This window comes from Wolbachia endosymbiont of Encarsia formosa (assembly GCF_039540065.1).
Taxonomy (GTDB): Bacteria; Pseudomonadota; Alphaproteobacteria; order Rickettsiales; family Anaplasmataceae; genus Wolbachia.
In genome coordinates, this window is record NZ_CP154278.1 from 1 (window position 1) to 461,373 (window position 461,373).

At 33.9% G+C, this 461,373-nt stretch carries 446 protein-coding genes, 15 tRNA genes, 1 other RNA gene and 26 pseudogenes; 211 read left to right on the top strand and 277 right to left on the bottom strand.

The genetic code is table 11. The features are described from left to right. From dnaA to AAE962_RS00015, 3 genes are all read left to right on the top strand, one after another. Window positions 1-1,383, top strand: a complete 1,383-nt coding sequence (gene dnaA, locus AAE962_RS00005; protein WP_343289054.1) for a chromosomal replication initiator protein DnaA — start codon at window positions 1-3, stop codon at window positions 1,381-1,383. 174 nt (window positions 1,384-1,557) lie between these two features. Further along, on the top strand, window positions 1,558-2,430 hold the full coding sequence (gene secF, locus AAE962_RS00010) for a protein translocase subunit SecF (protein WP_343289055.1): 873 nt from the start codon (window positions 1,558-1,560) through the stop codon (window positions 2,428-2,430). A gap of 73 nt (window positions 2,431-2,503) precedes the next feature. Further along, complete coding sequence (locus tag AAE962_RS00015) at window positions 2,504-3,142, top strand: hypothetical protein (RefSeq protein ID WP_343289056.1); 639 nt, start codon at window positions 2,504-2,506, stop codon at window positions 3,140-3,142. Between the two features lie 78 nt (window positions 3,143-3,220). On the opposite strand, the gene AAE962_RS00020 is transcribed toward AAE962_RS00015, so the two are convergent. Beyond that, window positions 3,221-3,745, bottom strand: a complete 525-nt coding sequence (locus tag AAE962_RS00020) for a TIGR02281 family clan AA aspartic protease (protein ID WP_343289057.1) — start codon at window positions 3,743-3,745, stop codon at window positions 3,221-3,223. A gap of 113 nt (window positions 3,746-3,858) precedes the next feature. On the opposite strand from AAE962_RS00020, the gene yidC reads away from it, so the two are divergent. The 3 genes from yidC to nusB are packed head-to-tail and all read left to right on the top strand — an operon-like array spanning window position 3,859 to window position 6,447. After that, entirely contained in the window at window positions 3,859-5,559 is a 1,701-nt protein-coding gene (yidC, locus tag AAE962_RS00025) for a membrane protein insertase YidC (protein WP_343289058.1), read from the top strand. Beyond that, entirely contained in the window at window positions 5,537-5,965 is a 429-nt protein-coding gene (locus AAE962_RS00030) for a 6,7-dimethyl-8-ribityllumazine synthase (protein WP_343289059.1), read from the top strand. The genes yidC and AAE962_RS00030 overlap by 23 nt, the downstream gene beginning before the upstream one ends. Further along, window positions 5,965-6,447, top strand: a complete 483-nt coding sequence (gene nusB, locus AAE962_RS00035) for a transcription antitermination factor NusB (protein WP_343289060.1) — start codon at window positions 5,965-5,967, stop codon at window positions 6,445-6,447. Before AAE962_RS00030 ends, nusB begins: the two co-directional genes overlap by 1 nt. 100 nt (window positions 6,448-6,547) lie before the next feature. Here the strand turns inward: nusB and AAE962_RS00040 are convergent, their stop codons facing one another. Both AAE962_RS00040 and dut read right to left on the bottom strand, forming a co-directional pair. Further along, a complete protein-coding gene (locus AAE962_RS00040) occupies window positions 6,548-7,225 on the bottom strand; it encodes a hypothetical protein (RefSeq protein WP_343289061.1) in 678 nt (225 codons plus the stop codon). 68 nt (window positions 7,226-7,293) lie between these two features. Continuing rightward, window positions 7,294-7,755, bottom strand: a complete 462-nt coding sequence (dut, locus tag AAE962_RS00045; RefSeq protein ID WP_343289062.1) for a dUTP diphosphatase — start codon at window positions 7,753-7,755, stop codon at window positions 7,294-7,296. A 306-nt stretch (window positions 7,756-8,061) separates the two neighbouring features. Here dut and AAE962_RS00050 point away from each other — a divergent pair, with 306 nt between their 5' ends. From AAE962_RS00050 to AAE962_RS00075, 6 genes are all read left to right on the top strand, one after another. Next, the gene (locus AAE962_RS00050) at window positions 8,062-8,229 is read left to right on the top strand and encodes a hypothetical protein (protein ID WP_343289063.1); all 168 of its coding nucleotides are present in this window, start codon (window positions 8,062-8,064) and stop codon (window positions 8,227-8,229) included. Between the two features lie 156 nt (window positions 8,230-8,385). Further along, complete coding sequence (locus AAE962_RS00055; protein WP_017532302.1) at window positions 8,386-8,664, top strand: hypothetical protein; 279 nt, start codon at window positions 8,386-8,388, stop codon at window positions 8,662-8,664. Between the two features lie 102 nt (window positions 8,665-8,766). Next, the gene (locus tag AAE962_RS00060; RefSeq protein ID WP_343289064.1) at window positions 8,767-9,297 is read left to right on the top strand and encodes a head-tail connector protein; all 531 of its coding nucleotides are present in this window, start codon (window positions 8,767-8,769) and stop codon (window positions 9,295-9,297) included. Window positions 9,298-9,410: 113 nt separating this feature from the next. Next, window positions 9,411-9,812, top strand: a complete 402-nt coding sequence (locus tag AAE962_RS00065; RefSeq protein ID WP_343289065.1) for a DUF3168 domain-containing protein — start codon at window positions 9,411-9,413, stop codon at window positions 9,810-9,812. Further along, the gene (locus AAE962_RS00070) at window positions 9,787-10,176 is read left to right on the top strand and encodes a phage tail tube protein (protein ID WP_343289066.1); all 390 of its coding nucleotides are present in this window, start codon (window positions 9,787-9,789) and stop codon (window positions 10,174-10,176) included. The genes AAE962_RS00065 and AAE962_RS00070 overlap by 26 nt, the downstream gene beginning before the upstream one ends. 67 nt (window positions 10,177-10,243) lie before the next feature. Next, window positions 10,244-10,978 (top strand): hypothetical protein, encoded by a 735-nt coding sequence (locus AAE962_RS00075; RefSeq protein WP_343289067.1) that lies wholly within the window; start codon window positions 10,244-10,246, stop codon window positions 10,976-10,978. Between the two features lie 53 nt (window positions 10,979-11,031). Here AAE962_RS00075 and AAE962_RS00080 read toward each other — a convergent pair whose 3' ends face one another. The 7 genes and pseudogenes from AAE962_RS00080 to argS all read right to left on the bottom strand — a co-directional run bounded on the left by AAE962_RS00080 (window position 11,032) and on the right by argS (window position 17,165). Then, complete coding sequence (locus AAE962_RS00080) at window positions 11,032-11,406, bottom strand: holo-[acyl-carrier-protein] synthase (protein ID WP_343289068.1); 375 nt, start codon at window positions 11,404-11,406, stop codon at window positions 11,032-11,034. Beyond that, window positions 11,403-12,662: a proline--tRNA ligase gene (proS, locus tag AAE962_RS00085; protein ID WP_343289069.1), complete on the bottom strand. Its 1,260-nt coding sequence runs from the start codon at window positions 12,660-12,662 to the stop codon at window positions 11,403-11,405. The genes AAE962_RS00080 and proS overlap by 4 nt, the downstream gene beginning before the upstream one ends. Before the next feature lie 170 nt (window positions 12,663-12,832). Then, window positions 12,833-14,050, bottom strand: coding sequence for a hypothetical protein (locus tag AAE962_RS00090; RefSeq protein WP_343289070.1), 1,218 nt, complete (start codon window positions 14,048-14,050; stop codon window positions 12,833-12,835). 126 nt (window positions 14,051-14,176) lie between these two features. Next, window positions 14,177-14,350 (bottom strand): annotated as a pseudogene (locus AAE962_RS00095) (transposase); the annotation flags it as partial. Between the two features lie 112 nt (window positions 14,351-14,462). After that, a complete protein-coding gene (locus tag AAE962_RS00100) occupies window positions 14,463-14,774 on the bottom strand; it encodes an integrase core domain-containing protein (protein ID WP_343288788.1) in 312 nt (103 codons plus the stop codon). A gap of 320 nt (window positions 14,775-15,094) precedes the next feature. Next, window positions 15,095-15,337, bottom strand: a complete 243-nt coding sequence (locus AAE962_RS00105; protein WP_343288789.1) for a helix-turn-helix domain-containing protein — start codon at window positions 15,335-15,337, stop codon at window positions 15,095-15,097. 133 nt (window positions 15,338-15,470) lie between these two features. After that, complete coding sequence (gene argS / locus AAE962_RS00110) at window positions 15,471-17,165, bottom strand: arginine--tRNA ligase (RefSeq protein ID WP_343289071.1); 1,695 nt, start codon at window positions 17,163-17,165, stop codon at window positions 15,471-15,473. A gap of 145 nt (window positions 17,166-17,310) precedes the next feature. Between argS and AAE962_RS00115 the strand changes: the two genes are divergently transcribed. After that, window positions 17,311-17,868 (top strand): hypothetical protein, encoded by a 558-nt coding sequence (locus tag AAE962_RS00115; RefSeq protein WP_343289072.1) that lies wholly within the window; start codon window positions 17,311-17,313, stop codon window positions 17,866-17,868. Between the two features lie 173 nt (window positions 17,869-18,041). On the opposite strand, the gene AAE962_RS00120 is transcribed toward AAE962_RS00115, so the two are convergent. From AAE962_RS00120 to AAE962_RS00130, 3 genes are all read right to left on the bottom strand, one after another. Then, complete coding sequence (locus AAE962_RS00120; RefSeq protein WP_343289073.1) at window positions 18,042-18,263, bottom strand: hypothetical protein; 222 nt, start codon at window positions 18,261-18,263, stop codon at window positions 18,042-18,044. A 3-nt stretch (window positions 18,264-18,266) separates the two neighbouring features. Next, on the bottom strand, window positions 18,267-19,817 hold the full coding sequence (locus AAE962_RS00125; RefSeq protein WP_343289074.1) for a hypothetical protein: 1,551 nt from the start codon (window positions 19,815-19,817) through the stop codon (window positions 18,267-18,269). Window positions 19,818-19,896: 79 nt separating this feature from the next. Continuing rightward, window positions 19,897-20,535, bottom strand: coding sequence for a hypothetical protein (locus AAE962_RS00130; RefSeq protein ID WP_343289075.1), 639 nt, complete (start codon window positions 20,533-20,535; stop codon window positions 19,897-19,899). Between the two features lie 67 nt (window positions 20,536-20,602). Between AAE962_RS00130 and AAE962_RS00135 the strand changes: the two genes are divergently transcribed. Beyond that, window positions 20,603-20,851, top strand: coding sequence for a hypothetical protein (locus AAE962_RS00135; protein ID WP_343289076.1), 249 nt, complete (start codon window positions 20,603-20,605; stop codon window positions 20,849-20,851). A gap of 318 nt (window positions 20,852-21,169) precedes the next feature. Here AAE962_RS00135 and AAE962_RS00140 read toward each other — a convergent pair whose 3' ends face one another. Both AAE962_RS00140 and ubiE read right to left on the bottom strand, forming a co-directional pair. Further along, window positions 21,170-22,876, bottom strand: a complete 1,707-nt coding sequence (locus AAE962_RS00140; protein WP_343289077.1) for an ABC transporter ATP-binding protein — start codon at window positions 22,874-22,876, stop codon at window positions 21,170-21,172. A gap of 167 nt (window positions 22,877-23,043) precedes the next feature. Further along, entirely contained in the window at window positions 23,044-23,742 is a 699-nt protein-coding gene (gene ubiE, locus AAE962_RS00145) for a bifunctional demethylmenaquinone methyltransferase/2-methoxy-6-polyprenyl-1,4-benzoquinol methylase UbiE (protein ID WP_343289078.1), read from the bottom strand. A 149-nt stretch (window positions 23,743-23,891) separates the two neighbouring features. Here ubiE and AAE962_RS00150 point away from each other — a divergent pair, with 149 nt between their 5' ends. From AAE962_RS00150 to AAE962_RS00165, 4 genes and pseudogenes are all read left to right on the top strand, one after another. Beyond that, a complete protein-coding gene (locus AAE962_RS00150; RefSeq protein ID WP_343289598.1) occupies window positions 23,892-25,043 on the top strand; it encodes a Bcr/CflA family efflux MFS transporter in 1,152 nt (383 codons plus the stop codon). 138 nt (window positions 25,044-25,181) lie between these two features. After that, window positions 25,182-25,424: a hypothetical protein gene (locus AAE962_RS00155; RefSeq protein WP_343289079.1), complete on the top strand. Its 243-nt coding sequence runs from the start codon at window positions 25,182-25,184 to the stop codon at window positions 25,422-25,424. Between the two features lie 470 nt (window positions 25,425-25,894). Continuing rightward, window positions 25,895-26,086: pseudogene (locus AAE962_RS00160) on the top strand (ankyrin repeat domain-containing protein); the annotation flags it as partial. Window positions 26,087-26,257: 171 nt separating this feature from the next. Beyond that, complete coding sequence (locus AAE962_RS00165) at window positions 26,258-26,617, top strand: hypothetical protein (RefSeq protein WP_343289080.1); 360 nt, start codon at window positions 26,258-26,260, stop codon at window positions 26,615-26,617. 330 nt (window positions 26,618-26,947) lie between these two features. Here the strand turns inward: AAE962_RS00165 and AAE962_RS00170 are convergent, their stop codons facing one another. The 9 genes from AAE962_RS00170 to AAE962_RS00210 form a co-directional block, all read right to left on the bottom strand. Next, window positions 26,948-27,259, bottom strand: a complete 312-nt coding sequence (locus AAE962_RS00170; RefSeq protein WP_343288788.1) for an integrase core domain-containing protein — start codon at window positions 27,257-27,259, stop codon at window positions 26,948-26,950. Between the two features lie 320 nt (window positions 27,260-27,579). After that, entirely contained in the window at window positions 27,580-27,822 is a 243-nt protein-coding gene (locus AAE962_RS00175; RefSeq protein ID WP_343288912.1) for a helix-turn-helix domain-containing protein, read from the bottom strand. Between the two features lie 123 nt (window positions 27,823-27,945). Further along, entirely contained in the window at window positions 27,946-28,386 is a 441-nt protein-coding gene (locus tag AAE962_RS00180; protein ID WP_343289081.1) for a hypothetical protein, read from the bottom strand. Window positions 28,387-28,519: 133 nt separating this feature from the next. Beyond that, the gene (locus AAE962_RS00185; protein WP_343289082.1) at window positions 28,520-29,155 is read right to left on the bottom strand and encodes a hypothetical protein; all 636 of its coding nucleotides are present in this window, start codon (window positions 29,153-29,155) and stop codon (window positions 28,520-28,522) included. After that, a complete protein-coding gene (locus tag AAE962_RS00190) occupies window positions 29,125-29,451 on the bottom strand; it encodes a hypothetical protein (protein ID WP_343289083.1) in 327 nt (108 codons plus the stop codon). Before AAE962_RS00190 ends, AAE962_RS00185 begins: the two co-directional genes overlap by 31 nt. A gap of 481 nt (window positions 29,452-29,932) precedes the next feature. Then, window positions 29,933-31,642, bottom strand: a complete 1,710-nt coding sequence (locus tag AAE962_RS00195) for an ankyrin repeat domain-containing protein (RefSeq protein WP_343289084.1) — start codon at window positions 31,640-31,642, stop codon at window positions 29,933-29,935. Between the two features lie 2 nt (window positions 31,643-31,644). Next, window positions 31,645-31,953, bottom strand: a complete 309-nt coding sequence (locus tag AAE962_RS00200) for a hypothetical protein (protein ID WP_343289085.1) — start codon at window positions 31,951-31,953, stop codon at window positions 31,645-31,647. Between the two features lie 12 nt (window positions 31,954-31,965). After that, a complete protein-coding gene (locus tag AAE962_RS00205; RefSeq protein ID WP_343289086.1) occupies window positions 31,966-32,508 on the bottom strand; it encodes a hypothetical protein in 543 nt (180 codons plus the stop codon). Next, complete coding sequence (locus AAE962_RS00210) at window positions 32,489-32,734, bottom strand: hypothetical protein (protein ID WP_343289087.1); 246 nt, start codon at window positions 32,732-32,734, stop codon at window positions 32,489-32,491. Before AAE962_RS00210 ends, AAE962_RS00205 begins: the two co-directional genes overlap by 20 nt. Before the next feature lie 828 nt (window positions 32,735-33,562). Between AAE962_RS00210 and AAE962_RS00215 the strand changes: the two genes are divergently transcribed. Continuing rightward, entirely contained in the window at window positions 33,563-35,518 is a 1,956-nt protein-coding gene (locus tag AAE962_RS00215; RefSeq protein ID WP_343289088.1) for an ankyrin repeat domain-containing protein, read from the top strand. Between the two features lie 495 nt (window positions 35,519-36,013). On the opposite strand, the pseudogene AAE962_RS00220 reads toward AAE962_RS00215, so the two are convergent. The 19 genes and pseudogenes from AAE962_RS00220 to AAE962_RS00310 all read right to left on the bottom strand — a co-directional run bounded on the left by AAE962_RS00220 (window position 36,014) and on the right by AAE962_RS00310 (window position 49,857). Next, a pseudogene (locus tag AAE962_RS00220) lies at window positions 36,014-37,480 on the bottom strand (recombinase family protein). After that, window positions 37,473-37,913 (bottom strand): annotated as a pseudogene (locus AAE962_RS00225) (DUF2924 domain-containing protein). Before AAE962_RS00225 ends, AAE962_RS00220 begins: the two co-directional pseudogenes overlap by 8 nt. A 4-nt stretch (window positions 37,914-37,917) precedes the next feature. Beyond that, window positions 37,918-38,391, bottom strand: a complete 474-nt coding sequence (locus AAE962_RS00230) for an ankyrin repeat domain-containing protein (protein WP_343289089.1) — start codon at window positions 38,389-38,391, stop codon at window positions 37,918-37,920. A 25-nt stretch (window positions 38,392-38,416) separates the two neighbouring features. Beyond that, complete coding sequence (locus AAE962_RS00235; protein ID WP_343289090.1) at window positions 38,417-39,127, bottom strand: ankyrin repeat domain-containing protein; 711 nt, start codon at window positions 39,125-39,127, stop codon at window positions 38,417-38,419. A 167-nt stretch (window positions 39,128-39,294) separates the two neighbouring features. Then, window positions 39,295-40,443 carry a phage tail protein gene (locus tag AAE962_RS00240; RefSeq protein WP_343289091.1) on the bottom strand — a complete coding sequence of 383 codons (1,149 nt, stop codon included), beginning with the start codon at window positions 40,441-40,443 and terminating at the stop codon, window positions 39,295-39,297. Beyond that, window positions 40,443-41,225 carry a baseplate J/gp47 family protein gene (locus AAE962_RS00245; protein ID WP_343289092.1) on the bottom strand — a complete coding sequence of 261 codons (783 nt, stop codon included), beginning with the start codon at window positions 41,223-41,225 and terminating at the stop codon, window positions 40,443-40,445. Before AAE962_RS00245 ends, AAE962_RS00240 begins: the two co-directional genes overlap by 1 nt. A gap of 2 nt (window positions 41,226-41,227) precedes the next feature. Continuing rightward, the gene (locus tag AAE962_RS00250) at window positions 41,228-41,563 is read right to left on the bottom strand and encodes a GPW/gp25 family protein (protein WP_343289093.1); all 336 of its coding nucleotides are present in this window, start codon (window positions 41,561-41,563) and stop codon (window positions 41,228-41,230) included. Window positions 41,564-41,565: 2 nt separating this feature from the next. After that, window positions 41,566-41,823: a PAAR domain-containing protein gene (locus tag AAE962_RS00255; protein ID WP_343289094.1), complete on the bottom strand. Its 258-nt coding sequence runs from the start codon at window positions 41,821-41,823 to the stop codon at window positions 41,566-41,568. Next, window positions 41,820-42,283, bottom strand: a pseudogene (locus tag AAE962_RS00260) (phage baseplate assembly protein V). The gene AAE962_RS00255 and the pseudogene AAE962_RS00260 overlap by 4 nt, the downstream one beginning before the upstream one ends. After that, the gene (locus AAE962_RS00265; RefSeq protein WP_343289095.1) at window positions 42,270-42,743 is read right to left on the bottom strand and encodes a hypothetical protein; all 474 of its coding nucleotides are present in this window, start codon (window positions 42,741-42,743) and stop codon (window positions 42,270-42,272) included. The pseudogene AAE962_RS00260 and the gene AAE962_RS00265 overlap by 14 nt, the downstream one beginning before the upstream one ends. After that, window positions 42,740-43,252: a phage tail protein gene (locus tag AAE962_RS00270; protein ID WP_343289096.1), complete on the bottom strand. Its 513-nt coding sequence runs from the start codon at window positions 43,250-43,252 to the stop codon at window positions 42,740-42,742. Before AAE962_RS00270 ends, AAE962_RS00265 begins: the two co-directional genes overlap by 4 nt. Next, on the bottom strand, window positions 43,245-43,562 hold the full coding sequence (locus AAE962_RS00275; RefSeq protein ID WP_343289097.1) for a hypothetical protein: 318 nt from the start codon (window positions 43,560-43,562) through the stop codon (window positions 43,245-43,247). Before AAE962_RS00275 ends, AAE962_RS00270 begins: the two co-directional genes overlap by 8 nt. Window positions 43,563-43,658: 96 nt before the next feature. Beyond that, window positions 43,659-44,663 carry a major capsid protein gene (locus AAE962_RS00280; protein WP_343289098.1) on the bottom strand — a complete coding sequence of 335 codons (1,005 nt, stop codon included), beginning with the start codon at window positions 44,661-44,663 and terminating at the stop codon, window positions 43,659-43,661. A 24-nt stretch (window positions 44,664-44,687) separates the two neighbouring features. Further along, the gene (locus AAE962_RS00285; RefSeq protein WP_343289099.1) at window positions 44,688-45,059 is read right to left on the bottom strand and encodes a head decoration protein; all 372 of its coding nucleotides are present in this window, start codon (window positions 45,057-45,059) and stop codon (window positions 44,688-44,690) included. A 77-nt stretch (window positions 45,060-45,136) separates the two neighbouring features. After that, a complete protein-coding gene (locus AAE962_RS00290; protein WP_343289599.1) occupies window positions 45,137-46,180 on the bottom strand; it encodes a S49 family peptidase in 1,044 nt (347 codons plus the stop codon). Then, a pseudogene (locus tag AAE962_RS00295) lies at window positions 46,180-47,577 on the bottom strand (phage portal protein). The gene AAE962_RS00290 and the pseudogene AAE962_RS00295 overlap by 1 nt, the downstream one beginning before the upstream one ends. Further along, on the bottom strand, window positions 47,577-48,608 hold the full coding sequence (locus AAE962_RS00300; protein ID WP_343289100.1) for a YhcG family protein: 1,032 nt from the start codon (window positions 48,606-48,608) through the stop codon (window positions 47,577-47,579). Before AAE962_RS00300 ends, AAE962_RS00295 begins: the two are co-directional and overlap by 1 nt. A 26-nt stretch (window positions 48,609-48,634) precedes the next feature. Continuing rightward, window positions 48,635-48,859 carry a gpW family head-tail joining protein gene (locus tag AAE962_RS00305; protein WP_343289101.1) on the bottom strand — a complete coding sequence of 75 codons (225 nt, stop codon included), beginning with the start codon at window positions 48,857-48,859 and terminating at the stop codon, window positions 48,635-48,637. Window positions 48,860-48,957: 98 nt separating this feature from the next. Further along, window positions 48,958-49,857 carry a helix-turn-helix transcriptional regulator gene (locus AAE962_RS00310; protein WP_343289102.1) on the bottom strand — a complete coding sequence of 300 codons (900 nt, stop codon included), beginning with the start codon at window positions 49,855-49,857 and terminating at the stop codon, window positions 48,958-48,960. Window positions 49,858-49,970: 113 nt separating this feature from the next. Between AAE962_RS00310 and AAE962_RS00315 the strand changes: the two genes are divergently transcribed. Beyond that, window positions 49,971-50,882, top strand: coding sequence for an Rpn family recombination-promoting nuclease/putative transposase (locus AAE962_RS00315; protein WP_343289103.1), 912 nt, complete (start codon window positions 49,971-49,973; stop codon window positions 50,880-50,882). Between the two features lie 25 nt (window positions 50,883-50,907). Here AAE962_RS00315 and AAE962_RS00320 read toward each other — a convergent pair whose 3' ends face one another. From AAE962_RS00320 to AAE962_RS00345, 7 genes and pseudogenes are all read right to left on the bottom strand, one after another. After that, entirely contained in the window at window positions 50,908-51,516 is a 609-nt protein-coding gene (locus tag AAE962_RS00320; protein WP_343289600.1) for an ankyrin repeat domain-containing protein, read from the bottom strand. 15 nt (window positions 51,517-51,531) lie between these two features. Beyond that, window positions 51,532-51,904, bottom strand: a pseudogene (locus AAE962_RS06680) (transposase); the annotation flags it as partial. Window positions 51,905-52,017: 113 nt separating this feature from the next. Then, window positions 52,018-52,381 (bottom strand): annotated as a pseudogene (locus AAE962_RS06685) (transposase); the annotation flags it as partial. 77 nt (window positions 52,382-52,458) lie between these two features. Beyond that, window positions 52,459-53,789 (bottom strand): annotated as a pseudogene (locus AAE962_RS00330) (IS4 family transposase). Between the two features lie 109 nt (window positions 53,790-53,898). Next, window positions 53,899-54,409 (bottom strand): annotated as a pseudogene (locus AAE962_RS00335) (PD-(D/E)XK nuclease family protein); the annotation flags it as partial. A gap of 499 nt (window positions 54,410-54,908) precedes the next feature. Beyond that, window positions 54,909-55,139 (bottom strand): zinc ribbon domain-containing protein, encoded by a 231-nt coding sequence (locus AAE962_RS00340; RefSeq protein WP_343289104.1) that lies wholly within the window; start codon window positions 55,137-55,139, stop codon window positions 54,909-54,911. A gap of 99 nt (window positions 55,140-55,238) precedes the next feature. Further along, window positions 55,239-55,403: a recombinase family protein gene (locus AAE962_RS00345; RefSeq protein WP_158619483.1), complete on the bottom strand. Its 165-nt coding sequence runs from the start codon at window positions 55,401-55,403 to the stop codon at window positions 55,239-55,241. Window positions 55,404-55,764: 361 nt separating this feature from the next. Between AAE962_RS00345 and AAE962_RS00350 the strand changes: the two genes are divergently transcribed. From AAE962_RS00350 to AAE962_RS06695, 4 genes and pseudogenes are all read left to right on the top strand, one after another. After that, window positions 55,765-56,007 (top strand): helix-turn-helix domain-containing protein, encoded by a 243-nt coding sequence (locus AAE962_RS00350; protein ID WP_343288912.1) that lies wholly within the window; start codon window positions 55,765-55,767, stop codon window positions 56,005-56,007. A gap of 260 nt (window positions 56,008-56,267) precedes the next feature. Further along, window positions 56,268-56,582: pseudogene (locus tag AAE962_RS00355) on the top strand (integrase core domain-containing protein); the annotation flags it as partial. 222 nt (window positions 56,583-56,804) lie between these two features. Further along, window positions 56,805-56,900: a hypothetical protein gene (locus AAE962_RS06690; RefSeq protein WP_410543833.1), complete on the top strand. Its 96-nt coding sequence runs from the start codon at window positions 56,805-56,807 to the stop codon at window positions 56,898-56,900. Between the two features lie 217 nt (window positions 56,901-57,117). Continuing rightward, window positions 57,118-57,405, top strand: coding sequence for a transposase (locus AAE962_RS06695; RefSeq protein ID WP_410543834.1), 288 nt, complete (start codon window positions 57,118-57,120; stop codon window positions 57,403-57,405). A gap of 41 nt (window positions 57,406-57,446) precedes the next feature. Here AAE962_RS06695 and AAE962_RS00365 read toward each other — a convergent pair. The 8 genes and pseudogenes from AAE962_RS00365 to AAE962_RS00400 all read right to left on the bottom strand — a co-directional run bounded on the left by AAE962_RS00365 (window position 57,447) and on the right by AAE962_RS00400 (window position 62,924). Further along, window positions 57,447-58,772 (bottom strand): annotated as a pseudogene (locus tag AAE962_RS00365) (IS4 family transposase). A gap of 116 nt (window positions 58,773-58,888) precedes the next feature. Beyond that, window positions 58,889-59,309 (bottom strand): annotated as a pseudogene (locus tag AAE962_RS00370) (replicative DNA helicase). A gap of 177 nt (window positions 59,310-59,486) precedes the next feature. Next, complete coding sequence (locus AAE962_RS00375) at window positions 59,487-59,690, bottom strand: DnaB-like helicase C-terminal domain-containing protein (RefSeq protein WP_343289105.1); 204 nt, start codon at window positions 59,688-59,690, stop codon at window positions 59,487-59,489. A gap of 234 nt (window positions 59,691-59,924) precedes the next feature. Then, the gene (locus tag AAE962_RS00380; protein WP_343289106.1) at window positions 59,925-60,200 is read right to left on the bottom strand and encodes a type II toxin-antitoxin system RelE/ParE family toxin; all 276 of its coding nucleotides are present in this window, start codon (window positions 60,198-60,200) and stop codon (window positions 59,925-59,927) included. Next, window positions 60,191-60,406: a hypothetical protein gene (locus tag AAE962_RS00385; protein WP_343289107.1), complete on the bottom strand. Its 216-nt coding sequence runs from the start codon at window positions 60,404-60,406 to the stop codon at window positions 60,191-60,193. The genes AAE962_RS00380 and AAE962_RS00385 overlap by 10 nt, the downstream gene beginning before the upstream one ends. A gap of 670 nt (window positions 60,407-61,076) precedes the next feature. Further along, window positions 61,077-61,451, bottom strand: a complete 375-nt coding sequence (locus AAE962_RS00390) for a hypothetical protein (RefSeq protein WP_343289108.1) — start codon at window positions 61,449-61,451, stop codon at window positions 61,077-61,079. 67 nt (window positions 61,452-61,518) lie between these two features. Continuing rightward, a complete protein-coding gene (locus AAE962_RS00395; RefSeq protein WP_343289109.1) occupies window positions 61,519-61,734 on the bottom strand; it encodes a hypothetical protein in 216 nt (71 codons plus the stop codon). Window positions 61,735-61,934: 200 nt separating this feature from the next. After that, window positions 61,935-62,924 carry a ribonucleotide-diphosphate reductase subunit beta gene (locus AAE962_RS00400; RefSeq protein ID WP_343289110.1) on the bottom strand — a complete coding sequence of 330 codons (990 nt, stop codon included), beginning with the start codon at window positions 62,922-62,924 and terminating at the stop codon, window positions 61,935-61,937. Between the two features lie 129 nt (window positions 62,925-63,053). Here AAE962_RS00400 and AAE962_RS00405 point away from each other — a divergent pair, with 129 nt between their 5' ends. After that, entirely contained in the window at window positions 63,054-63,392 is a 339-nt protein-coding gene (locus AAE962_RS00405) for an outer membrane protein assembly factor BamE (protein ID WP_343289111.1), read from the top strand. Window positions 63,393-63,444: 52 nt separating this feature from the next. On the opposite strand, the gene AAE962_RS00410 is transcribed toward AAE962_RS00405, so the two are convergent. Next, entirely contained in the window at window positions 63,445-63,972 is a 528-nt protein-coding gene (locus tag AAE962_RS00410; protein ID WP_343289112.1) for a hypothetical protein, read from the bottom strand. Between the two features lie 196 nt (window positions 63,973-64,168). On the opposite strand from AAE962_RS00410, the gene recO reads away from it, so the two are divergent. Continuing rightward, on the top strand, window positions 64,169-64,897 hold the full coding sequence (recO, locus tag AAE962_RS00415) for a DNA repair protein RecO (RefSeq protein WP_343289113.1): 729 nt from the start codon (window positions 64,169-64,171) through the stop codon (window positions 64,895-64,897). A gap of 22 nt (window positions 64,898-64,919) precedes the next feature. Here recO and AAE962_RS00420 read toward each other — a convergent pair whose 3' ends face one another. From AAE962_RS00420 to clpB, 4 genes are read right to left on the bottom strand one after another with little or no spacing between them, the layout of a single operon-like run. Continuing rightward, complete coding sequence (locus AAE962_RS00420) at window positions 64,920-66,293, bottom strand: PleD family two-component system response regulator (RefSeq protein ID WP_343289114.1); 1,374 nt, start codon at window positions 66,291-66,293, stop codon at window positions 64,920-64,922. Continuing rightward, window positions 66,265-66,555 (bottom strand): hypothetical protein, encoded by a 291-nt coding sequence (locus tag AAE962_RS00425; protein ID WP_343289115.1) that lies wholly within the window; start codon window positions 66,553-66,555, stop codon window positions 66,265-66,267. The genes AAE962_RS00420 and AAE962_RS00425 overlap by 29 nt, the downstream gene beginning before the upstream one ends. 6 nt (window positions 66,556-66,561) lie before the next feature. After that, window positions 66,562-71,205 carry an NAD-glutamate dehydrogenase gene (locus tag AAE962_RS00430; RefSeq protein ID WP_343289116.1) on the bottom strand — a complete coding sequence of 1,548 codons (4,644 nt, stop codon included), beginning with the start codon at window positions 71,203-71,205 and terminating at the stop codon, window positions 66,562-66,564. Window positions 71,206-71,232: 27 nt separating this feature from the next. Beyond that, on the bottom strand, window positions 71,233-73,785 hold the full coding sequence (gene clpB / locus AAE962_RS00435; RefSeq protein WP_343289117.1) for an ATP-dependent chaperone ClpB: 2,553 nt from the start codon (window positions 73,783-73,785) through the stop codon (window positions 71,233-71,235). Window positions 73,786-74,001: 216 nt separating this feature from the next. Here clpB and AAE962_RS00440 point away from each other — a divergent pair, with 216 nt between their 5' ends. The 3 genes from AAE962_RS00440 (at window position 74,002) to AAE962_RS00450 (ending at window position 75,328) form a co-directional block, all read left to right on the top strand. Continuing rightward, window positions 74,002-74,409: a hypothetical protein gene (locus AAE962_RS00440; RefSeq protein ID WP_343289118.1), complete on the top strand. Its 408-nt coding sequence runs from the start codon at window positions 74,002-74,004 to the stop codon at window positions 74,407-74,409. A 207-nt stretch (window positions 74,410-74,616) separates the two neighbouring features. After that, the gene (locus AAE962_RS00445) at window positions 74,617-74,793 is read left to right on the top strand and encodes a hypothetical protein (protein ID WP_343289119.1); all 177 of its coding nucleotides are present in this window, start codon (window positions 74,617-74,619) and stop codon (window positions 74,791-74,793) included. Between the two features lie 178 nt (window positions 74,794-74,971). Further along, window positions 74,972-75,328: a hypothetical protein gene (locus AAE962_RS00450; RefSeq protein ID WP_343289120.1), complete on the top strand. Its 357-nt coding sequence runs from the start codon at window positions 74,972-74,974 to the stop codon at window positions 75,326-75,328. 117 nt (window positions 75,329-75,445) lie between these two features. Here AAE962_RS00450 and metG read toward each other — a convergent pair whose 3' ends face one another. From metG to AAE962_RS00470, 4 genes are all read right to left on the bottom strand, one after another. Next, window positions 75,446-76,975, bottom strand: coding sequence for a methionine--tRNA ligase (metG, locus tag AAE962_RS00455; RefSeq protein ID WP_343289121.1), 1,530 nt, complete (start codon window positions 76,973-76,975; stop codon window positions 75,446-75,448). 132 nt (window positions 76,976-77,107) lie between these two features. Next, complete coding sequence (locus AAE962_RS00460) at window positions 77,108-77,500, bottom strand: hypothetical protein (protein ID WP_343289122.1); 393 nt, start codon at window positions 77,498-77,500, stop codon at window positions 77,108-77,110. 209 nt (window positions 77,501-77,709) lie between these two features. Then, on the bottom strand, window positions 77,710-78,036 hold the full coding sequence (locus AAE962_RS00465; RefSeq protein ID WP_343289123.1) for a hypothetical protein: 327 nt from the start codon (window positions 78,034-78,036) through the stop codon (window positions 77,710-77,712). A gap of 82 nt (window positions 78,037-78,118) precedes the next feature. After that, on the bottom strand, window positions 78,119-79,522 hold the full coding sequence (locus AAE962_RS00470) for an NAD(P)H-dependent flavin oxidoreductase (RefSeq protein ID WP_343289124.1): 1,404 nt from the start codon (window positions 79,520-79,522) through the stop codon (window positions 78,119-78,121). Window positions 79,523-79,650: 128 nt separating this feature from the next. On the opposite strand from AAE962_RS00470, the gene coaE reads away from it, so the two are divergent. Then, window positions 79,651-80,229: a dephospho-CoA kinase gene (gene coaE, locus AAE962_RS00475; protein ID WP_343289125.1), complete on the top strand. Its 579-nt coding sequence runs from the start codon at window positions 79,651-79,653 to the stop codon at window positions 80,227-80,229. Here the strand turns inward: coaE and AAE962_RS00480 are convergent. The 5 genes from AAE962_RS00480 to AAE962_RS00500 all read right to left on the bottom strand — a co-directional run bounded on the left by AAE962_RS00480 (window position 80,219) and on the right by AAE962_RS00500 (window position 86,222). Continuing rightward, complete coding sequence (locus AAE962_RS00480) at window positions 80,219-81,403, bottom strand: ribonuclease D (RefSeq protein WP_343289126.1); 1,185 nt, start codon at window positions 81,401-81,403, stop codon at window positions 80,219-80,221. The genes coaE and AAE962_RS00480 overlap by 11 nt on opposite strands. An 84-nt stretch (window positions 81,404-81,487) precedes the next feature. Continuing rightward, window positions 81,488-82,807 carry a dihydroorotase gene (locus tag AAE962_RS00485; protein ID WP_343289127.1) on the bottom strand — a complete coding sequence of 440 codons (1,320 nt, stop codon included), beginning with the start codon at window positions 82,805-82,807 and terminating at the stop codon, window positions 81,488-81,490. A 114-nt stretch (window positions 82,808-82,921) separates the two neighbouring features. Further along, on the bottom strand, window positions 82,922-85,423 hold the full coding sequence (locus AAE962_RS00490; RefSeq protein ID WP_343289128.1) for a lipase family protein: 2,502 nt from the start codon (window positions 85,421-85,423) through the stop codon (window positions 82,922-82,924). Between the two features lie 91 nt (window positions 85,424-85,514). Next, window positions 85,515-86,117, bottom strand: a complete 603-nt coding sequence (locus AAE962_RS00495; RefSeq protein WP_343289129.1) for an RDD family protein — start codon at window positions 86,115-86,117, stop codon at window positions 85,515-85,517. Between the two features lie 22 nt (window positions 86,118-86,139). Then, window positions 86,140-86,222 (bottom strand) — tRNA-Leu (locus tag AAE962_RS00500). Between the two features lie 102 nt (window positions 86,223-86,324). Between AAE962_RS00500 and AAE962_RS00505 the strand changes: the two genes are divergently transcribed. Both AAE962_RS00505 and AAE962_RS00510 read left to right on the top strand, forming a co-directional pair. After that, a complete protein-coding gene (locus AAE962_RS00505) occupies window positions 86,325-87,767 on the top strand; it encodes a replicative DNA helicase (RefSeq protein WP_343289130.1) in 1,443 nt (480 codons plus the stop codon). Window positions 87,768-87,976: 209 nt separating this feature from the next. Further along, window positions 87,977-88,935 (top strand): annotated as a pseudogene (locus tag AAE962_RS00510) (transposase). A 198-nt stretch (window positions 88,936-89,133) separates the two neighbouring features. Here the strand turns inward: AAE962_RS00510 and AAE962_RS00515 are convergent. Together AAE962_RS00515 and AAE962_RS00520 are read right to left on the bottom strand one after the other, a co-directional pair. After that, window positions 89,134-90,006 (bottom strand): hypothetical protein, encoded by an 873-nt coding sequence (locus AAE962_RS00515; RefSeq protein WP_343289131.1) that lies wholly within the window; start codon window positions 90,004-90,006, stop codon window positions 89,134-89,136. A 95-nt stretch (window positions 90,007-90,101) separates the two neighbouring features. After that, window positions 90,102-90,473 carry a glutaredoxin gene (locus AAE962_RS00520; RefSeq protein WP_006015443.1) on the bottom strand — a complete coding sequence of 124 codons (372 nt, stop codon included), beginning with the start codon at window positions 90,471-90,473 and terminating at the stop codon, window positions 90,102-90,104. Window positions 90,474-90,541: 68 nt separating this feature from the next. Between AAE962_RS00520 and ribF the strand changes: the two genes are divergently transcribed. The 6 genes from ribF to AAE962_RS00550 all read left to right on the top strand — a co-directional run bounded on the left by ribF (window position 90,542) and on the right by AAE962_RS00550 (window position 95,503). After that, window positions 90,542-91,474: a riboflavin biosynthesis protein RibF gene (ribF, locus tag AAE962_RS00525; RefSeq protein WP_343289132.1), complete on the top strand. Its 933-nt coding sequence runs from the start codon at window positions 90,542-90,544 to the stop codon at window positions 91,472-91,474. Beyond that, window positions 91,471-91,947 (top strand): signal peptidase II, encoded by a 477-nt coding sequence (lspA, locus tag AAE962_RS00530; RefSeq protein ID WP_343289133.1) that lies wholly within the window; start codon window positions 91,471-91,473, stop codon window positions 91,945-91,947. Before ribF ends, lspA begins: the two co-directional genes overlap by 4 nt. Window positions 91,948-91,951: 4 nt before the next feature. Next, on the top strand, window positions 91,952-93,283 hold the full coding sequence (locus AAE962_RS00535; RefSeq protein ID WP_343289601.1) for a pitrilysin family protein: 1,332 nt from the start codon (window positions 91,952-91,954) through the stop codon (window positions 93,281-93,283). Beyond that, window positions 93,270-94,580, top strand: coding sequence for a pitrilysin family protein (locus AAE962_RS00540; RefSeq protein ID WP_343289602.1), 1,311 nt, complete (start codon window positions 93,270-93,272; stop codon window positions 94,578-94,580). The genes AAE962_RS00535 and AAE962_RS00540 overlap by 14 nt, the downstream gene beginning before the upstream one ends. Before the next feature lie 76 nt (window positions 94,581-94,656). Next, window positions 94,657-94,881: a hypothetical protein gene (locus tag AAE962_RS00545; RefSeq protein ID WP_343289134.1), complete on the top strand. Its 225-nt coding sequence runs from the start codon at window positions 94,657-94,659 to the stop codon at window positions 94,879-94,881. Then, entirely contained in the window at window positions 94,865-95,503 is a 639-nt protein-coding gene (locus tag AAE962_RS00550; protein WP_343289135.1) for a hypothetical protein, read from the top strand. The genes AAE962_RS00545 and AAE962_RS00550 overlap by 17 nt, the downstream gene beginning before the upstream one ends. Window positions 95,504-95,510: 7 nt before the next feature. On the opposite strand, the gene purN is transcribed toward AAE962_RS00550, so the two are convergent. After that, window positions 95,511-96,077 (bottom strand): phosphoribosylglycinamide formyltransferase, encoded by a 567-nt coding sequence (gene purN, locus AAE962_RS00555; protein WP_343289136.1) that lies wholly within the window; start codon window positions 96,075-96,077, stop codon window positions 95,511-95,513. 264 nt (window positions 96,078-96,341) lie between these two features. On the opposite strand from purN, the gene AAE962_RS00560 reads away from it, so the two are divergent. After that, window positions 96,342-96,758, top strand: coding sequence for a hypothetical protein (locus AAE962_RS00560; protein WP_343289137.1), 417 nt, complete (start codon window positions 96,342-96,344; stop codon window positions 96,756-96,758). Here AAE962_RS00560 and AAE962_RS00565 read toward each other — a convergent pair. Continuing rightward, window positions 96,751-97,272 carry a Na+/H+ antiporter subunit E gene (locus AAE962_RS00565; RefSeq protein WP_343289138.1) on the bottom strand — a complete coding sequence of 174 codons (522 nt, stop codon included), beginning with the start codon at window positions 97,270-97,272 and terminating at the stop codon, window positions 96,751-96,753. The two genes, AAE962_RS00560 and AAE962_RS00565, sit on opposite strands and share 8 nt — an antisense overlap. Before the next feature lie 103 nt (window positions 97,273-97,375). On the opposite strand from AAE962_RS00565, the gene AAE962_RS00570 reads away from it, so the two are divergent. The 3 genes from AAE962_RS00570 (at window position 97,376) to lgt (ending at window position 99,620) form a co-directional block, all read left to right on the top strand. After that, window positions 97,376-98,284, top strand: a complete 909-nt coding sequence (locus AAE962_RS00570) for an ankyrin repeat domain-containing protein (RefSeq protein WP_343289139.1) — start codon at window positions 97,376-97,378, stop codon at window positions 98,282-98,284. 88 nt (window positions 98,285-98,372) lie between these two features. Then, complete coding sequence (gene smpB, locus AAE962_RS00575) at window positions 98,373-98,822, top strand: SsrA-binding protein SmpB (RefSeq protein WP_343289140.1); 450 nt, start codon at window positions 98,373-98,375, stop codon at window positions 98,820-98,822. Between the two features lie 6 nt (window positions 98,823-98,828). Next, a complete protein-coding gene (gene lgt / locus AAE962_RS00580; protein ID WP_343289141.1) occupies window positions 98,829-99,620 on the top strand; it encodes a prolipoprotein diacylglyceryl transferase in 792 nt (263 codons plus the stop codon). 214 nt (window positions 99,621-99,834) lie between these two features. Here lgt and AAE962_RS00585 read toward each other — a convergent pair whose 3' ends face one another. The 5 genes from AAE962_RS00585 to AAE962_RS00605 all read right to left on the bottom strand — a co-directional run bounded on the left by AAE962_RS00585 (window position 99,835) and on the right by AAE962_RS00605 (window position 104,448). Further along, window positions 99,835-100,377, bottom strand: coding sequence for a hypothetical protein (locus tag AAE962_RS00585; protein ID WP_343289142.1), 543 nt, complete (start codon window positions 100,375-100,377; stop codon window positions 99,835-99,837). Window positions 100,378-100,461: 84 nt separating this feature from the next. Then, window positions 100,462-100,989, bottom strand: coding sequence for a phospholipase D family protein (locus AAE962_RS00590; RefSeq protein ID WP_343289143.1), 528 nt, complete (start codon window positions 100,987-100,989; stop codon window positions 100,462-100,464). A gap of 40 nt (window positions 100,990-101,029) precedes the next feature. Next, window positions 101,030-102,517, bottom strand: a complete 1,488-nt coding sequence (locus AAE962_RS00595) for a UbiD family decarboxylase (protein ID WP_343289144.1) — start codon at window positions 102,515-102,517, stop codon at window positions 101,030-101,032. A gap of 47 nt (window positions 102,518-102,564) precedes the next feature. After that, window positions 102,565-103,533 (bottom strand): hypothetical protein, encoded by a 969-nt coding sequence (locus AAE962_RS00600; RefSeq protein ID WP_343289145.1) that lies wholly within the window; start codon window positions 103,531-103,533, stop codon window positions 102,565-102,567. 21 nt (window positions 103,534-103,554) lie between these two features. Beyond that, a complete protein-coding gene (locus AAE962_RS00605; RefSeq protein WP_343289146.1) occupies window positions 103,555-104,448 on the bottom strand; it encodes a DUF3857 domain-containing protein in 894 nt (297 codons plus the stop codon). Between the two features lie 339 nt (window positions 104,449-104,787). Here AAE962_RS00605 and AAE962_RS00610 point away from each other — a divergent pair, with 339 nt between their 5' ends. The 3 genes from AAE962_RS00610 (at window position 104,788) to AAE962_RS00620 (ending at window position 107,897) form a co-directional block, all read left to right on the top strand. After that, window positions 104,788-105,528: a DsbA family protein gene (locus AAE962_RS00610; RefSeq protein ID WP_343289147.1), complete on the top strand. Its 741-nt coding sequence runs from the start codon at window positions 104,788-104,790 to the stop codon at window positions 105,526-105,528. Between the two features lie 195 nt (window positions 105,529-105,723). Then, complete coding sequence (locus tag AAE962_RS00615; RefSeq protein WP_343289148.1) at window positions 105,724-107,250, top strand: hypothetical protein; 1,527 nt, start codon at window positions 105,724-105,726, stop codon at window positions 107,248-107,250. 53 nt (window positions 107,251-107,303) lie between these two features. Further along, on the top strand, window positions 107,304-107,897 hold the full coding sequence (locus AAE962_RS00620) for a TIGR02217 family protein (RefSeq protein ID WP_343289149.1): 594 nt from the start codon (window positions 107,304-107,306) through the stop codon (window positions 107,895-107,897). A gap of 74 nt (window positions 107,898-107,971) precedes the next feature. Here AAE962_RS00620 and AAE962_RS00625 read toward each other — a convergent pair whose 3' ends face one another. The 8 genes from AAE962_RS00625 to AAE962_RS00660 form a co-directional block, all read right to left on the bottom strand. Further along, window positions 107,972-108,301, bottom strand: a complete 330-nt coding sequence (locus tag AAE962_RS00625; protein WP_343289150.1) for a hypothetical protein — start codon at window positions 108,299-108,301, stop codon at window positions 107,972-107,974. 59 nt (window positions 108,302-108,360) lie between these two features. Next, the gene (locus AAE962_RS00630) at window positions 108,361-108,735 is read right to left on the bottom strand and encodes a hypothetical protein (RefSeq protein WP_343289151.1); all 375 of its coding nucleotides are present in this window, start codon (window positions 108,733-108,735) and stop codon (window positions 108,361-108,363) included. 193 nt (window positions 108,736-108,928) lie between these two features. Then, complete coding sequence (locus AAE962_RS00635) at window positions 108,929-111,607, bottom strand: 2-oxoglutarate dehydrogenase E1 component (protein WP_343289152.1); 2,679 nt, start codon at window positions 111,605-111,607, stop codon at window positions 108,929-108,931. 280 nt (window positions 111,608-111,887) lie between these two features. Next, window positions 111,888-113,228: an ankyrin repeat domain-containing protein gene (locus AAE962_RS00640; RefSeq protein ID WP_343289153.1), complete on the bottom strand. Its 1,341-nt coding sequence runs from the start codon at window positions 113,226-113,228 to the stop codon at window positions 111,888-111,890. Window positions 113,229-113,550: 322 nt separating this feature from the next. Then, window positions 113,551-113,802 carry an IS4 family transposase gene (locus AAE962_RS00645; protein WP_343288679.1) on the bottom strand — a complete coding sequence of 84 codons (252 nt, stop codon included), beginning with the start codon at window positions 113,800-113,802 and terminating at the stop codon, window positions 113,551-113,553. A gap of 105 nt (window positions 113,803-113,907) precedes the next feature. Beyond that, complete coding sequence (locus tag AAE962_RS00650; protein WP_343288678.1) at window positions 113,908-114,171, bottom strand: hypothetical protein; 264 nt, start codon at window positions 114,169-114,171, stop codon at window positions 113,908-113,910. Between the two features lie 54 nt (window positions 114,172-114,225). Continuing rightward, on the bottom strand, window positions 114,226-114,579 hold the full coding sequence (locus AAE962_RS00655; RefSeq protein ID WP_343288677.1) for a hypothetical protein: 354 nt from the start codon (window positions 114,577-114,579) through the stop codon (window positions 114,226-114,228). After that, window positions 114,533-115,009, bottom strand: a complete 477-nt coding sequence (locus AAE962_RS00660; RefSeq protein WP_343288676.1) for a transposase DNA-binding-containing protein — start codon at window positions 115,007-115,009, stop codon at window positions 114,533-114,535. The genes AAE962_RS00655 and AAE962_RS00660 overlap by 47 nt, the downstream gene beginning before the upstream one ends. 363 nt (window positions 115,010-115,372) lie before the next feature. Between AAE962_RS00660 and AAE962_RS00665 the strand changes: the two genes are divergently transcribed. Continuing rightward, the gene (locus AAE962_RS00665; RefSeq protein WP_264336876.1) at window positions 115,373-115,528 is read left to right on the top strand and encodes a hypothetical protein; all 156 of its coding nucleotides are present in this window, start codon (window positions 115,373-115,375) and stop codon (window positions 115,526-115,528) included. Between the two features lie 512 nt (window positions 115,529-116,040). Here AAE962_RS00665 and AAE962_RS00670 read toward each other — a convergent pair. From AAE962_RS00670 to AAE962_RS00685, 4 genes are read right to left on the bottom strand one after another with little or no spacing between them, the layout of a single operon-like run. After that, window positions 116,041-116,517, bottom strand: coding sequence for a hypothetical protein (locus tag AAE962_RS00670; RefSeq protein WP_343289154.1), 477 nt, complete (start codon window positions 116,515-116,517; stop codon window positions 116,041-116,043). Between the two features lie 26 nt (window positions 116,518-116,543). After that, window positions 116,544-117,254 (bottom strand): AAA family ATPase, encoded by a 711-nt coding sequence (locus AAE962_RS00675; protein ID WP_343289155.1) that lies wholly within the window; start codon window positions 117,252-117,254, stop codon window positions 116,544-116,546. Window positions 117,255-117,293: 39 nt separating this feature from the next. After that, complete coding sequence (locus AAE962_RS00680) at window positions 117,294-117,704, bottom strand: hypothetical protein (protein WP_343289156.1); 411 nt, start codon at window positions 117,702-117,704, stop codon at window positions 117,294-117,296. A 47-nt stretch (window positions 117,705-117,751) separates the two neighbouring features. Continuing rightward, complete coding sequence (locus AAE962_RS00685) at window positions 117,752-118,030, bottom strand: hypothetical protein (RefSeq protein WP_343289157.1); 279 nt, start codon at window positions 118,028-118,030, stop codon at window positions 117,752-117,754. Window positions 118,031-119,173: 1,143 nt separating this feature from the next. Here AAE962_RS00685 and AAE962_RS00690 point away from each other — a divergent pair. The 5 genes and pseudogenes from AAE962_RS00690 (at window position 119,174) to AAE962_RS00710 (ending at window position 123,854) form a co-directional block, all read left to right on the top strand. Next, the gene (locus AAE962_RS00690; protein WP_343289158.1) at window positions 119,174-120,592 is read left to right on the top strand and encodes an AAA family ATPase; all 1,419 of its coding nucleotides are present in this window, start codon (window positions 119,174-119,176) and stop codon (window positions 120,590-120,592) included. 445 nt (window positions 120,593-121,037) lie between these two features. Then, window positions 121,038-121,582: pseudogene (locus tag AAE962_RS00700) on the top strand (ParB N-terminal domain-containing protein); the annotation flags it as partial. A 137-nt stretch (window positions 121,583-121,719) separates the two neighbouring features. Beyond that, entirely contained in the window at window positions 121,720-121,866 is a 147-nt protein-coding gene (locus tag AAE962_RS06700; protein ID WP_410543847.1) for a hypothetical protein, read from the top strand. Window positions 121,867-121,967: 101 nt separating this feature from the next. Further along, window positions 121,968-123,622 (top strand): annotated as a pseudogene (locus AAE962_RS00705) (phage terminase large subunit family protein); the annotation flags it as partial. A gap of 7 nt (window positions 123,623-123,629) precedes the next feature. Next, entirely contained in the window at window positions 123,630-123,854 is a 225-nt protein-coding gene (locus AAE962_RS00710) for a gpW family head-tail joining protein (RefSeq protein ID WP_343289159.1), read from the top strand. A 131-nt stretch (window positions 123,855-123,985) separates the two neighbouring features. Here the strand turns inward: AAE962_RS00710 and AAE962_RS00715 are convergent. Further along, window positions 123,986-124,120: pseudogene (locus tag AAE962_RS00715) on the bottom strand (PDDEXK nuclease domain-containing protein); the annotation flags it as partial. A 102-nt stretch (window positions 124,121-124,222) separates the two neighbouring features. Between AAE962_RS00715 and AAE962_RS00720 the strand changes: the two are divergent. Continuing rightward, window positions 124,223-124,405 (top strand): annotated as a pseudogene (locus AAE962_RS00720) (IS4 family transposase); the annotation flags it as partial. Between the two features lie 140 nt (window positions 124,406-124,545). Here AAE962_RS00720 and purH read toward each other — a convergent pair. From purH to AAE962_RS00765, 9 genes are all read right to left on the bottom strand, one after another. Continuing rightward, a complete protein-coding gene (gene purH / locus AAE962_RS00725) occupies window positions 124,546-126,066 on the bottom strand; it encodes a bifunctional phosphoribosylaminoimidazolecarboxamide formyltransferase/IMP cyclohydrolase (RefSeq protein ID WP_343289160.1) in 1,521 nt (506 codons plus the stop codon). 80 nt (window positions 126,067-126,146) lie between these two features. Next, on the bottom strand, window positions 126,147-127,046 hold the full coding sequence (gene fmt / locus AAE962_RS00730; protein WP_343289161.1) for a methionyl-tRNA formyltransferase: 900 nt from the start codon (window positions 127,044-127,046) through the stop codon (window positions 126,147-126,149). Window positions 127,047-127,058: 12 nt separating this feature from the next. Further along, window positions 127,059-127,424, bottom strand: coding sequence for a 50S ribosomal protein L20 (gene rplT / locus AAE962_RS00735; protein WP_064125369.1), 366 nt, complete (start codon window positions 127,422-127,424; stop codon window positions 127,059-127,061). 20 nt (window positions 127,425-127,444) lie between these two features. Beyond that, window positions 127,445-127,651 (bottom strand): 50S ribosomal protein L35, encoded by a 207-nt coding sequence (rpmI, locus tag AAE962_RS00740; RefSeq protein ID WP_343289162.1) that lies wholly within the window; start codon window positions 127,649-127,651, stop codon window positions 127,445-127,447. Window positions 127,652-127,749: 98 nt separating this feature from the next. Next, window positions 127,750-128,193 (bottom strand): PAS domain-containing protein, encoded by a 444-nt coding sequence (locus AAE962_RS00745; protein ID WP_343289163.1) that lies wholly within the window; start codon window positions 128,191-128,193, stop codon window positions 127,750-127,752. Between the two features lie 211 nt (window positions 128,194-128,404). Then, window positions 128,405-128,659, bottom strand: a complete 255-nt coding sequence (locus AAE962_RS00750; protein ID WP_343289164.1) for a hypothetical protein — start codon at window positions 128,657-128,659, stop codon at window positions 128,405-128,407. 36 nt (window positions 128,660-128,695) lie between these two features. Then, window positions 128,696-128,935, bottom strand: a complete 240-nt coding sequence (locus AAE962_RS00755) for a hypothetical protein (protein ID WP_343289165.1) — start codon at window positions 128,933-128,935, stop codon at window positions 128,696-128,698. Next, on the bottom strand, window positions 128,932-129,165 hold the full coding sequence (locus AAE962_RS00760; RefSeq protein WP_246038769.1) for a hypothetical protein: 234 nt from the start codon (window positions 129,163-129,165) through the stop codon (window positions 128,932-128,934). Before AAE962_RS00760 ends, AAE962_RS00755 begins: the two co-directional genes overlap by 4 nt. 289 nt (window positions 129,166-129,454) lie before the next feature. Further along, window positions 129,455-130,411, bottom strand: coding sequence for a hypothetical protein (locus AAE962_RS00765; protein WP_343289166.1), 957 nt, complete (start codon window positions 130,409-130,411; stop codon window positions 129,455-129,457). Between the two features lie 218 nt (window positions 130,412-130,629). Here AAE962_RS00765 and alaS point away from each other — a divergent pair, with 218 nt between their 5' ends. Both alaS and AAE962_RS00775 read left to right on the top strand, forming a co-directional pair. Further along, a complete protein-coding gene (gene alaS, locus AAE962_RS00770) occupies window positions 130,630-133,269 on the top strand; it encodes an alanine--tRNA ligase (RefSeq protein WP_343289167.1) in 2,640 nt (879 codons plus the stop codon). 211 nt (window positions 133,270-133,480) lie between these two features. After that, window positions 133,481-133,552: transfer RNA gene (locus tag AAE962_RS00775), tRNA-Asn, on the top strand. Between the two features lie 86 nt (window positions 133,553-133,638). On the opposite strand, the gene AAE962_RS00780 is transcribed toward AAE962_RS00775, so the two are convergent. Then, on the bottom strand, window positions 133,639-134,373 hold the full coding sequence (locus AAE962_RS00780) for a hypothetical protein (protein ID WP_343289168.1): 735 nt from the start codon (window positions 134,371-134,373) through the stop codon (window positions 133,639-133,641). Window positions 134,374-134,560: 187 nt separating this feature from the next. Here AAE962_RS00780 and gpmI point away from each other — a divergent pair, with 187 nt between their 5' ends. Next, window positions 134,561-136,057 carry a 2,3-bisphosphoglycerate-independent phosphoglycerate mutase gene (gpmI, locus tag AAE962_RS00785; RefSeq protein WP_343289169.1) on the top strand — a complete coding sequence of 499 codons (1,497 nt, stop codon included), beginning with the start codon at window positions 134,561-134,563 and terminating at the stop codon, window positions 136,055-136,057. 14 nt (window positions 136,058-136,071) lie between these two features. Here gpmI and AAE962_RS00790 read toward each other — a convergent pair whose 3' ends face one another. Continuing rightward, a complete protein-coding gene (locus AAE962_RS00790) occupies window positions 136,072-136,866 on the bottom strand; it encodes a hypothetical protein (RefSeq protein WP_343289170.1) in 795 nt (264 codons plus the stop codon). A 13-nt stretch (window positions 136,867-136,879) separates the two neighbouring features. Continuing rightward, window positions 136,880-137,848: an ACP S-malonyltransferase gene (fabD, locus tag AAE962_RS00795; protein WP_343289171.1), complete on the bottom strand. Its 969-nt coding sequence runs from the start codon at window positions 137,846-137,848 to the stop codon at window positions 136,880-136,882. Between the two features lie 125 nt (window positions 137,849-137,973). Here fabD and rpmE point away from each other — a divergent pair, with 125 nt between their 5' ends. The 9 genes from rpmE (at window position 137,974) to AAE962_RS00840 (ending at window position 148,784) form a co-directional block, all read left to right on the top strand. Further along, the gene (gene rpmE / locus AAE962_RS00800) at window positions 137,974-138,186 is read left to right on the top strand and encodes a 50S ribosomal protein L31 (protein ID WP_006013575.1); all 213 of its coding nucleotides are present in this window, start codon (window positions 137,974-137,976) and stop codon (window positions 138,184-138,186) included. Window positions 138,187-138,207: 21 nt separating this feature from the next. After that, window positions 138,208-138,993, top strand: a complete 786-nt coding sequence (locus AAE962_RS00805) for an NAD kinase (RefSeq protein ID WP_343289172.1) — start codon at window positions 138,208-138,210, stop codon at window positions 138,991-138,993. An 83-nt stretch (window positions 138,994-139,076) separates the two neighbouring features. Then, the gene (locus tag AAE962_RS00810; protein ID WP_343289173.1) at window positions 139,077-140,342 is read left to right on the top strand and encodes a hypothetical protein; all 1,266 of its coding nucleotides are present in this window, start codon (window positions 139,077-139,079) and stop codon (window positions 140,340-140,342) included. 123 nt (window positions 140,343-140,465) lie between these two features. Then, window positions 140,466-141,482 carry an extracellular solute-binding protein gene (locus AAE962_RS00815; RefSeq protein WP_343289174.1) on the top strand — a complete coding sequence of 339 codons (1,017 nt, stop codon included), beginning with the start codon at window positions 140,466-140,468 and terminating at the stop codon, window positions 141,480-141,482. Between the two features lie 80 nt (window positions 141,483-141,562). After that, window positions 141,563-142,447 carry an aspartate carbamoyltransferase catalytic subunit gene (locus AAE962_RS00820; protein ID WP_343289175.1) on the top strand — a complete coding sequence of 295 codons (885 nt, stop codon included), beginning with the start codon at window positions 141,563-141,565 and terminating at the stop codon, window positions 142,445-142,447. A gap of 685 nt (window positions 142,448-143,132) precedes the next feature. Further along, window positions 143,133-144,065 carry an ankyrin repeat domain-containing protein gene (locus AAE962_RS00825; RefSeq protein ID WP_343289176.1) on the top strand — a complete coding sequence of 311 codons (933 nt, stop codon included), beginning with the start codon at window positions 143,133-143,135 and terminating at the stop codon, window positions 144,063-144,065. Continuing rightward, window positions 144,049-145,815, top strand: a complete 1,767-nt coding sequence (locus AAE962_RS00830; RefSeq protein ID WP_343289177.1) for a pentapeptide repeat-containing protein — start codon at window positions 144,049-144,051, stop codon at window positions 145,813-145,815. Before AAE962_RS00825 ends, AAE962_RS00830 begins: the two co-directional genes overlap by 17 nt. A 34-nt stretch (window positions 145,816-145,849) precedes the next feature. After that, window positions 145,850-146,458 (top strand): guanylate kinase, encoded by a 609-nt coding sequence (gmk, locus tag AAE962_RS00835; RefSeq protein ID WP_343289178.1) that lies wholly within the window; start codon window positions 145,850-145,852, stop codon window positions 146,456-146,458. A 250-nt stretch (window positions 146,459-146,708) separates the two neighbouring features. Next, a complete protein-coding gene (locus tag AAE962_RS00840; protein WP_343289179.1) occupies window positions 146,709-148,784 on the top strand; it encodes an ankyrin repeat domain-containing protein in 2,076 nt (691 codons plus the stop codon). On the opposite strand, the gene sdhA is transcribed toward AAE962_RS00840, so the two are convergent. Then, the gene (gene sdhA / locus AAE962_RS00845) at window positions 148,756-150,555 is read right to left on the bottom strand and encodes a succinate dehydrogenase flavoprotein subunit (RefSeq protein WP_343289180.1); all 1,800 of its coding nucleotides are present in this window, start codon (window positions 150,553-150,555) and stop codon (window positions 148,756-148,758) included. The two genes, AAE962_RS00840 and sdhA, sit on opposite strands and share 29 nt — an antisense overlap. A gap of 208 nt (window positions 150,556-150,763) precedes the next feature. Next, entirely contained in the window at window positions 150,764-151,165 is a 402-nt protein-coding gene (locus tag AAE962_RS00850; RefSeq protein ID WP_343289181.1) for a zinc-ribbon domain-containing protein, read from the bottom strand. A gap of 38 nt (window positions 151,166-151,203) precedes the next feature. Between AAE962_RS00850 and dapD the strand changes: the two genes are divergently transcribed. After that, window positions 151,204-152,046, top strand: a complete 843-nt coding sequence (gene dapD / locus AAE962_RS00855) for a 2,3,4,5-tetrahydropyridine-2,6-dicarboxylate N-succinyltransferase (RefSeq protein WP_343289182.1) — start codon at window positions 151,204-151,206, stop codon at window positions 152,044-152,046. Here the strand turns inward: dapD and AAE962_RS00860 are convergent, their stop codons facing one another. Both AAE962_RS00860 and AAE962_RS00865 read right to left on the bottom strand, forming a co-directional pair. Continuing rightward, window positions 152,047-152,328 (bottom strand): DUF2610 domain-containing protein, encoded by a 282-nt coding sequence (locus tag AAE962_RS00860; protein WP_343289183.1) that lies wholly within the window; start codon window positions 152,326-152,328, stop codon window positions 152,047-152,049. Further along, on the bottom strand, window positions 152,329-152,700 hold the full coding sequence (locus AAE962_RS00865; protein ID WP_343289184.1) for a hypothetical protein: 372 nt from the start codon (window positions 152,698-152,700) through the stop codon (window positions 152,329-152,331). A 95-nt stretch (window positions 152,701-152,795) separates the two neighbouring features. On the opposite strand from AAE962_RS00865, the gene AAE962_RS00870 reads away from it, so the two are divergent. Then, entirely contained in the window at window positions 152,796-153,809 is a 1,014-nt protein-coding gene (locus tag AAE962_RS00870) for a class I SAM-dependent methyltransferase (protein ID WP_343289185.1), read from the top strand. A gap of 183 nt (window positions 153,810-153,992) precedes the next feature. Here AAE962_RS00870 and AAE962_RS00875 read toward each other — a convergent pair whose 3' ends face one another. Further along, the gene (locus AAE962_RS00875; protein WP_343289186.1) at window positions 153,993-154,535 is read right to left on the bottom strand and encodes a hypothetical protein; all 543 of its coding nucleotides are present in this window, start codon (window positions 154,533-154,535) and stop codon (window positions 153,993-153,995) included. A 136-nt stretch (window positions 154,536-154,671) separates the two neighbouring features. On the opposite strand from AAE962_RS00875, the gene AAE962_RS00880 reads away from it, so the two are divergent. Together AAE962_RS00880 and AAE962_RS00885 are read left to right on the top strand one after the other, a co-directional pair. Next, a complete protein-coding gene (locus tag AAE962_RS00880; protein ID WP_343289187.1) occupies window positions 154,672-155,280 on the top strand; it encodes a superoxide dismutase in 609 nt (202 codons plus the stop codon). Between the two features lies 1 nt (window position 155,281). Beyond that, a complete protein-coding gene (locus AAE962_RS00885; RefSeq protein WP_343289188.1) occupies window positions 155,282-156,556 on the top strand; it encodes a pitrilysin family protein in 1,275 nt (424 codons plus the stop codon). Here AAE962_RS00885 and AAE962_RS00890 read toward each other — a convergent pair. From AAE962_RS00890 to AAE962_RS00925, 8 genes are all read right to left on the bottom strand, one after another. Then, window positions 156,553-156,870 carry a hypothetical protein gene (locus tag AAE962_RS00890; protein WP_343289189.1) on the bottom strand — a complete coding sequence of 106 codons (318 nt, stop codon included), beginning with the start codon at window positions 156,868-156,870 and terminating at the stop codon, window positions 156,553-156,555. The two genes, AAE962_RS00885 and AAE962_RS00890, sit on opposite strands and share 4 nt — an antisense overlap. A 103-nt stretch (window positions 156,871-156,973) precedes the next feature. Continuing rightward, complete coding sequence (tgt, locus tag AAE962_RS00895) at window positions 156,974-158,185, bottom strand: tRNA guanosine(34) transglycosylase Tgt (protein ID WP_343289190.1); 1,212 nt, start codon at window positions 158,183-158,185, stop codon at window positions 156,974-156,976. Next, window positions 158,186-158,686 carry an NADH-quinone oxidoreductase subunit NuoE gene (gene nuoE / locus AAE962_RS00900; protein WP_343289191.1) on the bottom strand — a complete coding sequence of 167 codons (501 nt, stop codon included), beginning with the start codon at window positions 158,684-158,686 and terminating at the stop codon, window positions 158,186-158,188. 105 nt (window positions 158,687-158,791) lie between these two features. Continuing rightward, window positions 158,792-159,094, bottom strand: a complete 303-nt coding sequence (locus AAE962_RS00905; protein ID WP_343289192.1) for a hypothetical protein — start codon at window positions 159,092-159,094, stop codon at window positions 158,792-158,794. A gap of 183 nt (window positions 159,095-159,277) precedes the next feature. Beyond that, window positions 159,278-159,451, bottom strand: a complete 174-nt coding sequence (locus tag AAE962_RS00910) for a hypothetical protein (protein ID WP_343289193.1) — start codon at window positions 159,449-159,451, stop codon at window positions 159,278-159,280. 171 nt (window positions 159,452-159,622) lie between these two features. After that, window positions 159,623-160,318, bottom strand: a complete 696-nt coding sequence (locus AAE962_RS00915) for an ankyrin repeat domain-containing protein (RefSeq protein ID WP_343289194.1) — start codon at window positions 160,316-160,318, stop codon at window positions 159,623-159,625. Next, a complete protein-coding gene (locus tag AAE962_RS00920) occupies window positions 160,272-160,616 on the bottom strand; it encodes an ankyrin repeat domain-containing protein (RefSeq protein ID WP_343289195.1) in 345 nt (114 codons plus the stop codon). Before AAE962_RS00920 ends, AAE962_RS00915 begins: the two co-directional genes overlap by 47 nt. Before the next feature lie 24 nt (window positions 160,617-160,640). Next, window positions 160,641-160,859 carry a hypothetical protein gene (locus tag AAE962_RS00925; protein WP_343289196.1) on the bottom strand — a complete coding sequence of 73 codons (219 nt, stop codon included), beginning with the start codon at window positions 160,857-160,859 and terminating at the stop codon, window positions 160,641-160,643. Window positions 160,860-161,444: 585 nt separating this feature from the next. Between AAE962_RS00925 and AAE962_RS06705 the strand changes: the two are divergent. Continuing rightward, a pseudogene (locus AAE962_RS06705) lies at window positions 161,445-163,673 on the top strand (hypothetical protein). Window positions 163,674-163,830: 157 nt separating this feature from the next. After that, an RNA gene (rnpB, locus tag AAE962_RS00945) (RNase P RNA component class A) lies at window positions 163,831-164,179 on the top strand. On the opposite strand, the gene AAE962_RS06710 is transcribed toward rnpB, so the two are convergent. Together AAE962_RS06710 and AAE962_RS00955 are read right to left on the bottom strand one after the other, a co-directional pair. Beyond that, window positions 164,168-164,308, bottom strand: coding sequence for a hypothetical protein (locus AAE962_RS06710; protein WP_410543835.1), 141 nt, complete (start codon window positions 164,306-164,308; stop codon window positions 164,168-164,170). The genes rnpB and AAE962_RS06710 overlap by 12 nt on opposite strands. A gap of 208 nt (window positions 164,309-164,516) precedes the next feature. Next, window positions 164,517-165,287, bottom strand: coding sequence for a response regulator transcription factor (locus tag AAE962_RS00955; RefSeq protein WP_343289200.1), 771 nt, complete (start codon window positions 165,285-165,287; stop codon window positions 164,517-164,519). Window positions 165,288-165,609: 322 nt separating this feature from the next. Between AAE962_RS00955 and AAE962_RS00960 the strand changes: the two genes are divergently transcribed. Genes AAE962_RS00960 through AAE962_RS00975 form a run of 4 tightly spaced genes read left to right on the top strand, consistent with a single transcriptional unit; the run spans window position 165,610 to window position 169,042 of the window. After that, complete coding sequence (locus tag AAE962_RS00960; protein ID WP_343289201.1) at window positions 165,610-166,587, top strand: NAD(P)H-dependent glycerol-3-phosphate dehydrogenase; 978 nt, start codon at window positions 165,610-165,612, stop codon at window positions 166,585-166,587. Window positions 166,588-166,606: 19 nt separating this feature from the next. Further along, window positions 166,607-167,089, top strand: coding sequence for a phosphatidylglycerophosphatase A (locus tag AAE962_RS00965; protein ID WP_343289202.1), 483 nt, complete (start codon window positions 166,607-166,609; stop codon window positions 167,087-167,089). Beyond that, window positions 167,079-167,870: a GNAT family N-acetyltransferase gene (locus AAE962_RS00970; protein WP_343289203.1), complete on the top strand. Its 792-nt coding sequence runs from the start codon at window positions 167,079-167,081 to the stop codon at window positions 167,868-167,870. Before AAE962_RS00965 ends, AAE962_RS00970 begins: the two co-directional genes overlap by 11 nt. Before the next feature lie 35 nt (window positions 167,871-167,905). After that, a complete protein-coding gene (locus AAE962_RS00975; RefSeq protein WP_343289204.1) occupies window positions 167,906-169,042 on the top strand; it encodes a hypothetical protein in 1,137 nt (378 codons plus the stop codon). Between the two features lie 3 nt (window positions 169,043-169,045). Here the strand turns inward: AAE962_RS00975 and AAE962_RS00980 are convergent, their stop codons facing one another. From AAE962_RS00980 to AAE962_RS01005, 6 genes and pseudogenes are all read right to left on the bottom strand, one after another. Next, the gene (locus AAE962_RS00980; protein WP_343289205.1) at window positions 169,046-169,834 is read right to left on the bottom strand and encodes a succinate dehydrogenase iron-sulfur subunit; all 789 of its coding nucleotides are present in this window, start codon (window positions 169,832-169,834) and stop codon (window positions 169,046-169,048) included. Window positions 169,835-169,888: 54 nt separating this feature from the next. Continuing rightward, window positions 169,889-170,347, bottom strand: a complete 459-nt coding sequence (gene ybeY, locus AAE962_RS00985) for an rRNA maturation RNase YbeY (RefSeq protein WP_343289206.1) — start codon at window positions 170,345-170,347, stop codon at window positions 169,889-169,891. After that, window positions 170,341-170,739 (bottom strand): EVE domain-containing protein, encoded by a 399-nt coding sequence (locus tag AAE962_RS00990; RefSeq protein WP_343289207.1) that lies wholly within the window; start codon window positions 170,737-170,739, stop codon window positions 170,341-170,343. Before AAE962_RS00990 ends, ybeY begins: the two co-directional genes overlap by 7 nt. Beyond that, the gene (gene ftsZ, locus AAE962_RS00995) at window positions 170,739-171,923 is read right to left on the bottom strand and encodes a cell division protein FtsZ (protein ID WP_343289208.1); all 1,185 of its coding nucleotides are present in this window, start codon (window positions 171,921-171,923) and stop codon (window positions 170,739-170,741) included. The genes AAE962_RS00990 and ftsZ overlap by 1 nt, the downstream gene beginning before the upstream one ends. Window positions 171,924-172,153: 230 nt before the next feature. Next, window positions 172,154-172,639, bottom strand: a complete 486-nt coding sequence (locus tag AAE962_RS01000) for a hypothetical protein (protein ID WP_343289209.1) — start codon at window positions 172,637-172,639, stop codon at window positions 172,154-172,156. 98 nt (window positions 172,640-172,737) lie between these two features. After that, window positions 172,738-174,218, bottom strand: a pseudogene (locus AAE962_RS01005) (YifB family Mg chelatase-like AAA ATPase). Between the two features lie 120 nt (window positions 174,219-174,338). Here AAE962_RS01005 and AAE962_RS01010 point away from each other — a divergent pair. Beyond that, window positions 174,339-175,175, top strand: a complete 837-nt coding sequence (locus AAE962_RS01010) for a polysaccharide deacetylase family protein (protein WP_343289210.1) — start codon at window positions 174,339-174,341, stop codon at window positions 175,173-175,175. Beyond that, the gene (locus tag AAE962_RS01015; RefSeq protein WP_343289211.1) at window positions 175,130-176,686 is read left to right on the top strand and encodes a penicillin-binding transpeptidase domain-containing protein; all 1,557 of its coding nucleotides are present in this window, start codon (window positions 175,130-175,132) and stop codon (window positions 176,684-176,686) included. The genes AAE962_RS01010 and AAE962_RS01015 overlap by 46 nt, the downstream gene beginning before the upstream one ends. 99 nt (window positions 176,687-176,785) lie before the next feature. Here AAE962_RS01015 and lon read toward each other — a convergent pair whose 3' ends face one another. The 5 genes from lon to AAE962_RS01040 all read right to left on the bottom strand — a co-directional run bounded on the left by lon (window position 176,786) and on the right by AAE962_RS01040 (window position 182,753). Beyond that, window positions 176,786-179,242 carry an endopeptidase La gene (gene lon / locus AAE962_RS01020; RefSeq protein ID WP_343289212.1) on the bottom strand — a complete coding sequence of 819 codons (2,457 nt, stop codon included), beginning with the start codon at window positions 179,240-179,242 and terminating at the stop codon, window positions 176,786-176,788. A 15-nt stretch (window positions 179,243-179,257) separates the two neighbouring features. Beyond that, the gene (clpX, locus tag AAE962_RS01025) at window positions 179,258-180,535 is read right to left on the bottom strand and encodes an ATP-dependent Clp protease ATP-binding subunit ClpX (RefSeq protein WP_343289213.1); all 1,278 of its coding nucleotides are present in this window, start codon (window positions 180,533-180,535) and stop codon (window positions 179,258-179,260) included. Next, on the bottom strand, window positions 180,535-181,161 hold the full coding sequence (gene clpP / locus AAE962_RS01030; protein WP_108784694.1) for an ATP-dependent Clp endopeptidase proteolytic subunit ClpP: 627 nt from the start codon (window positions 181,159-181,161) through the stop codon (window positions 180,535-180,537). Before clpP ends, clpX begins: the two co-directional genes overlap by 1 nt. Before the next feature lie 11 nt (window positions 181,162-181,172). Beyond that, window positions 181,173-182,516: a trigger factor gene (gene tig, locus AAE962_RS01035; protein ID WP_343289214.1), complete on the bottom strand. Its 1,344-nt coding sequence runs from the start codon at window positions 182,514-182,516 to the stop codon at window positions 181,173-181,175. Window positions 182,517-182,671: 155 nt separating this feature from the next. Beyond that, window positions 182,672-182,753, bottom strand: a tRNA-Leu gene (locus tag AAE962_RS01040). A 256-nt stretch (window positions 182,754-183,009) separates the two neighbouring features. On the opposite strand from AAE962_RS01040, the gene AAE962_RS01045 reads away from it, so the two are divergent. After that, window positions 183,010-183,609, top strand: a complete 600-nt coding sequence (locus AAE962_RS01045) for a BON domain-containing protein (RefSeq protein WP_343289215.1) — start codon at window positions 183,010-183,012, stop codon at window positions 183,607-183,609. Between the two features lie 166 nt (window positions 183,610-183,775). On the opposite strand, the gene AAE962_RS01050 is transcribed toward AAE962_RS01045, so the two are convergent. Together AAE962_RS01050 and prmC are read right to left on the bottom strand one after the other, a co-directional pair. Then, window positions 183,776-183,982, bottom strand: coding sequence for a transposase (locus AAE962_RS01050; RefSeq protein WP_343289216.1), 207 nt, complete (start codon window positions 183,980-183,982; stop codon window positions 183,776-183,778). A 339-nt stretch (window positions 183,983-184,321) separates the two neighbouring features. Further along, window positions 184,322-185,173 carry a peptide chain release factor N(5)-glutamine methyltransferase gene (prmC, locus tag AAE962_RS01055; RefSeq protein WP_019236648.1) on the bottom strand — a complete coding sequence of 284 codons (852 nt, stop codon included), beginning with the start codon at window positions 185,171-185,173 and terminating at the stop codon, window positions 184,322-184,324. Between the two features lie 434 nt (window positions 185,174-185,607). Here prmC and rpsL point away from each other — a divergent pair, with 434 nt between their 5' ends. From rpsL to AAE962_RS01115, 12 genes are all read left to right on the top strand, one after another. After that, on the top strand, window positions 185,608-185,982 hold the full coding sequence (rpsL, locus tag AAE962_RS01060) for a 30S ribosomal protein S12 (RefSeq protein WP_343289217.1): 375 nt from the start codon (window positions 185,608-185,610) through the stop codon (window positions 185,980-185,982). Window positions 185,983-185,987: 5 nt separating this feature from the next. Beyond that, window positions 185,988-186,464 (top strand): 30S ribosomal protein S7, encoded by a 477-nt coding sequence (rpsG, locus tag AAE962_RS01065; protein WP_264336204.1) that lies wholly within the window; start codon window positions 185,988-185,990, stop codon window positions 186,462-186,464. Window positions 186,465-186,485: 21 nt separating this feature from the next. Beyond that, window positions 186,486-188,561 (top strand): elongation factor G, encoded by a 2,076-nt coding sequence (gene fusA / locus AAE962_RS01070; protein ID WP_343289218.1) that lies wholly within the window; start codon window positions 186,486-186,488, stop codon window positions 188,559-188,561. A gap of 12 nt (window positions 188,562-188,573) precedes the next feature. Then, the gene (gene tuf / locus AAE962_RS01075; RefSeq protein ID WP_264336932.1) at window positions 188,574-189,746 is read left to right on the top strand and encodes an elongation factor Tu; all 1,173 of its coding nucleotides are present in this window, start codon (window positions 188,574-188,576) and stop codon (window positions 189,744-189,746) included. A gap of 11 nt (window positions 189,747-189,757) precedes the next feature. After that, window positions 189,758-189,830, top strand: a tRNA-Trp gene (locus tag AAE962_RS01080). A 19-nt stretch (window positions 189,831-189,849) separates the two neighbouring features. Next, window positions 189,850-190,050 carry a preprotein translocase subunit SecE gene (secE, locus tag AAE962_RS01085; protein ID WP_241653945.1) on the top strand — a complete coding sequence of 67 codons (201 nt, stop codon included), beginning with the start codon at window positions 189,850-189,852 and terminating at the stop codon, window positions 190,048-190,050. Then, a complete protein-coding gene (nusG, locus tag AAE962_RS01090) occupies window positions 190,040-190,876 on the top strand; it encodes a transcription termination/antitermination protein NusG (protein ID WP_143689748.1) in 837 nt (278 codons plus the stop codon). The genes secE and nusG overlap by 11 nt, the downstream gene beginning before the upstream one ends. A 2-nt stretch (window positions 190,877-190,878) precedes the next feature. Beyond that, window positions 190,879-191,319 carry a 50S ribosomal protein L11 gene (locus AAE962_RS01095; RefSeq protein WP_343289219.1) on the top strand — a complete coding sequence of 147 codons (441 nt, stop codon included), beginning with the start codon at window positions 190,879-190,881 and terminating at the stop codon, window positions 191,317-191,319. Between the two features lie 4 nt (window positions 191,320-191,323). Continuing rightward, on the top strand, window positions 191,324-191,977 hold the full coding sequence (gene rplA, locus AAE962_RS01100; RefSeq protein ID WP_343289220.1) for a 50S ribosomal protein L1: 654 nt from the start codon (window positions 191,324-191,326) through the stop codon (window positions 191,975-191,977). A 12-nt stretch (window positions 191,978-191,989) separates the two neighbouring features. After that, window positions 191,990-192,508, top strand: coding sequence for a 50S ribosomal protein L10 (gene rplJ / locus AAE962_RS01105; RefSeq protein ID WP_006014692.1), 519 nt, complete (start codon window positions 191,990-191,992; stop codon window positions 192,506-192,508). 26 nt (window positions 192,509-192,534) lie between these two features. Further along, a complete protein-coding gene (gene rplL / locus AAE962_RS01110; protein ID WP_343289221.1) occupies window positions 192,535-192,936 on the top strand; it encodes a 50S ribosomal protein L7/L12 in 402 nt (133 codons plus the stop codon). Window positions 192,937-192,994: 58 nt separating this feature from the next. Next, a complete protein-coding gene (locus AAE962_RS01115; RefSeq protein ID WP_343289222.1) occupies window positions 192,995-201,514 on the top strand; it encodes a DNA-directed RNA polymerase subunit beta/beta' in 8,520 nt (2,839 codons plus the stop codon). 34 nt (window positions 201,515-201,548) lie between these two features. Here the strand turns inward: AAE962_RS01115 and dusB are convergent, their stop codons facing one another. Together dusB and AAE962_RS01125 are read right to left on the bottom strand one after the other, a co-directional pair. After that, a complete protein-coding gene (gene dusB, locus AAE962_RS01120) occupies window positions 201,549-202,499 on the bottom strand; it encodes a tRNA dihydrouridine synthase DusB (RefSeq protein ID WP_343289223.1) in 951 nt (316 codons plus the stop codon). 7 nt (window positions 202,500-202,506) lie between these two features. Further along, window positions 202,507-204,015 carry a hypothetical protein gene (locus AAE962_RS01125; protein WP_343289224.1) on the bottom strand — a complete coding sequence of 503 codons (1,509 nt, stop codon included), beginning with the start codon at window positions 204,013-204,015 and terminating at the stop codon, window positions 202,507-202,509. Between the two features lie 136 nt (window positions 204,016-204,151). Here AAE962_RS01125 and serS point away from each other — a divergent pair, with 136 nt between their 5' ends. Both serS and purD read left to right on the top strand, forming a co-directional pair. Then, window positions 204,152-205,432, top strand: coding sequence for a serine--tRNA ligase (gene serS, locus AAE962_RS01130; RefSeq protein WP_264336778.1), 1,281 nt, complete (start codon window positions 204,152-204,154; stop codon window positions 205,430-205,432). Window positions 205,433-205,465: 33 nt separating this feature from the next. After that, complete coding sequence (gene purD / locus AAE962_RS01135; protein ID WP_343289225.1) at window positions 205,466-206,737, top strand: phosphoribosylamine--glycine ligase; 1,272 nt, start codon at window positions 205,466-205,468, stop codon at window positions 206,735-206,737. Window positions 206,738-206,795: 58 nt separating this feature from the next. On the opposite strand, the gene AAE962_RS01140 is transcribed toward purD, so the two are convergent. Beyond that, window positions 206,796-207,245, bottom strand: coding sequence for an RDD family protein (locus AAE962_RS01140; RefSeq protein ID WP_343289226.1), 450 nt, complete (start codon window positions 207,243-207,245; stop codon window positions 206,796-206,798). Between the two features lie 49 nt (window positions 207,246-207,294). Next, a complete protein-coding gene (locus AAE962_RS01145) occupies window positions 207,295-207,786 on the bottom strand; it encodes an RDD family protein (RefSeq protein ID WP_343289227.1) in 492 nt (163 codons plus the stop codon). 137 nt (window positions 207,787-207,923) lie between these two features. On the opposite strand from AAE962_RS01145, the gene icd reads away from it, so the two are divergent. From icd to AAE962_RS01185, 8 genes are all read left to right on the top strand, one after another. Next, the gene (gene icd / locus AAE962_RS01150; protein ID WP_343289228.1) at window positions 207,924-209,342 is read left to right on the top strand and encodes an isocitrate dehydrogenase; all 1,419 of its coding nucleotides are present in this window, start codon (window positions 207,924-207,926) and stop codon (window positions 209,340-209,342) included. A gap of 82 nt (window positions 209,343-209,424) precedes the next feature. Then, window positions 209,425-209,838: a hypothetical protein gene (locus AAE962_RS01155; protein ID WP_343289229.1), complete on the top strand. Its 414-nt coding sequence runs from the start codon at window positions 209,425-209,427 to the stop codon at window positions 209,836-209,838. A 262-nt stretch (window positions 209,839-210,100) separates the two neighbouring features. After that, on the top strand, window positions 210,101-210,601 hold the full coding sequence (locus AAE962_RS01160; RefSeq protein ID WP_343289230.1) for a hypothetical protein: 501 nt from the start codon (window positions 210,101-210,103) through the stop codon (window positions 210,599-210,601). A gap of 21 nt (window positions 210,602-210,622) precedes the next feature. Further along, entirely contained in the window at window positions 210,623-211,261 is a 639-nt protein-coding gene (gene nth / locus AAE962_RS01165; RefSeq protein WP_343289231.1) for an endonuclease III, read from the top strand. Between the two features lie 708 nt (window positions 211,262-211,969). After that, window positions 211,970-213,502 carry a UDP-N-acetylmuramoyl-L-alanine--D-glutamate ligase gene (gene murD, locus AAE962_RS01170; RefSeq protein ID WP_343289232.1) on the top strand — a complete coding sequence of 511 codons (1,533 nt, stop codon included), beginning with the start codon at window positions 211,970-211,972 and terminating at the stop codon, window positions 213,500-213,502. 18 nt (window positions 213,503-213,520) lie between these two features. Then, window positions 213,521-214,162 carry a COQ9 family protein gene (locus AAE962_RS01175; RefSeq protein WP_343289233.1) on the top strand — a complete coding sequence of 214 codons (642 nt, stop codon included), beginning with the start codon at window positions 213,521-213,523 and terminating at the stop codon, window positions 214,160-214,162. Window positions 214,163-214,182: 20 nt separating this feature from the next. Further along, window positions 214,183-214,947, top strand: coding sequence for a hypothetical protein (locus tag AAE962_RS01180; RefSeq protein ID WP_343289234.1), 765 nt, complete (start codon window positions 214,183-214,185; stop codon window positions 214,945-214,947). Window positions 214,948-215,073: 126 nt separating this feature from the next. Further along, the gene (locus AAE962_RS01185; RefSeq protein WP_343289235.1) at window positions 215,074-215,517 is read left to right on the top strand and encodes a hypothetical protein; all 444 of its coding nucleotides are present in this window, start codon (window positions 215,074-215,076) and stop codon (window positions 215,515-215,517) included. Here the strand turns inward: AAE962_RS01185 and rsmD are convergent. The 8 genes from rsmD to AAE962_RS01225 form a co-directional block, all read right to left on the bottom strand. Beyond that, window positions 215,514-216,062, bottom strand: coding sequence for a 16S rRNA (guanine(966)-N(2))-methyltransferase RsmD (gene rsmD / locus AAE962_RS01190; protein WP_343289236.1), 549 nt, complete (start codon window positions 216,060-216,062; stop codon window positions 215,514-215,516). The genes AAE962_RS01185 and rsmD overlap by 4 nt on opposite strands. A 104-nt stretch (window positions 216,063-216,166) precedes the next feature. After that, a complete protein-coding gene (locus tag AAE962_RS01195; protein WP_343289237.1) occupies window positions 216,167-216,796 on the bottom strand; it encodes a hypothetical protein in 630 nt (209 codons plus the stop codon). 129 nt (window positions 216,797-216,925) lie between these two features. Next, the gene (locus tag AAE962_RS01200) at window positions 216,926-220,084 is read right to left on the bottom strand and encodes a type IV secretion system protein (RefSeq protein WP_410543836.1); all 3,159 of its coding nucleotides are present in this window, start codon (window positions 220,082-220,084) and stop codon (window positions 216,926-216,928) included. Window positions 220,085-220,165: 81 nt separating this feature from the next. After that, the gene (locus AAE962_RS01205) at window positions 220,166-223,171 is read right to left on the bottom strand and encodes a type IV secretion system protein (protein ID WP_343289238.1); all 3,006 of its coding nucleotides are present in this window, start codon (window positions 223,169-223,171) and stop codon (window positions 220,166-220,168) included. Beyond that, complete coding sequence (locus AAE962_RS01210) at window positions 223,168-225,540, bottom strand: type IV secretion system protein (RefSeq protein ID WP_343289239.1); 2,373 nt, start codon at window positions 225,538-225,540, stop codon at window positions 223,168-223,170. Before AAE962_RS01210 ends, AAE962_RS01205 begins: the two co-directional genes overlap by 4 nt. Before the next feature lie 17 nt (window positions 225,541-225,557). Beyond that, window positions 225,558-228,128, bottom strand: a complete 2,571-nt coding sequence (locus AAE962_RS01215) for a type IV secretion system protein (protein WP_343289240.1) — start codon at window positions 228,126-228,128, stop codon at window positions 225,558-225,560. After that, window positions 228,121-230,526, bottom strand: a complete 2,406-nt coding sequence (locus tag AAE962_RS01220; protein ID WP_343289241.1) for a VirB4 family type IV secretion/conjugal transfer ATPase — start codon at window positions 230,524-230,526, stop codon at window positions 228,121-228,123. The genes AAE962_RS01215 and AAE962_RS01220 overlap by 8 nt, the downstream gene beginning before the upstream one ends. 9 nt (window positions 230,527-230,535) lie before the next feature. Further along, the gene (locus tag AAE962_RS01225) at window positions 230,536-230,832 is read right to left on the bottom strand and encodes a type IV secretion system protein VirB3 (protein ID WP_108784517.1); all 297 of its coding nucleotides are present in this window, start codon (window positions 230,830-230,832) and stop codon (window positions 230,536-230,538) included. Between the two features lie 65 nt (window positions 230,833-230,897). On the opposite strand from AAE962_RS01225, the gene AAE962_RS01230 reads away from it, so the two are divergent. Continuing rightward, window positions 230,898-232,475, top strand: a complete 1,578-nt coding sequence (locus AAE962_RS01230; protein WP_343289242.1) for a lysine--tRNA ligase — start codon at window positions 230,898-230,900, stop codon at window positions 232,473-232,475. Window positions 232,476-233,142: 667 nt separating this feature from the next. Here AAE962_RS01230 and AAE962_RS01235 read toward each other — a convergent pair. The 5 genes from AAE962_RS01235 to AAE962_RS01255 all read right to left on the bottom strand — a co-directional run bounded on the left by AAE962_RS01235 (window position 233,143) and on the right by AAE962_RS01255 (window position 236,419). After that, window positions 233,143-233,535: a hypothetical protein gene (locus AAE962_RS01235; protein ID WP_343289243.1), complete on the bottom strand. Its 393-nt coding sequence runs from the start codon at window positions 233,533-233,535 to the stop codon at window positions 233,143-233,145. 31 nt (window positions 233,536-233,566) lie between these two features. Then, window positions 233,567-233,803, bottom strand: a complete 237-nt coding sequence (locus AAE962_RS01240) for a hypothetical protein (protein WP_343289244.1) — start codon at window positions 233,801-233,803, stop codon at window positions 233,567-233,569. A 170-nt stretch (window positions 233,804-233,973) separates the two neighbouring features. Then, window positions 233,974-234,552: an RlmE family RNA methyltransferase gene (locus AAE962_RS01245; protein WP_064085440.1), complete on the bottom strand. Its 579-nt coding sequence runs from the start codon at window positions 234,550-234,552 to the stop codon at window positions 233,974-233,976. Window positions 234,553-234,627: 75 nt separating this feature from the next. Further along, window positions 234,628-235,173, bottom strand: coding sequence for a DUF2497 domain-containing protein (locus tag AAE962_RS01250; protein WP_343289245.1), 546 nt, complete (start codon window positions 235,171-235,173; stop codon window positions 234,628-234,630). A gap of 10 nt (window positions 235,174-235,183) precedes the next feature. After that, window positions 235,184-236,419, bottom strand: a complete 1,236-nt coding sequence (locus AAE962_RS01255) for a TolC family protein (protein WP_343289246.1) — start codon at window positions 236,417-236,419, stop codon at window positions 235,184-235,186. Between the two features lie 119 nt (window positions 236,420-236,538). On the opposite strand from AAE962_RS01255, the gene rplM reads away from it, so the two are divergent. From rplM to AAE962_RS01270, 3 genes are all read left to right on the top strand, one after another. Next, entirely contained in the window at window positions 236,539-236,997 is a 459-nt protein-coding gene (rplM, locus tag AAE962_RS01260) for a 50S ribosomal protein L13 (protein ID WP_343289247.1), read from the top strand. A gap of 47 nt (window positions 236,998-237,044) precedes the next feature. After that, window positions 237,045-237,446, top strand: a complete 402-nt coding sequence (gene rpsI / locus AAE962_RS01265; RefSeq protein ID WP_410543838.1) for a 30S ribosomal protein S9 — start codon at window positions 237,045-237,047, stop codon at window positions 237,444-237,446. Between the two features lie 145 nt (window positions 237,447-237,591). Further along, window positions 237,592-237,903: an HU family DNA-binding protein gene (locus AAE962_RS01270; protein WP_343289249.1), complete on the top strand. Its 312-nt coding sequence runs from the start codon at window positions 237,592-237,594 to the stop codon at window positions 237,901-237,903. On the opposite strand, the gene AAE962_RS01275 is transcribed toward AAE962_RS01270, so the two are convergent. After that, window positions 237,896-238,603, bottom strand: a complete 708-nt coding sequence (locus AAE962_RS01275) for a pyridoxine 5'-phosphate synthase (protein WP_343289250.1) — start codon at window positions 238,601-238,603, stop codon at window positions 237,896-237,898. The two genes, AAE962_RS01270 and AAE962_RS01275, sit on opposite strands and share 8 nt — an antisense overlap. A 416-nt stretch (window positions 238,604-239,019) precedes the next feature. After that, a complete protein-coding gene (gltX, locus tag AAE962_RS01280) occupies window positions 239,020-240,549 on the bottom strand; it encodes a glutamate--tRNA ligase (protein WP_343289251.1) in 1,530 nt (509 codons plus the stop codon). 155 nt (window positions 240,550-240,704) lie between these two features. On the opposite strand from gltX, the gene AAE962_RS01285 reads away from it, so the two are divergent. Further along, complete coding sequence (locus AAE962_RS01285) at window positions 240,705-241,130, top strand: hypothetical protein (RefSeq protein WP_343289252.1); 426 nt, start codon at window positions 240,705-240,707, stop codon at window positions 241,128-241,130. Window positions 241,131-241,429: 299 nt separating this feature from the next. Next, the gene (locus AAE962_RS01290) at window positions 241,430-243,409 is read left to right on the top strand and encodes a biotin carboxylase N-terminal domain-containing protein (protein ID WP_343289253.1); all 1,980 of its coding nucleotides are present in this window, start codon (window positions 241,430-241,432) and stop codon (window positions 243,407-243,409) included. Here AAE962_RS01290 and AAE962_RS01295 read toward each other — a convergent pair. The 6 genes from AAE962_RS01295 to AAE962_RS01320 are packed head-to-tail and all read right to left on the bottom strand — an operon-like array spanning window position 243,392 to window position 247,943. Continuing rightward, entirely contained in the window at window positions 243,392-244,387 is a 996-nt protein-coding gene (locus tag AAE962_RS01295; protein WP_343289254.1) for a COX15/CtaA family protein, read from the bottom strand. The genes AAE962_RS01290 and AAE962_RS01295 overlap by 18 nt on opposite strands. Continuing rightward, window positions 244,369-245,958: a glycosyltransferase family 2 protein gene (locus AAE962_RS01300; RefSeq protein ID WP_343289255.1), complete on the bottom strand. Its 1,590-nt coding sequence runs from the start codon at window positions 245,956-245,958 to the stop codon at window positions 244,369-244,371. Before AAE962_RS01300 ends, AAE962_RS01295 begins: the two co-directional genes overlap by 19 nt. A gap of 5 nt (window positions 245,959-245,963) precedes the next feature. Next, window positions 245,964-246,440 carry a hypothetical protein gene (locus tag AAE962_RS01305; RefSeq protein ID WP_343289256.1) on the bottom strand — a complete coding sequence of 159 codons (477 nt, stop codon included), beginning with the start codon at window positions 246,438-246,440 and terminating at the stop codon, window positions 245,964-245,966. Between the two features lie 7 nt (window positions 246,441-246,447). Continuing rightward, on the bottom strand, window positions 246,448-246,927 hold the full coding sequence (locus tag AAE962_RS01310; RefSeq protein WP_343289257.1) for a hypothetical protein: 480 nt from the start codon (window positions 246,925-246,927) through the stop codon (window positions 246,448-246,450). Between the two features lie 3 nt (window positions 246,928-246,930). Beyond that, window positions 246,931-247,158, bottom strand: coding sequence for a F0F1 ATP synthase subunit C (locus AAE962_RS01315; RefSeq protein ID WP_006014985.1), 228 nt, complete (start codon window positions 247,156-247,158; stop codon window positions 246,931-246,933). A gap of 59 nt (window positions 247,159-247,217) precedes the next feature. Next, window positions 247,218-247,943, bottom strand: coding sequence for a F0F1 ATP synthase subunit A (locus tag AAE962_RS01320; protein ID WP_343289258.1), 726 nt, complete (start codon window positions 247,941-247,943; stop codon window positions 247,218-247,220). 216 nt (window positions 247,944-248,159) lie between these two features. Here AAE962_RS01320 and AAE962_RS01325 point away from each other — a divergent pair, with 216 nt between their 5' ends. Together AAE962_RS01325 and pheT are read left to right on the top strand one after the other, a co-directional pair. Further along, window positions 248,160-248,429 carry a hypothetical protein gene (locus AAE962_RS01325; RefSeq protein WP_343289259.1) on the top strand — a complete coding sequence of 90 codons (270 nt, stop codon included), beginning with the start codon at window positions 248,160-248,162 and terminating at the stop codon, window positions 248,427-248,429. 110 nt (window positions 248,430-248,539) lie between these two features. Beyond that, the gene (gene pheT, locus AAE962_RS01330) at window positions 248,540-250,879 is read left to right on the top strand and encodes a phenylalanine--tRNA ligase subunit beta (RefSeq protein ID WP_343289260.1); all 2,340 of its coding nucleotides are present in this window, start codon (window positions 248,540-248,542) and stop codon (window positions 250,877-250,879) included. Here pheT and AAE962_RS01335 read toward each other — a convergent pair. From AAE962_RS01335 to miaB, 3 genes are all read right to left on the bottom strand, one after another. Beyond that, the gene (locus tag AAE962_RS01335) at window positions 250,876-253,857 is read right to left on the bottom strand and encodes a hypothetical protein (RefSeq protein WP_343289261.1); all 2,982 of its coding nucleotides are present in this window, start codon (window positions 253,855-253,857) and stop codon (window positions 250,876-250,878) included. The genes pheT and AAE962_RS01335 overlap by 4 nt on opposite strands. 44 nt (window positions 253,858-253,901) lie before the next feature. Next, window positions 253,902-257,147, bottom strand: coding sequence for an isoleucine--tRNA ligase (ileS, locus tag AAE962_RS01340; protein WP_343289262.1), 3,246 nt, complete (start codon window positions 257,145-257,147; stop codon window positions 253,902-253,904). Window positions 257,148-257,567: 420 nt separating this feature from the next. Next, the gene (miaB, locus tag AAE962_RS01345; protein WP_343289263.1) at window positions 257,568-258,890 is read right to left on the bottom strand and encodes a tRNA (N6-isopentenyl adenosine(37)-C2)-methylthiotransferase MiaB; all 1,323 of its coding nucleotides are present in this window, start codon (window positions 258,888-258,890) and stop codon (window positions 257,568-257,570) included. Window positions 258,891-259,555: 665 nt separating this feature from the next. Between miaB and recJ the strand changes: the two genes are divergently transcribed. Beyond that, window positions 259,556-261,295, top strand: coding sequence for a single-stranded-DNA-specific exonuclease RecJ (gene recJ, locus AAE962_RS01350; protein WP_343289264.1), 1,740 nt, complete (start codon window positions 259,556-259,558; stop codon window positions 261,293-261,295). Window positions 261,296-261,552: 257 nt separating this feature from the next. Here the strand turns inward: recJ and AAE962_RS01355 are convergent, their stop codons facing one another. Both AAE962_RS01355 and AAE962_RS01360 read right to left on the bottom strand, forming a co-directional pair. Beyond that, window positions 261,553-262,596, bottom strand: coding sequence for a hypothetical protein (locus tag AAE962_RS01355; RefSeq protein WP_343289265.1), 1,044 nt, complete (start codon window positions 262,594-262,596; stop codon window positions 261,553-261,555). Window positions 262,597-262,665: 69 nt separating this feature from the next. Continuing rightward, window positions 262,666-263,838 carry an NADH-quinone oxidoreductase subunit D gene (locus tag AAE962_RS01360; RefSeq protein WP_343289266.1) on the bottom strand — a complete coding sequence of 391 codons (1,173 nt, stop codon included), beginning with the start codon at window positions 263,836-263,838 and terminating at the stop codon, window positions 262,666-262,668. Window positions 263,839-264,089: 251 nt separating this feature from the next. On the opposite strand from AAE962_RS01360, the gene AAE962_RS01365 reads away from it, so the two are divergent. The 9 genes from AAE962_RS01365 to AAE962_RS01405 all read left to right on the top strand — a co-directional run bounded on the left by AAE962_RS01365 (window position 264,090) and on the right by AAE962_RS01405 (window position 272,842). Continuing rightward, entirely contained in the window at window positions 264,090-264,611 is a 522-nt protein-coding gene (locus AAE962_RS01365; RefSeq protein WP_343289267.1) for a cytochrome b, read from the top strand. A 5-nt stretch (window positions 264,612-264,616) separates the two neighbouring features. After that, window positions 264,617-265,612 (top strand): nitronate monooxygenase, encoded by a 996-nt coding sequence (locus AAE962_RS01370; RefSeq protein WP_343289268.1) that lies wholly within the window; start codon window positions 264,617-264,619, stop codon window positions 265,610-265,612. A 132-nt stretch (window positions 265,613-265,744) separates the two neighbouring features. After that, complete coding sequence (locus tag AAE962_RS01375; RefSeq protein ID WP_343289269.1) at window positions 265,745-265,963, top strand: hypothetical protein; 219 nt, start codon at window positions 265,745-265,747, stop codon at window positions 265,961-265,963. 27 nt (window positions 265,964-265,990) lie between these two features. Next, window positions 265,991-266,140 (top strand): hypothetical protein, encoded by a 150-nt coding sequence (locus AAE962_RS01380; protein ID WP_343289270.1) that lies wholly within the window; start codon window positions 265,991-265,993, stop codon window positions 266,138-266,140. Window positions 266,141-266,290: 150 nt separating this feature from the next. Further along, entirely contained in the window at window positions 266,291-266,857 is a 567-nt protein-coding gene (locus tag AAE962_RS01385) for a hypothetical protein (protein ID WP_343289271.1), read from the top strand. A 21-nt stretch (window positions 266,858-266,878) separates the two neighbouring features. Next, entirely contained in the window at window positions 266,879-267,163 is a 285-nt protein-coding gene (locus tag AAE962_RS01390) for a hypothetical protein (protein WP_343289272.1), read from the top strand. A gap of 104 nt (window positions 267,164-267,267) precedes the next feature. Beyond that, window positions 267,268-267,633: a hypothetical protein gene (locus tag AAE962_RS01395; RefSeq protein ID WP_226079535.1), complete on the top strand. Its 366-nt coding sequence runs from the start codon at window positions 267,268-267,270 to the stop codon at window positions 267,631-267,633. A gap of 51 nt (window positions 267,634-267,684) precedes the next feature. Beyond that, window positions 267,685-270,039, top strand: a complete 2,355-nt coding sequence (locus AAE962_RS01400) for a type VI secretion protein (protein ID WP_343289273.1) — start codon at window positions 267,685-267,687, stop codon at window positions 270,037-270,039. Next, window positions 270,020-272,842, top strand: a complete 2,823-nt coding sequence (locus tag AAE962_RS01405) for a hypothetical protein (RefSeq protein WP_343289274.1) — start codon at window positions 270,020-270,022, stop codon at window positions 272,840-272,842. The genes AAE962_RS01400 and AAE962_RS01405 overlap by 20 nt, the downstream gene beginning before the upstream one ends. Before the next feature lie 293 nt (window positions 272,843-273,135). Here the strand turns inward: AAE962_RS01405 and AAE962_RS01410 are convergent, their stop codons facing one another. The 8 genes from AAE962_RS01410 to AAE962_RS01445 all read right to left on the bottom strand — a co-directional run bounded on the left by AAE962_RS01410 (window position 273,136) and on the right by AAE962_RS01445 (window position 281,330). Beyond that, window positions 273,136-274,137, bottom strand: coding sequence for an ankyrin repeat domain-containing protein (locus AAE962_RS01410; protein WP_343289275.1), 1,002 nt, complete (start codon window positions 274,135-274,137; stop codon window positions 273,136-273,138). A 90-nt stretch (window positions 274,138-274,227) separates the two neighbouring features. Next, complete coding sequence (locus AAE962_RS01415) at window positions 274,228-275,007, bottom strand: SDR family oxidoreductase (protein WP_343289276.1); 780 nt, start codon at window positions 275,005-275,007, stop codon at window positions 274,228-274,230. A 5-nt stretch (window positions 275,008-275,012) separates the two neighbouring features. After that, window positions 275,013-275,657: an alpha/beta hydrolase gene (locus AAE962_RS01420; RefSeq protein WP_343289564.1), complete on the bottom strand. Its 645-nt coding sequence runs from the start codon at window positions 275,655-275,657 to the stop codon at window positions 275,013-275,015. Between the two features lie 480 nt (window positions 275,658-276,137). Continuing rightward, window positions 276,138-276,503: a hypothetical protein gene (locus AAE962_RS01425; protein WP_343289277.1), complete on the bottom strand. Its 366-nt coding sequence runs from the start codon at window positions 276,501-276,503 to the stop codon at window positions 276,138-276,140. A 94-nt stretch (window positions 276,504-276,597) separates the two neighbouring features. Further along, the gene (locus tag AAE962_RS01430; protein WP_343289278.1) at window positions 276,598-278,385 is read right to left on the bottom strand and encodes an aminopeptidase P family protein; all 1,788 of its coding nucleotides are present in this window, start codon (window positions 278,383-278,385) and stop codon (window positions 276,598-276,600) included. Window position 278,386: 1 nt separating this feature from the next. Continuing rightward, window positions 278,387-280,435: a tRNA uridine-5-carboxymethylaminomethyl(34) synthesis enzyme MnmG gene (gene mnmG, locus AAE962_RS01435; RefSeq protein ID WP_343289279.1), complete on the bottom strand. Its 2,049-nt coding sequence runs from the start codon at window positions 280,433-280,435 to the stop codon at window positions 278,387-278,389. A gap of 89 nt (window positions 280,436-280,524) precedes the next feature. After that, complete coding sequence (locus tag AAE962_RS01440) at window positions 280,525-280,962, bottom strand: hypothetical protein (protein WP_343289280.1); 438 nt, start codon at window positions 280,960-280,962, stop codon at window positions 280,525-280,527. Window positions 280,963-281,254: 292 nt separating this feature from the next. Beyond that, window positions 281,255-281,330: transfer RNA gene (locus tag AAE962_RS01445), tRNA-His, on the bottom strand. 144 nt (window positions 281,331-281,474) lie between these two features. On the opposite strand from AAE962_RS01445, the gene murJ reads away from it, so the two are divergent. From murJ to AAE962_RS01460, 3 genes are all read left to right on the top strand, one after another. Then, complete coding sequence (murJ, locus tag AAE962_RS01450) at window positions 281,475-282,971, top strand: murein biosynthesis integral membrane protein MurJ (RefSeq protein WP_343289281.1); 1,497 nt, start codon at window positions 281,475-281,477, stop codon at window positions 282,969-282,971. A 163-nt stretch (window positions 282,972-283,134) separates the two neighbouring features. After that, on the top strand, window positions 283,135-283,350 hold the full coding sequence (locus AAE962_RS01455) for a hypothetical protein (protein ID WP_343289282.1): 216 nt from the start codon (window positions 283,135-283,137) through the stop codon (window positions 283,348-283,350). Continuing rightward, window positions 283,347-285,827, top strand: coding sequence for an AsmA-like C-terminal region-containing protein (locus AAE962_RS01460; RefSeq protein ID WP_343289283.1), 2,481 nt, complete (start codon window positions 283,347-283,349; stop codon window positions 285,825-285,827). The genes AAE962_RS01455 and AAE962_RS01460 overlap by 4 nt, the downstream gene beginning before the upstream one ends. Window positions 285,828-285,896: 69 nt before the next feature. Here AAE962_RS01460 and AAE962_RS01465 read toward each other — a convergent pair whose 3' ends face one another. The 5 genes from AAE962_RS01465 to AAE962_RS01485 all read right to left on the bottom strand — a co-directional run bounded on the left by AAE962_RS01465 (window position 285,897) and on the right by AAE962_RS01485 (window position 289,308). Continuing rightward, complete coding sequence (locus AAE962_RS01465) at window positions 285,897-286,346, bottom strand: ankyrin repeat domain-containing protein (protein ID WP_343289284.1); 450 nt, start codon at window positions 286,344-286,346, stop codon at window positions 285,897-285,899. 53 nt (window positions 286,347-286,399) lie between these two features. Further along, window positions 286,400-287,575: a phage portal protein gene (locus AAE962_RS01470; protein ID WP_343289285.1), complete on the bottom strand. Its 1,176-nt coding sequence runs from the start codon at window positions 287,573-287,575 to the stop codon at window positions 286,400-286,402. A 150-nt stretch (window positions 287,576-287,725) separates the two neighbouring features. Further along, the gene (locus AAE962_RS01475) at window positions 287,726-288,646 is read right to left on the bottom strand and encodes a hypothetical protein (RefSeq protein ID WP_343289286.1); all 921 of its coding nucleotides are present in this window, start codon (window positions 288,644-288,646) and stop codon (window positions 287,726-287,728) included. Window positions 288,647-288,657: 11 nt separating this feature from the next. Next, on the bottom strand, window positions 288,658-288,807 hold the full coding sequence (locus tag AAE962_RS01480) for a hypothetical protein (protein WP_343289287.1): 150 nt from the start codon (window positions 288,805-288,807) through the stop codon (window positions 288,658-288,660). A gap of 54 nt (window positions 288,808-288,861) precedes the next feature. Further along, window positions 288,862-289,308, bottom strand: a complete 447-nt coding sequence (locus tag AAE962_RS01485; protein ID WP_343289288.1) for a hypothetical protein — start codon at window positions 289,306-289,308, stop codon at window positions 288,862-288,864. Between the two features lie 236 nt (window positions 289,309-289,544). On the opposite strand from AAE962_RS01485, the gene lipB reads away from it, so the two are divergent. Both lipB and AAE962_RS01495 read left to right on the top strand, forming a co-directional pair. Next, window positions 289,545-290,162, top strand: coding sequence for a lipoyl(octanoyl) transferase LipB (lipB, locus tag AAE962_RS01490; RefSeq protein ID WP_343289289.1), 618 nt, complete (start codon window positions 289,545-289,547; stop codon window positions 290,160-290,162). Continuing rightward, window positions 290,162-291,130, top strand: coding sequence for an LD-carboxypeptidase (locus tag AAE962_RS01495; protein WP_343289290.1), 969 nt, complete (start codon window positions 290,162-290,164; stop codon window positions 291,128-291,130). Before lipB ends, AAE962_RS01495 begins: the two co-directional genes overlap by 1 nt. On the opposite strand, the gene AAE962_RS01500 is transcribed toward AAE962_RS01495, so the two are convergent. Beyond that, window positions 291,102-291,278 carry a hypothetical protein gene (locus AAE962_RS01500; RefSeq protein WP_343289291.1) on the bottom strand — a complete coding sequence of 59 codons (177 nt, stop codon included), beginning with the start codon at window positions 291,276-291,278 and terminating at the stop codon, window positions 291,102-291,104. The two genes, AAE962_RS01495 and AAE962_RS01500, sit on opposite strands and share 29 nt — an antisense overlap. A 537-nt stretch (window positions 291,279-291,815) precedes the next feature. Between AAE962_RS01500 and dnaE the strand changes: the two genes are divergently transcribed. The 6 genes from dnaE to AAE962_RS01530 all read left to right on the top strand — a co-directional run bounded on the left by dnaE (window position 291,816) and on the right by AAE962_RS01530 (window position 298,249). Continuing rightward, window positions 291,816-295,145: a DNA polymerase III subunit alpha gene (gene dnaE, locus AAE962_RS01505; protein ID WP_343289565.1), complete on the top strand. Its 3,330-nt coding sequence runs from the start codon at window positions 291,816-291,818 to the stop codon at window positions 295,143-295,145. A 48-nt stretch (window positions 295,146-295,193) separates the two neighbouring features. Then, window positions 295,194-295,967 carry a 30S ribosomal protein S6 gene (rpsF, locus tag AAE962_RS01510; RefSeq protein ID WP_343289566.1) on the top strand — a complete coding sequence of 258 codons (774 nt, stop codon included), beginning with the start codon at window positions 295,194-295,196 and terminating at the stop codon, window positions 295,965-295,967. Beyond that, window positions 295,967-296,245 carry a 30S ribosomal protein S18 gene (rpsR, locus tag AAE962_RS01515; protein WP_063630712.1) on the top strand — a complete coding sequence of 93 codons (279 nt, stop codon included), beginning with the start codon at window positions 295,967-295,969 and terminating at the stop codon, window positions 296,243-296,245. The genes rpsF and rpsR overlap by 1 nt, the downstream gene beginning before the upstream one ends. 3 nt (window positions 296,246-296,248) lie before the next feature. Continuing rightward, window positions 296,249-296,773 carry a 50S ribosomal protein L9 gene (gene rplI / locus AAE962_RS01520; protein ID WP_343289292.1) on the top strand — a complete coding sequence of 175 codons (525 nt, stop codon included), beginning with the start codon at window positions 296,249-296,251 and terminating at the stop codon, window positions 296,771-296,773. Window positions 296,774-296,885: 112 nt separating this feature from the next. After that, complete coding sequence (purB, locus tag AAE962_RS01525) at window positions 296,886-298,178, top strand: adenylosuccinate lyase (protein WP_343289293.1); 1,293 nt, start codon at window positions 296,886-296,888, stop codon at window positions 298,176-298,178. Next, window positions 298,178-298,249, top strand: a tRNA-Met gene (locus AAE962_RS01530). Before purB ends, AAE962_RS01530 begins: the two co-directional genes overlap by 1 nt. A 555-nt stretch (window positions 298,250-298,804) precedes the next feature. Here AAE962_RS01530 and AAE962_RS01535 read toward each other — a convergent pair. After that, window positions 298,805-300,070, bottom strand: coding sequence for an iron-containing alcohol dehydrogenase (locus tag AAE962_RS01535; protein ID WP_343289294.1), 1,266 nt, complete (start codon window positions 300,068-300,070; stop codon window positions 298,805-298,807). Window positions 300,071-300,112: 42 nt separating this feature from the next. Between AAE962_RS01535 and dapE the strand changes: the two genes are divergently transcribed. Together dapE and AAE962_RS01545 are read left to right on the top strand one after the other, a co-directional pair. Continuing rightward, window positions 300,113-301,309: a succinyl-diaminopimelate desuccinylase gene (gene dapE, locus AAE962_RS01540; protein ID WP_343289295.1), complete on the top strand. Its 1,197-nt coding sequence runs from the start codon at window positions 300,113-300,115 to the stop codon at window positions 301,307-301,309. 509 nt (window positions 301,310-301,818) lie between these two features. Next, the gene (locus AAE962_RS01545) at window positions 301,819-302,097 is read left to right on the top strand and encodes a hypothetical protein (RefSeq protein WP_343289296.1); all 279 of its coding nucleotides are present in this window, start codon (window positions 301,819-301,821) and stop codon (window positions 302,095-302,097) included. A 7-nt stretch (window positions 302,098-302,104) separates the two neighbouring features. Here the strand turns inward: AAE962_RS01545 and AAE962_RS01550 are convergent, their stop codons facing one another. From AAE962_RS01550 to cutA, 3 genes are all read right to left on the bottom strand, one after another. Then, window positions 302,105-302,533 (bottom strand): hypothetical protein, encoded by a 429-nt coding sequence (locus tag AAE962_RS01550; RefSeq protein ID WP_343289297.1) that lies wholly within the window; start codon window positions 302,531-302,533, stop codon window positions 302,105-302,107. A gap of 138 nt (window positions 302,534-302,671) precedes the next feature. Further along, window positions 302,672-302,743 (bottom strand) — tRNA-Gln (locus tag AAE962_RS01555). After that, complete coding sequence (gene cutA, locus AAE962_RS01560; RefSeq protein WP_343289298.1) at window positions 302,734-303,069, bottom strand: divalent-cation tolerance protein CutA; 336 nt, start codon at window positions 303,067-303,069, stop codon at window positions 302,734-302,736. Before cutA ends, AAE962_RS01555 begins: the two co-directional genes overlap by 10 nt. 414 nt (window positions 303,070-303,483) lie before the next feature. Between cutA and AAE962_RS01565 the strand changes: the two genes are divergently transcribed. After that, window positions 303,484-304,269, top strand: coding sequence for an ankyrin repeat domain-containing protein (locus AAE962_RS01565; RefSeq protein WP_343289299.1), 786 nt, complete (start codon window positions 303,484-303,486; stop codon window positions 304,267-304,269). 178 nt (window positions 304,270-304,447) lie between these two features. On the opposite strand, the gene AAE962_RS01570 is transcribed toward AAE962_RS01565, so the two are convergent. The 5 genes from AAE962_RS01570 to AAE962_RS01590 form a co-directional block, all read right to left on the bottom strand. Further along, the gene (locus AAE962_RS01570; protein WP_343289300.1) at window positions 304,448-305,590 is read right to left on the bottom strand and encodes an ankyrin repeat domain-containing protein; all 1,143 of its coding nucleotides are present in this window, start codon (window positions 305,588-305,590) and stop codon (window positions 304,448-304,450) included. Between the two features lie 333 nt (window positions 305,591-305,923). Then, window positions 305,924-306,403 (bottom strand): dihydrofolate reductase, encoded by a 480-nt coding sequence (locus AAE962_RS01575; RefSeq protein WP_052264777.1) that lies wholly within the window; start codon window positions 306,401-306,403, stop codon window positions 305,924-305,926. Continuing rightward, entirely contained in the window at window positions 306,400-307,653 is a 1,254-nt protein-coding gene (gene folP / locus AAE962_RS01580; protein ID WP_343289301.1) for a dihydropteroate synthase, read from the bottom strand. The genes AAE962_RS01575 and folP overlap by 4 nt, the downstream gene beginning before the upstream one ends. Next, on the bottom strand, window positions 307,650-308,036 hold the full coding sequence (locus AAE962_RS01585) for a dihydroneopterin aldolase (protein WP_343289302.1): 387 nt from the start codon (window positions 308,034-308,036) through the stop codon (window positions 307,650-307,652). The genes folP and AAE962_RS01585 overlap by 4 nt, the downstream gene beginning before the upstream one ends. A gap of 22 nt (window positions 308,037-308,058) precedes the next feature. Then, entirely contained in the window at window positions 308,059-308,718 is a 660-nt protein-coding gene (locus AAE962_RS01590) for a CADD family putative folate metabolism protein (RefSeq protein ID WP_343289303.1), read from the bottom strand. A gap of 180 nt (window positions 308,719-308,898) precedes the next feature. Here AAE962_RS01590 and AAE962_RS01595 point away from each other — a divergent pair, with 180 nt between their 5' ends. Together AAE962_RS01595 and AAE962_RS01600 are read left to right on the top strand one after the other, a co-directional pair. Beyond that, window positions 308,899-309,618: a hypothetical protein gene (locus AAE962_RS01595; RefSeq protein WP_343289304.1), complete on the top strand. Its 720-nt coding sequence runs from the start codon at window positions 308,899-308,901 to the stop codon at window positions 309,616-309,618. A 28-nt stretch (window positions 309,619-309,646) separates the two neighbouring features. Next, complete coding sequence (locus AAE962_RS01600) at window positions 309,647-310,021, top strand: hypothetical protein (protein WP_343289305.1); 375 nt, start codon at window positions 309,647-309,649, stop codon at window positions 310,019-310,021. Between the two features lie 971 nt (window positions 310,022-310,992). On the opposite strand, the gene AAE962_RS01605 is transcribed toward AAE962_RS01600, so the two are convergent. The 3 genes from AAE962_RS01605 to AAE962_RS01615 all read right to left on the bottom strand — a co-directional run bounded on the left by AAE962_RS01605 (window position 310,993) and on the right by AAE962_RS01615 (window position 312,138). Beyond that, window positions 310,993-311,069 (bottom strand) — tRNA-Ile (locus AAE962_RS01605). Between the two features lie 39 nt (window positions 311,070-311,108). Continuing rightward, entirely contained in the window at window positions 311,109-311,435 is a 327-nt protein-coding gene (trxA, locus tag AAE962_RS01610; protein WP_343289306.1) for a thioredoxin, read from the bottom strand. 67 nt (window positions 311,436-311,502) lie between these two features. Further along, window positions 311,503-312,138, bottom strand: coding sequence for a ribonuclease H-like domain-containing protein (locus AAE962_RS01615; RefSeq protein ID WP_343289307.1), 636 nt, complete (start codon window positions 312,136-312,138; stop codon window positions 311,503-311,505). 159 nt (window positions 312,139-312,297) lie between these two features. Between AAE962_RS01615 and AAE962_RS01620 the strand changes: the two genes are divergently transcribed. The 4 genes from AAE962_RS01620 to AAE962_RS01635 all read left to right on the top strand — a co-directional run bounded on the left by AAE962_RS01620 (window position 312,298) and on the right by AAE962_RS01635 (window position 314,666). Next, window positions 312,298-312,370 (top strand) — tRNA-Gly (locus AAE962_RS01620). Between the two features lie 100 nt (window positions 312,371-312,470). Continuing rightward, window positions 312,471-312,929, top strand: a complete 459-nt coding sequence (locus AAE962_RS01625) for a hypothetical protein (protein WP_343289308.1) — start codon at window positions 312,471-312,473, stop codon at window positions 312,927-312,929. A 41-nt stretch (window positions 312,930-312,970) separates the two neighbouring features. Then, the gene (era, locus tag AAE962_RS01630; protein ID WP_343289309.1) at window positions 312,971-313,855 is read left to right on the top strand and encodes a GTPase Era; all 885 of its coding nucleotides are present in this window, start codon (window positions 312,971-312,973) and stop codon (window positions 313,853-313,855) included. Then, window positions 313,848-314,666 (top strand): 3'-5' exonuclease, encoded by an 819-nt coding sequence (locus AAE962_RS01635; RefSeq protein WP_343289310.1) that lies wholly within the window; start codon window positions 313,848-313,850, stop codon window positions 314,664-314,666. The genes era and AAE962_RS01635 overlap by 8 nt, the downstream gene beginning before the upstream one ends. A 157-nt stretch (window positions 314,667-314,823) precedes the next feature. Here AAE962_RS01635 and AAE962_RS01640 read toward each other — a convergent pair whose 3' ends face one another. Next, entirely contained in the window at window positions 314,824-315,909 is a 1,086-nt protein-coding gene (locus tag AAE962_RS01640) for a lipase family protein (RefSeq protein ID WP_343289311.1), read from the bottom strand. A 442-nt stretch (window positions 315,910-316,351) separates the two neighbouring features. Between AAE962_RS01640 and AAE962_RS01645 the strand changes: the two genes are divergently transcribed. The 5 genes from AAE962_RS01645 to AAE962_RS01665 all read left to right on the top strand — a co-directional run bounded on the left by AAE962_RS01645 (window position 316,352) and on the right by AAE962_RS01665 (window position 319,954). Then, the gene (locus AAE962_RS01645) at window positions 316,352-318,391 is read left to right on the top strand and encodes a porin (protein ID WP_343289312.1); all 2,040 of its coding nucleotides are present in this window, start codon (window positions 316,352-316,354) and stop codon (window positions 318,389-318,391) included. A gap of 119 nt (window positions 318,392-318,510) precedes the next feature. Beyond that, entirely contained in the window at window positions 318,511-318,735 is a 225-nt protein-coding gene (locus tag AAE962_RS01650) for a TA system antitoxin ParD family protein (protein WP_343289313.1), read from the top strand. Window positions 318,736-318,878: 143 nt separating this feature from the next. Continuing rightward, the gene (locus AAE962_RS01655; protein WP_264706807.1) at window positions 318,879-319,010 is read left to right on the top strand and encodes a type II toxin-antitoxin system RelE/ParE family toxin; all 132 of its coding nucleotides are present in this window, start codon (window positions 318,879-318,881) and stop codon (window positions 319,008-319,010) included. A 37-nt stretch (window positions 319,011-319,047) separates the two neighbouring features. Next, window positions 319,048-319,836, top strand: a complete 789-nt coding sequence (locus tag AAE962_RS01660) for a DUF2163 domain-containing protein (RefSeq protein ID WP_343289314.1) — start codon at window positions 319,048-319,050, stop codon at window positions 319,834-319,836. Between the two features lie 31 nt (window positions 319,837-319,867). Then, window positions 319,868-319,954: transfer RNA gene (locus AAE962_RS01665), tRNA-Ser, on the top strand. 333 nt (window positions 319,955-320,287) lie between these two features. Here AAE962_RS01665 and AAE962_RS01670 read toward each other — a convergent pair. Next, window positions 320,288-320,572 carry a hypothetical protein gene (locus tag AAE962_RS01670; protein ID WP_143689831.1) on the bottom strand — a complete coding sequence of 95 codons (285 nt, stop codon included), beginning with the start codon at window positions 320,570-320,572 and terminating at the stop codon, window positions 320,288-320,290. Window positions 320,573-320,726: 154 nt separating this feature from the next. Next, the gene (locus tag AAE962_RS01675) at window positions 320,727-320,909 is read right to left on the bottom strand and encodes a hypothetical protein (protein ID WP_264336274.1); all 183 of its coding nucleotides are present in this window, start codon (window positions 320,907-320,909) and stop codon (window positions 320,727-320,729) included. Window positions 320,910-321,062: 153 nt separating this feature from the next. On the opposite strand from AAE962_RS01675, the gene AAE962_RS06715 reads away from it, so the two are divergent. The 7 genes from AAE962_RS06715 (at window position 321,063) to AAE962_RS01700 (ending at window position 323,208) form a co-directional block, all read left to right on the top strand. Further along, a complete protein-coding gene (locus AAE962_RS06715; RefSeq protein ID WP_143689951.1) occupies window positions 321,063-321,308 on the top strand; it encodes an IS630 transposase-related protein in 246 nt (81 codons plus the stop codon). A gap of 68 nt (window positions 321,309-321,376) precedes the next feature. Beyond that, the gene (locus AAE962_RS01680) at window positions 321,377-321,592 is read left to right on the top strand and encodes a hypothetical protein (RefSeq protein ID WP_343289030.1); all 216 of its coding nucleotides are present in this window, start codon (window positions 321,377-321,379) and stop codon (window positions 321,590-321,592) included. Continuing rightward, on the top strand, window positions 321,585-321,716 hold the full coding sequence (locus AAE962_RS06720) for a transposase (protein ID WP_410543832.1): 132 nt from the start codon (window positions 321,585-321,587) through the stop codon (window positions 321,714-321,716). The genes AAE962_RS01680 and AAE962_RS06720 overlap by 8 nt, the downstream gene beginning before the upstream one ends. A gap of 33 nt (window positions 321,717-321,749) precedes the next feature. After that, window positions 321,750-322,226, top strand: a complete 477-nt coding sequence (locus AAE962_RS01685) for a transposase DNA-binding-containing protein (RefSeq protein ID WP_343288676.1) — start codon at window positions 321,750-321,752, stop codon at window positions 322,224-322,226. Then, the gene (locus AAE962_RS01690) at window positions 322,180-322,533 is read left to right on the top strand and encodes a hypothetical protein (protein ID WP_343288677.1); all 354 of its coding nucleotides are present in this window, start codon (window positions 322,180-322,182) and stop codon (window positions 322,531-322,533) included. The genes AAE962_RS01685 and AAE962_RS01690 overlap by 47 nt, the downstream gene beginning before the upstream one ends. 54 nt (window positions 322,534-322,587) lie before the next feature. Beyond that, window positions 322,588-322,851: a hypothetical protein gene (locus tag AAE962_RS01695; RefSeq protein ID WP_343288678.1), complete on the top strand. Its 264-nt coding sequence runs from the start codon at window positions 322,588-322,590 to the stop codon at window positions 322,849-322,851. 105 nt (window positions 322,852-322,956) lie between these two features. After that, window positions 322,957-323,208, top strand: coding sequence for an IS4 family transposase (locus AAE962_RS01700; protein WP_343288679.1), 252 nt, complete (start codon window positions 322,957-322,959; stop codon window positions 323,206-323,208). A gap of 57 nt (window positions 323,209-323,265) precedes the next feature. On the opposite strand, the gene AAE962_RS01705 is transcribed toward AAE962_RS01700, so the two are convergent. Beyond that, a complete protein-coding gene (locus AAE962_RS01705) occupies window positions 323,266-324,642 on the bottom strand; it encodes a DEAD/DEAH box helicase (protein WP_343289315.1) in 1,377 nt (458 codons plus the stop codon). 97 nt (window positions 324,643-324,739) lie between these two features. Between AAE962_RS01705 and rimM the strand changes: the two genes are divergently transcribed. From rimM to AAE962_RS01720, 3 genes are all read left to right on the top strand, one after another. Next, window positions 324,740-325,237 carry a ribosome maturation factor RimM gene (gene rimM, locus AAE962_RS01710; RefSeq protein WP_343289316.1) on the top strand — a complete coding sequence of 166 codons (498 nt, stop codon included), beginning with the start codon at window positions 324,740-324,742 and terminating at the stop codon, window positions 325,235-325,237. A 62-nt stretch (window positions 325,238-325,299) separates the two neighbouring features. After that, window positions 325,300-325,866 carry an elongation factor P gene (gene efp, locus AAE962_RS01715; RefSeq protein WP_343289317.1) on the top strand — a complete coding sequence of 189 codons (567 nt, stop codon included), beginning with the start codon at window positions 325,300-325,302 and terminating at the stop codon, window positions 325,864-325,866. Then, window positions 325,867-326,559 (top strand): inositol monophosphatase family protein, encoded by a 693-nt coding sequence (locus AAE962_RS01720; protein WP_226079969.1) that lies wholly within the window; start codon window positions 325,867-325,869, stop codon window positions 326,557-326,559. Between the two features lie 280 nt (window positions 326,560-326,839). Here AAE962_RS01720 and hemA read toward each other — a convergent pair whose 3' ends face one another. From hemA to priA, 10 genes are all read right to left on the bottom strand, one after another. After that, a complete protein-coding gene (gene hemA / locus AAE962_RS01725; protein WP_343289318.1) occupies window positions 326,840-328,036 on the bottom strand; it encodes a 5-aminolevulinate synthase in 1,197 nt (398 codons plus the stop codon). A 71-nt stretch (window positions 328,037-328,107) separates the two neighbouring features. After that, on the bottom strand, window positions 328,108-332,406 hold the full coding sequence (locus tag AAE962_RS01730; protein ID WP_343289319.1) for a hypothetical protein: 4,299 nt from the start codon (window positions 332,404-332,406) through the stop codon (window positions 328,108-328,110). Between the two features lie 38 nt (window positions 332,407-332,444). Then, complete coding sequence (htpG, locus tag AAE962_RS01735) at window positions 332,445-334,349, bottom strand: molecular chaperone HtpG (RefSeq protein ID WP_343289320.1); 1,905 nt, start codon at window positions 334,347-334,349, stop codon at window positions 332,445-332,447. A 150-nt stretch (window positions 334,350-334,499) separates the two neighbouring features. Next, entirely contained in the window at window positions 334,500-335,708 is a 1,209-nt protein-coding gene (locus AAE962_RS01740) for a P-loop NTPase fold protein (protein ID WP_343289321.1), read from the bottom strand. A 14-nt stretch (window positions 335,709-335,722) separates the two neighbouring features. Further along, on the bottom strand, window positions 335,723-336,316 hold the full coding sequence (gene recR / locus AAE962_RS01745; protein WP_343289322.1) for a recombination mediator RecR: 594 nt from the start codon (window positions 336,314-336,316) through the stop codon (window positions 335,723-335,725). A gap of 134 nt (window positions 336,317-336,450) precedes the next feature. Then, window positions 336,451-337,281: an ankyrin repeat domain-containing protein gene (locus AAE962_RS01750; protein ID WP_343289324.1), complete on the bottom strand. Its 831-nt coding sequence runs from the start codon at window positions 337,279-337,281 to the stop codon at window positions 336,451-336,453. A 16-nt stretch (window positions 337,282-337,297) separates the two neighbouring features. Further along, a complete protein-coding gene (locus AAE962_RS01755) occupies window positions 337,298-337,531 on the bottom strand; it encodes a hypothetical protein (RefSeq protein WP_343289325.1) in 234 nt (77 codons plus the stop codon). After that, complete coding sequence (locus AAE962_RS01760) at window positions 337,522-337,848, bottom strand: hypothetical protein (protein WP_343289326.1); 327 nt, start codon at window positions 337,846-337,848, stop codon at window positions 337,522-337,524. Before AAE962_RS01760 ends, AAE962_RS01755 begins: the two co-directional genes overlap by 10 nt. Window positions 337,849-338,296: 448 nt before the next feature. Next, on the bottom strand, window positions 338,297-339,127 hold the full coding sequence (locus tag AAE962_RS01765) for an ankyrin repeat domain-containing protein (protein ID WP_343289327.1): 831 nt from the start codon (window positions 339,125-339,127) through the stop codon (window positions 338,297-338,299). Between the two features lie 123 nt (window positions 339,128-339,250). Next, complete coding sequence (priA, locus tag AAE962_RS01770; RefSeq protein ID WP_343289328.1) at window positions 339,251-341,215, bottom strand: primosomal protein N'; 1,965 nt, start codon at window positions 341,213-341,215, stop codon at window positions 339,251-339,253. A gap of 98 nt (window positions 341,216-341,313) precedes the next feature. On the opposite strand from priA, the gene AAE962_RS01775 reads away from it, so the two are divergent. The 3 genes from AAE962_RS01775 (at window position 341,314) to AAE962_RS01785 (ending at window position 345,753) form a co-directional block, all read left to right on the top strand. Beyond that, window positions 341,314-342,006: a hypothetical protein gene (locus tag AAE962_RS01775; RefSeq protein WP_343289329.1), complete on the top strand. Its 693-nt coding sequence runs from the start codon at window positions 341,314-341,316 to the stop codon at window positions 342,004-342,006. A gap of 285 nt (window positions 342,007-342,291) precedes the next feature. After that, window positions 342,292-342,546, top strand: coding sequence for a hypothetical protein (locus AAE962_RS01780; protein WP_343289330.1), 255 nt, complete (start codon window positions 342,292-342,294; stop codon window positions 342,544-342,546). A 171-nt stretch (window positions 342,547-342,717) separates the two neighbouring features. Further along, on the top strand, window positions 342,718-345,753 hold the full coding sequence (locus AAE962_RS01785; RefSeq protein WP_343289331.1) for an ankyrin repeat domain-containing protein: 3,036 nt from the start codon (window positions 342,718-342,720) through the stop codon (window positions 345,751-345,753). Between the two features lie 238 nt (window positions 345,754-345,991). Here the strand turns inward: AAE962_RS01785 and thyX are convergent, their stop codons facing one another. From thyX to acpP, 4 genes are all read right to left on the bottom strand, one after another. Beyond that, entirely contained in the window at window positions 345,992-346,834 is an 843-nt protein-coding gene (gene thyX, locus AAE962_RS01790) for an FAD-dependent thymidylate synthase (RefSeq protein ID WP_343289332.1), read from the bottom strand. Window positions 346,835-346,843: 9 nt separating this feature from the next. After that, window positions 346,844-348,121 (bottom strand): UDP-N-acetylglucosamine 1-carboxyvinyltransferase, encoded by a 1,278-nt coding sequence (murA, locus tag AAE962_RS01795; protein WP_343289333.1) that lies wholly within the window; start codon window positions 348,119-348,121, stop codon window positions 346,844-346,846. Between the two features lie 156 nt (window positions 348,122-348,277). Next, entirely contained in the window at window positions 348,278-349,540 is a 1,263-nt protein-coding gene (gene fabF / locus AAE962_RS01800; protein WP_343289334.1) for a beta-ketoacyl-ACP synthase II, read from the bottom strand. 6 nt (window positions 349,541-349,546) lie between these two features. Next, window positions 349,547-349,807: an acyl carrier protein gene (gene acpP, locus AAE962_RS01805; RefSeq protein WP_343289335.1), complete on the bottom strand. Its 261-nt coding sequence runs from the start codon at window positions 349,805-349,807 to the stop codon at window positions 349,547-349,549. 127 nt (window positions 349,808-349,934) lie between these two features. On the opposite strand from acpP, the gene AAE962_RS01810 reads away from it, so the two are divergent. After that, window positions 349,935-350,735, top strand: coding sequence for a polyprenyl synthetase family protein (locus AAE962_RS01810; protein ID WP_343289336.1), 801 nt, complete (start codon window positions 349,935-349,937; stop codon window positions 350,733-350,735). Next, on the top strand, window positions 350,728-351,609 hold the full coding sequence (locus AAE962_RS01815; RefSeq protein WP_007302172.1) for an FKBP-type peptidyl-prolyl cis-trans isomerase: 882 nt from the start codon (window positions 350,728-350,730) through the stop codon (window positions 351,607-351,609). The genes AAE962_RS01810 and AAE962_RS01815 overlap by 8 nt, the downstream gene beginning before the upstream one ends. A gap of 70 nt (window positions 351,610-351,679) precedes the next feature. Here the strand turns inward: AAE962_RS01815 and hslU are convergent, their stop codons facing one another. Both hslU and hslV read right to left on the bottom strand, forming a co-directional pair. Further along, window positions 351,680-353,131: an ATP-dependent protease ATPase subunit HslU gene (gene hslU, locus AAE962_RS01820; protein WP_343289337.1), complete on the bottom strand. Its 1,452-nt coding sequence runs from the start codon at window positions 353,129-353,131 to the stop codon at window positions 351,680-351,682. A 1-nt stretch (window position 353,132) separates the two neighbouring features. Continuing rightward, on the bottom strand, window positions 353,133-353,687 hold the full coding sequence (gene hslV, locus AAE962_RS01825; protein WP_343289338.1) for an ATP-dependent protease subunit HslV: 555 nt from the start codon (window positions 353,685-353,687) through the stop codon (window positions 353,133-353,135). Window positions 353,688-353,769: 82 nt separating this feature from the next. On the opposite strand from hslV, the gene gshA reads away from it, so the two are divergent. Further along, a complete protein-coding gene (gshA, locus tag AAE962_RS01830; RefSeq protein ID WP_343289339.1) occupies window positions 353,770-354,924 on the top strand; it encodes a glutamate--cysteine ligase in 1,155 nt (384 codons plus the stop codon). Here gshA and AAE962_RS01835 read toward each other — a convergent pair. Genes AAE962_RS01835 through AAE962_RS01845 form a run of 3 tightly spaced genes read right to left on the bottom strand, consistent with a single transcriptional unit; the run spans window position 354,921 to window position 357,501 of the window. Then, window positions 354,921-355,718, bottom strand: coding sequence for a hypothetical protein (locus AAE962_RS01835; protein ID WP_343289340.1), 798 nt, complete (start codon window positions 355,716-355,718; stop codon window positions 354,921-354,923). The genes gshA and AAE962_RS01835 overlap by 4 nt on opposite strands. A gap of 53 nt (window positions 355,719-355,771) precedes the next feature. Continuing rightward, window positions 355,772-356,725 carry a ferrochelatase gene (hemH, locus tag AAE962_RS01840; RefSeq protein ID WP_343289341.1) on the bottom strand — a complete coding sequence of 318 codons (954 nt, stop codon included), beginning with the start codon at window positions 356,723-356,725 and terminating at the stop codon, window positions 355,772-355,774. Beyond that, window positions 356,722-357,501: a hypothetical protein gene (locus tag AAE962_RS01845; protein WP_343289342.1), complete on the bottom strand. Its 780-nt coding sequence runs from the start codon at window positions 357,499-357,501 to the stop codon at window positions 356,722-356,724. The genes hemH and AAE962_RS01845 overlap by 4 nt, the downstream gene beginning before the upstream one ends. 106 nt (window positions 357,502-357,607) lie before the next feature. Here AAE962_RS01845 and ndk point away from each other — a divergent pair, with 106 nt between their 5' ends. The 6 genes from ndk to folD all read left to right on the top strand — a co-directional run bounded on the left by ndk (window position 357,608) and on the right by folD (window position 362,379). After that, window positions 357,608-358,027, top strand: a complete 420-nt coding sequence (gene ndk / locus AAE962_RS01850; protein ID WP_343289343.1) for a nucleoside-diphosphate kinase — start codon at window positions 357,608-357,610, stop codon at window positions 358,025-358,027. A gap of 121 nt (window positions 358,028-358,148) precedes the next feature. Next, window positions 358,149-359,327, top strand: a complete 1,179-nt coding sequence (locus tag AAE962_RS01855; RefSeq protein WP_343289344.1) for an aspartate aminotransferase family protein — start codon at window positions 358,149-358,151, stop codon at window positions 359,325-359,327. Window positions 359,328-359,395: 68 nt separating this feature from the next. After that, window positions 359,396-360,673 carry an HlyC/CorC family transporter gene (locus AAE962_RS01860; RefSeq protein ID WP_343289345.1) on the top strand — a complete coding sequence of 426 codons (1,278 nt, stop codon included), beginning with the start codon at window positions 359,396-359,398 and terminating at the stop codon, window positions 360,671-360,673. Window positions 360,674-360,682: 9 nt separating this feature from the next. Further along, complete coding sequence (locus tag AAE962_RS01865) at window positions 360,683-360,940, top strand: DUF2312 domain-containing protein (protein WP_006014634.1); 258 nt, start codon at window positions 360,683-360,685, stop codon at window positions 360,938-360,940. Continuing rightward, the gene (locus AAE962_RS01870; RefSeq protein ID WP_343289346.1) at window positions 360,933-361,508 is read left to right on the top strand and encodes a UbiX family flavin prenyltransferase; all 576 of its coding nucleotides are present in this window, start codon (window positions 360,933-360,935) and stop codon (window positions 361,506-361,508) included. The genes AAE962_RS01865 and AAE962_RS01870 overlap by 8 nt, the downstream gene beginning before the upstream one ends. Next, window positions 361,492-362,379 carry a bifunctional methylenetetrahydrofolate dehydrogenase/methenyltetrahydrofolate cyclohydrolase FolD gene (folD, locus tag AAE962_RS01875; protein WP_343289347.1) on the top strand — a complete coding sequence of 296 codons (888 nt, stop codon included), beginning with the start codon at window positions 361,492-361,494 and terminating at the stop codon, window positions 362,377-362,379. The genes AAE962_RS01870 and folD overlap by 17 nt, the downstream gene beginning before the upstream one ends. 99 nt (window positions 362,380-362,478) lie before the next feature. Here the strand turns inward: folD and AAE962_RS01880 are convergent, their stop codons facing one another. The 14 genes and pseudogenes from AAE962_RS01880 to AAE962_RS01950 form a co-directional block, all read right to left on the bottom strand. Continuing rightward, window positions 362,479-363,132, bottom strand: coding sequence for a cell envelope biogenesis protein OmpA (locus AAE962_RS01880; protein WP_343289348.1), 654 nt, complete (start codon window positions 363,130-363,132; stop codon window positions 362,479-362,481). Between the two features lie 110 nt (window positions 363,133-363,242). Continuing rightward, window positions 363,243-363,800 (bottom strand): annotated as a pseudogene (locus AAE962_RS01885) (hypothetical protein). 120 nt (window positions 363,801-363,920) lie between these two features. Further along, on the bottom strand, window positions 363,921-366,389 hold the full coding sequence (gene leuS, locus AAE962_RS01890; RefSeq protein WP_343289349.1) for a leucine--tRNA ligase: 2,469 nt from the start codon (window positions 366,387-366,389) through the stop codon (window positions 363,921-363,923). 4 nt (window positions 366,390-366,393) lie between these two features. Further along, on the bottom strand, window positions 366,394-366,984 hold the full coding sequence (locus AAE962_RS01895) for a M23 family metallopeptidase (RefSeq protein WP_343289350.1): 591 nt from the start codon (window positions 366,982-366,984) through the stop codon (window positions 366,394-366,396). A 52-nt stretch (window positions 366,985-367,036) separates the two neighbouring features. Continuing rightward, the gene (locus AAE962_RS01900) at window positions 367,037-367,363 is read right to left on the bottom strand and encodes a MerR family transcriptional regulator (protein WP_343289351.1); all 327 of its coding nucleotides are present in this window, start codon (window positions 367,361-367,363) and stop codon (window positions 367,037-367,039) included. Next, window positions 367,360-367,659, bottom strand: coding sequence for an integration host factor subunit alpha (locus AAE962_RS01905; RefSeq protein ID WP_063630779.1), 300 nt, complete (start codon window positions 367,657-367,659; stop codon window positions 367,360-367,362). The genes AAE962_RS01900 and AAE962_RS01905 overlap by 4 nt, the downstream gene beginning before the upstream one ends. A 38-nt stretch (window positions 367,660-367,697) precedes the next feature. Continuing rightward, complete coding sequence (locus AAE962_RS01910; protein WP_343289352.1) at window positions 367,698-368,894, bottom strand: MFS transporter; 1,197 nt, start codon at window positions 368,892-368,894, stop codon at window positions 367,698-367,700. Window positions 368,895-369,999: 1,105 nt separating this feature from the next. Next, window positions 370,000-371,934 carry an excinuclease ABC subunit UvrB gene (gene uvrB / locus AAE962_RS01915; RefSeq protein WP_343289353.1) on the bottom strand — a complete coding sequence of 645 codons (1,935 nt, stop codon included), beginning with the start codon at window positions 371,932-371,934 and terminating at the stop codon, window positions 370,000-370,002. Between the two features lie 86 nt (window positions 371,935-372,020). Continuing rightward, window positions 372,021-372,782 (bottom strand): cytochrome c1, encoded by a 762-nt coding sequence (locus tag AAE962_RS01920; protein WP_343289354.1) that lies wholly within the window; start codon window positions 372,780-372,782, stop codon window positions 372,021-372,023. Next, window positions 372,782-374,008 carry a cytochrome b/b6 gene (locus AAE962_RS01925; RefSeq protein ID WP_343289355.1) on the bottom strand — a complete coding sequence of 409 codons (1,227 nt, stop codon included), beginning with the start codon at window positions 374,006-374,008 and terminating at the stop codon, window positions 372,782-372,784. Before AAE962_RS01925 ends, AAE962_RS01920 begins: the two co-directional genes overlap by 1 nt. 130 nt (window positions 374,009-374,138) lie before the next feature. Continuing rightward, window positions 374,139-375,131, bottom strand: a complete 993-nt coding sequence (locus AAE962_RS01930; protein WP_343289356.1) for an ankyrin repeat domain-containing protein — start codon at window positions 375,129-375,131, stop codon at window positions 374,139-374,141. After that, window positions 375,119-375,304, bottom strand: a complete 186-nt coding sequence (locus AAE962_RS01935; RefSeq protein ID WP_343289357.1) for a hypothetical protein — start codon at window positions 375,302-375,304, stop codon at window positions 375,119-375,121. The genes AAE962_RS01930 and AAE962_RS01935 overlap by 13 nt, the downstream gene beginning before the upstream one ends. A 247-nt stretch (window positions 375,305-375,551) precedes the next feature. Next, a pseudogene (locus tag AAE962_RS01940) lies at window positions 375,552-376,711 on the bottom strand (ankyrin repeat domain-containing protein). Window positions 376,712-376,803: 92 nt separating this feature from the next. Beyond that, window positions 376,804-377,043 carry a J domain-containing protein gene (locus tag AAE962_RS01950; RefSeq protein WP_343289360.1) on the bottom strand — a complete coding sequence of 80 codons (240 nt, stop codon included), beginning with the start codon at window positions 377,041-377,043 and terminating at the stop codon, window positions 376,804-376,806. Between the two features lie 169 nt (window positions 377,044-377,212). Between AAE962_RS01950 and AAE962_RS01955 the strand changes: the two genes are divergently transcribed. Together AAE962_RS01955 and hisS are read left to right on the top strand one after the other, a co-directional pair. After that, window positions 377,213-377,785, top strand: a complete 573-nt coding sequence (locus AAE962_RS01955; RefSeq protein WP_343289567.1) for a NifU family protein — start codon at window positions 377,213-377,215, stop codon at window positions 377,783-377,785. Further along, complete coding sequence (hisS, locus tag AAE962_RS01960) at window positions 377,782-379,005, top strand: histidine--tRNA ligase (protein WP_343289361.1); 1,224 nt, start codon at window positions 377,782-377,784, stop codon at window positions 379,003-379,005. Before AAE962_RS01955 ends, hisS begins: the two co-directional genes overlap by 4 nt. Here the strand turns inward: hisS and surE are convergent. Then, window positions 379,002-379,772, bottom strand: coding sequence for a 5'/3'-nucleotidase SurE (gene surE / locus AAE962_RS01965; RefSeq protein WP_343289362.1), 771 nt, complete (start codon window positions 379,770-379,772; stop codon window positions 379,002-379,004). The genes hisS and surE overlap by 4 nt on opposite strands. 201 nt (window positions 379,773-379,973) lie before the next feature. Next, window positions 379,974-381,413, bottom strand: coding sequence for a hypothetical protein (locus AAE962_RS01970; RefSeq protein WP_343289363.1), 1,440 nt, complete (start codon window positions 381,411-381,413; stop codon window positions 379,974-379,976). A gap of 132 nt (window positions 381,414-381,545) precedes the next feature. Between AAE962_RS01970 and AAE962_RS01975 the strand changes: the two genes are divergently transcribed. Then, a complete protein-coding gene (locus AAE962_RS01975) occupies window positions 381,546-382,820 on the top strand; it encodes an APC family permease (protein ID WP_343289364.1) in 1,275 nt (424 codons plus the stop codon). Window positions 382,821-382,890: 70 nt separating this feature from the next. Next, window positions 382,891-384,177, top strand: a complete 1,287-nt coding sequence (locus AAE962_RS01980; RefSeq protein WP_343289365.1) for an APC family permease — start codon at window positions 382,891-382,893, stop codon at window positions 384,175-384,177. Between the two features lie 28 nt (window positions 384,178-384,205). Here AAE962_RS01980 and AAE962_RS01985 read toward each other — a convergent pair whose 3' ends face one another. Beyond that, window positions 384,206-384,631 carry a hypothetical protein gene (locus tag AAE962_RS01985; protein WP_343289366.1) on the bottom strand — a complete coding sequence of 142 codons (426 nt, stop codon included), beginning with the start codon at window positions 384,629-384,631 and terminating at the stop codon, window positions 384,206-384,208. A 138-nt stretch (window positions 384,632-384,769) separates the two neighbouring features. Between AAE962_RS01985 and AAE962_RS01990 the strand changes: the two genes are divergently transcribed. After that, window positions 384,770-385,816, top strand: a complete 1,047-nt coding sequence (locus AAE962_RS01990; RefSeq protein ID WP_343289367.1) for an aspartate-semialdehyde dehydrogenase — start codon at window positions 384,770-384,772, stop codon at window positions 385,814-385,816. Here the strand turns inward: AAE962_RS01990 and AAE962_RS01995 are convergent. Continuing rightward, window positions 385,794-386,870: a 5-(carboxyamino)imidazole ribonucleotide synthase gene (locus AAE962_RS01995; protein WP_343289368.1), complete on the bottom strand. Its 1,077-nt coding sequence runs from the start codon at window positions 386,868-386,870 to the stop codon at window positions 385,794-385,796. The two genes, AAE962_RS01990 and AAE962_RS01995, sit on opposite strands and share 23 nt — an antisense overlap. Before the next feature lie 106 nt (window positions 386,871-386,976). On the opposite strand from AAE962_RS01995, the gene apaG reads away from it, so the two are divergent. After that, on the top strand, window positions 386,977-387,381 hold the full coding sequence (apaG, locus tag AAE962_RS02000) for a Co2+/Mg2+ efflux protein ApaG (RefSeq protein WP_343289568.1): 405 nt from the start codon (window positions 386,977-386,979) through the stop codon (window positions 387,379-387,381). 202 nt (window positions 387,382-387,583) lie between these two features. Here apaG and AAE962_RS02005 read toward each other — a convergent pair whose 3' ends face one another. Further along, the gene (locus AAE962_RS02005) at window positions 387,584-389,182 is read right to left on the bottom strand and encodes an iron ABC transporter permease (protein WP_343289369.1); all 1,599 of its coding nucleotides are present in this window, start codon (window positions 389,180-389,182) and stop codon (window positions 387,584-387,586) included. A gap of 130 nt (window positions 389,183-389,312) precedes the next feature. Between AAE962_RS02005 and AAE962_RS02010 the strand changes: the two genes are divergently transcribed. Then, window positions 389,313-390,158, top strand: coding sequence for a rhodanese-related sulfurtransferase (locus AAE962_RS02010; protein ID WP_343289370.1), 846 nt, complete (start codon window positions 389,313-389,315; stop codon window positions 390,156-390,158). Here AAE962_RS02010 and AAE962_RS02015 read toward each other — a convergent pair. The 13 genes and pseudogenes from AAE962_RS02015 to AAE962_RS02075 all read right to left on the bottom strand — a co-directional run bounded on the left by AAE962_RS02015 (window position 390,155) and on the right by AAE962_RS02075 (window position 400,506). Then, window positions 390,155-390,568, bottom strand: a complete 414-nt coding sequence (locus AAE962_RS02015; RefSeq protein WP_343289371.1) for a hypothetical protein — start codon at window positions 390,566-390,568, stop codon at window positions 390,155-390,157. The two genes, AAE962_RS02010 and AAE962_RS02015, sit on opposite strands and share 4 nt — an antisense overlap. Window positions 390,569-390,683: 115 nt before the next feature. Beyond that, a pseudogene (locus AAE962_RS02020) lies at window positions 390,684-391,431 on the bottom strand (IS5 family transposase). A 100-nt stretch (window positions 391,432-391,531) separates the two neighbouring features. Then, window positions 391,532-391,852, bottom strand: a pseudogene (locus tag AAE962_RS02025) (IS4 family transposase); the annotation flags it as partial. 116 nt (window positions 391,853-391,968) lie between these two features. Then, window positions 391,969-392,496 carry a 5-formyltetrahydrofolate cyclo-ligase gene (locus AAE962_RS02030; RefSeq protein ID WP_343289372.1) on the bottom strand — a complete coding sequence of 176 codons (528 nt, stop codon included), beginning with the start codon at window positions 392,494-392,496 and terminating at the stop codon, window positions 391,969-391,971. After that, on the bottom strand, window positions 392,480-393,109 hold the full coding sequence (locus AAE962_RS02035) for an oxidoreductase (RefSeq protein ID WP_343289373.1): 630 nt from the start codon (window positions 393,107-393,109) through the stop codon (window positions 392,480-392,482). The genes AAE962_RS02030 and AAE962_RS02035 overlap by 17 nt, the downstream gene beginning before the upstream one ends. A gap of 33 nt (window positions 393,110-393,142) precedes the next feature. Further along, the gene (locus tag AAE962_RS02040) at window positions 393,143-394,270 is read right to left on the bottom strand and encodes a SurA N-terminal domain-containing protein (protein WP_343289374.1); all 1,128 of its coding nucleotides are present in this window, start codon (window positions 394,268-394,270) and stop codon (window positions 393,143-393,145) included. 118 nt (window positions 394,271-394,388) lie between these two features. Continuing rightward, window positions 394,389-394,479 (bottom strand) — tRNA-Ser (locus AAE962_RS02045). Between the two features lie 273 nt (window positions 394,480-394,752). After that, the gene (gene ppa, locus AAE962_RS02050; RefSeq protein WP_343289375.1) at window positions 394,753-395,259 is read right to left on the bottom strand and encodes an inorganic diphosphatase; all 507 of its coding nucleotides are present in this window, start codon (window positions 395,257-395,259) and stop codon (window positions 394,753-394,755) included. A gap of 59 nt (window positions 395,260-395,318) precedes the next feature. Continuing rightward, window positions 395,319-395,573, bottom strand: a complete 255-nt coding sequence (locus AAE962_RS02055) for a hypothetical protein (protein ID WP_343289376.1) — start codon at window positions 395,571-395,573, stop codon at window positions 395,319-395,321. Between the two features lie 244 nt (window positions 395,574-395,817). Beyond that, window positions 395,818-396,507, bottom strand: a complete 690-nt coding sequence (locus AAE962_RS02060) for a hypothetical protein (RefSeq protein ID WP_343289377.1) — start codon at window positions 396,505-396,507, stop codon at window positions 395,818-395,820. 167 nt (window positions 396,508-396,674) lie between these two features. Continuing rightward, window positions 396,675-397,787, bottom strand: coding sequence for a tRNA 2-thiouridine(34) synthase MnmA (gene mnmA, locus AAE962_RS02065; RefSeq protein WP_343289378.1), 1,113 nt, complete (start codon window positions 397,785-397,787; stop codon window positions 396,675-396,677). A gap of 212 nt (window positions 397,788-397,999) precedes the next feature. Next, window positions 398,000-399,067, bottom strand: coding sequence for a rod shape-determining protein (locus AAE962_RS02070; RefSeq protein ID WP_343289379.1), 1,068 nt, complete (start codon window positions 399,065-399,067; stop codon window positions 398,000-398,002). 20 nt (window positions 399,068-399,087) lie between these two features. After that, complete coding sequence (locus tag AAE962_RS02075; protein ID WP_343289380.1) at window positions 399,088-400,506, bottom strand: carboxypeptidase; 1,419 nt, start codon at window positions 400,504-400,506, stop codon at window positions 399,088-399,090. A gap of 271 nt (window positions 400,507-400,777) precedes the next feature. Here AAE962_RS02075 and AAE962_RS02080 point away from each other — a divergent pair, with 271 nt between their 5' ends. The 5 genes and pseudogenes from AAE962_RS02080 to AAE962_RS06725 all read left to right on the top strand — a co-directional run bounded on the left by AAE962_RS02080 (window position 400,778) and on the right by AAE962_RS06725 (window position 406,749). Next, window positions 400,778-401,257, top strand: a complete 480-nt coding sequence (locus tag AAE962_RS02080) for an OmpA family protein (protein WP_343289381.1) — start codon at window positions 400,778-400,780, stop codon at window positions 401,255-401,257. A 150-nt stretch (window positions 401,258-401,407) separates the two neighbouring features. Further along, a complete protein-coding gene (gene tilS, locus AAE962_RS02085; RefSeq protein WP_343289569.1) occupies window positions 401,408-402,703 on the top strand; it encodes a tRNA lysidine(34) synthetase TilS in 1,296 nt (431 codons plus the stop codon). A 12-nt stretch (window positions 402,704-402,715) separates the two neighbouring features. Further along, on the top strand, window positions 402,716-404,545 hold the full coding sequence (ftsH, locus tag AAE962_RS02090) for an ATP-dependent zinc metalloprotease FtsH (protein ID WP_343289382.1): 1,830 nt from the start codon (window positions 402,716-402,718) through the stop codon (window positions 404,543-404,545). Between the two features lie 666 nt (window positions 404,546-405,211). Then, window positions 405,212-405,985 (top strand): annotated as a pseudogene (locus AAE962_RS02095) (transposase family protein). 530 nt (window positions 405,986-406,515) lie between these two features. Then, window positions 406,516-406,749 carry a transposase gene (locus tag AAE962_RS06725; RefSeq protein ID WP_410543837.1) on the top strand — a complete coding sequence of 78 codons (234 nt, stop codon included), beginning with the start codon at window positions 406,516-406,518 and terminating at the stop codon, window positions 406,747-406,749. Here the strand turns inward: AAE962_RS06725 and AAE962_RS02100 are convergent. From AAE962_RS02100 to AAE962_RS02155, 12 genes are all read right to left on the bottom strand, one after another. Next, complete coding sequence (locus AAE962_RS02100) at window positions 406,734-406,985, bottom strand: IS4 family transposase (protein ID WP_343288679.1); 252 nt, start codon at window positions 406,983-406,985, stop codon at window positions 406,734-406,736. The two genes, AAE962_RS06725 and AAE962_RS02100, sit on opposite strands and share 16 nt — an antisense overlap. A 105-nt stretch (window positions 406,986-407,090) precedes the next feature. Continuing rightward, a complete protein-coding gene (locus AAE962_RS02105) occupies window positions 407,091-407,354 on the bottom strand; it encodes a hypothetical protein (RefSeq protein WP_343288678.1) in 264 nt (87 codons plus the stop codon). A gap of 54 nt (window positions 407,355-407,408) precedes the next feature. Next, entirely contained in the window at window positions 407,409-407,762 is a 354-nt protein-coding gene (locus tag AAE962_RS02110) for a hypothetical protein (protein ID WP_343288677.1), read from the bottom strand. Continuing rightward, the gene (locus AAE962_RS02115) at window positions 407,716-408,192 is read right to left on the bottom strand and encodes a transposase DNA-binding-containing protein (RefSeq protein ID WP_343288676.1); all 477 of its coding nucleotides are present in this window, start codon (window positions 408,190-408,192) and stop codon (window positions 407,716-407,718) included. The genes AAE962_RS02110 and AAE962_RS02115 overlap by 47 nt, the downstream gene beginning before the upstream one ends. Window positions 408,193-408,385: 193 nt before the next feature. Further along, window positions 408,386-408,517, bottom strand: coding sequence for a hypothetical protein (locus tag AAE962_RS02120; RefSeq protein WP_343289383.1), 132 nt, complete (start codon window positions 408,515-408,517; stop codon window positions 408,386-408,388). Between the two features lie 63 nt (window positions 408,518-408,580). Beyond that, window positions 408,581-409,822 (bottom strand): citrate synthase, encoded by a 1,242-nt coding sequence (locus AAE962_RS02125; protein WP_343289384.1) that lies wholly within the window; start codon window positions 409,820-409,822, stop codon window positions 408,581-408,583. Between the two features lie 80 nt (window positions 409,823-409,902). After that, window positions 409,903-410,172, bottom strand: coding sequence for a 30S ribosomal protein S20 (gene rpsT / locus AAE962_RS02130; RefSeq protein WP_108784107.1), 270 nt, complete (start codon window positions 410,170-410,172; stop codon window positions 409,903-409,905). Between the two features lie 43 nt (window positions 410,173-410,215). Then, complete coding sequence (locus tag AAE962_RS02135; RefSeq protein WP_343289570.1) at window positions 410,216-410,941, bottom strand: lysophospholipid acyltransferase family protein; 726 nt, start codon at window positions 410,939-410,941, stop codon at window positions 410,216-410,218. 56 nt (window positions 410,942-410,997) lie between these two features. Continuing rightward, a complete protein-coding gene (locus tag AAE962_RS02140; RefSeq protein WP_343289385.1) occupies window positions 410,998-411,984 on the bottom strand; it encodes a tyrosine-type recombinase/integrase in 987 nt (328 codons plus the stop codon). A 370-nt stretch (window positions 411,985-412,354) separates the two neighbouring features. After that, the gene (locus tag AAE962_RS02145; RefSeq protein WP_264336404.1) at window positions 412,355-412,990 is read right to left on the bottom strand and encodes a DnaA ATPase domain-containing protein; all 636 of its coding nucleotides are present in this window, start codon (window positions 412,988-412,990) and stop codon (window positions 412,355-412,357) included. Window positions 412,991-413,095: 105 nt separating this feature from the next. Then, complete coding sequence (locus tag AAE962_RS02150) at window positions 413,096-414,169, bottom strand: AI-2E family transporter (protein WP_343289386.1); 1,074 nt, start codon at window positions 414,167-414,169, stop codon at window positions 413,096-413,098. 49 nt (window positions 414,170-414,218) lie between these two features. Beyond that, on the bottom strand, window positions 414,219-415,109 hold the full coding sequence (locus AAE962_RS02155; RefSeq protein ID WP_343289387.1) for an alpha/beta hydrolase: 891 nt from the start codon (window positions 415,107-415,109) through the stop codon (window positions 414,219-414,221). Window positions 415,110-415,210: 101 nt separating this feature from the next. On the opposite strand from AAE962_RS02155, the gene ispD reads away from it, so the two are divergent. Beyond that, window positions 415,211-416,416: a 2-C-methyl-D-erythritol 4-phosphate cytidylyltransferase gene (gene ispD, locus AAE962_RS02160; RefSeq protein WP_343289388.1), complete on the top strand. Its 1,206-nt coding sequence runs from the start codon at window positions 415,211-415,213 to the stop codon at window positions 416,414-416,416. Window positions 416,417-416,500: 84 nt separating this feature from the next. On the opposite strand, the gene AAE962_RS02165 is transcribed toward ispD, so the two are convergent. The 3 genes from AAE962_RS02165 to AAE962_RS02175 form a co-directional block, all read right to left on the bottom strand. After that, a complete protein-coding gene (locus AAE962_RS02165; protein WP_143689364.1) occupies window positions 416,501-417,367 on the bottom strand; it encodes a ParB/RepB/Spo0J family partition protein in 867 nt (288 codons plus the stop codon). Further along, entirely contained in the window at window positions 417,364-418,206 is an 843-nt protein-coding gene (locus AAE962_RS02170; protein ID WP_343289389.1) for a ParA family protein, read from the bottom strand. The genes AAE962_RS02165 and AAE962_RS02170 overlap by 4 nt, the downstream gene beginning before the upstream one ends. A gap of 86 nt (window positions 418,207-418,292) precedes the next feature. Beyond that, on the bottom strand, window positions 418,293-420,773 hold the full coding sequence (locus tag AAE962_RS02175) for a response regulator (protein ID WP_343289390.1): 2,481 nt from the start codon (window positions 420,771-420,773) through the stop codon (window positions 418,293-418,295). Between the two features lie 158 nt (window positions 420,774-420,931). On the opposite strand from AAE962_RS02175, the gene hemF reads away from it, so the two are divergent. From hemF to sucD, 9 genes are all read left to right on the top strand, one after another. Beyond that, the gene (gene hemF, locus AAE962_RS02180; RefSeq protein ID WP_343289391.1) at window positions 420,932-421,756 is read left to right on the top strand and encodes an oxygen-dependent coproporphyrinogen oxidase; all 825 of its coding nucleotides are present in this window, start codon (window positions 420,932-420,934) and stop codon (window positions 421,754-421,756) included. Window positions 421,757-421,838: 82 nt separating this feature from the next. Beyond that, a complete protein-coding gene (locus AAE962_RS02185) occupies window positions 421,839-422,582 on the top strand; it encodes a hypothetical protein (RefSeq protein ID WP_343289392.1) in 744 nt (247 codons plus the stop codon). A 122-nt stretch (window positions 422,583-422,704) separates the two neighbouring features. Then, on the top strand, window positions 422,705-422,875 hold the full coding sequence (locus AAE962_RS02190; protein ID WP_343289393.1) for a hypothetical protein: 171 nt from the start codon (window positions 422,705-422,707) through the stop codon (window positions 422,873-422,875). A 169-nt stretch (window positions 422,876-423,044) separates the two neighbouring features. Then, a tRNA-Glu gene (locus AAE962_RS02195) sits at window positions 423,045-423,116 on the top strand. Between the two features lie 32 nt (window positions 423,117-423,148). Then, window positions 423,149-423,844 (top strand): 16S rRNA (uracil(1498)-N(3))-methyltransferase, encoded by a 696-nt coding sequence (locus tag AAE962_RS02200; protein ID WP_343289394.1) that lies wholly within the window; start codon window positions 423,149-423,151, stop codon window positions 423,842-423,844. A gap of 122 nt (window positions 423,845-423,966) precedes the next feature. Then, window positions 423,967-424,040: transfer RNA gene (locus AAE962_RS02205), tRNA-Pro, on the top strand. 198 nt (window positions 424,041-424,238) lie between these two features. Continuing rightward, window positions 424,239-424,439, top strand: coding sequence for a 30S ribosomal protein S21 (rpsU, locus tag AAE962_RS02210; RefSeq protein ID WP_015588134.1), 201 nt, complete (start codon window positions 424,239-424,241; stop codon window positions 424,437-424,439). 30 nt (window positions 424,440-424,469) lie between these two features. Next, on the top strand, window positions 424,470-425,630 hold the full coding sequence (gene sucC, locus AAE962_RS02215; protein ID WP_264336413.1) for an ADP-forming succinate--CoA ligase subunit beta: 1,161 nt from the start codon (window positions 424,470-424,472) through the stop codon (window positions 425,628-425,630). Window positions 425,631-425,633: 3 nt separating this feature from the next. Continuing rightward, window positions 425,634-426,518 (top strand): succinate--CoA ligase subunit alpha, encoded by an 885-nt coding sequence (sucD, locus tag AAE962_RS02220; RefSeq protein ID WP_343289395.1) that lies wholly within the window; start codon window positions 425,634-425,636, stop codon window positions 426,516-426,518. A gap of 1 nt (window position 426,519) precedes the next feature. Here the strand turns inward: sucD and dapF are convergent, their stop codons facing one another. Then, window positions 426,520-427,314: a diaminopimelate epimerase gene (gene dapF, locus AAE962_RS02225; protein WP_343289396.1), complete on the bottom strand. Its 795-nt coding sequence runs from the start codon at window positions 427,312-427,314 to the stop codon at window positions 426,520-426,522. Between the two features lie 72 nt (window positions 427,315-427,386). Here dapF and AAE962_RS02230 point away from each other — a divergent pair, with 72 nt between their 5' ends. Beyond that, the gene (locus AAE962_RS02230; protein ID WP_343289397.1) at window positions 427,387-428,532 is read left to right on the top strand and encodes a glycoside hydrolase family 5 protein; all 1,146 of its coding nucleotides are present in this window, start codon (window positions 427,387-427,389) and stop codon (window positions 428,530-428,532) included. Here the strand turns inward: AAE962_RS02230 and AAE962_RS02235 are convergent. Further along, window positions 428,508-429,080, bottom strand: a complete 573-nt coding sequence (locus AAE962_RS02235; protein WP_343289398.1) for a nitroreductase family protein — start codon at window positions 429,078-429,080, stop codon at window positions 428,508-428,510. The genes AAE962_RS02230 and AAE962_RS02235 overlap by 25 nt on opposite strands. A 96-nt stretch (window positions 429,081-429,176) precedes the next feature. Between AAE962_RS02235 and AAE962_RS02240 the strand changes: the two genes are divergently transcribed. The 7 genes and pseudogenes from AAE962_RS02240 to AAE962_RS02270 all read left to right on the top strand — a co-directional run. Further along, the gene (locus AAE962_RS02240; protein ID WP_343289399.1) at window positions 429,177-429,704 is read left to right on the top strand and encodes a biotin transporter BioY; all 528 of its coding nucleotides are present in this window, start codon (window positions 429,177-429,179) and stop codon (window positions 429,702-429,704) included. After that, window positions 429,701-430,099 carry a DUF1284 domain-containing protein gene (locus AAE962_RS02245; RefSeq protein ID WP_343289400.1) on the top strand — a complete coding sequence of 133 codons (399 nt, stop codon included), beginning with the start codon at window positions 429,701-429,703 and terminating at the stop codon, window positions 430,097-430,099. The genes AAE962_RS02240 and AAE962_RS02245 overlap by 4 nt, the downstream gene beginning before the upstream one ends. Before the next feature lie 68 nt (window positions 430,100-430,167). Next, window positions 430,168-431,034, top strand: coding sequence for a tetratricopeptide repeat protein (locus AAE962_RS02250; protein ID WP_343289401.1), 867 nt, complete (start codon window positions 430,168-430,170; stop codon window positions 431,032-431,034). Window positions 431,035-431,098: 64 nt separating this feature from the next. Beyond that, window positions 431,099-431,171: transfer RNA gene (locus AAE962_RS02255), tRNA-Val, on the top strand. Window positions 431,172-431,214: 43 nt separating this feature from the next. Continuing rightward, on the top strand, window positions 431,215-433,917 hold the full coding sequence (gene gyrA, locus AAE962_RS02260) for a DNA gyrase subunit A (RefSeq protein ID WP_343289402.1): 2,703 nt from the start codon (window positions 431,215-431,217) through the stop codon (window positions 433,915-433,917). Between the two features lie 94 nt (window positions 433,918-434,011). Beyond that, window positions 434,012-434,611: a ubiquinol-cytochrome c reductase iron-sulfur subunit gene (petA, locus tag AAE962_RS02265; RefSeq protein ID WP_343289403.1), complete on the top strand. Its 600-nt coding sequence runs from the start codon at window positions 434,012-434,014 to the stop codon at window positions 434,609-434,611. A 360-nt stretch (window positions 434,612-434,971) separates the two neighbouring features. Further along, window positions 434,972-435,456, top strand: a pseudogene (locus tag AAE962_RS02270) (transposase); the annotation flags it as partial. Between the two features lie 81 nt (window positions 435,457-435,537). On the opposite strand, the gene AAE962_RS02275 reads toward AAE962_RS02270, so the two are convergent. Next, window positions 435,538-436,509, bottom strand: a complete 972-nt coding sequence (locus AAE962_RS02275) for a glycine zipper family protein (protein ID WP_343289404.1) — start codon at window positions 436,507-436,509, stop codon at window positions 435,538-435,540. Window positions 436,510-436,644: 135 nt separating this feature from the next. On the opposite strand from AAE962_RS02275, the gene elbB reads away from it, so the two are divergent. From elbB to dapA, 9 genes are all read left to right on the top strand, one after another. Beyond that, complete coding sequence (gene elbB, locus AAE962_RS02280) at window positions 436,645-437,343, top strand: isoprenoid biosynthesis glyoxalase ElbB (protein ID WP_343289405.1); 699 nt, start codon at window positions 436,645-436,647, stop codon at window positions 437,341-437,343. A gap of 136 nt (window positions 437,344-437,479) precedes the next feature. Then, a complete protein-coding gene (locus tag AAE962_RS02285) occupies window positions 437,480-437,788 on the top strand; it encodes a hypothetical protein (protein ID WP_343289406.1) in 309 nt (102 codons plus the stop codon). Between the two features lie 58 nt (window positions 437,789-437,846). Continuing rightward, entirely contained in the window at window positions 437,847-438,773 is a 927-nt protein-coding gene (gene ispH / locus AAE962_RS02290) for a 4-hydroxy-3-methylbut-2-enyl diphosphate reductase (protein ID WP_343289407.1), read from the top strand. Between the two features lie 249 nt (window positions 438,774-439,022). Then, window positions 439,023-440,483 (top strand): hypothetical protein, encoded by a 1,461-nt coding sequence (locus tag AAE962_RS02295; protein WP_343289408.1) that lies wholly within the window; start codon window positions 439,023-439,025, stop codon window positions 440,481-440,483. 4 nt (window positions 440,484-440,487) lie between these two features. Further along, window positions 440,488-441,096 carry a hypothetical protein gene (locus tag AAE962_RS02300; RefSeq protein ID WP_343289409.1) on the top strand — a complete coding sequence of 203 codons (609 nt, stop codon included), beginning with the start codon at window positions 440,488-440,490 and terminating at the stop codon, window positions 441,094-441,096. After that, a complete protein-coding gene (locus AAE962_RS02305; protein ID WP_343289410.1) occupies window positions 441,093-441,881 on the top strand; it encodes a hypothetical protein in 789 nt (262 codons plus the stop codon). Before AAE962_RS02300 ends, AAE962_RS02305 begins: the two co-directional genes overlap by 4 nt. 12 nt (window positions 441,882-441,893) lie before the next feature. Further along, window positions 441,894-441,967 (top strand) — tRNA-Arg (locus AAE962_RS02310). Window positions 441,968-442,035: 68 nt separating this feature from the next. Then, the gene (gene ssb / locus AAE962_RS02315) at window positions 442,036-442,518 is read left to right on the top strand and encodes a single-stranded DNA-binding protein (protein ID WP_015588054.1); all 483 of its coding nucleotides are present in this window, start codon (window positions 442,036-442,038) and stop codon (window positions 442,516-442,518) included. 9 nt (window positions 442,519-442,527) lie between these two features. Then, a complete protein-coding gene (gene dapA, locus AAE962_RS02320; RefSeq protein ID WP_343289411.1) occupies window positions 442,528-443,415 on the top strand; it encodes a 4-hydroxy-tetrahydrodipicolinate synthase in 888 nt (295 codons plus the stop codon). 79 nt (window positions 443,416-443,494) lie between these two features. On the opposite strand, the gene AAE962_RS02325 is transcribed toward dapA, so the two are convergent. The 3 genes from AAE962_RS02325 to AAE962_RS02335 all read right to left on the bottom strand — a co-directional run bounded on the left by AAE962_RS02325 (window position 443,495) and on the right by AAE962_RS02335 (window position 445,706). Beyond that, complete coding sequence (locus AAE962_RS02325; protein ID WP_343289412.1) at window positions 443,495-443,680, bottom strand: hypothetical protein; 186 nt, start codon at window positions 443,678-443,680, stop codon at window positions 443,495-443,497. Window positions 443,681-443,736: 56 nt separating this feature from the next. After that, window positions 443,737-444,129: a hypothetical protein gene (locus tag AAE962_RS02330; RefSeq protein ID WP_343289413.1), complete on the bottom strand. Its 393-nt coding sequence runs from the start codon at window positions 444,127-444,129 to the stop codon at window positions 443,737-443,739. Between the two features lie 599 nt (window positions 444,130-444,728). Continuing rightward, window positions 444,729-445,706 (bottom strand): quinone oxidoreductase, encoded by a 978-nt coding sequence (locus AAE962_RS02335; protein ID WP_343289414.1) that lies wholly within the window; start codon window positions 445,704-445,706, stop codon window positions 444,729-444,731. A gap of 238 nt (window positions 445,707-445,944) precedes the next feature. Here AAE962_RS02335 and AAE962_RS02340 point away from each other — a divergent pair, with 238 nt between their 5' ends. Beyond that, entirely contained in the window at window positions 445,945-446,388 is a 444-nt protein-coding gene (locus AAE962_RS02340; protein ID WP_343289415.1) for an ankyrin repeat domain-containing protein, read from the top strand. Beyond that, on the top strand, window positions 446,373-446,525 hold the full coding sequence (locus AAE962_RS02345; RefSeq protein WP_343289416.1) for a hypothetical protein: 153 nt from the start codon (window positions 446,373-446,375) through the stop codon (window positions 446,523-446,525). The genes AAE962_RS02340 and AAE962_RS02345 overlap by 16 nt, the downstream gene beginning before the upstream one ends. 45 nt (window positions 446,526-446,570) lie before the next feature. Here AAE962_RS02345 and AAE962_RS02350 read toward each other — a convergent pair whose 3' ends face one another. The 3 genes from AAE962_RS02350 to AAE962_RS02360 form a co-directional block, all read right to left on the bottom strand. Then, on the bottom strand, window positions 446,571-447,107 hold the full coding sequence (locus AAE962_RS02350; protein ID WP_343289417.1) for a cytochrome c oxidase assembly protein: 537 nt from the start codon (window positions 447,105-447,107) through the stop codon (window positions 446,571-446,573). Further along, complete coding sequence (locus AAE962_RS02355) at window positions 447,108-447,821, bottom strand: Bax inhibitor-1/YccA family protein (protein WP_343289418.1); 714 nt, start codon at window positions 447,819-447,821, stop codon at window positions 447,108-447,110. Between the two features lie 200 nt (window positions 447,822-448,021). Then, a complete protein-coding gene (locus tag AAE962_RS02360) occupies window positions 448,022-449,209 on the bottom strand; it encodes a cysteine desulfurase family protein (RefSeq protein WP_343289419.1) in 1,188 nt (395 codons plus the stop codon). A 134-nt stretch (window positions 449,210-449,343) separates the two neighbouring features. On the opposite strand from AAE962_RS02360, the gene AAE962_RS02365 reads away from it, so the two are divergent. Further along, complete coding sequence (locus AAE962_RS02365) at window positions 449,344-450,042, top strand: alpha/beta hydrolase (protein ID WP_343289420.1); 699 nt, start codon at window positions 449,344-449,346, stop codon at window positions 450,040-450,042. A 246-nt stretch (window positions 450,043-450,288) separates the two neighbouring features. Here AAE962_RS02365 and AAE962_RS02370 read toward each other — a convergent pair whose 3' ends face one another. After that, the gene (locus tag AAE962_RS02370; protein WP_343289421.1) at window positions 450,289-450,963 is read right to left on the bottom strand and encodes an ABC transporter ATP-binding protein; all 675 of its coding nucleotides are present in this window, start codon (window positions 450,961-450,963) and stop codon (window positions 450,289-450,291) included. A 26-nt stretch (window positions 450,964-450,989) separates the two neighbouring features. Continuing rightward, window positions 450,990-451,412 carry an iron-sulfur cluster assembly accessory protein gene (locus AAE962_RS02375; RefSeq protein WP_343289422.1) on the bottom strand — a complete coding sequence of 141 codons (423 nt, stop codon included), beginning with the start codon at window positions 451,410-451,412 and terminating at the stop codon, window positions 450,990-450,992. 47 nt (window positions 451,413-451,459) lie between these two features. Here AAE962_RS02375 and AAE962_RS02380 point away from each other — a divergent pair, with 47 nt between their 5' ends. After that, window positions 451,460-452,641 (top strand): deoxyguanosinetriphosphate triphosphohydrolase, encoded by a 1,182-nt coding sequence (locus AAE962_RS02380; RefSeq protein WP_343289423.1) that lies wholly within the window; start codon window positions 451,460-451,462, stop codon window positions 452,639-452,641. Further along, a complete protein-coding gene (gene ribD, locus AAE962_RS02385; protein ID WP_343289424.1) occupies window positions 452,641-453,846 on the top strand; it encodes a bifunctional diaminohydroxyphosphoribosylaminopyrimidine deaminase/5-amino-6-(5-phosphoribosylamino)uracil reductase RibD in 1,206 nt (401 codons plus the stop codon). The genes AAE962_RS02380 and ribD overlap by 1 nt, the downstream gene beginning before the upstream one ends. 52 nt (window positions 453,847-453,898) lie before the next feature. On the opposite strand, the gene AAE962_RS02390 is transcribed toward ribD, so the two are convergent. Together AAE962_RS02390 and AAE962_RS02395 are read right to left on the bottom strand one after the other, a co-directional pair. After that, a complete protein-coding gene (locus AAE962_RS02390) occupies window positions 453,899-454,033 on the bottom strand; it encodes a hypothetical protein (protein WP_343289425.1) in 135 nt (44 codons plus the stop codon). Between the two features lie 105 nt (window positions 454,034-454,138). Further along, the gene (locus AAE962_RS02395) at window positions 454,139-454,420 is read right to left on the bottom strand and encodes a hypothetical protein (protein WP_343289426.1); all 282 of its coding nucleotides are present in this window, start codon (window positions 454,418-454,420) and stop codon (window positions 454,139-454,141) included. Between the two features lie 134 nt (window positions 454,421-454,554). Here AAE962_RS02395 and truB point away from each other — a divergent pair, with 134 nt between their 5' ends. The 3 genes from truB to pnp are packed head-to-tail and all read left to right on the top strand — an operon-like array spanning window position 454,555 to window position 458,205. Beyond that, entirely contained in the window at window positions 454,555-455,634 is a 1,080-nt protein-coding gene (gene truB / locus AAE962_RS02400) for a tRNA pseudouridine(55) synthase TruB (protein ID WP_343289427.1), read from the top strand. Window positions 455,635-455,641: 7 nt separating this feature from the next. Then, window positions 455,642-455,914 carry a 30S ribosomal protein S15 gene (gene rpsO / locus AAE962_RS02405; protein ID WP_343289428.1) on the top strand — a complete coding sequence of 91 codons (273 nt, stop codon included), beginning with the start codon at window positions 455,642-455,644 and terminating at the stop codon, window positions 455,912-455,914. A gap of 14 nt (window positions 455,915-455,928) precedes the next feature. After that, the gene (gene pnp / locus AAE962_RS02410; RefSeq protein WP_343289429.1) at window positions 455,929-458,205 is read left to right on the top strand and encodes a polyribonucleotide nucleotidyltransferase; all 2,277 of its coding nucleotides are present in this window, start codon (window positions 455,929-455,931) and stop codon (window positions 458,203-458,205) included. Between the two features lie 100 nt (window positions 458,206-458,305). Here the strand turns inward: pnp and rpe are convergent, their stop codons facing one another. The 4 genes from rpe to AAE962_RS02430 all read right to left on the bottom strand — a co-directional run bounded on the left by rpe (window position 458,306) and on the right by AAE962_RS02430 (window position 461,247). Further along, window positions 458,306-458,986 carry a ribulose-phosphate 3-epimerase gene (gene rpe, locus AAE962_RS02415; RefSeq protein ID WP_343289430.1) on the bottom strand — a complete coding sequence of 227 codons (681 nt, stop codon included), beginning with the start codon at window positions 458,984-458,986 and terminating at the stop codon, window positions 458,306-458,308. Window positions 458,987-459,148: 162 nt separating this feature from the next. Further along, window positions 459,149-459,736 (bottom strand): hypothetical protein, encoded by a 588-nt coding sequence (locus tag AAE962_RS02420; protein ID WP_343289431.1) that lies wholly within the window; start codon window positions 459,734-459,736, stop codon window positions 459,149-459,151. Window positions 459,737-459,781: 45 nt separating this feature from the next. Further along, window positions 459,782-460,615 carry an N-acetylmuramoyl-L-alanine amidase gene (locus tag AAE962_RS02425; protein ID WP_343289432.1) on the bottom strand — a complete coding sequence of 278 codons (834 nt, stop codon included), beginning with the start codon at window positions 460,613-460,615 and terminating at the stop codon, window positions 459,782-459,784. Window positions 460,616-460,827: 212 nt separating this feature from the next. Continuing rightward, window positions 460,828-461,247: an EndoU domain-containing protein gene (locus tag AAE962_RS02430; RefSeq protein WP_343289433.1), complete on the bottom strand. Its 420-nt coding sequence runs from the start codon at window positions 461,245-461,247 to the stop codon at window positions 460,828-460,830. Between the last annotated feature and the right edge of the window lie 126 nt (window positions 461,248-461,373).

Sequence of the window (461,373 nt, forward strand, 5' to 3'; positions counted from 1 at the left end):
ATGAACTTAACTAACCCTAATGTTTCTACTATGTTTTTTGATCAGATTATTACAGTAAAGGACCACAATTTTACTTGGGAAAAAATCCAAAATTATCTCCATAATCTTTATGGAGAGGCAACATATAACAGCTGGTTGAGTTCACTAAGATTTATCAGCAACAGAAATGGAGAAGTTTTGTTGTCTGTACCAACAAGATTTATAAAGGAGTGGATTACAGTTCACTACATGGAAAAAATATTGTCATTATGGCAAAGGGAAGATCAAAGTGTATGTTCTATTGATATTCAATTAATTGAAGAAAGAAATTCAAATTCTAATACGATACTAAAAAATAGAGAGGAAAATAATCATAATCTTGGTTCACCACTGGATCCCAGATTCAGTTTTAATAATTTTGTGGTAGGAAAGTCAAATGAATTAGCATTTACAGCGGCAAAGCGTGTAGCGGAATCTATAGATCCAATATCAGGCAGCAATCCTTTATTTCTATATGGTGGAGTGGGACTTGGTAAAACACATTTAATGCATGCTATAGCTTGGGATATAGTTAATTCTCTATCAGCAAAGAGAAAAGTAGTATATTTATCGGCAGAGAAATTCATGTATCAATATATTACAGCGCTGCGAAGTAAAGATATTATGTTATTTAAAGAACAATTTAGATCAGTAGATGTATTGATGGTAGATGATGTACAATTTATCAGTGGTAAAGATAGTACACAAGAAGAATTTTTTCACACTTTCAATGCATTGATAGATCAAAATAAACAATTGGTTATATCAGCTGATAGATCTCCTAGTGATCTTGATGGAGTAGAGGAGAGAATAAAATCACGACTTGGTTGGGGATTAGTTGCAGATATCAATAAAACAACTTTTGAATTAAGACTTGGTATATTGCAGGCCAAAGTGGAGCGAATGAATATTTATATTCCAAAAGATGTCCTAGAATTTTTAGCAAGGAATATAAAATCCAATATAAGAGAACTAGAAGGAGCATTAAATAAGGTTGCTCATACTTCGTTAATTGGAAGAAGTATGACAGTAGAATCAGCTAGCGAGACCCTAATAGATCTTCTTAGATCGAATCATAGGTCAATCACAATAGAAGAGATACAAAAGAAAGTAGCTGAATTTTTTAACATAAAGGTTGCAGATATGCAATCTAATAGAAGGCTCCGTAGTCTTGCAAGACCAAGACAAATAGCTATGTATTTTGCTAAGAAGTTTACACAAAAGAGCCTGCCAGATATTGGAAGAAACTTTGGTGGCAGAGATCATGCGACTGTTATACATGCAGTCAAACAAGTAGAAAATTTTATAAGAACTGACTCAAAATTTGCTGATGAAATCAATCTATTAAAAAAGATATTTAAGTAGTATTTTATTAATGATAACCAGGCTATTTTAATTTCTTTGATCAAATATCCTTTTCTTTCTATTTCATTAGATTAGGTGAGCCAGGTGTCAGTATTAGTAATGGTTAAAAAAACTAGAGAAAATAGCTAGTCTATTGCTTAAAAAGTATATAAAATCAAAATTTAAGTAGGAAATATGGCAGTTAGACTTATTCCGGACAATATTGATATCAAATTTAGTAAATATGGAAAAATGACAGCATTTATTAGTATTATTCTCGTCGTTTTTTCGGTGCTTACTGTTGTACTACATGGAGTGAATTTAGGAATAGACTTCACAGGTGGAGTTTTAATAGAGATAAAATCCTCAAGTGAGGATAATTCTATTCTTAATATATTAAAAGAGAATGGATTTACGATACAGAGTTCAAAAGCTGGTGATAACTTAGTTGTGCGGTTTAAAGATGAGGGAGATGAAGATAAAATTAAAAAGGTCAAAAGTATACTGGAAGAAAAATTCGGTAATGCAATAATTTACCGCAAAATAGACTATGTTGGTCCACAAATAGGTTCAACACAGATATTTGAAGGGATATCAGCCATGTTAATTGCAATTATTGGAATATTTTTTTACGTTTGGCTTAGGTTTAATTGGCAATGTGGAATTGGTGGAATAACGGCACTGGTTCATGATGTAATTTTAACTCTTGGCTTTATCAGCTTAACGAGTATTGAGTTTAATATTTCATCAGTTGCAGCTCTACTTACCGTGATTGGCTATTCAATCAATAATTCAGTGGTTATATACGATCGGATTCGAGAGTATCAAAAAAATAGAAAAGATGTAGAAATGGATGAAATAGTTGATTCCAGCATTAATTTGACCCTATTTCGCACTATGTTAACTTCAGGTACTACTCTTCTTGCCGCTCTTCCTTTAGTGCTGATTTGTACAGGTATGGTCAGAGACTTCAGCTTAGTTATTTCTTTTGGCATTGCAGTTGGCACTTGCTCTGCAATATTTATTTCTGCTCCTATATTGACCTGCAGAGCTTTAATAAGCAGATGAAGTACAAATGTTAATATATTTATAATAAAATTGGTATATAGCTTTCATTATTCATATTATAAAGGAGTTTTTTATGGTAGATACTCTGAAATTGCAATTGAAAGATATTGACGATTTCAATTCATCAGGAGATAGTTTCGATGTTAAATTAAAGAATGGTGCAGAGTGCAATTTTGATGGAAATGATTTAAAGTGTAGGTATAACGCCAAAAGCCATAATCCGTTTAGCCAGCCTGTTCATAATCCAGATACAGATTACAGATTTACAGAACAGATAAAAATAGGGAATATTCAGTTTGATTCTAGCAAAAGTACAATTGATAATGAAATTAATAAGTTATTTAGTTTTAAAGTTAATGATGATACGGAAGGAAATTATGTCGCAGAGTATCCGGTATACTCAGATTTGGATATGGAAAGAAATATAAATATTGCCAGCAAAGATGGAGAATCTATTGTAAATATAAAAGGGTTTTCTGGGTATAATGAAAAAATTGGTAATGTTTATTTTACCGATATTTATAAAGGGGGAACACAGGCGTTAGTAAAATTCGAAGAAGACTCTTTTAAGGTTGAGAACAAAGGATTAGGTAATTTAGGCAGCAGGCTTGAGATCGAGAGTATAGATCAAACTTCAAGAGGAATTGATTTAGAAAGCAAAAGTGGAACGCTTGAATATAATGGTACTTACCAGATAAGGTACTACACGTAGCCATATGGTGATCACAATTTAGAGATTAATGTATTTTAAAGATCAATACCAGAATGCTGCTTATATAAGCAGCATTTTCTAGTCACGATATAATATCAACTTATTGTCTCTAATAGTGAAATGAAAATACCTCAAAAAACTCATGCCAAGTAATGAATGGGACATAGAATGAGTATTAACACTAGCGTGCACATCATTAATTAAAAAATTTCCTATTTTAACTTGAGATATTTGAACCAATCCAGCTTTTATTTGACCTTTTGCAGTTTCATATATTTTAAAGTCTTGAATGTTTTGTAAGTTAATACTAGCATGTAACGCATCTTTTTGTGATAAAACAATATCAGTTGCTCCGGTATCAAGCAAAAACGTTATATTGCGATCATTGACTTGAGCCTGAATATAAAAGTGTCCATCGTATGATTTTGTAAATTCGATACTTCCGCCATTTTGAACCCTCCCTTTGTACGGTAGAAAAGTGCTCAGAAACCTATTGCTTAGTTTATCCCCTTGTGAATCAATAAACATTGCTGTAATGACTATTATCAGTAACCAAATAACTAGATTTTTTGCTGCATTCATGTTATTAAAATTTGAAGCCATAAGAGTAAATTTTTAAGATTAGCGTTAAAAGCTATTATTAAAAATGAGTAAATTTTATTGTTTTAGTACAATATTTAACATATCCTTTAAGGAGGTATGTTCGATTTAATTTCATGTCAGAAGCAAAAAATTTAATTTTAGCAACAATTCTTTCTATATTGATTATAGTATTGTGGCATATTATTTATGATAATTTTCTTAACACGAGCCAAGGCCAACCATCGGTTGAAAATATTGAACATATCGAATCTTTTAACGACCTTGCTCCTATAATACACCAAAATCGTTCTGAATTTATTAATTCTACTCGAGAACAGAGAGTTAATTTAACCAATAACATGCTTGAAGGATCAATTTATCTGAAAGGTGCAAGATTTGATGACTTAATTTTAACCAATTACCACTTAGAACCGAGTTCTTCTTCTCCACAAGTGGTGTTACTTTCACCTGCAGAATCAAAAGATGTATATTTCGCAGAATTTGGGTGGCTCGATCCGAATGAAAAGATTAAAGTTCCAGATTCTAAAACAGTCTGGCAAGCAGATAAACTCAATCAAAAAGAGGTCAATTTATTTTGGGATAATGAAAATGGCATTTTATTTAGAATGAAAATTAGCCTTGACGATAACTACATGTTTAAAGTTGAGCAAATTATTGAAAACAATACAAAAGATAATGTAGTTTTGGTTCCTTATGGTAGAATCAACCGTAAACGTGACAATATCAACGAATCTTATTGGATATCCCATGAAGGAGTACTGGGTGCATTTGATAATAAAATAGAGGAGTGGACATATAAGGATATTTCCAAAAAACATTTAATAAAAGCAAGCACGAGTGAAAAAAATTGGTTTGGTTTTGCTGATAAATACTGGCTTACAGCCATCATACCTGAGAAATCTGATAAAATAAATGTAAGCATTAAACACACGAACGTTAATAATACTGATAAATTCCAAGTAGATTTTGTCAAACCTTACAAGAGCATACTTCCTGGCGCAAGTGTTTCTAATGTGAATTATTTTTTTGCTGGAGCAAAAAAGTTGAATTTACTGGATTCTTATAAGGATACTCTCAATATACCTTTGTTTGATAAAGCTGTAGATTTTGGTGTTCTTTATTTTATAACCAAGCCGGTGTTTTTACTGCTTGAATATTTTAACTTCGTTTTAAAAAATTTTGCCTTAGCAATATTATTTCTGACTTTAGTAATCAAACTTTTGATGCTTCCCTTATCTAATAGATCATATATTTCGATGTTCAAGGTAAAAAACCTGCAGCCTGAATTAACTCGTATAAAAGAGTTGTATAAAAATGACAGCTTAAAGCAGCACAAAGAGACAATTGCGTTGTTCAAGAGACACAATGTAAACCCAATGTCGAGCATTTTTCCCATGATAATACAAATACCGGTATTTTTTGCTCTATATAAAGTATTATTTGTTACTATAGAGATGAGGCATGCTCCTTTTTTTTTATGGATTAAGGATCTTTCAGCTCCTGACCCAACGAATATCTTTACGTTATTTGGGTTGTTTAATTATAACTTTCCTATTTCTATAGGCATTTTGCCTATAGTTTTTGGTATTACTATGATAATCCAGCAGAAGCTAAGTGAACCCAGCAAAGATGATATTCAAGTAAATGTTATGAAGTTTTTACCTTACATTTCTGTCTTTATCTTTTCTTCTTTTCCTGCAGGTCTCGTAATATATTGGATATTTAGTAATATTATAACTTTAATTCAGCAATCATTAATAAAGTTATTTTTAACAAGAAAAGGAGGGATAAATGTCGAAAATACTAATAATTAATTCAATTTACTATACTGAAGTAGCAAACCTTTTGCTTGAAGGTGCAACCGATAAATTAAAAGGCAGCAGCGCAAGTTACGATGTAATTGAGGTTCCCGGTGCATTTGAGATACCAGCTACAATTCTCTTTGCAGTAAAAAGCAATAATGCTAATTATGACGGTTATTTAGCTCTTGGGTGCGTGATTCGAGGTGAAACCGATCACTATCAATATATTTGTAAAGGAGTAATCGAAGGCTTAAATGAAGTTATTATGCATTATGCAATACCTCTTGGTATGGGCGTAATTACCGCTGACAGCAAAGATAAAGCACTAATTAGAGCTGACAAAAGTAAAAAGAACGTTGGTGGCCATGCAGCCTCAACTGTTTTGCATATGATAGATCTACACAATAAATTAAAATAATGGAAGAAAAACCAGTAGATAAAAAGTGGCGCATCAAAAGAAGCACGGCAAGATTTCTTGCTGTACAAATTGCTTATTCAAATATTTTCGTAGGTTACAACAAAAGCACTTTTAAACTGGAAAATTGTGAGCTTAAGGACTACATAAATAAGTTGAGAGATATATTTGAATGTGAAGAATTTGACCATCAGTTCTTAGAAAACTTGTTATATAAGGTTATAAAGAGCAGTGAAGAATATGATAAAATAATAGAGTCTTATTTACACCCAAGTTGGTCCCTCCCACGGTTGAATCTTATAAGCTTATCTATCTTGCGCGTTGCAATATGTGAGTTGATTAATTGCGATACACCAGTTCCAGTTGTTATCAATGAGTATACTAACATTGCATCTGATTTACTTGATAAACCAAGCGAAATTGGTTTTATTAATGGGTTATTGGATAAGGCAAAAGATGCAGTTAAATTAAATAAAAATCCTTAGCAAATTTCTTACAAATATGTGAATATCTATTTTTTGAGACAGTTTCTACAATAAGTTTAAGTCATTAACAGTAAAAAAATGAAGGGAAGACTTATTCCTTTTATACTTGGCTGATTAATAATCTTTCTGACTTTTCGTGTTCAACTTTTGGTGAATTAATAATTGAGCTTGGCACAAATTTGATGGTTACTTCTTTAGCATCATTTTCCTCAACTCCTAAACCTAACGTTTCTAACTCCTGTACGCAATTTATCTCTTCAAATATACCATCACTATTCTTCTTGTATAGCTGATATAGATAAAGGAGTTTAGTGTTGCCAAGCAAGATTGGATCAGGATTACCAATATATCTGATATGACCATAACTCTCAGCTTTGAATACTTCGCCTTTTGAGTTAGTAAAATCTATAGTATATTCACCATTTTCGTTCTTATAGTTCTTTTCAATAAATTCAAGATCTTTATTTGTTACCTGCAACATCAGGTATCTTTGAAAGCTACTAGCAACAATTCTCGGAGCTTTAAGTTCAGATATTTCGTTATTTTTCATGAAGGAATATATTGCTAAACTAATCAGTGCAACAGTAACAAATGCTAAAACACTCGTTCCAAGTGGTGTAGCTGCAAAAGCTGCAAGTGGAGCAAGTATATAAGTTGAAGACATCAAATATGGTGATGAAAGTGCTACTGCTGCGCCTATAACATACAGAGAAGTAAGTACTAAAAGTGCAGTATTTGTTTTGTGGAGCTGGCCACGGTGGTTTTTAAAAATTAACATAATTGCCTCATTTAAATTAATTAAAGTTGTATGTAAAGAATTATTATTGTCAACTTATAAACAATAAATTATCTACCACTTGAGCCAAAGCCTCCTTCATTGCGAGCAGTTTCTTTTGCATAGAATTCTTCTATGTTGTTCCAAATTATCTCAGGTACAGGAGTGATAAGAATTTGTGCAATTCTATCTCCTCTTTTTATCTCATATGACTGATTACTTAGATTAATTAGGCAAATTTTAACTTCACCTCGATAATCGGAGTCTATAGTGCCCGGAGAATTTAAGACAGTGATTCCATGTTTTGCAGCAAGCCCAGAACGTGGGCGAACTTGTCCTTCAAAACCGTTTGGTATTGCAATCACAATGCCAGTTGGAATAAGTAACCTTTCAAGTGGATTTAAAATAATAGAGTCGTCCAAAGCAGCATAAAGATCCATGCCAGCACTCTGCATAGTTGCATAACAGGGAAGAGGCAAGCTTTTGCCATGTGATAACTTTTTTATTTCTACTTTAATTTTATCTCTTTGCATTTTTATTCACCAGTTATGAAAATTTGATTGTAGCATGTAAATTATGCCTGTAAAAGATAAGAAAACTACTTGACAAATCTTTCAGCTTCCTTACTATAAAATTCAAAGTGTTTTATTACCTTCAATCTGTTCAGATTAAACGACAAAAATATTATACAGTTGGCGTCTTATAAATCTTTCCGCTATGTGCACTTTATGTCTTCACAATAATTTCTACCTAATATAAGCTGAAGCGGGCTTATAAAATGTTTAAATAGTATAGAACGCCAATTTTTAGGATGAGAGAGTAACAACTAGCTAACGCTTTTGCCTTTTTTTATTATTAAATTTCTTAACGTTTATATAGAGGGTGTCATTCCAGCACTTGATGCTGGAATCCAGCCTTTCTGCAATCTCATCGAAAACGTTGTACCACCTTTCTATGCTAGTTTGCTTGTGAGAAACTTAGATCCCAGTGTCTGGGCACTTGGATGATAAAAAAGGGCTACTTGAATGACATACTTGAATTTACGCTATAAAGTGAACCGGTTTGGTGTGCTTCTGTTGTTTGCAGTATTGTAGTGCTAATTTTTTACTTCGGTAGTCTTTTTATTGTCATTATAATTACAAGAATAGTTGAGGCCAATTAATATGAAAACTTTTGCAAAAAATTTTAAAGGTAAGGAAAGAAAGCTAGAAGAGTTCAATGAAGAAATAGAAGACATAGCAGCTGCGGCTCAAGATAAGTTTGCGCATGAACTTGAAAACATCGCATATGAAAGTGTGCAGAAATTTCGCAGTCTACTTGCTAAAGAGCTAAACTTCACTTTCAATAACATTCATTCTCAGAATGTCAATCTACTAAAGTCCGGCCTAAAAAAAGGAGAAACAGCGTTAATACGTTCTCTTCTCAATATACTTGTACGATAGAGTTGCTGCTGCAATTTAATATTAAGTGATAACTAAAATAAGTAAGATTTTTTATAGATAAGTCTTACTTATTTTAGCTATATATAGAAAAGGAGGGTTGTTATGTCAACGAGACTAAAGTATCCAATCATAAATATACAACGTAAGTCTAAGCCTAAATCTTTTCCAGTAACTTTAGGAGAGGTTAAATCTTTTTTACGAATTGAAAATGATCAAGATGATAAGTTGATTTCAAGTTTTATTTTTATGGCAACTGATTATGCTCAGTGGCATATGGAAAAGTCTCTAGTAAAGCAAACGTGGCAAGTTTCATATGAAGGTTATATACCTCGTAGAATCTATTTAAGCTATGGTCCTGTGAATAAAATAATATTGGCTACTGATAAGAATAGAAAACTTAGTTATTATTTTAGTGATATAGTAAGCTATATTGAATTTTTCAATTATTTGAACATAATAAGGGCTGATGTTGTATACGAAGCTGGCTATGACAGCGTTCCTGAGCAAATAAAGCTAGGTATTATGCAGCATGTTTCTGCTATCTATAAAAATCGTGAATCAGAAGTAAGTAGCCATTTATCTGAGCTAAAGAAGGTGTATTCTCCATTTCGCGAACCAAAAGTTGTTTTGTAGTTCCTGTTTGTCATTCGATAGCAGATACAACAGATGGTGTTCGTACAGTAAGCACTAGGATGATACCATCTGTTGTACCTGCAAATTGCAATCTTCGTAACCGTATCTGTGAGATGGAAAAAATTCAAATTATAAATGAGTTGTATAATAGTATTTATGCAGCATTAAAAGCACACTCTGATTTAAACAAATATGTTACTAACATCTATGATTACCTGCCTAAGCAGGTTACTATTCCTTATCTGAGATTGCGCATAGTAAATTATGTTAACCTGCATATGCTATCTAATTTTGCTACAAAAGTAAGATTTTTATGCGACATATATACTTATCATATAAGCAGTATGCTTGCTGCTATAAAGCATGTTAGCTTGGTGGTAAAGAGCATTAGTAGTGAGACCATTTTGGAAAGTAGTTGTGCTATGAATCAGCATGATGAAGTTTTACATTCAACAATTAATTTTGATATTTTAATACAAGGAGGTAGCGGTGAGCAAATTACAGCTGAAAATTAAAGGTCATGACAATAATTTCGTCGTACTGAATAATATACGAAACTTAAGGTTTACTTTGCGTAATAACAAAGAAGAGATGAAAGATATTTCCTCTTTTGGCTGGAGAAAAGTGCTTGATTGTGCTGGAAGTAGACAGATTACAATAAAAATTAATGGCATTTTAAATTCAGTATTGGCTGATGAATTATTGCGTAATTCTGCAATGTTAAACTCTAATAATGATTATGAGATTAGCTTTAATGCTACGGAGAAGATGAAGCTCAGGTGTTTGGTTGAATTGTATGAGAGATATTACGATCCTGCCACTTTTGACAGCTTCACTGTAGTTTTAGCAAGTGCTGAAGTTGTGAACACTTTTCATTAGTGTTAATTTAATTTTTTCATATACTATAATAATAGGTGGGGGTTTTAACAAAATTAAAAAAAAATTTATGAACGATGAAGATCTTTTCGAAGAAGGCGATGATAATGTTGAAGAGAATAGCGATGACAGAAGAGAAAGGAATTTGAAGAATGAAAATCAGCTGGAAGAGCAGTGCAAAGAGTATTTAAAACCTTTTGAGGATATTTTAAGTCAAATTGATGAAGGAGTTGATAATTTAGATAGTTACGAAAGGACTATGCAAGTAAAGCGAAGTATAGATAGGCTCATAGAAACCTTATATAGCCAAGCAGCATCTGAGGATATTGATGTAGAACTTGAAACCACAAAGCACACTCGCGATAAATTAGAATCCAAGAAAAGAGTTCTGGAAAAGAGAAAAAAACAATTGATAGAGGAGGTTTTAAGTGCTCAACAACAAAAGGAGCTAATGAATAATAGGCAAAAACATGAAGCAGCAAGTGATGGAGATGTTCAGAAGGCAAAAGCACGAATGAAGTCTTCAATTAGGGGAGTGTTGTTTTCAGTTATTGCTCATAGAATGGATCCAAGAAGGAGGTCAGGGGAGACTGCTGATGATAACGAAAAGCAAGCTCGTATATACGGCAGGGAAGCGATTGGTGGGGCTCTAGGTGCACTTCTGAAAGCATTTTTAACTGCAGTTACTGCCGTTGTACGCGAAATTGCTAAACCACTTCAACATATGAATACACAAGAAACGTCTTTTGCAAAACAAGTTGAAGAAAGCAGAAACCAGGATTCACAGAAAGGTCGATCTGTGTAGGTCAAAGTATAATTTCAAAAAAAAATTTTGAAATCATATGTACTAAACAATATCTACTCAACGCAAATTACAACAAACGCAGTAGCATAATCTTGATCATCACTTAGAGAAATGTGAATCTTATAGTCTTTTGAGATAAAATCCTTTCTGACAGCAAGACATGGCTTTCCTTTCACATCACTGTATATTTCTATATCTTTCATTATAATTCCCTGGCTAAATCCAGTGCCTAATGCTTTAACAAAAGCTTCCTTTGCAGCAAAGCGTTTAGCAAAATATTTTGCCCTTACTTCTTGGCTATTATATTTTTTGCTTATCTCTATCTCCTTCTTAGTATAGACTTTATTGAGAAATTTCCCCCCGTATTTTTGTAATATTCTCAATATCCTTGGTATATATACTATATCAGTGCCAATACCGTATATCATTTTGCGCTAAAACGATTTATTGCTTCTTCAATTTGCATTTCCTCTACCTCTCCAGTTGCTCTATTTTTTACTTCAACTATATTTTCACTTACTGCTTTCTTTCCAATAATTATTTGCCATGGCAAGCCTATCATATCCATTCTGGCAAATTTCACTCCTACACTTTCGTCCGTATCATCATAAAGCACTTCATCGCTTTTCAAAGCTTTGTATATTTTATCTGCAGCCTCCGTTACTTTTGTTTGTAAATTGATCAAACCAACTTTAAAAGGAGCTACTGCCTCTGGCCAGATAATTCCTTTATCATCATGGAAAGCTTCTATTATTGCGCCAACAAGCCTTGAAACTCCAATACCGTACGAACCCATATGTATGTTGACATTTTTTCCACCTTGCACAGTAACTTTTGCATTCATTGGTTTTGAGTACTTATCACCAAAATAAAAAATGTGCCCTATTTCAATACCTTTACTAACATTTAACTGTTCTTGCGGTATAGGACAACTTTTAGGGTCATGCATATCGTCTGCAACTGCATATATGCTCTTCAGGCTTTCAATATCTTCACTCTCTAGCAGTTCAGAGAATTTATTGTCATAATATAAAGTGCTCTCACCGGTGCTTGCCAATATATGAAACTCGTGGCTTAAATCTCCTCCAATTGGTCCTGTATCCGCTCTCACTCCAATTGGAGTAAGTCCTATGCGTTTGAAGATTTTTATGTAAGTTTTGTACATTGAATTATATGAATTTAGTGCACTTTCGTAATCTAAATCAAAACTATACGCATCCTTCATCAGAAATTCCCTGCCTCTCATAACACCATAACGTGGCCTTACTTCGTCACGAAACTTCCACTGAATTTGATATAAACAAAGTGGCAAATCTTTGTAACTTTTTACCGTATTTCTAATCAAATCAGTTACCACCTCCTCATGTGTTGGACCAAAAAGCATATCGCTTTCATGCCTATCTTTAATACGTAGCATTTCTTTGCCGTAATCATCGTAACGTCCTGACTCTCGCCAAAGACTTGCTGGCTGCACACAAGGCATCAACACTTCAATCGCACCAATTTCATCTCTGATAATATTTTCAATATTTTTAAGCACTAAAAGACCAAGCGGCAGCCAAGAATAAATTCCAGAAGCTGTCTGCTTGATTAAGCCCGCACGTAACAAATATTGATGAGAAATAATTTCAGCACCAGTAGGGGCTTCTTTTAAAGTTGGCAGATAATATTGAGATAAACGCATTTATAAATCTGATTGTACTAAGCAATCTTAGTACAATCAGGCCTTTAGGTAAACTTATTTTAAGTGAGGAAATTTGTTCCTATTTGGGATTTCTATATACAACTTTGAAATTGTCCTTCAGTAGATGAATCTTGCACCTCAATACTCACTTGTTCGATAGGAAGAGCTTATTATAAATTAACACGCAAATTTGGTGGTTTAGGTGGTATCGGTGGCTTCTCCGCCTTTAGTGTAGAACGTGGTGGAGTTGTGAGTTCGGGTTTTATATTATCATGACCACTATCAGGACTCTCTTTTCTGTCTAATTCGGAAGCTGGAGATGATAGATACTCATCATCGCTGTTCCAACTTTCATCACTATTATTGCTTGATAAACTACTACTTCGGCTCCGTGGTGATGGAATCATACTTGATATTTTATCATATACTTCGTTTAACGGTTGTACTATGTTCTCTTCCTCTCTAGCAATTCCTGTCCTTCTTCTAGTAAGTTTTTTTGCAAGAGTATGTTGCATATCTTCTGCTGTTTCTTCTCCAGCGTTTTCTCTTTCTTTTTTTCTTTTTTTTTCTTGCTCTTTTAGTTTTTTCTGACTTTGCTCTATCTTTTCATCACGCTTTCTTTTTTGCTCTTCATTCATAGTTGTCTTAAATGTAACCTTTTTTATATCATTAAATAGAGCAGCACGACCATTATCATTCTTAAGTTTATCTTCAACCTTCTTCAGTGTTTTGTTCTTAGTCTCTTCCAATATATTAGTATCCTTATGTTGCTCCATATGCTTGGAAGCTGTAGGAGGAGGTGGTGATGGCGGTACAATTGGTGTTACAGACATTACTGGAAGTGATGATGTAGGAGTATTGCTATGTTCAAGTCCTTTTGCTTTCTGTAAACCACTATCTTGTGATTGTTTTCTACCAGGATCAACTCCTTTCTCGCTGTTTATTGCAGAAACAAATGAATTAATAAGATATACAGCTAAGTTCAACACAACCAATGAAGAAACAGAAGCAATGACTATGAAAAGTACTGGAGCACTTAGTGTTGCTGAAATCGCAAGATAAGTATATATCCCAGCTGTAACACTAGATATACATAGCAATAAAGTAGCAATTGAATATTTTAAGGCAGCTGCATTACTTATGCCAACTGAAGTATTAACCAAAATGGGAGCATCGATTTTTTGTTCTGTTGTAAGTTGAGAAGGATCCTCAGATAGAACTGTTGTTGGTTGAGTGCTACTGCTATTTTCTGATTCAATACTACCAGAAGTTTTTTCATTTTTATCGTTACTTTCCGCTTGCCCACAATTTTTTACCCAATCTGCAGGTGATAGAGGCAGGGGAGCTGATAACAAACCGCTACTATTAGATGAAATTTCACCAGTCATTTTTCTTCTTTATTATTAATATAACACCAATAATACCTAAATTATTAGTACTTGTCAAGAATTTATGAATAAGTTAATAATAAGATGAAAAAGAAAAGAGAGAGGAGCAGCCTTCTAAGAACCTGTTTAAAATCTTTTGAGAAGTAGAGAAGTGAAAGCAAGAACGACCATCTGTAGGCTAGTGTTAAGTTTACGCTCGCAATTTTTCCACAATCGTCTACATTTTTATAACCAAGCGAAAGAACGCTCGACAACCCATCTCTTTGGCAGTACAGCAAAAGAATGTAACTCAGTGCGCTTTAATGTGTGTGATTCATAGAGGTTATTACAATTGACTTGTCAGATTGAGTCTGAACTAGTTGGCTTGTTAAGAGATTTGCATTTTTGAAGTGATTGTAGTTTCTGATTGTGTTTACAATTTTGCATGACAAACGACTCTTTTGATAAGATATAGTTTTTCACTTAAGCAAGGAATCGTATTTTCCAGTTCCTTATATTTTTCCCAAGGAGTTTTTCCTTGAAGAGCGCTATGAGGGCGGTGTTTATTATAATACTCTTCCCAATCCCTAAGTTTAATTTGCAATTCAGAGCTCTTGATGGTAACGATACTGTAAAACTCATCTAAGTCTGTACGCTGTGCTCTTTCCACTTTACCATTTAAGTGTGGAGAAAACGGCTTAATAGGACGAAATTTAATTTTCCATTCCTTCAAACATTCTTGCACCTCATAAGCAAAAAATTCTTGCCCTCTATCAGTTTGAATCCTTTGGCAATGGAAAGGTATTCTTTCTCTTAGTTGTTTTAGGAAATCTAAAGTGTTTTTTGAAGTACTTCTTGAATATAATGCAACAATTTTATAACGTATCTATAGCAGTATATTGATAAAGCCCTGACGATATTTTGCACACATCCATCTGCACACGCTCTCCAGGTACTTTACAGTTATAACGCTTGACATGTTTGCGATAATGACGTTTAACATGCAGAAGACTTACACTATGTTTTTTGAAAATTTTGTGTATAGTAGCCAATGACAAGGATAAATCATATAGACGTCTTAACTCGGTTTCTTGCCCCTAGCTTTCTAGTTTGTCTTAGATGAAGAATAAGCTGCTCATCTGATTCATTGATCTTTTGCAAAGGTGAAGTTTTAGGCTTACTACTGAGATCTACTAATCCTTTTTCACCTAACTCTTCATAACGTTTGTACCATTTACGTAAGGTAAAACGTGAAATACCATAATGCTCTTTCCTGCATGACCCAACTTTTTGTATAGTTTTATCCAACTCAGACGTAGTTTAACCCTAGATTAACTAATTTATCCTTTGCAATTGTAATAAGGTCTATAAACTACTGCAAATCCAAATTTCTATTTGACCTTATATTCTTATTGTAATAACATCTATGAATCACACAAAATTAACACATCTCTTCCAAGGGCTCTATATTGAAAATAGAAAGTCCAGAAGCAATGACGTATGCTAAGGCTTGGACAAGAAATATTCTTGCAGCGGTGAGGTTTAAGTTATTCTCCAGTATAAACCGCATATTTAAATCACTCTTGCCATATCCCCATAAAACGTGAAATGCTTCTGCAACTTCAAGTAAGTAGAAAGTAATTCTGTGTGGCTCATAAAGCCTTGCCGCTGTTTCTACCACATCTGGCCACTTTGCTAAGGTTTTTATGAGGAATAGCTCTCCATCTTTCTTTAAAAGTGAAGGGTCTGCTGCTGGGAGCTCTCTTGGAGCATTACGCATTAACGAATGAGCACGAGCGTTCGCATATTGCACATAAAAAATAGGATTATCTTTTGACTGTTCCTTAACTTTAGCAAAATCAAAGTCCAAGACCATATCATTCTTGCGTGTTAACATTATAAAACGAGTGATATCCCTACCAACCTCTTCCACTACATCCCTGGCTGTAAGAAAGTTTCCTGATCTTTTGGACATCTTAACAGGTTTGCCATTCTCAAAAAAATTCACAATATTATGCAGTTTTACCTCTATCTTTTCTTCTAGCGCAGAGACAACTGCTTTGAGTCTTTTGACATAACCGCCGTGGTCACTGCCAAGCTCCACGATCATGTTGTTAAAGCCACGTGATATCTTATCAAAATGATAAGCGATATCTGAGGCAAAATAAGTCCAACTGCCATCCTCTTTTTTTAGTGCACGATCAACATCATCACCAAATTTTGTGGAGCAAAACAACATTTCTTTTCTAGAAGTCCAATTTTCACTTTCTTTACCTTTTGGTTTTTCTAGGTACCCTTCATATACTAGACCCTTGTCAGACAATATCTTTATACTCTCTTCAATTTTGCCACGTAGCTCATACTCTGAAGTAAAGACATCATGATTTACTCCGAGCAAGCTCATGTCTTCCTTTATGATTTCCAAGATAGAACTTAAAGTATATTCTCTAATTACTCGATTATCTTCCTCTTCTCTAAGCTCCTTGCCATATTTTTTAGCTAGCCCCTCCCCTATTGGTTTTAAATATTCACCTGGGTATAAACCTTTTTCGATGCTGCTGATTTTTTCTCCCAGAGCTTCCTTATACCGCAAATATACTGACCGAATTAGCGTATCTATCTGCACTCCAGCATCATTGATATAGTACTCCTTAGTAACATTATAGCCAACTTTCTTTAGTAAATTTGCTAAAACATCACCAAACACTGCCCCTCTTGCATGACCAATATGCAGAGGACCTGTTGGATTTGCAGATACAAATTCAACATTGACAGCTTGGTTATTTCCAATATTTAGAGTGCCAAACTCTGTTTTTAGCTCATTTATTTGTTTTAAAATTCCATGCCACACTTCTATTTTTAAGTGCATGTTGATGAAACCAGGGCCTGCTATTTCCACTTTTTCAACTTCATCAAAAAGTTCAAACTCTTTAGCTAAAACCTCTGCGATTTCAATGGGATTCTTCTTTTCATGTTTTGCAAGCACCATAGCAACATTTGTATAGATATCACCATGTGCTCTATTGCTTGGAGGTTCTACAATAAAATTTTCTGCACTTGTATTTATGATACCCCTTCGCTTCAATTCATTTAATTTGCTGGAAATGAGAGAGGAAATCTGCTTGAAAATATTCATTAACTAAAAAGCCATAAAACCTTTAGCAGTATAGCGAATAAGTGGGGAAAGTTGAAGGGTTATCTTGTGTCAGCTTGTTAATACACTTGACAATGACTGAAGTCTATGCTATAATAAGAATTATATTAACAGAGGAGTTATAAACATGATGAAAGTAGAACTTAATAAATATGTTAATGGTAATACCTTAGACTTAAATAGTCTACATATACACATGGAGAACTTAATAAAATTCTTGCAAAAGAATCCAAATATTACAATCCTCATCTTACACGACTGTTATATTGATGCTGAAGGTGCAGAAGTTTTAGATGAGACATTAAAGAATGTTACCGCTCCGAATCTTACTGAGTGTAAAGTAACTTCTAGTATTATGGGTGATCAAGTTTCAATAGCAATCACTAAATTATTAGAGAATGGTAACTTTCCAAATCTTGTTAAGCTTGATTTAATTTCTAATAATATAAGCCCTGATGGTGGAGTGGAATTTATAAATGCGCTAAAGAATGGTAGTTTTTCAAATATTACTGAGTTTAATTTACTTTCTGACAGTGTCTGCGATAAAGGTATAGTAGCATTACATGAATCATTGAACAACAATAAGCTTCCAAATCTTGTTCAGTTTAATTTCCCCTTTAATCCTACTAATGATGAAAGCATAGAAACGCCAAGCGAACATCTATTCGCTGACAGCATTATATAAAGGTTTTATTTGTTGCTATTATTCAAATTTACCTATGTTGAACTACACAAAAGTGCCACAAAATTCATATACGTAATTTGATTAGAATTTTACCGTCATGCTGAGTAAGGTCACTCATTCTATTTTTCTACAAAAGTGTTTTCTTAGCTGAAAAGCCCAGAAAACATTCAGCCTTATATAAAATTAGTATCAACGGAAACAGAATTATCCTCATTGTCATAATAGTTAAGGTTTGCTTCTTGCGTACTATGAGAAAAAGCACTTTTTAATAGTACTTCCTTATCACTTCTATGATAGCCTTTTTCATTAAAGCCATCCTTGTTAAATCCATCTTCATCATAGCCATCCTTTTGGACCTGTATTTTTAACTTCTCATCTTCTGCTTTTGCTTGCATAACCTACTCTTCATATTTTCCTTCGTTATCAAAGTACAAGAAAGTCTCATCTTCATCATAATTGGCACCAGGAGAATAAGATGGCATATCAGGTATCTTCAGCTTTACTTCCTTATCAGAAGTCCACAGACCCATCTCTATAGACTCTTTAACTTCTTCTAATTTCTCTAGAGATTTACCGGCTGAATCTTTTATCTCACCTTTATAATTTAGCTTATCCTTTAGCATAAGATACTTGGTGTCATGAATTTTGTGGTTATTTTTATCTACTACAGAATTGTCCTGAGCAACGATAACCATTGGCGCCTCTAGTTTTGCAACTATAATTTTACCTGCACACTCCTTTAATTTTGCTGCCGGAAGATCTAAAATCAAATTAGGACACTTGTCATTTAGAAAAAAGTTTTCACTATTCACAGGACTAAAGTAAGGCACAGCAGTTGGACAACAAGAGCTTTTGTTGATGCTTCGAATCTCTTCTCGACATTGTAAACCAGCAGTTCCTTTTGCACCTGCTTTATTACACCACATGTTACTAGGTTCAGCAAGCGTAAAGTTTATATTTTTTCCACATTCTTCATCCTCTTCACACTTAAAAGTTATACCAAAATTTTCTGCATGATATTGATCAGAATATGTGCTCTTAAAACGTTCCATGATCTTCTCGTTTTCCATTAAATCAGGCAAAAATTGTTTCAAAAGATCTCTTGTAAACCAAGCAGGCTTACCTACGTACTTTTCTTCGGAATATTTTCCAGAATTTACCCCGCATGTGTCTTGCTCAGTATGACCAGGATTGACAAGAATACCTTCTATGAATGTGTCATTTTCATCTCCATCATCTTCATCTTTTTTTGTCTTTTCATCTTTTGTATTGCGACCTTCATCATCGCCTTTTTTCCTACCATCCCTATCAAAGCCTTTTTTATTGAAGCCATCTTTATCAAAGCCTGTTCTATCGTAGCCATCTTTATCAAAGCCTGTTCTATCGTAGCCATCCTCATCAAAGCCTTTTTTATTATAGCCTTCCTTATTGAAGCCATCTTTATCAAAGCCTTCCTTATTGAAGCCATCCTTATCAAAGCCGTCTTTATCTTTATCGCCTTTATCGTGGTTATTTTTATCACGCTTATAATCTATCTCATCCTCTATTTCTTTTTTTATTTTATCCTTTATCTCATTTTTAATCTTTTCTTTCAGTTCATTCTTAGTCTTATCACTAATCTCAAACTTAAGATCTTTCTCTAGCTCAGTTTTAATCTTTTCTTTCAGTTCATTCTCAGTCTTATCACTAATCTCAAACTTAAGATCTTTCTCTAGCTCAGTTTTAATCTTTTCTTTCAGTTCATTCTTAGTCTTATCACTAATCTCAAACTTAAGATCTTTCTCTAGCTCAGTTTTAATCTTTTCTTTCAGTTCATTCTTAGTCTTATCATCAATCCTAGAATTAGGGTCTTTACCACCACCTAGCTTTGTATGTAAATGAACTTTCAACATATGTGGTAGTTGATCTGCATGCTTGCAGTTTGAGTAAGGAAAAACTCTCTTGAACATAAAATAACTCCATGAATATTACTAATAAATTAATATAAAATGCAAGTGTATAGTAACAATATACACACCTTTATTACTTCTATAAAAAATAGACAATGTGTTCTGGTTCTGATATCTCTTCAGGAGAAAATGCTGATTCTTTGCGCGCAATTACTATAGCACCATTTATCGAATCTAAACAAAGTTTGCATTCAGGATTACTATCACATTCTCCTATGAGATAACCGTCTGAACCAATTTTAATACTGTTGTCACCTCTATCAATAACTTCTCTACATTTTTGAAATATTAAGCCAGTAGTTTCATTAGTCTTGGCATCTTTAAGCTCTCCAGAAACTGCATCAACTGCTACTGTAAGTTTTGAATAGTCAATTGGTTTTTTAGGTTCTGGACAAGCAGGACACTCAGGTACTATTACATCAGGACAAGGAGGTATATCAGGACATTTTACATCAGGACAAGGAGGTACGTCAGGACATTTTACATCAGGACAAGCAGGACACTCAAGTACTGTTACATCAGGACATTTTACATCAGGAAGATGTATATTTAATTCGACTTCATCATAATACGGATAAAAGTGGTCATGGCAATGTGGGTTAAAGTGGTTATGACAATGTAGATCAAAATTATTATGGTACCGTGGGTCAGTTGTGTAAGCTGTACGCGTAGGAATACATGAACCAACACGTGGAGATGAGGAAAAATTATAATTCATAAGAATCCTTTAAAAAATAACTATTAGATTATTATAGGATAAAAAAGTTAATGATTTAATAATTTTAATGCTGAGATTAGCATATACAAACTTACAGTACATTTCAAAATACGACTTTAATATAGAAGATATTCGCATTGAAAAGCTTTGCCACAGCAAAATGCTGCTAAGATTTCAAGAAAAAGCTGTCAGTAGTCAAATTTATTGTATTTTAAAGCAAAATGTGAAGCACATGGTTTCCCATGTGCTATTGGAAGTACGTATAGCAAGAGTGAAAGAACGTACGTTTGTTAGTGATTTAAATCTAACCTCTTAGCAGAAAAAATCAAACGTATCACAAGGATTATAACATGTTTCATAATAGTTATGATATGAGTTAAAATGATTGTGGCACGAATTAGTAGCACAAGGTGCGTATGCAGGTGCACAAGCTTGTGCACAGTTCGATACTGGTGCTGGTAAAGCTGGCAAATTATAACCCGTAAATGGTAGTTTTGGTAAATTACTGTAATTATAAACCATAATAATCCTTAAAAAAATACTATAAGATGATTATAAATCAAAATGATTAAAAATTTAATAACTTTAATTATAAATCTAGCATATCAACTAACGATATGATGTAAATTTTCTTTCAATTCCACTGTATCTTCGCCAGTTTTGCATACAACCCGTCTTTACTTATTAGGGAGTCATGAGTTCCTACTTCTTCTACTTTCCCGCAATTAATCACTATAATCTTGTCAGTTTTGAGTGCGGTTGACAGTCTGTGTGTGATTATGATTGTTGTTCTGTTTTGCATTAATTTGCTCAGTGCTTTTTGCACGAGGTTCTCACTTTTATAATCAAGGGCAGAGGTTGCTTCATCCAGTATTAAAACCTGAGGATTTTTGAGTATGGCCCTTGCTATTATAATACGTTGTTTTTGTCCTTCAGAAAGTTTCAGTCCTCTTTTTCCTACAAATGTATCAAATTTATCCGGTAGCTTATCAATAAATTCCATCGCATAAGCGCTGATAGCTGCTTGCTTCACCTCTTCATATTCAGCATCTGGTTTACCATATAGTATATTTTCCATTATTGAACAAGAGAATATCATATGGTCTTGTGGCACTAAGCCAAACAACGATCTGAGGTCATTTAGCGCAATTGATTTAATGTTGTGCCCATCAATAGTAATGCTACCTTTATTTGGATCATGAAAACGGAGCAGAAGTTTTAAAATGGTGCTTTTACCACTTCCAGATGGTCCAACAATTGATACTGCTTGACCTGCCTCTATAGAAAATGATACGTTATTTAATGCTGGCTTATCAGCATAAAAAAATGTTACATCGTTAAACGCAATTTCTTTTTGAATACTATTAATTCTTATAGGATTTTCGCCATTTACTATAGAGCTTTTCATGTTCGTAAACTCAAACAAACGCTCTACTATTCCAAGACCTCGTTGCAAATCACTGATATTATCGCTCAAATTATTTATAGCTCCTGCCGCAAGCGCTGAATAAAACACAAATGAAGATAGTTCTCCTATGGTCATATTATTACTTAAGACTTCTTTTATTCCAAAAAAAAGCAAAATAACTAGTGAACCTATCACACACGTGATAACTAGAGTTACTAAAATAGCGCGCAAGAATACTAGTTTTACATACGATTTTGATACTAAGTTTAAATGTTCCTGAAAACGAATTTTTTCATTTTCTTCTAGTACAAATGATTTAATGGTTACTATAGATCTAAAATTTTCCTCACTAAATGATGCAAGCTCACTTGATTTATCATGAGCAAAGCGTGCATAATTGCGAACTTTTTTTCCAAGTGAAGTCATGATAATGAGCAGTATGGGTATTATTGCAGCTGCATATGCGGTTAAATGTAGATTTGTGTATAACAGCATTGCAACACTACCAGTTAGTACCACTGCATTCCTCAATATTGTCAATAAGCTGCTGTTTATTATCGATTGCAATGCAGAGGTATCAGTAATGAGTGCTGAGATAACATCTTGCACACCTGTATTCTCAAAGAAACTTGGTTGTAAATCAGTAATACTGCTATATAAGTCATATCTGATTCTTGCGACAACTTTTTCGCTGCCAATGCCAATGAAATATAACCGAATAAATGAAGTGAAAGAAATGCCTAAAACTATCAGTATTGCAACTACAAGCTTGGTAGTAAAGTTATGCTCTGCGCCAGAATCAATTATGTTGCTTAAGCCACTACCAAAAAGAAGAATCGTTAAAGCTGAAAATATAACTGCAATAAAAGCTATGCTAAAATAATGTAGACTAGGTTTTATATAGTAAAATAGCTGCTTAATGTTAGATCGCATTTTATTTTAAAGTTAAGTATTTAGCTTCAGGAAAAAGTTACAATATTAGTCTACAGTGTACTTCGTTAGAACAATACGTTCAAGAAACTTTAGCTTGATTTCTACTCAAAGAAAAACGCTGCGAAATTACAGAAAGTTAGCAAAAAAACTACTGAATATACCAGAGTTTATTTTGTTCCAATGTGTAACGCCACTATTCCATAGCTCATATTGTGAAACTCAACATTCTTAAAGCCTACCTCTTCAATTTCCATTTTAAAATTAGTTTGAGTTGGAAATTCTCTTATGCTCCTTACTAGGTATTCATAAGAACCCTTATCTTTAGCAACTATGCTACCAATTTTAGGAATTACTTTAAATGAGTATAAGTCATAAAATTTGGTGAATATCTCATTTTGATAATACATAGGGGCAAACTCCAAGCAAATAAATTTCCCATCTGGCTTCAATACCCTATATGCTTCACTTAAAGCCTTCTTGCGGTCAGAAAAGTTTCGAATACCAAAAGCTACTGTATAATAATCAAATTCGGAATCTTCAAATGGTAAACTCTCTGCATTTGCACATACCCAATTGAAATTGAGCTGATTTGAATTTATAGCCTTATCACGCCCTTTGTCCAGCATGTTTTGATTTATATCACATACTGTAATTTTAGCACTTGGTTCCCCTTTTGCTATTCTTATAGCTATATCTCCGGTTCCTCCAGCAATATCCAAAATCTTGGAATTCTTTTTAAAATGCACACTACTTACCATCTTCTCTTTCCATAGCCTGTGCACTCCAAGACTCATTATATCATTCATGATGTCGTAGCGATTTGCTACAGAATCGAAAACCTCTTTAACTAATAGTGATTTATCCATATTTTATACAGAGATTGCTTACATAATTATTTTAAACTTTAGCAGTTAAATTAATATACTAATGAGAAAAATATACTACAATTAAACGTATTTAATCCAGTAAATCATTAGTGTCGACAGTTTTTTCACAAAATATCATCTCTCTTATTATGATATTATCTGTAGCAGTTGTTGACATGGCAACAGACTTATACTCAGTTGCATTGCCAAGTATTGCCAACTATTTTAAGGTGAAAGGTAATATAGCGCAGCTTACGATCAGTTTAAATTTAGTAGGAATTGCAATATCTGGATTAATTTATGGCCCATTGTCAGACTATTATGGCAGGCGCCTAATAATGCTGATTGGTATGACAATTTTTACTTTGGCAAGTATTGTATGTTGTATAGCTGATAATATTATACTTTTAATATTAATCCGGTTTATACAGGGAGCTGGAGCTGGTGTTGCAGGAGTTGTAGGATATGCAGCAATCAGGGATATGTACTCAGGTAGTGAATACTCAAGAGTAATCTCAAAGTTAAATATGATAGTAGCACTTTCACCTGGAATAGCTCCAGTGGTAGGCAGTTATATAATTTCACATGGTTATAGTTGGAAGTTTTTGTTTTTTATCATATCACTTGCCGCAATTATTATGCTCATTTTTATTTACTTGAAGCTACAAGAAACGCTGACCGTAAATAAAAGTAAAGCCAGTATTAATATCTTCAAGCAGTATATATTAATATTTAAGAATTATCGTTTCCTTGGGTTTTCAGCCATTCATGGATTAACTTTCATGTGGCTTTGGGCATACATTGCTAACTACCCATTCATATTTGAATCAATGGGCGTTGAAGTACAATGTTTTGGCTATCTCATATCAATCATAGTTATATTTTACATAATTGGGACTTTAATTAATAGAAGGTACGTACCAAAAATAGGAGTGAGCAAGATGTTAATAATAGGTTTGGTATTACCGATGATATCGGATGGTTTATTGGTATATTTTTATCTCACAAACAAGTTAAGTGTACTTATTCTTCAAGTTCTTTGGATTCCGAGCAATATCGGGCTTGCACTCGTAATCAGCAATAACGTAACTTCTGCTTTAGAAACAATCAAGGGTATAGGGCTTGGTAGTGCAGTCCTCTCATTCTGCAATATGATGTTTGGAGCTATTGGAATATATATAGTAGGAAAATTTTTTCACTATAGTATTTTACCAAATTTACTGTTAACAGTTGCATGTTCTATAATTGCAATTCTTATATATAGTTTACTTAAATATACTGAAAAACACAGAGAAGGCTGATTACAATAGATTTCTTATATAACCTTATGAAGGTGTAATTTCGGTATGTGGTGCTGGCATCCAGAGAACTTTATCTGCAGAGTTCATTGATTATTAGCAACTGTAACATGATAATACAATTTCTATAGAAAAGTGCAGATGAGTGGCAATTTTATTGATTACACACATTTTAACAGCTCCCTAAATCAGGGTGAGAAAGTTCGATTAGCTGAAAAGACTCACAAAGTTAGGGAAATCTTCTTAAAATATATCAGCAATGATGTTCATAATATGTCAGTTGAGGTTCTTAACACCTATGATTTGGAAAAGAATATAATGATATATTCAAACAACCAAACAGTATTCATGTACAATTTGGAGATGTTGGAAATAAAGTATTAATTTACTCATGGCCTCGTTACAACGAGTTTGATGAAAGTAAATGGAAAAATTTTTTATCACAACTAACAAAGGATCATAATCTAAAATTTATTGGAACTGGGCCACTTGAGTTTAAATATGAAGGTTTTAATTACAGTGTGTATCCTCCAGCTTTCAACTTTTCACAAAAAGAAATATCTTCAAGACAAATCAATAAAGTTTATACCCTTTTCAAAGCGACAATTTCTGATGATTATAAAGATTATGAACCTTTAGCTTTCAGCTTTTCACAAGAAGAAGTAAATAAAATTATATAAAATATTAAAAGATCTCATAAGTCAATAAAAAAGCAAGTCATTGACCATTACCAATCATCAGGAAAAGATTTTGTTAAAAATGATTTAGACTTCATAAAGATTGGTACCGATATAAATAATAAAACAAGATTTAGTTCTGTAATATATTTTAACAAACCCAATGGTGTTAATGAAATTAAACTAGAATTATATAAAGCGACTCCCTTACACTTATTTGCTAAGCTTGGGGACAGTTTTTCTCAGAAGCTAGAAGATGATCTAGATAAGGGGGCAGATGTTAATCCAATAGATGAAAGTGAAAAGACCCCTTTACATTATGCTGCTAAAAATGGTCATATAGAAATAGTAAAAATTCTATTAGCAGTAGACGTAATCGATATCAATGTAAAAGACAAGGATGAAAAAACTCCTTTTGATTTAGCTAAAACAGAAGAAATAAAAGCTCTATTATTACAAATCATAGAAAAAACTGATGACAGTTCAGCATCGACAGATAGTGAAGTAGATCAAGAGGAAGATACTGAGCAAGAAGGTAATGTGCAACCAGTGATACAAGTAGAGGAAAAATCACAGGAAATCATTGTAGAAGAAGTCAGTGATGTACAAATTGAAGATGCTGATAATGGACATTCTATTGACATAGCACTTACACAAAATGGTGTTAATCCACGAAGTGAATCATCAACAAATGAAGAACAGCCGAGCTCTTTTTTTGATAATTTGCTTAATATAATTATGAAGCCCTTTTCTTTAATTGCATCATTTTTTGGTGGTTTTTTTTCATGGTTGTTTGGATCTGATGAATCATCAACTGAATCTGATCAAATAATTGCACCGAGTAACTCAGAAGGAGAGGAGCTAAAAAACTATCAAGAGAGTGACAATAATATTATATAATAGATTTCTTGCATAACTGGAGTGCAAAGAAAAATCAGTTTCAAGTGAACCCCTTATTGTCATTCAAATAGCTGACACTGGAATGGCTTTATTGCATCACTCTTCGGATAATAGGTAACGTGGAATGAAGCTATCTCAAATTTAGCCATGCCTATATCAGTAATTTTGTTAAGCAAATAACACTTGAGCTCTCTCACGATTAACCTTAGATTTGTTTCTAAAATGTATGATTCATAGAGGTTATTACAATTGACTTGTCAGATTGAGTCTGAACTAGTTGGCTTGTTAAGAGATTTGCATTTTTGAAGTGATTGTAGTTTCTGATTGTGTTTACAATTTTGCATGACAAACGACTCTTTTGATAAGATATAGTTTTTCACTTAAGCAAGGAATCGTATTTTCCAGTTCCTTATATTTTTCCCAAGGAGTTTTTCCTTGAAGAGCGCTATGAGGGCGGTGTTTATTATAATACTCTTCCCAATCCCTAAGTTTAATTTGCAATTCAGAGCTCTTGATGGTAACGATACTGTAAAACTCATCTAAGTCTGTACGCTGTGCTCTTTCCACTTTACCATTTAAGTGTGGAGAAAACGGCTTAATAGGACGAAATTTAATTTTCCATTCCTTCAAACATTCTTGCACCTCATAAGCAAAAAATTCTTGCCCTCTATCAGTTTGAATCCTTTGGCAATGGAAAGGTATTCTTTCTCTTAGTTGTTTTAGGAAATCTAAAGTGTTTTTTGAAGTACTTCTTGAATATAATGCAACAATTTTATAACGTATCTATAGCAGTATATTGATAAAGCCCTGACGATATTTTGCACACATCCATCTGCACACGCTCTCCAGGTACTTTACAGTTATAACGCTTGACATGTTTGCGATAATGACGTTTAACATGCAGAAGACTTACACTATGTTTTTTGAAAATTTTGTGTATAGTAGCCAATGACAAGGATAAATCATATAGACGTCTTAACTCGGTTTCTTGCCCCTAGCTTTCTAGTTTGTCTTAGATGAAGAATAAGCTGCTCATCTGATTCATTGATCTTTTGCAAAGGTGAAGTTTTAGGCTTACTACTGAGATCTACTAATCCTTTTTCACCTAACTCTTCATAACGTTTGTACCATTTACGTAAGGTAAAACGTGAAATACCATAATGCTCTTTCCTGCATGACCAAACTTTTTGTATAGTTTTATCCAACTCAGACGTAGTTTAACCCTAGATTAACTAATTTATCCTTTGCAATTGTAATAAGGTCTATAAACTACTGCAAATCCAAATTTCTATTTGACCTTATATTCTTATTGTAATAACCTCTATGAATCACACACAAATTTTACCACTTTGTTTATCTTTCACTTTATATCCAGACTGAAATGCTTCTGACTCAAAAAGTTTCGCTGGTTTTTTTAAAACTTGCTTAGCAAATGTTCTCGCTTTTGATTCACCTAAAACAACACCTTTTGTTATAAGATAAACGGAAAGTTCTTCTTTATTAGCTGAAATATAATTTATTACTCTAGATACAGCATCTATTGCTAATTTCTCAATCCCTCTCTCCCAAGAAAGGCTACTAACATCCATAATCCCAGTAAACTGCCCCTCAAATTTTTGAAAAATTTCTAAACTAGCATCTACTAAAATCTCTCTTGTGCTACCTTCTAAAGGCATAACTGTTGAAGAAACACTTTTTACTCCTTTCTTATGCTCTTTTGCAGAAAGATAACCTATCATTTCAATTGCTTTATCAGGAATTACTCGCATACCTGGTGGAATAGCACTCTTTATAGTTGAATCAACCAGACCTAATATTTTACCTGTTTTTTTTATTTTTGAACCTGGTTTTACTTCTTCAGAGTATTGAAATAGTTTTTTTTCGAATTCTTTAACAAAAGTCTTAACAAAAAAAAGTTGCTCTTTTCACTATTTCATCATCTGTAAGACCTATATCCTCTACCGTTAACCTACAATCAATCAATGCACTATACAATGTACTACTGCTGCTTATAGATGAAGCTCTTGTTACTCTAGGACTATCTTGACTTTGTTCATGCTGAAGTTCTTCATCAGATAATCTGTCTTCATAATCAACTGTTGCTTCCATTATTGACTCATCAGGCAATACCTCTACAACAGGGCTAGATTCTTTATAATCTTCACAGTCCATTTGATTGTCTGTGACATCTTTCATTTCTGCTTCGAAATTTTGTCGAAAATAAACAGACTCACTGTCCAATTTTTTTTCACTAGCCATGGTTTTATAATAATAAAGTGACATTTGCTGTACTGTCCCTCTTAAGATTGGTTGAAAATGAAGACCTCCCTGATTTACTATATGTATAGTATCTTTTGTATAGTAAATTTTCTTACTAAGAATCTCGCTATTTAATATATCCTTTTGGTAACCTTCCTTATCAATAAGGTGATGCGTTATTACCTTTCTTCCATCGGAAGTAATGTGTTCTTCAATAAAATGCAATCTTACCTTATATACTATACAAATTATTCTTCCATCAATTTCTGTAGACCCCACATAGCCGTAGTTAATTTTAATTTATCTATTGCTTTAGATCCTTTCTTAATATCATCTGCGGTAAACCCAACTCGTGAAATATAATCAGAAATGCTTCTACCATCATTTTTTAACGCTTCTGTAAGCCATGACGAATCAAGACCAAGTTGTTTCTCTGCGAACAGCCTACAAATATTTCTTAAAGATTTTACAGTAAAGGTCCCTCCAGGCTTTAATTGATTAAGTCCTTGCGCAACTGAATCAAAGAAACAATCTACTTCACCAATTGCTTTCTTCGTTGTAAAACCTTCTGGCAAACCTAAATCAATCAGTACTTGTTGACTACTAGATGGTAGTATATCTTTTTTTTTGCTCTCTTATTAACTCAGATCGATTAACTGCTTGTTTAAAATAATTTACAGAATTCAATGTCTTTAACACAATACTCCCACATATTTATTACGTAAAATGTAACTTTATTGTGAATAATAAAGATCTAACAAGGCAAGAGTTTTTTGCATGTTTTAGCATTTTATTATAGTTTGTATTTTTAAAACTAAACCAATACAGCCATTTTCGGTAACTGAAACCAGCAAGCGTGAGAACTGTTCGTCTTGGGACGTGTTGGTCTAATAGATGTTCTACACAAACTTTTTTTCATATCAAACCATTACTTTATTTTTTGATTTTGAAACACTTTTTTTGAACTTTCCTGGGGAAAAACTCGTAGATCGAAAGATAAATCCTCCAGAAGTGATATGAATTTTGTGTTATTTCTCGTTAATTTGAATTTGTATCTCAAGTGCGTCTACCTATTACTACCTCGTTTACACTTTCAATATTTACCTCTCTCACCTTGTTACTAGGTTCTTCAATATTGGGAGCAGAAAAACACTCACTACTTTCCTTACCTCTATGCATGAAAAATGCTCTCCCTATCCACTTTTCAATACCATTGATCACTTCATTAAACCTTTTTATATCTATGTTGTCTAGAAGTTCAAAGATTTGTAGAGAAACTTCCGCTGGAATTACCCGTGGTAAATTACTAGAGACTTGTTCCAATAAATCCAGTATTTCTGTCACTGTTTTATGTTGACTGTCTATTAGGTAAGCAAGAATGGGAAATTCACTTTTAGCTTCTTCTAACTTGTTTTCCATATCTTTCTCTCTTAGAGAAGATGCTAATTTATTGACCTCCTCACTTGTCAGAATATTATAAAGAAAAGCTTTTGGTGGAAATACCTTGTGTAAATTACTTGAACCTTGTTCTAGTAAATCAAGTCTTTCTTTCCCTTTTTGATATTGACTTTCTATTCGTTCAGCAAAGATGGGAAACTCACTTTTAGCTTTTTCTAACTCTTCTCTCATATTTTTGTCCCGTACGTAAGATGCTAATTTATTAGCTTCATTACTTTTCAGAATATCATACAATGTACAACTTTTATTAATCTTTTTTTCTCTCATTCTTTCTAGTTCATCTAAACAACTACCACGATATTCTAACATTTGTTGCGCAAGATCGTGAGATAACCTACTTTGTATGAGACTATACAACTCTTCTCTGCTCTCAAAGTAATCTAATCTAGTTTCAAGTGCTATTAAGGTTTTTACCATTTCCACTCTTTCAGAAACACAATATTCTAAGAAAGTAACCTCAGAGTGGAAACTTACATCTGTATCAGCACCTTCTTCTATTAAAAGTTCTACTATTCCTACATGGCGACTTTGAGCAGCAAACGACAAAAGAGTAGTACTACAATAAGAACCAATTTGTAACCTTGAATTAATATCCGGTCTTGTCCACTCTAATAGACATGATAATATTCCTTTATAGCCCTTTAGAATAGAAAGTTGTAAAGGAGTATACCCTTTATCATTTCTTATATTTGTATCAGCACCTCTATTTAATAAAGCATCCACCATCACTATATTGTTCTTTGCAACAGCAATATGTAAAGGAGCATATCCATGACAATTTTTTACATTTACATCAGCACCTCTATTTAATAGAGCATCTACTATCTCTACATTGTTATTTTCAGCTGCAACATGTAGTGGGGTATTTCTAATTCCATCTCCTGCATTCACATAAGCATCATTTTCTATTAAAACTTCTACTATCCTAGTATTGCCACAAGCAGCTGCCGTATGCAGAGGAGTATTCGTGTTTTCATCTATTATGTTTGGAACAACAAAGTTTTTTATTATGTAAGACACTGCTACTATATTGCAAAGTTTAATAGCAATAAATAAAGAACTGCAGGCTAATTTCTTCAAGCCATGTGCCCTAGCTAATCCTAAAATAGTGGATATTTGGGACACATTGCCTCTTCGGATCGCCCAACTAATTGGTGTATGATGAAGTATTTTACCATTTTGAAGTTCTAGAGTATGGCTGGTAGAGTTGAGAACTTTTTCTAGTTCACCCTTATTTTTAGCTAATTTATGAATACAGCTAATGACTTCTTTAGCATCAAGCTCAAGAGCGATACCTAGTAATGTCATAGTTAATTTATTTGACCAATATAACTGATTTTTCCATGGTGAGTATTAAAATGTTTTATACCATTAATCTTAGCTGATTTTAAAACACTTAGAAGGAACTCCTTCCTATTATCAGGAATGTGATCTTGTAATAGTTTATTCGATTTGGTAGCACTTTGCTGCTTTTCCTCAATACTGGTAGTCGGTATATCATCTGCTTTACTTGGAGAGTATTCCTCTATCCCTTGATAATTCTTGATATCAAAACCTTTCTGTTCCCACTTTTGATATGTAGGTTTATTTTGTAATCTTGCCATTGCTTGTACGGACATATTACCTGCAACTTAGGTAATTTCAATTTCCTCATCATCTAGCACTTTTTTTGCCTGATCAAGGCCAACAATCTCTGCTGCTTGAGAAGAAGTTTTTAGCTTTTTAGAACTTGTATCTTCCATTCTATCTTCTTCAGAATCAGTTTTAGTTCTTTTTGGTTGAGTCGATGATTGTTCAACTGAAGCTTGTAAGTTTTTATGATTTATTATCGGATTAAAATGTGCACTACCTGCATTGATTATGTGTACGGTATTCTGCTCATTATAATTTATATTATCTATAGACTTAGAAGTTTCACTGCTTATTAACTGATCTAGCCATACTTCTCTTTCTTCAACAATATGTTTTTCAAGAATATGTAACTGTACACCATATACTTTACAAATTATTCTCCCTTCAATATCACCTCTACCCCATATTGGTGAAACCATACCCAAGGCATTTTGCTCAGGCTTTTGCTCAACATCACCTGCAGTAAATTCAATACGTGTAATATATTCATTAATGTGTTGATTTTCACCTTTTAAAGCCTCTTTAAGCCATGAGGTGATCATCTTCTAGTTGACTTTCTGCGAATTTCTTACAAATTTCTCTCAAAGATTTAACAGTAAAGACTATTTCAGGTTTCAATTGTCTTAGTCCTTGTGCAACTGAGTCGAAGAAACAATCTCCGCCATCCAATGCTTTTCCTACCTTAAAATTCTCTGGTAACTCTGGCTGCTTTAAATATTGTACCCCTTCTAATTTTTCCGAATTAGCTTTCTTTTTTGAATTTTCCATTCCAACCTCAATCCTATATTATAACAAACAGATTGATAATTATCAATAATTTTGATGCATATTATAGTATTTTACTTAGGCTATTTTGAGTGAATCATTATTAATTTAACGGTATATCTAATTAAGAAATAAAAAGTATAGTCACTTTCAGCAACCAAAACCAAGGACGGTGAGAAGTGTTTTTCTTGGAATCAATTGGTCTACCATGTGTACCATACGAACTTTTTTATATGGTAATTTCACTGTGCGCTAAAACCAGCTATATTGGCTTACTTTTGCTAAATTTATATACGAACTGTTTTGCCCAACTTTGTTGCAATAATTTAAATCTTCTATTTTTACAATCCTATTTTTACGCTGCTCGTTCTCAAAAATATACGATCTTTTTTGAAAGAGTAAATAATTGAATTCTTTATAACACTAACTAGCATGTACTTTTACTAAAGTATTCTTTGAAAAAGTTAGTTGACTTATAAATAAGTCTCTACTAATACTGGCATGTCTTTGTTTATTCTGCTGAAGTGGCTCCGCAGGTTACTGTATAAGCTTCAGCAGTTTTTGCACTCCTTTAAAGCATAATCCATCATGCTCTGATAATAGTGATATCAAATATAGGTCTTAACTATGTTAATCTATAGTAAAGTTAGCTCAAATTTGGAGTCATAAGCAACTTTTAACCTATCTGCATACTCCATTGTTACTCACCATAAAAACTTAACAAAAGCTTAATTATATGAGTAGTAAAAAGATTATGGTTATTGACTTAATGTTATATATCGCGTATAATGTACTATTTATATTATATTATATTATATTATAGGGGTAAGTATGGGTGAGTCTACTGGGATGATAAAATCTATCATCAATCAGCTAAAACCAAAATCCAAAACAGAACTATCTGATTTTGAATATGAATCCATTATAGAACATCTATCATCTAAAGAACATTTATTAAATGAGATGATGAATGATATGTGGTACTCAGGAGATTTACCATCAGTTAGAAACTATAATGAACCATTATCTTTGATAGATAGCAAACTTGGATTAAGTGAACAGGTTTGTGTTTGGTTTGCTCTAGATTATGACCTTACACCAAGTCAAAAAAATTTAAACAAAAAGTTACTTAGTGCTCTAAAATGTTTAGCTTCTAACTGTGGTTCATTTGATAATACTGAGCCCCTTGAAGAATTTTTACATGATAATAAAAACAATAAAGATTTAAAAGTAATTCTTAATCTCAGAAGAGGAGAATCTCAATCAACAGTATTGCATGCAATTGCAGGAGCAAATATTTCTGGATTTCGTCGTACAGGAAATCAGGCTATAGATTTACTTTTAGGTGCAGGTGCAGATCCTAATATACAAGATAACAAAGGAAAAACACCATTATACATTGCTGCTGCCATAGGTCATTACGATAATGCAAAATCTCTTCTCTTAAAACTGGCTAACCCTAATATAACAAGTAGAAAGGGCAAAACTCCACAACAAATAGCAACTAATAAACTCTTCTATAATATAGAAGAATTATTCTTAACTGATAAACAGAAAAAGATGAATAAGGAATTGTATGACTTACTTGTGTGTGATTCAGACTGCACTAAAAATTTAAAGGAGTTTTTAAGTAAGCATAAAAGAGACTCAGACCTAAAAGTGGTGCTAAATATTCGGCAAGGAATGGGTGAATCAAAAGTGTTTTCGTATGTTGATCGTTTTGCTTGGGATAATGAATATCTTGCTCAAGAGTTAAGAAAAATATTTCTAAAAGCAGGAGCATTAGATTATGATAAAAATATTATTTATCGTCAGCAAAAGAAAGGACAGGTCAGCAAATTACTCGTTAATTTAACCTCAAATCAAAAGGAAAAGTTAAATGAGTTTTATTATAAGGTGTTTCAGGCTCAAAACATGGCTGAACTTGAAGAGATTGTAAACGATGCTATAAAGTCTGGTGTACGATTAAACTATTCTCTTTCACAAGATTTCTTTTTAGGTAATGAGTACACTTTTACCGATTATGTGATGAAAAAAATCAGTGAGTTGGAAAAAAATCCTAAAGTTGCTAGTAATATAATATGTCAATTGGTATCAAAAGGGGCGGTGTTTGGTAATACAGTTGATGCTAACACACTGACATCAGAATTTAAAGAGCATAAAACTAACCTAAAAAAAGCTTATAGAGATTATATTAGCAATGCTCATAAGTTTATTGAAATCGCAAAAAGTGCAACCAATAGCGAGCTAAAAGATGCAAGAGTAGACAACTCCGTTTTTTACTTAGAATATTCTAAAGATAGTAAAATAGACATTATAAAGATAACAGATGGGGCAAGGGATTTAGGTCTAATAGATGGAGATGTAAAGTGTGGAAGAAATATAGTAAAGATCGGTAATAGTGAAGTAGAAGTTAAAACTGAAGATGGAATAAGGAATTACACAGATCTTACAGAAGGCAGCGATGTAATATTAACTTTCTATACTAGTTTGGGAAATGTAGACGTTAGGATGTATCCTGACATACAGAATAAAAGCAAAATTATAGTAGAAGTGAGTAATAGAGAGGAAATATTAGAAAAATTAAAAGGTCGCGAACAAGAGTTAGGCAATGATTGCGCGCTTGGCAACTACTGGGTCTACGATGCTATTGAACAGGGATATTTTGAAAGATCTGGTGGATTAATGCGTCCTGAAGTTATAAGTGAATCCAATAAGCAGAAGGATTCATGGGTAGAACGTATAGATAAGGATTCAAGAAGAGGTCCTGATTTTCGGGATAGGTAGATCATAAAAGTTAAAGATTATTATTTAAATACAAACTACTATAATTTATATATTAAGGAATTCGTACCAATGTCTATGATCTTTTAAGAATATTCTTTTATATTGTTTTTTAGCTAGCTACAAAATGAGGATATGGAACATAAAATTGGCTGAGCTGCCTTTTATAGCTCTTTACAGACCGTGATATGCTACTGTCCTGCTATAGCCATCAATACGTATCTTATCGAATTCGGATTATTATAAGAAAGGCTATACAGAATTTCTCTCCAGATCTACCATTAAAATATTCAGCTAAAATTGGATACATTTTCTATCACTGTTGTGTCCGATATGCTAAAATCTTCATCATTTATATTGATATTTTCGCATAATTGATTCTGTAACATTGACTTACTTTTCTATATCAATCTCAATATCTCTTGGCATTGCCCTTTGTAGCGGCTCCTTCTGGCACATACTCTTCTGTTACTTTTATAAATTAAAACCGTATAATTTTTACATCTGCTCACTCCACAGCATTGGTATTTCTCTTAAATCAACTAACTTCAAACCTCTTGGCTTCCTCCCATTTACTACATCTTCTTTAATCTTCGGAGCTAAATAATTCAACCTCAAAATCTGCTGTACTCTTCTCATACTTATCTTAATTTTAACGCTCATTTCCTTTACACTTGCATATTTTCCTTCCTCTAGCTGACGTTTCCAGGAATGGGCTCTTACCACTGCTTTCAGTAGCGCATTATTTGTCTTACCTTCTGGCTCTACTACTGTACATTTGTTTCCTTTCTTTTTTATTGGTATAAATTCTACCTTATCCTCTGAGCTCACCTCTATTCCGTCCTCTCTCACCATTACTCCCTTTATTAACTTTTTCACTACTTCTTTCTGTTTTCCAAAACTTAAATTTTCCCATTCTTCCGCTTTTTCTCCCCATTTTTCATATAGCTGTTCAGCTTTCTTCATCACTTCTTTTTCCACTTCTCCGGCTATTACATTTCGGCTTCCTGATTCACAACCCTTTCCCCTTAAATGGTTATTACATATATAATATCGGTACCTTTTATTCTCTTTTTTTGAGTATGTCAGAGTCATATTTACATTACAGATCTTGCACTTAATTATTCCCCTAAGTAGCGCTTCCTCATATTTTGCTTTTCTATATGGCTGATTCTTTATCAATTCCTGCGCTTTTTGCCATTTTTCTTCTTCTATTATTGCTTCATGTTTTCCTTCATACTCTTTCTCATAATGCTTGATTTTTCCCATATATATTGGATTTGTTATTATTCTTCTCACCGTTGCCTTTTTAAAGATATCAAACCTTGCTTTCGTCCGTTACCCTTGGCTGTTTAACTCCCTTGCCAACTCTGCCATTGACTTCAGCTCCAAATATCTTTCAAACACATGCTTTACCGTCTTTGCTTCTTTTTCATTTATTATTAATTCCTTATCTTTTACATCATACCCTAGCGGCAAAGTTCCTCCCATCCATAGTCCGTGCTCTTTTGATGTTGCTATTTTATTTTTTACTCTCTCTACTATCATCTCTCTTTCTAGTTGTGCTGCACCTGATAACACTGTTTGTACAAACTTTCCCATTGGCGTATTATTGTCAAATATTTGTGTTACTGCTACAAAATTTACTCGATGCCTTCTAAAAAATGATGTTACTTCAATGCTGTCTTTTGTTTCTCTTGAGAGCCTATCGAGCGTATATACCACTACACAGTCTATCTCTCCTCCTTTAACATCTTCAAATAATTCCTTTATCGCTGGTCTTTCTAAATTTTTTCCTGAATAGCCTCCATCATCGTACCTTTTTACCAATGCTACCCAGCCTTCTTTGCTCTTTATATATTTCTCACATGCTACTCTCTGCGCATCTAAACTGTTAAACTTTTGTTCTAGACCGTCTTCATTTGACTTTCTCGTATATATTCCACATCTTATCCCTTTACACATTTTCCCTTCCCTTTTGATCACGTAAACCGAATAGGAGCGGCCCATTGTAACTCATTCCCATTATTCTCCCGGCTACTGCTGATAATGACGTAAAAAACTCTTCTCGGTAGATTAAACCCTTATCTGTTACCATCACCGCATGAGTCTCTTCCCCTCTCTCTAGTATTAATTCTTTCCCTTCTACTGGTAATTTATCGCTACTTATTCTTTTTCCCTTCTCTAGCCGATCTGCTAAATAATCTAGTCTTTTGGCACCTTTTCTTGACATTTCTCCATACGCTTCCTCCTGTATTCTATATGCTAGCCTCGGTATCAGATATTTCTTTTAGTATCTAGGCGCTTCTTCTCCATACACCTTCTTCCATATTTTTCTCAGCTCACCCAAAGGTTTTCTCCCTAAATTCATTACTTTCTTTTCTATTTCTTCCTCCATGTTTTCAGCCTCTCATAAATAACTTTTCAATTCTGTCCATTTCTTTTTTCAATACTTCAGTTACTTCTTTACTATTTTTTGCATAATCTATTGCTGTCATCCCACATTCATCCTCTTGTTCTATTTCTGCTCCTGCTTCCACTAACTCTTTTACTACTTCCACTTTCTCCACCATACATGCAAGGTGCAATGGCGTACATTTATTGCCATACTCTTCAGCATTTGCATTTGCTCCTGACTTTATCAATTCTCTCACGGTTTCTAGATGTTTCTCCGTTACCGCTAGGTGCAGTGCTGTGTATCCTCCTACATCTGCTGCATTCACATTCACTCCTTTTTCGACTAATAACTTCACTGTTTTTGCTTCTACTGCATAATGCAGAGCTGTTCTTTCATTCTCGTCTCTTGCATAAATATTTTTATATGAGTTCTCTAATAATTCTTTTGCTGATTTATTAAATTTGCCAAGCTTTAACATAATCCACCTCACCTTTTCTTTAAATTTAAATCCCTCTTTTCGCTACCTCATCTATCATTTCGTTCACTTGGCTCATTATCTTGCTTGCTAAATTTTGACATTCTTTCTTTATTAGCGATTTGTCTCTCTTCCTTATTTCTCCTATCTCTATTATTTTTAGCTCCGGCATGTAGCTTCCATTCAACATGTCTGCTATTTCTCCCACTAGTCCCTCTATTCCATAACACGTCAGTTCTCTACTTTTTGTTATTCCACCTTTTTCTCTTAAAAATTTACTTGCCTTTTCACTCTCTTCTCTATCACACAGAGAATACTTTTCACTTTCCCAGATATAGTACATTGGTGTTGCACCATACTTATTCAGTTGATTAACTTCAGCTCCAGCCTTTACTAGCTCTTTTATTATTTCAACTCCTGCTCCTCCTATTTTGCACGCAGAGTGGAGTGGCGTACATCCAGTGACATATTGAGTGGCATTTACTTCTGCTCCTTCCCTTAGCAGCACTTTTACATTTTCTAAGCTTTTCGCAAATACTGCACAGTGTAGTGTTGTATAACCATTTTTATCTCTTGCATTTACCTCTGCCCCTTTTTTTATTAATAACTTCACTGTTTTGTAATTGGAGATTTCTACTGCTTGATGCAAGATCGTCTCTCCTTCTTCATTTATTTTATTAATGTTTTTACTTGATACTTCTTTAAAAAACTTACTAAAAGATTCTTTGCTAAACTTCATACTTACCTCACAAAATTAGCTTTTCTAGCGTTAGATAAATTTCTTATATTTACCTGCTGCTATTCAGGTCATGTGCTTTTTAGCATGAGAAAGCAAGTCATTTTCTTTTTATTTCATACACTTTAAACTATTATTAATATAATATATGAGGATCTAAATATAAGTACTTAACTTATTACACATATTGCTTGACTATTTTTCCAACTTCTGTGCAAATGTCGATGTTCGTGCCACTTTAGTACTCCCGGGTAAAATACTAAAATGTAATTTTCTAATTCGTGTATTGAGTCTTTTTGCTCTAAATCGTTTTCATACCTAATATTGTATTCTGCTATAACGTATCCTACTATTTTTTGGTCAATGAAGTTCTTTGTTTGATAAAAATGAGTAACGCCAAATCTTTCTAAAATTGGATTGTATTTTAAATTCCAATATTGCCCTGAAAGTTTATCGCTTCCCAATACAAATTTATTTCCTCTTTCCTCTAAACTACCAACTGGAAAACATGCGTTTATTTCTCCTAAATTCCAGCTATATGATAATACTATCTGCGCTTTAGCAAACTTAATCTCAGGTAATAAGCTCTGTAGTAAAGGGTATAGCGTTTTTAAATTATTCCACTGATTACTTCTTTTATAAATACCGTTATAATTCTTTGTGTGAGGCTCGGTTTCTCCAAGTACTGCTACATCTAATCGATATACATCATTACTAAATGCTTGCTCATAATGCTCCCTTAAATAGTTGTCTACAATCTCTACTAACAGACATCTAAAACTGAAAAAATTTATTCTTCCAAACGATAACACTGGCCCATTTTTTTCAACTTTTATACCAGAGTAGTCTGATAACAAACTTCCAAAAAAGCTTTCATCTAAAATAAACCTATCAACGTTGTAATAATCGTTAAAAATCCTCATTAGCCGCGATCTTGCTGGTAACGATAGTTTTGCAAGTTCTACTACTGCATCCACAAAAAAGTCATTTGGAACATCTTTTATTCCTATTTGCAACTCGAAAAAATGTTTACCAGGTGGCTCCTCAATAATTGTAATATCTTCTATATTTGCCCATTTGAGCGCTATTTTAAGTGATGCAGGTGTTCCTCTCAGTCTTTGAAATTTTACTCCTTCTACTACTGCTTTTCTTCTATCTTTTACCCAACGCAGTATTCCTTCTAAGCCATATTCTTCTATTATCCACGGCAATGTTTCTTCTTTAAGACTAAACTTATATCCTTTTTGGATATCAACCTTATAATCTGTTGCATCTACTAGCGCTTTTTCCTGTTTTGTTGCATTTGGTGGCAATAACATTAATTCAACTCAATCTCTAAGTTTCTTAAAGTAGCACACTCATTACCTAGCACCACAATATCCTCTTTTGGCTCTATTAATTCCACATTTTCTACAACATCTACAAATAGGTTTGCTATTATCCACGATCTTGTTACACTCCACCCTAATCTTTTTGCTAATTCAAACTTCTTAATAAACTGCTTCTTGATTTCCTCCTTCGATATTATAGGACTTATGCTCATTCTGCTGTGAATATCTATTTCCGTAATATTGCAACCAATTACTGTTACTGTATCTGTTAAAACTCTTATATCATCTCTAGTAACCTGCTTTTTTACAATTTCAAGTAACTCTTCTGACGCTGTGGATAACTCGGTGGATAAAATCGAAATCTCTACACTACCTGGCACTTTTGATTCAACCAGCGCATCCTTTACTCTTCTATCTGCTGACAGTGCATGATAACGATAATTTCCTCCTGTACTCCAGCCTTTTATTTTTGCTTTTACCCTCTTTCTAAATCTTTCATCCTCTTCTTCTTTTTCTCTCTCTACTCCATAAAATTCAGCTAAGTTATCAAGATCTTCTCCCGTTGCAAATTTAAGTAAATTACCATTTACAGCTTCGTTTATCCTTTGTCTGAGTAAAAGTTCTCGCCATGCTGATACCTCCAGAACTTTCATTGCTGGATCCGATTCTACTAATCCTGAAAAGGTTTTATCTCTACGGACTAACTCTTCTTTCATTCTCGAAAAGATTTCCTCATAGCTTAGCTTTTCAATAATATTAGATGTCTGCATTTTTAAACAACTACTCCATTAATATTTATGAACTTACCTTCTGAAAGATAGACACCTTCTAAATTCAATGTTACTCTCCCTTCTTTTACTCCTTCAATTTTTACTTTTTCTAACTTAAATCTCCTCTCAAATTTCCCCAGTGCTTCTGCTGTTGCTGCATATATCTCAAGTGTTAAATCTCTATTTATCGGTTTATCAACTAATTCAAATAGCCTTGAACCATAACTTCTCCTCATTATTCTACTGTTTACTGGAGTGGTTAATATATCAATAATTGATTGTTTAAGATGGTCTATTTCTTCTAACGCTTTTCCTGTTTTAGCATCCATACCCTTCATTTCTATTTTGCAAAAAAGACGCTTTCACTTCCTTTTACTACTTTAAACCCACATGAAACTATATCTCCTACTCTTCCTACACCATAACCATTTGCAAACACTGTTTTTGATCCTTGAATCATTACTTTTCCTTCACTAAAACTGTCTCCTTGTCTACATATTGACTTACCGTTTACAAAAACATTATTACTTCCGCTAATGCAGAAATGTGGTATAGCTTCTCCACAGTAGTCTCCTGACCTCACTATTCCTTTGTTCAATTTAAGTCGATCCTTTCTGCTTTCAGTTTTATTCCACTTTTTGTCATTTCTATACTCGATTCCCCAGCCTTCAGTGTTATTTTATCCACTACTTCAATCTCTAAATGATGTTTTTCCTTATCACATGTAAACTTCGTCCCATCTTGAAACTTTATACTATTTATTTCTTTTTTATTTTCTAGTGCAGGGTACTTTTCCTGATATATTCCTGGTAATACTACTCCTAATGATAGTTCACCAAGAGGAGAAAATACCACAACTTGTTCATCGATATCTGGCGGAGACCAATCTATATCTTTTCCTGCTTTGCTTGTTATCCATGGCAACCAATCTGTTAAAATTCGCCTATTTTAACTCTTACTTTTGCTTTTTCATAATCTACTTCTTTTACAAGCCCTATTCGTACAATGTTTGCTAACTTTCTTTGCAGCTCTGAAATAGCAAAATTACTCTCTAACATTTTCTCCTATTATAATCGTATGTGGCTTAATCTTATTTTCTGTCCATATCGATTTACCTAAATGAAGCTGATGACTCCACTCAACCAACCACACCAAATACGCATCTAATTCAGGTCTAAATCCGTCAATTTCCGCAGAGATAAATTCTCCTGGTGAAACATTTTTCACGTTCCAAGTATTTTTATTTACTACTTTCGCAATCTCAGCAGCTAATGTTCTGACAATAATAGGAGCATTTTCTATTGTGCTATCAATCACAATTCTTGCTTCAAATCTTGCTTTCAGCGCTAATTCCTCTGTTCCAGGATCTTTTCCAGATTCTAAACTCACAAGCTCTACAAATAACGCTGGCGCTAATAATTCTTTTCTTATTGATGGATAAATTTCGCACGTCTGTATTGCTGATATTTCTTCTTTTAACTTAGTGCAAATTGCTTGATGTAAATCTTTAAAATTCATACATTTTCTGTAATATCACGCTCAAAGAACTTTTCAAACACTTTCTCAACCTCATAATTAACAAGATCTCTTATTACTTTTGATGCTTCTGGTTCCAATGGCAATTTAACTTCCTTTATTGGCAATGCTGCTCTTCCTTCACGCTTAAAAATACCGCTATTTCCTTTTGGCATAACTGCTGCAAATCCTCCTATAAACTCATGCTTTCCTACTTTCGATCCTCTTCTTATTTTTTGTATTTTACCAATTGTCGATGCTCTAATGTCATAGAGATTTGCTCTAATTAACACTTCTAATCTGCTAGTTTTCGCCTTAAAAATTCTTAATCTCTTTCTTATCAAACTTAATTTTATTCTCTTTTCCTCACTGATTTCCTTAGCTGCTTGTGATTTTAGCCATATTGCTGTTTTGTTCAGCGCTTTTATAGATGCCAGTCTTATTTTCTGCTCTTTTCTTTCAATATTGGAGATTATTTCATTAATATTGTTATTAGTTTTTATATCAAACACTTTCTATTGCCTCAATTTTCCATATTTTACCTGAAGAATCTTTTAACGGTGGTTCAAAAATCTTGTAGAACCTTTTTTCAATCTTGATATAATCACCTATGCTAAAGGAATTAACGTCCTGATCACGTATTTCTATAGAAGCAATTTGCTGACTTAATGCTCCATCTGCACCTAGAGAGTACGTAGTCTCAGGACGTTTAATTAGCACTTTTATTCTACGAATACCCTCCTTATTTCGATTACAATATATGGCTTCCACTCCTAGATGCTTAAAACAATCCTCCAATAATCGCTTAACATTCTCTTGCATATTTCTTTTTGATATACTAACCTTTACATGCTAAGAAAGCGCATACCGGTAGAGTCGTTCTGTGCCTCACCACCTTGTAGTTACTCTACCAGTATGTTACGCTATAGCGACTTTTATTAATACGCCAGGTCTATGACACATTGGCAGAGGATTTAACTGCGTATGTAAATCAGTTCCTCTATCAAACCTCCTTGGTTCTTGTTTTGCATATAGTGGCTGTCCAAGAGTATTCACTGTTTCATTAAAATCTGCTGGTGCAAAATATGTTGTAAATGTGCTCGCTGTTCCTAGTGGAAAACAGTGACCTATATCTTTTTCTATAAATCTTCTCACGGTTCCTTCAGGATCTGTTGCTTGTCCTCTATATTCCTCAAATGTTATTCCACAGAACGTAAATCCTGATCTCATATCATTTCTTAGCGCTGCTCCTTCTTGCCATCTTTCATATGCTTCTTTCACTTTAGCATGAGAAGTGAGTGCATCAAAAAACTCAGGGCTTACCAAGGCATGTACTCCTGTCATATATTCACCACTTAGATTATCTTCTATATGCCGGAGTACTTCCAGACACTTACGCTTTACATCAGTTGTTGCTGTTCCAAGGGCAAAATTTACTACTTTTGGTGTTATTTCAAACTCGTTGTAAAGATTTAATAATTCTGACCCGTCAGCATCAAGAATAATTCCCTTCAGCGCTCCCACTCGCAAATGCTCCAACGTTATTGCATGTTTGTTTCTCATTAGCTGCAAATGATCAGTTATTACATCCTCCAGCGCTTTAAGTTCACTTTCTGATCCAAATGCTCTTATTCCTTGCACTTCTTCTGGTAACACTACATCATCATGTGGAATATGTGGAATCGTAAATGTTCTTACCTTTCTTTTTCCTCTTTTTCCTACTGTTGCTGGTGCTCCTGGAACTTGTGTTGGTAGTAGACTTAAAACTCCATTATGTTCTTCTATGGTGATATGTCTAAATCTTACTGACCTACTTGGAAACAAATTTAGATTTTCAACTCGTCCATAATTTATCGGCAATATATTCATCGCATTAGTTAGTGCCGTCATGCTAAATGCTGTATTTGTAAATGGATTTTGCATTCTTTTTCTCCTTATTAATTTTAGTTAAACTCCTTTGCGGATAATGATCCCTCGTCCTTCAAGTTGCTTTATTGCTGAAGTTTTCTGCTCTTCAGTGATATTTGCTGGCCAGACAACTGCATGATCAGCTAGCATTGCTATACGTGTAATGATTACTGCTTTGGTGTTTTCCGTTGCGTTTACATCGCTTGCTATTACACCTATCGCTGTTTGTGTGCCATCTGTTCCAGCAGGATTAAGTACTCTAATAAAACCATCTTCCGTCTTTTTGGCAACTACTCCACCAAGCTTAAGATTTTGACCTTTAGCTACTGTTATTTGGTCTCTTGAATATAGATTGGACACTTCATATTTCAGAAGATCTCCTAAATTATTTCCTTCAGTTATACTTATCATGTCTTTTTCTCTCCTTTTTTTCCTTTAGTTTTACCACCATATTTATGGTTGTTATACACGGCGGTTATACAAATACTTTAAATACCTGGTTGTGCGCGACTTTTTGCTACCTGCATCATCAACTCTTCTCCTGAATTCTGTGGTATTGCACTCAGTATCTCTGTCTTTTTCGTTCTCTCTGCAAGTAATTCCATTAAAACCTCCCTTGCTTGCTCAACACTTACGCTTTGCTCTATAAATTCTCCTATCTTTTCTGGCATTCGTGATAAGTTACATAAACGTATTAATTCAAGAACTTCAGTACGATACTTAGTTAAATTATCAGTTTCTAGGTCAGTTGTAGTTTGTTCATTCATAGTAATACTCCTGTTTTTATTAATAGATGAAAGAATTGTCATTCCGTCTGCAAGACCAATATCCACAGCGTTCTTGCCAAAATATAGCCCTTCCTCTGTTGATCGAATTTTTTCAATTGAAAGACCTCTGTTCCTTGCTATTAGCTGCACAAACATTTCATATAGTCGGTCTACTTCTTTTTGTAAGCTTTCCAGACTTTCAGACGTCACTGGCTCATGCGGATTTAAATCATTTTTTCTACTTCCTGCAAATACTGTGGTATATTTTATTCCACATTTTTCATCAAATCCACTTTGATCTATATGACTTGCTATTACTCCTATACTTCCTACTCCTGAAGTTCTACTCAAAAATACCTTTTCAGCGCTTGAAGCTATAGCATATGCAGCAGAGTATGCATCATCATTTGCTATCGCTATTATCCTCTTTTTTCCTCTTGCACTATAGATAAAATCAGCCAAGTCGAAAATACCGTTTACTTCTCCTCCTGGTCTATCTATTTCCAGTATAATTGTCTCTATACTACTATCTGCTAATCCTTGTGTAATTTGTTCTTCTATTTGCTCATATGATGTCATCCCGAGCATTTTATCAAACGCGCCTGGTTTTTTCGTCAAGATTCCATGAATTGGTATAATTGCAGTTCTTTCTACTTTACTTTTGATAGAGTGCTTGAGATTTTTGAAAATTGGCTGTTTTTCTTTGTATAGCGATAGCAGCTCAAAACTCCTTGGTTCAAGCATTAATGGTTTTCCTAAGAGCATCATAATCCTTTACAATCAGAGTCAAACATTAAGTTGAGACTATTTGCACGCTTTTGATCTTCGGCAATCTCTTGATCAATTTCTTCTACATCGTAACCCATTTCTGATACTACTTCTGCTCGACTCTTAAATCCATTCCTTACTGCCATCTGTTGTGCTTGCTGGTCTTTTAAAGGATCTACCCAATCAAATCCCTGTGGTATCCATTTTACATCTTTAAATATTTGATTATCTGTTGTAGAAAGCTCTCCAGATAAAGTGGCAAGTTCTAGCCATCTACTCCATACTGGCCTGCAAAACTGAAATACTATAATGTTGTGTTGCAGCATAGCGCATCGACGACGAAACTCTATTAATCCAGCTCTGATTGATGAGTAATTAACACCGGTTAAATCTCCTGTTAGTTGCTCATATGTTATCCCTGTGCCTATTGCTATTGCCCTCAGTTGCTGTCTCATAAACGCTTCATAACTTCCTCCAACATCTGATGGCTCTGAAAATTTTATGTCCTCTCCTGGGTCTAAAAGCTGCATTGTTCCAGGTTCTAGGCCAGATAGTGCTACTCCTTGCTCATTACTTTCACTTTCTCCCATGATATTTGCTTCTGGATCGAGTCTCGTAATAAATCCAGCAAACATTGCTGCTGTCTTTTTTCTTACTAATTCTGCATCATCGTATTGATCAAGCTCATAAAGTTTCAGAAGTATACTCGAAAGCCATGGTTCTCCTCTAATTTGCCCAGGTCTTAGTGGTCTATAAATATGTAAAACATCATTTGCTGGTACTCTAACTGATTCTCCAAACGAACCTTCACCTGGGTGATCCCTAAATAGGTAATAAGCTTCTCTTTGACCAAGTCGGTTAAATTCAATACCACTACGAATAATATTGCCGTTCGCAAGAGTCTGATTGCTTTTGTTATCTAAATGCTCTGATTCCAATACTTGAAGTTGCAATGGTACAGAAAATCTATCTTCCAGCTTTCTTGTTCGGAGTCGTACAAAACATTCTCCTCCCTCTATCATACTTCTACATACTAGAGCTTGTAATCCATAAAAATCACTTACTCCGCTGCTGTCTGCTTCATCTGTCCATTTTAGCCATAATTCTTGCACTTTCTTTCGAAATTCTCCATCTCTTGCTTTTGATTGTGGTTTTATTCCTGTTCCAATAGAGTTACTTACTATTGTGTCAATGATATTTGCTGCATACGGATTTTTTCTTACCATATCACGAGAGCGGCTACGTAAGTGCCCAAGGCTCTGAGAAAGTAAATTATTTATGCTTCCTGTTTCTCCTTGCCAATACATCACTCTCCTTCCCGAGCCTGCTGCATCCCATGCTTAGCTTTTTATCTTTGGTTTGTTAAATAGTTGTTTGAATGATTTTAATAGCATTACTTTTCCTTATCTGAAATTTTCAATAATTCATCCTCTAGCTCTTCTATTGTTGGTAGCGCTGTTTTTATCTCTTCTGGTAGGTTTTCAGTTATTCGATATTCAGAAAGGACTATCGGTTTCGTCATATCCTTTAGCTTGTATTTTGCTAGTACATCATTTTTAGATTTACATAAAATTAATCCTATAGATGGTTGATCTGTCTCATGCTTCAGTAAATCATCAACGGCTGAAAGATAAAAATTCATTTTTCCTGCATATTCAGGTTTAAATTTTTTATCTTTTAATTCAATCACCACAAAACAACGTAGCTTCAAGTGGTAAAACAATAAATCTATGTAGAAATCGTCATCGCCAACATCTAAATGAAATTGTCTACCAACAAACGCAAATCCTTCCCCTAGCTCAAGCAAAAACTTCTCTACATGGCCTACAAGTCCTTTTTCTACTTCTCTTTCGTGAGCATCGTCTCCTATACTCAAAAAATCAAAAATATATGGATCTTTTAATGTATAATGCGCTAAATCTGATTGAGGTGAAGGTAACTTCTCTTTAAAATTAGTGATAGCCTTTCCCTGACGTTTATGTAACCCAAGTTCAATCTGAATTACCATAATGTTTCTTGACCAGCCATGTTCTATAGCTTCTTTTATGTAGAATAGCCTCGCTTCTTTGTCTCGAACTAAGTCCATCAGAAATACATTATGTCCCCATGGCAATTGGGCAACAAGTTGTTGCACAAATTCAATATCTTGATATTCCCCTGCAAACTGCCTCATATATTTTAGATTTCTTGTGCTAAAACCTTTCATTTCTGGAAACTCAGCCTTTAAGTCTCTACTTAACTGCTCAATTACTTTGGATCCCCAACCTTGGCTCTTTTGTTTTTCTAGAATCTGTGTTCCAATATAATGATAAAGTAGTAGTAGCTCTTTATTTACTGTTCTTGCTGCTTTATAACGACTAATAGCAATCTGTTTTTTCAACTGCTCTAAAAATTCTGTATATTCTTTTGCTATAATTTTTGTCATACGGTTCCTTTCAACGATTTTTATCATTATATGATCCCCTTACTCGTTGAAAAAACAATTTTCCTCTTTGGCTTCACACCTGCAACTTTTAGCTCAGCTTTAATCCGTTGTCTGAGGCTGAGCAAATCATTTATCTGAACTTCAGCATATCTCACCACATGGTCACCATATGCAATTGATATTACTCTTTCTCCACTTTGTAACTTTTGTATTGCTTGCTCAACTTTTGCTAAATATTCTTGATCGTACATCTATTGCTCACCAATCCATCTGCTTTTGACTATTTTTTTTGATTTTTTACTTATTTTTTTTCATCAAAAAGTAAAGATATTAATATATGATGATTTTTTTATTGTTGAATTTCGTTTAAAGAGATGCCTAACGTTTGCAAAATAATGTTGATTGGAATTCTTCCTTTCACTAAATCCTTTGCAATTTTGATTCTTTCTGCTTCTCTAATTTTCTCCTCACAAATTCGTATCCTTTCAAATAGAGATTTCATTAGTGCATTACATAGTTCTTGGCTTTCAATTTTTTTGTATTCTTCAATTAAATCAGGTACCACTTTATCCTCTGTTAGTTCAAGTAGGTCCATGATATTAATCGATAACGCCTTCGCTATCTCATATAATCTTCCCAGTGGAACAGAAGTCCTTCCTTGTTCATAGTTGCTTATTTCATGACGGGTTGTATTCATTTTCTCTGCTAAATCCTTTTGAGTATACTCTTTCACTATCCTCCATTCCTTTATCCTTTTGCCTATTTGGTAGTAGATAGAACCAACCTTTTCTTCAACACATTCATCAGCAGAGAGGCCAATTGTTTTTGAAACAGTATCAACAGAAACTCCTGCTTTAACCAGACCATTTGCAATTTTTACTTTCTCTGTTTTTTTACTACTTTCTTCACCAGCCCGGGCAAATTTGGTTAATAAGCAAAATACCTTACGTAACTCCTGGTCATTAATCTTTTTATATTCTCTTATTAAATTTAGTATCTCTTCTTCTTTATTTTCAAGATAGATTTTCTCATTTGATACAGGAATGAGATCCGCAATACTTACTGACAATGCTTCCGCTATAGCGTACAATTTCTCAATCGAAATTTTTCGTGTTCCTTTTTCATATTGTAGTACTACTTGATACGTTACACCGATTTTCTTCGCTAAATCTTTTTGAGTATAACCTCGCTTTAATCTCCAGCTTTTTACATTTTGTGCTATTTTGTACCCTATTGAGATATTTGCCATAAATATTATACAGGTTAATACTATCAAATAAAGATATACAAAATGTTTGCATTTTAGTTGAATATTTCTTCAAAATTGTGTATAATTATTAATGCTTTTTAAGTGGATTTTCTATGGATCTTTCCAAGTTCCTCGATCCTAAGAATGACGTATCATTCAAGCGTATCTTTGGTACTGAAAAAAATAAAGATATCCTTATTCACTTTCTTAATGATATTCTTGGCTTCACTGGTAAAAGTGCAATAAAGGATATAGAGTTTTTAAGTACTATTCAAGATCCTGAGATTGCCTCTAAAAAACAAAGCATTGTCGATGTTCTTTGTAGAGATGAAAATGGGCTGCAAGTGATAGTCGAAATGCAGGTCGCTAAAACCAAAGGCTTTGAAAAACGTGCACAATACTATGCTGCTAAAGCCTATTCAGGACAGGCTGATAAAGGTGATCAATATCATGATCTTAAGGAAATTATCTTTATTGCTATAGCAGATTGTATTTTATTCCCTGATAAGTCTGAGTACAAATCAAAGCATACTATTCGCGATGAAGATAATAATGAACATGATCTAAAAGATTTTTACTTTATATTTATTGAGTTACCTAAATTTCCAAAAACCAAAGAAGATCAGCTTTCAAGTATAGTTGAAAAATGGGTCTACTTCTTTAGATATGCAGACGAAACTAGTGAAGAAGAGCTAGAGAGAATAATAGGAAGTGATCTAATAATTAAAAGAGCATATGAAGAACTAAATAGGTTCAACTGGTCAGAAAAAGAATTTATTGCCTATGAACAAGAGATAAAGCGTATTCGTGATGAACAGGCTGTCCTTGCTCAAAAACTCGATGATGCCACTCAAAAAGGTAGACAAGAAGGCATCCTCATCGGTCAAGAAAAAGGTGAAATGAAAACTAAAATAGCTGTGGCAAAAAACCTACTTAAAGCTGTTGTATCTGTTGACTTAATAGCTGAGTCTACTGGTCTTCCTCAAGCTGAAATCACTCAACTTAAGAAAGAGGAAACTTTTTGACTATTATAGCTTATCAAGATATTACCTAAAATTTTAAACTTTTAACTCGACTTTCTATATTAACATCTTGCAAATCTTGGTCTGGCTTTTTTAATGTTTCTAACAACTTACTCGCAATATTCCTATGTTTATTAACTATAGCAACTTGCAATAACGTATTTCCTTGATTATTACGAGCATTTGTTACAGCTACAAACTCATCGGGTTTTACTGCTTGCAACTTGCTAATGATTCCAACATTGCCGTTTTTTGCATCTTCAAACAGTTCTTCAACTAGCCCCAGCAAATTAGCAATATTCTTGTCTTTAGAAAGGTCAAGTGGTGTTTTACCCTGATTATTTTCAATGTTATAAATTATGCCATGTTTTAATAAAGATTTCACAATTTCTATGTTAGCAGCAACGTGCAGTGGTGTAATACCTTCTTGATTAGCAACATTAACATTTGCATTATTTTCCAGCAAAAAAATAACTATATTAGCATGCCCTTTCAGTGATGCATAAAATATAGGTGTTTCAAAATTAATACTTTTACTATTAATTAATACTCCCTTTTCAATGCAACTTTGAACTTCTGAATAATTGTTCTTTCTTATAGCATTGAATAGCTTATCAATCAGCTTTAGTGATTCCACAATTTCTGAATGACCTTTTTCTTCCAGCTCAAGCAAATAATTCTCAGCAATCTCTTTACTTGAAGCACGTTTTCAAATCATTTATGAAAACTTTTGCTAGATACATACTTCAGTGAATTCCTTATCTGATGCACTATGCATTTCTGCTTTAGCTATTTATAGCGGTAGGAAAGCTTTTTAATACAGGCAATTAGAATATCTTCTACTCCTCTTTCTTTGAGGTCATTTAGTACTCCCAACCAGAACTTCACTTTCAGCCAAATAAAAACCTAATACTTCTTTTCTGCCATTTTGATTTATTCCCAATATATTATACATACATTTACTTATGCAATGTCCGTCCTCCTTGACCTTAAAAAACCATAAATACTTTTGGATACACTGGTGAGCGGATGCGCCATTTTCTATGTTTACTCTGGTAGCCATTGTAATCGGTAATATCTAGAGTATCCTTGCTGCTGGTATTTTTGTCTAAATATTTCCTCAAACATTTGAACTCTTTATCCCATGCCACTGGCATATGTGCTTAAGACCTTTGCTTCAAGTTCTGTGTGTTTGTCTTTTTTTTGACTATTTGCGGTTCAAAACTTCCCTTCCTATCTCTTGGTGTTTAGCAGCTCAAATGAACCTGCACTTGTCCGCAAAGTCTTTCCATTCCTCCCATTTCTGCGATTATTTTCCTCGCTTTCAACAGACAACTATCTCACCTTCCAGACTTGCCTCCAACAGCTTTTTTATAAATGGTGTTAATGCTCCATCTCTTCCCGTTAGCGGTCTACCTTTTCTTATAGATGATAAAATATTTGTTTCTAATTCTTTATAGTCTACCCAATCCGGTAGTTCTGTTTGCTATTTTTTGACTCATGTCAAACCTCCATTTTTATATCAATTTATTACTTTTCTTTTCGGTTTGACACAGTTTATTTAACCATAAGCGTCAAGTTAAGAAGCAAGTGTTAGAAAGTTCAATGAGCTTAGTGTGGAGACTCTAATTTTTCTATACCTGTCTTTCACAGAAAATTGTGACCAGTTGTGGTAAGCTTTTTTTTAGGAAGATTCTCAAATTATTAATTCTACTGCTTAATGCTAAAAAATAACTCCCTAATTCTTCTTTTTAGTTCGATGAATGCCTTTGTTAGACTAAGTTCTGTGTCCTTTTTTATAGTTCTGTACAACCAACTATTCCATGAAATATAAGAACTGCACATAATTTAGCATATAATTCACATAATACCCTATATGGCTTTCCTTTCAGTTTATCAAGTCTTATATGGCTCTTATATAATTTGAATAATAGTTCAATTTGCCATCTTGCTCTGTAAAAATTGTTAATACCTGTTCAGCACTAATTTTATTCTCTGAAACATTAGTTATGAATATTGACCAATTCAATAACTTTTGGTTCCTTTAGAAGATGTATACCCATGTGATTTTGCTAATCTATTAGCCTTTCTTCTTCTGGCCATGGACTGTTCTTCAGTTAGCTTTTGACATATAATTCTTACTTTAACTTTTGTCTCTTTTCCTAACAGCACATCATTTTCTAGAAAATAATTTATCCTCTAAAACATTCTAATAACTCTATTTTTTGATTTGTTTCTATATCATATATATTGGTATCAACGACTTATAAAATAAGCTCCTGTTTCATTGAGTTTGCTTAAAAAACTTGGCACAAAATAACCCAGGTCAGATATTAGCAAATCGTTGTTTGATATACTGCTTAAATACCTTATATACCCATGGTCTGACCTTATTCCCTCTGTTATGTTAAGTTGGGTTAATGTTTGATTTAGGTAATCAAAAACTAGTTGTAATTTTATTACAGATTTAGTATTGCTTTCATAACCACTGTAGCTTGTGCCATATCCTTTATACATGTTTTCCATACTATTATGTAGGCTAATATAGCTACTGTCCAATAACTTAACACTTCTAAAGTGCTTCAAAATTCTACAATTAATTTGCAAAATACCTTTAAATAACATTAAAGATTCATTATACATCCTTTTCATAAATTCCACTGCTTCCTCGGTAAATCTAAAGTCTAAACCCTGTTTTGTCATCTCTATCGAGTCTTCATTTAATAATTGACACATTGTTTCTATGCTACAATTATCAACCCTATATTTCCCAAGACCATGGCTTTTATAAACGATGAACCTCTTAGCTTTCTCTTTCTTTTTATGAACCCTGTTCTAATTGAGATTTTATCTGCTTTTTCATTAAAAAATTCTTTGAGCTTTTTTTGATAAGCAAGTTATTTTATTCATTGGTTCTCTCACTAAAAGTATATCTGGGAGAACTTATACCTTATTATTCTATCTCTTTCATACCTTTATTTCCTTAACTTGACGCTTATGGTTTATTTAACACTCCCGTTTAGATCAAAGATTGTAAGGTTAAATCTTCCATCCAAATAACCACGCACTCTACTTGCTTATCTGGGTAGACTTCTTGCACTAAGGTTTTATAGATCAACATTTGCTTTTTTTATTTCATTTGATGAGGAAATAGAAACGTTATGGTGTGATTTATAGTCAATTATGATTGCTTTGTCTTCTGTTATGCACAGTCTGTCTAGCCGCACTAATACTGGTTTTCCGTCAATTGTTCCACTAAGTGGAATTTCTGATTTGCCCTCCAAGTCGAACAGGTAATCATATTTTTCATTAAAGGTTAATATTTTGCTGTAAATTTCATCCTTATCTTCAATAGTGTTTATGCTATCAAGATATTTCCTAACCCAATTTTTTCTCCTGTCTTTCTCTATTTTGGGCATATATTGCAATATACTGTGAATTATTAAGCCTCTTGCATAGCTGTCTGTTGTCCAAATGCTCCTTTTTGTCATTCTAGCACTCTCATCTGTCATTTCAGTACTTGACACTGGACTCCCGATACAATGTTGAACACTTTTTTTTTTTTGCCTTTCGAGAGCGAGTTCTTTCAGCCGAAACACTACATGCACGTTATCATCATCAACTTCAATGCGTTGAACTAATTTTCTTATTATATCAAGTTTAGTTTTCCCAATCCGCCTGATTAAGTTCCAACTCAACCTCAGAGGAAAAAACTTTCTACACTACTTGTGATAAAATCTAATTCCCTCTGTAGCCTCTTTTCATCGACCATTTCTTCCCTTTGATCTCTAATTCCTTTTAACTCCTTTGCCATGCTCTCAACTTCTAAGTCATATTTTTCCTTCGTTATATGACCTCTTGCATATACATAAGCTAATCTTTCTATACCTTGTTCTATTTTATTTGCACGCTTTTCAATTTCATCCTTTGCCTCTGTACTTTCATGTTTTCACGAGTCTGAGCTGATATTCCTTAGTCATTGCTTCTGGTTCTTTGAGTACCATCTTTACTTCTCCCATACTGCTTCTTCTAGTATATCAACTGTATTGATTTGCTGTTACACACTCTATTTCCACCAAAACGATTTCCAGGGCATCGATAGTAACTTCTTCCTCCTTTAACATTACTCATTCCATAATAAATGTATTTACAACACTGACACACAATTAGCCCTTGTAATAGGTACCTTCTCCCACTTCGTTGCATTCTTGCTCTTTTTCTATTTTCAGATAGTTGCTCTTGTACTATATCAAATTTCAACTATATTTGGTATTTCTATATGAATCCAATTCTTTTTCTCAGTTTGATAAATGGAATAACTTTTTTTCCTCACTTTCCATATTGCTCTCACTTCTTTTTTTATTGATTCGTTTTACCAAATGCTGCTTGTCCTTTGTATGCTGGATTCCTCAACATTCTACACACTGTACCTGAATGCCAATTTCTTCTGCCCTTTGGAGCAGTAATATGCCTTCTTGTAGTTTCTTTTAAGCTCTGACCTATCCACTCAAACAGTTTACGCACTACTTTTGCTTCCTCTTCTTCAACTTCAAACTTTGCTTCTTCTCTGACTACATGATTTATATAGCGGTATCCATAAGCCCATTACACTTATACACCCTTTCCTTGCTGCATGGAGTTTTTCCCCTTCGACTTCTTTCCATTATCTTTGCACATTCGTATTCTGAGATTAATCCTTGTACTCCTAGCAATAATTTTGACTCTGAATTATTTTCAGTATTATAATTTAGTTGTGTGATTCATCATAGATGTTATTACAATAAGAATATAAGGTCAAATAGAAATTTGGATTTGCAGTAGTTTATAGACCTTATTACAATTGCAAAGGATAAATTAGTTAATCTAGGGTTAAACTACGTCTGAGTTGGATAAAACTATACAAAAAGTTTGGTCATGCAGGAAAGAGCATTATGGTATTTCACGTTTTACCTTACGTAAATGGTACAAACGTTATGAAGAGTTAGGTGAAAAAGGATTAGTAGATCTCAGTAGTAAGCCTAAAACTTCACCTTTGCAAAAGATCAATGAATCAGATGAGCAGCTTATTCTTCATCTAAGACAAACTAGAAAGCTAGGGGCAAGAAACCGAGTTAAGACGTCTATATGATTTATCCTTGTCATTGGCTACTATACACAAAATTTTCAAAAAACATAGTGTAAGTCTTCTGCATGTTAAACGTCATTATCGCAAACATGTCAAGCGTTATAACTGTAAAGTACCTGGAGAGCGTGTGCAGATGGATGTGTGCAAAATATCGTCAGGGCTTTATCAATATACTGCTATAGATACGTTATAAAATTGTTGCATTATATTCAAGAAGTACTTCAAAAAACACTTTAGATTTCCTAAAACAACTAAGAGAAAGAATACCTTTCCATTGCCAAAGGATTCAAACTGATAGAGGGCAAGAATTTTTTGCTTATGAGGTGCAAGAATGTTTGAAGGAATGGAAAATTAAATTTCGTCCTATTAAGCCGTTTTCTCCACACTTAAATGGTAAAGTGGAAAGAGCACAGCGTACAGACTTAGATGAGTTTTACAGTATCGTTACCATCAAGAGCTCTGAATTGCAAATTAAACTTAGGGATTGGGAAGAGTATTATAATAAACACCGCCCTCATAGCGCTCTTCAAGGAAAAACTCCTTGGGAAAAATATAAGGAACTGGAAAATACGATTCCTTGCTTAAGTGAAAAACTATATCTTATCAAAAGAGTCGTTTGTCATGCAAAATTGTAAACACAATCAGAAACTACAATCACTTCAAAAATGCAAATCTCTTAACAAGCCAACTAGTTCAGACTCAATCTGACAAGTCAATTGTAATAACCTCTATGAATCACACAATTTATGGATGGCATGTTTTTTAAGGTCAAGGAGGACGGACATTGCATAAGTAAATGTATGTATAATATATTGGGAATAAATCAAAATGGCAGAAAAGAAGTATTAGGTTTTTATTTGGCTGAAAGTGAAGTTCTGGTTGGGAGTACTAAATGACCTCAAAGAAAGAGGAGTAGAAGATATTCTAATTGCCTGTATTAAAAAGCTTTCCTACCGCTATAAATAGCTAAAGCAGAAATGCATAGTGCATCAGATAAGGAATTCACTGAAGTATGTATCTAGCAAAAGTTTTCATAAATGATTTGAAAACGTGCTTCAAGTAAAGAGATTGCTGAGAATTATTTGCTTGAGCTAATGGAGTGAAAAATATCCCTTGGTTACAAAATCATGGCAAAACAATGGGAAAATTTGTCTGGTTATTTTAAGTATTCTGGACCAGTTAGGAAGCTCCACCAATCCAATTGAGGGATTGCATAGACAAATTAGGAAATTTACTAAAACTAAGGGCTCATTTACTAATACAAATGCCTTGTACAAACAGGTATATTGTGCTATAAAAAAGGTAGAGCAAAAGTGGACTACAGCTTTGCCTAATTGTGCATTAACTATGTCTCAGCTTGACATTTTCTTTCCCAACAGACTGAAAATTGAGTTGAACTAAAAATGCGGCTTGACACAGTTTATTTAACCATAAGCGTCAAGTTAAGAAGCAAGTGTTAGAAAGTTCAATGAGCTTAGTGTGGAGACTCTAATTTTTCTATACCTGTCTTTCACAGAAAATTGTGACCAGTCTGTGGTAAGCTTTTTTAGGAAGATTCTCAAATTATTAATTCTACTGCTTAATGCTAAAAATAACTCCCTAATTCTTCTTTTTAGTTCGATGAATGCCTTTGTTAGACTAAGTTCTGTGTCCTTTTTTAGTTCTGTACAACCAACTATTCCATGAAATATAAGAACTGCACATAATTTAGCATATAATTCACATAATACCCTATATGGCTTTCCTTTCAGTTTATCAAGTCTTATATGGCTCTTATATAATTTGAATAATAGTTCAATTTGCCATCTTGCTCTGTAAATTGTTAATACCTGTTCAGCACTAATTTTATTCTCTGAAACACATTAGTTATGAATATTGACCAATTCAATAACTTTTGGTTCCTTTTAGAAGATGTATACCCATGTGATTTTGCTAATCTATTAGCCTTTCTTCTTCTGGCCATGGACTGTTCTTCAGTTAGCTTTTGACATATAATTCTTACTTTAACTTTTGTCTCTTTTCCTAACAGCACATCATTTTCTAGAAATAATTTATCCTCTAAACATTCTAATAACTCTATTTTTTGATTTGTTTCTATATCATATATATTGGTATCAACGACTTATAAAATAAGCTCCTGTTTCATTGAGTTGCTTAAAAGAACTTGGCACAAAATAACCCAGGTCAGATATTAGCAAATCGTTGTTTGATATACTGCTTAAATACCTTATATACCCATGGTCTGACCTTATTCCCTCTGTTATGTTAAGTTGGGTTAATGTTTGATTTAGGTAATCAAAAACTAGTTGTAATTTTATTACAGATTTAGTATTGCTTTCATAACCACTGTAGCTTGTGCCATATCCTTTATACATGTTTTCCATACTATTATGTAGGCTAATATAGCTACTGTCCAATAACTTAACACTTCTAAAGTGCTTCAAAATTCTACAATTAATTTGCAAAATACCTTTAAATAACATTAAAGATTCATTATACATCCTTTTCATAAATTCCACTGCTTCCTCGGTAAATCTAAAGTCTAAACCCTGTTTTGTCATCTCTATCGAGTCTTCATTTAATAATTGACACATTGTTTCTATGCTACAATTATCAACCCCTATATTTCCCAAGACCATGGCTTTTATAAACGATGAACCTCTTAGCTTTCTCTTTCTTTTTATGAACCCTGTTCTAATTGAGATTTTATCTGCTTTTTCATTAAAAAATTCTTTGAGCTTTTTTGATAAGCAAGTTATTTTATTCATTGGTTCTCTCACTAAAAGTATATCTGGGAGAACTTATACCTTATTATTCTATCTCTTTCATACCTTTATTTCCTTAACTTGACGCTTATGGTTTATTTAACACTCCCTTAGACTTACTAAAACGTTAAACTACCAGTATTAACTTGATAAGGCACAGTAACTTTACCTGTTGAGCCACTTCTATTTTTTGCAACGTTTATCTCCAGTTCGTTATTAGAGCCTATTTTATAGTAGCTGTCTCTGTAGAGTAGTAAACACATCTTGTTCGATGCTCCCTGACTCTCTGAGGTCTGCTAATTGCGGTCTTTTGTTTTGTCTTTCTTCTACTCTGCGACTAATTTGTGATAGTGCTACAACAGGAACTTCAAAGTCTTTAGCGATGTTCTTTAACGTTCTGCTGATCTCTGTTACCTCAAGCGTTCTGTTCTCTGTTCTTCCTGATCCTCTAAGTAACTGCAAATAATCAATGTAGATGCATTTTATACTGTATTGCTTATCAATTGATGCGATCTTTTTTCTTAGAACATTTAAATCCATACTTCCTGACAAGAAGATTTAAGAAAGATAGCTCACTTAATCCTTGGTACAGAAGCTCCATGTTCTTATTTTTAATGATAGTGTTGACTGTCTCATTGACTTTGATGCTGATGATTCTATTGATGAGTTGATTGGCTGACATTTCAAGCGAGAAGAAGCAGACATACTCGTAGTCATTTAAGAGCTTTGCGGCCTCATGTATAATGCTATTGAGGTCTTACCAATTGAAGTGCGTGCTGCAAGCACAGAGAGCTCTCCTTCCTTGAAGCCACCTGTAAGCTCCTTTATTCCTGTGGTTATTCCTTCTATTTCGTCGGGGTTTGCTAGCCGTTTATCGATGTAGTCTCTGTATTCTTTGAGATAATCAAATATTGGCCTCATCGACCCTGAGTCCTCCTTCCTGATCCATTCCATACCTTAAACCGGAGGCTCCTCAAACTCAAGATCTTGTTTCGTCGCCTCTCCCAATGAGTTATATATATTATACATATAATATATATAACTTATAGTGGGGGGTAGCCAAAAAAATGAGTTATTTTTGAGCTGAGCAAAGCCACCTAAGGTATTGAATGGATCAGGAAGGAGGGTGTATAATAAGATATTTAATGTTGAGGTTTATTTTTTATAAGTATCACATCTATGTCCTATCTCTGTGATAGTTACTATTTGTTCTAATTGATTTACTCTGTAAATTATACGATATTCACCAACTCTTAGTCTTCTATGTCCTTTTAGGTTATGATGTAATGGTTCACCGAGGTTTATTGGGTCAACTGTAAGACGTTCTTTTATAGCCTTTTGGATTCTTAGCCTTATTGTTTTTTGAAGGTTTGGTAAATCTCTTTCAACAACACTTTTGAGAGACTTAACTTTATAATGCTCTAATCCCACTTAATATCTTCAAAATCGACTGTTTCTGCACCTTCAACATCACGCTCATCAGAAATTTTAGACGCTAAAAAATCCTCGATTTCAAGCTCGATGGCTTTTCTTAGTAGTTTTTCTGCTAATGCTTGAGCAGGTTGCTTAGTAAGTTCAGATAATTCAGCAAGATGCTGTAAAGTTTGTTTACTGAAAGCTAAATTAGCGTTTGCCATGAGTTTTACCAGATTCTACTACTGCACAATTATACAACATTTTCCTAAAATTTTCAATAAATAATTGTTAAGGTGGAGAGGAAGGAGGGCTGTATAATACCTCTTTTAACTTTCGTAAAAAATGTATTAAAAAATAGTTATACTGATACTAACATAATATTAATGCTAATATGTTAATATTATGTTAGTTTTTTAATTAAGGAGAATGTTATGTTAAATAATTCAGAATATACTGTATTAAGAACTTACGATCCAATTAATATTTGCCACAGAAATTGTGAAAGGAATTACTAGAAGTGGTATGAAGTAATCGATCTAGCTAGTTGTAAGGTAGCATGTAACAATAATAGGCCATACAAAGCCCCAGAGAAGTCAGATGATCAACCAATACAACATACAGTAACACGGGTACAGCGTCTAGAAGAAGACACTACTACACTCAGTGAAATACAGAGTGAATTAGAAAATATTGGAGATAGTTTCTATAGTCTTGCGGGTTCATTTTCTGTTCTGTAGCAGATACGGTGTGAGGTCTCTCGAAATTTTCAACAAAGAAATCTATTGACAGATTATGGTAGGCTTAGTATATATCAGTATTAGCTTTTGCTGAGGTTAGGGAGAAATGACACAGACTAAGTATAGTATTGCAAGACATTATTAGTAATAGGGATCAGCAGCTGGCTACTGGATGTATTTCTATGACAAGAAGAGTCCGACAACTCTTCGTAATGCCTATTACAAAAACCAAGATAGATTTCACCTCATCTTGATCATTAGAAGATAAAATCTTTCCATTTACAACTTCTTCAAGAAGACCCTGCTTTTGCGCTTCACTCAAAACTGCTTTAAATTTATCTACACCAACTACTTCGAAAGTGTTAAGCAGTATATAACCTTTATCATCAATTGTTGTAAGAACAGGCAGGAAATCATTTTCGCTAAATTTTGCAATAACAGTACTAATATCAACATCTTCGCTTACTGGATCTTTCAACTCATCATATAATCCTTTTTGTGTTTCATTTAACTCTTCATACTTTTGCATATCAAACTCTCCTATAAATAATATACTTTAATTACGATATATTTAAATAATAAAGTCAAGAACTTAACTAAAGATCACAAACACTCAAGCAAGAAAAAGGGGCTTTTGCTCGAGTATTTACAGCGCCCTTCTTTAAAACTGCATAATTATACATATCGTCAGGATAAGCTATTCCAAGACGATTTCTTTCAGGAAACCACATGATAAATTCACTGAGCACATCAGCTATATCACAGGTAAATTCAGTTTCAGTATGAATCTTTTCAAACTCATCAAATATCAAGTGTCGACACCAATTTTGATCATTCTCTCTTTAAATCTGTTGAAAAGGAGTTTGAACCGCCGCTGTAGCTCTTTCATATAATTAACTTAAACAGCAATCATATAAAGGCACAAATGAGCTCTAGGAAGCAAATAAAAGCGCGAGAGAAGTCAGTTGAGCGCAAGCTTCCGTTGAAACGATAAAAAAGGGTGAAGTTACTGCTATTCACTTTTTGTATCGTTTTTAGCAAAAGCTTCCTCCCAAGTGCCTTGAGTAGCTGCACGGCTATACTCTGTTACTCTATTTTCAAAGAAATTTGTATGTTCCACGCCATTTAGTATTTCATCAAGCCACGGAATAGGGTTATCTTTAACATTATATATAGATTTAATACCTAATTGCGTTAACCTTCTGTTTGCTATGTAACGTATATAATTGCGCACTTCCTCTGCAGATAGCCCTTCAACATCTCCTAAATCAAAAGCAAGACTTATAAATTCATCTTCAAGTTCAACAATAGTGCGACATGCAGAATATAATTCTTCTTTGAACTCGTCATTCCAAATTTCATTATTCTCTTTAATAAACGTATTGAACAAATTAATAATTGAATTGGTGTGCAAGGTTTCGTCACGTGCTGACCAAGCAATTATTTGCCCCATACCTTTCATTTTTCCAAACCGTTGAAAATTGAGCAAAATTGCAAATGATGCAAATAATTGCAATCCTTCAGTGAAGGCACCAAATACTGCTAAAGTTTTAGCAACATGTTTTTTATCGTGATTTTTACTTTCCTCAAATTCTAACATGTATTCATACTTCTTTCTCATAGCATCATATTTTAAGAATGCTTGATATTCACTTTCTGGCATGCCAATCGTATCTAGAAGGTATGAATAGGCTGCAATGTGTATAGTCTCCATATTGGAAAAGCTTGCAAGCATCATACATATTTCTGTTGGCTTAAATATATTTGAATAATGCCTCATATAGCAATTATTTACTTCAATATCTGCTTGAGTAAAAAACCTAAAAATCTGGGTCAATAAATTTTTCTCTACATTAGAAAGTTTAGTTTTCCAATCTTTCACATCATCAGCAAGCGGAACTTCTTCAGGTATCCAGTGTATCCTTTGTTGCTGCAACCATGCATCATATGCCCAAGGATAATTAAAAGGCTTGTATATTGGATCTGCTTCTAGCAATGACATAAGGTACCTAATTATTTTGAAGTAAATATTATATTAAATGATATTGAGAATCAGTCAATTTAACTTTTTTGAAATTTGACGACAGATAGTTTATCAGTGTATTATGATTTCAAATAAATAATTGACAAAATGCGAGTATTAATATTTTCTGTTTTACTGTTTTCAGTAGGCTGCATGCACACTATCTATAATCACGGAGTTCCTGGCATTAATGTTGAACTGTGGAGCAAAATAAAAGTAGGTGATGATAGAGAAAAAGTGGTTCATACTTTAGGATCGCCAACATTAGTATCAAAGTTCGACGAAAATGTTTGGTACTATGTCTCATATAAAATTAAACAAGCTAACTTCTTGGGAAAAAGGAAGTACAGTAGTAAGTCTCTGCAAATTTCGTTTAATCAGAATAACGAAGTTACAGATATAAGAGAAATCAACATTGCAGAAAGGTCTTTAGCTGTTGTTGATTGAAAATTTGCTGATCTATTTTTCATCACAAGTAACTAATTTAGGTAACGTAAATTCACCTATTTAGAATAAAATCTAACGTGACTTCGCGCCAAATGTGATGATGCTCAGCAGGTAAGCCAATTAACGCGCTACATTTATACACTGCACGCATTGCATTATCTGCTGCTGATCTAAAAATAGGATTATTTTGATAAGAACTACTATCTACTACGTTGGCTACAACGATCTCACCTTTACTGGATAATAACAAGTTAATTTTTATACTAAAATTTTCTTTATAAACTATGCCCTCAGGAATGCTCCAACACTCTGTCAGTTTATCCCTTATAGAATTAATAATTTCTGTTACAACTAACTCATCATCTTTGTTCTCAATGTTTTTCTTATCTCTTATTTCATTTTTCACCTCTTTGATGTCTTCTTTTAGCTTTCTTTCTACAACCTTTTTTCTTTTTGGAATTGGAATATCCTCATCAATTTCCTGCATTTCAATAATTTGCCTCGGTTGTACTACTTCAACTAATTCTTTTTTTCTTTGTGGTATAGGAATAACTGACGAATCATCCGGTTGGGCTTGCATTGAAAAAAGCAAAAAACAACATAGAGATAAAAGAAGAATATAATTAAAATAGAGAGGGCGCATATGTTGAGCAGCTTGTTTTACTGGTTTAAAGCTAATATTGCACATAAAGTCAATATATTTCAGTTGACTTAAACCCAAATTTGCTACACTAATTTTATTATCTCTATAATATCATACGGTTAATATACTCTAAATGAGATGGAAAGATGAAGGTGTTATTATAGCTGCTAAAAAATACGGTGATAAAAATTTAATTCTTTCTCTATTTACAAAAAATCATGGAAAGTGCAGAGGATTAACTAGTTTAACAAATAATAGTAATTATAAGTTTCAAATAAGCAATCTATTACATGCAGAATGGAGTGCTAAATTACCTGAAAATCTAGGTTTTTTAAAGTGCGAATTGATTGAATCTCCACTTCATCATTTCTTTCAAGATAGGTTAAAAAGCATTGCTATTGTTTCTTTCTCGTCTATATTAGAAAAAGTGCTTCCAGAAAGTGAATCCTGTACCAAGTTGTATGATAATTTTAGACACTTCATCGATGTAATAAAACACAATAGCCAATTTTGGCAAAGTTATTACCTTAACTTAGAGCTTCTGCTTCTTACGCAACTTGGATTTAAGTTAGACCTATCAAAATGTGCTGTAACAGGTGTGAAAGAAAATCTACAGTTTATTTCTCCAAAAACTGGTAGAGCAGTGTCAAAAAAAGTAGGTGACTGTTATGCAGATAAATTACTACCTTTTCCACAGATGTTGCATGATGTATACAATAACAACCTACAAAATAGCTACTCATATCAAGAATTCAGACTAGTGCTAAAAATTACAGGGTATTTTTTAAATAAATATCTATTTCTACAGTTAAATGCGAAATTTCCGGAGTTGAGAAATTTTATGCTATCATTTGAATCTTAGTTACTACCTATTTGAAGGAACTTCAACCAGTAATCACTCTATTTCTACCACTGTTTTTTGCTTTATATAAATATTTGTCAGCACGTACTATAAATTTTTTAACATCATCAAGGTCAGATCTTTGCATTGCTGAAACTCCAATGCTCACAGTTACATTATGGGTTGTATTTTTACCCACAAGTATAGGTTCTTTGGCAATAATTTTTCGTATTCTCTCTGCAATAGTATACGCATCTGATACACTGGTATCTGGCATTACAACAACAAATTCCTCACCACCAAACCTAGCCAGCAAATCTGTCACTCTGATATTTTCAGAAATTCTTTTCTGTATTTCCTTTAAAAATTCATCTCCAGCATTATGCCCAAAGTTATCATTCACCATCTTAAAATAATCTATATCAAGTATCATAAGGGATAAACTTCTATCTTTTTCCACAGAATCCTTAACAATATTTCTTAAGTGTGCATCAAAATATCTTCTATTATAACAGTTAGTTAATGGATCCTTTATAGACATCTCCACATTATTAAATAAATTCATTCTCAAGGCATCTTGATATCTTTTGCGTTTCACTTGCGAATTAACCCTAGCTATTAATTCACTCTTATCTAAAGGTACTGTTAAATAATCATTAGCACCTACATCAAGTGCCTTTACTAAATTGCTTTTATCATAATCTTCAGAAAGGATCAGAATTGGTGTATAACGTGTTTCTACTTTACTACGAAACTTAGAACACAAACGTAGGCCATCAGTTTTTGAAAATTGCATGTCAGAAATAATCAAGTCGTAATTATCCTTAATACCAACCTTCAATGCTTCTTTTGGATCGTGCAGTATTTTAATTGATCTGAAGCGTTGCTTTAGAACATTATTTATCTGCTCTGCTTGAAAAGTGTCCTCATCTACAACAAGTATGTTAGCATCAAAAATCTGATTAGAATAATCCATAATACTGCTTTCTGCTACCCCACCAATCTCAGCATTAGTTTCTCCTCTCAAGCACAACTCGTCTATTATCATCTTTAAGCGCACAAGAGACTTAATTCTTGCAGATAAAGCAGTTTCATCTATCGGCTTAGTTAGAAAGTCATCCGCACCAGCATTAATTCCTTGCACTCTATCATGAGTGTCATGCAGCGCAGTTACCATAATTATTGGAATATAAGTCGTTAAGGGATCATTCTTTAGCTGCTTACAAACCTCAAAACCACTCATTTTTGGCATCATGACATCAAGTAAGATAATATCTGGCTGCTGTTTCTTTACTAAATCTATCGCCTCCTCGCCATCATGAGCTACTATAACTGTATAGTACTCTGCTTTTAGCTGAGCTTCTAAAAGTTTAACATTAGAAGGTATATCATCTACTACTAGGATCTTTGCTGTCATCTTTTGTATTATCTACATTATAAGCAGGATAAAGCTTGCCATCTTTACCAACTATGTAATTGACTTTTTCAACGTCACACTCCTCATATAACTCTTCAATCCCGGCATCCTTCAACAAATTCCTAATTCTTGACTTCACAATCACAAAATACCTATACATATTTTTAATAAGATTAAAAAACACAGATACTTTACTCTTATCAAGAACAATTATACTTACTAAAGCTACAACTAAAATTTCTGAAAATCCTATATTAAACATTTTTTTCTACGAAGCAAGTACTTTTACTCTCTTGATTATGAGTGTTAATTTACTTAAATCAAGTTTAGAAGCAACCATCTCATTTAAAAAGCTATTGTAACGTTCTATATGATCCTTATCATTAAGAGCCCAAGTTTGTACATGATTATCAATAGCTTTTATAACTTTAACAGTCAGCTTATGATGATAATTGCTTAAATCATCTAATAAGTCATTGATTAAGCTGCGATCCCAATAAGAAGAATGTCTTTTCATCTTGATGGCAATTGTTCTAATAAGATCGAATCTTAACAGCGACTTTAACTCAAAGTATATTTTACCAGCTTCAAAAAGAGACAAATATGTCTGTTCAGCAACAGATATAACGTCCAGCGCATAAATAAGAATACGTAGATCAGCAACCTTTTTTGCTAAATCTTTATCTATGTTAAGCTCTATCAAAGAATTTAATCCATGGTTATAGATCTTTAATAGGCGCTTATCTAAAATGTCATGGCATAAGGTTTCAATTGCACCCCTAAATTTTGTAACATCATCTAGTTTTACTAGATTGAGGTCACCAAGATTTTTTACTAACCAAAACGATACTCTACCAATAAATTTTTGTACACTTCTTACTACTTGCAAGTACGAATCAACATCAATTTTTCCATCCAATTCATCAATTTCCTGCCATAGGCTATTTAAATTATATAGGTGATTAACAACGATATATATGTTAACTGCTTCGTGTACTTTAATTCCAGTACTTTCAACTAGATTATTAATAAATATACATCCCATTCTATTTACTACATCGTTTGCAATGCAAGTAGAGATAATTTCCCTGCAAAGTTGATGCTTTAGTATGGAATACTTAAACTCTGTTACCATCTTTTGTGGAAAATAATGTAGTAAGTAATCACGGCACAAGAAATCTTTTTCAGGCAGATCAGAGTGTATAATTTCATTTTTTATTGCTGTTCTTGCATAAGACATGAGAACAGAAAGCTGAGGAGAACTAAAACCTTCCGCGCCAGTTAATATCCTTGCTACTTCTTCTTCAGCTGGAAGGAATTCTACATCTCGATTTAACAAGCCAGATTTCTCTAAACTGACTAATAATTTATGGTGCTGCTCCAACCTTTCTTTAGCTTGCAAGCACTCAAGGAGCAATGCTTTTGTTTCAATCTTGTTATGATCTTCAAGTACCTTAGATGCAACTTCGTCTACCATGCTAGCCAGTATTTCATTCCTTTTCTCTAGGGAAATTCCACTTTCTTTCATAAATGCAATCTTAATGTTAACTTCAAGATCGGAGCATATTACTCCAGCTGAATTGTCAACAAAATCTGCATTGATGTACCCACCTATTTTAGCATATTCTACCCTCCCAAGCTGCGTGCAACCGAGATTACCGCCCTCTATAAACATAGAAGCTCTAATATCTTGACCATTTACTCTTAACTCATCGTTTGCTTTATCACCAACCATGCTATGACTTTCATTCTTTGCTTTAACAAATGTGCCAATTCCTCCATTCCATATGAAGTCCACTTTTGCTTTGAGCAGATATTGGATCAAGTAACTTGGAGATAACGTATCTTCTGTTATATCAAAGCACTTTTTCATTTCTCGAGAAATGTCTATTTGCTTGCTAATACGCTCAAATACCCCACCACCTCGAGAAATCAAATCTTTGCTGTAATCCATCCAAGTTGAAAACGGTAATTCAAAGAGGCGTTTACGCTCTGCGAAACTCTTTTCTGCATCAGGGTTTGGATCAATGAAAATATGCATATGGTTAAATGCGCCGATTAAATTTATATTTTTTGAAAGCAACATACCGTTTCCAAATAAGTCACCAGCCATATCTCCAATTCCGATAACAGTCACATCTTGATAAATCTCTTTATTCATTTTCCAAAAATGCCTTTGTGCAGCAATCCACGCACCTTTTGCTGTAATGCCCATCTTTTTATGGTCATACCCTGCTGATCCACCAGATGCAAATGCATCTCCGAGCCAAAAATTATATTCAGAGGCTATTTGATTAGCATAATCAGAAAAAGAAGCAGTACCTTTATCTGCTGCAACTACCAAATATGGATCATCTTCGTCATATCTAATGACATTCTTTGGTGGAATTATTTTACCATCAATCACATTATCAGTAATATCAAGCATTCCTCTGATAAAATTCCTATAACACTCAACACCTTTATCTCTTAAAATATTTTTATCTTTATAAACTTGCTTTATTACAAAACCACCCTTTGCACCAACAGGCACAATAACCGCATTTTTTGTCATCTGAGCTTTCATGAGTCCCAAAACTTCAGTGCGAAAATCTTCCGTCCTATCCGACCATCTTAAACCACCACGAGCTAATTTTCCTCCTCTTAGATGTATTCCCTCAAAAAGGTTCGAATAGACATATAATTCACGATACGGGCGAGGATCAGGTAACCCATTTATTTTACTTGAATCAAATTTTATAGATAAGTATGGCTTGTCACCTTGATAATAACTGGTCCTTAAAATTGCCATTATCAAGTTAAATATCGAACGTAAAACGTAATCATGTGAAACATTACTGATCTCTTTTAGTAGTTCTTCAATTTTTTCTCTAAAAATATCAGTAGTTTCCGCTCTATCAACATCTATACTTGGATTAAATCTTGAATGAAACAGCTGTATTAGATGTTTCATTATTTTTGGATACTCTGATACTACTTTTTGAATATATTCCTGATTATAGTTAAATAACGTCTGCTTTAGATAGGCACTTAGAGCTCTAATCAGAAGCACTTCTTTCCACTCCAGTCCAGCAATAATGACCAAACTATTAAAATAGTCATTTTTTATTTCCTTGCTAAACACTTTGACAAGCGTCATCTCAAACTGTTCTTTCAGAGTAATGTTATTTATTAATTCATCGACTCTTGATAACAAAAAATGGTGTATCCATATTCCGCCGTTGATTTCTATGTAATAACCATTATGAGATAGAATCTTCGCTCCAAAATTCTTAGTAATTTTCAATATCTTTGATAATTCAAGACCACCGCTATTTGGAGTGTAAACCTTCAATTGATAGTTGAGATTGTCACGAGTAAGTCTCAAATCAACCTCGCTAACTCCTTTCTTTCTCACTATCTCTAATTTTTTCATATCGTAATATGCATCGTGAGGTTCAAAACTCTCTTGATAGCTTATTGGAAATGCCTTGCAATAACGGATGAATATATCCTCAACAGTGCTAAAAGTATTATATAAATTGTCTATAAAACGATCTTCCCATTTTTCTGTAATGTTTCTTAATTTATTTTCTATAAGATCATCAAAAACGCTAGCATTTTTGGCCTTTAGTACTACATGTAATTTCATCAAATCATATTCATTTATAATATGATTGTTATAAATATCGGAACTTTCTGCATTCGTCTCATCCTTCAATATATCACGTATCTTAAACATTAGCCTAGCGCTAGCATAACGCATCGGTATCAGTACTATGCAACTAATAAAATCCCCTACCTTTCTCAAAAATAACTTGACTCTTGGTCTAATCGCAAGAGACATGATCGAGGTGCAAATTTCAAATAACTCGTCTTCATTTGATTGGAATAATTCGTCACAAGAAAATGCCTGTAAAATGGAAATTAAAGCTTTATTGTTATGGCCACCAGGAACAAATCCTGCCTTTTTTTCTATTGTTGTAACCTTATCCTTTATTACCGGAATAGTTCGAATATCTTGCACTTCTGCTACAGAAGTAAATAGCCCAAAAAAATGCTGTTCCCTTATTACATTACCCTGGTCATTAAATTCTTTCACTCCTATACAATTCATGTACGTACGACGATGAACTATTGATATTAGATCTGATCTTAATATATATAAAGAATCTAAATTTTCAGAAGAAATTGATGAATTTTGATACTCTTCACTTGCTCTCATTAACCCAAGGCTCTCTTTACCACTCAGAGCAAGCTTTCCTTCTTTATTAGCAATATATTCTTGATAACCTAGAAATACAAAATTGTTATTCTTTAACCAAGCTAGAAAATCTCTGCCTCCAGCATCCAATGCCGGATGCTCAAGAAGCTTCTTGAGCATCAATTGCCAGTCTTTTACAACGCAATTAACTGCCTTCAGTGTCTTTCGTAGAGATTCTTCTAATGTATCAACAAAACTGTCACTTATACCTTTAATAATTACATATATTACTGATTCTTTGACACCATTGTCCTCTTCTAAATGGCAAATCTCGTCAATCAGGCCATTCTTTCTTTTAATACTGATTATGCTATTGCTGTAGTAGCATATGGTTAAATCGTGTGACTTAATAGTATAAATAATAGAATCCACTAAAAAAGGCATGTCATTATTTGTGATTTTAATTGTAGTGAAATTGCCTTCTATTCCTGAAATATCATTTACATTACTTACTGCCAATTTACTTTCTTCTTTTTCTTTTTTAAGAATGAAGTTGTATGCATCTTCTGCAATGTATAAAAGAAACTTACCGTTGACTTTTAGATCGCTATTATAAACAAAATTATAAAAGTACTTTATAAACTCTTTAATTTTTTCTTTCTCTTTTTTATTCCCTTGATCAACTAGCTTAAATAAAGACTCAGCATTAACATTATGATTTATACACATTTTTCAAAACAAAAATATACAGCGAATTTAGATCTTTTTAACTAAGATTTCGTTACCAGAAGCATACACTATTAGCTCATCTCCTTCTACTATTTCCCCTGATAAAATCAGCTTAGCTAGATTGTTTTGAATGCATTCTTGTATTACCCTTTTCATAGGACGCGCTCCATATTCAGGGTCATAGCCAGTTTGTGCTATTAATTCTTTAGCTTCTTGCGATAAACTAACACTCAGTTTACGCTTAGCAAGCATCTTTTGTAAATAAGAAAATTGAACGTCTATAATTTTATAAATATCGTCCTTAGTTAAACTGTGGAATATAATAATTTCATCTAGTCTATTTAAAAATTCTGGACGAAACGCTAATTTAACTATTTTCATCACCTCATCTTTCACAGATTCAGAAGTTCCTCTGAGTATCATCTCAGCCCCAAGGTTAGAAGTTAAAATTAGTATGGTATTGCGAAAATCAATTAATTTGCCATGGCTATCGGTGAGTCTACCTTCATCCAAAATCTGCAGTAATATATTAAATATATCTGGATTTGCCTTTTCTATCTCATCAAACAAAATTACCTGATATGGTCTTCTCCTCACTGCCTCAGTTAATCTTCCACCTTGTTCATAGCCAACATACCCTGGAGGTGCACCAATCAGTTTTGAAACGGAGTGTTTTTCCATATACTCTGACATATCAAAACGTAGAAGTGCTGATTGATCATCAAATAAGAATTCAGCAAGGGCTTTTGCCAATTCTGTTTTTCCAACTCCGGTTGGACCCAAGAATAAAAATGAACCAAAAGGTCGATTAGTATCTTGCACTCCAGAACGGGAACGCCTTACTGCATTACTTATCGCTTCAATTGCATTCTTTTGCCCTATCACTCTTCTTCCTATTTCATTCTCCATGTTAAGGAGTTTTTCCTTTTCACTGTGCATCATATTATCAACAGGAATGCCTGTCCATTTCGAAACAATATTTGCAATATCATTTTCGGTAACTTCTTTCTTTAGGAAACTGTCAGTAACTTCCTCCTGACTTTTTAACTCATTTTCAAGTTGAGGAATCACACCATACATCAACTCCCCTGCCCTTCCTAAATTTCCATTGCGCTGAGCCAATTCTAGCTCTTTCCTCGCGTTATCCAATTTTTCAGCAGTTTCTTGTATTTTAGCTATTTTATTCTTCTCCATCTGCCATTTACTGTTTAAGTCAGCAAATTTACTGTTTAGACTCTCAATTTCCTCATTTATCTTTTTTAAACGTTGCCTAGAGTTTTCATCACTTTCTTTTTTCAAAGCCTCTGACTCAATTTTCAGCTGTATAATCTTTCTTTCAAGCTCATCAACAACCTCAGGCTTGCTGTCCATTTCAATTCTAACCCTACTTGCTGCTTCATCAATTAAATCGATCGCTTTATCAGGTAAAAATCTATCTGTTATATATCTATTAGAAAGCGTTGCAGCAGCGATTATTGCACTATCTGTAATCCTAATACCATGATGTACCTCATACCTTTCCTTCAAGCCCCTCAGTATTGAAATAGTATCAGTTTCAGTGGGTTGAGAAATAAACACAGGCTGGAAACGCCTCGCAAGCGCAGGGTCTTTCTCTATATGCTGACGATACTCATCTAAAGTTGTAGCTCCTATACACCGAATTTCTCCGCGTGCAAGAGCAGGTTTCAGTAGATTTGAAGCATCCATTTCACCACTTGTTGCCCCTGCTCCAACTAAAGTATGAAGCTCATCTATAAATAAGATAACTTTCCCCTCTGCTTTTGAAATATCATTGATCACTGCTTTTAGCCTTTCTTCAAATTCTCCTCTGAATTTTGTTCCAGCAATTAACGCACCAAGATCCAAAGCTAAAACTTTTGCATCACGCAAACCAAGTGGTACATCATTTGCAACAATTCTGTTTGCTAAACCTTCAACTATTGCAGTTTTTCCAACACCAGGTTCACCTATCAGCACGGGATTATTTTTTGTTCGCCTAAGCGATACCTGCATAGCTCTTCTGATTTCTTCATCACGACCAATTACAGGATCAAGCTTACCTTGCATCGCAAGCTCTGTAATATCTTTTGTATATTTCTTCGCCGCATTTAATTTTTCTTCACTATTTGGCGAATCTGCACTGCTACCTTTTCTCATTTCTGCAATAACTGAATTTAATTTTTGCGGTGTTACACCACCTTCTGCTAAAATTTTACCATCTTTTTGTGCAGCAAGGCCCTGCAGTAACCGCTCAACTGTAACAAATGTATCTTTATTCCTCCTCGCAATACCGATTGAATCCTCAAAAACTTTTGCTACCTCTCTTGAAAGCTGAAGGCCGCCACTTCCTGGCCCTTCAATCACTGGAAATTTTTTAATTGCACTATCAACAGCATTAGAAATATTCTGCACATTTCCACCACAGGCACCTATCAAGTCCTGAACTAAACTCGATTCATCTTCAAGCATTACTTTAAGTAAATGTTCAGGCATAAAAATCTTATGCCCGGCTCCCAATGCTTTCATTTGAGCATTCTGAATTAAGCTTTTTGCTTTTTCTGTAAATTTATTCAAGTACATAATATAAATTCAACTCATACTTGCTGATATATATAGCAACCACTTCCTCAATTTTAAACCTAAAGTCATTTATCAATAAAAATTTTCTAAGTTCATATAAAACAAGAAAAAGCAGATTCTCTACAAAAAATAAAATTTATATTAAAACATTAATTTACTTTAAAACTAAATTAATGTTAAGATATAAAGTATATAGCTTAATTTTTTTACAAAAAAATGAATATCAATGATTTTAACATAAAGAACTTAACAATAATTTCTATAGTACAAGAAATAAAGAATGGCGTCAGGCTTGTTCCAGACGTAATAAAACCTGGAATACAGGGTATATTTTACGCTGCAGGAGGAGCATTATTTACATACGCTTATGGTTTTTTTGCACAACAAAAAAGTTATGAAGATGGTTATATGGAGGGCTACAAAAAAGGCTACAGTGAAGGATTTAACCAAGGTTATAACAAAGACTTTAATCAAATTGCCTTAATTGCTGGAGCTGCTTGTGTTGGAGCTGCTATTGGAGATGCATCTATTATGTATTGTACTAAATGTAGACAACAAGATACTCATATTGCTAACGCTCAAATAAACCAGGTAATTTCTAATAACTTAGCTTTAGTTGAGTAAAACCAAGCTAAAAAGCAATCTCATAATCATTATGCTGAGAAAAAATTCAGTGTGTAACCAGAAAAAATAGAGATAATGTTTTCTGATATGTTGTAGTGGATTAGGTTTAGGTCCCAGTAGGAGCGAGTTTAAATACTACATAGATTTGTAGCTTTTTTTTTGCTACCTTTACTGTAAAAAAGGGGTAGTACTTTAGCTATACCAATTTTGTTAGCATCAGGAGTGTTTGCTGCAGCTCCTTATGTTAGTTTCTTAGCTCAAGTTGCAGCGTTAAGTGTTGGCCTTCCATTTATTATTAGTGGTGCTGTATTTTCTGCTCTAGTTTTTGCGCTTTCAGCTGCACTGCAAAGAGCTAACAATTACTTCTTCTTGTTTAGATGCTAAAAATGCCAAAGAAAAAGCTAAAATGCAAAAACAACTAGATAAAAAGGTATAATACATTATTAATTCTGATGAATATGCTAAGAAAATGCATCAAGAGCATAAAAAAAGAAATCAAGAAGAAGTTTTAGATTCTTAAGCTCTTAGCAATTTATTTAAAGAAGAAGGTAATCAACCAAAATTGCATGCAGTAGCAAAAGAAACAGGTGATCAACCGAAACTAAAAGATAGAACAACTCAGATTGTAAAATTTAGTAGTATTGCAACGTACGCATCAGTTATAGTAGCAGCTTTAGCATCAAAGTTGTTTCCAACTCCCGTATGTACTTTAGATCCTGCTTCTGGATTATCTGAGCAGCAGGCACATCTAGGCCAAGCAGATGGTAATTCTGCTGTAAATTTACCATCTGCTCACCATGTACCTACTACACAGACTATGTTGAAAAGTAAAGTTGATGAGTCTCACGAAATGTTAAATTCTTCTTTTAAGAGTGCTAAAAATAATTTCGGTGCATCTCAATCATTTCTTCCAAAGTAGATAACGGTATAGATACATCAAAACGCCAAGGCACTTTTTTTGACTCTGTTGAATTAAAAAGGCTAACTACAGAACGGCCAACTCAGTCTAGTATTGTAACGTCTTACTAAGGATTCTTTAAATATCGATCCTCAAAAAAATCGGCGTAGGTTTAGGCAGTGTAATGCCTAAGCTTACGCACGCATTGCACAGAGATTGTAAGTTGCGTTGTTCTTTTGGAATTTGCAATTGATCTAGCATCATTTCTGCTGATTTTGGAATAATTGGCTGCAATAAAATACCAATTATTCTGATGTATTCGAGTAGTTTGTAAATTACTAAATCCATGCGCTTTCTATCGGTTTTACTTAACGTCCAGGGTGCACTTTTATCTATGTAAGCATTGGCCTTGGAAGAGATATTGATAATCAGTAGTATAATCTGGTTAAATTCATACTTTGATAGATGATCCATCACTTGATCAATTATGGCTTTACAATTTGGTAAACTCTCATCATCTTTAAGCAAATTTCGATCAATTGTTGGTACGATTCCATCGCATTGCTTATGCAGAAATGAAATTGTTCTTTGCACTAAATTGCCTATATTGTTTGCCATCTCTGAGTTTATGCGGCTGATCATGTTTTTCTTACTGAAATTACCATCTTGACCAAAATTTGCTTCCCGAAGGAGAAAGTAGCGTAGTTGATCAACACCAAACTCTTCTTCCAGACCAATTGGATCTATAACATTACCAAGGGATTTGGATATTTTTTCTCCCTCGTTTAGCCACCAACCATGAACTGCTATTTGCTTTGGCAGTGGTAAATCTGCTGCAAGAAGAATAGCTGGCCAGTATACAGCGTGAAAACGCAATATGTCTTTACCGATCACATGAACGTTGAAGGAGTTTGTCCAAAACTTCTTATATTCCTCATCTTCTATATTAGGAAAGCCTATTGATGTGAGATAGTTAGTGAGCGCATCTATCCAAACATAAATTACGTGCTTGTCATTCCCTGGTACTTTTATTCCCCAATTAAAACTAGTACGAGAAATCGAAAGGTCAGTAAGTCCTGATTTTACAAACGATACCACCTCGTTTTTTCTGCTCTCAGGAAAGATGAAATTCGGCTGATTTTCGTATAACTCTAGTAATTTATTTTGCCAACTTGACAAACGAAAAAAGTAGCTCTCTTCTTTTATACACTGAACTTCAGCACCTGTTGGTGCTCTGCCATCTATCAACTCCGATTCTTGGTAAAACGCTTCGTCACGAACTGAATACCAACCTGAGTAAGAATCCAGATATATTTGCCCTCTCTCTTCAAGCCTATTCCATAGAGCTATAACTGCTTTTTCATGACGTTCTTCTGTGGTGCGAATAAAATCATCATAATCAAAGTTCATTAGCTCAGCCAATTTTCTGAACGTAACACTTATTTCATCTGTAAATTCTTTTGGCTCTATTCCCTTTGTTTTAGCTGCTTTTTCAATTTTTTGTCCATGTTCATCTGTACCAGTAGTAAATTTGACGTTCCCTCCAGATAGTTTCATAAATCTAGCTGCAACATCACAGATAAGGGAAGTATATGCGTGGCCGATATGTGGCTTGTCGTTTACATAATATATTGGCGTAGTGATGTAAAAGCTCTCAAATTGCTCCATCTTGTAGTGCTTAAAGCTTTATCGTATCTGCACTAGTAATAAAAATCAATACATATCCTACCAGACAAGCAATCTGAAAATCCATTATACCGCTGCGTGTTGCAGCGGTATTCTCGATTAGTAACTTATGCTTTAGCTATTAGCCTTAGCACAACCTCCAAACTGTTGTGTCAGATTAGGAGTAGAAAACAACCCACCAGGTCTGGTGTCATCATAAGAAGGAGCACTTGGAACAGTATTAGGATCTTGAGGAGAGTAAGGAGGAGGTGTTTCACGATGAGAAGAATCTCCAAAGCTATACCCAGGTTTTTGTTTATGATAATCATCTACCGCTTCTTCAGCCTTCTTAATATTTTCTGACTCTTTCTCATGCTTCATATGAAAAGCCACACCACCAGCAAGACACACAAGAGAATTAATGCCAAGGATGACTAAACCCCAAACTGGTAAGACTGGGTTAATAGCGCAACCTATCAAAGCTGCTAAAGAAATTGCACCAACTGCAAATTCTATATTTCTGAACATTTTAAGTTGACTATCTAGATAATCTATTTTTTCTGACTTTTTAGCTGTTTTTTCGCTTCTGTTGTATCAAATACACATTAAAGCATGGAAAGCAACACACGCAACTACAGCCACTATCCCTAAAGCTAATAATTTCCTGCTGTCTTCTGAGTCTTTTTTCTTATCTTCTCTACTTGGCTTGTTACTGCTACTGGAACCAAGGTTATTTATCACTGTAGTATGACCAGTATTACCACTAAACAGGCTACGAAGTAGCAAATAATCCCAAAATCTAAACCTCTATTATTGTGCACATGTATATGTGTAGTCTGAGGGCCTGTAGGTTGTTGCCTACTATCACGTCGATCACTTTCTATATTGTGTTCATTAGTTGGGTTATAGCGCCTAAATTCCTTATACGCATTTTCAAAATTTTTATCACTCCAGTTCTCAATATTTTGCATACCACGAGAACGTAAAAATTCTTGAACATTCTTGTCACTTCCATTTTCTTTTATATAGGCAAGTGCATACCTTTTTAAAACACTACTACACATAAAAATTCCCCCAGAATTAAGATTAAATTAATAAAGACTTATTATAACAGAGTAACTTTATTATTGTCAATTCAACCATACCCTAATACCCAGTTAATATCCTTCCCACAAGTTCTTTTACTGTCGGTACGTAGCCATTTTCATAAAATGGGTCTTGCTTAAATCTGTAAACATTGTGTCCAGAAAACATGAGTTCATTTTCAACATTGCCGTCATGTACAATGTTTTGCAGTGTCTTTTGTATACAGAAACTCCGTGGATCTGGCTTTCGCCCTGTTGAATGGTAACCATGATCTTTCCAATTGCTAAACAGACAATGGCTCAAACATCCCATGCAATTAATTTGATCTTGTCTTATCTCCGCAAATTTGCTTGGTGTCACAAAAATAACAGTTGTATCTGGAGTTTTCATTGCCTCTGTATAACCTTCCTGAGTCCACTTATCTGCCAGTTCTTTGTCTTGTGCAGTAAGGTAAATCTTTCTACCTCTGCTGCCCATTGCAAATTCATTGTTAAACTCTCCGCTTGCACTTTCCGAAAATTTTATTTGACGTGAATTCCTCTCCTGTAGCTCACGTATGAAGTTATTTCTTACTGCAGATGAGTAAAACCCTGTCGGACTAAATTTGTTTAAAAATACGTCACCTTCTTCTAAAGTAAGTAATTTCTTTTTCCACTCCGTAGAAATCGTACTTTCTTTTGTTAAAAGTGGACGAGTGCCAAACTGAAAAGCTATCGGTCCGATTTGCGAATTATCAAACCAATGTTCCCAATCCTTCAAATTCCACACTCCCCCCGCCATAACAATTGGCGTTTCAGAAAGACCGACCTCATTCATGAAAGATCTAAGCTCTGCAACTCTTTCAAATGGAGCCTGCGGTAATTCTGGGTCTTCACTATTACTGAGCCCATTGTGACCACCAGCAAGCCACGGATCCTCATATACTACTCCACCAAATAAAAAAGAAGATATTTTTTGGTAAGCACGTTTCCACAACGCTTTAAAAGCGCGCGCCGATGAGATAATAGGGTAGTAATAAACTTGATATTTAGCTGAAATTTCTCCAAGCCTGTAAGGCATACCAGCACCGCAAGTGATGCCATGAACTAAGCCTTTTGCTTTTTCTAATATGCCATGAAGGACTTGTTCTGCTGCTCCCATTTCCCAAAGCACATTCATATGTATTCTTCCACGGCCCTTTGATATTTCATTCGCTATTTTTGCTTGACTAACTCCAGCCTCAATACTATACTTAATTAATTCCTCATGCTTTTCATTTCTTGTTTTACCTCTATAAATCAGCGGCACCAACTCACCATTGTCATCAATAAGTTTAGCATTTGCACCAGAAAACGTACCAACAGCATCTGCTGCAGCAAATGCCCCACTTGATCTTCCATCACTGATTGCAATGCCTTTACCGCCCTCGACGATTGGCCAGACTTTTTTCCCTGAAATCACTATCTTTTTTATCTTATCTTTCAAAATTTCCTCTCAATCTTTCACTCTATTGTACTGAATTACTAAAAAAATAATAGCTTTTCTACCTATGCATTCAGTTTTAAATAGGCATAGGAGATGCTATAAATATAGTTTTATAAGAAATTTGCTATATGATCATAGGTTTAACAGGTGGGATTGCAGTTGGAAAGAGCTTTGTAGCCAATTGCTTTAAAGAATTTGGTGCCGCTTTGTTTGATGCCGACTCTGTCGTGCACCAGCTTTATAAAGTAAACAAAAACATAATAAGTTACGCAGAAGAAAAATTTCCTGGGGTGATAGTAAATGGTGAAATAGACAGAGCAGTATTGTCTAAATATTTTTTGGCCTACGATGAAAATTGGAAGCAATTTCAATCTTTAGTGCATTCTGCTGTGCATAGTGAATTAGCAATTTTTATTGCTCAGGAGAAAGAAACCGACAGAAAACTCCTAGTCCTAGACATTCCACTCCTACTGGAAACGAGATTCCGTTTATATTGCGATTTTATTGTTTTTATCCATGCAGATAGCACTGTACAAGCTCAAAGGCTTAGTGAGCGTAATATGGATAAAAAAAAGCTAGATCTAATGTCTAGTATTCAGCTACCTATTGAAGAAAAAAAGCAAATGAGCAACTTTATCATCGATACCAGTGCAAATGTTCTTTCTCAAGTGAAAGATATAATAAACTCGTTAGACCTTAACACGTGATACGGTTATTCTCCACAAGATTACTCCGAATCTTAGCTATACTATCAGCAGATTTTACCATTAAAATTTCAAACCTTGAGCCTACATTCAAAAACGATTCTACTGATCTGCCGAAAAAATCATATCTCCATCCCTTGAATAGTTTATCTATCTGCCCAGATATTGAGCCAGCTAACTCAGCTTTTGATGAAATTAACTTTCTTGATATGTTATTTTCCTTACATTTGCTCTCCAAAATAATCGAGAGTATATCAAATACAGATTTATCATAATTATCTGACAGAGTATAATTTTGCTGCACAAATTCCTTCTCATTCTCATTGAAAATATCTATAAATTCTAATAAATCTTCCTCTTTTATATTTTTTGTGTTTCTCTTAAGGTCATCTAAAATGTCATCAATATGTTCCACGTTTTTTTCAATTAAACCAGTTATTACGGCATTATTGACTACCTTATTACGATTTATATTGTAACGCTGTGCTAAGGTCTCTTGCCACTCACTAACTGCTTTAACAGTTAACATCAACCTTGGATTTGCTTCATAATTAAATTTAATCCTCTTCCATGCATCTTTTGGATTATGCAAATACTTATTAACATCAACTATTGATTCCATCTCTTCTTGAAACCAACTCATCCTATTACTTTCTTCAAGTTTATTGCACAATATTTGGTATAGATCATATAGATATAACACGTCGTTTGTTGCATAGTTTAGTTGATCCTCAGACAATGGACGCCTTAACCAGTCTGAATTTTTAGCTTTAATTTTATCCAGTGCTATTCCTTGATATTGCTCTACTACTTTTGAATAACCAATAAAGTCATGATAATAATGGCAAAACATAGCAGCAACTTGGGTATCAAAAATAGGAGTGGAAACACATTTAAACACAGTGAGTAAGGATTCTATATCCTGCCGGCAGCTATGAAACACTTTGATTATTCCCTGATTTAGCATCATTTTCTTAATGAATGATAAATCAATTTCTGGCACTAATGCATCTACAATAAAACTCTTCTCTCCGTAAGAAATTTGAATTAACGATAATTTTGGGTAGTAGGTTAAATTATTTCTAATGAACTCCGTGTCAATTGCTATAAATTTTGGATCTTTTTCCATCAATTCTTTACATGCATTTTCCAGTTCCGATGTCGTACTAATTAGCATATATTTTTTATTCAGTGGCTATATTTTACCACTTATATTAAATCTTTACAATTGATTGAAATTGAGAGCACAATTGTATAATAACTAACTCTTCTGTAAATATACAGTTTTGCCAGACACAACGGTACGTACTACGTGCCCTTTCACTTTGCGTCCACCGAAAGGCGAATTCTTTGATTTACTAGCAAAGTTGTCAACTTTAATTTCCCATTCATGATCCAAATCAACTAAAATTAAGTCCGCTACAAGGTTTTTCTGTATGCGGCCACGTGGCATATGTATGATATCTGCAGGCTTATATGTCAATTTTGCAAGCACATCAAGTAGACCCATTTGTCCACTGTGATATAGTTCAAGTGAAATGGGCAGCATTGTTTCAAGGCCAACAATACCAAATGCAGCATTTTCAAGTAGCAAATCTTTAGAACTAAGATCATGCGGAGCATGATCGGTTGCAATACAATCAATCACACCTGTCTTTAAACCTTCAATCATAGCTAAACGATCTTCCTCTGTACGAAGTGGCGGATTCATTTTTGCGATTGCTCCATGTTGCTTTACTATATCTTCAGTTAAAGTAAAGTGATGAGGAGTTACTTCGCATGTAACATTTAACCCTAAATCTTTTGCACGCTTAATAGCATCAAGTGAATCTTTTGAAGAAACATGTAAAATATGATAGTGTACATTTTCTATGTCCTTCATTAGCAGTATATCACGAGTTACCATAACCGACTCTGACGCACTCAAGATTCCCTTTATTCCCAATTCTTCAGAAATTTTACCTGCATTGATTGCGCCACCAGCAGATAGATTTAAATCCTCTGCGTGTTGAGCAATAGGAACACCAAGCATACTTGAATAAAGCAGTGCCTGTCTCATAATCATTGGATTCATAACTGGCATACCATCATCGGTGAAACCAACTGCACCTGCTTCCTTTAAGAGTGCCATTTCAGTTAATTTTTCTTCCGAAGTGGTGATTTTAGCGTAAAATTCCACATTCACATGCGAAGTTTCAAATGCTCTATATTTCAAATACTGAGCCAAGACAACACTATCAATCGCTGGAACAGTGTTTGGCTGACAAACTACAGTTGTAACGCCTCCTGCAGCTGCAGATTTACTACCCGTATGTATATTTTCTTTATGCTCTTGACCTGGTTCACGAAAATGCACGTGAATATCAATAAGGCCTGGCATTAGAACAAGCCCTTTACAGTCTATTGTTTCATCAACCCCACTTGTTGAAAATAACGATTCGCCAAAATCAACAATTTTATCCCCTTCAGTTAACAATGAACCTTTTATATCAAGTTTAGTTTCCGGGTCAATAATACGAGCATTGGTATACGCAATTTTATAGCCTTCCTTTTGGCCTGTCTGCAATAAACTCCAAATCATATTTTAGTATCAATTATAAAGTATAATCTAAAGTTTTTTTAGTAAAACACAAACAAATTAAAGCGATGGCATAATAACTAGCAATAAAGAGTATTTAAATTACTAACTTAATATCTAAGCAGCTATTCTATAACTACAATTTTCGATTTCTACATTGTTAAATGTGGTATTTGCCTTATAAGAACAGTAACACCCTACTGTAAGAAAAGCTAATGCAGCTACAGCAAGCGAAATACACATTCCTAAATGAAGAATTGTTAGACTTGTACCAACAGCAAGTGCTCCAGATAATACAAAAGAAACAGAAGCATAATTCCCTTGCCTTTTACTGTAAGTTCTTGCTTTCAAGAATTTTTCACTTAGCTCTTCATTCTTGCTTTCAAATTGCTTATGTATACTCTTCTCTAGTACTTCACTTTTGTTTTCAATTTCTTGCAGCTTTGTCTTTAAGTCGTTATTTTCATTTTCGCGTTGCATTATTTGATCAGCGAACGATTGTCTTGCATCATTCAGCTGCCCTTCCAACTGATCATTTTGTGTAGTCAATTGAGCTACCCGACCATTTAGCGTATCAGCAACCTGTGTTAATCGGGTTACTTCATTAGTTTTATCAATTAGACCTTGCTTTGCATCATCCAGCCGCCCTTCCAATTGATTGTTTTGTATAGTCATTTGATCTACTTGATCTTTTAGCCTTCCAATCTCTTTTTTCTTCTTTTCAAGCTGAGCTCTTGCTTCATTAGATTCTTTGCTAAGTTGCATGACTTTACTAGTTTCTTCAGCTAATTTTTGCTTTGATGCTACAAGTTGAACTTCTGTTTGCTCACATTTCCTTTCAAGCTCCCTTGCTTGACTAGACAAATTACTATTTTCCTGTTCAAGTTGAGCTTTTACTTCCCTTAGCCCTACCTCACTCTCTCTGAATTGAGCTCTAGCATCCTTTAGCTCTTTTTCTGCACATTCTACCTTTTCTTCTAGCTTAGTTTTTGCTTTCTCAAGCTTCTTCAGTTGATTAGTCAGATTACTATTCTTTCTTTCTAATCCAGTATTTGTTTCTTTAAATTTTTCTACAGTACCGTTAAGCCTAGTTACTTTGCTAATTTGCTCATCCAACTCTGCTTTGTTTTCTGCAAGCTGATCTTTTGTCCCTTTAAATTCTGCAGTAAGTTTATCTACTTGATCATTGAGTTGATTAGTCTTCTGTTGTTCTTGTGTTAATTTTCCTTTTTCATCATCTAACTCTTTAGTTTTTCCAACCAAACTTTGTTGTATACTATTTAACCTTCCCTCTAGTTGAATTTTTTCATTAGTAAGCTGAGCTACTTTTTGTTTTCCTTGTCTAAATTCCTCTTCTAAATTTGGAGCACGTTGAATTGGTATCTCAGAAAGCTTAATGCCTTCATTTTCTTCTCTGACTTCTTCAAAGAATTCCTTATCATCCACATCAACATATGACAAAACTGCATGGTAAAATAGGCCACAAATATAAGAAATATGACGATACTTAGATGCTTCGCTATCCGATTTAAATTTTTCCTGCTCTATTTTCTCAATAAGGTTATAATAGGTATCGATTTTATGATAGTGTAGTTCTAAATACTCCAGAGTTTTACCTGTTTCTAATTTTAATGGTTTACCTACATGTTTATAGTGCATACCAGCATTACCATGTGGCAAACATTGTACCGGATCTGATTGACAAGCTACTCTAATAGTATTATGTCCAAGACACTCATTGTAAACTTCAGCAGCACCATTGTAGAACACTCTTGGAGAGCCAAAAGTTGCAACATGAACATCTTCAGCACCTTCTGTTTTATTAAGAAATAAAGCAGTTATACTAGCAAGAGCACCTCCCATGCTATGGCCTGTAACATTGATTTTTAAATCTTTGATTGCTAATCCTTTATCATTAGCATGCCCTTGTAATATTTTATGTACGCTGGGCCAAGAACGTTTGAATAGAGAGTAAAAACCAGAGTGAACATAATTATCTCCAGACAAAAATGGCAACTTAGTTAAAGAAGCACGCAGATCTTCCTTCACATCATTTAAATCACGAGTGCCATGGTAAGCTATATCTACTTCGTTATCTTTAATAAAAATATAACCAGCATCTCGATTATATGAATTTTTACCAGTTAAAGCATGGCCAACATCGTGTTGCTCTAATTTATAATCAACATCTGAGCAATATTTATCTTCAATAAGTTCATTATCGTAAAATCTTATAATCTGATAACCTTCTTCTTCAAACTTCCTTTTAGTTTTGTATTTACCTTTCTCTAATTTTCTATCCACATCACCATAGGAAATTTTGCTAAAGGTACACATTTTCCATAATTTTTCTTCATCAAATTCTGCAATTTGCCCTTTTATCAGATCAGCAAGATCAGAAGCATCCTTTAACTCAGCACCTTTAAAATCTTCTATCTTCTTCCATGCTTTAACTAGGTCAGAAGTTCCTAGCCCATTAAGGTCAAAACTTTGAGCTTCTAATTCGTTCTTAAATGGTTCTAGTGCCTCAATTAAGCATTCTTTTATTTCATTATCATCAATATGTACAATACTATCGCTAATAGAATCCATACTTTGATCATGAGTAATACTTGGCATATTTTTTACCTACTATTTTAGTATATCATTAATTAAGCATTTGATCAAATTTATCAATAAAACTATTAAAATTTTCTTATTTTAAACGAATTTAGTTCATTTTATCACACTTAAGACTTTTGTTTGTGACAACTGCTGTATTTGCAATCTTATCGTGCCAAGTTTGGCAGCGTTTATCGAAACTTGCCCATATGAAACCCAAGAATAATGGTGCAGTTGACAATATGAAGGAAAAAAACCTCTTTGTTGCTTGTTTCAGAGTCAATTTTTCAAAAGTTTGTGCATTCACAACTCTAAGTCCAAGTAAGAATTTTCCAGGTGTAGCGCCAAATCTTATCCACATATATGCTACATAACTAAAAAGCATAATAAATTGAACTATCTGATTTAGAACTAGTAACTTTATTAGTTTACTCTGCATTGCTGTTTCCTCTGCATATAGTGGCACCTGCATTTGATATTTTGCAGCAATTTGGCCTAATATTTTACTGCTCTCCGAGCTCATAAAGAGTTGATTTAAGGCCTGACCGCAAAACTGTAAAAATAAAACGATGATGATTAAATCAAGCAGCACTGACAAATAGCGTCTAAGTCCCGTTACGTAACATATTCCATTTTCATCTTTCTTTATCCTCTGAATAGCATTTATAGAAGAAAGAATGGCAAATGAACGATTAAAAAACTTGTGTAACATAAAGCACTTTCCAATGTTTGAGTGCCCCTGGCCGGACTTGAACCAGCATGCTCTTGCAAGCAACAGATTTTGAGTCTGCCGTGTATACCATTCCACCACAGGGGCATATTTTAAGGCTATAAGCAACACAGGATTAGTCAAATTTTTTCTCTTTTAAGTCGAGATTGAATATTCTACAATAATCAATCATTACTCTAAAAACTTAAAATGAATGAATTAGTTAACCTTATTAATTCAAGAGAAGAAATATGTAAATTGCCACATAATTTAGAAGCAGAGCAAATGCTCATTGGTGCAATGATTCGTGATAATAGAATTTGTGATGCAGTTGAAGATATAATTGCAGCAGACAATTTCTACGATCCACTACATCAAAGCATTTTTACCCAGATATCTAAAACCAGAAAACACGGCATAGTTGCCAATGAACTAAGCCTTAAGATGTTTTTTGAAAATGATAAAGCATTTGCCGAATGTGGTGGAGTTGAGTACCTAGCAAAGCTTGCAGCGAAGGCAAGTATTGCTCTTGATATCTATAGCTTGACCAGAATAATCCGTGATACTTATTTAAGAAGATGCTTAATCAAGCTCGGACAAGAGACAATTGACGATAGTTATAACTATGACATCGAAAATCCTGCACAGGTACAAATTGAGCAAGCAATGACAAAATTGTTCAATTTAGCAGTAAAAAAGCAAGGTGAGAAAACATACATAAAGCTTGCAAGTTCAATTAAAGATGTGGTTGAGAAGATTAACAAGCTAAAAAATAATCCAGAGGCTCTAGGTATTACAACCGGACTTCAAGATCTAAACCAGCTTCTTGGTGGTTTGCAGAAATCTGATCTGTTAATTATAGCTGCAAGGCCCTCAATGGGGAAGACAGCATTGGCACTGAACATCGCACTTAATGCTTGTAAGATTTTGCAAAAAAGAACAGACAAACAACACTACGTAGCGTTTTTCTCACTTGAAATGTCAGCAGAGCAATTGACTGCAAGATTGATTACCATAGATTCAGGTATTGGTTATTATAAGGCAATGACTGGGAGAATTAGTGATTTTGAATTACATGAATTCATTAATGCTAGTACAGGACTATCTGAATTACCTTTCATTATAGATGACACTCCTGCTCTATCAATTAGTGCCCTTCGTACCAGAATACGACTGCTATATCAGCTATACAATGTAGAGGTGGTATTTATCGATTATCTGCAATTAATTCGAGGAACAACAAAAAGGAGTAGTGAAAATAGAGTGCAAGAAATTTCAGAAGTGACGCAGGGTTTGAAAGCAATTGCAAAGGAACTAAATATTCCCATTGTTGCACTATCGCAGCTCTCTCGTTCTGTTGAGCAGAGGGATGATAAAAAACCACAACTTTCTGATTTACGTGATTCAGGAAGCATAGAACAGGATGCGGATATAGTAATGTTCCTCTATAGAGAAGAATATTATGAATTAAGAAAGCAACCAAATGAAGGAAGTAATAAACATCGAGAGTGGCAAGAGAAAATGGAGAAAATTAGAAATATTGCAGAGCTGATCATTGCAAAACAAAGAAACGGGCCAATTGGCAGTGTGAAACTACATTTTGACTCCAATAGAGGTGCATTTAAAGACTATACAGAAAGATATAGTCTTTAGCGGTGAGTAATTCTGGAAGTGTTTAACAAACCATACGTGCCAAATTAATTAGCTATCGTAAAATATAGCAATATTTAAGATTGGCATTTTACTTGTTACATTTATTTTTTTAGAAAAATCTATAAATTACTAACTTAAAGGGAACGTTCAAAAAACTGCGTCAAAGCGAGAAGTAAAAATAAAATAGAAACAAAAAATGGAGATTTGACATGAGTCAAGTAAATGGAACTACTGGATTGGTAGACTATAAAGAATTAGAAACAAATATCCTATCATCGGTAGACCATTGATGGGGAGAGATGGTAACAAGGCTACTGGAAGAGAGTCTGGAAGGTACCATTTACCCACTGAAAGAGAAGAGAAGAAACGGAAAAAACTTTGAGGACAAATATTTGAACTTTTGACACCAAGAGATAGAGAGCGAACCACAGATAGTGAAAAAAAAGGTAAACAACTGAACTTGAGGCAAAAAATATCTGCAGCAGAGATATCTGGAATTACAGATAAATTACTACCTATAATCAATGAATGGTGTAGTCGTCCACTACAATCAATATATCCGATAGTATTCATGATTTTTTAAGGTGAAAGAAGACGGTTGTTGTGTAAGTAAGTGCATGTATAACATATTGGGTATAGATCAAGAAGGCAAAAAGGATGTATTGGGTTTTTATTTGGCTGAAAGAGAAGTTCTGGTTGGGGGTATTAAATGAGATAAAAGAAAGAGGAGTAGAGGATATTCTAATAGCTTGTATTAAAAAGTTTTCCTGCTGCTATAAATAGCTAAAGCAGAAATGTATAGTACATCAGATAAGAAATTTACTGAAGCAGCAAAAACTTTCATAAGTGATCTGAAGAAAGTATATCAGTATTCAAGCAGAGAAATTGCTGAAAATTATTTACTCGAGCTGATGGAGCGAAAAATATCCTTTGGTCATAAAATCGTGGCAAAACAATTGGGAAAATTTATTTTAAGTATTTCGGGACATTTAGGCGGATACACTAATCCTATCGATGAGACATTTACTAAAACCAAAGGTTCATTTACCAGCTTGTACAAGTTGGTATATTGTTCTATAAGGAAGGTGGAGGAAAAGTGCTGTACATATTAACTATATCTCAGCTCAACATTTTCTTTCTCCACAGATTGAAAATTGAGTTGAACTAAAAATTCGCTTTGACACACTTTTTTGAACATTACCTAGCTATTTGAATCTGTCTTAAATCAAAACACTATACAAGATACCATACAACGAAATCATCCCAGTGTTAAACGCTGGGATGACAGAGAGCAGCTCAATTGCTCGACTAAATCAGTAAAAATCAGATATATGTAGACATTGGCTAAAACCATTCCAACAACATTTTAGTGAAACTTAACAAGCTTATCTATAGTTTTAGTGATGATTCTTGGAGTATTTGGAGAGACTTCTGAGCCCAGTCTATTTAACCGCTCTATAGCAAACCCGCTGTTCTCATTTATTATGAAATCACATAAAATATTTTCTATATCTTTAATAACACTTTCATGCTTTCTCAGAGGATGGTTATTCGGATATCTATGAATGGTTTTGATGCTAGAATACTCAACGAAAGCTTGATCTTTAAAAGCAAGTTGTCTCAATTTCTCTTTGAATTTTTCTTCTTCATCTCTTGCTAAAAGGCAAGACTTTATCAGTGATTTTATAATCGAGTTTATAGCCTGATGTATTTCAGAATGCACTATAACTTTGATGATATTTTCTTCCACTATGCAATCATAAGTGCTTTTTTCGCTCTCTAATGACTCTATAAGCATTTTGCTATTTTGCGAATTCAATTCCAGATTCTCTTCACTTATAGGAGTCATTATAAAGGTATTCTTATTTACCCTGATGTAAAATTGTGGCAACCCTTTAGAACAGGCAAATTCTACATCCTTAGACTCAAGTGCGTGATTGTATGAAGAAGAAAGGGTGCTTGCTATAACGCTACTTGGTACTTTCATTCCATGATTACTTAGGTGATTTAACACATTCTCAACATCATGATATGTAAAACCTGTATCTTTTATCAATTCAACAACTTCTATGCAATTGTGTTGTTTATACTCTATTGTCACTTCTTCTGTAAAAAGAGTTTTAGCTGCTATATGCTTATCAAGCACTGTGAAAATCTTGATGAAACTCTCTAAATCTTGTTTGTTAATTAATTCAATACTAATTAAGTTTTTGCTAACAATTATAATATTTTTTATCATTTTTTCCCACTAAAAAAACTCACTAGATGAATTGTATTTTTAATTCATTAAAAATTGTTTAAAGTGGGTATGCCAGCAACAGTAAGACAAAAAAATCACATAAAATCTTCATTATGTATTATATTACATCCCTCGTGTTCATCACTGCCACTTGTGTAAGCTGTTGCATTAATGCTATCTTCATTGTTATTTAACATATTATCCAACTTTCCTTCTTTTTCAAGATCCATCAATTTGTCACATCCAGCAATATGATGTACATAATCACCATTTTCATCAGTAATAAAAATTTGTGGAACTGTCCTGACGTTATATTTTGATTTTATACCGTCAAACAAATCCGAGTTTCTAAGTACATCAATTTCTTCGTATTTCACACCTTTTTCATCCAATAACTCTTTTGCTTTCTTGCAGAATGGGCAGTACTTCTTCACATATATTACAACTTTTCCTTTAGTGTTTTTCACGATTTATCTCCATAGTTCATAAAATACAATTATTATATATAAAAAATATATATAAAATATCAAATTGTATGAAAATTATTTACAACTGTGAGAAAGGGATAAAAGATAATGTTGCACTAACTTTCGGAAATTTCGATGGCGTTCATTTAGGACATAAGTTTGCAATTTCCAATCTAAAGAAGGTAGCACAAGAAAGAGGATTACCCTCTGCAGTTTTAACTTTTGAGCCTCACCCATCAACTGTTTTATTTAGTAGGAACAATTTTAGGTTAATAGACCAAGAACAAAAAAAGGAACTAATCAGCAGCTATGGTATAGATTACTTGTATATTATTAATTTTAATAGAGGTTTTTCTGAGGTTAGCTGTGATGACTTTATTGGTAAGATTTTGGTAAAGAAGTATGGTGCTAAACATATAACTGTTGGAGAAAGCTGTACTTTTGGTCACAAACGATTGGGTAACATATTAACTCTAGAAAAATATTCTCAGATGTATGAATATTCTTTAACTAAATTAGAGCCATTGATAATCGATAGAAAAATTTGCTCTTCTTCCTCAATCAGAGAGTGTTTACAAAAAGGCGAAATAGAAATTGCTAATAAATTGCTTGGTAGGTCTTATCAAGTTTCTGGTATTGTAACAAAAGGTGCATGTAGAGGTAGAGAAATAGGGTTTCCAACCATAAACATTCCGATAGAAGATTACATGATAAAACCTAAGCTTGGTACATATTACGCCAAAGTTGCATTTTCTGAAAATAGTTCAAGTTGGCTATATGGAGTAGTCAACATTGGTATGAGACCTACATTTAAGGACTTAAAAAAACCTATAGTAGAAATGCATATATTTGACTTCAACGAAAATGTATATAATTTTAAGGTTGATATACAACTTTTAAAATTTATTAGGGCAGAAAAAAAATTCCATAGTATTAACGAGTTAACAAAACAGATAGAACGTGATATAATGAAGGCTTACCAGTTAAAGATAAACTTATGAAAAGGATATGTTTAGTTATTATATTGATTATAGTATCATTCGATCAAACAAGTAAATTGTATATAAACTCATTGATTGATGAGGGGGAGTCAATCGAGATTACTAGTTTTATGAAATTAGTTGAAGTTTGGAATTCAGGAATTAGCTTTGGAATGTGTAGTACTCTGCCGCATGGCAGCTTCTTTTTTTCGTCGTGTTCAATATTAATAATTGGTATACTTGCATACTTGATATATAAATCTAATGATAAGTCAATTTACCTTAGTTTTTCTCTGATGATTGGTGGAGCGATCGGAAATGTAATTGATAGAATCTATTGGGGCGCTGTATATGATTTCATATATTTTCATATCAATGATTGGTATTGGCCAGCCTTTAATTTAGCTGATCTATCTATAGTTTGTGGAATGTGTACATTGTTATATAAGTGGTATATATATGATAGGTCTATCTCTAAGCAAAATGAGAAATGAAATAATGCTTCGCAAATTCTTTAGTTTTTTTATACTATCTGTGTTTTTTTTCATTTGTCCGATTTCTTTGGAAGCTGAAATCATAAAACATGCTAAGCTCAGTAATGGATTGGATGTTTATGTAGTACCTAATCACCGAATTCCAGCTGTTTTTCATGCAATAATATATAAAGTTGGGGGAATGGATGACCCAATTGGCAAAGCAGGATTGGCTCACTACTTTGAACACTTAATGTTTGAAACTACAGGAAAATTTAAAGACATAGAATCCACTTTGGGCAGCATTGGGGCCCAATTTAATGCTTTTACCACTAAAGAATACACCTGCTACTACGAATTAGTTCTCAAAAAAGATTTACCACTAGCAATGGAAATTGAAGCAGATAGAATGGGCAATTTTGATGTTACTCAAGACAAAATAGATAGAGAAAAAAATATCGTATTAGAAGAAAGAAAGATGAGATTTGATAATAATCCTGAAGCTTTACTATGGGAAGAAATGAACAGTGCATTTTATCGTAATGGTTATGGTAGGTCTGTTATTGGTTGGGAGAGCGATATTAAAACTTACAATCAAGATGACATAACAAGGTTTCATGATAACTATTATCATCCAGGTAATGCTATACTGCTCGTTGTTGGTGATGTAGAGTTTGAAGAAGTAGCGGAATTAGCAAAGGAAAAATATGGTGCAATTAAAGCTGAGCCTGTAGTTAAGCATTACCCGAACCAAGATTCAATACATAATGCAGATATATCTGTAATTTTAGAAAGCACTGAAGTGAAAGAGCCAGTTTTATACTTTCGCTATATTGTTCCTTTATTTGAGCAAATAAGTGAAACTTTTCCTGTCAATTTGGCAGTTGATGTTTTGGGAAATGGCAAGTCTAGTAAGCTATATAAAGATTTAGTTCTAGATAAGAATGTAGCAGTAGAAGTGTTTGCTTATTATAATAGCTTAGCTTTTAGTAATGGTTACATTGAGATTCGGGTAACTCCAAAAAGCGGGGTAGATTTGGATGCTGTTGCAAGAGAGTTAGAAAATTCTATTAATCATTTTACCTCTGAAGAAATAACAAGTGAAGAGTTGCAAAGCACAAAGTCTAAATACAAAGCAGCACAGTTTGATAATCTATCTGATTTAACTAGTGTAGCAATATTTTATATACCACGTCTAGCACTAGGTATCCCACTTGATGAAATAGACATTTCATATAGCAAAATTAATGATGTCAATCTGAAAGATGTAAATCAAAAAATTCGTACTATTTTTTCTACTAATAAATTAGTCGGCTGTTTGCTACCAAAAGGAGGTAATAATGATGAGAGTAAGTAAACTTTTATTTCTACTTTTTTTCTGTCTGGGCTTTAATTTGCAGGCCAGCAGCCACCTAAATATAGAGGAGGTTACTACTAATAAAGGGCTTAAGTTTCTGTTTGTTGAAAACCGTGATTTACCAAAAGTTTCACTCAATATATCATTCAAAGATGCAGGTTGCGTGTATGAAAGTGCAGAAAAGCAGGGGCTTGCTTGGTTTACTTCTCTTGTAATTCAAGAAGGAGCAGGAAAAAATGATGCCAAAGCTTTTGTAAAAAAGCTTGAGGATAAAGGAATTAGTTTAAATTTTATTGCTGGTTTAGAAGCATTTAGGGTTTCATTAAATACTTTATCTGAGAATCTAGAGGATGCAATTTCACTACTGAGTGATTCTATAATGCGTCCTAAAGTTGATCCTGAAGGATTGAATAGAGTTTTTGAAAAAGCCAAAGTAAATTTTAATAATTTTGAAAAAGATCCTTATTTTATTGCTGCAAAAGAGTTGGATACGTTGTTGTTCAAAAAACATCCTTACTCAAGAGATCCATATGGAACTCTAGAAACTATAATGAGCATTACTAGAAATGATGTTTTAACATACATAAAGCGTAGTTTTACTAAGGATAATATCGTTATTAGTATTGTTGGTTGTGCAACAAAAGAAGAAGTTAGTACGCTGCTCGATAAATATTTATCTAAGTTACCATCAAAAAGATCGAAAGTTAGGAAGGTATCTGTAAAAAATGAATTTGGGCCTGCAGAAAGTAAGAGCGTTTTTATGGATATACCACAGAGTGTAATACTTTTTGCTCAAAAAGGCATAGCATATGAAGACCCTAATTACTATAATGCTAGTGTTTTGATTAATGCGCTTGGTGGTATGAGTCTAAACTCAATACTGATGAAAGAGTTGAGACAAAATCTAGGTATTACTTATGGTGTTAGTGCACGTAATCTTCCTAATAAGCATGGAAATATTATATCTGGATTTATGAGTACTGATAGTTCCACTGCTAGCAAAGCTATATCAGCAGTAAAAGATACATTTAGCAGAATAAAAGAGGAAGGAATTGACGAACAATTATTCAAGGATGCAAAAACCAGTTTAGTAAATAACCTTATCTTCTCTTTTCTATCCAATAATGCGAATACAGCAACGTTACTGGATAGTATGCAGATAGATGATCGTGATATTAACCATATAAATAATTATGCAAATATCATTAATGATGTTCAATTGGAGGAAGTAAATAAGCTGGCAAATTCTTTGCTTGATCCCGAAAATTTATTTTTTGTTAAGGTTGGAAGAAAGTAAATCATTACTACAGCATAGTTGAAATTTTAACCATTTTTCTTTATAATTTAGATATATGATTGACTTTTATGTTCAGGTGAAAAACGATACTGCAAGAGAAAGCAAAAAAACTCCAATTGCTTTGTTAAATCTTTTAATAACGATATTTTCTGTTATCAACACAGGTGTGTTGATAATCATCAAGTTGATAGATATTACAAGTCAACAGATAGGTATGGCGGGCATAATGCTTGGTAATATTGGCACAGGTGTTTTTTTTAGCTCAGTATCCCTAATTTTTAATCATGTACTCTTTTTTTGACTATTTTAGAGAAAAAAGCTTATATAAAAAATGTAATTACAAGAGAACATTAGAACAAAAAAGAAGAGATAAATATAGAATTCAAGGTATTTGTTGGGATATTCTGTGCGATATATTATTTTTAACAGGCGCTGCAGTTTCTATTTCTTTATTTAGTAGTCCTATAGTTCTTTTTGTTACTGCACCTCTTGTTACATTGGGCTGTATAGTAATGACTGGTAACATAACTAACTCTATTTATCATCAAGTTAAAAACTTTAAAATTCATCTTTCACAATTTTCAAAAGAGGAGCAGAAAGAGCTGTATATAGAGATGAAAAAAGAAATAAATTTATCACGCCTTCATATAATTATAGCAAAAGTACTACCTGATGTATTAGTATTAGCAAAATTGCACGCTAATCATGAGAATAAAGAAAGACGAAAAGAGGTTCAGCATTTAAAAGAAATGCTGAAAGAAGGCAATCGAAAACCAATCGACGATGATACATCTGATAAGGTTATTGAAATGAAAAAAGAAAAACATATCGAGCAAAAAAGCTCCAACCCTAAAGTTCCAACACACCTTTCTCTGGATCAAGATGTAACAAAAAGAAAAAGCAGTATCACACGATCTTTCTAATTTAATATCACTTAGCGTTACTTTCTGCTATTGATCTTACTGCTTTTACATAACACTTATGCTCTTCAGCTAGAATGCGCTCTGAGAGACTGTGAACATCATCATTTGGTAACACTGGAACAGTAGCTTGAGCGATTATGGCTCCAGCATCAATTTCATGAGTAACATAATGCACAGTACATCCTGTAATTTTTACACCCGCTTTCAGAGCTTGCTCCTGAGCATTTAGGCCCTTAAATGACGGAAGTAAAGAGGGATGAATATTTATAACTTTGTTATACCATTTATTCAGGAAATTGGCCTTTAGAATTCTCATAAACCCTGCAAGGCAAATTAAATCAACCTTATGTTGAACAAGTATTTCATGAATTTTATCAGTATTAAGTGGCTTATCTTCAACAACAAACGCTGAAACTACTGCTTGCTTTGCTATTTTAAGGCCTCCAGCTTCACTATTATTTGTGATAACACACACAGTTTTAGCAGGGAAATTCTGATCTTGACATGCTTCTATTAAAGCTTGCATGTTTGATCCTCTACCTGAAATTAGTATTCCGAGTTTTATCTTTTTCATTTTAGTACAGCTGTAAGAATGGACATTAATAAAATATCTCAAAAAGAAAGTTTATTTTAGAATAAATACTATTGTGCAGCAATATTTTACACTGCTGGATAACATGGAATTAAAGAAATCATTCAGTTTGAAGTAATTTTAACATTTAATTTTAGGAATATTATACAATTTATGGTAAATAAATGCATATTTTTATGGCTGCGTTATTATTTATTTAACAAAGTATTAGTATAATTTACTACTGAATTAAATGGAGAAAATTCAATGAATAAATTACCAAGCAATGCAAAAACAAGCAAGTCTCAGGTTACTCAGTGGGAGGTAATAAAAAATTGTGAATATTCTGATAATTGTTTATCAAAAGTAGTAACTTTATACGTTATTAAAATGGCGGAATTATCAGATATTTATACGAGTAATGAACCTGAAATTAACACTATACTTACAAGAATAAGCATAACAAGTGAAAATGCATTTTTAAATAAGGTTGTTGATATTGAAATTATGAAGGGCATTTTTCCGTACAAATTCAACAGCAAGAAGAAAAATAACATATCAAGGATAGAAGATTTGTACAATTATTTATGTTCTACTGTTATTGATAGCCTTCCAAAAGAAATGCTTGAAAGCCTAACAAGAGAATACAGAGATGCTGTTAACTTATTTAAAGCAATTACTTAACTAGGTGTAGCATTTTTAAGACTTTACCTTCTATTTCAGAAATGCCACTTTCAAGATCTTTATCTATCAAATATATGGTAGATAAATATGTTTTCTGCTTTTTTTCAACATTGATAGTTAAAGTTCCAGGGGTAATCGTAACCGAGTTAGCAAATAATGCAATGGTCTTATCATTATATCCTGTGCATTTTCTTACAATAAAAATTGGCTCAACTGTAGATTTGAATCGTAGTACCTTTTTTGTTACATAAATACTTGATAAAATAACTTGATACATTAGCCAAGGTATATAACTTATAAGCTGATAAAATGACAGCCTACCACTATCATTTAGAATTTGACTAAGGGCACTTTCAGCATTGATCAATCTTCTAAAGATAATGGATGTGAACACAGAAGAAAATACTCCACAGAGAATAAAAAAAGGCTCAAAATAACCAGACAATATAATCCATAGAGAAAACAAAATCACAAATGATAGAGAAAAAAACTTAATATTTTGTCTGACTTTCATGATTTGGAGTATAACTTAAATGATTTTTTAGGAAAATAAAAAGTTCTTGATTTTTGTGTCAAAGATCATAATAACCAGGTTATTTTAATAAATAGTAGAAATTATGACGCTTGATGACTTTATAAAAATTCTTGCAGAAGTCAATGATACTTCAGGTTTAAGCAAAAACAACATAATTGAAAGAATAAAAACAAAATTAGAAAGAATTGATTTACGGAGGTGGGAAGATAGTGGATTTAATATCAATCATATATTCACTACAGATAGTGCTGTAGAAACTACATTGCTGCATTTTGATGCTAAGAGTGGCTATGAGAACATAGTAAGAGTTCTAATTGCATGTGGAGCGGATGTTAACGTGCGGGACAATGATGGGTGTACTCCTTTACATTTTGCTGCTGAATGGAATCACAAAAGCATATTAGATATTTTTATTGAAAGTGGAGCAAATGTTAATCCGTGGGACAATGATAGATATACACCTTTACATCTTGCTGCTGAAGGTGGCAATGAAAGTGCAGTAGGAGCTCTAATTGCATCTGGAGAAAATGTTAATGCGCAGAATAATGATGGGCATACTCCTTTACATTTTGCTACTGAAAGCGGCAATGAAAGTACAGTAGGAGCTCTAATTGCATCTGAAGCAGATGTAAATGTGCAGAGCAATAATAGATATACTCCTTTACATTTTGCTGCTGAAGTTGGTAATGAAAATATAGTAAGGGCTCTAATTGCATCTGGAGCAGATGTTAACGCACAGAACAATGATGGACAAACTCCTTTGCATCTTGTTGCTGAATGGGGTTGTAAAGGTGTAGCAGAAATTTTAGTTGAAAATGGTGCGAATGTTTATGCGTGGGACGATAACGGACACATTCCTTTACACTCTGCTATTGAATGGTGCTGCAAAGATGTAATAAGCTTTTTGTCGAGTAATCCTAGTCCTAGTACTGAAATGGCAGTAGGGAGAGTGGAGCAAATTACACTTGCAGAAAGATTGAAGTTTTTTTAACCACACTTGTATTTACTTAGATAATTGTTTTGTTATGAATTAAACCAAAAGTTCTGTAATATATTGAAGCTTAAAGATATCTTTAGATATGGAAGTTATTGCAGAAAATAGAAAATCAAGGTTTGAATACTTTATCTTAGAAGAATTTGAAGCAGGTATGATTCTCTTAAGTAGCGAAGTGAAATCACTAAGGGAAAGAAAAGCAAACATTTCTGATGCTTACGTTACTGAAAAAAAAGGTGAAATATGGCTAAACAATATTCATATCGCAGAGTATAAAGCTGCAAACCAAAAGAATCACAAGCCAAAAAGAGAACGAAAATTGCTTTTGCATAAAAAAGAGATAAATAAGCTAATTGGTCAAATCAAAACCTCTGGAATAACTGTTGTGCCACTTTCTATCTATTTTAATGATAAAGGGTTGGCAAAAACTAAAATTGCCATTGTGAAAGGAAAAAAACTCTACGATAAGAGAGCAACCATAAAGCAGAGAGAGTGGGACCGTGAGAAAAGTAGATTGTCTAAGAATAATTTGTAGTAAAATATGTCTTTAAGTCCAGTTATTTTTAGCATAGGTCCTGTTTCTATATATTGGTATTCTTTAGCATATGTTTTTGGTATAGTTTTTGCATATTGGTATTTACATAAGCTAGACAATCAAAAAATATTTACTAAGAATTTTTACGATTCGCTATTAACAACTACTATTATAGGCGTTATTCTTGGAGGAAGGCTTGGCTACGTGTTGATATATGATCCAGTTTTTTATATAAGCAGCCCTATTGAGATATTAAAGACCTGGGAAGGAGGGATGTCATTTCATGGCGGCGCTATAGGAGTTTTGCTTGCAGTAATAATCTCCTGTAGAAGACATAACATTCCTATATTTTACACACTGGATCTAATTTCTTGTGGAGTTCCGATAGGTTTACTTCTAGGCCGCATAGGTAATTTTATAAATGGAGAGTTATTTGGCAGGGTTACAAATATGCCGTGGGGTATGATATTTCCAGAAAGTGGTGATAATTTGTTGCGCCACCCAAGTCAACTTTATGAAGCATTTTTAGAAGGAGCGCTACTTTTTGTAGTTGCAAATTCACTGTTTTTCTTGACTAGAGTGAAATTGTATTACGGTGCAACAACTGGTATTGCAGTTATGTGGTATGGAATAGCACGTTTTGTGGTTGAATTTTTCCGCGAGCCAGACTATCAAATTGGCTATTTATGGTTCAATTTAACTATGGGACAATTTCTTTCTATACCTATGATTTTGCTGGGAATGCTTATATATTTAGGTGCGTTGAACTTAAGATTTAATACGAAATCTGTTCAATAGAGAAAAGGTAAGTTTAATCGAAAAATATAGTGGAAGTTTATTTATTCCATACTATGTAGAATTATGTGAATTTTTTGTCTTGCAGAGAATAAATGTAAGACCAGCAAACCTTCGTTGTATAGCTATAAGAAAAACTTAGTAGCTACTGACCAAATTCATTACTAAGTAGATATTCATTTTCCACCAGAATATTCCTGATTGAGAAGATACTTTATTAAAACATATTTTTAAATTTTTGCCAAAACCCTGGTTGATTATCATTAACCTTTGTGAAGGCTATGTTTAAACTGTATCTCGGATCATTTGGCATATCATATCTAATATTCAGTATTGAAAATTTGTTTTTATTATGAACAGAAACATCGTCATATGATAACTTTGTCGTGTAGCACTTTATATGTTTTTGCTTATCATATACTATATCACCTGATTCCCCTTCTAGTTCTACAAATTTAGTTTTTTTCTGACATTCTTTTATTTTTATTAGATCCTCGTTTAGTGATATTGAAACCGGTAGTGTATTCCCAGCATACTCTTTAGCTAAAAGCTCACTTTGAGGATACATTTTTATTTCCCTTCCAAAATGTGAGTCTATAAAATTATTGCTCCAAAATTTGTCTCCAGAATGTACATATTCTTCAGTAGCATACGGTACACCACCATAATTGCATTGAACTTTGTAATCTCCAACACCATTATTTTGAAAAAAATCATGAATGGCAGCGTAACTATCAGCAGCATCATTTATGTAATCCATTACCTACCACTTAAAACCTTTTAATTTATTATATCACAAGAAATTAAATCTATCAATAAAAAGACTTTTTTTGATATCAAGTATCTAGGGAGAATATTGATAGGATTGTGACATTCGTATTTCCCAGTTCTTCACATACTGCTGGACTAATTCAGGATAATTTTCAATAATTAATAAATTTTCAGCGTTTCCCTTTTCATCTGTCTTACTGAGGTTAAACGATCCTGTGATGACTTTTTGATTATCAACAATTATTACCTTATTATGAGCAATTTTTGGCTTATTATCGATCCAAATCGGTATTCCATTTGAAAACAATTCTCTTATGACACTATATTTTGAATGGAGTTGTGATTTATCTAAGACGACTTTAACATCAACACCAAGCTCTTTGGCGTTAATCAAAGATTTTGCAACTGTTCCAAGAGTAAATGTATATTCTTGAACTAAGATAGATTCTTTATATTGGTCTATCTCGCTGATTATCGGTACAGCACAGTCTTCTTCAGGTGAGAAGCAAACTGTTGCTTTTGGGAAAGACGAGGATATAGGACCCGCATAGTAATACAGAGAAAAACATGCCGACAAAAATAAAAGATATAAAAGCCTCACAAAGCACACCTAAATACACGGCGGTAGTCTACATCATAGCTCAATCATCTGTCAACCCATATTCCTTCCACTTCTCTGTAACTTTCTTTATTATTTCCTCGCTCATTTCAATTTTTCTTCCCCATTCTCGTTTGGTTTCAGGTGGAAGTTTGTTTGTTGCATCAAACCCTATTTTACCTCCGAGACCACTTTCAGGGGAAGCAAAATCTAAATAATCAATTGGGGCATTCTCTATCGTAATTGTATCACGTACAGGGTCCATTCTTGTTGACATTGCCCACACCACTTCCTTCCAATCACGTATATTTATATCATCATCAACAACTATGATGAATTTGGTATATAAAAACTGTTTGAGAAAAGAGAGTATGCCCATAACAATTCTTTTTGCATGCCCTGGATAAGCCTTTTTTATCGATAATACCGCTATTCTATATGAACAACCTTCTGGGGGCAGATAAAAATCTACTATCTCCGGAAACTGATTGATGAGAATCGGCACAAAGATTTCGTTGAGTGCTTCACCAAGAATTGATGGTTCATCAGGTGGCTTGCCAGTGAAAGTGCTGAGATAAATAGGATCTTTGCGCATTGTAATTGCAGTGATGTTAAACTCAGGAAACTGTTCAACAGCATTATAGTAACCGGTATGGTCTCCATATGGCCCTTCATCTTGGTAATTATCCAAACTTACATATCCTTCCAAAACAATTTCTGCATGAGCTGGAACCTGAAGAGGAATAGTTTTACAATTTACAAGCTCAAGTGGTTTTTTTCTCAGCAGCCCGGCAAATTGGTATTCTGATAAAGTCTCCGGCACCGGAGTTACTGCAGCAATAATCGTTGCAGGATCGCTACCAATCACAGCAGCCGCAGGAAACTTCATATTTTGCCCCCTCTCCTTCCACCGTTTATGGTGACCTGCACCACCACGATGTGCAAGCCAGCGCATGAGAGTCGTTTTTTTATTCACAACCTGCATACGATATATTCCAAGATTAAAATTATCTTGCTTGTCTGCTGTTGGTCCTTTTGTGACCACAAGTGGCCAAGTGATAATCGGTGCAGGCTCGTTTGGCCAGCATGTCTGAATAGGTAGCAAACTAAGATCCACCTTATCCCCAGTTAGCACCACCTCTTGACATGGAGCTTTGCTTACAACTTTGCTCCGCATCGACAATACAACTTTTAGTAGAGGAAACATTTTCACAGCATCTTTGAAGGTTTTTGGTGGCTCAGGTGATCGCAAAAATGCTAGAAGTTTACCCAGATCCCTTAATTCATCAGAATTTATACCAAGTCCGAATGCAATTCTCTCAATAGTACCAAATAAATTCACTAAAACGGGAATTAAATTTTTGCCATTTTCTGTGACAACATTTTCAAAGATGATAGCTGGTCCCTTGTTTGACAAAACCCTACGATGAATTTCTGTCATTTCAAGAATAGTTGAAACTTCTTTTTTAATTCTAATTAGATCTTTTTTTTCTTCTAATGCTCTGATGAAGTCGCGTAAGTTATTGTACATATTTTAAAAATTTTAAGCCTTTTAAGAAGTGCTTTTCCCAGCACAACTCATTCACTTATTATTATAGAGGCTCTAGAAAAATTATTCTCCAATTCGCTTTTTAAGTTTTTATATTCAGCAGTCTTTAATTCTTCATTGGTAATAAAGCTTTTCTTTATGGTTATTAAATTGCTAAATTCGGTTCCATCATTTTTATATTTACAGAACCTATTTACATATAACCAAGGAGAATCTATTTCAAAATTCAAATTTTCACAGTTTTTAATTTTGATATCTTTTATTATCATATGGCTTTCCTTAGTTTTAGGAACACCAATAAAAAGGTCTGACACTTGGTCAGAAGCTGTATTGAAAACATCATTAAGGCAATTATCTCCTAAATTCAAAGCTGGCCCTAAATTTGTCTTAAAAATCTTATTTTTTTGCTGAAACTCATATTTGATTGTAAGATCCTCTACATTACGCAAGGTAAGGTCAGGCAATTCTAAGAACTTCTTTTCTTCTTCATCAAGATATACTCCACTAATCATACGAAAAACAGAATCTCTTAACTGCTCATCTGAATAATATAATCCAACACCTGTTAAGCCTAAGGCTGCTTCCCCTTGTACGGTAAGATGGCCATATTCATTTACAACGTTATCTTCTATAGTTAATTCACTATGGGATATCACTTTTGAATTTTCACCTTGTACAGCAGGAATCTTTATGTAATCTGCTTCCTCAGAATCGAGTACTAGAGCGTTCCTATCAGCAATGTCTGGGAAAATACCCTGTGCCATACTGACGGTATTAGTTGGATAAATCCAATATATTTTTCCATATCTATTTATTACTCTGAGCATCACATGATTAAAATTACCCATATTAGGTAATGCTTTAGGATTAGAAGTGCTAGTAGTTCCTCTCATAACTAAAATAGGTTGAACTTTATAACCAAGTTCTTGTAAAATAGCAGCCGTGCTAGCATAAAAGTCTTTGCAATCCCCAACTTGAGAATCAGCAATTTTCTCCAAATCTCTCGGAAAAAATTTTCCTTACACTGTACGCCAGTCTCCCATGTACTGAACTTTTTCATTCAATAAAGAAGTAACTGCATTAATTTTCTCCTCATCGGTACTCTCATTGTCAGCAAATTCTGCTATAGCTTCAAAAGTTGCAGGAAGCGGCTGATTGATAACGCTATGATATCCAGGAGCTAATTTTTTAGCTAAATCCTCCCATTCAGATAAGCTTGAAAGTGATACCCAAGTGTTGTGTTTTATGTTCAATATTCCATTATGTGGTTCATTTGTTGTGTTTTCATAAACTGCTTTCTTTAAAGCAATGCTTATAGAGTGTATATCATCATTTTTTTCCTCAGCGATTTCTAATACTTCTCTTGGATCATTAACTTTAATCTCCAGGGGTAATTCAGAATTGATTTTAGTATTTTCTGCTTGTAAATAATCCCCATGATAAGAAAAGCTCAAGCCATAAAAATTATCAACAGGAACCTTTTTGTTAACTTGTTTATACCTTAAATATACTTCTGTACCAATTTCTATTTTAGGAAACGATATAGTTACTTGCCTTAGCTGATCGAAGCCTTTACTAGGACTAGCTAGCGGTTTATCCTCTATCATGTCTTCAGTGAATATATATTCCTCTCCGTTATAAGCTGTTTTAGCTTCTAAAACAGTCAAATCTGCATTATCATCATTGTAGATTAAACTATACAGAGAAAATCTATCACGTCCAGACTCCTTGAGTATTTTTGCTTGAAGCTCTACTTCCGTTTCGTAGGTACCATCTATATTAACATTAATGTTAACATTAGAAAACTTAACCTCGACAGAAGCATCTTCGTACTTACTCCACCTTGCTTCAGATGTCGAAGCTACAAAAAATGCTAACATTGCTAAGTTAAAGACAGCTTTTAAAAACCTCATTTTTTACTTACATTTATTGAAAAATCATTCTATTATATCCGAACAACACTATCGGAAATGTAAGACTTAGTGTGTTCATATTACTTAGCGACGCGCTTACCGATATTATATGCAGCGATTACAAGATAATCAACTTTTTTGCTTACAATTTGCTAGAAATAGTGGTAAAGACTATCTAAATCTTTATAAATGCCTTACTCTGCAAAATTTTTCATCACCAAATCTTATGATGAACTTTACAAAAATATCTTAAATTTCATTTTATAAAGTTTGCATTTCTTGATAAAAATGTTTTAACATTAAGCATTTCTTTAATATTTGTATTCTTTAAGTAAGTATATGTCTAAGATACCATTTTTATTGATTTTTATACTTGCAGTAGCAAGTTTACCAGTAATAAACAATTGGCTTTCACACCGCAGTCAGAACTTAAATGATGATTATATAGGTGAGAGATTGGATAATTACATCAGTAAAAATTTTGATAGAGTTCTAAAAGCTCTCCAGGAAGAGTCAGCTAAAAATAGTTATGCTAATGCAACCAAAAATAAAATTTCTCAGCATAAAAATGAAATATTCGACTCTACTTATCCTTACTCAGGAAATGAAAATAGCAATATCATAGCTGTAGGTTTTTTTGACTATTCTTGTGGCTATTGCAAAGCTATAAAGAACGATGTAAAACAATTGATCAATGATGGCAAAGTTAAATACATCTTTAGAGATGCTCCAATACTTGGTAACAACTCTTTAAAAGCAGCAAAAGGTGCTTTAGCAACTTATTTTATCGATAAAGAAAAGTACTTAGATTTTCACTATGCTGCACTAGATCACAGAGGAGAATTTTCAGACAAAACTATATTAGGTATAGTGAAAAATATAGGGGTTAACGAGAACGATTTTAATAACTCTATGAAAAATAATGCAGACAAAATTGAGCAAATGATAAACAACAGCAAACTTTTAGTAAGGGATTTGGGAGTAGGCGGTACACCTTTTTTGATAATAGGAGATAGTCTTTTTGTAGGAAAAACTGATTTGAATATATTACGTAAAAAAGTGAATGAGTTAAAAGATTAATAAAATTCCTGCTTGACATCACAAGAAAGTTTAAGTATAATTAATTTAAGATATAGTAAGTAACAATATGTATAAGCTACATATTAGTTCAAGAAAAGTAGGTGTTTTTCCTTGCAATACAGCACGACCTTAAGTAATAAGCCTTCCTAGGCTGATTAATCTATTAAAATACAATTATTATTTTGGAGTTATAACATGAAAAATTTCAACAGAAAACCAATTGCTCTTTTTCGGCAAGTCGAAAAAAGCACAAAATTAAGTCAATTTTTATTTAAGAATCTAGACTCTTTTTATTCTCAAAGGCTAGAAAGACTAGTTTATAAATTTCGGGCACAAAAAACAAAAAGAAGTAGTTTATTGAATGAGCTAAAGAGAGCTTATCCTGAAAAGCTAAAAATAGGAGCTTCTATATCAGAAGGAGATTGCTTTTTTGACTACGTGGCTCAAGGATTGAATGAGATAAATATAAAACCTGGTCATCGTTTTACCGCAAAATCATTAAGAGAAGATTGTGAAAATTATGCTAGAGCAAATGCAAATTCAAATTCGTGGGTTTATAAAAAAATAACAGGAGATGCTGAAGAAGGAGGATATTTTGTAGGTGAAGGAAATTTGGATAGCAAAGTAATAGCGAAGGAAAGAAATAGCGAAGATGAAAAAGGCATATCTGCACAAACATACTGGTGTAAAGGTGAAGAAATAATAACCAAATATACAGAAGAGGAGTTTTTCATCTGGTTACTAGAGGAATATCGTGAAGATAGAGAAGGGAAGATTTTAGAGATTTTGAAAAGTAGGTATGGCACAGATGATGATTTGTTACTAGACGAATATGAAACAAGTAAAGATAAAGAAGAAGAAATAAGCGAAGATGGAAAAGAAAAAGGAGAAAAAGTTACTATTAAGCCAGATAATTCCAACTCTTTTTCTAAATATCTAAACAACATTAAAAATATGTCTACAGAAACTAATTCTCTAGCTATATGGGGTCGTCCAGAGATTGAAGGGAGAATGATATGTGAAAAGTACAAAGTGAAAATTGAAGTGATAGCACTAGAAGAAGAACCTATAGGTGGTAGATATATTACTACAGGTGAAGAAGGTGAAGGCGATAAGGTTGTTCGTATAGTGAATTACATGAGGCATTTTGTGCCACTTCTAAGTGAAATTTCTGAAGATATAACAGAAAGTCAACCAGTTTCTAATGAAGAAATCTTTGGTGAGGTGACAGAAGTTCCTGCTTCTGATCAATCAGAGCAAGAAGAACAATATAATATCAGAACTAGCAAATCAGCAATTGTGCAAGATCATGAAACACAAAAAGAGAGAATTAATACCAGCGCTAGTGAGCCAATTCATACAGATACAGTAATTACTATTTCTCATCAACAAGGGCAAGAAACACAACAAGAGGCAATAGAAAAGAAATTAATCAATAGTTGTTACAGAAGAGAAGCTATTTATAGCATAGCTGCTGTAATAACAGCTATAGCATTCACAGCATTTGCTACAGTTGCTATTTTTACCCAACCAATTCCTTCAGCATGTCTTGCTGGATTTGCTTTAGCCATTGCATGTGTTTGTGTATATCAGTTAACGCAGAGTCATCAAGACATTAACGAACTGAAAGGTAAGGTAGGAGAAAACAACACCTTTACTTTTTTAGAAGAAACGGGATTAAAAATTTATGGCCTGATTGATAAAGTAGCTTTAAAAGCTTAAGCTCTTTCTTACTTTATCTACACCAAATCAATTTGGTTTTCATAGGAGGAAATATGTCATTCACAGAAATTAGATTTCCAGAAAATATATCTTATGGTTCCACTGGAGGACCAGAATTTTCCACTGACATTGTAACAACTCATAATGGCTGTGAGCAGCGCAATATTAATTGGTCTCGTGCACGTGCCAGGTATAACGTAGCTTATGGAGTTAGGTCAAACGAGCAGATAACAGAACTCATAACATTTTTTCAGGCACGAAAAGGTAAAGCTATAGGGTTTCGCTTTAAGGATTGGTCAGACTTTACAGTTATCAATCAAGAAATTGGCATAGGAGACGATAAAAAAGCGACCTTTCAGCTGATAAAAACTTACATAAGTGGAAAAGACAAGCATACACGAACTATTAAAAAGCCAGTGCATGATACAATAAAAATTTACCTAAATGGTGAAGAGACAGAAAAATATTCACTAAATTATTCAACGGGAGAAATATCATTTATGAAACCACCAGCAAAAGGCACAATAATCACTGCAAGCTTCGAATTTGATGTACCAGTACGCTTTGATACAGATTACCTAAACGCTTCTATTGATAATTATGGTACCATCAGCTGGAACAATATTCCTTTGGTGGAAGTGAAATAAGTTAAACTAGGATGCCATAAAAATCAAGCGACACTGAGGCTCATATTTAAATGAGCCTCAGCATATTTTAAAGCCTATCGTCCATTACAATGTTCCACACTTGAAATTTGAGGAGATTCTAAAGTAGTACTTTCTTTTTCCTGTAAAATAAAAAGTTTTAACAACCCCTTGATAACTAATTTCCCAAACGTTATACCGTCTTTATCTAAGGTTCTATCTAGCATAAATTCTTTTTGCTGTAAGTAATTAACATAATTTCTATCTTCCTCATTCAGCCCTTGTATTTTGTTAATACAAGACAATACTAAATCCGAATTCTTCATTGCTAAAATTCCATTTACGAAAATATCTAATTTTGTTTTATCTTCAGCTAACCTATTTCTAATATCATCATTCTCAAACAAAATGTACTCTAGGTACAAAGCAGACTCAATAAGTATAAAGTCTTCTAAAGGTACTGATTCTAAACATTCGTCAATATAAGTAGTATTCCAAACTCAGTAATACATCCTTCTTTTCTCACAACACAGCAATCGGGAAGACCACGATACATTGATAGCAAAGAAAAAAGACGTATTATACTTGTACCTCTATCTTTCATTTCCTCGAGAAGCTTTCTATCATTTATTAATTTGTGCAAAATGTAATCCGTAGCAGCACCTGGTTTGCGAAAACGAAACATATTATTTTTTGAAAAAATAGCCTCAGCTAATTTTATAGACTTTTTATCCTCATCTATAAAAGCCTTTTTGTCTCTATTTAAGCGTATGATTTTAGCCTTGCTATCGCTGCGTAGTCTAGTTTGACCTATTAGCCTCTCAAATATTTCTGTCTTCATATATATCTCATATTAATTAATATTAATATGAGATATATTAACTACTTTGAGAAAATAAATAAAAATCTTAATAAATATTATACTTTTATAAAAAAATAAAAGTCTTTTTATATTCGTATGAGTATATAAAAGGTTTGATTGTTGTAAGTTATCTAAGTGCTAGAGTATAATTAATAAGTCTGCTTGAAGCCGCTCAGTGTTTGTACAGTTGTGCCTGCGCAACTTTCTTCAAAATTTCTGCTTGTTGCTGAGCATGGATATTATCATAACCACATGCAGGAGATGCAACAGCAGGTCTTGCAATGCACTTAGGTCTTTTTGCTTGAGCATTGAGGCCAGACAATACCTCTTCTATCAATGGGTTGACAAAGAACCATCCTCCCATATTTTTTGGTTCCTCTTGACACCATATAATTTCAGCGTTCTTATATTTTTCGAATTCATTGTTTAGTTTATCGTCCGGGAATGGATAAAATTGTTCTAAACGCACTACTGCTATATCGTTTATTTTTTGTGCTTCAAGCATTTCAATTATGTCGTAATAAACTTTACCACTACATATTACAACTTTACGTATTTTATCACTTGCAACTAAACCTGTTCTACACTCTGGAATTACCGTAAGAAATTTTCCTTCAAAGTCAGAAAGGTTAGAAACTGCGCTTTTATGACGCAATAGTGATTTAGGTGTAAACACCACTAAAGGCTTACGAAAATCTCGATTAATTTGTCGGCGTAAAGCATGAAAATAATTCGCAGGAGTAGAGCAATTAACCACCTGCATATTATCCTCTGCACAGAGCTGCAAAAACCTCTCTATACGAGCAGAACTATGCTCAGGCCCCTGCCCTTCATAACCATGAGGCAAAAGTAGAACTAGACCACTTGACCGCAACCACTTTGTTTCTGCAGATGAAATAAATTGGTCGATCATAATTTGCGCGCCATTTGCAAAATCACCGAACTGCCCTTCCCAGAGCACAAGTGAATAAGGAGAATCAAGGCTATATCCATATTCAAAACCCATCACAGCATACTCAGATAGTGCGCTATCTATAACTTCAAAGCGAGCTTGCTCTTTACTTATATTGTTCAGTGGAATAAACGTTTCTTCTGTTACTTGATCAACAAGTCTTGAATGACGGTGCGAGAAGGTGCCGCGACCAGAATCTTGTCCTGACAAGCGCACTCCTATTCCTTCTTTAAGCAATGACGCGAATGCAAGACTTTCAGCAGTTGCCCAGTCTATGTTGCTACCGGAATTTATACTGTCTATTCTGCCATCAAGTATTCTTCTGACTTTATTATTGAGATTAAAACTACTTGGAATATTGCTATTTATGTGTACACCTAATTTTTTTAGCTCATCTGGCGAGACACCAGAGTCCGTATAGTATTCATTCAAATCGTTCAACTTTGCTCTTCTCAATTTCGACCACACTCCATCAAACCAATCAGCTTTTTTTGGAGTGTAAGTCACTGACTCAGCAAGACTCTTATCCAACCTTACCCTAAATTCGCTGCGTAATTTACTTACTTCATCACTAATTAGGACTTTCTCTGCAGCCAGCTTCTCTTCGTAAATTGTTCCCGGAGTTTTATGCCTTGATATTTCTTTATACATAAGTGGCTGAGTAAAATTTGGTTCATCGCCTTCATTATGGCCATATTTGCGGTAGCATATTATGTCAATCACCACATCCTTTTTAAATTTCTGCACATACTCCATTGCCAAACTCGCGGCAAAACTCACGACTTCTGGATTATCTCCATTAACATGAAATATTGGAGCTTCTATTGATTTTGCTACATCAGTACAATAAAAAGAAGAGCGTGCACAACGAGGATTCGCAGTAAAACCAACTTGGTTATTGATGACAATATGCACGATACCACCAACTTTATAACCTTCAATGTTGCTCAAAGTCAGAGTTTCAGCAACCACTCCCTGCCCGATAAAAGCTGCATCACCATGAATTGATATTCCAAGCACAGATCTTGTATTTTGTTTTGCCCTTACTCTTCCAGCTAGAACAGGATTTACCGCCTCAAGGTGAGATGGGTTAGGACATAAACTTAAGTGTATTTTTTTACCACCAGCAAGTGCTCGATCAGAAGAGTAACCAAGGTGATATTTGACATCACCAGACACCTCAAGACCACTTGGATATGCAAGGTTGCCTTGAAATTCAGACAGCATTGCCGCATAATCTTTTCCCATCACTTTGGTTAGAACATTGAGCCGTCCTCGGTGGGCCATACCAAGAACTATTTCTTCAATACCAAAAGCTGCAGAATCACTAATAACTCTTTCAATTGCAACAATGGCTGACTCCCCACCTTCGATAGAAAAACGCTTATACCCAGGAAATTTCATATGGAGAAATTGCTCAAACATCTCAGATTCAATCAAGTGCCTTAGTATTTCTTTTTTATCCTGAGGGCTTAGCGTATAGACCTGATTTTCAATTTTCTCCTGCAGCCAAACTCTTTCCTCATAAGAGGAAATATGCATAAATTCAAAACCGATATTCTTGCAGTAAATATCTCTGTAGATTCTAGTGTCACTTGTAGGAGAAAGATTCAAGTATTTTTGATAATCTATTTCCTTATTTACATTCGGTGATAATGGATTTAAGTCTGCAAAAAAGTGACCATAAGATCTGAAAAAATTTGCTAAATCATCAGCATATACCTTAGCTTCATTCTGTGCTCTGCAGGGTTCTGCTTTATTAACTTCTAAATTGCTCGAAAAAATTCTGTACCAATCTTCTCCAATTGATTTATCGCCTTGCAAGTAACGGCTATAAATTTCTTCCACAAATTCGACATTATCGCCATAAAAACAGGAGTTATTTTTAAAACTGGACATAATCACTACAAAAGTATCAAATACTTATGAGTATAACTTAAGTTTTTTAAAAAAGAACTTTTTTGATCTTTGTAGATTAAGCTCATGCATTACCGCTTTCTCACAGATGTATGAACATTCATTTTTGAAGGTAAAATGCACAGCAAATGTTCAGTGCATTACGCCATTTATTTTTATGGTTTTGTCTATTTTATTTTGCCACTCTGCTAAACGGATATATTTAATTCCATTTTTATCGAGCAGATAATTGTCATATATTAGCTTAGTTCTCCTGTTGTACTTAAATATAAATCAGCATAGCCCTAATTTTTTTATATATTTTACTTCTTTCTCTATATTTAATAATAGGCTTGAAAATAAATAGTAAACCTATAATTGTTAAGCTTAGAGCTAGGATTGAAAGTACACAAAAGGCTTTGTGTTTACTATGTAGCTCTTTCAAGTAAAGCATCAAAAACCTACAAAATTTTTTGTAATTTTCTTCAATATTTTTTTTGCTATGAGCCTTGTCAATAAACATATCTATTGCGGTATAATCTTTACTACACTTAATTGCCCCTTTTTCTATTAATAGCTGAGCTATATCAAAATAATCCTTTTGAATAGTAAGATGCAGAGGTGTAAAACCTTGTTGATCACAAATATTCATATTGGCTTTTACTGCTAACAACATTCTTACAATTTCTACATGGCCTTTTTTAGCTGCAAGTAGCAGAGGAGTTCTGTTGCATCTAGTGACGGCATTAACGTTTACCTTAAGATCCAATAAGAACTTAACTGCTTTAGTATCACCATTATAGCTAGCTTTATGTAACCTGGTGTTACCGTTACAATCTTGGTCATCTACTTCTATTCCCTTTGAAACAAGAAATGTTACCATTTGCCTATTATTATGCTTAATAGCGCAATCCAGTGCATCAAAACCATGTTTATTTTTTGTGCAAATAAACTCTTTTAACTTAGCTTTTGCTTGCTTTACAATAAGCTTTACCAGTTGCATTTTGTTGTTATATGCTGCTAGAAAAAGCGTAGTATTATTTTCTGCATATTTTGCTTCTATGTTTGCACCTTTCTTTATCAGATATTCTATAATCTCTGCTCTACTTTCATAATGTGTAGTACATTGATAAATGGTCAAAAATAAAGGAGTACGAAAGTTGTTATCTTCACATTCAAGATTTGCTCCGCTATCAATTAAAATCTGGACGCTCTTTTTAGAACCGTATAATGAAGCTATGTGAAGAGGAGTATAGCCTTCCTCAGCATCTTTTTCATTAACTTTTGCGCCTTTTGTTATTAAAAAATCCATTAATTCTGTGTCATCTTGTAGTGTAGCAAGGTGAAGTGGAGTAAATCCATTTTTATCTCTAGAATTAATTGTCAGTTGATTAACAAGAAGTTTAGCAATTTTTTTGTGTCCATGCATAATAGCATAATGCAGTGGATTTCTATTTTCGTTGTCCACAACATTAAAGTCAGCTTCGTGCTCTAATAATGATTTTACTCCAACTAAATCGCCTTCTTTTGTAAACTTATGCAAGAGAGTGACTCCGCTTACATCTTTTGAGTTAATATCAAATCCACTTTCTACCAATTGATGTATGTCTTCCTCACACGCCATACCATTTTAATTAAACCCTTTTCGCATTAACAATACTCCCACTTAATTAAGTTTGAATGAATCTGTAAGAGATGTATCATAATTTATTTAAGTTACTAAATTCCGATATATTAAAGTCTACAATTTCGTTAATATATGGATTAAAGTGCCATTCCTTTCTTGTCATCCAAGTAGTTAACACTGTCTTAACTTACGATAGTGCCATCCCAGTGCTCCGACACTGGGATCCAGCCTTTCTTGTCAGCAAAAACTTAGAGTAACTTTTGTGCTCAAAAAAAACTCCTGGATTCCAGAATCATGCGTCAATGTTAAACACTCACTTTTACCCACAATTTTGAGAGGTCATGATGTGAAGCATAACTATGCTCTCCTTAAGATTTTCATAGCCCCGCCATAGAGTCATAGCCCCTGGTAAATTATCACTTTTTCTATTCATAAATCCACCTAATTTTCCTAACCAAATAATAGCTTGTTTTATTTTTGGAGGTTCTTCTGGCAATGTAGCTACTTTATGCTCACGTATGAAAAGGGCCTTCCACTCTTCATTGCTTAAAATTTTAGTACAGGTTTCCATGGGATTTGATAAAGCGACTTTTGTTAAATATAAAATTTTAAATGCAATAATGCTCTTTATAGCAATTAATTTCTGTAGCCTTTCCTTTCTAGTTAAACGAGAGCTTTATATTTTACATCCTGATTTTAAAACCCTGAAATACTCCTCAATTTTCCATCTTAGCTTATACCAATTTATCCTTTCTATAGCATCTAAAGTGCTATTAACTGGTACATTAGTCAGCAAAGTCCAATCAATAGCTTCCAATCCTTCAGGAGGATTTGTTTCTTTTGCACTTACCACATATACAGGGATTTTATCACTTATTTTATGCACTGTGTCTTTTGATCCATAAATTGAAGAAGATCTGATAGGTATATAGCCTTTCATATACTTAACTTCAATATTAGCTTTCCTTGATCTTTGGTTTCTATCTTTATTAACTTATAGAGAAATTTTCTTCTTTACTGGCAGTTGAGTGATGCGTGTTTGCAAATCTGTTTTTCCAATTTCAGTACAGATAAATCTTCTATTAGTTCGATTACGGATTACATAAAAACTACCTAATGTCTCAGTGATCCATAAAAATTTGAAGATATCTGCCTCTCTATCACCAAGGGTAACAAGTTGTACATTTGCAGGAAGGTTGTTTATGCTTTCTTTGAGAGCTGTTATCCACTTATAACTTTCTTTTTCTTCTATGGAGGTACGGTATTTCCTGTTTGCTTTTTCTTGTGCCTTTTCTTTTTCCCTAATAGAACGTGCCCAACATTGTTGAGAAGATAGACCTAAAGGCAATCCTTCCTTTGCTGACTATTAAGGCACTGTGCAACAGTAAACCCATTTTATTCTTCGTATAAGCTTTAGAAATACTACCTAGCCTCTTGGTTTTTATATGAGAGTCAAAATCCAAATAACTTGTATCTTGAACTGAAAAAACAAACTGATTTCCTTTCATTCTCTCCATAGTTTCTTTGTAATGGGAAGAATAAATTTCCTTATCCTTAAGCTTTTCATTGCTAAATAATCTGTATGCACCCTTAGCTTCTTTCCATCCACTACAGCTTTGATTAATTGATCCAGACGCCTTACCCTCTATACAATATCCTGTTTTAATAAGTCTCTTATTAAGTCTTGTATTTCCTAAATTAACGTGTTTTAACTCTCTTTCCAGCCATTTATCCCCTAAGCCATCAGTATATTGCACATTTGTACTTACTTCACTCATTTTAATCCCAAATTTATTTGGTATCCATTTTACTCACTTTTTTATTTGTGGGTAAAAGTGAGTGTTAAACAAAGTAGCATAGAATTCAAGAGGACAATTCCTAGAGAATTACTAGACCAAAAAAAAGGTAAGTCATGCTAATGTTATTTGAAAAGGACAAGCTAAATTTTTTTAATCTACAAAATGGAAAAATATAATTGATTAAAGATAACGATTGAAAGGTTGGAAAAATAAGTTAAAGAAAAGATTAATCGATATTATGCTGTATATAGTTGAATTCATAAGCAAGAATAGCCTTTTTACATTCTATAAAAGCAACGGGAAGTTGAAAAATCTGTTCCAGAAAATTAAAAGGTACCACTGTTGCAAAAGGAGCTGTTACAAAGGGCCATTCCAAAAAATGTTGAGATCGATGTAGAAGAGCAAATTAATATTGCAGAAATTGACACTCAACTATGTAAGTCTATCAATGAAAATAGCAAGAATCTTAGTATACTCAACCTATATGTGAAAAACTAGCAAAAAAAGCCCAAAATGCTTACAATGATTTCTTTTTAGCTGAAATAAAGCTATGTGATGCTTCAGAAGAAAAATTCATCTCACTCCAAAAATCATGAGATTTCAAGCATTCCCAACAAAAAATACAAAAGGAAGGTAAACGATGGCCCTCCCTCTGCTACTTATTGGCTAGCTATTTCTAAAAGAGGCTTATCATCTTAAGTGCTGAATATGTAGTACCACCAACAATAACTCCTGTTACTAATGCAGCTGCTATAGCTATGGCCAATATTGATCATTTAACACTGGCAATACCATATCTAATACCAACTGCTAATGCAGTTATAACACTACCAATTATTATTAATAGTTTTATTATGTATTTTTGAGAATGTTTGTCACTATTCTCTATTCTAGATATGCTATTTCAAGTATTTCTAGCCAACCATAAATTTTAGTTTTTTGCTCTTCATCCTGCTCTTGATTTTTTAATATTTCTAAGATCCCCTTAAGTCTTTTACAATCATGCTGGTCTACACCAGCAAAAACTTCTTTAATATCTTGTTATCTTCAGCTATATCTAAAATAGCTTTAATGCCTCTCTGATTATCAATAATTATAGAAAAGCCAAGCGGTGTTAGAGTGTGTTCTTTAACACCGTTGAATTTTAAATCTATATTTGCAGTAGTAAGAACTTCGAGACGATCACAAATAGAATGTGTACTGTCAAGACCTTCTTTATTTTTAAATGCCTGACAAAACTGATTAATTGTATAAGCATGACCCTTACGTCCTTCTGCACATATTAAGTCCAAGATGATTTCATATCTACGAGAACGTTCGGCATCTAGTTTTTCACCATAATCTTTATTCACTAGCCTATGTGACTCTGGATCAATCTCATACCAATGGTCATTAACTTTATCAACGCATTTTGGTGAAATGGAATGACCGTTACGTAATTCAAATATCAATTGACGATTGCTGTTTTTCTCATCAGGCCTAAACATGACCATTCCAGTAGTATAAAATCCCCTCAGACTACTTGCGCCACTAAAGCTTTGAAATGGATCTTATTCCAATAACTTCTTTGGCATTTTTTTGTATGATGCACTAAAATTACTCCAGCATCTGGATTGATTAGAGAACGCAGTTTTTCAACTCTCTCCTGGAGAAAGAAAATCATGGCATTATTATCATTTTCACTACCATGTTCATCAGCATCAAAAATGTTACGTAATGGATCAATGGTAATGACATCAACTGTACTTGGATCAAAGATCTTTTCTGCTTCAGTGACAATGTCTTTAATGCCGTCTTCATTTAAAAGCAGCCTTGTTTGTGGTGTAATAGCTAAATTACAGGAAATTAATTTACGAACCTCTGGATCAAGCTTAAGTTGTTTCATGCGCTCACACATGTAGAAATAACCAACCTCTGTTTGAAGATAAAGAATTCGTAAAGGCTTAGTAGGTGACATGCTAAGAAATGATTTTCCTGCAGCCATATATGTAAGCCATGAGATGAGAAAATCGCTTTTACCAACCTTCGGAGCTCCGCCAAATACTAAAAGACCACCTGGAGTTAAAACTCTTGGCTCAATAATATCACCTGGTCCAGAAGATTTTTCGTTTAAGTATTGATCTGCAAGAAAGAAGGTAACGTTTTTTCTACATGGTATGCGAATAGTTGTAGCTAAAAACTTTTCAACATCTATCTCTTCTTGAATACAATCAGCAGCATCCAAAGCTTTTGGTTTATCTTGAGGAATCTTAAGTGTGACAAGTTATGCAACACCAAGTTCTAAAAGTTTCTTTTCAGCGTTTTTGGCATATTTATTACCTACTTCATCATTATCTGGCCAAATGATAATATGTTTACCTTTTAGCAAAGTCCAATCTGTTTTCTCAATAGGTGAATTCCCCCCAAACATCTTCGTTGTTGCCGTTATGCCTTTATTTATTAAACTTTCAGCACATTTTTCACCTTCAACGAAAACAATTTCGTCAGATTTAATTATACCTGGAATATTATATAAAGGTCTTGGGTCCGGTGCAGTACTACTTGAGTTTTTTACATCAAAACAGCTATATCGTTTTTTTCCTGAAGTGCTATCATATCTATGAATTTTTGCTATTACTTGATTGTTTTCATCGTGGTAATCCCAATGTATTTCTGATTTATTTAAGTATTCCAATTGATTTGGTTGAAATGTTGAACGGCCAAGCCATTGTTCTATATCTTCTATAGTATCAAGAAACTTAATTTTGCCAGTAACATCCCGCCAGAGTCAAATATATCACCACCGTCGCTCGTGGCAAAATCAACCCATAATCCGGCTTTTTCTCCTCTTGCTTCTACTACCAAGCTTTTTCCCCTATCTCCCCTAATATTACCAACATAGAACTTACCGCCGTGGAAAGTACCATTTGGTAATAAGTAGGATAAAGATGATTCTATTCTTGAGAGTAGTTCTGCTTTTACTTCTGCTGCTCTTTCAAATAAAGCTTGCTTGTCATGCATATTGTTTTCTCCTGTTAAAATAAGCTATGTTTATTGACAAAATGTCTCTGATACATAGCTCATGATGATGTTCTTAAAGGCTGGTAATTTAAAATACAGTCATAAATGGGTAGAGAGATGTCTCGGTACCTTTTACTATAGTAATACCGGATTTCTCATAGGTTTTTCCGGAAGAGTAGGGAAATTTTTTTTCTAACAGCAAATATATGTTTATGAAAGTACATGTGTTCCCTTACTATATATTCACCAAAATTTTAAAAACTGTTCAGTATTTCTGAAAGAACTGTAGATAGGTTTTTTGTCCAACAAATTTATATACACGCAAATTCGTCCGAAATTTTAAGGAGTCAGGTTTGAGATTACGATGATTTTAGGCAGTTTAGATTATAAAATGAAATATCATTAAGCTGAGAATTAGTCTACTGTAGGGGAGTTTAACATAATTCAAGGTTACAAGTCAAGAAAACTACTATAATATCATAAAAGGCTGCTCCTTGGCTGATTTTGAGTGTTTCTTAGTTTAGAGAAAAAACCTATTATTATAAATAATAAAAATAAGGTATATGATAATACCCTATTTATATTTTATATTTCTCACTTCTATTTATTTTTTAATTTTGTGGATAGCTCTCTAAAAAAAGGAGGTGAAAATTGGAGATAGAAAACGTTAAATTCTTTTTAAAAAATTTTCTTTACAAGGCATGAAAACCGCGTTAAACTTACATGTAAGTTTCTTTTGTGATAATAAGATTACTTAAAATACCTTTTAGTTGAGTTTAGGGTTGTTTTATAAGCGATCTTTAATCAGGGGAGTAGTTTTTCTACTTAAAAATTGTGGCTAGCTTTAAAACATAGGTTTTAGCCTTTAGTCATTAAATTTCTATTCTGCTTATAATATAAATACCCTTTAAATTACAGTGTATTCCGTTCAAGATTTCAGCCAATTTATTGAGTATTCCGGAAAAAGAGGATATGATTTGTTTGTTCTTTAGGCATAGGTATCTAAAATTACAGAAATGAATCATTTTTTCTACATCTAAAGTTTATGTACCGCTTAAAATGGAGACAAAGATCTAAATTTATTTATTTACGTCTCCAATTTTATCGCGTATAATGGAGACAAAGATTTATATTTCGTATTTTATGTCTCCATTGTTTATTGGTAGAAAAACTGAGTTAAAGCAATTACTGGAGCTTACAGAAAAAAATACTACATCTTTTGTAGTAGTCAAAGGAAGGCGTCGCATAGGAAAAAGTCGTTTAATTCAAGAGTTTGGTAAGTATTTCGAGCAATATTATTCATTTATAGGTCTGCCACCAGAAAAGCATACTACAACATCCTATCAGCTTAATGAATTTTCTAGACAAGTTGCTAGACAATTTAATACATCTTTTGCTAGGTATGATGACTGGAGCGATTTACTATGGGCAGTTGGTGAACGTCTACTATCAGGAAAAACGTTATTGCTGTTTGATGAAATTTCTTGGATGGGCTCAAAAGATCCAACCTTTTTAGGCAAAATAAAAAATTTTTGGGATACGCAGCTAAAAAATAATAACAAGCTAATTTTCGTTGTTTGTGGATCAGCTTCATCCTGGATCGAGAAAAATATACTTAGCAGCACTGGTTTCGTAGGAAGAATATCGTTAACTTTAACACTCGTAGAATTATCGCTTTCTGATTGCAATCAATTTTGGCCAAAAAACATTTCAGCATATGAAAAGTTCAAGGTGCTTGCAGTAACTGGCGGAATTCCAAAGTATTTAGAAGAGGTAAATTTTAAGCATAGCGCTGAAGAAAATATTAAAAGGCTTTGTTTTACAAAAGGTGGGTTTTTAGTTGAAGAATTTAATCAAATATTCTCAGATTTATTCATGAGAAAAACGGCTTTTTATAAGCAAATAGTCAGAGCTCTTTCTACTGGAGCTAAAGAACAAGAAGAAATTTGTGCTACTTTAAATATCGTAAGACATGGACGCATTTCCGAGTATCTACATGAGCTTGAGCTTGCTGGTTTTATTGCAAAAGATCATACTTGGAGTATAAAAACTGGTACTGATTCACGACTCAGGAGATACAGACTTCAAGATAATTATTTAAGGTTTTATCTAAAATATATCGAAAAAGATCTAGGGAAAATTAGTCGTGACACCTATTCTATAGGGTTCTTACCAGAGTGGTATACAATTATTGGGCTTCAATTTGAAAATTTGGTGCTGAACAATAGAAAGAGCATACATAATATCTTAGGGATTGATGGAATAATAAGCGAGAATCCATTTTTTCAGAAGAGAACGCGTAATAATGCAGGTTGTCAAATTGATTATATGATTCAAACGAAGTTTAACACTCTCTACATTTGCGAAATCAAATTTTCAAAAAGTAAAATTGGTCATTCGATAATACAGGAGGTACAAAAGAAAATAGATACACTAAATCGTCCAAAAGGCTTTTCATGTCGTCCAGTCCTTATCCACGTCAATGATGTAAGTGATGATGTCATAGATAGTGGTTACTTTTCACATATAATTGATTTTGGAGAATTATTAAATTATAAGTAATGTTTCCTGCTCTATCTGACTCAAAAAAACAGTAGTTTCTACAGTTATTCTTAAGTTTATAGAGTTTGCTAACATTAGTATCTTTAAAACATTTTAGAGGGTTATTATAGCATTATCGGTGATCTAAATAATGGGCTGTTTTTATCAAAAGCTCATGTAATCTTTTCTAAACTTAAATAAACAGTTATTTCCAAAATGAAAACAACTCAAATAGTAAATTAGGGTAGGATTTTGAAGCTGTAAAGAAAAAAGGGGGTTCACCTCGAGACGACAACGAATCTGATGCTTTAGCTTTAATGTTCTATATTAGTAAAGATATTAATAGCTCATAGAAAGTGGGTCCTTTCGTCCATAATAGCGGATTTGGTGGTGCTGACCCCAGGCCTTCTTTAGCGTCAGACATATTTTAAATATTAACTTTTTAATTATTAAGAATTTAAATTATATGAATTTAGCAATCCACTATTATCCTACTCGAAATCTGGTCGAATATGAACGTAACCCACGTAAAAATGATGACGTAGTAAACAGAATGTGTGCTTCAATCAGGGAATTCGGCTTCGTATTCCAATAGTTGCAAAAAGCGATGGTACTGTGGTTGATGGCCATTTAAGACTTAAAGCAGCAAGAAAACTTGGTATGGAGAGTATTCCAGTTGTTTTAAGTGATAATTTAAATGAACCACAAACTAAAGCTTTTCGACTGCTTGCCAATCAATCAGCTAACTGGGCAAAGTGGGATGATGATCTTTTGAGAGTGGAAATTCAAGAATTAGAAGATTTGCAGTTTGACCTAAAAATGACAGAATTTGAATTGGAAAAGGTTCAAAACTTTCTTGATGATTTAGATAGAGAAGAAGAAGATTTTTCTGACTTGATTGATGATGAAAAAAGGGTAGAAATAACAAAACCAGGGGATTTATGGATTTTAGGTGATCATCGAATCTATTGTGGTGATAGCTCTGTAGTTGCACTCATAGCTGCAATAATAATGAGTAATTTAATTCAGAAGTATATAGAAGAAGCGCTTGAAAAGAAAATGTTTATTGAACTCGAAAGTGAGAAAACAAGTAGTCTTAATTTAAGTGATGTGGAAATATCATCTAATGATGGTGAAGAGCTAGCAATATGATATACGCCACATCTTTTTCTGAAGGTTTAAAACCAGACCCAGAGCTTAAAGTATCAGAGTGGGCAAATGAGTATCGAGTTCTAGCAGCAACTGCAGCATCAGAGCCAGGAAAATGGAGAACGGAAAGAACTCCTTATTTATAGTGTTTTCTAAAATAAGTGATAGTGTGCTAATATACAGATTTGCAGCTTTTAGCAATTAATCCCGTAATGGAAATTTATCATTTATTTTCGAAACTACTATAAAAGAAATCATGGATTCACTATCTCCATCTTCTCCAGAGGAGAAAATAGTATTCATGAAAGGAGCGCAGATTGGGGGAACAGAACCTGGTAATAACTGGATTGGCTATATCATCGATCAGACACCAGGTCCAATGCTAGTATTACAGCCAACAGTTGAAATGGGAAAACGTTGGTCAAAAGGAAGATTTGCGCCGTTAATAGAAAGTACACCATGTTTAAAAAGTAAAGTAAAAGACCCAAGATCAAGAGATTCAGGGAACACTGTACAAAGTAAGGAATTTCCAGGTGGAATAGTAGTAATAACTGGAGCAAATAGCAGTGTAGGCCTCCGATCTATGACAGTAAAATATCTCTTTCTTGATGAGATAGATGCGTATCCAGGAGATTCAGGAGGAGAAGGAGATCCAGTACTGCTTAGTATTGCTCGAACTAATACATTTGCACGGCGAAAGATTTTTTTAGTATCAATACCAACGATTCATGGAATAAGCAGAATTGAGAAAGAATTTGAAGCAACAGATAAGAGATATTTTTTTGTACCATGTCCGCATTGTAATTATTACCAAAATTTAAAATGGTCACAAGTAAAATGGAAAAATAACGACTCAAGAACAGCACATTATGTCTGCACTGAATGTAGCGGCAAAATAGAAAATCATCAAAAGACAGAGATGCTTGAACGTGGAGAATGGAGAGCTACAAATCCAATAAAAGGTGAGAAAAAAGGTTTCAAGTCTTTATAGCCCGGTTGGCTGGTATAGTTGGACTCAAGCAGTAGAAGATTTTCTCCATGCAAAAGAAAGTGAGCAATTACTGAAAGTTTGGATAAATACTACGCTTGGAGAAACTTGGGTAGACAAAGGAGAAGTACCAGACTGGAAGCAACTATTTAACAGAAGAGAATTTTTTCCCGTAGGCACAGTACCAAAAGGCGAAGTAGTTCTCACAGCAGGAGTAGATGTGCAAAAAGATCGTTTAGAAGTGGAAGTTGTAGCATGGGGAAAAATCCGTGAAAGTTGGTCAATAGACTACCGAGTATTTGAACGAGATACAGTAGGTGGAGAAGTATGGAAAAAGCTTTCGGAGCTTCTGAGTCATCATTTTATCGGTAAAAATGGGCTTGAATATATGATAAGCATGATGGCGGTTGATGCATGGTATGCAACGCAAGAAGTATACAATTGGGTAAGAGTTCATCAAGTCTGTGGAAGAGTAATGGCAGTGAAAGGTGTAAATAAAGCGCTAGTACCACTTAGCAGCCCAAGTAGAGTAAGTTGGTGGTCAAAAGCTAAAGAGAGGAATAAAGCTATGGCCAGTTGGAGTATCGATATTAAAGTCAGAGCTTTTTCAATTACTTAATATTTTAAAAGAAGAAGAAGGAAAAGCTCTACCTGGATATTGTCATTTTCCAGAGTATGCACCTGAATATTTTAAGCAGCTAACAGCAGAGCAATTAGTCAGCAAGGTAGTGAAAGGTTATACCAAACAAGAGTTGCAAAAGGTAAGAGAGAGAAATGAAGTACTAGATTGCCGAATTTACGCAAGAGCAGCATCAATAGCACTGGGAATAGACAGATGGCCAGAGAGTAAATGGAATAGTTTGAGTGGAAAAATGGAAAGTAAAAAGCCTAAAAGAGTAAGACAGAGTAAGTGATTGAAAAATGTATAACGAAGAGTATTTAGTTCAAATTGAAGAAGCGATAAAGAAACTGCAAAATGGAGAGAGAGTAGTATCAATTGCATATGGTGATCACGTTGTTCGGTACGGAGAAGTTCAGATAAAAGATCTACTAAACTTAAGGCAAAGAATTAAAGCAGAGTTAAAAGTTGCAGGCATGAAGCCGAAGAGAAAGATTGTTTTTTCAACGAGTAAGGGGATCATATAATATCGTTGAAAGGAACCGTATGACAAAAATTATAGCAAAAGAATATACAAAATTTTTAGAGCAGCTAAAAGAACAGATTGCTACTAGTCGTTATAAAGCAGCACTAGCAGTAAATAGTAAGCTTATTGTACCATCACTACAAAACAACGTAGCTTCAAGTGGTAAAACAATAAATCTATGTAGAAATCGTCATCGCCAACATCTAAATGAAATTGTCTACCAACAAACGCAAAGCCTTCTCCTAGCTCAAGTAAAAACTTCGGGAGTGTTAAATAAACCATACGCGTCAAGTTAAGGAAATAAAGGTATGAAAGAGATAGAATAATAAGGTATAAGTTCTCCCAGATATACTTTTAGTGAGAGAACCAATGAATAAAATAACTTGCTTATCAAAAAAGCTCAAAGAATTTTTTAATGAAAAAGCAGATAAAATCTCAATTAGAACAGGGTTCATAAAAAGAAAGAGAAAGCTAAAAGGTTCATCGTTTATAAAAGCCATGGTCTTGGGAAATATAGGGGTTGATAATTGTAGCATAGAAACAATGTGTCAATTTAGATTTAGAAAAATATTAGAGCATTAAACTGTATTAAACAAGATTCTGATAGTTAGTTTTGACTACGTCGATTCTTCTGTAAGATTAAGTCTTGTCTTTTACAACTGTGGGGGTATAATTTTGACAGGATACAAAGCTTAATGGAGAAAGTTACGAACATCAGTGAAAAACATGGCAATTTTATTCTCATTTGCAGCTGCTATCACGTCTTGATCTTTCAATGAGCCACCTGGCTGAATTATAGCTGTAATCCCATGTTTTGTGCTTTCTACTATGCTATCTGGGAATGGGAAAAATGCATCTGAAGCAAGCACCGCACCTTTGCACTCTTCACCTGCTTTTTTCACTGCAATGTTCACACTATCTATTCTGCTTGTTTGCCCTGCACCGATGCCAATAGCACAACCATCTTTTGCTATAACTATTGCGTTGGATTTCACATGTTTACATATTTTCCAGGCAAAAATAAGATCTTCCTTTTCTTTTTCTGTTGTAGTACATTCTGTTACTCGTCTCATTTCTTCTGCTTTTATTGTATGGTTATTATTTTCTTGCACCAAAAACCCACCAACAACATTTTTAATTTGGTATTTCACATTTTGTTGAAAAGATTTATGAATAATCGCTCTTAAATTTTTCTTTCTTTGTAAAATTTTTAGTGCCTCATTGTTTACTGATGGTGCTATCACTACTTCCAAAAATATCTCGTTTAATTTTTCTGCTAGCTTTAAATCTATCTCCCTATTTAAAGCGACTATTCCGCCGAAACTGCTTATTTCATCACACGATAGAGCCTTTTCATATGCCTCTAAAGCATTATCACCAATAGCAACGCCACATGGGTTATTGTGCTTTATTATCACTGCTGCAGGTTCTTCAAATTCAGAAATTATGTTAAGTGCAGATTCTATATCTACTATATTATTATAACTCAGCTCTTTTCCATGTATTTTTTCCAACGGATATTTGGTAAATTGATTGCTATAAAATGCAGCTTTTTGATGAGGGTTTTCACCATACCTGAGCTCTTGTGCTTTATGTCCATATAGTGCAAAAAACTCTGGTAACTCATTATTTTTACTCTTGGATAAAAACCAACTGTGAATGCTAGAATCATAGTGTGCAGTGAGAGCAAACGCTTTAGTTGCCAAATGTTTTCTATATTCCAATGTTGTTTCATTGTTATTTTTTATCATCTCAGCTTTTAGTGCTTCATAGTCTTGAGTGCTAGAAATGACTGAAGTAAAATGAAAATTTTTTGCTGCAGCTCTAATTAACGCCACTCCACCGATATCTATTTGTTCTATAATTTGCTCTTCATTTGAGCCGCTATTCATCGTCTCCCAAAATGGATATAGGTTAGTTATAAGCAGGTCTATTGGCTTAACACCTAGATTTTGCATTTCCGTTTTGTGCTTTTCTCTATTGCAAAGTATTCCTCCATGAATTTTAGGGTGTAAAGTTTTCACTCTACCACCTAGTATCTCTGGAAATTGTGTGTAATCTGAGACCTCTTGTGTTTTTATTCCGGCATCAGATAGTGCTTTATAAGTATTTCCCGTTGAGAGAATTTCTGTTTGTTGCTGCATTAAAAACGATGCAAGATAAGTTATATTCGTTTTATCATATACCGATATTAAAGCTCTTTTGATTTTCATTTTTGTACAGAAAGTTTTTTAAGATTATATCTAAGAAAAGGAAATTTAGCTATTACATTTCTACACTAATTTAAAGCAGTCTATTCTATAAATTTTTTTACCATGCTTGATTTTAAGCCACGAATAAAATCTTCAATACTGCAAGGATTTCTCCCTTCCATTTGTACAACTTTAGGAATTAAAATGCCACCTTTTAAACTCATGTGCATGTTATCATTAATGATCTTACCTTGTTCTGAAGCGAGAGCTTCAAAGTCAGCATCAAGTATCCTGATACGTTTATTCTCTATCTTGATGAACGCTTTTGGGTAAAACGCTTTAACCTTTCTATAAGCAACCTCACAAGCATCACTTGCATAAATTTTATAATCTTCCACTTTGTCAGCGTAACATGCATCATTATCGTTCTGTTTTAAGGGAACCTGTTTTTCAATTTCGTTTAGCACTTTCAGCAGTAAATCACTGCCTAGCTTAGATAATTTATCATGCAATGTCTTGTAATTATCGTTCTTTTCGATAAGAAATTTTTCCTGTTTTAAAATAGGGCCGGAATCTAATCCTTCATCCAATTGCATAATGCTAACCCCGGTTTCTTGATCTCCTGCTAAAATTGTGTGCTGTATCGGAGCTGCACCACGCCACCTTGGTAGTAATGAAGGGTGAATATTAATACAACCATATTTGGGAATATTAAAAATTTCTCTTGGAAGTATCAATCCATACGCAGCAACAACTGCAACGTCTGGTTTGAAATTTCTAAATTTTTCTTGCTCTGCCGAAGACTTTAGAGAGATAGGAGTACATACCTCTATGTTACTTTCTTCAGCGGTAACATGTACTGGAGATTTCGTTGGCTTCTGTCCACGCCCTGAAGGTTTTGGAGCCTTAGTGTATACTGCTACCACTCCGCTCTTTGATTTCAGTAACAAGCTCAGAGAATTAACAGCAAATCCTGGTGATCCCATGAAAATAATTCTCATGGTGTTTTTGCTTTAAGAATTCTCCGCTAGTTTACCACTTACAGCTTCTACTAATTTGGCAAAATCATCCTTATAATTAACGGCCATCTCAGCAAGAATTTTTCTATTTAAATCAATGCCGGCAAGTGTAAGACCATGCATAAACCTACCATAAGTAAGCCCATGCTCTCTTGCTGCTGCATTAATACGTATTATCCATAAGCTACGGAAATCACGTTTACGGGTTCTTCTGTCTCTGTAAGCATATTGCAGTGCTTTTTCAACTCTTTGTAATGCAATTCTATAACAGCTTTTTGCACGTCCTCTATAACCCTTTGCCAGTTTTAATATTTTTTTATGACGAGCGTGAGTAGTGACTCCACGTTTTACCCGAGCCATTTTATTTTACCTCCATTTTGTTAAATAACATAAGGCATATAAAGCTTAACTATACGCGAGTCAGATTTACCAAGAATCGTTGTACCGCGCTGATTACGAATATTAGATTTACTTCTCTTTACCATGCCATGCCTTTTGCCTGACTGAGTAGAAATGACTTTACCCTTAGCTGTAAGGTGAAAGCGCTTTTTAACAGAAGATTTGGTTTTTAATTTTATTCTCTTCATATTCCAAATAAATTTACAAACACTACTATTGAGTTCTTTAATAGTAATTAAGCATTAGTATAAATAATTTTATTAAAGAATCAAGTTAAAATTGTATATTAAAGGAGTTTAAAAGTAATTACGCCCAATATGTGTGTTATACCTTCTTTATTCCCAAGTGGCAACAATACTTGCCTCATTTTAACACTTTCACTTTCTTCCTCTTCATTGATTGGGCATTTACTCTCTATTACAGTATCAAGTTTATCAATGACTGCATCTATTTTATATAGTCGCAAAAATGGTGCATCAATTGCATGCTTATTATCAATGCGCGTCTTTTTCTCAAAACCATAGAATTCAACAGCCTTTTCTCCTGCATTTTCACAAATATAACCTTGATCCTTGACTTCAATGATAAAACAATGCTGCCATGACTCCATTATTTCTGCAGTGTCTATTTCGTGCCTTTCTGGCCAATCTCTGTCTGGTCCTTTTATTTCACTCCAATGTTGAGTAACTATATTCACTATTCTTCTTTCTTTGCGTGTATAATTTTCCATTCGAAATTCCACATATAAAACACAGATATGAGGTAAATTTATCGTGAATGTATTGATTTTTTCTTACTAAAGGATGTAGATTATTGAAAATTCTCATCCTGTTTACACAACAGGTAATGATAAATTAAGTATAATAATTAGAGCATAAAAATTATTAAATGAGGAAACTGTAAAAAAATAATAAAAAAATTCTATTTTTGCAATATTTTGGCTAACGAATAGAATTAGTTCCACTTTCTAAAGTTATTGCACTTAATAAATAACTAGATGGAGTTTCTTCCTTAGCACTACTATGGCTTTTATTTTTTATATTATAAAACCAACATTTAAATGGTACAGCTGCTGCGATAGCTGCTACCAAAGCTACTGTTACTGCTAACATACCTACTGTGAACACTATATTATTTTTCTCGTTTGAAGGTGTTTCCAATAATTTAAACTCTCTCAAGTTTGTATCATGAATCATAGGATTACCCAAAATATTCGTTGTATTTTGAACACTTTATATATTTCGCATTGTAATTCCATTGCTAGCGTTTGATTTTTTCATTTCTTCCATTACTTGTTTTAAGTTTGGTAGTTCTGCTGTTGTATTTTCAATATCACCAGCTTCCAGCTTTTGCAAGTTCTCATTACTCAAAAACTCTTTGAGATACTTTTCATAAAACTCTTTGGCATTATATCTTTTATAACTTCGTATTTTCCCACTCTTGAGATCAGAAACAATATCATCAATCATCATTTTGGATTTTCTGCATGCACTATTTCTCCTTCAGCAACAAGAATACGATAAGATGTATCGTCAAGCATACATACATACTTAAGTTTTAAATCACCTCCTCCCAATAGAAAATATATTGTTCTGTTTTGTTCTACATCTCGCAATTCTGATTCAATACTAATCCATCTATTCCTTTTTTCCTTATTGATTGATCTTTTTTTTCCTACAGTATTTTTAAATCTTCTTGACATATATAACCCCCAAGCTGACCAATATTTCCTTATGTATAAAAGATAAATTATTTAAGTCCACATCTTTTCACTAAGATTTTTATATTTTTATTATACTAAATAATACATATATTAATATCTGAATTTCTCATTGCAATTTATTATACCTTAGTAAAAACGATATAAAATTAGAGAAAGAGTTATAAAATTTTTTGTAAGACAGGAAAATTTCTTCTCCTTTGGTTCCAGAGCATATAAGTGCTGTAAGAGCTAAGTTGATGGCACTGTTGTGCCATCAAACTCTGGAATCTTACTCGACACTAATCTGAGAAGATAGATGTGCTACCGATGTAGCATTGCTGAGCAAATATTCTATTTCTGATGTAGATCCGGAATGCTCAAATTGAGCTTGTTCAGGAAGGTTTTTCATCGCTTTTTCAACATCGTAGCTACCTTCCCTATTTTTTCTATGCCATACAAAGTATCCTAATCCTGCAAAAGCTACTGCTAGCACTCCACCCAATATACCACCAGCAATCCCTGCTATTCCTATATACTGTCCTCCATTTATTTCGGGTAATTTAGGCCCTTCCACATCTGTGCTATTAAATATAGAATGATCTAACACTTCTTGTGAATTACTATCAAAACGGGAAACACTACTTATATCTTCAGGAGTAATTCCATAACTAGCATTTGATTCTTCTATTTCATTTATTACGTCATTAATCTCTTTAGTAGTTACTTTGCTTGATGCAAAATCGAATTCTTGTTTTGTTAAAGAAGCTGATTCGATAGTTACATCTTCCTGCATCTGATAATCAATTTCTTCAGTAGTAGATTCTCTCAATTGGCTATTTTCATCAGTTCTTTCTTTTAGCTTTTTTGAACTATCCTTACCCAATTCATCTACAAGGTTTTTTAGATATATTTTCTTAAATTCTCTATAATTATATTCTTTACCTTTTTCTATTTCTCCACTCTTAAGACCTAAAATAATTCCATCTATTGTCGATTCACGAATTGCTTGAGGAATGTCTATTGAATTTACTATTCCTGTAACCAAGCCTATCTCAGCTGCTCTAGAAGATATAGAGAGGTCTTTTACTGTTAAATTCTCTACTTTAATTAAAAATTCTACTCTTCTGTTTTGTTTTATACTTTCCAAGTCAGATACAATTCTAATTGTTGGACCATCCATCTCCTGCTTATTTGTTGTTTCCCTCTTTCGTATGCTATTCTTAGTGTTTTGGAATTTTTTTGGCATTTCACACTCCTTAAATTAATTAACAAAAATATTATTTGAATTAACAAATACTTCTCTATGTTAGTGGATAAAATATTTAAACCTATATCTTTTTATTAAAATTTTTATGTAAAAGTTACTTTTATTATACTAAGTAATATATATATTAATATTTAGATTGATAAATTGATTTTACTTCTGTTACAACTTATTATGCATAGGTAACTTCAGTAAAAACGATGAAGCTAAACGAAATTAGAGAAAGATTTATAAAATTTTTTATAAGTAATGGCCACGAACAGGTTTCTTCTTCTCCTTTGATTCCAGAACATGACCCAACACTCATGTTTACAAATGCTGGTATGGTGCAGTTTAAAAATATTTTTACTGGTGCTCAAAAAACTGAAATGAAACGTGCTGTCTCAAGTCAAAAGTGCCTAAGAGCAGGCGGTAAACACAACGATCTTGAAAATGTTGGCTATACAACTCGGCATCACACATTTTTTGAAATGCTCGGAAATTTTAGCTTTGGTGATTACTTTAAGGAAAATGCGATAGAATTTGCGTGGAAATTTATCACTAAGGAGTTATCTCTTGATAAAAACAGAATATCCATAACTGTCTACCATACTGATGATGAGGCGTACGAGATTTGGCGTAAGATAAGTGGCTTTTCAAGTGATAAAATCATAAGAATTGCAACGGATGATAACTTTTGGAGTATGGGAAGCACTGGTCCATGCGGTCCATGTTCTGAAATTTTTTATGACCATGGGAGTCCTAATTTACAAGACGACGATAGAATTGTTGAAATCTGGAATCTGGTATTCATGGAATTTAATAAAGATGAAGAAGGTAATTTACAAAAATTACAAAAAAAATGCATCGATACTGGAATGGGTCTTGAGAGAATAGCTACTGTCATGCAAAATGTCCATGATAACTATGATATTGATCTATTTTCTGCTCTGATCAATAAATCTCAAGAGTACTGTGGAAGAACGGAAAATAAAATAGCGCATAAGATCGTAGCAGATCATCTTCGCGCGGCTGCATTTCTCATTGCAGAAGGAGTGCTTCCTGGAAATGATGGCAGGAATTACGTATTACGCAGATTAATTAGGAGAGCAGCACGTTATATCCACCTACTTGGATATAATGATTCTTTATTGCATCTTGTTTTTCCTGCACTCATAGATGGCACAAATTTGGCTTATATGGGAGATGTTTATCCAGAGCTAATCAGAGCTAAAAGCTTAATAGAAAAGACGTTAAAATCAGAGGAAGAAAACTTTAAAGACACTTTAATGAAAGGCATTAATCTCTTGGACAAATTTACTGCAGATTTAAAATCAGGTGACACTCTATCTGGAGAATCAGCATTCAAACTATATGACACTTATGGATTTCCTTTGGATATCACACTTGATATTTTGAAAGAAAGGAAAATAAATTTTGACCAAAAAGGTTTTGATAATGCAATGAAAGAGCAAAAAGAAAGAGCACGTGCTAATTGGACTGGATCTGGTGAAAAGTCTGTTGAACAAGTATGGTTTAATTTAATCGATCAGTTTGGCAAAACGGAATTTGTTGGTTATGAACGTGATGAAGTAAAGGATGCAACAGTACTCGCAATAATTTCCTCTAAAAATGAATTAATTGATTCTGCAAAAGAAGGAGAAAAGATAACTATTATACTTGATAAAACACCTTTTTATGGAGAGTCAGGTGGACAAGTGGGAGATATTGGAAAGTTCCTTCTTGTCATCCCAGTACTTGATACTGGGATCCAGATTCCAGCGTCACGCGCTGGAATGATACCAGATTTAGGCGTAATCATAGTGGAAAATACCAACAAGATTAATGACCTATATTTACACAGATGTATAGTGGAGTCTGGTTCAGTTCGTAAAGGTGATACAGTTACAGCTAGTATTAACAAAAAAAGAAGACAAGACTTAAGCAGAAATCATTCAGCTACACATCTTCTACACTTTGCACTCAGAAAAATCTTAGGTGATCACGTTACTCAAAAAGGTTCTCTAGTCGCACCAAATAGACTAAGATTTGACTTTAGTCACAATAAGCCAGTCACTGAGGATCAGCTGTCTTCAGTAGAAGATATAGTAAACTCTCTAATCAGAGAAAACCTTTCTAGGTCTACAAAAGTTCAAGGTATGGATCAGGCAATAGACGAAGGAGCGATGGCCTTATTTGATGAAAAATATGGTGATAAGGTTAGGGTTATAAAAATTGGAGACTCAAAAGAATTATGTGGCGGTACACACGTGGAACGTACTGGAGAAATTGGTTTGTTTAAGATAGCATCAGAATGTTCCGTTGCATCTGGAGTAAGAAGGATCGAAGCTTTAACCGGTCAAGAAGCAATTAATTATGTACGCAATAACGAAATTAGCTTAAAAAAAGTTGCAGAATGCGTAAAAGCACCAGCAAATGAAATAATAAGTCGACTCAGTATTTTAAGCCAAGAGCGCAAAGAATTTGAAACCAAAATAAAAAATCTTTATAAAAAGATTATCAGTGTAGAAAATATAAAAAGTACTGAAATAAATGGAATAAATTTCGTAAGCCACACTTTTACTGACGTTCCAGGAAGTATCATAAGGGAATTTGCTCTACAGCAACAAAAACCGAAAACTGTAATAGCCTTCATGGTAACAGAAAAGGATAAAACAGTTTTGATTGTCAAAGTAAGTAAAGATTTAACTAATAAGATCAATGCAAAAGAGCTAGTATCTACTGTAACCAGAAGGGATTGCAGTGGAAATACCGAACTTGCCCAAACAGGCTGTGATAACAATAAAATAGATGATGCCATTACAGCAATCCATAGCAAAATAACAGCTTGCAAAAACTAATACACCCTACTACCTCGATATCTTTTAACCGTAAACGGAATCGTCAAGGTATTATGCAAATAGGGGTAGAGAAGACTTAACTGTCAAATGAGCATATCAGGTAATAAGAACTAGATTACAGCTCCATGCACTGGAATGATATCTAGGTCTAAAGTCTACATAAAAATCGTTTACAATCGGCGTTCAATGTGATAAGTTGAAAGCAGTTTATTCCTCGGTAGCTCAGTGGTAGAGCAGTTGGCTGTTAACCAATTGGTCGCTGGTTCGAATCCGGCCCGGGGAGCACTATTTTATACAATCTGTACATTTCACTTTTAGCCCAAAATTCACTACCTTTTTTTGTCTCTTAAACAGACAAAACGTGTGAAGTTATATAGGTTTAAAGCCTTTACTGTCAAAATGCAAAGATGTCTGCGCTTCACTTAGCTTGATATCTGGCTCCTCTCCTATTTTTCTTTTATTACATTTCCTTTTTAATTGAGGAAGGACATTTTCAGGCAACGTGCTATCAATACTGCAATAATTACAAATAAGTGAAGTAAGACGTATCAAATTTCCACTCGCCAAAGTCTGTGCACCTCTGTAATTAATGCTGTTATCATATACTTTAAGTGTAATAAGATTTGTAAGATTTCCACTCGCTAAAACTTCCGCACCTTTGTCACTGATTTCATTCCATCCTAAACTAAGCAAAGTAAGATTTGTAAGATTTCCACTCGCTAAAGCTTTTGCCCCCCTATCGCCAATTTTATTATCATATAATTTAAGCTCAGTAAGACTTGTAAGATTTCCACTGGCTAAAGCCTCTACACCTTCATCACCAATTTCGTTTTCTCCTAAATCAAGCGAAGTAAGATTTATAAGATTTCCGCTTGCTAAAATCTTCGCACCTTCTGTACCAATACAACAGCAACTTAGATCAAGTGAAGTAAGATATGAAAGCTTAGCTAATTCTTTTACAACTTCACAATCAATGCTTGAATATCGTAAAATAAGCTTTCTAATGTGTGTATTATTTTTTAAAAAATTTACGAACTTGTTTGTATTAACTATAGCGCCTGATGTTGCTAAAGTATTACCTTTTATATATTGGCTACAACTCACTTGACCTCACTATTAAAGCTATGCAAGTGTTTTAGTAAACACTTCAGCAATTGTCAATCACTTTAATAAAATATTTTATGAAAAATCTCATACCTCTAAGGAGCTTTTTATATCTCTTATTTTAACACAAAAGTTGTGAGAAGAGTTTGTTTTTGGTACCATTGGGGGTTTCGATGTTAACTTTTATATGAACTTTAAATCAGTCGTTTTATGTATACTAGATGGCTGGGGCAATGGAATAGAAAATAGTAAATACAACGCTATTAGCAATGCAAGTCCACCCTGTTGGCAATATATTAGCTCTAATTATCCAAAGCGCAGTTTATCTGCCTGCGGAACTGATGTTGGATTACCAGACGGCCAGATAGGCAATTCAGAAGTTGGACACATGAATATTGGCAGTGGTAGAGTGGTAATGCAAAGCCTGCAGCGCATTAATCGAGAAATTGAAACGATAGAAAATAATGTAAATCTGCAGAGCTTTATTAATGATCTAAAAAGCAAAAGCGGCATATGCCATATAATGGGACTGGTTTCAGATGGCGGTGTTCATTCGCATCAAAAGCATATTGGAGCTTTAGCAAATAAAATATCACAGCGCGGAATTAAAGTTGTGATACATGCATTTTTAGATGGCAGAGACACATTGCCAAATTCAGGGAAAAAATGCATTCAAGAATTTAAAGAGAGCATCAAAGATAATGACATAAGAATTGCCACTGTCTCTGGACGTTATTATGCCATGGACCGTGATAATAGGTGGGAAAGGACAATTGAAGCTTATGAGGCTATCGCATTTGCAAAAGCACCTCACCACGATGATGTAGTATCGCTGATTGATAAAAATTATCAAAATAATATAACCGATGAGTTTATTAGGCCTGCAGTAATAGGTGATTATCAAGGCATAAAATCAGAAGATGGATTGCTATTGTCTAACTTTCGTGCTGATCGAATGATACAATTGGCAAGTATTTTACTTGGTAAAGCAGGTTATACTGAAGTGGCAAAATTCTCTTCAATTTTGAGTATGATGCAATACAAAGCGGACTTAAAAATTCCCCATCTCTTTCCTCCTGAATCTTTTGATAATACTTTAGGGCAAGTAATAGCAGACAATAAATTACGACAACTGCGTATTGCAGAAACTGAGAAATATGCTCATGTGACTTTCTTTTTTAATTGCGGAAGAGAAGAACCTTTGCTCGGTGAAGAAAGAATACTAATTCCTTCACCAAAAGTTAAAACTTATGATCTACAACCTGAAATGTCAGCCTTCGAGCTCACAGAAGAACTTGTAAAAAAAATTCATTCTCAAGAATTTGCGCTGATAGTTGTAAACTACGCTAACCCTGATATGTTGGGACACACAGGTAATATAAAAGCAGCCGAGCAAGCTGTGCTCGCTGTAGATGATTGCCTTGCAAAAGTACTCAGCGTTGTCAAAGAAGTGGGTAATACTGCACTCATTGTTACAGCAGACCATGGTAATGTGGAATGTATGTTCGATGAAGAAAATAACACACCTCACACAGCGCACACTCTAAATAAAGCTCCATTTATTATATCTTGTGAAAATTTAAAACTGAGAGATGGAAAATTATCTGATATTGCACCTACTATTTTACAGCTACTTGGACTCAAAAAGCCAAATGAAATGACAGGTAGTTCATTAATTGTGTAGTGCGCTTTATATTACTATAAATCTATAAATAAGGGCTGATTTGCATTAGTAAATAAAACACTGTGCATAGCAGATAGCATATCTATTTGCTGCTCCAAATGGCCATGTTGTGCTTCTACATTAGAGTACCAAATATTATTTTCCCCTGCATATACAGACAAAGAGCCATCATCTTTAAATGTTTTATTATTTTGCAATACTATATTAAAAATTTCTTTCTGTTTTAAAGCATCAAACCAATCTTCAACAGTCGTATAGAAAAACTCACCCGTTCCACTTTCCGGACACACTTCTGGAGAAATCTTTAGTACATCATGAGAAAGAGGTGGAGAAAAATAACTTGCGAATGAATAACTAGGAGAATTGTGATTATTATGCAGAGCAATAACATGATCTTGACCAGGAAGCAAAAAGTCTAAAATTTTTTCTGCAAAGTTTCTAGTAATTCTCAAAGCATCTTCTGAAAAATTGCCAAACTCTCTTAAGCTAGCTTCTGCACCTACATCATCAAACATGCGATTGGGATCGAATTCATAACGCTCACCATTTAAGTAAAATTCTACATTGCGCGGAGTACCATCACCATGAGTAATGTACAGCATTCTTCCACCAAACTCCTCGATTATATTCTCACCAGATTCTTTTGAAGTTACTTCATTTTGATGCACATTGATAAAATTGATTCCACTTGTATCGCTACTTTTAATAAAAAGTTTAACTGTAGTATCACCTAGCGCCAGATCATATTCTTTAGTGTCGATGTTTGACATTCCGCTGCCATCAATAATCAAAGCAAAAAAATAGCCCAAATTTTACTTTATGTTAGTTATAAGCTTTTATTTTAAAATTTTTTTCTTTCAACATTAATGATTCATTAAAGAAGCCATCAATATCATCAATACTACCTATGCTTTTTGTATTGACAGATTGGTCAATTCTTTTAACTAAATTGGATAGAACTTTATTAGGCCCAATTTCAACGAATTTATTAGTGCCACGGCTTGTCATATGTAAAATCATTTCTCTCCACCTCACTCTGCTTACGACTTGCTTAGCGAGCAAAGCTCTTATGACCTCTGGATCACTTTCCTCTTTAGCTGTAACATTTGACACAAAAGGAATCGAAGGGCGAGTTATTTTAACGCTATCCAAAAATTCTAGAAGTTTTTCATCAGCGGGTTTCATAAAAGATGAGTGAAAAGGCCCACTAACTTGCAATTTAATTATTTTCTTTACACTTGAGTTTTTAAACAATTCAGGTAACATTTCAAGGGCTTCTGAAGTACCACTTACCACTACCTGCCCGCCACCATTATCGTTTGCAATTTCACAATCAATTTGAGCTGATTTTAATATATCTTCTACTTCGCTCATTTCCGCACCGAGTAGGGCAACCATTCCACCTTTGCATTTCAGTGAAGCTTCATGCATTGCTTCACCACGAACTTTTAGCAACTTGACTGCAGACTCAAGCGTCAATGCTCCTACAGCACATAGCGCTGTATACTCGCCAACTGAATGCCCACAAAAATACTGAACTCTGTAAAGATATTCACCAAATACGTGCTTCATAACACGTAGCGTTGCAATTGACACTGCCATTATAGCTGGCTGAGCGTTTTCCGTGATGGTTAATTTCTCAATAGGACCATTGAAAATCAAATGAGACAGCTTTCTACCTAATACGTCATCTACTTCATCAAATACTTGCCTTGCAACTGAAAATTCATCATATAAGTTCTTTCCCATTCCTATAAATTGAGAGCCCTGACCAGGAAAAGCAAAGATCATAATAAATTATTTATTTTTCATTAAGTATACTACTTTATTTATTTTTTGTCAATATTTCACAATAATGATTGACCAAATGAACCAGATTCACTAAAATCTTAGCTGGTAAGAAATTTGTAAGAACAATGGCAGAAATCGATTATCACAAAGTTACTATAGTTATGACAGATGGTCAAGAGTTTGAAACTTATTCCACTTATGGAAAGGAAGGTCAAAGAATAAAACTTGATAGAGATCCTCTTACTCATCCTGCATGGACTGGAAGCTTGACAAGCGGTTCAGGGGAGAAGGATAGTAAAATAGCTAAGTTTAATGATAAATATGGGAGTCTTTTTTAGTTTCTCCCCTCTTTATTTAACATGTATAAATATAAAAATGTAGGCTATATTGCTTCTTCGCTACCCAAGTCTCAGGAAGTATCTAAACTACTACAGAAACTCAATTTTATCAATATAGCAGAAGCAGGTAAGCATGAAGTTGATCTGCTGATAGTTGTTGGTGGTGATGGTTTTATGCTACGCACTCTGCACAACTACGTCATAGGAAATAAAGATATACATGTATATGGAATAAATACCGGTAATGTAGGGTTTTTAATGAATAAATGTTTTAAAGATCTAATTGATCATATAGAACATGCATCCCCTACTCAGCTAACTTTACTAAAAATGGAAGCCACAGACATAAGTGGCAAAAAACACCATTATATCGCAGTAAATGAAGTGTATGTCTTTAGAAATGCAAATCAAATAGTGGAGATGAATATTACCATTAATGATAAGCTAAAAGTAGAAAAATTCAGAGGAGATGGAATTATATTGTCTACCCCAACAGGTAGCACTGCATATAACTTCTCTGCCGGTGGGCCAATCTTACCACTTAATTCAAATTTACTTGCACTGACTTCCATTAATATCTACTACCCAAGGCGTTGGAATGGAGCGCTAATCTCAAATGATACAATAGTGAAAATTGATATCAATGATGTGAAAAATCGTCCAGCACTTGTAGTATCAGATTACAAGGAATTTCACGACATATCGCAGGTAAAAATACAGAAAGATCACGAAAATACAGTCACTCTACTTTTTGACAAAGATTGCCATTTGAATGAAAGGATCTTTGATCAGCAGTTCTTATACTAATATTTATTCTTAAATTAGTATTCACTATATCTTAATAAATATAGCGTAATTAAAAGAGCATTGTAATTAATTTTGGAGCCAATATGCATGGAGTAGCAAACGGAGAGAACGTCAGAATAACTGAAAAAGATGGAATAGAAAAAACAAGTCTACCAAAACCAGCACTCAGAAGCACAGTGCCAAAAACAAATGGTGAAAATGAAACTTTACAACATACAAGTTCGGCTAGCAAATCAAGTTCTTATGAAGAAAGGCAAGAAGAATCGAATGTGAACAGTTCAGAACCTCTTTATGCATCCATAGATAGAAGTAAAAAAACTTCGAAAAAGAGTTCAGATAGTGAAGTAGGTAATACAAACCTAAGCAGATCACCTTCTCAAGAAACAGTATATAGAGAACCTTGGGATAGTAAAATATTAGAAGATATAGAAAGATTAAAAGTAGAGGTACATCCAACTCCTCGACCATCATATGAAACAGATGGCTCTGAAAAATCTTTGCTTGGAGATAATAAAAAGACAAACAGATTTTTACAGAAAGTAAAGTATACGATGCAAAAGAAGAAAGTTACAATGCCTTTTGTAGGCCTTGTTACGGCGTGTTGTATTACAGCAATCGTTTTAGCTGTGAAGCAAAGAGAATTCATTGGATTCATCGGCAGCGTAAATCCTGTTACTATGTTCGGCGTGGTATTAGCGTCTTGTTTAGTCTTGGGAATTACGTGGGAACTTATGCAAGCAGTCCGTACTAAGGAGCACAAGATTACAAAAAGAGACACTCAAGAAGTTTTAGATGAAATATCAGGTACATTAAAGAAAGATGAGAAATGCATCAAATCTTTGGTATTAAAATATAGCAACGGTAATCGTGTTTACTTTACGTTTCACTCCCTTCCAGAAAAAGCAAAAAGTAATCCGAACATCTTAGAACTTACAAGCCAGCCAATCTATTACAAGAGTAAAGTAAATTCATTAATCAATGATAGAATATGGCTTCCTATCTTAGGAACAGTTCTCATGACTGGAAACATAACCTTCCCTTTAGCACTTTATTCAACAGGTGGTTTGAGCAATATAGTAAGTTCATACACAAATCCTACTATTTACTGGCCAATCGTTGCAATTTCAGGCACTCTACTCCTTTTCACTTTAGCTTGCACAATTCATCATTGGAGCAAAACTGATTTTAAAGATTATTTGTTATTACATAAACAAAATGCTAATAGTGAAAATCCTAATGAAACAGCTATTAAAACTGTAAAAAGCAGTCAAGAAAAGATTAGTTCAAAATTGTTACAAGTAGTTGCTGAACGATGTGGCCATCCAGATATTACTTATATTATTAATTAAATCTGGCTCGTACTTCTTTTTATCGCTATTCCAGTACTGTAACTGCAACGTTTTGAAGATTTACACTTGCTAAGACCTTGCTATTTTGATAGCTTGAGATGATGAAAAGGAAGGGGTTTGTTTATGAAAAAAGGTTTAATATTTATATCTTTAGTAGCGGCTGTATTGATAGTCGTTAATTTTTTATATAAAAATAGCGGAATTGATGATTCACAAGTAGTAAACGTTTATTCATCTCGTAAAGAAGAATTAGTACATAGTTTGTTTGATGATTTTACAAAAACTACTGGCATCAAGGTACGTTATATCATTGACGATTATTCCCAATTGCTTTCACGTATGGAAAATGGCGGTGAAGCTGATTTGTTTTTAACTGCAGATGCAGTGAATTTGATTTTAGCCAAAAAAAGAGGGCTCTTATCTCAAGTGGATTCAGAGACTCTAAAAAATGCCATACCTGCAAAATTTAGAGATAATGAAGATTATTGGTTTGGTCTCACAAAAAGAGCTAGAATATTGGTTTATAATAAAGAATCAGTAGATCCTAAGGAATTAAGTACCTATGAAGATTTAGCGGATGAAAAATGGAAAGGGAAAATATTAGTACGCTCTTCCACAAGTCCATATAACCGATCATTGATCGCTTTTATGATTGCAAAAAATGGTTTTGAAAAAACAAAAGAATGGGTTAGTGGAATTGTAAGCAACATGGCAAGAAAACCAAGCGGTGGTGACACAGATCAAATTTATGCTGTAGCCGCTGGTGAAGGCAATGTTGCAATAGTAAACAGCTACTACTTTGCAAGAATCCTTTCATCAGAAAATAAAAAGAATATCACAGAAAAGTTAGGAGCTTTTTTTCCTAATGATGGTGTAATGGTGAATATTAGTGGTGCAGCAGTAACAAAAAACGCAAAACACAGAGAAAATGCTATAGCTTTATTGGAGTTTTTTGTAAGCAGGCAGGCTCAAGAATTATATGCTAAAAAAAATCAAGAATATCCCATTGTTGAAGGTATCGAAACTTCTGATGTATTAAAATCTTGGGGGAATTATCCACAAAATGATCTACCTATAAGTGAGCTTGAAAAACACCTCTTTGAGGCTGTTATGATAGCAGATGAATGTAAGTGGAAATAAAATTTTATAGCTTCCTTCTACTTTACTTTACAGTTGTGTAATTGAAATTAAGAAAGTATAATAAGCTCAAAAAAGGATCTATGTACAAGAGAAGGAATTTATTAAATATCTCAGACCTTACAATCGGTGATGTAGAAAATATAACTAAATTAGCCAACCAATACCTTGAAGAAAAAGTTGAAAATAGTCATGTTCTGAAAAATAAAATAGTCATAAACTTATTCTTTGAAGATTCAACACGCACGCTCTCATCTTTTGAAATAGCAGCAAAAAGCCTTGGAGCAAATGTTATAACTTTACCAATAAAATCTTCTTCTATTAACAAAGGGGAAGATCTAAAAGATATGATAAAAACACTAAATGCAATGAATCCTGACTATATGATAATCAGGCATAAAAGTAGTGGTATTATTAATACATTGGCAAAGCATGTTAACTGCTCGTTAATCAACGCAGGCGATGGAAGCAGCGAACATCCAACTCAAGCTCTTGCAGATTATCTCGTAATTATCAGTCATAAAAAACAAATAAAAAACCTCAAAATTGTAATATGTGGAGATATTTTGCACAGTAGAGTTGCGAGATCAAATATAAGATTGCTAAAAATGTTTGGAGCAAAAATAAGCTTAGTTGCTCCACCAACCTTAATTTGTAAGCATTTTCCTGAAGTAGATTCACTGCATTATTCATTAACCGAAGGTATAAAGGATGCTGACGTCATTATGCTTTTAAGATTGCAGAAAGAGCGCATGAATAATAGCCCTTCAGAAAAAGAATATTTTCATTTGTATGGACTTGATGCACAAAAACTATCGCACGCAAAACCAGATGCAATTGTTATGCACCCAGGACCAATAAATAGAGGAATTGAGATTAGCAATGATATAGCAGATTGTGTTATTTTACAGCAAGTAAAGTTTGGATTAGCAACGCGTAAGGCAGTACTGCACTATTTAATTGTTTAACTTTAATTAATTTTAAGGAATTTTAGACATAATGATCCTCCTATAAAAAAGATTTAGAAAAATATAACACATATCATGACAGAAATTAAGTATGAACTGAAGTAGACCCTGCTATATTTTTTTATTGAGAGATTAATTGAAAAGTCTGCAGACTTGAACAAGGTGAATTTCGAGCTCTAAAATACCCTCATTGTTATTAATAATAATTAAATTACTAAATGTGTCAAGCAATTTTTCACTCTATACCATAATTATGAACATTTATTTGCAAAAAATACTATAAACATAAAATGATAGATGTCATAAAAGTATCCAGCACTGGCATCTAGTTAAATTTGCGAATATAAAAGTTATGCTAAAATATAACGTTTCTAATGATTATGGAAAATGGATCCCAGTATCAAGTACTGGGATGACAAGAGAAATGGAATAACATTATGAAGGTGTCATTCCAGCGCGTGACGCTGGAATCCAGAAAAAAAACAGTGTCAGCTATTCCAATGACAATTTAAGGTAAAACCTAAATAAATGGGAAAAACTTTGATATTCAGTCTTTGCAAAATTCTACTCGTATAGAAAAGGTAATACAAATGTTTTTTATAAATAAAACCTTAAGGCATTTTTTACTGTAGATTAATCATTTGATTATAGTATCATTCTAATTAATCCTATGCCTGTAATATTTATGAAGAATACTTTATATTTCATACTATTAGTTGCTATATTTTTATCATCTAACCTGTTTGCTATAGAGCAACCTGAAGAAAATAAAAATGAAAATAGCATAAATCAAGAAGACAAATCGAAGAGCAACACTGATGCTGAAAGCGCTGATAAAGAGAATGACTCACTTACAGGCAAGCTAGAAGAAAGCACAGACCAAAACTCAATAAATGTAGATAATAAAGAAGTACCTTCTATAAGCGAGCTAAAAGAAAGCACAACCCAAAATGAAGAAGTACCTTCAAATAATGAAATAAACCTACAATCTAAAGAGGAGACTAATATAAAAGATACTGAACTTTCAACAAGTCCTTTATTAGAGGAAAAGAAAGAAGAACAGCCTGACAAGATAAATAAAGAAGATGAAGAAAGCGAAAAATGGACAAAGCTGAACAAAGCAATAACAAAAAAATGGGACTATAAAAGCAAGTCAATATATAAACGACAATATGATAGCCTAAATGAGCACCTTCCTAAAACTATATTTACTGATGATTACAGTAAGCAATTTTTTTACTGCATCAAGAAGGGCAACTTAATTTGTCTAAGAGGAGTAATAAATAAGCTAGAAAAAATTGGATTAACAATTCAAGAAATACTAAGATTTAGAAATAAATTGGGTGATACTCCTCTAATTTATGCAGTGAAACAAGGTCAAATAGACACAGTTCGCTTTCTCTTATTACAAGGTGCTGATCCTAGAGTAGTTGATAATAATTTTAAGTCCCCTATTGAAATAGCAATCGAAAGGAATCAGATCAACATAATAAACGCAATTGCCGAAATGATGCCATACCTTTTAGAGGATAAAGAAATAAACAATCAAGAAAACTCAGAGATGTATAACTTTGCTATAAAAACAAAAGAAAACACGTGTGATGCAAAAAATAATTAGACTTTTGATATTAATTTTAGTTGTTCATTTATGCTATGGAGATGATGCAATCAATGATTTTTTAAGCGCTCTGCATGATGTAAAATACGTATCTTACAATACAAAAGATTTTGCTAAATTTTTAGTACAGTGTAATAAAGACAGCATACCACAAGATTTTAAGAAAGGTTTTGGTCCTAATTTAAATGGTGCTAATTTTAGTCAATTGTATTTAAATAAATCTATTTTTGAGGGAGTAAGTTTAATTGGTGCTGATTTTTCTAACACCGATTTATCAGATGTGTCTTTTATCGATGTTGATTTACGTGGTGCTAATTTTTCCAATGCTAATTTACATGGTGTTAAAATACAAGGCACAAATTTAAGTTTTTCAAAATTTGCTTCTACAAATCTAACAGATATCATATTTGATCAATCTAATATCAGTTATGCTGATTTTATCAATTCTAATCTCAACAAAGTAAGTATGCGTAATATAATTGGTTTGCATACCAAGTTTTTGAATGTAAAAATGAATTTCTCCGATCTATTAAACTCGAATGCTAGCTACATAAATTTTAGTGATAGTGAAATAAACGATACTGTTATGCAGAAGAATAATTTCGACAATGCAAGTTTCTTTGGAGTGGATGCACACAAGCTCAAGATACAATTTTCTTCACTAAAAAATGCTAACATATATGGCGCAGAAATAAAAAAATCAGATTTTACAGGTAGCAATCTTTCGAACGCCTATTTTAATGCTTCTATTATAGTTGATAGTAACTTTGAAAAAGCCAATTTAAGCAATTCACAAATTTCCTATGTGAAAGGGGATAATTCAAACTTCATTAAATCTATACTAAATGGTTCCAAGATAAAACATGCATATGTTTTCGAATCAGACCTTCAGGATGCTGATTTATCTAATATTGATTTTAGTTTTAGTGAATTGTATAAAGTTAACGCCTATGATGCTAACATTTGTCATGGAAAGTTTCATAATACTAAAGTTGTGAATTCTGACATGAATGGTTCGTTCTTTGACCATTCATTGTTTACCTCTGCAAAAATAGAAGATTCAGATCTTTCCACAACTTCAATGTATAAGACAAAAATTCAAGACTCTCAAATTTATAATAGTACTCTTTCCCACCATAGTATTGACTTCAGTGAGATAGAAAATTCAATATTCTTCAAATTATTAGCTGATAATTCGAGCTGGTCTAACTTAAAAGTCACTAATTCAAATTTTATTGAAAGTGATTTCAAATCCTCCGTGTTTTATGATAATACCTTTAGAAAGACTAGTTTTTTTCTTAGCAATTTGAGTGATTCGACAATAAGTGATATGTCTTTCCTCTCTTCAAGCATATATAAAAGTTCAATTGCTGATATTCATTTAACAGATTGCAAATTTGATAATTCAATTATGATTGACAATCAGGGACAGAGCAAAATTACAGGTCTAGAGAGTGCTATAACTTCAATTAAAGATCTGCAAGAGAAAATATCGCAGGGTGAAAAATTTGATGTAAATTATTCTTACTTTGAGTTTAAAGACATGAATTTAGAAAATGCTAATTTTTCTAATTCAATATTAAGCAGAGCAAAGTTTGTAAACGTTAATTTGAATAAGGCAAATCTTGAAAGAGCTGATTTACGTTATACTATTTTTGATAATTCCTCTCTTGTTGATGCCAATTTATCAAATTCTAATTTAGAAGGCTCTAGTCTTTTAAACTTTGACTCAAAAAATACAAAGTCTTAAAAAACTCTATAATGTACTTGTTAAATAAAGAAAAATGACCGTAAAAAATGAGGGCATACTACTGATTCTATCCTCTCCTTCTGGAGCTGGAAAAACTACTATATCAGAAAAATTACTTGAGCAATCAACTGATTTAGTTATGTCTGTTTCTATGACTACACGCAAACCTCGTCCCGGTGAAGTAAATGGAAAAGACTATTTTTTCGTTACTGAAGAAAAGTTTCATGAAATATGTAAGGCTGGTCAAATGCTTGAATATGCTAAAGTTTTTGAAAATTTTTACGGTATACCAAAAGATTTTATAGAACAAAACCTGAGCAGTGGCATAAGTGTTTTACTGAATATAGATTGGCAAGGAGCATTTCACTTATTTGAAATCTTAAGAGAAAAAGTTGTAAGTGTTTTTATACTACCTCCCTCAATGGAAGAGCTTAGACTGCGTCTACAAAGGCGTAATAGTGATGATGAAATTGAAATAGAGCGGAGATTAGCCGAAGCGCAAAAAGAGATAAGTAAAAGTAATAAATATGATTACGTCATAGTTAATGATGATCTTGATAAAAGCGTAGAAGAGATAAAATCAATACTAAGTAAAGGAATGCTTAAAAAATTAGAAGAAAAATCAAGTTTGAAAGATCTATAAAAATATTTGTTTATCTCTTTTAGCAGCATTCACGCTTCACAGTTTAGCCGCATTTATTATTTTTTAAGATAAAATAGTTAAAATAGTAGACAAGTGCTAAAGTGGGGATTTAATTATGACAACAGATTTTCTAATAGAAACTAGCTTTCCACCTATATTTCGATAACATCTAGCTCAATTTAAAAGTCCAATTCAATAGGCTGTTAGTTGAAGCGCTAACGCCAAATAGCTTTAATATTGAGGTTTTAATATGAGTATAGATCTAAGTGTATCAGTTACTAATGCAAACAAACTAGATAAATATATAAACAAAAATGAAAAACAAGATAAAAAAGACAAGCAATTGTATAATATTATAGAGAGAAAGGTAAAAAAAGAAAAACATAAGCATGAAAAACCAAGAAGTCGAGATGGAACACTCAAGGAATGTAAAAGGTTATTTAAGGAAGGCGCTAGTCCTGAAGTATTAACTAAATTAGAAGAATCGCTTAGAGAACAGGAAAAATATCACAGATATTATGTCCAATGTTTCCTTCCAGTGCTAGGTGAAGTAATAGAACGATCGAAAAGAATATCAAATGAAACAAAAAACCAAGTAATTTCTGAAGTCACTAAAAGTTGTTTTAGTAGGTACAGCAAACAAGACAGTGGCTACGGTAGCGATTTTGAAGATAAAATAAACGGAATATCAGATTCTGATAGCGATTTTGAAGATGGAATAAACGGAATATTGGATTCTGATAATGACGTTCAATTACTAAATGCAATCCAAAATGGAAACAACAGGAAATTTAGAAAATACCTAAAAGATTGCACAAATGTCAGTGGCATAACAGATGAAAAAGGAAATAATATTTTACACCTTATTGCATCGCTCAAAAAGAAACAAAAGCTTAAGTTTCTAGATACCTTGATAAAAATAGCTAACGAGAAAAATTTAGTACAACTTGTTGATAGTGAAAATCAAGAAGGAAAGACTCCTTTTCAGGTAGCACTAATTAACAAGATAATAAAAGGGAAACATGATTCTCACACAATCCAAGATAACGATAACACACTTAAGTTTCTTGCAAAATTGTTAAAGTATGTAGCCAGCTCTGACAATTTAAGATTATCTACAAAAGAATTACAATACTTAAAAGAAGAGCAAAAGACATACTATTGTGATTTCCTAGAAAAATTAGCAAAGTCAGTAAAGAAACCTGAGTTAAAATCAGAAATAAGAACAAAAATTAAAGAAATTATATCACATACCATAAATACTCCAGATAGTAATGATAATTATCAATTACATTTAGCAATTAAAAATAAAGATGAGAAATCCTTTAAGGAGTTATTGCAAAAAGGAGCAGATATTAGCCTGAAAGATACAGATGGTAATAATGCTTTACACCATATTGCCTTGCTGAGAGGGAAGCAAAAAGTTATATGCTTGAAATTAATATCAGCCTTAGTAAAAGAAAGAAAAATATCTGAAGATAAATTAGATGAAGCTATAAAAGCAACTAACAGGCAAGGCAATACACCTCTAGAATTAGCACTAAAGAAAAAAGCAGAAAAAAAAAGTATCGAATACCTATCGCAAGAAACAATTTTTGATTTAGCAACTAATTATGATAATACAACAAAGTTTTGTGCAGCATTATTACAAAACGTTGCTAACCCTGATTCTTTATGGTTAGAAGATCCAGAACTCCATACTAAAAAGTACTATTTAACTTTACGAGATCTAAAAGATTGTTCAAGCACTCCACAGAAAGCACAGGAGAAAGCTAAAGAACTAAAAGAGAAGCTTGAGGAAAAATACCACTGTAGAACTGCTTCGAAAAAATGTCAATCAGGCATTAAAAAGCTAGGTTCTGGTGTAAAAAAAGGAGCATATGCTGTATGGAAATGCATTGATCCGGGCAGGAGAGCTAGTGTATTGTTAGCAATCACAGTAGCAACTACTATTATTACAATGGTAACACTTTCTTGCTTCCAAGGACAAATTGCAATTGGAGCAGCGTTACCCATCATAGCTATAACAGGAGTGGTCTGTCTGATATTCACTTTGGGACTTAGCGAAATTAGGAAGTCTGTTAAGGAATTAACCAACGATAAGCAAAGCCGTAAAGATGATCACCTAGCTGCAAAACAACCTGAAAATATTACTGAACAACAAAATTTAGCTAACAACTCAGCAGAGCAAGAAGTACAAAGATCGTCAAATCAATCGGAGCATAAAGAAAGCCCAGCTACTCAAATGAGCTATGTATCAATACTACGTCAATTTATAAATAAACCAGATGGGTTAACTAATAAATTCTCTTTTCCGGGGCGATGAAATCAATCTCATCGCTCAGAGTTTTTTCAGCAACTTTTTTATAGTCAATTTCTACACTAACTTGGCTTTTCTCTTCTTTAAGCCATGCTATAGTATGCTTCATCCAGTTTTTATCATCACGTTCAGGGAAATCTTCACGAGCATGAGCACCCCTGCTTTCCTTGCGATTAGCTGCGCATTCCACGGTAATAACTGCTTGTGGAATCATATTGGCAAGCTCCAGCGCTTCAACCAAATCACTATTCCATATCATACTGCGATCTTCAACTGCAATGTTAGGCATCATTTTTGCTACTTCTTTCATAGCTTTTTTACCTTCCTCTAAAACTTCAGCAACACGGAATACCGATGCATATTTCTGCATAGTGTGCTGCATTTCACTTCGTATTTTTGCTACTTTGAACTCTCCAGAAGCAAATCTCATTTTATTAAATCTATCTACTATCAAGTCTGTGCAGTCTGAATGCAATTTTTTATGTGGTGTATCAGGTTTCAATTTTTCTTTTGCCCTAAGCGCGGCAGCTCTACCAAAAACCACAAGATCAAGAAGCGAGTTAGAGCCAAGTCGATTTGCACCATGTACAGAAACACATGCCGCTTCTCCTATTGCAAATAATCCTTCTACCACTTCTTCTTTACCTTTTTGCAACGTGATCACTTCCCCATGATAGTTGGTTGGAATACCTCCCATGTTATAGTGAACAGTTGGAATAACAGGTATCGGATCTTTAGTAACATCAACTCCTGCAAAGGTCTTTGCTGTTTCACTAATACCTGGCAATCTGAGCTTTATTACTTCCGGATCAAGATGAGATATATTCAAGTACATGTGATCTTTCTTTGGCCCAACTCCCCTTCCCTCTCTAATTTCAATTGTCATTGCTCGACTTACTACATCACGAGAAGCCAAATCTTTTGCCTTTGGCGCATAACGTTCCATAAACTTCTCACCCTGAGAATTAACGAGGTACCCACCTTCACCGCGGCATCCTTCCGTCATCAAGCACCCTGAGTCATATATTCCTGTTGGATGAAATTGCACAAATTCCATATCTTCAAGTGGCAACCCAGCTCTCACCACCATGCCATTACCATCACCTGTGCAGGTGTGTGCACTTGTTGCAGAAAAATAAACACGTCCATAACCACCTGTTGCTATTACCACAGAATGTGCACGAAATCTATGCAACGTACCATCACACAGCGACCAAGCTATCACCCCACAGCATGTCCCTTTGTCCATAATCAAATCGATTACAAAATATTCGACAAAAAATTCAGCGTTAAATTTAAGACATTGCTGATATAGAGTATGAAGAATTGCATGCCCAGTTTTATCTGCTGCTGCACAAGTACGCTGAGCCGATTTTCCTTTACCAAAGTGAGTTGTCATTCCACCAAAGGCACGCTGATATATTTTTCCATCTTCCGTACGAGAAAAGGGTACACCAAAATTTTCAAGTTCAATCACAGCTTTGGCAGCATTTTTACACATATACTCTATTGCATCTTGATCGCCAAGCCAGTCTGAACCTTTTATTGTATCATATGCATGCCAGCGCCAGTCATCTTCAGCAATATTACTCAAAGCTGCACTAATTCCTCCTTGCGCTGCAACTGTATGACTTCGTGTAGGGAAAATTTTAGAAATGCAGGCAACTGAAAAATTAGTTGCAGCCATTCCAAGTGTTGCTCTAAGCCCTGCTCCACCTGCACCTACTATCACCACATCATACTCATGCTCTATGATTTCATACTCTGACTTATCCATATCCACTTATTTTATCATCACAGGCTTATAATATCACAGAAGTAGGAAAAATCTATACAAGTTTTCTGGATGTAAGCTTCTGAAACAAACCTATAGTAAACGATGTAATAACAATCATAGGGCATCATGAAAGTAGCTGAAATTGGAATGACACTATCATAAAGGAGTAAGTGTAGTTACTTGCATAACATTGATGACTTATGCCTATTTAACTAGATCTAAAATTAGATAGAAAAAGGTAATCTTGATAAAACTCATTTATAACAAGTTCTCTCGCACTTGAATTTTCCGTTTGCACTTTTTTGTATCCTAATTTATGGCTTATTGAATCTTTATATGCACTAACTGCTTTATACATCTTACTTACCTCTCCTGGAAAGATACCACCAACAATTATAACGCACAATCCTGCAACTGTTGCAAAAGCTAGAGCTAGATTTTGCCTCCAGCTAGCTTTTTTTTCTTGAGGGTAAAGTTCATTTGATATTTCTTTTAGATATTCATGCCACATGTGATTGCAGTTTGTACATTTCACTTTTCTTCCAGACTCACCTATTTGCCCACGAGATACTAAGTAAGTTTTAGTACAATTATGACATTGTATTTTCATAGTGCTTACGTATAAAATAATATAAATTTGATATCAATATGTATATAATAAATGAAAAATTTGCAACTAAAAAATTACAAGATGAGATAGAAAATATTTGGAAAGATAAAGAAAAACTTAACGATTGTAATCTAAAAAAAGCAGCAAGATTAATAATCAAAGAGGTAATTGAGTTACTTGATAATGGTAAAATTAGAGTAGCAGAAAAGTCATCAAGTGGAGAGTGGATAGTACATAAATGGATCAAGCAGGCAATATTATTACATTTTCTCACTGCAGAAAGTAAAATAATAGACAACACCAATTGCTGGTTTGATAAAATCGGTAGCAAGTTTAGTGAATGGAATGAGGAGAAATTTTACCAGTCAAAAATTAGAGCAGTTCCTGGATGTTTTGTCCGCCAATCTGCTTACATAGGTAAAAATGTTATTTTAATGCCAAGCTTTATCAACGTTGGTGCATATATTGATTCTGGTACAATGATAGACACCTGGTCAACAGTTGGTAGCTGTGCACAAATAGGAAAAAACTGCCATATTTCTGGAGGGGTGGGAATAGGCGGAGTTCTTGAGCCTGTTCAAGCTTTTCCAGTTATTATAGAGGATAATTGCTTCATTGGAGCACGCAGTGAGGTAGCCGAAGGTGTTATAATAAAAGAAGGATCAGTCCTTGGTATGGGGGTGTTTATTGGAGGATCAACAAAAATCATTGATAGAGAAACAAGCAAGATATTTTATGGTGAGGTGCCACCTTACTCTGTAGTTGTGCCAGGATCTACTCCATCTAAAAATAATATCTCAACCTATTGTGCAGTTATAGTAAAAAAGGTGGATGAGAAGACGAGATCAAAAACCTCTATAAATGAAATATTGAGAATCTAACTACTTACCGTCACTTTTTTTATCATTGTTGCTAACTATAGTGATAGCATATGCACATAATTCTGAAAAAGAAATGCCATTTTCTTGAGATAACTTGTGTAATTTTTGCAGACTTTCTTTGACTTTGTTAGGTATATTTCCTCCACGCTCCTTTGCAAGCCAGGAATCTTGATGGTGAATTGGATGAGTATCACCCTTTGGATCTCCTATGTATATTGCAAAAGGCGAATTTTGTCCTTTAAAATCACACTGTACAGTAAATTTTTTTATGGATGCAGTCATTTAAAAACCTCTACTTTTCTTTTTAATCGATTTTATAGCAGGTGGAAGAGATGGTTTTTTGATCAAATCTTGCCTATTGAGCATACTTTCTTTGCCTTTTAAAGTTCGAAGAACATCGGCTCTGCTTAGCTGTGATTCTTTCGCCATCCTCATTCCATGCTTTACCATAATATTAGCATATGCTAGCACTTTTTTTACTAATTCTAGGTCACCATTTAACATTCGAACTAGCACTTGAAATATTTCTGCTAAAGTTAACCTGTCAGCACCTATAACCTTATTATCTACAAAATTTATAGCTTCTTCAAATTTATATTCAACACCATCATCTTGAGGTATAAGGGTAACATAATCTGTATCTTGACTATTCATAATTGAAGCACTATCGCCTTTAAACTTATATCATATATATAAATACTCCACTATTTTATAGTATGGCACGCTATAGTTAAACATTTATTAATAATATGCTTACTTATATACACGAATTAATTGATAAAAGCCAAGGATCAATATCCATCAGTAATTTTATGAATGCTGCTCTATATCATAAAGAGTACGGCTATTACATGAATAAATTACCACTTGGCAAAGATGGTGACTTCATTACTGCACCTGAAATTAGTCAGCTATTTGGTGAAACAATTGCAGTGTGGATAATGAATATATGGGAAAAATTAGGAAAGCCATCAAAATTTTCTCTAGTTGAACTTGGACCAGGTAAAGGAACACTCATTCATGATGTAATAAGAGTCACCAAAAAATATAGCTGTTTTTTTAGCTCAATGGACATTCATCTAGTTGAAATAAGCCCTATTTTACAGAAAATACAAAAGGAAAAATTAAAGGGATTAGATATTAATTGGCACACAGATGTCGACAACTTACCAAATCAGCCAACTATTTTTTTTGCAAATGAGTTATTTGACGCCCTTCCGATTGACCAGTTCGTTTATCTTGATGGACAGTGGTATGAAAACAGAGTGACAAAGCAGGATAATGGCAGTCTTTCGTTGTTACTTCAGTGCTCAGTGCCAATTACTGGAAAAGGAAAACTTTTCAATGGTGCAGTAGTGGAAGTATGCCTAGCCGGAACCGAAATATTAAATAAACTTGAGAATAAGATAGTCAATAACGGGGGAGCTGCCCTGATTATAGATTATGGTTATGTATATCCTTCATACAAGAGCACTTTACAATCAATAAGACAGCATAAGTATACTAATTTTCTTGAAAATGTCGGTAATAGTGACATCACTGCACTTGTGAACTTTCAAGCACTAAAAGATTCATTAAAACATGTAGACTGCGAGACTTTAACTCAAAGAGAATTTTTATATTTATTTGGTATAAAGGAAAGAGCACAAGCTTTAATGGAAAATGCAAGTAATGAACAGAAGAATAGGATCTTCAGTGAATTTTTAAGGTTAACTGAAAATATGGGTACTCTCTTTAAGGTAATGCTGATTCATCATTTGTAGTCTTGTATGGTTCTTATGTTAAACATATAAATACTAAAAAATTAAAGGTTTTTGATGACGAAAAGACCGGATGCCAGTGTCACGCACTGGCATGACATCCTCTTGCTTCTATAGGTGCCTTTATCTCGTATACTTTATTTTGCCACACAGATACAATGGTTTCACATGCACTTGGTAGGCTATCTATCTTGGAAAATAAGGATTACTAACACCTTCACTTTTTGCATCACTAAACTTACTTGCTACTTTATCAATAGTCCAAACTAGTGGTGTAATAACAAGTGCAGCAGCCCAGATAACAGCACTAACAGCATAATTCAAAACTGCATTAACAAATCCAGCTATCATGGCACTTTGGCTACTTGCTTTACGTGATAACATGCATGAATAATCTATTAACGATTTTGTGTTACGCTTAAGATCAAAACTATCTACTGCTTTCGCTAATCCTTTTGCTGGCCAATATGACAGATATGCCAATGCCAGATACAAAGATTGTAGGACTATATTAACTGGTATAAAAGCAATACCATGAACCATAGAATTACAACCACCTTCTGCTATATAAAGGCCAAGAGCTACATTTTTCACTGGCCCAATAACACTATTAATATAATGAACGGATTTATAGAAACTATTTTGTGGAACTTCGTTACCTCGGACGCTTTTGGTAGGAACTGTTCCATATCGAGAATACTCCTTAAAATTTTTATATAAACTTGACATATTACCCCTCTAAAAATAAAAACATAATTATCTTACTAATATCGCTTGTTTTAGAATAAATGCAATCACTACCTAACTAAATTATCTGTTGCGCAAAAGCACATATTACCATACCATAGAAAATAAAGAGGTCAGCATGAGTTTTACTTTACCTGAGTTGCCATATGATAAAGCAGCTTTAGAGCCTTATATATCTGTAAAGACATTAGATTTTCATTATGATAAGCACCATAAGGGATATTTAAATAAACTCAACGAACTGGTTGAAAACACAGATTATCAACATATGGAAAGTGAGGAATTAGTAACGAAAGTTCATGGAAATAATAATACAGTTCCTATTTTTAACAATGCAGCACAAGTTTGGAATCACACTTTTTATTGGAATTCAATGAAAAAGAATGGTGGTCGTAAGCCTCAAGATGATGGTTTTCTAGCAAAAAAAATTCAAGATGATATTGGTGGTTTTGACAAATTTTGTGAAGAATTTTCAAATTGTGGAGTAAGCCAATTTGGTAGTGGATGGGTGTGGTTAGTTCTTGAAAAAGGGAAACTCAAAATCACTAAAACTCCAAATGCGGATTTACCGCTAATTTATGATCAGGTACCACTGCTTACTATGGATGTATGGGAGCATGCATACTATTTAGATTGTCAAAATCGTAGAATTGACTATATAAAAGTTTTCCTTGATCATTTGATTAATTGGGACTTTGCAGAAGAAAATTTAAAAAAGAGTATATAAAATGAATGTACCACAGGTAACAAAATTAGATAATGGTCTGCGCATAATAACTGAGCGAGTGCATGACGTTGATTCCGTAGCTTTAAATATACGAGTTGGTGTTGGCAGTAGAGCTGAAAGCACAAGTCAAAATGGAATATCTCATTTCCTAGAGCACATGGCTTTCAAAGGAACGAAAACGAGAACTGCATTTGAAATTGCAAAAGCTTTTGATGATATAGGTGGAGCTTTCAATGCCTGCACCGGTAGGGAAAGCACCAGTTACTACGCAAAGGTTCTTAAAAAGGATATTAAAACTGGCATTGATATATTAATAGATATACTGATAAATTCTATATTTCCAGAAGATGAATTGGAACGTGAAAAAGGTGTTGTAATACAAGAGATTTTTCAAACCAATGATTCACCTAGTGATATCATTTTCGATAAATATTTTGAAGCAGCTTACAAAGATCAACCATTTGGTAGATCAATCTTGGGCACGCAAGATACTGTCAAATCTTTTACTCGAGCTAATCTAGATAACTACATAAATGAGCATTACTTTGCCGAGAACATTATATTTGCTGTTGCAGGAAATGTTGAACATGAGGAAGTTGTTCAATTAATCAAAGACTTTCTCTCAAAGATTCATTCAAAAGAGCTGAAAAAAAGCGAGAATGCAAGTTATACCGGTGGTGAGTATTTAGAACATCGTAGATTAGATCAAGTACATTTATTAATTGGTCTACCTAGTGTTTCTCGTGATGATAATAGATATCATACATTCAAAGTTCTTGATGCCATACTGGGAAGCGGAATGTCATCACGCCTATTCCAGGAAGTAAGAGAGAAGAAGGGGCTTGCTTACTCCATTTACTCATTCAACTCTAGCTATGCTGATACAGGAATGCTTTCGATTTTTGCTGGTACAGATAGTAGTAATCTAGATAAGCTTTTGAAAGCTATAACGACAGAGCTGAAAAAATTATCCACGGATGATCTAAAGGAAGAAGAAGTAAATAGAGTAAAAGAACGAGTAAAATCTCAAATTTTAATGTCACGTGAAAGTGTTAGCTCGCGTGCCGAAACGTTAGGACAATACTACGGCAACTATAATAAATACATCAGTAAAAACGAATTAATAGAAAAAATTAGTGCTGTTACTATTTACAATATAAAAAAAGCAGCAGAAGAATTGCTATCTCAGCATGAAAAAATTACTTTAGCTGCGATTGGAGAAATTAATTCACTGACAAGTTACGATAAAGTGGTTTCTATGCTTAGTGTACTTTAGTTATGTTGCTTATGCTCACTAAAAAGTTCAATGAATGGTTGCAAAATCCTTTCTATAAAAAGTTTGCTTTCTGCTTCATCGCGTATACCACTAATCATTTTATTGAAAGTTTTTTCGCTGTTTTGTAAAAATAAATAGCTTTCTACTGATTGCACAATAGACAAGGCAGTTAAAATTCCTCCTGTCACTAAACAAGAAGCTATAGCAGGTACAGTACCCACTGCAATTCCAATTGCGATCAATGATAAACCAGCTAAGAGTGTAAAGGCTGAAACGCAAAACGCTATTTGATGTTTTTCTTTATTTTTAACCATAAATGCCTAACAAAATTATATTTCTAGTATACCCGTATATATACGGTACTGTCAAGTTTTTAAAGAAGATTAAAAAATGCAACGCACATGTGCAAAATATGAACTAGGTATATAATTCACAATGCAGCGGTATTTCACTAATCCAATTATTTTTTTCCTGATCTAGCCTATCATTCAATATTGCTTGTCTTATTGATTCCATCAACTTATTCATGAAGAAAACGTTATGAATGGTAACGAGTGTGTAAGCCAGGAGCTCTTTAGCTTTCAGTAAATGGTGTATATAAGCTCTTGAATGCTTTATGCAGGTAAAACATAAGCAGTCACTTTCAATTGGGTTATTGTCCAGTTCGAATCGTTGATTTCGCAAATTAATATGCTCTTTGCACTTTGAAGAAATAGAATCTCTATTTTTTACTTTAACAAGCGCGCCACCATGTCTTGCGAGGCGAGTTGGATGCACGCAATCAAATGTGTCAACACCAAGCTCTACTGCACGAAAGATGTCCACAATTCCACCAATACCAAGCAAATGAGTAGGCCTCTCTTTTTTTAAACGTTCCATAGTAAAGGAAACTACGTCATACATCTGCTCTTTACTCTGACCAAGCGATCCACCTATTGCTTGACCAAAAAATGGCAAATTGTTGATAAAGTCACAACTTTCTCCACGTAAATATTGATACACTCCGCCTTGACTAATTCCATACAGCGCCTGTTTGCCATCATTATTTTTTTCAAACTCATTTAAAGAACGTTCAGCCCATCTATGGCTCATGAGCATTGATTTTCTTGTGTATTCTTTACTGACATGGAATGGAGTACATTCATCTAAAACTAGGATTAAATCTGCACCTAATTTTTGTTGAATTTGTATAGACTTTTCAGGAGTTAGACAATAAGTTTTACCATTTATGTAAGAACGAAAAATTGCCCCATCTTCATTAATTTTGATCAGAGTTTTTTGTTTCTGTCTTATTCCCTTTATTTCTTCTGAAACTGATCCGTGTCCTAAACTAAATATCTGATATCCACCAGAATCAGTTAGCATTGGTCCATTCCATCCCATCATCTTGTGCAAGCCACCAAGTTTTGCTACGGTATCTTCCCCTGGTTGGAGCATTAGATGATAGGTGTTAGAAAGTATTATCTGAGTACCGGCTTCTCTTATTCTTTCGATATCTGCAGCTTTAATGGCAGCTTTGGTTGCACAAAATATGAATGCCGGTGTTTCTATGTTTCCATTTGGAGTTTTAATTGTGCCAACTCTTGCAGAACCTGATTGCTTGGTTATCCTAAACGAGAACTTTTCCATCTATTTACTTGAAAGTTCTGCTATGATATTTTCCACTTTTTCAGGAGTGAGGTTTTCATAAAAATCGTTATTGATCTGCACCACAGGGGCATTAACGCATGCACCAAGACATTCGACTTCCTTTAAAGTAAATAGATTATCTTTAGTAGTTTCACCGATATTGATTCCTAGTTTCTTTTTAAAGGTATTTAAAACTTCTTCACTATTGCACAACCAGCAAGGAGTTGTTCTACAAATTTGTATGAGATATTTACCTACTGGTTTTAAATTATACATTGTGTAAAAATTTGCCACTTCATATACACGAATATGTGGAATATGAAGCATATCAGCAACATAATGCATAGCAGATTCAGAAACCCATCCGCATTGCTCTTGAACCAGATACAGTAAAGGCATAACAGCACTACCTTCTCTACCCCTAGGATACATCTCTATAGACTTTTTCGCTTTCCTCAGGTTATCTGTTGTAAAACTAAACTGCTCTTCTTTCTCTTTCATCTGTAAGGTTCTTATAAATCTCAACAGATTATATATGAAAGACTAATAATTACAATTAGACTTCTTGCATAATCTAAAACCTGCTGCGGACAAAGCTTTTATAGCTTAGGGTGATATGCATATCTCGTTATTTTTTCTACGTTGCAATTGATCTACATGAGAAACTTTTTCACCACTTTGTAATCTTTCTCCCTGGAAAATTCCTGTAGGTCTTTTAAAGTACCCACGTTTAATAGCATCGTACACTGAGTAACCACCAAGTAAGCAATTTACTCCTATTTTCTCCCCACAATCTTTTAATTTTTTCAACTTCTCTTGATCTCTTACTTCTACCTTTATCCAGTTTTTATTTTGCTTATCAGGATACAACCTAACGTCTAATTCTCCCTTAGTGGTAGGGAAAGTCAATAATATATCACTATCGTCTGCAAGATTGGTGTAATTCCTTATACCATCCTTTGTTATAATTGCTACCTCACTTTTACCAATCTTGATTATATCTCTTTCGTGGTCTATGTTTCCCTTAGCTTGTCTTAACTTACTAGCTTTTTCTGTGAGCTTTGCAACATTTATTATACTACATTCACAATATTATGAATACAAAGTGGTGTTATCCATTTTTGCATTTCTTACCACACCGTGAATAACTGCTACTTTGATCACTTCCATAAAATCTAGAGTGCTATATATATAATCGTAATAAGCTTCTATCATATTCTCTTTGTGCTCTTTAAATTCAGATTCTAGTGTATCAATTACTTTCATATTATCCTTATTATATAACACTGCCCCTATTGATACCAACTTGCATACTATCCTGCTTGCAACTTCAGGATTCTTTCCTAATTCAACAATTCTTTCTATAATACAATCTGTGAAGTTACGCTTCTTATCTTGAGAAAATCGTCTGTTAAACCTTCCTCCTGAGAGAATAGCTTAGTTTACAACTCCTTCCAGTTCATCCATATTTTGAGCTTTAGAAACTTTATCTAAAAATTCTTTTAGCTTTATCTGTCGATTCGGCGGTAAATTACTCCATAAATCCCTAGAATAATACTCCTTCTCATCATAACTTGACCATTGTAAATTGATTGCATCTGCTTTCAAAAGTAATCTTTTTACTTCAAATTTAAGTTGGTTTTTTACTCTTTCATCAGTACCTGAATGAGCAAAAGAATCAAGATTTTTATCATGTTGATGCACCTTCAACTCTCCTTCATTACTTCGAAGATTCAAAATCATTCTTAGATCTTGATCATTCCCAAAATCATCTAAGAATTCTTGTAGATCTTCAACAACTGAATCACCTTCTGAGTTATTTACTATATCCAACAACTTGCTTCTCAAGCCCCCCTGTCTCTTAGTTAAAACGTAACCTGAACCATCTTCGAACCAGTCTTTCGTTTCCGTTATAGAGCGTAACTTATCGTTCAACTTCTCTCGCTTATAAGTCACAAAGTACTTTTCAACATGTTCATGATGATTATCACGTGCAACTTGCAGAGGAGTTTTTCCTTGTTTATCACCTTGATCAGAAATAGCTCCTTTCTCTAAGAGTAAAACTACGCCTTCAGAACAACCAACACTAGCAACATGATGCAAAGGCGTTTTTTTTTTCATTATCTTCTGCATTAAGGTCAGCTCCCTTTTCTAAGAGAGCAGCTATACTATAAGGTCCAGTAGCATAGTGTAATGGTGTTCTTCCTTTATCATTCTTGATATTAGGGTCAGCTCCTGCTTCTAAAAGCAAACTTACGGCACAATCATATTGTTTTCTTGCCCAAGCCATACTTGAGATTATGTGCAATATCGTCAAACTAGATTCTCCCCTTTCACAATTAAGAACGGTTTTTAGATCTTGATTATCTTTATTATTTAATAAAAACTTTTGAAGTTGTCGGTAACTATCTCCTGCACTCAAAGATCTCATTGCACTAAAAATAGATAGCAATTCCTAACCTAACTCTTCTTGACTGTCTGTCAACTCAGTTGTAACAAGCCACGCACACATAAAATTATCAAACGAGCCCTTTGTAGCTTCAGCAATATCTACCAAATGGCGCCTATCAGGAAACATGAATAAACTTTTAATCAACTCATATTCGTAATCCTGTTGTAGCTCGTTTTCTATTCTACTTTCCTTATTATAATCTTGCCCAGTAACTTCTGGCATATTTACTTCTCACTTCATAAAACCGCATGTAGTATATATAACAAATAAAGCTAATACAAGCTAGCTTTCTACTACTTCTTGCATAGCTATATCACTAACACGTAGCGGAATTATAAACATTAAGAAATTAACCAAATAAAAAAAGGCAAAAAAACCCCGTATAACGAGTTTTGACCCTATAATAATGTAAATTGATAATGTGCTAACAAGCGCGATTTAGCTGAATGTAGAAAAAATAAAAAAGACATGCAGCCGCTATAATTTTATGTAATTTGCCAATAAATATTTGAGTTTTTTTCTGAATTTTGTTATTAAATCTGCAGAGATTAAAAACAAGCATAAATACTCTTACTCTCATGATAAGGAAGTTGGGACAATTTGTAAAGGAATTTCTGTTGTCAACAAGCTGCTAAATTTATTATATGGTTTCAAAGGAAATATACTTTTTATGAAAAGTTTGGGTTTATTAGCGTATTACCTCAAAGTGCTTAAAAAATTAATTTCTTAATTTTAGTTAAAATTTTCATTGACATTAACACGCGGAAACAATCATAATAGCATTTTATTAAGATTTTAAATACAATTATGTCTGTATTAAGTAGATTATTTGGAGTTAATACAACTATACTGAAAGTTAAAGAAGAGATAGGTTTTAATCCAAAAAACATAGGGTTGATTGAAGGAAATGGAGTTACTTATGGACTCAGCTATCAAGATAACGGTAATGGAAGCAGTAGAGTAAAGTTACTTATTAGCCCACTATATCAATCGAAAACATACGAGTGTGATACAGGTGTCAACGTAGCAAATGAATTTAAGGGCCAATTATCTCCTGCACTAATAGAAGACTCAGCTGAAGTAGACAAAGTTGGAGTTATCTTTCCTGAAGAAGAAACTAACGAAGAAGGAAAAAAATACATAAAAAGTTTAATGTTTAACACTTATAAAATTCAACATTCAACTAATGCACCCTCAGTTGAGCATTCAGGAAAAGTAAAATTACAAAAAAACATTAATAACCACAATGATGCAAATAAAGGCAATAGTTACTTTCAACCAAAAGCAGTAAAAGTTGGTAATGGTAATGTTGTTGTAATTGCTCATAACTTAAAGGATCAAGCTTTAGTTTCTTGGTATTTACAATCATACACGAATGAAAAATTTAACGTTTTGCGTGAAACAAACGGCATCATAGAAAGAAAATTATTCAAATTTGATAATCCAGGGCAATTAGTACTAGATGAAAATACGATGCTTTATGGACAGGTGAAAAAGATTACTAAAAATCAAGAAGTAAGAACAAATATTTTTAAGTTCGATATAGCCAAAGTGGTTGAGGATCTAAAAAGTGGAAAGAAAGATGAATGTTTGCTTAGTAAGAGATGTCAGATAGATAATAAAGCACTATCTCTTTCCAGAGAATATGAAATAAGCTTTTTACAGTATGTGAAACAAACTGAAGGCGATGATCAGGTTGCTTTTCTTGCAAAAAAACAATCTTCTAATACGCAAGAATTGCATTTAGTAAGCCTTGCTAAGAAAGGACCAAAATTAAATTTTACTGTTTGTGAATGTGAAGATCCTATAGAACAATTGTACGTTAAAGACAATGGCCAAGGAGGTTTTATCGTCACTGCGGTAATTGGAGAGAGTATTATAACTTTTAATAGAGAGAGCTCTGGAAAATCTTCTGAAGCAACGATAATACCGACAATCAGTATCAAAGCTCTCAGTGATTTTGTTAATATCATTAACGGCCAATTGATGCCTAGTATTATTTCCAGCAGTACTGTGGCTCCTATAACTGTTACAGAGACGGTTGTGACTTCTAAGAAAACGACGACTGCTGCAATTACTAGCACAACAGAAACCTACAGTGTAAAGACTACCAAATTAACAACATAAGCATCAACTATCATTATACCAACTTCCACAATGAGTAAACATTCAACAGAGTCAACAACTCAGGCAAGTACAGTAATAGTGGGGCCAACAACAGTAGTATCAACTACCACTGCACCTACTTCTACAACGAGTAGGCCTTCAACAGAGTCAACAATTCAAACAAGTACAGTAACAGTGGGGCCAACAACAGTAGCAAAAACAACTTCTACTTCACAAACGACCACGGTTGCTAAAACGTCAACTAGTGTGCCTTCGGAAACTGAGACAAACACTGTAAAATCTACAGCAGCGACTGTTGAGTCAACTTTTACAGCAAGCAGTACTACGATGAGTAAGCCTTTAACAGAATTAACAACTAAGATGAGTACGTCATCATAACCAACAACAGTAGCTGAAACTATTGCGACTTCATAAGCAACTATGATTACTACAATGCCAACTAATGCGCCAACAACAAACTCAGAGAAAACTATACAAACAGTGTCCACTATATCAAGTACTGGAACAAAGGTAACAATTCCTCTGTTCACTACAACTTTACTTCCTCAAACTACTCCTTCACCACAGCCCACTCAGCTTGCTATAGAGTCTAATAGGGCAGGAATGATAGGTGGGTCTTTGGTTGGAGCGATAATAAGTATTGCTGGAATTATAGGATTCATAGAATACAAATATGTTAAGGGTCGTAATGCTGCTCCTGTGTTAGAACTAACTAATTTCAATGATAGAAGGCGATCATCTTCAAGTGGCAATAGCGATGAGGAAATTTTTATCGCTAATAACAGAATGAGACATATATCTATGTGAACTATGGATCAATCTGAAACAGTGCTAAACAGTATATCGGTGGAGAGTAGTAGTCGGTCAAGAAGTAGCTCATCGTCTTCAAGAGGTGGACCAGGATCTTGACTGACTGAGCTAGAGTCTAAAAGTGAAAAAAGCTTATCTTGGGATAGCGATGATGTACCGGAATATCACCTTTAGCTATTTGTCTGAATGTTTTTAGTATGTAGACTGTTAGGAAATTTTCTTTTGCTTTTATGATTTTAATGTTAAAGTATAATTCCTAGGTGCAATAAGTAGCTGCTGTTGTGTGATAAACACAGCAGAGGAAAGTCCGAGCTCCAAGAAAAGGTAGTGACGGGTAACGCCCGCCGGAGGTAACTCCAGTTATAGGGCTACAGAAAATTACCGCCTAAATATTATTAGGCAAGGGTGAAAAGGTGTGGTAAGAGCACACCATAACAATGGCAACATTGGTAGTCAAGTAACCAACACTAGGAGCAAGATTAAATAGAAGTAGATTTTATGTTTTTCTCATATCTACTCGGGTAAATCGCACGAAGTAAATGGTAACATTTACTCCAGATAAATAGCTACATAAACAGAACTCGGCTTATATTTCACCTAGTCAACGCATGAATGTCAGCCATACTATGTAAATGTATCAAACATTTCACATACCCTGTACGCTCAATTTGACCACCTATATTCCTTTTACTTCTTGGCTTATCTCTTTTTGCATTTCCTTTTGAACTTAACAAAGCTTTTCCTTTAACTCATCACCCTCTATCTCTAAAACCTTATTTTCTTACCTATAACTTTTAGCTTAGCTTCCAACTTTTCTATTTTTTGCTGCAAGTCTTTGTAAAGTTCTAAAAGACTAACCATGTTACCTCACTTTTACGATTGGTTTTTATCTTATTTCATCTACCTATTTTGTTGCTTCAATGAATGGGTGAATAAAGCATTTCATGCACTGTCCTTCACTTGTTCTGCTTGATAGTCAATACTGCTTTCGCTTATATTAGCACTAGAGTATTCTTCATCGTCAACATACTCTTTTAGGACATATCCTCTACCCCAAACGGTTTCTATGTGGCTTATTCCATCATTTGCACTTTCAAGTTTTTTACGTAATTTACACATAAAAACATCAACTATTTTGTTGTCTGAAGGTTCGTCCAAGCCATTGTAAAGATGGTTTAAAAACATTTCTTTTGTCAACACTGCTCCTTTACGCAATGCCAGCAATTCTATCATGGAATACTCTTTGTTAGTAAGGTGAACTGTTTTGCCTTTTACCTCAACAATCCTGTGATCAAAATTGATATTTATATTACCAATCTTTATCACTGATTCGGGATGACCTTTAGTACGTCGGACTATGGCCTTAATTCGAGCTAATAATTCGCTCTTGTGAAATGGCTTGGTTAAGTAATCGTCGGCACCATACCCAAGTCCTTTAGCTTTATGGTTGGCAGCAGAGATACACGAAAGTATTAAAACAGGAACTTTGATTTTTGCACTTCTTAATCTTAACAGTATATCATATCCATCAATATCACCAGGAAGGTGTATATCTAGAATAACTAGATCGTAATAGTCTCCACCCGAGGAAACCATATTATTGTTATAATCTTGTGCAGAAGTAACAACGTCGCAAAAATGTCCATCAGAAGTTAAGGCATTAACTACGGTCTTTGCACTTACTTGATCATCTTCAATTAATAATATACGCATATTTTACACCCCATAAATAATTTATAATTTTAGTAATATATATAACCAAGGAAAGTAACAAATCAAATTTTTATTAATGAATAATAGAAATTACACTTATTAATTAATAGTTAATATGTCGTTCCAAAATTATACAAATAGATCTAAAATACAATAGATATACTATAATAATACTATTTTTAGTAAATATTGAATAGAAGCTATTTTATTAAAAGAATACTTAGGTTAATAGATATTTAAACTATTTTATACTTCTATGTTATATTTTTAATTTACTTATTCTACAGTTTTAAATTATAAGTAATACTTTCAGGAATATTTAGTGGTAATATCAGTTTTAGGTGCTGGCGCATGGGGTACAGCAATTGCGATTTCATTAAGTAGTAAGAAAAATGTAATTTTGTGGACTCGCAATAAGGCCATGTTTGAATCAATTAAAGAGAAAAGAGAAAGTGACAAGCTACCTGATTGTCCAATTTCTGATAATGTATCAGTAAAATTAGCTATTGAAGATGCAGTGAATGCTTCAGTAATAATTCTAGCTGTTCCCACTCAGTCTCTAAGGGAGATATGTCATCAATTGAATGATTGTAACCTAAAAAAAAATGTAGCAATAATTTTGGCTTGTAAGGGAATAGAAAAATCTACATTAAAATTACCTAGTGAAGTAGTCAATGAAGTTTTACCTAATAATCCTCTTGCTATTTTTTCTGGTCCTAGCTTTGCTATAGAAGTTGCAAGAAAATTACCATATTCGATGGTTCTTGCATGTCAAAATGAAGTATTAGGTTTAAAATTAGTATCAGAGCTACAGCAAGAAAATATTAAATTGTACCTTAGTAGCGATGTTATAGGAATACAGGTTTGTGCAGCGTTAAAGAATGTTTTTGCTATAGCATGTGGGGTTGTTCTAGGTAGGTTTGGGTTTAATGCTCATGCAGCATTAATTACGAAAAGTATGAGTGAAATTAAGGCTTTATACTCAGCAAAAGTTGGTGACGGCAATGTAGATATAAATACACTACTTGGACCAGCATGCTTAGGCGATTTGGTTGTGACATGCACATCATTAAATTCAAGAAATCTATCTTTTGGATCTAAAGTAGCTAATAGTAATGGTTCTAGTGCTCAGAAGATTTTATCAGAAGGTAAGTCGGTAATTGAAGGTTTTAACACTGCTAAGTCTGCATTTGATTTAGCAGAAAAGCTAAAGATAAAAATGCCCATATGTGAAGCGATCTATAGATTGCTATATGAAAATACTTCTATAGAAGATACTATTTCTGTTCTTGTAAATTAGTTTTATATTTCGGTATATTGTGAAATTTTTATATAAATTAATATCAACATGGTGGCTATCTGGCACGGTAAAACACATGCCAGGTACTATAGGCAGCTTGGCTGCTTACCCAATTGTTCCTATATTACTCAATGACAGAATTTTAGGTACAGCAATTATTTTTTTTTTATTCTTAGTTGGATTATGGTCTACAGGCAATTATATACAACATTACAAAGCTCCGCATGATCCAAAAGAGGTAGTAATTGATGAAGTAGTTGGTCAATTGCTGACAGTACTTCTAGTTTCAATATTATTAGAACAAGAAATGAATAGCTCTGTATTGTTGGTGTGCTTTTTCTCCTTTAGGTTTTTTGATATAATAAAAGTGTGGCCTATAAATTTGATTGATAAAAATACAAAAGGTCCTTTAGGTATTATGCTAGATGATGTTGTATCTGCAATTTTAGCCTTTGTTTTTATAGGAGCCTTTTATTGTTTATTGTTGGTTTATGCAGAATAAAAAAATTTGTTATTCAAGCTTAATTATTCAGAACCTAAAGGATTATATACTTTATGCAACGAATTTGTCCAAGTGGGAAATACATGACGAATTTGATAATGTTATATTTACAGTAAATGGTACCAGAGAATCGTTATTTAATTTTGTGTTTTGTGAAGATCAATGTACTGAGCTTTCCATATACAGAACTCTAAATTATCTCAAAGCACGAAATATAGAAGCAACATGGATAATAAGTCCACGTATAAAAATAGGGGGTATTTTAGAAAAATGCGAAATAAAACACGTTAGCACACCAAAAAAAGTTTTACTCAATATAAAAGATTATTTTTTGTCTGATGATGCTGTTCCAAATTTGAAGTTCAATGTTGTAAATAGTAGTGAGCTCTTAGAGCAATTAGATTTACACACTTCTAAAATTTTTTATCATAGAATTAGTATTGTTAGCACATTTTTTCGCCAATTATCGAATTATGATGATAAGAGCTCAAGGTTAAGATTTTTTCTTGTAATGCTAAATAACGAAATTGTTGGAACATGCGGTCTTTATATTCAAGACAGCATAGCTGGTTTTTATAGTGATGGAGTTTTACCAATTTACAGGGGTCGTGGAATAGGAACTCAAATGGTTCTAGAAAGAATAAAGATAGCTAGGCAATTTGAATGCAAATACATAGTAGCACATTGCATGAAACCTTCTGTAAACCTTTATAAAAGATTAGGCTTTAGGGTATTGGGCAATCTTCACTTATATACCTCTTCAGTACAATCTCTTTGCTAAGAGGTTATAAATTTTTATATTTGTTTTAGAATGCTATGTTTTTTTTGTATGAAATAGTTTTACTACTAATTCTAGTATTCTTCTTTTTCTCATATTCTAAATTAAAAATTAGTAATAAGATTAAGGACTTACAACATCAAAATGTTATCATAAATAATTTAATAGATACTGTGAATGATGGATTTTATATTTGGGACGCAAAAAAACGTATAGAAAAATTTTCTCCCAATTTACTAATTTTGCTTAATACTGTTTTTTATTCATTTAATGAGTTTGTAAATTTTTTTGAGCAATCAGAAAGCTTAATTAAAAGTTTTGCTGAGGCAAAGGAAATAAATAAATCTTTTACTCTAGATTTAAAGTCAAAAGACAGTGAGGTTTATTGCACATGTTATGGTAGAAGCATAATAGATTATTCTAATAACGTGATTGGTGTGTTGTTATGGATAAGGAATATCTCAGATTATAAGATAAAAGCTAACGAACTTGAGTTAGAAAATAGTAAGCTTATGCAAGAATTGGAGAACTATAAAAAAATTTTTGACTCTTTACCATTTCCAATACTGAAGCACAATAAGAATAAAAAAGTAAGGTTTTATAACTTATTTTATGATAAATATATAGGCAGCTCTAAAAAATTTACTGTTGCGAGTGGATCCTATAACGTAAAACCAGGAGAGTGTGTAATAACTTACAAGAACGAACCTAAGGTTTTTAATTTTGTTGAAGTTCCAATGCAAAATTCTAATAGCATAGTAATGTATGGAAAAGATATTAGTGATGAAAAAAAATTACATACTGAGCTAAGCAATTGTTTATCTGCACAAGAAAGTTTGCTTGAGAAGCTATCGATTGCTGTAGCGATATATAGTAAGGATCAAAAGCTAAAATTTTATAATAACGCTTTTATAAAAACTTTTCAGTTTGATCCAAAATTTTTGGAGTCTTATCCAACTTATCACGAGATTATGCTTCACCTATTTGAATCTAAAAAGCTTTTAGGAAAAAATGATTTTCAAACTATTAATAATCAAAGACATGAGTTGTTCAAAAGATTACTAGAATCATATGGTGAAACAATACATTTCATGAACGGAAGAATGTTTAGAGTATTAACAATACCCTATGCTTCAGAGGGTCTACTATTTTCTTACGAAGAGTGCCAGAAATAACACTCAAATTCCTCCTATCTCTACCATAAGCTGTTTTACTTTCGCTATCGCTTTTGCTGGGTTAAGACCTTTCGGGCAGGTTTTTGTACAATTCATTATTGTATGACAACGATACAGCTTAAATGGGTCGTTTAAAGAAGCAAGTCTTTCTTCTTTCTTATTATCACGACTGTCAGCAATCCATCTATAAGCTTGCAGTAATATCGCTGGCCCTAAAAATTTATCACCATTCCACCAATAGCTTGGGCAACCAGTCGAACAGCAAGCACATAGTATACAATCAGACAGACCATCCAATTTTTTTCTATCTTCAGGAGATTGAAAGTATTCTTTATTTTGTAAGGCAGATTTATCTGTTTGTAACCAAGGTTTAATCGATTTGTATTGCTCATAAAATTGGCTTAGATCTGGAACTAGATCCTTTACTATATACATATGAGGTAGTGGATATATTTTTACTTCACCTTTTATATCATGTATAGATTTAGTGCATGCGAGAGTGTTGGTACCATCAATATTCATTGCACAAGATCCGCATATTCCTTCTCTGCAAGAGCGTCTAAAAGTTAAGGTTGAATCTATTTCATCCTTTATTTTTATTAATGCATCAAGTACCATAGGGCCACAATTATCCATATCGATAAAAAATGTGTCTATTCTTGGATTTTTATCATCATCAGCAGACCAACGATAAATTTGAAATCTTCTAATATTTTTTGCTCCAGTAGGAGTAGGATAAACCTTGCCCTTTTTATTAACTTTAGAATTTTTTGGTAAAGAAAACTGAACCATATTGCTTACCTTTTACAGCTAAAACCCCTTTTTTGTAAATAACATATTTTGGTATTATCTACCATACTTTTCCTTTTCAAATTCAAGCAAAGCTAAAATCTTGCTCTCTAAACTTTTCATTATAATTTCTTCATCTTCTTTTTGATGATCATAGCCAAGTAAATGCAGCAATCCATGAACTAACATGTGTGCAGTGTGAGTGAGGATAGATATACAGTACTCATGAGACTCTCTTTCTATTGTATCTACTGCAATTGCTATGTCTCCTAGATCACATTCACTAGATAACTGTTCGCATGGAAATGATAGTACATTAGTTGGCTTATCTATTTCTCTAAACTTAAGATTAAGTTGATGTAGCAAGTTATCATCAGCGAGAGCTATTGATATATTTGGTTTATAATGATCTATTTTTAATTCTTTTAGAGAAGCATTAATAATATTTAATACAAAACTCTGTGGGTCCTTCGTAATACTATGCCACCTATTATCAAGAATATTTACTTCTAACATTCGCTCATCCTTATTATTTTATTCCACTCAGTCTCTAAAACCGGAGAAACTGATAAACGTGACTGTTTTAATATAACCATATTTTTCAAAAGTGGGTTTTGTTTTATACTGTTTAACGTCACCTGGTTACTTAAAGGTTTCAAAAGTTTTACATTCACTAATCCAAATTTGGAATTATAAACATGATAATACTCCTTTAATACTTCAACTATTCCAAGTATAACTTTCTCTTTACCTGTATGATAAAAAAATGCAAGATCGCCTAATTTCATAGCTCTCATGTAATTTTGAGCTTGATAATTGCGTACACCATTCCACTGCGTCACCTGCTCCTTTTCCATTTTTTGCCACGAGTATTCACTTGGTTCTGACTTGAGTAGCCAAAATTGCATTATTTTTTTCTTCTTAGATAAGCTGGTATATCATAAACATTGCTGCCCCACTTAACCCTTTCGTTTGTTTGCTCAGTTGAAGCATATTCTTTTGTTTCTGATATTGGAATTTGATTATAAGGCCATTTAAAATTTTTTTCCTCTGCTGGGATCTTGTTTTGATTAACAGATGAATTGTTGTTACAGCTATCAATGCCAGTTGCAAGAACAGAAACTCTAACTCTTCCCTCCATCGCCTGATCAAAAGTGGCACCAAATATTATATTTGCGTTTTCATCTACTTCTTCACGCACTCTATTGGCTGCAGAATCAACCTCAAATAGAGTCATATCTCCACCACCAGTAATATTAATTAATATTCCTTGTGCACCTTTCATTGATACATTATCAAGTAATGGATTAGATATCGCAGCCTCTGCAGCACTAATTGCCCTATCTTCTCCTTCTGCCTCTCCAGTACCAATCATTGCTTTACCCATCTCACTCATTACTGTTTCTATATCAGCAAAATCAAGGTTAATAAGCCCTGGCATAACCATCAGATCAGTTACTCCTCTTATGCCAATATGCAGAACATTATCGGCGAGTTGAAATGCGTCAGCAAATGTAGTTTTCTCATTAGCAATTCTAAATAAATTTTGATTGGGAATGACAATAAGTGTATCTACGTATTTTTGCAACTCTTCAAGTCCAAGTTCTGCAATGCGCATACGTCGCACACCTTCAAAACCGAACGGCTTAGTTACAACTCCAACAGTCAGTATCTTTTTTTCTTTTGCTCCTTTATCTTTAACTACCGCTCTTGCTTCTCTGGCTGCTTTTGCAATTACCGGTGCAGCACCTGTTCCAGTACCACCACCCATCCCTGCTGTGATAAAGAGCATATGGCTATCTTTTATATGCACCATAATTTCATCGATTGATTCTTCTGCTGCACCTTTGCCAACATCAGGCAAAGCACCGGCACCAAGGCCCTTAGTTAAGTTGATACCAAGTTGAATTTTTTTATCACATAATGACTTCTCTAACGCTTGGGCGTCGGTATTTGCTACAACAAAATTTACCCCTTGTAAATTGGATTGAATCATGTTGTTTACAGCATTTCCACCAGCACCACCCACCCCCACAACGGTAATCCTTGGGTGCAATATGGGTAATTCTGGTAAACTAAGGTCAATTGACATTTAAATTACTCAAATATTAGTGAATTCACTTGATAACAAGTTACTGCTTTTTTAACAATATGCAAACACTTTTCATTTTGACATATGCAAATAGTAAACAAGATTTACTTATTCTTAACATTATTAATCAGTAGGTATAATAATTGTAGGCTTTCAAACAGGAATACTTAGAATGCAAAAAAAAATTATGAAAAGGGATAGAAGCCTATCCCTTTTGTTGAAAACATAATTTATGCAGAGGGAGTTTTCACAGGATAAGATATTGATTTAATATTATCTATTTGAGTGTTTGGTTCTCCCTCTATGTGCACTGTTTCTTTTGTTTCCTCGATGACTTTACTAGAGGGTTTAACTTCCTCTGATTTACTACTGTTCATATATGCATACACAGGTGCAGTTATTAAAGCTGCTACTGCAGCAAGAACTACCAAACTAGCAATAAGTGGATGAGCAGCTTCAAATGCAGACATTGTAGCAATAGCAGGAGTCACAAGTTCTGCAGCCTTTGTTCCAACCGTACCGACGAAAGACGCATAAGCTGGGCTTAAGAAATAAGCAGCTGTAAGTGAAGTTACTAGTGCAATTGCTGCAAAAGTAGCAGCTGTTTTATACGGATTTTCTTTTACAAGATTCCAACCTTGCACAGAAACTTCTTTAGCTGCTGACCAAATTCCTTTGTTTGAATATTGCGTTTTTATTGCTTCAAATTTTCCCATAACTATACTCCAAAAATATTAAAATTTCATTAAGGGTAGTATATGGCAAAAAAAAGTTTCCTGTCAAGTAAATTAACTTATTTATACATTCTTATTCTTTAATTTAGTGCTTCTGCAATATGTGCTCTTTTTATTTCCTCACTTTTTGCAAGATCTGCAATGGTTCTTGCAACTCTTAATATGCGTATGTAGCCTCGATTGGAAATGTAATTTTCTTTCAGTACGTATTTTAGTAATTCTAATCCTTCCTCGTCTGGCTTAGTTAATGCTTCACCACTTACTTCTGCATTACAATAAATATTCAATTTACTATAACGCTCAGCTTGAATTTTCCTCGCTGCTATCACTCTTTTTCTAATATTTTCAGTGCTTTCTCCTTCTGAAGAAATTTCAGGAGAGAGTATACTAACGTTTGGCATTTCAATGCATATGTCTATTCTATCAAGCAAAGGTCCTGATATTTTATTTCTATAATCTGTGCCGCATTTGGAGCTTTGTTGCACGATCTACTTGCATCACCTAAGTAACCGCACCTGCAGGGATTCATTGCAGCTATAAGTTGAAAATTAGCTGGATAAGTAATGTGAGCATTTGCCCTTGCGATAGTGACTTTTCTATCTTCAAGTGGTTGGCGTAGAGAATCAAGCACAAGCCTTGGAAATTCAGGTAGCTCGTCAAGAAATAACACACCATTGTGAGCCATGGTAATTTCCCCAGGCTTTGCATTTTTTCCTCCTCCTATCATTGCTGGCATGGAACATGAGTGATGAGGTTCACGAAAGGGACGAGTTACTTTAAATGTTTCGTTACCGGCTTTTGTTATGCTAGAGATAATATTAACATCAATCATCTCCTGCTCAGTCAAATCAGGTAATAGCCCTATAAATCGCTTAGCAAGCATTGATTTTCCAGTACCAGGAGGTCCAACAAGAAGCATATTGTGTCCACCTGCTGCTGCAATTTCATCTGCTCTTTTTGCAACAACTTGGCCTTTGATATCTTTCATATCTGAAACTAACCTTTTCTCCTTGGGTACATCACTATAGTTAAAAACTATCGGCTCAATTAACTGTTCACCTTTAAAAGGTCTGACAATATCGGTTAACTTTTCTATTGCAAGAACCGAAATATTTTCTATCCACGCAGCTTCTATAACATTACCTCTTGGGCAGATTATGCCTTTACTTTCTCGTTTTGCATTTATTACTGTTGGAAGTACTCCTGAGATTGGAATAACTCTTCTATCTAGTCCTAGCTCACCCATTATTATATAAGATTGGACTTTTTCAACTGGTATCACATTCATCACAACAAGTAATCCAACAGCAATAGCTAAATCATAATGACTGCCTTCTTTAAGCAAATCCGCAGGGGAAAGATTCACTGTGATTCTTTTTGGAGGTAGCAGCAGATTGATTGAGTTTAACGCTGCTCTGATGCGCTCTTTGGACTCTGCAACAGTTTTATCCGGCAATCCAACAATATTAAAAGCTGGAATACCATTTGCCATGTGAATCTGTACATTAACATTTACTGTGCTGACTCCCTGAAGTGCAACGGTATTTATATTTGCAATCATAATATATTGTATAAAGTTATTAGTATAATATATTTATAAAGTAACGAAGTAAAAAGTAGCTGTTAAAAGTGGTTTAATTTAGCAAAAAAGCGTAGTATTCTATCACTTTGCTAATTTCTTATGTTTATAAGAATAATCGCTTTTCTTTTGCTATATTCAAGCGCAGTTTTCTGTAGTGATTGTAACTTTAACTTACCATATCGTGGGCTCAGTTGTGATTTGGATCTATCATATAGAAATTTAAGTAATATAAAGAAATTATTGAATAACAAAAATAAGTTCGTTGCACTTACGTTTGATGATGGACCGTCTTATAATAGAGCAGGAGATATTATTAATATTCTGGAGAGCAATAAAACAAAAGCGACATTTTTTGTGCTTGGTGAGCGTATAAATAAAAAAACATCTGAAATAGTAAACAAAATCCATAAAGCAGGTCATGAATTAGGTAATCATTCTTGGTCGCATAGGAAGTTGACATCACTTTCAAGTGAGGAGCAATTGCAAGAACTGGAAAAGACAAATGTGGCAATTAAAAATGCAACAGAACAGAATGTAAAATGGTTTCGTCCACCATATGGATGTCACAATGATAATTTGATCGAAAATACTAATCGATTAAATATGTGTTCCATACTATGGACAGTTGATTATCTGGACTGGCAAGGCGATAAATCAGATATTCTGGTTGAAAGAGTTTTAAGCAATGTACATAATGGAGCGATTATATTGTTCCATGATCACGATAACAAATCAAATACAGTTGAAGCTTTACCTCAGATTATTAAAATACTAAAAAAATGGGGTTATGAGCTTGTTACCTTAAGTGATTGGGAAAAGAGGATTTGTGATGTAGTGAAAGCTAGAAATATGCCAATAAAAGGAGAAAGAGTGCATTCTAAAGGAATTCTATGTGGACAAAAAACAAGGTCTTCAACCGTAGGTCATTCATATTAGGTGGTATTCAGCTTACTATTTCTGCTATCTTTAGTTATAGGTTGTACACTTTACAAGTACGAGATAGACAAAAATACGAAGTGCTATCTAATAATAATAGGACAAAAGTTGTTACTATTATGCCTAAACGAGGCAGGATTTTGGATAGGAATAGCGTTGAACTCGCAGTAAACAAAATTTCGTATATTGTTTTATTTGATGGGCAAAAAACCTTTACTAGGGAAGTTGATTTGCAGATGTTATCAGAAATTAAACCTGATGCAACAAAATCATCAGATACAAAAATAACTGCTCTTTATAAACGTTATTACCCGTTTGGTTCGATATGTTCTCATATAATCGGATATACAAAAAGACAGCAAGACATAAATGAAGCAGGGGTTAGTGGAATTGAATATACATATGATCATATATTAAAAGGTAAGACCGGAAAATCTGAGCAGGAAATAAATTCTAAGAAGCGTATCATGAGAGAGTTATCTAGCATACCGCAACAAGACGGACAAGATATACAGCTGACAATTAATATTGGTTTACAGAAGAAAATTGCAGAGATATTTAAAGACCACCAAGGTTCCACAGTGGTAATTGATGTAAATAACGGAGAAATTTTAGCATTATATAATTCACCTTCTTACGATAATAATCTTTTCACTAGCAGATTATCAAATGAAACTTGGAAAAATTTAAACAATCCTTCATTACCGCTTGTAAACCGTGCATTATCATATCAAATTCCACCTGGTTCAATATTTAAAATAATAGATGCGCTTGCAGGTTTAAAAGATGGAATAATAACACCAGAAGAAAAGTTCTCGTGTAGGGGCTATATGAAAATAGGTGAACGAAAATTTCGTTGCCTAAAAAGCAAAGTCCATGGATATGTATCTTTAAACGAGGCAATGTCCTTCTCATGCAACACTTACTTTTATAATATAGGAAAAAAAATAAACGTAGATTCTCTACTAGAAATGTCTAGCAAATTTGGTATAGGAAGTGGACCATTAATTGGAATGTTTAAGGAAGAAGCTCCGGGATTGTTGCCTGACATGAATTGGCGTGCACGCAAGCTATATTCAGAGTGGTATTTAGGTGATACCATTAACTTAGTTATAGGACAAGGGTATTTACTTACAACGCCATTACAGCTTGCGGTTCTTGCAGCGAGGGTTGCAACAGGAAAGGAGGTAATTCCCCACATTGAGATGAGTAAATCAGGGCAAGACTTTCTTGATATTGATGTGAATCATGAGCATCTTAGTGTGGTTCGAAAAGCTATGTTTGACGTGGTGAATTCTAACTATAGAAAAGGACTAGGCAGTATACAAATTGCTGGCAAAACCGGTACACCAGAGATAAACTCTAAAGGTGAAAGTCATAAATTGTTTATCGCTTATGGCCCCTACCATGATCCGCGCTATGCAATCTCAGTGTTTATAGAACATGGTAAAACTCCACGCCAAGATGTTGCAATTGCTAGTGAGATATTGCAATATATGCTTGAAAAATGAACTTATGAAATTGCCATATATGTTACTTGTAATTTATATATTCAAATCAGAGCTTTGAGGTTAAAAAAAAGAAACGAAAATTGCATAAACCTTTTCAATTTAGTGCTTTAATGTTTCTGATGAAGGGAAGGTATTATCCTTATTTTCTATGGAGCTAGACACACTAATTTCGTTATTATCATCAATTGAAGTAATAGGGTACATCAAAGCAACTTTTATAACTTCATCAATATTCTCAGCAAAAATTACATTGATTTCTTCTTTTATATTTGCAGGAATCTCTTGCATATCTTTCTCATTTTCACTTGGTATAATCACAGTTTTGATTGATCCTCTTAGCGCAGCAAGCAATTTTTCTCTCAAACCCCCAATAGCCAACACTCTACCACGCAATGTTACTTCACCTGTCATAGCAACACTTTTGTTAACTGGTATATTTGTCATAAGAGAAACAATAGATGTACACACTGCACTGCCAGCAGAGGGACCATCTTTTGGCACAGCACCCTCAGGTACATGCAAATGTATATCATTATTTTTAAATTTTTCGGGTTTTATACCGAAAAATAAACAATTTGATCGCACATAACTATACGCAGCTTTTATAGACTCTTGCATAACCTCTCCAAGCTTTCCTGTGTATTTTATTTCCCCCTTGCCCGGAATTAGGACTGACTCTATCATTAAAATATCACCACCTGTTTCAGTATAGGCGAGACCAGTTACTACCCCTACCAAACTCTCATTTTCTGCAATGCCAAAGGTATACTTACGTACCCCTAGGTAATCTTGTAAATTACCAACCTCTACGGATATTTTCTTATTTTTATCAGTTAATATTGCTTTAACTGCTTTTCTCATGAGCTTTGCAAGTTCCCTTTCCATGCTTCGCACGCCGCTCTCACGTGTATATAAACGTATCAACTCGTATAATGCTTCATTAGTTATTTTCCACTCCTTCTGATGCAAACCATGCTCTTTTTTTAATTTTGGAATAAGGTGATGCGTAGCAATACTGATCTTCTCATCTTCGCTATATCCAGATAATTGTATAATTTCCATCCTATCACGCAAAGGATGTGGCAAATTTAAGCTGTTTGCCGTAGCTACAAACATTACACTTGAAAGATCAAATTCAACTTCCAAGTAATGATCAGTAAAGTGTTTATTGTGCTCAGTATCCAAAACCTCAAGTAATGCAGATGCAGGATCACCACGCGAATCAGAACCCATCTTATCTATTTCATCAAGCAGAAAAAGCGGGTTGCATGAATTAGCTTTTTTCATGTGTTGAATGATTTTACCAGGCATTGAGCCAATATAAGTTTTTCTGTGTCCTCGTATTTCAGACTCATCACGTATACCACCAAGAGATATGCGAACAAAATCTCTTCCTACTGCTTTTGCCATAGACTTAGCTAAAGAAGTTTTACCAACACCAGGTGGTCCAACTAAGCAAAGTATAGGACCCTTTATCTCTTTTACTCTCTTTAATACTGCTAAAAATTCTATTATTCTATCTTTTACTTTCTCTATGCCATAATGATTTTCATCTAAGATTTTTTTAGCCGCATTTAAGTTAATTTTTGCATCTTTGTACTTTCCCCATGGCAAATCAAGCAACCAATGCAAGTAACTAGATATAACTGTTGCTTCAGGAGAAATGGGATTCATTTTCTTATATCTCTTTAAGTCAGTTATGGCTTTCTTTTTTGCTTCCTCAGAAAGCTTTGTTTCATTTATCTTTTTTTCAAATTCATTGAGTATATTACCTTCATCTCCATTTTCAAACTCACCTAATTCTTTCTGTATAGCTTTTAATTGCTCATTAAGGTAGTAAACTTTTTGAGTACTTTCAACCTGTGATTTAATTGTCTTATACAAGCGGTTTTGTGCACTCAAAATACTTATTTCTCTCTCAATAAGAGCAAAAACTTTTTTTAAACGCTCTTTTGGGTTATAAACTTCAAGTATGTTTTGCTTATCTGATACCTTTATATTTAAGTGCGAAGCTATCATACCTACAATTTGATTAACCTCTTTAACTTGATCAATGGGGTCAATAATAATCTCGGGTCGACTTTTCTTGCTTAGTTTACACCAATTGTCGAATGCATCTATAACAGAACGCCTTAAAGCTTCTAAATCAATATTATCTTCATTTTCTCCATACTCATAATGACCATCTAACTCTACTCTGGCCTGTAACAAAGTGTGAGAGCTAATATATTCTATAACTCTTCCCCTTCTTACCCCATGAATCATGACTTTCACTGCATTGTCAGGCAGTTTTATTAATGGTTGTATAATGTTTGCTAACACGCCTACTTCATAAAGATTCTCTGGCTCTGGATTATCAATAGAACCATCTTTTTGTGCTATGAGAAAAATCTCGTTTTGGTGACTACTGCTACTTATTGCATACTCTAGTGCATGAACAGATTTTTCTCTACCTACGAATAAAGGCAACATTATATTTGGAAAAATTACTACATCTCTTAGAGGTAATACTGGTAATACAGTAGAATTAAAGTTTACAGCACGTCCAATACTCATAATATATGCCTCAAATTAATCATTAACCGTTATAACACTACCCTTATTATTATGATTAATCGTCGCTTTGCCTAATTCTACCATTTTCTTAGTAACCGTTATAGTGCTACCTTCAAAACCTCCGTTGCCGGATATATACATAACATCAAGTAAAAGTGACTCTAAGATAGCACGTAACATCCTTGCACCTGTTTTATAGCTTATAGCTTTTTTAGCAATAGCTGATATTGCTTCATCTGAAAACTCAAGGTTTACTTTACTAAATGCAAGCAATGCTTTATATTGTTTTACTAGCGCATTTCTTGGATCTGTCAACACATGTATTAAATCCTCGTGATCCAGCTCATCTAGAACAGCAGTTATTGGAACCCGTCCTACAAATTCGGGTATCAAACCGAATTTGATTAAGTCCTCAGGTTGAGCATCGCGTAAAGCATTTTTTTTCTTTTGTGCTTTAGACTGACTTATATCTGCTCCAAAGCCAACTGATGTTCCCTTTTTTCTTGCCTCAATAATTTTATTTAGGCCTTCAAAAGCTCCTCCACAAATAAATAGTATGTTACTAGTGTCTACTTGTATAAACTCTTGTTGCGGGTGTTTTCGCCCTCCTTGTGGAGGAACACAAGCAACCGTACCTTCCATGATTTTTAGTAGAGCTTGTTGGACCCCTTCACCTGAAACATCACGGGTTATTGAAGCGCTTTCAGACTTTCTTGTGATCTTGTCTATTTCATCGATAAACACTATACCATGCTGTGCCTTTGCAACATCATAATTTGCAGCTTGTAATAGACGTGACAACACGCTTTCTACATCATCACCTACATAACCTGCCTCAGTCAAAGTTGTTGCATCGGCCATAGCAAATGGCACATCTGAAACTTTAGCAAGTGTTTTTGCTAGCAAAGTCTTACCAGAACCAGTAGGGCCAATAAGCATTATATTTGACTTCTCAATTTCAATATCACTTATAGAATGAAGTTGCACCATGGATTGACAATGGTTATACATAGCCACAGATAAAACGTGTTGCGCATGTTCCTGACCTACAACATGCTTACTAAGAAAATTTTTTATATCTTCAGGTTTCTTTAGTAATAGCTTCATATCAGATATATGATCTGAATTAAAAGCTCTCTCTTTCTTTTGACTTATTGCTTTATGGGATAACTCTATGCATTCATTACAAATGAACACCTTTAAACCATCTGAAGAGTTAGTAATCAATTTATCTACTTCGTTTTGTGCCTTGTTACAAAAAGAACAGTAGTGTAAATCATTATTGTTATCCATTAAACTACCTTTTGTTTAACTTTAATATTTTCAATCTTCATATCTTTACGCTCAGCTATTACTCTGTCAATTAAGCCAATTTTCATTGCTTCTTCAGGATCCATGAATTTATCTCTTTCCATCATTCCTTCAATTTTCTTTAGTGAATTTCCAGTATGTTTTTCATAAATTTGATTTAGTTTTTTCTTAACTCGCAAAATTTCATTAGCATGTATCTCTATGTCAGTTGCTTGACCTTGATAACCACCAGATGGCTGATGTATCATAATTCTTGAATGAGGTAGCGAGTAACGCTTACCCTCCGCACCAGCTGTAAGCAACAAAGAACCCATAGATGCAGCTTGACCTATACACAAAGTTGAAACGTCTGGATTTATATACTGCATTGTATCGTAGATCGACAAACCAGCAGTTACAACACCACCTGGTGAGTTAATATACATACAAATGTCTTTATCGGGATTTTCCGATTCTAAAAATAAAAGCTGTGCTACTATTACGCTGGCCATGTTGTCTTCAATAGGGCCAGTTACGAAAATTATTCTTTCTTTTACTAGCCTTGAATATATGTCATAAGCCCGCTCACCGCGACTAGTTTGTTCAACTACAATTGGTATAAGAGTCATACCTTTTCCTATCAAATATTATCAAATAATTCCTTTAATTCTTTCACAGAAACAATCTGTTCTTCTTTACTAACTTTTTCTATCATATAATCTGTCACTTTATACTCAAGCGCTTGCCCTCTAACTAATTCCTGAAATTGTCCATCTGATTTAAAATGTTTAAATACTATGTCAAATGATACATCTTTACTGACATATTGATTTACAATAACGTTCATAATATCATTTTGAGTTAATGATATTTCATATTCTTTACTGAACTCCATAAATAGCATTGCAAGCTTTACACGTCTTTCAGCTTCTTTAAAAGAATCACCTTTAGCATTCAACTCTCTTTCCACTCTCTGCTGTTCCTGTTTTACTACTTCTATAGGCAAATCAAAACTATAACTAACATCCAAACAATCAAATAGCTCTTTCTTAATTAAGAGATCTCCCATTTTTTTACACTGATTATCAATTACTTCTTTTACATGATTTATTAGCGAAGAATGATCTTCAAAACCAATTCCCCTAGCTATTTCATTATCACTTTGCAAATCTTTGGCAATCTGAATATCATTGACTCGAACAGAAAAAGCAGCCTCCTGCCCCGCAAGGGAAATTACCTGGTAATCTTCAGAAAATCTCAACTTAAAGCTTTTTGTTTCCCCTTTTTTCATGCCAATTAATTGATCTTCAAAACCATTTATAAATGTTCCAGATCCTAAATTAACAGTAAAGTTTTTGCCACTTCCACCTTGAAAGAGCTTATTTCTAATTCGCCCTTCAAAGTCAATTATCAGTTTATCCTCGTTTTTTGCTTGATAAGAAACATCATCAACAGAGACAAAGTTAGGAAATTTTGTTTTTATAGAATCAATAAATTCTTTTATGTCTCCCTCTTTGATTTTTGCCTTAACTTTCTTCAAATTTATTTTATCAAGATCTATCACTGGCACTTTTGGCATCGATTCAAAAGATAATTTGTACAGAAAGTCGCCTTTTTCATCCTTTTTATCCAGGTTTGGTAATGACATAATATCAACCTTAGGATGGATGTGAGACTTAACTTCGATTTTTTTCATTAAATCACTTGAGCAATAGTCAATCGTATCGTTTATCACATATTCCAAAGCTTCGTTTTTATAATTTGTAACAACAAGATCGTAAGGCATCTTTCCTGATCTAAATCCAGGCAATTTTGCATTCTTCGCTATTTCTTGTAATCTAGAGTTTATCTTTTGTTGTATATAATCACTACTAACTGTGATTTCATACTCATACTTTAGTTTATCTACACTAAGTTCCTTATAGGTATATATATTACTTAATGTATCTGTTTCGACTGCATTTTGAGGTATATTACTAGACATTACAACCTGTTATCAATATTTTATTTATGTTTTAATAAAGCCACTTTACCAGAATTTAAGTTAAATACAATCCTTAAGAACAGGTTCTTATACAAACAAAAGTGTACTTAGTGAGTATAAATTTTCTCTTAAAACCTGAGTTACATGACTTTAAGTGCGGATAGAGGGACTTGAACCCCCACGAGCAAGCTCACCAGGACCTAAACCTGGCACGTCTACCAATTTCGCCATATCCGCAAGAGCCCTTCATTAACTTATAGATAACCACTTCTGTCATCTTATACAATTTAAAGATTAGATCTTAGTACCACAGACTGAACTTATAATACTGGTTAACTCCACTATGAATCTAATCCTGAATTACTTTAACTAAAACTATTAAGATAAGTACTGTCTTAGAAATATTCAAGGCTTATTCAATTTATAGTATTTACACAATAAAAAAAGCTTATTAATATTCTTTAATTAAGGCTCTAAACTCTGGAAATTAATAATGAGATTAATAGAAAGCTTCTTACTCGCAATTTTTCTGATTACACAGAGTGGCTGTACGGCTCTTGTAAGTGGTATAGTGGTAACAGCAACTGCAGCGGCTACATCAATAACAATGCAAGATAAATCCTTGGGAAACATTATTGATGATACAACTATAGTAATAAGAATCAATAAGGTACTCTTAAAACACGGACTGTTCTCATCTATAAAAGTTAAAGTGAGTGAAGGAAGAGTATTACTCATTGGAAATGTTGATAATCATGAAAAGCAACTCACAGCAGAGAAAATAGCTTGGCAGCAAAAAGAGATTAAAGAAGTGATAAATGAAATAAGAGTCACACCAATTAAAATGGCTTCTATGCTAGATGTTACTGTAGATGGTATGATAACAGCAGAGATAAGCACAAGGCTTTTGGGAAAAAGAAATATTAAATCAATTAATTATAGTGTTAATACAGTTGATAGAGTCGTTTATTTGATGGGCATAGCTCAAAATAAGGCAGAATTAAAAGCTGTAATAGCAATTGCAAGAAAAGTAAAAGGAGTAAAGCAAGTTGTAAGTTATGTGAGATATAGACATAGCAAATTGCGCCATTAATGAAAATTTACTTGAGTGTTAGTATCATTTAGCTAAGCCATAAAGCTACTTTACAAATTTCGTCAGTTCACTCTTATGGTATGTATAACAATGCTACAAAAAATAATATCATAGAATTCAATAGAATAATTTCTAGAAAATCTCTACATACTAAAAAAGTAAAATGCTATTTAAATAAGCTTAAGAATAAATAGCAAACATCTATATCTTGTGCGATATGGCGTTTTATTCCTGAGATTTTTTTACCAGCGTCATAGCTTTTTTCTTCATCATTGTCTGCGTTCTTTACACTCTGAGCGTCAACTATGCAAAAGCTGGTTTTTTCTTTCCAAACATTGTTTTGTCGGACCACACTAACTATTTTTTTTAACATGCACTCCAAAATACTTTTTTTTATTTCCTTTTACTTTTTCACTCCATTTTTGAAATAATCATAACAATTGCGCCGTTTTGGGAAACTCTTTTGGTAGCATCCTACACTGATAAACCCTTTTTAGGGCGTACAACACTCCGCAAAATATATCATACAAATCAAGTTTTTTTTGGTTTTGTTTTTTCCACAAGACTCCAGATCTGGTGAAATAATCTCAAACTTCTCTCGACTTATGTCACTTGGGTATACACTCCTCATATATCCTAATTTATACACTCTATTTCTTACTTTATGCCTTTCTTGAGATTATGAACAGGTTCTTAGAAAGCTAGCGTTCTACTAGTCATGTTCTTTATCTTGCTTTACAACAATGCATCTTTTCATTCCAGCCAAGTCGTATACGTATTCCTGAAAAGCCAGTCCATATAAGGGTATTATTTTGTCAATATTGCTTTGATCTTCGCCTATTTCCAGTATCGCAAACCCATCTTTTTTAAGGCACTTTTTCAATATTGGAAAAATACTCAGGTAACAGCTCAATCCATCGATACCACCATCAAGAGCAATTCTTGGCTCTTTTTGCACTTCAGCTTGCAGATTTTTTAACTTACTTCTTTTAATATATGGAGGATTGCTTATTATGAGATCAAATAAATCTCTACATTCTGTCCACGAATTTGGAAATATTTTAGCTCTGTTGAGAAGATTATGTTTCTTTGTGTTCTGGCAGGTAATTTTGTACGCTTCCAGACTTTTTTCAAAACCAACTCCAATAGCATATTCATACTCACTAAGTATGGAGATCAACAAACAGCCTGTGCCTGTGCCAAAATCTGCAATTTTTATTTTTTGCTTCTTATTTTGGTAATATTTTAACACTGTTGAAATTACTGTCTCACTATCTGGTCTTGGATCTAGAACATGTTGGTTAACTATAAAATTTTTACTCCAGAATTCACGATTACCTATTATTTGCGATATTGGATATCTTTCTGCTCTTTTTTTTGTTAATTTCCAGAATAGAAGCTCTTTGTTTCTTGGTACCTGATTGGTGTGATTCATGATTGTAAATGATCTTTCTACTCCAAGTACGTATTGCATGATGATTTCACAATCCAAATGTGGTGATTCAATTCTATGTGATGATAGTAGCTTTGACCCTTCTTTAATTAAAGCGCTGATTGTTTTCATTATTCTAAAAACGTGTTCCTTGTATGCAAGAACAGCAAAATTGAGTATAGAATTTTGAACTTAGGGTAGCTGCATTAAATCTAAGTGTCAAGAGTAGGATTGTAAAAATCATCTGGCTTTACTGGTAATTCGTTTAGTATTTTTGCATTAATGTTAGAAACTCTTGGCTCTACTATAAGGATTATTTTCTGCATATTCTTTGATAGCCATCACAGTATATTACTTGTTCCATATCTATATTAATTCGACTACAGCAAGTGATAATTTCTTAATATTAAAACCAATATGCGCTTTAGCATATAATTATCAGTAGCTTTCAAAGCAATTAGGCTGAGATTATTTAGAGTAGTAATGTTTATTTTTATATTGACTATTGAGGTTTATTATTTTATAACTAAGACTTAGTTATTTTCAGAGTTTTAAATTTACAGTATATGCCTACGATAAGTCAATTAATATGTAAGGGTAGATCAGGGTTAACTCCCAAGAAGAAGGTGCCAGCTTTGGGAAAATGCAATCCTCAAAGAAGGGGTGTTTGCACTAAGGTATATACTACAACTCCTAGAAAGCCTAATTCAGCACTACGTAAGGTAGCTAGAGTAAAGATTAGTGGATACGGTGAAGTGACGGCTTATATACCTGGCGAAGGTCATAATTTACAAGAGCATTCCGTTGTTTTAATACGTGGCGGGCGAGTTAAGGATTTGCCGGGTGTACGTTATCACATAATAAGAGGTGCTCTTGATCTACGTGGTGTGCAAGGTAGAAAGAAATCTCGTTCACAATATGGTGTAAAGAAATCTGGTTAAAATTTATGGCACGTCGTAATAAAGCAAAAAAAAGAACAAGCCCTGACTCTCGTTATGGTAGTGTCTTGGTTATGCGTTTTATTAATATAATTATGAAATGTGGTAAAAAATCTATTGCAGAAAAGATTGCTTATAGTGCTTTGTCCTTAGCTGAAAAGAAAATAGGCAAAGATGCCTTATCAATTTTTGAAACAGCAGTAGAAAATGTTACTCCTTCTATAGAAGTGCGTTCTCGACGTATTGGTGGTACAACTTATCAAGTACCTGTTGAAATTCGTCAAGATAGAGCAATTTCTTTGGCATTAAGGTGGATTGCTAGAGCAACTTCTGCTGCTAGAAAAAAGAGTGGTAGAACTACTGTTTATTGTTTGCAGTCTGAAATATTAGATGCTTATAATAAATGTGGTGGTGCATTTAAGATGTGTGAAGAAAAGTATAAAATGGCTGAAGCTAATAAGGCATTTTCTCATCTTCGTTTTTAATATTACCTGATTGATTGTGGTATGGAAGTTTTAATATCTAGGTATAGAAATATAGGAATAATGGCTCATATAGATGCTGGAAAGACCACCACAACAGAGCGTATTTTATTTTATACTGGTAAACAAAATAGGATTGGTGAAGTGCACGATGGTGCGGCTTCTATGGATTGGATGGAGCAAGAGAAGGAGCGTGGCATTACAATTACCTCTGCTGCAACAACATGTTTTTGGAATGATCATAGGATTAATATAATAGATACTCCTGGTCATGTTGATTTCACTATTGAGGTTGAGAGATCTTTGAGGGTTTTGGATGGTGCAGTTGCTGTATTTGATGGGGTTGCTGGAGTTGAGCCTCAGTCTGAGACGGTTTGGCGTCAAGCTGATAAATATACCGTTCCTCGTATCTGCTTTGTTAATAAAATGGATAGAATAGGGGCAAATTTTTATCGATGTGTCGATATGATAAAAACGAAGCTTGGCGCATCACCTTTAGTTATTCAGTTGCCAATAGGAAGTGAGAAAGATTTTAAAGGCATAATCGATCTTATTTCTATGAAAGCTATTATATGGCAAGAAGAAACATTAGGCGCTAAATTTTCTTATGAAGATATTCCTTATGATTTGCTTGATAAGGCTCAAGAGTATCGAAATCTTTTATTAGATGCTGCAGCTGAAATGGATGATGAGGCGATAAATATTTACTTTGAATCTAACGATCTGCCAACTGATTTATTGAAAAAGTGTGTGAGAAGAGGGACCATTAAAGGAAAATTTGTCCCTGTATTATGTGGGTCAGCTTTTAAAAACAAAGGCGTGCAATCACTTTTAGATGGTGTGGTTGATTTTTTACCCTCTCCTATTGATGTTGATGTAATTATTGGAACTGATCCTAAAGATTCAGAAAAGAAAATTGAGATCAAACCTTCAGAAAAAGAGAAATTCGTTGCTCTTGCGTTTAAAGTGATGACGGATAAATTTGTAGGTAGCTTGACGTTTATTCGTATTTATTCCGGTAAGTTAAAATCTAAATCTGCTGTGTTAAATGCTGGAAAGAATGAGACTGAAGGAATTGGTAGAATGTTACTTATGCATGCAAATAACAGAGAAGATATAAACGAAGCTAAAGTTGGTGATATAGTTGCCTTAGTTGGATTAAAGAAAACAATTACTGGTGATACTTTATGTTCATCTGATTTTCCTATACTATTAGAGCGTATGGAATTTCCTGATCCTGTTATTGAAACTGCTATAGAACCGAAAACTACCTCAGATCAGGAAAAATTAGGCGTTGCTTTGAATAGATTAGTTGCAGAAGATCCTTCTTTGAGGATGTCAGTAAATGCGGAGAGTGGGCAGACTATATTGAAAGGTATGGGTGAGCTGCATCTTGAGATTATTATTGATAGAATGAAGCGCGAGTTTAATGTTGAAGCTAACGTTGGTGCGCCTCAAGTTGCATATCGTGAAACTATCACTAAATCTGTTGAAATTGATTACACTCATAAAAAACAATCAGGTGGTGCTGGTCAGTTTGCTAAAGTTAAAATAAAATTCGAACCTCTTGAGCCTGGTTTTGGCTTTCAGTTTGAAAGTAAAATTGTAGGCGGTGCTATTCCAAAAGAGTATATACCTGGAGTGCAAAATGGCTTAGATTTGATAAAAGAAGGTGGTATAATTTCTGGCTTTCCATTGATTGATTTTAAGGCTACTCTTCTTGATGGTGCTTTTCATGATGTTGATTCTAGTCCTTTGGCTTTTGAACTTGCTGCTAAAGGTGCTTTTAAGGAAATGGCAAATAAAGCTGGTCCAAAAATGCTAGAACCTATAATGAAAGTGGAAATCATTACTCCTGAAGAATATATGGGTGATGTTATGGGTGATATAAATAGTAGAAGAGGCAGTGTTGTTGATATGATGGATTTAGGTAATAATAGCAAAATAATTACTGCTTCCGTTCCTCTTGCAAATATGTTTGGTTATATAAATGTTTTGCGTTCTATATCTCAGGGAAGAGCTCAGTATAGTATGCATTTTTCTTGTTATGAACAAGTGCCACAATATGTGGTTGATGAGTTAAAGTTAAAGTATAATTAAAGGTTAGTAATTATGACAGCAATAGTAGAAGCATTTGGAAAGCCGCATGTAAACGTGGGAACGATAGGACATGTGGATCATGGGAAGACAACGTTAACAGCGGCGATAACAAAGCATTATGGTAATTTTGTAGCATATGATCAGATAGATAAAGCGCCAGAAGAAAGAAAGAGAGGGATAACAATAGCAACAGCGCATGTTGAATATCAAACAGAAAAGAGACACTATGCACACGTTGATTGCCCTGGACATGCTGATTATGTAAAGAATATGATAGTAGGTGCAGCACAGATGGATGCAGCAATATTGGTAGTGTCAGGGGTTGATGGGCCGATGCCACAAACGAGAGAGCATATATTGCTGGCAAAACAAGTGGGTGTTGGATATATCGTGGTATATATAAACAAAGCTGATGTTGCTGATGCTGATATGATAGATTTGGTGGAAATGGAAGTGAGAGAGTTGCTGAGTAAGTATGGATTTCCAGGTGATGAAGTGCCTGTGATAGTTGGGTCTGCGTTAAAAGCATTGGAGGATGATGGTAGTGAGTATGGAAAGAAATCAATAGATAAATTGATGGAGAAGTTAGATGAGTATGTGGCAGTACCTCCAAGGCCTATAGATTTGCCGTTTTTATTGCCAATAGAAGATGTATTTTCAATATCGGGCCGAGGGACGGTAGTAACAGGAAGAATAGAGAAGGGGGAGATAAAGACAGGGGATGAGATAGAGATAATAGGTCTGAAAGCGACGCAAAAGACGATATGTACTGGTGTTGAGATGTTTAAGAAGTTGCTAGATAAGGGAAGTGCAGGACTCAATGTAGGAATACTACTAAGAGGAACAAAGAGAGAAGAAGTGGAGAGAGGGCAAGTATTGGCAAAACCAGGGACAATAACTCCGCATAAGAAATTTAATGCGGAGGTGTATATATTGAAGAAAGAAGAAGGAGGAAGGCATACACCATTTTTTGGAAATTATCAGCCACAGTTTTATTTAAGGACAACGGATGTAACTGGGAGCATAAAATTGCTAGATGGAAAGGAGATGGTCATGCCAGGGGACAATGTAAGCATAGAAGTGGAGTTGCAAGTACCAATAGCAATGGATAAAGGATTGCGTTTTGCGATAAGAGAAGGTGGTAGAACTGTTGGTTCTGGCGTTGTTTCGGAGATTTTAGAGTAAATTTGAATTATAGGAGTGTAGCTCAATTGGTAGAGCGCTGGTCTCCAAAACCAGAGGTTGTAGGTTCAATTCCTATCGCTCCTGCATTAATGTTATGGTAGAAATGTTAAAAAACCTGTATGTTTTTTTTTGCGATATAAAGCAAGAAATAAGGAGAATTGCTTGGATAAAGAAACAGCAGGTATTGTCATCTTTGTTTACTGTAATAATTGTTATATTATGCTTTTCGATTTTCTTTTGCTTCGTAGATTTTATGTCTCTTTACGTAATTAAGACTTTATTTGGAATTATTTATGGAATATAAGTATAAATGGTATATCATTAAAGTCGATTACGGGTATGAGAAGGATATATGCGAGTTGGCAACCAATACTGTTTACTTTAAGGAGGTGTTTGTTCCTTATCAGACAGTATGTGATGTAAAATCTGATATAAAAGAGTTATGTGAAGTATATATATGTATGCATCTGTGTGATGAAAGCAAAAATATTTTGAATCAAATGACTGGGTTTTGTGGTGATGAGTCTGGTCATTTTGAGATGATTTCAGATGATGAGGTAATTTTAAAACGTAAGGAATTTAATAGATATAAGTGGTACATTTTAAGAGTTGCCTCTAATTATGAAGAGAAAGTGCGCCAATATATATTAGAAAATTCTATGAGATTGAATATTAATAATTATTTTAATAGGGTTTTTATTCCTTGTGAAGAATTAAGTGAGATGGATTTAAAATCTAAAAAAAATGCTAAACGAAGGAAGTCCTTTCCTGGTTATGTCTTTTTATACATGAATTTATGCGATGAGGTATTAAATTTTATTAATAATATACCAAAATCTCTTAAGGTTTATGGATTTTTGAAAAATGGTAATGTTCCAAAGGTGATTGAGGATAATGAGATTCGCTCAATGTGTAGTGCGCTTTACAATGCTCAAGAAACGAAAAAGTTGAGTTATGGTTATGAGAAAGGTGAAAAAGTAAAAATTAATGATGGTCTTTTTCAAAATTTTACTGGTAAGGTAGATATGGTAAATGACGAGAAAAAAATTATTAATATTGAAGTATCAATCTTAGGTAAGCCAACAATAATAGAGCTTGATTTGGCTCAAGTAGAGAAAATAGAGGATTAATTATGAGTAATATAGTTGCTAAGATTAACTTACTTATGGAAGCTGGGAAAGCAGTTCCAGGACCGAAAATTGCTTCAGTACTTGGCCCGCGTGGTATACCTGTTCCTAAATTTTGTGAAGCTTTTAATAAAGCTACTAGCGCTGCTAACGATAGTTATAAAGTAGGTGATTTAGTAACAGTGAGAATTTCCATAAAGGATGATCGCTCTCATGATTTTACTGTCAGCGGTCCGCCTGTGGCTTATTTGCTTAAGCAGGAAGCTAAATTAAGTAAAGGTTCTGGTAATTCTGGTAAAGAATTAGTGGCTAAATTATCTATGTCTGCTATCATTAAAGTGGCAAAGTGTAAGATGGTTGATATGAAAGTGGATAATGAAGATTCAGCAGTGAAGATGGTTATAGGCACTGCAAAATCTATGGGTATAGAAGTTGTGGAAGGTTAGGTAAATGAGTACATATAATGATAATTCTAAGCAGTGTTTGGAGAAGATTGTTGAGTCTGCTTCAGCAAAATTTAATGAATCAGTTGATATCGCAGTCAATTTAGGTGTAGATTCACGTAAATCTGAAGAGCAGGTGCGTGGTACAGTAGTTTTGCCTAAAGGTATCGGAAAGAATATTAAAGTAGCTGTTTTTTCTCAAGATAAACATTTATTAGAAGCTGAAAAAGCTGGTGCTGATATTACAGGAGGAGAAGATTTAGTTGAAGAGATAAAAAAAGATAGAAAGTTGAATGTTGATTGGTGCATCACTACTCCTGATTTCATGGCAAAAATCACTCCTATTGCAAAAGTATTGGGTGCTAAAGGGCTGATGCCTAACCCTAAATTTGGTACTGTGACTTATAACATTGCGGAAGCTACTAAAACCATTAAGTCTGGTCAAATAAAATTCAGGACGGATAAAAATGGGGTTATTCATGGTAAATTAGGAAGTATTAAATTTGATATTGATGATTTGCTGGAAAATTTAAAAGCCTTTCTTAAAGTAATTAGAGACAATAAACCTGCTTCTGTGAAAGGAGTTTACTTTAAAAGCGTCTTTTTAAATTCAACTATGGGTAAAGCTCATAAAATAAACAAAGTAGAAGATATAATTTAAGGGAGCGAAGTTGTGAAGCGTAAAGATAAGGATGAATTTATACAAAACATAATGAATGTGTTTGTAAATAATGATTTCTTAATATTGGTAAATTTCAAGTCTATGAATGTTAGCAATTCATTAATTCTTAGGAATAGTCTAAAATCTGTAATGGGTGGGATGTTAGTAGTTAAAAATACTCTAGCTTGTTTGGCTTTGGAAAGGACTGGTAAATTTTCTTATTTATCAGATAAATTTTCTGGTTCTGTTGCTATTATATACTCTAGCGCTATAGTAGAAGCTGCAAAGTTAATAGTTGATTTTATTAATGCTAACAAAGAAAAAATGTCTGTGATTTGTGCGGCTCATATAAATGAATTGTTAACAGTGGAAGATGTTAACAAATTGGCTAAGCTTCCCTCTTTGGATGAATTGCGTGTTAAAATTATGCGTTTAATATCTTATGATATTCCTGCTAGGTTAGCATTGTCTATTAATTCATCTTCTATGAGGCTTATGAGAGTTTTGGATTACTGTAGTTCTAAAAAATAAATTTGTTGTTAAATAAGGTGGTAAGTATGAATAATGTAACAAGTGATTTGGTTGATAAAATATTATCTTTAAATCTATTAGAGGCTTCTGAACTTGTAAAGGTTCTAGAAGAAAAAATAGGGTTGCCTAGAGGTTCTTTTCTTGGTGGAGCTGTTGGTGCTGGGGTGCCTATTAGTGATAATGCTACTGCTCCTGTTGCTCAAGAAAAAGCTGAATATAAAGTTGTAATCAAAGAGATTGATGCAAGCAAAAAAATAGGAGTGATTAAAGCTATTAGAGAAGTTAATTCTACATTGAATTTAAAAGAAGCGAAAGAATTAGTTGAGTCTTTACCCAAAGATTTGACTGCTAATGTTTCTAAAGACGAAGCAGAAAAAATAAAGCAAAAACTTATTGAAGCAGGAGCAACTAAAGTTGAGCTTGAATAAAATGTTAGTATATTAATTTTATGTTGATATAGCTCTTTTAATTAGTGAAGGTATTTTAATGGTTGATTCTTCTTATATGTGTGCTTCTAGTGCTTTTGTTCCTAGAGTTTCTTATTCCAGGTCGATTGATTTAAAAGATTCTTTGTTGGATTTGGTTAAAGTCCAAAAGGGGTCATATAATTCCTTTACTCCTAATAATGAGAGTAATGAAAGACTTGAAGCTATCTTTCATACAATTTTTCCAATATCTGATCCTTTGCATAGGGCTACTATCGAATTTTTGAATTGTAGGGTAGATGATCTTAAGTATAGTGAATCTGAATGTATAAAACGTGGTATAACTTTTTCTGCTCAGGTTATTGCTTCTATACGTCTTGTTATTATGCAGGATGGTGTTTCTCTTGAAAAATATCAAGAGATTAAAGAATATGATGATCATTCTAAGCTTGCAACTGTTATAAAATCTGCTGAAGAGCAGGAGGTTCGCTTTTGTGAACTGCCTATGATGACTGATAAAGGTACTTTCATCATCAATGGCGTAGAGAAAGTTATCGTTTCACAAATGCATAGATCTCCTGGAGTGTTTTTTGATAGTGATAAGGGAAAAACTTACAATTCTGGCAAATTGATCTATTCTGCTAGAGTTATTCCTTATAGAGGTTCTTGGCTTGATATTGAGTTTGATGTTAAAGATCATTTGTATTTTCGTATTGATAGAAAGAGAAAGTTGCCAATATCAGTTTTATTAAAGGCTTTAGGCTTATCAAATAATGACATACTTAATAAATTTTATGAAAAAATAGAGTATATAAAACATAAAAGTGGCTGGAAAGTACCTTTTTTCCCTGATAAATTGAAGGGAGTGAGGCTTCATTTTGATTTAAAGAATGTTGAAGGTAATGTGTTACTTAAAGCTAATGTTCGTATTACTTCAAAATTAGCTAAAAATCTATATGATAACGGGTTGAAAGAGTATCTAATTCCTTATGATTCTATATGTGGTTTATTTCTTGCAGAAGATTTAATAGATAGTGCTAGTTCTACAAAAATCTTATCTGCTGGTGAATCTATAAAATTAGAGGATATAAAAAAGCTTGAATTATTATCTATAGATAAAATATCAGTGTTAAACATAGATAATGTTTCTGTTGGACCTTACATATTAAACACACTTTTCTTAGATGAAAACATGTCTTATGAGAACGCTCTATATGAAATATATAAGGTTTTTCGTCCAGGTGAAGTTCCTGTTTTAAAGATAGTAGAGGAGTTTTTTCGTAATCTTTTCTTCAGTCCGGAATATTATGATTTGTCTAACATTGGTAGATTAAAACTTAACTCTTGCCTTGGGTTAAATTATGAGGAAAATTTAACTACTTTAACACATGAAGACATTATTGAAATTGTAAGAAAAATAGTATTGTTACGTGATGGTCAAGGATCTGTAGATGATATTGATCATTTAGCAAATAGAAGAGTCCGTTCAGTTGGAGAGTTTATAGAAAATCAATTTAGGACTGGATTATTAAAATTGGGACGGGCAGTAGTTGATTCTATGTCTACTTCTAGTTTAGATAAGGTATCTCCATCTGATTTTATAAATCCAAAAGTGTTAACCAATGTCTTAAGAGATTTTTTCAACTCTTCCCAATTATCTCAATTTATGGATCAGACTAATCCATTATCTGAAATAACACATAAAAGAAGGTTGTCAGCGTTAGGTCCTGGTGGTTTAACAAGAGAGAGGGCGGGATTTGAAGTGCGTGATGTTCATCCAACTCATTACGGAAGAATTTGCCCTATTGAAACTCCTGAGGGGCAGAATATAGGCTTAATTAACAGCTTAGCTATATACGCTCGTATTAATAAATATGGGTTCATTGAAAGTCCTTATAGGAAAGTAGTTAATAAGGTTGTTACTGATCAAATTGAGTATCTGTCTGCTATAGATGAAGGTTTATATTATATAGCCGATACCAGCGCAAAGCTTGATGAGAACAACTGCTTTGTTGATGATATGTTATACTGTAGGTATGCTGGTACCTTTGTAATGGTAAATAGTAATCAAGTAAGTTACATTGATTTATCTCCTAAGCAGGTAATATCGGTTGCTGCTTCTTTAATTCCATTTTTAGAAAATGATGATGCTAATAGAGCGTTAATGGGTTCAAATATGCAGCGTCAAGCTGTACCTTTATTGAAGCCTACTGCTCCTTTGGTTGCTACTGGCATGGAATCTTTCGTAGCTTCTGGCTCTGGTGCTGTAGTTTTAGCAAAACGTGGTGGCATAGTTGACAGCTCAGATAGTAACTCTATAGTTATACGTGCTTTTGACAAAGTAGGAATTAACTACTTGGATGTAGATATTTATCATCTAAGAAAATTTCAGCGTTCTAACCATAATACTTGTATTAACCAGAAACCACTGGTGCATGTAGGTGATTGTGTTAAGGAAGGTGATGTGATAGCTGATGGTCCTGCTATTAATAACGGTGAATTGGCACTTGGCCAAAACTTGCTAGTCGCTTTTATGTCTTGGCAAGGTTATAATTTTGAAGACTCAATCATTATTTCTAGTGAAGTTGTTAAAAAAGATCTATTTACTTCTATTCATATAGAAGAATTTGAATGTGTTGTACATGACACTCCTTTAGGGTCGGAAAAAATAACTCGTGCCATACCAGGTGTTAATGAAGAAAATCTTTATCACTTGGATGATAGTGGTATAGTAAAGGTTGGTACAAGAGTTGGTCCAGGTTGTATTTTGGTGGGGAAAGTTACACCTAAGCATTCTCTTTCATTGCCTCCTGAGACAAAATTGTTAATGACAATTTTTGGTGAAAAGTCATTTGATTGTGTGGATTCCTCTTTATATACATCTCCAGATATTGAAGGGATAGTGATTGATGTGCAGGTCTTTACACGCAGAGGGGAAGAAGAAAACGAAAGGGCGTTTCTTATTAAGCAGAAAGAGGTAAATGATTTTGAGAAAGAGCGGGACCATATAATCAATGTTATTAATCAATATTTCTATGATGAATTAAGAAAAATTCTTATTAATTCTGGCTCTCAAGATCGAGAAAGTATTAATTTTATTGAACGTGAGGGATGGTGGGATATAGGATTGAAAAACCAATCTATTTCTAAGCAAGTTGAGAGCTTAAAAAAAGATTTTGATGAAAAAGTATCACATGCAATAGCAAACTTTAAGCAAAAAATAGAAAAATTGCATGAAGGTTATGATCTGCCTCAAGGTGTATCGATGTCAGTAAAAGTTTTTATTGCTGTAAAACATAGTTTGCAGCCAGGGGATAAAATGGCTGGTAGACATGGAAATAAAGGTGTGATTTCTCGAGTTGTTCCAGTAGAAGATATGCCTTATTTAGAAGATGGTACTCCTATTGATATTATTCTTAACCCTCTTGGCGTTCCTTCACGAATGAATGTAGGGCAAATATTGGAAACGCATGTAGGTTGGGCTTGTAAAAAATTAGGAGAAAAAGTAGGCAATATTCTTGATGAGATCAATAAAATCAAACGTGCTTTTTGTGAGGGAATTAGATCTCTCAGTGATGATGATTTTGTAAAATTTGCAGCATTATATCTTGATAATAAAAAATGTGAGGATATTAATGATGATGAAATAACGGCTTCTATTTTAGATACGCCTAATAAGGATGAATTAAATAATGAATTGACTACATTAGTAGAGAATTATTTTAACTCTTGTAAAGATGTACACAGTAGTTTACGTCACTTCCTGATTGAGGTTTATAGTTGTGGCGGTAATTTATCTATTTGTAATAATATTCGTGATATTAATGATAATCACCTCATTGAATTTGCGCATAAGTTGCGTGATGGCATTCCTGTTACTGCACCTGTATTTGAAGGTCCAAAAGATGAACAAATAGTAAAGCTATTTGAACTTGCTGGATTGGATAACTCTGGGCAAGTTGTATTATATGATGGTTGTTCGGGTGAGAAGTTTGATCGCAAAGTTACAGTTGGTTACATGTACATGCTTAAGTTGCATCACTTAGTAGATGGTAAAATTCATGCGCGTTCAGTAGGACCTTATAGTTTGGTTACTCAACAACCTCTTGGAGGAAAGTCTCATTTTGGTGGTCAGCGTTTTGGTGAAATGGAATGTTGGGCATTACAAGCCTACGGTGCTGCTTACACTTTGCAGGAAATGTTAACTGTGAAGTCTGATGACATTAATGGCAGGGTTAAGATTTATGAATCGGTAATAAAAGGTGACAGTAACTTTGAATGTGGAATTCCTGAATCCTTTAATGTCATGATAAAAGAGTTGCGTTCCTTGTGTTTTAATGTGGATTTGAAGCAAAATGACATAGTAATTGAAGATATATCTCACACTAATATCGCACAATCTTTTAATGAGGTTAGCATTTCCATTGCTAGCCCTGAAAGTATTAAACGTATGTCTTATGGAGAGATAACAGATGTTTCAACTGCAAACTACCGTACATTCAAAGTTGAGAAAGGTGGATTATTTTGTCCTAAAATTTTTGGTCCTGTCAATGATGATGAATGTTTATGTGGAAAGTACAAAAAAAGAAGACATAGGGGCCGTATATGCGAAAAATGTGGAGTAGAAGTTACATCTTCTAAAGTAAGAAGAGAAAGAATGGGTCATATAGAGCTTGCATCTCCTGTTGCTCATATATGGTTTTTGAAGTCACTTCCTTCAAGAATTGGAGCATTATTAGATATGTCTCTTAGAGATATCGAAAGTATTTTATATAGTGATAATTATGTTGTAATAGATCCTCTTGTTTCCTCTTTTGAAAAAGGTGAAATTATTAGTGAGAAAGCTTATAATGAAGCTAAAGATAGCTATGGGGTCGATAGCTTTATAGCTATGAAAGGTGTTGAAGCTATAAGAGAATTGCTAACACGCCTTGATTTACATGAAATTAGGAAGAATTTAAGACAGGAGTTAGAATCTGTTTCTTCTGAAATAAGAAGAAAGAAAATTATAAAGAGATTACGTATTGTTGAAAATTTTATCAAGTCTGGAAACAGACCTGAGTGGATGATACTTACAGCTATACCTATTTTACCACCTGATTTGCGTCCCTTGGTATCGCTTGAAAGTGGTCGACCTGCAGTTTCTGATTTAAATCATCATTATAGAACTATTATTAATAGGAATAATAGATTGAGAAAATTATTAAGTTTAAATCCTCCTGAGATTATGATTCGTAATGAGAAAAGAATGTTACAAGAGGCAGTTGATTCTCTTTTTGATAATAGTCGTCGTAATGCTCTGGTAAATAAAGCTGGCGCTACTGGATATAAAAAATCTATTAGCGATATGCTGAAAGGAAAGCAAGGTCGTTTCCGTCAGAATCTTTTAGGAAAAAGGGTAGACTACTCTGGACGTTCTGTAATAGTTGTTGGTCCAACTTTGAAACTAAATCAGTGTGGATTACCGAAAAGAATGGCTCTTGAGTTATTCAAACCTTTTGTTTACTCAAGACTTAAAATATATGGAATGGCTCCAACTATAAAATATGCTAGCAAGTTAATAAGAGCAGAAAAGCCAGAAGTCTGGGATATGCTTGAAGTAGTAATAAAAGAGCATCCTGTTTTGCTAAATAGAGCGCCTACGCTACACAGGCTTGGTATTCAGGCTTTTGAGCCAGTCCTTATTGAAGGTAAAGCAATACAGCTTCATCCACTTGTTTGTACAGCATTTAACGCTGACTTTGATGGTGATCAAATGGCAGTACATGTGCCAATTTCATTGGAAGCTCAACTTGAAGCTAGAGTGTTGATGATGTCAATTAATAACGTTTTAAGTCCTTCTAATGGAAGACCGATTATAGTTCCTAGTAAAGATATAGTGCTTGGTATATACTACCTAACTTTACAGCAACTTAAGGAGGATGATTTACTACTTTTTTGTGCTTTTTGTGAAGTTGAGCATTCCTTAAACAACGGTACTCTACATATTCATTCTCATATAAAGTACAAAATGGAATACATCAATAGCGATGGAAACATTCAGTATAAAACTATTTGTACAACTCCTGGACGTTTAATATTATGGCAGATTTTTCCTAAACATGAGAATCTAAGCTTCGATTTAATAAATCAGGTATTAACAGTTAAGGAAATAACTAGTATAGTTGATTTAGTATATCGTAGCTGCGGTCAAAGTGCTACAGTGATATTTTCTGATAAATTGATGACACTTGGCTTTGAGTATGCTACATTTTCTGGTACTTCTTTTAGTCGTTGCGATATGGTCATACCTGAAACTAAAGCTACACACGTTAACTATACAAGGGGTGAAATTAAGAAATTCTCTGCACAGTATCAAGACGGGCTAATCACTAAAAGTGAAAGGTATAATAAAGTTATAGATGAGTGGTCTAAGTGCACAGATATAATAGCGAATGATATGTTAAAAGCGATATCTGTGTATGATGAAAATAGTAAGTACAATTCAATATATATGATGGTTAGCTCCGGTGCAAGAGGTTCTACTTCCCAGATGAAGCAGTTAGCAGGAATGCGAGGGTTAATGACCAAACCTTCTGGTGAAATTATAGAAACACCTATAATTTCTAATTTTCGCGAAGGATTGAATGTATTTGAATACTTTAATTCTACTCACGGAGCGCGTAAAGGTTTAGCTGATACTGCACTTAAAACTGCAAACTCTGGATACTTAACTCGTCGCTTGGTTGATGTATCTCAAAATTGCATAGTTATAAAACATGACTGTAAAACGAAAAATGGCCTTATTGTAAGAGCTATAGTTGAAGGGAATACTATAGTTGCATCTCTAGAGAGTGTTGTACTGGGTAGAACAGCTGCAAATGATATATATAACCCATTAACCAAAGAGTTATTATTAAAAGCAGGGGAATTAATTGATGAAGATAAAGTAAAGCAAATCAACATTGCAGGTCTTGATGCTATAAAAATTAGATCGCCTTTAACTTGTGAAATAAGTCCTGGTGTGTGTTCTTTGTGTTATGGAAGAGACCTTGCAACTGGTAAAATTGTTTCAATAGGTGAAGCAGTTGGTGTTATCGCTGCTCAATCTGTTGGAGAGCCAGGTACTCAGTTAACGATGCGTACTTTCCATATAGGTGGAGTAATGACTAGAGGTATTGAATCCTCAAATATTATAGCTTCTATTAACGCTAGAATAAAATTAAACAACAGTAATATAATTATAGATAAAAACGGAAATAAAGTTGTTATAAGCCGTTCCTGTGAAGTCATCTTAATTGATAGCCTTGGTAGTGAAAAATTGAAGCACAGTGTGCCTTATGGTGCTAAACTTTATGTAAATGAAGGTGAGTTAGTAAAAATTGGTGATAAAGTTGCGGAATGGGATCCGTATACACTACCTATTATTACGGAAAAGAGTGGTACAATATCTTACCAGGATTTAAAAGATGGAATTTCGATCACTGAAGTGATGGATGAATCTACAGGAATATCAAATAGAGTAGTAAAAGATTGGAAATTGCACTCTGGTGTAGCTAATTTACGTCCTCGTATTGCACTGCTTGATGATAATGAAAAAGTAATAACACTTGCAAGTGGTGTGGAAGCATGTTACTTCACACCAGTTGGTGCAGTGCTTAATGTACAGGATGGACAAAAAGTTCATGCAGGTGATGTTATCACAAGAACGCCAAGAGAGTCAGTTAAAACTCGTGATATTACTGGTGGTTTACCAAGGGTGATAGAGTTATTTGAAGCACGTCGTCCTAAAGAGCATGCTATCGTTAGTGAAATAGACGGTTATGTAACATTCTCTGAAAAAGATCGTAGAGGAAAACGTAGTATAGTAATTAAACCTGTAGATGAGCAAGCTTCTCCAGTTGAGTATTTAGTATCAAGAAGTAAGCATGTAATAGTCAATGAAGGTGATTTTGTGCGTAAAGGTGGTTTATTGATGGATGGCGATCCTGATCTTCATGATATTTTACGTGTGCTTGGGTTAGAAGCGTTAGCACACTATGTGATTTCTGAAATACAGCAAGTTTATAGATTGCAAGGTGTGCGCATAGATAACAAGCATTTAGAAGTGATCTTAAAGCAAATGCTACAAAAAGTAGAAATTACAGATCCTGGTGATACTATGTACTTAATTGGAGAAAATATCGACAGGCTGGAAATTGATAGAGAAAATGATGCTATGAATAACTCTGGAAAACGACCTGCTCATTATCTTCCTATTCTGCAGGGAATTACTAGAGCAAGCCTTGAAACTAATTCCTTTATTTCTGCTGCCTCTTTCCAAGAAACAACAAAAGTACTTACGGAAGCAGCATTTTGTGGAAAGAGTGATCCTTTGAGTGGGTTAAAAGAAAATGTTATAGTAGGAAGATTAATTCCTGCTGGTACGGGTTTAGTTATGAATAAGGTGAAAGCACTTTCGCTTTGTGAAAATATAGATAAATATGAAAAATATTTTGATATTGAGACTTATGACGAAAAATTGCTGAGTGATAATAGTTATCAATTACATTCTGATGAAGAAGAGAGTGTGGTGGCATCGCACTATGATCAGTCAAGTTGAATATAGCTAATGAGGTAGTATGTTTAATCTGTTTTTAACTAAAAAAATCAATTATATTTTCTTTCACCTCTGTGCTGTCTATTATGTTATTTACTCTTACACGAAATTCAGATGAGTTTTGAAGCCCGCTACTGTACCATCCTATATGTTTGCGGGCCATCTTTATTCCTGTATCGCTTCCATAGTACTCAAGAATACTGTCATAATGCTTGAGTATTATGCTTAATCTCTCTGAGGCTGTTGGCTCAGAAACTTTATTTCCACTCAAAAAGTTTATTGCTTGATTAATCAGCCAAGGTTTGCCGTAAGCACCACGACCTATCATTACTACATCTGCCCCAGATTCTTTAAGTGCACTTTGAACATCATTCAAACTCTTAATATCTCCATTTACTATAACTGGAATTTTTACCTGCTCTTTAACATTTCTCACGAATTTCCAATCTGCTTGACCATTATAAAGCTGTTCCCTTGTCCTTCCATGTACAGTAATCATCTTTGCTCCCAAATCTTCTGCAATTTTTGCCAAGCGCGGAGCATTACGATTTTCGTCATTCCATCCAGTACGCATTTTTACTGTAACTGGCACACTCACTGCCTTGACTACATCTTCTATTATCTCAGCAGCCTTTTTTTCATCACGAATAAGTGCTGACCCTGCGTAACCGTTTACAACTTTTTTAACTGGACAACCAAAATTTATATCTATGATTTTTGCACCCATGCCCTCATTTAACTTTGCAGCTTCCGCCATAACATCAGGCTCACAACCAGCAAGTTGTACAGCGGTTAGTTCATCGACTTTTGCTTTTTGCATGCTCTGGCGAGTTTGCATGATCATAGCTATGCTTGCAATCATTTCTGAGACTAGCAAACTTGCACCAAGTTTCTTTACAATACTCCTAAATTGATAGTCAGTCACTCCAGACATTGGCGCTAAAATAACTGGAGAATCAATAGTTAGATTTCCTACTTGGAGAAACACAGGCTTTCTAGTTGCTAAAAAATGTATTTTTGAAACTGTTATAAGCCATTATTATAGCATCTTGCAGAGATGAACTTGTGGCAGGTTGTGTTTCCTCTTTCTTACTATCTTCAAGACTAAGCTGCTGTAGAGTGTCGTGTAAAATTACACCTTCAGCAATGGATTCTTTCCACTCTTCATCCTTCATAAGCGCTTCTGTAAACTCTCTTCTCTTCTTTTGCAATTGTTCTGGATTAGGCTTGTACTTTGACAACTCTCTGTCAATTTCATCAAATGATTTATTCTCGTTGAACATTTGCGTAATCATATGAGCATTTTCTAAAGCAAATATTCCACAATTACAGCTATCTTCTTGCTGCTTGGTTGGTGAGCTTCTTATGTTGTCATCATTTCCTATCTCCAACGTTTCCTGCATTATGCTTACTATATAATCACCATTAATTTGCTTGCTAACTAATTTGTTTTTATCTTTTCTTGCACAATTCAATGTTTCTTGGACATCATCCTTTTTTTCCTTAAGACTAATATTATCTGGATTATTTTCTTTTTCCCGTATCAAATCTCCGATTTCATTGCCTAAAGGCTCCACACATTTCGCAGTGATCTCATTAGCAAGAATTATATTATCTTTTACTGCTCCATCAATCTTACTTGGTAATTGAGTGCCAAATGAATCACAATAGTAAGCTCTAAACTGTTTATTTGTTGGCTCATACGTAACGACTAATGTTACCCAATGATAATTACCTATATTAACAACAGCAGTAAATGTTTTCTTTAAATTTTCCTTCTCTACTTCACTTTTATACTCTTTTAACCTTTCGTTTAACGAGTTCACGTCACCAGGGATAGAGAAAAATACATCATTCGTAGAGGCTTCTGAATATCCATATTCCACTCTTGCAATATGGGCAATATCATGTTGCCGCAACAAGTAATCATACTTTTTGAGATTTGTCTGATGCATAAGAGTTTGTAGATCTTCATGAAGCTCCTTGCCACCCAAACCACTATCTCCTGAAGCATTAGAATTTCTACGACTATTGTTACTTGAGGCAGGTTCACTTCCTGGTGCAATACCACTATCTGTAGATGGAGAATAGGAATTTCTACGTACCCTCTTATCCGAATCATTTGTTTGTCTTGATATAGTATCTAGTCCACTATCCAGTGATTTACTTCTTGTGAATTTTTGCTCTTTTGGACTCTTTTCTTTCTTTACAGTTCCTTTTTCATCAACATAATCTTTTACCAAGTAAAATAAAGGTTCAATAACCATCTTGTATGTTGCTGTAAGCACTATTCCCATTAAAATCCAAACTATAGGGTTGGAGATGAGCATAGCAAGTGGTAAGGTTAAGAGGAAAGATCCTATTATCAATCCCAAACAGCCAATGGTAAATGTAGTAGCCAAATATATACAAAAAGCGTAGACAGCAAATCTTCCACTAGCCTTAAGTTTAGTGAAGTGAGTACTCTCTTTAAATGTATTGTACTTTTCTCGGATGCCCAACATGTTATATTTTATGAATACTACGTTAACTAATTCTAGCAAATTATGAAGGTAAAATCAATATTAGCATTTATATGTAAAAATATTGAGCATTAAAAGCTTTTGAAGTACAGTAATGATGTTAGTAATAGCACAACATATGCATGATATAGAACATATACGCAAAAACCCTGAAGGATTTGAAAAAGCAATAAAAAGCAGAGGGGTGAAAGAATTTACTACAGAAGAAATATTAGAGATTGACCATAAAAAAAGATCACTGACTACTAAATTGCAAGCTTTAAATAAGCAACGCAATGAGATCACGGAAGAAATAAAGAGGCTTAAAATGAACAAAAGCTCCTGTGAAAATGAGGTAGAAGTGTCAAGAAACATAACAAATGAGATAGAAGCAATCAGCTTAAAAGAGCAAACGGAGAAAGATAACTTAATGAATATCTTATCTAACTTACCAAATATCTCTGCACAAAACGTGCCAATAGGTGAAGATGAGAGCTCTAACGTAGAAATCAGAAAATATGGAGAGAGAAGAAAATTTGATTTTACACCAAAATTTCATTATGAACTCGGAGAAAGGTTAGGCTTGATGGATTTTGAACAAGCAGCAAAAATTTCTGGATCAAGGTTTACAATATTAAAAGGACAGTTAGCTAAGCTTGGACGAGCATTAATAAATTTTATGCTGGAAACACATGTTAATGAATTTGCCTATACTGAGGTGTATCACCCAGCCCTGGTGAAAAACGAGGCGATGTATAACGTTGGTCAGCTACCAAAATTTTCTGATGACTCATATTTAACTACCGATAAATTAAGATTAATTCCCACAAGTGAAGTAGTTTTAACAAATTTAGTTGCTGACAAAATAATAGAAGAAAAAGAACTGCCTATTCGTTTTACTGCATATTCAGAATGTTTTCGTAAAGAAGCTGGCAGTGCAGGACGAGATACAAGAGGTATGATAAGGCAACACCAATTTGGTAAAGTGGAGTTGGTAAGCATCACAACTGAAGACCAGTCAAAAGACGAGCTTGAACGTATGACTAGTGTTGCCGAAGAGATATTAAAAAAACTAGAATTACCGTACAGAGTAATGCTACTTTGCAGTGGCGATATGGGTTTTGCTGCACAAAAGACTTATGACATAGAGGTATGGTTACCTGAGCAAAATAAATATAGAGAAATATCAAGCTGCTCAAATTGCGGTACGTTCCAGGCAAGAAGAATGAACACTAAATACTTCTTAGAAAATGACAGAAAAACAAAAAAATACGTTCACACTTTAAACGGCTCAGCTTTAGCCATAGGAAGAACAATTGTTGCCATAATGGAGAATTATCAAAATTCCGATGGGTCAGTTACAATACCAAACGTGTTGCAAAGATACATGAGTAATGATACTGTTATAAGCAAACAATAATTTTGACATATATAGAAAAGCGAGGAAATAAAGATGAAGGTTTTGGTTATAGGTTCTGGTGGGCGTGAGCATGCTTTACTTTGGGCTCTAAAGAAGTCTCCTATCTTGACTAAGTTATATGTTACTCCTGGTCGACCGGCCATGGAGAATTTTGGAGTTCTTGTGAATATAAATATTCAAGATTCAGTGGATGTTACACAATTTTGCAAGAAAGAAAATATAGAACTAGTAATTATTGGTCCAGAGCAACCGATAATTAATGGACTTGCTGATGATTTAACTGCGGAGGGGATAAACGTTTTTGCTCCAAGTCAAGCAGCTGCAAAACTTGAGGCATCAAAGTCTTTTACGAAGGAACTATGTAAACAATATGGTATACCGACCGCCAAGTATGAACGTTTTATTGATGAAAGGTTAGCTAAAAATTTTGTCCGTAGTAATAAAATAAAATTGCCGCTTGTAATTAAAGCAAATGGAATTGCAGCAGGGAAAGGTGTCATAATATGCCACACAGAAAATGAGGCTTTTTCATCAATAGATTCAATGCTAGTGGAGAAAAATCTTGGTGAGTTAGGTGAAGAAGTAATCATAGAAGAGTTTTTAATTGGAGAGGAAGTAAGTTTTTTTGCTCTTATTGATGGGTTGAAGGTAGTAACCCTTGGGTGTGCAAAAGATTACAAGAGAGTTGGTGAAAATAATGAGGGACAAAATACTGGAGGCATGGGTTCATACTCATCACCTTCGATTATAAGTAAGGAGATGGAGAAAAAAATTATCCAAAAAATAATATATCCTACAATTCAAGCACTGACTAACATGGGAACATCCTATAAAGGAGTACTCTTTGCTGGTTTAATGATTTGCAAAGATAGTCCAAAGCTTCTTGAGTATAATGTTAGGTTTGGGGATCCGGAAATACAATCTATGTTACCTAGACTTGATCCAAATTGTGATTTGCTAAAGTTGATGTTGTCAGTTGCAGAAGGCAAGTTAAATACAAAAATGGTGGAGTTTAATCACAAAACTACAGTTTGTGTAGTCGTTGCAAGTAAAGGCTATCCTGGTGATTATCAAAAAGGAGAGGTAATTAAAGGATTAGATAAAATTGAAAACATTCCTGGAGTGCTAGTATTTCATGCTGGTACTAAGCTAGATGAAAATGGTAATTGGATTTCCGATGGCGGAAGGGTACTAAATATAGTAGGAGAAGGAAACACTCTGGAAGAAGCTAAAAGTAAAGTGTACTCAGCATTAAATTTTCTAGAATGGTCAGGTGGGTTCTTCAGGTATGATATTGGTAGTTAATTTAGCTCATGCAGAAACGAAAAAAGTCACTTTGCAAGCAGTAAACTAAAGAAAAACATCAACTAGGTTTATAATCTATCACTACCGTGTTTGCAATTTTGTCGTGAAAAGCTTGTTTATGTTCATCACCTACTACATATACTAAAACTAAGATTAGTATAGCTAAGAATAAAATGGGATTACAAAGTGATATGCGATAAATTATAAAAAGAGCTATAGTCTTTTTCATTGCTTGCATTGTAGTGATTGACTCAAATGTATCTTTGTCTTTTACACGCATGCTAAATAACAAGTGTCTTGGAGTGCCGCCAAATTTTACTAGCATGAATATATGAAATATACATGGTATCATTAAAAATAAAGAAAATACAATCGTGGTGATTACAATTATTGCACCCATGATCCCTTGTATTGCGTGTGTAAGTGAGAAACCCACCGCCATTAAACCAAATGGTATTGCGATAAATAAAATACAATCAACTATAAATGCTAGAGTACGTCTTATCATCGTTGAGTAGTTTACTTTTTTATCTATGTACTACCTATAAAGAAAAACATCAACTAGGTTTATAGTCTATCACTACTGTTTTTGCAATTTTGTCATTAAGGAACTGTTTATGCTTATCAAATGTTGCAAACAATATGATAATAATTGGTAAAATTATAAATAGACTAGAAATACTCAATATTGTATAAAAAATTATAAAATATAACAATCCAAAAGTTCCTGTTCTGATTATTGTTTGTGTTATAGTGATTTTTTCAAGTGTATTTTTGTCTTTTATATGCATACGAAGCAATAATTGTCCCGGAGTTCCGCCGAATTCTATTATCGTAAATGCATAAAATGCTAATGCCAATATTAGCTCTGTTACATTAAGAATTGTTGCGTTGTCTGAAATTATTTTAACCGCATTGGGTGTTAAAGTACCTAAGGTACATCCAATGTTAAATCCAATAAAATACTTTATCGCCGTTAATAAAATATGATCAAACGCAAATGCAAAAATGCGTCTCGTAACTCTTGCATAGCTTATTTTAGTATCCATACAACCCCAACCGCATTACTAACTGACATAAGAACATGTTATTAAATAACTGTAAATACGTCAACTTGTACAGTACTAGCTGCTTGTGCCACTATATTATTTGAATTAACATTAAATCATTTACAGTTAAGGAAGTTATGTCAACACCAATCACAGTTGCGTATGGCGATGGTATCGGCCCAGAAATTATGGAAGCGGTGCTGTCGATATTGCGTGAAGCAGAAGCGAAGATCTCAATAGATATTATTGAAATAGGGGAGCGTGTTTATAGTAAGGAATGGTCTCATGGAATTTCTCCGAGTGGTTGGGAATCTATCGAAAGGACAAAGATATTACTCAAATCTCCAACAACAACTCCGCAAGGTAAAGGCCACAAAAGCTTGAACGTTGCACTCAGAAAAAATCTAGGGTTGTATGCAAATATCAGACCATGCATTTCATATCATCCTGTCATAGAGAATAAATTTGATAAGTTTGATATTGTAGTAATACGTGAAAATGAAGAGGACGTTTACACCGGAATAGAGCATAGGCTCACTGGTGACTCGTACCAATGCACTAAAATTATTACTAGATCTGGCTCAGAAAAAATATGCAGGTACGCTTTTGAATATGCGAAAAAACACAACAGAAAGAAAGTAACTTGCCTGACTAAAGACAACATAATGAAAATGACTGACGGCGCTTTTCATGCAGCGTTTGATCGTATTGCAAAAGAATATCCGGATATAAAGGCGGAACATTATATAGTTGATATTGGAATGGCAAAAGTTGCTACAGAGCCTGAGAATTTCGATGTTATAGTAACTGAGAATCTATATGGGGATATATTATCAGATATAGTGGCACAAACCTCTGGATCTGTAGGACTCGCTGGAAGTAGCAATATAGGTAATGAATATGCAATGTTCGAAGCAGTGCATGGTTCTGCTCCTGATATTGCAGGAAAAAATATAGCTAATCCTTCTGGTCTTTTAAATGCTGCAGTGCATATGCTAATTTACATAGGTAAAGCTGCTACTGCAAAACTAATTTATGATGCGTGGCTGAAGACTTTGGAGGATGGAATACATACTGCTGATTTATATAAAGAGAAAAAAAGTAAACAGAAAGTTGGTACAAAAGAATTTGCAGAGGCTGTTATAGATAATCTAGGGAAAAAACCCACAACGTTATCTGAGCTTATAATTAGCAGTGATTCGGATAGTAAAATAAATAAAGTACAATACAATTACGAACAAGATTACAAAGTTAAAAAGCTAGTGGGTAGTGATATAACGCTTGCCTGGGACAAATCCAACAATTTTGATCAAATAGTTAGGTTATTTGAATCGAGTAATCTGAAAATGATAGCAATATACTCAAAAGGACTTGCAATTTGGCCAGGAGGCTCAAAGTCTTCAAGTGAACAAATAACCTGCAGGTTCATTGCAAATAATGAAATTACAAATAGTGATGTGAATAACTTGCTAGTCAAATTTGAGGAACATAATTTTGATGTAGTGAGAATGGACAAATTGTATTTATACGATGGGAAAGAGGGTTTTTTCTCTTAATGAGAGTTAAACATGTTTATGCCTGTGTAAAATACAAAATGTAGTATGCTAATAGCATGGTATATTTATGTGAGGCACAGTAATGAATCAACATTTTAAGTTAACTAATCAGGAGTTTTATGATAACGCTGACCTGTTTAAAGTATTAGAAATAAAAGCTGAGCAAGTTGTAGACAAGAATTATGAAGAGCTTAGCGCAACTTTGAAGAAGCAGCATAAGAAGTTAATTCTTGTAAATCATCCTGACAAAGGTGGAGACAAAGATAGATTTGATCGAATTTATAAAGCTTATCAAGAGCTAAAAAAATATATTGAGCCTTTAGAATTAGGAAATCCTTGTGTTAAAGTTAGCGTTGATGCTGAAAGTGATGGCCGTTTAACGGCAAGAGAGTTTCACTATAGGAAGAAGCTATTTAGTACACTAGGGATTGGTGAAGAAGCTATAGGTGGGGATTACGAAAAATTGAATTCTATATTGCAAAAAAAAACTTTATGAGGGTTGTGCTAATGATGATACTGAGCAATTACGCTCTTATATTTCTCCTCTAGGGAACAAAAAGGATCTAGTAGATGAGGATAAAAAACAATTAGCATTGAAATTTATAGAGTATAAAAATTTTCTACTGCTTGTCCCAAAAATAAGTTTTCTGCCTTTAAGGCTATTAACCACAGTTACTGTAGGTTGCTATTTTTCATGGTGGATCATAGCATTTAATATCATTTGTAATAAAGTCATTGGTTCATTAGTAAATTATTATATGGAGAAGTATAAAAACTCAGAAATTTCCACTGATGAATTCACAAGTAAAATGAGCTATATCGAACTAAGCAGTAAACTTCTTATCAACTATCCTTTAGCTGCTTTTTATGTTTATTTAGTTACAACAAATTTCATTGCTAATGGATTAACTGTTGGTGGAGCTATACTTGGTCCACTATTGTTATTGGCAGTATTAATTGAAGCGTTAGCTCTTATTTTCTCAAAAGGCTGTGAAATATATGCCGACAAGCACACAAAAGATTTACTAGAAGAGGATCAAAAAGATAGAGTGCAAAAGGAAACTGATCTGTTAGGACGGTATGATCCACGAAAACTGTTAATGCCAATTATCATGCCTCTTGTTAGAAAGTGTTTTGCAGAAGTGGCAAGTGAATTTGCTGAGAGGAATTTTGATGAAGTGAACACTAATGTGTCTGATGTCAACACTGAGCAGCAATTTAAACCTCAAGAAACTGGATTTACACAACAAACAGTGTAGTATAAGCTTTTAGCTCTATGCATGGACTCAAAAAAAGTAGAACTGATATTTGAAAAATTCAAGCAATCAAATCCTACACCAAAAATAGAGCTAAATTATACCAATCATTTTACGTTATTAGTTGCAATAGTTCTGTCAGCGCGGACGACCGATATAAGTGTTAATAAAATTACAAAGGAGCTATTTAGTATCGCTGATACGCCAGAAAAGATGTTGAATCTTGGGCAAAGTGAGCTGAGAAAATGCATAAGCAGTATTGGTTTATATAATTCCAAAGCAAAAAATATAATCGGGCTCAGTAAAATATTGATTGAGCGGTACAATAGCAAAGTGCCTACTAATTTCGATGATTTGGTATCTTTACCAGGGGTTGGGAGAAAGAGCGCTAATGTGTTCTTAAATTCAGGGCTTGGTATTCCAACATTGGCAATTGATACTCATGTTTTTAGAGTAAGCAATAGAGCTGGGCTTGTGAAAGAAAAAGATGTATTTAAAACAGAACAATCTCTTTTGAATGTTGTTCCAAAAAAATACCTACTTTATGCTCATCATTGGCTAGTTTTACACGGTAGATACATTTGCAAGGCACAAAAACCTTTGTGTGAAGCGTGCACAATTCATGATTTATGTGAGTTTGAATGCAAGAGGTATAAAGTCTAGCACACTACTCCGATATTCCTTCCTTTTATCATTCAAGTTGGTTCCTTTATGATGACAGTTCCCAGATATTGGTTCTTTTTTTTCTAGATTCCAGTGTCAGCTACTTGAGTGACATGGTGGAATATCATCAGGGTACTCTCCTTCTTGTCATCCCAGTTCTTGACACTGGGATCCATCCTTTCTTACCAACAAAAACTTACCATAAGATGGCCTCTTTTGTGCTCAAAAATTTCTGAATTCCAGTGTCACGCATTGGGATGACGCCTAAGGGGCTACTCGCATGACACCCTCTTTTTAGCCCAAATCAAAATGTTCGTACAGCTGTGAGCCACGCGCTGCTCTTTTAGTTACAAATATTAAGACATTAACTAATTTAAAAAAGACAAAAGAATCCCCGTATAGCGAGTTTTAATAATGTAAATTGATAATGTGCTAACAAGCGCGATTTGGCTGAATGTAGAAAAAATAAAAAGACATGCAGCCGCTATAATTTTATGTAATTTGCCAATAAACATCTTAGTTTTTTACTGAATTTTGTCATTGAATCTGCGTAGATCAAAAACAAGAATAAATACTCCTATTGTAAGAGTAAGGGAGTTGGCAAAATCTGTCAAGGAATTTTCTGTTGGCTAAGGTTGTGACAATAAAGTTAAGCGCTGCCAAAAACTATGGAAGAAGTCATTATAATTTGTATTATATCTTTATAAAATGGTTCGCATAAGTTATCTAGAAGTGCAACTAAACAAATACAAAAATCAAAGTGTTGCGGTTTTCGGCCTTGGTAAAACTGGTTTTTCCGTCATTAATGCCCTAACAAAAAGCAGTGCAAAAATATATGCATGGGATGATAATAAAGAGCAAATAGCAAATGCAAAAAAGATATATAAAGAGTGTAACTTTACTCATCCCAATGAGTATAATTGGCATGAGATAAGCACACTAATTTTGAGCCCTGGAGTGCCAACAGAGCCACATTGGATAGTAAAACTTGCAAGAAACTTTAACTGCAAGATAAAATCAGACATTGAGCTATTTCTTGAAACTAAAACTACAAGCCAGAAGGTTGTAGGCATCACTGGAACAAATGGCAAATCAACCACCACGTCATTAATAGGGCACATATTAAAATCCACAGGCAAAAAAGTAGCTATTGGCGGAAATTTAGGTGTGCCTATTTTGGATCTAGAAAGAGACGCAGAAATTTATGTAATTGAATTCTCCTCTTTTCAATTGGAGCTAATAAATAAAATTAATGTAGACATTTCTGTATTGCTCAACATCACACCAGACCACATAGATAGACATAGAAGTATGAATAACTACATAGCAACTAAATTAAAATTGATAAATGGTAGCAAGATTGCCGTGATAGGATGTGATAACAAAATTACCGCTGATGTATTCAATAAATTCACTGGGAACAAAATTCCAATTTCAGTAACATATTCCCTGGTTTCATCCCAGCGCGTGACCAGAAAAGAAAAACCATTGCCAACTACTCAGATGACAGAGGGTAGTGCAAGAGATCTAATATCATTGGCAGATAACAATTTGCTTGATTATAGTGAACAGATTACTGGTATAGATCGAAATTATCTGGATCCCAGTGTCAGCTACTTGGATGACAAAAGGAGTGCTGAGATCCAGGATATCTCGCTAAAACTAGAGAATCACAACTTATCAATTAGTGATATGAAAGTAAACCTAGTATCCAATGTAGAAAATATAGTAGCTGCACACGCTGTGTGCAAGTTACTTGGAGTAGATAGAAGCACTATTGTCAATGAAATCAAATCCTTTCCAGTGCTAAGACACAGAAATGAATTTCTTGGCAAAATACATAATGTACTTTTTATCAACGATAGCAAAGCAACCAATGCAGAATCGACCGAAAAGGCAATTTTATCTTATAAAAACATATATTGGATTGTTGGCGGAAAAATCAAAAAAGGCGGAATAGAATCATTAAGCAAGCATTTCACCAAGATTAGAAAAGCTTTTCTTATTGGAGAATCAACTGAAGTTTTTGCAAACATTATGGAGAACAAAATAGATTATATGAAGTGCTATAATCTAGAAAACGCATTTAAACTGGCTTTTGAAGAGGCCATAAATAGCAAAGAAGAAGTAGCGATATTACTTTCTCCTGCATGTTCTTCTTTTGATCAGTGGAAAAATTTTGAAGAGCGCGGTGAAGCATTTTGCAGAATGTTTGAAAATCTCAGGTACAATTACATGTAGTGTTTAGTATAATGTTGTATGGAGCAAAAGTTAATAGTAGATGAACTGATTAAGGTTATCCCATTTGAAGGAATAAGTGATGCAACCTTATTAAAAGTATGCACGAACCTTAACTTAGCCAATAGTTTTTGTAAATTTCAAAATGGAATATATAGTGCTTTGGAGTACATAGCAGAAAACTTAAATAGCTCAATGGAAGCTGAACTAAGAAATTCCAATTTAGAAGATATGAAAGTGCGAGAGCGGGTAAAGTTAGCTATTCAAATACGCCTTTCAAACTACGCTAAGTTACCAAATTACAGAGAGTGTTTAAAAAATGTTTTATCATTCTCCATATTACCCCAAAATAAATACTTTTCTAGTAAACTCTTGTACAAAACTGTGAGCACAATTTGGTACGGTATTTACGATCAATCAACAGATTTTAATTATTATACAAAAAGGGCAATATTAGCTGGAGTGTACTTAAGCACGATACTTTTTTTTATCAATGATTACTCAGAAGATTTTGTGGATACTCTCTCATTTCTTGACAGGCGTATCAACAATGTCATGACGTTTCAAAAATTCAAAACTCGCTTAAAAGGAATCATAAGAAACTTCTTACAAGCTTTCCATCACACTGGTTATTTATATTCTAAGATTATCTTATTTTTTTAATCTTTATGTTAAAATATTTAATGTTTATTAAAAAGGAAATGAAAGTTATTTTTAATACCATTGGTAATACCAAGCCAGAAAAAAATGCAAAACACATAATAAACTTTTTTGGAATGTTTGGGTGTATTAAGGTCAATACATTCAACAAAGATGGACCTAAGAAACAAGAAAGCAAGGTAGTTAAGCATTATTTTGACTATCCTTATTTCTCTAGAATCGTTAATCCAGAATTCTTTCAAAAGGAATTGAATGATGAAGAAAGAAAATTCAATAGAAGGATAGTATCACCATGGTTATGTTCTGCTATATTGTACACTTCTTATATTGTGTCGTTATACTTGGCACATCAGAATCAAAAATCAAAAAAGGTGCTCACAATATTAGCTTTTACGTCAACAGTGCTATTAATTTTAGCTACCGCATGTTTTGTTGTACTTTGCTTATGGGTGTTTTTTAATTTTATTAAGGAGAGGTTTGTTGTACATAAAATCAAAAGCTTATTGGAAAATGAAGCCAGCCCTGAGTGGATAAAACTTATACGTGAAAATCTAATAATAAATGCAGAAGGTTATGATCAAAAGTCAGAAAAGGGCAAAGAAATAGAGGATATTATAGAGTTCCTTTTAGAAAGAAAGAAGATTGTAGCATTATATAAGTTTCTAACAAACGGTGAAAAATTAGTTCAGGCCGGAATGGCAATGGTAAACATGTTGCTTGTAAATGGCGTGGATCCAAATGACATAGTTTTAGATACTAACTCCCTTGGAGGAGGAATTGCAGCATAAGTTTTAAAAAGATTTGAAGATCATGGTATTCATTTAACACTAATTCACAGCAATTCTTATAGTTCACTTAAGGATGCAGTCAGAGATTCTCTTCATAGTTTAGTTAAATGGCTTCCATTAATGCTCTTGAATCGTTGGTTCGGGCGCTGTGGATTAGATTTTAATCCACAAAAAGTTGTAGAGAATACAAAATGCCCTGTCTTAATTGCTGGCAGAAAAGGCGATACGGTGATTCCACATGAAATACAGCTTGTTGGTAAACTTGAAGATCAATCCACCAAAAAAAGGCTAATAAGAAATATAGTGTTTGAACATGATCCTGCAATGCCTTGCGAGAATAAGAATATTCATACTGATCACAAAGAACATTTAGTTTGCCGTAAAGATAACGATAATGCAACAAGACATGAAGAAGAGGAGGAGCAGTTTATTGAAGAAGCACATGAATATTTGTTGAAAGGTGAATTTAATAAAAATTTTAACCTAGGAGACTACCGTAAAAGTAGTATCTCCAGAAATTTGATGAAAATAGAACTGAAACTCGTCAATGAAAAGCCTATACAAGTTTAAGTTGATAGAGAAAGAAAAATTATTTTTGCAATACCGTAGGTACGCTCCAAAATTACACTGAAGTTTTTATTGCACTCAAAATTTTCGTTCTTCCTAATCTCTAGAATTATTAATGCATCATCATTTAACCAGCCTGAGTGAGCTAGCCTGTCTAAAGTTGAGTTAACTAGATTACTATTATAAGGTGGGTCCATAAAAACTATATCGCACTTTGAAATAGGTCTTGGTAATCCGTTAGTATTGCAATAAATTAGCGTGATATCGTTCGTAATTCCAAAATCTTCTGCTGTTTTTTTAGGCAGTTGCAAATTGTAATAATCTGAATCTACCATGAATGCATGTTTAGCACCTCGAGAAAGTGCTTCAAATGAAAAAGAGCCACTTCCGCAGAATAAATCAAGTACATTTAGGTTATAAATAGGTTTTCTTGAAGAAAGTATACTAAATATTGCTTCTCGGACAATACTCATAGTGGGCCGTGCAGCTAAATTCTTGCCTGTAGTTATTTTTCTTCCACTATATTTACCCGCAATAACACGTAACATATAAAACAAGTTCGAAGTTAACTAATTATTTATAATACACATTTAATGTCAACATAGCTTCAGCAGTCTAATAGAAAGAAGGTTGCTTGTGGAGGAACGCAAGATCAATCGCTTTTCTTTGATTTATTTTCTATACTGATTGCACGACCAATCTCGTCTTGTAAATCATCATGGTTGTTTTTTTCATCATGACCCATCCCTTCAATTCTACTTTCTAACTCTAACTTAATTAAAGTATTGATTTTCTCTATACTATCGAGGAAATTGTGACACTCTTCATCACTATATTCCTCACCAGATGCTTTTTTTTCTATAAATAGACTTTTGAACCCTATTAGATCAGAACTCTGATCGGAATTCAACACAATATTTCTCTCTATAAAACTAAGATCTGATAGTAACAAACTAACCTCTAATAGATCTTCACTTTCAATGTTTGCAAGATTATCAAGATCGTCTAAAATAGAGAACATCTTAAGCTCCTTCTGTGCAATTTCTTTGTCTTCTTTGTCAAATTCTGACGATAGCCCTTTATCATCTATAAGTCTCTCATTCAGAGCTTTATTTAGCTTTGAAAGACTAACATCACCTTGCTTAGTGCTATCTAGTAACAAATCTACCCTCGCTCTGCGCGCATTTAAAACATCATTGTAATCGTTTAACTTGATATTACCATCTTCGTCTTGCTGAAGACCATAATAACTTAGTCCTTTAAAATTAAGATTCCTCGTCATTATCACCTCTGCTATCAGCTCTTTCACTACCCTCACGTTCTCTGTCTTCTCCAAAAAGTGATGAGGTATCATAACTTTTGTCTTCCTGATCTCTTTCTTCTTTTTTTCTAGCTCTTTCGGCACGTCTTTCTATAGCTTCTGTAGTGTTTTTAAATTTTCTGGTTCCGTGCCTAACTCTCGTTCTACCTTATTTGATTGATCAGGATTGTCTTTTTCTGGTTCTCTCTTACGGCCGATAGTGTAATCATGAAGCTTCTCAAGAAATTCCCGTCTATATGTTTTTGCTCTATAGAGTAGATTATGCTGGTAACCATCCTTTTCTCCTGTAGCAGGGTTAATTCCTATAGAGTCGAGACCATGTTCCCAAGTAAACTTCATAGCATCTTCTATTGTATAGCCCAAATGTGATCCTACATATCCTTTATAATATTCTAAATATTTATCAATTCTTCTATGTGCAATATCTTCTTTATCAATTCCAAACGCCCTGTAGATTTTTTCCTCAAGCTTATCAACATCATTTTTAGGTGATGTTGCAAATTTTGTTGCTTCAATAGTAGCACCTACAAGCTTACGTGGCACATTAATATCATATTTCAGCACACCCCCAACTCCTGGTATTCTACCTAGAAAATTAGCTGTACCTCCAGCTAATCTGTCTGGTATATGAGTAGCCCAATCACCTAAAGACTCTAACTTTCCGCCAGCAAAGTTCTGCCACTGCTGCTTTAATCCCTCTGTGACACCAGTTAGAGGTGATGCTTGATACATACTAGATATATTGTAAACACCAAACCCACCACCGGCAATGCTTGAGCCCATCTGTTGTACAAACTCCTTCAAAGAAAACATCAAAAACGAAAGCAAGAACAATACAAAGATCTCTCCTGCGTTGATTAAATAACCTCTCTGTATGTCTTGCACCCTTTGGTAATCACTATTTTCTTGATAATCTTTATTTAAGTCAGAGAAATTCTCTAATTTACAGCTTTTATCACTTTTAATCACCTTTTCCACTAAAGACCTTATTTCGCTTTTTAAATTCGATCGAATGATACCTTTCCTGTAATCATGTATCATTTCCAGATAATTGATGCATTTCTTATCTACTGACCTGCAGTAAAATCTCCTTATTTTACTGTCTATATCTATTTTTCTATCTATACTATTGATCAACAATAAGATATCAGCCTTTTCTGACGCATGGGATAAACTATTTGTTAAACGCACTAAATCTTTCGCACTACAGCTATTATCTACTACCATATCACTCTCTGCTATATAATGGTCTGCTGGATTATTTTTAGTGCCAGGAATTGGATTGAAGAAAGGGTAATCTATATAACGAAAACCTTTTTCAATGTAATCAGGTGGAAGAGGAATATACCCAGCGCCACCAGTAAACTTTATTGTACCACCTTCTCTGCTTATCTTTTCTATGCCTTCTATGCTTTTATCTATGTTAAGTGGAGAAGCTTCTCCGATAGTGTAAGGTACAAAAATTTGCCCTGGAGTCCAGCTAAAGTATTCTTTATCAATTATACAAAAACCACCAAATACCCATTTTGGAGCACATAACTTTATTTCAAGCCATTTATTATAGCACACAGTAAAGCCTAACTGTTTATAAAAGGTATTCATTATCATCGCAGCAAGTAATGACAGCAGGGTAAATATCATAATTGATTGCAAACAGAAACTAATACAGAATTTTATCCAACCCTCAAATAGACTTTTCAGTGGTGAAAATAAAATAGAGATTAGGAATAGCGGCATTATAGCTACAAGAAAAGCTATACCCATAAAACCAGAAAGGAATATTATGTAAGCATACATACACAGCAGGAAATATAAGACAATCCCTATAAAAATTGCCGGTATCATAAGGAGACTTGCCCACATTTGATAATGTAAAAATGCTGCAAACTTTTTCCAAACAGAGTAAGCAAAAAACTTATTAAACATATCCTCCATGAAGCTAAACAATTTAGCTTCATTTCCTTGAGCAACGTTTGAATTACCTCCGGTGTTCATGTTGGGAGCAAAATTAGTAATTATGCTTATCAATTGTTCAAGACCTTTAACAAATAAAACAAGAAAATGATCATAGAAAAATCTAAAACTTCCAGGAGATATAAGCACTATTACTAGAGTGATTTTCATCATTCTGATGAGCATATCATGCTTAGTTTCTCTTATCATTCCAAAAAGATAAAGAAGCGATGAAATCACTATAAATAGAACAAGCAAGGAAAGAACAAAATTGTGAAAGCTCGTACTTTTTTCAGATATATTTTGAAACATCGCTTGTGCAGCTGCAGGATCATTGCTATCAAAATGCTTTTTACAATTTTCGTTAATCAATAATACACATTTTAGATAGTTATAAACGTAATCAAAAAATCCAAAGTTACTTGGTTTCTGCACTCCGCTCAAAAATTCAAAAGAGTAGCCACCTGCATTATCTAGATAATATCTATCTAATATCTTTACATATATTTTCCATCCTTTTTCTAACCTCACCGTATTACAATTCCTGTCCTGTAATGTGGTGTTATTTCTGTCTAAAGTAAAAAGCCCACTTCCATCTTCCGCTACGGAATTGTAACCTAGATGTACAGTAGGATATTGAGGATCGCGCATTAACTTTAGATTTTCGTTAGGATCATCTTTCCCCGTTTTAAACAAAAGATAAGCACCATGGCCGTTAGTAAACCAACATGGAGCACCACGTGATACTGTATTTGCGCTATCATCTTCATTAATGCATTTGCAATTTACAGTGCAACTTGCATTAGGCTTACTTGAAAATTTTTGTATGCTAGGTTTATAATCATTACAAACCAAGTGAAAGTCAGGCAGACTGTTGTCACCTTCCCCTCTTTCAAATTTGGTTGCATATTTTAACTGCTCCAAACTTTCCAAACTATAACTATTTTGAGATTCCTTCTTATTACTATTGCTCCAAGATGTCCATGCACCATTTACTCGTACTACTAAACTATCTCCATTGGTTTCAAATCCAGTATCTTTCCACTTCACCACTTGATTAGAGTGAAAACCATAATTAATTTCGCCAGTATTAGGATCAATAATTTCTCTATCTTCTGGAACAAAAGCATCATGATCTCTTGAAAAATGAGCACCAATTGAAATGGGTTCAGGACCAAAATAATCAGCAGATATACATCTTGGAAAAGGCATATCATTCTTACTACAACCTGTAACCAGAACACAGATTACCAAAGTTAATAATCTAAACCAACATTTGCCTAAGCGTGATTGCATACCTAAACTTTTTCCAATACAGAATAAATTTCTAAAACCTTACTTCAAATATCTTTTTAATTAGTTACTCCATATATCTCATCAATCTTCCTTGACTTGTCCTTTTGTTTTATCAGAATCCTTTTGCTTATCTGGCTGGCTTAGTGTTTCAGATTTGCTCATTTCTCTGCCAGTACTCGCTTTCCCATCTGCTTGCTTTGGTGTATCAGGCAATTTAGCTTCAATTTTGCTACGATCTTTACTCATTCCCTGCTTGATGTTATGTATCATATTTTGGGTTCTATCATCAAGGCCAACAGTTGACAGCATAGCTTGTGATGCGCTCCTAGAAATATGACTAACACTTTGAGCAACTCCATAACCAGAGCTGAACAACGCCTGCGCCATAGTTTCTGATATAGAAACAAAAGCTTCCATTGCACTAGCAATGATGAGATATATAAATGCCTGGATTAGATCTATAGGTAATGCTGCAAAGTGCCCACCAGCCCTTTCTCCAGTACTGAACGCAACATCAACACTAGTACCAGGACTATACCCAAGAGGTAATATTGATTTCATAAGACACAGATCATACGATAAAAAATTTACACTAATTAAGCATTGATAGCATGCAGAAAAATTTGTGAGGTTGTATAGAACTGAATACATTAACTGGTTTAAAAGAGACAAGGATGAAAATAAAATGACTGGTTGCAATGAAACATGAGCCAGTGTTTTTATCCAATTATCAAATAATGTTTTAGTTTGTTGAAATAGAATAAATACGATAAATAGAGGTGCTAATGACAATAAAAATGCCACTAAAACAGTAGATATTACATACTTAAACGTAGCACTAATAATGCATCTTAAAAACACAAAAGTAGCATAAAGTATTGCCAAAAATGCAATAAAGCCAAAAGGTCCTGATAGCATTAAAGACAAAAATTTCAGCCATGTTTCTCCTGTAAATAATACTCCCGCTGTTAAATCTAAGAATGCAAATTTTTTACCTCCTTCTCCTATATAGCCAGAAAAACTATCAACTAAATAAATGCTACCATCAACAAAAAGCCCAGACAAAGTTGCACCAAAGAATTCCCAACTTCTATCACTAAAAGCAAAAGCTATAAATGCTATTTTGAATATTCTTATAATAAAATCGAATTTACTTAATTGTATTGTTCCAAGCATATAGCAAACAACAGTAAATATAACGTATAGAATAAGCAAAGCTCTTACTCCTTGTAGAAGTCCTCTTGCATATCCTTTGTATAAATCTTCAACACTACCTACAATTCCTGTTTCGCATTTTTTTCCTACTATCTCAGTACATGAGGAGCATTTTTCTCTTGCTGTTGTATCACATGAGGGGCATTCTCTTCCTGTTGCAATACAAAAGATATTTCTTATAGTTGATGAAATAAAATCGTTTATTTTTCTTTTTAAAAATAAATTTACTGTGTATTTGTTATCTTCATAATATTTGCCGTTTTTATCCGTAATATCATCTTTCTCCACATTACTTACATCGATACCGAAATATATCTTTTTAGATTCTCCATCCTGAAGGTGTTTTCCTTCTATTACATCTAATATCTTATACTCATCTTTTGCTGTTCTTACTCCTACTACTTTAAAATTATCAGTTCCTACACCATGCAAATCTTTAGGTAGATCATCACCCAAATACACATACAGTTTTTCGCCATTAATATATTCACATGATCTAGTCACTTCAACATGATACCCTCCCCTGTTAGCACCATAGTAACCATAATCCGCAATAGCAAGCATCAGACTATTTTCATAATTTATACTGTCATTAACTGTATAGTCATGATTTAATCTCAGAGAGTAATCTTCAAATTTATAATTAATCTGTGAACATACATTATCTCCTTCCGCACCTTTCTCATTTGGAAAACATTGAATACCTTTAGCAGTATCCTGATCATCAAGATCGCCAATTTTTGCAACAAGAGCTTCGGCCCAGGAAATATCTTCTCTGTCCTCTTTGAAGTTTAATTTAGAATTTGACATTAAATTAATGTCAATTTGCTTAGAATATCCTTTATTTTCTTCAATCTTTTTTAATTCATCCTCAATGCCCTTAAGATGAGAATACATGTCACATTTATTTCCTTTATCATAATTATCATACCTGACAGAAGACACACAATTTCGTTTTCCTTCTGCACCTATCCCAATACCCTCTTTATTGTAACATACGTTCTGATAGTAACAATTAAGTTCATAAGAACTGTACTTGTTCAGCTCATTAAAATCACACCTTTTCCCATTACATAATTCATTCAGTCCTATTTTAGTTCGTCGTAGATCTAACAATGCACCATTCATCCATGGACTTTCATCTTTAATATAACCCTTATTAAAATGTACTTTATTATCGTATGGAGTGTAGCCGTTACCAACTAATACTCTTCTTTTCTTCATTTTTTCTTTGCTAAGCGACGGAAATTCTACTACAGTTCTTTTACCACTTTCTCCACAAAAGAACTTTCCTCCGTTTAGCATGTCTCTTATTTTAGCTCTGTCTTTTTCATCCCCTTTTTCAGTTCTATAGCAATTATCATCAAAACTGATACCTTTTCCTTGTGGATTGTCATAATCAATCGTTATCTCTCTGGGAACTAAGCTAAAGCTTAACTTATCACCAGGATTTGCTTTAATTTCAGTATCTACATAACGTCTATTGCTATAGAATTCATTATTTCCAAAGCCTATGTCCCCACATATTTCTCGTTCATCAAGACTAGCATTATCAGTTAACTTATTACTGTAATTTGGTATTAAATCATTAGCACAAAATACAGCGGGCACAAGTACTCTCTTTGGATTTTTCCCTTCTTTAAGAGGACAAAGATTTACTGACCCACCAAGAGTAAATTTGATTTTCTCATCCTTGCTAATTACTTGACCAGAATCAACCCAATGAATTTTAACTCCTTCGCCAGCTTCACAAACTGGAACGTCTATACTGAAACTAGTATTTCTGCTCTGCAACCCAGGTTCAACACAATCCATTGTGCAGCCAGTAATTACAAGACATAGTATCAATAATAATGATTTTCTGATCATCATTGATTTCCTGTGTTTGTCGGTATTTTAGGTGCTGATCTTTGAGCTGATTGTGGTATTTGAGGTCTTCGACTTGGTGTACCAGATTGCTGACCTGCTCTTCTTTGGATACTTTGTTCATCTAAACCTACTGTTCCCATTAAGCTTTGCTGATATTGCCTTCCTGGTTCGCTTGCTACATAAACACCAAACAACGAATCAGATATTGTTGAAGATGCCTCAACTAAAGCTTTCATAGCATGTCCCAAAATCACAAAAGCCATCATAGCTGTGATGTTAGGTGCATGTTTGGAAGCATAACCATAAATAATACAAGGATTAAAAATCTTTAAGTTAAGATTAAGTATACATGTAGGACAGACCTCAAAATTAAAGACCGAATACACAATATAATCCATAACCTGGCTTATTAATGATATAAAAATTAAAAGCACTACCGGATGAATTGCAAATCTTGCTAAATTTTTGACCCAATTGTGAAACATCTGTCTAGTATATCCAAATAGAAGGCAAATAATAAAAAGAGGCGCCAAGGAAAGCAATAATGCAACTATTGCTATAGATGTGATAAAAGAAAATAAGGCGTTAAACATCGATAAGCTCACTGTTATCAAACCCCAAATCACCAAGCAAAACGATACAATACCCAAAGGACCGGAGAATATAAGAGATACTATTAGTAACACTGAGTGTGCTGATAAAAACCTATTGAGCGGTAAATCAAGAAATTCAAAAACATTTGATGTTGTACCTCTGAAATTTGCTATTTCTATTAACTGTTTTGGAGCATTAACAAAAATAGAAAATGCATTGTTATAAAAAAAACTCCAACTGTTATCGTTCAGCAATTGGGTAATAACTCCTATCTTTACACATATAATTAAAAATTCATATATAGAAGCATGAGATAATCCAAAAAAGTAATAAAGGGTGTATAAAACTATATATAATACTAATAACGACACTATTGTAGATCTGATGGTATTTGTTCTATTTGATGCTACAAAACTTTGATAAAGAGACTTCACAGGGCTAGTATCAGAGTGAATCGCGTTAGTGTCTTTGTAGCTAGAACCGAAAAATGCAGTTTTTACTTTTTCATCAAAAAAATTATATATCGCACTAAAAGTTCTTACTGGTGGCTCTTTAGTTGTAAGGTTAATGCTAAACTGACCCTCATTTTTCTTATAATCACAGCCATGATCTCTTATTCCGTAATATATAGTGCCACTCTTGTCCTTTAGCTTTTCTTTTAAGCCTTCCATATATTGAGTATTATAAACTTTGCTAATGTCTACAGGTATATCTCCCTGAGTTTCATCGGGCTCACGCTCAGGAAATTTGTCAGAAACGCTTATATATAAGCTTTTTTCTAAATTAGGGATTCTTGTTACTCTTATGTTGAAACCACCCTTGCCCTTACCATCACCTAAACTAAAAGTTAACTCTGGTTTTGGATGGTTACGATCTATCTTATGATCACAGTTAATACATATACCGCCTCCTGGAATGTGTTCAAATTCCTCATTATCCATGTGAACACGTAATAGTGTAATGTAAGTTTTTACCCGTTTTTCCTTTAATACGTTATCAATAATTTCAGCAATAACAGATTCACCTCTAGAATTTAAAGTATTGAATATCTCACCTTCTATACTATTGTATTCAATATATACGCAACCTTTTTCTCCGCTGCCGAAAGAAAATTTACATATACGTCCACAGAGTAAATTTAAAATGCGCGTATCTATCTTACTTGCACTGCTCTCTGAAAGCTTGCTACAGTCTACATTTTCCCCTTGCTGTTTTATAGAGTCGATGACATTTCTAATTTCCTCTCTTTCACTTTGATCTAATTCTGAAGACCAGTACTCTTTTCCATTTAACCATTGTGCATTGCCTATTTCATATTTATTAGGACATATTTCACCTTGACACTTCTCTTGATTTAAAACATGTGAAAAATACTCCTTTTCCCCTTCACCGCAATTTTCGTCAATTTTTTTGCAGGTGACCATGCCATTATTGTTTTTACACATTTTACTTCCAACAACACTAAAGCTTATCGCATCGCCAGCTTTAAGAGCAAACGGTAATGTAACGTTTCTTACTCCAGGTTCAATTGCAAAATCTTTATATTGCGAACAAAAATTAACCTTATTAGGTACTATATTAATCTCTGTTACTTTTATTTTATCCGAAATATAGACTCCAGAATCAACCCATTTCTGCTCTGTTGACACTACATCCAATTTCTCACGCAAGCCTGATGAATCTTCTGGCTTAATACACCCGCACCCAGATAATAAAAAGAGTATCACAAAACTTATGCATAGCTTAACCAAATTTTGGTTGCTCAAATGTTCAAACATCTGTTACTCACCTGCTCTCACTCTCCACCTGATTTTATAGATTCACTAGAGTAAGATCCCGATCCCTTATTATCATCTCCACCTCCTCCAATATCCCCTCTTGCCTTATTTACAGCCGCAGCAGCAACTTGACCAGCACCTCCAGCAGCAGCTTTGGCAGCAGATAAAGCTTTATTCACCATTTGTGCAGGAGTGCTACCTGAACCAAGTGCTGCTCTGTGATTACCAGCAAGCTCAGCAGCCATGCCGGGAAGAACGTTTAAAAAGTGGTAAAAGAGGAATAATACTAAACACAATTTTAATAATTCTCCGATTAGAGAGCTGCCAAACTCCATGTATGTAAAGTCGAATAGACCAAGTATGCTGCTCTTTTTAAAGCTATAATTTTGCATCATACATGCGAGAGTAGTTTCATTTTTATCACATTCCCTATCTTTCAACTTAAACCACTGTTTTTTCTTACTATATGAGATTTCTGCTTGTTTCTTTTCATATGACTTGTCTGGTTGTTCATTTTTATATGACTCGTCCAGTTTAAAATTTAAATTTTTAAAATAGATTTTATCACATGCTATGAACATAAAGGATAAAAACGCAAAAAGGATAACTGGGTATAAACTGTAGGTAATTAACTCTTTTAGCCAACCATCAAAATATCCCTTAGTATGTTGAAACAAAACCATAGGAATGAATAAAGGAGATAAGATGATAATTACACTAAGCGCAACTAAAGATAAGATAAATACATAGCACATCCACAAAATAACCATCATCATCAAAATGGCCATAAATATACAGACAAGAGCTACTAAGATCTGTCCACCAGCGAAAATAATACCAATCACCGAACCTGCAACTAACAAGATAGGAGCAGCGCCAAGCAAAACCGCTAACGTTGCAACACCTCCAGTACCAATTTTGCCACCAATTCCATCTAAAGGGGCACCTAAATAAAATAAAATTCTGCAATCAAGCCTATCCCAAGGTGCAAGATAACTGTAGGATAACCTCTTTCCTGCGCGATCGTATTCATAATCTGTACCTGACTCATAATTACATATATTTTTACTTTCAGATGACGCTTTAAGCACTATCTCTGACAAACCATTTGAAAGCTTTGTTAATTCCCCGTAATAATGAGACATGGTGCTGCCTGTCGTAAAGTAAATCACTAAAGCGAATTTAATAATCAACATGTACATTTCTTGTGGACTACGCACTCCACCAGACATGGCTTTTATAGAGAACAGTATTAAAGCCAAAACTAGGACAGCAGTTACGGTGTTTTTTAGCTTTTTCTGTGCCACAGACAAGAAACTGCCTTTATTATTCCCATTCTTGTCTTTCAGTAGCTCACCACTTGAATCGATACCTGCAACTAAATTATCTAACGACTCCTTAATACATTGCACTATCATAGAAGTTATGGGAATAGGAGATAATGACTTACTTCCCGCTTGATTGTAGCAAGCTTCAGAGACATACGAGCTAAAACAGCTTTTATTGTCATAACCTACAAAAATTTTTCCTTCTTTTTCTTTTCTCCTGATAAGAGTTTTATAATCGTCATCCCTGTTGATAAAACTCCTTTCTTCACCACCTGTACCATCTTTATTTTTGAATAATATCACAGATTGTTCACACATAGGAGCAATCGGATCAGGTGGTAATTCCGTGCATCCTATATCAATTCCTTGCGGCCAAGCAGTTCCAGCTGCCCTAACTTCAGCCAATTCCACACATAACCTACCCATTTTTCTCACTGACCTGAATGTCGATCCATGTATGTCCTTGCTCTGCCCAGCTTTAAGCACTTTACATTCCAGATCACCATCAACCTTCGGATTCCATGACCCATCTACATATCCAGTGTCTTTCTCTCTGACGTCAAAATCTATATGTTCAGGTTTCTCTCTGGAATCAAAGTCCTTCGTCTTAAAAAGGTTGCCAAATGTTAAAGGATTGCGATGACACACTTCTATATATTCACTATATTGCACACCATTTTTTGGCCAGTAGTAGTGTTCACTATCAGCATTCCAGTCAGTAGAATTTAAAATCTCTTTTTCTGTTTGTTTTCCGTCTTTCCCTGATTTTCCTTGTAACGCGCAAAAATACTCGCCTTCTGTTTGATAATTTTTATCTGTCAAGGCACTATAATCTGTCTTTTCGTGTTTTAATTTAAAATTTTTATATTTTCCATCTTGATCACGTGCAACTGGATGTCTAACAAAACTATGCTGACAAACAATAAGTCCCCCCACTGCCTTCCAGACTCCAACAATTGCAGCTATCATTCCAACGATAACAAGAGCAGTAAATAAACCAGCAGAAGAGACAATCAAAACAATACCAGTAAATATTGCACCAATAGCAATTGCTATCCCAGCAACTGCTGAAGCTGTTTCAAACGCCTTACAGTCAGGATTAGAAGCACGACTAAAGCTGCCAGTAGAATTAAATCTGCTAACAAATTCCGTTTTGTCAGTACCACTTACTGTATCTGCAAACACTTGATATGAGAGCAAAAAATCTATATTTAACAAAAATATCGCAACTAATAGTAATGACAGTTTAGTTTTAAACATTTTTCACCTTTTGATAAAACACAGGCAACCACATCTTTGGATCATCTCCGACTTCTTTCAGTATATCATGTAACAATAGGACACTTTCTGCACGTCCAGATAACACGTTAACCACATCATCCAAATCTTTCAGATCTATTCTAGCTACTACAGCATTAACTCCCTGCTTTACTAAAAAGAATCTAGTACTTGGATCTGTGTGTTTGATCAGTATGTACTCACGTTCAGTTAACATAAAAACATCTCGATAGACACTAGTAGCTTTCAGATTTGGCAAAAAAATTTGTGTTGCTGTCTGCTGTACAAGTGTATCACTAATAGCACTTTTACTTGCATCTTCAATACTCTGAGTAGCAAAAACTACAAAAGCATTTAACTTTCTCAGCACTTTCAACCAGTCTTTTATCTTAGGTGCAAAAACTGGATTATCTATTAACGCCCATGCTTCATCAAGAACAATAATAGATGGAGTACCATCAAGCGATATACTAATCCTATGAAACAAATAAATCAAGACCGGCCCAAGAGCAACAGGATCTTTTAGCAAGCTAGCCATTTCAAAGCCAAACACTCTTGCTTTTGAAAAATCTAGCAAATCTTCTTTATTGTCAAATATTGCAGCATGAGAGCCATCATCATGCCACATAGATATTGCTCCAGCTAGAGTATCAGGGCCCGCAAGTCCTAAAAATGGTACGAGATTTCTCAAAAATCTGTCTTCTTTTTTTAATTTAAAATTTCCCTCAATTGCATCATTAATTCTAGCAATATCTTCTGAAGTGAATTTATCGTTGTACACTAAAATTAAAGATTTTATCCATTCCATCAAAAATGTTTTATTATCAGGAGTATCATCAAGTTGTAGAGGATTAAAATTTGTCTTAGTTCTTGGTTCTATTATAGTATAGATACCACCAAGTGCTCTTAAAAAAATTTCTGCACCGCGATCTTTATCAAAAAAGAATATTCTTGGAGAAAATTTCATTGCTTGAGCACATAAAAAATTCATTAAAACAGTTTTACCAGCACCTGTTGGCCCAATTATCATAGTATGTCCAACATCCCTTATATGAAAGTTGAAGAAAAATGGAGTGCCAGATGTTGTATCAAAAACTGTAACAGCATCTCCCCAGTGGTTATCGAATTTTTTACCAGTAGGATAATTATGTTGAGATGCAAAACCGGCCAAATTAAGACTACTTATTGTACCTTTTCTTACTATATAATCGAAATTACCAGGAATTTGCGCCCAAAATGCTGGCTCTAGATTAACCCTCTCACGAACAGGATAAACACCACAATTAGAAAGCTCTGACTCAACCAATGATAAAGCATTATCTAATGATTTAGGGCTTTTTTCTATACATAAGATAGTTAAATGGTGTGCACCAAACGCAATCTTACCACTCATTGCATCATCAAGTGCATGAGAAATTTCTGCTATTTGAGAAATAGCTTTATCTGCAGATTGTATCATACGATTTTGCTGTATCTGCATTTTCGCAATTGCCATTTGCCTATTTGTAAATTGAAAAGACTGCGTGATAATAAATTCATAAGGAAGTTGTAAAAAAGAATCAAGCATTCCTGCAGAAGTATTATTTCCATATTCTTTGATACTAACTATTCCAGCATATTTACTTTCATTATGAGTCACAACCTGTATCATCTTATGGCCAAAAAATAACCTATGAACTGGTAAGTATCTTGATATTTCAGTTTTTAGTGGAAAGAGCGTGTTTGTAACAAAGCCACAATTTACAATTCTAGACAGAAACTCCATTATTTCACAAAACAGTCCGTTTGGAGTTTCTTTTACTCCAAGAACTTTAGGCGAATAATTCCTAAGGCTTGTTACTATACGATTTGTCGTTTCCTCTAAATCTTCATAGGTATCACGCATATCACTTTCCCAAGCATGTTTTGAAGTTACATGCCCAAATTTTTTCAGTAGATGTGATAAAAATTCTACTCCTTTTGTGTCTGCCCTACGAATAATCGTAATGTATAAATCATTAATAAAAGATTGCCTAGTTGCGTGTTTTTCTCTCCATTTTAGATTTACATGGTTAGCAAAAAAATTTGGTAAACTCTGGCTTGCAAATTCATCAGAAAAGATATTCTTCTTACGCCTGATGGTATGAAAGTATAAACTAAATGCTGGAGATGAAATACTTCTTAGCATCTGATTTCTGATATTATTTTGTATCGCCAAGTCTTCATCATCGGCCGTTTCAAACGCAAAGCCATTTAATTTTATAAATTTAACTAACCAATTCTGCTTTGTTATCAAGGTTGTACTATTCCAATAGCAAGAATAAGGTATAAATTCATCAGCGTGAACCTCCCTACTTAGAATAGATTTATTCTTTGATTGAATAGCTCTAAATCTCAACATTGCATAACATCAAGTAATGTCATAAGAATTGGCTCCATGATAAAACCGATTTAAACATTTGGAGCATTTTCCCAATTTTACCATAAATAACTCAATAAACAACGGTTCCTTTGCAGAAGCTATATAGCCAAGTCCATGTATCCCTGGTAACATCAGGAGAATTACTCTAAGATCATTTGTGTTAATGAAAATTAGCATGCAAATTAAAACGTTTAATATTGCAAACATATAACTCACACCAAAAAGCATCGCAGGTCTTGTAAGACCTTTAAATAATTGATCCGTTTGTATATTACCTGTGGACATACCCTTGATCTTCTAATTAATAGCTCTAACACTAATACTACATCATTAATTAAAAATCTATTGAAATGAATAGCACTTTAGGTAAGATAACCAATTTAACTCTAACGATGACAAACTGGCCATTTCAAGAAGCAGAAAAAATACTACAAGAATTCCCTAATAAAAAAGAGATAACATTTGAGACTGGATATGGGCCATCAGGTTTGCCACATATTGGTACTTTTGGGGAAGTTTTTCGTACCACAGTCATTGCAAACGCTCTAAAAAAAATAGCTCCTAGTATAAAAACCAAAATCATTGCAGTTTCCGACGATATGGATGGTTTGCGAAAAATACCAGATAATGTACCAAATCAGGAAATGCTAAGAGAGAATCTGAACAAGCCATTAACCATGATACCTGACCCATTTGGCACTCATGAGAGTTATGGTCATCACATGAATTCGTTGTTGTGTAAATTTCTTGATTTGTTTGGATTTGAATACGAATTTAGGAGTGCAACAGAGTGTTATAAATCTGCCGTTTACGATGAAAAACTTTTACTCCTGCTGAAAAATTATGATAAAGTGATGGAAGTAATGCTTCCATCATTTCGGGAAGAAAGGCAGAAGACTTACAGTCCATTCTTGCCGATATGCCCAAAAACTTCCCAAGTTTTACAAGTTCCAGTAATTGAAACAAATACAGATAAAGGAACAATCACGTATGAAGACCCAAACGGGGAAAAAATAGAAGTTCCAGTGACAAAAGGAAAATGTAAACTGCAATGGAAACCTGATTGGGGGATGAGGTGGGCTGCATTCGGAGTTCATTACGAAGCTCATGGAAAGGATTTGACTCCATCTGCTGTGCTTTCAAGTCAAATATGTAAAATACTTGGAGAAAAGCCACCGCTTTTGTTTTGCTATGAGTTATTTCTTGATAAAGAAGGAAAGAAGATATCAAAATCAAAAGGAAATGGTATTTCAATTGAGGAGTGGCTAACTTATGCACCCACAGAGAGTTTAGCGTTATACATCTTTCAGAGTCCTAAAAAAGCTAAACGTTTATATTTTGATGTGATACCAAAATCAACTGATGAATATTTAGAGTTTGCTAAGCGTTACAATGAGAGTGAAGAAAAGGATGTAAATAGCCCTGTATGGCACATCCACCAGGGTAAAGTTCCAAACGTAGAAACTTCAGGCATAAATTTTTCGTTACTTTTAAACCTGACATCAGCTTGTAATGCTGAAAATAAAGAGATTCTTTGGGGTTTTATATCAACTTATGCACCAAACGTTACACCAGAAAGAAACAAAATGCTAGATAGGCTTTCGTATTTTGCAGTTAGGTATTATCACGACTTTATCAAGCCAACAAAAGCGTATAAAGCTTCAAACGAAAAAGAGAAAGAAGCGTTACTAGATTTAAAGAACAACCTACATTCCCTGCCTATTACAGCCACTGCTGAAGAGATTCAATCTCAGGTTTTCTCCATCGGAAAAAAACATAATTACAATAACTTACGCGATTGGTTTCAGTTGCTATATGAAACGCTGCTTGGCCAAAAAACCGGTCCTAGAATGGGATCTTTTATAAAGCTTTATGGGATAGATAATACAATCTCTCTTATAGAAAGTGCTACTGAACGTACACTTTAGAGTTTACCTTCTTCCATTTGAGCTCTCTAGTTTTATTACTTGACAAACCTTCCCACTTTCCTTATTATATCAATAACAGTATTTATCCTTGTTTTTGGGCTCAACGACAAAATTCAGGTGTTTATTGGTAAATTACATAAAATTATAGCAGCTTTTTTTATTTTTTCTACATTCAGCCAAATCGCGCTTGTTAGCACATTATCAATTTACATTATTAAAACTCGCTATACGGGGATTCTTTTGTCTTTTTTTATTTAGTAAATTTCTTAATATTTGTAGCTAAAGTAATTTTAGAGAGCCAGCGCGTGACCAACCTGGTCAGTTTTCTGAATCCCAGTACTGGGATGACAAGAAGAGAGCTGACTTGAATGACACCAAATGGACACTGGGACAGAGGCTACTTTAATAATATTTCACCATGTCATTCCCGCACTTGATGCTGGAATCCAGAAGTTTTTTTGATCACAAAAGTTATGCTAAGTTTTTCTTGGTAAGAAACCAGTGTCAGCTACTTGAATGAAACTATTTTGTATGAAAATCAGTGTCAGCTACTTGAAAAGGAAGAAGGGACTTCTTCCTTCTACTTAACTACACTGTTGCGCCTAACTTTGAAGAAACTTCTAGTTGTGAATCAACTTCATTTAGCTCATTACAAGGCTTACACACTTCATACGTAATACCACCAGTAACAAGTCCTGTAAGTACGAAAGCAGCAACAGCTATACCAATTTAAAGCCAATATTGGTAATGCAACACCAGCAGCAAAATATCCACCACCAACTGCTAATGCAGCTACAACACCACAAACACTACCAATCATTATTGATTTATTAGTAGTTTTTACTATATTTTCTTCAGTTCTAGGCACACTACTTTCAGGCACTAATAAAGGCTTTTCATTGCTTTTACAACTAGATATTCTATCTCCAAGTATTGCTAGCCAATAATCAATTTTAGTTTTTTGCCCTTCATCTTGCTCTTGACTTTTTAATGTTTTTAAAATCTCCTGAAGTCTGCTACGATCATTTACTTCTACATCAGCAAAAACTTCTTCTAACATATTATTATCTGCAACTACATCTAGAATAGTTTTAACTTTTTTTTCCCGGATTATTGAAATTCATAGCATAGGCAAGCGGTGTTAGATTACACTCTGTACCATCTGGTAACTTTGTAGTTATATTTGCAGTAGTAAGAACTTCTTTTAATGCGCCTTCTTTTTTAATTTCTTTAAGAATAGGAGTAATATCCTTTTCATTTTCTATCGCATCCTTTAACGTATTATATAATTCCTTTTGCTTTTCTGTTAAATCTTCGTACCTTGACATATTAACTTTTCCTATAATAATATACTTTAATTATTATATATCTAAGTAATAAAGTCAAGGATTTAATTAATTATCATAAATATTTAAACAAGAAAAAGGGGCTTTTGTGCGAGCGTTATTAATCTTCAGTTTAATAGGATAAGATTCGTCAACGTTTCTGTAAGTATCTTCTATATAGAAGAGTTGCTACCAATAAAGCCTAAGCTGACCAAATACATTTCTGTAGATTCAGATCTACTTGACTTTGGTTTGAAGTATCTTACTGTTTTGAACATTTTTTTTAGCTCATTGCAGAAATCTTTATCAGATTCTCCTTGAAAAATTTTTACTACGAACTTGCCATCATGATTCAAAAAATGCTTTGCAAAATTGAGCGCTGCTTCGCATAAAAGCATAATTCTGATATGATCTAACGATTTTAAACCGCAAGATTCTGGTGCCATATCAGATAAAATTACATCAAATTTGTGATCCTTGAATTTTTCTCTTAAAATTTCAAGTTCGCTGATAATATCACACTGTATACACTCTACTCCACTAATTGCGTTTATTGGTTTTATGTCAACAGCAATCACACTCGCTCCTTTCTTAGATGCAACTTGTGACCACCCACCAGGAAAAGCGCCAAGATCAATAATTTTTTGCCCTTGTTGGAGTAGTTTAAATTTATCGTCTATTTCTATTAACTTATATGCCGAGCGCGATCTATAACCGTCCTTATTGGTTTTTTGCACATACTGATCATTCAAATGGCGATGTAGCCATCTTGTTGAAGATAACTTTCTACCTCTAGCTGTTTTTACTCTGGTCTTTATACTAATAACCTACTTATTATTGATTATATCTTTGAGCTCTTTTTCAACTACTTCTTTTACCAATGCATGTAGATACTTATTCAGCCACTCTGAAAGCTGAGGTTTTAAAAGAGATACAACTAATTCTTCAACAGTAAGATCCGCTCTTTTTTGTTGTTTATGCCGTAGTTCGCTTTGCATCTTTTCAAGCAATGTTTTAATTTCCTCCATATTCTCTTTTAAAATTAGATGCTCGTTATTTTGTACTTGATGGCTCGCTTTGCTATTATTAATTTGTATATCATTGTACAAATTTTTTTCTTCTGAGTTGTAACTATGGCTGTTAGATTGATTATTGTTAAAAGCTATTTTCTCACTTTGGCAATCGTTCTCTTCTTCACTATTTTCTTTTTTATCATCAACATCTTTTTCAATTTCTTCTAGGTATTCCTCTTCAAGGCATAGTACATCATCATCTTCATCCATTGCTTCTGCTCTATCGCCACTTGGATTTTTACCCGATATAGCTTTTTTTATATCTTCTAGTATATCTTTTACAGATTGATTATCGCTCATACCATTAAATTTAAAGGTTTATACTATTTATTATAAAAAGCAAGTTGTAAACACTAATTACATAATTGCTTTTTGCCTGAATTAGATCGGAACGTGCTTTAAATAATTCATCTTCAGTATCCAAAAGATCAGATGTGCTCTTTAAATTTAAGTTTACTTCTTGCTCAACTCCTTCCAATGCTAAAGCTTCTGCTTTTTCTGCTTCTTGACTTGCTTTAATAATAGCTTTTGCTGTCAGCACGTTATTCCAAGCATTTATAACTGCTTGTTCTATATTTTTTACTGCTTCGTAATAATCGTAAGTGGATTGTTTTGCATCCATTTTAGCTCTACTAACACCAAAAACATTAACTCCTCTTTTAAAGATCGGAATATCAAGAGTAAAGACAACATTCACATTTTCTAGTAACGTGTCCAATTTTATATTGTCCTTTCCAAAATTTTTACTTGCGCTTAGATTCAAAGAAGGAAGCCACTTGGAAGTTTCAGCGATCACTTCCATTCCGGCTGCTCTTTTTTGATAAACTGCTGCTTTTAGGGACAAGTTATTAGTTTTTGCTAATTGTAAACATTCATTTAGCTCTGGAACAGAAGGTAATTTATCATTAGCTTCAGAAAGTTCATCAGCATCTTCGCCAATCAAATGATAATAAGCAATATTTGCCAATTTTAATTTACCTTCAGCTTCAACTCTTTCGGATATAGAAGACGAAAATTTTGCTTTTGCTAGCAAAACTTCAGCATTAGTAACTTCTCCAAGGGAAAAGCGTTTTTTCATAGCTGACAAATGCTCTAAAGAAACACGCTCTTTATGTTCTCTCAGTTTTAATATTTCTGCCTTTTGTAAAACATTAACATATGCTTTCACAGCGCTGAGTGCAACTTCTTGCTTTGAATGCTGAAATCTCATTTTTTCTGCTTTAAGAAGATGACTTGATAGGCTAAATGTAGCAAAAGTGCCCCCACCGTCTATTATTCTTTGGCTTAATGTTAGACGCTTTCCAGAGTTTTGTCGATTGTTAATAATATTAAAATTACTATCGAAATTATATTGTAAATTAATGTCAGGTAAAAATCCAGCCAATCCAGAAGATTTCAGCTGTTTTTCAGCACTCTTATATTGGTGAAACTGAGACTTTATTTTTGAGCTGTTTTTGATAGCTTTGCTTATGGCTTCTTCCAAATCGATTGCATAGCAACCTATAGTACCAAAAGCAATTATAAATATAATAATCAATCGAAACATTTTGCTTTCTAGCATGTTGTTTAAGTTATTAGCATAAATTACTTTAATAATCAATAACTAATGTTGTTGACACTATCAAGCAACTCAGTATATCATAATTTACTGTTATTTACTGATATATGAAAACTTTTTTCTTAAAAGAGAAACAAGTCGATAAAAAATGGCTTGTTATAGATGCAGAAGGATTAGTAGCAGGAAGGCTTGCAGCGTTTGTAGCAGCGCTATTGCGTGGAAAGCATAAGCCTGAATACACACCTCATATGGATTGTGGAGATAATGTAATTATTGTTAATGCAGAAAAGGTGCATTTTACTGGGAAGAAGCTTAAAGATAAAATTTACTATAGGCATACAGGTTATTCTGGTGGTTTAAAGAAAACTACTCCAGATAATATTTTAAATGGCAAATTCCCTGAGCGTGTGATAAAAATTGCAGTAAAAAGAATGCTTGATGATGGTCCTATGGCACGTAGACGGTTTGAAAATTTGTATGTTTATTCTGGTTCAGAACATAAGCATCAAGGACAGCAACCCAAAAAAATAGATTTTGCCTCTTTAAATCGTAAAAATAAGAAATAATGGAGTAAAAAGTGGAAATAAATAATAATGATCAGCCAAAAAAGGCAATGATTGACTCACTTGGTCGTTCATATGCCACAGGTCGAAGGAAAGAATCTGTAGCAAGAGTATGGATAAAGCCAGGAAGTGGAAAATTTAGTGTTAATAAAAAAGATGATTTAATTTCTTATTTTAAAAGAGAATCAGTGTGTCAAATGATTAAAGTGCCATTCATAGTAACTTCTATGTTAGATAGGTATGATGTGTTTGCAACTGTAAAAGGTGGAGGATTATCTGGCCAAGCAGGTGCCTTAGCTCATGGAATAAGCAGAGCTTTAAGTAGTATAAGTCAAGATCTACACTCTATATTACGTAAGGGTGGATTCCTAACTAGAGATTCACGTGTTGTTGAGCGTAAGAAATATGGTCAACATAAAGCTCGGAAAAAATGTCAGTTTTCTAAGAGATAATTGTTTCATAATGGTATTTTTTTGTAAATATTATACAAGTTCTTACAAGGGTTTATGACATTTTCTCTTTTTATGACGAATTTAGTTGACTATTGGTATTAGCATAATATGCTGTTTATGTAATTTTTCAATATTAAGGTAATTTATGAGTAAAGAAGATATAGTAAACCAACTGAGTCAAGAGTGCTCTAGTCAAGGTATAGATATAACAAAAGCTAGTTTGAGTAAGCTTCATGATATTTTTATGGAAACAATCAAGAACAATCTAAATCGTAAAGGTGAAATACGTTTGCATGGAATAGGGACATTCTCTACTGCTATAAGTAAGGAAAGACTATGCCGCAATCCTCAAAATGGTGAGATTATGACTGTTCCTGAAAAGAAAAGGGTAAAGTTTAAAGCAAGTCAAGCTCTTTTAAGTGTTTTAAATAACAAAAAGAAAGCATCAGCTATTTAGATATAGTCATTTTCATCTTTTCAGTTACACTGTGTAAGCCATGAAATATAGCCTCGCTGATTAAAGAATGGCCTATATTAAGAGCTGAGATGTGAGGTATCTCTTTTATTCTTTTAGCATGTTTATAATCTATGCCATGTCCTGCATGGCATTCTATTCCTAGCTTATTAATGTATTCTGCAGAGTTAGTAATAAGTTTTAATTTTTCTTCTGATGGATTATCACAGTAATTCCCCGTGTGAATTTCTATTATGTCAGGCTTTCTTTCTAGCTTCTCAAGATATTTTAGTTGATTAATATTTGGATCGATAAACAGTGAGACTTTTGTGTCAAAGCTGTGCATTTCCTCTATTATACCAGAAAGTTTACTGTGCATATTCACGATATCCAAGCCACCTTCGGTTGTTAATTCTTCTCTTTTTTCTGGTACTATACAAATCGAGTAGGGTTTTACTTCTTTTGCTATTTTGAGCATTTCTTCCGTAGCTGCAATTTCAAGGTTCAACTCAGTGCTAATGTTTTGTTTTAGATTGAATACATCCTCATCTCTGATATGCCTTCTGTCTTCTCGTAAGTGTACGGTGATAAAATCTGCTCCAGCATCAATAGCTATTCTTGCTGCTTTTAATGGATCTGGATAAGAAGCTCCACGTGCGTTGCGAAGGGTTGCAACGTGATCAATATTAACGCCCAATTTCACAAATTACCTCAAAAACCATTTATAGATTATAAGTATCATTAGGTCTTTTGCATAGTCATTGTTTAATGCCATAGCTGAGAGACGGAGCTACTCTGCCTACTCAAACTGTATAATACCAAAGTATAACGGTGTAATAAAATATGAAAAATACCAATAAAAAAAGGTAAAATAACTTTAATAGTTAAAACCTAGGTACCAATTGGTTTTTAACTTAAAAATAAAAGTCAAGTATCAGGAATTCTAGACATAAACCCTCCTATATGAATAAAGAGCTAGCAAAAATAAACTTATATATTTTTTGCTGAAATTTGATTATTTGGTGAAAAAACCTGCAGGTGAAGATAGATTTTGGATCCTAAAAAACCTTCATTTTCCACTATAATGAAGCCACCAGAGTCTGTCAAGTAATTTTTTATTTAAATTTGTTGCAATCTTTTTATACATTCATCTTTCCCAAGAATTACCATGATATCGATGATTCCAGGCGCATCCATTACTCCTGTTATAGGAGCGCGTAATGAGTGGTATACATCGCTCATTTTCATATTATATAACTTCGAAAATTCCTTGATTTTAGCAGATAAAAAATTCTTATTCCAATCTTCACTACCTACACTCGAAAGAAATGATACAAGTAACTTAATTACATTGACGTTAGATTTGACAATTTGCTGAGCTTCTTCACTTAAATCAAGTGGCGGATCCTGAATATAAAACTTTGCTAACTCCAGAAGTTCAGTTAGATAGTTTGCTCTTTTTTTTAGCTCTGTTAACCCTTGCAATAAATAATTTTTCTTCTTATCAGTCAAAAACGCATTACCACTTGTCATCCAAGTAGCTGACACTGGTTCTATTTTTCTGGTCACACGCTGGAAGGATTGAGTTAAAGAAAGATCTTTTGCATTACTTTCGAACATTGGAATAATAATACTTAAAATATCCTCATTGCTCATGTTACTAATATAATGATTATTTAAATGCTCCAATTTTTTAAAATCAAGCCGTGCAGGTGAACGACCGATATTTTCCAAATTAAACCACTCTATTGCTTGCTCATTGCTAATAACTTCATCGTTACCATGACTCCAACCAAGTCTAAGCAGGTAGTTACGCATTGCCTCTGGCAATATTCCCATTTTTTCATAATCGCAAACACTTGTGGCACCATGTCTTTTAGATAACTTATTCCCATCTTCTCCATGAATAAGTGGTACGTGTGCAAAGCGTGGAACATCAAAATCAAGAGCCTGATATATCAGCAATTGTTTGAAGGTATTAGTAAGATGATCAGAGCCACGTATAATATCGGTTACTCCAGCATCATGATCATCAACTACCACAGCAAAAATATATGTTGGAGTATTGTCAGAACGTAAGATTACTATGTCATCAAGTTGATCACTATTTATTTTAACTTGGCCGTATATCTTATCTTCAAAAGTAATATCTTCTGAGTCCGGTACTTTAAATCGAATAACTGACATCATATTCGGTGTCATTCCAGCGCTTGACCACATATTTTTTTCTGGATCCCAGTGTCGAGCACTGGGATGACAAAAAGGAGGTCTTGTAGTACACTTATGCTTATATATTTTTCCTTCTTCTCTCGCTTTTGCCTTCTTTTCTGCAACTTCATCTTCAGGGCAGTAACAATGATAAGCCCTACCCTTTTTCACTAAAAGATTTGCAACCTCAATATGTCGCTCTATTCTTTTTGACTGATATACTATTTCTCCATCATAGCTTATTCCAAGCCATTTTAGTCCATCTATTATCACATCAATTGCTTCCTGTGTTGAACGTTTTATGTCGGTATCCTCAATCCTTAGTAAAAACTGGCCACCATGACGCTGCGCATAGAGCCAATTAAATAAAGCTGTGCGAGCTCCTCCAATATGTAAAAATCCTGTTGGTGATGGAGCGAATCTAGTGACTATACCTGGCATATTTGTCTATTGTGATAACGTAACCGATGATAACTAAAATTTGCACTTTCAACAACGTGGAACTATAGTAAATTTGAAAGATCAATTTACATTTATTTTGAACAAACTGGATTGTATAATTTAATATTAGTGAGTGAATGAAGTGAGGTGTATATATGGATAATTTATTTGAAATTGCAAGAGAAGGTAATGAAGATGAATTTGTTAAAGCTTGCAAAAAAAGAATTGCTTGTGTAGCTAAGCATAGTCTTAATGAAAATGGAAACCCATTTCATATAGCAGCAAGTAAAGAATTTCTGTTATCTGCATTAAAAGAGATTCTAAAGTATTTAGAAGAAGATACTAAGAGCAAGGTTGAAAAAGCAAAAGAAGCTAAAGATTGGAAAGAAGTAAAAAAATTAGAAGAGGAATTTAAGAACAATAAGAAATATATTAAGGAAGCACTCCTCGATAAAAGCTACATCAAGGATAATAAGGCAGTATCACCTCTTTACTTCTTGAATCCTGCAGAGCAGAAGGAAGTCAAGCAAATTGCAGATATAAAATGTGGCTTTATATGTAGTAAAAAGTTTCATCTATGATTATATATAGTAGGAGCTATAGTGTGTGCTATCGCTATGTGTGTATCTTTGTATCTTCTATTTTCAGTTTCTCAGTCTCTTGCATTGGCTTCAATAGCGACAATAGCTTCTGGAGGGTCTTCATATCTGTTATTTAAGGCATGTAATGAAGTATATGGCCTCTATAACGAAAGTACTATAGTGAATTTTAGATCCTGATGTTATGCAACTTTTAGATAGTGGTTTAGCCCCAACATGAAGTACTTGCAGGAAATAATATAGAAATTTACTTTCTTAACTTAAGAAAGTATACTGATAAGATGATAAGAAAGAAGTATAGTAAGATTTTAGTAGCGAACAGAGGGGAGATTACCTGCAGGATAATCAAAACTGCGCACAAGATGGGCATATCTTGTGTATGCGTGTACTCAGATGCAGACGCAAATTCTTTGCATGTAAGGCAAGCAGGTGAGTCAAGGAACATTGGCCCTTCGCCTGCTTATCTTAGTTACTTAAATATCGAAAAAATATGCGAAGTAGCAGTTGAAACAGGTGCCGAGGCGGTTCATCCTGGCTATGGGTTTTTAGCGGAAAATCCAGATTTTCCCTGTGCTTTGGAAAAACATAACATAGATTTCATTGGTCCAAGTGCAGAGACAATAGAAGTTACAGCCAACAAAATAACGGCAAAAGAAGAGGCAAAAAAGGCTGGAGTAAATGTAGTGCCAGGATATATGGGTAAGATTGAAGACGCTGACCACGCATCCGTGGTTGCTGAAGAAATTGGTTTTCCCGTTATGCTCAAAGCTGCATCAGGTGGTGGTGGTAAAGGAATGCGAATTGTACATTCCAAAAAAGAAATTGAACTAGCATTTATATCAGCAACAAATGAGGCAGAAAAAAGTTTTAAAGATGGTAGTATTTTTATAGAGAAATATATAGAGCTGCCAAGACACATTGAAATACAAATTATAGCAGATAAATACGGCAATGTAGTGTGTCTTGGAGAAAGAGAGTGCTCGGTACAAAGGAACAACCAGAAAATAATAGAAGAAACACCAAGCCCATTTATTAGTGAAGAAGTAAGACAAAAAATGTATGCTCAATGTGTTTCTTTGGCAAAGCAAGTTGGTTATTTTTCAGCAGGCACTGTTGAGTTTGTTGTTGATAAAGACCAAAACTTCTATTTTCTTGAGGTAAATACGAGATTACAAGTTGAGCACCCAGTAACAGAATTCGTAACAGGAATAGACATAGTAGAAGAAATGATTAGAATTTCCTGTGGAGAAAAATTTAGACTCAATCAGGATGATATTAAACTTACTGGCTCTGCAATAGAAAGTAGAATTTGTGCTGAAGACCCATCAAAGAAATTTTTCCCTTCCAGTGGAAGAATAAAATATTACGATAAACCGGATGAAAATGATCATGTAAGAATAGACGATGGAGTAGCTAGCGGTTCAGAAATCAGCATGTTCTACGACTCAATGATTGCAAAGGTGATAACCTATGGAAAAGATAGAATAGAGGCGATCAGCAGAATGCAAAAAGCTTTGTCTGAGTGCTATATAGGGGAAGTAATAAATAACATAGAATTTCTAGAATCTATCTTCCATCATCCAAATTTTATTGCAGCAAAGCTCCACACGAGATTCATTCCAGACCATTACCCTAGCGGGTTTCAAGGTGATTTTATTACAGAGGAATATATTAAAATATTTATTTTTATTGCACTGTATGTTCACTTAGAAAATGAGGGAAGGTATTACAGTAAGTCAATAGAAGAAGTATTCACAGTGAAAATAGATGACAATCAGTACTCCGCAAATGCAAAGTATCAAGATAACACATTAACAACAGTATATAACCACAATAAATACTCCGTGGTGGGTAAGTGGAAATCAAGTTACAGATTGCTATATATAACAATTAATGATGATAACAACATAGCACTTAAAATAGAAAGGCAAGGTAGCAAATACTGCATAAAACATGCGGGTATGAAAGTTGAATGTTTTGTATTGAAACCTTACATAGCTGAATTAAGCAGGTTAATGCTAAATAATGAAACTGAAGGGATTTCAGTAGATACTGTGAAATCTCCAATATCTGGTTTATTGGTTAAATTACATGTCAATGCTGGAGATAAGGTAGAGGTAGGACAACCTCTATTTGTTGTAGAGGCAATGAAAATGGAAAATATAATATGTGCTGAATCAGAAATGGTGATAAAAAATATCCCTGTTAAAGAAGGAAAAAATATACATGCTGGTGATTTGGTATTAGATCTGATTTCTTAAATAACGCAAGCAGTATAAACCTGATCCAAATAAGATAAATGAAAACATTTGATGGGCTATAGCAATAGCCATTGGTATATGCAGCAACAAAGTGACTATTCCTAGAATTACCTGAATGATGACAGAGAATAGCATAACATATAATGGTCTTATACTGGCATTTTTTATTGTGAGTATTGCTACCATAACTAATATCAGCAATGCCAGTACTCTATGCACAAATTGCACTGTTGCTCTATTTTCAAAGATATTTAGCCAAGCAGGCTGTAAGTAAAATAAATCTTCTGGAACAATTTGTCCATCCATCAGTGGAAAGGTATTGTAAATTAAACCAGCATTTAACCCTGCAACAAATGCACCGAAGATTATTTGTATTGCAATTAGGATTAAAATTATCCATATGTAACATGTAATGTTGCTATTAATTTTAATTATCTGTTTTGGTTTGATTTGGTAATCAAAAAATTGATATGACAATAATGCAAAGATACCCAATGCAAGCAGTAAGTGAAGTGCGAGCTTATAGTGACTAACATGAGGATTAGATACCAAACCGCTTTTAACCATATACCAACCGGCAAAAGCTTGTAAAATTCCAAATAATAGTGCTGTAGATAACCTTATTACTGCATTTTTAGGTATTCTTTTTTTTAGTGTAAAGTATATGAATGGTAAGATAAAAACTAAACCTGTCAGCCTTGCAATTAGTCTATGCACGTATTCTATTAAGTATATGGTGCGGAATTCTTCCATACTCATACCATAGTTAAATGCTTTATATTCAGGTGTAGCTTCATATTTTACTTTTTCTTTAATCCAGTCTTGTTCACTAAGCGGTGGCAATGTTCCGGTAATTGGTTTCCATTCCGTGATTGACAATCCTGCTTTTGAAAGTCTGGTAAATCCACCAATCCCCACCATGCAAATCACCATGAAAGAGCAGAGAAAAATCCAAATAGCTACAGGTTTTGCTTCCATAAGCCATGCTGAGTTTTGTTCCATTGCTGAGGATGAATAACAAATTCCCACAAAGCGAGAAAAGCTGCAACGCTATGTAGTAGACTATAAACGGGAAAAAATATTGATATTATATAAAAATAAAAAGGCATTTTTTGCTGTTTGATAGCTATTATCAAAAAAATCAAGTTAATAACGTATACTACTATAAAATAATATAAAAATAATCCACTTAAAACTTGAGTTAGTATCAATGAAAGCAACAAAAAAGGAGTCATAAAAAACATCAAAGCTGAGGAACCAACAAAAAGGTTTAATAGCAAAATTCCTTTGAGTCCAGTGTGCTTAAAAAGTAATTTTATATTTTTTAAGTGAACAATGTAAGTTTGCATATAACCTTTAATCCAGCGTGCTCTTTGTTTGATCCAAGCAAACACAGTAGTTGGTGATTCTTCCAATGTTTCTGAATCAATAATCCTGGTTTTATATCCCATTTGAGCAAGTCTCAAACCAAGGTCAGCGTCTTCAGTGACATTGTAAGCATCCCAAAAAAGCACTTTCTTTAAAATTTCCACTGAAAAATGGTTACTGCTACCGCCCAAAGGTATTGGCATGTTCATTTTTTGAAATCCAGGCAAAAAATATTGAAACCAGTTCATATACTCGAGAGAAAAGAATTTTGTAAGAAAATTGCAACCAAAGTTATAGTAATTTAATTTCGCCTGTACACAAGACAACTTTTCGTCGCCCTTATTAAATTCAATTAGTGCTTTTTTTAACTGCAACGGATCTGGCTTGTCATCTGCATCATATATTACCACATACTTTCCTCTAGCAAAGCTCATAGCATAATTGCATGACTTAGCTTTTGTTCTAGGCAGAGAATGAGGCACTTTTATTACTTCAAAATACTGTGGTAAAGTGCATTTTTCTATAGCTGCCAACATTTCTTGATCATCGCTCTCTATCACAAGCTTTACATCTAATTTTGATTTAGGATAATCCAAACTTTCAATGCTCTTAATCAATTGCTTTATAACCGCATTCTCTTTAAAAGCAGGCAATAAAATAGTATATATAGGTTCATTCATCTTATCATAATCTGCTTTTTGGTTAGAAATTTTACGCAAGCCAAAAATTTTAGTTACAAATTTGAATAAAGAACTAGAACATCCGATTATAAATATCAACATCAAAGCAAAATATGCATATTTTTTTGTCAGTGTTAAAGTCGAAATTATAACAAAAAAAGAGGAAAAAAAGATTGAACTGAGCCTAATGCTTTTAGCTGAAAAATTACGATTCTTATAATATAAGTAGTTACTTGCGAATTCTGAAATACCAAAATGCGAGTTAAGAAGATTTAAAATCTGTTCACTATTCGCTTTTATTAATACATATTCAATACTGTAATGAGATTCGAACCAAAGGTTGATATCTTGGCTTATGTCTTCAACCATAAAAAAAGTAGTATCATTTAATTTTTGCCAAGGAATTATATTAAACCTATAGTAGAAAAGTTTCTCTTGTTCTTTGCATAAACTAGAATCAAATTTAATTTTTTCTACATTATCAGTTTGAAGTACAGGCATTAAACTTAATGCAACTTTTTGCTCAAGTCACGTGAAAACGAAGATATAACCTCACTACTACGCTTATCATCTTTACGTTCATGCATTATTTTTTTTACAGCATCAGCAGCTATACTCGCTGTGTTAGCTTGTAAATCCCCAAGAGCTTTTTCAACTTGGTCAGTAACTTTCTTCAAATTAGAATGGGCATTTTCATCTAACGTTTGATCGAGTTGCTGTCTATTATGCTTAATAATACTATTAGCCTCATCAAGTGCTTCATTCATCATTTTGTTAACTTTTGCATCTAATTTTTTGTATTTTTCAGAAGATTTTTTGTAATACTCCAACATATCTTTTCTGAATTTTTCAGTTTCTTCACTTGAAAACTTGCTTTTGTTACGTTTATTGTTAAGTGCGTTTTTTATTACCTTCCTTAGCAATTTATACGAAAGGATAAAACCTACTAAAAAAGCAAGACTGATAACTAGTAATGTAGACATAAAAACCCTAAAATTCTTTGGACACCAAGTCAGCAACAAATTCCTCTTCAATTTCAGAATTAGTTAACTTAGTGTAGTAAATTAAAGCAATACTAGTAGCCATTTGTTTTAACTCACTAATATGCTTAGATTTAAATTTCGCCACTCTTTCTTCAACAAGCTTGACTATTTTTTTGTCTTCCTCTTCTAATATATTCTTAACACTCGCTCTCATTTCTTCCACCTGAGCAAGTGCATCATCTATGATTTTTTTTGCCCGTACTTTAGCTTGGTTTAAAGCTGCATCATACTTGGCAGTCTGCTCTTCTGCACGTCTTAAAAGGTGAATAGAACTATTAAAAGAATCTAATACTGCTTTACTCCTAGTGTTTATTATTTCATCTAACTTTGGTAAGAATAAACAACTTACTACAAAAAAAAGTGAAGAGAAAAAAATCAAAAACCAAAAAATTTGAGAAGAGAAAGTTGAAACATCAAGCTGTGGCATCTGTTAAGCAGCAAATATTAATAACATTGCAAGTACAAACGCAAGCAACCCCATGATTTCAACCATGGCAGCACCAATATAAACGTAACTTTTCATTTTACCTTCTGACTCAGGATTTCTCGCAATCCCATTTAACATAGCAGAGAAGATATTAGCTATACCTAAACCAGCACCGAGCATTCCAAATACAGCCAAACCAATTGCTATAAATTTTAAAGCCACTAAATCCATATATTACCTTTAACTATTTCTTTATAATATAATTGTAAAATATTCTGCAAGGAAGTCAATTACTTTACTGCATCTGACAAATATACACATGTTAATATAGTAAATATATAAGCTTGCAAAACTGCAACAAATACTTCAAATCCTATTAGTGCAATTATAAACAAAAAAGGTGCAGGTGTAAAAAATATGTTCATATTTATGACGAATCCTGCTATCACTTTGATGATTGTATGACCCGCAATCATATTTGCTGCAAGCCTTATTGATAAACTAATCGGTCTTACTAAATAAGCAAATAATTTAATAATGATGATTATAGGTGCAAGCCACGAAGGAGTTCCTTTTGGTAGCAATATGCGCAAAAATCCTACTCCTCTTTCCTTAAACCCAACAATCGTTATATAAATAAAAGCCACCATCGACAAAGCAAAAGTGACTATTACATGACTTGTGACCGTGAAACTATAAGGCAGAACACCAACTAAATTACATGATAAAATGAAAATAAATACTGTAAATATCAATGGAATATGTTTTAGACTCTTACTTCCAGTGTTACTTTCTATTATTGAAACAACAAAATCATATACATATTCAACTGCAGCTTGCAAATATCCTGGTATTACTGCACCTTTTCTTATTCCAAGGAGCAAAAACAGTACCATTAATATCACCGATATCATCATAAAAAGAGATGAGTTGGTAAAGTTTATGTCATACCCAAATAATTTTGGTAGTTCTATTATTGTATATACTTTAAATTGTTCTAGCGGATTTAACGCCATTTTGACCATGTATACTTAAACTGCAGCAGTAAATAAAGTATAAATTTTATAGAATAAAGTCAAGAATTAATATAAGGAGCTCTGTATTATTAGAGCATTAACATATTAACAAAATATACAATTAAAATGCAAATTATAGTCAGCTACCAATCTTATTCTAAATTCTTGACTTAACATCTTATTTTAACTATAATTTAATTTTTATATGAGGCAATTATGAACGAAATAGATTTTACTAATCCACCTTTAAATTTAGAACAGGAATGTGGTAACGGGTACATCAAGTTTACAGATTATTCTTCTAATCCAGACACTGGTCTTTTCCACATGGCAGGTGAAATGCTAAATGAAAGCCATGATGTTATAGGAAATTTCACTGGTGATGCTTACATTTATAATTTCCATATAGATGATCACAATATGAACATTCAACTCTGCATGGAAATGGACTGCAAAGGTGATACAAAGAAAATTCTTTCTTTGTAGAAAGAGTAGGCTTTTCTGTTGTTTCTTGCAATATAGAAGCCACTTATTACAACAAACTTTAAAAACATCACATTTTACATTACAATGAATTTTTGTTTATTGTTAGATAGATGAAATTCACATTATCTTGGTTATTAGAGTACTTAGAAACCAATGCTAGTTTAGAGGAAATTACTGATAAATTAACTCACATAGGGTTGGAAGTAGAGAATGTGATCGACAATTCCAGATTGGCCGGGTTTGTTGTTGCAGAAGTATTAGAAGTCGCACCTCATCCAAATGCTGATAAATTAAAATTATGTAAAGTAAATGATGGAAGTAAAGTTCTGCAGATAGTATGTGGAGCAAAGAATGTTAGAGAAGGAATGAAAACCGTACTTGCATCTCTTGGCAGCACATTACCAAAAAGTGACTTCACAATTAAGCTTGCAAAAATACGAGGAGTGTTAAGTGAAGGAATGCTCTGCTCTGCTTTCGAACTTGCGCTGACTCAAGATGAAAGTGAAGGAATCATTGAGCTTTCTGATGATTATAAAGTAGAAGATAAATTTTTCAATTGTGATCCTGTAATTGATATAAATGTCACTCCAAATCGTGGAGATTGCCTAGGTGTTTATGGAATAGCACGTGATCTAGCAGCAACTGGAATTGGGACACTCAAGACTTTAAGCATTACACAACTTACCTATTCTATGGCCTCACCAATAAACGTCAAAGTCATCGATGGGGAGAGCTTTATTAGTGGAATATACATCACCAATGTAAAAAATAAAGAGAGCCCAAAATGGCTGAAAGATAAATTGGAATCGATAGGAATGCGCTCCATTTCTGCAATAGTTGATATTACTAATTACATCATGATATCCTTTAATCGCCCAATACATCCATATAATGCAAAAAAAATAGAAGGAGAGCTCACAGTACGTAAAGCAAACAATGGAGAAAAATTTATTGGTTTAAATGATAAAGAATACTTATTGAACAAAGACATAAGCGTTATTTCTGATGATAAAAATGTTCATGCAATTGCTGGAGTTATGGGTAGTAAGTACAGTGAATGCACTATTGAAACTACTGACATCTTTTTAGAGTCTGCTTGGTTTGACCCTATTTCTATCACTAAATCTTCAAGGCAGCTAAGCATCTCCACGGACTCAAGTTACAGGTTTGCACGTTCAGTTGACCCTAGTTTTACCCTTGATGGACTCAATCTTGCAGCCCAGATGATTTTAGATTTATGTGGTGGAGAAGTGTCAAGTGTAGTGTCTGCTGGCAATCTGAATAAGGCTGATACCAAGATAAATTTTGATTATCAAGATGCAAACAAACTTGGAAGTGTATCTGCATCACCTGATGAATTATTCAATATTCTAACAAAATTAGGGTTTAGTATTGATAAAAGAACTGAAAATAATTGGAGCATACATGTACCAACCTGGAGATCGGACGTAACCATACCTGCTGACTTAGTTGAAGAGGCAGTAAGAATATACAGCTATGATAAAATAAAGGAAGAGCCACTAGCAGAAGACGTTACAGTAGAAGAAGAGACACAAGATGATTTGCGCATTTTAATGACAAGCAGAGGGTTTCATGAAGTGATAACTTGGTCTTTTATGAGTGAATCAACATCTGAAAAGTTTGGTTACTTGAATAAATTATTTATTATCGATAACCCATTTAATAATTACTTTAATATAATGAGACCAAGTATCATACCAAATTTGTTGAAAGTTACTGCAGATAATACTGCCCATGGTACACTTGATTTTGCAATTTTTGAAATTGGACCAATTTATAATGATGAAGCTCAGTCTAAGTATGTTTTAAGCGGAATCAGGTCAGGAAATAATCTGCCACGAAACCATTATAACATTGACAGGAAAGTAGATGTTTTTGACGCAAAGGCTGATCTCATAACAGCTTTGGAACTTTTTAATGTCAATTGTGATAATTTAGCAATAGAGAGAGCAGAAAAAGAATATTACCACCCAGGAAAGTCAGGTACCTTATCTTTTAGAAGTAAAATAGTTGGTTATTTTGGAGAACTGCATCCAAGTATACTGAATTTTTTTAACATCAAACAAAAAGTTGTAGGCTTTGAGTTGATATTAGAAAATATTGAAAATTTACCTGTAAGTAAGAAAAAATTTATCGATTATAAATATCAAAGTGTAAAACGCGACTTTGCATTTATTGTAAATAAAGATGTAGCAGCAGGTAATATAATCAATATGGTGAAAAAAAGCTCAGAGCTCATCACAGAAGTTTTGATATTTGATGTATATCATGGAAACAATATAGAATCGAATAAGATGTCTATAGCATTTTCAGTTACTTTCTGCTCTCCAACTCACACTTTAACTGAAGAGGAAATCCAAAAAGAATCAAATATGATAGTCAACTTAGTGTGTGAAAATACTGAAGGAACTTTGAGAGCTCATCATTAAGACGTAATCGCCGTTTCCTGATTTTGCTGTGTCACGTTTACTTCATCCAATTTATTCCCTATCTTGAATTCAATATCCATGAAAAACCTATCCCACATTCCATGCAAATGCTCTTTTACTTTAGGCCATACATCATTTTTAAATGTCGTTCCATCATCAGAAAATAAATTGCCTAAAAAGCCTCCAACTCCTTCATAATTTGATTGAAAATGTTGAAGAAATGTTTCTACTTCCTTATGAGTATCATGCGCCACGCTCAACGATTTTCCCTCTGCGCTCTTATCCCCATGCATTGCAACAGCAAGACCTGTTTTAATATATCCCAAACCTGTCTTAACAGCTTTTATAGGCTGGAGCCATGAACTCTTATCGCTTTTTGGTACATTATTTACTATATTTTCCACCAATCTGTTTATTAAAGGAGACAGTAAATCTTGACAAAAGTGTTTTATATTATCTTTTGTTTTAATTACAGGACTTTTTATGCACTTTTCTGTCAAATAGTACTCAAGTTCTGCTCTCTCTATTAACTTCTTAATTGCTTCTTCATCAAGAATTTCATGCTCGAATGCTTTAAGTAAATCATCTTCTATTATTGCAAATTTTATTTTTTCACGAGATTCCAGTTCTTCTCTATAATCATTTTTTGTTTTTTCATTTATCAACAATCCTTTTTCTTCTAATTCTAACTGTTTTAATGCTTTCAGAATTTCTTGGTTATTTTTCAAGTGCTTCTCTATTAATTTTGTACTTGGATGCTTTTCTCCTTTTATCTTTCTCTCATCTTCTAAATCTTTGTTTAAATTCTCATTTTCTTCTATTTCTTCCTTTAACGATATACGTTGCTCTAAGCATTTTGCAATTTCTGTTCGATGTGTATTAATACTTTCTATTAGCTCCGGCTCATCTTCTTTTAATAGATCACATAATCCTTTCATAGACTTTGCTTGACCTCTAAATAAATTTAGCATTTTACATTTCGTTATTTCTAAATACGCCTTTTCTACAAAATCATTCACTTCATCTAAAGCTTCTTCACTTAAAGAAGCTTTTATCTTCTTTTCTAAATTTACAAACTGCTCCTCTATCAGGCTTAATATACCTAATCGGCTTAACTCATCTTTGGCTTTTCTCATTACTGATTTTACTAGCCTTTGCTTAACCTCTTGATTATCATACTCGAACTTAAAAAGACCTTCTAATCTCCTTCTTAAATTATCCTCCGCTAAGCTATTCTTTTTTATAATCTCGTATATTTCTTTCAATTTTTCATATCTCTCACCTTCTCCTACTTCTTTTAAAAGATCTCCTGATTTCCTTTCTAAAACACCATATGTTGAACCATTCCCTTTTATATTCTCATATATTTCTTTCAATTTTTCGTATATCCCATTTGGTTCTTCCTGTTCTAAAAAATCTTCTAATTTCTTTTCTAAATCATCGTTTATGAAGTTATTTTTTTCTTCATCATATACTTCTTTCAATTTTTCGCGTACTCTAATATATCTTTTTTGTCCTTCTTTTTCTAAATACTCAATCTCTATTTTAGCGTTATCTAGAGCTTTCTCTGTTTCTTTAGGATACATATCTTTATATATATCAATTACTTTCCTTTCAGCTATGTCATCTTCTTCTATGAACTGTTTCCACCTTGCTTTAAGCACAAGAAGGACATCATCACTTATATCATCTGCGTTATCAAGCAACTCCATTATATCATCACCTAATAGCAGTTCTTTTAGATCTTTTATTATCATTCCTCTTTCAGTGGGTAATTCCTTACCTTGACTCTCCAACTCTTGTTTCACTAACATATCTCTTAGCGCATCTTCTAATGAAAAATCTTTTTTTCTTTTTTGTGCAAATTTAATTGCTTGTATAAAAGCAACTTGATAAGCATTTTCTATTAAGTGAGTTGTCAACTTATAACCTATACTACTCACTATTTTTAGCCTAAATTCGTTCAACAATTCCTGCAGTTTATCATATGTAATCTCTTTCTTTTCTAGCTTTATCAGCTCTTCCATGGCTTTTGCAAGTTCTTTTATGGAAGTTGTAAGCACATCATTGATTTCATTATATAAAGGCTTAAGACCGTTTTTTAAATTGATGTTAGTTGATAGTTTCAATATAATATTATGCTCCGAATCCCGTGCTACACTAAACCACTTATTATTTTCATTCTCACATAAGTCTCTAAGTAATTTTTTAAATTGTGGTGGAAATTTTATTTCCATATCATATTCAGTTCTTGAATCAGAAACTACTGTTTCATAAAAAGACACCTCTATATTTTGGTGCTTATTAGAATACCGCACCATACTTATTTTAAGAGCAGCAACTAAAGAATGAGATAAATCTCTATTTAAAAGATAAAAAGTAGCTAAAGAAATTGTTGCAGGAACAACCAAAGTTACAAGTACCGTCACATTAACAAAAATTGCTATTGCAGCAAGAACACCATATGCCAATCTTTTTGGTACACCTGTTTCACTCTTTTTTGTCTTATCTTCCCCTACACCTTCTTGTGTCTTGCTGTTTAATCTACTGTATACGACTAATCCCAGTGCAGTAAAAGCAATATAAGGGAGCATTAAGACTGACAGAGCTAAATTTAATACTTTCTTCTCTGGGCAAGCTCTGTTTATCTCTTTCAATATTTCACTTGATATATTATACCAGGAGGTAAAAAAGTCAGAGTCATAATCTTTATAATGAAATATACTCAGTGGAACATTAAAAGCAGCTATTTGTTTAGTTTGCTCACTTACAGCATCAAAAAATTCTTCTCCCTCTTCTGAATTAGCAAGACCTAAATCATTCCCTTCTTCTACATTAGAAACATCTTCCATAGCATCAAAAAACTCTTCTTCCTCTTCCAAAGCAATATTGGAAATAGATTCTACTTTACCTAAACCATCACTGTTGTTATTTAAATCAATAACTTCTATATGACCATCTGCAACAACTTGATTCATATCACCACCCTACTTAAAGCAATTTAAGTATAGCATAAACATTACTAATTTTGCAACTTTATTAACTTAATACCAACTGTCAAACCTTGGTATTCCTTAGAATAGAAATCGGCCTCGACCTCTTTATTAGTGTCCAAAGATAAGGCAAGGGTCTGATCTTTTATATATTCAATCCATGTATTTATTGCTTCCTTAATTTTTTCATCTTCTGTTTTTATTATTACTTTGATTCTGTCTGATATATCGAAATCAGCTTGTTTTCTAGTTTCTTGAATAAGCCTTACAACATCTCTTGCGAGTCCTTCTAGAATTAGTTCGTCATTGAGTTCAGTACTCAAAATAACAATCCCTTTATTATTATCAAATACAGAAGAATATTCACTGTTTGCTTTTAACAATAGTTCATATTCACCTTTTTCTATAGTATAGTTCTCTGTTTCATCTCCCAGAAATATTTGCTCATTCTCAACTTGCTTCCACTTCCCTTCCTTGACGTATTGAACCAGTTTCTTGATTTTATCTTGAATCTTCTTGCCAAGTAGCGGAAAATTTAGTTTTAGCTCTAGTGATGCAATATCTTCAAGTCTGTTTACTAATTCTAATTTTTTTACATTTACCTCATCTTTTATTATCTCTTGATATTCATTTTCAAGAAAATCGCAGGAAGAACTATGATAAATGGTCATACTGCCAAGTGGCTGCCTGATACGTATATTAAACGTATTTCTGATGGATAATGCAGAGTTACATATCTCTCTTACCAAATCCATCTTGGCAATGAGTTCACTGTCATATCTATCTGATTGTGGAAAATCACCCAAATGAACAGATGTTTCTTTGTACTGAAGCCCTTGCCATATAGTCTCTGTTATGAGTGGCAACAAAGGAACTGCAGCTCGAAGCATGTAATAAAAAACTGTGTACAGAACATTATAAGCGTCGGTTTTGTCTTGATCTAAATCACCTTTCCAAAAACGCTCACGACTGCGACGAATATACCAGTTATTTAGCACTTCAAAGAAATCTGTCAGGCTTTTGCAAGCCTCCTGGGAGTTATAGTCGTTCATAGAAGCTTGGATACCTTCCACAGCTTCAAAACATTTTGAAATCATGTAGAGATCAATAGTACTTTGATAATCTTGACAAATCTCAGCTTTAATTCCATCTGCATTTGCATAAATAGTAAAAAAGTGATAACTGTTCCAAATAGGTTTTATTACGTTTTTCAGGACATCACGCACTAAATTTCCTTCTTTATCAAGTAGTAAATTACCACCACAAACAATGGAACCAGAAAGCATAAGAAAACGCAGCGCATCAGAACCATATTTGTCAAAAACCTCCATTGGATCTGCATAATTATTCAAACGTTTGGATAATTTTTGCCCTTTCACATCAAGAACTACACCATGGCATATGCAATTCTTAAATGGCTCACTGTCAAATAAAGCAGTAGAAAGCACAAAAAGCGTATAAAACCATCCTCTTGTTTGTGCTATATATTCAGTGATAAAATCCGCAGGAAAATTACTCTCAAACCACTCCTTATTTTCAAACGGATAATGAACTTGAGCAAACGGCATCGAGCCAGATTCAAACCAGCAGTCAAACACATCAGGCACACGACGCATAACTGATTTTCCTGTTGGATCATCAGGATTTGGTCTCGTCAAAGTATCGATAAACGGTCTGTGCAAATCATCTATCTTAACATTAAAATCTCGCTCTAGTTCTGCTATCGAACCATACACATCCACTCTTGGATATTTTGCATCATCTGATTTCCATACGGGAATTGGAGTACCCCAAAATCGATTGCGTGAAATTGACCAGTCGTGTGCTCCTTCAAGCCATTTTCCAAATTGACCATCCCTAATGTGGTTTGGTATCCAATTAACTCTCTTATTTAGCTCTACCATTCTGCTTTTGAATTTTGTCACAGCAACATACCAAGAAGGCATAGTGCGATAGATTAAAGGAGTATCAGTTCTCCAGCAGTGAGGATAATTATGAATATGTTGCTCAGTCTTAAACCAACTTCCCTGCCCTTTTAATTTTTTTATTACTGTATCATTGGCATCAAAAACATGAACTCCCGCTAAATCCGAAACTTCAGCAGTAAATTTCCCACCGTTATCAATTGGACAAACAGCTCGAATATCATGGCTTTGGCAAAGGTAAAAATCTTCTTCACCAAATCCAGGAGCAGTGTGCACAACACCAGTGCCATCTTCTGCTGTAACATAATCGGCAATAAAAACACGGAACGCATTTTTTGTATCTTTAAAATAATCAAACAGTGGTTTATAAGAAAGACCTGCAAGATCACTCGCTTTAAGTTTTATATTGCAGTTTTCATATGGAATATTGTTTTGTTCATAGTGGATGATAAATTTTTCTAGGTAGCTTTCAGCAAAGATATAAATTTCATTAGGTTGATTTGATATCACTTCAACATGCAAACATTTATTACCTTCCTGGATTCCAGCGTCACGCGCTGCCAAAGAGTGGACTGACACTGCACAATACTCAATATCCTTTCCTACTGCCAGTGCGAGATTGCTCGGCAACGTCCAAGGGGTTGTAGTCCAAGCAAGCAACTTACATTTTTGTTTAAATTGCTTTGGGTTTTCTAAAAGTTCAAACGCAACAGTTACAGCCTTGCTAATTTTTTCTCTATATGCATTATCAAGCCTTGTTTCAAAATTAGAGAGTGGAGTTTCGCACGCCCAGCTATAGGGAACAACGCGTATTGATTCATACACCAGACCTTTATCATAAAGCTGCTTAAATGCCCACATGACCGACTCCATGAATGACTTATCCATAGTCTTATAGTCATTGTGAAAATCTACCCATCTTGCTTGTCTATTTACATACTTCTCCCATTCTGATGAAAATTTCATCACAGAAGTACGGCAATGATTATTGAATTTTTCAATGCCAAACTTCTCTATCTCAGTTCTACCAGATATTCCAAGTTCCTTTTCTGCACCCATCTCAGCTGGTAAGCCATGGCAATCCCAACCAAATCTACGCTCAACCCTTTTTTGCAGCATAGTTTTATATCTTGCAAATGCATCTTTTATAAAACCAGTAAGCAAGTGTCCGTAATGCGGAAGTCCATTTGCAAACGGAGGCCCATCATAAAATACAAAACAATTATCCTTGGAACGTTTCTCGACTGACTGCTCAAAAATTTTATTTTCCTGCCAAAATTTTATGATTTCTTTTTCTAGCAATGAAAAATCAGGACTGCTGCTTGTATCAGGATAATGCTTCATGTTCATTTAAACTGGATAAAATCAAAGAATATAGAGCTTTCCAGAAAATTACAAATTCAAAAACTCTGTTTCTATAAACATAGATAGGTATTGACATCGTTATACAACATATTAATTCATTAGACTTATTTATTTAGGTTGAAGATGAATAAAGACAATAGCAGTTGGCCTTATCAGAAATTTCATGATGCTAACAAAAATAAAAGTAAAAGTAGCTTTGTTTGGGGATCACTTTCTTATGAATATAAGAATTCTGGAAAGATTAAAAAAGTACACTATCAGTGGGAGAAGAAAAAAAATCCCGCGAATCTATTATATCAAGTCTCATATGATTGCGTAACAGAGAGCTGTAGTCCTTTAAGGATTAACCCTAGATAGCTTACACAAAGTGCTTCTACATGAAAACATGGGAGCACTTTTCTCAAATTAGGCAGCGCATCCCAATAAACTATTTTGCCGAGCTTCCAATATCCTTACATTTACTATTTTATCTTTGTATTCATCATCAGGGTCATCAACGCATACTGATTGCATATAGGTGCTTTTACCAATAATTTGATTGTGGTGTTTACCTTTTTTATCGCTGAACAAAACAGGAATAGTTTTCCCCACCATACTTTGATTAAATTCAAGTTGTTGCTTGCTAATTAATTCCTGTAATCGAAGAAGGCGCTCTGTTTTAACCTCTTCTGTTACTTGATCTTTTCTTTCTGCTCCCGGTGTACCTGGTCTTGGGCTATATTTAAAACTATAAGCCTGAGCATATTTTACTTTTTCTACTAATTTCATAGTTTCTTCAAAATCTTTTTCAGTTTCTCCAGGAAAACCAACGATAAAATCAGAAGAAAATTCAATTTTAGGTTTCAATTTGCACAATCTGTCTATTATTTCCAAATACTCCTCTGCCGTATGCTTTCTGTTCATTGCGTGCAATATTTTATTCGAACCTGATTGCACAGGTAGATGAACAAACGGCATGAGTTTTGATTCCTCCGCATGTGCCAAGTAGAGAGATTCATGCATATCTCTTGGATGAGAAGTTGTATAACGAATCCTCTCTAGCTTCTCAATTTTAGCAATGTAACTAATTAATTTTCCTAAATCCCACACTTCTCCTTCGCACTCCCCATGATAAGCATTGACGTTCTGACCAAGCAAAGTAATTTCCTTTGCTCCATTTGCAACTAACTTCAATGTTTCGCGGAATATTTCATTTACTGGTCGTGAATACTCAGCCCCGCGAGTGTAAGGCACCACACAAAACGTACAAAATTTATCACAACCTTCTTGTATAGCAAGAAACGAAGAAGACCCTTGATTATTACCATAACATTCGTCTGGCAATTTATCAAACTTCGCAACTTCAGGAAAATCAGTATTTATTACATGACCTTTACTTCTACTTGCTTTGACTATCAACTCCGGTAAAGCAGCAATACTCTGCGGACCAACAACAATATCAACAAAAGGAGCCCTTCTGAACACTTCTTCTCCTTCTGCTTGCGCTACACATCCAGCCACCACTATGGTCATTTCTTTATTTTTTTGTGATGAATGAATCCTTCCAAGCTCTGAGTAAAGCTTTTCTGCTGCCTTCTCTCTAATATGACAAGTATTTAATATCACCAAATCAGCTTTTTCTGCATCACTTACAACACTGAACCCTAGAGGCTTAACTATATTCTCCATTAAAACAGAGTCATAAACGTTCATCTGACAGCCGTAAGTTTTAATGTATAGGCCTTTCATATTTAAAATTCTTCACACAAATTCTAGCAAATTATACGAAAAACTGGATTCTAGTACAACAGCCAATAAAGGTTGCTTGACAAACCTTCTCGCTTTCCTTACTCTAACAGTAGAGGTATTTTAAGAGCTCAAAAATCTATCTTCGTCTGCAGACTTTTCAGTCAATTTTTCAACAAAAAACGTATTCTTCAGCACGCGTTCAAATTCTGTTGTATGTGCGCTGCATTTTTTTCTAATCTTCAGGAGGATTTTATGTCTAGAATTCCAGATACTTGACTTTTATTTTTAAGTTAAAAAAAACAATAGGCGCCTATTGTTTTTATAAAAAAGTGTAAAAAATAGAAATTCTTTAAAGAATATAAAATAAAGGTAGAAAAGGTTCGAGTAATTAAAAACCATTTCCAGGCATAAATTTGCCATTCATACCTAAAAAGTAATTACACTAATATAATATTCACACTTATATGCTAATATAGATATAATACTAATTAAAGAGCATGTTATGTAAGAAGAAGTATCAGATTTTGTAGATGCTCTTTGTCAAAATAAATGTGATTCCTTTCGGGTGACACCCTCCTATATCTTTCTTTAGGTTATACAGAAGTCTAATACAATTATAGAACAAGCTAAAAAGTTCTGGTAAAGTAGTTTTATTTACAAAGAGCATGCTACTTGATATTGAAAAACGCAGCATAACAAATGCACTATGGAAGTTACAAGAAGCAGATCAAAGGGAAATTTTAACTCTTATACAGAGATTTGAGTTGCCAGAAATATTAGCAAGAATATTAGTTGCTCGTGGTGTTAACATCGAAAATGCACATGACTTCTTACATCCACTAATCAGATCGCTATTACCAGATCCCTTTCACTTCCTTGATATGGATAAAGCTGTTTCTCGCATAATAAAAGCAATAAACAATAATGAAAATATTGCAGTATTTGGTGACTATGATGTTGATGGCGCAACGTCATCAGCATTGATTAATAGGTACCTAAGAGCGATTGGAACACACTCTATAATCTACATTCCAGATCGTGTTGATGAGGGCTATGGATTAAACGTAGATGCTTTATTACAACTTAAAAAGAACCGAATTGATTTATGTATTTCTGTTGATTGCGGTACGCTTGCATATCAACCTATAGAAGAGGCAAAGGTCTTTGGACTTGATATTATAGTTGTAGATCATCACCTTGGTACAGAAAAATTACCAAGTGCTGTAGCAGTTGTTAATCCCAACCGCCTTGATGAGAGCTCTCCTTATACTAACCTTGCAGCAGTTGGAGTATCATTTCTGCTAATTGTTGCCCTTAACAGAAGCCTACGTGAGCAAGGATTTTTTACCAACAAAAAAGAACCAGATTTATTTGATCTACTAGATTTGGTTGCTCTTGGAACTGTTTGCGATGTTATGAAGATTATAGGCATAAATAGAGCATTTGTTTTACAAGGATTAAAGGTTATGTCAGCAAGAAAAAACGTTGGCTTGCGTATTTTATTTGATGCTTTGGGAATCCTTGAAAAACCAAGTGTTGCACGATTAGGGTTTAGTATTGGACCATGCATAAATGCTGGAGGAAGAATTGGAGAAGCATCACTCGGTGCAAGGTTGCTTTCCACTGATAATGAAGAAGAGGCGCATTCAATCGCACTAAAATTAATAGATTTAAATAATGCAAGAAAAGTGTTAGAAAATGAGGCTCTCTTAGAAGCTACAACACAGGCAGAAAAATTTACCTTATTAGGTGTAAATTTTATAATGGTAAGTGGTAATTGGCACCAGGGAATAATTGGTATCATTGCATCGAGACTAAAAGAACAGTTTCACTTACCAACGATAGTAATATCTTTAAACAATGGAATAGGAAAAGCAAGCTGTAGGTCAATTTCTGGAGTAGATATTGGGGCTGCGGTTCTTTCTGCAAAATTTACCAACCTAATCATTGAAGGTGGTGGTCACAGTATGGCAGCGGGATTTTCGATTAAGGGAGACAAAATAAGTGATCTACATGATTTTTTTACTGAAAGATTTGCAAACTCTATAAATGACAAAATCATAAAAGCCGATGGCATAGTAACAGCTAAAGCAATAAACTTATCCCTGTGGAATCAATTGCAACGCTTAGAGCCATTTGGTGTTGGCAATCCTGAACCGAGATTTATCATTCAAGGAGCAAAGATAAGAAAGCCGGAAGTTATAGGAGTTGATCATATAAAATGTTTTATTGCTGATGATAATGTTATGGTAAAAGCTATTGCGTTTCGCTCTGCAAATACTGAGCTTGGCTCTGCTATCATGGAGGGAAATGTTAAATCAATTTTAGGTAAAATCTCTATGAATTACTGGAATGGCAATGAATTTGTGCAGTTTTTAATAGAAGATGTGCTAACACGTAATTAACATATCTCACAAGCAAATCCTGTTACTAAGCATCTTAACGTCCAAGGTGTTCATCGTAAAAGCTAAAAATCATGGACGATGAATTCATAGGAAAAATCAGTGAAAATGGACCTATCTTAGCTTTTTTTTGATAAGCTCCTATGAGCAGAGCTAACATAAAAAATGCTTGTCAGCTTTGCTCATTTTTTCTATCCTTTAACCTTTTGTAAATCTATAAAGTTTAACTCAAGGTGACATCAAGTTTAGAAGTCTTTCTATTAAATTAAATAAGTTTCAAGGATCTGTTCTGCCCACTCTAATGTTTCATGAGTTCCGCTATACATTTTAGAAAGTTTATCCACTATATTTTTAAATTCAGGATTTTGTGTACAAGAATGCTCTTCAATATCACGAAGTATTTCTTTTTCTAGATCATAGTTTATTTTATCTTGACTACGTATTTTCTTTGCAGTAGTGCCAAGCAACCAATATCGAAATTCTGAATCAATGCAGTGTAACCTTTGCCACATATTAGTAAGTTTAGCAGTACCTCCTGTTAAGTAATTCTCATAAATTTTGCTGATAATTTCAGGATGCTGATCTTGAAGAAAATTGAACATTACTAACCCAACTGAATAATTGTCACTTTCCGTGAGATCAGATGGGGAATTATTTATAAAACGTATATCTTTAGCAAAGACTGTCTTAATACCATCCATTATTCCTTTTTGACATGGAGTATTGCATACATTTTCATCTAAGAGCTCACATGAAATTCCCATTGCAGTACCCTCTTCCAGCAATTTTAACGTAGGTAAATCTTTATGCTTTGTCATCTCTTGCATACAGTGTACAAACTCATGAGAGAGAGTAAGATAGTTAATTTCAGACGAGGGAAGAAACTTCATTAACACATCAGGAAGTGCAAATGGTTCAATTAGTTTACTAATAGTAAGTCCCATCTCGTCCGATGTATCTTCCTCCCTTCCTAAATATACTTTACGTACATTATTGTATTGACTACTATCTTCAAACAGAAACATACGGAAGTTAAAATCTGTATTGTTTGGAACAATTTTATATTTCTGACATAGTTTAAAAGTGTCATTTATAACTTTTTCAATTTCTTCTAGTTGTGCATCAGTGATATCTGAATGAAATAACTCTACTTTAATATCACTTCCTTCAACATTAATTGTATGTTTAGATGGAAGAATTGCGCTTATTTTAGTTTCAATATCATCTCTTGCTTGATAGTCTGGTTTAACCTTAAAAAGGTCTATACTTGAAAAAAGATTAATCTCATCAATAAAAAAACTCATATTAGCCTCTCATAAATTATTTAGGCGCAGCATAGAACATGAAAGTTAATAGGTAATGAATAAGCGGGTTTATCTATCAATCTCACCAAAGACTATATCAAGTGAGCCGATAATTGCTGCAATGTCAGCAAGCATGTGTCCTTTTGCCATGAAATCTAAGGCCTGTAAATGCGCAAAGCCAGGTGCTCTTATGCGGCATCTATAAGGTCTATTGGTACCATCTGAAACTATATACACTCCAAACTCGCCTTTTGGCGTTTCAACAGCTACGTAAGCCTCTCCTTCTGGCACGTGATATCCTTCTGAATAAAGTTTAAAATGGTGAATCAGAGCCTCCATAGATTCTTTCATTTCCGCTCTTGGCGGTGGAGAGATTTTTCTATCTTCAGTTTTTATTGGCCCTTCAGGGATTTTCTCTATGCATTGCTTCACCAAGCTGATAGATTGCCTGATCTCCGCCATTCTTATTAAATAACGGTCATAACAGTCACCATTTTGACCGATAGGTATATCAAAATCTAGCTGATCATATACCTCATATGGCTGGCTTTTTCGCAAATCCCAAGCGAGACCAGCAGCACGCAGCATTGGTCCACTAAAGCCCCAATCAAGCGCCTGTTTTATTGATATTTCACTGATTCCTACAGTGCGTTGCTTCCATATTCTATTTTCCGTTAAAAGTTCATCAACATCGTCTATATACTTTGGAAATTGCTCTATAAACTTTGCAATATCCTCAATTAAACCTTCTGGAATATCTGCTTCAACTCCACCTGGTCTTATATAAGCTGCGTGAAATCTTGCACCTGAGGCCCTTTCATAGAACTCGAGTATTTTTTCTCTCTCTTCAAAGAGCCATAAAAGAGGAGTCATCGCCCCAACATCAAGTGCTTGGGAAGAGATATTTAGTAAATGATTTAGTATTCTTGTCAGCTCACAAAATAGAACACGCAAATATTTTGCCCTAATCGGAACTTCGCACTGCAATAATTTTTCTACACATAACGAATACGCATGCTCTTGTGACATTGGTGACACATAATCGAGACGATCAAAATAAGGAAGAGCCTGAAGATACGTTTTATGCTCTATTAGTTTCTCAGTACCACGATGTAAAAGCCCAATATGAGGATCTGCCCTCTCGATCACTTCACCATCCATTTCTAAAACAAGACGTAGCACCCCATGTGCAGCTGGGTGCTGAGGGCCAAAGTTTAGCATCATTGTCTTTAGATCTGGCATGTTTGGAAGTTTAAGATGTTAAAATTGTATAGGGTAAAATGTGCTTAAAGTCAATAGGCTTCTTGCACAAGTACAACTATCGTTACAATAGAAAAACTCCTTAAAATTCACCATCTCCTTATGATCTGATAGACAATATTTATTTGAACTACAATTATTATACTTGTGTTGATTAAGGTAGCAAAATTATGTATAGATAATTTTGACTAAAAAATAGTTTTTCAAGTCCTATTTTGGAGTAATCAAAATTAATGAAAGACAATAAATATAACTTAGGTTTAAGAATCATTCATTGGTTAATGTCTGCTCTTATTATTGGCATGCTTTGTTCTGGACTGTACATGAAAAGTTTGCCGATTAGCAGTGAAATTAAATTCAGCATATACGCTATTCATAAGGCTTGCGGTATCACCGTTCTTGGATTAATTATAGTACGTATATTTTTTCGCGTCTTTACTTATGTTCCACCACTTCCAGCCAATTTTTCTCGATTCATAATCAATGCAAGCAAAATGATACACTTTGGCTTGTATTCTTTGATGGTGCTAATGCCACTATCTGGTTACGTCATGTCTTCTTATTCTAGCAAAGAGATCAAATATTTTTTCCATATCCCTTTATTAATTAACCATAATGAAGATCTAGCTAGTGCAGCTAATCAGCTACACTCAATTCTTGCATATTTTATGATACTCTTTATAGTCTTACATATACTTGGAGCTTTAAAACACACATTCATAGATAAACAAAATATTTTTAAACGTATGATATAGGTTATATGTTAAGTAGGCTCTGGAAAAAAGGAACAAGTTTTCTCGGTAGTGAATTTGCCATAATGGGTGGTGCCATGAGCTGGGTTTCAGAGAGAAATTTAGTTTCGGCAATTTCAAATACCGGTGGATTTGGCGTAATTGCATGTGGTGCAATGTCTCCAGACTTAATGAAAAAAGAAATCATAGAGACACAGAAATTAACTCATAAGCCATTTGGTGTAAACCTAATTACTATGCACCCAAATTTGAGTGAGTTAATAGATATATGCATTGAAACAAAAGTAAGCCATGTAGTTCTTGCTGGCGGATTACCAACAAAACCTAATATAGCAAAAATCAAGAATGCAGGCATTAAAGTTATGTGCTTTGCACCAGCATTAAGCCTTGCGAAAAGGTTAGTAAACATGGGGGTAGATGCGTTAATAATAGAAGGTATGGAAGCAGGAGGACATATCGGCCCTGTAAGCACTTCTGTTCTCGCACAAGAGATATTACCTAATTTTAAAAATGAGAAAACACCAATTTTTGTTGCAGGTGGAATAGGAAGAGGCGAAATGATAGTGAACTACCTAGAGATGGGAGCAAGTGGCTGTCAAATAGGTACATTATTTGTCTGCACAAATGAGTCAGTCGCTCATAAAAATTTTAAAGAAGTATTCATCAAATCAGCTGCGCGTAATGCTGTATCTTCTGTGCAGATCAGCGCTGATTTCCCTGTAATTCCAGTAAGGGCTATAGCTAACAAAGCAAGTGACGATTTTATGAAGCATCAAAGAGATATTATCGATAAATATCAAAATGGAGAAATCTCAAAAGAAGAGGGGCAACTTGAAATAGAAAAGTTCTGGGCTGGAGCTTTAAGAAAAGCTGTAATTGAAGGAAATATTGAAACAGGATCTTTGATGGCAGGTCAAAGTGTTGGCATGGTTGATAGAGAAAAGCCTGTAAAGGAAGTAATAGATATACTAGTTCAACAGGCAAGCAATTATGTTAAAATGTAAAACCAGTAATCAGCAAAGCAAATAGTTAGCAAATTGCTATAATTATCCATAATAAGGCATAATTGCCCAGTTTTAATGTAAAATTAACGCTAAAGAGGTACTCATACATTTTATTTATATGAGAGGAGTGTTATGCTTGATTCATCATATGAGGAAAGAGTGCTATTTGATAGTGCAGTAGGAAACAATACTTACTCACCTACTAGCGATCCTATCAGCAGTTCACAAATCTCAGATAAGAGAAAGGAGAAAACAGGGAATCCTTCAGCATCAAAAACGAAAGAGTTGCACGAAATTATACACAAAAAGGTAACAAAAAAAACACATAATCATAAAAATCTAAAAAAGTAAGATATAACTATCACAAAATTCATAGAGTTGTTCAACAATGGAGCTGATCCCAATGTATTAATTCAATTAGAAAAATTACTGAGAGAGCAAGAAAAATACTATAATTATTACACCGAGAAATTTCTTCCAGCATTGAAAACAAAAGTGATAGAGTCAGAGGAATTAATGAAACCTTAAGTACTTAATAATGAAAAAAAATCATCACAAAGATCACCAACAATAAAAGGGAAAATATTAGGAATAATTTCAGGGATTACGAATAAAAGCAGTGAAAAAAATTATTCTAGTAGCGTTATTCAAAATCAAAAAGATAGACAAAGTAATGCTATGAAACTATTTAACAAACAAAGTCTTTCTGGTAAAGTTGAAATTCCTAAAAATTCAGGTATTAATCCTCTGGAAAAGGATTCTTTATCTAAGGGTGTAAGTGGAAAAGGAACCCCTGGAATATATAATTCCTTGGGAAGTTTAGATCATTATGATGCTTCAACAGTTCTTATATCAAAACAACCGCAAGCAAGAAAGGAGATCGCACAATCACAATTGAATGGCTTCTCTAGCCAATTTTGTGAGGATTTAGAAAATAAAAACCCTAGTACAACTGCAGATCCTGTAGAAGTGCCAAGAGGTACAAATACTTCTAAACTCATCAGTGACAATAACTCAGATAGTGGAATAAATTCATCTGGCTTGGCATTAAGTAGCAGAAGGAGCAGCTTAACTTCAATTTCATCTGAGGAAAGTGTACACTTAAAATTAAACCCTGCTGAGGAAGATAATAGTTTGCAACTAGAAGATGAAGGAAAAACAAAATTAGCACATCCGAACAAAACAAGGCCCAAAGTCCCAAGCGGAAGAAGATCCCCTTCTAAACATTATAAGAAGACTGAATAAGGGCCTCATTGTGTGATCTCAGTGACAGGCAGTAAGGTAAAAGATACAATGCAATCCAATAATTATGAAAATAATAGTAAAAACAAAAATCTTCACGTCGCACTTGTAACAAGTTCTGCTCTCTTAGCAATAGGGTGCATTGTTGCAGGAGCAATGACATCAGGATTAGTAGGAGCAGGACTGTTTGTGGTGGCTGCAGTGTTTGCTACAGCAGCTGCTGCTGAATTGTGTTCAAACTTTCTGTCAAGTAAATTAACATCCATTAGTGTGAGTCCTCTTATTGATAATAAAGAGCTAACACGGTGATAAAAGTTAAATATGAGTTACTTATGGTGAGCAAGTGAATTCGGTTCTTGCCTATTGATGTAAAAATTGTTACATTTGAGAAGTATCTTAAAGGTATTTAGCTGATGCATATTCAATTGGGTAGAGTTTTTGCTATTGTAGCCCTGTTAAGTTTTATCTTCATGTCATGTTCTAGCAAAGCAAGTGATGAATTGAAAAATATACCAGGAACGTTGAAAGAACTTATTTCTTCATTTTCAGTTAAAGATACTGTAGAAAATATGAGTCCCTCAACAATTATAGGTTTATGTATAGCTACAGTGATACTTGCAGTAGTGTTCAGAGGCCTAATTTTTTTCATGATAATATTTGGCGTACTGATCATGATGTTTGGAAGCACAGAAAAGGCAACAGATTACCTGAAAGAAAAATTCAACTTTGCAAAGGACATACAGTTACAATCCAATAACAAAAAAGAAGATAAGGATTAAGTAAGATAGATGATTCTTTATTATCTTTTTATTGAATACGCATGATATTGTATGCAACCAAAAGTACCAGCCACTAGCTATAATTCTGAAAAAAAGAACAATTTAGCGTTACTAGAAAGTATTAATTTAGATTTTATCCCTTATGCTTGCCACTACGATGAAGAAACTATACTAACAAAACAGGGGGAATTATTAAAAATAATCAAATTAGAAGACTATTCTTCAGTTGATAACTATGGTGATCTTAGAACTGAAATTAGAAAAAGTATATCAAAAAATATCAAGAGTTTATATTTTACCGTTTGGATTCACACTGTCCGCACACGCAATAAACTGAGCTTACAGTGGAATAAAACTACAGACTTTTCCGATCAGCTACACTCAACGTGGTTTAATAAACTAGTTGATAGTAAACTACAGTATATAAATGAGCTATACATTGTGGTGTTACTTAGTGATTTTGGCAAACATATTAATAATACATTTTTTTTTGGCGGGATAAAGAATAGGCACAAGTTATTTTTACAAAAAAATCATCAAGAATTACAAAAAATAACTGACCTGATTCAAAAAGATTTAGAACCTTTTGGAGCTAAAAAACTGGGCCTTAGATCTAGTGAAGGCAAAATATATTCTCAAATGATGGAATTTCTCCATTACATTATTACATTAACGCACAAAGATTATCTAATATGTGAAAGGGATCTATCGCAGCATGTGAAAAACCTAAAAGTAGCTTTTGGTTTCAATAAATTTCAAACATCGTTTGAAGGTCAACAGAAGTTTGGTTCTATTTTTTGCATAAAGGAATATCGAGAAATCCCCTTAGAAAATATAGATAGGTGTTTGCAACTTGACTCTGAGCTTATCATCACAGAAATAATAATATTTACTAGTAATAATAAAGCAGTAAAAGAATTTAAAAAACAAATTAATATACTGCAAATCAGTGAGGACAATACCTTACTTCAAAACTCAGGAATAAATGAAATAATAGAGCTTGAAAAAATTTCTGCTATGGATTTTTGTCAACAGAAAATTATTGTTACAATCTTTGCAGATGATAAGAATAGGTTAGCTAAAAATATCAGTGATTTATCCTCTGTAATGTCGTTAATCGGGTTGATGATGTTTAGAACTGATCTGCACATGGAAAATCATTTTTGGGCACAGCTTCCTGGAAACTTTGCTTTTGTTACACAACCAAAAAATATATTAGAAAAATATGCTTGCAGCTTTGCTATGTTGCATGATTTTACATCAGGTACGTTAAAAGGAGGAAGATGGAAAGAAGCAGTAACAGTTTTTTTTTCAAAAAAAGGCAGTCCTTACTTTTTTAACTTTCATGGAAAGAAAAATAATGGTCATACCACAATACTTGGAGCTCCAAATTCAGGTAGAACCTCACTGATCAATTTCTTACTTTCGGAGTCAAGAAAATTTAACCCTAGGATTGTTATATTGGATAATACTGGAAAATCAATAATATTTACTAAAGCAGTAAGCGGCCAATATTACATAATTGATCCAAAATATAAAGATAAAAGTCTAAAATTTAACCCACTGAACATTGAAGATAGTGCTTCTAATCGCAATATGCTTGTTGAATTGATCAAAAGGATGGTTGCAGATGCAAGTTTGGTAGACGTAGAAGAAAAGACAAAAAAAATTGTAGATTCTATATTTGCTATACCAAGAGAATCGCGCTCTATTTCTCAAATTTCTGAAGTGCTTTTACTTCTTGGGGGTAAAATAAGTAAATGGTGTGGTGATGGTGAATTTGCTTACTTATTCCAAGATGGTGATGAGTCAGACATTGACTGGGAAACAAAAATCATATCTCTCAATACTGCGAATCTCACTAAGCAAAAAGAATGTATGTCCGTGATACTTTACTATTTCTTATACTCTTTCGAAGCAAAATGTGATGGCTCACCTGCAATACTTGTTTTGGATGAAGCATGGGAGATAAGTAATATTTTTCCTACAGAGGAAGAGTTTGATAATTGGATGAAGAGGATGACAGAATTAAACGTTGTAGTAATTCTAAGTACTGAAAACTTAAACCTAGCATTTGCTAGCAAGTTTACTCAATATTTAGATAAGCATGTCGATACAAGGATTCTGATGCCGAACATAAATGCAAACAGGTTATACATGAAAGCATTTTCTCTGTCGAAAGAGGAACTGAATGTCATTTTGCAAACACCAACACAGGAAGGTTTATTTTTGATCAAGCAATACAAAGGTTTAGTAACTTTAAATCTAGATTTGAAAAATATGAAAGAAATACATGTACTTTCAGCCAATAAAGAGACTATAAAGTATATGTATGAGGCGATGAAGGAAAAAGGCGAAAAAGTGAGTAAGTGGTTACCGGTGTTCTATGAAAAATGTAAAGCTTAATTTTTTATTGATATTCTCCTTGATATTTTGTCTTTCTTATCAAGGATATGCTGATTGTCCGCGTTTTGTGGAAAGTAATACTGATATTGAGGCAAATGTAAGTAAAGTAAGTAAAGTCTTTTGGAACTTCTTTACTGGCAAGTGGGGTAGCCTGGATTTTGATCCTCATCTATTAAAAGAAATCAAAGTAACAATGGTGAAAGATCAAGGAGTAGGCGGTTACTTCGATCCAAAGATTAAGGTCTGCGATTACGAAGGGAACGACAACTGTTATATATTATCCAGTGGAACATTTTGCCGCCAGATATATGGAACGCAGAGTACAGGAGCTGGAATTTCTGCAGCAGCTTTTATCGATTGGGAAGGAGATAAAACAAAAGCTGGAGGAGAAATTGCCCAAGGTCTTGGATGGGAATGGGCAGATGGTGTTACTGATGAAGAAAAAGTAAAATTTGCTAATGCCCCTAAAATATGTGCTTGCAGTCAGAAAGGTGCTTGTATGGACACTTTTTTTGGAGATCTTTCTAGAATCTTTTCAGGGGAAAATATTTTCCATCCAGGGAATATGGAAAATGTTTGCGATACCTGCTATCAAACCAAAGTACAATGTGTGCCTCTGCCACTTGCACCTGGTCCACCTCCATTTTGTGAACAACTTGCGATGTCACCATCACAAGTTAGAATTGTTCCTATAAGAAACCAAGATAATGATTACTTTCATCCAAGAGTTGGAGTCATTATCGGTGAGCTGAAGGAACGAGAAGAGCTGCCTTTCCCGCGCGGTTTTTCAAACAGTGAGAATACTCGTATTTATCCACGTACTATTAAAGATACTATCCATTACTTCAAAACCTATAGAAAAAAAGGTCAGCTCTGCACTGAATATTATGGTACTGAGAGAGAAGAATCTAAAAGAAAATTACAATTTCCTGCTCGCTGCTTCCCAGCGCCACCTGCTCCAAAGATTGAAGAAGTGAGCATACCAAAGCCTAATGAGGGTAAAGGCGAAAATACGCTAAAAGTAAAAATGAAGATTAGTGAGTACGTTTGCACTCATCACGCACATGGAACTCACAATAATGGAGTCTGTACTTTTTATGTTAATGCGAATTCTCCTACATATATTGGTCATCTACCTTTAAAAGTAGTAAAGCCGGCAATAGTAGAAAAAAAAGCTGGTACCGGTAACATAAAAAGCGATATCGATAACATAATAGAAGGTATATTAAAAAATAACTCGCAATTTGAAGTTCTAGAAAAATATGGATATGTTCCCGATATTGAAACAGAATGTAAAGAGCTTAAGAATGGTAAGTGCAAACTAGATGGCTCAGGATATCCAAAAGTAGAAATAAAATATAAAGAAAATCCTAAAAGTAAAATGCTCTGCCTTTCTGGTTGGAAGCCGGAACCAGAAAAGCTTGTTCTTGAAAAAGGAAGTGAGCTAATATCGCTGAAGTCAGTAGGAGAAAGCTATGCTAAACACAATACTGTTTACTCGAAAGAATCAAATCAATCTTATTATTTTCCTTGCAAAAAAGGGGAAATTATTGAATTAGTTGATGTTTTAGCAAAGCCACAAGATGCACTGAATGAAATAATATTTAATAAAAAAGGATATATTTCTATTCCTGAAGAAAATAAGCCTAGAGCCAATTGCATGGCAAAAGAGGATAAAGAGGTAGATACAAAACAAAATTGTGACAAATGCAAGATAGTATATGAATTAACAGATGGGAAACACAAAAAAGAATGTAAGCAAGGTGATGATGGTTGCCTCTGCTTTGATGGAGTGTGTAGTCGCTCAACACAGTATGTGAACAAGGACAACAAGCCTTTTTACCTAAGAGTTTCACAGGATGAAAATGGAGTTGTAAAGAAGTTAGATAATCCAATTAAAGCAAATAGAACAGAAGTCTTTTACGCTGATAAATTATGCAGATTCGATTTAGAGGGTTTAAAAAAGAGATTGAGTGAAATAATAGTAGCACAATTGAAAGGTAGGAAGCAGGAGCTTGAAAAGATTAATAAAGAGTCTTATGAGCTTGGAGATGGCTATACAGATGATCTGTCAATGTATGATTACGTTGAAATAGAAGCATGGGGAGGTGGTGAAGCTGGTCATATAATTGGTAAAGCTCAGTCTACTGTAAGCAAGCAAGGAAGGCCAGGTGATTACATTAAAGCTAAACTAAAAATCAACCCCGATTATCCCTACATTAAAGTAAAAGTAACAGAAGGTGGTGGTGGGCAAGAAAATGATAAATCTAACAAGGATGGTGGACCTACTTTAATAAAAATGTGCAGAGACCTTTCAGAAACAATTTGTAAAGATTTAATTACTGTTGCAGGCGGAGGTACATACAGAACCTATGGAAAAATAGATTATAAAGAGACAATAATTCATGAAGAAAGTTTAAAATTAGAAGAAAAAGTTACAAGAGGAGATAAGCTAAACTCTGGGGAGGATAATAAAATAGCATACATAAGAAATGGTGAGATTGGGTATGAAAATGTAAAAAAATGTAGTAAAAACTATGTGAATAAAAAATACGGTGCTGGCGGTTGTATTAACAAAAGCACCAAAAGTTACAGTAAAGGTGCTCCTGGTTATGTGAAGATTAAACCTATATTTGATAAAATTGATAAAGAAAGAGTAAAAAAAATAGATGATGCTATTGAAAAAATGATACAAAATCCAGATGACATCACAGGTATTGATGATTCCTTAATAAATAAACTTGATAAAAAGATTATTGAGACAATTAAAAAAGAAATCGAAAACGAATTGTTAGGATCATAGTAAAAGGACCCTGATTGTTGCAAATGGGGTAAAGTTGAATTTACATCACTGAGACAGATGCATGTGAAACCAGTGTTTCTTTTCTTGTCATCACAGCTTCCATAATGTCATCTCAGTGCATGATGCACAGCTGTATAGAAATTGAAGATGTCATTCTAGTGCGTGACACTGGAATCCATGTAAATTTAACTGGACGCCAATGTCACAAACTAGCCTTCTCACCTATCTTATTTTGCTACTCTGCTGAACAGATACGTCAATTTCATCTACTGATGAGCTAGGTCTGCTGTCCTTTATATGTTGTACCAAAAGCTCCATAATTTTTTTTGCTCATAAAATTGCTGAAATGAATATATTCCATTCGAGCCAACTAACACGAAGAATCCTCCTTGTACATTTGGAGGATTATCATGCCAGCTAATTTTTCTTACGTATTCAGCAGCTTGTAAGGAAGTATCTCCTGAAAGGTTTTTAATATTAGGATCAGCACCTTTTTCTAGCAGTAATCTTGCCATTTTTTCATTACCTTTCATATCTGCTATATGTAGAGGTGTATTGCCAAGCTGATTGCCAATATTGACATCCACCCCTTCTACACTAAGTAATAATTGAGCTAGCTCGTCATGGCCATTATCAATAGCTACACACAAAGGATTCATACTGGTATCACAGCCATTGACTTTAGCACCATTATCAAGAAGCAACTTAACTACTGCTTCATGCCCATTCTGAGCAGCTAGATACAAGGGTGTGACATTATTTTTTTTATCTACTATGTTAACATCAGCATTTTTTGTGCTAATTAATAGTTCAACTATTTCAGTATGTCCGTTCTGAGAGGCTAAGTACAGAGCTGTTATACCAAATTCATTGTCTTTAGCATCAATCTCAATTTCTTGAGTATTAAGTAACACCTTTACAACTTCTACAAGTCCATTTTGAGCAGCAATATGTAAAGGTGTCTTACCATCAGTACAGTCTTTTATATTGGGATCAGCTCCCGCTTTAATTAACTCCTCTACTATATCTTTGCTTTTAGCTACAACAGCAAAGTGTAAAACTGTACTGCCTTTAGTAGTTCTTGCATGAATATTAGCTTCTTTACTGATTAGTAACTTTACTACGTCTAAATGTCCTGAACAAACGGCAAAATGCAAGGCTGTAAATCCTTTTTTATCCTTGATATTGATATCAGTTTTTACATTAAGTAATAACCTAACTTCATTTATGTTACCGTTATAAGCGGCTTGATTTAATTGAATATTTTCAACCGGGAGCGATTGAGTGCTGAACATATTTACCTCTATATAATAGTATGCCTAGTGGTACTACATCAAAACAGGGAACATTAAAGAAAAATTTTTGCATCTGGCAATCTATTTTCTCTATTCTAATATATACAAACTCTTTAAACCCACCTTGTAATCAGGATAAACTAGAGAGACACCAAGATCTTTTTTAATTTTAGTATTGCTTACTTTTTTTGACCCTAAATAAAAACCCCGTGCGTAATTTGGTACGGAAGAAATATCAACTGGCTCTGGAGGGCTAATATTGATAAGCTCGGCTGCATATGTGACCACTTCAGATTGCGTAGCAGGTAAATCATCTGCACAATTGTATATCTCATAAGGCTTTATATTTTGCATGGAAGAAAATAAAATATTCGATATATCTTCAACATGAACACGAGAAAAAATTTTTTTCACATTTCTTGCTTTGCCAATCTGCAGGTCAATTAGCGCATTTCTACCAGGACCATATATCCCAGCCAAACGAAAAATATGTACAGGCAATTTGCTACTTAGCCACTTCTTTTCAGACTCAAGGCGCTTTTCTCCTCTTATTTCTATAGGCTTTGTTTCAGATTCCTCATTCACCCAATTACCACAGTGGTCACCATAAACATTAGTTGCAGACAGATAACCAAGCCATTTAATATTCTCCAGACAATGACTGTATCTCTCCATAACATCATCTCCGTCTGGAGGAATAGAAACTAAAACATGCGTTACGCTTTTAAGCAGATCTTGATCAACCTTGTCATAATCAAAAAGTTGTATATCTTTATTTCTTGATGTACCGTTAACTTTCCAGCCTAAGTTTAGCAATTTTTTCGATAGAAATTTAGCTACATATCCGTAACCAAAGCAAAACAAGTTCATGGAAATTAATTTCCAAAATTCTTCTTGATAAACTCAACCCCTAACCTTATTCCTTCTTCATTAATAATATGGCCTAATGCATGAATTGGGTATCCTTGAGCGCTTACTCCATTTTCTTTCAGAGCTTTAACCGCTAAATCAAGGGAAGAAAAAGGTACCACATCATCAGCGTCACCATGAATAACACATATGCTGGGTTTTGATTTGATCTCCGGTGCAATTTTTGAAGGTGAAAGAAACCTACCAGAATACGCAACAACCGATGCACAAGACTGAGATCTAGTAAGAGCTACATTTATTGCAAGCATTGCCCCTTGAGAAAATCCAACTAAAGAAAGCTGATTATCTTTTAAATTAAGCTCCTTTAATTTTGTATCAATAAAATGATTTACAATTGATGCAGCATTTTTCACCCCATTATATAGTGCTTCCTCACTACGATCTTCTAAACTAAACCATTGATAACCATCACCTATTTCTCTCTCAAATGGAGCATTGGGCACTACTAAATATGAATCAGGTAAAAACTTGCTCATAACTTTAGCAAGGTGAGTGAAATTATCGCCACTTGAACCCCAACCATGAAAAAAAATAATCAGATTTTTCTTATTTCCATTTGGGCAAATTTCTTGGCTTTGTAGTTCAATCATCTCTTTTCCTTTTGCATTTATATCTTTATTTAACACTATATTTTCAAATTTGTAAAAACCCATGTGCAATCATGTACACTAGCTCATAACTGTATGAACATTGCAATTTGCAGGCAGTTCGCGTGGAAGATGAAAGTAGCTGACACTGAAATCCAGCTTTTGATCGAAAATGTTGCATAGTGCACAATCAACTTTCCTAGATCCCAGTGTCAAGCACTGGGATGACACCCTCCTGCTAGACAATGTTCGTACAGCTATGGAATGAATCGCGGTATGACGTAGGATTGCTGTCATTCCAGTGCTTGACACTGGAATCCAGGAAACTTAACTTTACACCAGGTAATAAGCACTGGGATGACACCTCTGGGCACTGCCGTCATAAAGGAACCAGTGTCAGATACTTTCATGACATCAATAATTGACCTCGACTTACCGTCCAACTAGAAAATTGTAATAGAATGACAGAAATCCAGATGTTATTTATTTACTTTCGATCTTTTCTATCAATTTTTTAACTAAGCCTCTTAGCTTTTTACTGGATTCATCAAGCTCTTGAATTTGTGAAGCATCTTTTCTCATGAGCTCTTTGTGATTACTTTTTATGTAATCATACATTTCCTTCATTTGAGCAATTATCTTGTTGATATCCATACCACCCATATCAGGTATCATGCTAGGCATATTTCCTTCTAACATACCACCAGCCATAAGCTGCTGGGACATTTGCATGAATGGCTTTAAGGTCTGTTGAAGCAAATTAGGGTCTCTTGCCAATTTTTCTATTTGCTCTTTGCAAGTATCCATGTACTGCTTCATAAATTCATCATCTTGCATTTTATCTGTCATAATTACACCTATTTGAAACTAATATTATATATTGTTTTTAATTAAAAACAATACAAGAACAAGTATATTAATACTTGATTAAATGACAAATTAACTATTTTAAAGGTTCACATACTCTCTTTAACCATTCCTTATCTTTTATGCCATTTTCTATATTTTTATAAACAAATTGGTGATAGCTATTTATCCATTTAACTTCATCTTCAGTAAGCATTTGTATATCTATTAGCTTTTTATCATAAGGAACAGAGGTCAATTGTTTAAAGCTTAAGAAGCCGTTTTCTCGCCTTTCAATATACATCAGATTCTCAATTCTTATTCCATACTTTCCTGGAATATAATAACCAGGCTCGTTAGAAAGTATCATGCCTGGAATGAGTTCCACTTTATTTCCTCTTGATATTGCTTGTGGTCCTTCGTGTACCGAAAGGTAACTTCCTACTCCATGTCCTGTACCGTGCATGTAATCCATTCCAAATTTCCATAAATGTATACGCGCTAATATGTCCAATTCTCCACCAGTAGTGCCAGAAGGAAAGACCGCACTTGCTATCGCAATGTGAGCTTTTAATACTATTGTGTAGTGAGCTCGTTGCTCATTGGTTGGACTACCAATTGCTATAGTTCTTGTAACATCGGTTGTGCCATCAAGGTACTGACCACCAGAGTCAATTAAATACAGCCCATCTTCTTGAATGACTTTATTTGTCTTATTGCTTGCACGGTAATGAATGATTGCTCCATTCTCGTTGAATGCTGAAATTGTTGGAAAACTCGGTTGCTTAAACAAATTCTGCTCTTTTCTGTATTCTAAAATTTTTGCTTCAGCTTCAAGCTCAGTAATTTCACTGTCAATAAGCCAATATAGAAAATTTATAACTGCTACTCCATCTTTGATGTGCGCACTTATAGCTCCAGTTATTTCAGTTTGATTTTTTACTGCTTTGTGAATCAAACAAGGATCCTCCTTCTCAATTATCTGCTTATTTTCTATTAGAACTCTTTCATTACTTATTGTCATCCCAGTGCTTGACACTCGGATCCATGCTTTTTTATTTCTGGTCAAGCACTGGAATGACACCGAAGCTGATTTTTCATTTAAATAATGGTTATACAAGGGATCTATTGCATTCATAATGCTCATTGGAGTCGTGCTTGGATCTATCACCACCAAATTTAACTTATGTAGTGAATTTTCTAGCTCACTAATATCAAAAACATTTATATGGTTATCAAAATTTGCTTCTATAGTTGAATGTTCTTTATCTTGAATAAATAAATCAACATTGCCGTTTTTATAAAGTATTGCACGACCCAATATACAAGGAGTATATTCAGCACTTTCATTTCTTAAATTTAATAACCAGGAAATTGAATTTGGATCAGTCAGAAGCACTGCTTCAGCCTCTATGTTTTTAGCTACTCTTTCACATTTATCCTTACTACTCTCACCAGATACATGTGAGACTATTGTTTGTGCTTTATGACTACTATCTTTTTTAATTAAGTATGGTACTAGTTTACAAATGCCTTCATATTTTCTTATGTCCTTCATAGTAAAATATTGCAGATAGTAACCCAGTGAGGTAGTCAATGTTAAGTTTGCTTTTACCCATTTGTGTGGATCCTCTTCTTGTATATTATATACTCGAAAACTGAACTGATCGAGCTGACTGCGAGCTTGTGTGATATAGCGTCCATCTGTAAAAAATGGGCACTTATTACTCTTTGTAACGATAAGTAGCCCATTTGTTCCTGTGAAGCCACATAACTCTGCTAACTCTTTTGAATATTCATTCAAATACTCATCTTTAGCATGCAACATAAATGCATCAACATTTATTTCGTGCATAAAAGAGCGAAATTCTTCGATTTTTGACATGTTACGCAGAATTAGCAGCTATTTTCGTTTTCTTATTCCTAAGGTACACTAATATGCTAACTATTGCTGCTGGAGTGATACCCTGTATTTGCTTTGCAATGCCAATTGTTGCTGGTTTTATTGATTGCAACTTCTCTATCACTTCAGTTGACAAGCCTTTAATCTGTGAGTAGTTGAAATTAGTTGGAATTTGAGTATTAACTTCCTCTTGTAGAAACTTCATATCGGCTTCTTGTCTTACTAAATAAGGCTTGTATTTTGCTTCAATTGCAACTGCTTCATATATTTCATTCTTGGCTATGCTATCAGTTATAGTGTTATTCCAGCACATGACGCTGGAATCTACATTTTTTTCAGTGTCAACTGCATCCATTCTATCATCATTCAAGTACTGGATCCCAGTGTCAAGCACTGGGATGACAGGAAGAGGTGCTTTGGTGTTATGCAAGTAGCTGACACTGGAATCCATGTTTAACTCTGGCCATATTTCTCGTAATTTATTCCAGTCAATATTTGGATAACCGAGCAAATCTAATGCTGTTTTTCTTATTCCATCATAAGATATTTTAATTCCATAGGACCTGAGCTGCTCAGGAGTAATTGTTAGGCTCTCTAATTTCTCCTCAAGTTGCTTAATGGATTTAAGTTTACCCTGCAAAACAGAGTATCTCTCATGCGACACAAGAGAGATGTCACAACCTTTTTGTGTCAATCTTCTATCTGCATTATCTGACCTGATTGCCAGTCTATATTCTGCACGCGAGGTGAATAATCTGTAAGGCTCAGCAATTCCCTTAGTGACCAAGTCGTCTATCATTACACCGATATATGAGTCTGTACGATGAAGAACAAAACTTTTTTGAGATAAAGAGAGTGCTGCATTGATTCCGGCAATAATTCCCTGCCCTGCTGCTTCTTCATATCCAGTGGTACCATTAATTTGACCAGCAAAATATAGTCCTTTAACTTTCTTAGTTTCGAGAGTATGAAATAGCTCTCGTGGATCGATATAATCGTATTCAACTGCATATCCAGGTCTTAATATTTCTGCATTTTCAAGCCCTTTTATACTCTTTATCATTTCATACTGCACTTCGATGGGCAATGAATTTGAAATTCCATTTGGATATATAGTGTTATCATCAATCCCTTCTGGTTCTAGAAATATTTGGTGATTATTTTTTTCTGCAAATTTTTTAACTTTAGTTTCAATTGATGGGCAGTATCTTGGTGCAATAACGTTATCTAAATATGAATAAGCTGATCTGTGAAGATTCTCTCGAATTACTCTGTGTGTATGTTCATTAGTATGAGTAATAAAACATGAAACCTGAGGCTGGTTAATTTTCTCTGTAAGATAAGAAAATGGTGTAGGTGGATTGTCACCCACTTGTTCTTGTAATACTGACCAATTTATAGTGTCACGGTTGAGTCTTGGCGGAGTCCCGGTACGTAATCTGCCTAGTTTAAAATCATATTTCTTCAGCGTATTTGCAAGCTCTACTGCAGGCTTATCTCCCATTCTTCCAGAAGGAGTTGTTTGCTCTCCGATATGAATCACACCAAGCAAAAAAGTCCCTGTAGTCAAAACAACTCTGCTTGTCAGTATACGTTCACCTGAGTCTGTTATTACAGCTTTTATATAAGATTCTCCATTACTATCACTTTCGATAAGAAAATCGTCAACTGACTCTTCTTTTACTGTCAAGTTGTTATAATTTAGAATAATTCCCTGTATTGCTTTTTTATATAATTTTCGGTCTGCCTGTGCACGTGGGCCCCATACCGCTGCGCCTCTGCTGCTATTTAAAACGACCGAGTGTATACTTGCTCGGTCGATAGCTCTTCCCATTATTCCATCAAGCGCATCCACTTCCCTAACTACAACACCCTTTGCAACCCCTCCAATTGCTGGATTGCAGGACATCTCTCCTATAGTTGAAATTTTGTGAGTTATAAGTAGTGTGTTTGCACCAAGGCGAGATGCAGCTGTAGCTGCTTCACACCCGGCATGACCGCCACCTACTACCACTACGTCGTACTTATGCATCTTCTTGAGTAATTTCTACTCTATAATATTCCAACTATCAGTGATTGATGTCAAACTTTACAGATTACAACATTGCACACTAACTTAGCTCAAACTGCCGTCTCTCTCGCAGAAAAAACTTTTTCAACTTTGGGAAAGATGATACTTTTATTAACTTCTTCTTCCGGAAAGGTAATACATTCATCTACTTCTTCCTCCTGAGATATTTTGACATATGTAGAATCTTTAATAGAAATTGCACTTACTGCAGATGTAATTGCTGTTTTATCTGCACAATGCATTATAGCTACAGTTGCAAAAAGCCCTAAAATCGGTGCTATTAGACCTATTATTGTACCTATAAATGTAAATCCTATTATTGGATTAGGAAAAATAGAAGCTGCACCTGCAGTAAGTGTAATTCCAATTATAGCACTTGCAGATATAGTAATACTCAAAATAATTGCTGCTTTTTCATGCTTTTCCCCAACAGGATCTCTTTTGCAAAACTTATATAGCAAACATGCTACGTGAAAAACCGCAATCAATGCTGGAGCTATACAACCAGCAATTCCACCTATGGCTAAAGGTGATGAAGTGTCAAAACTTAACCACTAAGCTAATACTCCTAGTGCTGACACTATACTATAAGTTAACAAACAAATATACATACAATCCCCTCGCTAATTAAGAAAATGCCATTTTACTCTGAATCATAAACTACTCTCTTCACTCTCAGCCATCTAAGCAGCACATTGGAGTGACAAAAAATGCTACCGGCAAATAATGGCTTTGCAAAAATAGAGAATGTTTATATTTATGTAAAGTGGAAATTTTTAGTGGGGCGAGCGACCAGGATTGAACTGGCGACATTCAGTACCACAAACTGACGCTCTACCAACTGAGCTACGCCCGCCAAGGTATAAAATTTCTAACACACAAGCATAAATAGTCAATTAATTATTTAATCTACCTACTTTTGCATAGAGTTTTAAGTTTAGCGAATAAACATTTTCATTTATGCTTTTAGCATTATAGTTAATCGTATTGAAATCGTGATATGTTTAAAAGTATTTTCACATTTAGTTTTTTTACAGCTATTTCAAGAATTTTAGGGCTAATAAGAGATGTATTGATTGCTACGGTTATTGGTGCAACCTCTCTTGCAGATATATTCTTTTCCTCGTTTCGCTTTGCTAATTTATTTCGATCGTTTTTTGCAGAGGGAGCATTTACTACCTCATTCATACCATTATACTCTGCAGAGTCATATGATAATAAAAAGGCATTTAATTTCGCAAGTAGTGTAATATCCATTACGTTTATTATTCTAGTAATTTTTTGCCTTATCACACAAACCTTCTTCCCTTACATGATCAAAACCTTCACTCCTGGATTTGACCAAAATAAATTTACCTTTACTGTAACTTTGTCGAAAATTATGATGCCCTACATAATCTTCGTGTCAATCGCATCACTTATTGGTGGAATGTTGCAAGTAAAACAGCATTTTGCTTCAACAGCTATTTCACCAATCATTTTGAACCTCTGTTTAATCATCAGTTTGTTTTTACCTTACATTGAAACACCGGCTCATAACCTTTCTATAGCTGTCCTGATTGGAGGGATTTTGCAGCTACTTTTAATAATATTTAGTGCATACAAATTAAAGGCTTTCTTTTCTTTTAGTTTAGAATTAAGTAACGAAGTAAAATTATTTTTTAAACGTGTGATACCTGCAATTATCAACAATTGTGTAATACAAATAAGTGTATGGATTGACACAATCATGGCGAGTTTTATACCAAATGCAGTTTCTTATATATATTATGCCGATAGACTAAATCAACTACCGCAAGGAGTAATTGGCACTGCAATTGGTACAGTACTTCTTCCTCTGATTTCAAAACGAATAAATGATACTGAGAATATAGTCAAAATACAGAACAAGGCCCTTAATATAGGGTTAATATTAATTATGCCAATAACTGCTGCTTTTATCATTATTCCTGACATAATTTTACTTACGCTTTTTTCTTACGGACGATTTGATTATTATGCAGTGCAGCAAACTGTTCCTACATTAGTAGCATTTTCTCTTTCTTTACCCGCATTTATTATAAATAAAGTATTGCTACCCACATTCTTTGCTAGGGGAAAGCTAAAAATACCAACTATGTTCTCATTAACGTGCCTTGGAATTAATGTAATACTAAATCTCATATTAATGAACAAATACCAACATATAGGAATTGCTATTGCTACTTCCATTTCCACTTGGATAAATTCTATTTTATTGATTAATTATTTAACAATAAATAAGATGTATAAGATTAGCCAAGCGTTATTACTAAATATTGTAAAAATTCTCACTGCAACATTGGTTATGTCAATAGTTCTTTATTTCTCTAATTACTTATCAGCAGGGTTGTTTTTCGATAGAGGGCTAGCTCGTATTGTTTATTTAGTAACTTTAATAGCTTTGAGTGTTATTATTTATTCTAGCACTCTTTACCTAATTTTGAGAGGAAATTTGAATAATTTGAAATATGTATAAATTATACCCTTTGTATTGCTATATGTCATTTCAGCTACTATTCCAATATCCACTCCTTTCATCCCATAACATATTCCTGTCATCCCAGTGCTTGACACTGGGATCCAGAAATTTTGTTGATTATATAATCTGGAAAACCTTATTTAAGTCACACTGGATCACAGTGTCACACACACAACTGTATGAGTGTTGTGGTTTGAGAGCAATTTCCACTGGGAACCCAGTGCTCATCAGACCAGCTTCTCATATAAAAATGCTGTGTTTTAACATAAGAATAGCTACTTTTTTGCTAATTAACTTAATGTCTAATCAAATTTCCTGGATCCCAGACTGGGATGACAAGAAGAGAAGGGATGCTGGAATGAGAGGTCTATTATGAAACTTTCTTTATACGCCATATTATCAATCTCGTTGCTATTAATTCTCATGCACGTTGCTGCAACTTTTAAGGATTGGAGTGGCTACAGAGAATATATCGTAAAAGAGTTAGAGAAGACGTATGATGCTAAAGTACATGTTGGAGGAAAAATTGAAGTTTCGCTCATTACTCCAAAACTTACTATTTACAATGTATATGTACAATATAACAAAAACAAGGAACAAAAATTATCAGATTTAATTAGTGCAAAAAAAATTGAAATAAGGCCATCGTTGTTTTCATTTTCATTGCAACCAAAGTCAATCTCATTTTTGGGCATGAAAAGCAACAAAGAAAATTTACTTAATATTATAAATACGAAAGCCAATGATAATATAGTTGATATATTAATAAAGGACAGCCAAATAAGTTTTAACGCCGATACTATTAACATCAAGGAAGTTGCTATAAAAAAAAATAAGCAGTTTTTTGGTGAAGTACAGATTGGTGACAACAATTACGATTTTTCTGGAAAGGTTAATGTCACAAAAAATAATGTACACATTAGTGTTGATTCAAATTTTGCAAATTTTCTATTTAAAGGTAATAGAAATCAACAGGGTAATTTAACACTGACAATCAATAACAGTTCCGGTTCTGTAAGCAATTTAGCAAAAATCATTAATCTTAGCTTCCTTTCTTATGTGATTCCCAGCGAAAATATTGAGATATCATCCAATATCAATCTCAATGAAAGCGAGTTTACGGCAACTGATTTAAAAATCGAGTCCAAAAGCATGCAAGGCACTGGTATAATACAAAATGATAGAAAAAGTGATCATACTAATATCAATATTAGTTTTAGTAAAGTCGACCTAAAAAACGGCTCACACAAAACAACAGATATGAAGGGTCTTTTAGAATCTTTTAGAGAGGTTGTGCCAAAGAACCTAAGCTTGGATTTTAATATGGAAGCTTCAAATATTCAATATCAAAACAGGATATTGGACAAATTTCATGCTACGCTAAAATTTGCTAATGGCGAAATAAACGTTGATACTCTTCTTCAATTTCCTGGAACCAATAATATATCTTGCTTATCAGGAAGAGTTTCAAACAATGGCAACTTGTCTGAATTTAATGGTGATATATTGATAAAGGGTGAGTCGTTCATTTCACATATTTTACCTTCTATCAAGATGCAAGAAAGAGAGAAAAGTCAATTTACAGCAAGTTCTAAACTATATTTAGCACCTAGAATATTATCTCTTTCAGATATCAGATTGCTAAATAACAAAGAATCTTGGCAAGGATCAATTAAGGTAAATCACACAAAAAAACACAATATGATCGATAGTAAATTTAGCATACATAACATTAATATAGATAAATATGATTATTCATTATTCAGCAAAGTGCAATGGCTGAAAAATCTTAAATATGATATAAATATAAGAACTAGTGTTAAAGATTCTATATTCAATGGTACAAAAATTGAAGATTTGGATTTTTCATTAAAAATACAAGAGAACAAGCTAGTTGCAGATAAAATAAAGTTATTCGGAGAAAATTTCGACATTACCGGTAGTGTAAAAATATTAGTGGATCAAAAATACACTAAGCCTTTATTAGACGTAAACCTTACAGGTAATAAATTTAATGGAAATATCTTTAAATTACCAAAACTATTAGAGGTAAAAAGAAACTCAAGAAATGAAATAAATCAAATTCAATGGTCAACAAAGCAGCTTAATTTTTTAGATGAGAAAGGAGATTTTGATGCAAACGTGCAAATAAAAACTACAGAATTTAAAATTGGGCAAAACGTCTTAAAAGATTTTAACTTGGATACAGTGATAAGAAACAACACTATCACTATCAAACAGATAAGTTACATACTAGAACATGGACAAATGTTTTTTCAGGGTTATCTAAAAGCAGGCTCAATTCACACAAAATTTTCTATTGCAAATTTGGACACCAAGGAAGTTATAGGAGTTAATAACATAAATGGCAAGATAAGCTTAAGTGGTGAAATCAAAACTCAAGGGACAAGCTTTGATGATTGGGCTAGTAACTTATCAGGAAATGTAAACTTTCAAGCACAGAAAATAGAGTTTACAAATGTGGATTTTAATTCATTCATCACTAAGTTGTTAAGCAGTAAGAATAAACCTGAAATTTCCAAGCTTGCTTACGTTGATATATATAATGGCAGTACGCTTTTTGAAAATATTAATGGAAAAGTAAGTATTAACAGTGGTGTATGTTCAACTAGTTCACAGTTTAGTATCGATCAAGCATCAGGTTCTATCTCTTCTAATTTAATCTTATCTAATTTCTCCTTAACTTCTATATTCAGACTCTTTTTCATACTACCAAATCATAATAGTCCTCTTTATATCGAGGCACAATTAGATGGCCCTATTTGGTGCCCTAAGATGAGTTTTGATGTAGACCAAATTTACAACACCTTAGTTAGCAAGAAAAATAGTTAACTCATTTAGATGTAGGATTTAAGGGACCATCTATCTTTAAGTTAGACCTTAGTAAAAGATGTTCTACTCTCACCAATGATAAAACTGATTGATTGTTTGTACATTCTCAATGCTTGCGTCGCTGCAGCTTGTGCTTGGACTCTCTGTCTCTCCAAGCAATAAACGTGTTATCTCCCCATAGTCTTTGCGAACAGATAAATGTAAAACAGTAACACAAGAATTACTTGACATATTAATATCTGCTCCTTTTTCAAGAAATAATTTTACCATACTTGTGTGGCCTGAACAAACAGCATAGTATAAAGGAGTATAACCGAAACGATTTTTTATATCAATAACTGCTCCTTTTTCAAGCAATAATTTCACTTGCTCTAAGCGATTTCTTTTAGCAGCGTAATGTAAAGGAGTGTCACCATTACGATCTGCTGCATTAATATTTGCTTTGCGTCTCGATGACAATTCGATATGAGGAAGAGTAAATAGAGAACTACTTACTGAGTTTCCTTGTTCTTGATACATAAAATACCCCCAGTTTATTACAGCTTAGTATAAATATCTACACTATATAAATATCAATTCAATTTATCACCACCGGGTAACGGTTGCAAGCCAAAAGCTTCTCTTTTTTCATTGAACGTCATGAAGCTTGCGTTTTCTACGTATTTCCACATCTTTTGCCTTTTTTCCATTAGAATTTCTATCGCATCTTTATCATATGACAAACATAAATCTTTGCCAAACTTGGGCACTAGCCAAGAATTTAAGTGACAAATAATATTTTCTAGCGTTGGTAAAATCGTCTGTTCCCAAAGGGAAAGGCGTGCTTCAACCAAATTGCTATAAGTGTTATCACCTGGTATGACAAGCAACTGCGGTGGAACGCCAAAAGCTAGCGCAATATCACGAGCTGAGCTGTGTTTAGACTCAATAAAATCCATATCTCTCGGTGATAAGCTCATTTCCTTCCACTCTAAACCTCCTTCAAGTAATATTGGTCTTCCAGCGTTAACAGGACCTGAATAATGATCATTTATCTGTGCTTTTAAGCGTTGATATTGCTCTTGACTTAAGTTTCCACCACTTCCATCCTTTTCTGATTTTACAACTATTGCACCACTTGGTCTTGCTCCATTTTGCAGCATTTCCTGATTCCAAGCACCAGCCTGATTATGCTGATCTATACTATATGCAGCTGCCTCAATTGGTGAAAGTCCATACCAATCATTCAAAGGGTTAAAGGTTTTAAGATGCAGTACTGTTGAACGCCCAGTTAATTTATCAACTCTAAAGTCATAACTGTTGTTATTTACGGTATAACGATAGGCATAAGGAACATTACTTCTCCCCGGAACAATTTCAACTCTATCAGGGCGCAGAAGATAAAGCTCTGTTGGTTTGTTCTGTGCCTCAATCATCAATACATAAGAATTGCCGTTAACTAATCGATAAGTTACAATCCCTTCAATAAATTCCGATTTTGATGTCATTGGATTAGGAGAATAAAGTAACTTCAGTAATGGATGTGTTTTGAGTTGTGATTTTCCCTGATCAGTGAGCTGGCAGAGAGTAAAAGGTACCGAAGATGAAGCACTTGCGATCATATTAATTGCTCGAAAGGCAATAACATTTTTTACGTAACCTTCCTCAGCAAAACTTGCATAATCGCGCCTACTCCAACTTGGTTCCATCATTAGTTGCAAAGCAGAGTATTCACTGCTTTTCTTTCTTTGAAAAATGTTAAAATTCATATGTGCCTCCTGAAAAATTAAATTTGCGGTAGAGTTAATGGGGGGGTTAATTTCATTAAGAAGATGTTATCTCATACTGGGATAACATCATAGGAAAAAAGAAATACAATTAAAGGATATTTATGCCTCCAAAGGAGGCATAAGCTGTTATCAAAGCTGAAGCTCTCCTTGAAATCCCTCAACTTTTGGATCGTTAATTTTGCTATTGTAGCTACTCATTGCATAAACATTAAGACAAATGTTTGTCACTATTCCAACAAGCATACACATTCCTGTAATCATTGCAGCTACAGTAAAAGCTGTGCCTAAGGTTCCACTTGTAAATATAGATGCTATTAACGTTGGAACAAATAGACAGAATGAAGGTTTGATTACGTAACGATAAATCTTTTCAATTCTATCGAAATTTTTCCATGGTCCAGCAAGATCTTTCAATGGAACAGTAAGATTTCTTGCCATTTTAACCTGGGTTTCTAAGTTTTGCTTAAAGTAATCACTAAAACTAATACTTGGAGAATCATTATCAAGAATTGAAAGAGAAAAACCTACCTTCTTCATCTTCTGGCCTTTAAATTCTCCTTTCATGTACTTAAAATTCCTAACATTCAATATGGATCCATCAATATACCTAAGGTTAAATTGCATGTTAGGATTCAATACATGATTTAAAGTGCTTGCCTTCCTATCTATTAAAGCTTCAAATTTTTCTTTATTCTGATCATAATAGTCAATAAAATCCTCTAACTCTTTTGATAGCTTTTCTAGATCTATTTTTATGCCAAAGCTTCTCAGTTGGAGCAGAAAATTAAAAAAGTTTTGTAAATAATCCTTGGTATTACTAAAGCTGAAATAAAATGATCTACCATGATCAATTTTTGCCCAGAGTTTTTCTTTTACTTTTTCACCCTTTGCATCTTCATACTCTTTTTCTATTATACCAAAATTTTCTGGCTGTATAATATCAGCTTCTCCAAGCAATATTTGAGCAGCTAATATTTTCTCAAAGCCTTTTGCATCTTCGTAATTTTTGCCTTTTTTCTTAAGATCCATTAATGTCGTAAATTTATCCAAAAACTTTGATCTCAAGTGAAGCTGATCTTGATTTTCTCTTGCTCAATGTGCTTCTTTAAATTGATCACTACTATTGGCAAATCAGCATTTATCACCAATTCAACAATTGGAGCTCTGTCATATAAAAACAGCTTATATAAATCACCAGCAACATATTCCATGATAAAATCAGCAATATTAAGGTCATCATAACATATATCGCTTTCTACTTGCTGCTATAATAAATCAAGATTATTATTTATCACAAAATTTGGCAAATAAGGATTTTGCAATTTTGTAGCTTTTCTTGATCCTTTGTAAAAAGATTCTTTGAATTGTGCTAACTTAGACTGTTTTTCCTCTTTTGTCAGAGTATGGTTTAGAACAGACTTAATCATGAAAGGTGCCTTATCACCTTCATTGTCGCTATACTCGTGCTCTGCTTGAAATCCTGAACTGCAGCCTGCTTCTTTCTCTCCTACTTTCTTGAACTCGCTTATAGGCTGAATTGTTCTATCATGAAAATGTTTTTCCAGGATCTTTATATTTTTCTCTTTATTTGTTTTAGATTCTTTTTTTGCTGCTTCTAAATCTTTTTCAATCGAGTCTTTTACAAATTGATCCCATTTTTCTTGATTAAACTGACCTAATTCATTTTGATTTTCTTGTGTTGTACCTAGCATAAAATTTTCCTATAAAATTAACTAAAGTATTTTAATTTAATGAGAATATTAAGCATTTATTAATACTCTAACATATCCAGTGACATATGTCAAATTCTCTATCATTAGGTAGTAGCTTCTCTTTTTTCGTTACAAACCCCTAGATGGAAAGCTTTAAAAGCTCACCAAAAGCCTAAGCTTGCTTGAAAATCAGGTTACTTATTGAGTAGTATGGAAGTTAATAAAAGAAATTGCATATGACAGAATGGCTAATCTCTAACCAATTTATTGATTATAACCATGCTATAAAATTCATGGAAGCAAAAATTCAACAAATTTACAATAATTTGTCTGATGAGCTAGTATGGCTGCTCCAGCATCCTCCACTTTATACTGCAGGAATCGGTGCAACAGATGATGACATTATTGAAAGATTATTTCCCATATACAAAACAGGCAGGGGTGGTAAATATACATATCACGGACCAGGGCAGCGCATTATATATTTAATGATAAATCTTAAAAAAAGAAACAAATGTGACATAAAACTATATATCAGAGACCTAAGTAATTGGATCATAAATGTCTTAAAGCACTTTAATATATTCGGAGAATTCAAAGAAGATAGAATAGGCATTTGGGTGAACAACAACGGAGTAGAAGAAAAAATAGCAGCTTTTGGCATTCGCTTGAGAAAATGGGTAACTTATCACGGCATAGCGCTTAATGTCTCTCCGAATCTTTCCCACTATAAGGGTATTATTCCTTGTGGACTGAAATACTACGGCGTTACATCAATGGAAAAACTAGGAGTAAAAGTTTCTCTTTGCGAATTAGATGATATATTAAAGCAAGAGTTTCATAAGATATTTTAATGTATTCCTTTATTCTTTATTTGCTATGCCTTTTACTCACTAATCCTGCATACACAATCAATCAAGTTGATATTATCACTCCTTCTTCAAAGGGAAAAGAATCAGATTTGCCAACTATAAAAAAATATATAGAGGCTTTGGGTTTTAATCCCCATATTTCGGAGAAAATATACAGTAACGACAATCCATTTTATTCCAACTCTGATGAATTCAGAGCGAATGATTTGGTTAATGCGCTCACTGATGATAGCAAAATAATTTGGTGTATCAGAGGAGGAGAAGGGGCTTCTCGGCTAATTCCTTACCTAGAAAAGCTGCCCCATGATAAAAAAGAAAGAATTGCTCAAAACAAAAAAATTCTTATAGGCTATAGTGATATCACTGCTTTACATATTTATCTGCAAGTTAAATATGACTGGCAAACTCTTCACGGCACCATGTTGGAAATGATAGTAAATAACTCCGTTGCTGAAAGCTCTGTTGAAAAATTAAAAGAATTAATTCTTAACCAACGCAACTATATCAGATTTGACAACTTAAAGATGATAAATAATGGAGTTAGACTAAAAAATGGCAGATTAGAGTCTAAAATCATCGGTGGTAATATGACTTTGGTTGAAAATAGCATAGGAACTGCTTGGCAAATAAACGCAAAAAACAAAATTCTATTTTTAGAAGACATAAAAGTTTATCCATATTCAATTGAGCGCAGTCTAGATCACCTAAAACAAGCTCATATTTTTGATGGAGTAGATGCAGTAATATTCGGTGACTTTATTAACTGTTATAATGATAATCTTGTCGAAATTGTAAAAGAAAGGTTTGCAAAAAGTGTTAACTTTCCTGTATTTACAATGAACGGGGTAGGACATGGACATACAAATGACCCTTTACATTTCAACACTCACGCTACCATTAGCGTTCAAAACGAGAAGGAGTTTATGGATGTGCAACAGTTATACAAGTAGCTTTATCTAACACTCCTTTCATTCCAGCACCTTCGTTGTCATCCGAGTAGCTTGACACTGGAATCCAACTAAGTTGGTAAACACGAAAGCGCTTTTTTTTTGACGGAATTGCACAAAAAAACTTGATGCCAGTGTCAGCTACTTGCATGACATCATCTTTTTTATCAGATGCATATGAAATCAGTGCTTTCTTGTCATCCCAGTACTCCTTATTCTTGTCATTCGAGTAACCCCTTCAGTGTCATCCAAGTAGCTGACACTGGCATCCAGAACAGGTAATAAGAAGCACTGAAATGACATCTCTATAGAACTCCTAACCAATCAAAAATATTAAGAAATTTACCAAGCAAGAAAAAGGCAAAAGAATCCCCAAGTAGTGAGTTTTAACCCTATAATAATGTAAATTGGCATTGTAATAATGTGCTAACGCTTATTTAAAGCGCGTTTTGGCTGAATGTAGAAAAAATAAAAAAGACATGCAGCCGCTATAATTTTATGTAATCTGCCAATATATACCTGAGTTTTTTACTGAATTTTGTTGTTGAATCTGCAGAGATTAAAAACAAGGATAAATACTCTCATTGTCATGATAAGGAGACTAATGAGGCTTGTCAAGTTGTCTCTGTTGCATATCCTTATGAGTAAATTAATGTTATCCTTAATTATTGCTAATCTAAAGTTTTTTATGTTCATACACTTGCGTGTTCATAGCGTTTATTCTCTGCTTGAGAGTTCGGTTAAAATTGAGGAGCTGATTGGTCTTTGTTTGCAGAACAAAATGCCGGCAGTTGCAGTTACTGACTCAGGTAACTTATTTGGCTCACTTGAATTTGCAGAATATGCAGCAAGTAGTGGAATACAGCTAATAATAGGATGCAATATTATCGTTCGACACTTAGAACAAAATTTATCAATACTCCTACTTGCAAAAAATGAACAAGGGTACACTAATTTAGTCACCTTGGTGAGTGAGTCTTTTAAAAAGCGCAAGAATAACAGCGATATTCCTTACGTTGATTTTGATGAGCTATTAAATTTAAGTTCAGGCCTAATCGCCTTAAATGGTGGATATGACGGCATATTGGCTCAAATGTTATTGAAGCAAGATAAAGAAACGATAAAAAGACTGCTCTCAGCATTCGATGGTCATTTATATATTGAATTGCAGCGTCATGGGCTGAATAAAGAGCTAGAGCTTGAAGAAGCTTTAATAGATTTTGCTTATCAGCGCAATATACCACTAGTTGCAACGAATGATGTGTTTTTTCCAAATAAGTCTGACTATGAGGCTTATGACATATTAACGTGCATATCGGAGGGCAGTTATGCCCTGGAGAATAACAGAAAGAAGTTAACTACCGAGCATTACTTCAAATCTGTGGCAGAAATGGAGGAGCTGTTCAGCGATGTTCCCGAAGCAATCCATAACACTTTAGTGATAGCTAAGCGGTGCTCTTACATGCCAAGAAGCAGGCATCCTATCTTGACTAAATTTCCTTGTCGAGAGAATAAAACTGAGAATGAAGAACTGAGGGAGCAGGCAGTTGCAGGATTAGAATTACGCATTGCGAATGAGACAGATACAGACCTTAAACAATACTACGATCGGCTGAATTACGAACTAAGCGTAATAACTTCGATGAACTACTCTGGCTACTTTTTGATAGTTTCTGATTTCATTCGTTGGAGCAAAGCAAATGGCATTCCAGTTGGGCCAGGAAGAGGTTCAGGAGCTGGATCAATTGTTGCTTGGAGCTTACAGATTACAGATCTTGATCCAATAAAATTTGGTCTGATCTTTGAAAGATTTTTGAATCCTGATCGTGTATCAATGCCTGACTTTGATATCGATTTCTGCCAAGAGAAAAGGGACCTGGTTATTGATTATGTTCAGAAAAAGTACGGTTATGTTGCTCAAATAATCACTTTTGGAAAATTGCAAGCAAGGGCAGTATTGCGTGATGTTGGTAGAGTATTGCAAATGCCTTACTCTCAAGTGGATAAAATATCTAAAATGGTTCCATTTAATCCAGTAAATCCTGTAACTTTATCGCAAGCGATAGAGTTTGATCAAAATCTGCAGAAAGAACGGGATAGTGATGAAGTAATTGCCAAACTTCTTGATATATCTCTAAAGCTTGAAGGAATATACCGTCACGTTTCAACTCATGCTGCTGGAATCGTGATATGCGATCAAAAATTAGAAAATTTTGTTCCCGTCTATTATGATCCAAATTCGGCTCTGCCAATCACTCAATACAGCATGAAATATGTAGAGAAAGCTGGGTTAATAAAATTTGATTTTCTTGGACTTGGTACGCTAACACTAATAGATCATGTATGTCGTTTAATTAATCGTGATGAAAAAAAATTTGATATTTCCTCGGTTTCTTTGATTGATCAAAGAACCTATGAAATGCTCTCAAGAGGTGATTCAATCGGAGTGTTTCAGCTTGAAAGTTCGGGAATGAGAGAAGCTTTAATCAAACTAAAGCCAGACTGCATTGAAGATATCATCGCTTTAATTTCTCTTTATCGCCCAGGGCCTATGGATAACATTCCAACTTATGTTGCAAGAAAGCATGGACTTGAAAAGCCAGATTACATTCATCCATTGCTTGAGAAGGTGTTAAAAGAAACATTCGGAGTAATAATCTACCAAGAACAGGTAATGGAAATAGCGCGTATTCTCTCTGGATATAGCTTAGCAGAGGCGGATTTACTCAGACGTGCCATGGGTAAGAAAATTAAGGAAGAGATGGATAAACAACGTGAACTTTTTGTTCAAGGAGCAACAAAAAACGGTGTTGATTACGACAGGGCAAGTTATATTTTTGATCTTGTTGCAAAATTTGCTGGTTATGGATTTAATAAATCCCACGCTGCAGCATATGCTATTATATCTTACCAAACAGCTTACCTTAAGGCTAACTACCCGCTAGAATTTTTTACGGCCTTGATGAATCTCAACATTGATGATAGAGACAAACTGAATTTGTTTTATCATGCTGCAAAATTCAGTGGATTTGCTGTTCTTTCGCCTGATATCAGCAAATCTAAGGCTGAATTTTCAATAGAGGGTGAGCACATACGCTACGGAATTGCTGCTTTGCGTAATGTTGGTTTTTCTATAGCAGAAGGAATAGTAAATGCACGCTCAAGTTCTTATAAGGACATATGGGAATTCATTCAAAATTTGGGACATATAATAAATAAAAGGGCATTAGAAAGTTTAATTAAATCTGGAACATTCGATAGTGTGCACAAAAATAGAAAGCAGTTATACGAGTCAATAGACACATTGATTTACTTTGCAAATAAAAATAGGCAGTCAAATCAAGCTATTTTATTTGGCAATCTTGATTTCCTCAAGCCAAAACTTGAGAACGTGGAAGATTTTAATGAAGAGGAAAAATTAGAGCATGAGTTATTTTCATTGGGATTTTACTTAACTAATCACCCGCTTAAAAAATTTAAAACTCTTTTGAAAAAATTAAATATTGGGTTTATCGGAGAGAGTAAGACGATAAAAACTGCTGGTGTAATATTAAATGTGCGTATGAGAACCTCAGAACGTGGAAGATTTGTTATCATAACACTTTCTGATCCCCACAATGTTTCTGAAATAGCATTCTACAATAATGAAATAATAGAAGAAAAAAGGAATCTATTTTCACCTGGAGCATTTGTGATAATTGATCTTGAAATTTCAGAAAACACAACGAGAATATCAGGAAAGGACATATCTGAATTTACAGAAAAGGTTACTTCTCTAATGAAAGGATTAGTTTTAACTGCTGTATGTGCAGACTCGCAAAAAGTTGCTGAGGAGTTGAATTCAGTGTTGAAAAATGGAGGCAAAACCAAAATAATGCTAAAGTTTCTTCTCGAAAAACATAAAGTCAGCATCTTGTTGCCAGGTGCATATTCAATCACCCCCCAAGCTATTTATGAAATATCTCACTTAAGTTGGATTGAAGGCGTAGAAATTAATACAAATAACTTGCTTATATAAAAAAGTTTTATATAATGAAGTGTTTAATTGATATTAAAGGAAGATATAGTGAATCTCTATGAATTTACTTTTATAGCACAACCGAACTTATTGCAGCAAGAAGTAGAAGAAATGGTCCAAGAATTGGCTATTTTGTTGAAAAATATTAAAGCAGATGTTATTTCTCAGGAGGTTAAAGGTCTCATAGAAAGAGAACATAGCACAGTTACAAAACAAGAGCTAGAGGCAAGTACTGAAAGCATTAAAAAAAGTCTGATTGTTTACTCTGATTTTTTGGAAACTCTGACAAAAATTTTATGGGTTGAATTGGAAGAAGATTTTTCAAATTTAAAAGAAATAAAGTCAAGAATCGATAAAGAATTGAAAAATGAACTAAGTGATACGGGAATAAAACAAAATTTTATGGACCTTTCAGGAGCTAACACTAAAAGTGCATTTATCTATAATTTAGTAAATGCTTTTAAGGAAAATATTTCACAACATCTAATAAAATCCCTTCAAGAGGTTTTAAAAAGTTTTAAAATAGTAGACTCAAATCAATTGAGTAAAACGCTGGAAGTGCTTTTGAAAAATATTGAAGCTTCAGGATTGATAAAATATGAATATTGGGGTCTATTGGATTTTGCATACCCAATAAATAAGATGAAAAGTGGTCATTACTGTATGATGTGTATAAGTTTTACTTCAAGCATTATGGATGAATTTGAGCGTAGAGTAAAACTGAATGAGAATATTATTCGCCACTTGTCTGTACGGGTTAATGAGTTTTTTAAAGGTAAATCTTACATGATGGATAAACAAATTGAGGAGAAAAGTGCATAATGATGAAAAGACGAAATAGTTTTAATAATTCTTACGTGTCTGTAAATAACAGAACTGGCTTTAGGCGTCCTAAGGTCTGTCCTCTTGCTGCATCTAAAGATGAGGACATAGACTATAAGAATATAGATTTATTGTCCAAATTCACCTCTGACTATGGTAGAATATTACCTAGAAGGTTAACAGGTGTGTGCGCAAGAAAACAAAGAAAGTTGCGCTTAGCAATTATAAGAGCACGCTTTTTAGCTCTTGCTCCTTACTGTACTAAAAAAATTAGGTAATTTATGTTAATAATCTTAAAGGAAAATATAACAACTTTAGGTAAGATTGGTGAAGTTGTCAAAGTTAAACCAGGTTATGCACGTAATTTTCTTTTTCCACAAAAAAAGGCGATGAAAGCTACTAAGGAAAATTTAATAAAGCTAGAGGAACAGCTTTTGTTATTGGAAGAAGAAAACATCAAGAAATTAAATTCAGCAAAAGTGCTTGCATCATCATTGCATGATAAGTTTATTATATTAATAAAGCAGGCTTCAGAGGATGGAAAGATTTTTGGTTCTGTAACAATACGTGAAGTTGCAAAAACTTTATTACAAGAAGGATATGAGATAAGTCATCATAGTTTATCTTTTGGTGGAATAAGTATCAAAAATTTGGGCGATTATCAAGTGAATATAGAATTACATAGTAAAGTGATAGTGCCAATTACTATATACGTTGTCAGATCTGAGAAAGATGCACATGAATTGAGGCAAGTAAAGTTGCAAAATCAGAAATCTGAGCAACAAGAAGATACAAATAACGAATAGCAGTGAATAAAATATTTCAACTACTCCTGTCATTCCAGTGCACTTTTTTTCTGTCGTCCCAGTGTTACACACTGGGATCTAGCATGTTCAAAGATAAGACAGGGATCATCTAATGATCCCACGCTATAGCCACAAAGAAATCTCTTCCATTTGGGAAGAAAAAAATAAGTTCAACATATGGCTCAAAATAGAAAAATTAGCATGTGAAGCTCAAGCAAAATTAAAAGTTATTTCAAATGATGTTGCTGAAAAGCTCTCTGGTGCTATTGAATTTGATATTGAGCGTATTAACGAAATTGAATCCATTGTAAAACATGATGTTATAGCTTTTTTGACATATATTGCTGAAAAAGCGGGAGTTGATGTTCGTTATCTCCATTACGGAATGACAAGTTCTGATGTTTTAGATACATGCCTTGCAGTGCAGTTGAAAGAGTCATGTGATATTTTACTCAAGAATCTAAAAAATTTACTTATAGTATTGAAAAAAAAAGCTGAGGACTATAAAGATATTGTTTGTGTTGGGCGCAGTCATGGAATGCATGCAGAACCAATAACTCTTGGGTTAAAATTTGCTAGATTTTATGCTGAATTTAAACGCAATTATCAGAGATTAATTAGCGCGCAAAAAGAGATCTCAATTTGTAAAATATCAGGTGCAGTAGGTAATTTTGCAAATATTAATCCATTTGTTGAAGAGTATGTAGCGAAAGAAATGGGACTCATAACTGAAACCATATCGTCTCAAGTCATCCCTCGTGATAGACATGCCATGTTCTTTTCAATTTTGGGAGTAATTGCAAGCTCAATAGAAAATATTGCAATTGAGATTCGTCATTTGCAAAGAACTGAAGTCGGCGAAATCTCTGAATATTTTTCCACTGGGCAGAAGGGAAGTTCTGCTATGCCGCATAAGTGTAATCCTATTTTAAGTGAGAATTTGACTGGGCTCTCACGCTTAATACGCAGCTATGTTTTTCCTGCATTAGAAAATGTTGCACTATGGCACGAACGAGATATATCGCACTCGTCTGTGGAAAGGTGCATTGCTCCTGATGCTTGTATAGCAATGGATTTTGCTTTAGTACGATTAACAGATTTGATAGATAAATTGGTGATCAATAAGGAAAATATTGAAAAGAACTTAAATTCTTCAAAAGGCTTGGTTTTTTCACAACGTGTATTGCTTGAGTTGGTAAGTAGTGGTTTAACTAGGGAAGAGGCATATAAAATTGTTCAGAATAATGCAATGAAAGTAAAGCAAGATAACAGTGATTTTCTGTTCGAATTGAAACAAGATAAATCCTTGCATGGAATTATTGACTCTGAAAAACTTGAGTCTTTGTTTGATTTGAAGTATTATATGAAACATATAGATTACATATATAGCAAGGTTTTTAATTAGGCTGAGTAGCTCAGTGGTAGAGCAGGAGGATCATAATCTCTTGGTCGGGGGTTCAAATCCCTCCTCAGCCACTCAAGCTAAACTATGGTTTGGCAAGAGCAGCTCATTTGACAAAATAACGTGATTCATTGTCCAATTAACTGAAGTTTTTTTTCAGTTGTTCATATAGTATATGGAATAATGTATGTGAAGTGATAAAGATACAACATTTGTTGTATCTATTCAGGGGAATGGCTAATGGTATCCGTTCAAGAAAGTGGTAAGGTAGATGAGAAAAGACAACTAAATGAATTTCATCCGAGTAGCTAACACTGGCATCTATATAAAGACAATCTAATGCACTCATTTAAAGTGAAGTTTTCTGGATCCCAGTCTCTAGGCACTCGGATGACAAGAAAAGAGTTGACTTGAATGACACTGAATAGGCACTGGGACAGAGGCTACTTGAATAATATTTCACCATGTCATTCCAGCACTTGATGCTGGAATCCAGAAGTTTTTTGAGCACAAAAGTCATGCTAAGTTTTTGTTGTTAAAAAAGGCTGGATAGCTACTTGAATGACACCATTTGTTACTGTGTTTTTGTCTATCTTATTTTGCTACCCTACTGAACGAATACACAAAATCTAACTTTTTTCTATACAACCAGCTAGGTCAAGAAAGGTGAATCTATCTCTTGTTGCAAATGTAAGATTGACTACCTTGCAATATTGCTCTTTGTTCCAATTAAGATGCTCCGGTAAGTACGGAATTGATAGATCTTCAAATACTTTCTGCAGGTGTTTTGCAGATAGTAAATTTTGCTTAATTAAACTAGAAATATTACTCCATTCTTTGCAAATAATCTCTTGAATTTTTTGCTGCATAATTTGCTTCTGCTTTAGAATTTTTATAAATTCGGTATTACCAAAGCACTGAGTTATATGTTTTACATCTAAAGTGATCGGTTTGGTAATCGGGTTTTGTATTGACAATATCTCCTCTTGCAAGTTAGCCATAGTAATCGTCGTAACAGCAATTTTTTCGCCATGTAACGAGGAGGAATAATCTTTTGTTACCGTCTCCATTGCATGAGCTATCATATGTTCTCCTTGGCTTGCAGAGCAGCTGCCTTTTGACATCACCATTCCAAGTCCTGAAATCAATAAGGCTTCCATAAGTAATAAAACTACTCTTTTATCTTTTTTAGCAAGTGCCAAGTGTTCTCTGAGCAAAATTTTCTCCAGATTGCGAACAAGTTTAAAGGGGAGTTCATTATATTCTGTGCCAAGTAATAGATTAGATAATAGCCAATCGGCTTGTACTGTTGAACGGCAGATGAAATCTGCAAATCCACTTAATGTGAGGCGTAGTGGTGCGTTGGCAATTATATCGGTATCAATGTATATTGCCTTTGGAAGATGTGCTCCGAACGATTTTTTATATCCATCAACTAATATTGAAGCGTTTGCAGAGCTATACCCATTCATGGAAGCAGCTGTTGGAAAGGATATGTAGTCTTTGCCTTCTAAATAGCTTGCGTACTTACAGATATCATTAACAGTGCCACTGCCAAATGCAACCATTAAGTCACTATCTTTTGCTTTATTTCTAACTAGGTTTACAGCTTGGAGAGAAGCAGCTCTGTTCAGTCTATTTGGTGTCATCCAAGTAGCGTGACACTGCGATCCATCATAGTCACGCACTGGAATGACAGGTGTGGATGGAATAATTAAATGAGAAACTTTATTAAGTATGTTTTTGTTTAAAAGTTTTGCTGTATTTTCATCTGCAATCAGAAAAATGTCATTTCCGTATTGTCTACATATTTCATAGATATTATCAGCAAGTACTGTTACTTCCCTTATAAGAACTTGTTCTGTGTGCTGTAATATTTGTTTTAAATATCGCATAGAATGTTTACAATACGGTAATGTTAGTATTTCAAGATTGATATGAAGATTGACCCTGTAGAACTAACTAAGAAATTAATTTCTTTTAAAAGTATAACACCAAAAGACGATGGGGCAATAGAGCATATAGGAGCCATTCTCAAGAAAAGTGGTTTTGAATGTGAGATTTTAGAGTTTGGTGATAAAGTTAAAAATCTTTATGCGAAATATATAAATGGAGTACCAAACTTGTGTTTTGCTGGACATGTTGATGTTGTACCACCAGGTGAGTTAAAAGATTGGATATCTGATCCATTTAAGCCAGAAGTTAGAGATGGAATGCTATACGGAAGAGGAGCAGCTGATATGAAAAGTGGAATAGCTGCATTTATTGCTGCAATGGTAGATTTCGTTGCAGAGAAGTTTCGATTCAGTGGTTCAATCAGTGCATTGATTACCAGCGCTGAAGAAAGCACGGAAGAACATGGAACAAAGGCCGTTTTGGAATGGATGAAAAGTAAGCAAAAAAAGATAGATTTTTGTATAGTTGGAGAACCAACGAGTAGTGAGAAATTAGGTGATACCATAAAAATAGGAAGAAGAGGTTCTGCAACATTTAAATTGATTTGCCATGGTAAACAAGGGCACGTTGCCTACCCAGATCTAGCGGATAACCCAATATATAAAATGATATCGATATTAAGTAAGATGAAAGATACCACTTTTGATACTGGTAATAAATATTTTCAGCCTTCACATTGCGAAATTACTACTATCGACGTTGGAAATAATACTAATAATCTAATACCTAGTTCAATAGCAGCAGGTTTTAATGTTCGATATAACAATACACAAACACCGGACGTTTTATATAAGATGATTGATGCAATATGCGCCAATGTGACTAACGATTATAAACTTTCTATGCAGAGCAGCAGTGACGTTTTTCTCTCTACTCCTGATAGAAATACTGATATTATGCTTGATGCGATAAATAAAATTACTGGTATTGATGCTGTGCTGAGTACAAATGGTGGCACATCTGATGCTGCGTTTATTAAGGATATTTGTCCAGTAATTGAATTTGGTATGATCAACAAAACCGCACATCAGGTAAATGAATGCGTATCAATAGACGATATACATAAATTAACAGCTATATATAAGGAGTTTATAAAAAATTATTTTTACCCAACTAATAAAATATTAAACCAAATCAATGTAATTGGTAATACGCCTGATGGTCCATTATTAGCTTGAGGTGCAGTTGCATAGAGAAGAAAACTTACTAGACACATTTTACCAACCCCTTATTATAATATTAAGGGTATTTTTGACTCAAAACTTGTCTTTGATCTGTGCAAGCTCAATAACAAAAACTCAGTAAAAAGCTTATTAGCGAAAATTATATGGTATCTGTTCAGCAGAGTGGCAAAATAAGATAGACAAAAAAGTATAAGAGAGAAATCGTTGTCATGCAAGTAGACATAGGTTCCTTTATAATGCCAGTGCTCAGACACTGGTTTTTGATCGAACTTGTTTGTGATCAATTTTCCAGTGTCGCGCATTGATCATTTTTTTCTATAGTTGTCTTTTCTCGTCTACCTTATTTTGCTACCCGGCTCTACCTATCCAGATAATTCTGAGAATTTCTTAAACATTTATAACTCATACAAAACCCGGTCTGACTGTCATACAGGCTACTCGCTTCAGCAAGACAACGTTCAGCACTACTTCAAATTCTAATTTTCAACTTAAAGAGGTACATAATGTCAAATAACTTCAATTTTAAAGAATTTTTTCACCATTACGAAACAAATAGCACTTTAGATGATATACAAAGGTACTGCATACTGTGGCAATCAGTGATATCACAGGCAATGATTGATGCAGCAAGTAACTGTAAAAAAACAGAAAGCTTGGTAGAGAAACGTAAAGCAATTTCCTGGCTGTCAGACTTTAGTCAAGATTTTGTTGAAACATGTATACTGGCTGACTGCGATCCATTATACGTAAAAAACAAAATACAGCCAATTCTAAAAAGATAAAGCCCTTTTAATGAGGTTTACCCCTCCCACCAAGAAAAATATCATTTAATCTTTTTTCTATAGCTTCATCTATATCTTGGATTAATAGCTGCTTTATCATATTCACTTTCCGTTCTGCCTCTTGAAGATTCTTGTTACCGTAACTGTTCTTATTACTATAACCATAACTACCGCCATTTGGTTTATTACTCATTTTTCTTCTTGTGCTGAGTATCTGAACTATCTTCTCCTTGAAAAAAGACTTCCAGCCTGTGCCAGAAAATAATTTGTAGAGAAAATGCGGAGTAAGAAACGCTACTAATATTCTAATAGAAACTCCATAACCCAAATCATCTCTATTTTCATAATACCATTTTAAATATTGATACAAATGGTAAAATGCATTTTTGAAAGAGCTAAACTCTACAGCATACCAAAAGCCACTGGTGAGAAACATTAGCATAATGCTCGATGTATAAAGATACAAAGTGAAAAGAAATAGCTTGACAACTATATCTTTCAAACTGCCCAGTATGTAATTAAATAACCTTAATTTATAAAAAAGTGATATCATTTCACGCACACTTCAATAAAGCTGGGGTGGAAGGATTCGAACCTTCGCGTGGCGGTATCAAAAACCGCTGCCTTACCACTTGGCTACACCCCAATATTGTTTATATCAATAACATTATTAACCCAATTAGTAAAAGATTTATTCGCTTTTCCTATGGGTATTATCACAACGGCTGGTTGATCATAAGAATGCATTGACTCGATTTTTTCTACAATCTTATCAGCCTGATCATTCCTACTTTTCATAATTGCCACTACTTCACAATTACTATTAATTTTACCTTCCCATAGATACAGAGAATTTACCTCAGGAAATATATTTACACACACAATTAACTTCTCATTTAACAATTCTTCAGAAATAGTCTTAGCCTCTTTCAAGCTTGAAAAAGTTACATAGACTAAAACTAAACTGCTCATTAACCGCTACATAAATGCATTTTTACTATACTCTACTTAGATTTATTCATCAAGAAAAAATAGGAGAGACCTCTTCAGTGCTTCTGTACAGAAATTGAAGATGTCATCTGAGTAGCTGACACACAGATGTACGAAAATTATCCGTAAGGAGATGTCATCCCAGTGTTTCCTTCTGCTGTCATTCAAGTAGCTGACACTGGAATTCATCCTTTCTTACCAACAAAAACTTAGCATAACTTTCGTACTCAAAAAATTTCTGGATCCCAGTGTCAAGCACTTGGATGACATCTTCTTGAATCACAATGTTCGTACAGATGTGTACTTGACAATGGAATTTGGTGAGTATAAAAGTAGCGAAGAAAGCAGTTCTTTGCGTTAGAAAGAGTTCCAACTAGTTTGTTGTGAGGAGGCATTATGAATAGCGACCAGGCAAAAGCCATAGATTCAGGAATGAGATTTTATTGGGAAAAAATATTTACATATATTAAGCAAGGTGAAGAGGAAAGTGCAAAAAAACTTATAGAGGATCATATAAAGAAAAATGAATGTGAGTCTAAAGAAGTTTATGGTTGTTTGCTAACTATAGCTGCTGAAAAAGGTGAAGTTAAAATTGCTGAATTTTTCAAAAATCAAGGAGCAGATCTCGATTATGTAAGTTATGATGGAAGAACACCACTCTTGCTTGCTAGAGAAAATGGAAAAAATCAAATGGTTGAAACTCTTGAAAAATGGGGTGCACGTGGAAACACTGATCAGTATTGTGGTAAATCTTTTTCTAATTTAATAAGGCCAGATTGTCGTGAAGAAATAGAAGATTTTTATTACGGTACACTCTCTAGGTGCTTTGAGAAAGGTTTAAGCAAAGAAAATTTAGCAAAAACAGTAGAGGATTTTGTGCAAAACAAGGGGTACTATATTAAGGAAACATACGTAGAATTTCTCCTGTGTTCTGTTGCTAAACGTGATATCAAAATTGCTGAGTTTTGCAAAGAAAGTGGAGCAGATCTGAATTATAAAGGCTATTCTGGAAAAACACCATTGGAGGTAGCTGAAGATCATGAAATGGCTAAAATTCTTAGAGAATGTGGAGCACATCAAGACAATAAGTTTTTGAGTAAGTCACCTTTTTCCAGGTTAAAAGATCCTAAGCAAGAAAAACAGAGAGGATGTACGGAGCAAATTTCATGCAACTTGATGTAAGTAAAGCATTTTAAGATTGCTGTTTCACTAGTTAGAGTAAAAATTGATCTATGCTTCTGATTTATACGTATCCTCTTCTATAGTTGATGAACCTTTGGTGAATTTTATCTTGTGATTGCCTTTTCGTGTAATCAGAGCAATCAAGAAGAAGGAGCTCTTTCTGATTGTACAATCGGAATTAGGCTGGCTTCATTAATTTACTGCTGGGTTTATTTACGAAGTATGTAACACTGCCAACAATGCAAGTTCCCATTACAAATGTAGCAGCTGCAAGAATAATAGCTGTAGCTAATTCAATATTTACAGCAATACACCCAATAGTTACTGCCACTGCAGCTATACCACCACAAACAACACTAACCTTTATTATTTGATTGTACAAATATTTATTTTCTGCTTTTTTAAGTAAGTCTATAATATTTTTATCTTTAGCATAGGCTCTCGAAATTTTACCTTCCTTGTTTTTCAATAAAGGATTCGTTCCATTTTCTATAAACAATTTTACTATGTCATAATGATCATTAGCGGCAGCAAGATCTAAAGGAGTCAAGTTGGCCTTAGGAGTATTTAAATTTCCAATTCTCTCATATAATAAGGGGTCTGCTCCATTTTCTATCAAAATATTTACTATGTTACAATGGACATTTAGGGCAGAAAAATGTAAAGAGGTAAAGGAATAATCCCTGAAAACAGGTCCCTTATCACTTGGTATCTTGCCGCAAATATCTTCATTGCTCTGTGCTAAAAAACTTATTGCCCTAGAAGGATATGTCTTACTTAGTACCCTATCGTTAACATTTGCATTGTTCTGTATTAAAAGATTTACTATATTTTCATTACCATTAGCAGCAGCACAATGTAAGAAAGTCCATCCATCTGTTGCTCTTACATTCACATCTGCACCTCTATCTATTAAAGATCTTACTAGACTCTCGTTGCCATTCTTAATAGCAGAATATAAAAGAGAGTATCCACTTATCGTATTAATAGTACGTGGACTAAAGTTAGCTTCATCAACCTTCCCATAACGTTTAAACTCTTTTACTGCATTAATACTTGCCCCATTTTCTATTAAAAGATTTACTATATTTATGTGCCCATCATCAATAGCAAGATGTGACAGTGTAGTATCTTCAATAATATTGTCATCATGATAAATGCAAATTTTATGATCTATATTGAAATTACTTCTTTCCCATTCTTGGTAAAAATCAAGGCATCTTTTTTGTGACTCCTCCTTTATCTCTTGAATGATATTATCTTCGTTACAATCTTTTTGTGATACTACATCCAATACTTCTTTTAGTTTACTTAAGTCCATAATTGCCTCATAACCTTATATCTATTATAGAATAATGCTATTTTTTGTAAAAAGGGCAAGATTTTTTACACTTCTAAAAATTCTTCCTTAGAGCATTTATTTTTGCAATATATCTTCTGTAAGCAATGCATTTAATACGATAATAGCTTGCATATAGTAATGACACCCATTTCTTCTTCCTTTCTTGTCATCACAATCTCCATAATGTCCCCAGTGCTTGACACTGGGATCCAACCTTTCTTACCAACAAAAACTTAGCATAGCTTTCGTGCTCAAAAAATTTCTGGATGCCAATGTCAGAAACATTGATTACTTTATATACTCATAATTTTACTACTCTGCTGAACGGATACAATTGAATATAGTATAGTCTTCTGTTCTGACGAGAATAGTTTTATTCCATCCATCAAAAAATGCTAAATTGAGGTATGTATCACCCTTATAGGGCTTGTGAATTTCAGTTATAATAAATTCTGAGATTAGGTTATGCTCTAAAAAAAGGTGTGCTATTTGTGCCCCACCAATCACAAAGACTTGAGAACTACTTTGAATTGACAGAAATTCTTGCATGGAAGAGACAACAGTACATTTTGGACCTCTATTAAAACACTTGTTACGGGAGAAAACAATAGGTGTACGATTCTTTAGTATGCTTTGAGGCACGGTTTCAAATGTCTTTCTTCCCATCACAATAACTTGTTTGTCGGTCACTTGACAAAAATGTTTAAACTCACTTGGATAACGCCAGGGCAAATCATTATTTATTCCAATTACCCCATTAGGGTCAACAGCCATAATTCCAATAATCTTCATCCTTTTAAGACAGCTTGGGCTACAAAAAATCTCATGTGGTCGCGTACATTATGCACTCTAAGGAAATCAACCTTATTTTGCAGTATAGCAGATGTAGCAATTGTTTCTAAATCTCTATTAGAGGGAGATTCTATGGAAAAAGAGGAAATAAATGACTTTCTGGAATGGCCAACTAAAACCTTGCAGCCAAAATTTTGTAAAGTTTCTATACTGCGTAAAATCTGAATATTCTGATACATAGATTTGCCAAAACCAATACCAGGGTCAATAATTATTGAATTTTCATCAAAACCCAGGCCTAGTAGTTTGTTAATGCTATTCTCTGCCCAATTATTTATGATATCAATTGGGTCAGTGTCATGTGGAATAATATTGTCCTTATCTGGTGGTATCGAAAGTGAATGCATAATAACGACACTACACCCACTGCTAGCAACTTCTTTTAAGGTATTACTACTCAGATCTCCCTTCTGATCATTTACCAAGGCAATATTGTAGTGCTTCAAAACGTTTAAAATAACGTCTGGCCAAAAACTATCAATGCTGACTTCAATATCACCATTTTTCATATAGTCGCTAAGATTATCAAGTACTGGTTTTAGACGTTCATACTCTTCCTCTGGCGTCTTTATTGAAGCTCCAGGCCTTGTTGATTGAGCTCCAAGATCAACTATGCTTGCACCATCTGATACCAGCTGCAATGCCTGCTTGGTTGCTCGATTCGCATCATAATAAAGACCACCATCTGAAAATGAATCAGGGGTAATATTGAGGATACCCATAAGCTTTGGTGAAAGCGTAAAACTCTTTGAAAAACAGTCTTGAACATTGAAAGCAAAGGTTTTGTTAACCATTGCCATCAAGTGGAGCAAAAATGGTCTATTTACTAATTCTGGGTGAGGAATTTTAAGGTCATGTATATCAAGCGTTAGATCATCCCATAACAAAATATCTAAATCAATAACACGAGGTGCCCATTTTTCGTAGACTTGTGGACGACCAATATCACATTCGATTTGTTTTAAGCCTTTTAGTAGCTCCTCAGGAGAAGAAGAACAACTTCCATAGACAATCATGTTGAGAAATGGCTTGTTCCAATCAGGTGGAGCACCATTTGGTAAAATAGCCTTAGTTTTTAGAATGATCGAAGACTTTAAGTCTTTTAAATAGCGCTTCTTTAGTAACTCAGTAGCTCTTTGTAAATGGGAAAGGCGATTCCCTATATTTGATCCAATAGAAATATAGATCATTCTTGCAATTCATTACAGTAAGTAAAAAAAACGACCCCATGCACACCAGGAACTGGTGGTGCGATTTTGTGAGTAGTCACCCTGACAGAAGAAATAATATGCTTCTTTCGCAGCAAAAGGTTATTAATGGCTCTGTATATCTTATGAGTTAAATGCTCGATTAAATTAAATTGCTTGCCCTGAACAAGAGATTGAATATTTTGCACTACTTCCAAATAGCAGATAGTATCTTTAAGTTGATCAGTTGTAATCCCTGAAGGAGGAGATTTAAAAGTGAAATCAACTTCAATACTCACCAATTGGGGAGAAGACTTCTCTTCTGCACTACATCCCAAATGAACCCAAAGCCGTAAATCAGATATAAGAAGATTACATGCTACCACTGAATTTAGTATCTACTTATAATTAATGACAAACATCAACATTCATCATGCCATCAAGAAAACCCCATAAGAGTTTTGCTCCTTTTTCAGCGCCTTGCATAACTTTCTCTCGTTCTTCTTCGTTTAAATCTGCAATAAGGTTTGCACATTCTTCAGAATGCCACTCATCAGCTTCCATATGAACGGTAAAAAATTTGAGAGAACGCTCATCATTTATTGAATAGTGTTTTTTCAGACATTCAATTTTAGACTTAGAAACCTCTGGAGTTTGACGTTCATAAGCGTACAGAGCTCCAAGACCTGCTGCAAAATCTGATTTTACAATGTCAAAATAACCATCAACTAATTCTCGTGTCTCCTTAATTTGTGCATTTTCACAAAGTTCTGAACGTGCTACTCCCAGTCCTTCAGCAAAACGCTGCCATAATTCTGGGTGATTCTCGTCGACTTGTTCTTCCTCTATTAAATTACCAAGTAAAACTTGCCGCATTTTCAAATTCGGACACAAGGAATGTATACCGCTGATATAACGAGGAAAAGCAGCAACATGGTGATAATATTCCTTAGGGTAGGTTTGCAGAGCCTGCAGGCTTAATCTACCTTCATTCCATGACTCGTAAAACGGGTGTTTTAATAAGTGTAAACTATCTAATTGATTATTAAGTGATTGAACAAATGTCATAAATAAACAGTAAATTGTTTTAGGCTACGTTTAGGTTTATCAAATTTCAAGAGGCATTTCTCACTACTACTTTAATTCCAATAAATATAAAGATAGATACGCTATAAGTTAATTTTTTAGTAAAGTTGATTTTTTCTAAAATTTTATGTATTATTAAATTAATATAGTGAAAAACGCAAAATGAAAGTAACAGAAGAAAATACAATAAAAATTAGGGAAGAGTTCGTAGAAGTTCAAAATGGAATGCGAATTCAAAAGATAGTGATGTCAAACTCGAAGAGCAGTGCAGATAGCAGAAAGAAAAAGCATATAATTTACTTTCCAGGGCTTACATATACTTTTGAAAAAGAGCCAGATGAAGACAAAAGTGAATGGAATTGGGCAGCTGAAGCAGGTATGGATGTTCACCTTATTAATTTTCCTGGTTCTGGAAAAAGCAAAGGTCATTCTTTAAACGGTCGAAATCGAGTAAATGCAGGAATTGCAGTCATTTCAGATCTTCTAAAGCAAGGCATTCACCCAGACAATATAGTACTGTATGGAAGCTGTGCTGGAGGACCAATAGCTGCGGAGGTTTATAAAAAGTTTAAAAAAGATGACAATATTCATTTAAGATGCATTATCAATAAATCCTTTAGCTCATTCAAAAAACTTGTAGTTAAATTACTACACATATCAAAACCTAAATGGCTATTTCCTCCTATAATAAAATTCATACTCAAATGCTTTGGTTGGCACTTTAAGCCACATACAATAGTAAACGATATTACTCCATACACAATTTGTTTTAATCTAGAGAACGATGGCTTTATTAGTAAGCAGGCAAATATAGGTACTAAAATTTCTGATATAGAAAAAAGTCATAGGAAAAAAAACTATCAAAAAAAAAGAAACTTTTGAAGGTTTTGAGCAATACAAAGAGTTTTTCATGGAGCATACCGATTTAGCTAAAATAAAAAACCTTGAATCTGAAGTTGGAATAATGAGAAAATGCTGGAATAAGTTTCTATCGTTACTACCTATTAAGGCAGATGATATTCACTTTTCTCCGATTACAGAATTGTGCTCATCAAGTGAACACAAATACACTCTTCCTGAGCTAATTTCACTCTTTTTAGAATTCACAGATGATTATTTCAAAAAGAAGGGCTCGCTCAATCAAGAGATAAAAACAGAAGTGATATTTGAAAAGAATAGTGAAAAAGAAATAGAGGAAAAGAAACAGTATTTTACCAATTTAAAGAATTATTCAATAAGTCAGAGTATATCTAAAAAGCTAACATCTCTTCAAATATTGAAATAAGTGTTTCTTTTGTGATTAAAAAAACATTGCATCTTGATTGTGTATTTCATTTGCTATAAGCAATAATTTTTCGCTTTCATCATAGAGATTGTTTTCACTAGCTAATAATTTCTCACTAATTTGTGGATAAAGTTTAGAAAAGTACTTCTCATAGCATTTATCTAGGCATTCTTGGTCTATCCGTTTTGTTTTGTAGGAATGGCATTTCTCCTTACATTGATTATATCTAAATTCAATCCCTTTCTCTTTGTTTTATGCTTGTTGTTCCATAATATTCTTCAATTTAAATAATGTTCATATTAGCATGCAAATATGAACATTATGCTAATATCATTACTTTTTAGGTATGCATAGCAAATTTATGTCTGGAAATAGTTTTTGGTTATTTCCTACACTTTCTTTATAAAAACCATAGGCACCTATTGATTTTTATTAGCTAAAGTAAAGGTCAAGTATCTGGAATTCTGGACATAAAATCCTCCTGTATAAAAAGATTTGGTAGCGCACATACTACAGAAATTAAGTATGTGTGTGCACCTACATACACTGAAAAAGATACGCTACGTTTTTTATTGAAAAGTTAATTGAAAATCTGCAGACAAAGATAAATTTTTGAGCTCTTAAAATATCTCTAATTGTAATTATAATTAGATTGAAAGTATGCGGAAGTAATTTTTTTGACAATAGATTTCTTTCATAACCAGGCGTCATCCCAGCTGAGATCCAATAAGAAAATCTGATCACACGCTGGAATGACACCGTCCTGCAAGTGCGTGATGCACCAAAAGTTGTGCATCAACAATGGTATCATGTGAGTAGCCTCTCTTTTGTTGTCATCCCAGTGCCCAGACACTGGGATCCATTTTTTTCTTCTAGATTCCAGAGTCACGCGCTGGAATGACACCCATTTAGTTTTCTTACCTGTCTACCTTATCTTGCTACTTTGATGAACAGATACATTTTATCAATAGTGGTGGGATTGGTAGGACTCGAACCTACGACCAATTCGTTATGAGCGAACTGCTCTAACCGACTGAGCTACAATCCCTTTTATCAACACCTATAATACACGCAAAAGGAAATTTGTCTACTCGCTTATTTCACTATCAACCCAACTTTGCAAATCACTTATCGAGCCAATTTTGCGTGCAACTTCCTTACCATCTTGAAATATGATTAAAGTAGGTATAGATTGAATTCCATACTTACTTGGCACCTCAGTTTCTCCATCTATGTCGAACTTGCAGATCTTGATCTTGCCTTTTCTATCCTCAGCCAATTGCTCGATACGTGGCATCAGACTTTTGCATGGCCCACACCATTCTGCCCAAAAATCTACCAGCACAAATCCTTTGTGGTTAGCAACTTCAGATTCGAAATTTTGATCATTTACCGCTTTAATATCATCACTCATAAAATACCTAAATTTTTATAAAATATAGCGTACCAATTAGTAGCTAATCAACTAAATTCTTGCAAACTCAAAGTGTTTTGCATAAAACCTGATGGTTAAAAATATCTACATTTCCCCAACCCATTGAATCTAGCTCAATACGAGTGGAAAGAAATTCAAAGCACTTTTCGGCTAATTCTTTTCTATTTTCACGTTCCAGCATTAAATCTAGCTTTTCCTTTATTCTATGGAGATATAAAACATCATATGCAGCATAACTTTTTTGCTTGTCTGTTAAATTTTCATTTCCCCAATCAGAAGATTGCTGTTGCTTGTTTAGTTTTATATCAAGTAGTTCTAAGCACAACTCTTTTAAGCTATGACTATCTGTATAAGTGCGAACTAAACGTGAGGCTATTTTCGTGCAATAGCAAGGCAGTGCCCAGATTTTTAAATAATAATGTATTATACTTACATCAAACCGCGCAAAGTGAAATATTTTGATTATATTTTTATCCTCTAATATTTTTCTCAAATTTGGAGCTGTATAATCGTTTTTAAATTGAATCAAATGAGCGTTGCCATCATCAAAAGAGAGCTGCACAAGGCATAATCTATCTCTACCATGAAGTAGCCCCATTGCCTCTGTATCAACAGCTATAGATTTTATATCATTCGGTATTGCACTGGCTGGCAGGTCGTCTTTATATATAAATATTCTCATAAATTTAATATGTTTTATGATACATACAATAATCAAAAATGAGTTTTAAGTATACGAAAAGATCATAGAAAATTGGCTCTCATGATTTTCATGTATGTAGGGTTTACAAATTGTAATATGTACCTATAATTAGAAGTAGAATCTAAGCAGAATTTAACTGCGGGAGTAGCTCAGTTGGTAGAGCGCAACCTTGCCAAGGTTGAGGTCGAGGGTTCGAACCCCTTCTCCCGCTCTTCTTTTAACATAAAAAAAATTGCTCACTTATTCAACTAGTTCAGCTATGCTTAAAGTAGCTAAAAGCTTTTTAGAAAATTATTATTTAGGAGGATTATATGGACGACGATACTAAAGAAATGTTATTTGTCTTAGGTATAGCTACATCAATAGGAGCACTTACAGGATTAGCGCTCAGTTTTACAACTCTATCACCATTGGTAATGGGTGGAATTGTTGCTTCTGTTCTGCCAGCCTTATTTACATGCATGATGATTTATAATAAAAATTTTTCCAAAAAAAGTTTTTTTACTGGTGATTGTTTATGTGCTGCAAGCTTTGCAACTGGAGTTGGTCTTGCTGCAGCTACAATGGCTATTTTTCCTGGTGCAACGCTTGGAATGGGATCGGCAGCTTTAGCAGGTGCATTGATAGCACCCATAGCAGTAATTGCAGGGTTCTTTGTAACATTTGGTGTTATTGAATCAATAGCTGAAAAAGTGAATGATTATATTATATCACCTATAGTTGAGCATTTTTCTTCAAAAGAGGAAGAGCGCGCTCTACCTGAAAAATAATCAATTGACGTTAACGTTTAGTTTTCTTTATAATTTCCTTTGTGAAAGAAGAAAAATGCTTATTTGTAACGATAGCTGGTTTGCCAAATGCTGGAAAGTCAACGCTAATTAACAGCATCGTAGGCAAGAAAATTGCAATTGTCACCCCTAAAGTGCAGACAACAAGGACGCAGGTAAGGGGTGTTGCAGTGTGCAACAATGCGCAAATTGTCTTTACTGACTCTCCAGGAGTGTTTTCAGCAGAAACAAATCTTGAAAAAGCTTTAGTCAAATCTGCATGGGGAGCAGTTAAGGATAGTGACATTACTTTGTTGCTTGTTGATGTAAACAATTACCTAAAAAATATAGAAAGAATAAAAACGATATTTGCACGACTGGAGCGCACAAAAGGCAGATGCATTTTGGTTATCAATAAAACTGATTTAGTAAAGAAATCAGAGCTCAAGATGGCACATGAGCACCTAAATTTGCTTTATAAGTTTGAAAAAATTTTTACGATATCGGCACTGAAGAATGATGGACTTTCTAATTTGATGAATTACTTATCTGAAATTGCACCGATAAGCCCTTGGTTCTATGAAGAAGATCAAGTAACCGATTCCTCAGCTGATTTTTTATCAGCAGAAATTACAAGAGAGAAGTTATTCTTGAACCTACGTGAAGAATTGCCATACTCTACAGCTGTTATAACTGAACAATTTGAGGAAAAAAAAGATAAGAGTTTAGTCATAAAACAGATCATATTTGTATTGAAAGATAATCATAAGAAAATAGTGCTAGGAAAAGACGGCAGTAGCATAAAAAAAATTAATATCGAGGCGCGTACAGAATTGGAAAAGTTATTTGAGTGTAAAGTTCATCTCTTTTTGTTCGTAAAAGTGCGACCTTGGACTGATCGCCCTGAGGAATATATAAGCAATGCTTAATTCTTTGTTAGTATTTGATATTGAAACTATACCAGATGTAAATTCCTGCAAGAATTTACTAAATATTAGTGATGATGGTAGTGTAAAAGAGAAAAGAGATGCGTTAACAAAGTATCATCTTGAAATAACAAATGGGCAAAACTCTTTCCTGCGTCAGCCTTTCCACCTTGTTGTAGTTATTAGTTTTTTACTTTGTAGTATAACACGCCAGAGCGGTTATGAAATGTTCACACTACAAGAAATAAGATCTGGAGGAACAGTAAACTCCAATGAAAAAGAGCTAATAAAGGGATTTTTTAACTACATATCAGAGAAAAAGCCAAGACTAGTTTCGTTCAATGGACGTACTTTTGATATACCAGTGCTGAAATATCGCGCTATGATTCATGGCATCCAAGCAGAATATTTTCATAAAGCTGGCGATAAGTGGAACAGTTACAATCAGAGATACAGTAGTGATTGGCATTGTGATTTACTTGAATCTCTCTCTGATTTTGGAGCTTCTGCAAGAGTGAAAATGAATGAGGTGTGTGCAGCATTTAATCTTCCTGGTAAGATTGGAGTCGATGGTTCACAAGTTATGGGCTTATACGATAGTGGTAAAATACAAGAAATTCGCGATTATTGCGAAACAGATGTAATTAATACTTATTTGATTTACTTGAGATTCATGCATCATCAAGGAAGAATTACTACAGAAAGCTATAATAAGAGCATAGAAGAATTGCTTTTAGAGTGTGAAAAAAAAGAACACCTAAAAAAATTTAAAGAAGAGTGTTGCGGTAAGGATTTTTATATTGAACTTAAATGAATAGATATTAAGGAGCAATCTAATAATTGCTCCTTAATAGTAGTTACAAACTCCTTACAGTAGACAAAGAATTCTCATATGCTACCTGCTTAACTTTTGCTTGTTCAACATGAAAAGAATCTTCACACTTTTTATCTTGGTATTCCTTTTTTACTTTCTAGAAAAAATTTTGTCCACCAAGAATATAATTACCTAAATTAGCAGCATAATATTGAGCATTACCTAAAACTGCACAGTTAATTCGACTTAATATTCTCGAAGGGTAATAAAAGAGAGAAACGTTATTGTTCGATCGGAAATCCTTTTCATCCATTATTTGAATGGCTTCATGATAACCATCTATTTGATGAACAAAATATCCTTCAGGTACTGATATTCTCAATTGTGCACCTACATGAGCATAACCACAAATACCAGGTGATACCGCTGGTACTGGGTCTTGTCTATGTTGAGTTACTCTAATGGTTTTTTCTTGAAGAACATCATTATAAAATTCACTAGCAGTAAGATCGAAAACTCGTCGATCACCAAAAGTTGCAACATGAACATCTTCAGCTCCTTCTGTTTTATTGAGGCATAAAGCAGCTATCTTAGCAATAGCTCCTCCCATACTGTGACCTGTGAGATTAATTTTAAAATCCTTGATTTCTGATCCCTGTTTTTCAGCATGAGATTTCAAAATGCCATACAGATTAGGCCATGAATCCATAAATGAATTATAGAAACCACAATGAATTCTTCCACCTTCAGGTAAAAATTCCGAAGTAGCAAAAAGTACATTTATATCAGTAATTCCATCATTAACACTCTGGCTCAGACGAGTACCATGGTAAGCTATTGTTATTTCTTTACCTTTTATAAAAACGTGACCAGCATCTTTTTCAAAGCTATTACCAAATGGAATAATTTCATAACCTTCGCTGATGAGTTCAGCTCTAGTTTTATACATTTTTTCAGTATATGGAACAATTTCAAAATCTTCTTCAGTTTCAAATTCAGTTTTGTACGCTCTTTGAGCTAGGTTGTTACATCTTTTTTTACTTAATTTACCATCATCATCGCCATAGCTTATCTTGCAGAAATTACCCATTTCTAATAATTTCTCTCTATCAAATCCTGCAATTTTTACAATACTTTCATCTATTTTATATTCAGAAGGTAAAGAACATGGCTCATTTGGATCAGCACGATTTATAAATTCATAATCTTCAATGATCTCAAATTCATCGTCATATTCTTTCATCTCGTATTTGCCATCATCTACTGAAATAGAGTCTTGCTGTTCAGTATTACCTTGCTATGAGCCTGTAGCACCACCTGTAGTGCTAAACCAATTTCGTAAAAAACTAAAATCCATAAATACCTTAATTATTAAAAATAAAATAATAATTCACTAATTTTAATATAAACTAATATTATTGTCAATAGTTATATTAATATTTCAATCTTTATGTACTTTCACTTGAGTAAATTTTACTTCCATAGAATAAGTATAGAGTTATAATACACTAACAAGCAAACCTCTGTACTAAATTTTGGTTAATATACACGTTGAGCGTATTAAGAAAGTTGCTTTTAAAGTATTGCATTTTACTTTTATTTTCGCTATAAGGTTGCTTTAAGTTGGATTTTCAACACCTTTATACTATTTATGTTATGATTTTAAAATTTTTTGGGGGCACTTCATGAAAAAATCTATTTATACTAGAACTGCTCTAGCTTCTCTATTGACTTTATGTTCTTTCAGTGGCTTTGCTGCTGACTTTTCTGACGAGAGTATGAAGGAAGTAAAAAAGCAAGAGAGTAACGAGTCAATCAAAACTTCTGGAAAGATGGAAGTGATGAAGACGTCAAATAAGAAACTAAAAGAAAAAATGGACAGGATATGTAATGCTGATCCAAGAAAAAAAGCCGAGGAGCTTAAGAAAAAAGAAGAACTAAGATTAGCAGCTGAGCAGAAGAAAAAAGAGGAGTTAAAATTAGCAGCTGAACAAAAGAAGAAAAAAGAAGAGTTAAAATTAGTAGCAAAACAAAAGAAAAAAGATGAAATTAGGCTAGCAAAAGAGAAAAAAGCAAAGCTTATAGAGGATTCAAAGGCGAAAGCTCTAAGCACTAAAAATTCTAATGTAGAAAAATCAAAAATTAAGGGTTCTAAAACTAAGAATGCTAAAATTGAAGCTAAAGATATAAAAAAGGATGTAAAAGTTGTTAACAGCAATACAGAGGAAAAAGGTAAGGCAAGTCCTGTTGTTTCAGTTGGTGGGGTTGATATTATCAATACCAATCAAGGGGATGGTTTAAGAATAACTTTCGGTGGCGTTGTTGATTCTCAAGGTTATGGTAACCATGGGCTAAGTGGCTATAACCATTATAATGTTATGCCAGGTAAATCTACAGATTATTTTAACAATACTCCAGATAGTATAAAAGGAGCAAATCCAATATTTCCTAAAGGGATAGGGAATATTGGTGATTACAGTGAAAACATGGGCATGATTTCAGATGTAATATTGCACTTAAGAGCTGAAAATAAAAATGAGGATATTGGTCTTCGTTATGGTGCCGATGTACAATTCCATGTTCCAGTTACTGAAGGTAAAGGAGCTTCACAAGGCGTGAATGCTGCAATAGGTAGAAGTGCACATGTGTTTTTGAATTCAAAATATGGTGATCTGAAACTTGGCTATCAGTTTGGTCCTGAGTCTCTGATGAGACTTGATGCAACAAGAATTGCAACTGTTGATGGAGCTGCAGATAGTGAATGGTTCAGAAAAGTAAACTTAGAAGGAAGTGCTGCAAACTTTCCATTTTACGTAACACCACGTCTTTACACTGAAAGCTTCTCGAGCGAGAGCGAAAAACTCTCCTTCCGTATGGCAGGAAAATACAACAAAGACGTTATGACCACGTTGCCGTTTAGAGCTGCTTACTACTCACCAAATTATATGGGTGCAAGATTTGGTCTTAGCTACTCACCTCGCTATGATAGTGGTTTATCCGTTGTAAAAGAAATAGATTCAGTTCTTTCTAAAAATGCTCAAAAGCAAGATGAGGTAAAGCATAAGGAAACGTTAAGACATGTTGGACCAGATTACGAGCATATAATAAGTGCTGGTGCGTCATATGAATATGACTTTAGTAAACATAATATAAAAGTTAAAACTTCCGTACTTGGTGAGTTTGGCTTGGCAAAAGAGCCAAGTAAAGATAAGCATCTTTATAATGAGTTCATAGAATACAATAATCTGGCAGGCATTAATTTGGGTGCAAGCGCTGATTATAAGATTGATGAAGATCAAGGTGTAAAATTTGCTGCCTCTTTTGCATATTTGGGTAAGTCTGGTCAACCTAAGAGTATCAAGGAACTCGACCTTGCTTCAAAAGAGTATAAAGAGACTACTGATATTGCTAGAAAAAATGGCTTAAAGCAATTTAATGATAACAATACCATGTACTGGACTGCAGGTGCTGGTTATCAATATGATAATATCTACACAAGCTTGACATACTTTGGCAGTACAATGAATGATAAAGATATGCTTCATGATATTGCACTTGGTGTTCAGTATGATCTATCTTCTTGCAATAAGAGCAAATTTGTTCCTTATGCAGCCTTACATTATTTTATGACTGATGAAAAAAGTGCGCTGAAAGATCAAAAAGATGCTGAGGTACCTTCTAATACAGGAATTCTTCTACTCACTGGTGTGAAGTTTTCTTTCTAGTTATTTAACAATACACACCACAGCTTGAATGTGGTGTGTGTTTTCACTATGCACTTTCAAAATGTTGAAAAAATTTCCAATATATGATATAATAGCTAAAACTAGGAAGTAATACTCTAATGAGTATAACAGTAAATCTTGATGGGGAATTTGAGAAGATAGTGCAGTCTCATTCCGTATTGCAAAATCGTTCTGTACCGCAACAAATCGAGCATTGGGCTAAGATTGGTCAGATTGTTGAAGATAACCCTGAGCTAAGCTATAATATTATCAAAGAAATCCTTTCAGGCATTGAGGATATCAAGTCAGGTAATGTTGAGAAGTATAAGTCCACAAAATTTTGAAGATTCTTCTCACCAACACTTTTAAGTGGTCAATGAATAAGCTGCACAATAATCAACTACCCAAACTTGAAAAAGCCATCAAACAAATTTAAGGTAACCCATATATTGAAGAGCTAAAGTCAGGCGATCTTGCAGGTGTTCACGTGTATAAATTCTCTATTTTTAATCAACTGACATTATTAGCCTATATTCACAACGAACAAAATAACATATTAACACTTCTTGCATTTGCTCCACACGAAAATTTTTATAGAGATTTGAAAAAACAAGTGTAGCTAAATGCAGGTATGCCATTATTTATAAGAGGCAACTATGCAAACCAAATTAAAAAACCATTTAGCTGGAGAATTACTTACCATCGCTACTTGCTGGAAATTAACACTTGTAGGTGGGAAAGTAATGGGATTTACCGACTATGACGAAGATTTAAATGTCAATAATATACTCTATAAATCTTCAAGTGGGTTTACAGCTAGTAGCATAATATTAAATAGCGATTTGAGAACTGATAATCTAGAAATTGAAGGAATATTAAATAGTGCCGATATTAAAGAAAAAGATGTTTTATCAGGAAGGTATGACTTTGCAAATATTGAAATATTTCTTGTGAATTATAAAGATTTGAGTCAGGGAATTATGAATTTGCATGCAGGAACTTTTAGTAAAGTAACATTAAATAGCGGGAGGTTTATCGCTGAAATTAGAGGTATTACGACAAAGCTTGAGAGAAGCATAACAGAGCTATATTCTCCTGTATGCAGGGCACAATTTTGCGATGATAGATGTAAAGCTGATGCTAAAAAGTTTAGTAGAATGAGCACAATTACTACAGTGATAGATGAAAGAAGATTTGAAGACACTAATTTAATCGAAAGCGATGGATATTATAAGCACGGAGTGTTTAGTTCAGCAACATTTGAAGTTGTAGTTAAAGAATACAAAAATAAAGTAGTTACATTATTTGCTTCTCCTCCATATCAAATTTCTACCGGAGATAAATATTCGATACTTGCAGGTTGTGATAAAGCGTTTTTAACGTGCAAAAACAAGTTTAACAATACTGTGAATTTCCGTGGCGAACCATATATACCAGTTGTTTAGCAGCATAATTTTTAATATTATGAATAAGTATGGAAAGGTGGCTGAGCGGTCTAAAGCACACGCTTGGAAAGCGTGCACATATGAAAATATGTCGGGGGTTCGAATCCCCCCTTTTCCGCACATTATTTCTAGTATAACATAGGTTTTGTTCTTTAAGGGATATAGCATTAGCACTTCAGCTTCGCAATTTTTCAGAGTCATCTACTTCAATAAAAGAATAGAGTTATCAAGTTGCAGAGCCTTCTTGATTTTTGATGACGAAGAGTAATAGAAATACAATCCAGTAGCCAGATGCTGATCCCTATTACTAATAATGTCTTGCAATACTATACTTAGTCTGTGTCATTTCTTCCGAGCATCAGCAAACTCGTATATACTCAACCTACCATAATCTGTCGATATAATTCTTTATTGAAAATTTCGGAAGACAAAAAAGCCTCACACTTTTTTATTAAATAGACATGTAATCGTATTCATCCAAAGATGATTCCATTATTGTCTTTTGTGGATCAAATGGTTCAGAACTTAGATCATATATATTATTACATCTTGCCTTGCATATAGATCGCCCGGCAGGATTATACCAATCATGTATCTCTTTACATTTTCTGTGGCAAAGATTATGGTCACGTGCTTTTTGCTCGTCTATCCAAGAAAATAATTTTTGTGTAGATTCTTGCACCTTACTTTTACTCGTAAAAGGATAAGTATGGTAGTTTTGTGTATTTTTTGACATAATATTCTCCCTAATAAAAAAACTAACATGATATTAAAACATTAATATCATATTAATAATAGTATAACTACTTTTTAATACAGTTTTTACGAAAGTTAAAACAAATTATACAGCCCTCCTTCCTCTCCACCTACAGAAACACTAAATATATTTTTTAAACACCTGTTTTGCTCTTGCCTCTAATCACTATTCCATTACTCACACTTGTTACCTCTATATCAGACGATTTTACATTATTCCTAATCAGGTGATTTACCACTACTCTACACTTATATTTATCTATTTCTTGATCAGAGGTTTTTTTATAAAATTTCCTGTAATTTACCTCTCTCTTCATCAACTATAGTATTTCCGAAAGTAAATGATAAAGATATAATAAGTTATTTGGGTTATAATGGCATATAGTGTGGATTTAAGGGAAAAGGCAGTATTGATGATAGAAAAAGAGGTAAGACGAAGATTGAGGTAGCAGAGCTTATGGAGATAGACTCTGTACCGCTGGTTAAAAAAGAAAGCTGCTGGTGAAAGCCTCAAGCCATCTAAAAACGGCAGCTTTATTCGAAAAATAGACCCAAAAATACTCAAAGAATATGTTACAAAGAATCCAGATCATACTCTGGCAGAGATGAAACGAAATCTTGGATTTGGAATACATTCAATTTGGTATAGACTAAAACAGCTAAGAATTACTTTAAAAAAAAGTCACACTATATCAAGAGCGCAATCAAGAAGATAGACAGCAATTTACCGATAAAATCTCAAAAATAGACCATTCTAGCACCTTATATATAGATGAAGCAGGAGTTGACAATAGATTATACCGAGAGTATGGGCGCGCTCCAAGAGGAAAGAAAATTTATGAAGATATTCCAGCGAGAGAGAATCAGTATAGTATCCGGGTGGATTGGAAAGAGATTTATTGCACCAATAACTTTTACTGGAGGTTGTAACAAAGAAGTATTTAATGCATGGTTAGAGCATTCCACAGTTACAACCTGGTACAACCATAGTTATGGATAATGCTACATTTCATAAGACTCCTACAACAAGGTCATTAATAGAATCTTTTGGCTGTCATTTGCTCTATCTTCCAACATATTCACCAGATTTGAATCCTCACTTTTACCCACAAATAAAAAAGTGAGTAAAATGGATACCAAATAAATTTGGGATTAAAATGAGTGAAGTAAGTACAAATGTGCAATATACTGATGGCTTAGGGGATAAATGGCTGGAAAGAGAGTTAAAACACGTTAATTTAGGAAATACAAGACTTAATAAGAGACTTATTAAAACAGGATATTGTATAGAGGGTAAGGCGTCTGGATCAATTAATCAAAGCTGTAGTGGATGGAAAGAAGCTAAGGGTGCATACAGATTATTTAGCAATGAAAAGCTTAAGGATAAGGAAATTTATTCTTCCCATTACAAAGAAACTATGGAGAGAATGAAAGGAAATCAGTTTGTTTTTTCAGTTCAAGATACAAGTTATTTGGATTTTGACTCTCATATAAAAACCAAGAGGCTAGGTAGTATTTCTAAAGCTTATACGAAGAATAAAATGGGTTTACTGTTGCACAGTGCCTTAATAGTCAGCAAAGGAAGGATTGCCTTTAGGTCTATCTTCTCAACAATGTTGGGCACGTTCTATTAGGGAAAAAGAAAAGGCACAAGAAAAAGCAAACAGGAAATACCGTACCTCCATAGAAGAAAAAGAAAGTTATAAGTGGATAACAGCTCTCAAAGAAAGCATAAACAACCTTCCTGCAAATGTACAACTTGTTACCCTTGGTGATAGAGAGGCAGATATCTTCAAATTTTTATGGATCACTGAGACATTAGGTAGTTTTTATGTAATCCGTAATCGAACTAATAGAAGATTTATCTGTACTGAAATTGGAAAAACAGATTTGCAAACACGCATCACTCAACTGCCAGTAAAGAAGAAAATTTCTCTATAAGTTAATAAAGATAGAAACCAAAGATCAAGGAAAGCTAATATTGAAGTTAAGTATATGAAAGGCTATATACCTATCAGATCTTCTTCAATTTATGGATCAAAAGACACAGTGCATAAAATAAGTGATAAAATCCCTGTATATGTGGTAAGTGCAAAAGAAACAAATCCTCCTGAAGGATTGGAAGCTATTGATTGGACTTTGCTGACTAATGTACCAGTTAATAGCACTTTAGATGCTATAGAAAGGATAAATTGGTATAAGCTAAGATGGAAAATTGAGGAGTATTTCAGGGTTTTAAAATCAGGATGTAAAATATAAAGCTCTCGTTTAACTAGAAAGGAAAGGCTACAGAAATTAATTGCTATAAAGAGCATTATTGCATTTAAAATTTTATATTTAACAAAAGTCGCTTTATCAAATCCCATGGAAACCTGTACTAAAATTTTAAGCAATGAAGAGTGGAAGGCCCTTTTCATACGTGAGCATAAAGTAGCTACATTGCCAGAAGAACCTCCAAAAATAAAACAAGCTATTATTTGGTTAGGAAAATTAGGTGGATTTATGAATAGAAAAAGTGATAATTTACCAGGGGCTATGACTCTATGGCGGGGCTATGAAAATCTTAAGGAGAGCATAGTTATGCTTCACATCATGACCTCTCAAAATTGTGGGTAAAAGTGAGCATTAAATATGAGAGAGTAAGATCGATCATTGAATGCATTACTCTATATTTTAGATATTCAGAGTACTACTGAAATCCACCTTTTCTTTTAATTCAGATATCTGCTCTTCTGTCAGACTAGGATGTTGATTTTTAACGCAGCTTATAAAGTTCGCTTCGCGTAACTTGAGCCTATAGTCTTGATAAGATATCCCTTCAGGCTGAAATTTATTATACACTTCATAACGTGTACTACCTTCATATACTAAATTATCTCTACCCTGCAACGCAAAGTTAAGATTAACTATACTATTTACATCATCAGCTAAAAGCAGAGCACTTTCTCCAATTGGGCTTTGCACATTCCATCTTATAGAAGTTAATAAATCATCGGTATCAACAAGCTTATTGTAATTAAAAACTTCTTCGCTTTCTTCAACATACTCATGAGCTGGGCTAGATTTTTCTCTAGTAAATAAGCTACGCACGTTAGCAAGAAATCTAGAAAGCAGTTCTTTTGACTCTACACCAGTTGCTTTAGTTAGTACCCAACAAATTGGCAACATTACTATACCAAATATAAACATAGAAATTGTATAATATAAGTTTCCAATCAAAGCAGAATACAGCCAATAATCTGAAGTTAGACCAATTACAGCAGCAACGTTACTATTTATAATAGGAAACAATATAGCTAAAGATATTATGGAGGTAGCAATATTCACGACTAATGCTAGAGTGAAATTTGCTCTCCTATTGGTTTTTGTAATAACACTTGCTGTTTCGATGGCGTTTCCAATACAACTTCTACTCAATCTTGTCGGGCTGATAACTTTTCCGCATCTATTTAAAATCCTTCTCTTTGGTGTTGCAGTTAGGTAAGTTGTAGGATAATCCTCATCAAGCTTGCACATATTCTCAAAATCCTTCTGCTTGTTAATACTGTCTGCTTCATCAACACTAATCCACAACTTGGTATTTTGGTCTTTAAATTTACGATCATTTTCTTGCTGCAATAACAGGTCATGTGTCACTATAATTGTTGTAGGTTTAGTTGCCTTCAGTGCATTTTTAATTTCCTCGGCAGTTTTAGGTGTCCTAATGTTTACAGTAAATGCACTACTCATCATTTTTTTAGCTTGGTTTACTAGATCACTGCTTGGTACTGCAACCAGATGATGAAATCCTGCTTGGGCTAATACATGACTCAGTATTACAATGTCGTAAGTCTTACCAAATCCAGTTTCTGCATCGATCATAACATTACAGTTAGCAATGGAAGGTTTTTTGAGATGTTCCAATATCCCTTCAACAACAGGTTTACGACGTGCTACTATTATAGATTCCTTTGTATCATCAAGTTTTATAGATTCACCTTGCAACTTACAGTTGATTTCTTCTAAGCTACTTATAATACTTTGCTTTTCTTGATTGCTGATAGAACCCACACATTACCAACTATAATTAGTATAATATTAATTGTATATTAATTCAGTAAATTGTCAATTCTATAGACAAAAAGCTGATTTCAACTATCATATTAATATGAATATATGCCTCGGAATAATTACTTCTCCCCATGGAATCAAAGGAGCTGTCAAAGTAAAAACCTTTACTGAAAAGCCCGAAAATATTTTCCTATATGGTGAACTAATAATCGGAAGTGAAAATTATAAAATAAGCTTGGTGTCTGTTGTCAGTAATAATTTAGTAATAGCAACAATTAGCGGTGTGAATTCCCGTAATGAAGCAGAACTTTTTAGAAATAAAAAGTTATATATAGAAAGAAATAAGCTACCACAGTTAAATGATGAGGATGAATTTTACCAAGATGATCTTGTGAATATGGAAGTAAGACTAGAGAGTAATGAATTATACGGCTATGTGAAGTCTATGCATAATTTCGGCTCGGGGGATATATTAGAAATTTTGGTTATCAGCACAAAAAAAAACATTATGCTATCTTTCACTAAAGAAACATTTCCACATATAAATATAAAGGAAGGGTATATAGTGATCAATATGCCAGAATTTATTGACTAATAAAAACTTTGATATTTGTATAAAGCTATTTATAATCCTTGTATCAAACTGAAATTTTAATTATGGCAGAAAGGGCTAATGATATCAGGCCAGGTCAGGTACTAGAACATAACGGTGGATTGTTTTTGGTTGTAAGTATTATGAATACTCAACCTGGTAAAGGTGGTGCATATATACAAGCTGAAATGAAAAATATCCAAACAGGAGCAAAGTACTATGAGAGGTTTCGCTCTGATGCAACAATCATAAGGGCAATTTTAGATGAAGAGGAATATGTTTATCTCTTTACTGAAGGGAATATCGTAAATCTTATGCATCCAAGTAGTTACGAGCAGATTGTTATAAATTTAGACTTATTAGGGGAAAAGAAGGCTTATTTGCAAGATAATATGAAAATTAAATTAGTAACTTATCAAGATAAAATAATTTCTGCACATGTGCCTGATCACGTTACACTAACTGTAAAAGAGACAGAGTCTGTTATCAAAGGTCAGACTGTTACTGCTTCTTATAAGCCTGCAATTTTGGAAAACGGAATACGTGTTAACGTGCCTCAATTTATAAAAGAAGGGGATAAAATTGTATTACATACTCCTGATAACAGCTATTACGAAAGAGTAAAAGAGTAAATGGCCATTTCATCACCACGAATCAATGTGATGCTTGATTCTGTACGCAGTGCCTCCAAGCAGCTTATACGTGATTTTAATGAATTGCAAATTTCAAGCGTTAAGTCAGCAGACTTTATCAATAAAACTTATTCAAAATCCAAGCAACTTATATACGATTGCTTGAAAAACTACAACCAGAACTATGACTTTATTTTTGAAGACGATGTGGGCCAAGATCTAAAAGACGGCGGTTATACTTGGTTTATTATGCCTATAGAAGGCAAGGAAAACCTTTTTAGTTGTATGGTTTATTTTGCAGTATCAGTTTGTCTCATTCATAAAAACAGAGTTGTAGCAGCTGTGATTGATGCTCCAGCCCTTAGAGAAACTTTCTGGGCAGAGGAAAAGAAAGGAGCTTTTCTTGAAGATTTCAAATCTCGCCATGTAAAAATGCGGATGAAAGCTCGTGAAGGGGGAATAATAGACATAAGTGGTAATTTGTTAAACAAATTACCACTTGACAATAATAATCTGCGCTCCCTTGGCTCAACGGTACTAGGTTTTGCATATCTTGCTGCCGGAAGATACAATGGAATAATTTACTCTGGAATTAATAAATATAAAACTTCACTCGGTAGGCTTTTTTTGCAAGAAAGCGGTGGGAGATTAAAGGAAGATAACGCGCTTGTCATTGCTGGAGATATAAACTAAAGTTCATTCAAAAGAGCAAAAGTCACGTAGTGAAAATAATAAATGGTCTTACCTACCCCTCATTGCATCAGGGTGGCAAAATAAGATAGACGAGAAAAGACAACTATAGGAACAAATAGTCAGTCTGTGACAATGGCATCTAGTCCTTTTGCACAAAAAACGTTGTAAAGTAACTTAGTTGGATCCCAGTGTCAGCTACTTTCATGATAAGAAATAAAGCACTGATTTTGTACATTAACCATGCTTTTAAATAGATACCTTATTCTTGGCAACTTTAAACTCAACAACAGACACAAACAGATAATTTCTCAAAAACTTTTACAAGAGATTTTGTTAAATGCTCTATCATTTCATTTGTATGGTAAGGCGTAGGAGTAATACGGAAGCGCTCAGTCCCCTTTGAAACTGTTGGGTAATTTATATGTTGTACATATATTCCATACTCATCAAATAACAATTTTGATGCTTTTTTGGACAACTCAGGATCGCCAATTATGATTGGAATTATATGAGTTTCTGTTTGCATAAAATTCACTCCTGCATTTCTCAGTGAGTCTTTTACCTTTTCAACAGACTGCTTTTGCTTCTCTCTTTCAACATTGCTCGATTTTAAATGCTCAACGCTTGCCTTTGCTGCTGCTGCTAAAACTGGTGACATAGCAGTAGTAAAAATAAATCCTGGGGCTGAACTTCTTATTACATCCACCAAGCTCTTTGAAGACGCTATATATCCACCCATCACTCCAAAAGCCTTTGATAATGTACCTTGAATAACAGTTATTCTATCCATCAAACCTTCTCTTTCTGCAATTCCGCCACCGCGCGGTCCATACATGCCAACTGCGTGTACCTCATCCAAATAGGTAATTGCATTATACTGATCTGCTAGATCACATATCGCTTCAAGCGGTGCTACATCACCATCCATTGAGTATACAGATTCAAGTGCTATTATTTTCGGCGTTTTTATATCTATAGACTTTAGCAACTGCTCTAAGTGATCAACATCATTATGCCTAAATATGTGCTTCGGTCTTTTGCCTGACTTTATACCTTCTATCATTGAAGAGTGATTTTTCTCATCTGAAAAAATTACCACACCCGGAATAACAGACGACAAAGTGCTAAGCGTAGTTTGGTTGGCAAGGTAGCCACAAGCAAAAGTTAAAGCAGCTTCTTTTTGATGCAAGTCAGCCAAAGACTTCTCGAGCTCAACAACTTCCTTTGTTGTACCTGATATATTTCTTGTTCCTCCAGCACCAACAGATGAATTTTGAATAGCATCAATGACACTATCGTTTTGTGACATTCCCAGATAATTATTACTGCACCAGACAATAACCTCTCTATTTCTTTCATAATCCATAATATAGGGAAGTTTGCCAGGTAATGACGCAAAATGCGTAAATTCACGATAGCGCCCTTCTTCTTTTATATCTTTGATTTTATTTAAGAATATTTCTTCGTAGTCTACCAAGTTTTTATCTATTAACGATCAATATAATTATAATAAATTATTAAATGATAGACTACTATATTTATTCATTATCAGCCACAACAAGGTGTACTTTTTTGTGTATCATCAACCTTTTTAACCTCATTATCCTCAACTAAGCTTTTAGGCCTATAGCAGTACGTAATTGTAGCTGCAATAAGACAACAAGCTGCAACTGCTATTCCTATTGCTAACATTTCCAAGTAAACCGCAACAGCCACTCCTAAGGCAATACCAGTTATTGCAAGCGCAGAAGCAGCTACAACATACTTTTTTGTATCTAGAGTAGTTGTTTTTTGGTTACTTTCGCTGCTTTGCTTATTAATCACTGGCAACACTGTTTCTTGTTGTGTATCTCTGTTAACCGTTTGTTTTACACACTTAGCAGATTGGTTAGAATCTTGCTCTTCCTCGTCACCATCAATTGATAGTGCACTTTTAACACTTGTATTGTCAGCCGGTTGCTGTTGATCAGCATTTTCTTTGTCATTTATATTACCAGGCTTTTCCTCAGTGGCCATTGAAGGCATTTCTGGTGTAGAAGCTGTTGCTTCAGGTTCCACTGTTTCAATTATAGGTATTCTTATTTCATAACTTTCTTCATTAATTTCTTCAAATGGATAATTACTATTAGAGTCTGAAGAAGTTCCGGCAAAAGCGTCACTCTTATCACCTTCAAGCTTAGAAAAGTCATTATCCTCAGAACTCAGTGATGATGAATCTGATTCACGTTCTTTAACCTCTTTCACAGGAATTTGTTGACTACTTGCAGTAGCACCTACATTATCACCTGCTGGTAATGCAGCAGTAGTATGCTCGAGATCATTTTTAAGAAGTGCTATTATTTTTGTAAGATCCTTTTTCTGCTCATCCTCTTCCAAGCTTGTCATTTTGTCATTTGCTTGACTCAGGAGCTTCTGCACAGTAGATTCATATTCACTATCCTCTAACTCCTTTAATAAATCCACCACATTAACATAATTGATGCTATCAATAGCATTAGACAATTTTTCCTTTATAGTTTCTATATTTTTATGCATTTTACCCTCCTCACAATTATTAGCTATCGCTTCTTCTGAAGCTTTTTCACTATTTATAATATTTTTTCCTTTATCAATAACATTTTCTTGCGATTGTTGGCTATCCGTACTGTTTATAACGGGTGACTTTGTAGTACTGCTACAATCTGCCTTATCACCCACTGACAATGCAGTAGCAATTTCTTCAAGCCTTTCTGTAAGAAGTTTTATAATTAGCCGGAGATTCCTTTCCTGATTTTCCTTATTCTTGCTCTCTTTTAAGCTTTGAATTTTGTCATTTGCTTGACTCAGGAGCTTCTGCACAGTAGATTCATATTCACTATCCTCTAACTCCTTTAATAAATCCACCACATTAACATAATTGATGCTATCAATAGCATTAGACAATTTTTCCTTTATAGTTTCTATATTTTTATGCATTTTACCCTCCTCACAATTATTAGCTATCGCTTCTTCTGAAGCTTTTTCACTATTTATAATATTTTTTCCTTTATCAATAACATTTTCTTGCGATTGTTGGCTATCCGTACTGTTTATAACGGGTGACTTTGTAGTACTGCTACAATCTGCCTTATCACCCACTGACAATGCAGTAGCAATTTCTTCAAGCCTTTCTGTAAGAAGTTTTATAATTAGCCGGAGATTCCTTTCCTGATTTTCCTTATTCTTGCTCTCTTTTAAGCTTTGAATTTTGTCATTTGCTTGACTCAGGAGCTTCTGCACAGTAGATTCATATTCACTATCCTCTAACTCCTTTAATAAATCCACCACATTAACATAATTGATGCTATCAATAGCATTAGACAATTTTTCCTTTATAGTTTCTATATTTTTATGCATTTTACCCTCCTCACAATTATTAGCTATCGCTTCTTCTGAAGCTTTTTCACTATTTATAATATTTTTTCCTTTATCAATAACATTTTCTTGCGATTGTTGGCTATCCGTACTGTTTATAACGGGTGACTTTGTAGTACTGCTACAATCTGCCTTATCACCCACTGACAATGCAGTAGCAATTTCTTCAAGCCTTTCTGTAAGAAGTTTTATAATTAGCCGGAGATTCCTTTCCTGATTTTCCTTATTCTTGCTCTCTTTTAAGCTTTGAATTTTGTCATTTGCTTGACTCAGGAGCTTCTGTAAAATAAGTTTATCTACTTTATTGTTTGGTTGCACTAGTAATTTTGCCACACTAGGAAGATCGATACTATTGATAGTATCAGACAATTTTTTCTCTATAGTTTTTGTATTTTTAGGCATTTTACCCCTCCTATTAATTGGAGCTTCTTTTGAAGCCTTTTTATTAGCTATAATATTTTCTCCTTTATCAACAATATTGCTTTGTAGCTGCTTACTATCAGTGCTTTGAGATTCTGAATTTTCTGATAAAATGTTACTTTCTATAGCTGAGATTGTTGATCTATCTGCAATGTTATCACTTTTTTTTCGCACCATAAAAGTTGCTGGAGTGTTGTACATTTGATCCCATAAATCTTGACGTTCAGTGCAAGAATATTCTTGCACATCAATAGAAAATTGCAGAATATTTCTAATATGCATTAAATTTAATATAAGATCAATATTCTTTTGGCGTTTATTGTATTTTGGATCTTCAGTGTATATATCATATCCCACATGAGCAACTTGAGCTAATCCATTTACAACACCCAGAACATAATTGTAGTTATATTCATGTAAAGCTTCAGACTGCAATAATTTATTTCCCATTTCTAGATCTTCCATGCGCTTCTCTATGCTAGATTTAAAAATCTCACACTCCTCTCGAAAAATTACGATAATTTCATCACTTTCTGTGCACAAATAACATACTTTTTTGACTAATGAGTAATCTTCTTGATCTGTCGAGTAGTGTACCGCATTTCTCAGTATATTCTGTATGACCTGCCTAGTTATTTGCTCATTGTGTGATATGCTCTGATAGATTTGAATGTGGGCAATTATATCGATTACAATATCCTTGCTTTTGATATTAGACAAGGTAATAAGAGCTAATTCATATGCATTATCAAATTCGTTATTTTTAAATTTTTGATTGAGATAATCGATAACATCGTTACTACACTCAGCATATTCTTCACATAAGTGCTCAATAAATGTGATATTACCAGCATCTAGTACAGTTTTTAGAACTAAATCATAAATTTTTTTTCTATCACGAGCTCCTATATTCTTTAAAATTTGTTGATTGAGCACCTTAATAACTCTATCGTCAGCAAATGCTTGCTCATATATATCATAATTAGTAGAACCCTTGTTATTGATATATCGTTTGCACAAGTATTCGATGATAGGCAGATGCTCCTGACTTATCACAGTCTCTAATAGAGTAACAAAACTCCCTTTTAGCAGATCTTTTACATCTTTAGTTGGCTCATTAATATATCTTTCAAATGCGTTTAGCACTAACGTGATAAATTTTTCATTTTTGACCAAAGATGCTGTTTCAAGGACGCCATATAAAGGATCGGGATTACTTGTTTTTAGTACATGCTCAAGATCCCTTAAGAAGGGTTCTGCAAGAACTGTCTCTAGTAACTCTTGTTCTTTTCTTAATGCTATGGTTGAGAAAAAGCCAATCTTATTGGGTTCAACAAGTTGTATAGTTTGATCCTTTATTTTATTATAAACCTCATCGATACTATGGAATTTTTCTATAAAAGCTTTTATATATTCTTGACCACCAACAAGTAAAGGTAAAAGACTTAAGTTTCCTTCAGCAAAAAGTATGCATTGATATTTTTCTGCCAATTTATCGTTAGCTGCAATTGCAAGTAACACCAATTCTTTTACTAAATAATCGTACTTAAGCTCTACTTGATTAAATTTATACTGTGATAGTATATTTGAATATATATGTTGATTATTTCGTAAATCTAAGTTAAGTTGTTGCTCACAAAAATTCTTTAAATTTGTACTCTCTAGCGTAATAGACCTGCCTTCATAATCCTCAATATTTTGTATAACTTCGTCTAATTTTTCATAATTATCTTCTTTTACAGCTTGATTTAAGATACTTATTACTTCAGCAAAAGTTAAATTTTTAGGAATAATGTCATACGATTCTTCATCTTTTGATTCTACAATAAATGATCTATCACAACCATCAGGAAAGTTTGCAAGTATTGCATTCTCTAAGCTTAGATCCTTAGCATATGAAACATCTTGATTTTCATTATTTAAAACTTCAAATTCTTCTTCAGCACCTAAATCTCTGGAATGGCGACGCTCACTTTCTCCTGCGGTATCTACTGCTGGCGGCATGAGTCCACCAAGTAAATTCCAACCACCCATGATTTACCCCCTAACTACTAGTTAAATTAATTATAGCATTAAACAGAAATTTTGCCAAGCAAATCATTGAGTCTTTTAGCAAACAGACTTACGTCTTCCATCTCTTCACCTTCCACTATACAAGCTTGATAGAACAGTAAGTAAATCATATCTCCAAGTGTTGGATTTTCACCATTTTCAGCGTGAGATTCCATTATGTTTTTTATCAAAGGATGCTTAATGTTAATTTCAAGTACTTTTGGCGTGCGGTAATTTAGCTGCTTCTGTTCACGTAAAAAACGCTCCATACGAAGATCCATAGTTCCTTCATCAACTGCTAGACACACAGGACTGTCGGTCAATTTCTTAGAGATCTTTACACTTTTTACTAAGCTTCCAAGAACCTTGGTGAAGTATTCGAGTATAGAATCTGCGTTTTCTTCGCTTTTATTTTCACCTGATTTATTTTCTTCATCTTTCTTACCTTCTTCTGAAGAGAATTTTTCTAAATCAACATCAGCGCGAGTTACAGATTTAAATTTTTGATCTTTATATTCATGAATCACGCTAGTCCAGAAATCATCAACTGGATCAATAAATAGAAGCACTTCCAATCCTTTGCTGACGAATCCTTCAAGTTGTGGACTGTTTTTTACTGAATCAAGGCTATTTCCCGTGAGATAGTAGATATGCTCTTGCTCAGGCTTCATTCTGCTTATATAGTCGTCAATGCTGACCAATTTCTCATCGCTGGTGCTATTAAATCTGCAAATCGAGAGCAAAGCTTTTCTCTCATCAGTTGGCATAGCTTCACAAAGACCCTCTTTTAACACCGCACCAAAATTTCCCCAGAATTTTGTATATTCCTCTAAATTCTCTTTTGCTTTTTTGCCAAGCTCTGATACCACACGTTTAGTTAGGGATTTCCTAATTTGCTCAACTACACGATTATTCTGCAATGTTTCTCTGCTGATGTTGAGAGGCAAATCTGGTGAATCAACCACACCTTTCAAGAAACGTAGGTATTGTGGTATAATTTGTACATTATCTTCAGTAATAAATACTTTATTTACATATAATTTTACAGAGCAGCGTCTATCTGGATGGAATAAATCAAAAGGCTTGATAGAAGGAACATAAAGCAAATTTGTATACTCTATTGCTCCTTCATTTTTATTATGCAGTATCATCCAAGGCTCACCACCAACATGCGCAACACCTCGGAAGAAGTTGTTGTGCTCTTCTTGAGTAACGTCATTTTTTGGCTTAGTCCAAATTGCAGCTTTGCTGTTTAATTTTTCACTTTTTCCTTCTTCATTCAAAAACTCAATGGGAAAATTTATGTGGTCAGAGTAAGTAGTAACAATGTTTTCAATACGAAACTTATCCAAAAACTCTCTTTCTTCAGGACGCATAATCAGGGTAATTTTCGTTCCATGAGGGATTTTATTATCTAGCTTGCTGATTGAATACTCTCCATCTCCTTTAGATTTCCAGATCCAAGACTCTTCTTCTCCAGCTTTCCTTGATTCTACTATAACTTCTGAGGCAACCATGAAGCTTGAATAAAAACCAACACCAAATTTTCCAATCAGTTCTACAGCTTGGCCCGAATCTTTATTATTCTTAATTGCATCCAAGAATTTTTGTGTACCGGAACTTGCAATTGTGCCAAGATTGTCTATTAAATCCTGCCTGCTCATGCCAATTCCATTATCGGTTATATACAGCTCATTCTTATCTTTATTGGAGCTAATAGTAATCTTTAATTCATCACTTGAATCTAATAAATTAGGATTTAATTGTGATTCATAGCGCAATTTATCACATGCATCTGATGCGTTTGATATTAACTCACGCAAGAAAATATCCTTATTAGTATAGAGTGAGTGGATTACTATATTCAGTACTTTCCCTACTTCAGCATCAAATTTTAAACTTTCAGTTTCTTGTATGTTGTGCATTTTGAGCTCCATTATTAGCCTGCTATTCTAATAATTTAAGTATTGCACAGCGATCTTTCAAGGTCATATATGCTAAAATTTATGTGAGCCAATTTGTCATGCAAGCTGAAATGATAAGAAGAGGGTTCTGTTCTACAATTCTCTTTATTCTTAAAATAAGATATCTCTTATTTGCTTCAAAGATTTGTGAGTCTTTGATTCTTTTTCTTTAAAAGTAGTCTCAAGAGAAGTTTTAAGCTTTTCCCATTCTTCCTGACCGTTTAGAATCAAAGCGCTCTCAATCTTCTCCAGTGCTTTTTGAGGTGATGAATATAATTCCTCATACAAATCAGTGTTTACTGACTGTAGTATTACTAAAAATGTAAATAAATTTGGATCAACTTTCACATAGTTTAAAAAACATAGCTTTATTTTCTTTACGCAGTGCTGTATTGCTTTTAATGATAATGAGAAGCTTTCTGCGTAAAATATAAAGCTATCTATTATTAAACTCTTTGATTTTTTCGGTAATTCAACACTTTCAAATAGCTTTCTTATAAACCTCTCTGTTGGCTCTTTTGGTAAATGCAAAGAGAGATCAGTAAAAGATTTTAGGCTGAAATTTGGTCCAAGTATTGTGCTGATTGCTCTTTGCACGTTACTTTTATCTTGACTAACAGAGATAATGAAAACCAGTCCCTCAACATCAAGCATGTACTTTATGGATTCTAAAAAATCGACAATGAATTTAGGGCGACATATATCAAGATCATCCACCATTATATAAATGTTTTTGTCTTTCCTGATTTTATTAACCACATCTGCTAGTTGTATTTTAAAATCTCTAATGTTCTCTTTTCTCCTTTGGAGAAGATTTAACTCACCCAAGACAAAACCAATGTCTTTCTTATCAGCCTCTTTTGCAGCATCGAGAAATACTGAAAGCATAGCAAGTGGAGATTTACTGATTAGCTTTCCTAATGTATTGAGAGAAAATAGTTCTTGGTTTATGTTTTTGAACTGCTGTATAACACTCCTTTTTACTTTGTATGATGCAAATAGATCCTCAAACAGGAAATGCAAAAAAGAAGGCAATGGTTGATCTAGCGCACTAATATCCCATGCGCTGTAATAAGCTGCAATTTCATTTTGCTGCCCTAGATCCTTTACCCATTCTTTCAAAAAAAATGTCTTACCCCACTTATCATATCCTTCTAAGGAGACAATTGAAAAAGACTGATCGATTGTCTTAATTACAGTACTAAATCTACTTGCAGCTTGTTTATAGTTTAAGCAATCATTCTCCCAAGTTATTACCTTAGGTAATTGCTCGTCTTTTTTTTTTAATGTTATTAGCGATATAAGTTTTTTTAAGCACATACCTTCTTTTGTATTTACTCATACTCTTGTCTTGAAGTAAGTGCTATCTTCAGCGTTCCTTCATCTAGGTAGTCAATTTCTCCACCTATCGGTATGCCACAAGCAAGGCGCGATATTTTTACATTCAAGTTTTTTAGCAATTCAATTATATATTGCGCAGTAACTTGTCCTTCTAATGTCGGATTGATTGCAATAATGACCTCTTCAATTTTAAATTCTGTAACTCTTTTAGGAATGTTATCAAGATTGAGTTCTTTTGGACCGACGCCATTTATTGCTGACAATCTGCCACCTAAAACATGATACATACCTGAATATATATTTCCTTTTTCAAATGCCCATAAATCACCTAATTCTTCTACTACACACATTAACTTGGTGTCACGCTTTGGGTTAGTACAAATAGAACACGGTGATTTAGTGTCTAAGTTTCCACAAATCTTACACTCTATGATAAGATCAGCTAGCTCTCTAATCAAAGATGCAAGTGGTATCATGATCCTCTCTTTGTTCTGGAGCAAATGTATAACTAACCTTCTTGATGATGATGGCCCTAAACTTGGCAATTTAGAAAAAGCATGAACTAAATTCTTTATATTAATGTTCATTCAACAAATTCAGGATAGTGCATAAAATGATAACATCAAACCTTTCGTAAAGAAAGCAGTAAGTCTTTATCTTGATTAGCTATAGAAAAATTTTTCCACTTTTCTCAGAAATTGTCTTGAAAAAAGTAATGTAATCATAATCTACTGTAACCCAACTCTGATTCAGGTGTAACTGAAATTATCTCAGACATTTGAGTATTTGTTCTAGTATTTCTTTTTTGAAAATGACGCAATTTATTTTTCAACATATTTCTTTCTTCTACATAACTGTCTGACTCTTTATTCAAACTAGAATTTTTTTCTTCACACTTGGAAAGCGTTATATCGATAAAATGATTCACAAGGAATACTACACCCATAGTGTCGAAGAGAAATCCAAGAATACGATATAACATATTTTCACTCGCTTCTTTATTTTCTGTGTCATAAGAATTTTTATACATTCTAAAACAAGAGCCGGAGGCTGCTAAGATTGCAGCAACAGATTTTGTTACAAACAGAAAAGACTTAGTTGGCGCTAATTTTTTATTACTATCTTCTAATTTTATACGCAACTTACTAATTTTACTACTATAGTGCTCAATAAACAATTCTATTGCCTCTTTGTTATTGGCATAATTATATGCTTTGTAAGATTCCTTATCTATGAGTTCAGTATCTATATCCTTTGATTTTATAAGCTCTTTGACTGCTTCATTCTTGCCAAGAAGCACAGCTTCGTGTAGAGGTGTGTACTCACTTTTAACATCTTTCCTTCTGTTAATATTTTCACGAGTTAAGTAGTTAAAAAGAGCTGAAATGCATTCTGAATTATTACCTTCAATAGTCAGAGTAATTACGTCTTTTTCGTCTTTGTTCTTAGTATTAATAACTTTAGAAAGCGGCTTTTCATTCTCTTGCTTATGTTCAAAATATTTGTGCTTGTAAAACTCATTTGCACGGTATGGCTCCTTAAGAATACACAAAAGCTTTTTTACAAAATCAGCATGATTTTTTTAATAGCCACATGTAAAGGTGTGTCCTGATTTTTTCATCTTGCAACAATAAGGCATCATACAAACAACCCTCTTTATATAAGAGATTAATCTCTTGATCAAAAGAGATATCTTCTTCTCCTTTACAGATATTTAGTAGCCGTAACCCTATACTTTCTGTAGTACTGTAATCAATTGCAGAGCTACGTTGCACTTTAGATTGATAAAGGGTTACGTCCATACTATTCCTACCTTTAAACACAACCCAGCTATACCTCTGAACAGTCTAGCTATACCTGATTCACTTTGAGTGGCACAAGGTGTTTCATCTTGAAAGTTAATCTCAACATCTTCATTAGAAAAAAGTTCTAAAACATGCGAGCTGCTTCTTCTACTGGAAAAAGGCACCTCGTTCTTTTTATCTTTGATCTCAGCAATCTTTACATTCGAAGCACTTAGAGGGTTAGCTAAATAATCAAGATCTGTAGCATTTTTAGACTCAAAGTCTTCTGCTTGAAAATTTGCTGCAGAGTTTATTTGACCTTCTATTGGTAACATAAAAAATTAATGAGTAGATTACAGGAAGACTATCTCATCTTTGAAAATTTTCAACCCTATTTTTGAAATAGTTTTTGATAAAAATACTTATGAAACTAACTTCTGTGTTAATTTTTTAGAAGATTTTATAGCTAAAAAATTACTTCCGCATATTTTAAATCTAATTGCAATTACAGTTAGACATATTTATTGAGCTCAAAAATCTATCTCCGTCTGCAGACTTTTTTATTAAACTCATTAAAAAATGTAGCGTATCCTCTTCAGAGCATATCTGTCGTATGTTCACTGCATTTTTTCTCATCTTTTTTATACAGGGGGATCTTATGTTCAGAATTCCAGATACTTGACCTTTACTTTAGCTAATAAAAACCAACTGGTACCTGCGGTTTTTATAGCTACGTTTTCTCAAACAAGTTTTAAATAAATATTAAAAAGCTTGTAATTTTTATTAAATCCCTAGTGTTGCTTCATCACCTGCAATTACATGAGTCTCTTCATGTTTGACAGAAGATAGTTGAGAATCAATAGCAACATCCGCAACAGCTTCTTCTATTGATTTAGCCTGTTTATAGTCCTGACTTAGGAAATATATAGCCAATCCAATCGCTATTCCAGCAACAAGAGCAGATACTGCAAGTGTGCATAATATGATAGTCATTGAAGGTACTAAAGCACTACCAACACCCAGTCCAATACCGAGAAAAACACCAGGTATAATGCCAATCAAACTATTACATCTAGCAATTTCTTTTTTCGATTGAGCTTGGTCTTTCATATATTTGATGAGTGCTTTTTTTTTATTTCCATGAGCTAAATCTAATGGAATTTTGTCTTCTTCATTCTTTATCAAAGGATTTGCACCATATTTTAAAAGGGCTTCTATTGCATCAGTGTTATTACTTATAACAGCTTGGTGTAATAATGTACTTTCACTACTTTGATCTCGAAAATTGATCAATTTGTAGAAATACTGAGGAGTAACAAATCTATTCACCACTTCATCTAAAATCTTCACCACGTTTTGAAACGGTAATATATCTCCTTCTTCAGACCTTGCGCTATCGTGTTTAATACAGTGATGCAAGATAGGGTATACTATCTTTCCTCCTTCCTTATTGATAAGATCTCCATTTACAGGGGCTCTATTTGAAATAGCCAGTTTGAATAACTCCTTGTTAATCACAATTTCCTTATTATCATTAATATACTTTTGCAATTTTATAACTTTTTTATCATAATCCTTGTCTCGATTATTAATGATTTTAAGCAAAGCAGTCATATTATCTCCCTATTCTAATTATATAAATAATATAATAAATTCTAATAAAAGTCAAGTTTTTAGTTAAAAAGCTAATATAATTTATTAGCAATTACTATGAATGTCAAATAAATTCCAATAACATCAAAAAAAACTCACAGGATCAACATCTATTGTTATTGCAATGTTTGAACTCAAGTTACAGCAATGTTTCATCTTTTTCTTTATAGACAGACTGTATTTATTGTGTATTTTGAGTAACACTCTATACCGATATTTATTATTTAAGAAATTTATTGCTGCTGGTGATGGGCCAAAAATTTCAAATTCTTTCAATGTCAAGTGCTGAGAGGTAGTTGAAAATTGATTATGTAAAAAGTTTGTTAACTCACTTGCTGCTTTCTGCGTTGCAAATTGATCCTTACCGCAAACTATAAGCGCTATTAATCTACTAAATGGGGGCATTTTAGCTTTTCGTCTTGACTCAAGTTCAATTTCATAAAACAAATCCCTTTTTTGCTGCTGCAATGCTTTTATTATCAAACTTTCAGGATTATTAGTTTGTACTATTACCGTTCCTTTCTCATGAAACCTTCCTGATCTCCCTGCAACTTGATGCAATAATTGATACGTCTTTTCTGCTGCCCTGAGGTCAGAGTTTTCAAGTCCTAAATCTGCATTTATCACTCCAACCAAAGTTAATTTAGGGAAATTATGCCCTTTAGCAATTACTTGTGTACCAATTATAATATTCACTTCTTCCTTGAGCACTGAGTCAATTACGCTACCAAGCGACTTCTGATCGCTGCTGATAATTGCAGTTTTCGCATTTGGTAATAGCTTTACTATTTCTTCAAGCAATCTTTCAATTCCCACACCATAGAGGAAAAATGACTCCTCACTTTGACAATTTGAGCATTTTTCTGGAAGTTTTGATTGATAAGAACAATGGTGACACAAAAGGACATTCTTTTTCTTGTGGTACGTAAGCCATACAGTGCAATTTGAGCAGGAAATTTTATATCCACATTTTTTACAAACTGCAAGTTGCGCATATCCTCGGTGGTTTAGAAAGAGCATAACTTGCTGTTTTTTCTCTATGGTTTGTTTTATGCCTTCGAAAAGCTCGCTGGAAATCCATTGTTTATTATTCACTACTTTTATGTGCGGCAACTCTGCACCACCGAACCTTTTAGTCAGTTTCACATGATTGTAATTTCCGTTTTTAACATGATAAATTGTTTCAAGCAGCGGAGTAGCGGATGATAAAATAATCGGAATATTTTCGAGTTTGGCTAAGACTATTGCCATATCTCGAGCATTATATATAATCCCCTGTTCTTGTTTAAAGGATGAGTCATGCTCTTCATCAACGATGATTAATTTTAGGTTTTTATAAGGTAAAAAAAGTGCTGATCTTGCCCCAATAATGATCTGTGCACTTCCATTTGCTATATTGAGCCAATTATTTCGGCGAGCTTTTGGAGTAAGTCCCGAGTGCCACTCAGCTATATTGCGAGATGTCTGACTGCGAACACGATTTACCAATTGTGAAGTTAGAACAATTTCTGGCAGAAGGATCAGGACTTGTGCATCGTTTACGATTTCAATTAACCTTGCAATCACAGAGAGATAAACTTCCGTTTTTCCAGACCCGGTTTCACCGTCAAGTAAAGTTACTGAATACTCATTCAAATTACTTATTATTTTATCTCGAGCTACCTGCTGATCAGGGCTTAATTGGTAATCTATTTCACTTATTTCTTGCTTTTGCTTAGTGCAAACTAACTTATCTATTTGATTTACCTTTAATACTCCTCCCATTATCACTTTGGCAAGCATACCGATAGGTATTACATTATACTGTGCAACCCACTCTGCAAATTCGATCAGTTTTGGTCTGATGCTCGGCAAATCGATCTTTTGCTCAATAAATTTTAATTCTCGATCGCTTTTGCTACTTTCTCTCCAAACTATTCCAATCAAACGCTTTCTGCCAAACGGCACCACTACGTAATCTCCAATTGAAACTTCAGTATCTTCCTCAACTGCATATGAAAATAGCTGATCAATTGGAAGTGGCAGTAATACGTCAACTGTTTTTGTCATAAGTTAGAGCTGTTTTTAGATACATAGAGAAGCCTTAATGCTTTTTTCATAGTACACAATTTATAATCATAAATATTGGAAATGTGAGGAAATTCTGTATGTTTAGCGATAAAATAGTCCTAGACTTTGAAATAGAAAAAGGTGACCGAATAGATCGGTGTTACTTCTCTACACGCATCAAACTTACAGATAAGAGCAAGAGTTTTCTATGTGAAAAGCTCGGTAAACCTAACAATTTAGATGATTACTTTAATCTTAATCCTGAGAATTTTTATATTTATTACAACAAATATAGTGGGCACTATGGTATAAATGAGCTGTATGTCAGAGATGAAAATGGTAGATATTTAGCTACTAAACTTCCACTTGATCAGAGCGGATTTTCGATAGAGTTATCATTCGACAAGGTGAATTATGGCTTTTATCCTCTGTATGCAATCTATAATCCCACTCAATATGACAAAAAGCTGGAAAAGAGCTTTGAAGATAATGGTGAATTGCAGCCGTTTGTGTCAAGTGTATTGGATTACTTTCTAAATGGCTTAACCATTCAAGATATGTTTTTGCAAATACAAAATGAGCTTGTTGAAAAAGAAACAAAATTAGAAGAAGACAGAAGAAAAGCAGAGGAAGAATTAAATCAAAAGAATGAAAAGTTAAGAGAACTCATACAAAAGGATGAGATTAAAGTACTTAAAGTAATAAAAGGTCATAGTATTGGGAATGTACGTTCAGCGGCAATTTTGCAGCTTGATGATGATCTTGATGCAAGTAAATACTACATAGCATAGTATGAAGGCAATGAATACTTACATTGCACGAGCTCTGGTTATGACATACTGCTTGACCAGAGCGATTTATTTTTTGTTCTCAATAGAAGTTCTTATCTTGAACTTGAAAGCGGTTTCTACTCAATACTTGCTGGCAACTATGCTAAATATCTCGATACTAAGAATCTGCTTTTTAGCGATGATCAACTATCTAAGCAGTTATGCAAAAACAAGGTAAAGGCTGAATCTACAGTTAACGCATTTTTCTCAAGACTTATTTATAGTGAAAATTTTTAAGAGGTGAGTATGAAATTTAAAACAAATTCTGGATATGATAAATCACAAACTTTGATTAAAAAATTATTTCCAAATAAAGAAAGTATAGTAATAAACGATCAGCTTACAATAGAAGTAAAATATGGGGGATTAGCTAGTTATACCCCTGAGTATATAAAACAAACTGTAAAAGATGCTTACGGAGCCTGGTCTGATAATTTCTATTCACAAAAAAGCGTTCATTCTGGTCCAGTAAAATTGCAGCTTTATGTGCTGAAAAATTAAGATGATTACAAAGCTCACATCAAGGAACTTTCAGGTGGTAAGGACCATAGAGAATTATGGGGTGGTGGAACGGTCAGAGCACACGAAGCTGACGGCACGATAGCAAAGACTTTTATTGTTGGAGATGTAAATGGTTTACTTTGCGCAAAATCTAAAATTTTAATGGAGAAAATGAGCGATGCATTTCTTGAGTACTCTACCGGTAATATGGATACAGTACCTGAAGTTTTACGTACCGGTATGAAGCTTTTCATGTGGAGCTATGATGCAGCTAAAAAAGAAAGCACTCGCGATATGCATTATACAAAAGAAGCATACAATAAAATGCATGAATCTGGGCATGATACACCATATAAAATAGCAAGTATGTCTAACGACTATAGAATATCAGATTGCTTAGTGACATTCCTACAAGAAAAACATCCTCAATTCATAAAGCAATTGCTTACTGAAATGTCCTTCGATAGAGTACAAGCGATATCAAAATTCAAACATCTTTTGAATAACTCAGAAGTTGAAAAAGAATTTAAGCAGTGGATGGATGTAAAAAGTGGCGATAAAATTGTGGCAGATCTTGTGCCAGATAGTGAAGTTATGACTTTTGGCGAACACAAGCTTCAAATAAATATAAAATATGATGATGAGGAATTAACTCAGAGCAAATTGAGTAGTGTAAAAAATGCCATCGAGAGTACTATAAAAGATTTTGATTCAGCATTTGGCATTAATAATTCTCAGCCTTGGCACAACATACCAAATAAAGTTAATGTTTTAGTATTTAATACAAAGAGTGACTACGAAAATTATCTTAAGGAGTTGAACGTTAACTATAAAGGCGCTTCTGGCTTAACAGTTCAAGGGCGTGGCTCAGAAGTTCATGTTTATTTTTATCTACAAGACCAATTTGATGACTCGTGTAAAACTTTAAAACACGAATTGGGGCACGCCTTAACTATCATTAATTCCTATTATGGTACAGGTGATGTCTTATCTAAGGCCATGCATGAAGGGGTTGCTAACTATATGGCAAGTTTAGAAGATGGTCGGCATGTCAATGAACACGGAGATAAAGAGGCCTTGATTGCAATAAGAAATAAAGATCTCAAACCAGATGAAATATTGCGCAATAATATTTGGAGTAATAAAGGGGAACATTATCATTCGGATGCTGAACAAGTGATCAAATTTCTTGAAGATAAACACCCAGATATGATTGATAATTTGCTCAAGGGCCTTTCTACACATCGTGCAGATAGATCTCAAGGTAATAAATTATTTGAGGATTTTTTGACTGAGCTAAAAGGTTATACTCAGGAATTTAAACAGTGGGTCAAAGCTGAGCTTAGTGGTGAACAACATATGGAATATAATGTTGTTGAATCTAACAGTGTTGAAAGTTCAACAAGCCAACAAAGTGCAGGCAAGGGTCTATATGGTTATAGCCCAGTACATAATGTAAGTGGTGATAAAACCAAGATAGAAAGTGTCAGTAGAGAAGATTCTATGCAACCTGCTAAAAAAGCGAGTGAAGACGAACAAGGAAAAGCTGTTACAACAAAAGTTATGAAGTATAATAAACAGCCTTTCTTAAAGGTTAATATTGATGACAATAATGTAGAAAACAATATAGGAAAAGTAAACGAGATAAATAAGGTAACAGGTGCGACGAGTTTACATTTTGCTGCTTCATTGGGAGATTTAAGCAAAGTAGCAATGCTACTAAAACACAATTCATATACTGATACAAGAGACCATAATGGACAAACGCCACTACATTATGCCATTCAGTCAGGAAATACGGAAGTAGCAAAATATCTTATTGATCATGGAGCAAATTTTAATGTTCATGACAATTATTATCAGAAAACTAATACTAAATATGTGTATTATAAGACACCTTTACACTATGCTATTGAGTCTGGAAATATAGAGATAGCTAAATACTTAATAGATCGTGGTGCAAATCCTAATATTCAAGATGCTTATTCCAAAACGCCATTATACAGTGCTATTTATTCAGGTAATACAGAAATAGTGAACTATCTATTAGATCATAACGCAGATCCTAATAGTAAAAGTTATTATACTTTTCCGTTACTTGCTGCTATTAAGCTAGGGAATGCGGAAATAGTTAAGAGTTTAATTGAGCATGGCGCAGATCTTGGTATCAAAAACACGTCAGCTCAAACACTGCTGCACTATGCAATTGAGCTAAAACATACGGAAATTGCTAAATACTTAATAGATCGTGGTATAGATGTTGATACCCGTGATATTAGCTCTGGTAAATCTCCACTACATTTTGCCATGCACATGAAAAATATGGAAGTAGTTAAATATCTCATAGAGCATAATGCGGATATTGATATTCAGGATAGCTACGGCTTAACACCTTTGCATCTTGCTGTTGATCTTGGGAATAAGAAGATGATAGAGCAGTTAGTTGAAAAAGGTGCGAATATTAATGCTCAGGATAATGATGGTTGGAAACCTTTAGTTCATGCAGTGAGGCATGGAAAGTTAGATACAATAGAATATCTAATAAAAAACAAAGCTGACGTTGACGTTGTAGGCAAAGATGGCAGGACACTTGTTGAACATGCTGAGTTATGGGCAGAAGAGAAAGGACTAGCAAGAGATGTAATAGATAGCAAAGGCGATAATGATTCTTATTATCGTGAGCTTTCAAAAGAAGCTGCAACTTGGGAAAAAGCTGGAAAAGATATGCTTATCTATCTCAAAAAAATTACTATGCAAGAAGAAGAATCTAACGATATAGACCAAATGCCAGCAGATCAACCTGAAAATGGAGAGAGGAATAAAAGGTCGCTAATAGAAGACGAAGAGAAGCAAGAGGAAACAATTGTTATAGATGATATGAAAGAAGAATCACAACATCCTTTAAAAATCAAGGTAGGTGAAGCTATTGGAGATGGTAAATATAAGGCGGTGCTGCAAGCTCAAGGTCAAGACATAGATAATTTTTATCAAAACTTAAGTAGTCAGTATACTGCTGGGAAATACAATTATAATCAAATGATAGCTCTGTATAATAAAGTTTATGTGCAAGATTCCAAGCTTGATGGAAAGCCGATCACTCTTTCTGAAGCTTATGTTACAAATGATCATCTATTTATTAAAAATCAAGATTTTGGAATTTTGAATGATTTTAATGAGATGTTCTATAAAAGTGATGAGTTTATGTAACATAAAAGGTGGATGAGAATTAATTGATATAAGGAATTAGATTTTCTACTGTCATCCCAGTGCTTCGACACTGGGATCAAGTTTTCATATAATCTCATCACAAACGTTTATTTTAATTTAAGACCAATACCCAATTTAGAATCAAAATTCCTGGATTCCAGTGTCAAGCACTGGGATGACACCCTTTGGGTTTCATGTAGTTGTCCATCATGTACTATATAGATAACAATTATCAAGATTATTTACCGAGTATAGACATCAGCTCATTCCATTCTCTTTTACCAATGCCACTTTCTTCTCTCGTAACATTTTCTCCTTTTATTAGCTTGCGAATTATTTCAAGACCAGTTTTTGAAATGCAGGCTGATTTTAGCGAGTATTCAACAAAAGCATTATAGGCCAGCGGAACCCATTTCTTCACTATGTCCAACATAACTTCTGCATAGACTCTAATTTCATATTGGGCGTGCTGATCAGCTCTAAGCCTTAAAAAGTGAAGAAGGTTGTGTAAATCTATTTTCCAATAAAACTGAGTATAGTAATTAAGTGTTAGATTAGTTCGGGCAATTTCCCTTGCAAGGCCCTGTTCAATAAATTTCTCATAATGAGAATATACTAAATTAGAATCATTTATTAGAGAATCTATTATTTCTTTTGAAGTACTTGAGTCAAAAGCTTCACCGCTGCCTTGTTTATTATTATCAGATTGTTTTGCAACCTGTTCTGGTATATAAAATTCATTATCAAGTATCGAATACCTTCCGGAATATTCATTCACATTTGCAGTTCTATGTCTTATCCACTGTCTTGCAATAAAAATTGGAAGTTTCACGTGAAACTTAATTTCACACATTTCAAATGGAGTTGTATGATGATTTCTCATCAAATATTTTATAAGCGCCTCATCTTGATTTATCTGTTTCGTTCCCTTTCCATAAGAAACGCGAGCAGCTTGAACTATGGCGCTATCAGAGCCCATATAATCAATGACTCGAACAAATCCATGATCTAACACCTTATGTTCTTCGTATAGAATTTTATCTATCTCTTTTACTGTAGTTCGCTTAGTTGTCTCATTCATAATATATTCTCAAGATGAAACATAGATATCAGCTCCACATGAATTGAGTTTTTCGTGCATTGCCTCATATCCTCTCCATAAATGATGTGAGTTATTTATTGTAGTTTCTCCTGTAGCTACCAAAGAAGCGAGAATTAAAGCTGCTGTTGACCTTAAGTCATTAGCATATAGATTAGCTCCAGATAAGCTCTTTATTCCACTTATAGTAGCCTTACTTTTTTCAATGCTGATATTAGCGCCTAATTTTCTTAGCTCATTTGCATGTGCAAATCTACTTTCAAAAATGTTCTCTTCAATGATTGATATTCCATCTGCAATGCACATTGCAGACATTAGTTGTGGTTGCATATCACTGGGAAAGTTGGGATATGGATTTGTTGCAACGTGAGCAGATTTAATAGAGCCATTTTTTCTAGAAATAATAATACCATCATCATGTAACTCAACTCTGGCTCCTATAGTCTTCAATTCATTTGCAATACATTCTATATCAGACAAACTTACTCCTTCTAACTTTAGCTCGCCGTCGGTAATGATAGCAGCCAAAGCATAAGTACCGGCCTCTATGCGATCTGGTATTATTTTATGCTCACACCCATTTAATGCTTCAACACCTTCTATTGTGATTTTTGTATTATTAACTTCAATATTGGCACCCATAATCTTCAGAAACTCTATTAAATCAAGAACTTCCGGCTCGATTGCAGCATTGTTTATTGTTGTTACTCCCTCTGCAAGTGTTGCTGCCATGATTATGTTTTCTGTTGCGCCAACACTTACTTTTTCAAATGTTATTTCTTTGCCTTGCAATTTTCCCTTTGTTGTTGCAGTTATATTACAGCTATCAATTTCAATTTTAGCTCCTATTGCTTCAAGTGCCTTGATATGAATGTCAACAGGACGTTTTCCAATATTACATCCACCAGGAAATACTGTTGAAACTCTACCAAATCTGCTGAGCATTGGACCTAGCATTAAAAAAGATGCTCGCAGTCTGCTTGCAATTTCATGTGATATTAAATGGTTATTGATATTGCTACAGTCAATTTCCAAAGTATGATTTGCTTTATAGTCTTTATTGCATATAAAATTTACTTCTGCACCAAGACTCTTAAGCAGCTCAGACATCAAATGCACGTCAATTAAATCAGGTACGTTATGCAAAGTTATTGAAGAATTACTAAACAAGCTTGCCGCCATTATTGGCAAGACGGCATTCTTTGAACCATTAATCTTGATTTTTCCAATCAAGGGCTTATGGTTACTTCTTACTAATATTTTATGCATTTAATCAAGCGATAGAACTTATCAAGTAAGTATAATAGGTTAGCGGTAAAAGGCAAAATTTTGCTTTTTCTTCTTCTGTCAAGCACTGGCCTTGCGGTGCTTCAAATCAAGATGTCTGTATATTTTAGTCACAAGCAATCTCAATAGCATAATTAACTACACCTTTCCAAAGATGAGTGATGCATTAGTTCCACCAAAACCAAATGAATTAGAAAGTGCATATTGAATTTTATGCTCTTGAGCTTTAAGTGGTACAAAATTTAAATCACACTCTTCTGAAGGTTTGTATAGGTTTAAAGTTGGTGGAACAATTCCATTGTTTAATGCAAGGATACTAAATATTGCTTCAACACTTCCTGCGGCACCAAGTAAATGTCCTATAGAAGATTTAGTCGAGGAAACAGGTATTTTATAGGCATAGTCACCGAATAACTGCTTTATTGCTATTACTTCAACTTTATCCCCAAGTGTTGTTGAAGTCCCATGTGCATTGATATACCCAATTTGACTTGGGCTTACTTGTGCACTCCTTAAAGCAAGTTCCATTGCCTTAAGTGCGCCTCTTCCTTCTGGATGTGGTGCTGTGATGTGGTGCGCATCTCCTGTGAGTCCATATCCAGTGAGTTCTGCATATATTTTTGCTTCCCTTTTTTTTGCATGTTCATATTCTTCCAGAACTAATATACCTGCCCCTTCGCCCATGACAAATCCATCACGTTCTTCGTCCCATGGCCTTGAGGCCTCTTCAGGCTTATCATTGAATTTAGTTGATAGCGCCTTCATAGATGCAAAACCTGCAATTCCAACTCTGCATAACGCACTTTCTGCTCCACCTGCAATCATAATATCAGCTTCACCGAGTTTTATAGCTCTTGCTGAGTTTATAATCGCATGCGCACCTGTTGCACATGCAGTTACCGCTGAGTCATTTGGACCTATAAATTCGTATTTAATAGAAATATGACCAGATATCAAATTTATTAGACTTGCAGGAACAAAAAATGGGCTAACACGTCTAGGCCCCTTCTCCTGCATGGTAATTACATTTTCCTGAATTGATGTAAGACCACCTATACCAGAACCAATAGCTACACCTATTCGCTCTTTATTAATATTTTTATTTTCCAAAATTAGTGAATCTTCTACTGCCTGAACAGCTGCTGCAATTCCGTAGTGAATAAAACGATCTGTTCTTTTTAGGTCTTTTTCAGAAATATAATCTAGCGGATTAAAACAGCTTTCAGCGCTGTAGGATACCTGTCCTGCAACCCTGCAAGCAAGATCAGAAGAGTTGAACCTATCTGTACTGATTGCTTTTATGCAAGATTTACCTTCTTTCAGCTTTAACCAGGTGTTATTAACATCTGCTGCTAGTGGAGTAATTAAGCCAACACCGGTAACTACTACTCTTCTGCTCATTCAATATCAATTGTTTACTTTTTTTACTATATATTCAACTATCTGTTCCATAGTTTCCATTTTTTGTGCATCTTCATCAGGAATCTCTATACCAAATTCTTCTTCAGCTGCCATGATTATTTCAACTGCATCTAAACTATCTGTGCCATGGTCTGAAAGCTTTGAAGAACTACTAAATCCCTCTACATCCTTACTGATGTGCTCTAGTATAATCTTCTTTACTTTTTCTTCTATATCTTCTCTAGTGCTTTTTGCCAATTCGTTCATTTCTTACTAAAAAATAACCTATTCTCTGATGTTATAAGAAATTTTGATGTTTGCAATAGCTTTTATGATTATATAAACTATTAAAAACTTCCTATCTCTTAGCACTCGATAGTTAATAAATTTAAAAATGCTAGACGAAACAACAAAAAATTTGCTTGTTGTAGAAGTGAATAAGCTCTTACCTGAAAATAGCGAGAATAAACTTATATCAGCTATGCGTTATGTGCTTCTTGCTCCTGCAAAACATATACGTTCTTTTTTAGTTATAGCATCTTCTTTAGTTATAGCATCTTCATCGATATTCAACATAAAGGTTGAAAAAGCAATAACATCAGCAGCAGCAATTGAATTTATTCATGCTTACTCCCTCATTCACGATGATCTGCCATGTATGGATAACAGTGACACCCGCAGAGGCCAGCCAAGCTGCCACAAAAAATTTGGTGAAGCAACAGCAGTACTGGCCGGAGATGCATTACTTACCCTGGCTTTTGAGGTATTATCTTTGTTAAATTGTGAGATCATAAAAGTGCTCTCTCAAGCAATAGGAATGAAGGGAATGGTGGGAGGGCAGATTTTAGATATAGGTGCAGATTTTGACAAAATAAAAGAAATTCATTTGATGAAAACTGCAAAACTATTTGCAGCTTCATGTGAAATAGGGGCTATAATAGGAGGCGCTACAGACAAGGAGCGGGAAGCATTATATAACTATGGAATAAATCTAGGGCTTATTTTTCAAGCCAAGGATGATATCGAAGATTATGAGCAAGATAAAACAAACAATTTAATGTCCGTGCTTGGAAAAAATGAAATGGAAAACTATATAGATAGTCTCTTTAAACAGGCCTCAGATAATTTAAGTACGCTTTCAGGGAATACTAGTGACTTATATGATTTATTGAATCAAGTAAAAAAAGATGGTTAGAAAAATTATATTACAAATGTTTATCTCTGTAGTAATGATTCTCACTTTAGCTTCTGCTTTTATAATTACGATTGTTTATATAAACAAAGATAAACCAGAGAAAAGGGAAAAGCTTTACGAAATAAATGCTACACATGGTGGTTTGACACAGATGATAGCAAGTTATTTGGTCAGGCCGATACTTGAATCAGCTCTTGATCGTTATATTGAAAAGCATGGGTTAGCAGAATATTTAGAAGAAATAACACAGCAAAAAGAAGAAGAGATGATAAACTTTTATGAAATTACTGAAGGTAGTGGCAGTAAAGTTTTCTGTGGCCAAGAAGTTCTGCTACAAATGTACAAAGTCTCCAACAACCTAGCAACGCTACTTCCGACTGATGTCAATTTGAAAATAGGTCAGGATTACTTAAAAGAAGTGAGTTTAGGGGTAATAGGTATGAAAGAAGGTGGAGAGCGTGTAGTTACTATTGCTGCTGATGACAACAAAATGAGTTTTAACTCTTATTACATCAAACTGATTGAAGTAAAAGATAAATATCCCGATTCAGTAAATAACCTGATGATTTTTAATGACTTAATTAACAAAACTGGAAAGCGAGTAAAATGTGGCGATGAGATATCAGTTCAATATAGCATAAAGAGACATAATGGTGAGTATATAATCAAAGATCAAATAGTACAGTTTAAGGTTGGTGACAAAAAAATACCACTTGCTATAGAACTTGGAGTTGTGGGAATGAGAGCTGGTAATAAAAGAACAGTTCTTTCTCCACCTGATCTTTTAACTGGTATATTAATAAAAGAAATAGATTTTGATGAAGAAAATATCTCAATAATTGATTTAAGCTTGAATTCTACTATTGAAAAATAGCTTAAAGAATTACGAAGTAAGAAAAAATAAAACCTCTTGAATGCTCTATATTACTTAAAGTAGGCTTCATCTAAAGTATAAATTTAGATAAATCAAGCTGCTTTGAAATTGACTCTAGTTTATCTCTTACATATTTGCTATCTATAACAAATTTTTCACTATTTTTTTCAGAAGCGATAAAACTTATTTCATCCAAAAGCTTCTCCATGACAGTATGAAGTCTTCTTGCACCTATATTTTCCACTTCTCTATTAACTGTAAATGCTATTTCAGCTATAGTCTCTATACCATCATCAGTAAACTCAAGTGTTACATTTTCCGTTTTCATTAACGCTATATACTGTTTTAACAAACTAGATTCTGGTTCCTTTAATATTTTTATTAGATCCTCTTGAGTAAGCGCCTTAAGTTCCACTCTAATTGGCAATCTACCCTGTAATTCTGGTAAAAGATCAGATGGCTTAGATAAATGAAAGGCACCAGATGCAATAAATAATATATAGTCTGTTTTTACGGGGCCATACTTAGTTGAAACAGTTGTTCCCTCAAGTAATGGTAACAGATCGCGCTGCACTCCTTCTCTGTTGACTTCACCTTTTATTTCTGTACGTGCTGCAATTTTATCTATTTCATCTAAAAACACTATGCCTTCATTGCTAACAAGATCAATCGCTTCTTTGATTATCTTGTCTTCATCCATTAACCTTTCGCTTTCTTCATTAATCAATATTTCACGTGCTTCTTTCACTTTAACTGTAATAGTTTTTGTTTTTTTGCTCCCATTAAACATCTTGCCCACGATTTCTGTTACGTTCATCACACCAATTTGCCCAACTGGCATGCCAGGTATATCAAAAGTGGGTAACATACCCTTGCTCTCCCTGACGTTAATAGAAACTTCTCCATCTTCAAATTCCTTATTTCTCAGTCTTTCTCTGAAAACTTTTTTGCTTTCCTCGGTTGCATCTTCACCAACCATGGAGTTGACTATTATCTTTTCAGCCAAACCTAAAGCTTTTTTAGTTAAGGCTTTACGTGCTTTTTCCTTAACTAAAACTATTGCTGCATCAACTAAATCACGTATTATCGAGTCAACATCACGTCCAACATATCCTATTTCAGTAAATTTCGTTGCTTCAACTTTTATAAAAGGTGCACCAGCAAGCTTTGCTAAACGGCGAGCTATTTCAGTTTTACCAACTCCCGTATGGCCTATCATGAGTATATTCTTAGGTATAATCTCTTCACGTAGTGAAAGTGGGACTTTATTTCGACGCCAACGATTTCTGAGTGCAATAGCAACAGCGCGCTTTGCGTCATTCTGCCCGATTATAAATCTATCCAACTCTTTAACTATCTTCTGTGGTGGTAGATCATCTAATAAAGCTTGTGAGCTTTGGATGCTGCTACTTTCTATACCTTCATTTTCACAGAGGCCGTTTTTTTTATTGCAGTCATCATTATTATCAGATTGACCTACTACAGGTTGACCAGAAGAATTGGTACACAAAGTTCTTGACATATTACTCCTTTATTTTTTCAATAATTAGATTATGGTTTGTATAAACACATATATCGGCAGCTATCTTCATAGCCTTTTTTGCAATCTCCTCTATTGATATTCCTTCAACGTCAATCAAAGCTTTTGCTGCAGATAAAGCAAAATTTCCTCCAGAGCCAATGGCTGCAATGCCATCTTCAGGTTCAAGAACATCACCCGTTCCTGTAATGACCAATGAAATGGACTTGTCTGCCACGATCATCATAGCTTCTAATTTTCTTAGATATTTATCAATTCTCCAGTCTTTTGCAAGTTCAACACATGCCCTCATTAACTGTCCTGGGTGCTTATCAAGTTTAGATTCTAGCCTTTCGAAGAGAGTAAATGCATCAGCTGTTGCTCCAGCAAAACCGGCAATTACGGAATCACCAGAAAGACGCCTAACTTTTTTTGCTCCAGATTTTATAACGGTATGGCCTAGCGAGACTTGCCCATCACCTATTACTACTACATTTTTGTCTCTTCTAATTGATAGTATAGTAGTACCATACATTTTACTGCTGTCGTGATGAATCATTTTTTTGTTATTTTAATTCGTTATATTATATTAAGATTATAACTTATAATATAGTACTTTTCTTATAACATTTAAAGTGTAGATGCAAAACATAATTCGCCCAGATTTGGAAAAAAGTATAAATAATTGGTTTGAGGCAAAATTTAACGGCCTTACATTGCCATTTTATAGCTCTATAGATCTTAGAAACTCCAGCTACAAAATTGCCCCAGTGGACGCTAATTTATTTCCTGCAGGGTTCAACAATCTAAGTGAGACATCAAGAGCAACAGCAGCAAAACTAATAAAAAGTTATTTTGAAACAAAACAATATAAAAAGACTCTTATAATACCGGAGAATTACACACGAAATAAAATGTATATAGAAAACGTATTTGTTATAGATAAAGTACTGCAACTCGCAGGTTTTGAAACTAGAATTGGCCTCTTTCATAATGAAACGTACAATTTAATAGAACAGTATGAAACTGTTGTGAAAGAAAACTCTTTGCTGAAGACAACTTCAGGATTTGTGCCTGATGTTATTATACTGAACCGTGATATGACTAGCCACATTCCAGACACACTAGAAAACGTAAAACAAGAGATAGTGCCAAGTCCATTATATGGCTGGCACAGTAGGCAGAAATTTCAATATTTTGAAATCTATCAAAAATTAGTGTCCGAATTTTGTGGCGAATTTAAAATGGATCCATGGCTTATTTCTGTGCTTACAGAAAGCTGTAATGGAGTTGACTTTAATGATGATTCATCACTAGGAGCAGTAGCGACTAAAGTTGACCAAATATTATCTCTAGTGCAAAAAAAATATGAGGAATATGAAATAAAAACACAACCTTACGTTTTTATCAAAGCAAGCAATGGCACATATGGAATGGGCATTATAACAGCAACAAGTGGAAAGGAAATATTAAATCTCAATAAAAAAAAGCGTCATAAAATGAAAAAGATAAAAGAAGGAATAGCAATCAATAGTGTTATTATACAAGAAGGTGTACCAACTATTGACATATTTAAAAGTAGTTCTGCAGAACCGCTAATATACTATATAGGAGATACTCCAACATGTTACTTATACCGATGTAATAGCAGGAAAGATGTATATTCTAGCTTGAATTCCACTGACTGTGAATTTTATGACATCAGCCAAGGTAATAAAACTCTGCCACTTTGGAATATTGTTAGTAAATTAGCAGTGCTAGCATTGGCAGTGGAAATCAGGTCTTTTCATCTCTAATCTACTTCCACAGTAGTGCTATTGTGACGATCATGGTGAGCTTCATCAAGTCCAGTAGAAGGATCAGTACCATTATTAGGTTGATTGACAAACTTATCGATGTTTGATACTAGATATGCTATACTTAGTATCAAGCTAACCGTAACAGTTAAGTTGAAATTATAGATTATACCACCACCCAAATCTATTGGTATGGTTGAAATTTCCATTCTTTTTAAGATGAAGCTTAACAAGCCCAATGACAAAGCGAATGTGCTAAAAATAACGTCTTTACCATATTTAGCAGACTTTTCAGAATCCTTATTATTTAGATACTTCTTCCATGTATAATAACAGTTTATGCATTCTGAAAATAGAAATAGAACTGCTGATGTTAAGCTAATATAACTTATTATATCTTTATTGTTCCCAGCTAGGAAATGAATGATTTTCGTCTGCATCAATATTCCTATGACACAGTTTGCCAAGAAGGCTGAGTTACCTATCACCTGTATTGGTTTTTCAGGTTCATTTTCCTCTTTACCATTCTGAAGTTTTTTAGATTTATATCCAGATAAATTGAGACCAAAATGAAGAGTAAGTATTATTGATGTTGGTAGTTTTATGAACTTAGAAATATCTAATACAGTGCAAATATTTGATCTGTTGTTGTCAATAAAATCGCAACAAAATTGCAATGAAATTTTACACAATATTCCTGTTAAACCTATTGCAATACAATACATCTTTCTAATATCATGATTATGAACATCATGTATACTTTGTATAAATGTATTTGGTTTACCTTTTGGCATAAGTAGATAATAAATTTTTAATATTATACTATAAAAATCTAAAAAGAAAAGTGCTATAAATCAGTACTTTGAGGGTGATCTAAACATAAATCGGCCAAGCACTTGATAAATAAGAGATCAGTACTGAGAGTTGGTACGCGAAAGTAATATCCGTCTTTGATAATTGCTTTATACTCTATATCAAGTTCAACCAGTGTTTCAGAATGCTCAGAAACAAAAGATATAGGTGATAAAACTACAGGTATATTATCGTCTTTCGCGCGTGATAGCTCACTTTCAGTGCTAGGCTCCAACCATTTTACAGGGCCAACCTTACTCTGATAACATATTCCCCAATCAAGATCTTCAATATTCAATTTTTTTACTATTAATTTTACTGTTTTTTCTATCTGTGAAGCGTAAGGATCGCCTTTTTTAATGATACTAAGAGGTAAGCTATGAGCCGAGAATAGGACTCTTGGCTTACCGATTTTGCTAGCTAATTTATAATATTTAGACGTCAGATTAACATGAGCTTCAATAAAGTCTTCATTGTCATAATAATGGTGAATTGTTTTTGTGTTACATTCCAGTTTGGCATTTTTTTGCCAATTCTCTATGGATGATAGAGTTGTGGTGGTTGAATATTGCGGATATAGTGGTAACAGAATGATTTCGTCAGGGTTGAATTGCTTTACGCTTTTAACAACTTCATCAGCAAATGGATGCCAATAACGCATGCAGATGAATATCTTATACACATGGTTTCCATCTTCATTTAATTTTAGTTCTAAAGCATCAGCTTGTGCTTTTGTATTCTCCAAAATTGGAGACTTACCTCCAATGTGCTCGTATATTTCTTGTGCAGTATTTTCTCGCCTTTTGGAGATAAACTTTGCTAAAAGAAAGCGGAAAGGATTGGGTAGATTGACTATTCTTTTATCATAAAAGAGATTAAATAAAAAAAGACGAACTGCACTCAGTGAATCAGGCCCGCCTAGGTTAAATAAGATTACTGCCTTCTTCACTTACAACACCCTGCTTCAGGTTTGCCTATAAAATTAGCTACACACTCATCAAGTTTAGTTACAGGCACTAAATTTCCCACACTAGCATACAATAGATAGCCAGATCTCTTCACGTTACTCTGTGTAGATGCAAAGCTTCTATCGAAAACCACATCAACACAAAAACTTGGCACTGCTTCAAGAAGTTCAACAGCAGCTAAAAATAACATTATACAACTTTGCAGGACCTTCAGGGGAAAAAGTAAAACTTTAACGAAAAGAGAGTTGCTACTTGTTTCATCCAGTAGTCGCCCTGAGTTAGGCGAATTATACTCGGTGTGTTTTCTATTTTGATCAAAGATAGGAAATTTTATAGTATCCTTCTTAAATCCCTTGTCTATTTCTTCTCTACTATGATCGGTGATCTTTTCTAGTAACTTCTCACGCAAATGCCAAGTTCTTACAACAAAACATGTTGCAATCATCAATGCAGCACATGTAAGTGCACACTCCTTAAGACTTATACTATCTATCATAGGTAATGCAAGACAAACAAATGGCACTATGATAGCCATTTCAAAAAATGGAATGGTGTTTCTTTTTATTGCAAAAACAGCACCTTCTTTTAATTTTGTATTACGATGTGCACTGTACTCTAACCAGCTCAAAGATGCCAAGCTGAAAGTTAAAAACCCTTTTGTTCCACAAAAAATTGATGATGTCAGGTTGTTGATCAACTTTTTAGTAGTAGACGCAGGATCAATTTGTTTGTTATTTTTTTCACTACAACACCCCATACAATACCTCCTTGGTGGTTTATTTTTAACTATAAATAAAAAATCTCTTTGATGGAACAAAAATTCGCAATAAAGTAAATATACGATCTTAATATAAGGAAATAATATGGCAATTGAGAGAACACTTTCAATATTAAAACCTGATGCAGTAAAAAATAATATTACAGGCAGTATAAATTCTTACATTGAAAAATCTGGACTAAAAATTATAGCACAAAGAATGATGCTGCTGACAAAAAAACAAGCAGAGCTGTTTTATGAAATTCATAAGGATAGGCCTTTTTTTGGAGAATTAGTGGAATTTATGACTTCTGGGTCTGTGATAGTTCAAGTTTTAATCGGTGAAAATGCAGTCAGTAAATACAGACAAATCATGGGTGCTACAGATCCAAAGCAGGCAGATAAAGGTACAATTAGGGGTGATTTTGCTGATGATATTAGTGAAAATAGAGTGCATGGTTCTGATAGTCTAGAGAATGCTCATAGAGAAATAGCTTTCTTTTTTGCTGAATGTGAATTGGTGTAGTTTTACTTTTTTACATATTAAATTTCTGAATTTTATGTTGAACTGTATAATATTAGCCCAATTTTTAGTTTAAGCAATATTAAGGAAAAGCTTTCTAATACATAGTATAGATAATATTTAAATGGGTCATGTTGTTAATGCTTATAATAGATCTGAAGCTTCTATAGTTAGAGGAGAAGGAGTATATCTCTTCGATAAGGATGGTAAAAAATATTTAGATTTTGCTGCAGGAATTTCTACAACCTCTCTAGGGCATTGTCATCCATACATTACAGATAAACTGAAGGAACAACTGGATTCATTGTGGCACTGCTCTAATATTTTTACTATTCCCCAGCAGGAAAGGCTTGCTCAGCGTTTAACAGAACTTACCTTTGCCGATAAAGTTTTTTTCTGCTCAAGTGGACTTGAAGCAACAGAAGCTGCAATTAAATTTATTCGCCGTTATTTTTACTTAAATGGACAAGAAAAGCGCAATCGAATTATTACAATTGAAGGAGGTTTTCATGGCCGCAGTATTGCTGCAATTTCTGCTGGAGCAAATGAAAAATCACGCGAAGGCTTTGCTCCGCTACTTTCTGGTTTTGATAAAGTTCCAAGAAATAACATTGAAGCATTAGAAAAGAAAATCAATAGCGAAACAGCTGCCATATTTTTAGAGCCCATACAAAGTGAAGGCGGAGTACATCCATTGGACGTAGAGTATCTTCAAAAAGTAAGAGAGATAACAAAAGCTCAAGGAATAATTTTATGCTTTGATGAAGTGCAATGCGGATATGGACGGATTGGCTCTCTATTTTACTATCAAAATATAGGAGTTGAACCTGATATGCTCACTTGTGCGAAGGCTATGGGTAATGGATTTCCTCTGGCTGCATGTTTAGTAAAAGATTATATAGCAGAAGCAATCACTCCAGGAACTCATGGGTCAACTTATGGAGGTAATCCACTTGCTATGACTGTTGGTAATGCAGTACTCGATGTAATGCTAAAGGAAGGCTTTTTTGACCATGTTAAGAAGGTCAGTAAATATCTAAAAGAAAAGTTGTTGCCTTTGACTGAAGAATTTCCGAAGATCGTTTCAGAAGTTCGTGGGGAGGGTTTATTGATAGGTATAGAGCTTAGAGTGCCTTTGGCTGATAAAATTGTTAAACAATCTCTTGACAAAGGCTTAATAATGACTAAAATTTTAAATAATAGGGTAATAAGAATAACTCCTCCACTTGTTGTTGAGAATATGCATGTGAATGAAGTGTGTGATATATTTCATGATTTATTTTTTTATATTAAAGATATATAGACTTGCAAATGCTTCTTACAACATATAAAATCAACTCTGTTTCTATATCGCAATAACATCATACTTTAATGGATTGGTTATTGATTTCAGTATTGTCAGCAATTTTCTTCTTGTTGATTTTATCGTTTTTGTTTTCAGGATCAGAAATAGGGTTAACTTCAATTAGCCGCTCCCGAGTTAATAAACTAAAGCTAGATGGAAATAAAAGAGCTAAGATAATAGACCGCTTATTGAATACAAAAGAATTAACAATAGGAACAATACTACTGTGCAATACAATTATTAACATTACTTGTTCCGCTTTATTTACAGCAATATTTATAAATTTCTTTGAAAGTGAGGGCATCTTTTTCTCAACAGCTATGATGACGTTTTGTATTTTGCTGTTTTGCGAGGTGTTACCAAAAACTTACGCCATGCAAAATCCTGAAAAATTTACATTACTTTCTACTTATTTTATGCTGTTTTTTGTCAAGATTCTTTCTCCATTGACATTAGGCATTCAGTTTATTGTCAATCTCATTCTGAAGTTATGTGGGCTTCATAAGAATAGGGAGGTAATATCTGCAGCAGATGCAATGCGTAATATGATTACTCTTCATCGCAGTGAAGGAACTATGTTACAACAGGATTTAGATATGCTAAGTAGTATACTTGATTTGGCTGAGACGGAGATATCGCAAATTATTACCCACAGGAGAAACTTATTTTCTCTTGATATAGATCGAAACAAAGAAGAGTTAATAAAAGAGATTTTGACTAGTAGTCATAGTAGGGTACCTTTATGGCAAAAAGAACCAGATAACGTTGTCGGAGTGGTTCACGTAAAAAATCTAATAAATGCCTTACGTGAAAAGGGTGATAAAATAGATATTACCCAAGTTATGTCAAAGCCTTGGTTTATACCAGAAAGTACACCGCTTAGTGTGCAACTTCACAACTTTCGTAAAAATAGGAAACACCTTGCATTTGTTATTGATGAGTACGGAGCCCTTCAGGGAATTGTTACTCTTGAGGACATACTGGAAGAAATAGTTGGAGAAATTGCGGATGAACATGATTTTATCACAGAGAATTTTATAAAAAAGATATCCGATAATATGTATCACATAGAAGGAAAATCTACTATTAGGGATATTAATAGACAGTTACATTGGGATCTTCCTGATGAAGAAGCTACAACTCTAGCAGGTATGATTGTAAATGAGATAGAGCGCATTCCTGAAGAAAATGAAGAGTTTTCCATGTACGGTTTTTACTTTAAGATTTTAAAAAAAGATAAAAATATTATTACTATGATTGAAGTACAAGTAAAAACTGATAATACTGTAGTAGCAATTAATTAGTTGGTTTCTATGGAAGATACAGTAAAAATAACGGCTGAAGATTTGAAGAGCTATATAGAGAGAATCGAAAAACTTGAACAAGAAAAGAGGGATGTGCAAGATCACATTCGTGATGTATATGCAAAAGCTGCAGATGAAGGTTGGGATATAAAAGTGATGAAACAGATTATTAGGCTAAGAAAGATGGATGATGATGACAGGGAGGAACAGGAAATATTACTTGATACCTACAAACGTGCATTGGGAATGAATTACGAAGGTGAATAGTAGGATTGTAATTGGAATAAGTGGAGCATCTGGTTCTATTTACGGTGTACGGATTCTAGAGGCACTAAAAAATACCAATCATGAAACTCATTTAGTGATCAGCAGTGCTGGAAAAATAACTATAGCTCATGAGATTAAAGAAAAACTTGAAGATATTATATCGCTTGCAGATTTTTACTATTCTGAAGAAAAAATAGGAGAAAAAATAGCAAGCGGCTCATTTAAAACCTCAGGTATGGTTATTGCTCCATGTTCTATGAAAACAATGTCTGAAATAGCATCGGGGGTGACTTCCAATCTATTAACAAGGGCTGCAGATGTAACTCTAAAAGAAAGAAGAAAATTAGTTCTTATGGTGCGAGAATCTCCACTACATCTTGGACATCTACGAAATATGTTAAAACTAACCGAGATGGGAGCAATTGTTGCTCCGCCGATGCCTGCTTTTTATATTAAACCAAAATCTTTGGATGATATTGTAAATCATTCTGTTGGTAAGATATTGAATTTATTTGATATTGTATTACCTGATTTCGAGGAGTGGCAAGGAAATGTCAATTATTATTGATGGTAAAAAAATAGCAAATGATCTCTGTGAGGAGCTATCAAAAAAAATTGATATTTTAAAGAAAGAGTATAATGTTTTTCCTTGCTTAAAAGTAATCCTCGTAGGTAGCAATCCAGCAAGTCAGGTCTATGTTCGTAATAAACAAAAAAAAGCAGAATCAATAGGCATAAGTTCTGAAACTATTGTTTTGCCTGATAGTATCTCAGAAGACGAATTGATTGAAAAAGTTAATACATTAAATGAAGATTCATCTGTGCATGGAATTTTAGTGCAGTTACCTTTACCAAAGCACATCAGTGCAAGCAGAATAATTAATACAGTAAGTGTTGAAAAAGATGTAGATGGCTTTCATGATGAAAATGTTGGCAGGTTAGTTAAAGGTGAAAAAAATTGTCTGATACCTTGTACTCCCAAAGGTTCTTTGCATTTAATTAAGTCAGTTGAAAATAATCTGTCCGGTAAAAATGCGGTAATCATTGGCAGATCAAATATTGTGGGTAAGCCAATGTTTCACCTATTGTTGCAAGAAAATTGCACTGTTACCATCTTGCATTCACAAAGTAGGGATTTAGCTGATTATTGCTCTAAGGCGGATATAGTAGTTGCAGCAGTTGGAAAGCCAAATTTTGTTCAACCAGATTGGATAAAAAAAGGTGCAATAGTGATTGATGTTGGCATAAATAGCATTAACATAGGAAGTCAAAGTAAGCTTGTGGGTGATGTTGACTTTGAGGAAGTAAAAGAAAAAGTCAAAGCTATTACTCCAGTGCCTGGTGGAGTTGGCCCGATGACAATAGCATTTCTTATGATAAACACTGTAGTTGCTGCTTGCTTACAGCGGGAAGTTGATCCTTCTGATTTTATTGCTTAAGGTTTATCTTAATGTTAGCATAAACAGAATACCTTTACAAATAGCACATATATAGCACCGAGCATACAACTGTGTATAAGGATTCAAAGTGTTCATAGCTTAAAAATTATAACGTATACCTACTTCTATGATTGCATCTGGTTTTTTCATCGGTGGTTTAAAGCCACTTAATTGACCACTTGCAGCAATAGCAACTGTGCCAACTATCTGCTGAATAATTTCACAATCAACACCTAACTTTACTTTATAGTCGATAGCACCCAGTATTTTATCTAATGTTTCATTTTTAGTTGTATCTTTACCAAGACCAAAAGATGGCAATATTCGAATATATCCACCCAGCCCTATACTAGCATATAATCTAATGGGATCAATTTCAAGATCAGGATAGTAAAGGTAATTTGCCAATAAACTAGCTCCTACTTTCCTTTTTTCTTTATCATTTATATCACTTATGTCAGCAAGAACCTCAAGTTCAAACTTAGAATTTTGGTTATGATGATAACCAAAAACAACGCTAGGTTTGAATTGAAATTTTTCACTCCATTGAGTACCAAAGTTTAAACCTACATAACCTACATAGTAATAATCTTCGTACTGGTCTTCATACCGGTCTTCATGCTGATATGTGTACTGCTCTTCATAATGGTCTCCGTACTGATCTTCTAACTCACTTGTACCATTACTAGCTGTACTTGCTAAAGCAACCAACACAGCAAACACTTTCATCGCTCTCATATAATTCATACACATTACTTCCTTAAAACAGACTGGAATAAATGTTCAAACATGCTAGCAGCAAGTTTTGAGCATTGCTTGTGGTTACACCTAACTATTAAACATGTACTCAATGTTATCCAGCATTAAAAATTATAGCGTACTCCTACTTCCAGCATTGCATCTGGTATTTGTTTTGCTTTTAAACCACTCAGTTGCCCGCCTACGGTTAAAGCAGCTGTACCAACTATCTGTGGAGCAACTTCATAATCAACACCAACCTTCAGTTTGTACGAAATAGCACCCAGTATTTTATCTAGTGTTTCACCTTCGCCAAGAGAAAAAGGCATTACTTGTAGATGTCCTCCTAAACCTACAATGACATATAGTTTCACAGGATCAATGTCAACGTCAGGATAATAACGGTAATTTGCTAATAAAATAGCTCCCATTTTCTTGGTTTCCTTACCAAACATATCACTTACGTCAGTGAGAATCTAAAGTTCAAACTTAGAGCTTTTATCATAATTATAACCAAAAACTAAGCCAGGTTTTATTTTTAATCCAGTACCCCATCCACCACCAAAGTTTAAACCTGCGTAGTACTGCTCTTTTGCACTATTACTAGCTGCTTTATTACTAGCTGCACCTGCTAGAGATGAAGTGAGCAACACAGCTAAAACACACAATCCTTTTATTTTCATATAACTACCCATACAAAAAAATATATAATGCACAAGTATATATCCTTTATATTAAAAAAGATATAATCTCATATCAAAAAAAGTATACCTACGAAATTAGCAACATGCTACTCAAAATTTTTATATAACTATGTTTACTACCTTATTTGGTACAGCATATATAGTGCGAATTTTGCTTTGATCGATTTTGTTAGATACAGAATCTGTTGCTATTTTCTTCAATTTTTCTTGAGGTAAATCAGTTGCCACTTCAATGGTCGCACGTAACTTTCCATTGATCTGCACTGCTACAGTCACCATATTATCAATTAGTAGTGATTCATCAGCTTTTGGCCAAGGTTGCATATATAGCATGCCTTCACCTCCTATTTCTTGCCATAAATTTTCAGCCAGGTGTGGCATGAATGGCTCAATTACTCTGATTAGTATGCATATACCTTCATCAATAAGAGATTTTCCAGTTTTTACGTCTATTTCAGCTATTAAATTTGTCATTTCACGAAACTTTGCTACCACACAGTTTAATCTGCAGTTTTCCAAGTCATCTGTAAGTCCTTGCAATAGTTTATGGATTTTTTTTCTGTACTCTAGGAGTTTACCTACAATGTTTTCATTATCATAGTGTATGTTTACGGGCCTAAGTTGCACTACCATACGCCACAATTTATTTATGTAGCGAAAACAACCTTCCACTCCATCATCAGACCATTCCATATCTTTTTCCGGAGGAGTGTCAGATAATACAAACAAACGAGCAGTATCAGCACCGTATTTTTCTATGATAAAGTTTGGGTCAACTGTGTTCTTTTTCGACTTGCTCATCTTTTCGACTTTTCCAACTTGGATCTTAGTACCCTTCGCAATCAACTCTTTTGCTTCTTCGGGAAAGAGCCATTTGCCATTCTCATCTTTATAAGTTACATGACAGACCATTCCTTGAGTGATTAAAGTAGAGAAAGGCTCTTTAATGTCAAAATAGCTACATTTAGTTAAAGCACGGCAGAAAAACCTTGAGTAAAGCAAATGTAGAATTGCATGTTCTATTCCACCTATGTAATAATCAACAGGCATAAAACGATTACAAGTATCTTTATTAATCGATTTATTTTCACTGCAAAATGCAGCAAAATACCAAGAAGATTCAAAAAAAGTGTCAAATGTATCAGTTTCACGTTCTGCTTGCTTTCCGCACTTTGGACAATCAACAAATTTCCAGGTTGGGTGCTTGTCCAGGGGATTACCACCACTTGTAAATTCTACATCCGTTGGTAGAACAACAGGGAGGTCTTTTTCTGGAACTTGAACAATTCCACAATCTTTACAATATATAACAGGTATAGGACATCCCCAATAACGTTGCCTTGAAATTCCCCAATCGTGTAGACGATAGTTTATTGTTTTCTTACCTATTCCTTTTTCTTCAAGCTTTTTAATGATTACTTCCTTTCCCTCATTAATCATTAGTCCGTTTAAGAATTCAGAATTGAACATCACCCCATCACCGAAGTACGGTTCTTTTAAGATCTCTGTGGTCTTTGTGCTCTCTTCACAAACTACAGGAATAATAGGTAAACCATACTTCTGTGCAAATTCAAAATCACGCTGATCATGTGCAGGGCAACCAAAAATCGCGCCTTCTCCATACTCCATCAACACAAAATTCGCTATGTACAGTGGCAACTCTTTATCAAGAAATGGATGTTTGACATTTAATCTTGTGTAAATCCCGATTTTTTCATCATTCTCCCCCTTTGCCTTCACACTGTCGATAAAGCCTTGTATGTCTTCGTCCTTAAGGTCTTGTACAATAGGGTGCTCTGCTGCTAATGCAAGAAAAGAAGCTCCAAATAAAGTATGAGGAGAAGTTGTAAAAATCTTTAATTTCTTATTCAGGCCAACTATTTCAAAATCTATAGTTGCCCCTTCAGATTTTCCTATCCAGCGCTCTTGCATAGTTTTGACTTTTTCTGGCCAATTTTTTAAACTTTGCAAACAATGAAGCAAATCTTCAGCAAAATCAGTAATCTTTAAAAACCACTGAGATAACTTACGTTTTTCAACAACTGCACCTGATCGCCATCCTTTTCCATCAACCACTTGCTCATTTGCAAGCACTGTTTGGTCCACTGGATCCCAATTAACCCACGACTCTTTTCGATAGGTAAGACCATGCTTTAAAAAATCCAGAAAAAATTTCTGTTCGTGTTTGTAATAATCAGGCTCACATGTGGAGAGCTCACGATCCCAATTGTATGAAAGACCTATAGATTTTAGCTGCGCGCGCATATTATCTATATTATCTTGTGTCCATGCTGCAGGGTTAATGTTATTGTCCCTTGCTGCATTTTCAGCTGGTAATCCAAACGCATCCCAGCCAATTGGGTGCAAAACCTCAAATCCACGAGCTCTCTTGTAACATGCTATAACATCTCCTATTGCATAGTTACGCAGGTGCCCCATATGAATCTTACCAGATGGATATGGAAACATTTCCAACACGTAACATTTCTTCTTTTTACTATCTTTGCTTACAGAAAAATCCCACTTATTTTGGTAGAATTTTTCAACGTTTTTAAAATCATATTTCATAAATTCAATCACAGTTTATATGTACTAAAGGATCGACTGCTTGACCATTATGCCTTATTGTGAAACACATCTGCGGATCTTTATCTTGTGTGCTTGATTTACCTGCAGATCCAATTACTTGACCTTGTTTTACTTTATCACCAATTTCAACTTGTATGTTTTTTAAGTAGGAGTACATAGTCATGTAATTATCTTTATGTTCCACTATAATTAAATTTCCGTACCACCTCAGGCCTTTGCCTACGTATATTACTTTGCCAGGTGCAGAAGCAATAACCTTTGTTCCACTTTGAGCAGTAATTTTTATGCCATCTTGACATATTTTATCAGAAGAGATAACTGCACCTTTAACCGGTATTACAAATTTACACATGCTTTGTGCATTATTGTTATATACCTTATCTACGAAAGCTTTTCTACTTTCTTTTTGCAGCGAAGAATCAACATTTTCTTTAATCAAATGATACTCCCTTGTGTACTCTAGGTCTCTTTTTCCATAAAATTCTTCGCCTTTAAGTAGTACAGGTGCAGGTTTTTGCAGGCCACAGCTTATCAGTATTGCTGATAATATAAAGAACAAGGCTATACGATACATAAACTTATCTCTAGATAGATCAACTTTCACAAAACTTTATAGTATTTTTCGTCTATTTATTACTTTCTTCATTTATTTTATCAGTCAAATAGTCTCTTAAATCGGTAAGTTCTTGCAACAAATTTCTTGAATAATGATCAATTCTTACATCGTTACCAAATTCCTTTTGTACTCCTTTTATTTTATATCCTTTGTCATATAGCATATATTTTATTTTCTTTATTGCCTCTATACACTTATGATCATATAGTCTTCTTCCCTTCCGTTTTATGGGTTTAATTTGATGGAATTGACTTTCCCAGAATCTTAAAACATGCTGCTCCAAATGTAGTTCTTCAGCTACTTCTCCAATTGTGTAAAATAATTTTTCCTTATTCATCGGTTATTTATTAATTTCTTCATCATTTTTGAAGGTCTAAAAGAAATTGATTTTCTCGCTTGAATTACTACCCTTTCCAATGTCTTGGGTATATTTCCTGGTCTTTCTTTCTTGTTTTTAACCAAAAATGTTCCAAATGAAGATATTTTTACTATCCCATCCTTTGCTAAGCTCGTTTTTATCTCATCCAATATATCATCTATTATTGCAATAGAGTCTTCTTTCGATAATCCAATTTTCTGGTTTATACATTCAGCTATTGTTGCCTTAGTTACTGTTGTGTCTTTTGTTGTCATAATTTATTATAGTATGTTAATATAATATAACAGTCGACTCAAGATTCAGCTACTTTATTTTTATAGTATGTTTCTTTTGTAGCATAATTAAAAATACTAGCAAATGTTAACATTGCAAATATTGTGAAAAGCGCCATTTGATGATCTGAAAAAAGTGCTAAAATTGACACTAAAATTCCACTCATAACAAACATAAATCCATTGATAATGGATGATGATGTGCTAATATACTTCTGCTCAACAATCTCACTGCCAACAGTAAAATTAAGCATATGTCCGCCTGCAAAAAAACCAAACATTAACATACAAAAGTATATAATATGAACTGTTAAATTGCCGTATAGTAAAATAATAACTGAAATACCTTGCAATATGGCAAAAGCAGAGATTACGTGCCTTCTATTTTTAAATAGATTTGAGATTAAATCTGCAATTGGAGCACCAACTGCAAGACCAAGCCACAATATTGCAGTTGCCACACCTAACTCCATTGTATTTAGTTCTAAGTTGCTTAGTAACCTTGGTGCCCACAGCATATTAAGCGCTAAAAATGTTCCAAAAGTAATAGCACCTACTACTGAAGTTATCCAGATATCTCTTAATTTTAGCACCGTTAGTATAGAACATATTACTGTTTTTATAGAGCTTTTTATTGTGCATTTTTCCAAACTTTTTTTTGAAAGTCCTTTCGGATAAAAAAACATAAGTACAAATATCGATACGCCAAATAATATTACGTATACAATCAAATTCTTCCAATCCATACCTTCAGCAAGGAAGCTAGAGAACAACATTTGAATCATCAAAGCTGAAAGACTTGAAATTGTCTGCACTAGTGAGAACATCAGTCCAAATTGGGTAATGGGAAAATATGTGCTACTTATATGAGCAGCTCCAACAAAACCAAATGATGCTCCAATTGCAATCAAGAATTGAGATAAAATTAGATGGACAAAACTTTCACTACTAATAAGGATAAAAAACCCAAAGATCATAATCGATAATGAGAGAAAATAAATTTTTTTGCTGGAAAAAACATTAAACATTGCCCCACTAAAAAATTGTGAGATAGCAAAAGTCCAAGTATATGCTGAATTAGCCAGTGCAACTTGCGCAATCGTGATCCCAAGTTCTTTTTCAAGATCCACACTTATAAAGGTGTAGATTATTTGCATATTGCTGAATATAACAATTAAGTTGCTGATCAGCCAAATGAACCAATCTCTACTTTTCATAAGTTTATTTTATAAGTAATTCATTGATAATCACCCCCTTTTTAGGCGCTGATTACTGTTAAAACAGTTGCAATTATAGATTATATAAAAGCTATGAAACAACAAATTTGTTGTGAGATTTTAATTGTTATAATCTGTATATGATCTCAAAAAAAGAATAGATTTTTGCTTTTTATCCCCTGTTATAAAGGAGTATACAGCGTACGGTGAAAGGCCTGGGTAAAGATGATATAATTCCAACAAGAGAGATACCCTTCAGATCATCTTCCATTGAATGTAATGGTTGATATCACAGTTGAACATCACAAGCAAAGACAATTAGAGTTATAAAATCTTGTTTAATACACATTAAAGTGGACCTATGTTTTGCCACTCAGAACCTGTTTTGAAAGGAAAAAAAGAATAAAGCAAGAAATAGGAGGGTAACAAGTGATATAAGTTACAAGGCTAAATGTTGCACAAGGAGCAATAGGGAGAGCAAAAACATAACAATTATTAATGCGATAAAATATATAATGAGGAGTAATTGCTGGTGCTAACCTTTAATATAGTTATGCAAGAGGCCTAATTTAAAATATTAACGTAAAAAATTGCTTCCATATATTTTAAACCTGATTATAATCACAGTTAGAGATATTTTAAGAGCTCAAAATCTATCTTTGTCTTGCAGACTGTTCAGTCAAATTTTTAATCAAAAAGCGTAGCGTATCTTCTTTAGTGCATATCTGTTGTATGTGTGCTTCACTTTTTTCTAATCTTTTTTACACAGGTGGATTTTATGTCCAGAATTCCAGATACTTGATCTTTACTTTAGCTAAAAAACAATAGGCGCCTATAGTTTAACGCTAATTAAAATAAAAACTTTTCTAATATATAGAAGAATTACAAAATCACTGTTTACTGAAAACGGGCCAAGAAAGCTGCTAATGTCACAGAATTTTAGGTAAACGTTGTTTGCTTGACGTATAGTGTGCTCTCCTGACTTCAAGAACTCTTTAATATTTAACCACTTAAGTCCTTTCAAGATATGTTCTTAGATAATAGTTTTTCAAATCTTTGGTAAATCAAAGTCAGCTTAACTATTAATTATTTATCTTTTTTCTAGTTATGTAACGGGTCTGTTATTAAATTTTTCAATAATACCTTTTATTTTTGCCGCCTCTTCAAACTCTAAATTTTCAGCATGCTTCAACATTTGCTTTTTCAAACTATTTAGATCATTCTTACTAAAATTCTCAACTACCACTTTTTCCTGTAAAGTATTTGATATAGGCTTTATTATAGTTTTTGGCACAATATTATTCAGTGTATTATGCTCTGTCTGTTTCTTTCTTCTCCTTTCAGTTTCTTTCAGTGCACGATCCATAGAATTAGTAATTTTGTCTGCATATAAAATTACTCTGCCTTCAACATTGCGTGCAGCACGACCTATCGTTTGAATGAGCGAAGTCTCTGATCGTAAAAACCCTTCTTTGTCAGCATCTAAAATTGCAACCAGCCCACACTCGGGAATATCAAGACCTTCCCGCAACAAGTTAACGCCAACAAGAACATCTATTTCTTTAGATCTTAATTTGCATATAATTTCAATTCTTTCCAGTGCACCAATATCTGAATGTAGGTAAGTTACTTTCATACTGAGCTCACTCATATGCTCAGCTAGCTTTTCAGCCATTTTTTTTGTCAATGTGGTAATTAGAATACAAAATCCTTTTTTTATTGTTACTTGCGCCTCGTGAATCACATCATCAACCTGACTCTCTGTTGGTTTTATGGTGCAGATGGGATCTGTCAGTCCTGTTGGGCGGATAACTTGCTCTATGAATGCGTGGTTAGTCTTTTCTAACTCATATTTTCCTGGAGTAGCCGAAACGTAAATAGTCTGGGGCCGTATTGCCTCCCACTCTTCCAATTTTAATGGACGGTTATCAAAAGCAGAAGGTAGCCTAAAACCATAATCTATCAATTTCTTTTTACGTGCTTCATTACCGCTATACATTGCACCTATCTGAGGAACGGTTACATGGCTTTCATCAACAAATAAAATTACATCTTTAGGTAAATACTCAAACAATGTAGGCGGTGGATCTCCGGCTTTCATTCCATAAAGATAACGCGAATAATTTTCAATACCTTTACACACTCCCGTTGCCATCATCATTTCAATATCAAAATTAGTACGCTGCTCAAGGCGTTTTGCTTCAACAATTTTGTTCTGTAAATAGTAATAATCCAGGCGTTCATGTAGTTCTTTTTTAATCAGTTGAACTGCTTGCAAAAGAGTCTCACGTGATGTAGCGTAATAGCTATTTGGAAAAATGGTGACTTTATCTATGCGTCTGATAATATTGCCGTTCATGGCATCAATCTCAGAAATTTCTTCTATTTCATCACCAAACAATGATAAACGCCAAGCTTTATTTTCATAATAGGCAGGAAATATATCAATAATATCGCCGCGCACTCTGAAATATCCTCGCTCAAATCTGACATCAGAACGTTTATATTGGAGATTAACTAAATTATTCAGAAAGTCATTAACATGAATCTTATCTCCAGCACTTAAAGTCAAGGTCATGCTGAGATAGCTCTCAGGCGAACCAAGACCATATATACAAGAAACACTTGCAACTACAATCGTGTCCCTACGCTCCAAAAGAGAGCATATAGCAGAATAGCGTAGCATATCAATTCTTTCATTTATTAAAGAGTCTTTTTCAATATAAGTGTCTGTTTGTGGTGAATAAGCCTCAGGCTGATAATAATCATAATAAGAAATGAAGTATCCAACAGCATTGTGAGGGAAAAATCCTCTCATCTCCTCGTAAAGCTGCGCCGCTAAAGTTTTATTATGTGCCATAATTAACGCAGGCCTGTTTGTTCTTGCAATAACATTTGCCATAGTAAAAGTTTTTCCAGAGCCAGTTACTCCAAGTAAAACATGATCTCTTTTTTTGTTATTTAGTCCTTCAACTAAACTATCTATTGCTTGTGGTTGATCCCCAGCTGGCTGAAAATTTGTAACTATTTGAAATGCCATAATCCCTATACTTTCATAATATATTTATCATTACATAATACACATGATATTATGAGTAAGGTATAAAAACGAGCGTAAATGAAGTTCTATTTTCCTTTTTTATAGAGTTGGCTCCAAACTCTATTGTTAGTAAGAACAAAAAACACCGTCAAAATTATAAAATATGTCACTATTTTTAGCCCAAGTTTATGTCGGCGCTCCAGTTCTGGCTCTGCTGCCCATTGTAAGAAATTTACCACATCATATGCCATATTTTCAACTGTGGCTTGCCTTGCACCATCATATTCTACCATTCCTTCAGAGAGTGGTGGTGCCATAGCTAACCTGCCTGTTGAAAAATATGGATTAAAATATAAACCGTTCTCATCATGTTCACCGTTTTGATAACCAATTAGTAGTGAATAGACATAATTTGCACCATCATGTCTTGCTTTGACAATTAATGATAAGTCGGGTGGAATTGCTCCATTGTTGCTTGCTGCAGCTGCTTCTTTTGTATCAAAAGGTGCAATAAAATAATCCGAAGACACTCCTGGCCTATCAAACATTTCACCCAAATCATTTGGAACATCTTTCACTTGATAAGAGGCTGCAATTTGTTTTACATCCTCTTCAGAAAAACCAACATCTTGCAAATTACGAAACGCTAGTCTATTCATTGAATGGCAAGCAGCACAGACTTCCTTATATACTTTATAGCCACGCTGAATTGACTCTCTATCGAAAGATCCAGTAATTCCATCAAAACTCCAGTCGATTTTCTTATTTGGTAAAGGTTTAAACTCCTCTGCAGATAAAGAATTAGTGAGAAATAATATACAAAATACAGCAACTTTAACCAACAGCATCACTTCATCTCTGGAACGGAATCGCTTATTGTTTTTGGTAATCTTTTTGGTTTCTCATACTTACTAAGTAAAGGTAAAATTATCATAAAATATGAAAAATAATAAAGAGTTGAAAGCCTACTTAAAGTAATGTAAGGCTCTTTAACTTCCTGACCTCCAAGCCAAGCAAGAAATGCAAAATTTATTGCAAAAACCCAAAAAAATTTCTTAAATAATGGGCGATAAGCACCACTTTTAACCTTTGATTTATCAAGCCAAGGCAAAAGAAACCAAACTAAAATAGATCCAAACATGGTAAGTACACCAATAAGCTTATTTGGAATTGAGCGCAACATCGCATAAAAAGGTAGGAAATACCACTCTGGTACTATGTGTACTGGAGTTACCATAGGATCAGCTTCTATATAATTATCAGGATGCCCAAGATAATTAGGGGCATAAAAAACAAATCCAAACAAAATTATAAAAAATAAACCAAAAGTTATGCAGTCCTTTGCTATATAATAAGGATAAAAAGGAATAGTGTCCTTACCTGACCTTACTTCTATTCCACTTGGGTTATTAGAGCCAAATCTATGCAGAGCAACAACATGCAACATAGCTAAAGCAATAATAATGAAAGGAAGAAGATAATGAAGTGCAAAAAAACGATTGAGCGTTGGGTTATCAACGGAAAAACCACCCCACAACCATATAACTATTTTATTGCCAATTAAAGGTATGGCTGAAAATAAGTTAGTTATAACTGTTGCACCCCAAAAGCTCATTTGTCCCCATGGAAGAACATATCCCATAAAGGCAGTTGCCATCATTGCAAAAAATATAAATATGCCAATAAACCAAACCATTTCTCGCGGTCTTTTATAGGATCCATAATATAATCCACGCATGATATGAACATAGACCACCATAAAGAAGAGTGACGCCCCAACAGCATGAGTATAACGTATCAGCCATCCATAACTTACGTCACGCATTATACGCTCCACACTATTAAATGCATGATCAACATGCGGAGTGTAGTGCATGGCAAGAAATATACCTGTTATTATCTGCAAAATTAGTGCTATACCAGCCAAAGAACCAAAATTCCAAGCATAATTTAAATTTTTTGGTACTTGATAAGAAGCAGTATGTTTTAGAAAAGAAAATATAGGCAGTCTATACTCTATCCAACCTAATATACCTTTTTCTTCTGTTATTTCTTTCTTGCTATCATCTTCCATAACTTAAAGTTTTTTCATCTTAACTCATTTTATTGTAACAACTTACCTACAACGCACAATAAAAAGTTTAATTTAAATAATAGATTTCAGGAAAACAAGCATTCAGACTTGAGTGCTTGTTTTAACTGATTTAGAGGGCCTTTTGATGACGCACGCCTTTAGATATTGTGAAGTTGCTCAGTGAGCTTTCAGGATACTGATAAAGTTTGTCACACTTGCTAAGTGCCATCTTGACATCTCTTTCTAGAGAATTAAGTTTTCTTTCTTTAACCTGTCTTATCGTTAAAAGTGAATCATCCAGTGGCATTGAATATCTTTCCCCTGTGAATTTACTTATTGCTATAGCAGTTAGGAGAACTGTTCCATTACAATCGACTTGTGAAGAACCAATTGAGCTTCCAGTCGAATGTGCAATAGATTGCTTTGGAGGAGGTAAAGCAGGTGCACTCTGAAATAGGCTACTAAGTGCAGCAGTTGTTGAAGTTCCCATCCAACTAAATACACTATTAATAAAAGAAGAAGGTCTTACTGCATTGCTTGCAGTGCTGCTAACTTCTTCAAAATTTTCTCTGATAAGAGTGAAGGAAGAGTTCACTGTGCTACTTGCCAAGTCTTTGGTATTACTAACTTCCAATTCTATCTTAATTGCTTTGGTAGGGGATAATGAAAGACTCGCTTCACTACTTACCGAATCTGTGCTGTCGTTAGCGTCTTTAATACCTGCTTTTATAGGAGTTAATTTTGCTTCACAGTCAGCTTCATTAGCACTGCTCAATATAGATTCTATTTTTTGAATTTCACTACTACTACATTCATCTTTTCTAGCATTTCCAACAACATCTAATGCTGTTTTGCCGTGCTGGCTTTGAATACTAGCATCAGCACCCTTGCAGAGTAGGAGTTTTACCATATCTAAATGACAGTGGTTAGATGCTAAGTACAAAGGTGTAAGGTCTTTATAATCTGTAGCATTGACGTTAGCACCACGATCAAGTAAAAACTTTGCTATTTCTAGTTTGTCATATCTAGCAGCAATGTGCAAGGGAGTACTCAAATATCGATTAGTAGTATTAACATCAGCACCACTGTTACATAAAAACTCTAATATCTCTAAATCACCCAAGAGAGTAGCATGATGTATAGGTTTCGTATAGTATTTTTCATAAAAAAAACTTCATTTTTTATTTGTTTATACTCTATCTCTTTAATACATTCTTTAACTTTCTGAAAATCACCTCTGCTTATAGCAGAAACTAATTTTCTTCCTAAAATCTCAATGATTTCTTGTTTTTCCATCAAATACCTCCTAAAAGAGAATGCTCCCGGCTTTATATCATGCAACTTAATATAAGCAAGCAAAATTTACAGAGAAAATTTCAATAGTTAAAAATTAGGTCTTCATCAATCTATCATTTTAACTTTCGTACAAGACATGCTGAGCTTCCTTATTCACATTTTTTTGCTCTTAATAAGAAGCAATATGCTTTAGAAAAGGAAATAAGGGATAATAAGCACTCTAATTAGAGTTCTTATTTTAACTGATTTAGAGGGACTTTTGATGCATACCTTTAGATATCGTTAAATTACTTAATGAACTTTCAGGACATTGATAAAGTTTTTCACACTTACTCAGTGCTGTCTCGAAGTTTTTTTCTATAGTGTTAAGCTTTCTTTCTCTAATTTCTTCTATTGTGAGAAGTGAATCTTCTAGTGGGCTTGAGTATTTTTTCCCTGTGAACTTTCTGATCATTACATCAGTTAGTAGAACTGTTCCATTACAATCAATTTGTGAAGAACCAATAGGACTTTCAGCTGAAAGGACAACAGACCGCTGTGCAGGAGGTAAAGTAGGAGCACTGCTGAATAAGCCACTGATGGTGGTAGTTATCCCACTAAATATACTGTTAATAAAAGAGGAAGGTTTTACTGCATTGCTTGCAGTGCTGATAACTTCTTCAAAGTTTTCTCTGATAAGAGTGAAGGAAGAGTTCACTGTGCTACTTGCCAAGTCTTTGGTATTACTAACTTCCAATTCCGTCTTAATTGCTTTGGTAGGGGATAATGAAAGACTCGCTGTACTACTTGCTGCATCTGTGGTATCACCAGCTTCTAATTCTAACTTAGTATTTATTCTAGCAGAAAGTAATAGTTCTGTACAATTATTTTTATGAAATCTTAATACAGCTAAGAATATTTTTTTTATGTCACAGCCATCACTGCAAAGACTTTCATAACCTGGAATAACCTCAAATGCTATTTTGCCATTTGCACTTCTAATATTAAGATCAATAGCTTTATTATTGAGCAGAAAATTAGCGATATCTAATCGACAATAAAAAAAGGCTAAGTGTAAAGCCGTAAAACCTTGCATTACTTGGGAATTGGTACTACTAGTACAATGATATATCATTTCTTTTATTTTTTTTTGCTATTCATGGCAGTAACGTGCGAGTAAGGAACAAGACATCCATCACTAACAATATTAATATTAGCATTATTTTTAAGCAAAAACTTCACTATCTCTAAGCTACCTCTATAAACAGCAAGATGTATAGGTGCCATACCATCTTTTTTACCATTAATAACCTCTTTTTCTTTATTTATATATCTTGCCTTTTTAACATATCTTTTAACTTTCTTAATATTAAGCTCATCTATAGCCGCAAATAAATTCTTTCTCAATCTCTCAAGTTTTTTCATCAAATACCTCCTAAAGAATAATGTTTACGGCTTTATATCATGCAACTTAATATGTGCAAGCAAAATTTACAGAGAAAAATTTCAATAGTTAAAAATTAGGTCTTCATCAATCTATCACGTGCTGCGTTTAACTTTTGTGCAAAATATTCCGATCCTCCCTTGTCTGGATGGACCAGTTTCATTAAATTTTGGTATGCCTTATTGATTTCATTTTGGCTTGCCTCGGAATTCAGCCCCAGTATTTTTAGTGCTTCATCTTTGGACATATTATCACCAGTGTAACTTTTACTGCTGTTAAATTCGTTCAAAAACTTACTTAATATAGAGTTCATCATAAAACTTATGTTATTTCTCTTTGCCAAAAAGAGAAAGAATACAACGACGCTAGGTAAAACAAACGTGATTATTGTGAATATCAAAAAAAGGAAAAAGATGAATGACATGTATATTTTTTTATCATTTTATGATTAAATAGTAACAATTATAATTGTCATGGTAAATAACATGTTTATCCAGATTGAAGAAACACCAAATCCAAACACGCTGAAATTTCTTCCTGGTTTTGAAATTCTGAGCGAAGGAGAAACGGCTGATTTTTCAAACGCAGATGAAATAAAGAACTCCAAGTTAGCAGTAAATCTTTTTCAAATAGAACATGTTGTAAGAGTATTTTTTGGTCATGATTTTATTTCAGTAACAAAATCAGATGGAATGAATTGGGATATAGTAAAGGTGGAAATTTTAACTACAATTATGGATCACTTTACTTCTGGTGGAAAAGCATTTGATAAAGAAGTAGTAAGTGATAATAAAATGCTAGAGGAAGAATTCTTTAATGAAAATGATATAGAAATTGTAAATAGAATAAAAGAATTGATGGAAAGTTATATTAAACCTGCAGTTGCTCAAGATGGTGGTGATATCAAGTTCCGTGGCTATAAAGACGGGATAGTTTACGTTGAACTGCAAGGAGCCTGCTCTGGGTGTCCAAGTGCTGCAATTACCTTGAGGCAAGGGGTGCAGAATATGCTAAGCTATCACATACCAGAAGTTTCAGGTATAGAGACTATGCTATGACTAATAAAACAGTTAGAGGAACGAAAGATCTTCTGTTTGATGAATGGTATAAATTTAAATACATAGAGCAAACAGCAAGCAGAATCTCAAGTTTATACGGCTTTTTACCTGTTCAAACTCCGATATTTGAATACACAGAAGTCTTTACAAGGACTTTAGGTGATAGCTCAGATATTATCACTAAAGAGATGTATACTTTTATTGATAAAGGGGGAAAGAGCATAACTCTGCGTCCTGAATTCACTGCAGCGATTGTCAGGCTACTCATTGAAAAAACACTGCAAACACCAATAAAATTATTCTCAACAGGACCTGCATTCCGCTATGAAAGACCACAAAAGGGACGACAAAGGCAATTTCATCAGATAAATTTTGAAGTTTTTGGTATAGAAAATCCAAAAGCTGATATTGAATTGATATCACTTGTTCAGCACTTACTAACTGAATTTGCCATCAATAAAAATGTAAAGCTGGAAATCAACTCTCTGGGTGATAGTGAAACAACAAGTAAGTATAGAGAGGCTTTGATATCGTATTTAAAAAAGTTTCAAAATGACCTATCAGAAGATAGTCAAAATAGATTGATTAAAAACCCACTCAGAATATTAGACTCTAAGGATAACACAGATAAAGAAATAATCTCTGACGCACCAAAAATCAGTGATTATTATACAAAAGAATCTTCATATTTCTTTGACCAGGTGTTAAATGCACTGCAAGCTCTTGGCATACCTTACACTGTAAATAGCAAATTAGTTCGAGGTCTAGACTATTATTGTCACACAGTATTTGAATTTATCACAGAAGATTTAGGTGCACAAGGAGCAGTTTTTGCCGGTGGAAGATACGATAATCTAGTATCTTCAGTAGGTGGAAAACACACTCCAGCAATAGGATTTGCAGGGGGGATTGAGCGTATAATGGAATTAATCAACTATGCTAAAAAAAAAGAGAGGCCTATTTATATAATTCCAATCGGTGGAGAAGATGAAGAACATGCTCTAACACTTGCAAGTGAATTACGCAGAAATGGTTTATATGTGATTTACGAATATAGTGGAACTCTAAAAACCCGAATGAAAAAAGCAAATCAAGCAAATGCAAAAGTTGTATTAATCTTTGGTGATGAAGAGCTAAGCAGTAAAACTTTAAAAATTAAAAACATGGACACGGGTGAAGAAAAAATGATTGCTCGAGATAAAATCGTAGAAAATATCTAATCAGAAGCAATAGGAGTGTTAGCTATAGAAGAAAATTCCTCTGCACAAGAATTTTTCATAGCATTTAATATATCATAATCTGTAAAATCTAATTTTATCGGTGTAATAGTAATAAACCCTTCTTTTATTTTATCTACACTACCACTACCTGAATGTTCTCGAGACCAATTTAAGCTCAAAGAGCCATCCAACTTTTCAGTAAAAGTCAAATCTCCATCAATGTTATACTCACCTTGTTCAGCAAACTCCACTCCTTTCACTTTTTCTGTAGCAGGAAAATTTATACTCATCACTATATCTTTAGGCCAACCAACTTTCATTAGCTTGCTGATAACCTTTGGTGCAAAAACTTTTGTATTCTGCCAGTCTATTTTATCATGATAAACTTGGCTCAGCGCAATAGAAGGTATAGATCTTGCAGCACCTTCCATTGCCGCACCTATTGTTCCTGAATAACAAATATCATCGCCGACATTTGATCCAATATTTACTCCAGATAATATTAAATCTGGTTTTTTATTCATAATCTTATTTAGTGCAATAATGACACAATCTGCGGGAGTACCAGATACACTCAACTCTCTTTCATTATGCCGATTTATTTTAATAGATTGCTTCACTGGATAATCAAGAGACCTTGCAGCTCCACTCCTATCAGTATCTGGAGCCACTATCCATATTTCTGATGCAAAATTCTGTGCAATTTCTTTAAGTAATCTTATTCCTTCACTTTCAAAACCATCATCATTTGTTATCAATATTATCATATATAATATTCACCTATCAAAGTATACTGATGAGGTTTTAAGCTTCTTTTCATAACCATAAACTGTAACAAAGAACCTGCTACAAATCAATAAGGAAAAATTAGAAAGCGGCCAGATTGCCATCGTTTAGTTTGTTGTGAGTTAATTGTAAATACCAATTTTAGCTTCACGCCTAACTCACAGTCAAAGTTCAGACAAGTTTTAGAGCTCTAAGCAGCTTGCATGCCCTGCAAAAAATGCTTTCATCTTTTCAAGATAAGTAGATGGTTTTGCAGGTATTGCTACCTCATCTATCTTACCAAATATTGCTGAATCTATGACTTCATCTGTTATTAATTCTCTCAGCCTTTGTTTTATTTGCCCTCTTCGAATATGTTCTCCATAGTCATTATGGAACTTCACATATAACTCTTTAAATACAAATTCTTTTATAGCACTTCTCATATGAGAAATCCCATCCTTTACTTCATCATTTGCATTGCTCAAATCCACTCCAGAACCTGGTGAATATAAGTCATCAAAATTTTCTTTTAAAATCTTGATTTTAAAGTAGTGCTTATCTACAGATTGCTCAAGAAATCTTTTAGTAGAATTACCTGCCAACTCTCCTATTATCTTAGGTTCTAGTTGAGCTGCAAAATTATTTTCTGCTTCAAGGCCACTTAATGCATAAATGATACGATTAAGCATTCCAGGACCACACTGGCGATTACTTTCCTCAAAACGAACCAGCAATACAGATTTCAATAGCTCTACATCTGCATTTTGCTTTCTTGCTGCAATTAAAACTAAATTTATGGCCTGTGTTAATGTCAGTCCGGTTTTGGAATCTACCCACCTTACCCACTCTCCTTCTCTATAATTAGAGAGATTCAAATAAGGTGCTATCAATTCTTTCTGCTGATTTGTCAACCCGCTTATATAACTTTTAAACTCTTCATCCAGCTCATTTGACGGAGTACCATGTTCTTCCTTTAATTTTTTGGCACACTCAATAACGCTTTGCTGAAAACTTCTAGTATGGACACTCTGACTGCCAGTGTCTACATCACTTACATTAAACAAGAAGCTAAGTTGCTGTCCATTCAAACCCAAAGGTGAGAAAAGCTTTATCAATGGATACTTTATTAATTCGAGAAGTGCTACTGTGATCAATAATATGGTATTAATAAGCACTAAACATATTCCAAGACCCAACGCTCTACTATTTGATAATGTTCTGCTAAGCTCTGATATCTTCGATGAACAATACAAAAATGGTAATTGGATACAATATATTGAGTATATAGAAAAAAATAAAATCTTATCTTTTAGCCCTATTGTCGGGTCATTATATACTTCAGAAAAAATGTTATCACCACTATTTTCATTTTTGAAAGACTGATAGCTGCTTGTAATCCTTTCTGTAAAAATAGAACAGAGCTTATGCAGTCCGTAGCATGAAACGCCAACAGCTAAAAAAATTGCAAGTGTTCCAAAAAATGCTAATACTTCACTTGAAGTTTTAGCAAGAAGAAACTCAAAAAGCACACCGAAAAAGATTTCAAGCAAATATTGAGATAAAATTAACGCTGCAATAGCAGAAATACACAGTAAAATACCCCCACAAATAATCAAAAAATCTCTTAACCTTGAATTCATACTTAATCTCTTAATAATCTATTAACATAATTTAAATTATATGCTTAAATTAAAAAAATGCAAATTTTGTAAAGACCGATTGAAATTTCTGAGCTTCAATCATATTATTAATCTATTAAGATAAAAATTATTGTGTCAAATAAAATAGGCTTTTTGGCTATTTTCGCCTTGGTGATCAGTAGCCAAATCGGCTCTGGAATTTTTATGCTCCCAATTAGCCTTGCACCTTATGGCGCTTATAGCCTCATAAGCTGGGTGATATCAGGATTTGGCGCTATATCCCTTGCTTTGGTTTTTGCTTCACTTTGCGCAAAATTTCCAGAAACGGGGGGACCACACATTTATGTGAAACATGCTTTTGGTTCTACAGCAGCTTTTTTTGTTGGCTGGACATATTGGGTAAGCTCGTGGGTAAGCTCAACAGCTGTGACAATTGCAAGTATTGGTTATTTAGCCCCGCTTTTTCATAATGATATACAAGATATACGTTTGCTTTTAGAAATAACATTAATTTTAGCTATCATGCTAATAAACTTAAGAGGGGTAACTACTGCTGGGCATGTTGAGCTTCTTCTGACCATTGTTAAAATTATCGCACTTCTTGTAATACCCATAGCAGGATTATTTTTCTTTGATAGAAATAATTTTGTTGTAAGTGAGGAAGTATCAAACTTTACGATGTCTCAAGTCCTTGCGCGCTCTACACTCCTTACTCTATGGTGTTTTATTGGACTTGAATCAGCAACAGCACCTGCAGGATCAGTTAATAATCCAGCTAAGGCAATACCAAGGGCCATTGTGCTAGGAACAATTTGTGTTGCTGTGATATATTTCATCAATAGCCTTTCAATCATGGGGTTAATAAGCGGTCACGACCTAGCAAGTTCAAAAGCACCATATGTTGAAGCAGTAAAAATTATGCTTCCAGGTAATTGGCATTTAATTATTTCGGTTGTTGCCTTTATCGTTTCTGTAAGTAATTTAAATGCTTGGTTTTTAGCTGATGGGCAAGTTACTCTTGGTCTTGCGGAAGATAAGTTAATGCCGCAATTTTTTGCCAAAAAAAATAAGCATAATGCTCCATTATGGGGAATAATGCTCAGTGCTTTAGGGGTATTAATTTTACTTATCTTAACGTCAAACAAAAGTTTTGCTGAGCAAGTGACCTCAATAATTGATATCTCTGTGGTGTCATTTTTGTTTATCTACTTAGCATGTAGTCTTGCTTTTCTCAAAGTTAATATAGAAGAGAAAAGCTACTGCAAATTTTTAATTGGAGGTTTGGCTGTATCTTTTTGCTGTTGGATAATATATGAAACTTCTATAAATACATTGTTAATATCAAGCCTATTCCCTTTAAGCGGCACACTTATTTATCTACTTTGGTATCATAAACTAAAAACTTAACTTAAATTTTTTATTTGCTAAAATTCTTAAGCTATACTACTGGCTTACATTAATAGAATTAAGAGGTATTGTGTCAAATAAAATAGGTTTTTGGGCTGTTTTTGCTTTAGTCATTAGTAGTCAGATCGGCTCTGGGGTTTTTATGCTTCCGATTAGCCTTGCTCCATATGGCGCTTATAGCCTTATAAGTTGGGCAATATCAGGAGCTGGTGCTGTGTCTCTTGCGCTAGTTTTTGCTACTCTATGTGCAAAGTTTCCAGAAACAGGAGGTCCTCACGTTTATGTGAAGCATACTTTTGGTTCTACCGCAGCTTTTTTTGTTGGTTGGACATACTGGGTAATCTCATGGTTTAGTACAACAGCTTTAATAGTTGTGGGTGTTGGCTATCTTACACCATTTTTCCATGAAGATATCAAAAGCATGCGTTTGTTTTTAGAGCTGTTGTTATTTACAATCATTACATTAATAAATTTAAGGGGAATAGCTACTGCAGGGCGCGTTGAGTTTCTACTCACGATTGTGAAGGTTGCTGTATTGCTTGCAATACCTGTAGGAGCGTTGTTTTTTTTCGATAGAAACAATTTTATCATAAGTGAAGAAATATTAAGTCTTACAACATCGCAAATTCTTGCCCGCTCTACACTCCTTACTCTATGGTGTTTTATTGGACTTGAATTGGCAACAGCACCTGCAGGTTCAGTTGATAATCCAGCTAAAACTATACCAAAAGCTGTGGTGCTTGGCACAGTTTGTGTTGCTGTTATATATTTTATCAACAATTTTGCAATTATGGGATTGATCAATGGCAACAATTTAGCAAGTTCAAGAGCACCATATGTTGATGCAATAAAAATTATGTTTTCTGGTAATTGGCATTTAATTGTTTCTATAGTTGCATTCATTTTTTGTGTTGGCAGTCTAAACGCTTGGGTTTTATCTAGTGGACAAGTTGCTTTTGGTCTTGCAGAAGATAGACTAATGCCAAAATTCTTTGCTAAAAGGAACAAGCATGGCTCTCCTTTTTGGGGAATAACAGTTAGTTCAATTGGAACTGCAGTTTTACTAATTCTCACTTCAAACAACAATTTTGCACAGCAGATTACGTCGATTATTGACTTTTCTGTAATTTCATTTTTGTTCGTTTATCTTACATGCTGTTTTGCCTTTCTAAAGGTTATTATAAAGGAGAAGAGTTGTTATAAGCTTTTAATTGGTAGCATAGCAACAACCTTTTGTTGTTGGGTGATATTAGAAACCCCTGTAGGTACTCTGCTGATTTCGAGCCTGTTTACTGCAAGTGGCATACCCATTTATTTATTGTGGTACTGCAAGACTTCTGTGCAACAAATTCAGTAGTGAGAGATGCACTTTAAATGGTTAATATTTATGGGCCAAGGTTTTTTTTCTCTTTATCTACTTGTTCAATATTACCATTCTCAAGTTTGCTACCTACTTCTTCTGTTCGTTTATTATCTACGTAGATCTCATTTTTTGCTTTATTAGAAAGAACTATTTGCGATTGCAGTTTTTTATACTCTTCTTTTTCAGGCGTGAAAATTTTCACTAAAAATCTTCCTATTATTGGTATTGAACTTAAAAAATCCTTTAGTCTGAAAGGTTCTTGCTTTTTATTTGATAGATACTGATCTGTCTTAGGAATTTTTACACCATACTTTTTATCATCAAAATTTATCGCTGGCTTGCTTTTTTTCGAAAGAACATCTTGAATCTCTAATCTATTGACTTTTTCAGGCTTTTGAAATGCAGATACTACAGATTTGACCTTAGTGTCATCATGTTTTTTACTCATTTCATTCTACCATGCAATATTACTAGCATCTTATAATTATAACTAAATTATGGTTAATTGCAAGGTAAAAATATTAAAGTAATTGTAAATTTTATCAGTAAAAATATAATATAGCTTTAAAATCAAAGGTTTATTTATATGGGATGTAAGATTGCAGTTATTGGAGCAACAGGAAGAGTAGGGCGTGAGGTATTAAGCGCGCTTGCCGAGTTTCAAGACGAAGGAAAAATTTCAATAGATTCTGTTGTTGCTTTTGCATCAAAAAAATCAGAGGGAAAAAAGGTAAGTTTCGGCGATGAAGAATTAACTGTCTTAGACCTTGAGAACTACGATTTTGTTGGAATTAATATAGCAATTTTCTGTGCTGGGTCTCATGTTTCCGAGAGATACGTACCGATTGCAACTGAAGCTGGATGTATTGTCGTAGATAATACCTCTCATTTTAGGATGAAAGAAGGCGTGCCACTAGTTATTCCAGAGATCAACAAAGATAAAATTACGGAGTATAAAAACCATAACATAATATCTAATCCAAATTGTACTACAATACAAATGTTGCTGGCATTACATTTATTACACCAAAAAGCAAAAATAAAGAGAATCGTTGCTTCAACTTATCAATCAACTTCTGGTGTAGGTAAAGCAGCAATGGATGAGCTTTACAATCAGACAAAAAAAATCTTTATGAATGAAGCTAAAAAACCTGAAATATTTCCTAAGCAAATAGCATTTAATTGCATTCCTCATATAGGAGAGTTCATGGAAGATGGTTCTACAAAAGAGGAGTGGAAAATGCAAGAGGAGGCAAAAAAAATTTTAGAAGAGGATATAAAAGTAACTGCAACTTGTGTCCGAGTACCTGTTCTTGTTGGTCATGCTATAGCAGTAAATGTAGAATTTGATCAGCATATAACTGAAGAAGAAGCTCGTGAAATGCTAAGTGAAGACGATGGAGTTTTAGTGCAAGATAAGCGCGAAGATGGTGGATATATGACTCAGGTTGATGTTGTGCAAGAGGATGCCGTATACATATCGCGTATTAGACAAGACGATACCGTTAAACACGGATTAAATATGTGGATAGTAGCTGATAATCTACGCAAAGGTGCAGCACTAAATATAGTGCAGATCTTGGAGATCTTGATCAAAGAGCATTTATATCTCAATAACTTAAATCTATATTGACATGTCCCATTTTACGCTTGTCCCTAACCTCTTTTTTCCCATATATGGTTAAACTAGCTTTTTCGTTGCTCAAATATTTGTGAGAATTATATATATCATTACCTATTATATTTTTTGTCATGCAAGGAAAGCGTAATACTACTTCCTGCATAGATAGACCGCATATTATCCTAACTAGCTGCTCGAATTGACTAACGTTGCATGCATCCAAGCTCCAGTGGCAAGAATTGTGGGGTCTTGGGGCCAGTTCATTAACTAGTAATTCATGATTTTGAGTGATGAAAAATTCAATAGCTAGAATTCCTACTACATCAAGTGCAGTTGCTATTTTCTCTGCAGTTTTTTGTACCTCTTGGGCTAATTTATTATCTATTTTAGCTGGTGCTATTGAAGTATTAAGTATTCCGTCAACGTGGTGATTCTCTGCTATAGGAAAAAAAGCTACTTTACCGTTTTTATCTCTTGCAACGACTATTGAAACCTCTTTCAGTAAATCAACACTTGCTTCAAGAATGTACTCTTTATTCCAATCGAAGGAAGCAAATTGCTTCAGCTCAGAATCATTTTCAATCACATATTGTCCTTTTCCATCATAACCCATTTCTGTTGTTTTTAGCCTCACTGGATAGCTAAAAGTTTCACTACTTTCTAGTAGCCGATTATAATTTTGTATACTTTTGTAATCAGCAGTTTTTATGCTTAAATCTCTAATAAAATCTTTCTCTCTCAGCCTATTTTGCGAAATGTGTAACGCCTTTTTACCTGGATAAAAATCTGTATGCTGCGACACAATATCAATTGCACTACATGGAATATTTTCAGACTCAATAGTGACTAAATCCACACTCTGTGCAAAAGATTCAAGTGCCCTCTTATCACAGAAGTCTGCTATTGTTAAATCATCAGCAACAGAACAAGCTGGATCGTTTTTAGTACTGGCAAAAATATGCGTTTTGTGCCCAAGTTTTATTGCAGCGATAGCAGTCATTTTACCTAATTGCCCATTTCCTATTATTCCTATCACTTTTTTATCCAGTGGATCTGTTTTGTTCATCATGTAGATTAATATTTCCTAGTTAGAGTACGATAATATGCTTGGAAAATCTATGAAAAAAGTGTATAATTGAAGTGTGTTAAACTTTTATCATGAACACTTTACGATGACCATGAAATACACACTTATTACTAATTCTGTTGAAGTTACAGTTTTGCCAATTTACATTGAAGAGCAATCCATTCCTTATGAAAATTGTTACGTATGGATGTATAATGTTAAGATAAAAAACAAAAGCTCATCAACCATTCAATTATTAAATCGCTATTGGCAAATAATAGATCATAAGGGTAAAATAAATGAAATTGCCGGAGTTGGTGTTATTGGAGAACAACCTGTAATAAAATCTGGAGAGGTATTCAAATATACAAGTGGAACATACTTAAATACACCATCAGGAATAATGCAGGGTAAATATGAATTTCTTAACGAAGAGAGCATAAAAACCTTTGATGTTATGATACCACCCTTTTCCTTAGACAGTCCATACGTTAACACTAGACCTCATTGATTATCAAGATAGTGTATTTGTTCAAGTGCATCTGAAACCAATGCTTCTTGTTTTGTCATTTGAGCTTCGATAATGTCATCCGAGTAGCTGATACTTAGATCCAACTAAGTTGATAAACACGAAAGCACTGACCATTTGCTTCTATAGTTGTCTTTTTTCGTCTATCTTATTTTGTTACTCTGCTGAACAGATGCAAAATAGTTTATTTTTGATTCTTATCATCAAGTGTGAATAAGATTATTGTAGAGGTTAAACCTATAATAACTATCATTAACGAAAATGGGGCAGCTTCTCTGTAACGCTCATCGCTGACAAGTTCATATACTCTAGTTGATATAGTTTCAAAATTAAATGGTCTGATAATTAGTGTTGCCGTTAGTTCTTTTACCGTATCCATAAACACGAGCAGAAATCCCGATAGTATGCTTTTCTTGATAAGGGGAATATGAATATTCAGGCACGTGGAAATAGGCCCATGACCCATAGTATATGCAGTCCATTCAATTTCATTTGGTGTTTTTTTGAGTCCCGACTCTATCGCCTTGAAAGATATAGCAAAAAAACGAAATAAATATGAGTAAACTAATGCGCCAATAGTTCCTACCAAGCTAATTTCTACAATATATTGAGTAATGAAAGAAGATATTCTGCTTAAAAACATTATTATGCTAATTGCAATAATTGCATTTGGAATTGCATATCCAAGAGAAATGAGACGTGCTATATTGCTTATTACCTTATTTTTACGTGCTGTATATCCAATAATTATTGCAATGCTGATCGAGATTAGCGTGGTAATAAATGATAAACCAATACTGTTTGTTATTATATTATAAAATCTTGCTTCGTATATGAAAAAGCCTTTCTCTATGCTCCAATATATAAGTGGAATCATTGGTAAAATAAAGCCTATTAATATCGGCAATAAACACATAAGATAAGAAAAGATCAACGATATAGAACCGTTTATACTACGTTTATTGTGATAATCTGCATTAGTATTGATTGAAGAGTAAGATATTTCTCTTTTTTGTAGTTTTTTCTCGATAACTATTAGTGTTGCAACGAAAATCAGTTCTGCAACTGCCAAAACAGTAGTTGAATATTTGTCATGCAATAAAAACCAAGTACGGTATATTCCTGTCGTGAAAGTATCGATAGCAAGAAACTGTGGTGTGCCGAAATCTGTAATTACTTCCATTAGTACCAAGGATAACCCAGCTATAATTGATGGACGTATGGAGGGTATGATGACAGAAAACAGACTCTGTAATGAGGAGAACCCAAGTGTTGATGCAATAGTGACTGAGTTACTAACGCTCTTTAGACTTGAGCGGACCAACATATAAACGTATGGATATAGACTAAATCCCATTACTAATATTCCACCACCTAGGGATTTGATCTCGGGAAACCAATAGTTACCTTTGCTCAATTGAAAAGTATCTCTTAACAAGCTCTGAATTGGACCTGAAAACTCTAACGTGTTTACATAAACAAACGATACTATATATCCAGGAATTGATATAGGAAAGAATAAGGCAATCTCAAAAATTCTACTTCCGGGAAACGAAAAAAATGTAGTAAGCCAAGCTGGAATTACTCCAAATATAAAGGATATTAACCCCACTCCTACCATCAAAATCAACGTATTGAGTATATATTCAGGAAAAAGTCTACTAATTACCCATCCAGAGTTTGCTGATTCTGTAAATAGAATCGATATTAACGATAGTATAGGGCAGACAAATAATACACTTACTAAAAACAAGAATATATTTTTAAATACTCTCAGAAACATTAACTTGAATCTATATTTGATATTGAAATGTTATATGCAAAAACTAAAGATATCCAGTAATTAACAGCCGTCCTATTGAATATCTTCATAATTTTATATATTATGTTTTAAATCGATAAACTAATTAATTATGAGTTTTGTCATTGCAACTTTCTATCATTTTGTAAAACTCTCTAATTATTATAACATGAAAGACGAAATAAAAGTTGCATGCGACAACGTTGAATTAAAAGGCACTATACTCCTTGCAGAAGAGGGTATTAATGCAACTGTATCTGGAGAAAGAAACGCAATTGATAAAATACTTGATTTTCTACGTTCTGATGACAGGCTAAAAGGTCTTACGTGGAAAGAGAGTGTGGCAGGATACCAACCGTTTAGTAAGATGAAAGTGAGATTAAAAAGAGAAATTGTGAATCTTGGTGTAAGTAATCTCGATACTTCAGTTAGAGGCCAGTACGTTGATCCAGAGCATTGGGATGATTTTGTCTCTCAATCTGATGTTTTAGTGATAGACACACGAAATGAATACGAAGTAAAACTAGGCAAGTTTAAAAATGCAATCAATCCACACACTCAGCGTTTTCGCGATTTTCCTCAGTGGGCAGAGTCATTTTCTGAGAGTAAAGACCTGAAAGTAGCTATGTACTGTACTGGTGGAATCAGATGTGAGAAATCTACAGGATATATGAAAAGCCTTGGATTTAAAGATGTTTACCATCTTAAAGGCGGTATTCTTTCCTATCTTGAAAAAACTGGTAATAAAAGTGGTAATTGGGAAGGCGAGTGTTTTGTTTTTGATGATAGAATTGCTGTTGATCACTCACTCGCCCCAAGTGATAAAATAAAATGCATATTCTGCTCAAGTAAAGTTTCAACTGATGAGCTGAAATCAGTTCCACGTGGCCAAGTGGTTTGCTCTGATTGTAAATCTTTAAGTATTGAAAGAAATTCAAAATATAACATGAACCTTTAACAACTTCTTTCTCTTTGCATATTTGTAACCTTAATTTTGTCAAGGCATTTACCTGAGACATAGCCTGCTCCAGCTCCAAGTAACGCACCAACTACAGCAAATGCAATCAACACCACACCATAAACGCCGATAAGAGCTAAAGTTTCTTGCCCTAAATAACATGCTGCAACTAGACCAGCAACTAAACCGATTGCTGCACCTATACACCTAAGTTTCATATTATTACTAATATTGCTACCTTTCCTGGATTTTATATTATTATCAGTATCATGATCTCCAAAACCAAATTCTTTGATATCTTTTCTTTCTTTTATAAAATTGATAAACTTACGTATTTCTTTGTTACTTGTGTCGTTATGCAAATCATATAAATTTATAACGCCATCGTTTACATATTTTTCAAAACCCATTTTATTTTTCCATACTATTAGAATATATTTTTACTACACTTAATGTCTTAATAGTTGGTAAATTGCCATACGAAAATAAGTAGATAATCTTACCACTATAGGTGGGACTAAAGCGCTATAAGAACCTGTTTAAAATCTTCGTAATTAGGAGAGAAACGAAGGAGAGAACAATCATCTGTAGGCTAGTATTAAGTTTACGCTCACAATTTTTCCACAATCGTCTACATTTTTCTAACCAAGCGAAAGAGCGTTCGACAACCCATCTCTTTGGAAGCACAACAAAAGAATATAACTCACTGCGCTTTATAACCTCAACAGTTGCACCGATAATATCTTTTATTTGAGTTGCAAATTTTTCTCCGGTGTAACCTGCATCAACAAGTACATTTTTGACCTCAGAGAGATTTTCTTGCGCACTTTCAACCATTTTCATAGCACTGCTGCGATCAGTTGTGTCTGCTGTTGTTACATAAATTGCATGTGGTAAACCCTGCGTATCAACTGCAATATGGCGTTTTATGCCTGAAATCTTTTTACCAGCATCATAGCCTTTACTTTCAGCGGTATCTGTATTTTTAACACTTTGGGCATCAATTATACAGAAACTGGTTTTCTCTTTTCGACCATTGTTGCTCTCCAACTAATTTTTTTAACTAGTAAACTTGATTCCTCTCCATTCTTTTTATTCCAAGCTTGAAAATAGTAATATATAACTTGGAAAGTTCTTTGGTCTACTGGCAGCCACTTTTTAGGACGTATAGCACTCCATAAAACACATGATATAAGTCAAGTTTTCTTGGTTTTGTTCTTTTTCTACTATTTTCTAAAATTGCTCTGATTTTTTCAAATTGCTTTCGACTTATATCACTTGTTTTGAATAGATATACCTCTTTCTTAAATCTATGCCTATTTTACCTCATCTCTCCAAGATTCTTAACAGGTTCTTAGGCAAAGCTACTATCCAATGCTTTTAAATTGCTGCAAGATTCTACAATCAATTTGCAGGGTATTTTAAAATAAAGCCATTGTACATTCTTTTCATAAATTCTACTGCTTCTTTAGTAAACCTGAAATCTAAACCCTGTTTCGTTATTATCACAGATTCTTCATTTAATAATTGGCACATTGTATCTATGATTCAGTTTGTAACCCCTATATTACCCAAAATTATAGCTTTTATGAATCATCAATTACTCAATTTTCTTTTCCTTTTCTGTTTCAATTATTTGCCATTTCATTGAAAAATTTGTTGAGGTAATTTGATAAGCAATTTATTTTATTCATCATTAGTTCTCTCACTAAAATATATCCGAGAGAATTTTATATCTTCTTATCCTATCTTCTTCATACCTTTATTTCCTTAACTTGATATCCTTTTTTAAACGTTCCCGAATAGATCCCTACTTTTCCATTTTCAATCTAACACACATCTCAGTAATTATAATATCCAATTTTTGATCGTGTTTTTCCACAGGTAAATTTTTACAATATTTCTTCTCATAAGCTACACCTATAAATATTTTTCCAAGTGGCCGTAATTTTTTTATCATTTCATCATACCAACCAACGCCAAAACCTAGCCTATTAAAATGATCATCAAAAGCAATAAGAGGAGTAATGATTGTGTCGGGAATTATATCTTCATCTGCTTTATTCCATTCCTCAAATTTTAATAACTTACTTTTATTAGGAATTGCTACTTTATATCCTAAATAGAGTAAATGATGCATCAAAGGCACAACATTAATTTCCCCATCCATTGGAATGTAGGCTGCTATTGTTTTACCTTTAACGCAACTTAAGTTTTTGTTAAAGAGATTAATAAGAGAATTTGCTGCATAACTAGAATAACTTTCATCAATATCTTTTCTTATGGTTCTATATTGCTTTCTTAGTTCCTCTTTGTGCTGTTTAGTGTCTTTGAACATGTTCTATCCATTTTGCAGTGAGCTTTTCTTGTAAACTATTTTGCTTCAAGCGCTCACTTAAAAAGTCAAAATCAACAAGTTCCATATCTTGGTCTTGATTACTGCAACTATAAACAAAACTTATTTCTCCCGTTTTCTTATTTATATATTGCTGAATACATTGAGCGCAGATTTCTTTCATCATACACTGCATAGGAGAATTAACTGATGCTATTGCTATGTGATTTGGTTTCAGATATGGTTTTAAAATTGTTTTTCTAGCTTCATTTATAGCTTTCATCATTTTATCAGAACCAATAGTGATGATTTTATCTATAGTGTTTAAACTAATAGTAATTTTACCTAACTTTCCTTGCTGATATGAGATTATTGCATCAACTATATTACCATGAAAGGATTTATCCTTTTCTCTGCTTGTTTCTATCAATCTTTCTTCACATGCCCAAACTGTCACGTTTGATGCACGTTCTATCAGTGCTCGTTTAAATACATCACTTAATTTCTTATAGCCAGCGAAATATAAAACCTTATGATTGTTTTCAAGACAAGCTTTGCCTATCGAAAATAACACTGCATTTCCAACTCCACCGCCAATGAGCATTATATTCTTCATAAACTTTTTATGGAGTAGAAAACCTCTCTAACTTCAATTAAACTGATAACTAACAGCTGCATTTTTACGCATATTATCCAATAACAGGTTGCTTTGTATCATAATCTTTTGTTGATACATTTCCTGTTTGATTGCTTCTATATCCATTGCATTATTTTTGATATCACATAACATCATCAACTTTGCAGTTCTATTTTCTCTTAATTCTACTATTTCATTCATATTTGTTTTACTAAATAAAATCTGTAAATCAGGATTTAAATTTCGCATTTTTATTTCAAACTCTTTTACGCTTGGCAACTTGAAATCATCTGCTAACTTTTCAAAATTTAAACAACTGACCTTTTGCTCCTTAAAATTAGAGAGTAAACTTTCTGAACCTTCAACTACAACCTGTTTCAGTTTTAAAGTACTTTCCAGCAGTGTATGATCGAGCTGTACCTTATCTATGACTTTTATAACAGAGTAACCTTCGCTTAAACTAACCGGACCTGCTACATCACTGATTTCTAATCTTTCCAAAACGTCCTTGAGAGTGCCTTTTAGCTGACTTAAATTAACTGTTGCTTTGCGCATCTTTATTGAAGATTCTGGATTATTACTGGTACGTAATTTTTTTACTAAGTCTTCAGCTATCTTCTGATCGGGAATTATAAACTCCTGAAACGTAATAAGGTAATCAGACTTCTCTTTTTGCTTTCTTGCATCATCCACTTCTTGATCGCTGATATTAATAAGCGGTACAACTCCTACTTCAATAATCTTGTTCCATAGTAGCTGACACTTTACTTGTTTTTTTAGGGTATTGAGATCTATATTATGCTTTTTTACGTATTGATCAACTTCATCAGCCTTAAGTTTTAAACTTTGAGTTAAGAATAACGTGACAGCATTATTTAACTCCTCGTTACTCAATTCTATATTCATCTTCTGTGCTTCGCTGACAATGATAATTTCATCTATTAACTGTCTTAGAATTTGAGATTTTACCTCTTTTTGATTAATCTTCTGAGTGCCAAGCAATGAATTTATGAATTTTATACGTCTTTCGATATCTAAATTTGAAATTGGTTCACCATTTACATCTGCAACAATTTCAATCTCAGTTGCAAGTAACCTAAGCGGCAGCATTATTAATATCAAAATTAGTATTTTATGCATATAAAATTATTTAGCTAATAACTAATTCTATAATAAATACTGAATAAACGCTAGCTAACTTTTTAATAATTAAAAAAGAGGGTGAAATTAATGTAATGAATAACTAAACAATAATATACGGAAGGAGAGGGATTCGAACCCTCGATACGACTTTTGGGTCGTATAACGGTTTAGCAAACCGCCGCCTTCAGCCGCTCGGCCACCCTTCCAAATTATTACTATAATATCAAGACCTTTACTGCCTGTCTAATGCTTTTAATTGCAATATTTGTATCTGTTCAGATGCATGCAAATATTGAAACCTGTACTCCCTTTCTTGTCATCAGAGTAGCTGACACTGGGATGACACCATTTGTTGTAAACTCACTTTTACTCTATGGTTATACTACCTTACCTCTATCCTGAACGGATACCAATATTTACCCATTAAAAACAACAATATTTTTCCGAATAACTGTAATTTAAGGCTAAATCAACTCAAACTAATTTCTACTTTTTTCAATGATTTCTTTTGCTTTTTCCACATTAGCCCATTCTCCAACTGTCACAGTTTTTCCCTTTTCTAAATCTTTATAATGAGAAAAGAAATGAGCTATTTTATCTAGTAAGTTTTTATATAAATCAGAATAGTTTTTTATATTGTCATAATAGCTATCAACACTGGAGATAGGTACAGCTAATATTTTTTCATCCTCTCCTTTCTCGTCTTTGGTAAGTAATGCACCTAATGGACGCACCGATATCAAAACTCCAGGCGCTAAAGGAAATTGAGTTAGCACCAAAACATCCGCAGGGTCACCATCACCTGCGCAGGTATTTGGTATAAACCCATAATTGCAAGGATAAGTCATTGAGGTAGACAAAAATCTGTCAACTTGTAACAACCCAAGCTCTTTATTAAATTCATACTTTACAGGCTCAGCATTTGCACTTATTTCAATTACTACACTTATTGCATCTGGTTTTGTTGTTATTTTACTTAAATCCATGAATTACCTCTTAACTTAAGAATAAGCATTATACAATATGTGCTTTTAAGTTGCCACATTTATGTAGTTCTGAGCTTGTTTTCATGGAGCGGTTCTAATTTTTTCTTCCGCACATCATCGACTGTTGAAAGTGGTGGTTCCTGTGGTGGTTTCAATAATTGAGATAAGGCATATACTATTACGATAGTAAGCATTGCAGCAATTACTAGATTAGCAAAATTATCCTGTGGTAGGACACCTTTTATTGGATTAAATAATTTTTGCTCCATAAGGAAATAATCAGCAACATATAACCCAACAGACAATACAAACATACCTAAAATAAGTTTACAGACTGTGTTTTTATGATTTTTCTTGCTGAGTATGAAATTTGGCCTACATTTATTCTCTTCTTGCGGTGCTGAATAATGTGTGTTGTTTATTATCCTCTCTTCAAACTTATTGATATTTTAACAGATGTTTCAAAGTTGGTCCAGCTCTTTTCAGGCATAAAAAACCTTGATTATTATAACCTGCAGATGACAATATATTGAATGTTCTGTTTAGACTACCTATCTTCTAACAATCCAGCGTATATTTAGTGGCTCTATTTTGATCTTTCAAATTAATACTTTGCAGTAATCCAATTAAAGCCATTATATATCTGGAAACGACCACGTTATCTATTATTGATAAACTTTCCTTTTTTATAGACTCTTTGTGATGTTCAGAAAGTTTATGATAGTGGCCAAATATAGAAAATAATAATACTACATCCCTTTCTACTTTTATGTCTTGATGAATAGAATAATAGAAATCAATAATGCATTTACTTAAGGTAAATTCTCTGTCATATTCGTTTAATGCATTTTCTTCACTTAGTAACTTTCTAACATCAATAAGCACCTTATTTTCAAAATCTTCTACTGTTTTAAATATTGATTCTCTCTTTGGGTTTGCCAAAACGTTAAGTAAATCTAATTTTCTTCCATCTACTACTTCGTGTATGTCTTTACCTAACTCAGACTCCTTAATAACTTTATATATTTCATCTATGATATCTTGAGTGCTCAGATTATTATTTCCGCTTAAAATTTTATAAGCTTGAGTATAAATTAAGAACAACCCTTGTAGACTAAATTGTAAGTTAAAATATTTATCTAATGATTCCTCTTTTTTTCTAACGAATGAAGACAAACCAATATGGTTTCTATGGTCTATTTTACCAGTTAAGTTAGCATGTTGAAAATCGCCTAAAAAAATAAACAAGGCCTCTAATAAATTACCCTTACCAACAATTTTTATTAGTTCTTCAACTTCCTTAACGATTGCTAAAACCTATAATGTTCTACTTTATAGTATAAGGGATACATGGCAAAATAGCAATAAATATTATTGTACGTTTACACTCTGTATCAAAGAATTAAGCCCTTTAGTTAGTAGCATATCCAACCTCCACCTATAACTTGTTCGCCCTTATATGCTACACAGGCTTGACCTGGACTGATGCCAAAGTAATCGTCGTTTAAAATTACACAGGCTTTGTTCTTTTCGTCAGTTGAATATATTGTCGCTAAGCTTCCTGCATGTGATGACCTAAGCTTCACAGTTACTTCCATGCCTTCTTTTGGTTGTTCTAACCAATTTAACTCTTTGACCAATATCTTTTTTTGCATTAGAGCATTGATCGGGCCTACTACAACTTCATTATTTTCTGTATTAATTCTTACTACATAAAGAGGCTCACTGTGTGCGATGCAGAGGCCTCTTCTCTGTCCCACTGTAAAATTTACTATGCCGCTGTGCTCACCTAGCACTTTTCCATGAATATCTACTATTTTACCTTTCTGTACAGATTGTGGAGCTAATTTAGCTATTGTTTTACTATAGCTTTCGGAAACAAAGCATATATCTTGACTATCCGACTTTTCAGAAATTTGTAAGCCAAAATACTTTGCTAATTTTCTTATATCACTTTTATAGAACCCACCTAATGGAAATCGCAAAAGCTTTAACTGCTCCTCAGTAGTTGCAAACAAAAAATAACTTTGATCTTTACTTTTATCGATGCTTCTACACAATTTTACCTCACCATTTTCTTCTAATCTTCTTACGTAATGTCCTGTTACGAGCACATCTGCACCAAGATTTTTTGTAACTTGCAATAGATCACGAAATTTTACCGTTTGGTTACATCTTACACATGGTATGGGAGTTTCTCCACGCATATAGGTATTTGCAAAATCCTCTATTACTTCCTTTTTGAATATTTCCTCGTAGTTTAAAATATAGTGGAGAAAGCCAACACTTTCAGCCACGTATTTGGCATCATAAATATCCTGTCCAGCGCAGCATGCACCCTTTCTCGCATTAGCATTACCATCACTGCCATAGAGCTGAAGAGTCACACCTATCACTTCGTACCCAAGGTTATACAGCAGTGCTGCAGCAACGGAGCTATCAACTCCCCCGGACATTGCAACAATAGCCTTAGTTTGATGCGGAGCTTTATCTTTTAATAAAGGTTCAATTTCAAATTCTTTTAGCATATAATTTATAAACACAAACCTGTGTCAAGCACTGGAATCCATTTTCTATTACACAATTTCATCGAAACAGCATACTTATTTGTAGTCAAGTTCCAGTGTCAAGCGCTGGGATGACAACCCTTCCTGCTGCCTTTAAATTACTTGGTTCGTGACACTGAGATCTCATTTATATTACATAATTCCATCAAAACAATTCGATCTTCAAAAACAATTTAATCTTGCTTGAATAAAACATGGCCAAAATGATCCATATTTTCAAGCACTCTTCCACTACCCAAGGCAACACAACAAAGTGGGTCATCTGCAACACGAACTGGTAATTTTGTTGTTTCACTGATAACTTTGCCCAAGTTACGCAATAATCCACCACCACCGGATAAAATTATTCCTCTGTCGACTATATCAGAAGAGAGTTCAGGTGGAGTGCTCTCCAGTGCAGTCCTAATAGCAGAAATTATCTGATGTACAGGCTCTATTAGACTTTCTGCAACTTGGTATTCTGATAAAAGCATTTCCTTTGGCATGCCACTCACTAAGTCCCTGCCTTTAATTATCATTCCCTCTTTGTTGTTTTCAACTGGCAGACTGGCTGAACCGACGTTTTTCTTAATTTTTTCGGCAGTTGTTTCACCGATTAATAACTTATGATTTTCACGAATGTATGACTTTATTGCCTCATCCATAATATCACCACCCACTCTGGCAGAACGTGAATAAACAATTCCACCTAAAGAAATAATTGCAACTTCAGTTGTACCTCCTCCTATATCAACAATCATAGAACCCTCAGGTTCAGTAACTGGGAGCCCAGCTCCGATTGCTGCAGCCATTGGTTCTTCAATCAAAAATACTTCATTTGCACCAGCACTTTCTGCTGCATCTTGTATAGCACGCCTTTCAACTGGGGTAGATCCAGATGGAACGCATATGATAATACTAGGTTTATTAACAGTGAATCTTGTGTTTGCGCTGCGTATGAAATATTTTAACATTTCTTCCGCGCTTTTAAAATCGGCAATAACTCCGTCTTTCAAGGGCCTTATCGCTTCTATTTCTCCAGGTGTTTTTCCGAGCATCATCTTAGCTTTTTTGCCAAAAGCATAAGGAACGTAACTTCCTTTTTCTTTTACTATTGCTACAACTGAGGGTTCATCAAGCACTATCCCCTGACTTTTCTGATAAACTAAAGTATTTGCAGTACCAAGATCTATAGCAATATCGCTAGCAAATAAACCTTTGAAAGTAAAAAAATTTCTGATTAAATTCTGAACAAAACTCATACACAACTCAAAAAAACCATTTATTGAGACAAATTATACTTTTCAGATAAGTAACTAGTGTAGCACTCAATATCTAAATCCCTACCTGTTACCTTTTTTAGCTGTTCCAAAAAGCCATACTTTGCACTATATACATTTTTAGAGAACCAATCGATAAGTAAACTGAAATCTCCTTTTACTATAGAATCTAAAAATTCGTAATTATTTTTCTTAATGAAAGAAAAAAACTGCACAGCAGCGATTAACGCTATGACTTTTATAGGAAAGTAGCCTATAACACCACTTATCCAATACTCATCTTGAAAATAAGTGTCTAGCTCATTTTTAGCTTTTACTGAAATCTTGTAATGCTTCATACCTTCCAACCATTTATCGTGTAGATCTTTAACTTCTAACGTACCATTTATTAAATCTTGTTCTAATTTAGTTCTTAGCATAATGTGAGCCAATAAACTAAATTCATCTGCATTCTTCAAAAAAGATGAAAGATTTACTTTATTGAAAATCAAATACAAATTTTCAACGCTACTATTAATTTTGCCTTTTGTAGAAAGTTTCTCCTTTATGTGTGGTTGAATGAACTCAATAAATTCTCTGGATGTTCCAATGATCCTTTCCATGAATAATCCTTGAGTTTCATACATAATATGTTTAGTAATTGAGCTCTTTATAGAATTTTGCGCTAAACATTTTTGATGAATTGCATGACCAGTATGCCGTAAAAGTAAAAATAAACCATAACAAAGGTCAGATTCATCATAATCGATAGGATCGTAATAAGAAATGGAAATCTCATTTGGTGTAACACTCATTTGCTGTAAGAATAAGGAACTAAGTTCAATCTGTCTCTGAACCGTAACTTTTTGTATATTAGTAACCTTATCCTTCTTCTGCTTTTGAATTACTTTCTCTACATTTTCACTAAAAAATTTGCCTAATTTAGGAAATATTTCCTTTATATTCTTTTCTGTGATGTTAGAGTCATAATCAGCAAGCAGTGAGTCATATTTTGAGCACTTTAATTGCTGCGATTTTATAGAAGCTACTTCACGAGCGAGTTTGATTAGATCAGCAAAGCGTTCTTTCAGCTTTTCTAAATTACTGATTTCAGAATTAGCTAGCTTCCGTAAGTTTTGGCATTCAATCTTAGCTTTGAGCAAAGATTTTACTAAATCAACAGGAATAGCACTATTGCTTTTATGTATTTTCTCTATTAACTTTAGCTGCTGAGTGTTCGCACTCTTCTTGTTGCTAAGAGCATTTGCTAATGATTCTTTTATTGCATTATGAGAGATAATTTCATGTTTGATTTCCCCTAGAAGACACATTTGTTCAACTTTGTCCTCTACATTCAATTGGCTTTTACTTACTAGTTCTAGTATGTTTTCGATATTCCTTACCTTATCTAATACTTCCTCTAAAAACTTATAAGATTCCATTTTTATCATTGCTTTGAAACATCTGCTTAATATCGTAATAGATTAATAATAAAGTTAAAAGTATATTTGCTTAAAGTACAATAAAAAATTGTATTTTATTCTTTTATTGTACCTCATTGCTAAGAACTGAGCATCTTATCAGAAAGTTAATTGTAAGATTGTAAAAAAACATTTAGTACTTTATTTTCCTTGACTCTATTCTAGTATAGAGGAATTATTAGTACTAGAATTAAAATTACACACTGTATTTTAAATTTATGGAGGTTTAGTAATGTGGAGTAGACTGATTATAATGTTTTGTTTTTGTTTGCTTCTTACTGGTGTAAGTTCTTGCCCTAAAAAAGGAGTAAATACGACAAATAAAATGAATGCCGTTGTTAAGCAGATAGGTGATAAAAGAGTTTTCTTTGGTTATGATGAATCTAGTATCAGTGAAGTGAGTGCAGATGTATTACTTGACGTGATGGAAGTGTTACAAAATAATCCTGACGCAAAGGTTACTTTAACTGGTCATACTGATAATCGTGGTTCTCATGAATATAATCTTGCATTAGGTGCTAGAAGAGCAGATGCAGCTAAAAAGTTTATGGTCAGCTGTACGCCTTATCTAGAAAATAGAATCAAAACTGCTTCTAAAGGTGAAACTGAGCCTTTGGTTGACGTAAAAGATGATTCTAAAAATTCTAAGTACGAAAAAGACCATGCTAAAAATCGTAGAGTAGAATTTTCATTTTCTGGAATAAAGAAATAGTTTCTTGCGTTAAAACCTGGATCCCAGTTTTTAGCACTGGGATGATACAACGTGCAAATCCGTTGCTTCCACTGATTGTTAGTTGAACTTGTATTGAAGTCCTGTGGGCGGTATAATGTAGAGAGATATAAACTACCTAACCGAGACATAATGCAATTGGAGCTGTCATTTCAAAATATAGTTAATAACTTTACTTTTCATGATAATCAAGTTGCGGTTGCAGTATCAGGTGGTATAGATAGCGTAGTTTTATTGCACTTAATGATTAACTGGGCAAAAAAAAGTAAGCTTTTAGCCCCTATAGCATTAACAGTAAATCATGGGTTACGTTTAGAATCTCAAAAAGAAGCTCATTTTGCTATAAGTTACGCAAAAGAACTTGGAGCAAGGGAGTCATTCGTATTAAATTGGGAGAAAAAAAATATTAAAGGCAATATTCAGTTACAGGCACGAAAAGCACGATACAAGTTATTAATAGAATGGTGTAAAAACAATAATGTTAAATATTTATTTGTTGCTCACCACGAAAATGATCAAGCAGAAACGTTCTTATTGAGATTAGAGCGAGGTAGTGGCGTAGATGGATTATCATCAATGGATTACAAATCTTTCTTCAATGGTATTTATGTATTTAGGCCATTGTTAAATTTCAGTCGTAGTAAAATAGAAAGGTATGCTCAACTTCACCAGTTAAGATGGATCGAAGATAGAAGCAATTATGACTTGAAATACAGGCGAACTTTATACCGTAACTTGCTTAAAGCAAGTGATAATCAAGATGTTCTAACAGAGCGAATATGCCTTACAGCCCTTCATATGAAAAGAGCTGCAAAAGCGTTGATGCACTACACACGCCTTGCATTTAATGACTGTATTAATGTTCATGATCTTGGTTATATTGAAATTAAACTAAGTGAATTTTATAAACTGCCAGAGGAAATATCCTTAAGGCTCCTTCTTTATTCTATAATGGCAATCTGTGGTAAATACTATAAACCAAGATACAACAGCCTTGTTGCAATATTTAATAGAATATTGCAACAAAATAGTGATGTTAATTGCACACTCTATGGATGCAAAATAAGAAAATATGGAGAAAGTATTCTGATAATGAGAGAATCGTCAAAGATACAGGAAATTACTGTACACTTACCATTAAATGGTTCTATTGAATGGGATAACAGGTTTAGCTGCACAATATTTGGAGATCAGGAGTGTTCAGTAACTATTGCTCCACTAAAGAAAACACAAAAGATCCCTGAATTTCTAAAAAATTATGATTATTGCTCTGAAGTCTACTATTCTTTGCCTACAGTACAAAAAGATGGAAAGATGCTTGCTTATCCTGATGTAAATTATAACGGAAAAAATACCGATGATGATAAGGTTCGATTCATTATTAATAGCACGATAAAACAAAATTTGGTAAGCTTGATTAGTATTTAATTAGAAATGTAAATGAAAAAATTTTTAGAAGGCTTATTGATCTGGTTAGTGATTATTGTTCTTATTTCAGTTGCTTATATTCAATTTAGCGGAAGTATAGGTAAGAGTAAAACAACCATACCTTTTTCAGAATTTTTAACTAGACTAGAAGATAATGATATAGAAAATATTACAATAAGAAACCAAAGCATCGAAGGGAAGTTTAGGGATGGGTCAGCCTTTAACTCAAGTGGTGTTATATATAGTGACTTAATAAAAAGTTTGCATGATAGGAAAGTGAAGTTCTCCTTTTCAATTGGAGACTCTGCAATAGGTATAATTGGTGGATTACTTATTCAATGGGTTCCGACGCTTATCTTTATCGGTTTATTACTTTTCCTTTTTAAACAAACGCAAGCAGGAGGTAATAGAACTATAAGCTTTGGCAAATCAAAAGCTAGGCTTATGACTACTGGAAAAAAAGTGACATTTGATGATGTTGCTGGGATTGATGAAGCAAAAGAAGAGTTGGTTGAAATTGTTGATTTTCTTAAACAAAGGCAAAAATTTCAAGTGTTAGGTGGGAAGATACCAAAAGGATGTCTTTTAATTGGTTCCCCTGGAACTGGTAAAACTCTACTTGCTCGTGCAATTGCAGGTGAAGCTAATGTACCGTTTTTTAGTATTTCTGGATCTGATTTCGTTGAAATGTTTGTCGGTGTTGGTGCAAGCCGTGTTCGTGATATGTTTGATCAAGGTAAGAAAAATGCTCCTTGTATAATTTTCATAGACGAAATAGATGCAGTGGGTAGGCATCGCGGCATTGGTCTTGGTGGTGGTAATGATGAAAGGGAACAAACATTAAATCAATTACTGGTTGAAATGGATGGTTTCGAGTCTAATGAAGGTGTGATAATAGTTGCTGCAACTAACCGTCCAGACGTGCTAGATCCAGCACTACTTAGACCTGGTCGTTTTGACCGACAGATTACTATTTCTTTACCTGATATAAATGGGCGTGAAAGAATATTAAATACGCATATAAAGAAAATATCGATAGCACCAGATGTAAACGTAAAAACAGTTGCGAGGGGAACGCCAGGTTTTTCAGGAGCTGATCTAGCAAATTTAGTGAATGAATCTGCGCTTATTGCTGCAAGAAGAAATAAGAAAATTGTTACCATGGATGATTTTGAGTATGCACGTGATAAAGTGATGATGGGCATAGAAAGAAGGTCCTTAGTCATTACAGAAGAAGAAAAAAAGCTTACTGCTTACCATGAAGCTGGTCATGCAGTAGTTGCAGTTAATATGCCTGCTTCTGATCCTATACACAAAGCAACAATTATTCCACGTGGTAGAGCACTCGGTTTAGTTATGAGACTACCAGAAACAGATAGAGTGTCCCTCACAAGAGAAAAGATGCTAGCAGATATAACTGTTGCAATGGGTGGACGTGTGGCAGAAGAGCTAATTTTTCGCTATGATAAAGTCACAAGCGGCGCATCTTCAGATATAAAACTAGCATCAGATTTATCACGTGCTATGGTGACAAAATGGGGAATGAGTGACAAAATAGGGCCAATATATCACAATCGTGAACAAATTACACATGATTCTGAGACAATTTCTGAAGATACGTTAAGACTTATAGATGAGGAAATAAAGAAAGTTGTATTTTCTTGCTATGAAAAAGCAAAAGACATTTTAACCAAGCGTAGGAAAGACTTGGAGCTCATTGCTGAAAATCTACTGGAGTTTGAAACTTTAACAGGAGATGAAATAAGAGACATATTAAGTGGAAAAAAAATTGTTAGAAATGAAAATGAAGGTAAGGAAGAGGTAAGGAGATCCTCTCTCTAATCAGATCTAGCTTTATTTAACCGCTAAAACAAAAATTTTTAATTAATTAGCTTAAGTTATAAGATCATAGTTAAGCCGATGTATTTTATAAATGGACTTTTTTGAACATTCTTCCAATTTTTTTCTAAATAACTCTTTGCCTATTTAAATAAGTATGTTCAGTATTAGAGCTTTCCAGACCGCTACTAGGAGAAAGCTTGACCTTTAAACATCTCTATTAGCTTTAATAAAGGAGCAGTTCTTGCTACAATGGCTCCTATAACAGCAGTAGCACCCATGATGAGAAGAATCGGTTCTGAAGTGGTTGATTATACACATCTCAATACATAAACCAGCAATGACCATACCAACCATTATACCAATGAAAGCACCTACAATTATGGATGAAACTACACCAATTAATTTTCCTATTTTTGAACTAAGTGGTACTTCTCTTTTACCTCCAACACAACCTTTGAATTTCTCTTTGATCTTCCTCCAACATCCTTAATTGTCTTTTCAAATTTTAATAGCGACTTGTTGTTTAGTCTATAGCTAACCGAAGTAAGATTTTCTCAAAGGGTGGGGTAAAAAGGTATAATACTGCTTTAATGAAGGTAGAATGATGCCAAAGCCATATAGTGAGGACCTGAGGGAACGAGTTTTAAAAGTGGTAGACGAGAAAAAATGACAATAGAAGAATTCGAAAAGGTTGTAGAAAAAATGCGCCCAGAGTGGGAAAAAGTTCAAGAACAGAAGAAATGCCATGGAAGAACGTCAAGACTGCCTGTATTGGAAGACAAAATACTCTGTATAATTCTATATTATCGAACTTACATAACGCACCGATTCTTGAGCTAACTATTCAACTTTCATAACTCAAGCATCTACCGATTACTCAAGAAAATGGAACCACTTTTGGCTAAGAAAGTCTCAATAAAAAAGGATAGAACTATGACGCCAGAAAGAATTTTGAAAATATTAGCAGATGTTACAGAACAACCAATACAACGATCAAAAGATAGGAAGAAAAGAAAATTGTCTTATTCCTGAAAGAAAAGAGTAAATACAATAAAAACAGAAATTGTTATAAAAGAAGATGGGCAAATTCTATCAGTGTCAAAGTCACACAGAGATCGAATTCATGATTTTAAGATACGAAAACAGGAAAAAATGTTGTCAAAAGAGAATATCAAGTATGTTGATTCTGGGTATCAGGGGTGGCAAAAATTGCAGAGTAACGTTGTAATTCCATATAAAAGGTATCGAAAAAAATCGCTGACCGATGATCAAAAAGAGCACAATCGAAAGTTGACATCATTTAGAATGAGAGTGTAGCATAAAATTCATGAAATTAAGGTTTTTAAAATCATGTCACATACCTATCGCAATTTTCAGAAGAAATACAACATGAGATTTAACATAATTGCTGATCTGGTAAATCTCAAACACGAGTTTTAATTGATCCTGCTATTGACCTAACTCACGCTGAATTTAGTTCCATACTGTTTCCCAGTAGGTCTTGTGGAAGAAGTAAGCAAGATGTTAAAAATTGATAGAAAACTATATACTAGTGGAGGAAAAGAAGAGAAGAAAGAGGAAGTATAAAACCGTCTTCAGACTATCAAAAGGGACATAGTCATAAAATTAAAGACTTAGATAGCTTTGTCAAATTTCTGAATGAAAACCGAGATATTACGGTTGAAAAAATAATTGAAAAATTTGGCAACATGTGCAAAGATACAGTCTACAATTATCTTAAAAAAGTAAGCTATACATATAAAAAAAACTTTTCTTTATCAGGAAAGGAATGAAGAGAAACCCAAGGAGTTCATAAAAAAATAGAAGGAATAGAAAAAGAAAACTTGATATTCATAGATGAGTCTGGAGTAGAAGATAACAGATTTTATGAATATGGGTGGTCTCAAAAAGGTAAGAGGTTATTTGTCCAGGGTTTAAAAGAAAGAGGGTAAGAATAATTGGAGCACTAAATGAAGGAAAAGTTAAAGCTTCCTGAAGGCTACTGCAACAGCGAGATTTTTGATGCTTATGTAGAAAATATACTTGTTCCTATATTAAAACCTGAACAGACTATTGTTCTCGATAAAGCAAGCTTTCATAAATCTGCAAGGACGAAAAATTTGATAGCAAATATTGGGTGTAAAATTTTGTTCTTGCCTCCATACTCGCCAGATTTGAAGCCTCACTTTTACCCACAATTTTGAGAGGTCATGATGTGAAGCATAACTATGCTCTCCTTAAGATTTTCATAGCCCCGCCATAGAGTCATAGCCCCTGGTAAATTATCACTTTTTCTATTCATAAATCCACCTAATTTTCCTAACCAAATAATAGCTTGTTTTATTTTTGGAGGTTCTTCTGGCAATGTAGCTACTTTATGCTCACGTATGAAAAGGGCCTTCCACTCTTCATTGCTTAAAATTTTAGTACAGGTTTCCATGGGATTTGATAAAGCGACTTTTGTTAAATATAAAATTTTAAATGCAATAATGCTCTTTATAGCAATTAATTTCTGTAGCCTTTCCTTTCTAGTTAAACGAGAGCTTTATATTTTACATCCTGATTTTAAAACCCTGAAATACTCCTCAATTTTCCATCTTAGCTTATACCAATTTATCCTTTCTATAGCATCTAAAGTGCTATTAACTGGTACATTAGTCAGCAAAGTCCAATCAATAGCTTCCAATCCTTCAGGAGGATTTGTTTCTTTTGCACTTACCACATATACAGGGATTTTATCACTTATTTTATGCACTGTGTCTTTTGATCCATAAATTGAAGAAGATCTGATAGGTATATAGCCTTTCATATACTTAACTTCAATATTAGCTTTCCTTGATCTTTGGTTTCTATCTTTATTAACTTATAGAGAAATTTTCTTCTTTACTGGCAGTTGAGTGATGCGTGTTTGCAAATCTGTTTTTCCAATTTCAGTACAGATAAATCTTCTATTAGTTCGATTACGGATTACATAAAAACTACCTAATGTCTCAGTGATCCATAAAAATTTGAAGATATCTGCCTCTCTATCACCAAGGGTAACAAGTTGTACATTTGCAGGAAGGTTGTTTATGCTTTCTTTGAGAGCTGTTATCCACTTATAACTTTCTTTTTCTTCTATGGAGGTACGGTATTTCCTGTTTGCTTTTTCTTGTGCCTTTTCTTTTTCCCTAATAGAACGTGCCCAACATTGTTGAGAAGATAGACCTAAAGGCAATCCTTCCTTTGCTGACTATTAAGGCACTGTGCAACAGTAAACCCATTTTATTCTTCGTATAAGCTTTAGAAATACTACCTAGCCTCTTGGTTTTTATATGAGAGTCAAAATCCAAATAACTTGTATCTTGAACTGAAAAAACAAACTGATTTCCTTTCATTCTCTCCATAGTTTCTTTGTAATGGGAAGAATAAATTTCCTTATCCTTAAGCTTTTCATTGCTAAATAATCTGTATGCACCCTTAGCTTCTTTCCATCCACTACAGCTTTGATTAATTGATCCAGACGCCTTACCCTCTATACAATATCCTGTTTTAATAAGTCTCTTATTAAGTCTTGTATTTCCTAAATTAACGTGTTTTAACTCTCTTTCCAGCCATTTATCCCCTAAGCCATCAGTATATTGCACATTTGTACTTACTTCACTCATTTTAATCCCAAATTTATTTGGTATCCATTTTACTCACTTTTTTATTTGTGGGTAAAAGTGAGATTTGAATCCCATAGAACACTGTTGGCATAACATCAAAAGCCGCCTCAGACCTCTAATGTATAAATATACAGACTTACAACTTTTGGTTGGTAATGCCATAATGGAACTTTATCATCCATTTTAGAAAATACTATAGTGGCCTTGGCACTTCTTCAGCACGATCTTCTTTTAATGATAAGCCCAAACCAATACTTGACCAACCGTCTGTATTACAATCTGAACAGTGTTCTACAAAAAAGCATACATCAGTTGGTAAAAACATAAGTTGCTGTATTTTATAGCTAAAGAAAATTAGACTATTTGAGGACAAATTGTGAATGAAAGTTTATTTGCCAAGGTATAGCTGCCTTGGCCTACAAATCTTGGTTTCTTTATCGGTTACCATTTCATACCACTGGGCAACCCAACCAGTGGTTCTTGCAAGTGCAAAAATGGGTGTAAACATACTTGAAGGGATACCGATAGCATTTATTATTATACCTGAGTAAAAATCAACATTTGGATATAATTTACGCGTGATGAAATATTCATCCTTTAAAGCTACTTCTTCAAGTTTTTTTGCAATTTCAAGTAATTCATTGTTTTGCTCTAGTTTGCTTAAAATCTCATGACAAGCATCCTTTAATATAAGCGCGCGCGGATCATAGTTTTTATAAACACGATGTCCAAACCCCATTAGCTTAAATGGATCTTTATCATCTTTAGCTTTCTCAATGAATCTATCTACATCTCCACTTTGCTCTATCTCTTTTAGCATATTTATAACTTCCTCATTAGCTCCACCGTGTGCTGGACCCCAAAGTGTAGCAACTCCTGCAGACAGGCTTGCAAATAGATTAGAACCAGCTGACCCTACCAATCTGACAGCTGCCGTAGAAGCATTCTGTTCATGATCAGCATGGAGAGTAAATATTTTATCCAGAGCTTTTGCAAAAAGGGCATTATCAACAGCATCGCCAAATATCATCTTTAAGAAATTTTCACTGTAACTTAATTCATTGTTAGCATTTATGAATTCCTGATTGTTGATATGCCTATAAGTCATTGCAACAATTGCAGGAACTTGTGCTATTGCAGAAATTCCAAAATCTAAATCCTCACCATTGACATTGTTGCTATGCATTTCATGGTAAGACGCTGACAAATTTGCAAAACATGCAATCAAAATCGACATAGGGTGAGCAGTTTTTGGAAATGCTTTGATTACATTTGTAACTTGCTCTGATACTTTGGACAATTCTTGTATTTTGAAAAGAAATTTTTTGTGTTGCTCTGAACTTGGTAGTTCACCATAGAGTAATAAATAAATCACAGCAGTAAAACTATTATTTTCTTCCAAATCAGCTATATCATGTCCCCTATATTTAAGAACTCCTTCATCTCCATCAATGAATGTAATTGCAGAAGAACATGAAGCTGTAGAAACAAATCCTGGATCGTAAGTAAATAATCCAGTTACTTTATATAAATCCTTGATATTTAACACATCAGGACCTATTGTTCCACTTAATATGGGTAGCTCAATTTTTGACCCATCACTTAGTTCCAACAATGCTTTTTTATCCATCACTTGAGCTACTTAAATTTTATAGAAGGTATAAAAATTGAAGAGTATACATTAATCCGATTAACCTTATATTAACGATATTATGCTGTCATCAATGCTTTTACTTTTGCATTTAAACGACTTATTTTACGAGCAGCAGTATTCCTATGAATAACACCTTTATTTACACATCTATGTAAATTGGATTCAGCATTCCGAAATGCCAAGACAACATTCTCTTTATCACCAGACTTGATTATATCAACTAATCTTCTAATAGCAGTACGAGTTTTGCTTTTTCGCATCTTATTCACTAAAGTACGCTTTGCTATTACCTTTATCATTTTTTTAGCACTCTTATGATTTGCCATATATTAATACCTGTACTTTTCTTTTAATTATAAAGTCTTTTTGTTAATTTGCAATATCAGTTTTTTCTGGAATTAATCTACTACTTCTCTCTTCAATGATTTTTTCTAAACTTTGCAAGAATTCATTTTTGTTTAACCCGGGATATATGGAAGGTAATATTTCTATTACCGCCTTTCCGGGATTCTTTCTCAGAGAAAGTATGCTTTTTGGCCAAAACAAACCAGTGTTTAAAGCAATCGGTAATACAGGAACAGATAATACGCTATATAAAGCAGCGATACCTGGTTGATATTTTATATTTTGGTTTATAGTCGTTCTTGTGCCTTCAGGAAATATTATTATGCCTCTATTTTCTTTTATACGCATTTTTGCTAATTTCATGATATGACGCACAGAACTAATACCATCTGAGCGGTTAATAAAAATCATTTTTAATGCCATGAGATGCAAACCAATGAATGGAATCCATTTCAATTCACGTTTTAAAATAAAAACTGCTTTTCTAAATAGTAGTATAAAAATAAATGTTTCAAATGGAGATTGGTGTTTAGATGCAATTATAAAAGGTTGCTCAGGAATGTTTTCCATTCCCCTCACTTCATATTTAATGCCACATAATAAACGTAACATGAATAATACAACTCTCACCGAGCAAACGAGGAAAATGGTTATTACACACTCAGGAAAGAAAATTACAGGAAGAGTAATAAAAGTATAGAATACTTCCCATAATATAAGGAGTAAATTAAACAATAAACTTGCAATCACAAACATACGTAAACTTATTTGAATTTAACTTTACTACAAAATTAAAAGCAATAAGTTTAATTATTGATCATCTGAGTAATAGGATGAGAATCAGCTAATTTGTCCTTTAACTTTTCGTTAGCAATATGAGTATATATTTGCGTTGTAGAAAGATTAGTATGGCCAAGAATTTTTTGTATCAGCACAATATTCGCTCCGCTATTCAGTAGATGGGTAGCAAGAGAATGCCTAATCACATGTGGGGAGATTTTATTTTCATCAATATCGCACTTTCTTGCTAATTCCTTTATTAATTGACCAACTCTTTGCCTTGTAATTGGTTTATGAGGTTTATCACCTGGGAATAGCCAATCAGATTTTTTGTTGTTAGGGAGCAGGTTGTCACGAACTGATAAATAATCTTTAAGGCTTTGCAATGCTTGCTCATTAAAAAAGATTTGCCTTTCTCTGCCACTTTTTCCCTTTATTATTATATAGCCTTCTTTACCATTACTGTTTACTAAATGTGATACTTCACATAACTTCATATTAATTAATTCAGAAACACGCATCCCGGAAGAGTAAAGGATATCTAAAATTGCACATAGCCTTTTACTGCTTATCTCTTTATTCGATCCGCTTGCTGATTTTTTTACTGTTTCCATGAGCAAAAATATTTCTTGAACACTTAAATACTTAGGCAAAGGACGGGAAACTTTTGTATTTCTTAATTCATTATCATTAGCCGGTGCTGGATTAAAGTCTATTATTCCATCATTAAATAGGCACTTATAGAAATTTTTGATAGCAGATATTTTTCTTGATATAGAGCTAGTTTTATATTTCTTTTGTGTACGTAAAAAGCTTACATAATCTTTAATATTAGCTTTACTTGCACCAACTAAGGTAGTGCCTCCTTCTAATAAAAATTCTTCAAGTTGGTGTAAATCTGAACGATAACTTTCCAAAGTATTTTGTGTAGAGGATTTTTCGGAAACCAAAGTATCTATGTAATACGTTATGTAAAGATTCTCTTTTTTATTTTGTAGTTGTTTATTTTTCATTATCAGCTCCTATATTTATTTCTTTGACTATAATTTGATTGAAAGTATCTTTTGTGTTTTTTATAAGAAAATATGAGATAAACAAAGTATTTATCAATAAAGTAAGTACTACAAACCTTTGTTTTAACCTTTTTTTTAAATTTGATCTTATTTTTACCATATTTTAATTATAACATCAAGTATATAAAAAACATCCTGTAAAGTAAGTTTTACTATCGTAAAAATATCCCTTAGATATGTCTGTTTATTCTTATTACATCATAGTATTTATTATAATTTTAACATAAAGAAATAGTGATTTCAACTTCATTATTGTATGGGTATTAATAAATCTTTAATATATATAACAAATGTCTTGCAGCAGAAGGAATCACTTGGGACTTTTTTTTAATAAAGTGTTAATAAAAGGAATGGTTACATTTGATCCTATGGATTCACTATCTATTTTTTCTATAATTTTATTAATGCTGTGGAAAGAACGTTCTATTCTTGCTAGAATATAATTAATTACCTTTAGATCAATTTTTAATTGTTTATCTGAAAATTGTTTTATTAGCATAATTCTTAATAACTCCTCGCTTGCAGGTAAAATTTTTACGCTGATAGTTGACAATATTCGAGAGCTCAAATCTTTGAGCTTGAAGTTAAGCTTTTTTGGTGAAATTGAAGAAGTGATCAGCAATCTCTTATCATTTTCCTTCATATAATTATAACAATGTAACAACATTTCCTCATCTTTAATGTTTTGTACATCCTCTAAAATAAACGCATTGCTATACCTAATCTCGCTTACAAAATTATTCACATTGATAAAAATTGCATTGTTTATTGATTGCCAAATATGAGCAAGGTGAGTTTTTCCAGAGCTGTTAGGTCCAAAAAGAATCAGGCATTTCCAAGATAAATCGTTAGCTATTGAGTTATATACGTGCTTGTTTTCGTCTAAGATGATATAATTTTGCCAACAATAATCAACTTGATTATTGTTAAATAAATTTAATTGCACGTAAAGCCTCTTAAATTGCTACTTTTTGATAATAATTTTTGCATAAAAATTTACTTGCATTTCTCAAATGTATCAGAGGTCCTTTTTCTTTTTATCGTGAACTAATTAGCCATTTTTATAAATCTCACTTTCAAAATATTTATTGACTGCATATTCTACTAATACACTGAATATTGCTATTATTGGAATAAAAAATAATATACCTATAAACCCAAAATATGAGGTACATATGACAACTCCCAAAATAATGATAGTTGGATGTATATGAACTTTTTTTCCTATTAATAAAGGCACTAATATGCTTGAGTCTATTAATTGACCAACACTAAATAATAGCAAGACAGCAGCACTTTCAAACCATCCACTAAATTGAGTAATGGCGCTCAAAAATCCGATAATAGTGTATAATAATGGCCCTATATAGGGTATAAATGTTAATGTTCCTGATAAAATTCCAATAGCTACAGAATGCTTCAGCCCAATTATGCTAAGGCCCACGGAGTAAAAGATCATCATGACTATACATACGTTTAACTGTCCCTTTAGGTAATTAGATATAATGAAATCTACTTTGAAAAAATAACCTGCAGCTTTTTCTCTGTAAAGAATGGGAATTAGTTTATTAGCCTTTTCTACAATTGAAGGCCAATCACGTAATACATAAAAAAACACCACAAGCGTAATAGCTATTAATGATACCATGTAAATCAAACTAAAGCTTGAATTTAGCACTTGAATTATAAGATTACTGCCCATGCTAAGAGCATTTATAAAATAAGATATATAATCACTGTAATTTTCTACTAGATTTTTAGACAAGTGATCAAATAAATTATCTTCAGTTTTTATATTAAGAAATTCTAGAACAGAAGGAATCACTTTAAGCTTTAATGAAGGTATCTTATTCACTAAGAAATTTAATATTAAAGTAATTTGAAAATATATAATAGGTAAAACAAATGTAATAACTAATATAAAAGCTATCAATAAGGCAAGTGTTATAAAAACTACAGAACATGAACGCGGTATTCTGTATTTTTCAAACTTGGTTACTAGAGGGTTAAACAAATGTGCAACAAAAAGGGATATTAGACACGGGACAATCATAGGACGCATCAAAAACAACACTCCTATTATGAAAAGCAGTACGCAACAAATAGTTATATGACGTTTTTGCATGTGTTTAGAATAGTCAATTTATCAAAAAATATACAGTTTTTTGTAAATACTATCTATTTATTGTTTTATTAGGTATGAGATCAAGCAAATTTTTATTCAATTCGCAACTAAATAAAACTCCGTTGTGCGGATCATATTCAAAGCTTTTCAAATTAACGATTTTGGTCAAATTTCTATTTAACGATTGATTATCTTCTAGTCCTTTTGCTAATTGTGCAGGATATGGTATTAAGTTGTCTCTTTCATGATTAATGATCACTATTGGTATATTATCATTTTGTAGCTTTTGTATATTGCTTACTATATCAAAATCTAAATTTAGGACCTTAAGCATCTTTTTCAATAAGCATGAGGGCAGTACACTTAAAATTTTTGCTTGAGGAATTGGAAAATGCTTTATTGTATTATGAAAAGAGCTGAAAGTGCTAGTAAAAATAACGCCTCCAAGTTTAATATTTTTGTCTGTAAAATATTTTAATACTTCTGATGCAACTGCTCCTCCAAAGGAATGGCCGAAAAGTATGATGTTTTCAGGTTTTACACCCTTGTCCATTAATTCGTTGATTTTTTTTATCGAAGACTGAGATAAGCTTTTATTCTTATTTATAAATGGAATCATGAGTATTGATATAGACAAAAAAGTGCAAATCAAAGCTGCTAATATTGCTGAATTCGCTGTCCTAGACGTCATTGGGTTGGTAAATAATATCAGAGCGGGTGATAATATGGATATTCCTAAAAATAAGAAACTAGCTATTGCGTAAGTTATATAGTTTTGAAATGCAATTGGGTATTTATGTGCATGAGTGTAGAAATTAGACCTATGGAGATATGTAGATCTATCTTGTATATACCTGGACGCATTTTTATAATTATCACCTATTCCATGAAAAAATATAAGATGTATCTCATTTTCTTTGTTATACTTAGCAACGTGCATTATTTTCCTCTAGCATATATTACACCTAGTAAAAGAATATTCTTTTTTGAGAATTGGATCAACTTTTTTAAAATGCTAGATAACTTATATTAACACCGAAAATGGTAAGCATGCACACTAACAGACTTGAGAAATACAAGATAGCAGCATTAATAGTTGCAGCAGGAGTAGGCAGTAGATGCAATGCCAAAATCCCTAAACAGTATATAAAATTGGCAGGTAAGTCTGTTTTATTTCACACAATTAGGAAATTCTTAGCTAATCAGTACATAAGTTACATAAGAGTGGTAGTGAATGAAAGTCAAAAAGATTTCTATAAAGAAGTTACGTCATCAACTATAGATACTAAATTGCTGAGTCCAGTATGTGGAGGAAAAAGCAGGCAGAGTTCAGTTAAACTTGGACTGGAGAGTTTGCAAAAGATCAATCCAGATTTTGTTATTATACATGACGCTTGTAGGCCTTTTGTATCAAATATTCTAATAAACAACTTGATTGAATCTATGATTAATGGTCAATATACAGGAGTAGTTCCAGCAATAGAAGTCGAGGATACTATATCGTTGGTGAGTAATAATTTCATTGAATCTACGATTTCAAGAGAAAAACTTAGAGCCATGCAAACTCCTCAAATTTTTAATTTCAGAGAATTATTATCGTGCCATCAATCAGTCAAAGAATTTACTGATGATTCATCACTAATGGTGGAGCATAAAAAACATGTTGCGATTATTGAAGGTGAGAAAAAGAATTTTAAGTTAACTACAAAAGAGGATATCAATATGGCAAAACTTCTCTTTGGAGAGCCAAAATTCCGTGTCGGAACCGGTTATGATATACATAAATTTGTTAAAATTCAAAATGATGCTAAGAGTTTTATAAAAATTTGCGGTGTGGAAATTGAGCATAATATGGCAATAGAGGCACATTCCGATGGTGATGTTGCAATACATGCAATCGTTGATGCGATACTCGGAGCACTAGGATGTGGCGATATAGGAGAACATTTTCCTCCTAATTCCTCTAAATGGAAGGATTGCAATTCATCTCATTTTCTTGACTTTTCTGCTAAAAAAGCACAGGAAAAAGGATATAGCGTTTCTAATTTAGATATTACTATAGTTTGTGAAGAGCCTAAAATATCGCCTTACAAAGCAGGGATGAAGGAATTCATATCAAAAATATTAGAAATTAATGGTGAATTCATAAATATCAAAGCAACTACAGCGGAAAAATTAGGTTCTATTGGAAGAAATGAGGGAATAGCAACGTATGCTTCTGTGCTATTGCGTGCAAATTTTTATTGAAGGTAGAAACGAAATAACTTACTTGACAAACTCCACCATTTCACTTCCATTGCAAGGAAAGTGGGAAGGTTTGTCAAGAAATTTCTATGAGCTACTTTCGACATTAATAGCTGATTCAAGTCTTCTATTCAAAATTTTCAATATAAAATCCAATTCACTTGAGTTGTTATAACGTATCATGACTTTACCCTTAGAATTACTGTCATTAATTTTGATCTTTAAACCAAGTTGAGAAGATATAGCCCCTTCTAGTGCTGCCATATCTTGATTTTTAGTATATTTATGCTCTTTTTGATCGTTATTTTGTTGTAAGTCTTTTATCAATTTTTCAGTTTGTCTAACGCTCAGGCCCTGAGAAACTATTCTTTCTGCAAGACTTTCCGCATTTTCAACATTAATCAATGCCCTTGCATGGCCCATAGACAGTTTTTTCTCGTTGATCATTGTTATCACTCCATCAGGGAGTGATAACATTCGAGTCATATTGGTTATGTGACTGCGGCTTTTGCCTAACGTTGAAGCTAGTTCTTCGTGTGTGTAGGAGAATTCATCTATTAGTTTCCTATACGCTTCACCTTCTTCTATTGGATTAATGTCTTGCCTCTGTATGTTCTCAATTATCGATACTTCTAAGCATTCCTTGTCATTTAAATCTTTTATGATGACTGGCACACTATCAAGATTTGCAATTTTACTTGCACGCCAACGACGTTCCCCTGCTACTATTTCATAATCGTCATCATTTGGATCTTTGCGCACCACAATAGGCTGTATAATGCCATTTTTCTCTATCGAACTTGCAAGTCCTTTCAATGACTCTTCATCAAAATATTTTCTCGGCTGAAATTTGCTCGGATGCAGTAATGCAACGGGTAACCGATCTTCCTTATTATCATAATTATCGCCTATGAGGCCGGCAAGACCTCTACCTAAGCGCCTATTATCCTTCACGACGTACCCTCACTTACCAGCTTTTTCTCTTTACAGATGCTCATGTGTTTCTTTAAAATTTCTTTTGCCAAACTTATATATGCTTGCGCACCAGGACACTTAAAATCATATACAATAGCGGGTTTTCCATGAGAAGGCGCTTCTGATAACCGTACGTTACGTGGAATAATGGTCTCATACAATGGGATGATAGTTTTATATACTTTATCATTTAAATACTGGCAAATATCATTTTTTATCTGCTCACTAAGTTTGTTGCGTCTGTCATACATTGTGAGCAATATTCCTTCTATTGCCAAGAAAGGGTTTAGGTTATTTCTTTTTATCAGCTCTACAGTCTTAACTAAATGGCTCAATCCTTCCAGAGCGAAAAATTCACACTGAAGAGGAACAATAATAGAGTTAGCAGCGGTCAAAGCATTGATAGTAAGCAGACCAAGTGATGGAGGGCAGTCGATGATTATGTACTCATAATTATCACGCACTTTCTCTAGAGTGTCTTTTAGTACGAATTTTCCCTGCTCAAGTTGTGATAGCTCAATTTCTGCAGCTGATAAGTCAACCACTGATGAAATTAACGATAAATTTGGAATTTCCTTTATATGAAAAATTGCCGACTCTACCAATTCACTTTCGTTGCTCAGCAGTATTTTGTATATATTTTTTTCTTCTCTACTACGATAAGAAACCCCGAGCCCTGTACTAGCATTCCCTTGGGGATCAAGATCTACCAATAAAGTAATTTTTCCTACAGCAGCAAAGGCTGTCGATAAATTTATACTAGTTGTGGTTTTACCAACTCCACCCTTTTGATTTACTATTGCAATGATCTTGCTCACGCCTTTTATCTTATGTATAAAATAACTCTATTGTATATATGCAAGAAATTTTTGCATTAGAAAAATTTTTTTGTTGCCAATCATGCTCAAAGTAAACTGCCTTTTTTTGTATTGTGTAACACACTTTGAACCTTATTTCCTAACTCATTCAGAGTAAATGGTTTGGGTAAAAAATGGAAGTCTTCTATATTGATTTCATCGCTCTTTAAAAAAGCATCCTCTGCATACCCAGAAATAAAAATAACTTTGATGTTTGGCCTATGTATCAATGTTTCTTTAACTATTTCTGGACCACTCACCTCTGGCATGATTACATCAGTGATTATTAGATCTATGTGTTGATTTTTTTTTCTAATGATCTCTAGTGCCTCGCTTCCTATACTCGCTTCTATTACATTAAATCCTTTTCTTGTAAGAGCCTTAGCAGTAAATTCCCTTACTGAATCTTCATCTTCAATTAATAAAATTATACCATTACCTTTAATCTCTACCGGTTTCTCTGTTTCTTGACTATCTTCCTCTTTATCATTTTCATCCGATATGTAAACTATGGGCAAAAATATGCTAAATTTAGTTCCATGATTCACTTTGCTAGCAACATAGATGTATCCTTCGGTTTGTTTAATAATGCCATATACAGTAGAGAGGCCAAGACCTGTACCAGAAGTAATATCTTTGGTAGAAAAAAATGGATCAAATGCCTTTTCAATTATATCACTCGTCATTCCACATCCAGTATCAATCACTTCAATCACAACATAATTCCCATGTTCAATCGTTTCCTTATCTGGAGAAAACATATCTTGAGGTGTAGAATTTAATGAATCAACCTTTTGATTAAAGGTTCGTATAGTTAACTCTCCCCCCTTTTCCATAGCAGCACCAGCATTAACTGCTAAGTTAAGCATCACTTGCTCTAATTGTCCTTGGTCAGCCCTAACAGCACCCAAATCGCTACCATAATAAATATTAAATTTTATATTTTCACCTATTAATCTTTTGATCATTTCATAAAGATTAGCTATCGTACCATTTACATTAATAATCTTTGGCTGCAAAGTCTGTCTTCTTGAAAAAGCAAGCAGTTGTCTTACCAAATTTGACCCACGTTTTGCATTTTGCTGTATCTGTATTATATCTCCAAAAGATGGATCGCTAGCTGAGTGCTGGAGTAAAAGCAAATCACAAAATCCTATTATTCCGGTTAATATATTATTGAAATCATGTGCAATACCACCTGCTAACTGCCCTATAGCTTGCACCTTTTGATAATGCTCAAGTTTTATCTCTAGTTTTTTACGTTCAGTATTATCAATAAAATAACAAAGTATGAACATCACTTTATTATGAAGAAACTTATTAAAATATATTTTCATGTTATTACCGCCATTGAGCTGCACATCAAAGGACGCATTATTTATCCTATTACTTGAAAAATATTCACGCACTTTCATATGATAACCATCTGATATCAATAAAAAGATAGAACCATTATTTGACCCCGCAAGTTTTACTAATGCTATATTTTTCTTTATAAAATTGCCATTTATGTCGCATTGTGCAATAGCAATTGACGAATTTGTAAAACAAGGGTGTAGTTGATAATCAACAATATTTGATTCAGTTGGTGTTATAAAGCCGTGTATATAGCTATGATTATATTTATCACAAAATGTAGCAGTACTCATATAAGCCTTAAATGGAGCACCGCTTATAGTAAAAAACATAATTTCATTTTTGGTTATTGTATCGTCATACTTCGATTGAGATATAAAATCATTGATTGAGCTACCTTTTTCCAATTTTTTTAGTTCAAACATGTCTAAAAATCTTTTATTTACAGATAAGATACCTCCTTTTGTATTTGCAACGTAAGTTGCTATATTGTGTTTCTCTATCAACTCTTCATATACCTGCTCTTTGTTTACCTGTGTTGCCTTCAGTACAAAATACCCATTCGGTCTTGCTATTGGGGCTAATGATAAATTTAAAGTCTTATTACTATTTATAGCAATTTGTGGATTATCCGGTATTGGTTCAAAGAGCAAAAGAAAATTAGATACTCTACTCTTCTTGCTTAAGGAAATGCATACTTGTACAGAAGTGTTATTTCTTAACGCATGATAGAGTGATTTTCTGTCTTTTTCTGAAACATCTCCTGCTTCAAGAATTTTATCTAGCGTAACATCATCGTTTATGTGATCTTTAAACCTTTCGTAGAATCTAGCATCAGCATAAATAATACCCTCATCTTTATGTAAAATGAGACAAAACTCTGTATTATGATTCAGCGCATTTGCAAATATTGCATTTTGAAACTCTATGATATTAAGTAGATGCTTGTAACGTTTTATATTATATACCACAAAGAGAGTCATGAGAGTGCTAATTAATAAATTAATCTCTATATTAACATGCTGACTATATACATTAGAAAAATAGAGTACTGATATTGCTATTGGAGGTAAGAACATAATGACTGCCATCACAATAATTGACATCCCATAATTTCTTAGTATGAAGTCAACTCTGTTCTCTTTTTTGTTATCTATGTATCTTTTATTCATTATTATTGCTTGGCATCCTTGCACATATAAAAATATTCTACTATATTGATTTAATTATTATAGATTTATTAACATCCTTGATGGGTAGTGACTATCCCAATCTAATTAAGTCCTGTAAATATAGAGTACAATAATATTAATAGCCAACAGAAGGCATTATGGAAGAACAAAAAATACAAGCATTTAAATGGTTCTGCGCACTGAGAAACAAGATCACCGAATCTTTCTTATCAATTGAGGTGCAGTCATTCACAGAACCAAAAATCGAAAAAAGAAAGTGGAACCGACCAGGTGGAGGAAGTGGTGAATCTACAATTATCTTTGGTAATATTTTTGAAAAAGTTGGAGTAAACGTTTCAAGAGTATACGGAAAGCTTGCAGACTCAGCCATTAATGAAATTCCTGGTGCAAGTGAAAGCAATGGAGAGTTTTGGGCAAGCGGTATATCTTTAGTGTCTCACATGCAATCTCCCCTTATCCCTGCAGCACATATGAACACAAGGCTGATATATACCTCAAAACAATGGTTTGGTGGAGGAATGGACTTTACTCCAATTTATAAAGATGAGCGAGATTGCAAGTATATTCACGAATCAATTAAAGCAACTTGCGATGAGTTCAACATCGAATATTATCCGAAATTTAAAAAGCAATGTGATGATTACTTTTTTTTACAACATAGAAAAGAGCCGCGTGGTATTGGTGGAATTTTTTATGACAATCTAACTTCTGGCAACTGGAAAAATGATTTTGAGTTCACAAAAGCAGTAGGTGAAGCATTTTTAGAAATTTACTTACACATCATACACAAACATATGCAAAAATCTTGGACAAAAGAACAACGAGAAGAACAATTGATAAAACGTGGCAGATATGTGGAGTTCAATCTTCTTTATGATCGTGGTACAAGGTTTGGTTTAATGACTAATGGTAACCCCGATGCAATTATGATGTCGATGCCGCCTCTTGTTAAGTGGGTGTGAAAAGCGGTTATTAATATAAAATAAATCGTTATAGTTTAAAATTGTACCACAATGGTGAGCTTTTGTATAGAGGGGTACAATCATGGGTATAGTAGATAGTTTTTTAATTAAATCCGCTAGAAATAGCAATATAAGAGGCGTGAGGCTAGCTTTAAGTCTTCATAATATAGTAAACAGCTTTGAAAAACTCTTTTCTAGAATTAATCCTTTTAGGAACAAGGGGTCATTTGACTTGAATAATGATCAAACTTTAAATCGAGCTTTAGAGTATGCAGTAACAAATCTTGATCATAATGTAATGACGTTACTTATTAGTGCTGGAGCAAATATTAGTGAAATAAATAATAGTATAGGAAATGTAATCCTTCAATACAAAAGATCATCAGAAGCTATGCAGTACGGAGATAAGGACAGTCTCAAAGATCGTAAAGAAAAATGTTGTTTAGTGCTTGGTGAGCTAATAAAAAAAGAAAGAAAAGAAATATTGGAGATTTTGAAACAAACGGAAAGTTGTGACAAGCTTAAAGAGGAAGTAGAGCTAAAATTTAAGGCCAACTCACCTAAAAAACCTCCTAGAATTTTTGAGCATGATGATATTTTACTTTTAAAAGAGCCCATTTATGATGAGGTATATTACGCTAAGGTTATTAACTCATTAGAAGAGTTGAGCGTATCGGAAGAATCCATTTATGCTGAAGTATATGATTTGCATAAAAGATCTACTGAAAATTTATCATTGAAAGATAGTGGTTGTTCTAGTATATCAGGAGAACCTATTTATGAAGATGTAGATGATTTCTCAGAGCAAAAAAGCCCACTAGCTTAAATCATAAAGAGCAACCAGAGCCTATTTATGCTAAGGTAGATTTATCGAAAAAGAGATCAGAAAGACAAGCAAAACATATAAAAGATAATTCTGGGACTTATAATGGATTAGTGCAGGATAAAGTGAATAATTTGCAAGTAAAACTAAATGAGCAAAGTGCTAATAAGCGAGCGAGTCAGCAAATCAAGACCAAGGCTGGCTTTAACGTAAAAGAAATAAGGCAAAATTTTGAGCGTAGAGATTCTGGATACGATTCTGGCTATGATTCAGATACAAAAGTTGAACAAAATTAGAATTAGGATCTAAAGCTCCTAAATCTGAGATAGGTTCAGTAAGCATTGAACATGGGGTAATAGGAGGATGTCGATATAAAATCACTGATATATCACTCTAACTGTGTGATTCAAAATAATTGAATTGACTTTATATGTATAATCGATATAACTCAGTTAGATCAAAGTCGACTCTTTCGTCTAGTGGTTAGGACACCACCCTTTCACGGTGGTAACACGGGTTCAAATCCCGTAAGAGTCACTCAAACAGAATGCAAATAACTAAAGTTTTGAATGAAAAAAATTAGGCTTTATGTTGAAGAAGCTTTATCACAAAATGTAAGTTTGGCGCTTCATCCACGACAAAGTCACTATATTTACAATGTAATGCGGCTTAAGAAGCATGATAACATCTATCTTTTTAATGGAAAGGATGGAGAATGGTTAGGAGAAGTAGTGAATATATCAAGTAAATCGACAAAAATTATAATAAAAGAACGCACTAAACAACAACAACATGAAAAAAATCTATATTTGTATTGTGCTCTGGTAAAAAGCGGCGCCTTAAGCAACATAGTAAGACAAGCAACTGAAATGGGAGTAACCTGCATTCAATTTATTTCAACACAACGTACAGTAGTAAAAAACATTAACCTAAGTAGATCGAAATTACAGGCAATTGAAGCTGCGGAACAATCTGGTAGGATAAGTATACCAGAGATTTTGCTTCCCATTGATTTTTATGAATTACCCGATTCTCAGAATAAAAATTTTGTTTTGTGTGATGAAACAGGTGAAGGAAAACCTCCTAACAAAGTTCTAAAAGGCAAGAAAAACGTTGCTATTATTGTTGGCCCCGAAGGTGGTTTTTCATCTTGCGAACTTGATTCTGCCAATAAATTTTGTCAGAAACTGAGTCTAGGAAAAAGAATTTTGAGAGTTGATACTGCTGTAGTTGCTGCATTAACCTTCACCAATTGGTATAGCTAGATTTTTTAATATGGCTAGTGCAACTTGACACTCTATATAAAGAAATCTGCATTATATTTTTCCTAAAAGAAATAAATGAAACTTGCATTTTTCCGAACTATCGATACTCTTAGTAAAGAAGTCGGGGCGTAGCGCAGCCTGGTAGCGCATTTGGTTTGGGACCAAAGGGTCGGGAGTTCAAATCTCTCCGCCCCGAGATTAGAAAAATTACAAGAGCACTGTAACCTAAGAGCAATTTTTATCAGCAAGTAAATGATTGACAGCAGAATGAAGCTTTTTTCATATAAATCACTGCATATCATATTCTATCGCTCAAGTTTATAAAATAATTGACAATGTTAATTTTCTAATTTATAAATGGATTTTGAAGTGATTACCGAAGGAGGTATAGAGTTTGATTGAAGTATCAGTCCATTATGGTGATGTAGATAGAGCTCTTCCAGTGTTGAAAAAAATAATTCAAAAGGAAGGAAGAGGGCTCAAAATGAAAAAAAAATATCACGAAAAGAAATCAGAGAAAACAGCTAAAAAAAAAGCTGAAGCAAGGAAAAAGAGATATCAGCAAGAATGCAGAAGACAGCGTTATGGTTGGTAGTTTTTACTAAGGTTAATAATTAGTTATCTTATGAATATTCACGAATATCAAGCAAAGGAAATTTTACACAAGTTTAATGTCCCAGTACCAAAGGGTTTTGTTGTTACATCTGCAGAAGAAGTAGAAACTCAAATAAATCAACTAAAATCTGACGTGTTTGTGGTTAAAGCTCAGATTCATGCAGGTGGTAGGGGTAAGGCTGGTGGCGTAAAGCTGGCAAAGTCAACTAAAGAAGCTCAACAACTTGTAAAGGACATGCTTGGCATAACTTTAGTTACTCATCAAACAGGGTCAAGCGGACAGCAGGTAAAGAAAGTATACATTGAAGAAGGTTCAAGCATTAAAAAAGAGTACTATTTAAGTCTAGTAGTCGATCCAAAGCTTAGTAGGCTAGTATTTATATTTTCTTCAGAAGGTGGGATGGATATTGAAGAAGTGGCAAAAAATTCTCCTACAAAAATTGTGAAATTTGATATTGACCCTGCTACTGGTTTTACAAATCTTGATAACAGTAAACTTGCCAATAATTTTAATTTGAATTCAGAACAAATAGAAAGAATAACAAATATTGCAAAAAATATATATGATGCGTTTATTACAACTGATGCAAGCCAAATAGAAATTAACCCACTAGTTGAAACAAATTCTGGGGATTTTGTTGCACTTGATGCTAAAATTAATTTTGATGACAACGCTTTATATCGTCATCCAGAAATCGTGCAGCTTCGTGACTATGATGAAGAAGTTAAAGAAGAGATAGAAGCTTCAAAACATGGACTTAGTTACATCAAAATGGATGGCAATATTGGTTGCATGGTGAACGGTGCAGGTCTTGCTATGGCAACAATGGATATAATAAAGTACTATGGAGCAGAGCCTGCTAACTTTCTAGATGTTGGTGGTGGAGCAAGTAAGGAAACTGTCACTGAAGCATTTAAAATTATATTATCTGATAGTAATGTACAAGGAATTTTGGTTAATATATTTGGCGGTATAATGCGTTGTGATATTATTGCAAATGGAATAGTTGAAGCTGCAAAAGAAATAGATATTAAGGTCCCTTTAGTGGTTAGATTATCAGGCACTAACTTTAAAGAAGGAAAAAGAATTTTAGAAGAGTCAGGGCTAAATATTATTGCTGCAGACGAACTTGACGAGGCTGCACAGAAAATAGTACAAGAGGTGAAGTAGAGTATGTCTGTTTTAGTAAATAAAGATACAAGATTAATATGCCAGGGCTTTACTGGTGCACAAGGTACATTTCATTCAGAACAAGCTACTGACTACGGAACGAAAATGGTTGGCGGTGTAACTCCTGGAAAGGGTGATAGCACTCACCTTAATTTACCAGTTTTTAATACTGTAGCAGAAGCTAGAGAAAAAACTGATGCGAATGCTACGGTAATATATGTACCTGCTAAATTTGCAGCTGATGCAATACTTGAGTCAATAGATGCAGAGATAGAATTAATAGTTTGCATCACAGAGGGCATTCCTATACTTGACATGGTAAAGGTAAAGCACGCTCTCGCTGGTTCAAACAGTCGATTGATTGGCCCAAACTGTCCAGGGGTTATTACACCCGAAGAATGCAAAATAGGAATTATGCCAGGACATATTCACAAACGTGGACATATAGGAATTATGTCTCGCTCTGGAACTTTAACTTATGAAGCGGTAGCACAAACAACCGCTGTTGGTCTTGGTCAGTCAACATGTATAGGAATTGGAGGCGATCCTGTTCATGGCATGACGTTTGTTGACTGTATGGAGCTCTTTTTAAAAGATGACGATACTCATGGTATTGTAGTTATTGGTGAAATAGGTGGAAACGAAGAAGAAGATATATCACATTTTATAAAGGCGGAAAAAACTAAAAAACCAATTATTGGATTTGTAGCAGGCCAAACAGCACCTCCAGGAAGACGTATGGGACACGCTGGAGCTATTATTTCTTCAAGTGGAGGAAGTGCTGGTGCGAAGTTAGAAGTTATGAAGAGTGCTGGAATTGCAATTGCAGAAACTCCTGCGGTGATTGGTAAAAAAGTTTTGGAAGTAATGAGTCGGTGCTTGTCCTAGATCATAAAAATCCTATATCGCCAGTCATAAATATATTTCCTGACCACTCAATCAGTAACTTACCTCCTGGTAAATTTACTGAAGTTTGTTTAGTAGCCAAACACTTACGAAGTACAGATGCAACAAATGCCGCACAAGCTGCACTACCACATGAAGCAGTAATACCTGTTCCTCTTTCCCAAACTCTTAAGTTTATTTCTCCAGATTTTTCTATTTTTGCAATACTAACATTTGTTTTCTGAGGAAATAATTCTTGATTTTCTAGCTTTGGTCCTAAATTCTGCAATGGTATTTCGCTTATGTTATCAACAAAAAAAACTATATGAGGGTTACCAATATTTACTGCAACTGGCTCTTTCAGCATTTCAACCTCTATAGGTAGATAAAGGGGATCGCATTCACAAGAAAGAGGAATTTCATTCCATTTAAGCAGTGGTTTACCCATATTGACCTTTATTGATTTATCACCTACTTTAAAACATTCTAAGATACGATTATTTATCAGCTCAATAGTGATATATTCAGTACCTTTTTCTAACATTATCAAATATCCAACACAGCGTGCTGCGTTTCCACACATTTCAGCTCGACTACCGTCAGCATTATAGATATGCATAAAGCAGTTTGCAGCATTAGACATTGTTATAATTATCACTTGATCACAACTGCCTTGATCAGCAATTCGTCTATAATTCCAGTCTAAATTCTTTGCTGAACGTGAGTCTATGATAACAAAACTATTGCCAGTACCGTGCATCTTTACAAACTGGATCTTGTCTGTTAGGTTACTTACCATTATAGCAAAATTATATAAGTGAAAATTTTTCTTCTAATTACAGCTGTTTTGTATTCTATAGTTTTCTGTAATGTGAGTGCTAAGTCAATACAGGAGAACAGCAAAATGCTCTTTTGGCAAACTGGAGTTAGAAAGGGAGCAAATGTTTTCAATAGAAAAGTTGATAGTGACTTAATCAAAGCAGCAAAGGAATACAAAATTGGTTTTATTCGTCTTGCTCCTGACAAATTTGAAACTACGCAACGTGACTTCCTCTTAGGTAATGCAGACAGTTATCAGGGCCCAATTCCCAAAGACCTGAAAGTTCTGAAAGATGTTTTAGATGCTTTTCATCAACAAAAAATACCAGTAGTGTTAACGATGATTAGCTTACCTGGATCTAGATGGAAGCAAAATAATAACGATAAAGATGATTTACGTTTATGGTCAGATCAAGCTTTTCAAAAACAAGCAGCAAAATTTTGGCAAGATCTTGCGAAAGAGCTTAAAGATCATCCTGCTATTGTTGGATATAATATCTTAAATGAACCACATCCAGAAAGGCTTTATAATACTGCAGATTCGGCTATTTATAACGTAGAACAAAGCAAAGTTCAGAAGAATCTATTTGGCTTTTATAGCAGCGTGGTAAACAGTGTCCGCCAAGTTGACTCAGAGACCCCAATAATACTTGATAGCAGCAGTTATGCTGACTCTAATACTTTTGATAAATTCAAACCAGTTGATGATTCTAATATTCTTTATTCTTTTCACATGTATGAGCCCTTTGCTTATACAAATTTAAAATTAAACCAGGATAACTTTGCCTATCCTGGACATGTTCAATCTTTTGATGGAAAAAAAGTAGAGTATTGGAATAAAGATAAGTTAAAATTATATATAGAACCTATAAAAATTTTCCAAGAGAAGTATAATATACCAGATTATCAGATCCTTGCTGGAGAGTTTGGCGGACATCGCTGTTCAAAAGGATTAGAGCACTATTTTCGAGATCTTACTTCTATTTTTAATGAATATAATTGGCACTTTGCTGTTTATGGCTTTCGAGAAGATATGTGGGATGGAATGGATTATGAATTGGGAAGTAAAAAGCTTTCATGGAAAGATTGGCAAGCAATTGAAGAGGGTAGGATGAAAAAAAATTATTTGCCAGATAATCCAATTTTTAAGATATTAAAAAAAGAATGGTCAAGTCAGCTCGCTGGCCATTCGTCATAAAAAAATATTTCTTCTATTGGCTTTCTCTTCTTTTCTTTAACTTCGGCACCTTCTTCCTCGTAACCAACCGCTATCACTGACATTACATTAAAATCATCAGGTACATTAAACCTCTCTATTATTTTGTCTTTGTCAAATCCGCCCATCTGATGAGCCATTAAGCCTATAGCTGTAGCCTGTAGCATAAGTGCGTAATTTGCTGCACCAGTATCATGCTTAGCCCAAAAATTTCCCCCTTTGTCTTGCTTTCGGAAGTTTTTAGCACTTAAAGATATGATTAACACTTGTGCATCTTTTGCCCACTTTTGATTAGATTTATCAAGGCAATCGAACAATTTTTTCCATGCGCTTTGATTGTTCTGTTTGTTGCATATCACATATCGCCAAGGTTCATCACCAAAACACGAGGGTGTTAGCCTTACAGCTTCTATTAAAATATCCATTTCTTTTTGAGATATTGCTTTTGTAGGATCGTATGAACGTCCACTGTGTCTTGCTTTCATCAACGATAATAGATCTTGTTTACTCATCATTTTTAAATAGTGCATAAATAATTCATTGTAGCGCAATATGAGCAAAATTTAAATTGCAAAACCTCTTATACACATATATTACATTTAGTAAGTTATTTCTATTGGGAAGATATGTTTATAACACAATCAAGCAGTAGGTCAACACTGGTTGAAATATTGTCTTGCGTTTTACTTTTATTCTTGATGGCTCAAATAAGCGTACCGTTGCAGCCTGTGCCTATCACATTGCAAACTTTAGGAGTAATGCTCATTGGGCTTAAATTTAACCGCAGAACAGCATTCTATTCTGTGCTTACATATCTATCACTTGGTGCAGCAGGATTTCCTGTTTTTGCGAATTTTTCTAGTAGTTATCACATTTTTCTTGGACCAACAGGTGGATATTTAATTGGCTGTTTAGCTGCTGTTATGGTAATGAACAAAGTAAATGAATTACTGAACTCTAAATATAAATCATTTGTGTGTAATTCTTTAAGTTGTCTGGCCGGTACAGCTGTAATCTTTATTTGTGGTGTTAGTTGGCTTTCTGTTTACTTTGGTCTGGAACGAGCAATAATGGTAGGTATTTTACCATTTATCCTTCCTGGTTTGGTAAAAATTTTTCTACTTGTAGCAGCTTTGCAATATTTGAAAAAATGATAAAATTTCGTCCTCATCATTTCATGTGCACTCTTACATTTCAAGGATATGGGTATTCTCAGGGTTTTGTAGAAAATTACAAAAAGATAGCAAGTAAAGTAATTAATGATCCTAATACTAAAATCGAAGTAGTTGATAATCTTGACACTATTTGCAGTGTTTGCCCAAACCAGACTAAACAAGTTAAATGTACCACACAAGCTAAAGTTTTAGAGCTAGATAGAAGGCATATGGAAATTTTAGGAATGAAAATAGGAGAGATTTTAACCTGGAATGAAGCAGTAAAAAGAATTAGAAAGAAAATGTCTTTAGAGAAATTTGACTACGCATGTGAGGAGTGTAATTGGCAACCATATGGAATGTGTAGAAGTGCTCTTTTAACTCATTCTAAATAGTATCTGCCAATTAATAATATCTTTATTATTATATTAGATAAGTAATGTAGCATTTATGAATTTGTAATGTGTTGCGTATAGTTCAAAGAAATAAGATTTACTGGTTACGCGCTGCAGCCAATGCCACAACACTAGGATCTATGTTTGTCTGCATGTTAATTTGCGTTGTGATTTTATGGAGGTCTTCTGTTACCTATGCTAGTGAAAATTTGGAGATACAGAAGGTCTTTGATAGTGTTTTCAAGCATATAAAAGCTGATAAAAAATATAAAGATCTTGATGTTATCGAGAGAAAAAGTGACAAATTTAATATCAAAATTTCACAAAATTCTGGCAAGAATTTTGATATATACTCTGTTTTAAAAAAATCAAAAGACTCCTTTGAGTTAGGAGATAGTGAAACAGCTACTTCTCTCCTCAATCAGATTATTGCAAAATTTCCTTATCATGAAAGTGCTTTAATTGGACTAGGGAATATCTATTACGCTAACAAAGAATTTAAAAAAGCTGTAGAGATTTACACAAGACTGTTAAAAGAATATCCTAGCAACCCTTATGTATTAAAGAATTTTCTGACGATAATCTCACAATATGATCCTGATTTGGCATTGAGTGAAATGTTGAAATTGTATTATATACGAAGAAATTGCGCCCCTTTATCAGCAAATTTAGGTTTGATCTATATGAAAAAAGACGATTACGTAAAAGCTAAAGAATACATGAAAGCAGCAATTTCTTTAGATCAAAACAATATTTTTTATACCTATAATTTAGCTGTTATTCTAGATAAGCTCTCAGATTTTAAAAATGCTACAGCATTTTATTCAAAGTTGTTGAACATGTCAAAAAATGCAAGTGAAAGAATACCTTTATACAAGGTAGCAGCAAGACTAAAATTTATACAACTTCATAGTGCGCACCCAGCGATTCCATAAGAGCTACTTGTATCGCTATTTTTGTTTACAACAACAACATTGAACTCTAGAATTATATCTAGAGGGGCAATTAGCTCAGCTGGTAGAGCATCTCGTTTACACCGAGGAGGTCGGCAGTTCAAGTCTGTCATTGCCCATTTGTCTAACTAAATGTTAATACCTTCAATCAAAGTATAGAAAATGCAAGACAATATAGTACCAGTTTCGATAGTAAAAGAGATAGAAGATTCTTATCTCTCCTACGCAATGAGTGTAATCATAAGCCGAGCTATACCTGACGTGCGAGATGGATTTAAACCTGTACATAGGCGCATATTATATGCAATGTCAAGAGCTGGGTTCGATGCAGGTAAGCCATATAAAAAGGCAGCTCGTATAGTTGGGGACGTAATGGGAAAATATCACCCACATGGTGACGCAGCTATCTATGACTCTTTGGTCAGGATGGCTCAAGATTTTTCTCTTCTTTTACCACTTGTTGATGGGCAAGGTAATTTTGGTTCGATAGATGGAGATCCGCCAGCTTCAATGCGATATACAGAAGCAAGGCTCCACAGAGTGTCGCATTTTTTACTAAATGATATTGATGAAGATACAGTTGATTTTAGGGCAAACTACGACGGCAATGAAACGGAGCCTGTCGTATTGCCGGCAGAATTTCCGAATCTATTGGTAAATGGTGCAAGTGGTGTTGCAGTTGGTATGGCAACCAATATTCCTTCTCACAACCTTGGAGAAATAATAGATGCTTGTATGTTATATATAGATAATCCTGAAGTTACTTTGGATGAGTTACTTGAAGTGATGCCAGGACCGGATTTCCCAACTGGGGGAACGATTCTCGGCAAATCTGGGATAAGATCAGCGTTTGCCACCGGACGAGGTTCGATTGTTGTGCAGGGTAAAACCCATATAGAAAATCTGCCACAAGATAGACAGGCAATAGTTATTGATGAAATACCTTATCAAGTAAATAAAGTAAAATTAATTGAGAAAATAAGTGAGCTTGTAAAAGAAAAAAGAATTGATGGCATAACAGAAATTAGGGATGAATCTGATAAGTCTGGTATTAGAGTAGTAATTGATCTCAGAAGAAATGCTGAAGCAGATTTTATATTGAATCAAATACTAGGACTTACTCCACTAAGAAGTAGTTTTAGTGTTAACACTTTAGTCCTCAACAACAACAGGCCTGCTTTGATGTCATTAAAAGAAATCATAGCTGCTTTTATTGATTTTAGAAAAGAAGTACTAATCAGAAGAACAGAGTTTCGTCTAAGAAAAACGAGAGAAAAAGCTCATATATATATAGGTCTCTACATTGCGGTCCTCAGCATAGATGAAGTGATAAAAATCATCCGTGGTGCAGAAGATCCTGCAGAAGCAAGTAGAGAACTTTTAAATAAAGAATGGAAAACTTCAGCTGAGATAAACACAATTATTGGATTAATCTCAGATAGCACGAGCTTTTTGAAAGACGGAGTGTATAGATTAACTGAGCTGCAAACGAAAGCTATTCTTGACATGAAATTGCAACGTTTAACAGGCCTTGAAAAAGACAAATTAGAAGCTGAGCTAAGTTCAATGATCAACCTGATAAAAGAATATATCGCTTTTCTTTGCTCAGGAGAGAAGTTGATGAAAGAAATAAAAAACAATCTACAAGAAATAAAGAATAGATTTGCCGTACCAAGAAAAACTGCAATAGAAGAATCAGATATGGACATTGAGGCTGAAGATCTAATTCCACAGGAGGATATGGTGGTGACCGTAACTATGAATGGTTACATCAAACGTGTGAAGCTTTCTCACTATAGAACTCAGCATCGTGGTGGGAAAGGAAAGTTAGGACAGGAATTAAAAGAGGAGGACGTAATCACAAAATTATTTGTTGGGAATACTCATACTAGCCTCTTATTCTTTTCTAATATTGGCCGAGTTTACAGATTAAAAGTTTATAAATTGCCTCTTGCAGAGCCAAGTGCACGTGGCAGAGCTCTTGTTAATATATTTCCGCTTAGCGATGGTGAAACTATAACTAACATCATGCCACTTCCAAGTGAGAATGACGAAAATCAAAATATAGTTTTTGCCACTGCTTATGGGAACATAAGGCGTAACTCTTTAGCGGATTTTCACTATATTCCAAGCAATGGAAAAATAGCAATAAAGCTCGACGAAGGGGATAAATTAGTGTCAGTTAAAGTGTGTAGCGAAATTGATCACGTTCTACTTTCAACAACGCTTGGAAAAAGCATCAGATTTGTTGTAAGCGATGTGCGTCAATTTAAAAGTCGCAATTCAGATGGTGTAAGAGGTATCAAACTTGTAAAAAATGACAGCGTGATATCCATGACCATACTAAATGGTATAGATGTCACAACAGAAAAAAAAGAACTTTACCTGAAAGTTCTGCTTACAAAAAGGCTGGAAGCTGCAGCTAATAACTCGATTGACTCTAAGTTAGAAAAAACTTTGAATGATTTAGGAATAGATAACGAACTATTCTTAAAACTTGCAATGAATGAGGAGTTCATATTAACTATTACTGAAAATGGCTTTGGTAAAAGAACTTCTGCGTACGAGTATAGGGTAACAAATAGAGGTGGTGTTGGTATTACAAATATCCTTACTACCAACAGAAACGGTAATGTTGTTGCTAGCTTTCCAGTTGAGCAGGGTGATAATATCATGCTTATTACAGATAAAGGAAAGTTAATTCGTATTTCAGTAAATGATATCAGAATTGCAGGACGTAGCACTCAAGGAGTCACTCTGTTTAAAACAGAGAGTAGAGAAAAGGTGGTTTCAGTAGCGAAAATTGAGGATCCTAATTCCACTGAAGATAGTATTTCCGAAATTGAAAACTCTGTTCCTTCTTAACTGTATAGCAAAGGCTAAGCAAAAAGTGCAAATTTCTGTTGATTAATCTATAGTATTTAAATTAAAATATATATCTATGGTCAAGTAGAGATTAATGGATAAGAAATTAACTAAAAATAAAAAATCGTTGACAAATGAGAAGAATAAAAAAACATCTCTTATTAAGGATCTTACTCAAAATAAGAGTAGAAGAGATTTTATAACATTAACTACATGCACCATGGCAGGTATAGGAGCTGCAAGCGTTTTTTGGCCGCTAGTTAAGTCTATGAATCCTTCTGCTGAGGTTTTAGCAATGTCTACGGTTGAGGTTAATCTATCTCACATTCAAGAAGGACAAGGAAAAAAGGTAAAATGGCAAGGTAAGCCAGTATTTATTCGCAGACGTACGAAACAAGAGATTGAGGCTGCAAGAGCCATAAATGCAGAAAATTTGAGAGATCCTGAATCAGATGAAAAAAGAGTATACAAAGGGAAAGATGAATGGTTAATTATGATTGGAATATGCACCCACCTTGGATGTGTACCAGTTGATCACGCTACAAAAGACGGCAACGGTTGGTTCTGCCCTTGTCACGGTTCATATTATGACACATCAGGCCGAGTAATTGGCGGTCCTGCACCAAAAAACATGGCTATACCTGACTACTTTTTTCCAAGTGAAAATATTGTAATAATTGGCAAGAAGGCTTAACGGATTTTCATAATTAAAGTAACGAAAGTATATTGTATTTCAAGAAGCACACTGATTTCATGGGCAAAGCTCTTGAAGTTTATCAAGCTAATTTTATACTATGCACATATTCGGGTGATAATTAAGAAACTTGCCTACCAAATCTTCAGATTTGACAGCTAAATTTAAAACTTGCTCCTTTACGTCAGAAAAATTCTGACTAACTTGCTTAAAGTTATTTTCTAACTCTTCGAGGATGGAGCTGAAATTAAAAAAACTTTTCTGCATTTTATCAAGATTTTGAGTTATATAGCTTAATACATAAAGATAGAGACAAGAGGGGAAGAGATATGGTAAAGCAAGAAAAAGCTGAAAGTGAGGTTCTGGTTAGAAGTGTTAAACGACCTAAAAGAGAGAGAGGAGTAGAGGATATTCTGATTGCATGTGTTAAAAAGTTTTCCTGCAGCTATAAATAGCTAAAGCAGAAATGTATTGTACATCAGATAAGAAATTCACTGAAGTAGTAAAAACTTTCATGAATGATTAAAAAAAATATATCGTGCTTCAAGTAAAGAAATCGCTGAAAATTATTTGCTTGAGCTGATGGGTGAAAAATATCCTTTGGTCATAAAATCGTGGCAAAACAATTGGAAAAATTTGTCTAGTATTCAGGGCCAGTTAGGCGGCTCCACTAATTCTATCGAGGAAGAAAATTTGCTAAAACCAAAGGTTCTTTTACCAGCTTGTACAAGTTGGTATATTGTGCTATAAAAAGACAGAGCAAAAATGGACTACAGCTTTGCCTTTTAACTATCTCTCAGCTCAATATTTTCTTTCCTAATAGATTAAAAATTGAGTTGAACTAAAAATCCGGTTTGAACACTCCCAAAAAGTAGCGTGCCACCCTTTCGATAGTAATTTTCACATCAAAATGCTCTTCAAATATATCAATTCACTCCTTTCTCTTCTCCACTAACTCGTTCAGAACTTGGATTCTCTACTTTAGGACTTGGCTTCACTTTCTGAGCTTTCTCACTAATAATTTCTTCTACCTTCTCTATTTTACCCTCACCAATGACCATAATTGCAGGTAGAAAATCTTGCATCAAACTTAGCAATTTCTGCATATCCTCTTTATGAGTACTATCACCTTTTTCCACAAGCTTTGTCATATCTTTTTCTGAAAAATCTTGAATGATTCCATCCTCTATTAACCCTTTTATAGCAGATCGTTGCTCTTCATTTTTAAGTATTTCTATGATCCTTATTTTATTCTGGGCCTCTTTTGATTTTTCATTGTCTGTAGAGTATACCATATCGCGAACGAACTGTTTCTGTAATCTAGAGAAGTTAGTCTTTTCCCAAGCAAATGCATCGATCACATCTTTCACAAAACTTTTCACTGCTTTTCCGAATTCAATTGCACCTTCTTTTATCTCACTTCTATTCTGATATATAGCATAACCAATAGCAACTAGTGCTACAAACCCTACGAATGCTGCCCCACCACCAATTAATGCACCAGTCACTCCTCCTATTGCCAATGTACCTGCTAGTGCACCTGTTAGTGTTGTAACTGCTGCTCCACTTATTACCCCCTGAGCTAACAGTTGGTTACCTAAAGCTTCAAGCTTTTCCTCCATTACTCGATTTTTACCAACTTGCTCAGCTAGTTTTTTGAATTTCTCTTCTTCTGATAATGCTTTTGACATAGCTGCCAAAAATTCTTCGCTTTTCCTACTACTTAATAAAAGAATTACGTTTTCCTCTTCAGTTAAATCTAGATCTTTTAAATCTTTATTTTTATCCAGAAAATTTTTTTCTTCTTCTTGTAACTTTTTACTTCCCTGAATAATTTCAAGTACACCTTGTGTAAGATACTCACTGTTGCCAGTATCTACTTCACCACCTTGTACCATATTCAATTCCTATAAATTATAAATATGCTTAATTATATCATATTAATTATAATATAATTAATATGATATAATTACTCCTTTCCAAATATGGAATTTGTATTACAATACCTAGATTATATGAAATCAAGGTATTTTATGGGTGAGAAAAAATTAAGAGCCGCTGTGGTTTTATCAGGATGCGGCCACCTCGACGGCACAGAGGTGAGAGAAGCAGTCTTAACTCTGCTTGTGTTTGATCAGCAGGAAGTTGAAGTCACGTGCTTTGCTCCTGATGTTTATATCACACAAGTTATGAATCACAAAACAAAAGAAGCAGTAAAAGAAAAAAGGAATGTACTTGTAGAAGCAGCAAGAATTGCAAGAGGTGAGATAAATGATTTAAGAGAAGCTAAAGCTGAAAATTTTGACATGCTAGTCGTACCTGGTGGATATGGAGTTGCGAAAAATTTATCTGACTTAGCTGAAAATAAAACAGTAATGCCTGAGTTTGAAAGATTAGTCTCAGAGTTCTTTGTTGCAAAAAAGCCAATAGGAACTATATGTATATCTCCAGCCATTATTGTTTTAATTTTAAATAGCAAGATAGGTAAAGAAGAAAGTAAGATTAAGGTAACTATAGGAGACGACAAAGACCAGTTGATAGAGAAGCTCGGCGGCGAACATATAACATGCGATACAAAGCTATCAATAGAAGACGAAAAGCATAATATATTTTCCTGCTCTGCTTATATGCGTAGTGACGAAAGTACACACTCTGTATATCAAGGAATAAAACACATGATTGACAGTATGGTGAAAAAAATTAATAAAAAAACCAAACAACCATTTCTCTAAAGTGTAGTTTCTTATACAATTAATTATGTTATACTTCCAGTTGCATTATTGCTGTAGCCAAAGTAATCTGTAATTGCTTATTAAGGGTAAGTTATATTTAGTATGTAAGTTTAGTTCTTTTTTTATAGATGTAAATATGTCAGATCTTTTTTATATTGAAAGTGAGTGTTGTATAGATGGTCAGTGTGATACTTATAAAGGAAAAGTGAGTTTTAATGATGTCATGTTAGGCAAGTTTAGTCTAAATTCAGACAGTGAAAAAAAAGCTATAGTAAATCTAGACATCGTTACATTCGATATCCATATTCCCATAGATGACCAAGATGGAAGGACAATAACAAGAGACCTCAAGGGTCCTGAATTTGTAATTAAAGATGACGGTTCCTGGTATATTAATAAGAATCTTGGTAATGATAAATTTGAAATTATAGTAAAGCAGTCATGATATGAAACATAGTGAGCGGAGCTTGCTTTTTAGCAATGTTTACATACTTACTTAAAAAATGGAGATTATCTTAGCTGAACCAAGCGGTTTCTGTGCAGGGGTTAAAAGAGCTGTAGACATATTAGCAATGACTTTAGAGAAATACAAAAATGAACGCCAAGTTTATGTACTACACGAAATCGTTCATAATAAGTATATAGTAGAGGACTTCAAGAAACAAGGAGTGGTTTTTGTAAGCAGCATAGAAGACATTAAAGACAATAGAGGAATATTGATCTTTAGCGCACATGGAGTGTCGAAAAGTATAGAGGATGAGGCAAAAAGAAAGGGTGTTCAAGTGATTGATGCAACATGTCCATTAGTTAGCAAAGTACATAAAGAGGCAAAAAGGTATGAGGATAGTGGTAAAGAATTAATTCTAATTGGACATGAAAATCATCCAGAAGTTAAAGGAATTATAGGAAGAGTAAGTAATCCTATATCTCTAGTGCAAACTATGCAAGACGTATACAATTTACAAATCAAAGATCCAGATAATTTATCTTATGTAACACAAACCACGTTAAGTATTGACGATACCAAAGAAATTATTGCTACACTGAAGCTCAGATTTCCAAGCATTACAGGTCCCGACTTAAAAGATATATGCTATGCAACACAAAATAGGCAGAACGCTGTTAAAAAATTGGCTAAAATTACAGACGTAGTGTTAATTGTAGGAAGCAAAAACAGTTCAAATTCAAACCGTTTATTAGACCTGTGCATTTCCACAGGAAAAAGAGCCTATTTGATTGATAATTATAAATGTATGAACAAAAATTGGTTGCAGGGCACAGAAAAAATAGGAATTACTGCAGGTGCTTCTGCTCCTGATATATTAGTTGATGAGCTAGTAAATTACTTAAAAATAAATATGAATACAAAAGTTTCAGTCATGCCAGATGGATTCACTGAAAATGTTCAGTTCAAGTATACTAAATGGTAATGTGCAACAACGTGCGTCAAATCAAGTCTTTAGCTCAATTCAATTTTCAGTCTATTGGAGAATAAAATATCAAGCTGAGATATAATTAATCCTCGTTTGTCAGGTTAAGTTGTGTCTAGCACAAATATAAAAAACCTTCATCATACAAAAGGGTTAATATTACTACTAATTTTATCAAAAACTTATAATATAAGTAATATTGTCATCTAATGTTTAATGAATTTAAATAAATTACCTTTTTAATTCTAGATGAGTATACACTTTGTTAATATGTTTGGGTCAAAACCCAAAAGTAAGTTTATGCTTTCTATAGGAAAAGAAGGCACAATGTTACTATATTTTAAAAATGATACTTTAAATAAAAGATATTTTGCTAAGGACAAAAATAATAAAGTTGTTTCTGACTTAATTTCATGTCTCTCATCAGATAAAAAAGCACCATTATATCTGGTTCTCAATCACACTGATCAGAACTATTTGCTACAGTCTATCCCAAGAGTAAATAGGATTAGTGCTTATCTATCAGCAAAAACAAAAGTAGAGCATTTTGCTCATAATAACGATATAAATTCTATTCTCTTGGTCGAAAAGCCGAATAAATTTAATCAAAACTGGTGGTATCTATTTGTTTCATCGAAAGCAAATCATTTAATAGAATATTGGTTGGACGTGTTTGTTGAAATAGGCTCTAACTTTAAAGGAATATTAATGTTTCCTATAGAACTAGTCAGTATAGCAAAAAAGATTCTACACAAAGATCCTAGTAACTGGAAAATTATAGTTGCTGCAACTAAAACAGGTGGCTATAGACAAGTGGTTCTTAAAGAGAACAAAATGATATTTACACGTTTAATACCATTTACTAATGATAATTTACCAGGAATCATTGCTGGTGAAATATATCAGGAAGTGAAAAATACAATTCAATCTTTAACTAAGTTTGGATTTGAAAAAAATGACCCTATCGACCTTTGCATCATAGTATCAGAAGCTATTAAATCTAGTTTATCAGTTATAAATTTTTCAGAGAATAGTGTGAACATATTGACTCCATATGAGCTAGGTAAACTATTGGTAGCAGAATTAGCTATATGCGAAAAAGATAGCTTTTGTGATACTACAATTTTGTTCCATAGCTTTAAGAATAAGCCAATAAATATTTTTAACACAAAAGAAACTAAAGAATTTTATCTATTTAATTATCTTTATTTAAATTCTCCTCAAATTTTTCTATACCTACTCTTGGTTTTAGTTGTAATTAACGCCTTTTGTTTGCGAAATTTGTATTCAAATTTTAATGTTGGTGATAATTTATCTGCAAAGCGGAGTGCTTTAAATAACAAACTAATAAAACTTAGCAAAAGCTATAATGTAAAAAAGATAGATGAAGTTTACGATTTTATTAATATCAATAATATTTTATCAAAAATAGAGTACTCTCCTCTCACACAAGTTAAGTATGTAGAAAAGCTAAAAGTACCAGATGTAGAGCTTCAATTATTTGAGTGGAATTATAATGAGGCAAAAAGTTATATTACCACAACTTTAAGGTTTAATTTTCAATCTGGTAAAGACATTTCTTATCAATACGAGAAACTACAGGAAAACTTAAACGATAATTTTCGTACCCATGATGTTAGTATTTCTAGCTTACCTACTACTAAAGAGAAAAATCTATCTATTGATATTGAAATAGGAGAGGCAATGTAAACTGATGATTATCTCTCAATTAAAAAGAAAAGCCGCAATTCATTTTATATCTTACTTATCGTTATCTATTGTATTAATAGGGTTATCAACGTGCTTTATTATCTATAACAAGAAGGTTTATAATAAAAATCAAGTTGCGATTGAGGAAATACGTTCTATTAACTTACAGATTACTGAAATTCAAAAAAAGGAAGTTATTCTAAATAAAAATCTAGATTTATGGAAAAGAATTTCTTCTTCAAATTTGCATAGTAGTAGATATATTGCAAATTTAAATTTTGAGCTTAACAAGCTATATAAAAGATACTACATATTAGAACCTGAAATATCAATTTCTATACCTGAAGAAGCCGGATTCCACGGTAAAAATGAACGCACAAAAGTAATAAGAAGTGAAGTGGTTCTAAGTTTAAGCTCAATTAGCGATAAGCATATTTTTTTCTTTCTACAGTCTATTCCAAATCTGCCTGGTTATGTTATGATCAGATCTCTTACCTTGAATAAGCAGAGAAATATAGATGCTGCAATTATAAACCAGATTTTAAGTGGTAATATGATAGAGATAGTGAGAGCTAGTATAGTTTTTGATTGGTATACCATATTAAGTAAATGAATATAAAGTTGTTTTTTATTTTTACGCTGCTATTTTTTAATGTTAGTTCATATTGCAATTGCGAAGATCTTGTAGAAAATATATGGATTTGTAAAAAATATTCTTGCCAACAGCATATTAGTAATGAAGATTTTATTGAGCATAAAATATTAGGGTTAAATAGTGAAAATTTATGTGTCTATATAGAAAGACAAGGCAATGATGAAATGGTCTGTCATCATTCCAATAATGGAATGATTATAGAAAAGAAGTACTTAAAAAGTATTTTAAAAGTTGGAAATCAAGAAATAAATGACTTTATTGATATAGCAAATTTGCGTGCGAAGGAGTGTTTTTTTATCAACAATTATTATATAGATCGAGACGATATAATAAAAGAGGCAGCAGAGAGTACTTTATCGCAATATGGTAACATAAAAAGCATTTTTTTTGATGAAGAGCAGGTTAATAGAATAGTTAGTGAGATGGAAAAGTTTAACTTACAGTCTTCAGGAGTTACAGAGGAAGAAAATTTCAATTGTAAAGTAGTCAGTTTAGATTCAATTTTATACTTTTCCCCGGATACATGGAAAATATGGGTAAATGGAAAGTTGTTTATAAATACTAAGGATTTAAAAGTGCACTCAGTAACTGAAAATTATGTAACTTTTTCATGGGCTATAAACCAAAAGATAACAAAAGAACGGATAAGCAATTCTAAAAATGTACATTTTGGACATGGAGGTATTATGTTTACGCTTTATCCAGAACAAAAATTTGATTTAGATAGTTTATCTATTAAATAATCTAATACATCTGCGCTTGTAGCTCAGTTGGATAGAGCATTGCCCTCCGGAGGCAAAGGCCGCGGGTTCGAATCCCTCCAAGCGCGTTTTTAATTAAATTTGACAATAATACTCTCACATAAGATAATAAAGAGATTTATTTTAAAGCATAATTATGTCTAGTGGTACTATAAATAAAGTCATATTGGTTGGTAATTTAGGAAAAGATCCTGAAATTAGGACTACACAAAATGGAAAAGAGATGGCAAGTTTTTCAATAGCCACGTCTGAAAGTTGGACTGACAAATTTTCTGGTACTCGCTCTGAAAAGACAGAATGGCATAATATTGTAATTTTTAGTGAAGGACTAGTAAAAATTGTTAAAGACTTTGCACGGAAAGGTAGTAAAGTGTACGTTGAAGGCTCTCTGAGAACTAGAAAATGGACTGACCAAAATGGTACTGAAAAGTACACAACAGAGGTGGTGCTATACAACTTTAATAGTGCCCTTACCCTTTTAGATTCACGAAACAGTATGTCAAACTCTGATTACAAGCCAAGTGAATACAAACAAAATGAAACAGAACAAAAAGATAAACACGGAAGTTTTGACAACGATATAAAAGACGAACTAATCGATGATGAAATACCATTTTAATAACTTCAATTGAAATCTCCATTTTTATGGACTGCTTGTGTTACTCCTTTTAATTGCAATGGAGATAGTATAGATTACCAAAGCTTGCAGTGTTTGCTTACAATACAAGCTGAAGCTGAAAATGGTATAGTGTTGCTAGGTAGCACCGGTGAAAGCTTATCACTTACTGATTCTGAAAAGCACACATTAGTTGAATTTGTATGTGAGCTAAAATCCAATACGAAAATTATAATTGGTGTACCAGGAGTGAATTTATATCAGACTCTTGAATGGCTTGATTTTTGCAAGGATATGCCTATTTATGGTTATTTAATGACAACTCCCATTTACACAAAGCCCGGAATCATGGGACAGACTTTATGGTTTGAAAAGCTGCTTGAAAAAGCACATGTACCAGCAATGCTTTACAATATTCCATCAAGAGCGGGAATAAATCTTCATCCTGAAACTGCACATAACTTATCTGACCATAAAAAATTTTGGGCTATCAAAGACTCAAGTGGAACTGTTGATACTTTAACTCAGTATAAGAAAGTTGTTCCAAATATTGAGGTATTTTGTGGAGATGATAATATGATATCCGATATAGCTGCTGAGGGTGCGTCTGGTCTAGTTTCTGTTGTTGCCAATGTTTGGCCAAGTGTAGTACATAAATATGTTAAGCAATGCATGAGTGGCAAGAACCCTCAAGCAGACAGTTGGCAACAAGCTTGCAAAGCTCTATTTACTGCCAGCAATCCAATACCTACTAAAGCACTTTTGCATGACATTGGGCTCATAGAACACAAAACTGTCCGCCTACCACTCAGCGCAGAAGATTTGCCTTCTATTGAAACATTGAGGCAAGCTAATAAAATGATTCTTGGATGGGAAAATCAACTAGCTATGCAAGATTAGGAATTGAGCTGATAATTCAATTATACTTAACACAAAAAAATGGGCTAAATCCTCTTCAAAAACTTCTATCTATCGTCTCTTAAAATACTCTCCTGCACACATCCCCATCAACAATTTTCACATCACTATCAACTGAGCTACCTGGCTGTTTATTTCCTTTGTATATCTCCCCATAAACGGAACTACCTGGCTGTCTATTTCCTTCTGGAAAAAAGCTCTCAATTGCTTTATCAATTAAGAAACTTAAAGGAATACAAGCAATCACACTCACTACAAAAGTTAAAGCACCTATAGCTGCGGGTGATGTAAAACCAAGAGCAACTAGTCCTGCTCCAACTCCAAAAAAAAAACACCAATACTACTGATAGTATTTGCATAATTTTTAATTTTATATTCAGCGCTGTTGCTATATTCTCTCAAAATTTGTTCATGTTCTTTGGACATGCCTTCTGGTATATCGTTGAGATTTGTAGTTTTTGAGAAAAAACAAGCCTTGATTAAGCCTACTAATAACATTGCAGAACCAATGATTCCACCTGCAATGAGAGGTGGCAAGTTAACATAACTTAGAGCTAAACCTGCAAGAGCCCCAGTAACAGCACCCATTCCTAGTGCTATTGTGCCTGCTGCTAGTTCTAGTTTTGATCCAATGTTCTTTTCTAGGTTACTTTTTGCTTGCCTCGCCTCTTTTAACTGTTCTCTTGTATAGCTCATAGTATGTACCCTTACTTAAAATTAATAATATAATACTAGCATTTTTAGTTTATATAGTCAATTTATTAAGTAATTTTAATTGACTTTCAGCAAACTTTAGCCTTATATGTATGGTCCCAGAGTGTAATGGTATATAAAACATGAGAACAAAATGCCATTAAAGGAGAACTTATGATTACTGGATATATCAGAACAACAGAGACAATTCATAAAGGAATGTAAACTTTCTAAGTACTATAACCTCAACTCTAAAACTATTGTAAAACAGAAAAAAGCATTCATTTAAAAGAAAAATAACAGCTCCATATACTATTAAAGTGATAATACTTATAATGTTAGATGTGACACCAAATCTAATTTGAAATATAACTTATTTACTCAGCTTCTTTTGAAACTACTGTGAACATAATATCTATAGATAAAACATCGCATTACCACGCCACTAACGAGTAGCAGAATGACAAGTTTTTCAAACTAGTCCGTTAAAAATCTCAGTCAGTTCAGCTGTATGCTTTTAACTTTCCCAAAAAGAGAATTAACCATACGAAATTCTTGTTGATATGACTTAATGAATAATTATTTTAGGTTACTAATTTATTTTAAGAAACTTTGATGATATTTAGCCCACTTATTTTTCTATTTTCCATGTCACGATGAGCCTCTATTATTTCATCGAATTTATATTTTTTATTGATCCGTACAATCAAAAGTTTTTTTCTTATCATCTCAAAGATTTCCATTGCAGTAAGCGCTAATATAAATCTATCATGCTTATAATGATAGATTGAAGTTCCTGTTGCAAATAACGAACGCGAGCTAAGTAAAGAAAAACTAAGAGGAGCGCTACCTGATATCTGACCATAGGAAACATATATGCCAAACTTAGATAAAGATTCAAAAGAAAGCTTGCTTGTAGCGTAACCTATAGGGTCATATACTGCACCTACTCCTATATTTTTCGTAATCTCCATAATTTTAGAAACGAAGTCTTTATCATTGTAGTTTATTGCATATGTGCAGCCATTTTGTAAAGCTATCTTCATTTTTTCGTCAGAGCTTACAGAGCCTACCACTATACCTTTTTTATCTTTTGCCCATTGACATATTATTTGCCCCAAACCACCATTAGCTCCATGAACTAGCACAAAAGCACCAGGCCTAATTTTATAAGATTGATTAACTAAATAGTGAGCTGTCACACCTTTAAACAGCACTGCAGCAGCAACTTCATCAGATATATCATTCGGAATTTTTATCAGATATTTCTGGTGTACAATGCGCTTTTCACAATATGTTCCTGTAGGAGCTGTGCAATATCCAACTCTATCTCCAACCTCAAGTCCATCACTAATTTTTTTACCAAGCTTTTCAACAACTCCTACTGCCTCTACTCCAAGTACTGATGGCAGATCTTTAATTATGCGCATACCTTTTCTGTGCTCTAAATCATAATGATTTAAGCCGATAGTTGTATGACGTATTAAGACTTCCTCGCCTTTTGGCTCACCTATGTTATTATCTACAAATTCTAATACTTCTGGCCCCCCAGTTTTTTTAATTTGTATAGCTCTAACCATGATAAATGTAAGACAAAAACTTTAATTATGTTATCTAGCAATTAATATTTTGTAAAATGTTATTTAGTGTTTATACACTACATAAGCGTATTGTTAGTAGTTTTGAGGCACAAATTATGATGAACAGAGAAATTTGGCTTTATGGTGTTTTATTCAATGTGTTGTGCAAAGTGGATGAAGATGATGATTTAAATGCTAACAATATAATAAAAAAATAAAAGAAGGGCTAAAATGTGGAATGCAAAGATCAGATAAAAAAGGAGACCATTGTAAATATTTATATACTTCTTGGGAAAAAAAAGGCTTTGATATTAATCACAAATTTGACTTGAAAGATTATGATGGCTTTCCAATAGATAGTCTTTTTTCCATTGCCATTAATTATAAACCGTACACTTTAACAAATCTAGCGCAAGTTTTAATAAAAGCAGGAGCTAATGTGCAAAACGAAAAAGGATATTTACATACCTGTGCTTTGACTCATTCTCCAGATATATTAAAAGCTCTCATAAAAGCGGGAGTAAATGATCACCCAAATGAAAACTATGGTGGAAATACCGCTTTAGACTATGTTGCTAAATTATATGGTAGAGATAAGTCAACGAAATGCAAGGATTGCTGTAAAATTCTAATTGAGCATACATTAGAAAAAAACCTCACAGTAAAATGCCAGACTATATAAAAAGTAATAAAGAGTTAACTGAGTACTGGAATGCTTGTGAAGCAAATAATGAAGGATGGGAATTGATTATACCAAGCACTGAAACACAAGTAGTCAGTGTGCAAAAAGTAAATAAGAGCCGCTGCTCAATTAAATAGACCTGTTGCATAACTATTATTTTAATCACAATAGGAAAAGGTTTGTTATTTAAGCTTAAAAAACGTATACGATAGTGTTATTTCACTTAAACCTTTTGTGTTGTTATCAAGCAATATCTCATGATCTATATAGAAAGATACTGGCATAGCTGCTTTTTGTTTTGGTAGCAACATTTGTTCTTCAAAACAAAAGCATGCAATTTTATTGAAATACTTACCTGCTTTGAAAGGCGTAACATTATACACCGCCATTCCAAATGAAGGCTGATCAGATAGATTTTTTGCGTAATAAAAAGCTAAACTTTGTTCTCCTATGTTTACATCAACGTAGTTAGTTTCTGATTTAAATTCCCAAGGTAGATCGGACATTATATCAGCATTGAAGTGGACCCTGATTTTTTGGTCAGTTGCATTTATTGTTGTATTAGCTGCTTTTCTCGTTGTGCCACCATATCCAGTAGCTTTGCAAAAGATGCTATACAATGGCACCGAAGCATATGCAAGACACAGCATCAATACCACTAAAGATACTAAAAAGAAAACTATAGAATTCTTGTTATTCTTCCTTAAAAAGGAGAACATTTAGTCCCTGTTATTAAGTAACCTGAGCAAACTGAGAAATATATTGATAAAGTCTAGGTAAAGACTATTTGCACCAAGTATTGCCAGCTTAGTAGTAGCAGCTTCTGAACCATCATTATACTTGTAATAAACATCCTTGATTCTCTGAGCGTCAGATGCAGTTTTTAAAGTAAACACTATCACCGATATGAATGATATTGCAAAATCGAGTGGACCACTTCCAAGGAACAAATTCACTATAGATGCTATAATTAATCCCCAGACTCCCATTCTCAAAAAAGAGCCCATACTTGTTAGATCTCTTTTTGTGATGTTACCATACAAAGCCATAGAGCCGAACATGATTGATGTAATGAAAAATGCTCTTGCTATACTTTCTGCAGTATAAATTATGAAAATATAGGATGAAGACATTCCAATTAATACTGCAAACGCAAAAAATATGGTGAATGCAGACTGAACACTAAGATGTAGAATTTTAGGGTATACAAAAAACACTAGTACAAGTGGAGAAAATATTACTGTATACAACAGGACTGGATTAGAATGAATCACCTGAAAAAGACCAGAAAACACTGTTAAAAACGCAACAAGCCCTGTAACACCTAAAGCTAAAGCCATATAATTGTATACTTTAGTTAGGTAACTCCTGAGTCCACTACTATAATAAACGCCCTGAGAGCGAATATCCTGTTCGTTTTTCATATAAGACATATGTACTCCTCATTATCTCTTGATGATATATTATAATACAATACAGCGTTTTTATCAAGTATAAAATTACATACTACAATTGAATGGTGTGGTATGCAATTAGAGAATTTCTTCCATAACTATAAGCAAATCGGGTTTCATCAGCATGTAACTATTATAACAACCTCTGGCAATAGAAACTACTTTCACCATCCCCTCTATCATGATTTAAGGGGAATGGTGAAAGTAGTTTTTGCATTTACTAAAGCATTATTCTTATAGACACTATACCAACAATCCACTATTTTTTCTATGTCTCGCGGTTTAACCTCTGGACCTATACTGATTCTAATTGAACATTCTGCTTGCTCTTTTGTTGCTCCCATTGCAAGCAAAACATGAGAAGATCCAACTTTTCCAGAAGAACATGCAGAACCATTGCTGACTGCAATATTATTTAAGTCAAAGTGCATGAGCTGCAGATCATTCTTCACTCTCGGCATATAAATGAAACTTGTATTTGGCAATCTTTTAGAATTTCTGCCAAAGATCTTGATATCACTGACAAGACTTAATAACCCACACTCCAATTGATCACGCAGCTTCTCTACTTCATCCATCTTTGATAGAAGATCTGGAATGTTTTGCAATGCAGCAGAAAGACCTACTATTGCAATAATATTTTCTGTACCACCACGCAATCCTTTTTCTTGCCCACCACCTATTATAGTAGGTTCTATTACAAGCTTTTTGTCAAATATTAAAACTCCACTACCTGCTATACCACCAAATTTGTGAGCAGATAAAGTAAGTAAATCCACTTCTAAATCTTCCATATTTAATTCGATTTTCCCAACACTTTGAGCAGCGTCAGTGTGACAGATTGCCCCGAATTTATGTGCAATTTTAGCTATTTCCTTAACAGGCTGGATAACTCCAGTTTCGTTATTAGCCATCATCACTGAAATTATTACTTTATTCCCTTCAAGTTCGCTTAGAATTTTTTCTAGCTCTAAAAAGTCAACAATACCCTCTTGATTAACGGGTATTATATGTGGATTATATGCAGAATTAAGAATTGAAGGATGCTCTGTAGCTGAAATTATATGCAGATAGCCTTTCATTCCTCTCATGACGAGGTTGTTTGCTTCAGTTGCACCAGACGTAAAAACTATTTCTTTATCATCTGGAATGCTAAGAGCATCACGTACGTTATCTCTTACCTCTTTAAGAATCTTCCTCGCTTCTTGTCCTCTTTTATGCAGCGATGATGGATTTAGTGTTTGTTTTGACAAAATCTCAAGTATACTTTTTTTTACATTTTTACTCACTGGAGCAGTTGCATTATAATCAGCATACACGTAACTACTATCTTCCAGGGAGAATAAACTCACAGGCTTATTTGTCACTTACCATCAACCAATTATGTATGTTAACTTTAACACGATAAAAATTTATTGCAAAAACAGCGAAATTAATACATAATTGATAAAGAATTTGCATTATCAATCCCTGTCAAAACAGGTTTTTATTAGGAGTCATCATGGTAGAAGTCTTTTTAAATAATTCAACAAAAAAGATAGAAGGTAGATACCATCAAAGCAAAGATGCCAATGCACCGGTTGTGCTAATTTTACATCACCATCCCCAATATGGTGGTAGTATGGATAGTAAGATTATACATATTATATATGAATCTTTTATCGATAATAACTTTTCTGCATTGACAATTAATTTTCGTGGCGTCGGAAAATCTACCGGAACTTTTGATAAGGGTATAGGAGAATTAACTGATGCTGCAGTAGCTATTGATTGGCTTCAGGAGCATAACTCTAACAACGTTTCAATTTGGATAGTCGGTTTTTCTTTTGGAGCATGGGTAGCTATGCAGTTGACAATGCGCCGTCCAGAGATAGTAAGTTTTGTTGCCCTTTCTCTTCCAGCAACTAAGTACGATTTCTCTTTTCTCTCTCCTTGCCCAGTTCCTGGACTTATAATACAAAGTAATAATGATACAATTTCAGAAGAAAGCGATGTAACAGAATTAGCACAAAGGTTAATAAATTCGGTAAAAAACAACCATATGGAATACCATATAGTAGACGATACTAACCACTTTCTAAGGGATAAAGAAGAGGAAGTAGCTCAAATTATAGATAATTATATAAAACTACGTTTAAACAGTGCAGCTACTTCTCCTCAGAAAGCTAAAAAAGAGATAAGGGTAAAAGAATATGCCTAACTTTACAAATGAGAGAAATGAATGTATTAATACAAATAAAAAAAGTCTTGTTATGTTTAGGCAATTATTATTTATCGTTTTAGCGATATTTATGCTGTCAGGATGCTTTCTAAGTAAACAGCGTAAGTTAAAGAGTCCGTGTATAAAAAGCAATGAAGGCATTTCATGCGAATTATACTCCGTTAATGATCATTGGTTAAATAAGTACAAGTTATAGGTAGCTTTGTATTGTATTGCTTCTTCCATTCACAACTCTACTAATGATCGGTTTTTTAACTGAAAAATGTGATCTGCTTTTTCTGCAAGGATATAGTTGTGTGTTACTATAAGCATAGAGCTATTATTTTCCTTTACATATGAATGTAATAGCAAAAACACATTCAAAGAATTTGTTGGGTCTAAATTTCCCGTTGGCTCATCTGCAAGTAAAAGCTTTGGAGAGTTTACAATGCTTCTTGCAATTGCAACCCTCTGCCTTTCTCCACCAGAAATTTCAGATACCATACTACTTGCTTTACTTTCCAGACCAAATTTTTCTAATATTGCTTGCGATTTTTTTTTTGCTTCAGCTTTGCTTCTTCTTGCAATAAGCTGGGGAAGCATAACGTTTTCCAACACTGATAACTCTTGTAATAAATAGTGAAATTGATAAACAAAGCTAAGAAAATTTCTTCTTACATGAGTTTTATATTTATTGCTGGCTTGCGTGCAATTTACTCCATCTACTGTCACTACACCTAAAGTTGGCTTATCCAATAGGCCTGCAATTTGTAGTATAGTTGTTTTTCCTGATCCCGAACTACCAATCAATGCAACTACTTGCCCCCTTGTAAGACTCAGATTGATATCTTCTATAATAGCAGGACTTTTTTTGAAGCTCTTACTTACAGAAGCTAGCTCTAGTGTTACACAACTACCCATATTATAAAAAGATCCAGGAGGGAGAATTAGACCGAGAAACTGTTACCACACCCACATCGAGACTTAGCGAGAGCATTCTTGATTTGAAAACCAGAACCACTGAGATCTTCAGTATAATCTATAGTTGAATTATTTAAAAATTTTGCTGAACAATTATCAACCATTAACACAGGGTTTCCATTCTCATCATTAATTACTATATCTTTACCTTTTTCACTAAAACTGGAGTGGCTTCTATAATCCTTGCTATCTTCGTCATCGTCAAAATCGTCACCCAAATACGTCTTCTTATTTATTTGATCCATAAGAAAATTATACTTGAAGCCAGAGCATCCACCACCTGAAACTGCAACCCGCAAAACAGAACTCTCATCTCCTTCCTGTTCTACAAGGGAGTGGATTTTCCTTAATGCATTGTCAGTTAAGCTAATATTGTAATCTGTTGACATAACAACCACCGTTCATTATTGATAACCTATTATAGTAGAAATTTTACATGTCAAACAATAATTTTCTATTAAGTTACGCGTGCTTTCCAAATAAAACAAAAGGAAGAAATTTTAAAGAGCCAGAAGATGAAAATCGCAGCTGCTTTCAGCGTGATAGGGACCGAATTATTCACTCTAATGCGTTTAGGAAACTAGGATACAAAACACAAGTTTTTATCAATTATGAGCATGACTACTATCGCACTCGGCTAACTCATAGCCTTGAAGTTGCACAAATTGCAAGATCCATCGCACGCAGGCTCAGATTAGATGAGGATATCACTGAATGCATAGCGCTCGCACATGATCTTGGTCATCCTCCATTTGGTCACACAGGTGAGAATGCTCTAGTTCAAATTGATAACGAGAAGTATAAGTTTGATCATAACGTTCAAGCTATAAGGATTTTAACTTATCTTGAACAAAAACATGCCGACTTTAATGGCATGAATCTAAGTTGGGAAGTGATTGAAGGCGTTGCAAAGCATAACGGTCCCTTGCTTGGTCAAAACGCGGAGTCTTCTACAAGTAATCAGCTGTTATTAGAATACAACAAAAAATATAATCTAAAACTTGAAGAATTTTCAAGCATTGAAGCGCAAGTTGCTTCAATTGCCGATGATATTGCTTACAGTGTTCACGATCTTGATGATGCACTCAGGGCGAATTTAGTAACCATCAAAGATTTGCTCGATGTTCCTTTAATTGGCAAAATGTTCAAAGAAGTAAAAAGCAAATATTCAGAATTGGCTCAAAGCAAACTCATACATGAATCACTGAGTAAAACTATAGGAATTATGATAAATGATGTCGTTTTTCAGACTGAAAGAAATATTCAAGACTACAAAATAAAAAGCGTAGAAGATGTAAGAGGTCTAAATACAATGCTAGTCACATTTTCACCAAAAGTTGCAAGTGCCACAAAAGAGATGAAAAAATTCAACATGGAAAAAATATACAGAAGTTATAAACTGACCAGAACAATGAACAAAGCAAAACGTATAGTACAGGAGCTTTTTCAATGCTTTTATGAAAACCCAGGGTTATTACCTATAGAGTGGAACAAACTTGCTTGTGAATCTCAGCGTTCAGTAATAATATGTGATTATATCTCAGGTATGACAGATAGATTTGCCATACACGAGCACAGAAGAATTTTTGATACCTCATACGAAATGACTTCTTTCTAATGACCGATGATTATTTCATGTCGATCGCATTAAAACTTGCAGGAAAAAGTCTTGGAAGTGTTGCACCAAATCCCACTGTTGGATGTGTCATTGTAAAAGACGGCATGGTAATTGGTGAAGGCTACACAGGAATCGGTGGACGTCCACATGCAGAAGTAGTTGCTTTACAAAATGCTAAAGACTTAACTCATGGTACAACTATGTACGTCACTCTCGAACCATGTTGCCACTTTGGAGTTACAGAACCTTGCACTACAGAAATCATAAAATCAGGAATAAGAAAGGTAGTGATTGCAGCAATTGACCCAGATAATAGAGTTTTAGGCAGAGGCATAAAAGCCTTAGTAGATGCAGGAATTGAAGTAAAACAAGGGATTATGCAGAAAGAAGCAGAGAAACTAAATGTTGGCTTTTTTACCACCAAGAAACTCCATAGACCATTTATAGCTTGCAAAATCGCAACAACTCTTGACGGAAAAATCGCAACATTTACAGGCGATAGCAAATGGATAACAAGTGAGGATACGAGAAATTGGATACATGAGCTTAGAGCAAAATATGACGCAATTATGATTGGCAGCAATACCCTTGTTAGTGACGATCCACTCTTAACTTGCAGATTACCAGGGCTGGAAAATAGATCACCAATAAGGCTAATTATCGATAGCCAAGGGAAATTGAAGGAAGAGCATAATATTGCAAAGACTGCAGATACCTTATATAACCATGATTTAAGCAAAGAGCCAACAGCATACCTTTCGATGTCATTCCAGCGCGTGACGCTGGAATCTAGAAAAAAAGAAGAAGAATGGATCCCAGTGTCACGCACTGGGATGACAGGAGGTTCAACTTGGGTAATTACAAACAATGAAGTAAAGAAAAAAATAAAAAACATTAACTACTTAGTAGTTAATTCAAACAATGCTGGCAAAGTCTGCCTAAAAGACATGGCATCAAAACTTGTTTCAGAAATTGGCATAACAAGATTATTAGTTGAAGGTGGAGGAGTGTTAATCACAGAGCTACTGAAGCATAGTTTAATCGACAGGCTGATAATCTGCCGTAGTGGTAAAATTCTAGGTAATGATGCCATCCCTTTTATAGGAGATTTAGGGATTCAATCTATTAACAAGTGCTATCAGTTCAAAAAAGCAGAGATAATAGGGTTGAGTGAAGATATTATTGAGATGTGGGATAGATTATAGTAGTTTTTATATTCTTGAAAGAAAGAGGTAGAAGTCTCTACCTCTTTACCATTTAGTCTTTTTTAAATCCTTGAGTTTTTAATACTTCAGTAACTGTAGAATCTTCTAATGCACTCTTAAATGCTTCACTAACTTTATCTAAATCTAGTTTTTTATTCAATTCAGACTTGTCAGCTTTGTTATTCAATTCAGCTTTAGTAGCTAAATCTTTAATTTTTTCTTCAACTTCTGTTTTAACTGCTTCAGCTTTATTAGCTGCTGTTTCATCGCCTGCTTTAGCTTCACTTATTTCTTAATTCTTATGCATTTGCTGATATGAAGCATAAGCTGCTGCGGCAAAATATACAGAGGCAATAGATAGAACTGCAATTGCAGCAAAGGTACCAATAATAGCAGCCCCTAAAGATCCAAATCCAGAAGTAAATACTAACAAAACTAGAGGTGGAGCAATTACTTCAGTAATTGCCAATATCATGGTTATTGCTGTTGCTAAAGATGCAGTTGCAACCGTAGCTTCAATACCCATCTTTGTTATAGGTGCTATGTTTTTTAATTTCCATATGCTTGTATTCATAATCACTCCCTCCTTAATTAAGGTTAAAAATACAGTTAATTGTATATTAACAATGCACACTAGTCAAGTATTTTATTAATAAATTAATATTTTACCTACTTTCTAAATTGCTACTAATTATATAAGATTGATATATGATAAATGGTTGGCTCAATTTTTATAAACCAATAGGAATGAGTTCTGCACAAGCTGTAACTCAAATTAAAAGGATTTTTGGAATAAAAAAAGCCGGACATTTGGGAACACTTGATACTTTGGCTTCAGGTATATTACCGATCGCTCTTGGTGAAGCAACAAAAACTATACCGTATTTATCTTGTAACTTAAAGGCATACAATTTTACAATCAAATGGGGAAAGCAAACAACTACGGATGATTTGGGTGGTGATATCATTAGAACTAGCACTATAAAACCTGAATATAACCAAATAAATTGTGTGATTAAGGATTTTATTGGTGAGATAACACAAACTCCTCCTCAATTTTCAGCAGTAAAAATCAAGGGAGCAAGAGCATATAAATTAGCAAGAAGTGGGCAAAAGGTAAATATAAAACCTCGACAAGTCAAAATACATGAACTGAAGATGATATTTTTGGACACCATAAATAATAGTGCCGATTTTTCTATGATCTGCGGTAGCGGCGTATATGTAAGATCAATTGCTCGGGATCTTGGCATTGCATTAAATTGTTTTGGACATATTACACAATTAAGAAGAACGATGGTAGGTGATTTTAAGGAAGATGAATCAGTGACAATTGAGCAACTTACTAAAAAAAACACAACAACTTACTCTCCGATGTCATCCCAGTGTAAAGCATTGGGATCCAGATATACAAATACTTACAAATCATGTAATGGACAAAAGATTCTAGGAGCATATGTCAAAAACAATGTTCGTGATGCAATAAGCTTGATCCCAGTGCTTGACACTGGGATGACAGAGGGAGGTGGGATGGCAGAAGATGATGGAGGTAATACAAAAAGTTTCATCATCCCCATTGAATCTGCTTTAAAATCGATGTTCAAAGTTGAAATTTCCTTAGAGGAGGCGGAGAAAATCAGAAAAGGTCAAGAAATTATATTAAATAACTTGCGTGGTTTAAAGAATTATGATATTTTTTGTAAGATAGTGGGTGATGTGCCCATTGCAATTTGCAGTTTTACTCATGGTTATGTGAAGCCTGTTCGTGTTTTTAATATTTTGAAATGAGGTTTAGATGTCAATAACATCCAAAAAGAAAAAAAGTTTGATTAGTACATATGCAATTAAAGAAGATGATACAGGTTCATCTTTTGTACAGTGTGCAATTTTAACCGAGAGAATAATTAATTTAACTGAGCATTTTAAAACGCATAAGCATGACCATAATTCTAAGCGCGGTTTACTTGTATTGATAGGTAGAAGGCGCAAGCACTTAAATTATATAAAACGTAAATTTGGTAATGAAGCCTATCAAGAGTTAATAGAGAAGTTAGGCATTAGAAAATAATCGAGGAATTTTGTATGTTTGAAATTATAAAAAAATCTATAGATTGGGAGGGGCGTACCTTATCTTTAGAAACTGGGAAAATAGCACGTCAAGCTGATGGTTCAGTAGTTGTAAATTATGGAGATACTTCTATCTTAGTCACTGTTGTACGAAAAAAGAAGGAAGAAAGTGTTGATTTTCTCCCTTTAAATGTACAGTTTATTGCAAAAAGTTATGCCATGGGTAAGATTCCTGGTGGTTTTTTCAAAAGAGAAGGAAAACCATCTGATAGAGAAACTTTAATTTCAAGAGTAATAGATAGAAGTATAAGACCGTTATTTCCTGAAGGTTTTCATGATGAAATTAGTGTAGTATGTAATCTATTAACTTACGATACGGTCAATTCTCCTGAAGTACCAGCATTGATAGGTACCGTCGCAGCTCTTGCAATTTCTGGTGTTCCTTTCCACTTTACTATAGCTGGAGTTATGGTCGGTTGTGATGAAAATAACAATTATATACTCAATCCTTCCGTTCAAGAGATGAAAGCAAGCAACTTGGATCTGTTTTTGTCTGGTGATGAAAATTCGATCTTAATGGTCGAATCGGAAGTCAAAGAGCTCTCTGAAGAAAATGTTTTGAGTGCAATAAAATTCGGCCATGAACATCTTCAACCTGTTATTAAGCTTATAAAAGAATTTGCTGATACAGTAGGCAATAAACCTGAAAGCTTTGCTCCTGTTGATATATCATATATAACTCAAGAACTTGAGAAATATCGCAAAGACTTTGAAGAAGCATATTCAAAAACAGTAAAACAAGAGCGGGTTCAAGCTCTAGAAGTGGTCAGGAATAATATATTGAATACTCTTAAAGAGGCTGGAAAAGACGAAAAGTTAATTACTTATGCAGTAAAAAGCTTTGAAAGATCTTTAGTGCGTGAAATGATTAGAAAGAAAAGTGTGAGGATAGACAGCCGTAAGTACGATGAAATACGCCAGATAGAAATCGAGGCTGACATTCTACCAAAGACTCACGGTTCTGGGCTATTTACAAGGGGTGCCACTCAGGCATTAGTTGTTACTGCTCTTGGTACTACACAAGATGAGCAAATTGTGGATGACATTGAAGGGGATAGACGTGAACATTTTATGTTGCATTATAATTTTCCTCCATTTGCTGTTGGAGAGGCTTCTGCTATACGAGCACCAGGAAGGAGAGAAATTGGTCATGGTAAACTTGCTTGGAAAGCAATTCATCCTGTTTTACCTGATAAATATGAATTTCCTTATACAATAAGGGTAGTATCTGAGATTATGGAATCTGATGGTTCTTCTTCTATGGCAACAGTTTGTGGAACTTCCATTGCATTAATGGATACAGGTGTACCAATAAAGGCTCCCGTTGCAGGAATTGCTATGGGTCTCATCAAAGAAAAAAATGAGCATATAATACTTTCTGATATACTGGGCGATGAAGACTATCTTGGTGATATGGATTTCAAAGTAGCAGGAACTAGCGAAGGGATTACAGCACTGCAGATGGATATGAAAATTCCTGGTATAAGCTTTGAAATTGTTGAAAAATCTTTAGAACAAGCAAAAGTAGGAAGATTACATATCTTAGAAAAAATGAATGCAGTAATTTCAGAACATCGTAAGGATATAAAAGATCATGTACCAAGAGTGTTATCGTTTTATATAGATAAAGATAAAATTTCTGCAGCTATTGGTGCTAAAGGAAAAAATATACGCAGTGTATGTGAAAGAAGTAATGCAAAAATTGAAATAGGGGATGACGGTAAAGTTTCTGTTTTTGCCATTAGTAGTACTGAAGCTGAAGCTGCAAAGGATATGATGATTGATTCAATAACAGAACTAGAACAAGGTTCTATAATTGATGCTAAAGTTGTAAAGATAGAGAAGTCTATTGTAGAGTTAGAACTTCTTAATGGAAGAAAAGGAAAAATGCATATAAGCGAGGTAGCTAATCAACATGTAGAGTCCATTGAGGATATACTTCAACAGGGTGATACCTTCAAAGCTTTGGTAATTGACTTTGAAAAAGGTGGATGTCCAAAATTATCAAGACGTCGTGTTGATCAAGAAACAGGTGAATTTTTTGAAGGTAAGCTTTACAATGAAGAAAGGAGAGATGGTTTAAATAATAGGGATAATTATTATAACAACTCGTTTAATAAAAAACCTGGAGATAATTATCATAGTAATAGACCTACTCGTCCTCGTTCTGGTTTTAGTAATAGAAACAGACCAAAATTTGGTAATAATGACTCATCATCAGGTTTCTATTGAGGTTGAACTTACTTTCTATTATCTCAGTGTCGAAACACTGGGATAATAGGAATTTTTAAAACTGACAAGATAACAAAAATGGTTTGTGTTATCTGTAGGGTTATAACGAAAGATTTTTAAGATCGTTTATAGTCTTTTTTACGTCTTCAGCTTTAAATATTGCTGATCCAGCAACTAATATATTTGCACCTGCTTTTATTACATCAGATGCGTTAGAAAAGTTAACTCCACCATCTACTGAAACTTGTGTTTTAAGATTACGGTCCTGTATCATTTTCCTCACGGTAGATATCTTACTCAACTGCGAATGAATAAACTCCTGTCCTCCAAATCCAGGATTGACTGTCATAATTAGTACAATATCTAGCTCATGTATTATATATTCAAGCACGCTTGGAGAAGTTGAAGGAACAATTGAAACTCCAACTTGTATTGTTTTTTTTGTATAATTTATGTCTTTGTATGATTTTATCTTTCTTACTAGCCTCTCAAGATGTATCTCTGCTTCTGCATGTATAGTGATAATATCAGCACCAGCATTTATAAAACTTTCAATATGGTTACCAGGAGATTTAATCATTAAGTGTACATCAAAAGGAAGATTGCTATATTTACGTATCGCAGAGATAACATTCGGACCTATTGTAATATTTGGAACAAAATTTCCATCCATAACGTCTATGTGTATATAATCTACATTCAAGTCGCTAATTCTTTTTACTTCCTCTCCTAATTTTGCAAAGTCTGCTGAAAGTATAGAAGGTGCAATTTTAATACCCATAGACTACTTTTTACCAAAAATAAAAAAAAGTAACTTATTTTTTAAACTCTGTCATCCCAATACTATATTAATCTCATTTAGAAATTTTTGTATCCTTCCAGATGCATGTGAAACCAGTCCTTTATTTTTCTCTGCCCATTCATCTTGCCATCGTAATACTCATTAGACTTCTTTCTTCGCCTCTTCTAAATATTCCAACACAGTTTCATGCAGCGCAGTCCAAGACATTTTCTTTTCCATATTCGGTATAAATTTTTGTTTCCAAGTGTCCTTAAATTCTTGGAAACATTGTTTTTCAAAATTTTGGAAATCAGGTAAAATTTTCGACCTAAACCCATTAATTAAATTCGAGACTTCTATAGCCTTTTCAGGGCTTATAGACTTAAAAGACAATATTTCATTCTTTAAAACATCTAGCTTCTCAAATGAATTAAGCTTAAATGGAATATAAAGCGAGGATCTTATATTATACCTTAGATAAGAGTCGTAATATAGCTTAATCTTGTACATGAGCGTAGCAAATGCACTAGAAGAAATATTATTTTCATATTCTGCAAGAGAAGATAATAAACGCTTGTAATCCTCTTCATTCAAAAATGGTGGTTGTAAACTTGATTCAATTTTATTATTAAAAGATGTGAATCTGTTGAAAATACAATTGCCATATTCGCTTAAAAATTCAGGCAAAATATCTTCCTGTTCTAATTTTAGAGGCAAGTCTTTTCTAATCTCTTTCGGCAAATGATGCATTGAAAACTGATTAATAACCCACGCAAAATTCTCATCAAACTCATTTTAGTAATCAGCATTATTGTCAGCTTTACCTTCTTTATCATTCCAAGGCAGTATTTTATAAAAAAAATTGTTCAACCTTTTTTTTAATTTCAAAATACTTTCACTCTTATCGCCTACCTTATATAAAACCTCTTCTACTTTTTGTCTTGCGTCTTGAGAACTGATTCTATCACCTATATGCAATCCAATGCCATTTCTCTCCAATAACTCCCAATCAAACAACTTATGTGGGTCAGGTTTACGCATTGCGTAGCCTTCAATGGATGAGTTATATACTATAGTACCTATTTCAGCGTGACTAAATATCATATCTTTTCTAATCTTAAAGCGCTTCATGAGGTACAAAATCAGATCTTTGACAGATTTCATTTGCTCTTCTGGAAAAGGCTCAAGCCCTGTGTTTACAATCTCTATACCCATAGAATAATCATTCAGTTTTCGTAGCTCTTCAACCACATTATCTACTTGAACTTTCGCATAACTTATACCAGCATGCCATGCTCGTTTTTCGAGTGGAACCATCAGAGTAATGCTACCATCCCTATCAACAATAAGCTGTACTGATATACCTGAAGAATTTAATTCGCATTTTGTGCTTTTTAATGTTGGAGATTCGGTATGATGCACTACCACCATCAACACTTTTTTGCTTTCTCTATCATCATAATTTGAACTTGGTGCAGGATCTAAAAATATTGGATTCTTTAATGATGTTTTCAAATCTTGAAAATCGTTCTCGATATCAATTAAGCAAGATTGCTGTCCATATACAAGAGGCGCTACAAGCAGCAACAGAAATAAAACAGACAAACATTTTTTTACTATAAGTCTCATGCAGCTTTACAAATTGCCCACAATATAACTAAATTAACATAATACGCATAAAATGTTTACTTTTTTTCAGCTAATCAAGGCTTGCTACAGCTACAATTAGTACTTTTATCATTACATTTTGGTGTTAAGTCAGGATAGAACGTAAGTATAGCGTCATTCTTTCTCACAAACACTGATTGATAATTGGCATCTTCCATTTTATACAGACACATTCAATCTTTTCCCAATTCCTTAAACGCCTTAGTTGCAGAAACTAAAATATCATCAGCATGAAGGTTATGTGCATACCCATTTGGGCACTTAACTTTTACTTCTCCACCCTTACCTAAGTATTTCATTCCAAACGTGTAAACAGGTGGCTTAATATCTAATTTATTGCACATAGATTTATTACCCCAAATTGCACCCGCCCACTTATTTTCTTGAGCCTCAACATATCTACCTACAAAATGCATACCACCAAGTCCCAGTCTATCTGGTTCACCACAAAAAATATGTCCAAATCCTATAGTTTCTTTCTCAACTCCGCTATTTGTAAACCAAATCTTAGTCAATTCATCTTTAAATAACCCCAAGCCTGCATTTGGTGTAGCCACTTGATGATCGAGCTTATCGTATATCCTTTTCAGCACTTCTTGATGCTGCGGACAATCAAGTAAAATTCTGAAATCTTCTTCATCAGGGTGTGTTCCCCAATCTCCACAAACTCTTAATACTCCTCTATCAAAATCATTCAGCTCCGGAAGTGGTGGAATATA

What these genes read in the sequence shown, in the direction of transcription:
- AAE962_RS01400 (WP_343289273.1), top strand. Translation starts at nt 267,685, where the DNA reads ATGCAACCAAAAGTACCAGCCACTAGCTATAATTCTGAAAAAAAGAAC.
- AAE962_RS01685 (WP_343288676.1), top strand. Translation starts at nt 321,750, where the DNA reads ATGAGTGAAGTAAGTACAAATGTGCAATATACTGATGGCTTAGGGGAT.
- murA (WP_343289333.1), bottom strand. Translation starts at nt 348,121, where the DNA reads ATGCATAAAATATTAGTAAGAAGTAACCATAAGCCCTTGATTGGAAAA.
- AAE962_RS01355 (WP_343289265.1), bottom strand. Translation starts at nt 262,596, where the DNA reads ATGAGTTTTTTTATTGATGAGATTAATCTTTTTTCAAGTATAGACCTT.
- AAE962_RS01645 (WP_343289312.1), top strand. Translation starts at nt 316,352, where the DNA reads ATGAAAAAATCTATTTATACTAGAACTGCTCTAGCTTCTCTATTGACT.
- AAE962_RS00610 (WP_343289147.1), top strand. Translation starts at nt 104,788, where the DNA reads ATGTCTAAGATACCATTTTTATTGATTTTTATACTTGCAGTAGCAAGT.
- AAE962_RS02120 (WP_343289383.1), bottom strand. Translation starts at nt 408,517, where the DNA reads ATGTTTTTACCAACTGATGTATGCTTTTTTGTAGAACACTGTTCAGAT.
- AAE962_RS00030 (WP_343289059.1), top strand. Translation starts at nt 5,537, where the DNA reads ATGTCGAAAATACTAATAATTAATTCAATTTACTATACTGAAGTAGCA.
- dut (WP_343289062.1), bottom strand. Translation starts at nt 7,755, where the DNA reads ATGCAAAGAGATAAAATTAAAGTAGAAATAAAAAAGTTATCACATGGC.
- AAE962_RS00090 (WP_343289070.1), bottom strand. Translation starts at nt 14,050, where the DNA reads ATGACTGGTGAAATTTCATCTAATAGTAGCGGTTTGTTATCAGCTCCC.
- AAE962_RS01480 (WP_343289287.1), bottom strand. Translation starts at nt 288,807, where the DNA reads ATGGAATATGTTGCTGGTGATTTATATAAGCTGTTTTTATATGACAGA.
- nuoE (WP_343289191.1), bottom strand. Translation starts at nt 158,686, where the DNA reads ATGAAAGAGAAAGAAGAGCAGTTTAGTTTTACAACAGATAACCTGAGG.
- AAE962_RS01140 (WP_343289226.1), bottom strand. Translation starts at nt 207,245, where the DNA reads ATGATAAGACGTACTCTAGCATTTATAGTTGATTGTATTTTATTTATC.
- AAE962_RS00750 (WP_343289164.1), bottom strand. Translation starts at nt 128,659, where the DNA reads ATGATTCATGATACAAACTTGAGAGAGTTTAAATTATTGGAAACACCT.
- AAE962_RS02015 (WP_343289371.1), bottom strand. Translation starts at nt 390,568, where the DNA reads ATGGGTTTTGAAAAATATGTAAACGATGGCGTTATAAATTTATATGAT.
- AAE962_RS00020 (WP_343289057.1), bottom strand. Translation starts at nt 3,745, where the DNA reads ATGGCTTCAAATTTTAATAACATGAATGCAGCAAAAAATCTAGTTATT.
- AAE962_RS00495 (WP_343289129.1), bottom strand. Translation starts at nt 86,117, where the DNA reads ATGTTACACAAGTTTTTTAATCGTTCATTTGCCATTCTTTCTTCTATA.
- AAE962_RS01305 (WP_343289256.1), bottom strand. Translation starts at nt 246,440, where the DNA reads ATGTCTACATTACTAGTTATCAGTCTTGCTTTTTTAGTAGGTTTTATC.
- ribD (WP_343289424.1), top strand. Translation starts at nt 452,641, where the DNA reads ATGACCGATGATTATTTCATGTCGATCGCATTAAAACTTGCAGGAAAA.
- AAE962_RS00205 (WP_343289086.1), bottom strand. Translation starts at nt 32,508, where the DNA reads ATGATCACCTCATGGCTTAAAGAGGCTTTAAAAGGTGAAAATCAACAC.
- AAE962_RS00550 (WP_343289135.1), top strand. Translation starts at nt 94,865, where the DNA reads ATGTACTCTTTTTTTGACTATTTTAGAGAAAAAAGCTTATATAAAAAA.
- AAE962_RS01955 (WP_343289567.1), top strand. Translation starts at nt 377,213, where the DNA reads ATGTTTATCCAGATTGAAGAAACACCAAATCCAAACACGCTGAAATTT.
- AAE962_RS01370 (WP_343289268.1), top strand. Translation starts at nt 264,617, where the DNA reads ATGTTAAGTAGGCTCTGGAAAAAAGGAACAAGTTTTCTCGGTAGTGAA.
- AAE962_RS01310 (WP_343289257.1), bottom strand. Translation starts at nt 246,927, where the DNA reads ATGCCACAGCTTGATGTTTCAACTTTCTCTTCTCAAATTTTTTGGTTT.
- AAE962_RS01315 (WP_006014985.1), bottom strand. Translation starts at nt 247,158, where the DNA reads ATGGATTTAGTGGCTTTAAAATTTATAGCAATTGGTTTGGCTGTATTT.
- AAE962_RS00585 (WP_343289142.1), bottom strand. Translation starts at nt 100,377, where the DNA reads ATGGATTACATAAATGATGCTGCTGATAGTTACGCTGCCATTCATGAT.
- elbB (WP_343289405.1), top strand. Translation starts at nt 436,645, where the DNA reads ATGGGTGAGAAAAAATTAAGAGCCGCTGTGGTTTTATCAGGATGCGGC.
- AAE962_RS00990 (WP_343289207.1), bottom strand. Translation starts at nt 170,739, where the DNA reads ATGCAATTTTGGCTACTCAAGTCAGAACCAAGTGAATACTCGTGGCAA.
- AAE962_RS00065 (WP_343289065.1), top strand. Translation starts at nt 9,411, where the DNA reads ATGGAAAAAATTCAAATTATAAATGAGTTGTATAATAGTATTTATGCA.
- AAE962_RS02155 (WP_343289387.1), bottom strand. Translation starts at nt 415,109, where the DNA reads ATGCACGTTGCTAAGTATAACAAAGAAAATGAGATACATCTTATATTT.
- AAE962_RS00760 (WP_246038769.1), bottom strand. Translation starts at nt 129,165, where the DNA reads ATGTCAAGAAGATTTAAAAATACTGTAGGAAAAAAAAGATCAATCAAT.
- htpG (WP_343289320.1), bottom strand. Translation starts at nt 334,349, where the DNA reads ATGCACAACATACAAGAAACTGAAAGTTTAAAATTTGATGCTGAAGTA.
- rplM (WP_343289247.1), top strand. Translation starts at nt 236,539, where the DNA reads ATGAAAACTTTTTTCTTAAAAGAGAAACAAGTCGATAAAAAATGGCTT.
- AAE962_RS01545 (WP_343289296.1), top strand. Translation starts at nt 301,819, where the DNA reads ATGTCAAATAACTTCAATTTTAAAGAATTTTTTCACCATTACGAAACA.
- ppa (WP_343289375.1), bottom strand. Translation starts at nt 395,259, where the DNA reads ATGGATTTAAGTAAAATAACAACAAAACCAGATGCAATAAGTGTAGTA.
- AAE962_RS00860 (WP_343289183.1), bottom strand. Translation starts at nt 152,328, where the DNA reads ATGACTGCATCCATAAAAAAATTTACTGTACAGTGTGATTTTAAAGGA.
- AAE962_RS00645 (WP_343288679.1), bottom strand. Translation starts at nt 113,802, where the DNA reads ATGGAAACCTGTACTAAAATTTTAAGCAATGAAGAGTGGAAGGCCCTT.
- fabD (WP_343289171.1), bottom strand. Translation starts at nt 137,848, where the DNA reads ATGATCTTTGCTTTTCCTGGTCAGGGCTCTCAATTTATAGGAATGGGA.
- AAE962_RS06690 (WP_410543833.1), top strand. Translation starts at nt 56,805, where the DNA reads ATGTATAATATATTGGGAATAAATCAAAATGGCAGAAAAGAAGTATTA.
- AAE962_RS01845 (WP_343289342.1), bottom strand. Translation starts at nt 357,501, where the DNA reads ATGGGGTGTTGTAGTGAAAAAAATAACAAACAAATTGATCCTGCGTCT.
- AAE962_RS00840 (WP_343289179.1), top strand. Translation starts at nt 146,709, where the DNA reads ATGAGTATAGATCTAAGTGTATCAGTTACTAATGCAAACAAACTAGAT.
- recO (WP_343289113.1), top strand. Translation starts at nt 64,169, where the DNA reads ATGAGATGGAAAGATGAAGGTGTTATTATAGCTGCTAAAAAATACGGT.
- AAE962_RS01230 (WP_343289242.1), top strand. Translation starts at nt 230,898, where the DNA reads ATGAATAGCACTTTAGGTAAGATAACCAATTTAACTCTAACGATGACA.
- AAE962_RS02330 (WP_343289413.1), bottom strand. Translation starts at nt 444,129, where the DNA reads ATGAGCTATACAAGAGAACAGTTAAAAGAGGCGAGGCAAGCAAAAAGT.
- AAE962_RS02295 (WP_343289408.1), top strand. Translation starts at nt 439,023, where the DNA reads ATGAGTATACACTTTGTTAATATGTTTGGGTCAAAACCCAAAAGTAAG.
- trxA (WP_343289306.1), bottom strand. Translation starts at nt 311,435, where the DNA reads ATGAGTGATGATATTAAAGCGGTAAATGATCAAAATTTCGAATCTGAA.
- AAE962_RS02365 (WP_343289420.1), top strand. Translation starts at nt 449,344, where the DNA reads ATGGTAGAAGTCTTTTTAAATAATTCAACAAAAAAGATAGAAGGTAGA.
- AAE962_RS00870 (WP_343289185.1), top strand. Translation starts at nt 152,796, where the DNA reads ATGCTTACTTATATACACGAATTAATTGATAAAAGCCAAGGATCAATA.
- AAE962_RS00850 (WP_343289181.1), bottom strand. Translation starts at nt 151,165, where the DNA reads ATGAAAATACAATGTCATAATTGTACTAAAACTTACTTAGTATCTCGT.
- AAE962_RS01410 (WP_343289275.1), bottom strand. Translation starts at nt 274,137, where the DNA reads ATGTTCAGCACTCAATCGCTCCCGGTTGAAAATATTCAATTAAATCAA.
- AAE962_RS01295 (WP_343289254.1), bottom strand. Translation starts at nt 244,387, where the DNA reads ATGGAAGCAAAACCTGTAGCTATTTGGATTTTTCTCTGCTCTTTCATG.
- smpB (WP_343289140.1), top strand. Translation starts at nt 98,373, where the DNA reads ATGGAAGTTATTGCAGAAAATAGAAAATCAAGGTTTGAATACTTTATC.
- AAE962_RS01470 (WP_343289285.1), bottom strand. Translation starts at nt 287,575, where the DNA reads ATGAATTTTAACATTTTTCAAAGAAAGAAAAGCAGTGAATACTCTGCT.
- AAE962_RS00690 (WP_343289158.1), top strand. Translation starts at nt 119,174, where the DNA reads ATGTCTCCATTGTTTATTGGTAGAAAAACTGAGTTAAAGCAATTACTG.
- AAE962_RS01115 (WP_343289222.1), top strand. Translation starts at nt 192,995, where the DNA reads ATGGTTGATTCTTCTTATATGTGTGCTTCTAGTGCTTTTGTTCCTAGA.
- AAE962_RS02420 (WP_343289431.1), bottom strand. Translation starts at nt 459,736, where the DNA reads ATGCATCATTTGCCGAAAGAGATTAGAAAAGACTTGCCTCTAAAATTA.
- AAE962_RS01575 (WP_052264777.1), bottom strand. Translation starts at nt 306,403, where the DNA reads ATGAAGATTATTGGAATTATGGCTGTTGACCCTAATGGGGTAATTGGA.
- AAE962_RS02340 (WP_343289415.1), top strand. Translation starts at nt 445,945, where the DNA reads ATGCAAAGATCAGATAAAAAAGGAGACCATTGTAAATATTTATATACT.
- AAE962_RS00125 (WP_343289074.1), bottom strand. Translation starts at nt 19,817, where the DNA reads ATGTTCAAGAGAGTTTTTCCTTACTCAAACTGCAAGCATGCAGATCAA.
- AAE962_RS00215 (WP_343289088.1), top strand. Translation starts at nt 33,563, where the DNA reads ATGGGTGAGTCTACTGGGATGATAAAATCTATCATCAATCAGCTAAAA.
- AAE962_RS00200 (WP_343289085.1), bottom strand. Translation starts at nt 31,953, where the DNA reads ATGTCCGTACAAGCAATGGCAAGATTACAAAATAAACCTACATATCAA.
- AAE962_RS00230 (WP_343289089.1), bottom strand. Translation starts at nt 38,391, where the DNA reads ATGTTAAAGCTTGGCAAATTTAATAAATCAGCAAAAGAATTATTAGAG.
- rpsL (WP_343289217.1), top strand. Translation starts at nt 185,608, where the DNA reads ATGCCTACGATAAGTCAATTAATATGTAAGGGTAGATCAGGGTTAACT.
- AAE962_RS02105 (WP_343288678.1), bottom strand. Translation starts at nt 407,354, where the DNA reads ATGAAAGGCTATATACCTATCAGATCTTCTTCAATTTATGGATCAAAA.
- AAE962_RS00440 (WP_343289118.1), top strand. Translation starts at nt 74,002, where the DNA reads ATGAATATCAATGATTTTAACATAAAGAACTTAACAATAATTTCTATA.
- ftsH (WP_343289382.1), top strand. Translation starts at nt 402,716, where the DNA reads ATGAAAAAATTTTTAGAAGGCTTATTGATCTGGTTAGTGATTATTGTT.
- AAE962_RS01635 (WP_343289310.1), top strand. Translation starts at nt 313,848, where the DNA reads ATGCTTAATTCTTTGTTAGTATTTGATATTGAAACTATACCAGATGTA.
- AAE962_RS00515 (WP_343289131.1), bottom strand. Translation starts at nt 90,006, where the DNA reads ATGATAAAAAATATTATAATTGTTAGCAAAAACTTAATTAGTATTGAA.
- AAE962_RS00120 (WP_343289073.1), bottom strand. Translation starts at nt 18,263, where the DNA reads ATGCAAGCAAAAGCAGAAGATGAGAAGTTAAAAATACAGGTCCAAAAG.
- sucC (WP_264336413.1), top strand. Translation starts at nt 424,470, where the DNA reads ATGAATATTCACGAATATCAAGCAAAGGAAATTTTACACAAGTTTAAT.
- rplL (WP_343289221.1), top strand. Translation starts at nt 192,535, where the DNA reads ATGAATAATGTAACAAGTGATTTGGTTGATAAAATATTATCTTTAAAT.
- AAE962_RS00765 (WP_343289166.1), bottom strand. Translation starts at nt 130,411, where the DNA reads ATGCCAAAAAAATTCCAAAACACTAAGAATAGCATACGAAAGAGGGAA.
- AAE962_RS01160 (WP_343289230.1), top strand. Translation starts at nt 210,101, where the DNA reads ATGGAGAAGTATAAAAACTCAGAAATTTCCACTGATGAATTCACAAGT.
- AAE962_RS01205 (WP_343289238.1), bottom strand. Translation starts at nt 223,171, where the DNA reads ATGATGATCAGAAAATCATTATTATTGATACTATGTCTTGTAATTACT.
- tig (WP_343289214.1), bottom strand. Translation starts at nt 182,516, where the DNA reads ATGTCTAGTAATATACCTCAAAATGCAGTCGAAACAGATACATTAAGT.
- clpP (WP_108784694.1), bottom strand. Translation starts at nt 181,161, where the DNA reads ATGACTCTTATACCAATTGTAGTTGAACAAACTAGTCGCGGTGAGCGG.
- AAE962_RS01180 (WP_343289234.1), top strand. Translation starts at nt 214,183, where the DNA reads ATGTTTATTAAAAAGGAAATGAAAGTTATTTTTAATACCATTGGTAAT.
- ubiE (WP_343289078.1), bottom strand. Translation starts at nt 23,742, where the DNA reads ATGGATAAATCACTATTAGTTAAAGAGGTTTTCGATTCTGTAGCAAAT.
- uvrB (WP_343289353.1), bottom strand. Translation starts at nt 371,934, where the DNA reads ATGGCATTTCAAATAGTTACAAATTTTCAGCCAGCTGGGGATCAACCA.
- apaG (WP_343289568.1), top strand. Translation starts at nt 386,977, where the DNA reads ATGACCATGAAATACACACTTATTACTAATTCTGTTGAAGTTACAGTT.
- AAE962_RS00820 (WP_343289175.1), top strand. Translation starts at nt 141,563, where the DNA reads ATGTACAAGAGAAGGAATTTATTAAATATCTCAGACCTTACAATCGGT.
- AAE962_RS01320 (WP_343289258.1), bottom strand. Translation starts at nt 247,943, where the DNA reads ATGGCGTTAAATCCGCTAGAACAATTTAAAGTATATACAATAATAGAA.
- clpX (WP_343289213.1), bottom strand. Translation starts at nt 180,535, where the DNA reads ATGGATAACAATAATGATTTACACTACTGTTCTTTTTGTAACAAGGCA.
- nusB (WP_343289060.1), top strand. Translation starts at nt 5,965, where the DNA reads ATGGAAGAAAAACCAGTAGATAAAAAGTGGCGCATCAAAAGAAGCACG.
- AAE962_RS00885 (WP_343289188.1), top strand. Translation starts at nt 155,282, where the DNA reads ATGAATGTACCACAGGTAACAAAATTAGATAATGGTCTGCGCATAATA.
- AAE962_RS00980 (WP_343289205.1), bottom strand. Translation starts at nt 169,834, where the DNA reads ATGGTTCAGTTTTCTTTACCAAAAAATTCTAAAGTTAATAAAAAGGGC.
- lgt (WP_343289141.1), top strand. Translation starts at nt 98,829, where the DNA reads ATGTCTTTAAGTCCAGTTATTTTTAGCATAGGTCCTGTTTCTATATAT.
- AAE962_RS00390 (WP_343289108.1), bottom strand. Translation starts at nt 61,451, where the DNA reads ATGCAAAAGTATGAAGAGTTAAATGAAACACAAAAAGGATTATATGAT.
- AAE962_RS01335 (WP_343289261.1), bottom strand. Translation starts at nt 253,857, where the DNA reads ATGAATCAAGTTGTTGCAGATGGTCATATAGAAGTTATTGATTTAAAT.
- AAE962_RS01460 (WP_343289283.1), top strand. Translation starts at nt 283,347, where the DNA reads ATGAAACTTTCTTTATACGCCATATTATCAATCTCGTTGCTATTAATT.
- AAE962_RS00805 (WP_343289172.1), top strand. Translation starts at nt 138,208, where the DNA reads ATGTATAAATATAAAAATGTAGGCTATATTGCTTCTTCGCTACCCAAG.
- AAE962_RS00670 (WP_343289154.1), bottom strand. Translation starts at nt 116,517, where the DNA reads ATGTTTAGGCCTGATGAGAAAAACAGCAATCGTCAATTGATATTTGAA.
- nth (WP_343289231.1), top strand. Translation starts at nt 210,623, where the DNA reads ATGGACTCAAAAAAAGTAGAACTGATATTTGAAAAATTCAAGCAATCA.
- lon (WP_343289212.1), bottom strand. Translation starts at nt 179,242, where the DNA reads ATGAGTATTGGACGTGCTGTAAACTTTAATTCTACTGTATTACCAGTA.
- AAE962_RS01985 (WP_343289366.1), bottom strand. Translation starts at nt 384,631, where the DNA reads ATGAGTAAAAAACATGATGACACTAAGGTCAAATCTGTAGTATCTGCA.
- gyrA (WP_343289402.1), top strand. Translation starts at nt 431,215, where the DNA reads ATGCAAGACAATATAGTACCAGTTTCGATAGTAAAAGAGATAGAAGAT.
- AAE962_RS01360 (WP_343289266.1), bottom strand. Translation starts at nt 263,838, where the DNA reads ATGCCAGATCTAAAGACAATGATGCTAAACTTTGGCCCTCAGCACCCA.
- priA (WP_343289328.1), bottom strand. Translation starts at nt 341,215, where the DNA reads ATGACAAAAACAGTTGACGTATTACTGCCACTTCCAATTGATCAGCTA.
- AAE962_RS01270 (WP_343289249.1), top strand. Translation starts at nt 237,592, where the DNA reads ATGAGTAAAGAAGATATAGTAAACCAACTGAGTCAAGAGTGCTCTAGT.
- AAE962_RS01785 (WP_343289331.1), top strand. Translation starts at nt 342,718, where the DNA reads ATGAGCGATGCATTTCTTGAGTACTCTACCGGTAATATGGATACAGTA.
- AAE962_RS02075 (WP_343289380.1), bottom strand. Translation starts at nt 400,506, where the DNA reads ATGGAATCTTATAAGTTTTTAGAGGAAGTATTAGATAAGGTAAGGAAT.
- purB (WP_343289293.1), top strand. Translation starts at nt 296,886, where the DNA reads ATGATCCCACGCTATAGCCACAAAGAAATCTCTTCCATTTGGGAAGAA.
- acpP (WP_343289335.1), bottom strand. Translation starts at nt 349,807, where the DNA reads ATGAACGAATTGGCAAAAAGCACTAGAGAAGATATAGAAGAAAAAGTA.
- hemF (WP_343289391.1), top strand. Translation starts at nt 420,932, where the DNA reads ATGGAAGAACAAAAAATACAAGCATTTAAATGGTTCTGCGCACTGAGA.
- AAE962_RS02300 (WP_343289409.1), top strand. Translation starts at nt 440,488, where the DNA reads ATGATTATCTCTCAATTAAAAAGAAAAGCCGCAATTCATTTTATATCT.
- folD (WP_343289347.1), top strand. Translation starts at nt 361,492, where the DNA reads ATGTCAATTATTATTGATGGTAAAAAAATAGCAAATGATCTCTGTGAG.
- mnmA (WP_343289378.1), bottom strand. Translation starts at nt 397,787, where the DNA reads ATGCTAAAAGAATTTGAAATTGAACCTTTATTAAAAGATAAAGCTCCG.
- rpsG (WP_264336204.1), top strand. Translation starts at nt 185,988, where the DNA reads ATGGCACGTCGTAATAAAGCAAAAAAAAGAACAAGCCCTGACTCTCGT.
- AAE962_RS02055 (WP_343289376.1), bottom strand. Translation starts at nt 395,573, where the DNA reads ATGTTTGTATTGTCTGTTGGGTTATATGTTGCTGATTATTTCCTTATG.
- AAE962_RS00970 (WP_343289203.1), top strand. Translation starts at nt 167,079, where the DNA reads ATGCAGAATAAAAAAATTTGTTATTCAAGCTTAATTATTCAGAACCTA.
- AAE962_RS00055 (WP_017532302.1), top strand. Translation starts at nt 8,386, where the DNA reads ATGAAAACTTTTGCAAAAAATTTTAAAGGTAAGGAAAGAAAGCTAGAA.
- hslV (WP_343289338.1), bottom strand. Translation starts at nt 353,687, where the DNA reads ATGATTCATCACGACAGCAGTAAAATGTATGGTACTACTATACTATCA.
- AAE962_RS00910 (WP_343289193.1), bottom strand. Translation starts at nt 159,451, where the DNA reads ATGAAAGTAATTGATACACTAGAATCTGAATTTAAAGAGCACAAAGAG.
- AAE962_RS00060 (WP_343289064.1), top strand. Translation starts at nt 8,767, where the DNA reads ATGTCAACGAGACTAAAGTATCCAATCATAAATATACAACGTAAGTCT.
- coaE (WP_343289125.1), top strand. Translation starts at nt 79,651, where the DNA reads ATGATCATAGGTTTAACAGGTGGGATTGCAGTTGGAAAGAGCTTTGTA.
- AAE962_RS01300 (WP_343289255.1), bottom strand. Translation starts at nt 245,958, where the DNA reads ATGCCTGTACTTCAAACTGATAATGTAGAAAAAATTAAATTTGATTCT.
- AAE962_RS02395 (WP_343289426.1), bottom strand. Translation starts at nt 454,420, where the DNA reads ATGAATACAAGCATATGGAAATTAAAAAACATAGCACCTATAACAAAG.
- AAE962_RS01905 (WP_063630779.1), bottom strand. Translation starts at nt 367,659, where the DNA reads ATGACAACAAAAGACACAACAGTAACTAAGGCAACAATAGCTGAATGT.
- AAE962_RS01855 (WP_343289344.1), top strand. Translation starts at nt 358,149, where the DNA reads ATGGGTCATGTTGTTAATGCTTATAATAGATCTGAAGCTTCTATAGTT.
- AAE962_RS00890 (WP_343289189.1), bottom strand. Translation starts at nt 156,870, where the DNA reads ATGGTTAAAAATAAAGAAAAACATCAAATAGCGTTTTGCGTTTCAGCC.
- AAE962_RS01775 (WP_343289329.1), top strand. Translation starts at nt 341,314, where the DNA reads ATGTTTAGCGATAAAATAGTCCTAGACTTTGAAATAGAAAAAGGTGAC.
- AAE962_RS01895 (WP_343289350.1), bottom strand. Translation starts at nt 366,984, where the DNA reads ATGTATCGTATAGCCTTGTTCTTTATATTATCAGCAATACTGATAAGC.
- AAE962_RS00180 (WP_343289081.1), bottom strand. Translation starts at nt 28,386, where the DNA reads ATGCGAGTAATTCCTGATAAAGCAATTGAAATGATAGGTTATCTTTCT.
- AAE962_RS00570 (WP_343289139.1), top strand. Translation starts at nt 97,376, where the DNA reads ATGACGCTTGATGACTTTATAAAAATTCTTGCAGAAGTCAATGATACT.
- metG (WP_343289121.1), bottom strand. Translation starts at nt 76,975, where the DNA reads ATGGAGCAATTTGAGAGCTTTTACATCACTACGCCAATATATTATGTA.
- AAE962_RS01395 (WP_226079535.1), top strand. Translation starts at nt 267,268, where the DNA reads ATGCATATTCAATTGGGTAGAGTTTTTGCTATTGTAGCCCTGTTAAGT.
- AAE962_RS01015 (WP_343289211.1), top strand. Translation starts at nt 175,130, where the DNA reads ATGTGGACAAAAAACAAGGTCTTCAACCGTAGGTCATTCATATTAGGT.
- recJ (WP_343289264.1), top strand. Translation starts at nt 259,556, where the DNA reads ATGCTACTTGATATTGAAAAACGCAGCATAACAAATGCACTATGGAAG.
- rpmE (WP_006013575.1), top strand. Translation starts at nt 137,974, where the DNA reads ATGGCAGAAATCGATTATCACAAAGTTACTATAGTTATGACAGATGGT.
- AAE962_RS00505 (WP_343289130.1), top strand. Translation starts at nt 86,325, where the DNA reads ATGAATGAATTAGTTAACCTTATTAATTCAAGAGAAGAAATATGTAAA.
- AAE962_RS01095 (WP_343289219.1), top strand. Translation starts at nt 190,879, where the DNA reads ATGAGTAATATAGTTGCTAAGATTAACTTACTTATGGAAGCTGGGAAA.
- ybeY (WP_343289206.1), bottom strand. Translation starts at nt 170,347, where the DNA reads ATGTTAGAAGTAAATATTCTTGATAATAGGTGGCATAGTATTACGAAG.
- AAE962_RS01195 (WP_343289237.1), bottom strand. Translation starts at nt 216,796, where the DNA reads ATGACGAGGAATCTTAATTTTAAAGGACTAAGTTATTATGGTCTTCAG.
- efp (WP_343289317.1), top strand. Translation starts at nt 325,300, where the DNA reads ATGGCAGAAAGGGCTAATGATATCAGGCCAGGTCAGGTACTAGAACAT.
- AAE962_RS00115 (WP_343289072.1), top strand. Translation starts at nt 17,311, where the DNA reads ATGATGAAAGTAGAACTTAATAAATATGTTAATGGTAATACCTTAGAC.
- AAE962_RS00480 (WP_343289126.1), bottom strand. Translation starts at nt 81,403, where the DNA reads ATGCTAATTAGTACGACATCGGAACTGGAAAATGCATGTAAAGAATTG.
- tilS (WP_343289569.1), top strand. Translation starts at nt 401,408, where the DNA reads ATGCAATTGGAGCTGTCATTTCAAAATATAGTTAATAACTTTACTTTT.
- AAE962_RS00135 (WP_343289076.1), top strand. Translation starts at nt 20,603, where the DNA reads ATGCTGAGATTAGCATATACAAACTTACAGTACATTTCAAAATACGAC.
- AAE962_RS01755 (WP_343289325.1), bottom strand. Translation starts at nt 337,531, where the DNA reads ATGGACGTAACCCTTTATCAATCTAAAGTGCAACGTAGCTCTGCAATT.
- AAE962_RS00825 (WP_343289176.1), top strand. Translation starts at nt 143,133, where the DNA reads ATGAAGAATACTTTATATTTCATACTATTAGTTGCTATATTTTTATCA.
- AAE962_RS01970 (WP_343289363.1), bottom strand. Translation starts at nt 381,413, where the DNA reads ATGAATTCAAGGTTAAGAGATTTTTTGATTATTTGTGGGGGTATTTTA.
- tuf (WP_264336932.1), top strand. Translation starts at nt 188,574, where the DNA reads ATGACAGCAATAGTAGAAGCATTTGGAAAGCCGCATGTAAACGTGGGA.
- AAE962_RS01365 (WP_343289267.1), top strand. Translation starts at nt 264,090, where the DNA reads ATGAAAGACAATAAATATAACTTAGGTTTAAGAATCATTCATTGGTTA.
- AAE962_RS01950 (WP_343289360.1), bottom strand. Translation starts at nt 377,043, where the DNA reads ATGATGAACTCTATATTAAGTAAGTTTTTGAACGAATTTAACAGCAGT.
- rpsR (WP_063630712.1), top strand. Translation starts at nt 295,967, where the DNA reads ATGATGAAAAGACGAAATAGTTTTAATAATTCTTACGTGTCTGTAAAT.
- AAE962_RS00920 (WP_343289195.1), bottom strand. Translation starts at nt 160,616, where the DNA reads ATGAGATCTTTGAGTGCAGGAGATAGTTACCGACAACTTCAAAAGTTT.
- gmk (WP_343289178.1), top strand. Translation starts at nt 145,850, where the DNA reads ATGACCGTAAAAAATGAGGGCATACTACTGATTCTATCCTCTCCTTCT.
- rpmI (WP_343289162.1), bottom strand. Translation starts at nt 127,651, where the DNA reads ATGAAGAGAATAAAATTAAAAACCAAATCTTCTGTTAAAAAGCGCTTT.
- rplI (WP_343289292.1), top strand. Translation starts at nt 296,249, where the DNA reads ATGTTAATAATCTTAAAGGAAAATATAACAACTTTAGGTAAGATTGGT.
- AAE962_RS01695 (WP_343288678.1), top strand. Translation starts at nt 322,588, where the DNA reads ATGAAAGGCTATATACCTATCAGATCTTCTTCAATTTATGGATCAAAA.
- miaB (WP_343289263.1), bottom strand. Translation starts at nt 258,890, where the DNA reads ATGAAAGGCCTATACATTAAAACTTACGGCTGTCAGATGAACGTTTAT.
- AAE962_RS00285 (WP_343289099.1), bottom strand. Translation starts at nt 45,059, where the DNA reads ATGATAAGTATAACTGAAGGAAATAATTTAGGAGATCTTCTGAAATAT.
- argS (WP_343289071.1), bottom strand. Translation starts at nt 17,165, where the DNA reads ATGAATATTTTCAAGCAGATTTCCTCTCTCATTTCCAGCAAATTAAAT.
- AAE962_RS00755 (WP_343289165.1), bottom strand. Translation starts at nt 128,935, where the DNA reads ATGATGATTGATGATATTGTTTCTGATCTCAAGAGTGGGAAAATACGA.
- AAE962_RS00310 (WP_343289102.1), bottom strand. Translation starts at nt 49,857, where the DNA reads ATGGCAAATATCTCAATAGGGTACAAAATAGCACAAAATGTAAAAAGC.
- AAE962_RS01285 (WP_343289252.1), top strand. Translation starts at nt 240,705, where the DNA reads ATGGATAATTTATTTGAAATTGCAAGAGAAGGTAATGAAGATGAATTT.
- AAE962_RS00745 (WP_343289163.1), bottom strand. Translation starts at nt 128,193, where the DNA reads ATGGAAAATTATACACGCAAAGAAAGAAGAATAGTGAATATAGTTACT.
- AAE962_RS06725 (WP_410543837.1), top strand. Translation starts at nt 406,516, where the DNA reads ATGAAGGAAAAGTTAAAGCTTCCTGAAGGCTACTGCAACAGCGAGATT.
- AAE962_RS01595 (WP_343289304.1), top strand. Translation starts at nt 308,899, where the DNA reads ATGAAAGTAACAGAAGAAAATACAATAAAAATTAGGGAAGAGTTCGTA.
- AAE962_RS00460 (WP_343289122.1), bottom strand. Translation starts at nt 77,500, where the DNA reads ATGTTCAGAAATATAGAATTTGCAGTTGGTGCAATTTCTTTAGCAGCT.
- hisS (WP_343289361.1), top strand. Translation starts at nt 377,782, where the DNA reads ATGACTAATAAAACAGTTAGAGGAACGAAAGATCTTCTGTTTGATGAA.
- AAE962_RS00240 (WP_343289091.1), bottom strand. Translation starts at nt 40,443, where the DNA reads ATGTTATTGCCACCAAATGCAACAAAACAGGAAAAAGCGCTAGTAGAT.
- yidC (WP_343289058.1), top strand. Translation starts at nt 3,859, where the DNA reads ATGTCAGAAGCAAAAAATTTAATTTTAGCAACAATTCTTTCTATATTG.
- AAE962_RS02305 (WP_343289410.1), top strand. Translation starts at nt 441,093, where the DNA reads ATGAATATAAAGTTGTTTTTTATTTTTACGCTGCTATTTTTTAATGTT.
- AAE962_RS01550 (WP_343289297.1), bottom strand. Translation starts at nt 302,533, where the DNA reads ATGTTTCTCACCAGTGGCTTTTGGTATGCTGTAGAGTTTAGCTCTTTC.
- AAE962_RS00410 (WP_343289112.1), bottom strand. Translation starts at nt 63,972, where the DNA reads ATGCAAGCCCAACCGGATGATTCGTCAGTTATTCCTATACCACAAAGA.
- gshA (WP_343289339.1), top strand. Translation starts at nt 353,770, where the DNA reads ATGCAAAACATAATTCGCCCAGATTTGGAAAAAAGTATAAATAATTGG.
- AAE962_RS01835 (WP_343289340.1), bottom strand. Translation starts at nt 355,718, where the DNA reads ATGCCAAAAGGTAAACCAAATACATTTATACAAAGTATACATGATGTT.
- AAE962_RS01625 (WP_343289308.1), top strand. Translation starts at nt 312,471, where the DNA reads ATGGACGACGATACTAAAGAAATGTTATTTGTCTTAGGTATAGCTACA.
- AAE962_RS01405 (WP_343289274.1), top strand. Translation starts at nt 270,020, where the DNA reads ATGAAAAATGTAAAGCTTAATTTTTTATTGATATTCTCCTTGATATTT.
- AAE962_RS00490 (WP_343289128.1), bottom strand. Translation starts at nt 85,423, where the DNA reads ATGCCAAGTATTACTCATGATCAAAGTATGGATTCTATTAGCGATAGT.
- AAE962_RS01415 (WP_343289276.1), bottom strand. Translation starts at nt 275,007, where the DNA reads ATGAACTTGTTTTGCTTTGGTTACGGATATGTAGCTAAATTTCTATCG.
- thyX (WP_343289332.1), bottom strand. Translation starts at nt 346,834, where the DNA reads ATGAATGAGACAACTAAGCGAACTACAGTAAAAGAGATAGATAAAATT.
- AAE962_RS02185 (WP_343289392.1), top strand. Translation starts at nt 421,839, where the DNA reads ATGGGTATAGTAGATAGTTTTTTAATTAAATCCGCTAGAAATAGCAAT.
- AAE962_RS02235 (WP_343289398.1), bottom strand. Translation starts at nt 429,080, where the DNA reads ATGCACTATTTAAAAATGATGAGTAAACAAGATCTATTATCGTTGATG.
- pheT (WP_343289260.1), top strand. Translation starts at nt 248,540, where the DNA reads ATGAAATTCACATTATCTTGGTTATTAGAGTACTTAGAAACCAATGCT.
- AAE962_RS01880 (WP_343289348.1), bottom strand. Translation starts at nt 363,132, where the DNA reads ATGTGTATGAATTATATGAGAGCGATGAAAGTGTTTGCTGTGTTGGTT.
- AAE962_RS02245 (WP_343289400.1), top strand. Translation starts at nt 429,701, where the DNA reads ATGATAAAATTTCGTCCTCATCATTTCATGTGCACTCTTACATTTCAA.
- folP (WP_343289301.1), bottom strand. Translation starts at nt 307,653, where the DNA reads ATGATCTATATTTCTATTGGATCAAATATAGGGAATCGCCTTTCCCAT.
- mnmG (WP_343289279.1), bottom strand. Translation starts at nt 280,435, where the DNA reads ATGCATAAGTACGACGTAGTGGTAGTAGGTGGCGGTCATGCCGGGTGT.
- ssb (WP_015588054.1), top strand. Translation starts at nt 442,036, where the DNA reads ATGTCTAGTGGTACTATAAATAAAGTCATATTGGTTGGTAATTTAGGA.
- dapE (WP_343289295.1), top strand. Translation starts at nt 300,113, where the DNA reads ATGAAGATTGACCCTGTAGAACTAACTAAGAAATTAATTTCTTTTAAA.
- cutA (WP_343289298.1), bottom strand. Translation starts at nt 303,069, where the DNA reads ATGAGCAGTTTAGTTTTAGTCTATGTAACTTTTTCAAGCTTGAAAGAG.
- fusA (WP_343289218.1), top strand. Translation starts at nt 186,486, where the DNA reads ATGGAAGTTTTAATATCTAGGTATAGAAATATAGGAATAATGGCTCAT.
- AAE962_RS02425 (WP_343289432.1), bottom strand. Translation starts at nt 460,615, where the DNA reads ATGAGACTTATAGTAAAAAAATGTTTGTCTGTTTTATTTCTGTTGCTG.
- AAE962_RS02345 (WP_343289416.1), top strand. Translation starts at nt 446,373, where the DNA reads ATGCCAGACTATATAAAAAGTAATAAAGAGTTAACTGAGTACTGGAAT.
- hslU (WP_343289337.1), bottom strand. Translation starts at nt 353,131, where the DNA reads ATGTCAAGAACTTTGTGTACCAATTCTTCTGGTCAACCTGTAGTAGGT.
- AAE962_RS01765 (WP_343289327.1), bottom strand. Translation starts at nt 339,127, where the DNA reads ATGACTGCTTTGCTTAAAATCATTAATAATCGAGACAAGGATTATGAT.
- AAE962_RS01290 (WP_343289253.1), top strand. Translation starts at nt 241,430, where the DNA reads ATGATAAGAAAGAAGTATAGTAAGATTTTAGTAGCGAACAGAGGGGAG.
- AAE962_RS02070 (WP_343289379.1), bottom strand. Translation starts at nt 399,067, where the DNA reads ATGAGTTTTGTTCAGAATTTAATCAGAAATTTTTTTACTTTCAAAGGT.
- AAE962_RS01145 (WP_343289227.1), bottom strand. Translation starts at nt 207,786, where the DNA reads ATGGATACTAAAATAAGCTATGCAAGAGTTACGAGACGCATTTTTGCA.
- AAE962_RS01200 (WP_410543836.1), bottom strand. Translation starts at nt 220,084, where the DNA reads ATGCAATCACGCTTAGGCAAATGTTGGTTTAGATTATTAACTTTGGTA.
- AAE962_RS01240 (WP_343289244.1), bottom strand. Translation starts at nt 233,803, where the DNA reads ATGTCAAGGTACGAAGATTTAACAGAAAAGCAAAAGGAATTATATAAT.
- AAE962_RS01590 (WP_343289303.1), bottom strand. Translation starts at nt 308,718, where the DNA reads ATGACATTTGTTCAATCACTTAATAATCAATTAGATAGTTTACACTTA.
- AAE962_RS01250 (WP_343289245.1), bottom strand. Translation starts at nt 235,173, where the DNA reads ATGAGCGATAATCAATCTGTAAAAGATATACTAGAAGATATAAAAAAA.
- AAE962_RS01740 (WP_343289321.1), bottom strand. Translation starts at nt 335,708, where the DNA reads ATGTGCTTAAAAAAACTTATATCGCTAATAACATTAAAAAAAAAAGAC.
- AAE962_RS02005 (WP_343289369.1), bottom strand. Translation starts at nt 389,182, where the DNA reads ATGTTTCTGAGAGTATTTAAAAATATATTCTTGTTTTTAGTAAGTGTA.
- AAE962_RS00635 (WP_343289152.1), bottom strand. Translation starts at nt 111,607, where the DNA reads ATGTCCAGTTTTAAAAATAACTCCTGTTTTTATGGCGATAATGTCGAA.
- AAE962_RS01485 (WP_343289288.1), bottom strand. Translation starts at nt 289,308, where the DNA reads ATGCTAGGTACAACACAAGAAAATCAAAATGAATTAGGTCAGTTTAAT.
- AAE962_RS02080 (WP_343289381.1), top strand. Translation starts at nt 400,778, where the DNA reads ATGTGGAGTAGACTGATTATAATGTTTTGTTTTTGTTTGCTTCTTACT.
- AAE962_RS01430 (WP_343289278.1), bottom strand. Translation starts at nt 278,385, where the DNA reads ATGTCAAAAATCGAAGAATTTCGCTCTTTTATGCACGAAATAAATGTT.
- prmC (WP_019236648.1), bottom strand. Translation starts at nt 185,173, where the DNA reads ATGAAAACAATCAGCGCTTTAATTAAAGAAGGGTCAAAGCTACTATCA.
- ribF (WP_343289132.1), top strand. Translation starts at nt 90,542, where the DNA reads ATGAAAATTATTTACAACTGTGAGAAAGGGATAAAAGATAATGTTGCA.
- AAE962_RS01910 (WP_343289352.1), bottom strand. Translation starts at nt 368,894, where the DNA reads ATGAAAAGTAGAGATTGGTTCATTTGGCTGATCAGCAACTTAATTGTT.
- AAE962_RS00915 (WP_343289194.1), bottom strand. Translation starts at nt 160,318, where the DNA reads ATGCAGAAGATAATGAAAAAAAAAACGCCTTTGCATCATGTTGCTAGT.
- AAE962_RS01255 (WP_343289246.1), bottom strand. Translation starts at nt 236,419, where the DNA reads ATGTTTCGATTGATTATTATATTTATAATTGCTTTTGGTACTATAGGT.
- AAE962_RS01420 (WP_343289564.1), bottom strand. Translation starts at nt 275,657, where the DNA reads ATGATTGAACTACAAAGCCAAGAAATTTGCCCAAATGGAAATAAGAAA.
- AAE962_RS01155 (WP_343289229.1), top strand. Translation starts at nt 209,425, where the DNA reads ATGAATCAACATTTTAAGTTAACTAATCAGGAGTTTTATGATAACGCT.
- AAE962_RS01570 (WP_343289300.1), bottom strand. Translation starts at nt 305,590, where the DNA reads ATGGACTTAAGTAAACTAAAAGAAGTATTGGATGTAGTATCACAAAAA.
- AAE962_RS00710 (WP_343289159.1), top strand. Translation starts at nt 123,630, where the DNA reads ATGTATAACGAAGAGTATTTAGTTCAAATTGAAGAAGCGATAAAGAAA.
- AAE962_RS00975 (WP_343289204.1), top strand. Translation starts at nt 167,906, where the DNA reads ATGTTTTTTTTGTATGAAATAGTTTTACTACTAATTCTAGTATTCTTC.
- AAE962_RS01050 (WP_343289216.1), bottom strand. Translation starts at nt 183,982, where the DNA reads ATGTTAAAAAAAATAGTTAGTGTGGTCCGACAAAACAATGTTTGGAAA.
- AAE962_RS02035 (WP_343289373.1), bottom strand. Translation starts at nt 393,109, where the DNA reads ATGAAGAATATAATGCTCATTGGCGGTGGAGTTGGAAATGCAGTGTTA.
- AAE962_RS01465 (WP_343289284.1), bottom strand. Translation starts at nt 286,346, where the DNA reads ATGTATCAAGAACAAGGAAACTCAGTAAGTAGTTCTCTATTTACTCTT.
- AAE962_RS02370 (WP_343289421.1), bottom strand. Translation starts at nt 450,963, where the DNA reads ATGGGTAGTTGTGTAACACTAGAGCTAGCTTCTGTAAGTAAGAGCTTC.
- AAE962_RS00810 (WP_343289173.1), top strand. Translation starts at nt 139,077, where the DNA reads ATGCATGGAGTAGCAAACGGAGAGAACGTCAGAATAACTGAAAAAGAT.
- murD (WP_343289232.1), top strand. Translation starts at nt 211,970, where the DNA reads ATGGTTCGCATAAGTTATCTAGAAGTGCAACTAAACAAATACAAAAAT.
- AAE962_RS01565 (WP_343289299.1), top strand. Translation starts at nt 303,484, where the DNA reads ATGAATAGCGACCAGGCAAAAGCCATAGATTCAGGAATGAGATTTTAT.
- AAE962_RS00300 (WP_343289100.1), bottom strand. Translation starts at nt 48,608, where the DNA reads ATGACAAAAATTATAGCAAAAGAATATACAGAATTTTTAGAGCAGTTG.
- AAE962_RS01760 (WP_343289326.1), bottom strand. Translation starts at nt 337,848, where the DNA reads ATGTTACCAATAGAAGGTCAAATAAACTCTGCAGCAAATTTTCAAGCA.
- AAE962_RS00660 (WP_343288676.1), bottom strand. Translation starts at nt 115,009, where the DNA reads ATGAGTGAAGTAAGTACAAATGTGCAATATACTGATGGCTTAGGGGAT.
- AAE962_RS01535 (WP_343289294.1), bottom strand. Translation starts at nt 300,070, where the DNA reads ATGCGATATTTAAAACAAATATTACAGCACACAGAACAAGTTCTTATA.
- AAE962_RS01640 (WP_343289311.1), bottom strand. Translation starts at nt 315,909, where the DNA reads ATGAAAGAATATGACGATGAATTTGAGATCATTGAAGATTATGAATTT.
- AAE962_RS00280 (WP_343289098.1), bottom strand. Translation starts at nt 44,663, where the DNA reads ATGCAAAATCCATTTACAAATACAGCATTTAGCATGACGGCACTAACT.
- AAE962_RS00140 (WP_343289077.1), bottom strand. Translation starts at nt 22,876, where the DNA reads ATGCGATCTAACATTAAGCAGCTATTTTACTATATAAAACCTAGTCTA.
- petA (WP_343289403.1), top strand. Translation starts at nt 434,012, where the DNA reads ATGGATAAGAAATTAACTAAAAATAAAAAATCGTTGACAAATGAGAAG.
- AAE962_RS00250 (WP_343289093.1), bottom strand. Translation starts at nt 41,563, where the DNA reads ATGAAGGGTATGGATGCTAAAACAGGAAAAGCGTTAGAAGAAATAGAC.
- AAE962_RS01495 (WP_343289290.1), top strand. Translation starts at nt 290,162, where the DNA reads ATGTATTCCTTTATTCTTTATTTGCTATGCCTTTTACTCACTAATCCT.
- AAE962_RS00685 (WP_343289157.1), bottom strand. Translation starts at nt 118,030, where the DNA reads ATGCATGACAAGCAAGCTTTATTTGAAAGAGCAGCAGAAGTAAAAGCA.
- AAE962_RS01660 (WP_343289314.1), top strand. Translation starts at nt 319,048, where the DNA reads ATGCAAACCAAATTAAAAAACCATTTAGCTGGAGAATTACTTACCATC.
- AAE962_RS01210 (WP_343289239.1), bottom strand. Translation starts at nt 225,540, where the DNA reads ATGTTTGAACATTTGAGCAACCAAAATTTGGTTAAGCTATGCATAAGT.
- clpB (WP_343289117.1), bottom strand. Translation starts at nt 73,785, where the DNA reads ATGTACTTGAATAAATTTACAGAAAAAGCAAAAAGCTTAATTCAGAAT.
- AAE962_RS02375 (WP_343289422.1), bottom strand. Translation starts at nt 451,412, where the DNA reads ATGTCAACAGATTACAATATTAGCTTAACTGACAATGCATTAAGGAAA.
- AAE962_RS02150 (WP_343289386.1), bottom strand. Translation starts at nt 414,169, where the DNA reads ATGCAAAAACGTCATATAACTATTTGTTGCGTACTGCTTTTCATAATA.
- AAE962_RS01720 (WP_226079969.1), top strand. Translation starts at nt 325,867, where the DNA reads ATGGCCATTTCATCACCACGAATCAATGTGATGCTTGATTCTGTACGC.
- rimM (WP_343289316.1), top strand. Translation starts at nt 324,740, where the DNA reads ATGAATATATGCCTCGGAATAATTACTTCTCCCCATGGAATCAAAGGA.
- purD (WP_343289225.1), top strand. Translation starts at nt 205,466, where the DNA reads ATGAAGGTTTTGGTTATAGGTTCTGGTGGGCGTGAGCATGCTTTACTT.
- leuS (WP_343289349.1), bottom strand. Translation starts at nt 366,389, where the DNA reads ATGAAATATGATTTTAAAAACGTTGAAAAATTCTACCAAAATAAGTGG.
- AAE962_RS00375 (WP_343289105.1), bottom strand. Translation starts at nt 59,690, where the DNA reads ATGAGGCCAATATTTGATTATCTCAAAGAATACAGAGACTACATCGAT.
- dnaE (WP_343289565.1), top strand. Translation starts at nt 291,816, where the DNA reads ATGTTCATACACTTGCGTGTTCATAGCGTTTATTCTCTGCTTGAGAGT.
- AAE962_RS00485 (WP_343289127.1), bottom strand. Translation starts at nt 82,807, where the DNA reads ATGATTTGGAGTTTATTGCAGACAGGCCAAAAGGAAGGCTATAAAATT.
- AAE962_RS00640 (WP_343289153.1), bottom strand. Translation starts at nt 113,228, where the DNA reads ATGGCGTGTGAGGAAGACATACATCAATTGGTAGAAAGTGGATTTGAT.
- AAE962_RS00650 (WP_343288678.1), bottom strand. Translation starts at nt 114,171, where the DNA reads ATGAAAGGCTATATACCTATCAGATCTTCTTCAATTTATGGATCAAAA.
- AAE962_RS02355 (WP_343289418.1), bottom strand. Translation starts at nt 447,821, where the DNA reads ATGTCTTATATGAAAAACGAACAGGATATTCGCTCTCAGGGCGTTTAT.
- AAE962_RS00080 (WP_343289068.1), bottom strand. Translation starts at nt 11,406, where the DNA reads ATGATATACGGTATTGGCACTGATATAGTATATATACCAAGGATATTG.
- AAE962_RS01385 (WP_343289271.1), top strand. Translation starts at nt 266,291, where the DNA reads ATGAAACTATTTAACAAACAAAGTCTTTCTGGTAAAGTTGAAATTCCT.
- AAE962_RS00865 (WP_343289184.1), bottom strand. Translation starts at nt 152,700, where the DNA reads ATGAATAGTCAAGATACAGATTATGTTACCCTTATACCTCAAGATGAT.
- AAE962_RS06700 (WP_410543847.1), top strand. Translation starts at nt 121,720, where the DNA reads ATGATATACGCCACATCTTTTTCTGAAGGTTTAAAACCAGACCCAGAG.
- AAE962_RS00830 (WP_343289177.1), top strand. Translation starts at nt 144,049, where the DNA reads ATGCAAAAAATAATTAGACTTTTGATATTAATTTTAGTTGTTCATTTA.
- AAE962_RS00015 (WP_343289056.1), top strand. Translation starts at nt 2,504, where the DNA reads ATGGTAGATACTCTGAAATTGCAATTGAAAGATATTGACGATTTCAAT.
- AAE962_RS00565 (WP_343289138.1), bottom strand. Translation starts at nt 97,272, where the DNA reads ATGAAAGTCAGACAAAATATTAAGTTTTTTTCTCTATCATTTGTGATT.
- alaS (WP_343289167.1), top strand. Translation starts at nt 130,630, where the DNA reads ATGAAGCTAAACGAAATTAGAGAAAGATTTATAAAATTTTTTATAAGT.
- AAE962_RS00400 (WP_343289110.1), bottom strand. Translation starts at nt 62,924, where the DNA reads ATGTCATTGCTAGAAGCAGATCCAATATACAAGCCTTTTAATTATCCT.
- lspA (WP_343289133.1), top strand. Translation starts at nt 91,471, where the DNA reads ATGAAAAGGATATGTTTAGTTATTATATTGATTATAGTATCATTCGAT.
- surE (WP_343289362.1), bottom strand. Translation starts at nt 379,772, where the DNA reads ATGATAATATTGATAACAAATGATGATGGTTTTGAAAGTGAAGGAATA.
- AAE962_RS01220 (WP_343289241.1), bottom strand. Translation starts at nt 230,526, where the DNA reads ATGTTGAGATTTAGAGCTATTCAATCAAAGAATAAATCTATTCTAAGT.
- rpsO (WP_343289428.1), top strand. Translation starts at nt 455,642, where the DNA reads ATGTCAATAACATCCAAAAAGAAAAAAAGTTTGATTAGTACATATGCA.
- AAE962_RS01000 (WP_343289209.1), bottom strand. Translation starts at nt 172,639, where the DNA reads ATGGGAAAATTTGAAGCAATAAAAACGCAATATTCAAACAAAGGAATT.
- AAE962_RS00560 (WP_343289137.1), top strand. Translation starts at nt 96,342, where the DNA reads ATGAATAAATTACCAAGCAATGCAAAAACAAGCAAGTCTCAGGTTACT.
- AAE962_RS00210 (WP_343289087.1), bottom strand. Translation starts at nt 32,734, where the DNA reads ATGGAAAATTCAAAAAAGAAAGCTAATTCGGAAAAATTAGAAGGGGTA.
- AAE962_RS00245 (WP_343289092.1), bottom strand. Translation starts at nt 41,225, where the DNA reads ATGCAGACATCTAATATTATTGAAAAGCTAAGCTATGAGGAAATCTTT.
- AAE962_RS02125 (WP_343289384.1), bottom strand. Translation starts at nt 409,822, where the DNA reads ATGGATAAAAAAGCATTGTTGGAACTAAGTGATGGGTCAAAAATTGAG.
- AAE962_RS01600 (WP_343289305.1), top strand. Translation starts at nt 309,647, where the DNA reads ATGGAGCATACCGATTTAGCTAAAATAAAAAACCTTGAATCTGAAGTT.
- AAE962_RS00540 (WP_343289602.1), top strand. Translation starts at nt 93,270, where the DNA reads ATGAGAGTAAGTAAACTTTTATTTCTACTTTTTTTCTGTCTGGGCTTT.
- sdhA (WP_343289180.1), bottom strand. Translation starts at nt 150,555, where the DNA reads ATGGATAAGTCAGAGTATGAAATCATAGAGCATGAGTATGATGTGGTG.
- AAE962_RS00130 (WP_343289075.1), bottom strand. Translation starts at nt 20,535, where the DNA reads ATGAATTATAATTTTTCCTCATCTCCACGTGTTGGTTCATGTATTCCT.
- AAE962_RS00195 (WP_343289084.1), bottom strand. Translation starts at nt 31,642, where the DNA reads ATGACATTACTAGGTATCGCTCTTGAGCTTGATGCTAAAGAAGTCATT.
- AAE962_RS02030 (WP_343289372.1), bottom strand. Translation starts at nt 392,496, where the DNA reads ATGTTCAAAGACACTAAACAGCACAAAGAGGAACTAAGAAAGCAATAT.
- rsmD (WP_343289236.1), bottom strand. Translation starts at nt 216,062, where the DNA reads ATGTTACGTGTTATTGCGGGTAAATATAGTGGAAGAAAAATAACTACA.
- AAE962_RS00815 (WP_343289174.1), top strand. Translation starts at nt 140,466, where the DNA reads ATGAAAAAAGGTTTAATATTTATATCTTTAGTAGCGGCTGTATTGATA.
- AAE962_RS02140 (WP_343289385.1), bottom strand. Translation starts at nt 411,984, where the DNA reads ATGAAAAATAAACAACTACAAAATAAAAAAGAGAATCTTTACATAACG.
- AAE962_RS01810 (WP_343289336.1), top strand. Translation starts at nt 349,935, where the DNA reads ATGCTAGACGAAACAACAAAAAATTTGCTTGTTGTAGAAGTGAATAAG.
- AAE962_RS01815 (WP_007302172.1), top strand. Translation starts at nt 350,728, where the DNA reads ATGGTTAGAAAAATTATATTACAAATGTTTATCTCTGTAGTAATGATT.
- pnp (WP_343289429.1), top strand. Translation starts at nt 455,929, where the DNA reads ATGTTTGAAATTATAAAAAAATCTATAGATTGGGAGGGGCGTACCTTA.
- fabF (WP_343289334.1), bottom strand. Translation starts at nt 349,540, where the DNA reads ATGAGCAGAAGAGTAGTAGTTACCGGTGTTGGCTTAATTACTCCACTA.
- secE (WP_241653945.1), top strand. Translation starts at nt 189,850, where the DNA reads ATGTTAAAAAACCTGTATGTTTTTTTTTGCGATATAAAGCAAGAAATA.
- AAE962_RS00425 (WP_343289115.1), bottom strand. Translation starts at nt 66,555, where the DNA reads ATGTTTAATATAGGATTTTCAGAAATTTTAGTTGTAGCTTTAGTAAGT.
- gpmI (WP_343289169.1), top strand. Translation starts at nt 134,561, where the DNA reads ATGAACTTTAAATCAGTCGTTTTATGTATACTAGATGGCTGGGGCAAT.
- AAE962_RS00420 (WP_343289114.1), bottom strand. Translation starts at nt 66,293, where the DNA reads ATGACAGCAAAGATCCTAGTAGTAGATGATATACCTTCTAATGTTAAA.
- recR (WP_343289322.1), bottom strand. Translation starts at nt 336,316, where the DNA reads ATGAACATTAATATAAAGAATTTAGTTCATGCTTTTTCTAAATTGCCA.
- AAE962_RS00620 (WP_343289149.1), top strand. Translation starts at nt 107,304, where the DNA reads ATGTCATTCACAGAAATTAGATTTCCAGAAAATATATCTTATGGTTCC.
- AAE962_RS02100 (WP_343288679.1), bottom strand. Translation starts at nt 406,985, where the DNA reads ATGGAAACCTGTACTAAAATTTTAAGCAATGAAGAGTGGAAGGCCCTT.
- ftsZ (WP_343289208.1), bottom strand. Translation starts at nt 171,923, where the DNA reads ATGTCAATTGACCTTAGTTTACCAGAATTACCCATATTGCACCCAAGG.
- AAE962_RS01650 (WP_343289313.1), top strand. Translation starts at nt 318,511, where the DNA reads ATGAGTATAACAGTAAATCTTGATGGGGAATTTGAGAAGATAGTGCAG.
- dapD (WP_343289182.1), top strand. Translation starts at nt 151,204, where the DNA reads ATGTATATAATAAATGAAAAATTTGCAACTAAAAAATTACAAGATGAG.
- rplT (WP_064125369.1), bottom strand. Translation starts at nt 127,424, where the DNA reads ATGGCTCGGGTAAAACGTGGAGTCACTACTCACGCTCGTCATAAAAAA.
- AAE962_RS01990 (WP_343289367.1), top strand. Translation starts at nt 384,770, where the DNA reads ATGGGATGTAAGATTGCAGTTATTGGAGCAACAGGAAGAGTAGGGCGT.
- AAE962_RS01700 (WP_343288679.1), top strand. Translation starts at nt 322,957, where the DNA reads ATGGAAACCTGTACTAAAATTTTAAGCAATGAAGAGTGGAAGGCCCTT.
- AAE962_RS00955 (WP_343289200.1), bottom strand. Translation starts at nt 165,287, where the DNA reads ATGCGTATATTATTAATTGAAGATGATCAAGTAAGTGCAAAGACCGTA.
- AAE962_RS00155 (WP_343289079.1), top strand. Translation starts at nt 25,182, where the DNA reads ATGAGTGGCAATTTTATTGATTACACACATTTTAACAGCTCCCTAAAT.
- AAE962_RS01375 (WP_343289269.1), top strand. Translation starts at nt 265,745, where the DNA reads ATGCTTGATTCATCATATGAGGAAAGAGTGCTATTTGATAGTGCAGTA.
- AAE962_RS01995 (WP_343289368.1), bottom strand. Translation starts at nt 386,870, where the DNA reads ATGAACAAAACAGATCCACTGGATAAAAAAGTGATAGGAATAATAGGA.
- AAE962_RS01925 (WP_343289355.1), bottom strand. Translation starts at nt 374,008, where the DNA reads ATGGAAGATGATAGCAAGAAAGAAATAACAGAAGAAAAAGGTATATTA.
- AAE962_RS01175 (WP_343289233.1), top strand. Translation starts at nt 213,521, where the DNA reads ATGGAGCAAAAGTTAATAGTAGATGAACTGATTAAGGTTATCCCATTT.
- AAE962_RS00880 (WP_343289187.1), top strand. Translation starts at nt 154,672, where the DNA reads ATGAGTTTTACTTTACCTGAGTTGCCATATGATAAAGCAGCTTTAGAG.
- AAE962_RS00235 (WP_343289090.1), bottom strand. Translation starts at nt 39,127, where the DNA reads ATGAAGTTTAGCAAAGAATCTTTTAGTAAGTTTTTTAAAGAAGTATCA.
- AAE962_RS01900 (WP_343289351.1), bottom strand. Translation starts at nt 367,363, where the DNA reads ATGAATAAGGAAAAATTATTTTACACAATTGGAGAAGTAGCTGAAGAA.
- AAE962_RS01920 (WP_343289354.1), bottom strand. Translation starts at nt 372,782, where the DNA reads ATGCTGTTGGTTAAAGTTGCTGTATTTTGTATATTATTTCTCACTAAT.
- tgt (WP_343289190.1), bottom strand. Translation starts at nt 158,185, where the DNA reads ATGGAAAAGTTCTCGTTTAGGATAACCAAGCAATCAGGTTCTGCAAGA.
- rplA (WP_343289220.1), top strand. Translation starts at nt 191,324, where the DNA reads ATGAGTACATATAATGATAATTCTAAGCAGTGTTTGGAGAAGATTGTT.
- AAE962_RS06720 (WP_410543832.1), top strand. Translation starts at nt 321,585, where the DNA reads ATGGATAATGCTACATTTCATAAGACTCCTACAACAAGGTCATTAATA.
- AAE962_RS01500 (WP_343289291.1), bottom strand. Translation starts at nt 291,278, where the DNA reads ATGCAAGTAGCTGACACTGGCATCAAGTTTTTTTGTGCAATTCCGTCA.
- secF (WP_343289055.1), top strand. Translation starts at nt 1,558, where the DNA reads ATGGCAGTTAGACTTATTCCGGACAATATTGATATCAAATTTAGTAAA.
- dapF (WP_343289396.1), bottom strand. Translation starts at nt 427,314, where the DNA reads ATGGTAAGTAACCTAACAGACAAGATCCAGTTTGTAAAGATGCACGGT.
- AAE962_RS01860 (WP_343289345.1), top strand. Translation starts at nt 359,396, where the DNA reads ATGGATTGGTTATTGATTTCAGTATTGTCAGCAATTTTCTTCTTGTTG.
- AAE962_RS00275 (WP_343289097.1), bottom strand. Translation starts at nt 43,562, where the DNA reads ATGCAAGAGAATGTTAAGCGATTATTGGAGGATTGTTTTAAGCATCTA.
- AAE962_RS00265 (WP_343289095.1), bottom strand. Translation starts at nt 42,743, where the DNA reads ATGAATTTTAAAGATTTACATCAAGCAATTTGCACTAAGTTAAAAGAA.
- AAE962_RS01045 (WP_343289215.1), top strand. Translation starts at nt 183,010, where the DNA reads ATGAGATTAATAGAAAGCTTCTTACTCGCAATTTTTCTGATTACACAG.
- AAE962_RS00630 (WP_343289151.1), bottom strand. Translation starts at nt 108,735, where the DNA reads ATGAAGACAGAAATATTTGAGAGGCTAATAGGTCAAACTAGACTACGC.
- AAE962_RS02350 (WP_343289417.1), bottom strand. Translation starts at nt 447,107, where the DNA reads ATGTTCTCCTTTTTAAGGAAGAATAACAAGAATTCTATAGTTTTCTTT.
- AAE962_RS00615 (WP_343289148.1), top strand. Translation starts at nt 105,724, where the DNA reads ATGAAAAATTTCAACAGAAAACCAATTGCTCTTTTTCGGCAAGTCGAA.
- AAE962_RS02285 (WP_343289406.1), top strand. Translation starts at nt 437,480, where the DNA reads ATGTCAGATCTTTTTTATATTGAAAGTGAGTGTTGTATAGATGGTCAG.
- murJ (WP_343289281.1), top strand. Translation starts at nt 281,475, where the DNA reads ATGTTTAAAAGTATTTTCACATTTAGTTTTTTTACAGCTATTTCAAGA.
- AAE962_RS01935 (WP_343289357.1), bottom strand. Translation starts at nt 375,304, where the DNA reads ATGGAAAAACAAGAAATCATTGAGATTTTAGGAAGAAAATTAGTTTCT.
- AAE962_RS02010 (WP_343289370.1), top strand. Translation starts at nt 389,313, where the DNA reads ATGAGTTTTGTCATTGCAACTTTCTATCATTTTGTAAAACTCTCTAAT.
- AAE962_RS02380 (WP_343289423.1), top strand. Translation starts at nt 451,460, where the DNA reads ATGTCAAACAATAATTTTCTATTAAGTTACGCGTGCTTTCCAAATAAA.
- ndk (WP_343289343.1), top strand. Translation starts at nt 357,608, where the DNA reads ATGGCAATTGAGAGAACACTTTCAATATTAAAACCTGATGCAGTAAAA.
- AAE962_RS01125 (WP_343289224.1), bottom strand. Translation starts at nt 204,015, where the DNA reads ATGTTGGGCATCCGAGAAAAGTACAATACATTTAAAGAGAGTACTCAC.
- AAE962_RS01010 (WP_343289210.1), top strand. Translation starts at nt 174,339, where the DNA reads ATGTTTATAAGAATAATCGCTTTTCTTTTGCTATATTCAAGCGCAGTT.
- AAE962_RS00430 (WP_343289116.1), bottom strand. Translation starts at nt 71,205, where the DNA reads ATGTGTATAAATCATAATGTTAATGCTGAGTCTTTATTTAAGCTAGTT.
- AAE962_RS00595 (WP_343289144.1), bottom strand. Translation starts at nt 102,517, where the DNA reads ATGTACAATAACTTACGCGACTTCATCAGAGCATTAGAAGAAAAAAAA.
- AAE962_RS00925 (WP_343289196.1), bottom strand. Translation starts at nt 160,859, where the DNA reads ATGCCAGAAGTTACTGGGCAAGATTATAATAAGGAAAGTAGAATAGAA.
- ispH (WP_343289407.1), top strand. Translation starts at nt 437,847, where the DNA reads ATGGAGATTATCTTAGCTGAACCAAGCGGTTTCTGTGCAGGGGTTAAA.
- purH (WP_343289160.1), bottom strand. Translation starts at nt 126,066, where the DNA reads ATGAAAATCAAAAGAGCTTTAATATCGGTATATGATAAAACGAATATA.
- AAE962_RS00535 (WP_343289601.1), top strand. Translation starts at nt 91,952, where the DNA reads ATGCTTCGCAAATTCTTTAGTTTTTTTATACTATCTGTGTTTTTTTTC.
- truB (WP_343289427.1), top strand. Translation starts at nt 454,555, where the DNA reads ATGATAAATGGTTGGCTCAATTTTTATAAACCAATAGGAATGAGTTCT.
- AAE962_RS00465 (WP_343289123.1), bottom strand. Translation starts at nt 78,036, where the DNA reads ATGTGTAGTAGTGTTTTAAAAAGGTATGCACTTGCCTATATAAAAGAA.
- AAE962_RS02040 (WP_343289374.1), bottom strand. Translation starts at nt 394,270, where the DNA reads ATGCATAAAATACTAATTTTGATATTAATAATGCTGCCGCTTAGGTTA.
- rpsT (WP_108784107.1), bottom strand. Translation starts at nt 410,172, where the DNA reads ATGGCAAATCATAAGAGTGCTAAAAAAATGATAAAGGTAATAGCAAAG.
- lipB (WP_343289289.1), top strand. Translation starts at nt 289,545, where the DNA reads ATGACAGAATGGCTAATCTCTAACCAATTTATTGATTATAACCATGCT.
- AAE962_RS00040 (WP_343289061.1), bottom strand. Translation starts at nt 7,225, where the DNA reads ATGTTAATTTTTAAAAACCACCGTGGCCAGCTCCACAAAACAAATACT.
- AAE962_RS01215 (WP_343289240.1), bottom strand. Translation starts at nt 228,128, where the DNA reads ATGTTTAAAACTAAACTGTCATTACTATTAGTTGCGATATTTTTGTTA.
- AAE962_RS01325 (WP_343289259.1), top strand. Translation starts at nt 248,160, where the DNA reads ATGAACGAAATAGATTTTACTAATCCACCTTTAAATTTAGAACAGGAA.
- AAE962_RS02115 (WP_343288676.1), bottom strand. Translation starts at nt 408,192, where the DNA reads ATGAGTGAAGTAAGTACAAATGTGCAATATACTGATGGCTTAGGGGAT.
- proS (WP_343289069.1), bottom strand. Translation starts at nt 12,662, where the DNA reads ATGCGTTTATCTCAATATTATCTGCCAACTTTAAAAGAAGCCCCTACT.
- fmt (WP_343289161.1), bottom strand. Translation starts at nt 127,046, where the DNA reads ATGAGAATTATTTTCATGGGATCACCAGGATTTGCTGTTAATTCTCTG.
- AAE962_RS01670 (WP_143689831.1), bottom strand. Translation starts at nt 320,572, where the DNA reads ATGTCAAAAAATACACAAAACTACCATACTTATCCTTTTACGAGTAAA.
- sucD (WP_343289395.1), top strand. Translation starts at nt 425,634, where the DNA reads ATGTCTGTTTTAGTAAATAAAGATACAAGATTAATATGCCAGGGCTTT.
- AAE962_RS01225 (WP_108784517.1), bottom strand. Translation starts at nt 230,832, where the DNA reads ATGTCCACAGGTAATATACAAACGGATCAATTATTTAAAGGTCTTACA.
- AAE962_RS02200 (WP_343289394.1), top strand. Translation starts at nt 423,149, where the DNA reads ATGAAAAAAATTAGGCTTTATGTTGAAGAAGCTTTATCACAAAATGTA.
- AAE962_RS01730 (WP_343289319.1), bottom strand. Translation starts at nt 332,406, where the DNA reads ATGGGTGGTTGGAATTTACTTGGTGGACTCATGCCGCCAGCAGTAGAT.
- AAE962_RS02240 (WP_343289399.1), top strand. Translation starts at nt 429,177, where the DNA reads ATGTTTATAACACAATCAAGCAGTAGGTCAACACTGGTTGAAATATTG.
- AAE962_RS01235 (WP_343289243.1), bottom strand. Translation starts at nt 233,535, where the DNA reads ATGTTAGAAGAAGTTTTTGCTGATGTAGAAGTAAATGATCGTAGCAGA.
- AAE962_RS02335 (WP_343289414.1), bottom strand. Translation starts at nt 445,706, where the DNA reads ATGGTTAGAGCTATACAAATTAAAAAAACTGGGGGGCCAGAAGTATTA.
- gltX (WP_343289251.1), bottom strand. Translation starts at nt 240,549, where the DNA reads ATGCCAGGTATAGTCACTAGATTCGCTCCATCACCAACAGGATTTTTA.
- AAE962_RS00075 (WP_343289067.1), top strand. Translation starts at nt 10,244, where the DNA reads ATGAACGATGAAGATCTTTTCGAAGAAGGCGATGATAATGTTGAAGAG.
- AAE962_RS00385 (WP_343289107.1), bottom strand. Translation starts at nt 60,406, where the DNA reads ATGGCAAACGCTAATTTAGCTTTCAGTAAACAAACTTTACAGCATCTT.
- AAE962_RS00405 (WP_343289111.1), top strand. Translation starts at nt 63,054, where the DNA reads ATGCGAGTATTAATATTTTCTGTTTTACTGTTTTCAGTAGGCTGCATG.
- AAE962_RS01865 (WP_006014634.1), top strand. Translation starts at nt 360,683, where the DNA reads ATGGAAGATACAGTAAAAATAACGGCTGAAGATTTGAAGAGCTATATA.
- AAE962_RS00305 (WP_343289101.1), bottom strand. Translation starts at nt 48,859, where the DNA reads ATGTACGATCAAGAATATTTAGCAAAAGTTGAGCAAGCAATACAAAAG.
- AAE962_RS01425 (WP_343289277.1), bottom strand. Translation starts at nt 276,503, where the DNA reads ATGACAGATAAAATGCAAGATGATGAATTTATGAAGCAGTACATGGAT.
- ispD (WP_343289388.1), top strand. Translation starts at nt 415,211, where the DNA reads ATGGTAAGCATGCACACTAACAGACTTGAGAAATACAAGATAGCAGCA.
- AAE962_RS00875 (WP_343289186.1), bottom strand. Translation starts at nt 154,535, where the DNA reads ATGTCAAGTTTATATAAAAATTTTAAGGAGTATTCTCGATATGGAACA.
- dnaA (WP_343289054.1), top strand. Translation starts at nt 1, where the DNA reads ATGAACTTAACTAACCCTAATGTTTCTACTATGTTTTTTGATCAGATT.
- AAE962_RS00315 (WP_343289103.1), top strand. Translation starts at nt 49,971, where the DNA reads ATGGATCTTTCCAAGTTCCTCGATCCTAAGAATGACGTATCATTCAAG.
- AAE962_RS02275 (WP_343289404.1), bottom strand. Translation starts at nt 436,509, where the DNA reads ATGGTACAAGGTGGTGAAGTAGATACTGGCAACAGTGAGTATCTTACA.
- purN (WP_343289136.1), bottom strand. Translation starts at nt 96,077, where the DNA reads ATGAAAAAGATAAAACTCGGAATACTAATTTCAGGTAGAGGATCAAAC.
- serS (WP_264336778.1), top strand. Translation starts at nt 204,152, where the DNA reads ATGCATGATATAGAACATATACGCAAAAACCCTGAAGGATTTGAAAAA.
- nusG (WP_143689748.1), top strand. Translation starts at nt 190,040, where the DNA reads ATGGAATATAAGTATAAATGGTATATCATTAAAGTCGATTACGGGTAT.
- AAE962_RS01615 (WP_343289307.1), bottom strand. Translation starts at nt 312,138, where the DNA reads ATGAGAATATTTATATATAAAGACGACCTGCCAGCCAGTGCAATACCG.
- AAE962_RS02175 (WP_343289390.1), bottom strand. Translation starts at nt 420,773, where the DNA reads ATGAATAAAAGATACATAGATAACAAAAAAGAGAACAGAGTTGACTTC.
- AAE962_RS00290 (WP_343289599.1), bottom strand. Translation starts at nt 46,180, where the DNA reads ATGCTCTTAGGAAAACCATTAATGCTTGAACCAAGGAGTTTTGAGCTG.
- AAE962_RS00605 (WP_343289146.1), bottom strand. Translation starts at nt 104,448, where the DNA reads ATGAGGTTTTTAAAAGCTGTCTTTAACTTAGCAATGTTAGCATTTTTT.
- rpe (WP_343289430.1), bottom strand. Translation starts at nt 458,986, where the DNA reads ATGGGTATTAAAATTGCACCTTCTATACTTTCAGCAGACTTTGCAAAA.
- AAE962_RS01780 (WP_343289330.1), top strand. Translation starts at nt 342,292, where the DNA reads ATGAAATTTAAAACAAATTCTGGATATGATAAATCACAAACTTTGATT.
- ileS (WP_343289262.1), bottom strand. Translation starts at nt 257,147, where the DNA reads ATGAACATGAAGCATTATCCTGATACAAGCAGCAGTCCTGATTTTTCA.
- rpsI (WP_410543838.1), top strand. Translation starts at nt 237,045, where the DNA reads ATGATTGACTCACTTGGTCGTTCATATGCCACAGGTCGAAGGAAAGAA.
- icd (WP_343289228.1), top strand. Translation starts at nt 207,924, where the DNA reads ATGTCAACACCAATCACAGTTGCGTATGGCGATGGTATCGGCCCAGAA.
- AAE962_RS01675 (WP_264336274.1), bottom strand. Translation starts at nt 320,909, where the DNA reads ATGAAGAGAGAGGTAAATTACAGGAAATTTTATAAAAAAACCTCTGAT.
- AAE962_RS00150 (WP_343289598.1), top strand. Translation starts at nt 23,892, where the DNA reads ATGATATTATCTGTAGCAGTTGTTGACATGGCAACAGACTTATACTCA.